The following is a 461,373-nucleotide window of genomic DNA, read 5'->3' on the forward strand; positions in this document are numbered from 1 at the left end:
CATACTGATTCTGAAAAGGATTTTCCTTTTCCAACAATTGTGCAATCTCCTTGCGACAGGTCAGGGCCAACGTTGCCTTGTACAGAATGATGTAATATTCAAGCACATGAAAACGCTCCACCTTATGAATGCTGTCGTCCAGCCGCACTCGCGCACTTCCGCGCAGAGTATACAAGAAAGCACTAGCCGGAAGACTATAGCTCCGCAACTCCTCCCCTTTACTCATTTTCTTATGACGAACATCCATCACTTGTATAAAAACATGATTCCAGAGCAAGATGTGATCATTTAATTTCATTGCTTTTGTCCAGCCCCCGATCCAAACCATCCACGTACCTGATCGCATTCACATTCAACTATAATACATTATAGTTGATAATTATTCTCACAGGCAATGAAGTGATTTTGTACGGAGCCTCTACTTTGTACTGTCCATTTTTCTGACCGCGTTCTCCGCAGCCTCCATAATTACTTCTCCCAGTGTGGGATGGGGATGAATGGTTAGAGCCAAGTCTTCTACGGTTGCGCCCATCTCGATGGCTAGAGCAAGCTCCGAAATGAGTGTTGACGCCTCGACACCCACGATTTGCGCACCCAGCACGACTCCCGAGTCCTGTTTTGCTACGATTTTGATATACCCCTCTGCTGCTCTCAATGCCAATGCCCTGCCATTAATCGTAAAAGAAGCTCTGCCAATAACAATCGGTAAGAATTTTTCCTTGGCTTCTGTTTCACTTAGGCCCACACTAGCCAGCTCCGGTTCAGAAAAGACAACCAGCGGTATGGCTTTATAATCCACTTTAGCAGCCTGACCTGCAATCGCTTCTGCCGCGATCTTCGCTTCATAGGAAGCTTTATGGGCAAGCGCTGGACCCGTCGTAATATCTCCAATGGCAAAAATATGCGGAATAGCCGTTCTACACTGCTCGTCTGTCTCGATCAATCCCCTGCTCGTCACTGGCAAGCCAATGCGCTCCAATCCTAACCTGCCATCCGTATTGGGTTTTCTGCCTACAGTAACTAATACAAACTCTGCGGTGACATGATGCTGCTCCTGATCTTTTGAATAATGCAGCGTAATGGTATCCGCATTCTGTGCGGCTTTCTCGGCTGTCGCCCCAGTTACGATGCTTACACCATCTGTTTTCAACTGCTTAACAACAGGGGCCACAAGGTCCGTCTCAAATCCCGGCAGTACCCGTTCCCCTCCCTCCAGAATCGTTACCTTTGTTCCAAATTTGGCATACATCTGTCCAAGCTCAACGCCGATATATCCACCGCCTATGACGACTAGACTGGTTGGAACCTCTGAAAGCGAAAGCGCCTCTGTAGAAGATAAAATACGCCCTCCGAACGGAAATGCATTCAACTCGATTGGACGGGAACCGGTTGCCAATATGGCATACTTAAAGGAAATTGTTTGTTCCGCTCCATGTTGCTTGATGATGGCAGTATGCTCTTCAACCAAGCTTGCCTCCCCTTCCAGAATGCTCACTCCTGCCGTTTTCATTAAATAGCCGACTCCGCCTGCCTGCTTAGTTACAATCCCCTGTTTGAAAGCTTGAGCATTCACGAATGACGCTGCTGCATCTGTCTGACTGAACTGCCTGAGTGCCTCATAGCGATGTGCTTCGGCAATTAAAGCTTTAGATGGAATGCAGCCCACATGCGTGCAGACTCCACCTAGCTGACTGCGTTCGACAATCGCAGTCTTCATTCCAAGCTGAGAAGAACGCAATGCCGCCACATAACCTCCCGGACCTGATCCAATGACCAGTGTATCTACAGATTCAAGCTTGCTCATAACCAAATACCCCCTGTTAAAATAGCCTGATTTAAATATGATGATCATAATATATTATAGTCATCATATTTAAAATACGTCAATAGTCGTGATCAGCCATGCTGAAGTTGTCGTGGCAAGAAGACCAATTGACACGTTTTATTATGATGGTTATAATATTTTGAAGTTAGCATTATGAAGCCGTGGAGTGATTACAATGCCTTATCCAAAAGGCCATAAGATGAAAGTGCGGAGTAAGATCGTTGAAAGTGCTGCCCAGGCTTTTCGCGCCAACGGTATCCACGATGTAAGTGTGCCTTTTATTATGAAAGGCGCCGGATTAACTCACGGCGGGTTTTATTCACACTTTGACAATAAAGAACAGCTAGTCGCCGAAGCCTGTCGCTATGCCGTCAGTAATACCCTTGCACTTCTTCAGAAGGCCGTTGACCAAGAAAAGCAAGATCCCAAAATTAATGTTGTCATCGACTACTATTTAAGCACCCATCACCGTGATCGAACAGAAATGGGCTGTATTATTCCTGCCCTTTCCGTAGAAATAGCCCGTTCTTCCGAAGAAATCCGGCAGATATTCACGCAGGAGCTGGAACGAATGATTACGTTTATCTCCAATTTGGCGGGAATGGATCTGTCCAAAGCTAGGGCATTGTTCAGCAGTATGGTCGGTTCTCTTGTGCTTGCACGTTCTGTTAATAATCCTGAACTGAGTGACAGCCTTCTCTCAGCAGGCAAACAACACGCCAAAGCGCTGGCTAACAGTTGAATGTGAACATGTTTCACGTACGCAAAAAAGCCGCTAAACACCAAGAAATCCTTGTTGTTTAGCGGCTTTTTCCTATGGATCTAAACTCCAAAACGGGGGTAGCGATCGGTCAGAGATTCGAAGTCTCCACCTGCCAAATCTCAGTTATGTTCCAAATCGTTTACGGTAACCGCATTTGCGGCACAGCTCTTCCACCGCTTCTCTCTTGGAGAATCCGAAGTACAGACGGTTTGCACGCTCCCCTTCCACAATGTCGGAAAAAGATTGTTCGTGCACGTTACCTAAATTAATGACACCTTCTCCATCAAGACAGCAAGGGACCACTGTTCCATCCACCAATACCGCCGCCTGGCTACGGAGTGCATGGCAAAAGCCTTTTCCGTCATCTTCCGGGGCGCTGAGGCTCGGCCATTCAAATTCATGATCCTGATTCAAATAAACGTTTGGTGCGATTTTGACCCCACTGCCCGGTATCACTTTTTCCTCAATCCGATAGTCCAGTCCAAACTCTTGCTCCAGTTGTTCAAGTGTTTCCCGGTTGCGCTGACGCTGCACATTAGTCAAATTATCTTCAGTCAAGTTCCAGAGACGGAACGAAATAATGACATTGTGTTTCACCGCTTCTCTTACAAACGTGAAAATATTACCCAAATATCCTTCTCGATCCACGGAGCCTTCATGCCCGTCAAAACTGTGGAGAGAGAAGTTCATCTGACGCAGCGCTGGTTGCCCAAGCAGCTTATGTCCGGTCTTCGGCAGCAAGGTACCATTGGTGGTTATATTGACCTTCAAGCCTTTCTCATGAGCACTTTCCAGCAAAAGATCAATTTTCGGATGGAGCAACGGCTCTCCTTTTACATGCAAATAGATGTAATCCGTATGTGGTTTGACCTGATCAAGCACATTTCGAAAGACTTCCGGATCAATAAATTTTTTGACACGCTGTGTTTGAGGACAAAAACTGCATGCGAGATTGCAAATGCTCGTTATCTCAATGTATACCTTTTTAAAAGTTTTCAACATGATTTCCCCATTCTAACCTTCATCCAGAGCATCTTGTTTATGCTCACTAATCTTATGATTATAACGGGTTATCACCGACAGGTAAACTCTCCAGTCTCCCCCTTGGTGTGGGCATCAAATGCTCGACACATACGCCTATCCAAAATTTGATTTGTTATTTTCTATTGACCCTAGGTCTGACCTAAGGTTTATAGTGGAGTTATTCAACTACCAGTAAGGAGTCCTGTCATTGAAAGAACACATTACGATCAGCCAGCTTGCTCAGCTCATGAATGTATCTGTACATCAACTGCGATATTTTGAAGAAAAGGGAATCCTATATCCATCACATACTGAAGAAAATCAATATCGGATGTACGGGCTTCATGAGATTTATCAGCTTTCGCATATTTTATTACTACGTAAATTAAATGTCCCTGTCGGTCAGATTCAAGAATGTATGACTTCCTATGCTGCCGATGATTATAACCAGCTTTTAGAGCAATCGTTGCAGAAGGTACAAGCTGAAATAGCTAACTTGAAGATGCATGAACAGTTTATTCACAAAATGTTAGAAGAACATAATAATCGGACCCAGCAGGGCGATGAGTATCAGGTCAAACGATTAGGTCCCCGTCATTTAAAGCTATGGTTTGCATTGGAGAATGGTCAAGAGCTCACTGCCGGAAACCTATTTAAACACCGCCCTGCCCCACCTCGATTATTTGAAAATGACCTGCATTACTTGTCTGATGCCGGACAGGTGAAGCTATGTTATGAAACGGCGGATGTGGCTGACTATATTCTGGAAGAAGGCAACTATCTTTATAAGCATCTTTCCGTCATTGAAGAACCTGAGATTGATTATGAAATCAAACAAATGGAACGATATGTAGCTCATCATCGATATAACTGCCAAAGCAAGATTGTTCTAGTAGAAAAATCTTATCTTTCGATGTTCGACAACAACAAGCTGCAATATGAAATTCAAGTTAAAGTAGAATAAATCTTGGAGGGCGTTACATGAGTGCAAAATCCTTTGACATTGTTGCATACCAGAAACAAGACCATGAAGCTGTTTGCAGTCTTTTAGTTGAATCGTTTAAAGCAAAATTCCAATCTCTTGTTACACTGGAGGATCAAGCTATACAGCAGTTGTTAATGAAAGTTTGGGTTCAGAATCCTTATTCTACATCTATGAAACAATTTGTAGCCAAAGAGAACGAAGATGTTGTCGGTGTTCTTTCCCTCAAATGGAAGGCCCCCTCCTCTTCACTTCCTAAAACAAACCCCATTTCTTTAGCTCCGCTCCTAAAACAGTTTGGTTGCTTCAATGTATTTAAATTTTTGACAGGTATGCACGCGCTGGAGTATACCCCCGCTGCAAATGAGTGTTACATTGATCATTTGGCGATTCGTTCAAGTCATCGTAACCAGGGAATAGGACGCCGTCTTCTAGCTTTCGCACAGCAATTTACGGTTGAATCTGGTTTTCATGCATTGACGCTCCATGTAGCGCATAAGAACCAAGGGGCTATCCGTTTGTATCACAAACTGGCGTTTGAAGTAGAACAATCCAAGTATAATGGGTTACGGCATTTTTGGTTCAAGGAGCCTGTATGGTATCTGATGAGTTGGAAAGAGAATCTGCATTCGAGGAGAGAACATCGTTGAAAAAAACATTCAAGCTTACTTTTGGTATTGCGGCAGCTCTGGCTGTTGCCTTGATACTAATTGTTCTATATCAAAATTCCTACAAGATGACAGAAGAAAAAATACAAATTAAGACACCTAAAGGGCTGTTAACAGGTACATTAGCTTTGCCTAAGAACTACTCGGGAAAGGTTGGATTGGTTGTTTTTGTCCATGGGGATGGTCCTATTAATGACACATATGATGATGGATACAAACCACTGTGGGAAAAGTTCGCTTCCAAGGGTTATGCCTCCCTGTCACTGAATAAGCCCGGTATTAACAGCGCTCCTGGCAATTGGCTCGACCAAAGCATGGAGGACCGCGCACAGGAGATCCGATATGCAATAGACTGGGCAAGAAGCTTACCTGTAGTTGATAAGCAAAAAATCGGCCTATGGGGAGCCAGTCAAGCAGGATGGGTCATTCCGAAGATCGTTAAAGAGGAGCACAATATTGCTTTCAGCATCCTTGTATCGCCTGCCGTGAACTGGATTTCCCAAGGACAATTTAATACCAGAAAAGAAATGGAACAAGAAGGAGCTACTCCGCAAGAAATTCAAAAGACATTGAACTACGATCAAGAAATTCTACAGTTACTGAAAAAACATGCTTCTTATGAAGAATATCTAAGCATAGCCGATCCTGACGATATGATTTCCAAAGAAAGATGGAGCTTTATAGGCAAAAATTTTCTGTCTGATTCCACCGAAGAATTAAGTCACTTCCATTCTCCTATACTCTTGGTTCTGGCTGGTAAAGATATTAATGTTGATGTAAAGGATACCGAGCGAGTATATCGCCAAAAAATACCTTCAGAGCTGCTGTCCGTGATTCATTTACCTGAAGCCGACCATTCCATGATGGATGAAAAAATCGCGCGTTCAAAATCTCTAACTTTTTTAACAGCCGTATTCGCCCCAAGAAAATTGGTGAATGACGAGTACCTGAAAATCCTTGCCGATTATGTCAGTCAGCGTTAAACAATGATGTTCTTTTTTGCCATACTTCTTTTGAATATGCTAATGAAAACCCCATCGAAAGATAAAAGGACTGACCGGAACCCACAAAAATTCTTTCTGCACCTTTGTCCTTGACTCTTTTATGGCTTCATAAATAACGGCTTTTCCAAGCCCCATTTTACTATACTTAGGTATCGTACCTACCGGCTCCAGTATTCCTATTTTATTTAGCTCGTCGTACCAGAGAGTAGTGAAAGAAGCAACTTCATTGTTTTGATCCAGGATGACTACATCCAATTCCGGTATATAATCAGGGGCATTTCTCAATGATATATAACATCGTTCAGCGACATTATGATCTAGATAATCGCCCTTGTAATACCCAAATGCTCTTCCATGAGCAAACCCTTTTTCAAAATCCCCCACTTCATTCGCATCCGAAATTCTAAACCCTTTTGGTAATTCTACCTTTACATCATGGGGTACATTCATATAGGACGTCGTTTCTTTCCCATCCTGCAAGATATAACTTCTTTTTTTCAAAAGCTCCTTAAGTTGTTCTCCCTCCTCGTTTACGATTAAATCTAAAGTGGTTACTCCCTCATTGTGTAAAGCTAATTTCATTTCAGCATAATCTATTAATTCATTTAGAAATTCATTTGAAAAATCTCGATCTGCAAGCTGGAAATAGGCTTCACCTATGTTACCTTCTCCTTCCGGGTGAACAACAGCAACAATTTCTTTATGCTCATCCTCCCAAATCCCAACAGTCTCAGGCCACATTTCAAATGTATTGTGCATGATTTGTCCCCAATATCTACAAAAATTCCATCGATCTATAAACCAATTTTTGAGGTTGGGGCTACTTTTGAGGGAGTGTTTCAAAAAATCTCTAATCCTTAAAAAGTCATGCGTTTCGAATTTTTTCTGAGTATACTTCATTATTTACCTCCTGCTCTTCTGCAATGACCTTATTGTAAAGATTCTGGAAGTTTAGATATATGCCAAGTTCTTTTATCAAATGTTTGTAACGTTATACTTATAAGAGGACAACAAAAACCCACAGATCATCTCTGCGGGCACATTTTTTATTTTTTGAATATACGATTTTCTTAATGCGGTCTACAGACAGTCCGTATTGTTCTGAGAGTTCGTCAATGGGCACCCTCTCGCTGAATCTTGCACGTATCTCTTCGTTCCGAATGAGATAATAAAGGGCTGCGCCTGAGCTTTCTCCCCATCTCCGACGCTCACTTGGACGACTTGGGATATAAATGAGTTCTCCTTGTATATACCGCTGAACTTCCTTAAGCAAATCATCAGGAAGTAGATCAGTTGCCTTCAAATAATTCATGTAGGGCTCGCTCCTTAAAATAAATTTTACATTTTAAGGGCAAAGCCTGCGTCTGCCAATAACTAATCCTTACAGGCGAAATATATTCGCTCCATACCATGCTTCGCCTTGTTTATTCCGCAGGCTTTGCATGGAGCAGATTGAGTACGAAATCAATGATACGATACATCGTTCCCCCTCCTTTTTGACATCATATTGGTTTTCACTTAGTCCAGTTCAATGATTAGGAACTCAACTCATGTTATTGTAAAATGCGAACTGCGATGAAACAACGATCAAAGTTACACTCGCGAACAATGGGTTGCTAGTGCTACTTGCAGAGACGTTCAGTCAACATGGAAAGAAGCATATAACCCATTTATATAAGCAACGCTCTTGTCGATATCCTGTTCCTTTGTTTCTTCTAATAGAATATTTATATAAGGTTTCTTATCTTTTAATAATTTCAGTAGAAAATTATAGTTTAATATCCCTTTTCCAACAGGCACGAACTTTATCCCATTATCCTCAATAATTAAATCCTTTGCATGCATAATCACAATTCTGTCTCCAAAAAGATCAAATGCTTCTTGGAAAACAGATTCCTGGTTTTGATAATTATTCAGGGAAATAAAGTTAGCCGGGTCAAAGATGACTTGAAGATTATTAGACGGAACACTATCCAGCAATCTTCTCATCCGCTCCGGTGTATGAATAGGATGATTAATTCCTCCCTCAATTCCCACGATTACACCGAACTTTTCTGCTTCCGCTACAAGCTCTCTGACATTTTCCACTACATCCAAAAAAGGCTTTTCAGAAAAATTTTCTTCGGTATAGACAATCTCTGGGTTTACATTCCCAGACTCGGTGCCAACAATGCTGCAGCCAAAATCACGGGCAAACCGGATATGCTCCTTGAATCGATCCAATTCTTTTCTTCTTTGACTTGGGTCAGGGTGGATCATGTTGATGTAGCAACCTAAAACCGCTATTTGTACATCTTTTTTTCGAAAAATACTACTTATATAGTGAGCAATGCCAGGACTAAAACTTCCTAATTTTGTATTTACATCATTTAGCGATTTACTTACGGCTAACTGAACGGATGTAAGTCCTTTACTTGATATGATATTCACCGCTTCTTGTAAAGGAACGTTTTCAATATCATGTGCCCGGATTCCTAAATTTGCATTCATAACCGTCCTCCATTTATATAAAGCCGCATCACATGAAATCCATGTGATACGGCTTTATTGACTTGATCATTTCAATTCACCCATGTTCACACTTATACTATTACTTCATGTTTGGTTTCATGATTATCTTTATATTTTATAAGATTTTCATACCCCACAGTGTTATTTCCCCATGTTTTTTCATATTCCCAGCCTGTTAATTGTTCAAAAACTTTTCGGGCTTCCGGTGTAACCTCTTTTTTAGAGCCGCCATTTTTCAAGCGTTTAATTTCATCCATCAAAACAACATGATTTTCTTTAGTTAATTTGTAACGATAGGAGACAATCAAACCTCCCACCAAAAAGAAGAGCGTACCAAACAGCAAGATAGAAATAATAGTTGTTACAGCTGAAGCCGGTTGTGATGATTGTCCGGATACAAAGCCTGCTTCTTGCAGTGCAACACCTACTAAAAAGACTGCTAACGCCTGTGTCCCTTTTCTGATCAAACTCATTACACCGGCGAACACACCTTCACGTCTTTGACCAGTTAAAGCTTCATCTACATCTGGAATAAATGCGTAGTTGTTCCAGGGGATGTAGTTCAAACCACCGCGTCCCAACCCGCAAATTCCAATCATAGCAAACAATAAAACGGTGTTATTTAGCGTTCCAGTGACCTTTAATACGATAAATCCAATAACTCCTGCGATAAAGAGAGTAATTGCAGTTCTATACGCCGGGGCAGGATTCAATTTAATCGTTAAGGTAAGAGCAATCCATACACCAAAAAGCTGCATGACATACATAAAGGTTAATAAGTTGGATGCGGCAACGGCATTTTGCAGGAGAGCAAAAACAACAAAATAAGTAAATACGGCGTTGAATACATCCTGACTTAAATATCCACCCAAATACATACCCAGATGGTGGCGGAATGTTTTTACTCGTAAAGTCGAGAATAAATCCGCATAGATCTTATGAACATTTTGTAAAAAAGTTCTATTACCAATCACTTCCCCTTCAGGTATTTCTTCGAGAGGACGTTCCCATGTATTTCTGTAAAGCAGTGACAATACCACTATAAATATGACAGTGAAAATAATACCTGAGTACAGGAATGTAAGAGGATCATCCTTACCCAATGCTTCCACAAGACGGCCAGGAATAAATGCAGCGAATACAGCTGAAGCCTGAGCAACAAACATTCTTGCACCTGTAAACTTCGAACGTACTTTATAATCGTTACTCATTTCAGCGGCAAGTGTATCATAAGGAATTAAAATCATTGAGTACACAATTTCAAACAAGATATAGGTTAATAAGTAATACCAGTAAGAAAAACCGGAAACCCAAATTGCTGCATAGACAAGTACAAGTGGAATGGCGGCTAATATAAAGAATTTTCGTCTTCCAAAGCGTCGGCCAAGTTTTGTTTTATGAAAATTATCTGTAATATATCCCATAGTTGGCGCTGCAATCGCATCAACAATCCGAGCAATAGCGAAAATAGAACCTGCTTGAATGGCAGTTAGGCCACAAAAAGTTGTTAAAAAGAAAAGTAACCATGCTGCTGTCAATGCAAACGCGCCTGCCCCTAAGAAATCACCTAACCCATAGGACAAATAATTAATAAATTTGGGTTGTCTAACCACTTTATTCTCCTCCATTTTGGGGTTGTATTAGATATAAGTATGAAGATATTCGGATAGGCAAAGCACAGCAAGCGATTGTCCATAAGGCATGGTAGTCTGTCTGATTTCCTTGTAAAATTCTAAAGTATCTCCCATACCTGTTCCTACGGATACCCTTTGCAATGCTCCTTCTTTATTAATTTCATTGATAATTCCGCAAATAGCCTTGTGGGCTACTTCTTTATAGTCCTGGCTGATATACCGCTTATGAACGGATTTTAAAATTCCATATGCAAACCCAGCTGAAGCTGAGGCTTCCAAATAAGAGGTCTGGTCATTAATTAGTGTATGCCATAATCCGCTTACATCCTGATAGTTGGCAAGAGCTTCAATTTGCCTGTTCAATGTATCAATTAGGAATTCACGGAGAAAATCCCCCTTTTCCAATTCCAATATTTCAATAATCTCGGGAATCGCAATGGTAATCCAGCAATTTCCTCTTGCCCAAAGCGCTTCGGCATAATTATGGTTTTCTTCGAATGTCCAGCCGTGGAACCATAAGCCTGTCTTTTTGTCCGTTAAATATTTGATATGGATTAGAAACTGCTTTTTGGCTTCTTCCAGGTATTCAGGTTTGTTTAGCAGCTTACCGATTTTCGCCAAAGGCAGCACGGTCATCATCAAGGTATCGTCCCAAAGCTGATTTTTATTCTCCGGTCCATAGGTCATATGCTGTAACCCGTCTTCTTTTGTACGAGGCATATCATGCATTACCCATTCAGCCCAATCCTCCAAATAGGGCAGGTATGTCTGGTTTCCGGTATCCTCATATAAAAATGCCAATGTTAATAGCGGCGCCATCGTATTGACGTTTTTCGGCGGTGCACCTTCTTGGATCCTTGCATTGAACCATTCATTGATAATTTCCAAAGCTTTTTGGTCATTATTTAATTTACAATATTTGTATATTCCATATAACCCTACACCCTGAGGCCAGTTCCAAACATTCCAGCTTTTATCATCCACAATTAACCCGTCAAAATTGAGTAAAAATTCACCGCTTTGGTCTTTGATTTCTGTGAGATTATTCATTAATAAATGAATACGATCAATGACCTCTTTCTTTTCGAAAGCTTTTACCTGCAACACAACAATCCCTCCAAATAATGATCTCTTTATCTTGATTTGTCACCGCTTACACTCATACTGTTATTGTATTGAAAGTGCTTTCTTGAAACTATAAAAAAAACAGTGGATTACGTTTAAAAAACATACTTGTTTCAATACATTGTTATATCTACGGGATAACTCACGCTGGTTGCCAACGCAAAAACACCTCCAAGGTTATCTCCATATCTGACGATACGGATGAATTCTCTTGAAGGTGTTTTGATTACTTATTTTTTCCTAAGATCCTTTCAGCTTGTTTTCTAAAGGACCTCGCTCCATCTTCCGAAGTAATTTTCTTAAATAAAATCTGTTCGGATATATTATCAAGCGCTTTCATTATTTCCGAATGGCCCAGTGGATCAATCGGATCCGTGGTGCGTACATTTTGAGACACTTTTTCAACATAATCAAAGATTTTGGTTTCAACCTCGGATAATTCTGGCTTGATTCCTTTGATAACCTTTGAAGATACCGGGACACCTCGATCACCTTTGATCAACTTATTTGCTTCCATATTATTTACAAAGAAATTAATGAACTTGGCCGCTTGTTCTTTTTGTTTTGAACTCTTAGGGATTGAAAAAAACATACTCGGTCTTAAAAATAAAGAAGTTTCGTTCGCGTACTCAGGAGGCAGTTTGATGGATAAGGGTGCTTTAGCCGATTCGGCAAATCCTGAATATTGATTGGACCAGTTCCAACTCATTGCTGCATTTCCTGTTACGATAAATTCATCATGAATTCCTGCTATATGTGCTTGAACGTCTGGAGTCGGGAATGCCTTTGCATCAACTAACCTAAGCTGCCTTTTAAAGTAATCAACAAATAATTGATCGTCTGAATAGCCAAGGCCTGTACCGTTTTCATTATAAAGACGAGAGCCTTGTGTGCTTAAATAGTAAGGGAAAAATACATCGGCAGGGTACATTCCATTTGTACCATACACGTCTACAGCATTTTGGACCTCGATTGCTATTTTTTCGAAGTCATCCCAAGTCCAGTTTTCATCTTCAATTTTAATACCGGCTTCTTTTAACAGATTATCATTTGTAATAACAGAAAGGACGTTTGATCCAAGTGTGAAGCCGTATAATTTACCTGCAATCCTTCCACCGGAAATGGCGTTTTCATCAATGGAGCGAATATCAATCGTCCCATTTTTTATATACGGAGTTAAATCATCCAGTCGACCTTTTTCACCATATTGAAACAGGTAGGCTCTATCCATTTGAATCACATCTGGCAATTGGCTAGCGGCAGCCATTGGAGCAAGCCTCTTCCAATAATCCTCCCAATTTGCATATTCCTCTACAATTTTTACATTTGGATTTGCATTCTCATACATTTGAATAACTTTCAAGGTATATTCATGTCTGGATTGGTCACCCCACCAGGCTACGCGCAGGGTCACTTTTTCACTTTCTTCTTCATTATTTCCTTTATTGTCTAAATCGCAAGCAGCGACTGAAAGGAGCATTATAAAAGCTAATAATACCAAGCCAAACTTTTTCAAGCTTTAACCTCCCTTTTGCGAGTGAGCTTATATTTTCGTTTTTTAGCTCTTAGCTGGCAAAACAAGCGGTGGATTCATGTAACTTTCCGGTATTCAGATGGTGTATAACCAGTATATTTTTTGAAAACCTGACTAAAGTATTGGGGGTTGTCACCAAAACCGATTATTTTGGCCAACGTTCCCACCTTCACATCGTCCATTTTTGAAATGTACTCCACTGCCTTTTCAATTCTTAATTTAGTAAGGCAGGTTGAGAATCTCTGGCCCGTTTCCTGTTTGAACAGTTTTCCCAGATAATCTGGATTCATATATAGAATGTCATTAGCTACCATTTTTAGTGATAAATCAGGATTACCTAGATTCTCGACTAAGATTTCTATTACTCTGCTAATTACGGAAGACTGTTTTGACTTGAAACGATTATAGTACTCATTGGTCATTTTTCTGGCTGTTGCTTCGATATAATCTTTCATCTGCTGGACAGTTTCCATCTCTAACAGTGCAGATGTTCCCATGAGGTAACCTTGCATGCGATCTGTATCTACCGTCTGTACAATTGCAATATAGAGCTGTATACAATGGGATTTTGTCAAGTCAATCCCCAGGCGTAAATCCGTCATTTTTTCAAAAATACTGGTAATTCCTTTGCATACATCCTGGATATGCCCGGATTTGATTTTTAGAACAAGTTGCTGCTCATCGATAATAAAATCATTGGGGACGGCTGTATTTGCCGGTAAAATATCTTTTCTCGTTATAATGCTTCCTTCCCCCAAATAAAAACGATGTTCCAAACACTCCATTGCCTCACGGTACAAGTTCCTGGCGTTTCGGAAATAGTCCCCTTCACTTATGGCAACAGTGGTATCTCTTTTGAAATATTGATAAATGATCTCTCTTATTTGTTTAATTTTTTGATGTAATTTTTCCGAGTCATGATCATCCTCGATAAGAAACAGTGCATATTCACCAATATTGGTAGTTACCAAGACAGAGTCAAGGATCTCAGCTCCAATATTTTTGATGGCAAACAAATGCTCATAAGAAGAATAACCTTCCATCATAAAAAGAACGATTCTTACCTGCTGATTATTTATTTCAAAATCAAAAAGCTGCTGATAGAATGATAAATCATTGTCTAAGTATCTTTTACTAGTTAAGAATTCAGTTAACAGATGTGCTTTGATATAGGGCTGAGCGTTTTGATATTTTTCCCGGAGCTCGCTAATAAAGGTTTCCTGAACCTTTTTTTCGTTTAGTTCATTAACGGTATCGTTAAGTGCAGCTGTAATTTTATCCTCATTGCATGGCTTTAACAAATAATTTTTAACATCATAGTGCATGGCGATTCTCGCGTATTCAAACTCACTGTATCCGGACAGTAGGATAAATTTTATAGAAGGATATTTCTTATGCGCCTTTGAAACAAGACTAAGTCCGTCCATACCAGGCATTTTGATATCACTGATAACAATATCAGGTTTTAGTTCAACAATTTTCTCATACGCATCGATCCCGTTTCTCGCCGTTGCTACAAGTTCCGTATCCAATGCTGCCCAATCGATCACATTGGAAATACCTTCGACAATAATCCTTTCGTCATCTACCAATAACACTTTATATGACATTCTATCACCCCGTTTGAACAGGTAAAACTACCGTAATTGCGGTCCCTTTTCCCGAAAGATTTTCAATTCTTAAACCATACTGTTCACCAGCATAAAGCTTGATCCTATCATCGATATTATTCAATCCTATTCCAGTACCTTTAGGATTTACTTTGCCTTCTTTTACTTTTTGAAGTATTAGGGGATCTATGCCAGGCCCGTTATCTTCTATCCGAATAAATAGCTTGTCCTCTTCCTGATAAACATGCAATTTAATAACTGACAAATAGACGGATGGCTCAACTGCATGCTTGAACGAATTCTCCAGAAGCGGCTGCAATATTAATTTTGGAATCTTATATTTTGCAACATAGTAGGGGAAGTCCATTTGAAAATCAATCCGGTCGTCAAACCGGTATTTTTGGATTGTTAAATAGCTTTTTAAAATGTCGAGTTCTTCTTCAAATGTAATAATATCCTGATTAAAATTTGTGGAGTACCTCATGAGATGACCAAGGGCTTCCACCATGCTTGAAATTTGCTCCTGTTTATTTGTTTTAGCCAACCAATTAACGGACTCCAGCGTATTGTATAAAAAGTGCGGGTTTATCTGAGCCTGCAGTGCTTTAAATTCAGTTTCCTTTATCAGCAGCTGCTTAGAAAAGTTCTCCTGGATCAACTCATCAATTCTTTGGATCATTGTTATAAAATTCCGATAAAGAATCCCTACCTCGCCTTCATTAATCATAGAGGGATTTAATAAATTTACTGCGTGAAAGTTCCCCTTTTGGACTTCCTGCATGGTAGATGCTAATTCTTGAATGGGATTCGTAAACTTTCTTAAAAATTTAAAACCAAGGGAAATAAGAAAAACGAACATTACCATAAAAACCAGCACCAAGGTATATTTCGCAGCAGTAATCTTGGAGAACATCATGTTAAATGGAATGATGCTCCAGTATGTCCAGTCTTTAAAATCGGTTGTAATATGGCTGACAAAGGTTCTTTCCCCATTAATGTATTCAATACTATAGCCCCGATCATTTTTTGCATTGAAATGATATTCTTTAAAATCATCTATTCCTTTTTCCGAATAAAAAACCTCATCCTCTTTTGTAATCACAATATTTCCTGCTATTTCTCCGTGAGGTTTTGGTAAACCGCTTACAATCTTGTCTAAATTAACACGAACAAGCAGCTTGCCGATGGTTTCAAAGTTTAAGTTCTCATAAGACTGGATAAGGCGAACAGAAATTAAATCCCCATTATATCCTTCCAGCTCCATCCAATGGTTTTTGCCATCATCCTTATCCGCCTGACTAAGAGCAAGTTCCTTATCTTTATTCTTTATTGGTTTGCTGCTATCCCCGGCTAAAAACTCCCTTCCTGCTGAATCATACAGATAAATGGAATGAACGTAATTTGCCGGATCTACATATTTCTCCAATTCATCTCCAATTTTCTGTTCAAGACGATAGAAATCATAGCCTTTTACATTTCCTTGAAGTTCTAATAAAATTTTTTGAATATACGGGTCGACTGCTATGTTATAACTGACTTCTTCCGCTCTTTCAAGCTTCTCTTCTACGTTGTTGGATGACATCATCAGCACTTGTGAGGATTTTGCATAGATTTGCTCATCATAGAGGGAAAAAGCATATTGAAGACCTCCTAATACAAATACTAGCGTTGTCATCATAATCAATGTAATCGTTAAGAAAAGCTTTACGTTTAGCTTTGAATTTATATAAATATTCGCAAAGTAAAACCATATCTTCTTCATGAAAATTAAACAGCTCCCTCAATTGGGGAATGATGCAAATTCGGATTTAGACGTTTTATAATTATTATTCCAAATAAAATACTTCCTTTAAATTTCTTGACACAGGACTGTTATCAGGATTTGTCTCCATTAAAGGCTCCATATAAGCCCACCATTTTTGGCAAATATCTGTTTGAGCAATTTGTCCCCATTTTTCTTCATCTTCAATTTCTAAGAAAGCAAATAAGCTCCCCGTTTCTTCATCAAGAAATATTGAATAGTTGTGTGCACCGTGCCTTTTTAGCACTTCAGCCATTTCCGGCCAAAGTTTGTCATGACGGCGCTTATACTCTTCATAATAATCAGGAAAAACATGCATAATACTCGCTTTTCTAATCACTTTTTCAACACTCCAGACTTTAAAAACAATTTTGTCTTTAGCAGTATTTTAGAATGAATTTGTTTATCTTTCTTATTTATCTAAATTACACTAAAATACGATAGATGCCCTATGACGCAATTCACTAAAATATTGTTTTTCACATCTTTTCATTGAACTACTCTTCATTTACGAAATACATGTAGCTATGTGATTTCTCAATCTAGTGGATCTGCATGGATGAGCAAAGAATAAATACTAAGCGTTATGATACCGCTTGAGTTTCGTTCTGCAATGCGGGCATTGCCGCCATTTACACTGTGAAAATAAATCCCATACTTGATCAACGACAAAAAAACGGCATTTCTGCCGTTTTTTCTAAAGGATGGACTCTCAGGGACACGAACCCTGGACCAATTGATTGAGAGTCAACTGCTCACAGTCCTCAGTTTACCGCTGTAATCCATAAAATCAGGTCATATTGTTAAGAAGACCTCTTTGTTGTAGTAATTCTTTCGTACAATTCCACAGTTTATTTTGCATAGCAATATCTCCACCGGGGTCTACAGGTACAATTGAATGTCCGGTTCCGACATTAAAATACCCTCCTGTAACTGCCTGGTACTGTGGATCCACAATTAAACGAGTCATAATATCAGCTCCTCTGCGTGGATCACCAATATGAAAAAAATTCAAAAAACGCTCAAGCATTGATGCAAACCAGAGCTCACGTCCGAGACCTGTAACATTAAACCCTGGATTCAGAGCGTTAACACTGATCCCCGTTCCATTCCATTGACGTGCCAGTTCACCAGTAAACATAATGTTATACAGCTTGGTTTTCCCATATATTGCAGATGAGCCTCTAGAAGTAAAAGGAGCTATATTGGTCAAATCCTCAGGGAGCTTAAGCTCGCCATGATTGCGTGAAGCCTCAGAAGCAACATTTACAATTCTGGCGCTTCCTGCATTTTTCAAGGAACGCTGTAAGGCGTGCGTCAATAACCACGGTGCTAAATAATTCACAGCTATCATTTCTGCAAATCCCTCGGAGGTTACCCGTTGTTCGAATGCATGCAGTCCTGCATTATTCAAAAGCACATCTATTTTGGGGTATGCAGTTGAAATCTCGTTCCCCATACGTCTGACATCTTTCATTAAGGATAGGTCCCCGAAAAAAAAGTCTACTTTTGTTGAGGGCACCATATCTTTTATAATTTTTTTAGTAGCTTCAGCGCGATCCTTGCTCCTGGCTGTCATGACAAGATGAGTACCACGTTTAGCCAATTCAATCGCAACGAGTTGCCCCAGACCACTCGTTCCGCCAGTTATTACAACAATCGGATTAGCCATCATCGTGATTCTCCTTTGTGCTGAATAGTCATTGTCAATGTCAATGTAATTGGCCGTTCATTGCTTTACTCCGTTAGACCCGTCTCAAGTTTTGACATGCAGCTGACGCAGCCATATACTTGATATAAATCAACTTTATTATTTTGGTTGATATATGTCAAGTAATTGACTTGAATTATTTAATTTATCAATTAAGGTTAGGTGAAATAGGATGAATGATGATCGACACAAAAATACGCCAAGAGGACAACTGGAACTGGAACTCGGCGAGCAAATTAATGCCCTCATAAGCGCCTCACATGCGCTAAATGTCAAAACTGCAGCACGTTTCGATCCTTCAATACAACCTGCGGGTTTCCATATTATCCGTTGGCTGTACTCATATGGGCCAACAAGCGCCACTACGCTGGCGGAATCAACAGCTATGGATCGCAGTTCGGTTAGCCGTCTCGTCAAACAACTTGAGCTTTTGAGTTATGTGAAAAGGGAAACCTCCCCTGATGATCGTCGAGGAATACTTCTATCCCTCACTGAGCTTGGACAACAAAAGACGATTGATGCTCTAAAAGAGAAAGAATTTGTATTTTACGAACACATTTCAAGATGGGACGATGAACAACTTGAAAATTTTATCGGAATGCTCAGGGACTTTAACGGATTTGATCACAAGTAACAGCTCCATTGATCATGAGTGTTAAGGAATGTGATGTTTAACTTCAAGAAGGGAGTCTATCTTCTTATAAGGCAAATTGGAAGGTGCTTAAGATGAGTGAACCCACATTGAAGAAGGCGATGGATATACTGGAGTTTCTAAGCCAAGATCGGGAAGCGCGGCGTTTGTACGAGGAACGGCAAAAATTTCTGCATGACGAGGCTTCTGCTCTTGAATAGGCTACGGAAAATCCCTCAAGCCAATTCAAATGTACTGTAAAAGTTGAATGACCGCCTTTTAAAAAGCTGAAGTAAAACTAAAACAAACGCCGTGCCCTCATTCAAGAGAACATGGCGTTTGCTTTTCATTAAGAAAGTAGGGCCTTCTGTGACCAAAAGTGTGATCACAAGGGAAAGCAGAGCTGAATTCAAAACAAAAAAAACGGCATTTCTGCCGTTTTTCTAAAGGATGGACTCTCAGGGACTCGAACCCTGGACCAATTGATTAAGAGTCAACTGCTCTACCAACTGAGCTAAGAGTCCATATTAAAATTTGGTGGAGCCTAGGGGGATCGAACCCCTGACCTCATCGCTGCCAGCGATGCGCTCTCCCAGCTGAGCTAAGGCCCCGTTTTATGTAATTTCAACATCTGTTTGAAGCGACTCCCATATCATATAAAATTTTCACCCCTGTGTCAATACTTTTATAAAAAAATATAACCTTCTCACCATAAACCAAGACACAGTCAGCGATCAGTCGCTGGCTGTATCTTTGGATAACAGTGTTTTCAGTTCTTTCATAAACATGTTGATGTCTTTAAACTGCCGATAGACGGACGCAAAGCGTACATAGGCCACTTCATCAACAGGATAGAGCTGTTCCATGACCAGCTCGCCGATCTGCTGGCTGTCCACCTCTGTAGCGGCTGTGTTACGAATGGCGTTTTCCACCTGAGATACGATCATATCCAGTTGCTCTACGGATACGGGACGCTTCTCGCAAGCCCGAATGAGACCGCGCAGCATTTTATCACGGCTGAACTCTTCACGGCTGCCATCCTTTTTAATGACCATGAGCGGGGTCTCCTCCACCATTTCAAAGGTGGTAAAACGCCTAGCACATTGCTCGCATTCGCGACGGCGACGGATGGACTTGTTGTCATTCGCAGGCCGCGAGTCCAGTACCTTTGTTCCATTGTAGGCACAGTACGGGCATTTCATAAATTCATCACTTCCTTTTTCCAATAAATTCTCTATACTTTTTTCGTAATAATTTTGTCAAAACGGTTCATAATATGTTTACCAAGTCGCGAGGAGGTGAACAACAATGGCACAAGGAAACAATGGCAACTCCAACAACCTGGTAGTCAGCAGATCCACCGGCGCTCTGGAGCAAATGAAATTTGAAATCGCTCAAGAGCTGGGTATCAGCATTCCTCAAGATGGATACCAAGGTAACATGACTTCCTATGAGAACGGTTCGATCGGGGGCTACATCACAAAACGCCTCGTAACGATCGCCGAACAACAATTGGCAGGTCAATACCAATAATCGCGGTAATAATGCAAAAATAACAAGAAAAAGTGTACGGATGGGCTGCTAAAAACAGCCTGTCCTGCGCTTTTTTCATTTTAATGCCATCAGGCTCATTGTGTCATGACATATTTACACGCAGCCTCGCCATCCATTAAAACTGATTATAAATTTTCGTGTATTGCCTGTAGTAGTAAATAACCCGCTGTACATAATGTCGCGTCTCGCCAAAAGGGATTTGCTTGATGGATTCTTCTTTCCCATCCCATACGCCCTTGTCGAGCCACTCCTGCACTTTACCGGGGCCTGCGTTGTAAGCCGCAACGGTAGCTACCGGATTATCCTTAAATTTCACCGACAGGTTATGCACATACCAGGTTCCAAGTTCAATGTTGGTACCCGGCTCGTGCTTGACGCTATCCAGCGGAACCTTTTGGATTTGAGCGCTATCCATAATCCAATTCGCAGTATCGGGCATGATTTGCATGAGTCCCAGTGCACCCTTGTGCGACTGCTTGCTGGTCTTAAAGTTCGTCTCAACACGGATAATGGACGCCACCAAAAACGGGTCCACTTCATACGTCTGCGAATATTGCCGAATCTCATCCTTATATTGAATCGGATAGAACCACGACATCCAGTTTGAATTAAAAAACAGAATCAAGACAAACCCGACAAACAAAGTCAGCAGGACTCTTTTTTTGCGCAAAATATTCATGCAAGTCCCTTTCGCTGCCAGAATTGATCCATTTGCTGTTTTGTTTCGGCCTGTGTTCCGCTATTGTCGATGACGATATCGGCCAGGCTTCTTTTGTGTTCAATATCCATTTGCGAAGACAACCGAAGTCCTGCTTGTTCCTCGGTCAATCCGTCTCTGAGTATCAGACGCTGGAGCTGCACATCCCGTGGTACGTATACCACCATTATTTCATCGTACAAGCTCTCTAATCCGGACTCATACAGTAGCGGGATATCTGCCAGAACGAGCTTGTCCGGATGTTCGCGCTCGTAAGATTCCATACGCGTGCGCATTTCCTCACGAATCGCGGGATGTGTAATATCATTAAGCGCCTGCCGCTGGACAGGGTCCCCAAATACAATCTCGCCCAGCTTTTTGCGGTGCAGAGTTCCGTCACTGTTCATCACAGCTTGTCCAAAATGCTGTATGACCGCCGCCAGCACCGGATGCCCCGGAAGCATCACTTCCCGGGCAATGGCATCTGCGTCGATCAGCAGCGCACCCTTGGCGACTAGTAGAGCCGACACGGTGCTTTTACCGGTAGCAATACCTCCGGTTAATCCGATATTCATGCTCTTTCACCTCATAACAGCTTCAATATGCCCATCATAATCAGTAATAATGCCGGTAACACACCCAGCGCTTTCATAAATCGAAATGCCGACAGACAGAAACCTGCTTTCATACCCGCAATCAAAAATGTTCCGCTGAATAACGCAATAGCCAGCGCGGTAGCAAGTGGCTGGAAGCCCAGCATAGCTGCTCCCAATCCCGCACCGAACGCATCAACCGATAAAGCGATACCTAACCAAACCGCCTCCATAGCGGAGATACTGCCCGAACGGTCCATATCCGCAGCAGACGGACTTCGGAGAATCCGAATAACAAGACCCCCTTTGCGGAATTCCAACGAAAATACGGTCCGTTCCTCTTGTACTTCTTCAGATTTCTCCCCTGCCAGAACATTACTGTTCTCAGGATCGGGTTCATCAATCAGATCCTCCTTGCGATGCAAAGATTGATACAAAGAGTAGCAGCCAATTCCAATCAGGATAACAGCGCCAAAAACGGTCGTATATACAGGAGACAGAACCTGGGACAACAATGCGCCTAGCTGCATGGATATGCCGATGACCAAACCTGAACATACTGAAATGATGACAATGGATAGCAGTGGAATTTTCATTTTGCGCAGCCCATACGTAACACCGACTCCAAAACTGTCCAGACTTAGTGCAAATGCCAACAGCAGCAGGGCCCCCCAATGATTAGCCACTCCAATTCCCTCCCATTGCGAAGGCAGGGCCTTAAAGCAGCCGGAACCCTTCGCAGTATTGGTACTTGGAATCAATATATGAGAGGTATGGGCTTTGGGTGACTGTACCTGCTTAGCGCAGAGGCTGGCAGACCGGACAATGATGTGTACCACGTCCGGCTACGACGGATTTTTCGATCAATGTACCACAGTTAACACAAGGCTTAACGCTGCGTCCGTAGATTTGCAATTGATGCTGGAAGTCGCCCGATTCACCCTGTCCGTTGACGAATGATTTGATGGACGATCCTCCGACCAAAATCGACGCGCTCAGTGTGGAGATAATAGCTTCGTGCAGCACACGAAACTGGTTGTCATCCAAACTTTTGGCCGGCTGTGCCGGATGTATACCCGCCTTAAACAACGACTCATCCACATAAATATTCCCGATGCCCACGACATATGACTGGTTTAACAGCGCCGCCTTGATCGAAGTCGAACGGGTCCCCACAGCTGCGCGAAGTGCCTCCGGTGTAAAGGACTCGTCCATAGGCTCCAAACCGAGCTTGTTCAGCGGCTTCTCCAGTAAATCCTGTCCTTCCGTAAATAAATGCATCGTGCCAAATTGGCGAACATCCTGATAGCGTAATTCCGTACCATCCGTAAAATGAAAGATAACGTGAGTATGCTTTTCCACAGGATCATTTTGCGAATACAGGCCGTATCGCCCTTCCATTCTGAGATGGGAAACGAGTACCAGCCCATCCAGCAGAATCCGCAAAAACTTCCCACGTCTCTCCACTCCTGTAATCCGATGATCAGCCAGTTCCATAGCAAAAGCGTGTATATCATCAGGCCGCTGAATGATGCGCGGCAGATTCACAGTCACATGATCTATATGTTTATCGACGATAAGCTCGTTTAACGTTCGTTTAATCGTTTCTACTTCCGGTAATTCCGGCATGATGTCTTCACCTCATCCTATATTATAACGGAAGCAGCGTTAAAATGGGACTATCTGCTCATTGAAATAACTTATTTCGCTTCATACCAATTGCTTCCATAGCTAACTTCCGCTTTAAGCGGTACGGACAGCTTCAGCGCCGCTTCCATCGTAGCCGGGACAAGCTCTTTCATCGTTTCCATTTCCTCCGGCGGAACTTCGAAAACAAGCTCATCATGTACTTGAAGCAGCATACGGCTGCGAAGATTACGTTCGCGAAGCGCCGCTTCCATCTGTACCATCGCCAGCTTGATAATATCGGCTGCGGTACCCTGAATCGGCGTATTCATTGCGGTACGCTCCGCAAACGAACGCAGGTTGAAGTTGCTGGCATTAATCTCCGGCAAATAACGTCTGCGTTCCAGCAGCGTTTTTACGTATCCGTCCCGCTTCGCATCCTTCACAATATCATCCATGTAACGGCGGACGCCCTGGAACACGTCAAAATACTGGTCAATAAAGCGAGCCGCTTCCTTGCGCGTAATATTCAGGTTTTGCGACAAACCGTAATCACTGATCCCGTAGACAATCCCGAAGTTAACCGCCTTGGCAGAACGCCGCATGTTAGAATCTACGTCTTCCGCAGGGATGCCGAACACATCGGACGCGGTCTTCGTATGAATGTCCATATCGTGCACAAAGGCTTCCTTCAAGCGCTCATCATCCGAAATATCAGCCAGCACTCGCAGCTCGATCTGCGAGTAGTCCGCCGCCAGAATAGACCAGCCCGGCTCGGAAGGCACAAATACCTTGCGAATTTTACGTCCCTCTTCCAGACGAATCGGAATATTTTGCAAATTCGGAAACTGGCTGCTCAAGCGTCCTGTAGCCGCAACCGTCTGCCGGAAATACGTATGCAACTTGCCCGTTTTATCCGAAATTTCCTTAAGTAATCCTTCCACATACGTGGATTGGAGTTTCGCAATCGTACGGTACTGCAAAATGTTTTGCACAATATCATGATATGGGGCGAGCTTTTCCAGTACCTCGGCATCGGTGGAGTACCCGGTTTTCGTCTTTTTGATAACAGGAAGGCCCAGCTTATCGAACAAAATTTCACCTAGCTGCTTGGGCGAATTCAGATTGAACTCTACACCTGCAATGATGTAAATCTCGCGCACCAGCGTTTCAATCTGGGCTTCAAATTCTTTACCCAAAGCGCGCAGTTCTTCCACATTCACCAAAATGCCCTGCTTCTCCATATCCGCCAAAATGCGAGACAACGGCATCTCCAGCTCATGGAAGAGCTTGTGCATTTCCGTTTTTTCCAGCTCGGCCTGCTGTACAGGCACCAGCGCTTCAATCACCGCCGCCTTGCGCGCCACATGATCGGACAGCACATCCACGTCAGGTACTTTATATTTAGCGCCTTTGCCGAATACTTCATCGTCCGGACGAATCGAGGACAAGCCATGCTTGGCTGCCAATCCGCTCAGTGACTGGTTTGCATCCGTCGGGTCCAGCAAATATCCGGCCAACTGTACATCGAACTCCGCCCCGGCAAATTCAATCCCGTGCCAATGCAAGGCTAAATCCGTACGGTGCAAATCATGCCCCCGCTTTTTGCGCTCAGCATCGGCGAGCCATTCACGGACAGGCTTGGCTGCATCAGTTTGTAATACATCCAAGGTCATAAAAACTGTCGCCCCGCTCCGCCAAAGACCAAACCCACAATTTCAGCATGATGCGGATTGTCGCCATGGGTCTCTACATGTAGCAGATCGACGGTATCCAGTACATTTACCAGCTCGCTAATCCGCTGTTCGTCCAATACGGTCACGTCAGCCGCAGCTTCCTCTACGTCTATTCCAGCACTGCCAACCTCGCCCGAAAAGGATAAACGCTCCAGCAAGGACTTGAACTCCAGCTTCGCCAGCGCAGGTCCCGCCGTTTCAGCTTGCAGCCCACCGAAGACGACATCCTCCAGTTGCTTGTCCAGCGTTACATCCCGATAGATGGTCGCCAAATCCTTGCTCATCCGTGCATCATCTGCATGCGTTTCGACGCGCTCTTTCATTTTGCCTTTCAGCTCATCTGTATGCGCCAGCACCTCTTCCACCGATCCATACTGGTGCAGCAGCTTGAGCGCTGTCTTTTCCCCCACACCCGGAATCCCGGGAATGTTGTCTGATGTATCGCCCATCAGACCCTTGAGGTCGATAATTTGCAACGGCTTCAAGCCGTAACGCTCCTGAATCTGTTCAGGTCCGTATGTCTCCACCTCGGTAACCCCTTTGCGGGTCAAGCCGACAGTGACGTTGTCCGAAGCCAACTGAAGCATATCCTTATCTCCGGTAACCACCAGCACGTTAAGACCAGCTTCGTCCGCGGTTTTAGACAGGGTTCCAATGATATCGTCCGCCTCATAGCCATCCAGCTCAAACTGGGCAATGCCAAAGGCGGTCAGCAGCTCTTTCAGCAGCGGGAATTGTTGTGACAGCTCCGGTGGTGTTTTCTCCCGTCCACCCTTGTAATCCTCGTATCCTTTATGGCGAAACGTTATTTTTCCGGCATCAAAGGCAACCAGTATATGCGTCGGCTTGTGCTCCTCCAAAAGCCGTAGCAACATTGTTGTAAATCCGTACACTGCGTTCGTCTGCTGTCCGCTCGAATTCGTTAACGGCGGCATAGCGAAAAACGCCCGGTAAATGATACTGTTGCCATCTATAAGCATGAGTTTATCCATTTAGCACCTCGCAAGTTCATCAATGCATTCGAAAGGTTCTTTCGTTTTACGCATTCCTTTTCCTATCTTAACATAAAGGCTCCTTTTTCAGAAAAAAACGGCTGTTTCCTAGCCAGATTCGCCTTTTGCACAAAGACAAGTCTGGGTCAGAAACAACCGCTATATACCTAAAAAGCCCTACTGGTTCAAATCCGGCCGCTCCCTGTCACGAGATATACGGTGCTTTCACCGATATTCGTTGCATGGTCACCAATCCGCTCAATATATCGTCCAACGAGCAGTTGCAACATGCCTTGTGGAGCTTCCTCAGGCTTTTCTACCATAAACACATAAAGATTGCTGATCATATGGCTATACATGGAATCTACACGATCATCCTCTTTGGCCATTTTATAAGCCAAATCTGTATTTTCATCCAAATAGGATGTAATGGCGTCGTCAATCATCTCTTTAACAATCGAAGCCATCTGTGGAATATCCACCAGCGGCTTGATGACCTGCTGCCCTTCCAGACGCAGCGTGACCTTGGCAATATCGAGTGCCAAATCCCCCATCCTTTCCAGATCACTGGAAATTTTAAAAGCAACAATGATCCGGCGTAAATCCTTGGCTACCGGCTGCTGGGTAATAATGAGCTTGGAGCCCATATCGAGAATGTTCTCTTCCAGCGCATTGAGGGATGTATCATTTTTGACCACCTGCTGGGCCAATTCCGTATTTTTGGTCTGCAAACATTCGATGGCCTGATCGAGTGCCTTCGATACATGTGCACCCATTTCGCGCAGTACGGCTCTCAGCTCATCTAATCCTTCATCAAAACCTTTTCTGCGTATCATTTCGAAGTCACCCCTCCTGGCATTACTAATCTGGTTGGCTTTAGCCGAATCGGCCGGAAATATAATCTTCCGTACGGGAATCTTGCGGCGTGGAAAACATCGTCTCTGTATCCGCCGCCTCTACCACGACACCGTTCAAGAAAAACGCAGTCCGACCGGACACACGAGCCGCCTGATGCATGTTATGCGTCACCATGACAATCGTATACCTGTCACGCAGGTCTTGAACCAGTTCTTCAATCTTCATCGTGGAGATCGGGTCCAGCGCTGACGTTGCCTCATCCATGAGCAGAATATCCGGCTGCACAGCAAGCGCCCGGGCAATACACAGACGCTGCTGCTGTCCACCGGACAAGCTCAGGGCTGAACGCTTGAGAAAGTCCTTAACCTCTTCCCAGAGTGCCGCCTGCCGCAAGCTTTGCTCAACAAGTTCATCCAGCTTGTCCTTTTGCCGGACTCCGTGCAGACGCGGGCCGTACGCCACGTTATCATAAATAGATTTAGGAAACGGATTAGGCTGTTGAAAAACCATTCCCACCTGCTTGCGCAGGGCTTCTACTTCCATCGTATCGCCATATATATCCTGACCTGCGATACTCACCGTTCCTTCAATACGCGTTCCCGGTATCATATCGTTCATCCGATTCAGCGTACGCAGCAAGGTAGATTTACCGCAGCCGGACGGCCCGATGAAGGCTGTTACCGTTTTTTCAGGAATATCCAGGTTTATATGTTTCAGCGCTTGAAAATTTTCATAATACAAGTTCAGCTTATCAATCCGAATAACGGAATCATTCATTGATTTATGATCTCCTTCGTGTTGCAGTTATGGTCCTCAAGCATTGCACCTGATTTGCACAATATGAAGATTATATAAGCTGTGTGTAAATTCAGTGTGGTGGATTTGTTAACGGTATGTAAAATGATCAGGAATTCAGCATAAGCTCCAGCTCCTGTGCAATCCGAGCTGCATTCAAAGCCGCTTCCTCTGCGGAACGGGACATTTCGTTGTTTTTGGTCTCAATTTCAGCAACGGCCTGCAACAGTTGGGTAAACGTTTGGGTTCCAGCGGATATATACCGGGAGCCGCTATTAATCTGCTGCATGCTCGTATCCGTCAGATCGGCAGTGTCACGCAGCATTTGTTCAATATCTGTAAGCAAGCTTGTAATCTGTGCGGAAAAGGCTTTCGTCTGAAGTGACATATTCCGCACCTCCTGAGACACGATCTGGAAGCCACGCCCATGTTCGCCGGCATGTGCTGCTTCAATTGAAGCGTTGATCGCCAGCAGTCCACTTTGATCCGCAAGTGCGCGGATGGAGGAAGCCATGCCTGCAATGTCATTCAGCGATTGGGTTAGCGCTGTAATCTGCTCATGCTGGCGCTTCATTTGCTCTGTGACTGCACGATAGGAAAGCAGAACATCTTCCAGTTCTATTTTGCCACGGCGTGATAATTCACTCATCGAACGGGTTAGACGCACACTGTCACCGGCCTCTTTAGCGGCATCCAGCACAGTTGTCTGAATCCGATGGGCACCATCATAGCTATGCCGAACCACGTTACTCCGATGCTCGTCCGCTTCTCTTTGCATTCGCTGAACAACCGTCAGGATATCACGAATAGTCAGCACGCCAAGTAACCTCGTCCCCTCCTTAATTAACAAACAATCGTAAAATTGTTGATCTTCGCGTAGCATCGCCTGCTCTACAATGTCCGATGCCGGGCTTTCCAGATCCACAATTAATGTATCGGGGTCGGCAAATATCGCCGCAGGCTTGTCATAAAACAGAGCCGCAGCAAACCTGCCCGTAAAATGTCGGTTATACGCATCTCTCATAATAATGCCCAACGGAAGGCCATTTTTATCAACGACTATGACACAAGGAATGTCTTCTTGCGTTTTCATAAGTGCTAACAGTTCTTTACAAGACATATCCGTACCAATGATCGGAACCTCCCGGCACGGCACGTAGGTGGTAATCGGCTTGTTGGATTCACGTTCAATCACGGCGGTGGAACTCGGCTGGGTCTTTGGTTCCGTTATCATCGTTCTGAAGTCCCCTTTTTTAACTACTTGGAGTGACGGGAACATCATATCGGTCATTTGTTGATTGTAACGTCTGTTTATGTTAACGAAACGTAAAATCACAAAATGTACACAAAATCGAACACAAAGAAAAACGCTTCTCATTTATAGTAAATGAGAAGCGCTTCTTTTTTTATTAACAACCAGCTTGTATCCAACTCCGCGAATCGAATCAATATGAACCGAATCGGGGTCCAGCTCCAGCTTCTTGCGCAATGAGCTAACATGCACATCCACCGTCCGTTGACCGCCGATATAGTCAAAGCCCCAGACCGCGTTCATCAGATCGTCGCGAGTCAATACCACGCCTGGCTTACGGGACAAGTAGAGAAGCACCTCAAATTCCTTCGGTCTTAAGCTTATGGATTGTCCTCCGAGAATCACTTCATATTTTTCAGGATAAATCTCCAGCTCGCCTAATTGAATTTTGGAGCCGTCTTTCTGATCAGACAGCACGCCTTCATCCCCCCGGAAGTACGACGCAGTACCGCCGTTACGCGGGCCAGCAGCTCGGAAACACCGAAAGGCTTCGTAATATAATCATCTGCTCCTGATTTCAATCCTTGGACAACCTCGGCTTCGCCGTTTTTGGCCGTTAAAATAATGATGGGTGTTGTCAGTCCCTGATGGCGTAGTCTGCTCAAAATATCCAGTCCGTTCATACCGGGCAGCATCAAATCCAGCAGGATCAAATCGTAGGACTCTCTGGAGGCTTTTTCAAACCCTGCACTGCCATGATCCTCCGTATCTACTTCAAACCCCTCTTGTATCAAATTGTAGGATAGCAATCTGGCAAGCGTTGGTTCATCCTCAATAACCAGCAAGCGTTGTCCCATAAATAAATTCATCTCCTGTTTACCTTTTAAAGGCGCATTGGTCAAAATTCCAAAATCTTTTCCAAACTCATGCGACACCCGTATATTTTATCACGGCATTGTTAACAGAATGTAAAAACTGATCTAGTTCATTCTTCCTGTTGCAACAACGGCAATTCGATTGTAAATATGGTGCCCAAACCAAGCTCGCTTTCTACGGAAAGCACCCCATGATGCAGGTCCACCAAATGCTTGACGATAGACAATCCCAGGCCGGTTCCACCCGAGTTGCGCGAACGTCCCTTGTCCACCCGGTAAAAGCGCTCGAAGATGCGTGGCAGGTCTTTCTTCGGAATCCCGATGCCTGTATCGCTAACCGTAAATACGACCTTCTCCGTGTCATTCTCCCGTTGTACCGCTACAACCTTAATTTTCACCTTGCCACCGTCGAGTGTGTAGTTAATGCCATTAGACAGAAGGTTCAGAAAAATCTGCTGGAGCTTATCTTCATCCGCCTCCATAAACAGTTCATCCGGGACATCCATGTGTAGTGTAATTCTCTTTTTGGCAGCTACATTATTCAATTTTTCCAGTAATGATTCTATAAACGAGGACACATGGACCGGAGAGCAATCCAGCGGAGAACGCTTGGATTCAATTTTGGACAGCTCCAGAATGTCGCCGATCAGCCGATTTAGCCGTTCGCTTTCATCATAAATAATTTGCAAAAAGAACGGGATGTTTCCTCATCCTTTACCCCGCCACCGAGCAACGTCTCGGCAAAGCCCTTGACTGCGGCAATCGGCGTTTTTAGCTCATGGGAAACATTCGCCACAAATTCGCTCCGCATATTTTCCAGCCGCCGAATAGCTGTAATATCCTGCAATAGGAACAGCATGCCGCGATATCCGCCTTCATCCTCATACATCGGCACGCCATCGAGCAGAATCAGCCGTTCCTCGGGATTATACAGATGAACCTCACCATGCAGTCTTTCGCGGCTTTGTATACTACCCTCAATCAGCTTCGTCAGCTCGTAGTGCTTTTTCAGCTCATGATACGGCTTGTCCGTCACCCGTTTGCTAGTGACACCGAGCATGCGCTCAGACTCACGATTCACAAGCGCAATGCGCTCCCCGGCATCAATCATGAGAATCCCTCCGGTCATATTGCTCATGACGCTCTGAAGCAAATCCTCATTATCACGTATCGTTTTCATTTGGTTTTGCAGGCTGTCCGCCATACGGTTAATCGCATCACCCAGTTGTCCTACCTCATCCCGGCGCTGTATGCCAACTCTTGCGTCATAATCCAGCCCGGAAATACGATTCGCTACGCCTGTAATATGCTCAATAGGCGAGGTTAGGCCACGTGCGATACGGTAACTGACCAATCCAGCCGCAAGGAACAACAAGACCAGACCAATGCCAATTGCCGTCCAGCCACGCTGCACACCTTCCTCCACCGCCTTCAGATTCATGGACAAACGAATATATCCGTCGAACCCCTTGTCGGATACGACAGGCTCTGCCACGTACAGCATATTCCGCTGCAAAGTTTCACTGTAGCGTATGGTTCGTCCGATTCCTTCCGACGCGGCTTCTTGGATTTCTTCACGTGATGCATGGTTCTCCATCTTGCGCGGATCACTTAGTGAATCACCAACCACCGATCCATCCTTGCGAATGAAGGTCACCCGTGATTCGGTCAGATGGGCAATTTCCTTGGCCTTTTCCGAATAATAGGAGACGTAGTCGGTACTGGAAAGAGCATCTGCGTTGACAAAAGGAAATGTAGCCCGAAGCAGGTCGATCTCACGCCCCATATTTTCCTCAAGCACCTTCATGTTCGAGTTTTTAAAAATTTGTCCCATGGTGATTCCGGCAGCCAGGACAGATACGCCGATCAAAATCAGCATAATCAAGGTAAGCCTGAAACGAAACGACTTCATAAATATGCCCATCCTTTAGTTGAGTAGAAATTTTTATGATCATAACAGCTATGTAAGTTAAGTCCCATTCTACAGGCTACCTGCCTTTTGTTCCACTGTTAAAAAGGAAAAAAGGTCAGGGCACACGTTGCCCCAACCTCTCTCTTATCCGTTGACGACTTCACCGCCGTTGATATGAATAACCTGCCCGCTTACATAAGATGAATCATCCGAAGCAAGGTACACATAGGCTGGCGCCAACTCTTCCGGCTGACCGGGACGTTTCATCGGCTGCGCGCCTCCGAACTCACTGACGGTCTTGGCATCAAAGGTCGAAGGGATTAGCGGTGTCCAGACCGGACCCGGTGCTACAGCATTTACCCGAATGCCTTGATCGACCAAATTGAGCGAAAGCGAACGGGTGAATGAAGTAATCGCCCCTTTGGTGGATGAATAATCAATGAGTGTCTTGTTCCCGGCATAGGCCGTAATCGAGGTGGTATTCACGATGGCGCTGCCTTTCTTCAAATGCGGCAATGCCGCTTGCGTCAAGAAGAACATGCCGAAAATGTTCGTGCGGAATGTGCGCTCCAGCTGCTCTCTCGTGATATCCTCCAGCTTCTGCTGTGGATGCTGCTCTGCGGCATTGTTCACGACAATGTCCAGCTTGCCCAGCTCGTTAACCGTCTGTTGAACTGCTTTTTTGGCAAATTGGTCATCTCCGATATCGCCGGGAATCAGTACGCATTTGCGGCCCTCCTGCTCTACCTGGCGCTTTGTCTCCTCAGCATCCTTATGCTCGTTCAAGTAGATGATAGCTACGTTCGCACCTTCTTTAGCATACGTGACAGCTACAGCCCGTCCAATTCCACTGTCTCCACCAGTAATAAGTGCGACTTTGCCTGTTAGTTTGCCAGCCGCCTTATAGGTAGACTTCTCAAACTGAGGTGCGGGCGACATTTTGGATTCAACCCCCGGTTGCTGTTCTTGATGCTGCGGAGGCAAGGTTTGTTGGGTTTGATTGCTTTTGGCCATCGTGCATTCTCCTTTCAAGATTAGATATTTTATAGGATGCAACATTTGCACCCACTCTACTCCTGATTTACCACACGCACTTGTACGTTAAACGAAAAAGGAGCATGAAGTTCGTTGTACGCATAAAAAAACGGCTTGTGCTTATTCAGCACAAGCCGTTTTTTTCAATTTAGCATTTGACATCATTCGATTGTAGCCACTCGCAAAATGCTTAATTAAATAATATGGCTGTATACCATTAAAAACGTAATCAAGATCATGAAGACGGCAAGCAGCGTACTGAACATACGCATTTTTCCAGCGTATTGCGTAATAGGCTGTTGGTTACGAATCGCTTCCAGCGACAGCCGTAACGGCTTACCCATGGCCCCAGCGATACCAGAAATAGCGAGAAACAACAACAAAACGACCACGATCCATGCTACGGAATATGGACCCCAGGCAAAAATCATATAGATACCGCTAACAAGCACAAGGATAAGTGCGAATTGAGCCAAACGGTTCAATAGCTGAACAGCCGATATCGTCCCTTCCTGCACGGTGGGAGCCAGCTTGTCGATTTTACCAACTACAAACGGGAGCAATAAATAAAAACCCATCGCCAGCGAACCGATCATGTGAATAAAAAACATTCTTTACAACCTCCATTTCTTTGTTGACCTGCAAATTCATTTTTCCATAGAACGATCATATTCCAACGAGTAGACTACCATCATTTCAGTGTTTTGGGACATGCTTTTCTATGTACACTATCAATGCATATGAAATCTATTATACCGGGGAAGCAGGACAAAGCAAAGGAAGACGGTGAGAAAAGTTTCAGCTAGGGTGGAGTGCTGGAGAGGCTCCGCGAACGGAACGTTGCTACCATCGCTGTTGTCTCCGGATTCTATTGAATATATTTGATATGGTATAAATCCGGAGACAAAGGTGAGCGCTTACGCTTGTCCGCAATCGTTCCGTCCGCTCCGCCAGTGCCAGCAAACCCAAGCTGAAATTTTCAACATTAAAGGAAAAGGAAGAATACAAATAGATTACTTATAAAGCGAAAAGAGGTGTCCTCCAGCCATGACTATGGCTTTGGGACACCTCTTCAAGTAAAGTATACCGTTTTAATAGATAGGCGAGCTTATACAGTTACTACTTTAATTACATTGCGGACTGATTCGGCGGATTGATCAAGCGCTGTTTTTTCTTCGGCTGTCAATTCCAGCTCGAACACCTTTTCGATACCATTACCACCAAGAAGTGTCGGTACGCCGAGGAACAAGTCCTGATAACCGTACTCTCCCTCCAGATAGGCAATGACCGGGATAATACGTTTTTTGTCTTTTACAATCGCTTCTGTCATCTGCGTAAGTGAGGCTGCCGGGGCATAGTATGCGCTACCGTTGCCCAGCAGGTTAACAATCTCCCCGCCACCGACACGCGTCCGCTGTACGATCGCTTCGATACGTTCCTTCGAAATCAGGGTTTCGATAGGGATACCACCAACGCTGGAATAGCGTACCAGCGGCACCATATCATCACCGTGACCACCCAATACGAAGCCACGCACGTCTTCGACGGATACGTTCAGTTCCTGTGCAATAAAGGTACAATACCGAGCCGTATCCAGCACACCAGATTGGCCGATGACCCGATTTTTTGGGAAACCAAGCGTCTGGTATGCGGTATAGGTCATGGCATCGACCGGATTACTCAGAATAATGACGATAGAATCCGGCGCATACTTCTTCACGTTTTCACATACGGATTTTACAATGCCTGCATTCGTATTTACCAAATCGTCACGGCTCATGCCTGGCTTGCGCGCAATCCCCGCCGTAATAATGACGATATCCGAGTTGGCTGCATCCTCATAATTGGAAGTGCCTGTGACCTGGCTGTCAAATCCCTGGACCGGACTGGCCTCTAAAATATCAAGCGCTTTGCCTTTGGTCGGATTCTCAAGTTGCGGAATATCGATCAGAACGATATCACCCAGCTCTTTTTGGGCCAGCAGCAATGCGGTAGTGGCACCGGTAAAACCGGCGCCAACAATGGATATTTTTTGCGTTGAATGGTCACGTGGCATTCCCCTCTCTACAGGTTACTAATAATGGTATCTGCGAACTCGGAGCATTTCACTTGTGTAGCGCCTTCCATCAGGCGAGCAAAGTCATACGTTACGATTTTCTTATTAATGGACGTTTCCAGTCCTTTGTAAATCAGGTTTGCCGCTTCGTGCCAGCCCAAATGCTCAAGCAGCATCACGCCGGACAAAATAACGGAACCAGGGTTTACGACATCTTTGTCAGCATATTTTGGCGCTGTGCCGTGTGTAGCTTCAAAGATAGCATGCCCAGTTACATAGTTAATGTTCGCACCTGGTGCGATACCAATTCCACCGACTTGAGCAGCCAGCGCATCGGACAGATAGTCTCCGTTCAGGTTCAGTGTAGCAATGACATCAAATTCGGAAGGACGAGTCAGCACTTGTTGAAGTGCAATGTCAGCGATCGCATCCTTGATGATGATTTTGCCTGCATCTTCTGCTGCTTTTTGAGCTGCATTTGCCGCATCTTCACCATCTTTTTCCTTGATTGCATCATATTGAGCCCAAGTAAATACTTTATCTGCAAATTCTTCCTCAGCCACTTCATAACCCCAGTTTTTGAAGGCACCTTCGGTAAATTTCATAATGTTGCCTTTGTGTACGAGCGTTACGCTCTTTCGTCCGTGGTCAACAGCATACTGAATGGCTGCACGTACCAGACGTTTTGAACCCTCGGAGGAAACCGGCTTGATCCCGATACCCGACGTTTCAGGGAAACGGATTTTGTTCACACCCAGCTCTTGTTGGAGGAACTGAATGACTTTTTTTACGTCCTCGGAGCCTTCAGCATACTCAATACCAGCATAGATATCCTCAGTATTCTCACGGAAAATAACCATGTCTACCAATTCAGGACGCTTCACCGGAGAAGGAACACCGTTAAAGTAACGAACAGGACGCAGACATACGTACAGATCCAGTTCTTGACGCAATGCTACGTTCAAAGAGCGAATGCCGCCGCCAATCGGTGTCGTAAGCGGCCCTTTGATGGCTACAATATACTCACGGATGGCTTCCAAGGTATCGTTAGGCAACCACTCGCCGTATGTATTGAAAGCTTTCTCACCAGCGAATACTTCATACCAGGCAATCTTTTTGGAACCGTTATATGCTTTATCTACAGCTGCGTCCAGTACGCGCTTGGATGCTTTCCAGATGTCGCGGCCTGTGCCGTCGCCTTCGATAAACGGAATAACCGGATAATTCGGAACCTGTAGTTGACCGTTATCAATCGTAATTTTTTCGCCTTCAGTTGGGAGCTCAAACTTTTCAAATTTCGCCATAAGTTCCTTTTCCTCCTCAGATATGAATGGGTACAGGGCGAAAGACGTGATCTTCATCATAGACAAAAACACGCATCTCTCGCCGTCCCTTCTATTGTACCTTATTTTTTTAATTCAGGGTATATAGCCTCAATATTCATACAACAAGTGATTAGCGTAATTCCGGAGACACATACTTTTGGTCAATCGGACCTGTGTATTCAGCGCGCGGACGGATCAGACGATTATTTTCGTACTGCTCCAAAATGTGCGCAGTCCACCCCGATACACGACTCACGGCAAAGATCGGTGTGAACAGGTCTCTTTTGATACCCAGTTGGGTATAAACAGAGGCAGAGTAAAAATCAACATTCGGCTTCAAGCCCTTTTGTCCTGTCACAATTTCCTCGATTCGAACCGAAATATCGAACAACGTCGTATCGCCGTTCATTTCGCCCAGTTCGCGGGACATTTTGTGCAAATGCTTGGCACGCGGATCACCGTTTTTATAGACACGATGTCCAAAGCCCATAATTTTTTCGCGGTTATCCAGTTTGGTCTGAATATACGAATCCACCTGATCCAAACCGCCGATTTCCTCCAGGGTTTTGGCAACAGCTTCGTTGGCTCCGCCATGCAGTGGTCCCTTCAAAGCTCCGATTGCCGACGTAATGCCGGAATAAATATCGGATAGTGTTGCTACCGTCACGCGTGCAGCAAAGGTCGATGCATTCAATTCATGATCGGCATGCAGCACAAGAGCCTGATTGAACGCTTTGATAGCCGTCTCTTCCGGGTCTTTGCCAGTAAGCTGATACAGAAAGTTTTCGGCGATAGAAACACCTTTCTTGGGCGCAATCGGCTCCAGCCCTTCGCGCACACGCGCTATGGCCGCCACAATTGTGGGCAATTGCGCCTGAAGCTTGACGGTTTTGATCACATTGGCCTCTCTCGACATATCATCCGCCTGTGGGTCATACAAGGCAAGAGACGATACGGCTGATCTCAGGGCAGCCATCGTGCTCAAATCTTTCGGGTACAGCTTTAATTGAGTAATAATTTCATCCGGAATGGCAGCATATTCGCTTAATTGGTCGCGAAGCTCCTGCAATTGGGCTTGATCAGGCAATTTTCCGAACCACAACAAATAAGCTACCTCTTCAAAAGCGGCGTTAACAGCCAAATCATCAATGTTATAACCCCGGTACGTGAGAACGCCATCTACGATAGAGCTTATGGAGGAAGTGGTCGCTACGATCCCTTCCAGACCTTTAGTCGCTGTCATCGTTACATCTCTCCTTTGTAAAAACATTGTGAACGGACTTGCAATGTAAACATTTTCAAAAGTAAGTTTTGCCTTTTAAATAAATAAGTAATGTTAACGCCATATGTCAATATTTAAACCTTCTTTCACTATACTGGATTTTGTCGTTTATGTGAACATTCAGGGCTATTCCGACACATTCAAATGTTTTATCGGGTTCATAAAGAAATTTTTGAAACCCCTTACAAAATTTATTATTCCATTTGCACTTTTTTACACAGGTCTTGTCTCACCCCCTTCTTGCATATGTATAGTAAAGCACTTATTTCATGGAATACAACTGTAAAAGAAAGGAGCCGTGAGAGCTTGAGCCGGTTGATCCTGAATCGCATATTTCGCGCTCTGTGGGTCGCAGTCGTGACTGTAGCTCTGTTGCTGGGCATATACGTGCTGTTCCCTCTCATCTATCCCTTCCTGTTCGCCTGGGTTGTGGCCTATGCCATGAATCCGCTGGTCCGCTTTCTGCGCAGCAAGGCCCGCATGCCACGTTGGATGGCTGTCACGGTCTCGTTATTTGTATATTTAGGCGGAATCGCCGTTGTCCTCTCTGCGGCCATAACGCGAATGGTTCGAGAGGTTATTAGACTCACTATGACCTTTGACGGGCATATTGAACATTTTAAAAGCCTGTTTATCGACTGGACTCAAAGCGATCTGATTCAAAATGTAATTAATGAAATTAACCATTTTATCCGCAATAACCCCGATTACTACCATACAATTAACAGCAATATTGATAAAACAACCCAGACGGTTAGCTCTGCTGTCACCACACTGGTTGCCCAATTTTTTAATGGTATTCTGAATTTGCTGACCTCTCTGCCTAACATGGGTGCGGTGCTGATGGTTATTGTATTAGCGGCATTTTTTATCAGTAAGGACTGGGACCAACATAGCCAAATGCTCTCGAATACGGTTCCTGATACGATTCGCAAGCCCATGTCGGGGATATGGCACGATCTGCGCAAGGCGTTGTTTGGTTATTTGCGTGCACAGTTTATTATCATCTCCATTACCGCGGTGACCGTCATTATTGGACTGTTCATTTTGCGTGTAGAATCCGCCTTCACCATCGGTTTGATGATCGGGCTGGTTGATTTGCTTCCTTATTTAGGGGTTGGCATTGTGATGATTCCGTGGATTTTATATGCATATATGTCGGGTAATTTGGCATTAGGGGTAGGATTATCGATCCTCTATATCATCCTGTTGGTGGGACGGCAAATTGTAGAACCTAAAGTACTGGCCAGCAGCGTGGGTTTGAACCCGCTTCCCACCCTTATTGGGATGTTCATCGGGCTCAAGCTGTTTGGTGTGCTGGGACTGATTATCGGGCCTGTGTCCCTCATTGTAGTCGATGCGCTGAATCGCGCCAACGTCATTCAGGACTTGCGCAATTATATTCTCGCCGGAAGAGTCCGTTAAAAAGATTGGAGCAGGAAAAACGGCAGCTTACGTCAAAACCGCCGAAACGTAATACTGCCATTTTTCATTTTTTTCTCCAGCCATTTCAATAAAAAGCGTCGATACAACGCACGGGTCAAAGGGAAAACCAGCGTAAAACCGATAATATCCGTTAAAAATCCGGGGATAAGCAGCAAGCTCCCGCCGAAAAAGACACATAATCCATCCAGTATTTTGCGTCCGGGCATTTGTCCCCGATTCATTTCATTTTTCGCATCAGCAATGACCTTGCGGCCTTCAAATTGCATCATGGCGGCTCCAATCAGGGTTGTCAGAATGATCAGCAGAATGGTTTTACCCGCTCCAATCCAGTGACTTACCCATATGAACCCGTACAACTCAGCCAGAGGGATAATCAACAGCAACAGCCATAGACGTTTACGCATCATCACGTTTTCTCTCCCTCCCCGCCTGACATCGCAGATCGTAGCGCGATGTACAGCTTAGGCAGCGCCTGATCCAGTCGGACGGGCTTCCATTCAGTGCTCACCCATACGTGGCGTGTCACGCCGGTTACGAGCAGCTCTCCCGGAAGTGTGTCTGCCTGTGTCCACACCTTTCCCACCTGGCTTTGATGCTCCTCGGCTGTTACACGCCGGACCTCATAAGTGTAGTTCAGACGTAGTCTGGAGAAGTCCGTAATCGCGGTATAAATGGTAATCAAATCATCATATCGGGCAGGACTCACATATTTCGCATTGATTTCGATAACGGGCAGCAGAACACCTTGTTCCTCCATGCTCCGATAGTTAAAGCCTGCCTGCCGGATCATTTCCGTACGCCCGATCTCAAACCAGTTCAGATAATTGGCATGGTACACGACCCCCATTTGGTCGCTTTCCTGATAACGGACACGCAGCGGCGCTCCATACCAGCGTAATTCCGTTTGTTTCTCCTCTTGTATCATACAAGCTCTCCTATCTGTGTGCATCTTTATCTCTATTTTTGCCCTCTCTCCATTAAACCATATTTACCGCCCCGGAACAAAAAGAGGGCCGAACCGTGATGGTTCCGCCCTCCCAAGCATTTTATAATGATGGCTTTATCATTTTGGCAACGGCTTGGACAATTTGTAATATCCGCTTTCCGAAGCCGCATTCAACAGACTTTTCGCTTGACTTCCTGCCCAAGCATAACCGAGTCGTCTCTCCTCACTGATTTTCATGATGTCAGTATACTTTTTGCCATCCCGGTCTGAAAAGAAGTACTTATTGTCTTCCACATTGTAGAAACGATACCACATTACGCTCGATGCGTCCTTTTGGAAAAATTCCGGACCTTGACGATTGTATTTGATACCGTCGATCCGATTAGTGTCAAACCATTTCAAGGCGCTCTGAGCTGCTTTTTTCACCTCAGCCGTTTGCGGTTGGGACATCAAGAAGGCAGTGATGCCTACCGATTCCGTGGTTGTTTTGGAAGCAAGCTCAAATGCCCGGGCTTCAACAGATGCATAAGTAACCGGATCATGCTGTGCACCCCAGATCGTCGGTGTACCATTATTTACAATTTGAGACTTAATTGTGTACTGGATGCCTTTGTTTAGCGCTTGCTGAAGTCTGGAGCGATATGTATTGTCCAGAATATCGCTATCAAACGGCTGCTTCTTGTTCGCAATATCATCCGCCAACACCATAACTCTAACCATTGCATCATCGTTGTAAGTTACGGCATCAGAATAATTACCACGTTTAGGGTATACTTGCGGCCAGCCACCGGAGGAATATTGAGAGGTTAGAACGAAGTCAACTGCTTTTTGTACACTGTCCTTAATGTCTTTATTTTTTGTTTTTTTGTATACATCCGCCAAAAAGCGAATTTCAGTTGTCGTAGCCTCATTATCAAATGTTCCCAGCTCTACGCCATCCTTGCTCTTCCAGGTGGAGCGTGCAGCTTTACCATCCCACTTGGATTTATAATTCTTTTCCATAGCTTTGAAGAATCCGCCATGCGGCAATTGCCACGATACGATATTCAAGGCCAGTTTGGTATCCTTAGATACATCGCCAGTGGAAAATTTACTAAAATCACGGTACTTATCCAGCAAACTGTCCGTACTGGCGCTGGCGAATGGTACGATAGAATTTTTGTAAATGGCCGTATCACCATATACTGCTTGGGTAACATTCACCCCCGCATCAGCTGAATCCTGTTCCGCTGCCGCCCACGAAGGGTTAATAAGCCCTGTTGTTACTGTAATCGCCATTCCTGAAAGGGCGATCCACTTGACAGATTCTTTAACATTAAACCTCATTCCAAACCTCTCCTTTAATATGATTATGGGTACCTCAAAACTATTGAACACATGTATTATATGAAAATATACCCAAATAATCAATATATTTTATTATATACAAATGAAAGAGTTTACTAAACTAATAAAAAACCCTCTTACTAATACTGGATTAGTAAGAGGGTTTTTCCTATTTCATATATAGTAAGCCGACGAACAGTCTCGCTTACCCAAACCGCCCCATAATGTACTCCTGGGTCAGCTCATTTTCAGGATTAGTGAAAATATCATTCGTTTTGCCATGCTCGACCAGACTCCCGATATAAAAATAAGCCGTATAATCGGAAATCCGTGCCGCCTGTTGCATATTGTGCGTCACGATGACGATGCGCAGCTCTTTTTTCAACTCGGTAATCAGCTCTTCCACCTTGCCTGTAGATACAGGGTCCAGCGCAGAGGCCGGCTCGTCAAGCAATAAAATTTTCGGTTGGACGGATAGCGCGCGCGCAATACAAAGCCGCTGCTGCTGTCCACCAGACAACGCCAGAGCGGAATCATGAAGACGGTCCTTAACCTCATCCCATAGTGCTGCTTTACGCAGACTGCTTTCGACGATTTCATCAAGCTGTTTCTTTTTACGAACACCCCGGTATTTGGGACCGAAAGCGATGTTATTATAAATGGATTTGTAAAACGGGTTAGGCCGCTGCCACACCATGCCAATTTGCTGACGCAGCTTGATCACATCTGTGCCCGGTGCGGTCAAATCCTGTCCGTCCATCCAGATGTGCCCTGTCGTAGAGGAAGAGGCAATCTCGTCGTTCATCCGGTTAAGAGAGCGCAAAAAGGTCGATTTACCGCAGCCGGAAGGCCCGATCAGGGCGGTCACTGTCTGCTCGGGAAAGGCCAGATTTACTTTTTTTACAGCCTCAAAGCTGCCGTAATAGATACTTAAATCCTCGGTACTGAAAGGTTGTGGAGCTTGCCCCGCAAGTTGTTCCGAGCGCGTAGATTGTATGGGCGTTGCAGGTGTTGCCGTTCGCGAAATGACTTGTTCCATGTTTCCCATCCCCTTTCTAATCCATCCGTTTGGCAGCTGTCAGGCGGCGGTAGACGACTCTTCCGAACCATCTTGCGATCAGGTTGAAGGCAAGTACGAGCAGCACCAATACCGCGGAAGCACCTGCGGCAATATCCTTGGAATCAGGAGCGATACCTTCACTGTTAACCTTCCAGATATGCACAGCCAGTGTCTCGGCAGGACGCATCGGATTAATGGGCGATCTGGCATGCAATGGATTCCAATCAGTGAAATCAAGCGGCGGCGTACTCATCCCAGCTGTAAACAGCAACGCTGCTGCTTCCCCAAAAATGCGGCCCGCGGCCAAAATCGTCCCTGTAATCAAGCTCGGCAGCGCAGCAGGCAGCAAAATGGAGGTAATGATTTTCCACTTGGACAACCCGAGCGCAAGCCCGGCTTCCTTTTGCTCCTTGGGCACAGCCCGGAAAGCCTGTTCTGTCGTCCGAACCATCAGCGGCAGGTTGAATACAGCCAAGGCCAAGGCTCCTGATAACAGGGAAAAACCAAAATTAAATGTATTTACGATAAGTAAAAGTCCGAACAAACCGATGACGATGGACGGAAACGAAGACAATACTTCGACGACAAGTCGTATGAAGTCCGTAATTTTCCCCGGCTTCGCATATTGCGCCATGTATATACCCGCACCCCAACCAATCGGAATGGTGATAATCAAGGTTAAAATAAGTAAAAATACAGAGTTGAACAATTGCGGGCCGATGCCTCCACCTGCGCGTAACGTCTGAGGAGCACTGGTCAAAAAGTCAAAGGAAATGTGACTGACTCCGCGTGCCAAAATGAATCCCAGCAGTCCCACCAGAAGTGCGACAATGAACAATGCGAAGAAACAGATTACAAATGTAGCGATTTTGTCGGTCGTTTTAGCTTTCATCAAATCCGGTTTCTCCTTTCAAGCAGCCTTACCAGCAGCACGAAGATGAATGTCATGAGCAGGAGAACAAGCGCCATGCTCCAGAGAGCATTGTTATGAACCGAGCCCATAGCTGTATTGCCCATGCTAAGTGTAATAACACTGGTCAAGGTCGAAGCGGATTCCAGCAAGGATTGCGGTATATGCGGAGCATTCCCGATCACCATCTGTACAGCCAGCGCTTCCCCGAAGGCACGAGCCATACCAAGAATAATTCCTGTTAACAGAGCAGGCAGCAGTGTCGGAATAATAACACGTGCAATTGTCTGCCAGCGGGTAGCGCCCAGGGCGTAAGAGGACTCGCGTAGGCCACCTGGCAAGGATGACAATGCATCCGCCATAATACTCGTAATCGTCGGCAAAATCATCACTGACAACACGAGACAGCCAGCGAGAATCCCGATGCCTTGTCCCCCGAACACGTCCCGCAGCAACGGAACAATTACGGTCAAGCCGACAAAGCCGTATACTACGGACGGAATACCGGATAACAATTCAATCGCAGGTTGAAGGATACGTTTACCGGATTTCGGTACGATTTCGGTCATAAATAAAGCCGCACACAAGCTGAGCGGGCTGGCGATCAAGGCCGCCAGAACGGTTACAGCAAAAGAGCCTGTAATAAACGGAAGTGCGCCGAAGGACTTAGGCTCACCATCCGGGCTCCATTTGGTTCCGAAGAAAAACTCTTGCAGACTGACTCCATTCACCACAAATGTAGCTACACCTTTGGAGGCGACAAAATATACAATGGAGACAATGACTGCAACCAAAAAAACGACACAAACCGACGTATAAATGCGGCCGGTCCATTCTTCCCAATAATGCCTTTCTTTCATACCTCGGGATCGTTTATTCTGTTCCATGTATGCCTTCCCTTCAATTGGTTCCATACTGTGACTCCTTTAACGGAAGAATAGAGGCTGGACGTTAGTCCGCCTCTTCTCCGTGAATATAACTTTGCATTTAGCTGCATTCATCCGAACAGGAGGTGTATATCTCCTTATTTCGTAATGTTACCGTCAGCATCGCGTTTAACTTGCATGCCTGATACCGGGATGTATCCCAGGTCTACGACATCGGATTTTTGGATTTCATCAGACAGAATGTAATCCAGGAATGCTTTTACATGCTCTTTTGGCTCACCTTTGGTGTACATATGCTCGTAAGCCCATACTGGATATTTACCTTGCTCTACATTTTCCACGTTAGCTTCAACACCATCGTATTTCAATGCTGTTACTGTGTTGTCGATGTAGGACAGGGCGAGGTAACCAATAGCACCCGGTGTTTCAGCAATCAGCTTTTTCACAGTACCGGAGGAATCTTCCTGAATGGAGCCTGGCAGATCTTCCGTTTTTTGTCCCAAAGCGTATTTTTCAAATGTCGCACGAGTACCGGAGCTGCTTGGACGGTTTACAATAACGATTTTTTGATCCACACCGCCAACTTGTTTCCAGTTGGTGATTTTACCTGTGAAAATTTGTACCAATTGATCTTTCTTCAGGTCTGTTACGCCAACCTTAGGGTTTGCTACTGCTGACATTGCTACAACAGCTACCTGGTGATCGACCAATTCATCTGCGCCGCTCTCCAGTTTTTCCTTTGCAAATACGTCGGAGTTACCGATATCCGCTTGTCCGCCGGAAACTTGAGTCAAGCCAGTACCGCTACCGCCGCCCTGCACTTGTACCGCAATTCCTTTATATTTATCTACAGCCATAAATTTTTGTCCCGCTTGCTCTACCAATGGTTGAAGTGCAGTGGAGCCAACAGCCAGAATGTTACCTGTCAGTTCAGCAGCCGCTTTATTGTCTGTTCCTGTAGCAGCGCCTCCTTGTGGTGCAGCATTGTTAGCTGATCCGCAAGCTGCAAGTGCAAATACCATGGTAAGAGTCATCAGAATGAACGGCCATTTTTTCAACATTTTTTATTGTCCTCCCCTTATTTAAGTGACGGTTTTTTATTTATGACCATCAACACTTTTACATTGTAGGCTTGGAATGTTAGACGAACGACTTGGTTTTGTAAAAAAAATATAAAATATTGATAGATAAATTGTTTTTCAGTATATAATTAATCTATAATTGATTTTTTATACATGAAGTCCATGTAAGGAGAGCTGTTCAAGTTCATGAATATTTTAAAATTGCGTATTTTGATGATGATCGACAAATTCCACAAGGCGACGGATGTGGCGGAGGCATTGCAAATTAAACAGCCTACCGTCAGCTTTCATATGAAAAGTCTGGAAAAGGAACTGGGGGTCTCCCTATTCGTCTCCCAGCAAGGAAGAATTATGCTTACCGAAACTGGAAAAAAGCTGCTGCCTTATGCCAAGCAAATGGTTGCTCTGGAGCAAGAAGCAAGACAAACAGTGAATGAACATACTGAGCAGTCGCAGGGACAATTGCACATCGGCGCCGAGTCCATCTCGGGCACGTATGTACTCCCTTCTATGATGGCTAAATTTGCTCAACAATATCCCGAATGCCAAATTCAGCTAGAAATTCAATCCCCGGATAAAGTCAGACAACTGCTAAAGCAGGGGGAGATTGATTTTGCTTTTTTGAATGACGGAGAGTATTCTTCCGAGCATACCGTGGTAGAGCCTGTAGCTTCGGATCGAATTGGAGTTATCAGGTCTATGTCAATGGAGTATACTTCCAAATCAATGGATGCTTTGGGGCCTGAAATGCTGGCCAAGGGTACATGGGTGAGATATAGCGGGCCATCTGTTGTAGATCCATATTCCTCGTTGATCAAGCCCCATCTGGAAATGAATTCATGGGAGGCGTTAAAGCAGGTGGTAAGCAACGGAGAAGCACTTGCCTTCTTCCCTGCCTGTGGTGTTCTTCGTAACGAAAGTAGTGACGTTCCGTCGGTAGAGTGGCTTCCTTGGCCTCATGCTGAGGGGCAGAATGAGCGTTACCACATAAATTTACTGTATCTACGCGATACTAACCTTAGCATGATCCAGCAGGCATTTCTGGATTTTACACGGATAGAAGGTCTGGAGGATCAGAGAAGCTAGAGAGCATAAAAAAAAGAGCATCCAAGTCATAAATGACTTGAATGCTCTCTCTGCCGCACCTAGAAGATGAAGCCTGTCTGTTTTTATTCCGAACAAGCTAAAGTTTCGCTTGTGCAGGAACACAGCTAATTTTAATCAGGTTTGTAGAACCAGAAGCACCGAGCGGTATACCTGCGGTAATAACAACCAAATCGCCCTCTTTAACGAGACCGGATTTGCGACCGCCTTCCAGTGCATTTTCGATCAGTTTGTCCGTCGTGTCCACGACAGGTTTGCCTTGTACTGCATGTACTCCCCAGATCAGAGCCAAGCGGCGAACTGTTCTTTCCTGCGTTGTCACAGCAATAATCGGAGCTTGTGGACGGTATTTGGAAATCATACGCGCCGTTGTTCCGCTTTGTGTGGACGTCAGGATGGCTTTGGCATGCAGGTCAAGCGCAGAAATAGAAACGGATTGGCTGATCGCTTCCGTAATACTAACTTCCTGAGCCGTTCTTTGTTTTTTGAACAAATCACGGTAGTTCAGAGCGGATTCTGCTTTCTCTGCAATACGGGACATCGTCAATACAGATTCTACCGGATATTTACCCGCAGCTGTTTCGCCGGACAGCATAATGGCATCTGTTCCGTCAAAAATGGCATTCGCTACGTCACTCGCTTCCGCACGAGTCGGACGCGGGTTACGTTGCATGGAATCCAGCATTTGTGTTGCGGTAATAACAGGCTTGCCCGCTACATTACACTTGGTAATCATCAATTTTTGCGCCAATGGCACTTCTTCAGCAGGAATTTCAACACCGAGGTCACCACGGGCAACCATCAGGCCATCCGAAGCTTCCAAAATTTCGTCCAAATTGTCGACACCTTGCTGATTTTCGATTTTGGAAATGATTTGAATGTGACTTGCATTATGCTTCGCCAGCAATTCACGAATTTCCAGTACATCACTCGCTTTACGAACAAAAGAAGCTGCGATGAAATCAACGTCCTGCTCAATACCGAAAGTGATGTCGTTAGCATCCTTTTCTGTAATGCCTGGCAAGGAAATGTTCACTCCGGGAACATTAACGCCTTTCTTGCTCTTGATCGTTCCGCCATTGACAATGCGGCATTTGATTTCACTACCTGATACTTCAATAACGGTGAGTCCGATCAGACCGTCGTCGATCAGAATGGTGGAGCCGGGCTCCACGTCCGAGGGAAGATCCTGGTACGTAACGGAAATACGATCTTTCGTACCGAGAATTTCTTCCGTTGTCAGCATAATATACTCGTCCTGAACAAGCTCAATAGGTTCAACTTCGAGCTTTCCTGTCCGGATTTCCGGCCCCTTCGTATCGAGCAAAATAGCAACGTTTTTGTTAAGCTCCTTACAAGCTTGGCGGATATTTTTGATCCGGTTGCCATGCTCCTCGAAATCACCGTGAGAGAAATTCAGGCGGGCTACGTTCATACCAGCCAAAATCAGTTTCTTCACATTTTCCAATGACTCACTGGAAGGACCGATGGTACATACAATCTTAGTTTTGCGCATTTGGGTTTTTCCTCCGTTTTCAAAGGTGCTACTTTATATCTTTTTCCAACAATTAAATCTACTACACTTTTTCCTATTTGTATAGGAAGTTCGTCATATTTATTGTTACCCGTTTCCAGCGTATTACAACATGGGACCTGGTTCCGAAGTTTTCAAAAAGGTATATTGGCCTATTTTTCGGAACTTTTGATACCGATCTTCCCTCAATTCGTCGCTGTTCATATTCAAAAGGTCGGCCAAATGACGTTCCAGCGACTCCTTGATAGCAGCAGCGGTTACTTCATAGTTACGATGCGCGCCCCCCTTCGGCTCCGGCACGATATCCTCGATGACCTCCATGCGCAGGAGGTCATTCGCCGTAATCTTCATGGCCTCGGCAGCCTGATCCGCCTTGGAAGCATCCTTCCACAGAATTGAGGCCGCTCCGTTTGGAGAAATGGCCGAGTAGATGGCATGCTCCAACATCAGCACACGGTTGCCGACGGCAAACGCAAGTGCACCGCCGCTTCCACCCTCGCCGATGACCACACAAATAACAGGCACCGAAAGCTTTGCCATCTCCCGCAAATTGCGGGCAATCGCTTCCGATTGACCTCTCTCCTCTGCTGTATTACCCGGATAAGCGCCCTTCGTATCAATAAATGTAATAATAGGGCGTTTGAATTTGTTAGCCTGCTGCATAAGACGCAAGCCTTTACGGAATCCCTCCGGGTGCGCGCTTCCGAAAAACCGCGCGATATTATCCTTCGTATCCTTGCCACGTTGCTGTCCAATGACGGTTACCGGAATACCATTCAGCTTGGCAATTCCACCCACGACCGCCAGATCGTCGCCATACAGGCGGTCGCCGTGCAATTCGATAAAGTCCGTAAACACCTGCTCGATCAGATCAAGCGATGTCGGTCGCTGATGATGACGGGCCACGTGCATTTTTTGCGATGCTGTAATGTTTGTGTATATTTCTTCCTCCGTCTGGAGATAACGTTCCTCCAGACGGTTAATTTCATCTGTAAAATCAATTTGCTTATCCTGACCGAATTGCTTGAGTTCTTCGATCTTTTGTCGCATCTCGACCAGGGGCTTTTCATAAGGCAATTCGCCAGCCATCTATTCCACCTCTTTCGCGCTGTGCAAATCGAGCAGTTGGCCAAGTGTATCGCGCAGTTCCTTGCGATGTACAACCATATCCAATTGTCCGTGCTGCAAATTAAATTCGGAGGTTTGAAAATCGTCCGGTAGCTTCTGTCTGATCGTCTGTTCGATCACGATACGTCCGGCAAAACCGAATACTGCCCCCGGCTCCGCAATGTTAATATCTCCAAGCGTAGCAAAACTGGCGGATACTCCACCTGTAGTCGGATCGGTGATAACGGAAATATAGAGCAATCCCTGCTCGTCCATGCGAGCGAGAGCCGCACTTGTTTTGGCCATCTGCATCAGGCTCAAAATACTTTCCTGCATACGCGCCCCACCAGATGTGGAGAAAATAATAAGCGGAAGACGCTTGTCTATCGCCTGCTCAATGGCGCGGGTAATTTTCTCCCCGACGACCGAACCCATGCTACCAGTGAAAAAGTCAAAGCTCATCACCGCAACAACAGTCGGATGCCCATGAATAAGCCCATCGCCCGTAATGACAGCCTCTCGCAAACCGGATTTCAGCGTCTGCTGCTCCAGCTTACTCGCATATCCCGGAAAATCCAGCGGATCAACCGAAATCATATCGGCATCATATTCTGTAAATGTATCTTCATCGAGCACCATACGGATACGATCCATCGCGTTAAGACGCATATGATATCCGCACACCGGGCACACTTTCAGATTTTTTTCCAACTCTTTACTGTATTGAATGCTCCCGCACTTGCCGCATTTGGTCATAAGACCTTCGGGAATTTCTCGTTTGGGACGATCCGGCATGTCCGCTTGATCGCCGCTCAGCGCCCGTTCCGAAGGGATGGTCGCGTATTTACGCTTCTTTTGGAATAAATCTTTAAACACAACTACACCTCTCCAGCCGTTTATTTGTCAGCCGTAACCGATACAAGGTCCTCTGCCGTCTGTGCGGCACCTCTAAGCATTATGTTTATACACACGTCAACGCCTGTTTTGCAAAACATTACCGCCAATCGTGCATCCTTCGTTCCATTCATGCTGCTGTATCACTATCCGCCGTTCCGGACTCAAGGGCGCAAAATCGAATTAAGCACTTCCTGTATTTCTTCAACTTCACCCGAAGGCACAAGTATCTCAAACTGCTGCTTGGACGCGCTGATGGCCCGGGCCTGCACCATAAAACCTTCTTCCGACAGTTTGAGCTTAATCATGTCAGCCAGTCTGGCCGTCGGTGCTATATAGATCACCGTCCACATGCCTTGTTTCTACCCCCTAAGCCTCAAGTTTTGAGCCCATATAATAGACTCATGATAACATACCTTACTTTTTTCCCGCAACAAAAGCCCTCCTGCTCGGTCAAGATCGGTCAGAGGGCCCAGAAAATCATTGACTCTGTTTGAACAAGTAAATCAAGTGTCCAATGACGAAGGGTATTGCTTGGCATGCAGGCTGCGATGAGCAATGCGCGAAGAAGCGGCAGCAGCCAGCCCGGCGACCAGATCGTCCAGAAATACATGAATACCGCTGCCTTTATGGTTTAGCTGTTCAATGATTCCCGTCTTTTCTTTATCCAGATAACCAAAGCTGGTCAAGCCAATCATACCATAGACGCTCGTAATCCCGAGGGCCAGTGTCTCGTCCACCCCGTACAGGGGCTCATCTGCCTCCATAATGGCTTGCAGCGGCTGGGGAAGAAGTTTTTTTTCGGCCAGTTCATCCAGCGCAATCCCCGTGAATAGCGTATATTGCACTTCTCGCTTCTGCAAAACTGCCTTTACGCTGTCTACACATTCTTCAATGGTCAACTGGGGGTAATATTTTAGCTGAAGCTGAAAAACAATGTCCGCTATGGACTCAATACTAATGCCTCTGCGAATTAACAAGGATTCTGTGTATTCATAGGACATGATTTCCCTCCCGCCTTCACCATACAGTTCTGTCTTCCACCTTGCGGAACCTCATGATGCTGGATAAGTGCTGGTATTCCTGTTCCGCCAGTGTTCCAAGTGTATGCGGGAGGGGAGGAAAATGTTCATTATTTGACTTTCACTGTGCCTGCCCCCAGCATCGACTCCATCCGGTCAAAAAGCTGAGGCGAAGGCTTGATGCTGTAAGCATCACTCAACGCCAGCAAACGCTGGCTGCTCTCATAAAAAAGTACGGTAGGCAATGCACCGGGATGTTCCTGTAGCAGCGCCTTGAGGCTGACCAGCAAGCTGGCGTCCTCCTCGGCCTGGCGGGTGATTTTGACAAACACCCGCTGACGGGCAGTCGGCTCCGAACTACGCGGAGCCGAGGCTTGTTCGCCGGGAGCCGCTTCCGTGGCGTGCGGCGTAGTGCCCGTGGCCGGGCGAGCCGTCGAAACGGGCGGGACCGTTTGCGGCGTAGTCGGCTGCGCAGACGCCCCGGCTGCCGACGGCCTCGACGGCACACGTGGCGTTCCCCCGCCGGGGCCGCCAGTGGCAGAGCCAGCCGCGGCGGACGAACGCGCTCCGGCACGCCGGCGCTGGAGAAGCCGCGCCAGCGAATCCTCCGCCAGTGGCGCGGCCTCGTCCGCAAGGAGCTTGAAATGCTCGTCCTGGTGCTGCATTTTGGCACGAAGCGCAAGCAACGCTCCCTTTTCAATCCACTGGTGGCTTCGCTTCCACACTTCGGGAAACAACACAACCTCACAGCGCTCAATCTGATCCTCCAGCTCGATAAAGGCCATAGCCTTGCCCTGCTTGGTCGTAATCGTCTTGAGCGACACAACCATACCTGCGGTTACGACAACCGCTTCATCCGGCACATCGCCCAATTCCATCAGTCGCTCCGCATCGCTGCTTTCCAGTAACGGCTCAAAATCATCCAGCGGATGCCCGGACAGATACAGTCCCAACAACTCACGTTCCAGCTCTAACTGCTGACCTGCACTGAATTTTGGTACTTCGGGATATTCGATATCCCAGTTAGGCATTTCCACAAAACCAAACATATCAATTTGCAAATCGTCACGTTCCTTGCGCCATTTGACCGCTGCATCCACCGTTTCATCCAGCATGGCAAGCAACTGCGCCCGATGACCCGGCAACGAGTCAAAAGCCCCTGCCTGAATGAGCGATTCGATCACCCGCTTATTGCACACCCGCAAATCCACACGGCGACAAAAATCGAGCAAGCTGTCAAAAGGACGCTCCTTGCGAACGGCGAGAATACTTTCCATCGCCTGCGTGCCGACATTTTTAATCGCGGCCAGTCCGAAGCGGATATTACCTTCCTGCAACGGGGTAAACAGCACCCCGCTTTCGTTCACATCAGGTGGCAGAACTGCCATATCCATACGACGGCATTCGACGACATATTCCGCCACTTTCCGGTGGCTACCCATCACCGCTGTCAGCATGGAAGCCATAAACTGCACCGGATAATGGGCTTTGAGATACGCCGTCTGGAACGCCAGCACACCATAAGCAGCCGCATGTGCACGTGGAAATCCATAGTCCGCAAAACGGACGATCATATCGTAGACTTTTCCGGCTTCCTCTTCCGTGTAACCCTGCTTGACACTGCCCTCCACAAAATGACCTCGCTCAAGATCCAGCACTTCGCGCTTTTTCTTGGACACGGCGCGACGCAGCAGATCGGCTTCTCCCAGGGAAAAGCCCGCCATGCGCGAAGCAATCTGCATGATTTGCTCCTGATACACGATAATGCCGTACGTATCCTTCAAGATGGGCTCCAGATCAGGATGCGGATAATGAACCTCAATCTCCCCGTGCTTGGCCTGAATAAAGTTAGGAATGAAGCCCATTGGACCCGGACGATACAAGGCCAATACAGAAATAATATCCTCGAACACACTTGGCTTTAGATCCTTGAGCACACGGCGTACCCCCGCCGACTCCAACTGGAACACACCGCCTGTGTCGCCTTTGCCCAGCATGTCATAGGTATGTGGGTCATTATCAGGAATGCGGCTAAAATCAGGCGTTTCCCCATGTTCTTCGGTAATCCAACGCATACAGCGTTCAATAATAGAAAGGGTGCGCAGCCCAAGAAAATCCATTTTCAGCAAACCGATCCGCTCCAGATTTTCCATCGAGTATTGCGTCAGGGGAACCCCTTCACTCCCCTCTTGAAGCGGAACTGCATCGGTCAGCGGAGTCCGCGAAATAACGACACCCGCCGCATGGGTTGAGGCATGACGCGGCATGCCTTCTACTTTAATTGCCATATCCAGCAGCTCGCGCGTCTTGGGCTTGGTTTCATACAGTGTCTTCAGCTCCGGGGTGATCTCAAGCGCATGACGGATATTAATCCCGAGCTGCGCCGGAATCAGCTTGGCCGCCTTGTCCACTTCGCCATACGGTACATTCAACGCACGCCCAACGTCACGCACTGCGGCTCTTGCCGCCAGCGTTCCGAAGGTAATAATCTGCGCTACATGCTCGTTACCGTACTTCTGCACCACATAGTCGATAACCTCATCCCGTCGTTCATCGCTGAAATCAATATCTATATCCGGCATGCTAATCCGTTCAGGATTCAGAAACCGTTCAAACAGCAGGTTATATTTCATCGGATCCACATTCGTGATGTTAAGCACATAGGCAACCAGACTGCCCGCCGAGGAACCCCGTCCCGGGCCGGTAGCAATATTATGCTTATGAGCGAAAGCGATAAAATCCCACACGATCAGAAAATAATCACTGAATCCCATGCTGTCAATCGTGTTCAGCTCATAACTGAGCCGCTGCTCCAGCCTTTCTCGTTGCTCCGGTTGTTCCCACGCCAGATCACTCCCATAACGACGCTCCAGCCCTTGCACACACAAACTGCTCAGATAGGACGAAGGAGTCATGCCTTCCGGCAGCGGACGATATTCAGGCAAAATGGATTGCCCAAATTCCAGCTCCAATTCGCATTTTTCAGCAATACGCACTGTATTGTCGATGGCTTCCGCCACATGGGGGAACAAACGAGTCATCTCCTCCTGGCTTTTCAGGTACAACTGACGGGTCGGTATGCGCAAGCGCTCCTCGTCGTCGACCGTCTTGCCAGTTCCAATGCAGATCAGAACGTCTTGTACATCTGCATCCGGCTCGGTCAGGTAATGCACGTCATTCGTCGCTACCAGCTGAATATCCAGCTCCTTCGCTAACGCGATCAACAGAGGATTTACGCGCTTTTGCTCCGACAGACCGTGATCCTGAAGCTCCAGATAAAAATCATCGCCAAAAATGTTGCGGTAGCGTTCCGCTGCCCGCCTTGCCTCGGCTTCCCGACCATGCAGCAAATGCTGCGGAACTTCACCGCCCAAACATGCGCTCAAGCATATGATGCCTTCATGATGGGCAGCCAGCGCTTCCATGTCGATTCGCGGCTTGTAGTGAAAGCCCTCCAAATGGCCGATAGAGCACAGCTTCATCAGATTTTGATAGCCTGTTTTATTTTTGGCGAGCAAAATTAAATGATATATGGGCTGGTCCTTCCGGCTGCCCCGCTCCTTGCGCGAGCCTGCCGTCATATAGGCCTCACACCCGATAATCGGCTTAATGCCGTTCTCCACACACGCTCTATAAAAAGGAATGGCACCATACATAACCCCGTGATCCGTAAGGGCCAGTGCCTTCATTCCATAAGCTGATGCCTGTTTGACCAACTCCGCGGTACGAGCCGCGCCGTCCAGCAGGCTGTACTCGCTATGAACATGCAAATGCACAAATGAACTCATGCGCTTCTCTTCCTTTCACCGCTTGTTTTTCTTCAAACTATTTTATCATATCCACGTTGGTAGCGCCCATACAATAAAAGTACAGACCCGGGCGGACAAGCGCGGTCCTGATTCTTACACCTAAGGAGGAAAAGAGCATGAGCACTTTTATATCCAAAGCGATTCTCGACTTCTTCATTGCCTTCGGCATCGTGCTCGGGGGAGCCATGCTCGGCGGAATGGGCGCTGTGGTATCGCTTCAGCCACCTACCCAGACGATGCTGGAGGTTGCCGGAAGAATTAAAATATGGGCGCTTGCCGCCGCTGTGGGGGGAACGATGGACCCGATCCGGGTCATTGAGAGCAATATGCTGGATGGTAATTTGTCACCTGCCATTAAGCAGATATTATATTTGATTTTCGCCTTTTTAGGCGCTCATATGGGTGCAGAGCTGGTCAAATGGGTGTGCGGCAACGCACGGCCATGAGGTGAAAAGACCATGAGAGTGCCCCCCTTTGAGCGCCTGCGCCCTTTTATGCAATTATCCTCCGTGTTCGTGCTGGGCATGATTACCGGAGCGATTGTCTACAATGCCATCTGGCACGCTAGCTTCAATGAGCTGTGGATGAACAATCAGGACCTTCAATTCCAGCTCCAGCAAGCGCAGGAGGACAATAGAACACTGCGCAAATACAGCAAGCGTCAGACTGTTGTCAAGGAAATCAAATTAATCGCCGAAGAAACTTCTGCCGAAAAGATTGACTCTATTAATCTAAAGGAGCTTCTTCGCCGCGTCAGCCGGGATTTGGAGGTACTGCGAGGCCGGGACATGTTCGAGATTGATTCCGACAGCAAGCTGGTACGCATGTTGCTTCACCAAAAAAAATACACCGTTCGTGACAAGGAGTATACAATCCAGGTCAAAACGATGCTTGTAATGGAAGGTGTACTGCAAATTTGGCTGGAGGCAAAAGAAAGACTTCCAGAAAGTCATTAAACTGTTCTATTCTGACTCCACTTACCACACACGAATTGACACTAGCCGTGTTCAATGGAATGAAGTGTCATCACCGCTTTGCACACCAATTGATTTTCCCGTGTAATTGCAATTTCCAGCTTGCAGGTGCGGCGGCTCGTTTCCAGCAACAACGGACGAAGGACTATGGCATCCTCAATCTGTACCGGTCGGATAAAATAGGTCGTTAAATTGTCCAGCACATAGTCCTTCCCGCTCATGTCTCTGGCCGCCCGATAGCCCGCTTGTGTCATCACGTTCACCAGCACGCCTTCCGAGATGGTCCCCAGATTGGTCGCCATCTGAGGAATGACGAAGCCACGAAAAAATAATGATCCGTCCTCATCACGCTCCTCGGCAAATCCGTTCCAGATCAGCTGGTCGAACGTCTCGCCAAGCTGAGGCTGCTTTTGGGCGTTGCGCAGTGCATCCAGTACCTCCCGCCGTGTAACGGAACCCAGCAGCTTGCGGTTGCGGTCCACGACCGGTAAATAATCCACACCTTCCCACGCCATCATCTGCGCAGCCGAAGCGAGCGAGGTCTGGTAGGTCACGGTTACCGGATTGCGGATCAGACATTTGTCCATCGTATGCTCGGGTTGCAGTCCCTCCACATCCTTGCGGCTGACGATGCCGATCAGACGGTTCCATTCATCCACCACCGCAAAATGGTGGTTTCCAGTCGTCACCGAAAGCTCTTCAAATTCGATAAGAGTACTGTTGATTTTCAAGGTCTGCGTCTTCGGTTTGCCTGCCGCGATGTCTTCAATCAGCATAATTTTCTTTTTGATCAAGCGGTCGAAAATCGCTCTGTTAATCATGGAGGCCACCGTAAAGGTATCGTGACGCGAGGAAATGATCGGCAAACTGATCTGGTCCGCCAGTTGCTTGACCTCCCGACTCGTCCCGAAACCGCCTGTAATCAGCACACCAGCTCCCTGCTCCAGCGCAAGGGAGTGCGCATCCTCACGGTTACCGACGATCAGCAGGCTGCCTGCATCGATGTATCGGGCCATAGCCTCTTCACGCATCGCTCCGATGACATACTTGTGCAAGGGCTTTTCCAGCCCCTCGCTTCCCCCTAGCACATGTCCCTCTACGATATTCACAACATCCGCAAAGGTTAGCTGCTCGGACAACCCGCGCGGACGCTTTTCCACCCGCACCGTCCCGATCCGTTCCTTGGTAATGACGATCCCCAGGTTCTCCGCTTCCTTCACGGCCCGGTAGGCTGTTCCTTCGCTGACGCTCATTTCTTTAGCCAACCTGCGCACAGAAATTTTGGAGCCTATTTTCAACTGCTCGATATGACGCAATAGCTGCTCATGCTTCGTAACTGTTTCATCTAGCCCGTCCAACTCTGTTACACCCCCAACGTTCAATCTGTATCATTCTGTATCTATTATAGCACAAAACCCTGTCTTTTTAGACCCTCGTGAATCACTGAATTTCAGGCCAGAAATAGCAAAAAGCGATCTCCTTTTTACAGGGACCGCTTTTTAACTATCACGGACAGACAGGATCCTAGCATGCTCATGGCAAGCCGGGAGGAAACCTTTACAGCGTACCGCCTTTATCAGCTTCTTTATCCCATTTCATCTGCCACTGCTGCATTTTGGCCCGCCGCACTCGCTCCAGCGTTTTCCGCTTCTCCTCATCCACGCCAAGCAAAAAGTGCAGATTCGCTCCGATGACAAGCAGCGCAAACAGTACCCAGACGATACCGAAGCCGTTGACCCAGTTCAATCCGCCCGTAAGCGAGATGCGCGGCAGCGCAGTAAGCACCATAGCCAGCGCAATCAGTGTGTACAAACCGTGTTTCCATTTTTTAAAAGTACCCAATGTTATCCCTTCCTCTCCCTGTGACTCTATGTATCTAGTCTATGAGAGGGCAGGAAGGAATATGAGACAAACTTACAGAGACGAGCCGTATAAATGCTGAAGGCTGTCTGCGATAATTTTGTTAACGTCCTCGATGATCACACTCAGGCGGCGTTCGGCGTCGAACAGACGGCGGATATTCAGGTTCAGGCTAAGTACCTCGAACAGCTTTTCCATTTTTTCCATCTCTTCCTGTGCCGGCATATCACCGCTCATCATCCGCTGCTGTACTTCCATTTGGCGCTCACGGAAATCGTCGAGCATTTTCTTGGCTTCCGGGTCGGTTTCAATCAGCTTCATCGCTGACGTAATTTCCTCCACCTCTTTGCTTTCCTTCAACGCTTTCGCCAAATCATGGGCTTTATCATAGATATTCATATTCGTTATTTCCTCCAATTCAAATAATAGTGCAAACATTTCACATTGTCCGTCAATCACCAAGGTATATATGTCCTCATATGATGAATCAGTGCTATTACAGCCCCTTCACGTTTCCCGTTACTTTTAAGACATCAAGTTGCTGCCGGGAAGGAGATCCACGATGTCCATCAAAAAAACAACGATTCAAATCATCGGATCGGGCATCTTGCAGGATGACGTACTCATGGTCGGCGAGTCCTTGCTTCGCAAATGGAAAATATCCGCAGGCCACCCTGTACAGCTCGCCTTCGGTTCGTTCCGCCAGCAGGTTACCGTTATATCGGTACCCCGTTACAGAGGCCTGCGTGTGGGAAGCGTGCTGGCCCGCAAAATGGGACTTCATGCCAATTGTGAGCTGCGAGTAACCTACAGCCGAGGACGCCGGACACTTCGAGTGGGCCCACTTATTAGCGTGCTGGTCAGTCGGGACTATCCCGAACAGCCCGACAAGCCTTTCGGGTCGATCACCCTGTTCTGCCGTGAACTGATCGGGGAATGCCGCAGACAAGGAGCATATGTGTATTTTTTCACCCCGGAGCATATTGGAAATCAGCCCGGACGCGTTCAGGGATGGGTCTATGACGGAGGCTGGAAAAAGACAGTCATGCCCGCCGGGGACGTCGTCAATAACCGGCTCACCTCTCGTAAACTCGAGAACAGAACTAGCGTACAGCATTTTATGAAAGAAGTAAAATCACAGTACGGAACGGCCATTTTTAATGAAAAGTTTCTCGATAAAAATGAAGTGTTCGACGCGCTTAAATCCAATTCATCCCTGCGCAAGTATTTACCCGAGTCCCATTTGTTACAAACCTTTGCGGTCTTCAAAAAAATGTGCCACCAGTACCCCACCGTTTTTCTCAAGCCTGTGCGGGGAAGTCTGGGCAAAGGCATTATGCGCATTACGAAGCAAGCCGATGGCACCTTTTGCGTACTGTCCACCACCGCAGGCACACCACGAAAGCAAATGTATCCGAACATCGAAAAGCTGTACAAAGGCTTGGCAGGAAAAATGAAAACGACGCGCTTCCAGCTCCAACAGGGCCTTACCCTGATTGATCACGGCAAGCGTCCGGTTGACTTCCGTGCGCTTGTGCAGAAAAACGCCTCTGGCGCATGGACCGTGACCTCCATCGTCGCCCGGATTGCCGGGGGCAGCCATTTTGTGTCCAATCTGGCGCGAGGTGGCACGCTGAGCACGGTCAAGGAGGCACTGGCCAAAACCACGCTGCCTGCCTTAGTCAAATCGAACGGACAGACTCATCTGAAAACAGCTGCGCTCGAAATTGCAAACGGCGTTGAGAAGGCGATTCCAGCCCATTTCGCGGAATTTGGCATTGATCTGGCGATTGACAGCACGGGGCATATCTGGTTGCTGGAGGTCAACTCCAAACCTTCGAAAAATGACAATACGCCGTTAAATGATCAGAAAACCCGACCGTCTGTGAAGAAAATGATTGAATACTGCTGTTATTCAGCCGGATTCAAATAAATCCGTCTCTTACGGAATCCGGCTGCCAAAGGAGGCTGTTATCGGTGTCTCTTGTCGTACCAGACACGCTGGGCGTGCTCGTCAGCCGGAATCAGGCGGCGATTCCCCCGATTACCGAAGCGGAGTTTTGCCGCAGGCTAAGTCTGTTGGGCAGGCGCTCCGGACTTAATGTAATGGCGTTTACCGTCGAAGGAATTTCGCCCGAAGATCACTCCATACGAGGTTATACCTATCGCGATGGAGTATGGACATCCGGTCGATTCCCCTTGCCGGATATTGTGTATAATCGCTGTTTCCACGCCCACGGTAGCCAGAGCGCCGGGCACGCACTGGAGCATATAGCAGAGCAGGAATCACGCAAGCTCATCTACTGGTCGCGTAACTTGCCCGGCAAATGGCAGGTATATCGTGCGCTGCACGCAATAGATGAAGTGCGTCCCTTTGTGCCGCCTACGGCGCCTTACCGGGACACGGCTCAGCTTGTGGAATGGCTGCATCGCCATTCGGCGCTATTTATGAAGCCCCAGGCCGGATCGCACGGCAAGGGCACGTTGTATCTACGACTATCGGACGGAGACACCGCACTGCTCGTGCAGGGCAGAGACTCCCGAAACCGTCCGTTCCGGCGCCAGTTTTCCGAGCTAAATGCTGGATTATCATGGGTCGACGGGATTGCACGCAGACGATCCTATATCGTGCAGCCTTATTTGAAATTAACGAGCCAAAGCGGTCATCCCTTTGATGTCCGCGCGCTCATGCAAAAGGACGGCAACGGCTGCTGGCGACTGACGGGCTTTGCCGTGAGAGAAGGCAGGAAAGGAACCCTGACTTCCAATCTGCACGGAGGGGGTGAAGCCCATCCGGCAGAGTCTTACCTTTGTGAACAATATGGCGCGGACAGCACGCGTCTCATCATCGGGCAGATGATGTCGCTGTCCCTAACCATTACCGGGGCGCTGGAGGAACGATACGGCCGCCTTGGCGAGCTGGGAATTGATTACGGTATTGAGCGGAGTGGGAACATCTGGCTATTGGAGGTTAATTCCCGGCCGGGTCGGGCCTCTTTCTTTCAGACCTGTCAGCCAGAGTGCGCTTACCGGTCAGTCAACCGCCCGCTCGAATATGCCCGGTATTTAATGACTCATTCGAAACCGGCGGGGTCAAAGGGCGCGGGCGCCTCCCTTGAACATACGGTATAGGAGGATAAACAGATGAGTTTAACGCATTGCAATGTGCATTTCTCACAGCAGCCCGACAAGGTGGCGTATATATCCACTTCCTTGTTGAAAAGCCTTAAATTATCCGGAGCCAAGTCCATTCGTCTGCGGCTCGGCAAGGATCAGATTCCCGCGACGATTAAACCGATCCAGAAGGCAGGACGTCATCTATACCTGACCTCGGGCTTGCGTAATGCGATCCGTGTTCCCAAAAGCGGGTCCATCTATTTACGAAATCAGGATGGGGATGTGCAGCTCGGGCCGCTGATCGGCGTGCTGTCTGACGGCAATACCTCCACTACCCGCCCTTTTAGTTCACGTACAGGTTTTATTAAGCAACTGCTGAAAGAAGGCAGCAATAAATCTTATATTTTCGCCTTCACCCCTCGGGATATCAACTGGCAAAATGATACAATTAACGGCTATTTTCTTTCCTCGAGTGGGGGTTTCACACGTAAAACCGTACCCCTGCCGGACGTGATTTATAATCGGCTGCCGAGCCGCCGCTCTGATTTTTCCCCGGCGATCAATCAGTTGCGCGAGCGCTTTTCCCGCAAACGAATTCCCTTCTTCAACTGGAGCTTCTTCAACAAATCGGATATCTATCATCTACTGGAAAATAACTCGGAGGTTAACCGTTATGTCCCCGAATCGTATATGAACCCCAGCTCAGAGCGTATCCGGGGCATGCTGGACCGTCACCAATTTGCTTATTACAAGCCGAGCGGGGGCAGTCTCGGTAAAGGAATTTTCCGTCTCTCCCATGTTCCGAAGCAAGGTTATTATGTGAGGTACCGAAAGAAAAAAAGCAATGTATTGCTACGCTTCACCTCTTTTAACTCCATGCTTCGTATGCTTCAATCCAATCAGGGCCAGTCGTTGAAGGGCTACGTCATTCAGCAGGGCATTCAACTGATTGAGATTGACAATTGCCCAATTGATTTCCGGTTTCATATGCACAAGAACGGCAATAACCAGTGGGTTGTCGTCGGAATTGGAGCCAAAAAGGCTGGACGCGGCAGTGTTACAACTCATATTAAAAATGGCGGTTCCCTTATGACACCGGAGCAGGCGCTGAATCGGGTATTCGGAGACCGGGCAGGCGAGGTACTTCAGCATGCCAAGAACGTCGCAGTTACGCTCGCAGAAGCTATCGAGCACCATCATCATCATCTGCTGGGTGAAATCGGGTTTGATCTGGGCATTGACCAACAAGAAAAGGTGTGGATGTTCGAAGCCAACTCTAAGCCGGGGCGATCTATTTTTCAGCATCCATCGTTGCGTGCGGAGGGTAAAGCATCCGTGGAGCATATTTTGGACCACTGTCTTTACCTCAGTAAATTCCGCAGAAAAGAGGAACTATGAATACCCGGGCGGAGCATAAACCAGTCGTTGCTGTATTGACCGTGCACGATCAAGGACAATTTTTCAAGGGCAATCAGCGCAATTTCAGGGATATTCTTGAAACAGGGACACGAATGGGCTACCAGGTGTACATCGTTACTGTCAAGGATCTGCAGCTGGCATCCGAAACGGTCAAGGGCTATATTTTCAACAAAAGCTCAGAGACGTGGGAGGAACGGGACTTTCCACAACCACAGGTCATCTATAATCGCATTCCTAACCGCAGCTTTGAACTGAAAACCTCTGTGCGTACCAAACTGGATGAAATTTCGCATGCCTCAGGTGTTGAACTGTACAATCCGGGTTTTTTTAACAAATGGGAGCTGTTCAAATGGCTGCGCGCCTCGGAATCCACCCGTCATCTCGTTCCGGCGACCAAACGGTTAGGCAACTTGTCTTCTCTGGGGAAAATGCTGTCCGCCTATCCATACCTGTATCTCAAGCCTGAGAACGGCAAAGCTGGAAAAGGGATTATGATTCTCAAATACCGGCCGGACCATCTAATGGCCTACAGGCTGACGATCCAGCATGACAAAAAAAGCGTAACCTACAGGTCGGTATCATTGTCCCGACTGTGGGGGCGCATCCGCCGGGAAGCGGGTGCGTCACCTTATATCATCCAGCAGGGTATCGAGCTGGTAACCTATCAGAAAAAGCCGTTCGACCTGCGGATCCTGGTGCAAAAAAACGCCCGTGGCTCATGGAGCATTACCGGAGTTGGTGCCAGATTGGCAGGCAAAGGAAGTATTACGACACATGTCCCGCGCGGCGGAAGTGTGGAGGACCCGTTTAAGCTGCTGTCTGCGTTGTTTGGGCCTGAAAGCAGCACGGTCCTGCTGAACAAGATCAAAAGTACGGCCATTCAGATCGCACGCCAAATTGAACGCGGCTCCGGCCTTTCTCATGGGGAAATGTCTATGGATTTGGGGGTGGATACGCTCGGTGTTCCCTGGTTTTTTGAAGCCAACGCCAAACCCATGAAATTCGACGAGCCGGAAATTCGTCAAAAATCGCTGAGACGCATATTCCAGTACAGCTCCTATTTGGCCGGACGAATGAAATTATGAGTCAAGGAAGTGGAATCATGCCGCACATTAGCGATGTTCAACATTTGCCTGCCCGGAGCTGGCTGCTGAGACGACGGCAGCTGCTATTTCTGGCCCGCAGCTCGGGCGGCATGCGCATTACCCGCAATGCCTTGCGGCAGCTGGCCGTTTTAACGCCGGAGCAATTAAAATCCCCCGGCTCCTCCCTCCTGTGCGCTTATCTGCGCACGGAGCAAGGGCTGCGGATTGCGGGATTTTGCCTTGCTCTGAATTACGGTGAAGATGCGTGCATCGTGATCATTCGTCCGCTTTACCGGGGCCGCAGATTGGGCGCTAGACTGCTGTCCGCCCAGCTCAAACAGCTGCGTCGCCTGACGTGCAGCGTGGCCGCCGACAATATGGCCAGTCTCAAAACCTGCTTTCACGCAGGACTTGTTGCGCATGAAATGACGACTGGACCGACCGGAAAGCCTACCCTCGTATTTCGCGGGGAGCTGTCCGAAGATGAGCAGACGGCAGAGGAAGGTGGAATGCTGTGCCAAAACCTGTCCTAGGCATCATGGCCTTGTATTTGAACAACAAAAAGCAATTGGAGGAACGCGCCATATATGAGCGCATGATTACAGAGGGTAAAAGACTGGGGCTGGATATGTATGTATTCACTCCCGCCGATGTCCATAAAGAACGCAAGTTGCTCCTTGCCCAAATGTATGATCCGCACAGCGGCAAATGGACCCTGAAATGGCGGGAATTCCCGGATATGATTTTCGACCGTTGCCGGGTACAGCGCAGTGAACGATATCGTCAGTTGCAGGAATTTCGGGTGCAATATACAGATCTCGTATATTTAAACCGGCCACTGAGTAACAAATGGGCCATTCATCAGCAGCTTGCGAGAAAGTCTGCCTTCCGATCGCATCTCCCTGAAACGGAGCCGTTCATGGGATTTCATAGTGTAAGGCGGATGCTCCGAAAGAATTCACTGGTCTACCTCAAGCCGATTAACGGCACCGGAGGACGCGGAATTTTACGCATTGAGCCTGTTAACAAGCAGGGCGGCCTGTATCTGATCGAGGGCCGCAATCGCAAACGTCATATTATTCCTCAACAGCGGGTGCGTCTGGACCGTCTGGAGCCACGTTTAAGCAATTGGAACATGAATAATTACATTGTTCAGGAAGGGATTCCTGTACAACTGCCGAATGGCAGAGTTCATGATTACCGCATGCTGGTGCAAAAAAATGGTCAGGGGACATGGGAGTTAACCGGATGTGCAGGGCGGATCGGGGCACATCGGAGCGTTACTTCCAATCTGCATGGCGGAGGCAAGGCGGTACCGATGAATCAACTGCTGACACAATGGATTCGTGATGAAAAACAGAGAGAGAGAATCATCAAGCAGGGGGAAAAGCTCGGACTGGATATCGCTGCTTATCTGGAGGAAAGCTATGGGGCATTGTGCGAGCTTGCGCTCGATTTGGCAATTAACAAGGACGGTCGCATTTATGTACTGGAGGTCAATCCGAAGCCAGCACGCGAGGTATTTGCACGTATTGGTGAAAAAGAAACCTACCGCCGCTCCATCGCCAAGCCCATGGAATACGCCTTATGGGTCTATCATACGCAAATTAAACCAAAACCTCTGACGGATCACAACACAGAGAGCAAAACTGAAAGCAAAACTGAAAATAAAACAAAGGAAGGCTCCGCGTAAAAGCGGCCGCCTTCCTTGTTTTATCATTTATTTGACTAACCTCGCATGCTTTTTATATGGGTACGTCAAACATTTCTATAACCAGTAACCTGTGCTTCGTAGCTACTCGGCGTTTTTATAAAGTGTGAGCAGCTGCGTGAAGTCCGTAATAATCGCATCGGAACCCTTCAACTCGTCGTTTACGCCAAATCCAGCATAGGCGCAGCCGATGACTGTTTGTCCGTTCTTTTTGCCTGCCTCCACATCGGAAGAACGATCACCTACCATCCATACGTTTGAAATCCCGTGCTTGCTCAACAAAATCTCCAGCAAATTCACTTTGGAAAGTGTGCTGTATTCACCAGCGCTGTACAGTCCTTCAAAAATCGGGACCATTTCATATGCAGCCGCTATCCCTTTTACATAATCCTCCAGCCCGTTACTGGCTACGAACAACCGAACACCCTGCTCGTGGAGGGTCTGGAGCGTTTCTTTTACATGTGGATACAGGGCATGACTTCCGTTCTTCAATCCCTCCAGCTCCAACTGGAGCAGCAGCTCGTCCGCTCTTCTGTGAGCCGCTTCGCTGGCTTCCGGCATTACTCTTCTCCAGATTTCATCCAGCAGCATACCCAAACTATTCAAAATAAGCTCCTCGGGCGGCGTCTCTCCTTCAAAAAGCCCTTCGGCGCGCAGCGTATCAAACAGCTTGTGATAAGCAGGAAGCAGCAGCGTCTCCGTCTGAAAAAGTGTACCGTCCATATCAAATACCATAGCCTCAGGTTTCTTCAACACAGGTGCATTGTTCATGTAGTTGTCAGTCATTCCTTTCCTATGTAGGTTTACAATCCCGACCCCTCTCATGATAGGCAATAAGAGAGGTCCGTGTAAACCTCATTGCGCATACCGTTAACTCTTATATTTTTTCAAAACAGCCCTGAAACAATGCAAACCGCCCCACAAATCCGTATGCAAGGCGTCCGGCGGAAGGTTGAGATCAACGTCGCTCCAGTACGAAAACCCCGCCTGACTCATCCATTGCTCCATCGCGGACAGATTAACCGTAGGGTAATCAAAGGTTAGCAGTAGCATCCCGTCATCCCGCAAAGTCCGGTGAAATTCACGCAGGGCAGCTAACGAGTCATCAGGGGTTAGATGCTCCAGTACTGATATACATACAATTTTGTCAAAACTGGCCGCCTCATAAGGCAAGGCGGTTAAATTAGCATGCGCAGAGTGCAGACGAATCGGTAAAATTTCCTGAACACGCTCGGCAGCCTCCTCTCCGATATCCCGGCGCACCTCGGCCAATATGGCATCCACGGAAACGATCCTCATATCCAGATCGCAGGCATAGGCCTGAGCGCAGCGCCGGGCCAGCTCAAACTTGAACGGATGCGGAATACCACATGCCGCGTCAAGCACCGTATCCTGCCCGGACATAAAGTGCAGACACCACTCATACTCATAGGGACGACTCCACCAGCTTTGGGGCAGCCTGTAGATCAGGCTGGAGGTATTGGGGTCAGAATGCACGAAAAAACGGGAGAGGTACGGATCAGCAGCGTTCATGGATATAGCCCCCTTTTTTAAATGAAAGGTGCAACGGTATGGGTCAGACCGTATATTCCCCCAGCCAGCTCAGATCGCCTTTGCCACACAGCATAGCTCATGACCGCGTTTCTCACCTTGAAGTTTGGCCAACAGTCCCATCCGCTCCGTGAAAGTAAGCTCGCCATATAAGGGATGCACCTCTATCAAGGCGTCCAGACCGGAAGGAAGCTGACGGGTGAACAGGGCCACCGGGCGCAGACCGGACTTCGCCAGCAAACGTGTCAGCGTGTGCTCTGAATAATGATACAAATGATCTTCCTCGGTAAATAAAGGCGAGTGAGCACCGTAAGCCTCATTTGTAAATGAGTTTTTGTTGGGTACTGTAATGTATAACGTTCCATCCGGTTGAAGCTGCTCTCGTAAATCCGTTAAAAATGCTACGGGGTCTGCAATATGCTCCAGCACATGCCAGCATGCAACAGCCTCATATTCATGATCCAGAGATAAGGCAGTATCTCCCTCCGTTTCTGGCGCTTCATTCGCCGCTTCTTCTTCTGTTTCTGTCTCTGTTTCTGTTTCTGTTTCTGTCTCTGTTTCTGTCTCTGTCTCTGTATCGCCTCCATTCCAGTAGCCCGGCAGCAGATCCACGTCATATTTGTATTTGGCATATGCGCGCGAGTCTATGGAAGGCTCAATGCCCACAGCATTCCATCCACTCTGAAGGGCAGCATGAATAAATTCTCCCGTACCTGATCCAATTTCCAGCAAATTCCCTTTACCGGGACTGAACATATCCAGCAGCATGAGTCCGAAAAGAGCATGGTCCCCGTAGGTCGAAGCGGCTGCACTATCGCGCATGGCGACCCATTTGACGTTATAAATATCTGCGATCATATCCTCAGGCTGTATCCGATCCACATCATTGCGAAAAATAAGCCCACATGAGCCACATCCTATCAATGTAAAATGTTCATACCGATGAAACACCGCCGTATTGGACGAGCCGCACAGTTTGCATGCCATGCCCTGTTCTTCTCCTTTCCCTTCTCTATAAAGTGCGCCCTCTATTTCGCCTTTAGTAAGCGTACGGGAGCCAATAATAGCATGAACACCGGCAATCTTAGCGACAGCACTCGTGTTGACAGGATTCGCAGGGTTAATAACTTCATGAGCAGGAGCAGTTTCAACGGGGTTGGCAGCGTTAGCCATTTGAACAGCTTCAACGGTATGAATTGCTTCAATTTTATTCTCAGCAGTCGCATCCTCAATGTTCACGCCCGTGTTCACATCGGATTTTACGCTGGCAGTATCTCCGGATTCAGCCTCATGTTTATTGTTCACATCATCCCGGCCCGGGTCTATCCAGAGACTGAGACGGGGAGTTGGGTCCAATATGGACTCATATTGTTCCTTCAACCCATAACGGGCATCCGGGTCCAGTTGTTGATAGCGTTCATATTTGGATGTGCGAATAGCTGGTGTATACCAGCCCCAGTGCTGGATACGATAGTCGCTAATTTCACTGGGAAGCTCAAGCACATTATCGGGAAATCTCCCGCAATGCAAATATTGCTCTTTCCATTTATAGGGAAATCCATCCCGATACCGAGTTAAAAAGGGACGGTAATAACGATGAGCCTGCCAGTAATCATCATCCCGGTAATGCGTGGGAGACCACATATCAAACAGCCTGAAACAAAGGGTGTCGGCTTTCGTTCCGGCTAATAAAGCATGCACAGCTTGAGCAAATCGGGATTCAAATATTTCGTCAGCATCCATGTTTAAAATCCATTCCGGGGAAGATGCCAGCGTCTCTCTCCATTGCTGTTTTCGCAGCTCCACTTCATTCGTAAAGGAGGCCCTCTCATTACGGATCAAACGCAGTGGGATCCCTTTTAGCAGATTCCGGCACAATTCACCGCTATCATCACGGCTGCCATCATCAATAATGACCGCTTCATCAATATATTCCCGATGACTTCGAAGCACTTCTGCGAGCTTGCGATCTGCCTCATTGCATACCGTCATGCTCAGTGTCAATTTGGGCCTGGAGACAGGCGGAGCATGAAGCTCACTATGTCGTGGACCGGAGAAAGCTGGTGGCACGACAAAAGAATCCGCAGCATGCTTTGCAAAGACAGCAGACTCACGAAGATCCGATGGAATGGTGATTTCAGGAGATTTAGAGGCAGTGTTGGATGGAGAATTTTCTGAAATATTTGAATTTTCAGGAGTGAGTGAAGCTTTTTGATCGTCCGTATTAGCTGTGTCCTGCGTAATAATTCCATTCAGAGTCAGTAACAGTTGTTCTGCCTTGATGATGTCCGCTTCGCGGTACAAGTGCATGGCCGGGTAATGTGTATCCACAAAAAGCGAAAACCCGTACGCCGCCGCCCGGATACAAAAATGTCGATCCTCTCCCCAAAAGGAAACGTTCGGGATTTTGCCAAAATGAATACCGGCTTCCAGCGCCCGTCTACGAATTAAGGTACAAGCACCCAGACCGCCTACTTCGTATAAACCGGGAACATGCAACTGATGTATAAAATGAAGCTCGCGATGCGCCCGCTCTTCTGCCGTTAGCACTTCACCTTCTTCACGATGGAACAGATTGTATTCATCACTAACCCACACTTGAGGCAATAATGCCCCGTCAGGCTGCCAACGTGTCCAGAAAATCTCGGATACGATATCCTTCTCTGTCTCGACCAGTCTGCATAAAGTACGAGAATGGAGAACCAGGTCTGAATCGACCAAAAATAGCGCGTCGTAATGATGCTGAAGCGCGTAATCAATGAGACGATTTTTGAACCCGGCCACTTTCCAGACGAGGGAAGGGGGCCAATAATGGGTATGCTCATTGCTTCGGTTCTCGTATTGCTGCAAGCCTGACAGCGGGGGCAAAACACGCCCCGGAAGCCGGTCCGCAAAATCAGTCAGCCATTGGCTCGAGGCCGGATTGTCATTATCATCCACGAACAAATAATCCGGCAGCACATCGGGTGCTTCCAGCCGCTCCAAAGCCTGAAGAAATAAAACTAATATTTCGGGCTTTTGATGCACCGGGCTGCCGATTAATATACGCATGAGTCGACGCCTCCCATCAGGCGGAAGCCTCATAACCGTTCCTTCTGCTTGCTTTGACGCAAACGCTAATTGCGATTAAGCGATAAGGAAGTGAGCGTGATATGAATGGACTTACACCTGGAAATATCGATGAAAACAACATCAATGCACTGCTTGCCTGCATCGCCTTTCAAGAGCTGTCATTAAGTCACTTGATTAATGCTGAGGGTGAAAAAAATACAATATGCCGTCGGGACCCTTCCCGGCTGTTTTAGCAGGTGGCGAAATCGTTGCATCGTTATTATTTCGGGTGACGGTACCCGGAAGTTTACAATCCCTCGTATCCGGGCTGACCCTATCGCTGGCAGGAGGGACCAGTTCAATGATCGCCATCGAGTACATTTCCGCCTAGCTCTTTTTTAAGCCTGGGCGGTCAACACCTGTTCTGATAACGCTCCTCCTTTTCCAGCAGCCTCCAAGATGGCCTGTGCTTCTACAGCCGCCCCATTTCAATTCCCGGCCATATGCCCTTCAGGCTCCGTGACGAATTAAGGTATCGTACTTTCCTGTGCCTTTTCCTGTTCCAGCAACCGGATATTCCGTTTTGGGACATCCTGTTTTCCTGCCGGAGGTTGCAGCTTTTCATGAATATCACGCACAATTGACACCCGATGTCATTGCGGAACAAACGAATTTGCGGACAACTGTATACAAAAACCGTCCATCTCGTTCAGTACCTTCAAAGCAGCCGTGTATGCACGGATCGCTTTTACAAACTTGCGCAGCTGTCCACTCTCATCGTGATCCAGTTCTTCATCCGCATCCAGCCATAAAATCCACCCCCGGTGGCACGCGCTATTCCCGCATTTCGTGCTTTCGCAAAGCTGTCATCCCATTTCCGTGAATCAACAGATGCCCCCATGGAACGACAAATGTCCATCGTCCCATCCGTGGACCCTGTATCCGTAATAATGATCTCATCCACAACATCCCTGGCACTTTGCAAGCAAGCTGTGATCCGTTCCGCCTCATTTTTTACAATCATGCACAGTGAAATGAACGGCCGGCTCATGCCTTCCCCCCTTTCATCGGACTTTGATTTTCTAATCTATTAGAGCGCCGCCCCATTTATGATCATCACCATACCCTCAACGTGTTCAACCGAAATTCCTACATAATGAGCAAGCTATCCTAATAAAATGGGAATCATACCAAGTTTTTTGGGAGGGACAAAGAGCATGGTAACCGTCAGCTTATGCATGATTGTCAAAAATGAAGAAGAAGCACTTCACACCTGCCTGAAATCAGTCCATGATCTGGTGGATGAAATCATTATTGTCGATACCGGCTCTACTGACCGTACCCAAGAGGTAGCCACATCGTTCAATGCCCGGATATACGATTTTGAATGGTGCGATGATTTTTCCGCAGCCCGTAACTATGCATTTGATCAGGCAACACAGGACTATCAATTTTGGCTGGATGCAGACGACATATTGGAAGAGCAAGACCGACTGGCATTTCTCGACTGGAAAAAGCAAGCCACCCTCTCTTATGACAGCATTACGATGGATTATGTGCTATCCGTAGATGAACAGGGGCAGCCGCTGCATAAGCTCAAAAGAAACCGGATTGTCCGCCGGGACCGTCATTTCAGATGGATCGGCTTTGTGCATGAATTCCTGCATGTGACTGGAAGCACCTTTCACAGCAATATGGCGGTGACTCATAAAAAGACACGTGCCTACACCGACCGTAATTTGCACATATATCTCAAGCACCGGGAGCAGGGAACTGCATTTTCTGAACGAGATCACTACTATTTTGCCAATGAGTTGTATGACAACGGACGGACGGCAGAAGCCATACAGCAGTACGAACACTATTTGGGGCTGAATCAGGGATGGATTGAGGATCGGATTGCTGCTTGCTTTAAGCTTGCAGAATGCTATGGGCGCCAAGGTCAAAAACAGGAGCAGCGCATCACTCTGCTTCGCACGCTTACTCTCGACACACCACGCGCCCAGTTCTGCTGTGCCTTTGGCAATTTATTGATTGAAGCGGAACAGTATGCCCAAGCCATTTACTGGTTCCGTCAGGCTACACTGATCGAACCGTCACAAGATGCGATGGCCTTAACCAATTCGTCCTATTACACCTGGCTTCCGCACTTGCAATTATGTCTGTGTTACGACCGGATTGGTGACATCGACAAAGCAAAGTTGCATCACCGTATAGCCCAGTTGCACCATCCTACTCATCCGAGTGTTTTATATAACGAGCAGTATTTTGCACAGCTACAGCAGGAATGAGGAAGACGGGCACCGGGTATGTCATTCCATGTCGACCATAGCCATGATGCACATTCAGAGTGAAGGGAGAGATTGCACTTGTCTATGCCCGGTATTCCCGACATCAATCCCCTCATCTCTCTAACGAGGAAAGAAGTTATTCATATGATACTCGCATCCATTGCTATGGAAGAAATGGGCTTGTCCAGCATACTTTATGCCGAAGGCGAAAAAATACAACGTTTTGTAAACGATGAGGATGTTTGTCTGCAAGATATCCTGCAATTGAATCGAAGCGTAGAACGAGTATTGCGAGGGATGGTGAATAACCAGATCCTGCTCCAGCACAAACTGGAGGACGTCTTAATATTTGAAGAACAAAGCAGGTCTAACCGCTACCCTGACCCGGAATCATAAAAGGCAACCCTGACCGAAAAAGAGTGGTGATCACAATTCATTCCACAAAAAAGAACATTGGGAATGCCGCGGGAGGCGACGCGACAGGCGCATCCCTAACGATTATCCGCCTTAATTAATGTACTCCATGATTTGCAACTGGCTCAGTGGCTCGTTGAGCCGTTTCCCGAGATTATTTCTGCTCACTTATATAGACAACACGAAGGGCGCTTCGGTGCTGAAGCGCCCTTCATAAATTACAATTCTTAAAAGAAAAATGTCTCCTGCAAGCATTAGCTTACCAAGAGACATTCTGAATGATTTCCTTAAAACACTTTCCTTTGATTCCGGTCTTCCTTCAAAATTTCCACAGACTCGCGGAAGCGGAGCGAATGGATTATTTCACGTTCGCGCAAAAACTTCAAACTATCCTGCAAATCCACATCATCTGTCAGATCAATCAGCCACTGGTATGTAGCTCTCGCCTTTTCCTCTGCCGCTATGTCCTCATATAGATCGGCAATCGGGTCGCCTTTGGCTTGAATATAGGCCGCTGTAAAAGGAACTCCGGCAGCGTTTTGATAATACAGCGCATGATCATGCGCCGCATAATGTTCCCCCAGCCCCGCTGCCTTCATTTGATCTACACTCGCATCCTTGGTCAGCTTGTAAATCATCGTGGCAATCATCTCAAGGTGAGCAAATTCCTCCGTACCAATATCATTGAGTACACCGATAACCTTATCGGGAATTGTATACCGCTGATTCAGATACCGTAAAGCTGCTGCCAGCTCGCCATCCGCTCCCCCATACTGCTCCATAAGCAATTTGGCCATGTGAGGATCACATTTGCTAACACGTACAGGATATTGCAGCTTCTTCTCATATACCCACATTCAGGTCCCTCCTTTATAAAAGGTTATATCTGCCTATACCTGCCACGGCCAAGGGGTTTGGTTCCATTCCCAAGGATACTTGGAATAGGCACGGCCAAAATTTTGCAGAGGTCCGTATAGGATCTGATACTCATTGGCAATCCCGGTCCTTTCCTGCGTCAGCTTATTGAACTGTTCGATAGCCTGTAAATCATCCGGGTGCGTATTGAGATACAAATTCAGTTCCACCAATACAAAATCCACCTCCTGGAGCTTCTCCAACAGTGCATAAAACTGTGCATCACCCGGCTTAGTCTGGGGCGCATAGCCTTGGTATGGGTTTCTGTCGTACTGATTGTAGCCCTCAGTATGGTTTTGTTGTTGATACGGGTTTGAATAGGGGCTTTGATTCTGATTCTGATTCTGGTTCTGCTGCTGGTTCTCAACCTGATTTCGATTCTGAGGCTGGTTTTGGGCCTGACCCTGATTTGGATAATCCATTTTACTCGCCTCCCCCCTGGTTTCTACAAGACTCATAAGGGCTGTAAAACAAGGGCCATAGCGTTCCCTTCCTCAGCGCCTCTTCTGGACTGAATTGAGGCAGACCTGGGGGCTGAAATTGTACAAACAGGTTCGGTGGAAGCACAAAGGTTTTACACAAAACGGGCGGGCACGGATCGAACGGACCGACAAACGGGGCAAACTCACCTTGCTGTGGAAATTTCACGGGCCGGGACCTCCTTTGATTGATCCATCTGCTTTACTATTCAACATATGCGGCATCGCCCAAGTCTCGAACAAAAAATCACAGATAAAAAAAGAACCTTTAAAACCACGATACCGTGGATCTAAAGGCTCTTGCTTTTACACTCTATAATAGCTTTCATACCGGAACGGAACTGCCCCAAACCATGTCTATGGATCAGGACTCATCGGTGGAAAGTTCATCTTCGATTACAGGGTCAGTCTTGCGGTGAATCTTCACTCTCATAATACGAAGCCTTGTCGCTTCTTCCACCTCAAAGGTCAGGTTATAAAACTCAATCTTTTTCCCTTTCACCGGGCTGCCTTCCAGTTCTTTAAACAGCCAGCCCCCGATGGAATCTACTTCGTCGTCTTCAATGTTCACTCCAGTTAGATCATTGACATCCTCAATGAGCAAACGGCCGTCCACGGAAATGATATTATTCTTAATCTCCACGCTTGGACGTTCATCCTCAAATTCATCATAGAGATCCCCGACGATTTCCTCCAATATTTCCTCCGCTGTCAGTAGTCCGGCCGTTCCGCCGTACTCATCGACCACGAGAGTCATCTGGGAATGCTTTTTCTGCATAAGACGCAGCACGTGACTTACTTCCATGGATTCTGGCACATTCAAAATAGGACGCACCACCGAGGCCAGATCCAGTTGCTCGCCCTGCTCAGCCAACAGAAGATCGGTAATATGAACAAAGCCGATAATCTGGTCCTTATCCTCAACCGCTACCGGGTAGCGAGAATGCTTGGTATCACTGATGATTTTCAGATTTTCCTTAAACGATAAATTCGTATACAAGCAGTCCATATCCGTACGAGGAAGCATAATTTCACGGGCCAGCAAATCGGAAAAATCAAAAATATTATCCATCAGCTTGATTTCGTCCTTATCAATAACACCGCTTTTGGCGCTCTGATTCATCAAGATACGGATCTCTTCCTCCGAATGCGCCGCTTCCGCTTCACTCGCAGGCTGGATGCCGAACGCCCGTAATAGCAAATTCGCAGCGGCATTCAACACCCAGATGACGGGCAGAAATATCTTGTAAAAAAGCAGCAAAGGAGCGGATAAAAACAAGGCCACACCTTCGGTTTTCTGGATCGCCAAAGACTTTGGAGCCAGCTCACCCAATACAATATGCAAAAAGGTAATCACGCAAAATCCGACGACAACGGATACCGTTGTAATCAGTGTACCGTCAGTTACACCGAGTTTGTGCATGAGTGGCTCGATCAGGTAGCCGGATATTGCTGGTTCACCAATCCAGCCCAAGCCCAACGAAGCCAGCGTAATGCCTAATTGGGTGGCGGACAGATAAGCATCCAGCTTCTGGTTCACCTTTAGCGCATAGCCTGCCATGCGATGCCCCTCACTTTGGAGCTGCGTCAATCGGGATTGGCGCATTTTGACCAGCGAAAATTCCGCTGCCACAAATACACCGTTCAGAAAGACGAGCAGCAATACCAAAAGAAGATTCACCGTTAGCAATCCCCAATGAAACTCGGTATGACCTTCCAATACGAACTCCCCATTTCTATAGTTGTATTGCTTTTCTGGATTTAAAATCTACTCCCTTGTAATACATATCCGCTACGAGCAGATTCGGTCCGCAGCAGGCAGCGGCATCACAATGACAGTTCACGGTCTGATTCAACGGATGCTCATTGAGCCATTCACCGAAAATATCGTCCAGATCGCGCTCCTGAATATTTCCGAAAGCCGGAATGTCTGCGAAATCCGTCACATATACGCTCCCCGTGAACATATTCACATTTACACGGTTTCTTCCGTCCGGATCATTACGCACCGTAATATTCGGTTCTTGGCGCAGTCGGCGAAGCAACTTGCGGTCTTCCTCCCGGTCCGAACAGGCAAAGAACGGCAACGTGCCAAACAGCATCCACATATCCTGATTACGCACATCCAGCAGCTTATGAATGGAGTTGCGCATATCTTCGAGTGAAAGGACAGGTAAGGCAGAGGCAAAATTCGATGCGTACATCGGATGAACCTCATGCCGTCGACAGCCCATTTCATTAATCAACTGATGAATACCATCCAGCTTCGTGTGAGTACGGTAATTAATCATGGATTCGGCAGAAATAAACATACCCATTTCGCTCAACCTGCGGGCGTTTTCCACCATTTTCTCATAAAGGCGAACAGCCCCCGCGCGTGGAGTCGGACGTCCGGTATTTGCAAAACCCACTTCATAAAAATCGTCGGCATTCAAATAATTAAACGATATATGCATGACATCCAGATAAGGGAGCATCTTCTCATATCTGCGAATATCCAATGTCAGGTTGGAGTTGATTTGCGAGCGAATGCCACGCTCTTTGGCATATTTCAGCAGCGGAACGATCACTTCGTCCACCGTTTTATCGAGCAAAGCGGGTTCTCCGCCTGTCATACTGATCGTCTCCAGATGCTCGACTTCATCCAGTCGTTTCAGCATCAGATCTAATGGAAGGAAGGGAGCCTCCTTCATAACAAGCATGTCGCCCACAGCGCAGTGCTCACAGCGCATATTGCACAGATGCGTCACGGTCATTTCCACACTTGTCAGCAAATGACGGCCATGTGTACGCAGCGAGACAATCGGGTCCCACGGATCATACGCTGGCGATATTTGTGGAAGTATGTTGTTTTGTAGAACTGTCATTATTTTTCACCTTATTTCTATTATTAACCTCAAAAGACGTATGAATATCATATCATGATGTGTAAAGTGTCTGCATGTTTTCTTCCACTTCATCTGCTAATCCACGTGTATTGCTCCAAAAGGGGAAGCTGTAGCGCCCAGTGTGTTGGTAATCATCACCGAAAGAGATACAGACAGATCCACATCGTAAGGGACTTTCAGTTCCTGTCCGTCCCGATCCCTCACAATCCGAATAACGGGCCTTTGCGGGATTTTGGAGTGTATGCGCACCACAACCCCTTCTTCCCCCGTATTGAGCACCACAGAGAGCCCCAGCGGGTATATAGCTACACAATCGCGGAATGCCTCCAGCATCCGTTGCTCATACAACGTGCCCGCACCGGCATACAGCACCTCCATTGCTTCATAGGGCAACAAAGGCTGCTTGTATATGCGGCTTGCTGTCATCGCATCGTACGAGTCTGCCAGACCGATCCATTTGGCGTATTCGTGGATTTGGTCCTTCTTCCAGCCGTTCGGATATCCGCTACCGTCGATACGTTCATGATGTTGTAATGCACAGTGCGCCGACAGCAGGGGGATTCCCGGTTCGTCTTTAAGCAGCTTGTAACCGATCACCGTGTGCGTTTTCATGTGCTCGTATTCCTCGTCCGTCAATTTGCCCGGTTTATATAGCACTTGAGGTGAAATTTTCATTTTACCAATATCATGCAGTAGTGAACCTATGCCCAGCTCCATGAGCTGGTTGTTATCGTAGCCACTGGATATTCCCAGTACAAGCGAATACAGACATACGTTCAATGAATGATGATACAGATCCTGATCTGCCGCCCCGATATCCATCAGCATAATGACGGCATCCTGACGGCCTCCGATATCGTCCAGAATGGATTCCATCACCTTATAAAATGACTTGCCAAAGTATTGGTGCTTATGATCTACGGAGTAGGAGGACAGACCCTGAAACTGCTTTTTGATCTCCTGTAGCGCCGCAGCCCTCGTCTGTTCATGGATCATTTCGGGGATCACGATATCTTCTGTCACCGCATCCTCGATGTATACATATCCAATTCCGACTTGGCCTAGACGTTCAATCAATCGCGAAGTAAGCTCAACACCTTCCGAGAGCAACACCATTCCATTTTCATTGTATATTTTTTTGCCCAGCTTCATGCCGGCTCTCAATAATGTAACAGGTACCAGTCGCAGCTTAATCCTCTCCCGATTGTTTTGATACCTGAAGCCACCTAGCTGCAAAACACTCTTCCATCGCGCCCGGACGCTTCAACTCCATTTCAATCAAATCCCGCAAAAATTCTGGAAGCATAAATCGGAGTTCCGTTCCGTTCGCAAGCACCTCATAACCTGCTCTGAAAGTGAACATATCCAACGTGCCCACCGTATATTGCTCATTTTCTTCCAATGAGCGACCCGCTACACGTATATCCGTCACTTTATCATAAGGAGCGCCGGCCGGATCATATTGAATCTCCAGACCTTCCACACACATCGTACCCAGCACTTTACCTCTAAAGCCAAATCCCGTCATTTTCTTGTCAGCAAATTCCGGTAGCAAAGACTGCTCCAGTGCGAGCCGAATATCTCTCCCCCACAGCTTCATGACACAGGCATTAATCGGCGAAGGGCATAAGGAATGCAGCATTCCTTTACTGACATCACCTTGAGGTAAAGAGCCAAGCAGTTGGCCCGCATTCACTAGAGAAATAGCGGTTCCCGTAAAATGTGACACCGATTGTGCCAGCAAATTTCCGAAAGGAGATTCGCGATCATATGCGATCTCCAGTTTCCGATCCGTCACCGTAACCGTGCTCTCCATGGCACGCTCTGCCTGTCTGCGATGCAGTACAATGGCCGACGCTACCTTTTCATCCAGCAGTGTGTGATCTACAGGAACTACGCCGCCTGACGTAACCCGAAACGGTTCATGACCACTGCTGCGGCTTAGGGTCACTTCACCTAGCAGCGTTCCATACTTGCCAGCCCCACATAGAGCTGTGCTCCCGATCCACAGCGGTTCCTCCAGCACATGATGGGTATGCCCTCCAAGAATCACGTCAATCTCCGGAAACTGCGATGCCAATTTCTTATCCGAAGGTAAACCCAGATGCGACATCACAACCAGAACATCGACATGCTTTCTCAGGGACTGAATTTGCTCGCCCAATACCTCAAACGGATCAAGTGCATCCCATCCCAGCAATTGATAGAACTCGCCAAAAGGAGCCGTCACTCCGAGCAAGCCTATCTTAATGCCAGCCTTGTCCAAAATGAGCGAATCCGTCATCCACGCAGGCTTCATTCCTGTGGCGTTCTCCCTGATATTGCCGCATACGACCGGGCAGTGAATTCCTGCATATGCCTGTTCAAGAATATCCGGGGTAAAAGTCAGACCCTCGTTGTTACCAATCGTAATCGCATCGTACCCCGTCAGATTGATCACATCCACATTCGCCCCACCCAGCGTTCCTTCCGTTTCGGGGGCTATCCGGTCCATGTGGTCTCCCATATCCAGCACAAGCAGCGCATCTCCTGATGCAGCTCTTCGTTCATGAATCATCGCGGCTATCGAAGGCATACTGCCAAAATGACTATGTATATCATTGGTATGCAAAATGGTTAACGTTTGCTGAGTCGTCATCTCCATAACCGCCCTCCTCTATAGTTTATATATCGACTCTGTTGCTTCTAATGTTTAAGGATACCATGTTATTTCGCATTATGGTACATGTCGGCGGGGGTGAGCTACAACCTACGATTTAGCTACTTTATTGTCTCAGGATAGAGACCCGGGGAGAAGCAAGGTCACAATGTCTTCGTATGCCTCTGAGAAGAGACGGGTTCCTGGGACCTATTTTACAGCTAGGAATAATAGTGAATTAGTCGTTGTCATCCCATATAATTCTTGATATATTAGGTTTGCTTCGTATTTTCGACAAATTTACGACAATAAGGAGGTTAAGCACATGAGAGTTCACGTTACCGATGCCAAGCCAGGAGATCGTCTCAGATCTGATACATACAATGAACACGGCGTACCCGTCATGATTCAGGGCACCATGCTACAGCACGACGATATATCCAAGCTCATCATGCACGGTGTCGATTATATCGACATTGATGCCGGTTCAGCGAGCATTCCGGTTGACTTTGCCCCCGATGTTCCCGCTTCCCCCGAGTCCCTTAAACGCGCCGTTCCCCTCATGGAGCAGACTATTCATGGCTTTGAAAGCATGTTTCTCGAAGCTTCCGCATCCGGCAAATTTGATGAATTTCGAGTCGATGAGCTGTTCGGCCCCCTCGTTTCAGAGCTGACTCGTCAAAAAGATGTCGTATCTCTGCTGTTAATTATGGAGCGGGGAGATCACTATACGTACAATCATTCTCTCCAAGTAGGTGTACTGTCGTATTACATTGCCATATGGCTTGGATATACGGAAGAAGAAGCCTATATCGCTGGCAAGGCCGGATATTTACATGATATAGGCAAGTCCATGATACCGGATGAGATTCTGAATAAACCTGATAAGCTGACGCCTGAAGAATTTCAGGAAATGAAAAAACATTCCCTCTACGGCTATAATATAATTCGCAATTCAACCAGCGATGAGATTTCAGCCATCGTCGCCTTGCAGCATCACGAAAGAGAAGACGGAAGCGGATACCCGCATGGACTGTTCAAGGAGGATATTCACCCTTTCGCTAGTATTACGGCGATTGCGGACGTATATAGCGCTATGATCTCTAACCGTGTGTACCAGACGAAGCAGGAGCTGCTCACCGTACTGCGCGAGCTGCACAGCATGAGCTTCGGACATCTTAACCCGGAAGCCACTCAAGTCTTCATCCGGCATATGCTTCCGAACTTTATTAACAAGCAGGTCCTGTTGACTACAGGTCAGACAGGAACGATTATTCTGAACAATCCTGCTGATTACTTTAGACCCTTAGTGAGAATTAACGATAATGAATATGTAGACTTGTCCAGGGAACGCCATGTATCCATAGATGAAATTTATTTGGAATCCTGATCTGCTACTGCCTCCCGGCGTTACTTCGGTGGAACGAAATGTCTTGCCGAAGCACAGGCTACGCGAATAAAAAGAGACTGTCCTTGATTCGTAGGTTCTTCTACGAAGGACAGCCTCTTTTTATGTTACGGACAAATGCCTAGTCACTATCTTACCTCAGCCCCATCATAACCTTCGCAAAGCAAGAATTATCCGATGGAACCCTTCACCTCAAACCTGATTACTCACCTTCTACATTCGTTCATTAAATAAGAGGTGCCTGAATCAATGTTGCGAAATTAAACTGATGTACATGACCATCATTTAATGTAGTTTGGCCTGTAACAAATGTACGTGTTTGCCATTTCCGACTGGGATAGCTGGTCCTGTTCTAATCTTTTTCAGATTATGAAAGTGGTTCAGAAAATCAGTTTTTGTAAGATCAATCTCATGGACATGACTTCTTCCAACTCGAATCGCTTGCCCAGTAACACCTGCAAAGCGGTGATTATGTCGGTCTGCGCCTTCTTCAGCCAGTTTGGTACTACCTTCAAATTCATGTACATGCCTCTGTGTCTGTTTAGAAGAGATTGTTTTCTTCTTTACTGCAGGTTTATTCTTCTGCATCCGTTGCCTGCCTCCTTATGTTTTTGTGGCTTACAACATCCTATTAAGCAAACATAGTTAAGCGCTAGACAATTATCCGCAGTCCTAACAATAAATTTTTAATTCTACCTCCCCTTATAAACAACCGAATCATAGATCATCCTTATCTGGAATGGATTAAAAGAATGACGTGGTTTCGCAAAACCGGAATGTCGGTAGCCGAACTAAAGGAATATGTTGATCTGAGGGTTCAAGGTGGATTAAGTATTAAGTATGTATTGCAACGGTTAGATCATAAGACAATTCAGAAAACTGCCGACATCTATTTAGATATTACGGAAAAATAGAAGAAGACGAACTTAAAAAGTTCGCCTCCTACACTAACAGGGAATACGAGTCGGCACAAAATCGGCACGATCCGTCTTTAAGATCTTTAGATTATCTCAAAAACCTTGTCTCACCAAGGGTTACGGCGTTTTAACCAATACTGCCTTCCATTTCGAACTTGATCAAACGGTTCATCTCTACCGCGTACTCCATCGGCAGTTCTTTGGTGAACGGTTCGATAAAGCCCATAACGATCATTTGTGTCGCTTCCGCTTCGGTCAGGCCGCGGCTCATCAGATAGAACAACTGATCCTCCGATACCTTGGATACCGTTGCTTCGTGCTCCAGCGTAATGTCGTCGTTCATGATTTCATTATAAGGAATCGTATCGGAGGTCGACTGGTTATCCAAATCAACGTATCACACTTGATATTCGATTTTGCCCCTTGAGCCTGACGACCGAATGAAGCCAATCCGCGATACGTAACTTTACCGCCATGCTTACTGATCGACTTGGACACAATCGTCGATGTCGTATCTGGTGCCAAATGGATCATTTTCGCCCCTGCATCCTGATGCTGGCCTTTGCCTGCAACTGCAATGGACAAGACCATACCTTTAGCTCCACGGCCTTTCAGCACAACTGCCGGGTATTTCATTGTCAGCTTGGAACCAATGTTACCATCGACCCATTCCATCGTTGCATTTTCTTCTGCAACCGCACGTTTGGTCACCAAGTTAAAGATGTTTGGTGCCCAGTTTTGGATCGTTGTGTAACGAACGCGTGCATTTTTCTTACAAATGATTTCCACCACTGCGCTATGCAGCGAGTTCGTGCTGTAAATCGGAGCCGTACAGCCTTCTACATAATGAACGAAGCTGTCTTCGTCGGCAATAATGAGTGTACGCTCGAATTGCCCCATGTTTTCCGAGTTAATACGGAAGTAAGCCTGCAATGGAACTTCACATTTTACACCCTTCGGTACATAGATAAAGCTTCCGCCTGACCATACCGCACTGTTCAGTGCTGCAAACTTGTTGTCCGCAGGAGGTACAACTGTCGCAAAATACTCTCTCAGAATTTCAGGATGCTCACGCAGCGCCGTATCGGTGTCCATGAAAATAACGCCCTGATCTTCCAGTTCCTTTTGCATGCTATGGTAAACAACCTCGGATTCATACTGTGCGGATACACCAGCCAGAAACTTTTGCTCCGCCTCAGGAATCCCCAGTTTATCAAAGGTTTCCTTAATTTCCGTAGGAACCTCTTCCCACGTTTTTCCTTGCTTCTCGGAAGGTCTTACATAGTACTGGATATCGTCGAAATCCAGATCATTCATATCTCCGCCCCAGCTTGGCATAGGCATTTTTTCAAACTGCTTTAGTGCTTTCAGACGGAATTCCAGCATCCATTCTGGCTCATCCTTAATTTTGGAGATTTCCTTTACGATTTCCGGAGTGAGACCCTTACCTGTTTGGAAAATGGATTTGTGCTCGTCACGAAAGCCATATTTATACTCTTCCATTTCCGGTGCTTGCTTGGCCATGTTTCTCAAACCTCCTCTATTCTAGTTAAATTATTGTTCTTCATCAATTCCTTTGCGCAACGCGTTCCAGGCCAAAGTCGCACATTTGATACGGGCCGGGAACTTATTGACACCTGACAAAGCTTCCAGTTCTTCATAATCGTCGAATTCGGCGGCTTCACCCTTCATCAGAGAAGAGAAGCGATTCGCCATATCCAGCGCCTGATCAATCGTTTTTCCCTTAACCGCCTCTGTCATCATTGAAGCGGAGGACATGCTGATTGAACAGCCTTCCCCTGTAAAACGGGCATCCTCGACAACGCCGTCCTTCGTCTTGAGTTGAAGAGAAATCCGGTCACCACACGTAGGATTGTTCAAATCCACCGTGACCACGTCATCCTCAAAACGTCCGCGATTCCGCGGATTTTTATAATGATCCATAATTACACGTCGGTACAAGTCATCAAGTTGCATCGCCAAAATACTCCTTTGTTTGGATTAAGGCGCTGATCAAAACGTCGACTTCCTCTTCTGTGTTATAGAGGTAAAAGCTGGCTCGCGCCGTTGCACTGGCTTTCAACCAGCGCATCAATGGCTGGCAGCAGTGATGGCCTGCACGTACAGCCACCCCTTTACTATCCAGCACGGTCGCTACATCATGCGGATGTACATCATTCAGATTGAATGTTACGAGTCCTACATGACGTTCAGCAGGACCGTAAATCGTCAAGCCATCCACTTCACGTAGACGTTTGAGAGCATAGTTGGCCAGACGGCTTTCATGCTGTGCAATCGCGTCCAGCCCGATGCTCTCCAGAAAATCAATGGCAGCTCCCAAACCGACAGCTCCGGCAATGATCGGGGTTCCGCCTTCGAATTTCCAAGGCAGCTCCTTCCATGTGGATTCATATAATCCCACATCGTCGATCATTTCCCCGCCGAACTCAATCGGCTCCATGTTTTCCAACAGCGCCTTTTTGCCGTACAATGCCCCGATCCCTGTAGGACCACACATTTTGTGACCAGAAAAGGCATAGAAATCAGCATCTATGTCTTGTACGTCTACTTTCATATGTGGCGTGCTTTGCGCACCATCTACGACGATGATCGCACCTTTTCGATGCGCAATAGCGGCAATCTCTTTGACCGGGTTCACAACACCAAGCACATTCGAGACATGTGCGATCGCTACAATTTTAGTGTTTTCGGTAACCGTTTTTTCCACGTCAGCAAGATCAACGCTACCGTCCTCTTGAAGGGGAATATATTTTAAAGTTGCGCCTGTGGCTTTGGCTACCTGTTGCCACGGAATCAGATTACTGTGATGCTCCATCTGTGTGATGACAATCTCATCACCTTCCTGACAGTTGGCTCTACCATAGGAAGAAGCGACCAGATTCAGCGCCGTTGTTGTTCCTCTTGTAAAAATAATTTCCTGACTGCGCTTTGCATTCAGAAAGCGGGCTACCTTCTCCCGCGCACCTTCATAAGCATCCGTAGCGCGACTCCCCAAGGTATGCACACCGCGGTGAACGTTCGAATTATCATATTCGTAGTAGTGCTTGATCGCCTCGATGACCGCCAGCGGCTTTTGCGAAGTGGCCGCATTATCCAAATAAACCAGCGGATGACCGTTAATCTCCTGATGTAAAATCGGGAACTGTTCACGGATCAATGCAGTATTCATTGGCCTAACTTCCTTTCAACAAGGCTTTGCAGCTGCTGTTGAAGTCCTTCAAGCGGAATTTCAGAAACGACAGGTGCCAGAAAGCCATAAATAATCAAGCGTTCAGCTTCTGCACGGCTAATCCCGCGGGACATCAAATAATACACTTGTTCACGATTCACCTGACCGACCGAAGCTGCGTGACCTGCGGTCACATCATCCTCATCAATCAGAAGGATCGGGTTAGCGTCACCACGCGCTTTCGGGCTAAGCATGAGAACACGTTCTGTTTGCTGGCCGTCTGCTTTGGTAGCACCTTTTTCAATTTTCGTAATACCGTTAATAATGGAAGAAGCATTTTCACGCATAACTGCGCGTGTAATCATCTGGCTGGCCGAACTTTTGCCAAAATGCTGTGCTTGTGTCGTATAGTTCAGCTTTTGCGAGCCGGAGCCTACAGCAATAATCTTGGCATCCGAGTTGGAGCCATTGCCTTTCAGCACGGACATCGTATTGCTCGCTGTATTGCCGTAGTTCATTTCTCCGACAATCCATTCGATAGCTGCGTCATTACCCAACGTAGCACGGCGGATGGAAATATCCGTTACTTGCTCTCCTAGCTGATGCACCGTTGCATAGCGCACCTTGGCTCCTGCATTCGCTACCACTTCTACTGCGCCATTATGAATGACAGGTGCAGCCAAATCCGCAGATACATAGTTGTCTACGTACGTCACGGAACTGTGGCTTTCCGCAATGAGCAGTACGTGAGGTGCAAAGGTTGCTGTCGCATCGTCTGTCAGGAAAACAGCCTGAAGCGGAACATTTAACTCCACATTCTTCGGCACATAAGCGAATACTCCACCGTTCCAGATCGCTGCGTGCAGCGCGGACAATGAATTTTCATCCGTCTTAATGACCGTATTCAGATGAGCTTTAACTAGATCACCATGCTCCTTAACCGCCGTTTGCAGATCCGTGAAAATAACACCTTGCGCTGCCAATTCCTCGCTCAGCTTCACATATACCGCGCCGGAGTTGCGCTGGATAATCAGACCGCCCTCCTGCTGATCTTTTACCAGATCGGCAATCGCTGCGGGAACCTGCCCCACCGATGGAATCGCCTGGCTGTTTTTATGTTGACCGTAATCGTTGAGATTCCAACGTTCGATTTTGGTTTTTTCAAATACCGGAAGCTCCAGTTTGCCTGCAAGCTCAAGTGCTTTTTGTCTGTCTGCGGTCAGCCATGACGGCTCGCCGTTACGTTCGGACAGAACGCGCAGTTGCTCGGAATCTACCGGAAGGATTGTTTGTGTACTCATTAGTTTTCCTCCTCGCTTCCGGCTTACGCCTCTTGTCCTACAGTTTCATCAACGATACCCAGTTCTTCCTTGATCCAGTCGTAACCGTCCGCTTCCAGACGCTCAGCCAGCTCAGGTCCACCGGATTTAACGATGCGTCCTTGCATCATGACATGTACGAAATCAGGCTTAACGTAATTCAACAGACGCTGGTAGTGAGTAATGATGAGGAAACCGCGCTCTTCGGAACGCATAGCATTGACACCGCTAGCCACGATTCTCAAAGCGTCAATATCCAGACCGGAGTCAATTTCGTCCAGAATGACGATTTTCGGATCGATCATCATCATTTGCAAAATTTCATTCCGTTTTTTCTCACCACCGGAGAAACCTTCATTCAGGTAACGGTGAGCAAACTCAGGATTCATTTCAAGTTCCTTCATTTTGCTTTCCATTTGGCGAATAAATTTAATCAGGGAAATTTCCTGTCCTTCTTCACGGCGTGCGTTAATTGCACTACGCAAAAAGTCGGAGTTTGTTACCCCTGCAATTTCACTCGGATACTGCATAGCCAGGAACAATCCCGCACGTGCGCGCTCATCCACTTCCATGTCCAGAACGTCTTCTCCGTCCAAAGTTACTTTGCCATCTGTGACTTCATATTTGGGATGCCCCATCAAAGCAGAGGCCAATGTACTTTTACCCGTTCCGTTAGGACCCATGATGGCATGGATTTCTCCGCCCTTCATTTCGAGGTTGATGCCTTTCAGAATTTCCTTGCCTTCAATGGTCGCTTTGAGACCTTCAATCTTAAAGTTTGTAGCCATATTCGGAATACCCTCCAAAATTTGTAGTGTGGTGTCGAAATCAGAAAGTATATTTAAACAGGGGAGCCCCCTGATTTCAAGCAAGCAAAATATTTAAAAATTTATTTATACTCATTCTAAACTGATTATCAATGATTCTCAAGTTATTTTATAATAAATATCTTTAAGGGTGCAACCAACAAAAACAGGTTAAGCGATTTTCTTCATAAAATATTCATACGAACTCAGCTCACAAATGGCAAAATAGCATACGAACCTGACTAAATTATGAAATGTGTTCCAAAGCCAACGTGATGAACAATGAAAAAGAAAGGTGAAGCTTTACCGTGATTGTCTGCTTCCTAATTTTATTATAGCGTAATTATTCATCATTACCGCATATCCCATCATAATCGTACCCCATCTATGAAAAAGCATTAAAATGCTGTAATTGTCTTTTTCAGCCATAAAAACGCTACCGACAACATGACGTCAGTAGCGTTTTTACATGTGTAGCGCTTATTTCAGAATACGGTCCCACTTCTATGGAATAAGAATTAAACTGTCAGAATCAAGCTTTCAGATCCTTGTTATGGTTAGCCCAGATAAGAGCGAAGCATCCACATATGTTTTTCCAGATCCGCCTTATAACCAATCAGCAAATCTGCGGTTGGCTGATCAGAAGTACTTTCTGCCAATTCAATCCCTTCCTGAAATTCCTCACAGACGGTGGCAAAGTCCTCAATCAGCGTTTGTACCATTTTCGGCGCATCCTCATTACCACTTGCCTCGTGAATCGAGGACAGCTCCAGATATTCTTTTAACGTTGCGGAAGGGGAACCTTTCAGCGCCAGCAGGCGTTCAGCGATCTCGTCCATTTTTAGCGTAATCTCATTATATAGCTCTTCAAATTTGACATGGAGTGTAAAAAAGTTGGTGCCTTTCACATACCAGTGATAGTTATGAATCTTCACATATAGCACATTCAGATTAGCCACCTGACGGTTTAACAGTTCTTCCACCGATTTCGTTTGCGTATTTTTCGAGTTGCTTGTTGTTTTAGCCATAATAAATCCCTTCCTTTTCATCAAATTGTTCATTCAGGAACGTTTACGCATTCATCCACCGTCATTCTGACGGGAAGACGCCAGCGGGCACGGTATTTCGCCTGCCGGACGTCTGTTTATTATTTACCCTTCCAGTATAGAGACGAAACAAAACAACAGAGTTCCTGAGTGCTCTTCCGGCGTTTCGTAAAAAAAATGTACAAAATTCAAGCGTTTTTCGTTATACTTGGCTCTACCCAAGCAAAATGGTTGGTTTAATCTTTTAGTATTTTTGGAAATCGACTTAAGCACATTTTATGGAGGTGACTTCGTTGTCCCAATATCATCCTTTAACGACAGAAGAAGCAATTGAATTCGTGAAGGGCATCCCCGGATTTTTTAGTCAGGACGCCCGTCTGGAATGCCGAGAAATCGGTGATGGTAACCTGAATCTGGTTTTTCATATTACGGATTCTGAATCTGACAAGAGTATCATTGCCAAACAGGCGCTTCCCTATGTGAAAATTGTGGGTGAATCCTGGCCGCTGTCACTGGATCGTGCCCGTATTGAACGCGAGGCACTTCAGCAGGAGCACCACATTTGCCCTGAGCTGGTTCCTGCGGTGCTCGGCTATGACGATGAACTCGCCTTGACTGTGATGGAGGATCTAAGCTCATACACAATCATGCGCAAAGGATTAATCGAAGGAAACACATATCCGCATTTCGCTGACCATATTGGAGAATTTCTGGCACGTACGCTCTTTTTCACCTCGGATCTGGGCATGAATCAGCAAGACAAAAAAGAGCTGGTCAAGCGCTTTATCAACCCGGATCTTTGTAAAATCACCGAGGATCTTATTTTGGATGAGCCTTATCGGTTTTCGGACAATAACAACTATGGTTCGTACATCGAAGACGAGGCTGAGGCACTTCGTACAGATCATGCCATTCACCTGGAAGTGGCTTTGCTGCGCGAGAAATTTCTGACGCGAACAGAAGCGCTACTGCATGGCGATCTTCATACGGGTAGTATTTTTGTAACAACGGAGTCCACTAAAGTCATTGATCCCGAATTTGCCTACTACGGACCGATGGGCTTTGATATCGGAGCGGTGATTGCCAATCTGCTGTTGAACTACGCAGCACAGCCCGGATGGACTACTGACGAGACAGCTATGCAGCAACGGCGTGACTGGCTTTTAGAGACTGCCATTCAGGTATGGGAGCGGTATGAGAGCGGGTTCCGCAAACTGTGGGACGAGCATGTTACCGACCACATGGCCCGCACACCGGGATATCAGGACTTGTACCTCCAGAAAGTGCTGCAAGATACGATTGGCTTTGCAGGCTGCAAAGTCATCCGCCGCATCATCAGCTTGTCGCATGTGGCCGATATAGACACGATTGCCAATCCTGCGATCAAGGAAGCAGCGGAAAGACTGGCGCTATCTATCGGGAAAGCCTTGGTTCTACGCAATCGTGAGGTGCATTCGATTCGTGAATTGGGAGACATTATTCAGACAGCAACGGCTGCCCCAACTAAAGGAGCTTAATGGATATGAGTGAAAACAAAAAATCTGCGACCGAAGCTTCCAATGAAGAAATAGTGCCTGGTCAGGCTCTATCGTCGCTAGTATGGAAAGGTGACCACTTGTCCATGCTGGACCAGCGCCTGCTGCCCGAATCCATCGTGATGCTGGATTTGTTCACAGCCGAGGAAGTGTGGGATGGCATCCATGCCATGAAGGTACGCGGTGCGCCGGCCATCGGGATGGCTGCGGCCTACGGCGTCGTGCTGGGTGCTTCCGCTTACGGCGGAACCGATGTTGCTGGATGGCTGGAGCATGTACACAGCGTTTGCGGGCATTTGGCTACATCACGACCGACAGCGGTGAACCTGTTCTGGGCACTGGACCGTATGAAGAAGCGGGCCAAAGAACTAACGGCCGAAGCGACCGGAGGACGGGTCGAGGATTGGAATGCCGGATTGGAGCGTGAAGCTATATCCATTCAGGCAGAGGATGAGGAAGTATGCCGCCTGATCGGCGTCCATGCTTTACCTCTATTCCAAGACGGCATGGGCGTGCTCACTCACTGCAATGCAGGCGGGCTGGCGACAGCGAAGTATGGGACGGCGCTCGCTCCCATGTATCTCGCACATGAGAACGGCATACACCTGAAAGTGTTTGCCGACGAAACGCGTCCTGTGCTCCAAGGGGCGCGACTGACGGCTTTTGAACTTCAGCAGGCTGGTATTGATGTAACCCTGCTGTGTGACAACATGGCTGGCATGGTCATGGCCAAAGGATGGGTTCAGGCCGTCATCGTCGGCACGGACAGAGTGGCTGCCAATGGCGATGTTGCGAACAAAATCGGGACTTACAGCTTAGCTGTGCTGGCCAAGGCGCATGGTATTCCTTTTTATGTAGCTTCACCGCTATCTACAATTGATTTGCACACGGCAACAGGCGCAGACATTCCCATCGAGGAACGCCCTGCGGAGGAAGTTACCGAAAGCTTCGGCAAAAGGACGGCCCCACAGGGTATCAAGGTCTATAACCCGGCTTTCGACATTACGCCTCATAAATACATTACCGCCATCATTACCGAAAAAGGGATCGTCCAAGCTCCCTTTAGCGACAGCCTGCCCGCTTTATTTGCGGATTAATTTGTCTGGGCCATGTAGCTCGTATGAAGGTTGAATTGTTTTACTCGATAAAATATAACTTTTCTATTGAAAAACCGGAGCGAAGCAGCCCCGGTTTTTTCGCGTTTTTCTACCTTCGTGCAGCAAAAGCTCCACTTAGACCAGCTTCAAAAGCGCCTCATACCCCGGCATACCCGGCTTAATCCCTAGCTGCTCCGCTTCCGTCGTCACCGACTCCATGGGCGCTTCCAACAATTCGCGCAGCGTTTTCACACCCACAGCTCGTGCGGCAAGAATTTTCCGATCTCCCAGCCGTTCATTCAGCAATCCGACATCCAGTGCGCCGCACATGATGTAACCACGGGAATTGGAGATGGTCAACAGCGTTGTTTTAGGCAGTTTGACCTCAACTCCGATAAATGTATGCTCACCCACCTGTACGGGTTCCATGTGTATCATTGTCCTCACGTGCACCTCCTCTTTGTTCATCCGGGATATTTTATGCAGCATTTACGCGTGAGTGTGGACACCCGTGGATATGTATTGAATTTTAGTACACTAATTTTGTGGAGTGCCTATTGCGTAATGTGCATTTTCTGCGCATTCTACATCAATCGGTTAAGAATGAATGATTTTATTCTAGGATTCTCAATTCTCTGTGCCCACTTTCTAATCTAAATCCAGTATTCCAAAAACAATCCCTCCTACTTCTTGTTAACTCTCTTAAATTCCCCATCTTCTTTCCATTCAAAAACATGTTCATGAGGCCACTCTGGATGCTGCTTTGAATTCCCATGATTCGTATAGTCTACATCGCGTGTAGCTCTTCCATTCTCATCATAATATCTTCTTGTTTTTGAAATTTCCTTTTTAAATAATGTGACAATTGAACTGAAATAAACAGAGCTTACTACGACTATAATAGTATATATTCTTGTTATAAGATGTATAAATCAACGAAGCAGTAGTATCTTTCAAATCGTGGTCTTCAACCATATCCTGTAACTCAGGGATAAGTGTTAAAAGCTTTTATAGTTATGTAGCTGCTGTCTCGTTGTGATACCGATCTCTTGTGTAATGTCTAATGGTGTTTTGCTATTAGCTTGAATAAATTGAAGAAGTATTATCACAATTCACTAGCTTGTCACTAATGTTAGACCATATTATAACTTGACTTTATCAAGTCCTCCATTAAAAGGGGGCTTTATTTTTTGCAAATCATTTTTGAGAAAAAAGCATAAACCGTCCCTAACTCCTTACAAATCAAAAAGGCTAGACGGACAATCCCATCTAACCTTCTGTATTGATCATAAGAATTTAATGATCTGCTTCAATAACTGATGCGAATTTAAATCACTTATCCCTATTAGAGATGATTAAATTTCGCCGTGATGTGTCGGTTGATAACTAGACCCTTTATCTGGAAATTGTAAAGGTATAGTCACTACTGCTACTAACATAAAGCTGGCTACTAAAAAGGTTAGAATAATTTTACGTTTCATCTTCATCCACCTCATTAATCAAATTTCTGAAAACTGCCCTTGTCTCAGCAGAAGCATGTTCTTGAAAAAACTCAAACAGTCTCATACATTTAATTATATACGATTTATTATTGATTAATGTAGATTTTTCCAAACAACTTAATAAAAATCTAAAGCCATCAGAAAATCTTCCTTTGGTCAAATAGTAAACTGATAATTCCTTCGAAAAATGTATAAAACGTTCTGTTATGAATCGTTGAGTATAAAAGCTTTCGATGCTTTGTTCCTCCAGATAAGATGAAATATCCACCTCGAATTGCTTTAGAATATCATCTACATCAAAATGATATTGGTTAGCTGCCTCAACTATAATATCAAGTGCGGGAAGAACTTCATCTTTTCTTGATGAAAAATAAGCAACATAATCGGGAAGCACGTTTACTTCACCCGCAAGGAGCCTATTCACATAGGTATTGGCGTTTGCCCACTCCTTAAATTGATTTTTCCATTTTAGGGTCGTTTCATCTTCTTCTTCCACCCAGCTTAAATCGGCATATTTCTGGATATGCTGGAGCCCTGTTTCATAATCTTTTTTAGCATCACAAGCTTCAGCACGAATTAAATGTGAAAATGCCCAGTATACAAATGGAGGGTAAAATGACTTCTTTCTATGTTCGCTCTTTGCATGATACTGTTGATCGATTTTGTATTGTATTTCTGCTTTATTTCCCAAAGTTGTAGCAAACTTATTGGCCTTATCCCACTTACGCAATGAACGACATGTATTCACTAAATCCCTTAACGCATCTAGCTGATCCGCTTCATCCAAGCGCTCAACGTAAGTTTGAAACTGAACTACCGCATCATAGTTTTCCTCTTGATTATCACCTTGTCTTGCCACAAATAATCGATACTGGCACATAGCTAGACGTTCTGAATATTGCTTTTTCTCACTTACAGCTACATTTTCATAAAGTATAGCTGCCGCCTCATATAACTCCTCTTTAAAGAGTTCTTCTGCAAGTTCGAATAAGGATTCTGAGTATCCCAGTTTGTCCATCAATAAGTTTACAACTTCATGAATACAGTCCAATTTGTTTAATCTCGCACAATTATGTAAGAAAGGACTCATTCGACGCCAATTCGGGTTAGCTTCCGCTAAATACTCATGCACATATCGTTCATAATAATAGCCGACAGGATGCCCCATTGCTTTTGTGATTCGATCTAGTTGATCGACTGAAAAAGTGCGGTTCCCATTAATGATGCTGCTCATCGTACCAGGATTCATGTCTATTTCTCTGGCTAAGTTGCTTAGAATTAAATCATTATCTTTCATATGATTGGTTATCTCTGTGAGTATCGTGGCTGTATTAGACAAAATAAACCACCCCTTAAAAGGAACTTGTTAGGAATCAACTCATTAAAAAGAAGGCTATTGCAATCCAATGATAGAACAGACTTACTGCAATACATTGTACCATCTTCTGGAACAATATCATATACCTCTCATATATTTACTTAAGATACCTTTACGGATTAACTCCTTTTTAAAAGATTGTGCAAATACAAAGTGAATTTGTTCTCCACCTGCTCCACCCCGTACTTTATAACTTTTTCAAAAACTGTGGTGGTACAAAATCAGAAAGCCAAACCTCATTGTTTGCATAATAAAACTTCACATTATTAGCTAGGGCACTTGTCGTGTTAACTTCCAGAATCGCCAATTCTCCACGTCTACTGCCTGCTAACGTTGCAAATTCAAGGGTCTCGGACAAATGGACGTACTCTCTCCCCATTGGTTTAATTCCTTCTGTAAGGATCTTCTCTATAACCCTAGTATTTGTACCATGATAGAGAACTATTGGGGGATGAAATTCCTTATAGCACACCCCTTATCAACATCATTATTACAACCTTCCGATTCATTAATCGGTTTCAAAGTGTAACTTCTACAATATCGCCATGAAAGTGACCAAAATGTGCCGCCTTATGAATAAATAAACCTTTTATTATAGGAACAATATACCATATAACGGTACACTTGTTCGATCCTTTATTTAGGGTATTAAATAACAACACTCTACAGATGGGTTTTAGACGATGGATTGAAGAAAATTCACGATCTGCTCTTTATGATGCCTGTCATGATACACGAACATTTCTTGCAAAAAGCTTTCCATTGTATACGGATTATTATGGAGCTTCCCAATCAACCGCTTACGTTGAGAAATAGCTTCATTTAACAAATCATGTGGTTTCATATTTCTTCCGAAATCAACGGATGCATCGTTAAATGCCTGTACATTTCAGCAATCGTTGCCAAGTGAATTCCTCCTGTCTCATATTAGAGCGAGAAGTTCTAAATCAGATTGATTTCAATTCGTACAAGCCATTTTGAAGCGAAAGACTGGCAGGACATGTACTATTAATCAAGACTTTGGTGTTGTACTCGCGCGGCATCCTATCGTCCGGGAACCAAGGCCGCTGCTTGTCTATTACAATTAATAATCCTTCTGCGTCCCCTAGCGGCGTGAATTGCGGCCCAGCTCCACCCCATGAATCAAGTTGGAACACTTCTGTGATGGTTTGACAAAATTCTGGAACATTATCTACAGGAAGGCCAATCTCACTTATACGAAGTAGAGCCTTTGGCCCGAAAGTTTCATCTACAGCGTTATCGAGTGAATGGTGAGCAATGAACTCGATGAGGTTATGATCTGGATCATAGAAGTAAAGTGCTGTTGCATTCCAGCTTTCGAAAAGAAACTCATCCTCTTTGGTTCTTGAAATCAATGAGATACCCCGGTCGATTACCCATTGTTTTGCTTCAATGAACTTATTCGTTGGAATCGCAAACGCAACGTGATAAAACTCATTCTCCATGAGGGAATCTTCCTGAAAAGCAAGAACCGATTCGCCAGCTCGAAATGACAATCGTGAAGCGGTTTCCTCCAGAACTTCCAGATCCAAGAGAGAGCCGTAAAAATCTTTCATGGCATCCAATCGGTGTGTATTTAAGAGCACTTCTGTTATTTTCATCGCGTTCGTCATCCTCCTTAAAATAAATGATTTATACTTAAGATAACTTGATTACGTAAGCCGTAGATTGATATCTAGTGTCCTTCAAAACCCCTGTTGGAATCAGCAGCTTTTTACCGGAAGGGCTCCAGCGTAACTGATCACTTATGCCATTATCGCCCAGAACAGGGGTTTGCTCCCCTGTTTCTGCTTCTGTAATGAAAAAACGGTATTTATCTCCATCCTCAGAAACCGCATAGGCCAGCTTGCTCCCATCCGGCGACCAGCTTGTACCGAACAGTTGCATACCCGAAGCCAATGTGGACAGTTCTTTCCCTTTGGTATCGCAGAGAACCAATACGTTCTCTCCTGGTTTGGTGTGTTTTACAACCGCCAGCTTGCTGCCATCTGGGGAAGGAAGGACCACCCAGACGTTTTTTTTCAGGACTTCGGATTGCTTGGTTTCGATATCATAGGCGATCAATTCCCCCATTGCAACATAGTAGATCATGTTTCCCGACTGAGCCACGCTAGAAACACTTCTCTGTCCAGTCTTGACTGCAACTTCACTTTTTCCGTTTACATCAGCCCTGATAATGTCCCCTTCCATATTGGGAAAAATAACGTGACCTGTATCCTCCCATACGCCTTCCCCGGCCATAAACTCTGCATCGTACATTTTCACGGAAACGCCGGTTTCAAGATTCATGATGTAGCCTATTCCTGTGGATTCATACAATTGCTGATAAAGCATATGCTTCCTGTCAGGGGACAGCTTTGCAAATCCGTAGCTGTTCTCCCCCTCCAGCAGCGGCGTCTCCCCACTGGAAGCAAGATCATATTGATAGAGGTTATGTGGATAACGTTTTTCTCCCTCAATTATCACGGGGGAAAGCTTCCTGTTCTGTTTATCAACCGCAAGCGTGCCTTCACTCACCCAATCCATCCCGCGCACACCCTCGATCTTAGCAATGCCCTCCAGCTTCAACTTGGTGTATACGGATTCAGTGGTGTTATCCATCACGGTAATCTTTTTGCCGGACTTCTCTACGACCTGCCGCGCCTCTGTGTTTCCTGTACTGCACGCAGTCATGGACAGAAGAATTGCCGTAGCGAGCAGAATGAGTCCTGTTTTGCCCAGCTTGCTGTGGATATTTACGTTCATTGCATGATTCCCCCTAAAAACGTTGTACAGCATAGACATGATTGAATTCGATTCACACAAAACTCGCTGTGGAGCCTAATCATGAGTTTTGTGTAACCTTTGCTTACTCTAAGCATATTGGAGGAGTATTTCTAAACCACACCTGCTTGTTTCCAAGTTGTAAACTTTTTGCGTAGCTTTGATACAGAGTGCAGACCTGTTAAGATGTAGCCGGAAAAGATAGCTCAAAAACCGAACCTTCGCCTTCCGACTCCAGCAGCGTAATGCTTCCATTCTGCTTCTCGACCAGATTGCGCACCAGTGACAGTCCCAGTCCCGTGCCGCCCGATTGCCTGGATCGGTCGCGGTTGACCGTGTAGAAGGGCTCGAAAATCCTCTCTCTGGCTTCATCAGGAATGCCTATGCCGGAATCACGGATCGTGATCCTTACCCGGTTGTCTCTAAGTTCGCTGTAGACATGAATTGTTCCTTGAGGGACATTATATTTGATCGCATTATCCAGCAAATTAATAAAAATATGCATAAAGCTCTCTTTATCAATCCAGATGTGGGCTGGCTTCGCATCGCAGGAAATAGTGATACCGAAGCGTTCCGCCTTGCCGCTCATACGTGAACAAACATTGCGCAACCCCTCTGCAACCTCCAACAGCTCGGCCTGTGACTCAAAATCATATTTTTCCAGCGCCGACACCTGTAGCACCTTCTCCACCATTTCATATAGCCGCTGAGTTTCTTGGGCGATGCTGGCCTTGGCTTCCAACAGCAGTTTGGGATCATCGTCGTACATATTCAGCAGATCCACGTAAGCTTTAATGGAGGTCAGCGGTGTCTTGAATTCATGGCTAATATTGCCGATATATTGCTTCTGCTGCTGCTCCAGCGTCTGGAGCTTGTGGATAGCCAGTTGTAGCTTCCGTTGCTCTTCATCCTTAGCAGCAATACTCTGCTCAATCTCCATGCTCATAAAGTAGATGCCCTCGGCCAGCTCGCCCAGTTCATCCTTTCGCCTAAGTGGAGGAGCCTGAATATATTCGGCGCGGCGAATATCCTCTGCCGCCTTTTTCAACCGTCCAATGGCTGCGGCTGCCCGGTTAAAATACAAATATCCAATGATGAAGCTTAGCAAAAGCACCGCGATCCCTGTAGTCAGGAACAAATTCTGGAGGGTTCGTAGAAAACTCTGCGAACTTTTGAGTGAATATTGCAACTGAACTACCCCCATTTGTTCCTCTGGCCCTTGAAGCGGCGCCAGATACAGGAGTGTGTCCCCCACAGCCTCATATGCAATTTTATTTTGCAATGCATAGGCCAATGCAGCATTTACTCCACTCTGCTGGTCCACCGCTGGATGATCTTGAATTGAGGTGCCCACCTGGAGTCCCTGCGCATCATATAGCGTGACTCCCAGTCCGGTAAATCCGGCCAACTCTGTAGCCAGCCCCCGGCCTCGCTGCTTCATAAATGTCTGCGGCTCCAGCCGCGTACCCGTATAATAGGTCTGCTTCACTCGCAGATTAACCGTTTTGACGTGCTGGGCCAGATAAACCTCGGTTTGAGTCTGCTGGTTCTTTTCCACCCCTTGAAGAACGAAATAGCTTAGCACGCCTAGAGCAAGAATAAGCAGTACAGCCAGGAACAGACTGAATTTCAGCTTGATGCTAATTCTCATGGATAATCACCGCTCATCTTTTCTTTATTTGTCTCCTTTTATCTCACTCAAAAGCCTGGCATTTACATTCAACGCTGAAAATTGAAAAAGCACATCCTCTTCATCCAATACCTTACTTTTCGCTATTTCCAAATCAACAATCTCTTCATTTAAAAGCTCTGCGGATCGCTGAGTTTGACCGTTAAAGTTGAGAATTTGAACGTATTGATGCAAGGTCAAGCTTGTAATTCCCCATTTATGCTTAGGTTCAGGTATCAGGTCCCAAGTCATGATACATCCGAATATTCATCGGTTTACCTCCAATAGATCATTTCATTCTCAACATAAATCAATACCCCATCCGTTTTCATCTACTTCTTTTGGTTATGGTTCAATGCAACGACAATTGTGATGACTAATCCGATCAGCGTCACCAGCAATGTACCGAACATTATCATTAATGTCAGCGCATCTTTAACCTCCACAGGCGTCACCTCCTTTGCAGGAGACTAGCCGACCGCCCATCTAAGCCAATAGATTGGTTAAAAACATGATAGCACACGATATTAGTAGCCTGAAACCAAGTCTCTGGCTTCATCTTCTGCCTTTTCAATAGCTTCAGCTAAAGTCATTTCAGGCTTTACTTGTTTGTACTGAATGGCTTTACTATATGTACCCCCTGCCTCGCTCCACTCCCAATATGTATGAACATCCACTGACTCCAGAAAATAGACCGATAAGGCCTCTACAGGATTTACAGCATATAAATCCATGAACTTCTGGTTTGAAAGCTGATCGCGCTTAAGAAATTCCTTTTTCATATTGTATAATAGATTCAATACATCTTCGTCATTCACATTCACGATGCGATTCACAAATGCATTGCGTCTTTCCACGTTATTCAATATGATTTGGATAGCGTTGCGTATACGCCAAGCCTCCGGGCCAATACTGAGCATATGAATTAAATCGTTCGTAGTCAGGTCAGGATGAAATGGGGCTGGCTGAATTATTCGTGTCCACACTTCATCGTTCCCATTCTCAAACACTTGAATTGCATCAGTAACATTCACCCCAATGGTCTGCCATTGGCGGTTGAGGGCATCTCTAATGTGATAGTAGTGCAGCCCGGCTTCTTCGTTTTCTTCTGTTTGCTCCCAAACCTGTCCCATACGAACAATGGTTTTGATGGCTTGTTTGTTGGTTTTAGTGTTTTGCATCATGGTATCATCCCCAATTCTATTTTTGGAAAAATGGCAATAGCAAAGCCAAGGGTATGTTGTACATCCCTTTGATAAGGTATCAGTATTAAATTTTGTTGATCGTTTAACGATCATATATACAAACACAGTATAGCACATGAACGTTTAGTGTTCAATAATTTACATGCAGTCTTTGGAGGTTTTTTAATGGATAATAAGGATTGGGTCTTATATTGTAAACTGGGAGAAATAATTGAAAAGCACAATGTGTCTGTATTGAAGCTATCTGAGGATATTAACCATAGAAGAACAACGATTATGGATTTAATGCATAATAAAGACATGGAGAACAAGCGTATACCTGCCTCTCTTATCACTAAATTGTGTGTCTATTTCGATATCACTCCTAATGATTTATTTGAAATTCGTAAGCTCTAAATAAAACGGAGACCCGTAAAATATAGACTCTGAAAAGAGTTATTTTTACGGGTCCCACGTTTACGTAATTAGTAAATAATTATCATTGAAAAGCTCATTCCGATCTCCGAAGACGCTTTATAAAGGAAAGCACTCCCCAGACGAACAACGCCAAAATGCCACCAACGATTAGGAGGGTAATTAAAATATTACTCCATACGAAATGCAATCAACATCACTCCATGCATTATTTTATGGTCATCATGTAGGGTACTCTTCTAATGTCTCTCCATATTTTAACTCACGTTTACTTCCTCTGCATTCGATTTGAACATTTTTACTTTTATGATGATTGATAAAAAGGCCAGAAGTGTAAACATCATTCCGCTCCAGATGAGCTGGTGTATTCCCAAGTGAGAGATAAACCAACCCCCAATTGAAGCCCCCACAGTAATGCCAAGATTAGAAAATGAAACAAACAAGCTGTTTCCAAATTCGGGAGCTTCTTTCGTCTCTGTCGTTAACCATGCTTGGCTAATAATAAGCCCTCCGGAATGCACTGCCCCCAAATGAGTACGACTACAACCATCGGAAGGAAAGAAGAACTCAAATAATAAATAATTAAGTAAATGATCACATAAAGCAGGGGAAACATTATGACGGTCTTTATAAGATTTTTATGTAATAACCCTCCAAATAAAAAATTTCCAAAAATCATGATGATCCCAAAGACCATCAACATGATACTAATCCATGACCCATTCATATGGGTTACCTGACCAAGATATTCAGCAAAGTAGCTGTACACAGAAAACATAGCTGCAAAGATAAAAATAACGGTCACGATATTGAACCATAATTGAGGTTTACGTAGTATACCAAGCTGTTTTCCATAAGACATTTTCTCTTTAACCGGCATAGAAGGAAGCCAAATGAGGATTCCTGTAAAGGCAATCATGCTGACAACAGCCCCAAACAAGAAAGCGGCTTCTAACGATATTTTTTCTGCGAGATAAGAAGTTAAAGGTACGCCAAAAGCAAATCCGACCGTTATTCCGGCGAAAACCTTGGTGACTGCTTTACTGCTTTTTTCCGGCGGGACAAGTTTGGCTGCGACCACTAGGGCAACCGAAAAAAAGACAGGATGAAAAATAGCAGGGAGAATGCGGAAAATGAGCATAACATCGAACTCGGTTGTAAAAGCATAAACCATATTTGAAATCACAAAACTGAGCACAGCCGTTAGCAGAATGACTTTACGATTTATACCGGAAACGAGTAAGGTCAGAAATGGACCTGAAATAGCAACCACTAAAGAAAATACACTTACAAGCCAGCCAGCTTGTGAAGTCGATATATTAAATTTTTGAGTGACCTGGGGTAAAACACCTATAATCCCCATTTCCGTTGTAATAATGCCGAATACGCCTAAAGCCAGAATAATAATAAGCAAAGAGTTAACCTGTTTCATTTTAAATGTAAGCCCCCATTATATTTATATATACAGATTTATAGATGTGTTTTACGAAAAAAAACCTCCTTTCTTTCTATAGTTCCTTTTGGATGTACTCGGCAAATTCCTGTATTGTCTTTTCGTTCCGACGATAGTACGTCCACTTCCCAATTCGCTCAGACTCCAACAAACCAGCTTTTTGCATCGTTAATAAATAACTTGAGATAACAGACTGTGCAAGTCCTGCTTTAGCCTGAATTTCCCCCACGCATATTCCGATTCGAAAATTAAGACCTTGGTTCAGATAAGCCTGTTCATCAAAAAATTCCTCTGGATTTTTTAACCACAGCATAATTAGACGACGTGTCTCATTAGACAAAGCTTTAAAAATCAATAACGGTTCCATAAAGTACATTATATCTACTTTATTAGATTTGTAAATATAAAATCCAGGTAGCTTTGCAGAAGAAATGAATTAATACTGCAACTGTCTATATAAAAAGAGGCTGTTTCCCCCACGGAAAATCCGCTCGGAAACAGCCTTTTTGCGTACCACTTCAACTACACTGACTTACTACGATTGGAGCGATACATCAAGTACAGGAAATACGGCGCACCGATCAGAGCGATCAGCAGCCCGGAAGGAATCTCCGTCGGCGCAAGCACCGTCCGTCCAATCGTATCTGCCAGCACCAGCATTACCGCTCCCAAGATGCTTGACAAAATAATGGAACGGCGTACGTGGTGCCCGATCAACGTACGCACGATATGCGGAGCAATCAGCCCGATGAAGCCAATCGTACCCACGCAGGCTACCGCTCCTCCCGCCAGCAGCACACCCACTGCCATCGCCAGCAGCCGGGTGCGACGCACCGGAAGCCCCAGTCCCATGGCGCTGCTATCGTCAAATACCAAAAGATCGAAGCGGCGAGCTAGCCACCAGGCTACTGGCAACAACACGAGCAGAAAGGCCAGAATCGTCGTCACCTGCGCCCAGCTTCGCGCATAGGTACTCCCCGTCAGCCAAATATAACCGGTGCTGCCCCACAGCGAGCCTTGGATAATTAGCACCTGAATTCCGGCTGCTCCAATCGCTGATACGGCGATGCCGAGTAATATGACAACAGACGGATTCAGATGTTTGTTCCAGGATAGAAAGAAGATCACCGCCGCCGAAACTGCCGCTCCGGCGATCGCAGCGACTGGCAGCACATAAATAGGCAGTCCGGGCCAGACGATGATTACTGCAAGCGCGCCGAATCCCGCTCCAGAAGAAACCCCGATGATCGAGGCATCCGCCAAGGGATTGCGAACGGCTAGTTGGATCAAGACACCGCTGACCGCAAGCGCGATACCAGCCCCGGCCGCCACCAGCGTGCGTGGAATTCTAAACTGCAGCAAAGCCGAATTCGCGCTCTCACCGCCGAACAGGCCAGACAGCAGATCGCCCACCGGAATGCGCATTCCTCCAAACATCAGGCTGAATACGGTTAAAAGCACGGCCCCGCACGCAAACAATGTGACCAGCCTGCCATACGGTAATTTCCGAGAGCGCACACCTATGTTCATTGAAGACTGTCCGCCGATGCCGGAAGGCAGTTTCATCCTCCACAGGATCAGCCAAATTAACCAAGGGGCCCCGATCAATGCCATTACTGCTCCGGTCGGCAGATCCATGCTTGATTGGTGGACCATTTTCGCCAGCACGTCAGCGCCTGTCAGGAGTAATGCTCCCCACAGGAAGGAACCGGGCAGCACCCAGCGATGCATTTTCAGGCCGCTTAAGCGCACCAAATGCGGAGCCACTAAACCTACAAACCCGATGGGTCCAATGACGCTGACTGTAATGGTCGACAGCAAGACCGCCAATACAATTCCCACCGCCCGGGTCAAGCCCACCTTTTGCCCGAGGGACGTGGATGTGGACTCATCCAGATCCAGCACATCGAATTGCCTCGACAGCAAAACCGCGATAACCGAGAGTCCTACAACCCAGGGCCAAGCATAAGTAGTGCCACTCCAATCGTTTTGCACAAGCGAACCGGAACCCCATAGAAACAATCCCTGCGTTTCAAAGGAGTAAAAAATATGTAATGCTCCGGTAAACGAACCGAGCACCATAGACACAATGAGGCCAGCAAGCGCCAGCCGGATCGGACTGCCAGCTCGCCCACCGCCCATGAAGTAAGCAAGCACCGCTGCCAGCAGGCCGCCGATGGCGGCAAACAGAAATGGAGCCTGATGCAGCAATGCGGGGAACATCACCGCGCCAAGCACAACCACAAAGTAGGCACCAGCGTTGATTCCGAGCGTATCAGAAGCCGCCAACGGATTTTTGGTGATAGCCTGTAGTAACGCACCGGCAATAGCCAGCGCACCGCCAGCCAAGATTCCAATGACCGTACGCGGCATCCGCAGATCCCAAACCATATTGTGCTCAAGCGTATTCTGACGCTGGGTCAACGCCTCGATTACCGTATGCAGCGGGATCGGCGCCTCTCCGTAGCACAAGCTTACAAAAAAAAGCGCGATAAGGACGGCCAATCCGCCCCCAAAAATGCTTCCTACACGCCAAGCCTTCGACAAATTCGTTCTGTCTGCTCGGGTCATTTCGTCAGAACTCCAACCACCTGATCAACCAACACTTTCGATGAGATTGGGCCGCCGAACGTCCACGTTGTTCCGTCCAGTGGATAGATCCGTTTTTCTTTGACGAAATTCAGTTCTTTCCAGACTGAATTGTTCTTCATCGCGGCTCCAAATACATCGTCCGTCTTCTGCGTAATGTAGATAAAATGGCTGTCCTGTACCGCCGGAAGAGCTTCGATGCCAACAGTGCTGAATCCATATTTCTCGGTTTTGTCCGACTTCCAGTCATTCACCATACCGAGTTTCGCAAGCGTCCCAACTACAAGCGAGTTATCCTTAAACATCCGTAGGCTCGCGGCATTTTGAGCTGTGAAAGCCTGAGTCAGCGCGTAGTGGGAATTCGCTTTTCCCGCTTTTTCCAATGTAGCCTTTGCCTCAATATAATGTTGGTCAAGTTCGCTTAGGACTTTATCCGCCTGCTCCGTTTTTCCAGTAGCGATAGCGATCTGCTTAAAGATCTCGACCATGCGGTCGTAATCATAACCGTTTCCCTTGTAAGGATCGTATTCTATCGTTGGTGCGATTCCCTTAAGCTGTGCGTAAATCGCTGCATTATTGTCTGCGTTAGAGATAATAAGGTCCGGTTTGAGCGCCGCGATCGCTTCCAAATTCGGTTCGCCCCGTGTACCGATATCAGTGACCGAATCAGCCAGTTTCGCCTCCTGTGTAACCCACAGCTTATAGTCGTCGTTGTCCGCATTACCAACAGGCTGCACACCCAGCGCGATCAGATCTTCGGTAAATGTCCATTCCAGTACAACGATACGTTCGGCTGGCTTGTCCAGCTTGACTTCCCCGTGATCGTCTTTAACCGTAACCGGCCCAGCCGCTTTGCTGGTCTGCTCAGACCCGGAAGTGGCTTCCGACTTCGAGCTATCCCCTACTGATCCGCAACCCGCCAATACAATAGCAAAAACCGTAAACAATAATAGGCCATTCAACATCTTTTTCATTTCTCTCATTCACCCCTGCATGTATATGTCTCATTAGAAAATGATAATCATTATCAGTAAAAGAGTATAGGGGTTGATGGTTTTTGTCAACAAAGATTGTACTAAAGAAAAGTACTATGTCGCATTGGAAAGCTCCATCTGCCCGCTACCCGGAATTCCAAATTGAATCGCAAACGGGTTCCGTATATGATAGCTTTATCATTGTTTTTAAGGGAGGCTTCATTTACGTGGCAGTATTAATCAACGAGCAAATAAAAGCTTCCGAGGTCATGCTCACTGGACTCAACGGTGAGAAGATCGGTATCGTCTCGAGAGAGGAAGCCTTGGCTATGGCCCGATCCAAAGGAATGGATCTGGTCTGTACATCACTGATGAGCAGTCCTCCGCCATGTAGCCTAGTAGCTAAGGGCAAGGGGAAAGCGCTCGCGCAGAAGGAAACCGGAACACGCAAGGTGAGCGGTAGCAACATGGCTGGAAAGAGCAGTAAGGAAAAGGTCAAGGAGCTTCGCTTCACTGCTCATATCGAGGAGCATGACTACGACACGAAGCTGCGCCAAGCAGACAAACATCTGCGCTCCGGCAAGCCGGTGCAGTTGGTCGTAAAATCGTCCGGCGCCAAGGAAGCGGCCGCCGCCAAAGCGGTGTTAGAGCGGCTATTGGTCGATCTGAAAGAAGCCGGAATGAAGGAAACCGGAATTCAGACGGGCGGCAAAGGCGGCTCACAGGTGAAATTAAATCCGCGTTGAGTAAATCAGTATCGTTTCTTTATTCGGCGAACCCCATCTCAAAGCAAAAACAGGCTGTTTACACAGAATGAAAAAGGGGCCGTTTCGGCCCCCTTCTACCTTCCTCATCAAAATCGTAATGATAACCATACAGCAGGGTCCCTGTTTTCCACACACTCAATTATCGAAAAATTTAACTTGCTGGTGACGTTACGTCACCAAGTATACTAACCTAGTAGATTGTACTGGAAAATCAATGCATGGGAAGGAGGGAGAACCTGTTGAGCAAAGGAGATTATTTATCGACTGGGCAGCTTGCCAAAAGTACAGGTATGACACTCCGAACTTTGCGATATTACGATCAGATTGGACTATTGACCCCGGAAGACCATCATTCTGGCTCTGCTCGCAAGTATACGGTGAAGGAAGTGAAACGACTGCAGCGGATTCAGACGTTGAAGTATGTTGGGCTATCTCTTCAAGAAATTAAAGACATCTTAAACGCAGAGTTGATATCCGATGGGGACATCAGACATTCGTTGGAAGCACAGCTCGATATTCTCCAGAAGAAGATCGCTCATACGGAACATATCGTCCATGCTATTCGAAAAGCTTTGGAAAAGTTGGCCGATGGATCCGATTTGGATCGCTTCGCGGAGCTTATACAAGCCGTACAGAAGGAAGAGAATTGGGGGATCAATATCGGACGGCCACCCGCTTGCAAGCACGAATCAATCTTTACGACAAGTTCAGTACGAATCCTCAAGGCTGGCATCGTTGGGTTTTTGATCAACTGGAAGTGACACCGGAAGCCCATATTCTCGAGTTGGGTTGCGGTGACGGGACCTTTTGGTTAAGAAATGCCGAACGAATTCCCAATAGCTGGCGCATCACGCTTACCGATATCTCCAGCGGAATGGTGGAGGAAGCACGTTGCCGCTTAGGAAGCAGCAATGCAATGTTTAAATTTTTGTCGGCTGACGCCCAACAGCTCCCTTTTCACGAAGAGCAATTCGATGTGGTGCTTGCTAACAATATGCTTTATCACGTCTCGGACATCTCCAGAGCGATCGAGGAAATGCACCGTGTTCTAAAGCCCGGGGGACTAGTTTGCACGTCGACGATGAGTACGCAACACCTTCAAGAGCTTGAGGACTTGGCGGCTTCCTTCGACCCCGATCTTCGCGTATTAGACCAAGCGATTCATCGGTTCCACCTAGGTAACGGAATGGACTTGCTGTCTTCATGCTTTTCTAATCTTCTGTTGCTCCATTACGACGACCGCCTGATGGTAGACAAAGCGGAACCCCTGATCGATTATATGATTTCGACTCCGATGAATGCAAGGGAACGACTTGTAGGAAAGGCCATCGATATGTTTCGTATCCATGTCAACCAAAACCTGAAGCAGACTGGTGTCCTTCAACTGACGAAAGAAAATGGAATATTTCTAGGGAGGAAATGAACATGAAAGCAATGGAGCAACAACCAAGAGTACGGATCGTCAAAGAGGAGCTTTTATCGGATAACTGGTACATCTTAAAGAAAGTCACGTTCGAGTATGAAAAAAACAGTGGCCAATGGGAGACACAATCCCGTGAAGTGTACGACCGCGGCAACGGAGCAACAATCCTACTTTATAATCGAAAAAAACAAACCATAGTATTGACCAGACAGTTCCGAATGCCAACCTACCAGAACGGTAATGAGACGGGAATGCTTATCGAAACCTGTGCAGGTCTGCTCGATAAAGAGACACCGGAGGAAAGTATCCTGCGGGAAACGGAGGAAGAGACAGGATACCGTGTCGACTGTGTACAAAAGGTTGGTGAGGCCTACATGTCGCCCGGATCGGTTACCGAAATCCTGTACTTTTTTGTAGCAGAGTATAACGAAGATATGGCAACAGGACTGGGTGGTGGACTCGAGGATGACCAGGAAAACATTGAAGTGGTAGAGCTTCCTTTTATTCAGGCGCTCAATTTGGTCAAAAGCGGAGAAATTCGTGATGCCAAGACGATTTTGCTGCTCCAATACGCTCAAATCCATGGTCTTTTAAAGGAAAAAACAAATTCGTTGCATATTCTTATAGCGGGACCTTATCGTTCTGGAACGTCAGATGATCCCGTGCTGATCGAGAAAAATGTTCAGTTCATGAATGAAATTGCTCTTCAAGTTTATGAAACTGGGCATTTACCGGTTCTAGGGGAGTGGTATGCATTGCCCCTAATCGCCACAGCTGGTTCCACTTCTTTGGGAGATGAGGTTTTCAACCGCATTTTTCATCCGTCCTCCATTCGCTTGCTAGACCACTGCGATGCAGTGCTTCGAATTGGAGGACCCTCACAGGGTGCTGATGAAATGGTCAAGGTCGCAAGAGAGAAGCAACTGCTTATTTTCGAACATCTTGAGGATCTCCCACCAGTAACCCAACCCTAGACTTAGTCCATCTATTGCTAAACCTAAATCACTCTGAACACTTTACATGCTCCAACACTTACCATTCAAATGAGCTTGCCGTTATTTATGCTAGGGTTCCACCGTGCTATCTATAACGGCAAGTGAAAAAGAGCATCCCGACAGAATACCCCTTCCCTGAAATCACTTGTCAGCGCAGATGAAGCCACTAACGGAGTCTTATATTATCCACTTTTCTTCGCTTTCCATACATATTACAATCAAAAGAAATATTTAAAATTCAAACTGCTTGATTTCACTCTCACTCTCGTTTATTCTCTGTATATGTATAGTACAAGTTGGTATTTTCATCAATTGGTGATCACTTGCAGGACTTCACAAAACTTTATCCGACGGGGTCCATGTGTATCTTCGTTCAACTATGCACCTCCATTTTTCGTCCGGAATTTTTATACGTTTATCAGGCCCTATTTTTGTTGATACCTAATAACAGGGCCTAAGGTACTATGACAGATTTCGTTTTAATGATATATTGATAGGTACTATAAAAGACTAATTACCCAGGGCTTGGGCTGGAGGATGTATGAAAACAGAATCAAATCAAGACGAAGCCAGTTATTTATTTAATGTAGATGTATTAGTTAAAGGTCGTTCCAATGTAGAGGCCCTTCAGTTTCTGCTTAACCTCTTGAGTCAAAACGAACAAATTGCGGATAGCCGGATTCAATCCGGTATCGAACTTGGTAATTTAATCGAAGCTGCACTGTATCTAAAAAAACAGTCAGCCGCTAACGGCTCATCTGACGCTGCCGCTAAGCTTGCGGAGAAGTTCTCCAAAAAAAATTAGACGCGGCTATGAACAAGCCACCTGTCGTTCAAGAGATCAAACAATCCCACGTACAGCCGAAGCCTGTAACACAACAAGAACTTAGCACCCATGATTGGATTAAACGTTATATACAAGATAATACGCTTGTACGGTTAATCGTGAACCGCTATGGCGGACAACGAAGCATCCCGTGTCGCATACTTAATTTGGATCATGATAATAGCTTGTTGAGTGTGTATCATGTGGATGAGAAGCAGGTTTACTCCTTTAAAATGAATGAAATTGATGAAATCACATCGTAAAAGTAAAACACTTACATCATGAATAAACACGCAAAAAGAGAATCGTTTGGAAAAACGTTATGTCTTTCCAAGCGATTCTCTTTTTTTTGTGATATGATCTGGAAAGTTAAACTAATCCTCTTTCTTCAAACCCAAGGCAGCTAATGCCAGCAAAAGCCAACCTGCGATAAAACACACGCCCCCCAGCGGGGTAATGGCACCTAACACGCGAATCCCGGTCAAACTCAGCACATACAAGCTGCCGGAAAACAAAATGATTCCCGTAAACAGCAGCCGCGCTGCCCATTTTAAACGAGCCGACGCTCCCCACTGTCCCGCAGCCAATGCAATGATCAGCAAACCGACAGCATGAATCATATGATATTTCACACCGGTTTCATATACGGCCAAAGCGTCCGCGTCGATCCGCGTTTTCACGATATGAGCCCCGAACGCTCCAATAGCTACCGCCAGCAGCATCATTATAGATCCCACAATTATCCATCTACGTTGCATGTTTGTGTACTCCTTTTCATCTCATCCTCTAATCCAAGCTATCTCTTTATTTTATCGAATCCATATGAAGTTTACCAGCCACTCCATTTAAATTGGAACCTTGCAGAATTCCATGATTAAACCCTACCTTTTGGAGGGTAATGTGTAAGGTCCCTTGCTTTTTTGTTCATTTTGTGGAAAATTAGTACCTGTTCGGATACTGTTCAAGGAGTTGAAAAAATGAGTAACCAAGATCCTAATCTGCAAAAGCCTGTTGCGTCTGAGGAGCATCCTGTTTTTTCAGAAGCTCCCGTCTTCCAGCCTCCAGTCAAGCTCAAGCATTCCGGTCCCGGTCTTGCTTCTTTTATTATGTCGCTCGTCAGCCTGATCGGGTATATCATTCTGGCTGTTATGGTCATTAATCTGTTGGCTCATTTCAGCCAATACCAAACCCTGGACCCAGAAGTTGTTCTGCAACAAACCGGAACCGTCCTGCTTCCTTTTGTATTTTTAGGCAGTCTGTTATTGAATTGCGCCGGGCTTGTGGTCGGCATTATTGGAATTGCGTTGAAGAACCGTAAGAAAGCATTTGCCATTGCAGGGCTAATCATTAATGCGTTCATTATTTTGGGCTTCATTGCACTTCTGGCCATGGGTCTTGCCGTTCCGAGTAACACAGCGGATATCTATCCTTCCTCTGTGCAATCCTTATAATATCTCCGCATCACACAGAGAGGATTCAATGTATGAACAAAATCAAAATTTTTGCGGACAGTACCAGTGATATTCCAGTCCAATGGCGCGAACAGTACGAGATTGGCATTGTACCATTGTATACGGTGTTTGGGGATGAATCATTAAGGGACGGTGTGGATATCCAGCCAGAACAGTTATTTCAGCGCATAAGTCGTGAGGGACATTTGCCGCGAACCGCCGCACCTTCTCCATCGGACTTTATTCAAGCCTTTGCTCCCTACATAGAACAAGGGGACGACATTTTATATATCAGTCTGTCTTCCGAGCTGTCCTCAACCTACCAAAATGCGCTGCTCGCTACCTCCGAGTTCCCGGAAGGTCGCATTACCGTCTTTGATTCCCTGAATCTGTCGTGCGGCTTTGGCATGCTCGTGATAAAGGCCGCACGCGCTGCAGCCAACGGCAGTACAATGGAACAGATTGTGGGCATGTTGACGAGAACCCGCCCCTTGATAGACACGGAATTCGTGATTGATACGCTCGAATATCTGTACAAAGGCGGAAGATGCTCAGGGATGCAAAACCTGATCGGTAGTCTGCTCAAAATTCGTCCGGTGATCAAAGTAATAGACGGAAAAATGACACCTGCGTACAAAGTCCGCGGCAAACGTGAAAAGGCGCTGGATCAGATGCTGCAAAATGCCCTGAACCAGCGGGAACATATGGATAACGATATCATTATTGTCGTACATGCTTTGGCTAAGGAAGATGCACTGATGCTGCAAGCCCGTTTGCAGGAAGAAACGGGAGCGCAAGAGGTGCTGCTGGCAACAGCCGGATGTGTCATTTCCAGTCATTGTGGTCCACAGACGATTGGTATAATGTATGCCAAAAAAGAATAGTTTCGAATGTGAAGTCCGTTGCCTCTACCAGGTAAGGGCTTTTTTGTGTTTTCCAACAATTTAGCAATGAATAACTTTACTATTTTTGATAGTATTAGTCGTCATGTGACGAGCGATTCGTCTGACAATCTATCATAAAAAAGAAGGTTATTGTGTATGAGCCCCATACGATCACGCTTGCTAACCAAACTCACCCTGTTGGCGACTGCCGCCATTACTATAATAACTGCATCCGCTTCAAGTTTATCCGTTCCCGCAGCCGCAGCCGGTGTGGCGTTTCGGGATATTTCAGACAGCTATGCTTATCAATCGATCACCTCACTGCACGCCAAAGGATTTTTGGCAGGTACACGACCCGGCTACTTTTCTCCCAAAAAGGCGGTTACGAGAGCCGAATGGGTTACCGCGCTGGATCGCACACTCGGTCTGGAACCTGTACAAGCATCGGTCTCCTCCTATCGGGATGTATCCAAACAAGCCTGGTATTACGGATGGATTGAAGCAGCCTCCCAGCTTGACGTGGTGCAGGGAGGGACATCCGCCACGTTTCACCCCAACAGCCCTGTAACCCGGCAAGAAGCAGCCTTGATGATCGCACGCCTCATACGCTCGACGGGATCAGGAGCAGCGGTTTCCACTTTTACAGACACCGACCAGATTGCAGATTGGGCTGTTGAAGCTGTAACTACCGTGAACCGTTACGGCTTTATGAAAGGGGAAGGAAACCAATTTCGCCCCACATCTTCCCTGACCCGCGAAGAAACAGCAGCACTTCTGGAACGTCTGCTGACGTATTCAACACAGCATGCCTCCAAAACAGCCTCCACGGCATCTTCCATCCGACTAGGCTGGCAATATGACCAGAGCGTTCAACAGTTTGAAAGCTCCGTGCTTCAATCTAACATCAACACCCTATCACCACGCTGGTTTTTTCTAAACGAAACGGGTAATATTAGTGATCTTACAAACACCTCGCTCCTCACCTGGTCCAAACAGCATCAAAAAAAGTCTGGGCGATGGTAGGCAACCGTTCCAATCTAACGATGACACACCAAATCCTATCCAGTGATGTTTTACGGAACAAAACCATAACTCAGCTTGCGAATGCCGTATCTACACATCATCTGGATGGGCTTGTGATTGATTTTGAAAATGTAGATGGTCAGGATCGTACTCAGCTCACGTTGTTCATCCAACAATTAAAAGCCAAGTTAAAAGGCTTGAATGCTGTACTGGCAATCTGTGTATCTCCTGATTACGGTACAGACTGGACAGCCGCCTTTGATTATGAGCAGCTTGGCGCTGCGGCAGACTATTTGATTCTGATGGGATATGACGAACATTGGGGAGGCAGCTCAACCCCCGGCTCCGTATCCTCATTACCTTGGCTCCGTGAAAGCGTACGGCGCTTTCTACTAACCACCGATCCGGATAAAGCGATATTGGCATTGCCTCTATTCACACGAAACTGGACCCTGAATGCGAGTGGTCAATCGGTCGCTTCGTCGGATATTTCCCTGATTGAGCAAAACCAGCTTATGTCTCGTTCCACCTCCAAACCGGTCTGGCATGAGGATATTCAGCAGTATACGGTTTCCTACAGGGATACTCAGCTTCATAAGCTATGGCTGGAGGAAGGGCGATCCTTTACCCGTAAATACCGTCTGGGACAGGACAAAGGGTTTGCAGGCTTCGCCTACTGGTATCCGGGCGGGGCAAGCTCTGATCTATGGTCCAGCGTGAAAAATGCAGACCGTTTCGCACAGCGTGGTTTGTAAAGGCCAAAAAACCTTCAACTCCACTTTTAGCGTGAGGTTGAAGGTTTTTTGCATACACCCTTATCGCCCGTCTATGCCCGGTACGCAACCATTCCGTTCACAACCGTCATACGTGCTTTAACGTCAAGCAAAGCCTGTGGGCGCTCCGACAAGTCCCGGTCAATGACCGTAAAATCGGCGGCTTTGCCTACAGCCATCGCCCCCCGTTCATCCGCTTCTCCCGCAGCTACTGCGCTTCCGATGGTAAACAGATGAATGGCTTCGTGAATGTCCAGCTTTTCATCGGGAAGATAGCCCTCATGCGTCTCTCCTGGCTTGGTGCGGGTCACAGCGGCATGCATGCCGAGAAAAGGGTCCAACGGCTCAATCGGCGCGTCACTGCCGCCAGCACATGGAATACCTGCGCTCAGCAGCTTTTTCCAGGCATACAAATATTCAGTACGTTCCTCGCCAACCCGATCCAGCACCCACGGGAAATCACTTGCTACAAAACGCGGCTGGATGTCTGCAATCAGCGGCAGCTTCGCCATTCTCTTAACTAGATCGGCAGTCAGCACCTGTCCGTGGATCAGACGATCCGGCAAACCGCTTTCCTCCGTTAGCGCATGGGCTTCCATCGCTGTCAAAATCATATGCGCCGCCCCATCCCCTATCGCATGTACAGCGACCGGAAAACCTGCGGCTCTGACAGCCGCCACCATCTGATTCAGCTCTGGTTGCGGTTGAATCGCCATGCCGCTGGTATGTGGAGCATCGCTATAGGGCGCAGACAATAGCGCAGTTCTTCCACCAATCGCACCATCGGCAAACATTTTTACCGCGCCGATTTTAAACCACTCATTTCCGTCACCAGCACGCAAACCTTGCGCTCTCGCTTCTTCCATGAACGGATGATAGATGAGCTGATGCGTACGAAAAGCAATGCCTTCCTCCCTCAGCTCCCTGTAAATCCGCTGCATGGTGTCCACGCTGCCCAGAAAACGCAAATCCTCCGTGTGCGCAGCCGTCAAACCGAGCCGTAGTGCATCCAGACAAGCTCGGCGGATTGCATCTTTTTTAACCGAATAATCCGGCTCTGGCTGCACACTTGTAAAGGCAGTGGACGCTTCCTCATAAATCAATCCGTTCAACTGTCCATCAGCATTTCTTCCGTAGGCTCCCGAAGCCGGATCAGGGGTGTTCTCGCCAATACCAGCACGTCGAAACGCTTCTGAATTCGCCAGAAACGTATGAAAGCATGTACGAGTCAAATATACCGGGTGCTGATCCGTAATGGCATCAAGCTCCGATAGGGTCGGAATCTCAACAGGAATAAACGCATTTTCGTTCCAGTTCAGCCCTAAAATCCATTCTCCCGGCGGTGTTACCGCAACCCGTTTACGCAGCATATCAAGCATTTCTTCCTTCGAAGTAGCCGACGTAAAATCCAGCATCGCCAGCTTCATGCCATGCATGGACAAATGCATATGTGAGTCGGTCAAGCCCGGCAACACATAAGCGTCCTCCCAATCCACCGTGTCATATTCCTTACCCGACAATTGCAATTCAAGCTCCCGTGCTTGTCCGATGGCCTGTATAATGCCATTTTGTACAATGACCGAATCTCCCTTGGTAGCCCATTCCCCATACAGCTTGCCGTGCTTGAACAATGTTAGCGTCAACGCAGCTCATCTCCCTTTTTTCCAACTATATAAACCAAACTAAGAGTTACTATATCGCCACTGCGCAGTCGGATGGTGCTTCAAATTACGCCTGTGCTGCCGATTCCAAATATAGTGTATGTATGTTTACCTGCTGCACCAGATCGGCAAAGTGGTCATGTGTTGCACAGACAGCCATTTTGTAGTGTCCATCGATCTCATACTGTTTAAAATGACAATACTCGGTGGTAAAGCCTTCCGTCGTAAAACCGATCAACGGACACTCGCTTAAATTGAATGAAAATGACTTTAGAGGCAGCGTTAATCCCTGCCCTTCGGCCTTCACAAAGCTTTCCTTGAGCGTCCACAGATCGTAAAAATAAGATAAGCGGCTCTCCGCCTCCTGGCGCATCAACGCATCATACTCCTTGTCCGAAAAGCACACCCTCCCCACCTCAAAATCAATAGGACGGAGCTGTTCAATGTCGATTCCGAGCGGATGATCATCCACGGCGCATACCACCCATTTTCCCGAGTGAGAAACATTAAAATGGAATGCGGGTGCATTCAACAAGGAAGGCTTGCCGAAAGCATTATATGTAAACTGAAGACTGGCGTTAGATACCTTCAATTGCCGACAGGCCAACCATCTTAACAGCACATCGGCGTATAAGCCCCTTAAAGCATCCTCCCGATGCAAAAAACGATCCAGCTTCTGCCGCTTTTCAGTCGAAACCCGGTTCAGCAGTGACTCGTAATGACCGTCTGCCTCCGGCTTGCTCGTGTCAATCGCATATATTTCCATGGTTGGCCCCCTATGCCGTAATAAGTGTGCGGTGTACATGGTCAATATACTACTCTAGCACTTTCAATTCAATATGGATACAATTGGGATATAATCCTCTTGCTGCTCACATTGCATCATCAGACAGGGTGATAGGTATCAGCATAGAGAGCTATTCAGTATAAATCATTTTTGTAAGCGCTTTAAAAAAATACAGAGGGGGACGAAACAATGAAATATGATTTTGCCGTCTTACTGTGTATTATGCTCGCTGTTTTGCTGTCATTGAGCATTTTCCAGATGTTTTCACCGAAGATTGCTTCAGCGGCCCCAGCGAATGTTGTGAATGGCATTCAGTTTAAAGACACTGCTGGAAACGTGGTTCATGCTCATGGGGGCGGTATGATTAAGGTAGACGGTTACTACTACTGGTTTGGTGAAAATCGCAACCCCAACGGCACATTCAAGGCTGTTTCCGCCTACCGTTCCTCTGATTTAAAAAACTGGGAGTTCCGCAAAAACGTGCTGACCAGCAGTTCGGCAGTAGAGCTGAATGTTTCGAATATCGAACGCCCAAAAGTCATTTATAATGAGAAAACACGCAAATACGTATTGTGGATGCACAAGGAAAATGGAGTTAATTACAACGAAGCCCGGGTGGCAGTTGCCTCTTCCGATACTGTGGACGGCGATTACACCTATCAGGGCAGCTTCCGTCCACTGGATTACGATTCAAGGGATATGACTGTGTACAACGACAATGGTACGGCTTACCTGATTTCTGCTACCCGTGTGAATGCCGATTTGAACATTTATCGTCTGACACCGGATTTTCTGCAAGTTGAAGCGCTAGTGACCACACTCTGGCCGGGACAATATCGTGAAGCTCCGGCAATGTTCAAAAAAGGAGACGTCTACTTCCTGATCACATCCGGGGCAACAGGCTGGAATCCCAACCAGGCCAAGTATGCTACGGCATCCAGCATTGAGGGAACGTGGAGCAACACGATTAACTTCGGAGACAGTACGACCTACGGTTCACAATCGGCCTACGTTATTCCGGTAGAAGGTACTCAGACGACCTCGTACCTGTATTTGGGCGACCGTTGGGCCGGAGCGTGGAGCGGTCCTGTGCAGGATTCACAATATGTATGGCTGCCGCTGCGTTTTCCAACCGGGACTTCTTTGGCTATGGACTGGTTTGACAGTATGAACATCGACACCGCCAGCGGGGTGGTTCAAGGCGTAACTACGCCAATCGCCATTGATCCGGACGGATATTATCAGTTGGTAAGCCGCAAGAGCAACAAGCCGCTGAATGTAATTGACGGTGCAACCACGGATGGAGCAGATCTGGAACAGCGTGCGGATTCGGGAGCATCCAGCCAGCAATGGCAGCTCAAAGACGCGGGCGGCGGATATTACAAAATCGTCAACCGCAACAGTGGCAAGCTGATCGGCGTTGAAAACGGAGCGACGACGGACGGCGCGATCATCGAGCAATGGAGCGACGGAGGCTGGTCCAGCCAGCAATGGCAACTGGTATCTGTAACCGGAGGTTATTACAAACTGAAAAACCGGGCAACGGGCAAGCTGATCGACATTTCCGAAGGCACTACCTCCGATGGAGCCAAAGCGATTCAATGGGGGGATAACGGCGGAACGAATCAGCATTTTCGTGTAGTGAAAGTAGATTAGTTCATTCATCATCGAATAGACATCATCATTGTCATTGAAGTAGCAGCTTCCAGTGACTCCGTTATTTCCAAAAAGCCGTCTTCCCAGCAGCTCACTGCTAACGGAAGAACGGCTTCTTTTTGCGGGAAAATGATGGTTGAACCTGTATGTGGGCTATCCCTTGTCCAGATCAGCTTGAAGCGCGTCTGCCTTCCCCTTCGCGATATCCACAGTCCACAGCATCAGTATACCGATAGCGAAAAAGGCAAACAGCGATAAAATACCCCAGCGAGAGGAACCGGTTAGCTGACCGACCAAGCCAAAGATAAACGGGCCGAAAATGGATGAAAACTTGCCCGTAATGTTCACGAAACCAAAAAATTCACCCGTCCGGCTGGCTGGCATCAGATCGCTGAATAAAGACCGGGAAATGGACTGACTGCTCCCCTGTACCAGACCGACCATAGCCGCCAGCACATAAAAATGTAGCGCCTGAGTCATGAAAAATCCAAGAATGACGATCAGCATGTAAATCCCGAGCGAGAACATGAGCATCCGGCGCGATCCCCAGCGTTCGGCCCATTTGCCAAGCAGGAGCGTACAGGGAAAGCCAATAAATTGGGTTATCAACAGCGCCGCAATCAGATCCGTCGTGCCAATCCCAATCCCCGTTCCGTAAATAGCAGCCATTAATATAATCGTATTAATCCCGTCATTGAAAAACCAAAAAGATAGCAGCAATTTAAGCAATTGTGGAAAACGCCGAATTTGGCGCATCGTGCCCTGAATCCGCCGAAATCCGGCCTTCCAGTAGGCAGAGTCGAATAAAAGGCTGCCTGTTTGCCTTTCTTGGTCTTGTCTTTCCCCTTCACCGCTCCTGTGCCGCTGGCGACCTTGAAGCAATAAAGGCAAAGAAAACACCAACCACCATACCGCCACCGAAACAAACGCAAGACGTGTTCCCTCCAGTGTGTTTCCTAATCCGAACCATTGAGGCTTTTGGATCATCAGCATGTTGATCGCCAACAAGATTCCCCCGCCAATGTAACCATAAGCGTAGCCTTTGGCCGATACGGTTTCCCGCTTACCGGAAGGAACCAGATCAGGGAGCATCGCATCATAAAAGGTGTTGCCGCCCGCAAATCCGATGGTCGACAAGACCAGCAGCGCGGAAGCCAGCAGCCAGTCTCCTTCTCCTACCAGGCTAAAGCCCAGTGTGGCGACGATACCAATCCCCGTAAAAATTCGCAGGAAAGACAGCTTGCTGCCTGTCAGATCGGCAACCGCCCCGAGCACAGGAGACAATAATGCTACACATAACATGCCGATTGCATGTGTGTACCCCAGATAGGAGGATGCGGTTGTCGCATCCAGCGTCGAAGCTGCAACAGAGCTGTAAAATATAGGCAACACTGCTGCCAGTATCGTCGTTGCATAGCCTGAATTGGCCCAATCGTAAGTAATCCACGCACGCACTGCTCTTAGATTCACATCGCTCCCGCCTTTTACATTGAACTCATCTCAGGACCATTGTCATTTATTGTATCAGTAATCCATGACACAAGGTCGCGATGTTTGTAAACCTGCGGTGCTCTGGCAACCCATATGACAGGACGTTACAGCTCCCACGGATAATTTGTCGTGAGGAAGCTCGCCAGTTGCTTGCTTTCCTCCCTGCGCTGACGTCGTATCGCTGCACGAGACGGCGCGGTCTGGTGCAGTTGTAATTCCTCTTCTGTCTCTGGGATGACCTGCGGCACGATCACTTTACGGTTGTTCTCGTCCAGCGCCACAAAGGTCAGGAAGGCGGTGGCTGCGATTTTCCGGTCGCCAGTCATCAGTCCTTCGCGAATGACCTTCACGAAGACCTCCATAGAGCTACGGCCTGTCCAGGTAACGAACGCCTCCAGCGTGACAGAATCGCTCGGATGAATGGGCAGCAAAAAATCCACCGAATCCGTAGACGCCGTGACCGTATTCGTGCGGCATAGCTTGGAGGCTGCGATAGACGCAATATCGTCGATATACGACATCAATCGGCCTCCGAAGAGCGTGTTATGATTGTTGATATCGTTGGGAAATACACGGGACGTCTTGAAGCAGTAGGTTTCTCGGATGTACTTGCTTTCCATGGGTTCTCTTTCCTCTCTTTTCCTCGTAGCTATCTTTTTATATAGTGGAAGCCTGTTTTAGACTGTGCTAATCATCCCACTAATCCGCATAATAAATCAATACATAAAAATCCGCATCCTCATCCGACTCATTACGGTACGTATGAAGGTCAGTCACTTGAAATTGCACAGCATCCCCTGCGCTCAGTTTATGCTGTTGTTCCTGCATTTCAAAGTACATTTCCCCGCGGATCATGAGAATCGATTCTTCTCCCAGATGCTTCTCTGCCTGATGTGTAAAGCCCGGCTTCAGACTTACGGTGAACACCTCGAACTTCTTTTCCGAATGATACGGGAAGATAGGGTAAACAAAATAGTTACCATCCTCATCAATCACCGGATGCAGGTCTTCCCTGCTGATTTTAGTGATTTGCGGGGAGTCCTCTTTGAGGAATGTGGAAAAGGACACATGCAAACCGTTGGCGATTTTCCAAAGTGTAGTCACCGTAGGATTGGATTTTCCCTTCTCAATCTGTGCCAGCATTCCTTTGCTGACCCCTGTCAGTTCTGCCACCTTATCCAGGCTAAGTCCTCTAATCTTCCTGATATGAGCTAAATTAGAGCCGATAATATACTGCATTGAATCCACAGATCGTGCCTCCTCGTATCCAAATGTCTATACAGCCCATAAACACCACTTTCTGTACGATCACTATACACTAAAAATAAATAATATCATTTGGGAGAGATCCATTCGAAAAATGAATCTACATATAAGTCTTTACAGATCTTTTGCAATTTAGGATACACGACTCATTATCCTATCCAATATAAAAAAGTGTCAAATTGAAAAATCAATTTGACACTTTTTTTATATGTTGTGAATTTCCAAATAGCCCACACCTTGTTAGTAACTCAACTTTTGCAGCTTGAATGACCGAATAAACCCTTGATATACAAAGGCGAATCAGCTATCCACTGGTGGAGTTGACACTATACGTTTTGTTTGCTTTGTTTGTTTTTTGCGGATGCGAGATCTACAAAGAATGACATCAATTGTTGCAGAGTCGTTTGATAATCCAGATCACGAACTGCATCGGCATACCAAAAGAATAGCCCAGTCTGGACAGGACCGAGCTCCAAATAGCATCTTTTTTGTTTTGGGCAAAACGCGGCAGATCTCACTTAGCGTGAACCAGTTGTCCATTAACACATAATCTGTTCGAAAGCCTGCACGCAAAGCGTGCTTCACTAAGCTGTTTTGGGGTATTAACTTGCCTTAGCATGATAGGAATATGGAAGTACACCTTAATGATGTTTTTTCTTCAACTAAAGCACCGATTCGTATTATAAAGTTAATCAGAAGAGACAGATTGTTACACCTGACTTCCTAGGGAGTTATGGATATAGAATGTCCTTTTTACAAACTCAATAACTTCTTCTGACGTTTTCATTGATAGAACGGCCTCTTTAATGCTTTGTGCATGTTCACTTGCCAGCTCTTTGATTTGTGTACGTGCCGGGAGGATTGAGGTTGCACTCATGGAGAACTCATCAAGCCCCAGACTAAGCAATAAAGGAATGGCCATCGGATCGCCTGCCATTTCTCCGCACATCCCAACCCATTTTCCTTCTTTGTGCGCCGCATCAATGACCATTGAAATGAGCCGTAAAATAGCTGGATTATATGGTTGATACAAGTAAGATACGCGTTCATTCATGCGATCAGCGGCCAGGGTATATTGGATCAAATCATTGGTTCCAATGCTAAAAAAGTCAATCTCTTTGGCAAATTGATCCGCCATTACAGCGGTAGATGGTATTTCTACCATCATGCCAATTTCAATATTATCCGCTGCTTTTACACCGTTGGCCGCAAGCTTTTCTTTTTCTTCCAAAAGAATGGCTTTTGCTTCCCTAAATTCAGATAATGTTGCAATCATAGGGAACATGATTTTCAAGTTTCCATAGCTGCTTGCACGTAATAATGCACGTAATTGCGTACGGAAAATATTTTGTTCTTCCAAGCATAAACGAATCGCTCTAAAGCCTAAAAACGGGTTCATTTCTTTGGGCAGATTTAAGTAAGGCAGCTCTTTATCTCCGCCGATGTCCAGCGTACGGACAACAACCGGCTTCCCTTCCATTTTTTCAAGAACTGTTTTGTAAGCATTAAATTGCTCTTCCTCTGTCGGAAGCCGGTCTCTACCCATGTAAAGGAACTCCGTACGGTAAAGCCCGACCGCTTCCCCTCCATTTTCCAGCACACTTTTAACATCAGCCGGTGTACCGATGTTTGCGGCCAGTTCCACATGCATGCCATCTTTAGTTACCGTCGGCTCATGAACCAATTTGGCCCACTGCACTTTTTGCGTTTCGTATTTTGCTTTTTTCGCTTCATATTGTGCGATGATTTCTGATGATGGGTCTATGATGACTTCGCCCTCCAAACCGTCGACAATCACCATTACGCCGTGTTCAATCCGGGATGTAGCTTGTTTTGTCCCGACAACCGCCGGGATTTCCATGGAGCGAGCCATGATCGCTGAATGAGAAGTGCGGCCGCCGATATTTGTTGTAAAACCTTTCACATATTGGCGATTTAATTGCGCCGTATCTGAAGGTGTTAAGTCCTCTGCGATGATGACAACTTCTTCGGAAATCAAGCTAGGATCGGGAATTTGCACGCCTAATAAATGGGCGATTATCCGATTCGTTACATCGCGGATGCCTTCGCACGTTCCCGCATATATTCGTTTTCCATAGATTCCAGCATGGAAACAAATATGTCGGCTGATTCTTTTAAGGCAAATTCCGCATTCACGCCTTCCGTGCCTATCCGCTCGAACACCGGATTTAACAACTCCGGGTCGTTTAACACCAATAACTGGGCTACGAGAATTTCCGCTTTATCGGCGCCAAGCTCTCGGTTTACATATTCCGTAATTTTTTTCAGTTCATCTTTGGCGCAGCCGATAGCCTGCTCCAATCGCTGTTTTTCGGCGTCCCGGTCGATAATACTTTTTTTAATAATTTGAAGCTCCGGCTCCTCCAAGCGGTAGGCTTTGGCGACCGCAATACCAGCTGAAGCGCCGATTCCTTTTAGATAACTTCGCATGGTCCGCCAAGCCCTTCGTTCTTTAATGCTTCTTCAATCCCTTGGATCGCCTTATTCGCATCGGAACCTACCGCAGCAATTTGAATTTGCGCTCCATGTGGAACACCTAAAGACATGACGCCCACAATCGACTTTAAGTTAATGGATCGACCGTTATATTCGATGTTCACCTCCGCATTGTATTGACTTGCGGCTTGAACCAAGATGGAAGCCGGACGAGTGTGTATGCCTAATTCGTCAATGACTGTAAATGTTTTTTTCACCATAGTTTCTATCTCCTCTTTCTATATAAATTGCTCTTTCTTTAATACAATTTATACAGTCTCCCAAATTTAAATAGCATCTTTTCGAGCAGCAGGGTTCCTGGACCCGTTAAAATAAAGGCGATCACCGTTCCCATCCCCACTATTCCGCCGAGCAAGAATCCGATGATTAAAAAGATCGCGTCTACACCAATTCTGCCGAGATCATACCTAATTCTGAATTTTGATTCCGTATATCGCAAAATCGCATCTAAGGCGTACATGCCATTGCCAAAATTCATCAACAACACATAAGTCATAGAGAAACAAAAGTTAGCCAGGATGACGATGACGATTTTGTTGAAGAACGATAAATCCGCCAGCTCCATATTGGCAATAAACGGATGAATCCAGTTAATCAAGGGTCCTACCAAAAAGGAATACATGACGGAAGAAAAACCGATCGATTTTCTATTTAGCAATAGACCCGCGGCGAGAAAAACAATACTTACGCAAAAGCTTGCAAGACCGACACTAACTCTGAGACTTATATGCAATCCATCTAACAAAACCGTTAAGGTATCGGACCCTATATTGCACTCGATAAATAAATTAACAGCTAGAGCGCTTAACGCCGTGGCAACGACCACAATCACCAACCGTCCGCCAAATTTCAGATAAATAGGCATTCCGAAACCTCATTCCAAGTTTTCTCCATTAGAAGCGATCACTTTTTGCATCCAGTAAAAACTGTCTTTACGAAATCGCTTTTTACTTCCTTTTCCAAAATCATCTTGATCCACATAAATAAATCCATAGCGTTTGCTCATTTCCGAGGAAGAACAACTAATAATATCAATTGGACCCCAAGCATAATAGCCTCTTAAATCCACCCCATCTTTAATGGCCTCTCTCATTTGCTCAATATGGGCCCGAAAATAGTCAATACGGTAGGAATCATGGATGGAATTGTCTTCTTCCAATGTGTCATGATAGCCGATCCCGTTCTCCGTAATAAAATAGGGCACTGATACCGGTCATAAAACAGGTTAAGCAAGGTGCGAAGACCAATAGGATCAATGGTCCATCCCCATGGATTTGCCGGAAGTTCGGAATTGCGGTAAGCTGCTGTTTTATTTTTCATGCTTTCTTCATCAAAAATGCGAGTATAATAGTAGGAAAATGACATAAAGTCAGCTGTGTTCTTTAACGCTTCTTCGTCACCTTCACCGAATTCCACGGTAATATTATTGTCAACGAAATAACGGAAAGCATAGCCAGGATAATAGCCGCGCAGTAAAACATCGGAGAAGAAGTATTCCATCTGATTTCTTCTCACAGTAGCAAATACATCTTCCGGTCTGCAAGTAGCCGGATAAGCGGGTCCTCCGCAGAGCATCATGCCCATTTGTAAATCTTTATTTAGATTTTTGGCATACTTCGTGACTAAACCACAAGCCACCATTTCATTATGCACACCTTGATATTTTGCGGAGGCTAAGTCATCCACTACATCTTCCGCAATCCCTAAATGATTAAAGGATTCATAAGCAATTAAATTAATTTGATTAATAATAATCCAATATTTAACTTTTTTGTGATAACGATTAATAACCACTTTACTGAAGCGAACAAAAAAATCAATAACTTCTCTGGAATACCACCCTTTATAATCAGTTGTTAAATGAAGCGGCATTTCATAATGCGATAAGGTTATCATCGGTTCCATGCCATTCGCTATAATTTCGTCGATCAGGTTATCATAAAATTTCAAGCCTTCTTCATTAGGTTGTTCTTCGTCACCATTTGGAAAAATTCTTGCCCAATTAATCGAGGTGCGAAAGGTTTTAAGCCCTAGTTCACCCAATAATTTCAAGTCCTCTTTATAGGTGTGATAGAAATCGATTCCCCAACGTTTAGGGAAAATTCTATCTTCGCTTTTAATCGCTTCTTTAATATAGTCGGTAGTTAGCTCTGTATTCGATTTTTTTTCTAAAGGAATGCCATCAATATATTCATTAATATCCGCTACATTTAAACCTTTTCCGTCAACATTATAAGCACCTTCTATTTGATTGGCGGCGACGGCTCCCCCCATAAAAAATCGGAGGGGAACCCTTTTGGAATGTTCTTCATTATGATTTCTTCCTTCCTAACTTTATTTATGAGCTAGCTCCAGGTTCGTTAGTCTTTGATTAAAGCTCTCAAAAATATCGATTAACCGCTTGGCAATATTTATTTCACTATAGACCGTCATGAGCGTGTCTTGCGCATGGGCAAATAAAACGGAGTACTCTCCATTTGCTCCTTCCGTTTCTTTTTGGATGCAATTCGTTTGCACGCGATGAGCGATGACAATTTCCGCGTTGGCTAATTTCATCTTCTCCTTAGCTCCGTCAAAGTCGCTTTTTTCAATATCCTTTAATGCATCCGTACAATGCTTTCTTGCTTCCCCTGCGTGCAAAATGATTTGCATCGCATCTTGAGCTACTTGTTCCGAGGTCATAATAAAGTCTCCTTAACAGATTAATTGGTTTGCTGTAATTCTTTTTCAAGTTCTTGTTTTTCGTAGGTTTTGAAAAATGGATACCAAATCAGTGTGGATACCGCGACACAAATTAACATCAAAATAATGCCTGTAATGGTTCCCGTTGTAATCCACGTGGAAATTGGAAAAGGTGCGTACCACATATCGAAAACAACTTTCGGGATGGGGCCAAAGTGAATGACTTTGGTTCCGACCCAAACGATCAACGGTAAAATTAAACCGATGAGCCACATCGGCAGCATCAAAATGGGATTCCATACGACAGAACCAAATACTAAAGGCTCGTTGATATTAAAGATAGAAGGGACTAAACTTGCGCGTCCCAGCGCTTTTAACTTGTTGCTTTTAGAAAACACGTGCATAATGGCAAGCGGCAACGTACAACCCACGCCTCCAACCCACAGGTATGCCGAATAAATCGTTTCAGCCGTTACGATATTATGCGCCCCCATGGTAGCGTTTGCGGTAATGGCCGCCAGAAAAATAGGTTTGGTTACAGGAGTTAACACCCAACCGGAAATCCCCATGGAATATAAGAAACAACCGATAAACAAGATTAACATGAATCCCCAAGGCGTCTCTACCACGCTGGCCAACGGCATAAAAATATTTAAAATGATGTTATATATATCAATATGAACGAGATCGACCAACACCCAAGCCAGAGTTAAAGTTACCCCAATGGGAAGCATGGAATCAAACCAGGATCTGACAAAGTCCGGTATGATGGAATCTTCTTTGAAAAAAGAGAATTTTCCGAACAGACTCATGATATAACCGGTAAAAAGAGCGGCGATGATGGCGACAAACATGCCCCCGGTGCCTAAAGATTTATGAGTGAAGCCAATCGTCCCGTCTTTTATGACTTGGGGAGTAATAATGATTAAAAAAGTAATCATACTCGTGCAGCCGGCAATAAAGCGCTGTTTTCTTAACTTCTTCTTTTCCATCAAATTAAATGGAATCAGGAAAGAAACCAGCAGCGAAAGCATGCCCATCGTCCATCCAAAGGGAACCCAAAAATCAGGGTAGTTTTTGATTTGATATACATCTCCAGGTATAGTCAGAAGACAAAATACCGATCCTAAAAGAATAAAAGGCAATAATTGCATGACGGAATCCTTGAGTGTTACTACCCATACATTGTTATTGATTTTATTCATCTTCGGAGAGAAGTCATTTTTAAGCCATTCCATTAATTTATTCATTTTTCTTATCCCCTTTAACTGTTCAACTCACTCAGCAAATGATCTAAAGCGGCTTCTCCATCTAAAGTGGAATAATAAGAAGACTTCATTAAGAGCACTTTGACATCGGTATCTTTGGTAAGTTCTTTGATTTCATCAATGACATAAGCCAAGTGGGGACCGACTAACAAAGCATCGATATCTTGGATGTAATTTTCAATTTCCGCTTCCCCTCTGGCTTTAATATCCATATTCAGGTTTCTCTTTTTAGCGGCCTTTCTAATATTGGCAGCCATAAAACCGGAACTTGCTCCGGACCCGCAAACTAACAACACGTTTAACATTTCTTTTGTATTTCCCATGGTAATCCTCCTTGCTTTTATTTATAATGATTTGACAGCGCTATCTTTGTTACAACCAAACTATAATACAAACCCTAAAACGGGCTCAAATAAAAAACTGCACCCCTATGGTGCAACATTTTAAAGTGAGGAATCATAAATGAAAACGCAGTATGTTGATTTGATTCAATATTTAATCCCATATAACAATGAATGGATTTCATCGCAAAGTTTGGCGGACAAATATGACGTGTCCAAACGGACCATCAAATCTTATATAAGTGAGATTAATGCAATTCACCACGGGTTAATCCTATCTTCGAATAAAGGTTATAAGGTCAATACCGATCAAGTAAATAGGTTTCTAACCAGTGAACAAAAAGCAATCCCGCAAACCCAATCCGAAAGAATGGCGTATATTCTGAAAAAACTTGTGCAAATCAATGAGCCCATTTATATTCACGATTTAAGCGACGCTCTGTTTATCAGCGAGTCAACGCTTAGGCTTGATTTAAAGCTGATCAAAGAAAAGCTTGCCAAAAATAATTTAGAATTACTTTTGGTTAAGGATCATATAGGCTTACTAGGAAAAGAAAAAGATAAGCGCAAGCTAATGAGCAGTATTTTGTACGAAGAGGCCAACGGAAGTTTTATAGACATTGATAAAATCAAAGGATTTTATAAAGAGTTAAATATCGATTACATTCGGGAAGTCGTCGTTGAAACTTTTTCTGCCCATCACTTTTTTACGAATGATTATTATTTAACCAATGTGATCATCCACATCACCATTGCATTGGACAGAATGAAACATGATTTTCAGTTTTTAAATAAGCCTGTGAATTATAACGTCGACAACACCGCATATTTAATCGCCAAAGAAATCGCCTTTAAATTAGAATCCTATTTTCATATAAAATATTCAGAAGAAGAAATAACGGATTCGGCGATCTTAATTTCGTGTAATGGTACTAATGTTAACTTTACGCAAATTGAAGTAAGTGATCTGGAAAACATTGCCGGTAAAGATTGTATTGATTTGGTAAGTGAAATCGCCATTGACTTAGAAAAGTATTACTATATCAGTATTGCCGATTCTGATTTTATTACGCGTTTTACACTGCATGTAAAAAACCTTTTAATGAGACTGAATAATCATCATTCAACGAAAAATCCATTAACAAACACGATAAAAAGAGAATGCCCGCTCATTTATGATTGTGCTGTTCATGCTTCACATGTGATTAAAGAAAAAACCGGTTATATCATTAGCGATGATGAAATTGCTTATTTAGCTTTTCACCTAGGGTATGCTATTGAATTGCAAAGGCAAACTAACGTAAAAATCTCGTGCACAGTGCTGTTTCCTCTTTACTATAATATGAATGTTCAAATAATTAATAAATTGCAACAGTATTTTGGGGATGATATTTCTATTCATTCCATTGTAACGGATGAAAGTGATTTGAATTATGTAACAAGCGATTTTATTATTTCCGCTTCCCAATTGCATAAAATTCCAGAAGTGCCCTATGTAGTCATTACCCCATTCTTTGTAGAAAATGATCGAGAAAAAGTATCGAACAAAATATTTGAATTAAAAGAACAAAAAAAGAAAAATCAATTTAAGATCCATTTAAAATCTTTTTTAGACGAAAGACATTTTTACAACTCCACAAAATGGTCTGATAAAGAAGACGTTTTACGTTTTATATGCCAAATTATGAATCAGGATGGTTATACGGACGATGATTTTTTTGGCAAAATTATGGAACGGGAAACTATGTCATCCACTGCGTTCGGACAAGTTGCTCTTCCTCATGCGATAAAAATGGAATCTCACAAAACAGGTATGTTCATTTATTTGAATCCGAATGGGATTAGGTGGGATACTTCTACCGTGAAAATTGTATTATTACTCACCGTATGCGGAGAGGATCGAAAAATATTCCGCGATGTATTTGATGCATTTGCCACCATATTAACGGATGATAAAAATGTTAATCTGTTATCTTCTATTCATAGCTTCGATGATTTTATAAATAAATTAATCACTTGCTGGGAATAAATCTCTAAATAAAGCGGGTTGCTACGAAGTCCGATGTTTACAGAGTTTATCGTCTAAATTAACCGTACAATTCCATGTATAAGACCTCGAGCCATTTTGTAAACAAACCATGCAATTTAGTTCGGTATCACTTGTTGGGTGTACATATCAGTAGATGCTGGGAGTTCAGGATCTTCTGTTGGCGTACTCTACCGGAAAAATGATTCTAGACAACAGCCGGATTCACCATGCTGCCGGGTTACAGCCTTTCCTGAAGGAACATCCGCGCCTGCGCTTGGTCTTTCTGCCGCCATATAGTCCCAACTTGAACCCGGTCGAGGGACTATGATTGTGGCCTAAATCCGACGTGGTCAATAACGTGTTTTTTGAGAAGTTCTACAAGATCAAGCTTCATGTCAGCCAGTTTATGAAACGATAGATCGCCTACTGGTCAGGTTATAATCTTAATTGCGGTTTATATAAAAGTAAAAAATGCCTGAACCATCAAGGTCGCAGGCACTGACATCTAATTCAAGTTTTGTCACTAAAAAGGCCTATAAACGCCACTTTCTGTGTCATGAAAATGACACTTTCTGTATTATCATTTGTCACTTCTTATATAGACTGTATTGTAAAATGTCATTTATCAATTTTGCGGCTTAACAGAAACTTACGTTTCTAAAATTGAGGTCAAATGCTTCTGAACTAGTTGGCAACCACCTACCCTAAAAAATAAAAATTTTACTTGTGGGAGATCTCTTCAAAAATAATCTACAAAAATTCTTAACAGACCTTTTGCTATCTAGATTACACAAACTCATTATCTTATCCAGTTCCCCGGTTATCACTAGGGCTTATGGATCAAATATCAGTATCTTTGCCACCTTCAGCACACATTGCCATTGGCATTTCGTTGCAAGCCGCGCGCCACGGCTTGCAACGAGGACAGTTTGTGCATGCCCGGCTGCCAATCGGTCAGGCTCGGCGTGCTTTCCATCAACAGGAACGGCGGCTCCTTGATAGAACGAAACAGGTCGTGATAGAACGCGACGAATGCTCCCAGTTTATGTAGCGCCTGCGGTTGATTCTAAGGGACAAACTCAATTACGGCTACCCAATCGTCCGTTACTACGGAGTAATCCCAAGCGCTTGGGATAGTAAATACCCTACCAGCAGCATTAAGTTGATAGGGTATTTTTTAGTTTTATAGAAAACACAAAATCGACAATAGTGGCTGGTTCATAATCTTTTTTGTGCTAAAATAGTTGGAACTACTCTCAAAAAAAGTTATATTAGGATATATATATTATCTTTAGTATAAGAAAAAAAGGAGGAATATCCTAGATGGATGTACGAAGCTGTTTGCAACAAGGATGGAAGGTAGGCTTATGTATGTTGTTGTTGTGGGTATGTATGATGGGGGCTGTAACAGCGGGTGAAGCCGGAGCACAACCGGTGTTCCCGGGAGCTGTGGGATACGGGACTGACACTCCAGCAGGCCGGGGCGGAAAGGTAATCAAAGTGACCAACCTGAACAATGACGGCCCAGGCTCATTTCGTGCGGCATTAGAAACCAAGGGACCGCGGATTATTGTATTTGAAGTCGGCGGTGTCATAAATCTAGAAAAGGAGCGTCTTGAGCTGAGAGAACCCTACGTGACTATCGCAGGTCAGACGGCCCCCTCCCCTGGCATTACATTCATCCAGGGAGGTTTGCAGATCAGAACGCATGATGTGTTGATGCAGCATGTCCGGTTTCGGATGGGCAACGGTGACAGCACTCAAGGTGCAGGCTTTGAGCCAGATGTATCCACTTACGGAGCCTCCGCTTATAACATTGTCATTGACCATTGCTCCTTTTCATGGGGAGTGGATGAGAACATGTCCTTCTCAGGTCCTCGTACCAGCGGAACCAAGGCGACTACCCACCGTGTAACACTCAGCAATAGTATTATCGCCGAGGGCCTGTATAATTCCGTTCATGAGAAGGGCCCCCATTCCATGGGCACGCTCGTTCATGACTACGTCCAGGACGTGGCAGTCATCGGAAACCTTTATGCCCATAACATGGAACGTAATCCGTGGTTCAAAGCATTCTCAACGGGCGTAATTGTTAATAATGTCATTTATAATCCGGGAAAATGGGCTATTCGACTCGGATTCGTGGAGAATGAATGGGCGAATACGGGGATCAAACCGGAAGGCCCTAGAGTCAGTATCGTCGGGAATTACATGCAGCATGGAGTAGATACGATTAAAGGGTTAGGAATTGTCGGAACGAACAGTAAAAGCGGCTGGGCTTACCTCAAAGATAATCTTGCTTATGACCGAAATGGCAAGTCAGTCCCGCTGACTTTTGGCGGAATTCAGGAGCTTGACAATCCACCTGTTTGGGTTGAAGGACTTGAAGCACTAGCTGCCTCGGCAGTAGTAAAGGAGGTCACTGAGCATGCAGGAGCAAGGCCGGAGGACCGGGATGCAACAGATCAACGAATTATCTCCGATTTTCTAGCTGGTAGAGGAAAGATAATTGATAGTCAGGAAGATGTAGGGGGATACCCAGATGTTCCAGCGACCTACCGTGCTTTAAATGTACCTGACCACAGCATTGACGAATGGTTGTATCAATTTTCAGTTGAGTTGGAGTAGTCCCTAATGCTCTTCAACAAGATCTAGCACAGTCCAGCATTCTGAATTGGGTACATCCCAAGATTATAGGTATCTGATGTCCCATGAAAAGATCTACTCAATCGTTTTTCGAGTAAATGATCTCCATATAATGAATAGCGATCTGTAATGATTCGATCCAGTTCATATGGACTCAGTAACCTGCGAGGCTACCTTCTTTGGACTAGAATGCTCTGCTGTAGCCATGGTACAAAAGATTGGCGAAATTAAAGGTCTGGAGGACCCGTCAAACGGTGAAGCAGTCTTTGAGTTCATAAATTCAGATGACCCGGATGCTACGAAAGTTTTCGATGAGTACTGCCTAAAGGTAGCTGCACACATTATGAACCTTCAGTATATTCTCGACCCAGAACTATTTGCCATCGGAGGGGGGATTAGCGCCCAACTCATACTGATTAAGCGTCTGGAGTGGGCTCTAGGAGAGATCAAGAGAGTAAATCCACTGCACATAGCGAATCCGAAGATTGCTCAATGTACTTTTCGAAGCGACGCAAACCTGATTGGCGCGCTCTATAACTTTTTTGTTGAAAAGGAGAAAAAGCTCCGCGAGTCTCAGGCCTAATTATCGAAAGAAGAAGGTAAGTCAGGTCTCTTGTCTTACCTTCTTCTTTTTTAAACAGAATTATATGACGTACGGTGTTCAGGCGGTTTTGCTCACAACTTCTATTGGAAGCGAAAAACGTCCATTGATGTTATTCCGATCAGCTGGACTTATCCGTGGAAAACGTCACAATAAATTCACTGCCTTTGTCTGGCTCACTGTTTACCTGGATTTTCCCATTACATAAACGAACGATACGATAAACCAACGCAAGACCCAAACCATTTCCTTCTTTTGATCTGGATCGATCCCCTTGGTAAAACTTTTCAAAAATTAAAATGGGAGCTGAGAAAGGAATGAGGGGTGTGATTATGACCAGCGTGAAATTCGATGGTGTCGAAGCCTGCTTCTACTGCCCTTTTGGAAGCTTCTCCAAATGCTTTGACCACTTCTTGTATATTCTCTAGGTTTGCTCCCGGGATAGTGTACTCTGTTCCCGGCAACAGTATGGGACTTGGAATAATGATCATTTGCTCAGGATCGCTTCCCACAGCCAGGCCTCCAAGCCAGAGTTGAGCTCCTGCCTTCCCCCCCGCTTCGTGAATCGCGAGCCTATATTCTTGCCCGGAGAATCAACATTGCTAATTTTCTGCAGCGGATTGAGGCTTTAATGGTCACCACGTGGATTATTAGCACCTATTTCAAAACAGCGCTTTTCTTTTATGCATTTGTTTTAGGGACAGCTCAGCTACTAAAGCTAAAATCCTACCGGCCATTGATCTTTCCAGTAGCGTTTCTGATTTACGGACTGTGGTATCTGATTGTAAAAAATATTATTTTTTACGTCAAGGAGGTCCTCGCCTACTGGGTAGACTGGGACCTCACCAATGCTTTCGCTTTCCCTCTAATTCTGCTCGTTCTTCATCATATCAGGAAACGCATCAGCCGCAATAACCAGCTAACGTAACCTTCGGCATAAAGGAGAAATGCCACTAAAATAAAGCAGACCATTTTAAAAAAACTTCACCACCAAAAAAGAGAAAGAAACAGATCTTCCTATCTTCAAATGTCCATTGGATGAAATACAGGTCGCCCCCCTGCAGCCGGTTCGTAACCAGCCTTCGCCGATTTCAGGCTGCTGTTTGTAGTCTCGGCTACCTAGGGCTTGAATCATCAAGCATGTTCGCTTCCATTCCCATTTTTCTTCAGAATCTCTTTGATCTTCACATACATTTCTTTAGATACATGGTCCTTCAAGGTAGTACCATCCTGATACATACCCAGATTCATGATCATTTTCTGCTGCGCTCATTGGCCGCCTTGCTGACATCAATCTCCATGCCGAGATAATCGGCTCCGGCAAAAACCTCAAACCAACACTTCCCTACCGGACAATGGATTGCCACGGTTACAGGCATTTTGAGAAGTGTACACGTTTCAGGAATCGCCGCAAACTGGAAACATGACATATCTGAGAGGAAGTTCGAATAAACCGGCAGAGAAGATCCAAAAAATATCTATACCGATAACGAAAAGAAACGATTGAGCGAAGCTTCGCTGAAGCTAAAGTGCTTAACGGGTTTCGCTATTACCGTTTACACCGTCTGCAAAACGTAAAAGAACAAGTCCTGATGACAGCAGCCGCCCAGAACATGAAGAAGATGGCGATCTACCTGGATCCTCTTGAAAAACGGGGGGATTATGGCCCGTTTATTCTCAGTAATTGACTATTTGAAATGCAAGAAACCTGTCCCTTTAAAGAGTACAGGGCTTCTTACTGTATTCTTTTACCCTATGCAGGCATCATCTTTACTGACAAGGCATATTTGCCGTCCATTTTCACGTAATAGTTCGTAAAGCCGATGCGTCGACCTGCCGGATCTGTACGCCGAGCCTAAGGGTGAAAGGATAGATCCCACCTGTCGATGTACTTTACCTTGATCATTTTCGTCATACTTGTTGCCTCCCCTTATTACCAGGATTTCGCTTGTCGTTTCAACAAGCGAATGCCGTTTACACCGAGCTCGACGGCATCACCCGCCGCTTCGCCAGTTTCCATATCTGTATAGGACCGGCCGTCCAATTCGACGCGCTGCGGCGTGCCTCCGAAATTCTGGATAAACACGAAGTCTGCCGTTCCGTTCGTCCGCGCCTGCGCCGTAACGCCATGAGGCAGCTTTGTATCGATTACCCGCTCCAGGCCAGCCTCTTCAGCCAATCGGCCATAGAATGCGTCCAGGAAATCGTCCTTGAGGCGGGTCGCCATGTAATAGGCGCTGCCTTTGCCCAGTCGGTTCACCGTCAGCGCGGGACGGCCTGCATAGAAACTGTCCGTGTAGACGCCAAGCACTTCCGCACCCTCCGTATGGATCAACTCGCAAAGTTCATGCGATTCAAATGTTCCTGCCAGTCCGAGCGCATTGTCCGCCGCCAATACGACGCCGTTGCGATCATCGTCATACAAGCCCTCGATCTCCTCCGCCCAAATGCCAAGCGTGTTGCGTAGCGGTCCCGGGAAACCCCCGAGGTGGCAAAGATCATGCTCGTCGACGATGCCGGACCAGTACGTCGCGACCAGCGTTCCCCCGTTCTCGACGAAAAGTTCTAGCTTCTTCCCGGTCTCCTCCCGGCACAAATATAGCATGGGCGCGACAATCAGCTTGTACGGCGCGAAGTCGTCCTCGGAGCCGATGACGTCGGTTGGCACGCCGTGCGACCACAGCGTGCGGTGCTGAGCGTACGCAGTCTCTTCGTAATGGAGACCCGTGTTGCGCGGCCCTTGTGCATCCTTGATTGCCCAACGGTTATCCCAATCGAACAGGATTGCCGCTTGCGCGGGCGTCGAAGTCCCGACGACCTCGATCAATCCCGCCAGTGTCTGGCTAAGCTCCGTGACATCGCGGAAGACGCGCGTATGCTCGTGACCGACATGGTCCACGACTGCGCCGTGGAATTTCTCGCTGGAGCCGCGGCTTTTGCGCCATTGGAAGTATTGGACGGAATCCGAGCCGTGCGCCACGGCTTGCAATGAGGACAGTTTGTGCATTCCTGGCTGCTTTAGCTTGCTGACCGGCTGCCAGTTGGTCAGGCTCGGCGTGCTTTCCATCAGCAGGAACGGCCGCCCCTTGATAGAACGAAACAGGTCGTGATAGAACGCGACGAATGCTCCCAGTTTGGCGTTGTCTTGATGCTCATGCCACGTCGGGTAAGCGTCCCAGGAAATGATGTCGAGCAAATCTCCGAATTTACGGTAGTCCAAACCCTCGAACATATGCATGTTTGTCGTGACCGGCAACGCTGACCCTGCTTTCCGTATCGCTTCGATCTCGTACCGGCAGAAATCGATCGTTTGGTCCGTCACGAAGCGGCGCCAGTCGAGATTCTGGCCGTGCACTGCGGATTCGCCGTGCGGAGCAGGGGATTCGATCTGCCCCCAATCAAGGTACGTATGCGCCCAGAACGTCGACCACCACGCATGGTTTAACGCCTCAAGCGTACCGTATTTATTTTTCAACCACTCCCGGAAGGCGTCTTGGCAATAGTTGCAATGACAATCGCCGCCGAATTCGTTGGAAATATGCCAGCCTACGACCGCCGGATGGTCGCCGTAACGCTCCGCCAGCTTCCGGTTGATGATGGAAGTCTTCTCGCGGTAAACCGGTGATGTATAGCAGTGATTGTGACGCATGCCGTGCAGGTTGCGGATGCGATTCGCTTCGACCCGCCGAACCTCAGGATACTTCTCCGACATCCAAGCCGGACGTGCGCCACTCGGCGTCGCCAGCCAAGCATAAATACCGTTCGCTTCGAAGCGCTCGAGCATCTGGTCCAGCCAATCGAAGGTAAACGTGCCTTCCGTCGGTTCGAGCGCGGCCCATGCGAATATGCCAATCGACATGACGTTGCAGCCGGAAAGCTTCATCAGACGGATATCTTCTTCGAGCACCTCTGGATAACGAAGCCATTGATCTGGATTGTAATCGGCGCCGTGCATCATGACGGGAAGCTTGTCGCTGACGGGTGGGAATACTTGCGTGTTCTTCATAGCGTCTATCTCTCCTCGTGTAATGGTGAATTATGGACAAAATCGGGCATCTACCTGCAAAAATACAGCTATATAGGCCGCAATTAAGATCATAACCTGACAAGCAGGCGATCAATCGTTTCCAACGGTTGCTGATTGATTCGCTTCATAAATTGACTGACATGAAGTTTAATCTTATAGAATTTTTCAAAAAAGACGTTGTTCACTACATCGGCTTTGAGCCACAACCACAGCCCTTCAACTGGATTGAGGTTTGGACTGTAAGGCGGCAGAAAAACCAATTGCAGACGCGAGTGTTCCTCCAAAAAAGGCTGTAACTCTATGGCATGATGAATCCGGCTGTTATCCAGAATTAAAGCGATTTTTCCATTCGGATATGCAGTGAGAAGATCCTGGAGAAATCGAATAAAGGCTTCTGTGTCGGCCTTTTCTTCTTCCCGGTGATGCACCTGACCGGTTTCATAGTTAATGGCTCCAAACAATTTGGCTCCTTCGTGTTTACCGTACGTAGGCACTTTGCGTTGTCGGCCGCGCGGGAACCAATTGTACTGCAACGCTTGATAAGAGCGAATCATCGACTCGTCTTCAAAGAGCAAGTGATTGATCTTTTCGGCTTCCACTTGCCTCTTGAGCTCAGCAAAAGTGTGCTTTTTAAAAAAGGCTTGGGCGTCTTCATCGGCTTTAGCTAGCGTATAGGTGGCTTTGGTAAAACTGAAGTTCATCCGCTTCAGCATCGCACTAATCCCACGCACGCTCATGGTGACGCCGAACTCCTGCTTGATCCACTCCGCCACTAGCGGAAGTGTCCAGGTATACCGAGCTTCAAAACCTACATCGGCTGGTTGATGCTGCTCCAGCATCGCGGCTAACTGACGACGCTGCTCCTCCGTGAGTTTTGTCGGTTGTCCAGGTGAGTGATCCATTTTAAGACCGGACAGGCCCTGTTTCTGGTAGGTGTGCCAATAGAGGCTGATGGTTTGACGTGCACGTCCGAGTATATCACCGATCTCTTCCAGTGTATGGCCTTCCAGACGAAGTCGGACCGCCAGATACCTTTCGTAGAGTCGTTTGTCTGATACCTTTTTCATCGCTGTATTCAAATACTCGATTTCTTCATTGTTCATCTTCATCGCCGCCTTGTGGTGAGTTACCCTTTATTACCCAATTTGGCGGTTGAAGTGAATTTGGTAGCTTATTAATTGCGTTCTATATAGATCTTGGAATCAAACGAATCCGTTTGAACTTATCGTATTTGTGCTGCTCGGCAGGCATAGCTACTCATCTGCTTTAAACTCCGGAATGATGCACAAACCGAATTCAATTTCCTTTTCATCCAGACGATATGGCTGGAGCAGCTCCGGACCGCAAGAGTTCGATCCAATCCCACTCATCTTGTAATCAAGATGGATAAACGTTTCTTTACGCTTGGTAAGCTCATGGAGGTGCCCCGCAGCCGCAAGATCGTCCATGCCGTAATGCCCCGCATTGAACGAGAAGGCCTCATCCCCTTTGAAACGAAGGCCCATGCCTAGTGCATTGGATACAGTGACCCATTCTGTTCCGAATCGTGAGCCGTTTTCTTGCGGTTTAATGTAAGAACGAACATCTCATCGACTGTCGTCAGGTAATGCCCTTTCTTTACGCTTCGACGTTTGTCCATATAGCTCTCGTGCGGGCCGAGTCCGAAGTATTCTACTTCCTCCATGCCGGCAGGCATCGTGAGCTGAAGCCCGAAGCGAGGCAAATACAACAGGTCCTCCTTCACGTTCGCTTTTACGCACAGCGCGATTTCCCCCGTCGCCAACACTGTCCATTCGGCGTTTCCTGAGAGAATGGTCGGTACGCTATGGCCGCCCAATGAGAAGGAGACTTGAATGGTGACCGAACCGACTTCCTCCTGCTTCCAGTCCACGCGATACACCTTCGTGACCGCCCGATCAAATCCGGCCTCAAGCCACTTCTCTTTCACAAAGCGGTCGTTATCGGTCGGTGCGCGCCATACGGTGAAGCCGACCGGACCTTGGATAAGCGGCACGCCATGCCGAGAAATCGCCGTGAATGCTCCCCTGCATAAATCGAAGCGATGAACGAAATCGAAGCCTTCGATCGTCAGTATCCCATCCTCTTCCCGCGCCGTGATGCCGGGCCGGTCAGCGGAAACGACGTCTACTTTCTTCTGGATGACTGGAAGCTCGAATTGCTCGAACGCAATTTCGTGCCCCAAGCCGCCCCATGACGTCTCGCGGTTCAATCGATATGAGATCGTCAGGAAATAACGGCTCTCCGATTCCTTAGGCCAGCATACCGGGATCGATATCGTTTCCGTTGCGTGCGGCTTCGTCGACAGCCCTTCGAGCAGGCCTTGCCCCGCGACTTGGCCGTCTTTCTCGACCCTCCAATGGAAGATGACGTGGGATAAGTCGATGAAGTCGTAGAGATTCGTGACATCGAGCTTTCCTTCCGCAAGCGCCTTTGCTTCCACGCGAATTGGAGCGATCACTTGCTTCAGCTCGAGCAGACCGGTATGCGGCACGCGGTCCGGCGACACGAGTCCGTCAATGCAGAAATTTCCGTCATTTGGCCGATCCCCGAAGTCGCCTCCGTAGCCGAAGAAAGGTGTGCCGTCCTCCGTCCGGGTCAAAATCCCGTGATCGCACCATTCCCAGACGCAGCCGCCCATCAGCTTCGGGTATTTATATATGACGTCCCAGTAATCCTTCAAATCCCCGGGGCCATTGCCCATCGCATGGCTGTACTCGCATAAGAAGAGCGGCATCGTAGCCGTTTCGTCCTTCGCATAATTCTCAATATACTCGATCGATTCGTACATATGGCTATCCATGTCCAAACACCCCGTTTCGGTGCTGCCTTGATGGCGTGGTGCGGCGCCTTCGTAGTGAATCGGACGGGATGGATCGCGCACTTTCGCCCACTCCGCCATCGCGATATGATTGGCGTCGAAACCAGATTCATTCCCCATCGACCAAATGATGACGGACGGGTGGTTTTTATCCCGTTCGATCATCCGTTCCGCGCGTTCGACAAAGCTGTCCCGCCAGGCTGGATTCTTCGTCAAGGCATGGTAGGTTCCCGTCGCGGGCAGCACCCCACGGCATTCCAAGTCCGCCTCGTCGATGACGTAAAATCCGTATTCGTCGCAATGCTCCAAAAATTTCGAGTCGTTGGGATAATGTGAAGTCCGAATCGTATTGATGTTATACCGCTTCATTAAGACAAGGTCTTGAACCATGTGGGGAACGGGAATGGTCTGTCCCAGCTCGGGATGAGAGTCATGCCGATTGACCCCTTTTAGCTTGACAGCCTGTCCGTTAATCCGAAAGACGCCGTCCTTGATTTCGATTTTGCGGAAGCCGACGTGGAATCGGAGGACTTCTTGTCCGGAGTATACGAGTAACTGGTACAAATAAGGACATTCCGCATTCCACAGCACCGGCGCTTCGACATGGAACGCTAGTATACCCTTCCCGTCGATCGCCGCCGATTGGAAACCGACCTGCTTACCGTCCGTGTCAAGTAGTTCCGCTTTTACGCCAACAGGGCCAATCGCCTCGATTTCGCAGCGCAGCACGGCCCAGCTGAAATCACTCGCCAACTCTTGCTTGTTGTAGACATCCCGAATGTAATGCGAATCGCGTGCGAGCAAATAGACATCCCGAAAAATACCCGAAAATCGCCAAACGTCCTGATCCTCTATATACGAACCATCGCACCACTTTAAGACCATGACAGTAACCCGGTTCGATCCCGTTCGCAAGACGCCCGTCAGATTGAACTCCGCCGGCATCCGGCTTCCTTGACTGTAGCCGACAAACCGGCCGTTGACCCATAGGTAAAAACATGAGTTCACGCCCTCGAACACGATGAACGGCTTCTTCTCCTCCCAGCTAACCGGCACATTGAAGTCCCTGACATAGACCCCCGCCGGATTGTCGTCCGGCACATACGGCGGATTATACGAAAAAGGATAGTGGATGTTCGTATAATGCAGCTGGTCGTATCCGTTTACTTGCCAGCAGGAAGGTACAAGAAGATCGTCCCATCCGCCGACATCCGCCCCTTCCTCATAAAACCCGTTTTCAACCCCCTGTACACTGGCATGATAGCGGAATTTCCAGCTCCCGTTCAGCGTTTGGTAAAAGGGAGATCGCCCTCGCTTCCCCTCCATCGCCCACCGCGTATCCCCATATGGAATAAAATACGCCCTGGATTCCTCACGATTGATTTGCCTTACACCCAAGTCCTCCCAATACGTCTCGATCTTAACCATGATCCTCCACGCCCTTTCGTCCTTTACGCTCACCACTCGTCCACGCTTCGTCCTTATAATCGATACTTGCTTTGTTATAATGAATGCCTATTGATCTACTTGCAGGCAAGCAGTCAAAGCGTCGGTACGGAGTGGACTGCGGTGAGCCAGCGCCACGTCGTAAGCCTCTGCTGTCGATACGATTTTATTGTATTCGGTAACTCATCCAGCATGATTGAAATGTGACAGGATGATATCGACGGAAAACCCAGCGGAAACATCTGATACCCGATCGCGATAGGCGTCAGCGTGAGCATTAGAAGCAGGGTTTCATTCTTCCTGATATCACTCCAAATCTGTGCAGGTTCATGCTCTCCCTCTCCTCTCTCCGCTATGTATCCATTATAGGCTAGCGTAATGGGTCTCGAGAATTTAGCCTAGCAACAATAACTCATACTTTTTCACCGATCTGTCGAACCATGTATTTTCCCTCAAAAAAAAACAGAGAACCCTGTTCATGATTCAACCGGGGTCTCTCTCACACATGCAGCTATTCAAATCTTGTGCCTCTTGCTCGTAAAAAGTCCCTTTCGAATAGTATGAGTCAAAACGAAAGAAACGGTCCCCATTCCAAGGAATGGGGACCCATTTTTCCAATAACTTAATTTCGATGTCTTTAGCTTAGATCCAAAGATCTTGTTACTTTACAGCATCGGCTTTCTTAATAAGTTTGAAGTCGTCAATGTTTCCCCACTGCCCGCCGGGAAATTTTAGATGGGTGCCAATAGTCAGAGTTCCATCTGTAACTACAACGTTATCTATTGTTGGATTAGACCATTGTCCGGTATTTGTAAAACTCTTCCTCTTACCTCCAGCAAAAATCTCAGATATCTCTTCTTCTCCTCCGCCGTAGACCCAAGCAGATAATTGATAGGTGCCATTTTTAATCCCTGTGATAGTTTGGGAAACTTTGAATTCTGTGGCTGTTGGTCTCCAATAGTGTAATGCTAATGTGCCGGAGTGTACGTCAATATCTGTACTAACCGCGTCTGTATCCCCAGTAACCTTCCACGGTTTTAATCCCATCTCAAAGCCAGGATTTTGAATCATACTTGTGCTTGGCACCACAGTAACTTTGGAAGAGTCAGTAAAACCCCCATCATATGAAACCACCGATATGGTTGCTGTCCCAACAGCAAGTCCGGAAATAGTCCCATTATAAGGATGTACCTTTACAATATCAGGATTTGAGCTCGTAAAAGTAATTCCTTTATAGGTTGCATTAGCAGGATTGATGATAGCATTTAGCTTACTAGTAGCACCTACTTCAATCGTTTCCGTGTGCTTATCCAGAGCTAAAGATTGCACAGGATACCGATTATTTTCAACAGCACCATCAATAAATGCATCTAATGCCAATGAGGGCGTACCGTCCGGGTCCCATGCAGATTTAGGATACCCAAAATAATTCCCCTCAGGTGCCCAATAAAATACACCCGTTCCCAAATCGTTCGGAGCTGCATGTATTTTATTTTGAACATTTACAAGCATGTTATAAACACTATCAGCATCCTTGGCAACTTCCCCCCCGACTTCAACAATCATGACTTCCTTCCCATATTTTTCTGCGAGTTTATTCATGTTTTCAGTTAATTCATTAATTGAGGAAGTAAAGACCGAATCCGGATAATAAGATAAGCCAATGATATCATAATCGCTATCTTTAAGACCGGCTGCAACCAGACCGGCATAAAACGGTTCAACGCCATTTTCTGCTCCGCCTGCTCTATGGATGATAACCTTAATCCCAGGAAAAACCGCTTTGGCTGCGCTCGATCCGGCTTGAATCAGTTGAACGAGGTTGGGCGTATTGCTATACTCCCCCAACGGATGCATCATTCCATTATTAATTTCATTCCCGATTTGTACCCACTCTGGTGTTACGCCTGCTACTTTTAGAGCATTCATCACCTCAGAAGTGTATTCCGATACATGTACTTTTAATTGATCTAAATTATCGTTGGCCCATGCTTTAGGTGTTATCTGTTTTCCCGGGTCAGCCCAAGTATCACTGTAGTGTAAATCAATCATAACCCTAAATCCGAAGGCGCTTACACGAGATGCTAATGCAACTACTTCTTCTGTACTGCAATGACCATTGGAAGGATCATCAGACGGATCAACAAAAGCCCGTATTCTTATGGAATCAATTCCGTGATCCTTTAAAATCTGAAGAAGATCTTGCTCTTCCCCATTATCATTATAGAATTTATAACCAAGGGCCTCTAATTGTGGCAGCCAGCTGATATCTGCGCCTTTGGCGAACGAGTCAGGGATAGATGAAGCGCTTACCTTTATCGGTAAGATAAAGGCTGTCATGGATATAATCATTGCAAACGTAAGAATCATAGCAATTATTCTATTTATCATTGTACTACCTCCTTGTTTTATTTGCATCAACACATCTGTATTGAAGCGCTTTCACAAATCTCTATGGATCACATCCCGTCCCACGCCAACTGGATCGTCCGCATGGGATTTCAGAATCCGCCGATTCGGGTAGTTCCAAATTGGCAACCTGATCAACTCACGCCGCTCCGCTTTAACCGCAGCATGTCGTCCTGCACCCAGTCTTCGCAAAACGTACCTCCTGCCGCTTCGATTTCGTCCACAAACGAGATATCTATCCCTTTTAAAAATTCGAAAGTTGCCATTGCTGTACCCGCCTTTCGTTGAAAAAAGAAAGAGGGAATGACTCCCCCTTTACGTTATTTCCCTGCCAAGAAGGCATCGATCTGGCTTTGCAGTTCCGCCTGTACTTTGTCGATGCCCGCAACTTTAAGTTGTTTGATCAACTCGGCTTGACCCTTCTCCAAATCCGGAACCAGGCCGTACTCTAACGGAACGCCGTATCGTAACATCACGTTGCCGATGCTAGCCATTTCATTCTTTACCTTCTGGTCGTCGAACACGAACGTCTCAAGCGGATAGTGATAAACTTTCTTCTTCCAGTCAGCTTCCATATTCGTCGCTTCCTGAGGGTAGGAAGCATCCGTCCGATTGAGTGCCGAATTCCACCCCCAGTAGGAGAAACCGGTGAAATTCGCTTGGCTCGCGCCTGGTTTAAACTTGTCGTCGCCGACCGGCTCGTAGTGCTTGCCTGCGATGCCGTACATCGTTAAATCATGAATTTGCTTGTCGTTCTGCAATAGGTCGATCACCATTAGGGAACGCTCTACATGCTTGGTCGTCGCATGAACCGCCATGCCATTCTGCGTCGAGATGGAAGCCGTCTTCTTCTGATTCGGGGTGAGATCGGCGATAGCCATGTCGGCATCAGGAAGCGCACGACGAGCCTCGACCAAATCGAAGCCCACAGATCCGAGATTGCGTTTGTACGATGCGGCCTTGCCAGCCTTCATTTCCTGCCAAACGTCGTTCTTGCTGTTGACAACGTTCTTGGACCAACCACCGTTATCGGCCAAGTCTTTATAATAAATGAGCAGCTTTTTGAATTCCGGCGTATCATAAACGTTAAAAACTTTGCCTGTTGCATCGTCGAGCTTATAAGCGAACGGGATGTTCGGATCTACGAGTTTCCATTCGTTATACTGCTCGAGCAGCACATTATCCAGCTCGTTCCATTTATACCCGCCGCCCGCCGCTGCGGCGAAGCCGCTCATCCCTTTTTCGTTCTTCGAAATCGTCTTCGCGTAGGCGGCAAACGTCTCGGGACTGGTGACTGGCTCAAGATTGTACTTCTTGCGTAAGTCCTCACGAATCAGCAGAACTTTGTCCATAATTTCTTGGTTGTTGTTCGGCACCATGTACAGTTTGCCCTTAATCTTCGCCTGGTCCCAAGAGAGCTTCGGCATCGCTTTCCATGTCATAGGTGCATTGGATTTCAGCAGTTCGTCGGTCAGTTCGTAGAAGCCACCATTCAGCGCCTGATTGGAATAAAATGCCCAGTTCGCCGTGAACACCAAGTCGAAATCATCTTTCGCTGCGAACCTGAGTGGATATTTCTGCGACCAATCGGACCAGTCGAGGAATTCGACATCGACTGTCGTGTTGATCTTCTTCTTCAGCAGTTTGTTCACCTCACCGAACACTTCGTCGTAATCCGCCGGCTTGGCGCCCAGCAGCAGCATTTTCAGTTTAACCGTGCCGTCGTTCGCGCCGTCTGTACCGTTCCCGTCCCCCGAATTTCCGTTGTTACCACCGCATGCGCTAAGTAGCGTACTAAGCAACAGCATGATGACAAGAAGCAACATGGCATTCCTCTTCTTATGTTTCATGATCCATACTCCCCCTAATTCAGATAATGGCATTGATGTGAACGGAACATGCTATTGATAACCAAGTTGCCCTGAGATCATCCTTTCATTGAACCGACAGTCAAGCCTTTGACGAAAAAACGCTGAATGAACGGATACGCGATTAGGATGGGTCCTGTCGCTACAATGGTCATCGCCATCTTCAAGCTTTCGGTCGGGATACTTAAATTGACGACCGCCCCCGATTCCATCATCGCCTTGCGCATGCCGTCCATATTCCCAAGCATGCGATAAAGATAGTACTGCAGCGGCATCAAATTCTCTTGCGAGATAAAGAGCAGCGGGTTATACCAATCGTTCCAGTAACCAAGCGCGATGAACAATCCTATGGTCGCCAGTGCCGGCTTCGACAAAGGGATGATCAGCTCGATAAAGATCCTGAAATCGCCCGCTCCGTCGATTTTAGCGGATTCTGTAATCGCTTCCGGGATATTACCCATGAACGTCTTCATGACAATGATGTAAAAAACATTCATCAATAAGGGAAGAATCAATACCAGAAAAGTATCCTTTAGGTGCAAGTATTCAACGACGAGCAAATACCAGGGGACAAGCCCACCGTTGAACAGTGTCGTAAAGAAGAAGTAGAACGAGAAGGTTCCTCGCCATTTGAAATCCTTCCTAGCCAGAACATAGGCCGTCATTGCGGTCAAAAACAGCCCGACCAGCGTCCCGATGGCGGTCACCCCGATCGTGACGGCGTAGGCCTGGATCATCTGTGAGGGATATTTGAACAGAATACTATACGCTTCGATCGAGAAGACCGTCGGGAACAACTGAAAGCCATTTTCAATAATGCTCTTCTCCTCTGTCAACGAGGAGGACACGATCAAAATAAAGGGCAAGATGCAGAACAAAGCCAGAATAGTAAGCGAGACGTAACCGATAATATTGAGCAATACACGATCGGCAGACACGCGTCTTCTGCCTACCGCTTGGGCGACTGGGCTCGTATTTATCGTAGACATGGGCATTCTCTCCCTCTCTTAGAATAATGCACGGTCTTTATCGTATTTGCGAACCGCGTAGTTGGCAATCATGATGGTCACGAAGCCAAGCAACGATTGGTAGAAGCCCGCTGCGGCCGACATGCCGATCTCATTTGAGGTCATCAGCAGGCGGAAGACAAACGTATCGATGACATCCGTATTTGAGAATAAGAGACCGTTGTTGCCAACCATGTTGTAGAACATCCCGAAATCACCACGAAAAATATTGCCGATCGCCAGCAACACCAGGATAATCATTGTTGGATACAGGTTCGGCACGGTAATCTTCAGGATTCGTTGAAAGACGTTGGCTCCATCAATTTCCGCCGCCTCGTACATCTCGGTATCGATGCTCGTGATGGTAGCCAGATACATGATCGTCCCGTAACCGAACGCCTTCCATGTGGATACGATGACCAGAATGAACGGCCAATACGCGGGGGTATTGTAAATGTCGATCGGCTCCATACCCAGCATCGTCAACATCCCGTTAATAAACCCGAAGTCGTAGCTAAATAAGTTGAATGCAATGGCGCCGACAACAACCCACGAGATGAAGTAAGGCAGGAAAAACACCGTTTGAGTCAACTTTCGAAACCACTTCCCCCCCACCTCAAACAGTAGGATCGCGGCAAAGATTTGCACTACGTTGTTCACGACGATGAACGCGATATTGTAAAGCGCGGTGTTGCGTGTTACGCGCCAGGCGTCACCTGACTCAAAAAGAAACCGGAAATTATCGAAACCGTTCCAGGGGCTCCCGAATACACCGCCGTCGAAGTTGAATTGCTTGAACGCCAATACGATTCCCGCCATAGGCACGTAGGCGAACAGAAAAATAAAAAGTACGCCTGGCGTGAGCATCAGTAGCAGGGTTTTATACTTCCTGACATCGCTCCAAAATCCATGCAGGTTCATATGCTCCCTCTCCTCTTTCCTCTTTGTCCCCATTATAGGCGAGCGTTATAGGCCTTGAAAATTTAGCCAAGCAACAAAAAACTATACTTTTTCACCGATCTGTCGAACCGTGCCGTTTACCTCCATAAAAAAACTACACTGCCCCATTGATTAACAAGGCAGGCTGGAACCAAACAACAGAGATTTTAAAAGAAGCATAATTATCTAATAAACATTCAAAATAAGGTCAGTGAGTTCATTGATCAGGCGTAGAAAAAAAAGATCCTCGGTCATGATTCGACCGGGACCTCAATCACACATATAGCTATCAAATTTTGTGCTTCTTGCGGTATTCGCCCGGCGTCATGCCCATTGCTTGCTTGAAATTCCGGTTGAAATAAATTATATTCTTATAGCCCATCTGATCAGCGATTTCATAAATTTTCTTCGTCGGGTCTTTGAGCAGCTCGCACACACGATCCGTCTTTAGGCCGATCAAGTAATCGCTGAAATGTGTGCCCGTCTCCTCTTTGAATAACTGGCCCAAATAGTTCGCAGTAAAATCTAAATGCGCCGCGACTTCCTTAAGCGTAATTTTCTTCTCCAGGTTATTCTCCACGTATCGCATGATTTCTTCAATTAGTTTGCGCATCTGCCTTTGTCCCTTGATGTACAGCATCTCAGACAGCTCGAAGAATCCCCTGCGAAGCCAAGACAGAATGTCATGCACCGTCTCGAATTGAAACAGTACGTCTGGTTGGCGCGATTCCCATTCCAGCAGCTCGTATAAATTTTCTTTTCGCTGCTGAAGATCGGCATGCAGCTTGGACGTCATACGTATGATAAGCGCGTACACGCCTTCCTTGCCAGTCAGTGTCACATCCTGTTGAAGCAACTCCATCAAACAGTCGTCAATTGTGACCAGGTCGTAGTCCAAGATCGCTTCGAGCATTCGATTGACCTTCTCTTCCATGCACTTGCCCGGCGTATTTTGAGAATGCGCCTCGATCACTCCTTGAATGATTCGATTTTTGCCGAGCAGCCATTTGGCGCCAAGCGCCGCCAGCGCCTGTCGAAAAGACTCGTGGAGTTCCGTCTCGTTGGATGCGTTACGACCGATGCCGATCGTGACCGTGCGAGAAGTGCTTCGATTCACATGTTCGACAAGCTCCTTAAGCAAGCTATTGAACCTGGACTCCGGCACGGCTGCAAGAATCACGAATCGGTTTCCCTGCCCCTCGATGACGGTACCGAGCCTGATGTCCGCTGCAAATGTCTTGATCGTCCGGCTGATCTTTCGAATCTCTGCGCGTTGCTCTTCCAGCGGAAGGTTGCGCATCTTCCATTCTAAGTCGTCAATTTCCACGAGCGCCACGGACGTCCCCTTCTCCAAATAATGCGCAAGCACGCCACTAACGTGCGATGTGGCCGGCGCGGGCGTTCGTTCCTCAAACCACCGTAGGAGTAGCTCTTCGTTCACGAGCGACAGGGTTTCCGTAAAGGAACGATCCTGCTCCAGTTCTTGCTCGATTTTCGCGACCTGCTCCGTCAGTATGCGAAATAATTCTTGGTCTTCGACCGGCTTCAGCAAATACCCTGAAGCATTGATCTCGATCGCTTCCTTGGCGTAGCCGAAATCCTCGTGGCCGCTAATAAATACGATCTTAACCTTCGGATGGATCGTCTTCGCCTTCCGGGCGAATTCGGTTCCCGTCTGATCGGCATTCGAATGTCCGATAAGATCAAGTCGATCGGTTCGGATTCCATGAGCTTCAATGCCTGAAAACCGCTATGGGCCGTGCCCGCTACGCGGACATTCAGCCCACTCTCGAGGACGCGTCGGCGTAGCCATTCGAGGTCGACCACTTCATCATCAACTAGCAACAGATTAACACTCATGTACATGCCTCCGGTCGTTTCACTCATTTACGCACTATGCCTGAATGTATCATACCTTTTCCCCCCGAAGGACAACATGGCGGTCTTCAATGAAAACGGATACAAATTCACGGTTACTGCCGTGGTTCGTCGCCCTGCCCATCCTGATGCCAAGCCGGGAGCAGAATCCGAACCGTCGTTCCTCCTCCATAAATGCTTGCGATCTGGACGCCGTAAGCATCTCCGTATAACAGCTTGATGCGATCGTCGACGTTTTTGACACCGTAACCGCCCTCTTGCCTCGGGTTGTTTAGCAATCGCTCCACCGTATGGGGTTTCATGCCAATGCCGTTGTCGATGACCTTCAGCTCGATAAGATCGCCAATACGACACGCCTTAATCAGGATCGCGATCGAATCTCCGAACCAAGCGTGCTTAAAGACGTTCTCCACGAAGGGTTGCAGGATCAGCTTGATGACCGGCACCTGCAGAATATCGGGCTCGACATCGACATGCACCGTAAACGCGTCCGCATATTTCACCCGTTGGATCGCAAGATAGGTCGTCACTTGTTCCAGCTCTTTCTCCAGCTCAATGAAGACACGGCCTTGGTTGAGGGTGAGACGGTAAAAACGGGAGAGCCCTTGCACCATCTCTGTCACCTTGTCCGTCTCTCCGAGATTCGCCAAGCTTCCGATCGTCGACAGCGTGTTATAGAGGAAATGAGGATTGATCTGTGCTTGCAAGGCCTCCAGCTCAGCTTGTTTCTTTTGGATGCCTTCAATATAGACGCTATCGATCAATTTTTGGATACTACTGGCCATCACGTTGAACGCATCGGCGATTTGTACAAACTCGTCATTGCCGGAGAATTGTATCCGCTTTAGAAAATCCCCTTCCTGGAACGAACGAACAAGGTCGACGATCCTCGACATCCTACGCCCGGAAAGGCGGGCGACGATATAGCCAATGAAGGCCATGACAACAAAGCTAATGGCACATACGGTGATGATGATTCGCTGTAACCTACCCGCATCCTTTGACAAGTACGAATTGGGCACAAGCGTCTCGATTACAAAATCAGTACCCGGGATCTCTTCCCGGAGGCTTAGATACGCTTCGCGCGAGGCGTTTTGTTCGGCCATTCCTCGATGGTAAAGCGATATGCCAGTGGAACGGTCGACCAGACGCAGCGTAATCCCTTCTTCGAGCGGAAAGGCCACGAAATCGCCCAACAGGTCTTCGAGTGATACGGTGATACGCACATAGCCGATTTCGGTCTTATAATCGGCATACGATACCAAACGGCGAAAATGTGATATATTACCAAGTTTACTGTCGGTATCGATTTGCAGCCAGATGTTGTCCCGTTCCGTGGCTTGAAGCGAACGAAACCACTCGGAATGGGAAATCTCACCGAACGGCAGGATATAATAATCGTTTTGCGCGATCGGCTCCGCGAGGTTATCGCCACTCACAATGCTCAAATCGCTGTTCAGTGTGTAAAGCATAAGGCGAATATCGTTCCCAGATAGCTGCAGCGGCGCTGTCATCTGTGGGATGATCTCGTCCAGCATCGTCCAGTAAATGTCCAGCGGATTTCCCTTCTTCTGAATGGCGTGCTGGAACGCTAGGCTGCCGAACAGCGTATCGGACATGCGCTGAATTTCGTCCATCTGGTAAAGAATATTGTTCCTTGTCTGCTCCATGCCGGTCCGAATATTCGTCTCAGCCATCTCCGTCCGCGATTGAACAAGCATCGAATACGAAATATAGCCGATCAACACGTCCGTAAGCAACACTAGTAGCAAGTAGGGGACCATCATTTTATAGGTAAAAGGCACATATGATTTCACCGGTAAGTTCCTTTCCCATTCCTCGTTCTAATAATAAATACCGCCATGTTCTAACCACAAGTTCTATTCGATTCCGTCACCGCTAGTTTCGCCAGATAATCTTGATCTTTCCTCTTAAATGAAGAGCGGTCTTTAGAACTATAGAGATATTCTTGTAAAGATCTTTAGGAATTGCTGAACGGATCGCATATTACAACGTTACCGGCAAGCGGTTTGTGAAGGTCGACCAAAGCCATTATATAAAGCGGAAAAAAGAGAACCCGAAGTCTCTTTTCGAGTTTCCTCACCAGCAGTTGCAGGCCAATGTCGGTCTTTCTGGTCTTTTGAATGTGTGTTTGAATGATATTAAGCTATCTATTACGGATTTAGGTTCATCTGCCGAATAATTAAAACCTACTCCAGAGCTTCTCCTATAGTAAAAGAGAAACCCTCTGTTCTTTTGGTAGGCCACAGATCTCCCCATAATGGCAAGAAAGAGACCGGTTCAATTGAAGCTTGATTTCATCAAAATTGTACTTAATCTGTTTTCTCCACTCCCACTGTAGAATAGTTCGTACATCGGCCTGTCGGCTGTTTTAAAAATACTAACTACTGACGTATGTAGGGCGTTTGGCAAAAGGGAGCACACATGTCCTTAGCCACAAGGGAAAACGAAAGCACCCTGATCCTAATATTATAAAAAAAGTAGACATTATGCTACGTGTTCCTCGCATAATGTCTACTTTTCTAGCAAAACAATCAAGTATTCATGGTTTTGTGAAGTGTATACATCGAAGTCACTTTAACGTTTCTTTCAATGGTGTTTCTCACAGGTGATATTTCTATGGCTTTTGCAATCAACTTTTCAACCTGCGCTTCATCTGCGTCACTGTCCACATTGAAACGAACGTTTATTTCATCAAAGCCAGAATTACCCTCTTTTAAGCCAAAGAAAACGTTCAGATCTATTTCGCCAGTAACATCAACGTCCAACGAATTTACTTTAATCCCCATACCACTAGCTGTTGCAATGAATCCAACACCTACACAAGCGCCAAGTGCACTTAACAAAAGCTCAACGGGATTAGGCCCTTTTCCAGTTCCGGATAGCCACTCTGGTTCATCAATGGGTACCGGCTTATAGTCCCCAACCTCGGCCTCCGAGTAAAACCCATCTTTCCATTTTACTGTAGAAGCAAAATTTGTAATCGCATCCTCAGGATTTTTCTTATATTTTTCTGCCAAGCTTCCGAGCATATTCACATCTATACCGTTCATTTTACTCATATTTAGGACTCCTCTATTTTATATTTTTCATAGACCAATCTTAATTCAATCCTCGCTTGTCCTTTATGACTTTTTAGGCGGGATCGCACACCCTTCATCAGTACATAGTCCTTCACTAGAGGTTTCATCAGAAAGAATTTCAAACTTAGCTGCCGGATGCTCTTCTTCCCAAACTTTCTCCACCCTGCCCATCCGAAACCTTGGGTTGCCGGATGTCTGCTTCGGCTACGGCACTTTAAAGGGTAAAGTTACCCGGTGGATTTGAACCACCTAATGATGCGACTGTGAGGTGCACCCAAAAAAGAGGCTCCCTATACTGGGGGCCTCTTGATATTATAGTAGCGTTGATGGCTTTTTAACGAAACCTAAAAGAGAAATGTATATTCATTTATACCATTTTCCACTCATGAAGTTCCAAGCGAAGCGCTTTTTCCGACACATACGGGTCTTTTTCAACCATCGCCTGTGCCTCTTCCAATGAATCTGCAACGTAAATGACTAGACCGCCGGCCCCATCAACAAAAGGTCCCATGGCATAAATTTTCCCCTGTTCCTTCATTTTGTTCAAAAATTCCAGGTGCTTAGGATGTAACTCTTGTCTTTTTCCCGGGTCAACTATGTGCAAGATTGCTGCGTAATGTGCCATTGTACCACTCCTTAAGTGAATGAAAAATAGATTACCAAGTCTATGAAGCCTTTATATTCTTAATAGCACGAATCTTTTGAATTAGTACACAATTTCGTGATCTTCACGTTTTTCATACAGTGAGGCCACTGGCTCGATAGTCCGTGATGCGCTCCGTCCATTACTGCTGGTGTCGTTCTGCTTTGGTCATCTGGCAAATCTCCTTGAGTTAAGATATGCCTATGATCTCATGACTGGTGTTGGGTTTACAGGTGTACTGGGTTTGACGCTTACGTTTTAACTGTGGAGTGTATACTCCGAAGTCACTTTAACGTTTCTTTCAATGGTGTTTCTCACAGGTGATATTTCTATGGCTTTTGCAATCAACTTTTCAACCTGCGCTTCATCTGCGTCACTGTCCACATTGAAACGAACGTTTATTTCATCAAAGCCAGAATTACCCTCTTTTAAGCCAAAGAAAACGTTCAGATCTATTTCGCCAGTAACATCAACGTCCAACGAATTTACTTTAATCCCCATACCACTAGCTGTTGCAATGAATCCAACACCTACACAAGCGCCAAGTGCACTTAACAAAAGCTCAACGGGATTAGGCCCTTTTCCAGTTCCGGATAGCCACTCTGGTTCATCAATGGGTACCGGCTTATAGTCCCCAACCTCGGCCTCCGAGTAAAACCCATCTTTCCATTTTACTGTAGAAGCAAAACTTGTAATCGCATCCTCAGGATTTTTCTTATATTTTTCTGCCAAGCTTCCGAGCATATTCACATCTACACCGTTCATTTTACTCATATTTAGGACTCCTCTATTTTATATTTTTCATAGACCAATCTTAATTCAATCCTCGCTTGTCCTTTATGACTTTTTAGGCGGGATCGCACACCCTTCATCAGTACATAGTCCTTCACTAGAGGTTTCATCAGAAAGAATTTCAAACTTAGCTGCCGGATGCTCTTCTTCCCAGACTTTCTCCAACACTTGAGAAAAAGATTCTGTTGGCTGTGCCCCTGAAACTGCATATTTTTGGTTGAATATAAAGAACGGTACCCCGCTAATCCCAACTCGACGAGCTTCATCTTGATCTTTTCGTACTTGATCTTTATAGAGATCCTTATTTTTCAATACTTCGAGGGCTTCTTTTCTGTTTAATCCAACCGCTTCTGCAATATCGGCCAGTGTATCATAATCTCCTACATCCCTTGATTCAGTGAAATGTGCAATAAGTAATTTTTCATTCAACGTTGTTTCTTTGCCATTCGTTTTTGCCCATTTTAATAAACGATGAGCATCCAGTGTATTGGTGGGTTTAAGACTATCTAATTGAAAGGATAATCCCACGTTCTTGGCTTGTTGAGTTAAGTGGCTAAGAAATTCTTTCGCTTGTTCTCTTCCGCCAAACTTAGGGGTTAATTTTTCTATAAAACTTGTTCCATCATACGAAGAAGCTCCCGGATCAAGCTCAAAGCTTCTGTATTCAATACTTATTTCATCTTTATACGGTAATCCATCTAAGGCTTGCTCCAGATTTTGTTTACCAATATAGCAGAATGGACATGCAATGTCAGACCAGATTTCAATTTTCATGTTTCTACCCCTTCTCAGTTTTAGTTATTCGTCAAATGCAACCAGTGCATTTACTCCATGAGCAAGAGCGGAACCAGCTTTTAAAGCAGTAGCTACCATAATCGACTCAGCCAGTTCTTCTTTGGTTGCTCCGGCTTTTTTGGCTGCTTTCGTATGAATATCAATGCAATATGGACACCCAGTGGTATGGGCAACCGCAACCGCAATCAATTCTTTTTCCTTGGTACTGAGCATGCCGGCTTTCAACGCTTGCTGATCAAAAGAAGCAAAGGATTTAAACGAATCACTTAATTGGGTAAACTCCCGCAGTCTATTAATATAAGATGCACGGTATAACTCGTCGTCATCGTTACCATCATACGCATTTAAAGCATTAACGCCATGAGCCATCGCCGAACCGGCTTTGAGCGCGGTGGCAACCATTATAGCTTCTGCCATTTCCTCTTTTGAAACACCATGTTTCTTAGCTTGTTTTACATGAACCTCAATACAATAAGGGCATCCCGTGGTGTGGGCTATAGCAATTGCAATTATTTCCTTGTATTTTGCCGTAAGTTTACCTTCAGCCAATGCTAGCTTTTCAAAGGCTACAAACGCCTTGAATATCTCTGGAGAAACCGAGTTAAATTCTCCAATACGTTTAAAATTCGATTTTTTAAATAAACTGTCTTGATGACTCATAGAAAATCCCTCTATTCATTAGATATTTTAGTGTACTCTGAGCTTTAATTCATCACGCTCATAATTTTTTCCTTACTTACGCTTTTTCATAGATCCTACGATTGAATCAACAAGTTTCTCTCATTAAATGCCTCCTTTTAGTCGAAAACAAGAATACATTATTCAATTGATTAATTGAATTATAGAATGTGTAGGCATTTAAGTCAAGTACTTTTTATGCGAAGAGTGGGGCACTTGGAAGCCATGAATAACCAGATATTTAATGAATCTTTTATATAAATCCAGCCTTCCAAAACATGCAGGCGAATAGCCATAAAAAAATGCACCCTTAGAATACATTGGTTAAACCCAGGGTTTTTCTAATGTATTCTAGTGGGTGCATTTCAAATCGATATAGGTTCTTCGTTATTTTTCAAACTCCGTTTAATATAATGTGTTCAGTGCCTCACGCGTAAACGGAAGTAATTCTTCTGTTCGTCCATCGCGGATTTTGTTTACCCAGTCAGGGTCAGCCAATAATGCGCGCCCGACTGCGATCAAATCGAATTCTTCACGTTCTAATCTCTCGATTAAATCACCCATCTTGTTGGCTTTGCCATTAGCCTCTTCCCCGGTAGCAAAGAAATCCACAAAATCAGCGCCCTCAAGACCGACAGATCCAACTGTAATTGTTGGTTTTCCTGTCAGTTTTTTCATCCATCCTGAGAGATTCAGTTCAGATCCTTCAAATGCAGGTTCCCAAAAGCGACGAATAGAGGCATGAAAGATATCAACGCCTGCATCAACTAATGGCGTTAAGAAGTGTTTTAATTGTTCTGGAGTTTCTACTAATTTTGCTGTATACGCATCATATTTCCACTGTGAGATTCGCAACACAATTGGAAATTCTGGTCCAACAGCACGTCGGCAAGCTGCGATAACCTCACTAGCAAAGCGCGTACGATTGACCATATCGCCACCGTATTCGTCGTTACGCGAGTTTGTTTTTTCCCAAAAGAATTGATCAATTAAAAATCCATGTGCCGCCATAATCTCGATACCATCAAACCCAACTTTTTTAGCATTTACTGCTGCCTGCTCGAAGGCTTCAACTAATTCCGAAATTTCTTGTTTAGAGTAATCATTGACGTTACCACGTGCACCCATGTGCCATATTTGCGAGAAAATTTTGCCACTGACTTCGTGGACACCATTAACTACTTTTGACCAACCGTTTAGCGCCTCTTCTCCGTATAAGTGTGGTACGTCCTCCTGCCATGCTGGCACCTCGGATGCAACATCAGGATGGTTGATAAATGTACCCTCTGTCAGAATAAGTCCAACACCATTTTCGGCTCTACGACGATAATACGCAGCGACATCCTCCCCTGGCACTCCATTTGGAGAAAAATTTCGAGTCATAGGTGCCATTATAATACGATTAGATAGTTTGAGATTTCCCATTTCGAATGGTTTAAAAAGAGCTTCAACAGATTGAAAATTATTCACAAAAAAACCTCCAAGTTTTATTATTGTCATTTTATAACATAGACGTTCGTATATTAGCAACAATTAAATCAACTTATCTAATCCCTAACAGTGCATATAAAAAGACTCTCGTTCTAACGTTTATAAAATGAACTGAGAACCAAGTTAGCACCACCACAGAAGCCTGTTAAATAGGACAGCTTTCCTCCATTAAAGCAGATATCCAAATCGGTTCGATCTTCGGCTTAGGGCTTGTTTAACCTAAGACATTGATTTTCATGTAATTTGGGAAAACACTCTTCCATCAATAAAATTACTTGAAATCGAATCCTTGCTGCTCCAACATTCTTCTCACTTCAGGATAATAAATGTGGTTATAAAAGGAGGATACTTCTTGACTCCAACCTCTTGTTTCTTTTCCATTTGTACGTTTATCCATGTAGTTAGAGATCGTTTGATCATATTCTTTAATGAGGGCTTCTAAGTTGGTGTCGTACCGTTCTTTATGCCAGATTGCATTTTGAGGTAAACGTGGCTTCTTCGCAGAGAGATCAGCAGGATGTCCAATAACAAGTCCACTTACAGGAAATACATATTCAGGAAGACCAAGTAATTCAATTAATTCAAGCGGCTGGTTTCTCACTCCTCCAATCGGCACAATACCTAGTTCTAATGATTCAGCTACAGCAATTGCGTTGCCCATTGCCAGTCCAACATCAGTCGCTCTTACTAAGATGGACTCCATACTTTCGGTAATAACCAAGTGTTCTTCGTTCAATTCTGCCGCAAGTTTCGCTCTAAAAAAATCAGCACAAAATAATAGGAACACTGGAGCTTGTGCTACCCATGGCTGGTTCCCAGTCAGCTCAGCGATTTTTTCTTGGTTTGTCGATCCTCAATACTTATGACAGACACTTGCTGCCCATTAATAGAGGATGGAGCTGCTTGCACAGAATTCATGATTAGTGTCAGTTCTTGCTCGCTGACTGGCTGATCCGTGTAACTACGGATAGATCGGTGATTCATTAAGATTTCGTATAGTTCATTCTTATTCATTATTTCTTACCTTTCTTTGGTTCATCCAATGTAAGTAGTTTCTATATAGCTACGCAATAGCGCAAAAATCCTTATGAACGTTTGTTATATACCTCAACAGCACTTTGCAGAAAATGTTCAATCTCTTCGCGTGATTTACGAAGCTTGTTGACATATCGAGTAACCTCTTTACCGTCGACATAGGCAACAAAGCTTGGAATACCCATAATATTTTGTTCTTCACTTACAGTCCCTACATGATCTACATCCACCTCGATGAGATCCAGATCATTCGCAAATTTTTCTTCAACTTCAGGCATGAATGGATCAATAAATTTGCAGTCTGGGCACCAGTCTGCTTTAAAAACAGCAACTGTAATTTTGGGGGAACGGATAGCTGTATCAAATTCTGATTTAGAGGTAACTTTATTCATTTTAAGTCTCCTTTTTTTTAATGGATGGTTTACCATTCTATTTGATGTTGTTCAATATAGTTACTTGTCAGATCATCTCCAGCATCAATCGATACCTTACCTTCGGTACCTACCGGCACACCTGCTTTGACAAGCAGCTGACCAATGTGGCATTTTTCTTCTGCTTGCAGGAATAATGCTTCGACCACAGTGATATCTTCCTTTGATGCACTCGAGGATAAAACAACATGCGGACGATGTGTAATGCTCAGTTGGTTCCCTCTAGCTATGTTCCCTTCTGTGTCCATAAAGAACCCGGTAACGGGTACTTTCTTGCGATCGAGCATGTACGCTAGTGTCAGAGCATAACAAGCAATGGCAGAGGACATCAGGAGTTGTTGTGGATTAGCACCTTCTCCACTTCCCCCTTTAAGAACAGGGATAGCAATTTGGGTTTGTAAATTGTCGCCTTTCATGCGACCAAAACCTTTCGCGTCTTTGAACCAAACCGTATTCATATTCACTTTTTGATCCGGCATTTTAATATGCTCCTTTCCATATTTTTAATACTTGTACTTGTCACTAAAATCCTTAGATTCCGAGAAAATTCAAAACGTTCTATTCGGTTAACGACGTTTTAATTATTTTCCAAAGAATCGATAAACTTTTCGCTATCCATGGCCGCCATGGCTCCAGTCCCTGCCGCAGTAATAGCTTGACGATAGCGAGTATCCTGTACATCTCCACAAGCAAACACACCTGAAATATTTGTCTTTGATGTGCCGGGTACTGTAACGATGTAGCCGTTCTTATCCGTTTCAATTTGACCATTTAAAAAGTCCGTATTCGGATGATGACCGATGGCTACAAATACACCATGTGCATGTAGGATTTCCTCTTCGCCTGACATATGGTTCCGGACTTTCAATCCAGTCACTCCACGCTCTTCCGCAACAACTTCAAGCGGGGTCCTGCTTAAAGCCCACTCAATTTTAGGGTTTGAACGAGCGCGATCTTGCATAATTTTTGAGGCTCTCAGTTCTTCTCGACGATGCACCACAGTAACTTTGGAAGCGAATCGTGTTAGAAAGTTTGCTTCTTCCAATGCAGTATCGCCTCCACCCACTACAATGAGTTCCTTATTTCGAAAGAAAAACCCATCACAAGTGGCACAAGTACTAACTCCCCGGCCTACATTTTCTGTTTCGCCTGGTATTCCTAAATATTTCGCACTGGCACCGGTTGAAATGATCAGAGTTTCAGTGATGATTTCACCTTTGCCCTCCACTTCCAGTTTAAACGGTCGTTTTTCCAAATCTACCGTCTTTACCCAACCGTTAAGAAATGTAGCCCCGAAGCGTTCCGCTTGTTTACGCATATTATCCATTAATTCGGGGCCCATGATGCCTTCTGGAAATCCAGGATAATTCTCAATTTCAGTTGTTGTTGTAAGCTGTCCTCCTGGTTCAAGTCCTTCAATGACGAGTGGATACATATTAGCACGAGCCAGGTAGATCGCTGCGGTCAGTCCTGCTGGACCAGTTCCGACAATTACAGATTTATACATATTCATCCCTCCAAATTTGATTGTTTTTACAGTTGCTTATAACAGCGTTTTTTAATATTCAATTGATTAATTGAATTATAGCATTGGGAAATCTGTTCGTCAATACACGGATAGAAAATGACTACAAATGAGACACACATTGTAGAAATATATTGGGGGCGGATGTTTGACTAATCTTTGCATAATGAAAAAAGCTGACAGAGCGCAACGGCAGTGTCAACTTTTTTTGTGAGAGTTTATGTTTCATATGCGTTGTATGTTGGATATGTAATCAAGAATTTAAGATTTTCTTTTTATATACTCGCATTACACGTAGAGAGATTTGCTAAGTGATTCTGCCGCGATTGGAACCTATCTACCCCATTATAAGTGATGTAAAGACTGTCCCTTCTCAGCTAGAAATGGGCTAGTCGCAAATCGTCATGATAATTCTCCTGAATGATCTTCGCTTTGTTTGGTCACTTAGCAGTCTCTGGGGTAGGCTGTGCATTACTTCGACTCAATGTTGTGAAGGCCCTGACCTGGGCCTATTCTTATAAATTTTATCAAGTTATATCCTTTTGACTTGACTCCACTCGGGATGTTCATGTTAAAATTTTAATATTCAATTGAATGACCAAGAGCTCGATTTCGTGAGTAGAGTCAATTTTTGAGTATCTAATTTCCTCATTATGATTCTTTAGTTATGGATTATAGTTTAAGATGTATTCTAAGGCTTCTGCTATGCATGAATTGAAATTGGGGATTCCCGTTTTATAATACGACAAGAATAGAGGTTGATAATAATGGAAGATATGCTGAACTCTGCGAAAATTTTTAAGGAAGATCTCTATAAACAATTGGCTAGAATCGGAAAATGTTTATCCAGTGATAAGCGCCTTGAGATCTTAAATTTGCTATCCAATGGTTCTAGAACCGTAGAAAAAATAGCTACCTGCACAGACATGAATATTGCGAATGTATCCCGCCACCTTCAAATTCTGCTCGATGCAAAACTGGTTAAATTCACAAAGAAAGGAGTATATGTGATCTATTCTTTGGCTGATCCAGAAATCATCGAATTTCTTTCCTCTTTATGGCGAATCAGTGAAAAACAACTTCCTGACATTAGTAGAATGAAAGATGATTTCCTAAATAATCTTGATGACGTTCAAACGCTTACGATGGATGAGGTTAGGGAGAAGATTAATAATGATTCAATAATTTTGGTGGATTTACGTCCTAAAGAAGAGTATGACATGGATCATATTGCGGGAGCAATTTCGATGCCGATGGAAGAGTTAGATACATTAATAAGAGAGATACCGAAAAACACAGAAATCATTGCATACTGCAGAGGCCCACTGTGTGTCTACTCAGCTCTGGCAACACAGAAATTACAATCTGAAGGCTTTAGGGCTTTTCGCATGGAAGAGGGCTTGAATGAGTGGCAAGAACATTTTCAGTTACACTAAGCTGACTTCTAAGAACAGACGAAGAACAATTAATTTCTCCAATTCTTAACTAAAAGACTTCAAGCCAATATTATTAGGCTCTGAAGTCCTTTTTAGTTAAGACAAACCTAGGAAACATAATATGATTTCTCTTAAGAGGTGGTTAGAAGTGGCGAATATTCAAGAAATTGCTCGCTTAGCGGGAGTATCCACAGCAACTGTATCACGAGTAATTAATAAACACGGCTACGTAAGTGATTTAACCAGACAAAAAGTATTAGGAATTATCGAGGAGCTTGATTATGTCCCCAATGCTAATGCGATCTCTCTAAAAAAGGGTGAAACTCGTCAGATTGGAATAGTGACGGTCTCCTTTAGTCCCATTATTATTAATTTTGTTCGTGCATTCACTCTTTTTGCTGAGAAAAACGGATTTATCATCACTCTTTTTATCACGAATGGAGAACCTGAAAAGGAGCTTATCGCCCTGGAAATGCTAAAACGGAAGCAATTAGATGCTATCGTGTGTTTGATACGGTCCAATGAATGGGATGTCATTGAATCCTATGCCCGGTATGGTCCCATTGTTATATGGCAACGTCTTCAAAACGAGAATCTTCCTTCTGTGTTTATGGATCAATTTCATGCCTATTGGACAGGTCTTGAATATCTTCATTCCAAAGATTACCGAAAAATACTTAGCATATATCCGATGTCCAAAGGACTGAATACAAAGGAACGCATTCGTGCCCATACAGAATTCGTTAAAAAACACAATCTCATGGCGTATCCATTTCCTCATTTCGAAGATAAAACTTTAGTTCGTGATGGGGAGAAGCTTGCTAAATGGTGGGTATCGCAGGAAGACCGACCTGATGCTATTTTTTGTGCCAATGATGAAGTGGCAGCTGGTCTTATGACAGCCCTGCGTCGATTGGGATTTTCCATTCCGGGAGATTTGGGGATTATGGGCTTCGATAATACGGAGGTGGCTCACTTGCTCGATTTGACAACGATTGACTATCCTATCGACCAGCAAGCTGAGAATGCATTTCTCATTTTGCAAAATAGGTTGAATAACACCAAAAACAGGCTAAACACTTTAACATACAAGTTAGTTGAGCGAAGATCGACATAACGTAGTATCTTATACAGGCGTATGGTAAATCCTACAGTACATTAAAAAAACCACTTGTTCAAATTGAACAAGTGGTTGTTTATTAACCCTTTCTCACATACGTTACCATTGCATAACATCGTATTCAGGTTGAATTCTAGTCGTGGGATTGAGATTAAAAAGATTAAACCAGACTCACCATATAATTTAACGCGCGAGTCGTAAGCTACCCACCCATAGGATTATATCTTCACTCAGAAATATTCAGGACAGCACGGAATCGAGTCGATGCTGACATCATTTTATCGTATGCTTCGCTAGCACGTTCTAATGGGAATGTCTCAATCATGGGGCGAGTATCAGTCAGGATACTAAAATTAATCGTTGCTTGTATTTCTTTAGCTCCGCCTGTAAACGTACCTTTGACAGTGTTAGGCCCTTTCAAAAAGTCCATCGCTGACAATTCTAATTGATCACCAGAACCCGCCACAATGATTAGTTCGCTGTCTTGACCCAACCCGTTTATCAGAGATGAAATGGCTTTAGCGTTAGGCGCAGTACTACAAGTTCAGCTGACTGAAGTGCACCTTTAAGATGTCACCAAATTCTGTACTTGCTTGCTTCTGTTCCAGCAAAGGCAATTTTATTTTTCCATTTCCCAGATGCAGTATAGGTCCGTAATGTGGAAAATTTTGAAGTGGAATACGATCTTCGGATATAGCCGTATCGACATCCGCAGATCAATCTTTATAAATAATAGTCCTCACTTTTTTTGCTGACGGGCATCAGATTTCCTTGTTCTGTAAGTAAATTGGCAGCTCGCAGGTCACTTAAACCAGCACCAATAATAATCACGGGATTCTTCATTCTTTTCTCCATCGTATTAAATAGTTTTATTTTCATGTTGATATTACTTTAGAATTTATACCGCATTGTACAACTGTTCTAATCGTGCTTCTAATTGTTCAAACTGAACAAACCGTCCTTCACGAAGATATTCCTTTTGATCAAAAAATAAGATGATCGTGGGAACTGTAAAAATCAATAATTTGCCTGCAACCGCCTCTACCTGACTAGCATCTATATGCGCAAGTTTTATTTCTGGATAGGTGTTGAGTAATTCTTTTAGTTTGGGATAAATTGCATGACATACATTACAATCCTCTTGAGATACATATAGCATACTTAATCGGTTATTTTGGATAAACGTATCTATTTCATTCACTGAAGTTATTTCTTGGACATTTATCATTAATCTCCCGCCTTACTGTATGTTATTCGGAACTGAATGGCTCCAGATCCAATATTATTCAATGCAATATTGTTCTAATTTACTTTTCTGACCCATTCAATTAATTGAGAAACTGGATCTACTAATAAATACAAATCATGAAATCCCTGTTTTCGTAAAATACGTACCGCTTTTTTTCCTTTAAAATATTAATCGGTCAATATAATTACGCTATCTTTTGGAGACAAATCTTTTCCCCAAACAAAAGGCAATCGCCCTATGGAGATATTGATGGATTCCGGAACATACTCTTCTTCAAAATCGGAACTATCTCTTAATGTCAAGCCATTTAATATGAACAGGCACCTGGATTGGGTTTGATTTTAAAGATAACATCTTACACCGCGGAGGAAGCGAAAATGTTGAATTAGCCAGTAAATTAGCAAAATTATTTAATGATTAAATTTCAGTTTTATCAACTCTCTAAATCAAACTTTAAAAGTTAAAAGTACTATATTTTCCACTTGCATCTTTTATTAAAATTTCGTTCCTCATTCTCCATCGTAAGCATTCCACTCTCGGGCTCCTTCTTCTATTCGATACGCTGTGAAGCCCTGTTTTTGAATATAATCAACAGCTTGAGATGCAAGAGAACAATAAGGGCCCCGACAGTATGCAGCAAGTTCTACATCAGCTTTATTTAATGTTTTTAGGTATTCTTCCAACTGCTCTAAAGGTACAGATATAGCACCTGGGATATGAGATGTTTTATACTCCTCAACTGGTCGGAGATCTATGAGAACCATGTTATCCTGCTTCATTTTTGCCAATAGGTCGTTTTTTGTGATACTTTGAACACCTATATATTGCCTTTTCAACTCATCTTTAATCTGTTTTATGTCAGAGAGTCTGTCTTCACACAAATTCCATAAAGAGGACAAAAAATGAGTTACAGATGAATCACTAATATTATATATAACGAAAGTACCTTTCTTTTGAAATCTAACCAATTTCCCTTCCAGCAAAATTTGTAAGTGACGGGATACATTCGCAACACTCATACCAGTTTGTGTAGCCAAACTTTCAACAGATTTTGGTCCGTTTGATAAGAGATCCATGATCTCAAGTCTTTTGTCACTGGATAAACATTTCCCAATTCGAGCAAATTGCTGATATAAACGTTCTTTAATATCCGATTCAGGACATCTACTTTCCATTGGAACCTCCTCTTTGTTGCAATACATTAAATTTTCGGGTATGCCTTCCTTTCTCACTATTATGTCCAAGTATAAAATAGCAATCCAACATTTACTTTCCGTTCATTTTGGTTCTAGCTCAAAAATCCACTTAATAAATTGAAAAAAACGACGGTTCAGAAAAATCCAAATCCGTCGTTCTCTTCACATGTATTTCAATGATTATTACAAAAATGGATTTGTTGAATACTCTGTTAATTAAGCAATCCTAGAATTTTTTCTCTAAGAGCTTGCTTTTGCTCGATCCCCACCATTGTCTCAGCCAATTTACCATCTTTAAATAAGAGTAGCGTAGGAATACTTCTAACTCCAAATTGTTGAGCCAATTCGATTTCTTCATCAACGTTGACTTTGGCTACTGTTGCTTGTCCAGCCACATCATCAGCTAGCTCATTTACGATTGGAAGTTGCACTTGACAAGGTGGACACCACGGTGCCCAAAAATCGACTAGTGTCACTCCGCTGTTAATGTTCGATTCAAAATTCTGTTTTGTTAAAGATACTGCTCCCATAAATAGAATCCCCCTCAATTAATTTATCAATTATTCAATAGATTAATTGAATTATACTTTTGAAATTGAATTAAGTCAACGTTTTAATATCTATTCTTTATATCTCAGAACAGAACTTAAGTTCATTTTTCAGCACCTGTATTACTTTCCTGTTTAAACTACTAAGTCTATTTTGTTCTTAAACCAAAAAGCCGGAGACCTTTTGATTTAGATCAACGGCTAAAGATTCAACTTATTTAAGATTTTAATTAACTAGGACGTGTCTTCAAACTCAAGTAATCCACACCATATTGCTGCCAAGATTAAATAAAGCCCTTATGGAAAAAAAACGATAATAACCGCCCTATTCCACAGCCAAGGAAAACGGAGCTGCTGGCTTTGGTTCATCTTGTATACCCAGACTGGAATTTTACGGATCCAGATGAAGTGATCAAACCCCCTAATCTTCGCCTGGATTCTGAGAAATGGGTTCGAATTCATTTCTCAGAGGACAAAGAAACGATACCCGAGTTAGTAATTGGATTTATTGCTAAGCTTTACGATAGCCCGCTTCGTCCCTTTTTACTTAGCAATACTGGCGAGACGTTGTTTCTGTATTGTTGTAGATCCGATCTAATCTTTTGCATACGAGGTTAACTTCTCCTGCAGGTCTAAACTATGGTGACTACTTGTAGAAACAGGCTCTTGAGCAGCAATTTAGCCTGCTTCTAGCGGTAATTTTCGTTATATTTTTTTGTAATAACCTCCATATTCAAACATTTTTCCGCTCGTGAAATAAGAGAAAAATCACAGAATCAAATCCCAAACTGGGAACTCATCTGTGATTTTGCTTTTCTTGAATATTTTCGCTTTGGCCTGTCTATTTATTTCATGTAGAACCATATTTCAATTACACTGAAATGAAACCACCCACTGGTATGTAAATTATATATCTTTATAATTAATCTTAATCTCCTCTCTTTTCATTTTCGTCATCAGTATACCCGTATATCAAACGAAATACACAATTTACATATCTAATATTTCTCAAAAATTAATAAACAAAATGAAAAAACTGATGGACACTTTTTCACCCCAGCTTAACAAATACAATCTAAAAACAGGCTTGTTAATTATCTAAATATCCCCTAAAGCTAAAGACAAACTTTTCCTGAGTATCGATGGATGTAGCTTCCAAATAGCAGAAAGAGATTTGAATGAGGGCAATATTCCCAAAAACGGTTAACCATTTCATCTACCATCCATAACGTAAAAACAGCCCCGAATTAGGAGAGTCCTGCAAACCCTCGCTTATATAGTTGTGAAAGCTCAGACTGGAAAAATGGATACGATGAGACGAAAAAAGCAGCTTCATCCTCCATCCGAGGATGAAGCTGCTTTTGCTCTATTAGCTTCACCTCCGTTTCGCGTTTACAACGAACTCGGTGAGGTAACACGTTTTTGTGTTCAATGATCGGCCTACGCTTGATCCATTTCTTGAACGTATCGCTAAGGCCAAACTCGATCTGTCAGCGGATCCTCCGATTAATCCCGATGGACCACTTGTAAGCCAGATTCACTTGGGCTTCCTGAATTATTCGGTCATCCGCGAGATTGTATAGGATCTGCAAAAACAGCAAGCGAAACAGCAGCTCCGGCTCGTTTACCGGCCTGCCGTAATACTTGCAGTAGTTAAGAATTAGTTCCGAACTTGAATGTAGGCCAGACACCTTTTATTAAAAACTCATTATAAAAGTCATCTTGATTTGATTGACTTCGTTTCCATAAGAAGCAGAACAGCCTCATCACACTATGGAGTGGAGAGGCCGCTTATAGGGGAATAAATTCATTTCGTCTACAGCGGTTGATGTTGACGATTCCGTGTCCATCAATGGTGATGATGAGCATGCGCATCCGGGACATCGGCTTTGACGGTACATAAAATGGAGCTATCGTGAGCATGCCGTTCGGACTTAACTTGTAAGGTCACGTGCCAGATTTCTTTGTGTTCCAGCATGTGTTTGATTTTTTTTAGAATCACTTCGGTTTCATAGATCGATTTTTCTCCGTTAACGACAACATGAGCAGTAAGAGCGTTCATGCTGCTTGTAATGGACCAAATGTGTACATCATGGACTCCCTTAACACCATCTACCCTTCGGATCGAATTGACAATTTCGTTCATATCAACATTTTCGGGCGCCCCTTCCATCAATACATGCAAGGACGATTTTGTGACAAAGTAACCGCTGCGTAAAACAAGTCCCGCGACAATGACACTAGCAAGCGGATCTGCCCAACCCCAGCCAAAGAACATCATCATAAGAGCTGCGGCAATGGCGCCAACTGACCCCAGCATATCACTGAGCACGTGCAAATAGGCACTGCGCATATTCAGGTTTTCCTTGGTGTCACTTCCACGCATCATAATCCACGCAACCAACAGATTTATAAGCAATCCGATGGAACTGATAATCAACATGCCAAAGGTGGCTACTTCCGGAGGATTCATGAACCGCTCAATCGCCTCATAAAAAATGTAGAGTGAAATGCCGATCAACGTAACACCGTTAAGGGCTGCGGCTAAAATTTCAAATCTCCTGTAGCCGTATGTTTTCCCTGTGTTTACAGCTTTGGAGCCAAATGTGAATGCAAGCAAAGCCACCCCTAAAGCGATGGAATCGGACAACATGTGACCCGCATCGGAAAGCAGAGCCAAGCTGTTAGTAATCACGCCTCCAACCGTTTCGATAATCATATACGCCGTAATAATGATGAATGAAATCAGGAGTACTTTTTTATTGTTGGTATGTACATGGTTATGGTTATGTCCATGGTCATGACCGTGATTGTGTACGGACACCGTTATCCTCTCCTTAAACAAATTGAAATTATATAAACACATGATCAACTGTTCATATGTTTTGATTAGCCCTATTATATTTGTTCCCGATATAGGTGTCAATCCTCATTCTTGATTGAACGAAATCTGAGCCTAAGGTGGAAAATATATGGGACAAACACGCAGAAATATGCCGAACTGCATCGGAGCAGGGCAAGGAAGCCCTCTTATAGGTTACCCCTTCGGATCTCGTTGGCAAGTTCTTTTACCGTCACCAACCGAGGTAAAGAACTTTCAACGACACAACTTTTCTAGTGGTATTCCATTAGGTGCATACCCAATTATTCAAAGCTGATTTGATTCAGCACATTATCCGCTGCTCACGTCTCTAACTTTGGTAGTCCATTCTTGGCTGAATTGATAACTTGTTCCCACTCGGTTAACCTATTGCAGGATTGTCCGATACCTGCGTTCGATTCCAGTGAGCAATAAATAATGAACGATTTTTATATTTCTATTCATTAGTATACAAATCGCTTCAACTGGAACGCCGGACCAGGTAAGAAAGTAGCTATTTGGGGAATGGGGAGGCTTGGCCATCTGGCTGTTCAGTTTGCCCATACGATGGGTGCTGAAGTAACTGTCCTGAGCCATAGTATGAACAAAAAAGATGAAGCTCTTACGTTTGGCGCGAATCACTATTACGTAACCAGTGATCCCACCACGTTCACTGAGTTGGCTGGTAAATTTGATCTTATTTTAAACACAGTGTCTGCAAATATCAACGTTGATGCCTTTCTATCCATCCTTAGTATGGACGGGTCACTTGTAAATCTTGGTCTGCCAAACAAGCCAGATCAACATAATGTTTTCTCCTTATTTGCTGGGCGTCGGAGTATTACGGCATCAAACGTTGACGCTTCAATAGGAAGGGAAAGAATGGGAATTACGGAAGCAGCACAAAAGTATCATGAAAGAATGCCTCCAGGCTATGAATATTGCTCCGTGGTCGTCTTTTGAGTTCCGCTAATTTTCCAATGATACGAAAACACCCGATACGGTTGTGAGCCGACCGGGTGTTACATGTCTTGGTAGAAAAATGTTACTTTAATTAGTTTTGGGGACGAAGTTCTGATACGGATGTAACCCGTATCAGAACTTCGTCGAATCAAGCCAATGCTTAACGAGTTCTGTCTTGAGATAATTTCAATTTGAATGATAACGATAACTAACGTTTAAACAGTATCATTTCCCCAAATGCTTACTAGATCATTGATTTGAAGCGATACGACCCTTAGTTCTCCGCCAATAGCATAGAGTTCCAGCCCCCTGCTTTCCAAGTCCGGGAAAATCATGTCTGAAATAATTGTTTTTCCATTATTGCTGAAGACTTCAACACTTGACCAATCCATGTAAATGTTCAACTGTATCCTCTCATGCTCTGGCTTCATAGGGGCCTTGTGTATTGCTGTGAAATCGGAATGAAAATCAATGGCGCTCGACTTCGTCCGATCGACGAACAACTCCCTATTCGAGATATTATATCCAATGATCGTCTCCTGATTGGAAGACTTCCGCACTTTGAACCCGAATTCCACGGCAGTACTGATTTCAAATTCTGCAATAATTTCTGCCTTTGCAGCAGAAATATCAGATAACACGTTCATACCTGGCTTAATCGTCAAGTCTTCCAGAGACAAAATCGGTTTTCTGAGCTGACTTAATTCCCTTATGGGTGCTTGGATTAGGCGAAGTCCCTCCGGATAAGTCCTAAGCTGTAGCTCACGGGGAATTGACATCTTGCCACGCCATTCCTCTGAAGGTAGCGTGGTAGCATAACGCCAATTGTTCATCCAGCCTACCCAAATCTTTCGTCCGTCCTCGTTTGAAATGCCATTCCAGGTCACGGCCGCGTAAAAGTCTGATCCGTAGTCTACCCATTTAATAGCATCGAAAGATTCCAGCGTTTCATCCAGAGTAAATGCTTTACCGTCAAAGTTGCCTATGAAATACATCATGCCAGAACCGCCTGCTGGTGGTTCCGGATCGTCTGGATTCACACCATTTCTATCCCCCACGCTTAGCATCAGAATCCACTTCGTGGTATTATGATCCTCATCCACTTGGATTCGAAATATATCAGGACATTCAAATATCCCTCGATGTATATGCGGAATGTCGGAACCGAATTCGCTTGCAAAAGACCATTCTTTAAGGTTTGGAGATGTGTAAAATTCTACACGTTCTCTTACGGCAAGAACCATGATCCACATCGACGATTCATCATGCCAAAACACCTTCGGATCACGAAAGTCTAGCGTTTCCATTGGGAATAAAACCGGGTTACCTTCATATTTTGTCCAGGTTCGACCTTTATCCCTGCTGTAAGCAATGCTTTGCACCTGCGGCTTGCCGGGCTGAGCCCTGTTGCCCTCATTCGTATAAATGGCAACCAATCCTGATCCTTGCTCGTCAAAAAATCCGCTTGTATTGTTCTTATCCACCACCGCACTCCCCGAGAAGATCGCTCCGTCCTCCCCGGGCGGAATTGCCGGCGGGAGTTCGTCCCAATGTACTAGATCCTTGCTCACTGCATGCCCCCAATGCATGCGGCCAAAGTCAGGTTCCGTATCATGGGGTGTATGCTGGTAGAACAGATGGTACTCTCCCTCATAGAATACCAAGCCGTTGGGATCGTTCATCCAGTTTTTTTCAGGTGAATAATGAAATTGAGGCCTGTATGTCTCCTTATAATAACTGATTCCTGATCCTTTTCTGCTGCTATTGTCATCCGTTAGGTGCATCTCTTTAATGGTATCCACTCTCCCTTTGATTGTTGATAAGGTATTTAACAGAATTGTTTGATTTTGCTCGTCGACCGAGAGTACCTAAAATAAATCACTCCCTACCACCTTTTGTATGTTTCAGCCTTGATCTTTAAGATATCTGTCATAGCCTTTCTGTTTGATTTCCAGCCATTTGTCCAGTCCCAGTCTGGAAAGCTCAGCTTTATAATCCGCCCATTCTTCTTCCACTTTGCCTGTTTTGATCCATTCCGCCCGTTTGCGGTTGACGTAAGCAAACAAGTCGGTTTCCAGTGTGGAGAGCTGCTTCTGATCCTCCAGCGAGAAGAAGACTTTCGGGAAATTGTGGTCAGCCTTCATATAAGGAACAAGTCTTTCCTTTATGAGCGTAAGCCGTCCCACTGCATCGTCAGGCTTGGTCGTCACGGTTCCGTAATACTCATCAAGAATTGCTAATGGACCACCGATATTCGTTTTTTGACGCAGCTCGACAGGGGCAGTTCCCTTAAGCGGAAGATGCTTCAGCGTATGATTCGCTTCATCGTATTCAAAAATATTCTGCTGAGTTTTGTCGCCGTAGGTGCCCCAGTTGTCCTGTACGGACTGGATAGGATCATATAGCTGGTCAATCCATTTTGCCGTAAGCTCGAGATTTTTGTTGGCGCTGGTAATCACCATTCTCCCCCGGTCAAAGCCGAGATTGTTTGTCCGGGTCACATTGACTTTACCGCTTGGTCCCGCGAGCGGATTCATCAAATCATATTTATCGTTGTCTCCTGAAATATTCGCCTTATCCCATTGGAAGTAGAGACCATACTTTTCATTCTGGCCTTTGGCGAGATACGTGTTATAATCCTGCTCGAAAGACTCCTCGTCGATCAGGTTCAATTTATATAGCTCATTAAGGTATTTAATCCCGTCTTTATAACCGTCCTGATCTGCAGTGAAGACCACTTTCCCCTCATTGGTCACTACAGTATGATCGCCATTGTCTCCAAGACCGAATGATCCGAACAGAAAATTCAGGTCCTCATTGCCGTTATTGAGTATAAAGGATAGCGGGATTTCATCCGCTTGGCCATTTCCGTTAGGGTCGCCATTTTTAAATGCGAGCAGGACATTTTTTAAATCCTCGGTGGTTTTTGGCATTTTAAGTCCCAGCTTTTTCAGCCACTCCACATTGATCCATGGCATGTCGTTTACAGAATGAATGCTCTCCTTCTCAGAACCCAGCTCTTCAATCCAAGGAAAGGCATAAATGTGCCCGTCCTGTGCGGTTATCATGGATCTGTACTCAGGTGCTTCCTTCAATACCTTCTGCAGATTCGGCATATATTTTTGAATCAAATCCTCTAAAGGGACAATGGTTCCATCCTTTCCGAGGTTCAACAAATCGTAATCGGAATACCCGGCATCCAGTATGGCATCTGGAAGATCTCCGCTGGCAACAGCCAGGTTTCTTTTTTCAATGAAGGAATCGGAGGTGAAGTTGGTAAAATCGATATGCACCCCTGTTTTTTCTTCCAGTCTTTTATAAATCAGCTTTTCATTTGGATCGGAAGGTGCCAGCGGCGAGCTTTGAGTCATAAAATGCAAGGTAACTTTCTCTTTAAGCGGCAGAGTGACATTTTCCAGCTTGTAATCTTCGGATGCCGCAGAATTATTGCCTGAACCGCCACATCCGGCAAGCAGTGAAGTAGAAAGTACCAGCACAGACAAGGTTAGTAATGTTTTTTTCATCTCTATTCCCCCGATTTGTTATTTGATCGAGCCTACCATGACACCCTTTTCGAAATACTTCTGGAAGAATGGATACATGACAATCAAAGGCAAACTTGATATGACAATGGCAGAGTATTTAATCATTTCGGACAATTTCTTAAGCTCCGCTTGCGCCAGCGCATCGGCAATCATACCGGGCTGAACCTGATTCTGTATCAAAATGGAGCGCAGCACCAGTTGAAGCGGAAACAGCTTCGGATCATCCAGATAAATCATGGCGTCGAAATAAGAATTCCACTGTCCGACAAAAGCGTATAAAGCTAGAACAAAAATAATAGGCTTCGACAACGGCAGGACGATTTTAAAGAAAATACTGAGCTCAGAAGCTCCGTCTATGCTTGCCGCCTGGAACAGCTCTTTGGGAAGCCCTTGGAAATAAGTCTTTGCCAGAATAATATTGAATACGCTGATCGAGCCGGGCAGAATAATGGCCCACACCGTATTTAACATGCCTAAATCCTTAATCACCAGATAGGTTGGAATCAGACCGCCACCGAAAAACATTGTTATCAGGAAAAAGATCATAATGGACCGTTTCCCTACCAGCCCTTCAATCGAAAGCGGGTAAGCCGCGAAGACGGAAAACAATACAGTTGCGAACGCAAAGGCTGCTGAATAAAAAATGGCATTAAAAAAACCGCGGATCATGGCACCGTTGCTTAGGATTTTGGCATATCCCGTGAGTGTCCAGTCGGATGATGTAATGGCAAACCCTTTCGTAATCAGGGTATTTGGAGTCAAAAAGGACGAAAGCACCACATAAACCAGCGGTAACAGAATAGCGAGAACAAACAAACCAAGCAAAATATAATTGATGATGAGCAGAATCCGGTCCTTCCCGGTGTAATGAATATCCATGAATACCTCCTTCTTTAATACAGCCCTTCCCCTTCGTTCAGCTTCTTGACGACGGTATTTACGAAAATCAGCAGGACCACGTTAATCACGGAATTGAATAACCCGATTGCCGTAGAATAAGCATAATCGCCGGATTGCAACCCCACCTTGTATACATAAGTCGCGATGATTTCTGAGGTTGGCGTGTTTAGAGCGGTCTGCATCAGGTAAGCCTTTTCATAACCGATCGACATGATGCCTCCTGCAGCGAGAATGAATAGGACAGCCATGACAGGTTTGAGAGCTGGCAGATCAATGTGGAAGATTCTCTTCATCAATGAAGCGCCATCAATTGTTGCAGCGTCATGCAGCTGCGGGTCCACATTGGCTAAGGTGGCCACATAAATGATAGAGGACCAGCCCGCTGTTTGCCATATACCGGACAAAATATATACCGTTCGGAAATAGGCGGGATCAGTCATAAAAGAAATCGGCTTGCCGGTGAAGGTTGTTACCATAGCGTTCACTACTCCAGTCGGCGATAGAAAAACAAACAGCATACCGGCAACAACAACAACCGAGATGAAGTTAGGTGCGTATACAATAAGCTGAATATTCTTCTTGAGCTTCGCTCCTCGGATCAGATTTAGCATCAATGCCAGAATGATGGGTACTGGGAAACCGAGAATAAGACCGTAAGCGCTTAATTTAAGCGTATTCATTAAAATGTCGTAAAAATTTGGCGATGAAAGAAACCGCTGAAAATGTTCGAATCCAACCCATTCGCTGCCGATGATTCCTTTTCTTGGACTGAAATCTTTAAACGCAATAATTGAGCCGTACATGGGAACATACTTGAAAATGACGGTAAGAATTATGGACGGAAGCAGAAACAAATACAATATATAATTTCGAACCATGTAACTTAGCCAATGATTTCTTTTTTTTGTTTCTGAAGCCTTAACTCCCCTTTTTTGAGCGATCGAGTTTGCCAATCTTTTCCCCCCTACTGTTCACGGCTTGTTATTAAAGACAGTTATAAGCCATGTTATGTCATCTCTCTGACATAATTCACCAAGATGTTTTTCAAATACTTGCTGGTAATATCCCCACCTCCAACAGAGCTAGAATTTTACACCTCCCCAAAATGAATGGGTTTACATTTTACATTTGAACATTTTTTCTCTTACAATTTAACAGGTGATCATTGAATAAGTCAATACATTTCGGCAACTAAATTCATTCAAAATGCATGATTCAAGAGGAATGTAATATTTTTAGCACCAAATTTCTCAAAAATGCACCCAAAAATGAATAAATGTAAACTCTTTTTGTTCATTTGAATAATTTCATTGTTAAAGCATGAAAATACTATATATTAGAAATATGAAGAATCTTAATTCGGGAGAATAAGGTGGAACAATATGACGAGAAAGTCAAAGGTTACTATTCAAGACATCGCTGATGCCTTGGGAATTTCCAGAAACACTGCATCCAAGGCGCTTAATGGAGTAGAGAATATTCCTGCCGTAACGAGGGACAAGGTGATCAAAAAAGCAGTGGAGCTTAAATACAAACAATTTTCTTATATGGAAACAGCCTCTGAAAAACAGGGCAATATCGCACTTTTGACCTGTAATCTTCCCAATAGCTCACACTTTGGATCGCTGCTGATCAGCGGGCTGGAGAAGGAAATCAGCAACCAGGGCTATACTTTATCCATTTATTTTGTCCGTGAGAACGATATCAATACGATGACCCTACCCGGTAATTTCGAGCCTTCGAATGTGGCTGGCATCTTCTGCATCGAAATGTTCAGCAAGGAATACAGCAAGCTGATCACGGATCTTGGCATCCCAACCATTTTTATTGATTGCGCTGCAGATATGGTGTATCCGGAATTGAAGGCAGATCTGGTATTAATGGAAAATGAGCATAGCACATACTGTGTTACCCGGAAATTAATCGATCATGGCTATGAAAGCTTCGGTTTTGTAGGCGATTACAATCACTGCAAAAGCTTCAATGAACGCTGGACCGGATTTAATAAAGCCTTAGCAGAAGCAGGAATCGCCGTAGATCCTGCCTATAGCATTGTAGCGCCGGACCGCAACTTCTTTATAGAGGAGAACTGGATGGAACAGCAATTGGATGCCCTGAGGGAGTGCCCCTCCGTTTTTATTTGTGCCAATGATTTCATTGCCATCAGCGTGATAAAATCTTTGAAAAACAAGGGAATTAAAATCCCGGAGGATGTTGCTGTCTGCGGGTTCGATGATGCTTCGGAATCCCGGGTTGTCGAGCCCCATCTTACAACCGTGCATATTTACAGTAGTCAGATGGGTATTATTGCAGCCGAAATGTTATTGTCCAGAATCAAAGACAATACCATGCCGTACCGAGTGACCCATGTTGCAACGGATATCGTATACCGGGATTCGACGCCTGTTCTAAACTTAATCTACCAAGAGGTGAATCAATGTGAAAAATGACGGAACGGTTCTTTGTGTGGGCGAGCTGCTTATTGATTTTTCTGCACGGATATTGATGTCAATCTTGCCAAGGGTCAGCATTTCTCCAAGCAGGCCGGCGGTGCTCCGGCAAATGTAAGCGCAGCCGTAGCCAAACTCGGAGGAAAAGCGTCATTCTTGGGGAAAGTCGGAGCCGATCCCTTCGGTATGTACCTGAAGCAAACGCTGGAGGAGCAGCATGTGGATACGTCCATGCTCCTTTTGATCCGGCAACGCCGACTACACTGGCCTTTGTTTCCCTTGCCGCTAACGGCGAACGGGATTTCGTGTTCAACCGCGGAGCTGACCGTCAACTGTCTCTGCAGGACATTGATAGAGAATGGACCCGTCAGGCTGCCATTCTGCATTTTGGCTCGGCAACGGCCTTGCTCGCCGATCCTTTTCGGGAAGCGTATTTGTCTTTATTGGACGAAGCGAAGGCCAATGGGCAATTCACCTCCTTTGATCCCAATTATCGGGGGACCTTTGGAAAGACAGGCTGGAGGAATTTATCACACTATCAAGAAGAGGAATACACAATGCGGATTTGGTAAAAGTAAGCGAAGAGGAATTAAACATCATTACAGGGCTGGCTGACCGCAATGCTTCATTGGATCTTTTGCATGGGTTAGGAGCCAAGACGGTGGCAGTTACCTTAGGGAAAGAAGGAACTCTCATCTCAAACGGTACCTCCCGTTCGCTAATCGGCAGTATTACTGTCAAATCGATCGACTCTACTGGTGCCGGAGATGCCTTCGTCGGAGCAATGCTGTATCAAATCAGCCAGCTGAGTCAGCCTAAGGCATTTACCTCCAACGCGAAGCAGCAGCAGGAATTTGTGACACTTGCCAATCAAGTCGGCGCCATCGTGTGCACTAAAGTTGGAGCGATTGCAGCCTTGCCGTCGTTGGAAGAAGTTAATCGTTTCGTAGCGCAAGGTGAATCAAGGATTGAAGCATAAGAACAGCAAAAGGTGTCCGACGATCCTAAGGTTGCTATAATTCCCACTGATCCCCGCTTCCATACCGCCGCAACGAGCGCTACAGTCAGCCTTTAACAGCATTGCGTGATTTTAAAAAAGTTTGTGTCGCTGTGCGGCGACACAAACTAAATCCATAGAGATACAAATATCATTTTTCTTATTCATTCATCTTTATGTTTTAGTTTCACTTTAACTTCATTAAAAAAAGCCGTTGTATCCCATACATTGAGACCAAAGTATCCTTCTTTATAAGTTTGATCTTTTGTGTCGATAACTAATTTATTACTCAAATAAACCTTAGTGATATTGCCTTGCGCTTCTACTTTGAGATGATAATCTGTATTTGGCTGTAAATCCAGTTTTCCATCATTGTTATATGTCGCAATTTCATATCCGGTCCCATCAACAAATTTAATTAATTTTACAATATTATTTTTTATATCAACATTTGCTGCATACGAATTCTTTGCTGTTAAGTCAGAACGAAAAACCAATGAACCCGCTCCAATGGAGTTATCTATCAAATCTTTTTCAGCATTACCGGGGTGGGAATCTGTATCTGGCACGTTTATATTGGCTTCATATACAAAATTCCTGCCAGTCACTTTTGATACTATGAAAGCATCTCCCTTGCTCTGTCCCTGTTTTCCATGAATGGTGTCGGCCCACTTCCCGTTAACGGTGGTCCAACCTGATAAGTTGGATTTAAAAGAAGAGTTCTTTTCTTTCCATACACTCTTTAGAGGATATAGGTCCAAAGATTTCAGCTTTACATTTCCGCCCTTACTATAGATCTTTAGTCCTTTGCTTGCAGAATCCGCGAATATCTGATCGGTAATCACTGTCGTACCATCATTACCGAACACCTCTACAGCTGATCTGTCAACAATTACCTGCAATTTAACCGTGCCATTCTTAGCATGTAATGGTCCCTCATGCTTGCCAACTACATTACTTCCGTAATCAAAATTTCCTGAATGAGTACGGTCAACGAATAATTGCTCGTTGTAGACATCATAACCGACAGTAGTATATTGCTCACTTCCTTTACGGATTTCAAAGCCAAATTCTGTTGCTTCCGTATTTGATACATCAAACAAAGCGATCAGTTCAAATGTATCTTCTGATAAATTAGAAAGAAGATGGCTGTTACCCGATATCATTTTATTGGTATACGATATACGATCCCCTCTGTCACGAATGCTTTTTAGCGAAATAGGGGTTTGTTTTAAACGTAGACCCTTTGCGGTTTGAGTCAGCTCCATCTTCCGCGGCAGTGTTGTTGAACTTCTCCACGTTGAGGTGGGTGTATCGTTGGCATACTTCCAATTACTCATCCAGCCGAGCCAATATTTCTCACCATTCTCCCCTTCTACTCCACTCCAATCCACAGCAGCATAAAAATCAGCTCCATAGTCAGTCCATAACACTTTATCGGAGTTATTTTCATTTTTAAACGTTTTACCGTCAAAGCTGCCTACAAAATACTGCATGCCCGATCCGCCTGCTGGAGCACCATCATTTATACTTACCTGTAGGACCCACTTTCTTTTTGAAGGGTCGCCATCAACCGGCAATTCGACTAACGTAGGACATTCCCATATTCCTCCGATGCTGCCGTTTGTGGAAGGAATCCACTGTCCAGAAACAGCGGACCAATCTGTGAGGAGTCCGCTTTGTTTCATATCTGTTTTCTCTGGCTCTTTTGCAACCTGGTCAACTTTATCCGATATGGTCCCTTCATTATAAACATTAACATCATCAACATTTATATGACCGTAACCATCTTTGGCATGGTCTACTACCTTGATATATAACACTTCACCAATATATTTGGACGCGTCCCATACGTATTTTGAATATTTTTCTTCATTAAATTTTGTATTGGCCTGGCGGATCAATTCTTTATCGTCGGCTGCTCTGACCAATGATACATAGGTATTATCGCCATCATCGCCTGCTCCTAACAATAGATTGATTTCACCGGATCCGCTTAATTTAAAATAGGAGGAATGCAGTTCACCCGTTGCTTCATCTCCCTCGTGAAGCTTGGAATATCCCCACAAGTGATAATTCCCCTCATGTCCGAAGGATCCACCCCAATAAGTCGCTTCACTGGATACATGATCATCCGAAAAAGTATCACCCTGGGTCACAGTCCATCCGGTTATATCGCCTGTTTCAAAATCATGATTGGTGATTTCTTTCTCATCGGTCATGATATTTCTACCCAATTGAACATCCTGAAAAATCGCAGAAGAGTGCAAAAGATGTAATCCAAAATGGCCGGACAGGAAGGTTGCATCATCGATATCATGAATGAGATTTCCGTCCAGATACATCTTTATATTTGTTCCAAATGTGCTCACTTTTAAATCATGGCTTTGATAAGTATCCAGCGTTACTGTGGTTTCAGCCAGAACAGTTCTATTCCCGTCTTCCATTTTCACGATTTTCACTTTATCGTTTAAAGCATCGATACTCGCCATATATCCATTTTTCGCATCAGCATCCGTCCGGAAAACAAGTGATCCTGTTTCATCTCCTCCCTCTGACAAATCTATAGTCGCATTATATATAAAGTTGTCCCCAGTCTTACCACTTATGATAAAAGCATCATCTGCAGATGTACCGCTTTTCCCCTTCATGGTATCTTCCCACCGGCCGGTTACAGCTGTCCAATTAGATAGATTGGTTGCAAAGTTAGAGGTGTTCTTGAAATTCACATTTCGGAAGGAAGCTGTTGAATTCCAGGCGGTCAGACCGTAATAACCATAATCAAATTCAGTATCAGTTTCTTTAATTACAGACTGATCATCTACAAACACCTGAATGTCATGACCATATACGTCTACCTGCACGTTGTAAGTTGATGAGGTTCCTAGGGTTAAAGACTTGCTTGCAATTTCTGTATTCGATCCATCGACATTCTTATTTAAAGTAACGACATCATTTTTGGCATCCAGACTGACGACATAACCGTTTTTCGCATTTTTGTCAGCACGAAAAACCAGACCTCCTGAGCCTTCCCGGCCATTCTTTTATTAAGGGTAATATCTCCCTCATAGGAGAATGAAGCGCCTTCCTGTGAGGACATAGCGTACGAAGTGGTATCCAGACTGTTGGCCTGTATTCCGTTATCTTCACCAAATTCACTTGCATAGGTCCACTTTTTTAAATTGGGCGAAGTATAAAACATTACTTTATTCGCTGCGGCCAAAGACATCACCCATTGTCTGGAGTCTTCATGCCAGAATACTTTAGGGTCTCGCCAATCCGATATTGGGGGATCCGGCATTACTGGATTTCCTTCATACTTAGTCCAGGTTCTGCCTCTATCTAAGCTGTACGCAATGCTTTGAACCTGGCCGTTATCCTTGGAATGAGTAAAGATCGCAACCATCGCTTCTTTTCCGAACCCTGCTGTATTGTTCCAATCGATCACTGCACTTCCCGAGAAAATCTGACCGTTTTCATCCGGATATAACGCAATCGGTAAATGTTTCCAATTGATAAGGTCTTTGCTCACCGCATGACCCCAATGCATCGGTCCCCATGCCGTTCCGTACGGATGGTACTGGTAGAACAAATGATATTCACCCTTATAATAAACCATTCCATTCGGGTCATTCATCCAGTTAGCCTCGGGGGAAAAATGAATCTGATTACGGTATGTTTCATCATAATAACCAGGATCCGCAGCAATGGCGGGAGTTAAAGGTAGACCCATTACCATAAAAAAAATAAGCAGCACACTTAACTTCCTCTTCATATTCTTTCACATCCTTTTTTGAAATTTTGCATGTACTACGATACCGAAAATAAACCGCTTACATTTTCCTTTGCAACTCAATACCATGGATTCAAGCTGTATATCCCACAAAATTCTGGCCAAGGATGACTCCCTGACCGGCATCCAAAACACCGAGCGCGTATCCAATAATGCCTACAGCAAATAACGCAAAAATGAGAGCGATAGGCAAAAAGAAAATAACATTACACCGATTATGTGTCTCCCCCCTTCGTCTCTCTCATTTATTAGTATTGCAAGTTCCGTGCCAAACATCTGTATACATGCGGAAAATTCTTATAAACAACAAAAATCCCCGAGCCACCGGAGGTTTTTGCCAATCTGAACAGATCATTATTTATCATTCTCGCTGCTTTCATACTCATGCGAAAGCGCTTTATACTGTTTCACCCTTCCTGTGAAACAAAATTATACACTTCGCTCAACATTTCGCAAAAATAATATTTTTCGTCATCAGACAGTGTCAGATTCATACCGGAAACAAATATCCCGGAGTGGTTATTGTTCAGCAGTAGTTCCCTCAATGTCTGCTCACCGCTTGCTTGCAACAACATGAGTGAACGCAAACTAAAAACTCGATTTTCACAAAATTGCTCATTTTCTAACAAAAGACACTCTAACAATCAGATTTGTTGAAGTGTCTTTGTGCTCTGCTTTTGAGTCCCGCATTGGCTCCAAGGGCAGAAGGTACAATATACCTTTTAATATTTTCATTTTAACATTCTCGTTAGCAAACAATAAAAACGAAGCAAATGAACGTGAAATTGGAAGAGTTGCTAGAGAATATAAATGCTTTAATTGATAAAAAACTAAAGATGTCCGCTGTAATTAGTTTTGTCACTAATAGAGCCTATAACGACAATTTTTCTATATGTCGTGAATTGCCTTTAGTATATGAGCGTTTCTATCTTTCTTTTACTCTTTGTCTTAACTGCCATCGGCTTGCTCCTTCTTTATCAAAAAGAATCTTTCTCATTTGCTATAAAAATAATAAAAGATAAAAAAGCTTCCTTTAGAATTTCATGATTGTCATTGTATAATCAGCATAATTTCAAGTAGGCATTCTCTGTTATTTAGGGTTTGCAATATAAAAAGTAATCTTGTATCATTTTCAGTGAATGAACGATCACTAACTTAAATAAAAGGAGAAATGTCTTATGAATGAAATGGATACAAGCCGTACACTGCGTTTGTTATTCCCTCAATGGCAAGGAGGGAACAACCCTCCTTACGTTCTGGGAGCTCACTTGTTAAACTGGCTTGCTCCCATGTCCGATGGTCCTTTTGAAATAGTACCGGTGGATCTGAACCCTAATGTAGAAAAAGAACAAGGTATAATTGCAAGAAGTACCGTATTGCAACAAGCTAGATCAGCCAAAAGTCTAATTCATAAACATAATCCTGAACGTATCGTTGTCCTTGGAGGGGATTGCAGTGTAGAACTTGCTCCTTTTTCTTATTTAAATGAGAAATATGATGGAGATGTTGCTCTGCTATGGGTTGATGCTCACCCTGATGTCTCAATCCCTGAAGACTTTGAAAATCATCATGCTCATGTTCTTGCCAATTTGCTTGGTGTAGGTGATCAGGAATTTGTTGCTGAGGTTCCTCATCTTTTTAAACCTGAACAAATCCTATATGTAGGATTGAATGATATGTTCGAACCCCTTAACTCTGACCCAATGCGAAATATGAAATTGGATATTGTAGGTCCAGATGAAATTAAACAGGATAGTTCTAAAGTACTCGAATGGCTAGCTGAGAAAAAACCATCCAAGATTATTGTCCATTTTGATCTGGATGTACTGGATATGAAAGAATTCCGTTCCCTTCTGGTTGCTTATCCGGGAACATACGAGAAATACACCAAGAGCTTTCCACAAGGATCAAGTATGGAAACCATTATCCGAGTTTTGCAAGATGTGGCCCGGTCTTATGATGTAGTCGGTCTAGGGATCACTGAACATTTCCCTTGGGACTCTTATTTCCTGGCGAATATGCTGTCTCGTTTACCTCTGCTTGGAGATATTAACAATAAAGAGCGCCCAGCCTTTAATACGCTTTAATCCAAATACAGACTATGGTAATGTACATGGTATGATAGATGTACATTATTTCTCGAAGCAAGGAGGTTACAGGGATAAGAGTCAAGAAGATATCCCTGTACATTTGAAGTACAATGAATAACTCTGAACTGCCTAAATCGAAACGAATGAAACAAAAAGACGATAGCAGACGCTTGCTCATCGAGGCTGCTGTTCGATGTTTTTCACGCAATGGATTTCACAAAACAGGCATTGTCGAAATTGCAAAAGAAGCAGGCATGAGTGCTGGGAATCTGTATCGCCACTTTCCGAGTAAAGATGCATTTATTATTGCACTGGTGGAAGAAGAACAGCGCCATGCCTTAACCAAGATGGAATTTAAAGATACCGAAAAAGATCCACTCGGACAGATTTTGACGATTATCACTAGCTGTGTCAGTGACCCTGTATATCCTATGGACCAGAGATTATGGATCGAAATTTTGGCTGAAGCTTCACGCAATAAGGGTGTACGACATGTCTTCAATCAAAGTGATATCATCATGCGTGAATCATTCAAAAATCTGCTAATGAATGCTATTCGTGAGGAACAAGTTGATCCAGACTATGATGTAGAGACCCTTTCTCTCTGGTTGTATGCGCTGATTGACGGCCTTATTGCACGTACAGCCACTGACGAACAATTCAGTTTTGATCACCATATGAGTCAATTCAATCAACTGATTCGCCAAGCATTAAAACCCAAAGAGTTCCAATAAAAGAAACAGCGGCAGCTATAGACGAGAAAATAAAGTCCTGGACTGCCGCTGTTTTACGATTACTTTAATGGCGCCTCCGTCAACTGTTTTTTGGCGTACAATAACCATCCTCGCAAACATTGCCTGATTCTTGGTTTAGAGTCGCATCTAACGTCATCAGCGGATGTTCCTCGTCCCATGCTTTTTGCAGCGCCTCCAGAAATACTTCGCTTGATTGTGCTGCGCCTGAAATCGTATATTTGCGGTTGATGACAAAGAAAGGTACACCTTTAGCTCCAAGGTTGCTTGCTTCGCGCCCATCTGCTCGAACTTCATCCGCATATTGCGTGCTTTCCAGCATGTTGATCGTTTTCTCGCGATCCATACCGGCTTCTGCCGCTATGTCGGCCAGTGTGTCCGCGTCGCCGATATGCTTGGAATCTGTGAAATACGCTTTATACAAAAGCTCCAACACTTCCGCACTCTTGCCATAGGTACCCGCAAACTTGATCAATCGATGCGCATCGAGCGAATTAGTAGGGATTATTCGGTCAAATTGAAAATCCACTCCATCGCTCTTCGCTTGTTGGGCAAATTGTTTATGCATGGCCTTGGCTTCTTCCCTGCTGCCACCATGCTTTGAAACGTATAAGTCATGTACATCGTAAGCAGGGTATTTCTCGGCATAAGGATCTAGCTGGAAGCTACGGTACTCCACATTCACTTTATCTTTGGATGCAAACCGTCCCAGCCCGTCCTCGAAACGCTGTTTTCCAATATAACAAAATGGGCAGCCAATGTCCGACCAAATCTCTACTTTCATCTCGTTCCTCTCCCTTCACTTGATAAACAGATCGAATCATTTCTCAACTGTTGTATACAATCGGCATTTGATGAATTAAGGATGGCTCGGAAGCTGCATGATACATAAATTTAGCGATATTTTCTCGGGATACCCCCATCTTGGCTGGCTGATCGCCTAGCGAGTAAGCATAATGAACGTTTTCCTTATGCCTTACATTTGGATTAATAATCCGAACTACTGTCCAGTCTAAAGAAGATCGCTTGATGATTTTCTCAAGCTTTTTCATTTCGTGATAACCATTCGGAAACATCACTTTGGCCATAATTCCTGGTACAACTGTGGCAATCGAATTCCGATCCTTATCAGATTTCAAGGTTGGAGTAGCAAGTGTAATGAGTCGTTTCTTATTTAACTTTCTCATCGCATTTACAATAACCTCATGACCATCCGCAACAGGGGTACCTTTTAATTTTCTGGACGTATCGAGCGCGGGTCCCAATGTGCTAATGACGATATCAGCATTCGATAGTGCTTGTTCCACCAAGTCTTGATTAGATAATTGACCCTCGACAACATTTAGCTGCTCATGTTTCTGTCCAATTTTCCCCGCATTTCTAACATAAAGGGTAACGTTATCCCCGTTTTGAATTGTTACCTCAGTCAAAATTTTCCCAATTGCACCACTACCACCAAAAAGCGTTATGTTCATTAGTCGATCACCTCGATATTATATTGCTAGAATGTGCTGATAACTCAATAAGCATTTAGGTTACAACAAAATTTAATCGAACTTTCGTTGAATATATAACGTTCGTTGTTTATTATTATATGGATTATGTTGATTTCTTCAATCGCTAATAAAGTGATTTTTGTTTTATATTCAACGGATTCAAATAATTTGTTAAATATCTTCTGGAGGCTATACATTACTAATTACAACGGATACAAAAGTAGGCCCGTTCGCTATAGATGATGTTCACTATAACATACAAATGTATAATATATTGATTACTTTCAAGGTTCCGTTATATACTATAATGAAATTTAGAATGAAGGGAAGGTTGAAATGTCTATAGCTTCGGGGTTGAGCAAAACGGAGCGCGATCCACTCCACTTTTTACAAGGAGTCAAGGATTGTATCCCTACGTTGCTCGGTTATGTGTGTATTGGCTTCGCGGCAGGCATTGTGGGGGCCTCGTCAGGTGTTAGCACGATGGAAATTGCCCTGATGTCGGCGCTTGTCTACGCAGGAGCTTCCCAATTTATTATGTGCTCGATGCTGGCTACGGTCAGTCCCCCCTCTGTCATTATTTTAACGACTTTTATTGTAAATGCCCGCCACCTGTTGTTAAGCGCATCGTTGGCTCCTTATTTCTCAAAGTATTCATTGTGGAAAAATATAGGGATTGGTGTTCTTTTGACAGACGAATCCTTCGGGGTAGCCTCTGATAAGCTGGCCAAAGGTGGACAGATCAGTGATCGCTGGATGAACGGGCTCAATATAACTGCTTACCTCGTCTGGATTGCCTCCTGTGTGGCAGGAGGGATTCTCGGGAACTGGATTTCCCGGCCAGAGGCATTTGGTCTGGATTTTGCCTTGCTGGCTATGTTTCTGGCTCTGCTTATTTCCCAGCTGCAAAGCGTCCAGACCTCCAAGCTCAAGCACCGTCTGCTGCTCGTGCTGTGTATGGCAATCCTGATGTACCTTTTATCCTGGTGGGTGCCATCTCATATCGCCGTTATTGTAGCTACTATGATTACCGCAACGATTGGAGTGTTAACTGACAAATGAACATTGATCCATATGTCATGTACATCATTATCGGCGGTATGGTCGTCACAGCCATCCCGAGAATCATTCCCTTCGTCGTGCTGCAAAAGCTGGCGCTGCCCAAGCCTGTGCTCCAATGGCTGTCCTACATCCCTATTTGCATTTTCACGGCGCTCGTGATGGAACATCTACTCGTTCGAACGGAAGGCTCCGTCACTTTTAATTGGCAAGTGCTTATTGCGATCCTTCCTACACTGGTGACTGCCTTATGGAGCAAAAACCTGCTGGCTACCGTTGTTGTCGGTATTGTGAGTATGGCTGTCGTTCGACTGCTGTGGATGGGATAGAAAAAAGGTGCAGTCCCGTTTTACGGCTGCACCTTTTTAGATATTCATTCTGCGTTCGTTACCCTGCTCCCTTATACAAACTTGCGATGATGCTTCTTGCCGTCGTATGAGAATAAGGCCAGCTTGCCTTCAATCATCGTTTCCAAATGAACGGTCCGCCCCCACAACTGATACACATACGGTAGCGTACGCTCCATATATTTTAAATCCAGCTCAATCCCTTCAAACTGATGCTTGAGCTTTAACTCGCCTGTGTGCAGATAATCTCCATCCTCAACGACGATATAAGGGGAGCCACCATTCACACGCGAGAATACGAGCTGGTCTCGTATGTTCTCCCACGATTTATCTGTGATTTTCCAATCCGGCCCCCTTTTCTCAAATACGTACAGATCCAAATCCTCGGTCAGTTTCTTGGTCATGTAATTGCGTATAAAAGAGGTGTCTGAGTCAAGCTCCCGTACCTCGAACATTTTAGCGCGTCCTTCGCCCGGTTTGCGTCCTTGTCGCTCCTGCTCTTCACGGGTTGGGTTATCCCATCGCTTTTCAATATCCTCAAATATTTTAAGCCCCAAATAATACGGATTCAGGCTCTGCTTGGAAGGCTGTACGACAGAAGCATTCAGCAGTGCAAATTCAACGGTTTCATCCCCGGTCAAATCCAGTTCCCTGACAATCCGCTGGTGCCAATAGGAGGCCCAGCCTTCATTCATAATTTTGGTCTCCATCTGTGGCCAGAAATACAGCATTTCGTCCCGCAGCATCGTCATGATATCCCGCTGCCAGTCCTCCAGCACTTCTGAAAATTCCTGAATAAACCAGACGACATCCTTCTCCGGTTCAGGCGGGAACTGTCGTACCCGAATGCCTTCGCTCTCAGACGGATCGGGCTGCTCCTGTACCGTGTCCAGTGACCACAGATCATCGTAAGGCCCGTCTGGGCGCTTCCGTTTTCCCGCTTCCTTTTGCTCACGGGTTTTAAGCTCCATATATCGCTGTTTATCCAGATGCTGCGGTTTGATCAACTGCGGATCAATATGCTCCTGTATAGCCAGTACCGAATCAATGAAGGATTCGACGGCCTTCGAACCGTATTCCATTTCATAACCGTTAATCCGGTCTGCCGTAGCGGACATACTCTCCACCATATTGCGGTTGGAAGCTGAGAAGCGGGCGTTGTGCTTGAAAAAATCACAGTGCGCCAGCACGTGGGCGACAATCAGTTTATTTTGAACCAAAGAATTTCCATCCAGCAGGAAGGCGTAGCAGGGATTGGAGTTGATGACCAGCTCATAGATTTTGCTTAGGCCAAAATCGTACTGCATCTTCATCTTGTGAAACGTCTTTCCAAAGCTCCAGTGGCTGAAGCGCGTGGGCATCCCATAGGCCCCGAACGTGTATACAATATCCGCCGGACAAATCTCATACCGCATCGGATAGTAGTCCAGCCCGAATCCGTTGGCTATCTCCATAATCTCAGCAATCGCATATTCTAGCTCCTGATGGTCACTACTCATCCCACCGTTCCCCCTTCCCGTTTGCGAAAAAAGGTACGCAAGGCTTGGTATACCTCGCCCTTTTCCTTGATGACATAGTACATAAACTGATCCTTTTTAATGTTCTTGTAGGCTGACATCAGTGTGCTGCTGCGGTTATATTGATTCACTTCTCCATAGCCGAACATATTGCTGCGCTTCATAAGCTCCTCGATCAGCTTCACACACCGTTCGTTGTCCGAGGTCAGATTGTCGCCATCCGAGAAATGGAAGGGATAAATATTATAATGGGAAGGAGGATAGCGCTTGTCGATAATCTCCAATGCCTTGAGATAAGCCGAAGAACAGATGGTTCCGCCACTTTCTCCACGGGTGAAAAATTCTTCCTCGGTGACCTCTTTGGCTTCGGTATGGTGCGCCAGAAAGACAATCTCTACCTTTTCATATTGGCGGCGCAAAAAGCGGGTCATCCAGAAAAAGAAGCTGCGGGCGCAATATTTTTCAAAAGATCCCATCGAGCCTGAAGTATCCATCATCGCAATGATCACCGCGTTGGATTGGGGGATGGTTTTTTCCTCCCATGTTTTGTAACGGAGATCGTCCGGACTGATATGATGAATGCCCGGATTGCCCTGACGTGCGTTGCGGCGCAGATTTTCGAGAATGGTTCGCTTCTTGTCAATATTTGCCTGCATGCCTTTTTTGCGTATGTCATTGAATACGATAGACTCAACCTCAATCTGTTCCTTGTCTTTCTGCTGCAAATGCGGCAATTCCATGTCCTCGAACAGCATATCTTCCAGTTCTTCCATGCTGACTTCCGTCTCCATAATATCGTGTCCGGGCTGGTCTCCGGCTTTCTCACCTTTACCGGGCTTCTGGGAAGCAGGATCGCGTCCGATGACATCGCCAACCTGACTGTCACCGTCCCCTTGGCCTACATGCTTTTGCTTTTGATAATTATAAATGAAGCGATATTCGTCCAGACTGCGGATCGGTACTTTAATAATCTGCTGACCGTCTGACATGATAATATTTTCTTCCGTAATCAGATCAGGCAGATTTTGCTTAATTACATCTTTGACCTTCTGCTGATGACGCTGCTGGTCTTGGTACCCTTTGCGATGCAGCGACCAATCTTCGCGGGATACGACGAATGAATATGGCTGACGTGGTTCCGGCATTGTTAGGCACCCCCCAAGTGGATACACGGCACAGTTTGGCCTTGTTGGTTATTAAGTATATTCACGGGGATGTACGATATGTGATGGAAGCCAAAAAACCTTTCCAATTTCAGGGCGCCTATTTCAGTTCGGATAAAGGGGGATAGGGTCCAGCGCCAAGCAACTGGCGTTCGTTCACAGCATCTTTTCCGCCTTATAGCCAATTCCATACACCGTCTGCAATAGCGACTGATGCGGTTCGAGCTTCTTGCGCAGGCGCTGGATATGAATATCCACGGTCCGCGTTCCCCCTGCATAATCGAAGCCCCATACCTGCTCCAGCAGCTCGTCCCGTGTGTACACCCGCCCGGCATGTGACACCAGAAGCGCCAGCACATCAAACTCCTTGGGTGTCAGATCCAGCGTTGTTCCCTCCAGTTCAGCCGTTCTGCTGGACGGACGCACGCGCAACGGTCCAAGTGCCGTTTCTGATCCTTCTGGTGCAGGCGCTCCCTCCCGTTCAAGCCTCCGTACCAGCGCCTTGATGCGGGCGAGCAGCTCTCGCAGATCAAAGGGCTTGCTCATAAAATCGTCCGCGCCCAGCTCGAGCCCGAGCACCTTGTCCACGATATCGTTTTTGGCAGTCAGCAGCAAAATGCCGATGCCCTTCCGACTTTCCAGACGGCGGCACACCTCATATCCGCCCAGCTTGGGCATCATCACGTCGAGCACCAGCACATCCGGGTGGAATAAACGGACTTTTTCCAATGCGTCTTCCCCGTCAACAGCGGTTTCTACCAAATAACCTTCTCTTTTCAACCCATAGGCTAGCGCATTTCGAATGCTGGGTTCATCGTCCGCTACTAATATTTTTTTATCCATGTCTTTTCCTCCCTGTCCCATAAACCAACTGTATCTGCCTACTTATGTTCCCGCAAATAATAATGGATCAGACAGGTATGGCATATGAACTGCTCGCGTGGATCGTTGAGATCAAAATCCGCAATGTCACGAATCCGTTCCAATCTGTATTTGACCGAATTACGGTGTATAAAAAGATAATTTGCCGTATCCATCAGACTACCCCGATTTTCCAGATAATAAAATAACGTTTTAAGCAAATCACTGCCATGAGACCGATCATACTGCTGGAGTTTGCCCAGCTTACGTTCAAACAAATCGGCAAATTCCTCTTTGTTCATTGCTTCCCCAAGCATATAGTGCATTTCGATATCTCCGAATTTACATACACGTCTATCGGGATACAGCCGCTGGGATACGGTGATGGCACGTCGTGCCTCATTATAGCTTTGCATCAGCTCCCACAGCTTTTTGGCACTTCCTATGCCTATATAATAATCGCCCGTTCCCAATGCTTTTTCACTGTTCCAGTTCTTCAGCGTTTCAGCCCAGGTTAGTCCCTGATCATCGCCAGCCCCGTCATGATGGTCATTCGGATGAAGAGTAGGCAGAAATAATATTGCCCGATTGGAACGGAACTCAATATGAGAAACCACACGTCGCCGGGTGGATTCCTGAATCAGCAATCCGGACAGAATCTCTTCTGGCGGAGCGGTAGCGCTTTCCAGTACAGCGACCTCCCAATCATATGCCGGGTTAAATCCCAATTGACGCCCTCGGCGCTCAACCTCATGCCGCAACGGCACCGGAGGGGTCATCAGCTCATCAATAAAGTTACCCCGCAGTCGGCTTTCCGTATCTTCTACCGCCTTTTCACGCATTAATTCCAACGCCATGACCAGGCGTGCCTGCTCAATCCCCACCTGCTCCATATCATCCAGCTCATTGCGGGCAATGACCAGCTTGGCAACCGTGCGTTTATCGACATTAATCGGAAAATAGCGGGAATCCTGCGCCTCCGCCCAATTCCACTCCTGTGGTGAAGTAACGATGGCTCGGCCTCCATTATCAATCAAAGCAACCGGGGCTTTAAGCAGCTCTGCAATATTATCGCTTACAGCCTGTATACCGCTGTTCTCCAGCACCATCGTTGTTAAGGTCCGATATATCTCTTCCGAGCGTCGCAGCAGCTCTGCCTGCCGATTCAACACTATATCCATGACTCGCTGTGTAATATCTGTATATGGAATATCGGCCGGAATCTCAATCACGGGCAGGCCACAGGCATTGCTTTCCTCCAGCGCACTGCGGGGAATTTCCTTGAGAAAGCGGGTCGGTTTGATCGCAAGTGCTGCGGCCCCGCCCTGATGCAATAATTGAATAATTTGACACAATACCTCAGGCTCATGACGGATGGAATAAGCGGTTGTCATCAATAGTACGCCTTCCCTGATCCAGCCCTTCAAGTCAGGGACCTCCATAATATCAATAAAACGGACAATCCGATTTAGCCCTTGCTCTCCGCTTAGTACCTTCGCCTCCTTCAATACGGGCATTGTCATAAGCTCCTGAACGGTTACACCCGGTATTTTCATATGGACAGACCACCTTGCTATTTATTTTGCGGTAACGGCACATATATAGGATTCTGCAAAGTTCTCGCCTAACTTAATTTTCAGGATAGTGTACCAAAAAAGTTTACAAAACAAAACCTTTACCGGATGGAACGCAAATAAACCGCCTTTTCAGGAAAAGGCGGTTTATTTCATACCCTATTATTTTATGAGCCAGGCTTATCCTGCCTGAACTTCCTCATTCTCCCGCTCCCAACGCACTGATGCGGCTGCGCCGAGCGCCACAATCGGATCAATGGCATGGATGCCCAGCCTGCGCTCCAGCTCCGGTGCGAAGTTCATCGTCACAAAACCCGTACAGGCCAGCACGATGGCCTCTGCACCCTTCTCCTGAAGCCGCAGCCCCGCTGCCATGGCCGCCTCCTTACCTTGCGGAGTGTTCAGGTCCAGCGTTGTACGTACACCCTCGGGGCGTTCTGTGCCGATGTAAGACTCACCCAAGATACGGCGGATCAACGGGGGTGCCTCCTCCAAAATGGTTAACACACCGACACGACTGGCCGCTGTCAATGCCAGATGCGCCGCGCAGGAGCCTGCGCCGTATACAGGTACATTCACCGCCTGACGGGTTTCCTCCAGTGCCGGATCAGCCGCACAGCTAATGCCAATGGACGTGCAGCCCTGCTCGACGAGCTGTTGCGCTGCAACCACAATTTTAGGCACCGATTCCCGATCCGTTGCATCATCATAGATTCCCTGCGGCTGGTCAGGGATACATACACTGGTGACAGGCAGTCCGTAGCGCTGCTCGATAACCCGGCCGTGAAGGCCAATAGCTACTTCGTCTTGCATGGTAAGCACTCTGATAATTCCGAGCATGATGAATTCCTCCCCGTTTTTACAGCTCCTGCTGTTTCTCATTCACCTAACGCTCCAGCAGTTGCCCTGCTTTCATAATCAGGCGGTCATCCAGATATACATCCGGTCGCTGAACGACACCGTCAATATGTACACCCGCAGCGATGGTCCCACCAAAAGTATTATTGCTGCCAAAAGCTACGTGAATCGTGCCGTATACCTTCTCATCTTCCAGTACAACACCTGTAATACGCGCTTTATCATTCGTCCCGATACCGAATTCGGCCAGCATTCTGCCGTCACCGTCGCCCAGTATTTCCAGCAGGGGCTGTCCGGCTTCCCCTTCTGCGGCTGTCAACCTGCCGTTTTCGACCATCAGCAGTAGCGGCTCCTTCAAGGCACCGATTCCCGCAACAGAGCCATCCACAACAATCTGGCCTTGCGCCGTCCCCTCGAGTGGAGCAATATACGCTTCGCCGGAAGGAAGGTTGCCGGATTCGCCAGGGTTCAGATACATGCCCGTGCTGGGCACGCCGTTGCGACCCTCAATGCTAAAGCTCAGGCTGTAACCATCCTTTTCAATCCGCACCTGCTTGGCAGCCGTCAATAATGCGGTCACCTCTTCGGTCAACGCCTTGACCTTCGGATAATCAGCAGCAATCGCCCCGTTCATGAACATGTCGTCCGTCATGCCAGGCATCGTCGCCAGACGCGCTCCAGCCGCTGCGGCTTGCTTGCGGGCATGGGTATGCGTCAGCGAATACCGGGTGACACATACGACAACGTTGGAGCGGAGCATAGCTTCGGCGACAGGTGCCGGAGGCTCCTCCCCCGATTTGGAGCGTACCTTCATCGTCAAAATAGCAGCTTCAGCCCCCAGCGCCTTGCCAGCTTCATAAATGGACTCGCCCAATTCCTTTTTATCATCGTCCGTTACCACCAGAAGCGTCTCTCCAGCGGTAAGTCCCAGACATTTTTGCAATACATTTTTACTAATTTCAACACGTTGTTGGCTCATTTTTTTACCTCCTATTTTTATACAGTATAAGCTAACCTCCAAATATTTACATAGGAACGGAGCAGGCGGAATGGTGCTGGACAAGCGATAGCGATCGCCTGAAAGCTTTCCGTAGGAAAGCTCGCATCGTAAGCCTAAGCTGCTCCCGGATTTCTACCGTAGTGCATTCATTCCGGAAATCCGGGGGCAACAGCGATGGGAAGCAGCACCATCCGCCTGTGTAGTGACCATCATGTAAATTTTCAGTCAGCTTATATGCTTACACCATTTCCGATACCAGCTTGCCGATCAGGGCATTGGACAATACGACTGGAACCCCCGCGTAACGCGCCGCCAGTTCTCTGTGAACATCCGTATACCCCATACAATCCAGCACGATAAGATCAGCCTGATCCTTGAACTGCCCGGCAGCATGGCGAAATTCCTCTTCACTGCTGCTGTAAGGCGAGGCCGCCGCAAACCCGGGATTCATTCCGTGAGGATTGAATTTGAGCTTGAGATTGTCCTTCTGCTCTTCCAGCGGACCAATCAGGCCGACCCGCCGTCCGCCAGACATCGCCTTAATCACAGGAGGAAGCACATGGTCCGGCTCGATCAAAAAGGCGGTTCGGGTATGCAATCCCGGAAATACGCCGGTACACAGCAATAAAATCGTACGAATGCCCTGTTCCTCCATGCGCGTAATTTTCTCCTGAAGCAGCGGCTGGATTTTTTCGCGTGATATAACTACCGACTCTCCAGTCGTCAGACGGGAAGTCAATACATATTCTCCCGGCGACGGAGAGAGATGCTCTTGTATATAAGCAAAAGAAAGACCGTCCAGCGCACCTGCCTGTATCAGTTCTGCACGTCCTTCCAAAGCCCGTTCCACGATAGGAGCCACATCTGTCCGGGGCGCTTGCCCAATCGTAATCATCCCAAGCTTATCCATCTTTAATCCCCTGCTTTCGTATCCATTTTATTTTACGCTCCTGACGACAAAGGGCAAGCCTGTGGCCTGCCCTGTTAGCATCAGCCGTGGTTTTGCGCACTGCCTGCTGTCTGAAGTATCTTCATGGAGCCGTACAATTCGTTAATTTTGACAAATTCCTGCGGGTCATAAAATGCACAAGTGCCATTCGTAAATTCCTTGGCCGTTTCTATGGAAAAACGTACAGCAGCCGCGATATCAATCTCATGACTCGCTCCGGTGCCACATCCTGGTACAGCAGCCTGCGCTGTAATAGCCACACCGACTACAGGCGCATTCGTCGCTACAGCAGGCTGCAAAATCGAATTAATATGGTATAAGTCATTACCGTACGGCGTGATATCCTGCGTGGTTACCGGAAAAGTAACAGGCAGTTGTCCCGTAGTCTGTTCCATCAGGCGCAGCAGATCCTCACTGACTCGCAAAATATAGCCTTCCTTCACCGTGGGTGAAATGGCGATTCCCTTATGGTTAATGACACGATTGCCCTTGGTTGTATCAATAGACAAAATAGCTTCCATCTCGGGAACAATCTCATGACGATTCATTTCCAAAAAATCCACAGGGGAGTCCATAAAATCAACTGGCTCATGCGGACGGGTAGGTGCATCCGGGCAAATATGTGTAGTTACGATCACATCACCCTTCAGCTTGTCACCTTTGATCTGCATATCCGCCAGCTTAAGCCCGGCAGCCACCGCCGCAATAGCTCCATCCGCATCAGATACAAGACCAATTCGGGAAGGACGTGCGCCGATCCCGCCCAGGCGTCCGACAATGCCGAATGTCGGTGCTGTACCTCCCGAGCTTTTACCTTCCGTACCCGGAATAAGCACTTGTATAAAATCCGTGCTTCCCTTGGCTCCGATTACCTGTTTTACGGTTACCACAATATCCTCGTATCCGGCGAAAAGCTGCTTAACCCGCTCTCCGTTTACATAGGCGCTGTCCAGCGCTTCGAATACGGTTAATGTCTGTTGAAGTGCCATCTTTGCATTCCTCCCGAAATCATTTATAGATAGGACAGTATAGGCTTATGAATAATTTGCTCAATCGGTTGCAGCAGCTTGGTGTTAAATATAGTTGTACTCAGCAGCAACTTTTCCTTCGGAACCGCAATGACAGCCAGTCGCTGTCCTTTCGCTACGGCGGCAGTGATTACAGGTCTGCCTGTATCCAGATCCAGTGTCATGATCAAATCTGGAAAAGTCGCCAGTCGCTTTCCGTCAAACTCCAGGGACATGTACTCATTCCAGAAGGTCATTTCGTAGGCACGGCCGCTATAGGTAATATGAACCAATCCGGCATCAAAGCCCCCCCGAAGTTTCAAGCTTGCATTCTGTTACTTCTCCTGAGACGATCACCTTGCCGCCCAGCTCAGCGACCACGGCTGCAATCGCTGCTTCGCCCTGATGAGCCAGCATCGCTTCTCCGACAGCAATTGCTCGGGAAATGGCTCCCGGCGCACCGTTGGCTCTCGCGTAAGCAGCCGTAACCGGATTCCGCGCAACCGCTACAAGTCCTCCAGCTTCTACCGAGGCTTTACGAACCAGCGATGCAGCATGGTCCAGAGAGCCTGAAATCCCTACCTCAATATAATGCTCTCCGCGTCCGCCCACCGCAGCCTGACGGCTAACGTAATCTGGCAGCTCGGTCAAATTCATAGAGCCCATTGTACCCGTCGGATGTGCCCGGCCATTACATGCAAAATCCACAACCGGAATACCACTCAAAGCCGACTGAAACCAGCCGTTAATCGTTGTTTCGCCGCCATTTTCATTCGTATGCAAGGCCCGGACACCCTTTCCTGTCATGGAGGACACCATTTCCAGCGCCTTCACATAATGAACAGGCTTCACATATTTATTCGGAGCAGCCGGGGCACCAACGACAGCCACGGTGACGAAGAGATCGTCATCTGCGAAGCTTTCGACGGATACCAGCTTCGGCTGTCCCACTTCAAGAGCCAGCTTTCCGATCCGCAGACCTTCTTCAATCCTGCCTCCGCCTCCTCCGCCCAGAACAGCACCGCCATAAACGGCATATTCAACAATTCTCTCATCCAGCTTCAAAGCGTCCATCTGCATCATCTCACTTTTTTAGTTTAAATACGGAATTAAAGAAGTTGTACAGCGCATCCCCTGCGATAAAACCTGCGGCCAGAATCGTCATGGAAGAAACGACCTCTTTTTTTGCGAAACGGGTTACGAGGAAGCGAATTGCGATGCCGGCCAGAACAGCCCAACACGCGTTCGCTGTCGCAATCAGTAGCCCTGTCGCGAACATAACACCCAGTTGGCGCTTGGAGCCACCTATGAGTTGGAGAATCGCTCCCGGTATCGCCCACAGCAAGAGCTGGCTTGCCACACCCGGTGTAGCTCCGGCCTGAATGGTGGATACATATACTTTATCAATCGGTGGCACCAGATTTTGCGCAAAATAACTCGGATAAGCCAGAGCTACAGTCACCAGTGCAACAGCGAAGGCGATCAGAGCCGTTATATACTGTTGCTTTCGACCTTCCCGTTCCAGCTCCTTATCCTTACCGTTGCCACGCAGGATATAGCCTGTTTTCAAATCAAAGCCCATATCCGCAAAGGCAGGACCTGTAGCCGCGCTAAACCCGGCCAGCAATGCCAAAGCCACTGGCGGAAAGCCGATCATCATACCGCCAAGCAAGGTAATGAAGGCGACCGCAAAGGCGGGGAACCACCCGGAATGCATGGCGGCAATGCCGACGATAATTTCATGCACGAACGCGGCAAAGGCTGCAAACACGATAAAGCCGATCAGCATGCCTACGGACATGTGCGTAACCAGTCCACCGATGATGGCGATCAGCAGGGAAATCGCCAGATACGCGATGAATCCGAGTCCAAGCGTACGACGAGCCTCTGCAATCGGACGGGTGTATTCTTCATCCTGCGAAGAGGCATGTACGGGAGCCCCATCCACGACAATGCTACTCGTGCCGGATGCTTCATTTGAAGCTTTATCCGAAAACGCAGCGGAACTGTCCTTTTTCTTGCCGGAACGGCCGAATACGAGTACAGCAGCCTGAATCAGCGCTACAATGCCCGCCCCGATCATCACTCCATGCGCAATGTATAGCGCATTTACATCAATCTGAAATAGCGGCATGGAATACTGGCGAATCAATAAGCCGACACCAAACATGCCCAAGGCCCAAATGTTACCGATAAAAGCAACACCAAAGGCAGACATCGGAATGCTGAGATAAGAGCCGACTACCCCGATCAGTGCGCCGACACCCAGCAATCCGGCACGCTTGCCGCCCTTGTCCCCGGCTCTGATGGATTCCGCTGTCGCAACACCCGGAGCCCAGGTACCCGAGGCGGGGAACAGTCTGGAATCAAAAATTTTGTACAGTATCGTTGCATCTGCGAACATAGCCAACGCCGCCCCCAGCAGCATGGGTACGACCAAATCAGGGGTTCCCATGAGATATGGAATTCCAATCGGAATCAGCAGGCTATTGGCCGCCCCGAAGGTAGCCGAGGAAATCGCCGTCTGGACCAGATTTTGACGATGTACCGATTTATAACGTAAAAACCAGTTAAACGGGATACGTGCAATCAGCATCGCGATTAACGCTCCGATGATGGCCGTATTTGGGGTCACCCCCAGGCTGGTTACGATCTGCATTCCGATAATAGCTCCCAGAACACTTGTAGCCACAATGAGAATAAATGCAAAAGGCTCAAACGTTTTCGGGTGGCGTTTTTCTTTTTCGTTTTCCATATGACCCTCCTGTGGCTTAGACATGATGTATTTCTTCCTCTATTGAGTAGGTTTAACTTATGTTACTGCAACTTTCCTTCCATAAACAATGTTCGTCCTGACCAAAACAAAGGCATGTTTATTGTGCATACAGGATAAAAGACGATATATATAGCGCTACCATGACATTTTATCCCTTTTCAATGTAAAGAAATATAACATAAGAAAATTCGCTCAATCCTTGGTATAAAAATACTCTATGTATAGATATGTCTGATCTAGTATATCCCTACAAAGCCTGTGCTGCTTAAGCGTGTCTTACTCGACCGCTTATGCTAAAATACTTCCGTATCGGCTATTCGCCTACAGGAGGGCATCACAATGAACCAATCCATTCTGATCGTGGAAGACGAAGAGAAAATTGCCCGGCTTCTGGAGATCGAGCTTGAGTTTGAAGGATATCAAGTATGCAAAGAAAAAAACGGAATTGACGGACTGGAGACATATTGCAAAGGTCATTGGGATCTGGTCCTGCTGGATATTATGATTCCCGGCCTCAGTGGCATCGAACTACTGCGGCGGATTCGTAAGGATGATGCGAGCATTCCTGTCATTTTACTGACGGCCAAAAGTTCTATTGCAGATAAGGTCGAGGGGCTCGATCTAGGAGCTAACGATTATATTACCAAGCCCTTTGTGATCGAAGAGCTGCTTGCACGTGTCCGCGCCGCGCTTAGGGTAGGTGCAACGAAAGAAGCCGTTCCCGAAGTGGAAGATGCATGGCTTCATGCCGGGGATTTACGCCTCCATGAAGGTACCCGTGAAGTTCTTCGCGGTGAGCACAGCATTGAGCTTACGCCACGAGAGTTTGACTTGCTCGTTCATTTGCTGAGACATCAGCGGCAGGTGCTTAGCCGAGAACAATTACTGGAGAATGTATGGGGTATTGATTATTACGGCGATACCAACGTAGTGGACGTGTATATCCGATACGTGCGCAATAAAATTGACCCCACGCGCCAGCTCCCTGAGCTGATTCATACCGTACGCGGAATTGGCTATGTGCTGAAGGAATCGTTATGAAGCTGCAAAACAAGATCCATATGTACACCTCGTTATTACTCGCGATTTTACTTGTGGCCATTAACTTTTCGGTCTATTTCCTGTTCAGCCACCTTTCGATAGACAGCCGCAAAGATCAGGTAGAAGCCGCAGCGGACAACATGATTCGCGGCATTCAGCGCGCCCCCGCATCGGTAGTCGCAGGGGATCTTCTTCGAGCCTATGTGCCACCAGACGGTATGCTTCGGCTAATGAAACCGGAGGGCGATTTTCTTTCCCCGATCACCTCTTCTTCGGAGCAATCTCTCAGTTTGATGAAGGCTGTTTATGATGAGACACGACAAGTACGCGTGATTACCCATGAAAACAACCGTTACATTCTTGTATCGGTTCCCATGATCTGGAGCGATGGAGAGGTCGTCAATCTTCAGATAACCGAAAGCCTGCAACCGACGATGCAGACGCTACAGGTACTCAGAATCGTACTTATAGCTGTCACAGGGATTGCGCTCATTCCTGTCGTGATCTCGGGAAGATTGCTCGGCAGACTCATTACACGTCCAATCACATCTATGATCAGCACGATGAAAGAGATTCAACGTAGCGGGAAATTTAAGCGCCTTCCGCTCAACTCCTCATCACGCGACGAACTGGTAGAAATGGGAGAAACGTTTAACGACATGATTGAATTGCTGGAGCGCAACTTTGTCCGGCAAGAACAGTTTGTCTCCAATGCATCCCATGAACTGAAAACACCCCTCACCATTATTGAAAGCTATGCTAGCCTGCTCAAACGCCGGGGACTGCAGCATCCCAAGATTTTCGCCGAGTCCGTTGAAGCCATCCATTCCGAAGCGATACGAATGAAGGAAATGGCAGAGCAGCTTCTTCTTTTGGCGAGAAACGAGGAGCAATGGAATATCGTGTTGGAGCCGGTTCGCCTGAGCAAAATCGTGACAGAGTTGAAGGTCACATTTGAAAATGCTTTTGCCCGGGAAGTGCAACTGGACGTGCAGGCGGACTGTATGGGCTACAGCGATGAAAATAAGCTGAAACAGCTACTGTTTATCTTTTTGGATAATGCACGTAAATACAGTGACGAGTCGATACGCCTAACTATTGGAACCACGGGTGAGATGGCTCAACCTTGTATCAGAATCACAGACCAAGGGATTGGAATTCCGCAGGACAAGCTATCTAAAGTATTTGACCGCTTCTATCGTGTGGATGAAGCCAGAAGCCGCGAAGAAGGTGGAGCCGGACTAGGCTTATCGCTGGCTACAGGAATTGCAGAGGCCCTTCATGCTCACATTGGGCTAGAAAGTATTCAGGAAAGCGGAACGACAGCAACGATCATCCTCCCCGCCGTTCCCGCAGATTAACCAAAAGGAGAGAATAACGATGAAAGCCATCTATGCGTGGATGATTGGGGCGGCAGGGGCGGCTATACTGATCACACTTTACCTTCTGCAATCGCCTTGGGCACTGTCGCTATCAGCTTCACCGTTGGAGGAAAATGCGGCCATCCAGTCTGTATTGCATCAATATCCCGGCGAGGTGCTGGAATCCAAACGCTTGAATGATGCTTATCTGATCATGCTGCAGCGTCCCAAAGGAAAATACGAAATACAAGTCAACGCCTATAACGGCCATATTGACTCCATTCGACGAACACAAGCTTATACGGATACGACACAGGAGCCCCAGAAAAACACCCCAAGCTCCCCTAAACCTGATCCTGTATCTCTCGTCATCACAGAAAAGGAAGCGGCCCAGCTTGCTGCAAAGGCGGTGAACGGAGGAACCACAGATGATATTGAGCTTCATCGTAACGAAAAGAGCCTTTATTATCTCGTTGAGGTTGATGTGAAGGATGGGCGTGAGGCCGTGGTGCAGGTCAACGCGGTATCAGGCTCTATTGATTCTGTAACTTGGGAAAAAGAAAAACAGGACAACGAAGATTAATGATGACTCTCTTCTCATCATCGCTCATTTTCTCTCATCGTTTTCTAATGATTTTATTACGTTCCTCTCATTTTCAATAGATAAGCTGTACTCAAGCTTACATCACAAGGAGGAACTATACATGAAAAAAAACTATACATTAGGAATCATGGCAGCAACAGTTTTGCTCGGTGCTACAGTAGCAGGTGTTTCGGCGAATGCCGTCTGGGCAGCCAAGCCTGCGAATCTCATTGGAGCGACAGCCGCTGCCAATATCGCCAAAAAGGCTGTGGGCAATGGTGCTAAGGTTGAAGATGTAGAACTGGAACATAAAACCGGAAAAGCCTACTATGAGGTGGAACTTCAACAGGGTAATAAAGATTGGGACGTGGATGTGGATGCTTATACTGGAAAAACCCTTCGGTCCCATTCAAAGTTGGATGATAACTTGAATGCCAAGAAGCCCCTAAACAAGCCAAGTAATATCACCATAACCGAAAAACAGGCCGGACAGATTGCTCTTAAGACAGTACCCGGTACCTTTCTGTCTACCCAATTGGACAAGGAAGACGGACAGTTTATCTATGACGTGAAGATTCTCACCAACGAAGGAACCGTTGACATCGAAATCCATGCGACATCTGGAAAAATCATGGATACGGACGATGATCATGATGATGACCGTTACGATGATAGTAATGATTAAATATCCAGACCCTATTCCAGCTTGCAAAATACAGAGTTAATTCAAAAGGAGTAGCGAACTTTCGCTGCTCCTTTTTTTATGGCTCTTGCAATATTTGAACTCACCTTCATCTTCCTCATGAATAGACTGATAACTAACAGAGGATTACCTTTTTCTATAATCACAAGTCAAGTGAGGTTCTTATGACGAAATCCTATACCAAAGCACAGATTCGCAAAATTACCAGTCGTTTCGGTCTGATCCCAATAAAATCAAGCTTAGTCTCATCACTGTACCGAAAAAATGCAGTGATCCAGGTGAAAACGAAAAAGGGAACTTATGCATTAAAGCCCTTTAGCCGTACTAAGATGGTCCGCTCAAATACAATCCAACAGATGGAGCAGGCTGCAAGCATGATCAGGCTTTTGAAAAAGAGAAAGTATAGCTACATGCCCGCGTGGCTTCCAACACATTCCGGGAAGCTGTGGACTACACATCAAGAAACGCCATTTTATGTAAGTCAGTGGATCAAAGGACGGGGATTGGAGAATGCTGAAGATTTTGAAAAGCTTGGGTGGGCACTTGCCACGCTTCACGCCTCGTCCACTGGCTTGCATCGGATTGGAAGTGGGAAATCCCCTACGTTTCAGCAATTGCGGATATGGAAAAACCAGGACCGTCTTTTTCAAAGAAAAATATCACAAATCAGCCGTCATGACAAAGAATACGGCAACTGGTACAACGCTCACGGCAAAGACTGCAAACGTTTAGCTAAGCGGGCATGGAAGGATTTGCAGGACACATCCATTGTTAAGCTGCTTCAGAAGGAAAAGCGTTCCCCCTCTTTAATACACAGCGACATTACGATCCCCAATGTCATTATTTCAGATGATGGTCAACTCAAAATCATTGATTGGGATCGAGTTAAGGTCGGCTCAGTCTATGTAGATCTGGCAAAGGCCCTTATGAATACGACCCAATTCAATCCTGAATTTGTGCAATCCTTGCTGAAGGGATACCAAAAACGCAAACCACTAAGCCGAACTGAACGAAAAATGGTTACAGCCTTGTATAAACTGCCGCGCGAAGCGTGGCATGCCTCCCTACACCTGAATCGCTCAAGAAACCGCGAGATCCTGGACAATTGGGATCAATCGTGGCCCCTTCGTTTACAAATCATTCATATTTTGCAGGAATGGGCACATGCATAAAAGAAAGTGAGGATCAAAATGTCGATTTTATCGAACGTTGAGCAGATGTACGGAATCAAAATTCAACGTACTCGTCAAAAGAAGGACATACACAAGATTGAGACCGCCGGCATGACCTATTGTTTAAAGCCCTACAAATTCCCAGAAGATGAAATTCGTTTTATTACACGTGTGTTGTCCTTCCTGGATGAGCGCGGGTTTACCCGCAGCCAAAAGGTTTATCCGACAGTGCAGCAAACCGCTTATATGACCCATGAAGGCATTTCGTATACATTAACCAATTGGGTGGATGGAGGAAGACCAAAATTTACAAAGAAAATAGATTTCAAAAAGGGAATTTCCACCTTAGCCAAATTTCACTCCAGTGCCGTAGGCTTTCCTGTCACCGAGGCTCCGGCATCCAGAATACGTTACGAGGGCTTGGATGATGAGATAGCTGGATACAAAAAACGCCTCAGTCCCTACAAAGGCACAGAACATCTCGTGGCTCTCTGTGAAGAAGTGTCGAATCATTTACAGCAGACCAAAGTTCGAGAAGCAATCGACTCGGAGCAAAAAGCTGCCGCATTTATACATGGCGATTACAATTATCCCAATCTGATTAAAGACAGACAGCTCAAAATTCATTTAATCGATTTTGAAAATTGCTCCCTGCACGTAAGAATGAAAGACTTGTCCCATCTTCTTCATCGAAATTGTCTTTGGAACGGGACCAAGATGCTGCGCGCGGTCGACTACTATCAACGATATCGTCCGTTAAGCGCCCATGATTTACATTTGCTTCACACACTTTTGATCTCTCCCTATCATGTGGTCCGCAACATCAGAATAGGCGGCATCCGTTCTGCCAAACGTGTTATTCCATCATTCGTGCAGTTAAACAAATACCGACGTGAACTTAGAGCGCTGCTATAATCTGTCGGCTTGGAACTAAACAGGAAAACAGACCTAGCGAAACGGTCTGTTTTTTTATGTTCTGACAACTATCTTTGGTAAATCTGCATGCCACTGAACCGAATCCACTGGCTGATTGTACCGGTACAATCAAAAGTTTATAGCATTGTAATCAATACGCCCCCCTTCTACAATGATGCTATGACTCAAGGATCATTTATTCCGAAAAGAGAAATTGAGAAACTAACAATAGAGGTGACTGTATATGTACATCATGACAAAAGAAGAAATAAAGGCTTATCTAAACAGGATCGGAATTCAAGACATTCAGCCTCCTACCCAATCCTATTTATTTGAGCTGCATAAGGCCCATGTGAAACATCTTTCGTGGCAAACGGTGGACATTTTTGCAAGAAGGCCGGCAGCCATTGGTTTTCAAGAATCAGTTCAACTTATTTTACAGGGTAGAAGCGGTTATTGTTTTCATCTGAATGGTGCCTTCAGCGCACTACTACATTCACTGGGCTACAAGGTCAGCCTGCATCGTGCCGGGGTTCAGCCTTTAGGGGCAGAGCCACGCATCAATTCATTTCATCTTGGGTTAACCGTGAACTTGCTAAATGAGCAGCACGAAGATGAAGTATGGATTGTTGATGTCGGTTTAGGCGATATGCCATATGAGCCTGTTCCACTCCGTATGGGCACTTATGAACAAGCTCCTCTTCAATATAAGGTTACAGAGTCCGGGGTTGTTGCAAAAGGCTGGCGGTTAGAGCATGATTCGCTTGCTTCATTTGTCGGCGTTGATTATGACCCTACGGTTGTTCGGGATTTGGAAGAGTTTATGCCAAAACATCATTTCTATAGCCGCTCAGTGGATTCCCCATGGTTCAACCTGTTTCTGATTCGGCAAAGACAAGCATTAGAGACGAATGAACTAAGAGGCTGCATTTGGAAAAAACACGGGCTGAACGGATTGGAAAAAATAGAGCTGGATCATAAATCGCAGTGGCTGGAAGTGTTGGCAGATGTATTTGGTGAGCCGCTTGTTAACTATAGTCACCAGGAACGGGACGAGTTATGGAAAAGAGTATTTGCGGCTCATACTGAATGGAAGAAATCAATCATTTCCTTATAAGTATTACGCTCTTCCTCGGTTGCGTTGATTGGACCGCCACGGAGGGGGAGCGTTATTTTCCTCAAAAAGCTCTCCCCGGGATACAACTCATTCTATCCTCTCACACCTACATCATTTCGCTGGAATGCTGAAGCGTTTCCAATTCCTTTACCATATTTTCGATCAGCTTTGTAAAGGAAGCCAATTCCTCGGAACTGGAAGCCTGTTGTCGGGCGCTGGCTGTGGTAGCAGCCGTTTCGGATTGCACACTGTTCAGCATATGGGCAATATCCAGTACCTTGCGCTGAATTTGCTCCTGCACCTGCTTGGAATTGGATGCCAGCTTGCGTACTTCCTGCGCCACAATCTGAAACCCGCGTCCTGCTTCCTGCGCATGTGCTGCTTCAATCGCCGCATTCAGCCCCAGCAAATGCGTCTGATCCGACAGCTCGCGAATCGTGCCGCTCATCTGCTCAATATGCTTGATCTCATCGCCCAACTGCTGTACCAATTCTTCCGTATGTTCCTGCGAAGAGGCCGTTGTACGTGCACTATCTGCAATGTTATCTGTATTTTCACGTAATTCAGCAATCATACCAGTCAAATTTTGAGCAATTCGGGACACAACGGTTAATACTTGTGTCTGCTCATCGGCCAGTTCGTTAATTTGCTCCTTTTCCTTCTTCTGATAGGCTTCCAGCACAAGCTGGGAGTCCAGATTGAACATTTTGGAAAGAGCGTGAACAATCGGATACCAATCGTCGATCCCCGAATGCTTCAAAATATCTACTGCAATGTCCAAGTAAGTTATGTATGTGCCCAAATAATAATCCGAGGACAGACCAATGCGGGAATGCACCTGCCCTACAAAAAGGCGGTGCTCAATAAACGGCTCATCTATTTTTCCATCTGCCAGAGAAAGCCAATATTCTCGTTGTGTTTGCTTTAATCGTTCAATATTAGACCATTTGGAGATAATCGACATGAGGTGCGGGACCTTTTCCACATGATCATAAAAACGATCCACCACCTCATCCACAATAGATTGGAACAAACCCTGATGGAGATGCAATAAAGCCAAATCCTCATCCGTGATGCCAATATATTGAATCTGTTTTAATCTACTTTCGGCTACATCAATCATAAGTTCCCCCAAATAAATAGTTTACATCCATTTAACATTACCATATTTATCGGCGCATTTTTGGCAAATGTTATAAATTCATTGGATTCATTGTGATTTTTTACATATCTATGATGGACAAGCACCTGAAATGACTCCCTCATGATAAAAAAAGAACCCGACAGCAAGCACTGGAAACTTACTGTGCATGCTACCGGATTACTCCACCCTCTTGCTCTTGCTAACCTTAAGCTTACCGAATTTTACCGATTCAGCAGACTGCCTACATACCGAAGCAGGTCGTTGGCGCTGGCACCTGTATAGCCGTGTTCCTCAATCAACCGCTTAATAACCTCATTCATTCGTTTGAGCTGATTAGCATCGGGTGTTTTGGTCGAGGTCGTAATTTTCACAATATCCTTCAAATCAGCGAACAGCTTCTTCTCAATCGCCTCTCTCAGCCGATCATGATGATGATATTCGAACTTACGCCCCTTGCGTGAGTAAGCGGAAATTCGGATGAGAATTTCTTCGCGGAACGCCTTTTTCGCATTTTCCGATACCCCAATCTGCTCTTCGATCGAACGCATCAGCCGCTCATCCGGGTCGAGTTCCTCATCCGTAAGCGGGTCGCGGATTTTCACCCAATTGCAGAAGGCTTCGATGTTATCCAAATAGTTGTCGAACAGCGTCTTGGCTGATTCCTCGAACGAATACACAAAAGCTTTCTGGACTTCTTTTTTCGCCAGCTCGTCATACTCCTTACGGGCCACGGAAATGAAATTCAGATAGCGCTCCCTTTCTTCCTTCGTAATAGAAGCATGCTGATCCAGACCATCCTTGATAGCTCGTAAAATGTCCAGTGCATTGATGGATTCTACATTTTGCTTAATGAGCGCACTGGAAATGCGGTTGATGACGTACCTTGGATCTACCCCGGACATGCCTTCCTCCAGAAACTCACTTTGCATTTCCTTCAGATCGGCTGTCTTGTAGCCTTCTACCTCTTCGCCATCATACATGCGCATCTTTTTGACCAGATCCATGCCCTGCTTCTTCGTCTCCTTCAAGCGGGTAAGCACGGAGAAAATAGCAGCCGTCCGCAGCGCATGAGGGGCGATGTGAATATGCTTCATGTCGCTTTGTTCAATGAGCTTGGCGTAAATCTTTTCTTCTTCCGAGACTTTAAGGTTGTAAGGAATCGGCATCACGATCATCCGTGATTGCAGAGCCTCGTTCTTTTTGTTTGCGATAAAGCTTTTATACTCCGACTCATTGGTATGGGCAACGATCAATTCATCTGCACTGATTAACGCAAAACGTCCCGCTTTAAAATTACCCTCCTGGGTCAGTGACAGCAAATTCCACAAAAACTTCTCATCGCATTTCAGCATCTCCTGAAACTCCATAAGTCCACGGTTGGCTTTGTTCAGTTCTCCGTCAAAACGATACGCGCGTGGATCGGATTCCGACCCATACTCCGTAATCGTAGAAAAGTCGATGCTGCCCGTCAAATCGGCAATATCCTGTGACTTCGGATCCGAAGGACTGAACGTACCGATGCCGATCCGATTTTCTTCCGATATAAACACCCGCTCCACGCGGACCTTTTCAATATCTCCATCAAATTCTGTGCGTAATCTCATCTGGCAGGCTGGGCACAGATTGCCTTCAATCCGCACCCCCAGCTCCTTCTCAAAATCCGGACGCAGCTCATGAGGAATGAGATGAAGCGGATCTTCGTGCATGGGGCAGCCTTCAATGGCGTATACCGCTCCCTGATCCGTCCTCGAAAATTTCTCCAGACCGCGTTTGAGCAAGGTGACCAGCGTGGATTTACCTCCACTGACGGGTCCCATCAAAAGTAGAATACGTTTGCGCACATCGAGCCGACGGGCTGAGGAATGGAAGTATTCCTCCACCAACTTTTCAAGCGCACGATCCAATCCAAAAATCTCCTGCTCGAAAAATTTATATCGCTTATGTCCCCCAGCCTCTTCTACACCAAAAGATTCAATCATCTTGTAAACCCGTGCATGAGCGGTCATCGCCGGCGTCGGGTCTTTCTTGAGTATCTCGATATACTCTCTAAAAGTGCCGCTCCAGGCCAGACGGTTGTTTTCCGCCCGGTACTCCGCAACGCGTTCAAAAATATTCATGCTAGGTTCCTCCTATGACTGCGTAATGACTATCCTCCACTCCGGATGGTTAATGGCTACACTCGTCCACGCCTTTCAGGATATGATGCAATCCTCTTAAAAAAAGTGTAATACATACCTATGCAGATTGATTTCAGAATTGACCTTTTTTTTGCGACAGGTTCCCTGCCTTTTCGAAAAACAGAGAGATACACTGTGCTAAAATATACAACAACGACGCGGACCTGCCGCATTATGGTACAATATAAGCTCGGAATAATGGGATAAAGGAGCGGGAGAAGCATGGCTGTTCGGCATGAGACGGAGCTGTACGCTCCGATCAAAGCCTTTTTTGAGAGCTCGGGATACGAAATCAAGGGAGAAGTGCGTAACTGCGATTTGGTGGGAATAAAGCCAGAACAGCAGGAGCCACTGATTGTGGAGATTAAAAAGACGTTCAATCTGGCGCTGGTGCTGCAAGGCATGCAGCGTTTGAAGCTAAGCAGCAATGTGTATGTGGCGGTGGAACGAAACCGTGCGAAAAAAGGGGCTGTCAATCAGCGCTGGAACGAGTTGGTCGGACTGTGCCGCCAGTTGGGGCTGGGCTTGCTCACCATCACCCATTACAAAACCAAGCCGCCGCTCGTAGAGGTACTTTGCAAGCCTGCGGGTACGAACGGTGGTGACCGCAAAGCGGCGGCAGCCCGCCCCGGCTCGCGCAAGGAAAAGCTGCTGCGGGAGTTTCACGCACGCAGCGGCGACCACAACACTGGCGGCAGTACCCGGCGCAAGCTGGTCACGGCCTACCGCGAAAAAGCGCTGCGCGTGGCCGCAGCCTTGCAGGGCCTGGGGGAAGCGGCCCCGGCGCAGCTCGCCCGCACAGCAGCCGTTAGCGGGGCCGCAGCCGTGCTCCAGCGCAACTACTACGGCTGGTTCGAGCGCGTAGCCCGTGGCCGCTACAGGCTAACCCCGTTTGGCGAAGCCGCCCTGAGCGAGTATGCGGCGGTGCTGCAAGAGCAGGGCGCCGAAACGGCCACTGGCAAGGCCGTAGAGCCCAATGATCGCGGCGGACAACGCCTGATCGCGGAGGCACCAGCCGCGTACTCTGCCGCCGCGAATGCAGACGATCTCTGAAAATCCTGCCGCTTACTTCTGGCGCTTCAAATGCAGACGATCACTGAAAAGCCTACAGCTTACTTCTGGCGCCACGACTGCCGGAAGTATGCCACAGCAAGTAGATCGTTCGGCCTCTGCTAGCTTCGCGCAGTGAATTCACTGATCGTCTCACCGATCAAGTTCATGCCCATGAGTAGCTGCTCGCGGCCCGGATGGCTGAAGTTCAGGCGGATATGGGACGCGCCTTCGCTGCCAACCGCGCACAACTCCCCTGGCATAAAGGCTACACCTTTGGGTAGAGCCGCCTTTAGCAGCAGTGCGCTGTCCAGCCCATCGGGCAACCGAACCCACACATACATGCCGCCGGACGGAATGCGGTACGTCACGTCTTTCCAAAACGGGCGCTTGAGCAGCTCCAGAATTAATTGCAGACGTGTCGAGTACTCTTTGTTCAGCATGGCTAAATGCTCGTGCCATTGAAAACGCGAGCTGGTCAGCAACTGGAACAGGAGCCGCTGGTTCATCGTACTGGATTGCATATCGGCCAACTGCTTCAAAGCGTACATACCTTCGATCAACGGGGCGGGGCCTGCCGCCCATCCGGTTCTCAGCGCAGGCGCAACCGTTTTGTTGAATGAACCGATATATAGCACCTGGCCGCCCTGCCCCGCATGATCCAGCGCAAATAGCGAAGGATAGGCTTCTGCAAATTTCCGGCTTTGCCCATACGGGCTCTTGTCGCCGGATTCATTTTTTTGTTTAAAATGAAGTTCTCCATAAGAATCGTCCTCCACGATCAACACCTGATGACGCCTGCACAGGTCCAAAATCTCCTGACGTCTTGCCGCGCTCCATAAGGAACCGGTCGGGTTCGTAAACGTGGGCGTAGCGAAAAAAAGCTTGGGATGGTGATGAACGATTAAGGCTTCAAGCTGATCGGGAAGCACACCTTCTCCATCAGATTCTACGGGAACGATCTGCGCTCCCTGCATCGACAGCACTTGCAGACATCCGGGCGACGTCGGATTTTCGACCAACACCGGGTCGCGTTCATCCACCATCAGCCTTACAATCAGGTCAATGGCCTGCTGACTGCCTGTTGTCAGGAGGATTTGTCCTGGTGGTACTCTAACTCCTTTGCGCTGTTCCCACTCTCCTGCAAGCCACGCCCGCAAAGGAAAATAGCCCTCCGGTTCACCATACTGGAGGGCGTCAGGGCCGGAGCCAAACACATCATGAGCCGCTTCTTCCAGCAGCTTCACCGGAAAAAGCTCTTGTGCAGGCAATTCTTCAGCCAAAGATATAAAGGAGTGTCTTCTCGCATTTTCCCGGATATGACGCACTGGAGAAGCCAACATTGCAGCCGTTCGTGAAGCAAAGGAATATTGCATGAACATCCTCCTTCTGCTGAAAAATAGGTCAAGGCTTCCGGGCTGGCGCATCAGGCATATAGCTGCTTGGTCTGACGCGCATACAAGGCATAACGTTCAATCGCCTGTGCCCGGCTGGACACGCCCAATTTCGCATAAATTTTACGTAAATAATTATCAATAGAGCGCCGACTGACTTCGATCTCAGTAGCAATTTTGTCATATGTAATTCCTTGTACAATACGTTCCATAATAAAAACTTCAGTTTTTGTCAATTCGTCAAAAGGCTCAGAAGCCATTAGCGGCATAAAAGGCCAGTTTCCACAACGAATCCAGTCCATCGGTAACGAAGCAAATCCTTCGCGCAAACCGTTGATCAGATGGATCAACTGGCTTGGTGACGCCTGTTTGGATAACATTCCATTCGCTCCCAGCGAAATCAGCTGTTGGAAGAGCGTAATATTATCCTCATCCGTCATAATAACAATATGGCTGTCAGGAGACAAGGCCCGTATTTGTGTTAGAAACGGTTCCGCCGTTCCCTCAGGCAACCTGTAATCCATTAAAATGATTTCCGGCCGAATGGAGCAAGCCAATTCCAGACCTTCCGTTCCGGAGGAGGACATCCCTCTGACAAGCAAATCCTGCTGGTCTTCCAAAATAAGCTTTGTACCCAGCATGCTTGTAGGATGGATGTCTATGATGACCACCTGCCATACTTTTCTCATGTCTAAACCTCCTGATTTCACAAAAAAATACATAAAAATACATAGTTAGCGAAAATGAATCTATAATTTGGGGTTGCATATGTAGAAATTGCGCAAATGTGAACGTATAAGAAGCGAAAACCGTTTAAGGAAATTGTATCCTAGGACTTCCTTCCGATGCAATCTCTTTTTCCAAATAATTTTATGCATCTATTTCGTTTTTGCGAAATAAATAGGCCCATGATAGAATTGGAACTGCAAAATAAAGACTGGAAATTTGATTTTACACGGGAGTTGAAAATCGCATGCAAGCTTCACCTGAACACCCTCCTGCCGAATCCCGGCGAGGCACTTCAAGAAAGGGGATGCCCGTAAAGGCTTTTCTGCTATTTTGGTTCCTACTTATTATACTAGGTGCTCTCGCAACCTATCTGTACAGCAATCATTTGAAGCAGGAAATGCTGAACGAAATGCAAACCCATACGGACCAACAGATTCAAGCGCTCAAAACCGACTATGAAAAACAGTTGGCCGCGCTCTCCAAGGAAGTAAGCAGATTAGAGGGCAAAGTGCAGTCCTTCAATGAATTGCTGACCTTTACCAAGGATAATGCAAACAATAAAACCGACAACAGCAATAAGCTTTACACCCAACTGAACGAAGTTAAGCAGCAGCTCAATACACTTCAGAAAAAAATGGACCTGCTGAAATGAATATGGATACAAAACAGGTAAATCGTTTCTTCATGTTGGCCCTTGCTCCTTTTATCGGTTTGTTGGGGTGTATTTTGTTAATTCATCCCACATTTAGTTTTTCCGAATCTACTGTCCCGAGTCTGCAAAAAACCGAGGTCGTTCTACAAACGCAGTCCGTAAGCAACCAGCTTGATGAAGCCAAACAAACGGCAACATACACCTTGTCCACCATTCGCCGAACATCGGAGCTGTACAAGCAAACGACCCAAACGATGAACCAGCTTGTTCAAACGGCCTCTACCCAATCCAAGCGTCCCGAAAAAATATATGATCGACGCATCACCGCCAAGCTCGGGGTTCCCTATGAGCGGGTAGACAGCAACCGGATTACTATTGAATTGTTTAAGGTGAACCCGGGGATTTATCATGGCTATGCCATGAAGGTCAAGCTTAAAGATCCTGCCGCTATGAAAATGTCTCTGGGGAGCGACAAACTGGGCGGCTCTGAAACGACCATGCGTGCTGTCCTGAGACACGGAGCTGTCGCTGGCATTAATGCAGGCGGCTTTGCGGATGGAGACGGCAAACGCTATCCATTAAGCACTACCGTCATGAACGGCCATTACCTGACCGGCTTTCAGTCCAGCTTTAAGGATTTGTCCTTCGTTGGAATGAATAACACCAGCAAGCTCATCGGCGGCAAGTTTTACAGTCAAGGCGCTCTGGACAGCCTAAAGCCTGTCTTTGGAGCTACCTTCGTTCCCGTTCTGCTGCAAAGAGGCCAAAAGATGCCTATTCCAGACAAGTGGAAGGTATCGCCTAAACGGGCCCCACGTACAGCCATCGGCAACTATAAAGATGACCAACTACTCATTATTGTCGTAGACGGCTACAATGAAAGCGGGGGTTCAGGCGCAACGTTGGAAGAACTACAAGGGAAAATGTACAATCTCGGCGTTCAGGATGCTTATAATCTGGACGGGGGCGGCTCCTCCTCACTCATCCTGAACGGTGGGGTCGTGAACAAGCCGTCGGATGGAAATCTCCGTCCGGTCCCTACTCATTTTTTGTTCTATAAATAGGAGCTTATCGTTTACAGGCATGTAAACTACGCTTGCTCCCCTATACTACTCTATAAGAAAAAAAGCATCACGAACGAATGTCGTGATGCTTTTGCCCCATTTTAGGAGTACTGTGTCATTTCCGTCAAACATTGAGCACAAATATAACGGTCTTTAAAATTGTTCACTTGCTCAACTGATCCGCAGAATACACATTTCGGACGATAACGCTCCAAAATAATATGGTCGCCCTGAACCAAAATTTCGACAGGGTCTCCCTCATTCATTTGATATCTTTTGCGTAGTGACTTGGGCAAGACTATTCTCCCCAACTGATCAACTTTACGCACCACACCGGCAGGTTTCATCGTGATCGTACACCTCTCCTATTCATTATACTTGCAATTTCTTCCCTGCGAAAAACTAGGTACAAAGACACTATTCTTTATGTAGTATTCGCTGTCTTTTTGTCGAATCCTGCTGATCACAGGAAATTTTATTACATTTTCTCATAAAATCATGAACCATATCAAAGTATGGTACAGAATGTCTGTAATATTTTTATCGACCGGAAAGTCCAATATCATTAGCTTTCTCTGAGGATTTTACAAATTAATGATTATAAACTTATTTTCAAACGTTACGTCAGGTTCATCTTAACAACAAAGGCGTGAGGCTTGATTAGCAACTAAGGTCCTGGTTCTTTATTCGTAGTTATGCTTGCTCACTTGATATTATTCATGATAAACCCGGAAAATCCATTTGCCGCAGCGCTTCATATACGATAATCGCAGCGGAATTCGACAAATTCAGCGATCTTACTTTATCTGACATAGGCATCTTGATGCATGTATCCGGATTAGCCGCCAGAAGCTCAGTAGGCAGCCCTTTCGTTTCTTTGCCAAATACCAGAAAGTCTCCATCCTGAAATGCAATATCACTATAACGCTGATTTGCTTTCGTGGTGGCATAAAAAAAGCGACCTTCCTGGTACTTCTCCTGTACCTCAGCAAAAGATTCATGGTATTCAATGTGGACCGCATACCAGTAATCAAGTCCAGCCCGTTTTAACGTGGCATCGTCGGTACGGAAGCCCAGCGGCTTTACCAGATGCAGATGTGTTCCGGTAGCAGCACACGTTCTGGCAATATTCCCTGTGTTAGCCGGGATTTCCGGCTCAACAAGCACAATATGTAATGGCATCACGTTTCGTTCCCTTCATGTTTGAACTGAAAAAATTTACACATTCTATTATTTTAACAAAATCGGCGGGATATGAACATCAAATGAGAAAAATTATCGCTCCTCACCACTAAAAGCCTTCCCCTATACACATTCAGGGAAGGCTTTACTTTGGTTTTTTCGATTTCCAACATTCGTGTATCGAAATATATGTCCGTTACAATCAGCTATGACGCTGCTTAAAGCTATCCATAAACTCGGCCAACGCTTGACAGTTCTCCAGCGGAACGGCATTGTAGATCGAAGCGCGAAGCCCTCCTACACTGCGATGTCCCTTCAGACCGACGAAACCGGCCTGCTCGGATTCCTTAATAAATTGCTTTTCCAAGTCCTCATTTGCGAGGCGGAAGGTCACATTCATAATGGAACGGTCAGCGACGTCTACACAACCACGGTAGAAGCCTTCGCTGCCGTCAATACGGTCGTAGAGCAAAGCAGCTTTCTGCTGGTTGATGCGTTCAATACCTTCCAGGCCGCCTTCTTCCTGAATCCATTTCAGTACCTCGTTCACCATGTATATAGCAAAGGATGGAGGTGTATTGTAGAGAGAGTTATTTTTTTGATAAGTGCTATAACGCAGCATCGTAGGAACGTTGTCCGGTGAAGATGTTAACAGTTCTTCACGGGCGATCACGACCGTTACGCCGGAAGGACCCAGATTTTTTTGTGCTCCAGCATAGATCAGTCCGAATTGAGTAGCATCAAACGGCTTGCAAAAAATATCACTGGACATGTCCACAATCAATGGCACAGAACCGGTATCCGGGAATTGCTTGAACTGTGTACCTTCAATCGTCTCGTTGGACGTAATATGCACATAAGCAGTATTGTCAGGCAAGTCCAAAGAATCCACATTCGGAAGACGCATATACTTCTCATCAGCGGAAGATGCAGCAATATGAGCCTTGCCCACAAGCTTGGCTTCTTTATAAGCCTTGTCCGACCAGCTACCTGTCATGATATAGCTTCCTGTCTGTCCTTCGTCCAAGAAATTTAAGGGCAGCATAGCAAATTGCGTACTGGCGCCTCCTTGGAGAAATAACACCTTGTAGCCTTCTGGATTGCCTAGCAGAGATAACAGACGTTCCTGCGCTTCATTATGAACAGATTCATACACAGCTCCACGGTGAGACATTTCCATAATGGACATACCTGTTCCCTGAAAATCTACGAATTCAGCTTGTACACGTTCCAGCACTTTGAGCGGCAATGCCGCTGGTCCTGCATTAAAATTATAGGCTCTCTTACTCAACAAATTCCCATCCCTTCTCTACTCTGGTGCGGATATTATCGCTATGATAGCAGTATTCATATGAGCGTTCAAGACTTGTTAAAAAATGTTTCCGATTTCATTTATGATGTGACAAAGATGTGAATGTAAGTATATTTAACATCTTAATTTTGTGGTATTTAATTTAATATTAAAAGGTCCCCGGCTTAAAAACCGGAGACCTATCTTGAACATTAACCGTTACCATAGGCTAATGGCTAATGTTCAAGGCAGCTATGCTGCTTGTTTTGTTAGCTAATGTTTGTTATTCAAGGTAACCATGCTGCTCATTTTATTAACTGCTATTAGCAGTCGAAATACAGGCTGTATTCGTGCGGATGAACACGGATGTTAACCGATTTAGCTTCAGAACGCTTGAGCTCTACATAGTTATCAATAAAGTCCTTCGTAAATACGTCGCCTTCTGTCAAGAACTCGTAGTCGGCTTCCAGAGCGTCCAGAGCCTCATCTAGCGAAGCAGGAACACTACGGATTTTACCTATTTCAGCATCGGACAGCTCATAGATGTTCGTATCAAGTGGACCATATCCCAATTCGATCGGGTTCAGTTTGCGCTTGATGCCATCCAGACCCGCCATCAGCATTGCAGAGAAGGCCAGGTAAGGGTTAGCTGTGGAGTCCGGTGTACGGAACTCGATCCGACAGCCTTTAGGCGTAACAGCCGCTACTGGAATACGGACAGCCGCAGAACGGTTACCTTTGGAGAATACCAGGTTAACTGGAGCTTCATAGCCTGGAACGAGACGCTTGAACGAGTTCGTACTTGGGTTCGTCAAAGCGATCAGCGCTGGTGCATGGTACAGGATACCGCCAATGTAATGAAGGGCCAGTTCGCTCAGGTTAGCGTAAGCACCTTTTTCGTAGAACAAAGGAGTGTCTCCATCGAAAATGGATTGGTGAACGTGCATACCGCTTCCGTTGTCTCCAAAGAGTGGTTTTGGCATAAATGTTGCCACTTTACCGTATTGACGAGCTGTGTTGTGTACAATGTATTTATAAACAAGCAGATTATCAGCTGTTTTCTTGAGTGTATCAAAACGGAAGTTAATTTCCGCCTGACCTGCCGTAGCAACCTCATGGTGATGGCGCTCAATTCTCAGACCTGCTTCTTCAAGCAAACGGCACATTTCACTACGGATGTCTTGTTGGGTGTCTACTGGCGCTACAGGCACATATCCGCCCTTCACTCCCACTTTAAAGCCCAGATTTCCGCCCTCTTCCTTTCGATTGGTGTTCCAAGCAGCTTCTTCGGAATCCACGAAAAAGGAGGAGCTGTTCATACTGGTCTCATAGCGCACCTCGTCAAAGATGAAAAATTCAGATTCAGGTGCAAAGTTAACTTTCGTACCTACACCAGCAGTTTTCAAGAATTCTTCTGCTTTTCTTGCAATGCCGCGAGGATCGCGGTCGTATTTTTCGCCGTCTGGCGTAGCAATATCACACAGAATATTCAGTGTAGGATGCTGAGTGAAAGGGTCGATGAAAACCGCTTCCGGATCGGGCAGCATAACCATGTCGGATTCCTCGATGCCACGATAGCCGGGAATGGAAGAACCGTCGAAAGCAACACCGTTAACAAATGTTTCTTCATCTACTTCGGAAGCTGGCAACGAAATATGGTGAGCACGGCCGGACAAATCTACAAAGCGAAAATCTACCCACTCAATATTATTTTCCTGAATTGTTTTCAATACATTCTCAACGGACATGTCTTCTTCCTCCCAATTTTCCGAACATTAAGTCTTATACAACCCTGAAATGTTCATGATCGAATGTTTTTTTCTGTCGTCATTATAAATCTCAAACATGACACGGGTCAATAGCTATGTAAGGTATTTTTTAAACTAATGTTAGCTATGCTTACGCTCTTGATAACATTTGAATAGCACAAAAAGCCCGAAACACCGGGCTTTTGGGGCAATTTTAATCGAATTACTTTGTTGCGGCAAAACTTTTATGCATTAATGTTAAGTATTGATTTTAAGAAATGGTACTAGGCGTATGAAATGTTTTTCCTACAGCTGGAGCCAGTAGTTCCAAATCTTTCAGCAAATCTGAAAATTGATCTGGGAACAAGGATTGTACACCATCGCCCGTCATCGAATTGTCGGGATCTGTGTGCATTTCAATAATCAGTCCATCTGCTCCTGCAGCTACCGAAGCCTTCGTCATAGGAACAACCAGCTCACGACGCCCTGTGCCATGACTCGGGTCCGAAATAACCGGCAAATGGCTCAGTTGTTGCAGAACAGGAATAGCTGACAAGTCGAGCGTATTTCTGGTGTAAGTTTCAAATGTACGGATTCCGCGCTCACACAGCATAACATTCGGGTTACCGCCCGCTAAAATATACTCGGCAGCATTTAAGAACTCATCGTAAGTCGAACTGAAACCACGCTTGAGCAGCACTGGCTTGCCGCAGGTTCCCAGCTTGCGCAATAGATCAAAGTTTTGCATGTTACGGGTACCTACTTGTAAAATATCCGCATATTCTGCACAGATATCCACGTATTCGGGTGTCATAACCTCTGTAATGGTCAGGAGGTCATGCTTTTTGCCCGCCTCGGCCATCATGATCAAACCTTCTACACCTGTTCCCTGGAAGCTGTAAGGACCCGTACGCGGCTTAAAAGCACCTCCACGGAGAACTTGCGCGCCCGCAGCTTTAACCAATGCAGCAATTTCGTCGATCTGCGCAGCAGACTCAACAGCACATGGTCCACCCATAATCACAAGCTCGCCTCCGCCGATATTCACACCTTTGATAGAGATAACGGTATTTTCGGGATGAAAATCACGGCTCGCCAATTTGTAGGACTTCGATATTTTGACTACATTCTCTACGCCCTTCATTTGGCGCAGGTGTTCAGCCAGCTTGGGCTCTACACTGCCGATCAGCCCGATAATCGTACGATCCGATCCATGGGAAACGTGAGCCTGCAAACCTTCCTTTTCAATAACTGCAACAATAGCCTGGATATGTTCTTCAGGTGTTTGGACACCAGCAATAACGATCATATTTTTCTTCCTCTCTATAAAACATATTTTATGGAGCAATTAAAGATGATATTATGACGCTTAAACGCTTGTTCGCTTTTAAGCTTTTATTCGTTAAAGTAAATATACCTGTTTTGCCTGTACTCGTCAAGACTTAATTATCCTGAATATTGGTCTGCATTTTCGCTCCTTATGATGCTGATTTAATCCGGCGGGCTACCTTCCAATCAGTAAAAAAAGCCGCCATTCGGGATTTCCTCCCGAACAGCAGCCATCATCTGTTACATGTTATTTCGTCGTTTTTGACTTTTCACGCACAGGGGGCAGCAGCTTCTTCATATCAACCGTCCGCTGAATCTCCCATGTATCCGGGTTAGCCGGATCATACTGCTCCAGGTACAAAATAACCTCTTTCGTAATCAGCGTAGGCGTGGAAGCTCCTGAAGTCACTGCTACCTTGTGAACGCCCTCCAGCCATTCCTGCTTCAGCTCCGTCACATCAGAAATACGGTAAGCTGTTGTACCCGCAATTTCCTCGGACACCTGAGCCAATCGGTTTGAATTGTTGCTGCGCGGATCACCAACGACAATTACCAGATCTGCATTTCCTGCCTGTTCGGCTACCGCTTCCTGACGCACTTGCGTGGCCAGACAGATTTCATTGTGTATCTCGGCACCGGGGAACTTCTCCAGTAGCTTTTTCATAATATGCTTGATGTCCCACTGGCTCATAGTCGTCTGATTCGTGATCAGAATTTTGTCCGCAGACAACGTAAGGCTGTCGATTTCCTCTTCCTTCTCGATCAGATGGACATGATCAGGAGCAATACCGATGGCTCCCTCCGGCTCAGGATGATTCTTTTTGCCGATATAAATAATCTGATATCCCTCGGCAGACTTCTCCCGAATCAGATCATGGGTCTTCGTCACATCCGGGCAGGTTGCATCAACCGTAGTCAGCCCCTTATCGCGAGCCAGCTTGCGAACCTCAGGGGATACACCATGGGCGGTGAAAATAACGGTACCACTCTCCACCTGGCTTAAAATCTCCATGCGGTTAGGGCCGTCCAGTGTAATAATTCCTTCATCCTCGAAGGAATTTGTGACATGACTATTATGCACAATCATGCCTAGTATATAAATAGGCCGAGGTAAGTCCAAGTTTCTGGCCGCCTGACGAGCCAATACCATGGCATCGACTACGCCGTAGCAGTAACCCCGGGGCGAAATTCTGAGCACTTCCAAAAATAGCACCCGCTTTCTTCGACACAGTAGACAGCTCCCAAAAACTGGGTAGCTGCGGCATCCAAGCCTTTACCGGCCAATTCTATGATGTAGTTGCCTTCCTATTATAGCCTATTCCAAAGGCGCGGAAAAGCTGACCGGAAGCCAGATGATAAATGTCGTCCCTTCACCTTGGCGTGTAACCACTTCCACAGACCCGTGATGTTCATCTATTATCCACTTGGCAATGGACAAACCCAAGCCAATTCCCTCTGTCACCCCGCGTGACTCATCCGCCCGATAGAAGCGATCAAAAATAAAGGGAACCTCACTCTTGTCCATCCCGATGCCTGTATCACTAATTCGCAGACCTACCTGTCCCTGATAGACAATAGCATCAAACCGGACCGTACCTTCGGGTGTATATTTGAACGCATTGTCTATGAAAATAAACAGCATTTGCTGCAAATAATCCTTGCTGCCATCCATATAAACGCCATTCAGTATCGAGAAGTCGCCCACATTCCATTCGGAGGTTCGCTCCAAAAATTGAGCACGCCGGGCAACCTCACTTACGAGTGGCTCCAGCGCCACCGGGGCCTTCTCGAATGTTTTCCCTGTATCTGCTCTGGCAAGCGATAGCATATCACCAACCAGACGGCTCATCCGTTTGCCTTCATCCGCCATATCACTTAGGGCCTCCATGGAGAGTTCACGAATCATCGCTTCATCCATATTGGGGCGGTCTCCCGGCTCTGTAGTCCACATTTTAAGCAAAAAATCAACGTTACCCCTGATTGTCGTAAGCGGCGTACGCAATTCATGAGAAGCATCGGCTACAAAGCGACGCTGGGCTCCATAAGCATCCTCCAGCTCCTTATAAAAACCTCCGTACGCCCCAGCATCTTGTTAACCGTCGCGATCAGTTGCCCAATTTCATCTGGCGGTCCATCATATTCAATGCGGACACTCAAATCATTACTGGACTGAATTTGGTTAGCCCCTTCAATCACCTTCACTAGCGGCTTCATGGATTTACGAGCCAAAAAGAGACCCGAGGTTGCGGCAGCGAGCAAGGCAAACAACGAACCGTATACAAGCACATTTTGCAGTCTGTTCATCAGCCGATCCTGAGAGCCTGTAAATTGTCCCACCTGTAACAGTCCAACCACTAATCCAAGTTCCTCGGATTTGATCGGTTGCTGATAAATCATAAAAGAATCCCCATCCACACTCACACGTCGAATTCCCTCATTTTGGACCGCTCCAGCCGCTGTGGATGGAACCGGAAAGGTAATATCGAGATTTTTCATATTTTGCGTCGTCTTGGTGACGCCGGATGTATAATTATAAATTTGTACATATAGCTGTGATTCATCAATTCCACGACCCTGAATCAAGCCCAAATCCAGATTGGGGACCTCAAACAGTCCTCCTTTGATGGTAAGCAGTAACTGCTTGTTAATACGTGGCGTCTGGTTCGTAAGCTGACTTTTCACTTCATTATATGTGTAATAATATACCAGTCCGTAAATAGCCAGTCCAAACATAACAAGCACTATAGCCAAGATGCTGGAATACCAAGCTGTCAGTCGCCAACGAATGGACATAATTACACATCACCTCTTAAAATATAGCCCGCTCCCCGAATCGTACGAATGAGCCGTTTGCCGCCATCCTGCTCCGTTTTTGTCGGAGCATGGCAATATACACCTCCAGCACGTTCGACTCTCCGCTGTAGTCATAGCCCCAAATTTTGTCCATAATCAGATCACGCGACAGCACACGCTTCGGGTTTTGCATAAACAGGTGGAGCAGTTCGAATTCTTTTGCCGTCAGCTCTAGTCGCTTGCCCCCACGTATCACTTCACGCGATTCGTTATCCAACTGTAAATCCTCGAAGGTCAGTCGATGTCCGTTATTGTCCTGCTGCTCGGTTTTACGACGCAGAAGCGCCCGCACACGAGCCAGTAGCTCCTCAAGAGCAAACGGCTTGACGAGATAATCGTCGGCACCCAGATCCAATCCCTTGACCCGGTTCTCCACCTCATCCTTGGCTGTAAGCATCAGAACGGGGACCGTACTTCCTCCCTCTCGCATGCGACGGCATACCTCGAAACCATCCAGTTGCGGCATCATCACATCCAGCACGACAACATCAGGCTCTGCTGTAAGCATTTTATTCAATCCCTCTGCGCCGTTGGCAGCCGTCAGCACTTCGTAGCCTTCGAAGGCCAGCCCTCTGCGCAGCATGGACACAATTTTTTCATCGTCATCAATAATCAAAATGGTAGAACGCATACACCATCGAGCTCCTTTATTATCTTCTTTTCACTCTATTGTAGCAGGAGTAGACGCGTGTAGCATCTTGCCGCCGCATACAGCAAGAAACGGAAGGCAACTTCCTTCCGTTTCTTTTCACATTTTCACTTTTACAGAATGATTCGATTACTGTTGGAGAGTCGAGCTAAAGTCGTTTTTGTTACCCACTTTTAACTGAATATCCTTTTTCTGTCCAGCCCGTTCAATGTTAAGCGTCAGTGCTGTACCTACTTTTTGCTTTTGAATGAAATCGATCAGCTCCTGTGATGTGCTGTAAGGAGTACCATTAGCACCGATAATCACATCATAAGGACGCAGATCGGCCTGATAAGCTGGCGATTTGTAGATAATATCCCGCACAACCGAGCCTTCGGTCAGGGTTGTACCCAATTCCTTGGCTACTTCGGGGCTCAGGTTCAACAGACTTGCGCCAATGAAAGGAACGGGTTCTTTTGGAATAGGCTGATTAGTCTTCAGCTTATCCACAACTTCCAAAATCGTATTGGACGGAATCGCAAACCCGATTCCCTGTGCATCAGCGCTGACAGCAACGTTCATGCCGATAACCTGTCCTTGCAGGTTCAGCAAGGGGCCACCAGAGTTCCCCGGGTTAATGGATGCATCGGTCTGAATTAAATGTTTATATTGAGTCGGTTTTCCCGTCGATTCACTGTTAATCGTAATCGTACGTTCCTTTGCGCTCAGCACTCCGGCTGTTACCGAATGCTCAAAGCCTTCAGGGTTACCGATGGCTACCATCCACTCACCGACTTTAGCATTGTCGGAGTTGCCTAGTGTTACCGTCGGGAAGTTATCCTTGCCTTCAATTTTCAGCACAGCCAAATCCAGGTCTGCATTTTTGCCCAGCACTTTGGCTTCATACGGCTTGTTGGTTCCCTCTACCGTAACCTGAACCACATTCGCGCCTTCAACAACGTGATTGTTCGTCAGGATGTAGCCCGTTTTATCGAAAATAAAGCCGGAACCAATACCAAGCGGAGTCAGTTGTCCGCTATTGTTGCCTTCATTGTCATTGTTGCTACCATTGTTTCCGCTATTACCACTGTCTCCATACTGATTACCGAAAAAGTATTGATACAGCGGGTCATTGTAATAAGGGCTGCTTTGTCTGCCACTGCTGCTGGATTGCTTGGCCAGCGTTTCAATTTTAACGACTGCCGGACCGGCCTTGGCCACAACAGATTGAACGTCTGCGGTACCGGAAGGCATCACAGCCGGAACTGCGTTAGGAGACTGACTCGTCGTTCCCGAATTAGTCGTTACTCCGCTTTCGGCTGCCGCCGACGTTAACGCCGTCTCGGGTGTAAACATATTGGTGCGGTCGGCTGTATACATCAAAACCGTTATAACCAGCATCCCGGCCAAAAAAGATAGGAAAATCGTCTTTACCTGGGACTTGGGCTTATTCTGTTTAAATTGCCAGTTACCGCCGTTGCGACCCGAGCCGTCTTGTTGTTGCTCAGCCCCGGCACGATGGTATGAAGAAGGAAGTGGCCTTACCGCCTGCGGTGGCGTAATCTCAACATCCTTCTCTACAAGCTTCCCATCCTTGCGTTGTCCATCTGATTGAACTGAAGAAAAGGGACCGTACGAATAGTAATATGAGGAACCATTTGAATCATTCTGCCGGGTTGTATTATCGGATCCAACTTGATCGTTGTCATCCCGGCGTCCAGAATTATTATTTTTAAATTCGTCCATTGTATATCTCCTCCCAAACCCTATGCTTCAAGGTGGTGTTGTTTAGCTGACTTTATTTTGCACTTTAAACCTTAATTCCACCTTAAAAACAATTAAAAAGGAGATAAAACCTTAGACCTATTTGTACCTAACCACTTTTACTCAAAACGAAATGCCCCGGATATAATCCGGAGCATTGTCGGTTGTATATTCTTTTTTATTTCGTGTTGAAGTTTTCGTCGAACTTTTCGTTCGGTGTTTGAGCATTGTTTTGAATTTTGTTGCGACTGGAGTTTTGAACTTTTTGCGCTACTGCACCTGTACCGCCTTGATCTGTTGCAAATTCTTCATCATACTTCTCATTTGGTGTCTGGAAGTTGTCTTGAATTTTATTTTGCTCAGACTGCTTTACCTTTTGTGAAACGACACCTACCGTATTGTCTTGTGCAAATTCCGCTTTGAACTGATTTCCTGTGCTTGCCTTGAAGCCTTTGTTCGTGAAAGAACTTCCGCCTTGATTTGGCATAATTCTCAACCTCCCAGTATGTTTTGCGGGATAAGCTCATCCCGCAACATAGTATGTGAAGTCAGAAAGGACAATATGCACGAATTATATGGAATCATCCAGCGTAGCGGCCGGAATGGTTTTATGCGTTTCTATCGCCTTTTGGAGCGATTTCACCATCTTTTCCGTACATTTTCCGTTCCCTTTTTTATAATTTGAACATCCACATCTTTCTTGCCCCATTCAGAATACACCTGCCGGGTTGTTTTAAAATACAAATCAATTTTATTGCCCTTAATTGCTGAACCTGTATCTGCTACAATCCCGTAGCCATATCCTGGAATGTACAAAATGCTGCCCAAAGGAAACGTTTTGGGATCAGCCGCAATGGTGGACAGTGTGTTCTTGTCACGACGCACTTTTACACCGGAATACGTAATACCGTAACCGGGATGACTTGGCCGTTTGCCAGTCGATTCATAGCCTGCTGTATATCCTGTTGCCGTGACCGTCATGGTCGTAATAACCTGCTCTTCGCGCGGAGCTAAAACAGGTGTGGACTGCCATTTCTTATGCTGGACCGGTTCTTTGTGACCGTAAACTTCATTGCCGGGCAATACCAGACAGGTTGCGATTAACACGGTTCCCAAAATCCGTTTCCATACCAACATGGATCTCATAAAAAACCTCCCCTTGAGGCAAAGGTTTTCCAGAAATCCGTTGGTTTATACGAGCACTTAATTATTTTTGAACATCCTGCCCGGGAAAGAGCCTGCTGAGCTTCATTTTATCTTCAAAAATATGCAGGAGCGTCCGTACAATGGGGGTGTGCTCGTCGTCTGTGTGTAATATAATGGAAGCAGGAGAAATCGAAATAAGTGTGCTTACGATTCTGTCCTCGACCTCCATTTCTAGTTCAATCCCCGGCATCTCCACAATAATGTCATCTCCATCAGGTGTCGGTATCGGCACCATGGAGCTATCGAGGATAGTAAAATCATGTCCACCCTGATGAAGCACATGTACCAGTGGAACTTTACTTTCCTGAAAAAACACAAAGTACTTGAGCAATCCCATAAATTCTTCATACTGCCGATCCGCCCAAAATTCTTCCATGGCATAGTCGACGATTTCCTCAAGCTCTTTTTTGTATGCGTTCAATCTGAATTGTATAAGTCCTTCCAGATTTATCACGCGCAGCTCCATAAAATCCTTTTCCAGTAAAGCAGACAGTTTGCCGTGACGCTTCATACGCCCTCTTGGGCCATCATCCTTTAACAAAGAATGCACCATGCTGCGAATCTGCTCCGTATCCTCTTTCTCCAGCAGCGAGCAGGCGTTGGCGAGGATCAGATCAAGCATTCCCCATTCCTTGACTTCGATAATATAATCCGCTATTGCGGAAGCCATGATGCTGTATACACAGGGGAGAAAGCTTTCAAACGCCGGATTGCTCTCTGTCCCCTTGCAGGTCCATGCCACTTTGTTTTCGAGTTGTCTGAAAGTGAATCGAAATCCGCGCCGTGACATATGTAGTCCTTTGTTTCTGCTCTTGACCACCTGATAAAAACGGTCGCTTTCCTGATTTCCGTCTGTATGGGTCCACACTGTAAACAGTTCCATTGGCTCACTCCTTTCGATCACTGATTACAGTATATGGCGGGCTCGAAAGGGTTATACGAAGTGAACGACTGGAAACAGGATACAGCATAAAATGAGAATAAACGGGTTTCAAAGAGAAGGTTTCGGTGTTATAAAGAATGGCTGCAACTCAGGACAAAACCAGAAGACGTTTGAATATTTAGAGTAGGGTATGTTAAGGTTATAGTAATATGAATTTTTCACAAGAGGGAGGGGATTAGATGTCAACGATGCTGAACATGCTGCGTACACTCATGATTGTTATATTGAGCCTCGTTCAGATTTTGTCCCTTCCTGTGACGTTTCATGCGGAAGATACTACTCAATCCCTCCAGTTTACTGCGGGATCTTCTCTCATGCCGATTGTTGAAACTTCTTCGTTGGAAACGGACTCCCATGGGCTGGAGCATCACTCCAAACCAGCCATCCGTAAATCCTCTCCGGTCCTTCATCTGGTGATTGCTACGGCCAAATCACTTCCCTTTGTCATTTTGGTGGCATTGGTGCTACTAATGAGTATTCCAAAACTGCGCTTGCCTTTCATTCCTGTCATCTACAAGCTGAAAAAGCAACTCTACTTGTTCCCCATTAAATTCACCTCCAGTTATGTGGCTTAACTCCTTTTACATGCACATCATATTTGCATGTCTTTTCGTAAAATTTTCCCAAAAGATTTAATAAGTAAGTCTGTTCTCTGTCCATTTTTTTGACAATTAATGTAATTTTATAATGTGGGAAAAAGTCCCATGTCACATCTAATGTATGTGATTTATTTCCCATACCCATTTTAAACAAATGTACAATACAGGAGGTATTACAAATGGATATTCGAGAGTCTATTTTGCCAGGAATCGGGATTAAATATCGAATAGATGCGGAAAATGGCGATCGCCTTGTCATTATCATTCATGATGACGGCAGACGTGAGTTGTATCATTTTGATTATGAGGATTTGGAACAAAGTATTTCTATGACGACCCTAAGTGACCAGGAAGCGCGATTGGTAGCCTCCATTATTGGTGGCATGACGTATAAGCCCAAGCAGCTTGAAAGCGTAGAGATGACGTTCGACGATTTTATTATTGAATGGTACAGAGTGGAACCTCACTATGCTAGTGTTGGCAAGTCGATCGGTGAGCTGGATGTACGCCAAAATTCAGGAGCTACGGTCATTGCCATTGTTGAGAAAAAAGGGAACAAGTATGTAAATCCCGGCCCGGAAGTGATTATTAGCGAAGATGCTACTGTGGTCGTGGTCGGGGAACGTGATCAGCAAAAACGCTTTAAACAAATTCTTATGAACGGAAGCGGGTGATTGGATGGATCATCTGGTATTTGAGGTTGGATTGGCTATTGCTCTGATCGCCGCAGCCGGACTTATTTCCACCAAACTGCGCTTATCGGTCATCCCTTTTTATATCCTGATTGGAATGGCCGTCGGACCGCATGCGATGGAGCTGTGGCATTTTGATTTCCGATTTATCGAAAGCGCGCCTTTTATTGATTTTATGGGAAGAATCGGGGTGCTATTTCTCCTCTTCTACCTGGGACTGGAGTTCTCGGTAGGCCGTTTGATTAAGTCAGGCCGTTCCATCGCGGTGGGCGGCACCATATATATCGGCATTAATTTTACGTTGGGACTGGCGCTCGGCTTTCTAACTGGTTTTCCCATTGCAGAGACACTGGTCATTGCCGGGATCACGACGATTTCCTCCAGCGCCATTGCTGCCAAGGTGTTGGTCGATCTGAAGCGAACCGCCAATGCTGAAACTGAAATGATTTTAGGCATTATTATGTTTGAGGATGTCTTCCTCGCCGTCTACATTTCCATCCTCTCCGGATTGGTTCTCAGCGATTCATCCTCGCTCGGGGTGTGCTGTTATCTGCGCTAATCGCGCTTGGCTTTATGCTCGCAGTTATTATTATCGGTCGGAAGGCCGTCCCTCTGTTAAATCGAATTCTTCGTATTCGCTCCAATGAGGTATTCGGACTTGTTATTTTTGGCTCCCTGTTTCTTGTGGCAGGTTTTTCGGAAACGATTCATGTGGCGGAAGCCATCGGAGCCTTACTAATCGGACTCGTGCTGGCCGAAACAGAACATGCCAAACGGATTGAGCATTTAATTGTTCCTTTCCGCGATTTCTTTGGCGCTTTGTTCTTCTTCAGCTTCGGACTATCTATTGATCCACTGTCTCTGGGCGGAAACGCGATCTGGCTTGCGCTGGCAGCAGTCATTCTTACGTTAATCGGTAACATTTGGGCCGGGATGCTGGCTGGACGCACTGTCTCTCTGTCACCCAAGGCGTCGGCAAATATCGGTTTGACGATTGTGGCCCGCGGTGAGTTCTCGATCATTATGGCTAATTTGGGCAAAGAGGGCGGTTTGCTGGATATTGTTCAGCCCTTTGCAGCTATCTATGTACTTATATTAGCGATTATGGCTCCGTTACTGGCAAAGCAGTCAAAACCTATTTTTAATATGATGAATAAGGTTTTCAAATTCAAGGACCCTCGCCTTCGAAAGGAAGAAAGAAATTCAGTATAACTGACTGTAAAAGCTGGATACGACAATCCATAGGAGGGAAGGCTATGCCGCACGCTGTAAAACATGCCGAAACTCTATGAGGCGGCTTGTGAAGCCCGCTTCGGGAGATGCGAGCAGGTTCCCTGTCTTTTATACGGTGATTGGTGGAATTACGGCATCCTTCGGTCTGGAATTGTTTTTGCATCCGCACGATATGATCGCTGGTGGCGTCACAGGCATCTCCAGACTCATGTCGCTTTACACACAAGAGCATTTTGGATTACTGCTATTCATTTTGAACTTGCCGCTCATGCTACTGTATTCTCTGTCGACCCACAAGCCCATGCTACTTCGGGCGCTTCCAGGTCTGTTTGCCTTTTCAGGCTCAGCCATTATTCTGTCCCCTTTCCCGGCAGTGAGTGGCCACCCGGTAGTATGCGCTCTGGGCGGGGGGATCTGCATCGGACTTGGCGCAGGGCTGGCGGCCCGTTATGGAGGTTTGCTCGATTCTCTGGGGCTGAACGAATCTGACGATGGCCGACCGTCCAGTCTGTTGCTGACGCATCGGAAGATTCCGTTGATACAAATTGTGATGCTTTGTAATGGTTTGCTGCTAATTACGGCTGGCTTCGTGCTAGGCTGGGAGCCAGCTCTGTATTCAGCCTTATCCTGCCTTGCCGCCTATGAAACGACCCGATTAATGTTTACCGGTCTGAACCGTATGGTATGTGTCGTCAGCAAGGATCAGCAAACCATCGAAGAAGCCTTATACCGCAGGCTCCGTATTCACAGTACGCCTGTGGGAAATCCTGCACAGATAGAGAGCGAAAATAGAGGTGAACTGGCAGAGGAAAAAGATGAACTGGTCATCGTCTACAGCGTTCATCTGTTGGATTTGCAGCGCTTTAAGGCGGTCATCCAAATGGCAGACCCGCAGGCTGAGATTATGTATGTGAAGCGATGGGAAGTGTAACAAGGCCAAGTATATTTACCGTAATGCGCTTTTACTCCATTGTCATGCTGGTTGGCAATATGATAAAATATAGCTAAGATGTATACACTAAAAAAGAGTAAGGATGTTGTAGCATCCTTACTCTTTAGCAACAGCCGCTTATAAGGGCGGTGGCTGTTCAAAGATTTGTCGATCGAAATAGACCGTTTACCTTTGGAGAGGGCGGTCTATTTCTTTTTGTTGAAGGAAATAATCAAGATCACTAACGTTGCAAATTGAATCATCAACATCAGCGTATCTTTAACCTCCACAGGCATCACCTCCTTTGCAGGAGACTAGCCGACCGCCCATCTAAGCCATACTGTTGTTAAGGGATATTATACCATATAGATATTATTTAGAGGAAGAAAAACGCCTGTTTTAAGTCTACATTTGAGATTAGTACCCTGATACATAGTTTTGTGACTCATCTTCTGCCCTTTCAATAGCTTGTGCCCCCTACCGCCCTCCATTCCCAGTAGTTATGTACATCAACCGTCTCCAGAAAATAAACTGACAAGGCTTCGATTGGATTAACTACATACAATTTTATAAAATCCTCGTTGGAAAGTTGATCATACTTAAGATAATCGTTCTTCATTTTATAGAGCAAAATGGATATATCTTGAGCATTAACATTTACAATTCGATTTAAGAATGCATTGCGCCGTTCGACATTATTCAGTATGATTTGTAAAGCATTGCGAATATCACGAGCATCTGGGCCAACGTTGAGCATCAGAGACATTAATTCCGATAGTGCTCCATTTGCGGTTTAGGGAATCTGTAATTATATTAATGCGATTTGAGGAAAAAGAATAATCTATAATTATAAACACATAAAAAACGCTTACCTACACTAATCCCTCTACACGGATTAATGATAGATAAGCGTTTTGCAGTGATTACGCTATATTAACGAAAGTATTCCTAATTTTGCATGATAAAATCATGTTCGATACTGCTGGCACCGTCAAAGGTACGAATAATATCATAGCGGGTATTGCGTTGTGCCGGAACATGACCCGTTTCGCGGATCAGCTGTAAAATGGATTCGATGTTGACTTTGTACGTTGCGCCTGCGGCGGAAACGACGTTTTCCTCAATCATTGTACTACCGAAGTCATCGCAACCGTAGTATAGTGATTTTTTGCCGATTTCTGGTCCCATCGTTACCCAGGAAGACTGAATATGCTTGATGTTATCCAGTACAAGGCGGCTGATTGCAACAGTCTTCAAATATTCCTCCGGCGTCTGGCGTTCCTTTTTCAGGTTTGTGTTATCCGGTTGGAAGGTCCATGGAATAAAGGCCAGGAAGCCTTCGGAATCATATTTATTTTCAATGCATTCGTCCTGGGCATCACGAACACGCAGTAAATGCAGCGCACGCTCCTCCATCAACTCGCCAAAGCCGATAACCATCGTGGCCGTCGTGTTCATACCCACCTTGTGAGCGGTCTGCATCACGTCCATCCAGTCCCGCCAAGAGCCTTTGAGACGGCTGATTTTGCGGCGTGTGCGGTCATCCAAAATTTCTCCGCCCCCACCTGGCAGGGAATCCAATCCGGCTTCATGAATGGCTCGAATCGTATCTTCCATGGACAAGCCGGATTTTTCCTTCATCTTATGAATTTCAGCCGGCGAGAAGGAATGCATCGTAATATCGGAAAAACGCTCCTTGATCGCTTTCAGCAAATCCGTATAATAACTGAACGGCAGATTCGGATTTACACCGCCTTGCATCAAAATTTCAGTGCCTCCTACTTCCTGCGTTTCCTTGATCTTCTGGAAAATTACTTCATCGGGCAGGACATAACCTTCATCTGAACCCGGTCTACGGTAAAAAGCGCAAAAACGGCAATATACGTCGCACACGTTCGTATAGTTAATATTTCGTCCGATAACGAAAGTTTTAATCGGATCAGGATGCATACGGTTCATCACTTTATTCGCCGCGTGGCCGATTTTTTCTACCTCGTCTGACTCGAACAAAGCAACGGTGTCCTCTAAATTCAGGCGTTCGCCGCGCAGAGCTTTATCTAAAATATGGTCGATTACACTCATGGTGTATCCTCCTTCGCTTTCACAGGGGGACGAAATGAAAGACAGGACTTATGAACGAGAATGATTTCACAAACCTGCGTTCGAACCCTGTCGTATTATATGTGTTCATGACTGGCTTTGTATTTGTCTGTGCTATATAGCATAGTAAAACCTAATGATAATACTAACATATCTTTAGGTAAGGAACCATACTTATTCCCGTTTCTTTCTGCTTCATACCCAGGCGATGATGCGACGAACAAGCTATAATTCTATGGTACATTGTCCCATGGAAAGGGAAAAAGGGGTTGTGCAGCACGTTCATATTTCCTCCGTCATGTCGCACTTACACAAAGCAGCAAGCTTCCCACTACACAGAAGCTTGCTGCTTTTTAGATTTTATGTTCATTATGCCGTGTTTTTGTTTTAGCGAAGAGCCTCGTTCAGATCATTGATCAGATCGTCAATATCCTCCAGACCTACGGAGAAACGTAGCAGACCATCCGTGATTCCCCGCTCCAGACGTACGCTATGTGGCATTGCCGCATGTGACATCATCGCCGGATACGACAAGATACTTTCCACAGCTCCCAGACTTACCGCCACAATCGGAATTTGTATGCGATTAAGAACCTCTTTTGCACGCTCACCGGAGCCTACATCAAACGAGATAACCGCACCGTATCCACTGGATTGGCTCTCATGTACGGCACGCCCCGGATGATTTTCCAGGCCCGGATAGTATACCGCCTCAATGTCACTTCGCTCGTTCAGCCAGTTGGCCAGCTTCGCCGCACTCTTCTCACTGTGAGCCATACGTGCTTTCAGTGTCTTCATCCCGCGCATAAGCAACCACGACTCCTGTGGGGCCAACACGGTTCCGAGTCCATTTTGAAGCTGCTTGATTTGTCTGCCCAACGACTCCGTACGTGCCACCGCAAGTCCTGCGAGTACATCGCTGTGCCCGCCGAGAAATTTGGTTGCACTGTGCAACACGATATCGACACCTTGCTCAATCGGACGTTGATAATAAGGTGTCATGAATGTGTTATCCAGCAGCGTCAGAAGCCCTTTCTCCTGGGCCCAAGCCGTTATCCCTGCCACATCGGTAATTTTGAGGGTTGGGTTGGAAGGTGTCTCCATATATACAGCCTTCGTATTTTCCTGCAACGCTTCTTTCACAAGGTTGATGTCCGTCATATCGACGAAGGTGGTTTCGATATTCATCCGTTTTAAAATAGAAGTCAGCAGGCGGTAGGTCCCTCCATATACATCTTCCGAAACAATGACATGGTCCCCAGCGGACAACAGCATAAACGTACTGGATATAGCCGCCATACCCGATGCAAAGGCAAAACCTCTCGCTCCACCTTCCAGTAAGGCGATGTAGTCCTCCAAAGCTTGCCGTGTCGGATTGCCAGAACGGCTGTAGTCATGCAGCGGAGGATTGAAAATATCATGATGGTGAAAGGTGGACGCCTGATAAATCGGTACACTCGACGCACCCGTAACACTATCAATTTCAGAGCCAAAATGTAGCAGCTTGGTAGCGAACTTCCGTTCTTTTTCCGTTTCCCGCCCGATTTTCCGCACGTCCTCAATCATTGCTATTCCCCTCCTTCGATTTCTTGACGTGCCGCTTCCAACGCTGAACGCAAATCTTCAATTAAATCATCCGTATGTTCAATACCGACGGAGAAACGCAGCAAACGATCATCCACCCCGACCGCATCCCGAATCTCAGCCGGTATATCGGCATGTGTCTGTACAGCAGGATAAGTCATTAATGATTCCACACCGCCCAAACTTTCGGCAAAAGCAATGAGCTTAATGTTTCGAAGCAAGGGCTCCACATAACGGGCATCTTTTACTTTAAACGAGAAAATACCTGTGTTGCCGCTGGATTGTTTGTTTTGAATCTCACGCCCTGGGTGACCCTCAAGCCCTGGATAAAACACCTCAGCCACCGCTGGATGCGTCAGCAGATAATTGGCCAGCACTGTCGCATTATGCTCATGCCGATCCATACGCAGCGCCAATGTTTTCATGCCCTTCATCAACTGATAGCTATCGCTCGGAGAAAGTACAGCCCCAATGGAATTATGCAGGAAGGAAATTTCGGCTGACAGCTCTTTACCCTTGGTTATGATCAAGCCTGCCAGCACATCATTGTGTCCGCCCAGATACTTGGTTGCGCTATGTACCACAATATCGGCACCCAGCTCCAAAGGGCGCTGGAAATACGGTGTTAACAGCGTATTATCTACAATAGTAAGCAACTGACGTTGTGACGCCCATTCGGCTACAGCCCGAATATCCGTAATCATCATTAATGGATTCGTAGGCGTTTCAATGAATACCGCTTTGGTATTCGGTCGACATGACTGCTCGATGGCTTCAAGATCATTCGTATCCACATAGCTCGCCGTCACGCCGAATCTGGATAAAATACGTTCCAGCAGACGATACGTGCCTCCATACAGATCCAGCGATACAATCAGATGATCTCCTTGTCCAAACAGGGCAAATACCGTTTGCAGCGCCGCCATACCTGAACTGCATGCAAAGCCTGCATCACCGGATTCCAGTGCAGCGGACGCCTCTTCCAGTACTTTACGTGTCGGATTGATCGTCCGAATGTAATCAAATCCTGTGCTTTGACCCAAACGGGGATGGCGAAACGCCGTAGATTGATAAATCGGAAAATTCACTGCTCCGGTTACCGGTTCTTCGATTGAACCAATCTGTGCTAACCTGCTTTCGATTTTCCACTGTTTCTCACTCATATGAATCCTCCTGTTCACTTCCATAATAGGTGCTGTAACATATGCTGCAAAATTGGATTATCATATCTATACTGCTGCGCTGCTGCAAGGTGGTACTGCGTAGATATAAACGTTAAGCCCCATTTTAAATCTGGGGCCCGATATCGAAAGGGGTTTCTTGGTATACATAGTAGTTGAGCCAATTTGAAAATAATAAATTGGCATGCGCACGCCAGGTTGAGGGCGGTGTACGCTCAGGGTCATTGTTGGGAAAATAATTTTTTGGTACTTCAATATCCATCCCTTTGGCGACATCACGATCATATTCCCATTTCAGGGAAAGTGGATCGTATTCGGAATGCCCAGTCACAAAGATTTGTTTGCCATCACGCGTAGCTACCAGATACACTCCGGCTTCCTCGGATTCGGATAAAAGCTCCAGTTCGGCAATATGCTCAATATCTTCGCGCCGAACCTCTGTATGCCGGGAATGAGGTGCATAAAACAATTCATCAAAACCGCGTAGCAATTTCACTTTAGGTTTAATAACGCTATGCGGAAAAACGCCAAAGCATTTGTAATCAAGTCCGTATTTGGGAACGCCGAAATGATGAAACAGACCCGCCTGTGAGGCCCAACAGATATGCATGGTCGAAGTTACATTCGTTTTCGTCCATTCAAAAATTTGCCGGATTTCCTCCCAGTAGTTCACATCTTCAAACTCAAGCTGTTCAACGGGGCTCCCGTAATCACCATGCCGTCAAAACGGCTGTTTCTGATCTCCTCAAACGTTTTATAAAACATGTTCAAATATTCCTGCGATGTATTTTTAGATACATGCGACTTCATGTGTACCAGCGTAACGTCCACTTGAAGCGGGGTATTGCCGACCAGACGCAACAGCTGAGTTTCCGTTGTTTCTTTGGTAGGCATCAAATTCAAAATGGCGATGCGCAACGGACGAATATCCTGATGATAGGCCAGGCTTTCATCCATTACAAAAATATTTTCGCCCTCCAGCACTTCCTTGGCAGGTAGTGTATCCGGAATTTTAATCGGCATGTAAACTCACTCCTTGTTCGGTGAAGTTTTTGCGAAAATCGTCATGTTGAGATGCCGGGCATATAATAAAAAGACCTTCCTCGGTTACGAGAAAGGTCATATTTGTATCCATATGCGCCTCTCTCATCTGTCAGGGCATCGCTCTTTGTAAAAAGCGCGCGTCCTGCAAGAATTAGCACCGTGCGATTAAAATCGCCGGTTGCCGGGTATCATCGGGCTAGTCCCTCCACCTGCTCTTGATAAGATTTCGCTATATTCATTTTGGGTTCATAAAAAGTTCTTGTTGTTCACTTTAATGCATCCGCTGGGCTTCGTCAAGATGAGACTTGTAAGTTTGTGCCCTGCATTCACACTTCGTCTTATATTTCCATATGTTAAATCATACATTACCCTATCGTCGAAGCTCTTGTCACTACTGTTGATTTAGCCCATGATTTTGCGCTTGAAAGGCTGTAGGCCGAGCGTTATACTATACAAGTGCTATAGGCCGAAAATATAAAGCAGTCGTGCAGATTTAGAGTGCTTTCTGCGATACTGTGGCAACCTAAAAAAGAACATTTGTGAGGTGAATCCGGAATGGAAGGCGACCCGAGTCCGAATAGGCGGCGATCCCTGAACAACAGCATAGGAATGACTTCAGCTTGCCGAAAGACGGGACGCCAGGCTCTGCATGCTCCAAAAGCCTCTGGCTTTTGATGGGGATGCCGCTTACCCGATCCGGCTAACTGGCTAACTGAGTCCATTCCTTATGCTTGAGGTACACGTATTTTCCGTTACGACGGAGCATAAGGAGTGACATATATGAAAATCCGTTTGGTAAACAACGGGGTTTTTACCCCTGTCGAAGAAATTGAAATGGCGCTTACTCCGCCAGCAGAAGGTTTTTATTGGATTGATGCCGATGTTGATGATCTGGCAGTGCTCCAGCCTCTATTCTCCATGCATGATCTCGCAGTAGAGGACTGTTTGAGCGAAGAAGAGCAACGCCCGAAGATTGAAATTTACGAGAGCCATTATTTTATCGTTGTAAACAGCATTCGTTTTGATGATGAAGAAATATTTTTACGTGCTTTGAACATTTTTCTCGGCCGCCATTTCATCATTACGGTGACTAAGCAGAAAATCAATGAGCTACGCACCCTCAAGCCTATGTTATGGGAGCAGGAGGTCAGCCAGCCTGACCGTTTTATGTATCTGTTGGTCGACTTGATCGTTGACAACTATTTTCTGGTTGGTGACCGGATTGAGGTTCGCATTGAGAAGCTGGAAGAAGACATTCTGATGCATACAAAAAAATCGCATTTGAATGAAATTATCGGCTTACGCAGTGAGATTCTGTGGCTGAAAAAAGTGCTTGGTCCGCAAAAAGAAGTCATCAATACGTTGAACAAACGGGATTTACGGCTGATCGACGATCAATTGCAAAAATATTTTAGCGATATTTATGAAAATGCCGTGAAAATTTCGGAGACTTTCGAAACTTACCGCGATCTAATGGGTAACCTTCGAGAAGCTTATCAATCCAGTATCGCTAACCGTGCGAATGAAATCATGCGCGTGTTTACAGCGATTACAACCGTGTTTATGCCGTTGACGGTGATTACCGGAATTTATGGTATGAACTTTGATAATATGCCTGAGCTTCATACGCGTTATGGTTATTTTATCGTCATTGGTATTATGGTGGCGCTGGGGGTTAGCATGTTCTGTATTTTCCGCAAGAAGGATTGGGTTTGAAAAGAAAAGGTTGAAGCAGTAGCCGTATCCTCACAGGATATAGCTACTGCTTTTTTTGTGTGATTATTTTATATTTGCGCGATGTTATCCCGCATGTCGATCTGATGCCACCTGATGGCGAAAACGGATACGAATCAGACGCAGCCGCTCATAAACTTGATCCAGCCCCGTTTCCGCAGCCTGTTCCTCACCATATACCCGCAGCATGACGGGCTTGAGCAGCGTATCCCCCAGTTCTTCATACGCAGACCAGATCGCCGTCTGCTCTTCCTCAGATACGTTCACCAGTTCCTGACGGATCAGCTTTTCCATATCGATTCCATCTCGATCCAAATGCTCCACTGCTTCAATCATTTCTCTACGATGTAACCCCGCCTTCAGTCCAATATGCTCCAACGTAAGACCGTCTGAAATACCTTCAATAATGGTTTTTGTCAGACTGAATTTATTCAGTTCCTGCTTATATTGGTTCTCTTTTTGCTTGTACAGCCATGATAAGAAAACTTCCTCATCCAGCGTCTCTGTTACCCAATTTAGCGGAAATGGGGTAGTCCGGTCATTTTGTGTCGTAATAGCCAGCAGCTCTTGACCATATTGAGATATTTTACCTTGCCCCACCCCTGGTAGCTCCAGCAACTCTTCCTCGGTATGGGGAAGATAGACGCTAATCAACCGAAGCAGACGATTGGTAGCGATAAAATAGGGTGCTTTTCGCTCGGCAGCCGCCTTTTGTCGTCTCCACATCGTCAATTGCTCATACACATCATCACGCGGAAACAAATCACTATAACAATACAGCTTTTGTAATGTTTGCCCACGTCCTGCTGCCCCTTCCTGCTCATGAAAAACACCATGGATTAAGGGTCTGTAGCCCTCTGCCATCTTAAGCGCCAGCTCGTGACGGTACACATGCAGCAACTCCTGCCACAAGCTGCCCTCATACCACAGATCATCTGTGCTTTCATCCAAGCTGTGTTGTGTGCTCCACCCTGCACTCCATACCCCATCATGTTGTCCAATCCATACCTGGGCAAATTGCTCATGACCCTGTTCATTCCGTTTGGACAAGCGATTTAAAAATAAAATTTCCATGCTTTTTTCCTCCATGCTTATAATTGGGTTACAGTCCGGTACAACGCCAAACGCAAAAAAGCACCTATCTCGCGTATTTGCAAGAAAGGTGCTTCCCTTTTTGAGCCGTACTATGCTGTTGCCTATATGATAACCGTACCTCGGATTGTCGTCAACCCGTAATTCTTATTTGTTCAGCTTTTCCTTTGCCAAGGCAAGAGCGCCGCACAATCCGGCATTGTCTCCCAAGCCTGGGGCCACAATATACTGATCAATTTCTGTAGTCAGACTCGGATGCTGTACGTATCCGTTTAACAGTTTTTGAAGCTCGGCGCGAACGAGTGGGAACAGTTGCTCCTGCTTCATCACTCCGCCGCCCATAATAATTTTTTGCGGTGAAAGAATCAATACATAGCTCATCAAAGCCTGTGCCAAATAATAAGCTTCCATCTCCCATGCCGGGTGATCCACAGAAAGCTCATGGCCTTTGACCTTCCATCTTTTTTCAAGTGCAGGACCCGCAGCCAGCCCTTCCAGACAATCTCCGTGATAAGGACATGTCCCTTCATAGGTATCTTCCGGATGACGACGCACCAGGATATGGCCCATTTCAGGATGGGACAATCCATGAATCAGCTTTCCACCAACCAGAGCACCCGCTCCGATACCTGTACCTATCGTAATATAGAGACAGCTATCCAGTCCCTTAGCCGCCCCCCAGATGGATTCGCCCAATGCTGCACCGTTCACATCTGTGTCAAATCCCATAGGTACGTCAAAATGCTCTTTCAGCTTGCCGATCAGGTTATAATTGCCCCAATGCGGCTTTGGCGTTGTTGTAATATAGCCATATGTATCACTGCCTTCGATAGGATCAATCGGCCCGAACGACCCTACGCCCAGCGCTTCAATGCCCTTCCCTTCAAAAAATGCAACGACATTCGCCATCGTTTCTGCTGGCGTGGCTGTCGGAAAGCTCGCGCGTTCCAGCACCTCTCCCTGTTCGTTGCCAATTCCACATACAAATTTGGTACCGCCTGCCTCAATTGCTCCCAATACTGTCATAGCTGCTGTTGTCCCCTCTCAGTCATGATCCGGTTCTCTCTATCCTATATTCACCTGAAACGTGTCCAAGGTCAATCCCCTGATCCCAATTGTATATAATCCTTCACAACAATATATATCTCCCTTGACATAACTGTGTATAAAAAAGGACACTAACGCACCAAGCGCCAGCATCCTCATATGTGTAATACGAGCTCCGAGTTGTACCTGTGAAGCCAAACTGGCTTCGTTATGATCCAGTTGCCACACCCATTAACGTACACAAGCTTTTCATTTCAAGCTCCTCAAACTTATCTACAATTTGCACATGATCCAGCGTCAACAGACAACTGTCCAGTGCGCATGCTACAGGTACACCACAGTGAATTTCTGCCAGCTTACGTGACAAATGCAGCATATCCAGATCACTCTCGATCTTTTTGCGCACTGCTGGCGTCAATTGATCCAGATTCTCCAGAATACCTTCAATGGAGTCATATTCCTGTACCAGCTTGAGTGCCGTCTTTTCACCAATGCCTCGTACTCCCGGGTAATTGTCGCTTGCATCCCCCATCAGGCCCTTGAGGTCCACAACTTGGCGGGGTTTGAGCCCTTTTTCAGACAGTAACGTTTCCGGGGTGTACACCATATAATTGCCGTGACCTTTTTTCATAATAATAACCCGTGTCCGCTCATCCACCAATTGGAGTAAATCATGATCTCCGGAGAGAATCATTACATCCATGTCCTCATTCTGCGTATAGTGGCGTGCCAGCGTACCGATGCAATCATCCGCTTCAAAGCCTGCGGCTCCAATATTAGGAATGCCGAGGCTATCCGTCACATCACGGATCAATGTAAATTGAGGAATCAAATCATCTGGCGCGTCAGCGCGATTCCCCTTGTACGCAGCAAAATGCTCCCCGCGGAACGTCGTTCCTCCCATATCCCAGCAGCATACGACATGCGTCGGATTATAGGTTTGTACCGCATCCCAAAAATATCGAATAAAACCATATATGGCGTTCGTTGGCACTCCGGCCTTTGTACGCCTTATATAACCGTTTGCAGCAGTTGCATAATAAGCGCGAAATAACAGAGCCATGCCGTCAACCAGCATTATGGATTGTTCATTACGTTGTGTCACAGATTGTATTGCTCCCATTCATCATATTATTTAACCCCAACAGTATAACACATCGCGGAGCCAAATTGGACGTTATTGAGCGCTCCATGCTTCCTCAAATGTTTCCTCTTTGAAGCCTACCGTTACTTTGTTCCCGTCTGTTACAATCGGGCGCTTGATCAATCTTCCATTCGAGGATAAAAGCGAGATTTGCTCTTCACGGCTCATGTCTGCCAGCTTGTCCTTCAGCTTTAGCTCCTTATATACCTCACCGCTCGTATTGAAAAACTTTTTCAGCTCCAGTCCACTTTTGCTGATTAAATCAGCTAATTCCTCCGGGCCGGGCGGTTGTTCAAAAATAGGAATCAATTCCGTTTCATGTCCCTTGCTTTGCAGCCATTTCACTGCATTGCGACAAGTGCTGCATTTGGAGTACTGGTATACTTTCAACTGGCTCATCTTTATGTTAACCCTCCATTTCGATTTCTTAACAGCTCCTGCAACTGGGCCATATCGTCCGGCAATGGGGCGCAAAACGTCAACTGCTCTTTGGTCACAGGATGCACCAAGGACAGCTCTGAGGCATGCAGTGCCTGTCGGGGCATCTGGGCATCCAGCAGATCATAACGCTCACGTTGCGCAGCGTCAGCAGGCGTATTTCGGTACATTTTATCTCCGATCAACGGACATCCGATAGAAGTCATGTGTACCCGGATTTGGTGTGTACGTCCGGATTCCAGCTTGATCCCGATGCGGCTCCCCTCATTCCAGGCTTCCTCCAGCTTATAGAGTGTAAGGGCCGGATAACCATCAGGGGTCACCATGCGCAAATGCGGATCATCCGGATTACGGTCAATCGGCCCATCCACCCTTCCTTCCTGTGGATCAGGGCAACCGTGCACCAGGGCCGTGTAGCGCTTATCCACCGTCCCCGAAATCATTTGCTCGGAAATATGCTGGTGTACATATGGATTTTTAGCCACCACAAGGACACCCGTCGTCTCCTGATCGAGACGATGAACGGGACGGAATCTGAACAGCTCACCTTTGGCCTGCCAATAATGCACAACCCCGTTAGCCAGTGTTCCCGTGTAATGACCGTGAGTCGGATGGACAATCATACCCGCCGCCTTGTTGACAACCAATAAATGCTCATCTTCAAATAAAATGTCAAAAGGAATCGGTTCAGGCAAAATATCATCGGAACGCTCGCGTTCCATACGAATTTCCACCCGATCCCCGGACTGTACCTTTACGCTGATATACACTCGTGTTCCGTTCAGCATAATGCCTTGTTCCGTCAGCTTAAGTTTGGATATCAGCTTGCGTGAAACATTCATACGTTTTTGCAAAATGGTCTTCAACAGCATTCCCTCCTCCTCAGGAGGGATCGTATACACGATAGGTTCATAATACAAGCTCATCACAAATTCCCGGTTGCCTCCTTATTTGCGGAACACTTTTTTGCTGCGCACATATTCGACATCCGGTACCCCTTGACGTACATTCGCGGTGCGGGCCACGACGAAGAAATAATCGGACAGACGGTTCAAATACCGACGTACCGCAGGATTGATTTCCGTATGCTTACCCAGTGTGACAGCACGACGTTCCGCACGGCGGCAAACCGTACGGCAAACATGAAGTGCTGAGGACAACGTACTCCCCCCCGGAATAATAAAACGCTCCACCTTCGGATTTTCCTCCTGACATGCGTCAATCCAGCCTTCAAGCCGCTCTGCCAGCTCATCCTTCACCTTGTATTTACTTTCGTTAATTTTGACAAACGCCAAATCCGAGCCGCAATCGAACAATTCCTGCTGTACTTCCTCCAATTGAGTCCGAATATCCGCAAACTTTTCACCTTCGGCAAAGCTGATCGCTTGTCCTACAAAGCTGTTCAATTCGTCAATCGTGCCGTATGCCTCCACACGGTCATCATCCTTGGACACTCGACCGCCGATCACCGAGGTTTGTCCCTCATCGCCTGTTCTTGTATAAATCCCCATGGTATCTCATCCCCTCTATCATTCCGTCAGTGCTTTTAATACCTTAATGGCTTCTTCCTTATTACTCGTACGCGGTGGCACGGTAGCAAATAATGTTTTGGAGTTATATTTTAAATCCTTGAACATCTTCATCTGCCCCACCGGAATCCCGAACAAATGAGTTTCCTTGATCACATCTGTTCCTTTTTCCCCCTGCTCCTTCTCCTTAAAAACGCCGCCCTCGAACACACCCCGAGCATACGTTTTCTTGTCAAAAGCATCGTCTAAAGGCAAATTCGAGCCATTCTGTCCGTACAACTTCATATCCTCTCCCGGCAAAATAAACAGGTCGTGTTCCCCGGCTGCATATTCAACGACCAGTTTCTGCTGGTTATACAGTGGGCTAACTGCAATCTCAATGGTTGGAGCCTGTTCGCCCAGTTTATCCTTAAGCTTTTGCGCCAGTTCATCACGAAGAACTGAAGCATCCCCTTGCTTATCCATAATAAAAATGGAGAAACTGTCCTTGTCCCGCCCCCGCATCCGGCCAACAGCACGAGTGCCAGCATTCCAATGATCCACGGAGATAGCCTTTTCAGCCCTGCTCTCATATGTACGCCCCCTCTTCCATGCCACTAATATATCATAAGTTGTGAACGCAAAAAAAGAAGGCCCTGCGGCCTTCTCTATATATACGGCTTGGCTTCACACGGTTACACCTTGCATTCCGAACCGTACAGCTTCATGTATTCGTTAATTTTCAAATCGAGCTTGCAACTGATCTCAATGACAAGATCAGAGGTAAAGGACTTCTCTTCCTGAAACGTCCGCATCATCTCATTGCGCAGGAACAAAATTTCATCTTCCAGGGAAATGCCGTATCCAGTTGACACCGACGAATTATATCCAACATATGACATGAGCATTCCTCCTGCAATGAAAAATTAAACTTCCTGCTTTCGATTTCAAATTATAGCATATAAATTTAGAAATAAAAGACTATTTTCTATGATTTACCCATAAAAAAATAATTTTAACCTTCTTTTTTTACTTTTTCTACAAAATGACCAATACGATCCAATGCTTCCGTCAGTTGAGCAACAGAGGTCGCATACGAGCATCGAAGATAGCCCTCGCCCCCCAAACCGAACACGTTCCCCGGCACAGCCGCAACCTTGGCCTCAGCCAAAAGACGTTGCGCAAATTCATCCGAGCTTAGTCCTGTGCTTTGAATACTTGGGAAAACATAAAAAGCCCCTCTCGGCTCGTGGCATTCCAGACCAATGTCCCGAAATCCTTCAACCATCAGACGGCGACGCTGATTGTAAGCTTCCACCATGCGATCCTTCTCGCCCAAACCATTGCGCAGCCCCTCAAGAGCCGCTACCTGACCCATCGAAGGCGCACACATCACGGTATACTGGTGGATTTTAAGCATAGCGGCAATTAAATCAGGATGCCCACATGTATACCCAATACGCCAGCCCGTCATAGCGAAGGCTTTGGAAAAACCACTGACGAGAATGGTACGATCCATCATGCCCGGCACAGCCGCGAAGCTGACATGCTTCTCGCCATAATTTAGTTCTGCATAAATTTCATCAGAAATGACGATCAAATCATGTTTTTCTACAACTTTCGCAATCGGAAGCCAATCCTCATAGGTCATGGTCGCCCCGGTTGGATTGCTCGGATAGCACAAAATCAGCACCTTGGATTTAGGTGTGATTTTAGCCTCCAGCGCCTCTGCTGTCAGCTTGAATTCATCCTTGGCGAAGGTTTCGATTCCTACGGGAATACCGCCGCCAATGGAAGTGATTGGAGAATACGAGATGTAGCATGGCTCTGGAACGAGAATTTCGTCGCCGGGTACAATTAACGCACGCAAAGCCAGGTCAATCGCTTCGCTACCGCCCACCGTCACGATAATTTCACTTTTTGGATCATAGCGGACTGCAAATTGCTCATCCAGATATTCACTAATTGCCTCACGCAGTTCAGGCATACCCGCGTTGGAAGTATAGCTGGTAAACCCCCGTTCCAATGAATAAACACAGGCTTCCCGCATATGCCAAGGGGTTGTAAAATCCGGTTCGCCTACCCCCAGAGTAATAATATCCTTGTTGCCGCCCACCAGATCAAAAAACTTACGGATGCCCGAGGATGGAATCTCGCGCACCAATGGAGACAAATATGAGCTCATGGCTTTGCTACTGTCAGTCAATGCTTCAGGTTTGATATTCATCATGATCTTCCTTTACGGCGAAATCATCAGACGATTATCTTCCTGATGATCTTCGAAGATAATTCCGTCCTGTTTGTATTTTTTGAGCGTAAAATTGGTCTTGGTGGACAGGACCGAATCAATAGGCGACAGCTTTTCCGACACAAAATTCGCTACCTCGCGAAGATTGCGTCCTTCTACTTCCACTAGCAAGTCGTATGCACCAGACATGAGATATACTGATTTAACTTGTGGATACAAATAAATCCGTTCGGCGATGCCTTCAAATCCTCTTCCCCGCTCTGGTGTAATCTGCACCTCAATCAAAGCAGTAACCTTTTCGTCGTCGACTTTATCCCAATTGACCACAGCGGCGTATTTGACGATCACATGTTGGTCTTCAAGCTCTTTAATCGCGGCACGTACATCCTGTTCGCCAACTCCCAGCAAGGTAGCAAGCAGAGTCGGCGTCCTTCTTGCATCTTCTTTTAACAATTCCAGCACTTTTAATTTCAAATCATTCAGTTCTGTCATTCTACATAAGGCCTCCATCAAAAGAGATTACTATACATCATACAATACGTGCTTTAAACCTGCAAAGAAAAACCGCCCGCCCCGGTGAACCCGGCAGACGGACGGCTTGTTGTGAGAAAAGGCTTCAAAAGCGGAGTGTCCCGTTTACATATAGTAAGGGTTGTTTTGGTGAGACGGCTGGCCCTGTTGATGCATCGGTTGACCGTATACTCCCGCTGAGGACGATTTTTGCTGAATGAACTGCTGGCACTCCTGTTGGGTCTTGCGAGCTTCTTGAATCTGTTTGTCCAAATCGATGCGCAGTGCTTTAGATGGAGTGGAGTACATATTGTTCTGACTCATCAGACGATACAAATCACCTTGCAGACGTAACGTGTCGTTCGTAAGGTCAGTGAACATCTGACGCACAGACGGACAATTGGATTCTGTTGTCGCCGTTGTGTACTCGCGCACTGTACGTTTCATATCAGCAAGAATGGTATAGAGCAAATCTTCTTCGGGCATAAATGACATATTGTTCTGTGAATACATCCTGTCATACCTCCTTTATGGTTAATGCATGATTACTGCTGCGGTTGCATAGGAGCAAGCTGTTGGTGCTGTTGGAGAGCATTTGAAAGCAAGTTCAGGTGGTGCTCATGAGTTCTAGCGAGTTGCAAACAGGCTTGTTGAATAGCAGGCTGCTGGACGGATGCCGCTGTCGCCGCACATTGCTTGAGTAGCAATTTTTCATTGGAAATGGAGTCTGCGATGTACTCCAGTTCTTTGCCAGTTAAGGGTTGCATGTTCGTAGATTGCATGGTCTGTGCCTCCTTAAATGTTTTGTTGCACGCTGGTTAGCTTGTCCGTTTGGCGGGATTATATGTATATGCTAGGAGGAGCGGAGTTTATCGAAATTTGACAATTTTGTGAGGGGCGGTTTCTTTTGCTGAGGACGCTATGCGATCCATTTGATCTTACGATCGCTGTTGCCACGGGACTCAAAATAACTACACACATTGAATATTGCATATTACATTGCTTATAGGGAGTGTTTTGTTATGGAATTGATTAGTGGAAATACGTATTGGCCTAGTATTCTGGAGCAGAAACTGGATTTTCCTCCTTTAACAGAAGATTTGACTTGTGATGTGCTTATCGTCGGCGGTGGGATGGGTGGAGCGCTCTGTGCCCGGCTGCTAGGGGAGCGAAAGGTAGATACGGTCGTGATTGATAAGCGCAAACTGGCGCATGGAAGTTCTTCGGCCAATACCGGATTGCTGAAATATAGCAACGATAAGACGCTGACCTCTTTTATCAACAGCTTTGGTGAGGCTAATGGGGTACTGTTTTATCGGATGTGCAAGGATGCGCTGGATCAGTTGGAAAAGCTGGCTAGCACAGTGGACCTGGATCCGTGCTTTATCCGGCGCAGCAGCCTGTATTATGCGAGTACACCCGAGGATGTGTCGGTGCTCCAAAAAGAGTTCGAACAGCTAACCCGCTTTGGATTCCCGGTGGAATATTGGGATGAGCAACAGGTGGCTGCTCGTTTTCCTTTTCGAAAACCGGCTGCGCTGTATACACATGAGGATGCAGAGGTAAATCCGTTTCTTTTTGCACAGGGACTCCTGCAATCTGCCAGTCGTCTTGGTGTACACTTATATGAGCATACCGAAGCGAAGCATTTTGAATTTGGCGACAATGAGGTTGTTTGTCATACCAGCGGTGGAACCATTCGGGCGAAAAAGGTTATTTTTGCGGCAGGCTATGAGTCTCAGGAAATTAAAAAGGATCGTGGAGCCATACTGGAAAGCTCTTATGCGATTGCCACCAATCCAGTTGGAGATTCAGCCATGTGGCATGAGCAATGTCTGATCTGGGAAACCGCCCGTCCTTATCTGTATATACGCTCCACCACGGAAGGACGCGTGATTATCGGAGGGCTGGATGAACCTGTACTCGACCCGGACCAACGTGAAGTCAGACTGTTGCACCAACAGAAAAAGCTGCTGCAAGCATTACAGGAGCATTTTCCGGATATACCCTTCAAGATTGATTATGCATGGGCAGCCGTCTTTGGCTCCTCCCATGATGGCTTACCGTATATTGGCCCGCACCCGCGCTTTCCGAACTGCTACTTTTGGAGGGCTACGGGGGAAACGGTACAGTTACCAGCATGATGGCTGCACAGCTATTGGCTGATGAACTGACGGGCACACACCGACCTGAGATGGAGCTTTTTTCACTAACACGTACCACCAAGCCTTCACCCGAATTCACGGAGCCGCTCGCTTAATAAATACAAAATACGAAATACGAAATACGAAAGAACCTCCAATTCCCATTTCCGTGGGTTTGGAGGCTCTTTTTTTGAATATATATTTCGAGCTACTCGGTTTGCCTGTGCCAGCGTCGTGCCTTGGAATGAGACTTGCTCTGTTTCGTTGTTTGCTCTCTCTTTAGCACATTGCGCATAAATACCCATCCCGCCACGGGCATTAATGCAAGTCCAATCAACAGCCAGATCATGGCTATAGGTGCCTTGCTCATACTCAACACACCCAGAAAGATAAGCATTCCGGTCAATCGACCTACCATCAGACACAACTCGCGTAGTACGACCAGTTCGACCCTTTTATTTACATCCTCTTCACTAACCCCCATCAAGTCAAAGCTCGCAGAGATCATCGGGATTAAATATAACGGCAAAAACAAGGCGGTCCCGATGCCCATAATCAGCAGCGTGCTATACTCCATACGCCACAGTAACGGCAAAAGCGCAATCACCAGCAGCACGGCACCCAACAGCATGCCAACCGAGCGATAATGTGGCTTGAGCCATTTGCCAACAGCCCAAAAGCTGAAAAATGAAACTGCGGATGTAATAAGCGAAAACTGCGCCAGCTTCCACTCCTGCTGAGTAGCGACGTACACAAGCAGCGTAATCAGGAAGGCAAAAACCCCTTCACGAATGCCCTGTGTAACAAGCGACAACGACAATGGCCGCCACATACTTCCTTTTTTCGACAAACGCTGCTTGGGCTCCAGCCAATTGTAACTTCCTGTCGTCTTACGCTTGCGAAGAAAGAAACTCAGCACTACCCCCACCACATAAAGTGCCAAAGAGATGCTAAATATCACGCGGTATCCCGCATCATCCTCCATACGGGCGATAATCCAGCCGGACAGCCAAGGACCGACAATGCCCGAAAACGAGCCCAGCAGGCCCACCCATCCGTTAAAATGATCCCGGCTTACCCGATCTGTGACCTCAAAAAAAATCACATTAAAAGCTAGCCAAAACAAACCCAACGCTGCACCCAATAGCATCCCTAACGGCCATATGTAGTTTACAGCCTGCGATCCCGTATATAAAACCACCAGATAAAATAATCCGGACAACGCGGTCCCTACGCGCAGAGCATTCATTTTGTTATGCTCCTTGACCCATTTTCCAGCCACCCAGACCATGATTCCCAGCGCAATTTGCTGGCTAACATTAAACCAGCCAATCATCGCGTAATCCTGCCTGCTTTTCCACAGATATACATTAAGAAAAGTACCTGACAAAGCTGCCGCAAACACAAACAATCCATTCAGGCTTAGCAGCAGAATGGATTGTCCGTTCAGGTTTGATTTCAATGAATTTCCCCCTAACCGAAAATCACCATTCAGCTCCTTTTAACTCAACTTGCTTCGGAGCTTCTTCGGCTTAAGATGCCCGAATTCAACTTGGGCTTATCCGGGGGAATATAATTAATTGTTGGAAATACCACTCAGCTTCTCTAACAAACGCAATCGGTCATCCTCTGACAACGTCTGCTGAACATGGAAGCAGCTTGGACATACATATACATTTAAGACAAACGGCAAATCCAGAACAGGTCTGCCGAGCGCGGGAGACATCGACGGTACAAAGCCTTCTCCGGTCACGGTTTGCGAACCTGCATGCAGCATATATTCACCGCACTGGGAACATTCAAGAACCTCATCTTGTCTGTCGAGTATTTGTTCAGCGCCTTGTTCATAAGCCATTAGATCCGCACCGCTTTCTTCAAATTTTTGCAGGGTATGCAGCACAGGCAGCTTGTGAAGCTCGTTGTCCTGCAACAATGGAGCGTCAGCCGGCTTTTCAACTACGACTTCATCCTCTGCTTCATATAAAATATCCTGATCATCATCATCCCCAAGCTGAATGCTCAACGTACGATAGCCCTTTAGGTCTTCCTTCCCAGGGAGAGGCGCGGCTTGACCCGCAGAAGCCGCATCATCATGGCTGTGGTGTTCGTGGTCATGTGCATGAGTATGCATGTGTTCACTTTCTCCATGTCGGTGCTCATCCGTATGCCCATGAACATGTGCAGAATCAGACTCCGTTTCATCTTCATCATCGGTGATATCCGAATACCCTTTCAGGTCATTATGGCAATAAGGGCACTCTTCTTCAGGTCCCAATTCTTCATCCCACATAATTTCCATGTTACACCATGGACAAATAGTCATTTCCAAGCTTCATCATCCTTCCGTTCCATGCGTATACCAAGCTCTAGTATACAGGATGTGTCAAGTTACACTGGCACCGATCACATAAGATAACGATATCGAGATAATCATGGAGAACAAGCCGACAGCGCGGTTGTCCTCCTTAATTTCCTGATCGATTGAAAATACCGGTGTCAGAAACTCAAACAGAAAGTACGCCGCAAGCAGCAGTAAAAAGCCGACGAACGACCAAATCATCGTATCGTACACGCTGGATTTGGCTTCCATCGCAAAGCGGAGCACGTTGCAAATACCGAACATTTTCCCGCCCGTAGCCATCGCTACCGAAATATTGCCGCGTTTGATCTCTTCCCAGCATTTATAGCGGGTTACCAGCTCAAAGCAAGACAAAAATACAATCAGCTCCAGCACCGCCACCGAGAAATAGCCCAGCATCATTCCTAACGGATGTGACAGCAATTCATCAATCGCCATCTTCACTTTGTCCCTCCCGTTCTACAAAGCGTTCCCGACCGAATGGCCGGTAACCCGTAGCTCATTCCAATTCAGCAACCGTCACGCCTGTGCCGCCTTCATTGTAATTTCCGATACGGTAGCTTTTCACATGCTTATGCTTGCGAAGGTACTCCTGAATACCGGTCCGAAGAACCCCTGTACCCTTGCCATGAATAATGTGTACCTGCCCCAGATTGGCCAGAAATGCTTCATCCATGAAGCGATCTACCTCCATCAGCGCTTCCTCCACGTTCGCACCGCGCAGATCAAGCTCGTTTCGCACATTATCATCCCGTGTTCGCTTAATGCCAGTTACCGGCTTCTGGACTCTCGGTGCCGTTGTTTGGGCGGGTTGCAGTAGCTCCAGATCGTCCAGACTGACCTTCATTTTCATGATTCCCAGTTGCACCACGGCCTCCTTGCTACCGGACAGTTCCACCACATGGCCTTTTTTATTCAGACTCTGAACGGATACCTCATCGCCAGCTACGATAGAACGAGTACGTGCAGCGGCCGGGCGCTTGACTGCGCTTTTCTTACGCTGTTTCGGTTCCGCTTCATCCAGCTCTCTGCGGGCTGCAATCAGCCTGTGCTCCTTAACAGAGGCTCCTTCTTCCTGAGCCAACTTACGCAGATCGGCAATGATTTTCTCGGCCTCGCTGCGAGCTTTGTCCACGAGACCTCTCGCTTCGTCCGCCGCTTTCTCCAGCATACGGTCCCGCTGTGCTTCCAGCTTATCCAGCTCATTTTGGTGACGGGTGCGCAGTTCTTCCATCTCCCCACGCAATTGTTCCGCCTTTTCCCGCTCTTGCTCGGCTGTCAGACGATTCTGTTCCAGTGACGCAATCATATGTTCTACGCGCTGGTCTTCTTCTGTCACCTCACCACGGGCATAATCCAAAATACGACTCGGCAATCCCAGGCGCTCAGCAATGGCAAAAGCGTTACTTCGACCAGGTACACCCACGAGCAGGCGGTATGTCGGACTTAATGTAGCAACATCGAACTCCATACTCGCATTAATGATTCCTTTGCGCTCATAGGCATAGGCCTTCAATTCACTGTAGTGAGTCGTCGCAACCATACGGCAACCCAAAGCATGCATATGCTCCAGAATGGATACAGCCAAAGCCGAGCCTTCCGCAGGATCGGTTCCTGCACCTACCTCGTCAAGCAGCACAAGGCTTTTAGGCGTCATATTTTTCAGGATGCTGATAATGTTGGTCATATGACTGGAAAAGGTACTCAGGTTTTGCTCAATGCTTTGCTCGTCACCAATATCTGCATAGATCGCATCAAATACGCACAGTTGGCTTTCGTCCTCTACAGGCACAAAAAGTCCCGACATCGCCATCAGACTAAGCAAGCCGATGGTTTTCAGCGTAACGGTTTTTCCCCCTGTATTCGGTCCGGTTACGATAATGGAGGTATACGAATTGCCCAGCTCCACATCAATCGGAACGACCTGCTCCAACGGAATAAGAGGGTGTCTGCCTTTTTTCAGCTTCAAGTAACCCCGATCATTCATCAAAGGCAAGGTTGCCTTCATCTCACGAGCGAGACGAGCTTTGGCGAAAATAAAATCAAGCGTCCCCAAAACATCTACATCATATAGCAGCATATCCGCTTGTTCTGCGACAAGTGCGGTCAGCTTTTGTAAAATCACTTCAATTTCGCGTTCTTCTCTCAACCGTGTTTCCCGCAGCTTGTTGTTCATGGCCACGATGGATTCAGGCTCGATAAACAGCGTTGCACCGGAACCGGATTGATCATGCACAATTCCGCCAAAATAAGAACGATACTCGGCTTTAACCGGGATTACAAAACGGTCTCCACGGATCGTAATCAACTGATCCTGAAGCATTTTGGATACGGTGGAGGAACGAATCATGGAATCGAGCTTTTCCCGAATACGCACTTCACCCGAGCGCAGCTCTCTGCGGATTTGTGAAAGCTCGGTACTGGCAGAATCCAGTACCTCTGCATTTTCGTCGATACAGCCTTTAATCGAGTTTTCCAGACCTCTCTGTTCTGAAAGCTGCTCACTCCAATACAGCAGTGTTTCAACTGGATTTTCCTCATGCAAACTTGCCACGTACACCTGTACACGGCGTGCAGCCTGAACTGTTGTCCGAATGCCAAGCAGCTCCTGCGGACTCAGTGTTCCCCCGATACGGGCGCGCTTGACCGCCGGAGTAATATCCACGATTCCGTTAAACGAGGGTACTCCTTTAAGTCGATCGGCAGCATAGGCCTCATCCGTGCCTTTTAGCAATTTCTTGATATGCTCCAAATCATCGCTGGGCTGTAGCCGCTGGGCTGTCTGCTGACCAATCGCGGTTTGAGCATAGTGACTTAGTTTATTTAAAATTTTTTGATATTCTAGGGTTTTGAATATTTTAGAGTCCAACTTCACTACTCCTTTCACTTATATATATATTATAACGAAAGCCGCGCACTTACGCTATTTGCCAACTCTGTTTTACACATAAGAAAGCCGTTTCTGCCACACAATACCTTTGTATAACCCTGTACATTCAAAAAACAAAGGAGGTTATTCCGTGAGCATTCTCGGGCACATTGTGCGTTTCATCGTTGCCGCTTTGGTTCTGATGGTCGTAAGCTGGATCGTTCCCGGCTTTAGTGTAGGCGGCTTTTGGAGCGCGCTGATCCTTGCCATTGTCATTGCCTTGATCGGTTACATCATTGAGGCTATGTTTGGCCGACGCGTTTCACCATTCGGACGCGGTATCGTAGGCTTTCTGGTGAGCGCTCTGGTTATCTGGATGGCTCAATATGTCGTGACCCATGTCAGTGTTTCCGTTCTGGGCGCATTGCTCGCTGCATTGGTTATCGGGATTATCGACCTCTTCATTCCGGTATCGACACCGTTTGAAGCCGGCCGCAAGAGCGAGAAATAATTTGGGTTCACATTTCCGACAAGGTTGTTCCACAGCAGATTTCTTCTGCCGATGGACAGCCTTTTGTCATCTACAGAACCGAACAGAATACAGCATACAAATAATCCCCGGCGATAAGCAGCCGGGGATTGCATTACATTTATAATCCGTATCTACTGATCCTGTTCGATTAATTCAATCCACTCATTGTACTCGGATTGAAGCTTGGTATACTCTTCTTGCAATTGACGTAATTCCGTCGATATCTTCTCCGTATTTTCCCGATCCACATCCTGCTGAACCTGTAAAAGACGAAGCTGATGGGCCGCCAGTTCATACTTCTGACCCACTTCCTCCAGCTCGGACTGTAAAGCCTTCCGTTCCTGATCTACAGATTGCCGCTCAGCCTTCGCCGCCTCGGCAGCTTCAACGGCCAGACGAATTTCCTCTTGAAGCTGTTCCTTTTGTTCAACTGTTACGGCTATTTCCCGTTCCCACGAAGCAAATTCTTTCTTGCGGGCAGTATCTTCGGCTTCCAAACGTTCCGCTTCGGCCTTCAACTGCTCATATTTAAGCTGCCATTCAAGTGATTCCTCTTCAGCACGCTCCAGTTCCTTCCGCCGTTCACTATCTTCACGCTGGAGCTGCTTGATATTCTGTCCCAGTTGCTCTGCCCGGCTCTTCATGCTTCCATACTGCTCCTGAAGCGTTTTGTAAGCCTTTGTTCCCTCTTGCTCACGCAGGATTGCCTTCTCCAGCTCGTCCTGAACGCGAATCAGCTCAGGTGAAAGCTCCTTGATTCTCGCTTCCAACTGCAACAGACGTTGCTGCTGTGCAGCAAACTTATGATTTACAGCTTCAACCTCAGTCACGGCATGCTGTAATTGCTCCTGTACAGTCTCCTTCTGTTCACGTACTTCCAGTATCGAAAGCTCCAGCTCATCTACTGCGAGCTGGCGCTCCTCTGCAAGCTTCTGCCAAGACTTCTCGCTTTCAACCAGTGTAGCCAGCTCACTTTGCAGTTTGCGGGAGGACACATGCGCCTGCTCCAGCAACTTCTGCATTCGGCGCTGTTCTTCCTCCAGCTTGGCCGCTTGCTGCTGCGTTGCCTTGGCTTCCGCCGCCAATTCATCGTAACGGCTTTGCAACTCTTCACGCGCAAGTGTATCCGCCTGCTCGCGCTCTGTTGCAGCCAGTCGCTGTGCTTCCAGCGCAGACTCCAGCTCTGATTGCTGTCTCTTCAAAGCTGCAACCTGCTCTTTCGCCTCTCCCAGACGGGAAGACAGCTCTGTACTGCCTGCTTGAGCCTGCTCCAATTGCTCTTGAAGCTCCTCGACCCGAATCTCCTGCTCCAGTGCAGCTTCCTCGGCTCGTTTCTCTGCTTCCTGATGCTGGAGCTTTTCCTCATTCAGCACCAGTTCCGCCTGTTTACGCTCCTGCTCCAGCTGCTCATTCAGCCCGGACCACTTGTCCTGCCATTCAGTGACCTTCCGGCTATGCTCCTGCTGCAAAGCAGAACGCAGCTTGTCCAGCTCTGTACGCTGACGCTCCTGTTGAGCCTTCTCCGCAGCCGACAGCTTGGCTTCTGCCTGTTTGGCCGCTTCGGCCAGCTCCTTCTTGGTTTGCTCCTCCATCTGGCGGATACGGGCATTTGCCGCCTCCTGCTGCTCTTTCAGCTTACGGGAAGCTTCCTGACGGGACTTCTCCAATTGACGTTCAGCCTGCTTTTGTCCATTTTCGAGTTCTGCCGCTTTTTTCTCCTGCTGTTCCAGCTTCGCCTTTAATTCGGCAATTTCCCTGGCTGATGCGGATTCGGTCTCCGTCCATTTTTTCAGAACCGTTTCCTTCTCTTCCTTCAATTGGGCAAAAGACTGCTGCATATCCGTATTTTTTTGCTGCTGTTCTCCAAGAGCCGTCTGAAGTTGAGCCAGTTCGCCCCGAAGCTCCGCCCGCTCCCCGGCCAACCGGTTCATATGACTCTGAATTTCCTGAATTTGTACAGCTTCTTCTGCCATATGAACCGCAGCCAGCACGGCAATTCGGGGCATATCAAGACGCGAATGAGCCTGAGAAATGCTATGCATGCGTTCATCCACGTAATTGGCAACCTGCTTCATATAATCGGTATTACTGCCGACGAGTTTATAAGAAGTACCGTAGATCTCTACAGTGACGCGAGTACGATCTGGTGTAGTCACAATTATGCCCTCCTTCAATACTACTGTATGTTGATTCTAAGTTGTGTCCGGTACTATGGTAACCCGCCCTTCGTGAAGCGTTCAACCCCATTAGTCCGGTTTCCCCGCAGCGGGTGAATATCAGAGTAGAGAGCTTCAATGATGATAGGCCAAAAAGCCGTATCGAACCTCTGTCACTAAGATTCGATACGGCTCCCCGCATTTCCTGCTACTTTCTCAATTCCGCTCCAAAAGTTTGTTCCAGAGACGTCACGACAGGAATATGCGCCGCATTAATCTCTTCATCCGTCAGCGTATGCTCCCAATGACGGTAGGTCAGGGAGATAGCTACGCTCTTCTTGTCTTCGCCAAGCTTGCTGCCTGTAAATACATCAAACACCCGTGCATCCTGTAATAGCTCTCCGCCCGCCGCATGAATCACACGCAGCAGTTCGCCTGCTTCTACGTCCTTATCCACCACGAGGGCAATGTCGCGTTCCACGGACGGGAAGCGAGCCAGCTCTCTGAACTGAATGTGACTGTTGGCGTGTTCGATCACCTGTTGCAACGCAATTTCCGCTACATACGTATCATTCAGCCCATAAGACTGTTGCAGCTCCGGATGGATCTGCCCGATGGTGCCGATTCGTTGGGAGGTCCCATTCACATCCAGCCATACCGAGGCGGAACGGCCCGGATGATAGCTTTGCGGCTGGTCAGCCACATAACGGATGCTTGCACCCAATCCAAAATAGTCAAATACCGTTTCCAGCGCGCCTTTAATATCAAAGAAATCGACCTTCTCAGCACCGATATTCCATTGTTTTTCACGGCGTACGCCAGTCAGCAGCAGACTGAGCACTTGAATTTCCTGAGGCTGGCGAGTCAGCGTTTGTTCCGCGGTATAAAATACAGTTCCTATTTCGAAAATCGCCAGATTTTCCTGCTTCCGGTTCATGTTATACACTGCTGTATCCAGCATTTGCGGAATAATGCTCGTACGCAGCACACTGCGGTCTTCGCTCATAGGCATCGCTAAACGTACAGGATGGCTTCCCTCTGTCAGCGCATTAAACAAACCTGCACTTTCCGGATGCACAAACGAGTAACTAATCGTCTCTTGCCAACCGCCATGGGCCAGCAATTTACGCAGCGAACGGCGCAGTGATTGCGATGCTGTCAAAGCACCCGGCGTCGTCGGTCCTTCAATCGGCGTCGTCGGAATGTTGTCGTAACCATACAGGCGGGCCACCTCTTCAATCAAATCCACATCTATGGTAATATCCCCGCGGCGTGTAGGCACTTCCACTTCCAACACACCTTGCTCCACGTCACCGCATCCGAAATGAAGTTTACCGAAAATCGTTTTCACCTCAAGCAGCGACAACTCTGTTCCCAAATATCGGTTCACTTTATCCAGCGACAGCTTGATAATCCGGTTCTCGGCCTTCGCAGAAGCAGATTCTACGATACCCTGGTGTACAGTGCCTCCTGCATAACGCTGAATCAGCGCTGCCGCACGGTTCACCGCAGGTACAACAGCACCCGGATCAACCTCTTTTTCAAAACGCAGGCTTGCTTCGGAACGAAGTCCAAGCTGACGGGACGTTTTGCGAACCGTACCGCCGTCAAACTTTGCGGATTCCAGCGCAATGCTGACCGTCGCATCCGTAACTTCGGAATTGGCTCCGCCCATCACCCCTGCCAGCGCAATCGGCTTCACGCCGTCTGTAATCAGCAGCATATGTGGCTCCAGCTTGCGCTCCTGATCGTCCAGCGTAACCAATGTTTCGCCTGCACGAGCGAGACGTACTTCGATGTTGCCATTTTCCAGCTTATCCGCATCAAAAGCATGCAACGGCTGACCGTATTCCAGCATGACATAGTTCGTAATATCCACGATGTTGTTGATTGGACGAACACCCGCCGCCATCAGGCGGTTTTGAATCCACAGCGGAGAAGCCCCCACTTTTACACCCGTGATATATCGAGCCGCATAGTGCGTGCACAGTTCAGGTGTATCCACCTTTACCGACAGATGATCTGCCGCCGCATCGCTGATTTCCACCAAATCCTTAGCCGATTCAGCCAGCGAAATGTCACGCCCCAGAATCGCGCTCACTTCATAAGCCGCACCATGCATACTCAAGCAATCCGAACGGTTTGGTGTCAGATCAAAATCCAGCACCTGATCATCCAGCGCGAGCAGCTTCGTAATCGGCGTACCAATTTCAGCATCCTCAGGCAGTACGAGAATACCTTCTTGCAGCTCTTTGGGCAGCAGCTTGTCATTCATGCCCAGTTCCTTCGCCGAACAGATCATACCCATGGATACAACACCACGCAGCTTGGCCTTTTTAATCTGAAAATCTCCCGGCAGCTTCGCGCCCACGATGGCAACAGGAACCTTTTGCCCTGCATCCACATTTTTGGCGCCACAGACGATTTGCAAATCTTCCTCTTGTCCCGCATCGACGATACACACATTCAGCTTATCCGCATCAGGGTGTTTTTCCTTGCTTTTGACATAACCGACCACGACGCCAGTAATCCCTTTGTTGCGATGTTCGACCTCATCAATTTCAATGCCCGAACGGGTGATTTTCTCAGCCAGATCCTCCGCGCTCACCTGATCCAGCGATACGTACTCGGATAGCCAATCGAATGATACTTTCATATGGGTTCACTTCCCTCGATATAGTTGTTTATTGACGCGCAAACTGCTTCAAGAATGACAGGTCGCTGTTATAAAAATGACGAATATCGTCAATTCCGTATTTCAAAATGGCAATCCGCTCTACACCCATACCGAATGCAAAACCGCTATATTCCTCGGGATCAAAACCGCCCATTTCCAGTACTTTCGGATGCACCATGCCACAGCCCAAAATTTCGATCCATACGCGCTCGCCATTTTTCTTTACAAAAGTCACGTCTACCTCAGCACTCGGCTCTGTGAACGGAAAGAAGCTTGGACGCAGACGGATTTCGGTCGATTCCCCGAACATTTCGCGTGCGAATTGCAGCAAGGTTCCTTTCAGATCACTCATGCGAATGTCTTTTCCAATCACAAGCCCTTCAATTTGGTGGAATTGGAAAGAATGCGTAGCATCGTCATCATCACGTCGGAAAACCGTACCCGGACAAATGACCTTAATCGGCGTTTCGCCCTTCATCGCCTCCATTGCGCGAATTTGAACAGGTGACGTATGGGTACGCATCAACAGATCCTCGGTCAGATAAAACGAATCCTGCATATCCCGCGCTGGGTGATTCTTAGGGAGGTTCAACGCTTCAAAGTTATAATAATCTGTCTCTGCCTGTGGACCCTCCGCAACCCGGTAACCCATACCAGTAAAAATGTCCTCAATCTGCTCAATTACTTTATTAAGCGGGTGCAGCCCACCTTGCGGCAATGTGCGTCCAGGCAGCGTAACGTCGATCTTTTCCGCTTGCAGACGCTCATTCGTCTCCGCTTTCGTGAACTCATCCTGCTTACGGTTGACGACTTCTTCAATCGCCTCGCGAACTTCATTAGCTACCTGTCCGACAACTGGACGCTCTTCCGCGCTCAGCTTGCCCATACCGCGCAAAATTTCAGTCAGCGCACCCTTTTTACCCGAATATTTAACCCGCAGATCGGCCAGCTCTTTGGGCGTTGCCACCTTCTCCAATACTTCCAGTGCTTCTTCCTTCAAGGCCAGCAAATGTTCCTTCATTTGGATGGTTTCGCTCATCGCCTGTTCAGTCCCCTTTCTTCATATCCAGCTTTTCAGACAACAAAAAAAGGTCCTCTCTCCCGGTAAAGGGACGAAAAGACCGTGGTACCACCCTCGTTAGACAATCCTGCTCAGCTCATCCCGCGCTTTGTCTTTCGACAATTTCTGCCATTCGACAGTACAGGTTTATGCATGCTTTGCATGATCATCTCGCTCTGCACGTTGTAACGGTCGTGAACCGGTATCCCCTACTTGCCCGCTTGCCATCTACAAATGGCATACGAGGTTCAAGGAACTGCTCCGGAGCGAACTTCAACAGCCTTGTTTTGCAGAAACGCTCTCAATCCTACGGCGCTTCCTCCCTGTTCAATCAGACACTGCCTACTCTTCTCCATCAAGACATTTTCAAATTTCGAACTATTGCTCATTATTATATGCAAACCCTAGCGCTTTGGCAAGCCGGGCATACGGTTTTACCCATTCTGACGCAGCCGTTTAATCCGACTGATCCAGTTTGGCACGAATACGCCTGATTTCCGACAACAGTTCCTCATTTTCATCGTCCAGCCCGACCGTACCCATCAGTTCCGTAAGACGCAACTGCAATCGCAGACGCTCCTCACGCTGCTCCTGATCCTCTGGTTCCTGTTGACGGCTCTGCTGATCTTCCTGCTTTTCGTCGGCGGTCCCTTCGTAGATTTCATAAACGCCTCCAGGCTGCATATCAAGCAAACGGGTTGCCGTCCGGCGCACCAGCTCCCGGTCATGCGAGACAAGCACCAGCGCCCCGCCGTAACTGCGCAAGGACTCCTCTACAATCTCACGGGTTTCAATGTCAAAATAATTGGTCGGCTCATCCAGCACCAGCAGGCTGGCTCCGCTAAAATACAAGCGTAGAAAGGCCACCCTGCATCTCTCACCCATACTAAGCGTCCCGATCCTCTTGAACACATCTTCTCTGGCAAAAAGAAAGCATCCCAGCACCGTTCTCGCTTCCGTCTGCGTCATGGTGGGGAGCGCAAGCAAACTATCCAGCAATGTCTGATCCTCTGGAAGCTGCTCCAGTTCCTGTGAAAAATATCCGATTTTCAGCTGTGGATTCGCTGTGATCTTACCCTTATACGGCTCCAGCTGACCCGTCAACAGCCGTAGGAGCGTTGTTTTGCCAATCCCATTCGGCCCCCGAACAGCCAGGCGATCGCCACGTGCAATGTTCAGGTTGAGATCCTGTACAATGGTATGGTCGTCGTAGCTAAAATAGACATGCTCGGCGCGCAGCAGATATTTGGCCTGAAACCCGCTGTCACTTAATTTCATATGCAAAGATGCTACTTCGCGCGGCTGCTCAACCCGGTTGGCCTCCAGCCGTTCCAGCTCCTTCTCCTTCGCATGATAACGGGAAATATTTTTATTAGCCTTGGCCTTATAAAAGCTTTGCGTAACGGCCATTTCCACATTGGAAGCTGCCCGGTGCGCCTGATGGAACCATTCCCGGTAATTTCGGATCGTCTCCTCCAACGCCTGCCGTGCCAGTTCCTGCTTCCGATAGTTGGCTTCCTGCTCCCGCAGCTCCCGCTCCTTATGCGACTTATATTCCGTATAGCCACCCTTATAGCGGCGAATGCCCGTTGACGTCAGCTCACATATACCTGTAGCTACCCGATCCAAAAAGGCTCTGTCATGCGATACAAACAACAGCGTCCCTTGATATGTGGACAGCCACTGCTCCAGCCAAACCAGACTTTCGGCATCCAAATGGTTGGTCGGTTCATCCAGCACCAGCAGCTTCGGCTGTCTGACCATCAGTCCGGCCAACCGCACTCTCGTCTTCTGCCCTCCGCTCAGGTCACCATAGGCAATAGGCCACGTCTCAGCAGGCATGCCCATCCGGGTCAGCGCCTTTTCCACTTCGGACTCCCACGCAAAACCTTGCAGCCGCTCGTACTCATCCATCAGCTCGCCATATTGCTCTAGATGACGCTCTGCTTCCTCTCCCTTATGGGAAATTTCGGCCTCCAGTTGCTTCAGCGTCATCCTGACTCGCCAATGCTCAGGACTGGCCTGCTGTGCCGCCTCAAGTGCAGTTCGGGCGGATTGAATGGTGTCCTGCTGCTTCAGCCAGCCCCGCTCCTCCAGCGGTAATTCATGCTCTACCTTACCTGAAGTCGGCGCCTCGTCGCCTAACAGTATCCGCAATAGCGTCGTTTTGCCTGCTCCATTTCTTCCGAACAGGGCGAGTCGTTCCCCCTCCGTCACATCCATCGATACATTCTCAAACAAAGACGTTCCGTTCCAATCCTTTATCACATTGCGGATACGCAAAATGGTTTTCATATGGTAATCATCCTTTCCCTGTCCGGTTTCAATACCGAAAGCAATAAAAAAAGCCGCAGAAGGCTGCGGCTTGCATACAAGGAATATAGAATGACTGCTATGAATCGTTTCAGAACATACGTTTGTGAGAAAGAGAACCGTAAACGGAAAAAAGCATAGTCCCGTTACGGAGCAAACGTATACGTCCCAAACCTCATTTCAGACACACTTCTTCCGTTGCAGCATACAGCCGCCTGCCAGTAACTGTGCAGTTTATGGGGAAAATCAGTGTGCTTACTTCATCGGACGTATAGTTACCTTCCTTTTCACGGAATACTTGCTTGCAGCCAGTATAGCAGATCAGAACGTATTTGCAAATCCATTGTGCATCAAAATTATTTTCCGAATACCAGGGTTGTATTGGACGAGCCTGCATATTTAGTTACAAATTCCTTTGTATATTCAGGAGTTTGAACTTGATAACTGTAGTTCTTGCTCGGATTCCAGTTGGTCACTCGCGACTTTTGATTGGTGATGGTTGGAAAGCTGCCCACGTCTTTAAATTCACCATTTGCTTTATCATCCAGAATGCCGCCTTTTTCGCTACCTTTTCCAAAATAGTTGTACTCTGAGTAGATTCTTGCATTCGTAGCTATCGTGTAGGCCAACTGAAAATTATTGATGTAATTATTTTTAACATGGAAATATCCATATCTCATAAGCCCGGGCCCGCGAACTTGCAAATTTTCAAAATAATTATTGGCGATAGTGATATGAGGTAAGCCATCGTAGCTTTTATTGCCATCATCAGGATAACCCAGAATGAGGCCGTACTTATGATTAGCAAATTTGGATGCCCCCGGTTAATAGTGTAAAAATTTCGTAAGAACGCAAACAAGCCTGGACACCCGATTGGCATCCCGGCTAATCTATATGTAATCCAATTGCCCCATTTAAAAGGAGTCTGTCATACGTCGAGCTATGGGCAAAAATAAAAACCCTGCGCCGCAAGGGTTTCGAGCATTTTACGGCAAAGCGGGTGATGGGAATCGAACCCACGCTATCAGCTTGGAAGGCTGAAGTTCTACCATTGAACTACACCCGCACTTTAGAATATCTCAATTCTTATATATGACACAATCAAAATGTTGTCAACCAGCAGAATCAGGATGTTATCTAGTATAACTTACCTGCCTGTAAATTGCAAGCAAACTACATACCATCCTGAACCAGCCAATTCATAGGTTTGCGCAAAAACAAGTTTCAAAGGATTCCGCCGGAATGGGCCGACTGAAATAATAGCCTTGTCCCTCATGGCAATTCTGAGCCTGTAAAAATTGGAGCTGACCCTCATTTTCCACTCCTTCAGCCGTAACCTTCAGCTTCAAATGGTGGGCCATGGAGGCAATGGTCGACACAATAGCCGCATTTTTGCTGTCGACCAGCACCTCATTGACAAAGGAACGGTCAATTTTAAGACGGTCAATCGGAAGATTTTTCAAATAATGCAACGAGCTATAGCCTGTTCCAAAATCGTCGATGCTGATTGCGACACCAATAGCTTTTATTTTTTCAGTTGCTCAAAGGCTCGATCCTTATCAAAAGTCATACTCTCTGTAATCTCCAGCTCCAGATAACACGGTTCCAGTTCCGTATAGGTCAAAATGCCACGAATCACATCCACCAGCTTTTTTTGCTGAAATTGGCGCATGGATAGATTCACCGATATCGGAATCGGCTGGTATCCGGCCTTCTGCCAGAGCTTGTTTTGCAGGCACGCTTCCCGTAGCACCCATTCCCCCAAAGGCACGATCAGGCCGCTTTCTTCGGCCACCGGAATAAAATCTCCCGGCATCACCATTCCGCGATGAGGATGATTCCAACGCACCAGTGCCTCCAAGCTCGTCAGTTCACCGCTTTGCAAATGAACACGCGGTTGATACACCAGTGAAAATTCCTCATTTTCGAGCGCGCGCCGCAAATCATTTTCCAATTGGAGCCTTTCCTGTGCACGCATCTGCATGCCACTGGTATACCGCTGAAAATTCACTCCCTGCTCCTTGGCATTATGAACAGCGGTATCCGCGTGCTGAATGAGCTGCTCACCCTGAGTGGCATCCAGTGGGTACAAAGCTATTCCCATACTCACCATAACATGATAATATTCACCATTAATATCAAAAGGCTGCTCAAATAACTTTACCATATCATCAATACGATTTTTCATGGCATCTATATCCTTGTAGCCCGTGAGAAGAAACGCAAACTCATCTCCGCCCATGCTGAAAACATCCTCGCCTTCACGGCAAAAATGCTCCAAGCGTTCGCCTACAACATAGAGCAAATAATTCCCTGCCGTATGCCCCAGCGAATCATTAATGGTTTTGAATCGGTCAATATTCAGTATTAAAAGAGTTGCGGTTTCATCGGGTTTTAATGAATTGCGCAGAGATTGCTCGAGACGTTGTGAAAGACGCCGACGATTCGGCAGCCCTGTGATATCGTCATAATAGGCTATGTAATTAAATTCAGATTCTGCCGCCTTCTTTTCCTGGTATGGAACAAGGACCATTAGCCGAACCAATCCGCTCAGCAGATCATAGAATGCAATAGCACTCATCAAAAGTCCCATAAGGTGATTTATATCACTCATTTGCCGGGAGGACAAATAAAACAACTGGCTCACGATACACAGCCCAATCCCACGAAGCATAAGCAACATACCAAATTCCGCTGGGAGATGTCGGGAATATTTTCGTGCACCTAAAATAAAATTGGATACAAGCAGAAACAGGATAACCCAGTTCAAGATCCTCTCGTGACTTATACGCAGATCCGGTAAGTGCGACTCGTATATCTGAATGGTCCCGAGGATCAGCAAAGTAAAACATATCCCTATCCATAAAACGGTTTTCTTGTATCCTGATTCGGCTTTTCTAAAAGGGAGGGAGCAAATGACTATAAGCATAATAGAGGTGAAGACACGGTTCACATAAAGAAGCCACAGCGAAATATCCGGAGACAAAACAAAGTCCGTCAGGCTAACAAAACTAAACGAGACGATATGAACAAGGTAAAGCAAACCAGCCACCAGAAATGTGGGCGCGATGAGAAGTCTCTGCCAGGATAACTGCTCCAGCAAAACCGACCAGGATTGATAAAAAATAGAGAAACAGATCGCCGCACAGACGAATCCTGCAATGGGGTATAGCAAGAAAAAAACATTATGGGAGTATAGCTTATTCAAAGTTACATGAAATAACTGAACCAAAACAAACAGAACTAGCGCAGCAATGACGATGCCTATCGTTTTCTTTACTTCCAGCCGTGTACTCATTCAGCCTCTTCAGCCCCCTGCATATCGGAAATTCCGATCATCTAAGACGTTTGACAGCTTTGGAAGCCGTTTTTTAAGTCTTTAGTATCAAAAATAAATACGGATTATGGTACATAATAACATTTAATCTGTGAAAGGTGAATCATTTTTTAGTCTTATATTCATTATTTCATTTTCGTATTTACGCAAATAAATAAGCTTCCAGAACCAAAAAAGCGCATCATCTCTTCAGATCATGCGCTCTATCCGGTCTTTTTCAAATGAGTGATACCTATGCCCCAGTTCTGTACAACACAAAAGAATCAGTACCTACTACATCCCTTTGTGAAAGTCCCAGAACACTAAACTACAGGAAGCGTGATTTTAAACTGTGTCCCCTTTCCATGTGTACTGTCTACATGAATAAAGCCCCCGTGATTTTTGATGATCCGATAGCTCACTGCCAGTCCCAAGCCGGTACCACTTTCTTTCGTTGTAAAAAATGGATCAAATAAACGTGATAATGTATTGTGATCCATTCCCAAACCGTTATCTTCAATGCAAATATGAACATACGAACCTTCCAGCACCGTATGGATATCAATGCATCCCTCACGGTCTTCTCCGATACCTTCGATGGCATCCATTGCATTTTTGATCATATTGAGAATGACCTGCTTAATTTGCTTTACATCAATGGAAACCTTCATGAGCGTACTATTTTCATCCAGCGCGATCTGGCAACCCTTCATCAGCGCCTCGCTTTCGGTCAGCATCACAACCTCTTTCAGCAGACCCATCACAGGTACAGCGGTTTTTTGCGGAGCTGAAGGCTTGGACGAATTCAGAAACTCATAAATAATGTCATTCGCGCGATCTATCTCTGTCAAAATAATACGAGCATACTCATCTCTTCCCAGTTCCACCAGATGCGGCCGCAGTAATTGAATAAAGCCCCGGATGGCGGTAAGCGGGTTACGGATTTCATGAGCAATCGAGGCGGAAATGCGTCCTAACATCGCGAGCTTGTCATTTTGATACGCCGTCTGCTCAATTTGCTTATAATCCGACACATCCTTGACACTGAACAAAAAGTCGCCATCCATCTGATCCCCGTAGGTCACCGTAATCAACCAATGCCGGCCATACTCATCAATCAATTCATGATAGCGCTTTCTATGAAAGATGGTCTCTTTGTATATTCGCATAATTTTCTTCTTCTTAAATCGGCTTAACTCGGGATGATGCAAAATTTGCATCAAGTTGCGACCTGCCAGCGAACTACGCGGCAGTTCCAGCAGTTTGGCCATTTGCACGTTAATAAAGGTCAGTACCCCGTCACTGTCAAACAGCATGATACCACTATCCAGGTTCTCCAGCACATTTTCATACTTGTTATTGGCGATCTGTGTGGAAGGACAAGCTCCCACGGTATCAAGCAAGGCCTCTTGGAATTCACTGATCATGCCAGGCTTCCCCCTTGTTTCGGAATGATAAACTGGCCGTATCGGACGCTTAACATTATTGAAGAAGAGAAAGACATCATCTATCGACTACCCTTCAACGGTTAGAAAACAGATTCATAAAATTCCGACCATCTCTGTCCAATTGAGAGTCTAATTTTATGATAGACAAGACTTAGGATTCCAGTCAACCGGAAAAAGTGTCGAATTCACATTTTTATCCTGTTTTCTTTCGTCATAATATCTGCGCAACATTACCAAAAACGAAATAATAAGTTAGGAATAAGCGCCCTACACACCAAAAAAGCTCTCCAGGTGTGAGAGCTTCTTTGGTGTGTAGGATGTCAACTGCCGCTCTTATTATGCTGAAGCCGAGAGCGTCTCTGGCTCATAACAGCCAGTCTTCTCTTGAGCTCTCCCTGCCATTTTTCATCGTTCATCTGTTTAGCTACCATCAATAAATCCAGGGACATGTCAATTTGGCGCTTCACAATTTCAAACGCATCTTCACTCTCCCGATTCACACAATTCTCAAATATCGTATCATCATCTTCCATGACGTAGTCCTGAAAATCAATCTCGCTTGCCCCGTCTCCATGTGCATACTCAGCCAAAATTTCATACTCATTCTCGACTTTATAATGGACCTCAATGCGACGACATACCGGGCAAAACAGCAAAGGAACATTATGGACTTGGGTGCGGTAATGCTTCAGCGTTCCCTTGGTTCCTACCATGCTTGCTCCACAGCAATAACTCATCCGGGCTCAGCCTCCTCTGAACAAAACCTGTTCTGCCTTGTTTATCCTCTATGTTACCTTATTCGCTTTCACCAGTTGAAATTCCTCCAAAACACAGTAACATTTCCACAATTATTTCTTATTTCACCCTGCACTGTTCACTTCAAACACACATAATCATAGACTCTTTTCCTGCATAACATAGGCAAGCAAGCCCCCAATGTCGGTAAAAAACCGCTTGTTGGGGGCTTGCAAGTTTAATGTTCAACTTCTTCTAAAGCTTATATTACAGGTTTTTGTCGCCTGGTTTCCAGTTCATTGCGCACAAGCCGCCGGATTGCAAAGCTTGTAGTACACGCAATGTTTCTTCTACACTACGACCTACGTCGTTGTGGTTAACCACTTGATATTTCAATTCGCCTTCAGGATCAATGATGAACAAGCCGCGCAATGCAACTCCTTCTTCTTCGATCAGAACGCCATAATCGCTTGCTGTTTTTTTAGTGATATCAGAAGCCAACGGGAAGTTCAGTTTGCCCAATCCGTTGTTTTCTTTAGCAGTGTTGATCCATGCTTTGTGGCTGTGTACGGAGTCTACACTGATACCCAGAATTTCAGTATCCAGCTCTTTAAATTGGTCAGCAGCATCGCTCAATGCTGTGATTTCTGTTGGGCACACAAAAGTGAAATCCAGTGGATAGAAGAAGAATACGAGCCATTTGCCACGGTAATCGGAAAGCTTCACCGAACCAAATTCTTGACCGTCTCCAGTCACTGTTTCCAATGCAAAATCAGGTGCGGGTCTTCCTACCAATCTTTCTGCCATAATATGAAATCCTCCTTTTAAAATATGTAAGAAAAACATCAAATGTGTTTTCCTCAATCATCTGTATTGTATTAAAACAACCTACTTGATAAATGTTATCATTCGCAGAAATCAAAGTCAATATTGTAACCATTACTTTTTTAGAATTACTTTAAACTAGCTTTTAAAAATTCACATTTTATACACATTCATCAGGTTGTACACTTCCGGATATAACAGCAGCCCCTGATGGCTCAGGAGCTGCTGTATCATGCACTTGCTGTATAATCAGCTACCTTATTTCAAGGAAGCCGCTAAGCTTTTATCGAATAGCCGCCGCGATCAAATCACCCATTTGTGTTGTCGAGATGGCCTTGGATTTATCCACCGCGATATCGGCTGTGCGATGTCCGGCATCCAGTACCTCTGCTACCGCCTTCTCAATGGCGTCAGCAGCTTTCTCATATCCGAAAGTCATACGGAACATTAAAGCAACGGACAGGATCGTAGCAATCGGATTAGCAAGTCCTTGACCCGCAATGTCCGGTGCTGAGCCGTGAACCGGCTCGTACAGACCGAAGCTGCCTTCTCCGAGAGAAGCAGAGGACAGCATACCGATGGAACCAGTCAGCATAGCCGCTTCGTCACTGAGGATATCGCCGAACATATTTTCCGTCACGATGACGTCAAAGCTGGACGGGCGACGCAGCAATTGCATTGCGCAGTTGTCAACCAGTACATGCTCCAGCTCAACATCCGGATAGTCCACGGCGACCCGGTTAACCACTTCGCGCCACAAACGGGAAGTTTCCAGCACATTGGCCTTGTCAACTGATGCAAGCTTTTTGCGACGCTTCTGTGCAATTTCGAAAGATTGGCGAACAATGCGCTCCACTTCCGTTACATTATATGCGCATGTATCGACAGCTTCCTCACCCTGCGGGCTTTCACGTCTGAACTTCTCACCGAAGTAGATGCCACCTGTCAGCTCGCGCACAACGATCAGATCCGTACCTTCCAGCACTTCAGGTTTCAGTGTCGATGCGTCCTTGAGACAATCGAAGACGACAGCCGGACGAAGATTGGAGAACAGGCCCAGCGCTTTGCGTATCCCCAGCAGCCCTGTTTCAGGGCGAAGCTCCTTCGGATTGTTATCCCACTTGGGACCACCTACGGCTCCCAACAGTACGGCATCTGCAGATTGGCAGACAGCCAGCGTTTCTTGCGGCAATGGTGTACCCTTCTCATCAATGGCAATTCCACCGAACAGTGCATGCTCCGTTTCAAATGAATGGCCAAACACTTCCTCCGTACGCTTCAAAATTTTCTCTGCCTCAGCGACCACTTCCGGGCCGATTCCGTCCCCAGCTATTACCGCAATCTTTTTCACGTCTGCCATCACGTACACTCCTCTTGTTTTACAGCCTTACGGGCGTATTATTTATACCTTCTTTGTAACATACATGACAGGGCTTTGACCAAGATATAGAATCTATCAATTTAATAGGCTTAGCCTATAAGCTGAAAATCTGTAGTAAGACAAAACAAAACAGGACCGGAAATACCCGATCCTGTAAACTCCAAATTGCTTGATCTGCAATCCTTAGGACTTGTAATCTACACGATTGCTATAGGTTTTACGCTTGTCGATCAAGCCATTCAATGCATCCACATAAGCGCGGGCACTTGCTTCCAGAATGTCAGTGCTTACCCCACGTCCCTGTACAGACAGATCGTTTTGGGTCAAAACGACATGCACTTCACCCAGAGCATCCTTACCTTGGGTAACAGACTTGATGGAGTAATCCGAAAGAACGACTGCCTCTCTGCTGGCTTGGTCAATCGCATTGTAAATCGCATCGACCGAACCGTTCCCTTCAGCTTCCGTCTCAATAACCTGACCTTCGTCGGTAACCAGACGTACCTTGGCGGAAGGTGTAGCCTCGTTGCCATAGGTTACGAAAATCGTTTCCAGCTTGAAGACTTCCGGTGAATCGGCCAGTTTTTCTTCCAGCAACGCCAGAATATCATCATCCGATACTTCTTTCTTCCTGTCAGCCAAATCCTTGAACTGTCCGAAAGAGCGGTTCAGCTCCTCTTCGCTCAATTCGTAGCCCAGTTCGATCAAACGTTCGCGGAAAGCATGGCGACCGGAATGCTTGCCCAGTACCAGCTTGCTTTCCTTCAGACCAATACTTTCCGGCGTCATGATTTCGTAGGTCGTTTTTTCCTTCAACATGCCATCCTGGTGAATACCCGATTCATGCGCAAAAGCATTCGCTCCAACAATCGCCTTGTTGCCTGGCACGACCATACCCGTCAGACGGCTGACCAACCGGCTCGTACGTGCAATCTCGGACAGTTGCAGAGACGTTTTGGCATGGAAAAATTCCTGTCTCGTCTCCAGCGCCATTGCAATTTCCTCAATAGCGGTATTTCCGGCACGTTCACCGATACCGTTAATGGTACCCTCAATCTGATCCGCCCCGTTCAGGATCGCAGCCAGTGTATTCGCCGTAGCCATTCCCAGGTCGTTGTGGCAATGTGCGCTCAATTGAATCTTTTCCACACCAACCACATTTTCCTTAATATGCTTGAAAATGTTGCCGTATTCATAAGGGGTCAAGTAACCCACGGTATCTGGAATATTGACGACAGACGCACCTTCCTGTACAGCCATGGTGACCATTTCCACTACAAAATCAAGCTCTGTACGACCTGCATCCTCCAGGGAAAACTCTACCTTGGGCAAATATTTTAACCCGTAACGAATGGCTGAACGGGCAGTCTCCAATACCTGTGCCTTCTCCATCCGCAGCTTATGCTGACGGTGAATCGGAGAAGTTGCCAAAAAGATATGGATACATGGGTCCTGAGCACCCTTAAGTGCCTCGCGGACCGCATCAATATCCTGTTCCCTCGCACGCGAAAGACCAATAACCGTTGAATTTTTGACAGCCTTGGCGACTGCATTGACAGCAGCCAGGTCACCCGGAGAAGCAGCCGGAAAGCCAGCTTCCATACGGTCGATACCCAGCTTTTCCAACTGGTAGGCGATCTCTACTTTCTCGCGGGTATTCAAGTTCACACCAGGTGACTGTTCTCCGTCTCTCAACGTTGTGTCAAATATATATATTTTGCGCAACGCAACGCACCTCCCTTAGGATAGAAGCATTAAATTACAATGCGGCTCACGCAATAAGCAGGGCCGCATTGTAAGATTACCTTATAAATGAATCATGTTTTCGAACTCGTTGTACAAAAAGATCTTATTTTTTGATCCAGTGCATCATTTCACGCAATTGTCCGCCCACCACTTCAATCGGATGGTTAGCTTCATTACGGCGAGTAGCCGTCAGGAATGCACGTCCGGATTGATTTTCAAGGATAAAGTCACGAGCAAATTTACCTTGTTGAATGTCAGTCAATACGTCTTTCATTGCTTTCTTCGTATCTTCTGTTACGATACGTGGTCCAGTTACATAGTCGCCATATTCCGCTGTGTTACTGATGGAATCGCGCATTGTTGCCAATCCGCCTTCATACATCAGGTCAACGATCAGCTTAAGCTCATGCAAACATTCGAAGTAAGCCATTTCAGGAGCATATCCTGCTTCAGTCAACGTTTCAAAACCTGCTTTAACGAGTGCGCTCACGCCGCCACACAATACCGCTTGCTCACCGAACAGATCCGTTTCCGTTTCTTCACGGAAGGAGGTTTCGATCACGCCTGCACGTGTACAGCCAATACCCTTGGCATAAGCAAGACCGATTTCTTTTGCTTGACCTGTTGCATCCTGCTCGATTGCGATCAGACCTGGTACGCCAAAGCCTTCTACATAGGTACGACGTACCATATGTCCTGGGGATTTTGGAGCAACCAGCAATACATCGCTATCTTTAGGAGCAACGATTTGTCCGAAATGAACGTTGAAACCATGGGAGAATAAAAGAGCTGCGCCTTTTTTCAGGTTAGGTTCAATTTCATTTTTGTACACAGAAGCTTGTGTTTCATCCGGCAACAAAATTTGAACCACATCTGCACGGCTCGTTGCATCAGCCACGTTCAGAACTTCAAAACCGTCGTTTCTTGCAACATCTGCTGATTTACCTTCACGCAAACCGATAACAACATTCAGACCACTGTCACGCAAGTTTTGTGCTTGAGCATGTCCTTGGCTACCGTAACCGATAACGGCAACCGTTTTTCCTTTCAATACGCTGAGCTCTGCATCTTTTTCGTAGTACGTTGTAACTGCCATGGTTAATTTCCTCCTTTTAATTGGACCCTTCATAATGAGCGGGTACTCCAAGAGACTCTGCCTCGTTACCAAAACTTGAAAATCTCTTCGAGCCCCCGCTCTTATGAGGGCGGTTCTTTATTGATGTAATGCGCTATAAGCGGTAATTCGTTAAAGCTCCGTATTAAGCATTGCCACGTATCATGGCTGTAACCCCGGTTCGGGTCAGCTCACGAATACCGTAAGGCTTCAATAACTCGATCATGGCATCAATTTTTTCGGTATCACCAATGACCTGAACAATCAAGCTCGTCGTTCCAACATCAACTACGGCTGCTCTGAACGTTTCCACGACGCCCATAATTTCTGGCCGCTGAGGTGGTTCTGCCTTCACCTTAATCATCGCCAACTCCCGCGCAACCATCGGCTTGGAGCTAAGATCAATAACCTTGATTACATCAACCAGCTTGTAAAGCTGCTTCTCGATCTGCTCCAGATTGTTCTTATCTCCTATGGTCACAATGACCATACGGGATAATCCAGCTTCCTCCGATTGACCCACGGTAATGCTCTCAATGTTAAAACCACGGCGACCGAACAGGCCGGACACACGCTGCAAAACGCCGGGATGATCATTTACCAGTACAGCAATGGTATTTTTAATCGTCATTTTACTCGTCCCCCATCAGCATTTGATCAATCGTCGAACCTTGCATCACCATCGGATATACATTCTCTTCCTTGCTGACCACAAACTCGACAACGACCGGTCCGGGTGTATCAAGCGCCTCCTGCCAAGCCCGACGTGCCTCTTCCTTATTCGTAGCACGCAGTCCTTTTACGCCGTATGCTTCAGCCAGTTTCACAAAATCCGGGCTTCCGGCCAGATCAATATGGCTATAGCGATTGTCATAGATCAATTCCTGCCATTGTCGAACCATCCCCAGCACCTGATTGTTGATGATTACGATTTTGACCGGGATGTTATTGATTGCACAAATGGCCAACTCCTGCGAACACATCTGCATACCGCCGTCTCCGTTAATCGAGATAACCAGTCTGTCGGGATTCGCCATCTGAGCGCCGATCGCGGAAGGGAAACCAAATCCCATCGTACCTAGTCCACCGGATGTTACCCATGAGCGCGGCTGATTGAATTTATAATACTGCGCCGCCCACATTTGATGCTGACCCACGTCCGTCGTTACGATTGCGCCGCCTTTGGTCGTTTCATCCAGCAGCTCGACAACCCATTGTGGCTTAAGCACTGTATCCGAATCCTTATAAGAATAAGGCTTCTCATTTTTCCATTGTTGAATTTGCGCTCTCCATGCATCCGCTCGATTCGCGCGTTTCACATCCTGATTCAGCAATTCCAGTACCGCTTTCACATCGCCTACAATCGGAATGTCTGTCGGTACGTTTTTACCGATTTCAGCAGGATCGATATCAATATGGACGATTTTGGCGTGAGGAGCAAAGCCGTCCAGCTTGCCTGTCACCCGGTCATCAAAGCGGGCACCGATACAGATTAGCAAATCCGACTGTTGAATCGCCAGATTGGAGGTGTACGTTCCGTGCATCCCCGGCATTCCCGTCCACAGTTCATGACCACTTGGGAAACCGCCCAATCCCAGCAATGTTGTCGTAATCGGAATTTCCGTTTTGCGAACAAACTCGTAAAGTGCCTCATGTCCGCCGGAGTATACAACCCCGCCACCTGCCAGAATAAATGGGCGTTCCGCTTCAGCAATAGCCTGAGTCAGCTTGTCTAGCTGAATTTTGTTTGGTAATACCTTCGGGTTATAACCTCGCATGGTCACAGGTCCCGTTTGCGGAACAAATAGCGTTTGGGCTGCCGATATATCCTTCGGAATATCAATCAGTACCGGACCTTTGCGGCCCGTGTTGGCAATATGGAACGCCTCATGAATGATTCGCGGCAGATCCTCTACATCTCTTACCAGATAGCTGTGCTTCGTAATCGGCATCGTGATTCCCGTGATATCGGCTTCCTGGAAAGCGTCCGTGCCGATCAGGGAAGATACAACGTTACCCGTGATGACCACTAACGGCACCGAATCCATAAAAGCCGTCGCAATGCCGGTTACCAGGTTGGTTGCTCCAGGTCCGGAAGTCGCGATACAGACGCCGACTTTACCGCTGGCACGTGCGTAACCATCTGCCGCATGAATGGCTCCCTGCTCGTGACGGGTGAGGACATGCTTGAAATCCTCAAAGCCGTACATGGCATCATAAATGTAAAGCACTGCACCACCAGGGTATCCGAAGACACAATCTACTCCCTCCAGCAACAGGCTACGGAGCAAAATTTCCGAACCTGTAATCACTTCAGGTTTCATCCACTTTTCACGTAATTCATCGGTTGACCGAACTTCAGGAATTTGTGCACTCATTGGTCATCCTCCTTCACAAAATTTACATACATCTGACATTTGTAAAAACAAAAAAACCTTCCATCCCTAGAACAGACTTGCTGTTACTGAGGGACGAAAGGCTGTAGCTTCCGTGGTACCACCCGTATTTGCCCGATATTTCGCAATATCGAACCTTGGCAGGTACAGAAATCACAAAGGATCTCCATATCTGGCGTCTGTAACGTAGACCGTACGATTTTCCCTAATAGGTGATTCAGCGCACCGCTAAATATCATCGGGCGGGCTCAAATACTTTTCAGGAAAACAGCTCCAAGGTGAGCTCGTTAAAAAGGGATTTTGGTGAAGCTTGCAGCTAATGCCTCACTCTCTGAACAAAAGAGCCCTAATCACTTCGTCCTTTTCATTGCCGTTGAGTTCATGTCATTCTTTCAAATGTTTAGACACATTATATGTCCCCCATCTGGGATAGTCAATACCCAGATTTCATAAAAATTTATGTTTTTTCTCCGGGGTACCTCTGAGTCGCACGCTTCCATGAGGTATCCGCATATTATAAAAAAGACCACACGGCGAGACTGTGCGCACCTCCAAAGCTGCGTCTTGCCTTGCTAAAAGGGTGGAAAAGGAGGCCCGCTTATGATCCGCAAACGCAGCGCTCAGGATGACCGCATGATCCTTCGACTAATCGAGCAAGAGCTTGTTCCCCTATCGCATTTAAGCGCACAAGAAATGGATCAAATTCGTAAAGAATTACCCCGGCGCTTAAACCGGGGCATCACTTTTGTCGCTTGCAGGCCGGATAATGCGCAGCCTGTCGGCTTCATTCATGTCATGCTGCATGGAGAGCTGATGTATATTGATTTGATTGCAATCTCTTCGTCTTATCAAGGCCAGCGCTACGGAAAAAAACTGCTGGAGCATGCCGAGCAATACGGATGTCTACGACGCTGCAAGCGGGCAAAAGTCATGGTAGACGAAGACAATATCCGTGGAATCCGCTTTTATCTGCGTAACCATTATCAAATGCTACGATACGTCTCCCTGAGCAGATGCCATGAACTTGAAAAGGCATTGTGAAAGAGTGCCTCCTACAGCTCATCATTCCAATATCCTAGAATAAATTGGGGTAAAACGGATAACCTTCTCCAGGGTATCCTCCATCTGTATATGGGCCGTACTGAGGTCCACCGTATCCCGGCCCGCCATATCCTGGTCCCCCATAACCTGCTCCGTAACCGCCATATGCACCAACGTAAGGAGCTGTGCCGATGGCAAGCAAATCGAACAGCACCAAGGGAATAATTGCCTTTGTCTTTACCTTTTTCTTGCGATTGGGCTGAAGAATCAGTCGGTTACCCGAAATGCGAATCAGCTTGCCGCTGACCTGGGAACCATCCTTGCGAGTAGCCAGAATGACTTTGCCGACAAGCTTCTCCACCTGCTTTCTGGTTACTGCCTGTTTCATCGTATTTCCTCCTTCTTTCTCAACGGATGGACAGATTGAACGGCTCCTTGATAGCTCACCGCCACCACAAAACGACTGGAGCTGATAGGGGCCGAGCGTTCGTCCAATCTGCATAGCACAGTCTATTCCATCCATGCCAGAAGCGTATGTTTGAATGCCTGCACAACCTAAAAAAATCCGGCACCTGCGAATGCAGATACCGGATTTGCGAACAAATGCAATTTTCAGATTTCAAGACAAACAGCTTTTAACTGTCCCTGTAAAATTAGCGCTTGCTTGGATCATAGAGCTGACCCAAAGCAGCGGGAGCACGCGAGCGCCCTACAGCCACTACCAGCACAATAATCGTCAGGAGATACGGCAGCATAAAAATAATTTCCTGGGGAATACTTTGCGACCATGCGAACAACTGCACATAGTTGCGAATGGCCTGAGAAAAGCCAAAGAACACAGCTGCGCCAAAAGCGCCGAGCGGGTTCCATTTTCCGAAAATCATAGCGGCAATGGCAATATATCCTTGACCAGATACCGTATTATGCGAAAACATATTTGTCGTCGTCAAGGTGATCGTAGCTCCGCCAATACCAGCCAACGCGCCGCTGATCATGACCCCGATATAACGCAGGCGATTTACCTTGATACCAACGGTATCCGCAGCGCCCGGATGCTCTCCCACAGAACGCAAACGCAAGCCGAACGGCGTTTTATACAATGTAAAATATCCAATAATGACTAATAATATGGCCAAATAGGTCGTTGGATAGGCTTGGAAAAAGGCTTTTCCTAAAATCGGAATATCTACTAGATAGGGAATGGATATTTCGCTAAACCCCTGAATTCGCCCAGTATCGCCATCACCCTCAAATAAAAGCTTAACCATGTACAGCGTACTGCCTGCCGCCAAAAAGTTGATAACAATCCCGCTAATGACCTGATCGGCTTTAAACGTAATCGAGGCTACAGCATGAATCAGCGAAACCAAAATGCCGAATACCGCCGCCGACAGCACACCTACCCAAGCGGCAGAGGTTCCCCCCAGCCCTGCTTGTTCCGCATAAAATCCGCCTACACCCGCCGCAAACGCCCCGAACACCATAAGACCTTCCAGCCCGAGGTTCGTCACACCGGATTTTTCCGAAAAAACTCCGCCGAGAGACGCAAATATAATCGCCGTCGCAAAAACGAGCGTTGTATGGATTAATTCACCAAGTGTTAACCAACTCATTTTACAACACCTTCTCTTTCTTCCGCTTGGAGTAGAGCGGCTTCACAACCCAACGTACAATTCCCTGGGCTGCAATAAAGAAAATAATCGAGCCGATGACAATCCGAATAATTTCGGGCGGCACATCCGCGCTAAAGCTCATCCCCGCAGAACCATACGTAAGCGTTCCGAACAAAACAGAGCCAAGCAGCACACCGAACGGATTATTCATCCCAATGAGCGCCACCGCGATACCATCAAAGCCGGTTCCCGGCGATCCTGCCATGACGGATTGATAATGGAATACCCCCAGCACTTCAAAGGCACCCGCCAGTCCGGCAAAAACACCACTAATGAACATCGCTTTTACGATGTTGCGATTCACATTCATACCTGCATAGCGGGATGCATCCTGATTAAATCCGACAGCACGCAACTCGTAGCCCTGCTTGGTTTTCCACATGAAAATATAGAAAAACACCGCCGCCAGCACAGCAATGACCGTCCCCCAATGAACCCGGGCATTTCCCATCATCTGTGACAGCCATTCAATCGAAATCGAAGCGGAAGGCTGAATATCCACGGAACGATTTTCACCCTGCAGGAGTGCAAACTGGTTAATCACCAGGTTAGCCAAATACAGACCAATCCAGTTCATCATAATACAGGTGATAACCTCATTAACGCCACGCTTGGCCTTCAAATAGCCAGCAATTGCAGCCCATAGACCACCGAATACCGCCCCGGCAATGATCGCCAGCGGCGCATGTATAATAGCAGGCAGTCCATGCAGCTTGATGCCCACAATCGAAGCAGCAGTCATACCCACCAGAAATTGACCTTCACCGCCGATGTTAAACAATCCGGCACGAGCCGCAAAAGCAAATGCCAATCCCGTCAAAATCAGTGGAGTCATTTCACGGATAGCCTCACCAAAGTTGTATGAGTCTCCGTACACACGGCTAAATAGTGCAGAATACGCCACAATGGGATCGTAGCCGCCAATCAGCATCACGACAGCACCCAGAAGAAGACCCAAAATAATAGAGACCAGCGCCAGAACAAAGGAGTCTTTTGTAAATATTTTCAATAGGTTAGCCATTCTCTACTCCTTTCTTCACTGCACTTCCGGCCATCATCAGTCCCAATTCCTGATCATTCGTTTCTTCCGGCAGCACTTCCCCAACAATCTTGCCTTCATAAATGACAGCAATTCGGTCGGATACATTCATAATTTCATCCAGCTCAAAGGAAATGAGCAATACTGCTTTACCTTGATCCCGCTGGGCAATCAGTTGTTTCTGGACAAACTCAATCGCTCCAACATCCAACCCACGTGTAGGCTGGGCCGCAATGAGCAGGTCTGGGTTTTTATCGATTTCACGCGCAATGATTGCCTTTTGCTGATTACCGCCGGATAACGCTCTTGCCTTGGTATGAATATCCGGTGTTCTCACATCAAATTTCTCAATGAGACTTTTCGCCTGCTTATCAATAGCCTCTTTGTTCAAAAAGCCTTTTTTACTGTAAGGAGCCTGATAGTACGTCTCCAGAACCATGTTTTCGCTCATGGAAAAATCGAGTACCAACCCGTGCTTATGCCGGTCCTCCGGGATATGCGAAACGCCTGCCTCTGAAATTTTACGTGGCGACTGATTCGTCATTTCTTGTCCGAGCAATCGGATGTGCCCGCCATCAACCTTACGTAAACCAGTCAAAGCTTCAATCAGCTCACTCTGTCCATTGCCATCTACTCCGGCGATTCCTAAAATCTCACCTGCCTTGACTTGCAGGTTCAGCTCATTCAGAACACTAATACCATCCTTGTTTTTAGAGACCACATGGCTCATTTCCAGGACGGTTTGTCCCGGCTTCGCAGGCTGCTTGTCCACTTTAAAGGACACACGGCGGCCTACCATTTTCTCCGCCAGATCATTTGGAGTCGTTTCCGATGTCTTGACCGTATCTATGACCTGACCCCGGCGAATAATCGTAACTGTATCTGCAATTTGCATGATTTCTTTAAGTTTATGAGTGATAAGAATAATGGACTTGCCTTCAGCTACCAGACGCTTCATAATGTCCAGCAGCTCAATGATTTCCTGTGGAGTCAACACCGCTGTTGGCTCGTCGAAAATCAGGATATCTGCGCCACGGTAGAGCGTTTTGATAATTTCCACACGCTGCTGCATGCCGACAGATATATCTTCAATTTTGGCATTCGGATTCACCTGAAGGCCGTACTGCTCAGACAACCGCTGTACTTCGGCAGCAGCCTTTTTATAATTGATTTTCAGACCTTTGCGTGGCTCCGAGCCCAGGACAATATTTTCGGTGACAGTAAACGGCTGCACAAGCTTAAAATGCTGATGCACCATGCCAATACCCAGATCAATCGCCCTATTTGGGCTATCAATCTGTACTGGTTTCCCACCGATTTCTATCGATCCTTCATCCGGTTGATACAGTCCGAAAAGAATATTCATAAGCGTAGATTTACCCGCACCATTCTCACCCAAAAGGGCATGAATTTCTCCCTTTTGCAGCTTGATGCTGATGGAGTCGTTGGCAACGATGCCGGGGAATCGTTTTGTAATTTGCTTTAACTCAACGACGGGGGTCGCTGCATCCATGAGATCACCCTTATACACTTTATAGTATGTGCTCCAATGAGCTGATTGACCGTTATGATCTGTATAACTCCAGACGTAAGAACAAGGCTAGTCTTGTGAACCAGCCTTGTCGCCACCTTTATTTATCTTGCAAGCCAAATCTTATTTCGAAGGAACTGTAATTTCGCCCTTAATAATTTTTTGCTTGTATTGTTCTACGAGATCAAGCACGTCTTTAGGAACGTTTTTACTGGATGTATCCGCCAAGCCGATTCCGTTGTCTTTTAGAGCCAGCGTTTCGATACCGCCCTTAAATTTACCGTCGATGACTTCCTGGGATACGCGTTTTACGGCTTCATCCACACGTTTGACCATTGAAGTCAACGTTACGTCGTCACCAAACTCAAGCGATTGGTCTTTGTCTACACCAATAACCCATACTTGCTGACCTTGTTGCTTCCGTGCGAGCGCTTCGTTAAATACGCCTGTACCTGATCCGCCAGCTGCGTGGAAAATAATGTCCGCACCGCTGTTGTAGATCGTTGCAGCCGCCGCTTTACCCAGATCCGGCTTATCAAACGCACCTGTGTAGTTTACTTCCAATTTTGCATTTGGATTTACTGCTTTAATACCCGCTTCGAAGCCTTTTTCAAAACGTTTGATCAGCGGGCTATCTTGTCCACCCACAAAACCGATTTTGTTTGTTTTGGTGAGTTTACCAGCTACAACTCCCACCAGGAAGGAACCTTCATTTTCAGCAAAAACAACCGATTTTACATTAGGCGCATCTACGACACTATCGATGATCGCCAGATTTTTGTCCGGGTTGTCTTTCGCTACTTGTCCAATCGCATTCGCCAGACTAAAACCAATACCCCAAGTCAGTTTAAAACCACCCTTAACAAATTGATTCAGGTTAGGAATATAATCTTGATCCGATTTACTTTGCAGGTATTTAGCCTTGGCGCCTGTTTCTTTTTCAATAGCTTTCAGTGCTTCCCAAGCAGATTGGTTAAACGACTTGTCGTTTACTCCACCTACATCTGTAACCATGCCGATTTGGACATTGGATGTTTTGGCAGAACCACCTGCGTCTCCGCCACTTGCACTGGACGCGCCTTGATTTTTGTTACCGCAGCCTGCGATAATGACCGAGATCGCTAGCAGCATAACCAAAGACATACTAAACATTTTCTTCATGCTGATACTGTTCCCCCTTAGTGTTAGATCCCTGGACTGTCTCTTTTCTCTGAAAATGGACACGTCATACATGCCATTTACTGTCGAGACAGATCGTACAGAAGACTTACTTTAGAGATTATACAATTATGATCGACTAAAATCTAGATGATTAATAACCTTGGGTCAATTTTTTTTGAAATCCTATCAATGTAAGCGCTACACCTATTGCAAAATCCATACATTCTGTCATCATACGTCATGTTTATTCGTATTTTGAATAATTTGGACTTTTTTCATTTCGTTAAGTATGTACAAAAAAAGGCATCCCTACACAGCATACTGCTCGGGATACCTTTTCAACCACTTTCGCGGTTTCCACGCCTTCATTTCAATAATTAAGCGTTGATTTTGCCTTTAGCAACAATTGCCAAAGAGTTGAACGCATTGATATCGTTGACTGCAAGATCAGCCAAGATTTTGCGGTTAATGTCCACACCAGCCAATTTCAGGCCGTGCATCAGTTTGCTGTAAGACAAACCGTTCAAACGAGCTGCTGCATTGATACGCACGATCCACAGTCTGCGGAAGTTACGTTTCGTCTGACGACGGTCACGGTATGCGTAAACAAGCGATTTCATTACCTGCTCGTTAGCTGTTTTAAAAATGCGGTGTTTGGAACCAAAATAACCTTTAGCAAGCTTCAATACTTTTTTATGACGACGACGAACGACGAATCCGCCCTTTACTCTTGCCATATCAAAAGACCTCCCAAATAATGTTTATGCTTAATTCATTGCCGTGCTTGTGCTATTTCAGGTTAGCAAGACCTTGTTTCAGACGCTTAACGTCCCCAGGTGCCATCTCAGGGTTAGTACCCAGAACGCGTTTTGCACGTTTGGATTTGTGGGAAAGCAAGTGGTTTTTGTAAGCTTTGTAACGCATTACTTTACCAGTACCAGTAATCTTGAAGCGGCCTTTAAGGCTGCTATGTGTTTTCATTTTAGGCATTGAACTTCCTCCTTAATTTGTCATTGACTCTTTGGAGCCAATATCATAATCATGCTGCGTCCTTCGAGCTTGGGTTGGCGCTCCACGGTACAAAGATCAGCAACTTCCAATTTCACACGTTCGAGAATTTTTTGACCCACATTAGCATGGGTAATTTCACGACCGCGGAAACGAACGGAGCATTTCACCTTGTCCCCTTCATTCAGGAACTTCACCACATTGCGAAACTTGGTTTGGTAGTCATTCTCCTCGATGTTGGAACGGAACCATACCTCTTTGATGTCAACGATCTTCTGGTTTTTACGGGCTTCCTTTTCTTTCTTCTGTTGCTCATAGCGGAATTTTCCGTAATCCATAATCCGACACACGGGCGGCTTCGCTTGAGGCGCCACGTTCACGAGATCCAAGTTTGCGTCAATCGCCATTTGAAGAGCTTCACGAGTCGGTGTAATCCCGATTTGTTCCCCGTTAGCACCAACCAGACGTACTTCTCTCACCCGAATCTCATCATTGATCATATGTTCCTTACTAATAACTCTCCACCTCCAGAACCTGTTATTGTTGTATTGTGTTAAAGCACAAAAAAGGGATGACGACTATGCAGCCGACATCCCTGTCTGATACTCAATTCATCATGAAAGTTCAATTCACAAATCATTGGATCAAGACCAGCCGGCAATACCGGACAGGTGAGAAGTCGGACCTTCTACTTGTTAATCCATCTTTTCAATTAACATACTCAAACATCATATCACGCAACTCTCCAGGGTGTCAACACCATTTATTCAAAACAGTTGACACTTGGGATCTGCGAAATATTCATACCCTAATCTGCATTTAGCCCTGCTTACTTTGAACTTCTTCCAGCCGAACGACACGCGTGTGCTGGGTGTGGCTCCATTGCTTATTGTTTTGCGTGAAGAACGCATAGAACGTAATCGGATACCACGAAATCAGATAGACAGGGAACAGCAGCAAATAAAGATATACTTTTTTGAACGTGACCTTCTCCAGAATCATCGCAATCACAAAGGTTGAAATATTCAACCCAACTGCTATAACACCGGTCCAGGCCGGAAATTGCACATAGATATTTTCGATATTAGGTCCCCCGAAGAACGCAATATCCACCCACATCGCTACTGTCATCAAGAAGGTAAGCAGTACGATATACACATTCAGACCATAGAGAGCCATATCGAATTTAATCAGACTTCTATGCTTGATGCTCTGCCACAGCAGTGGGAAGAAATAACGGCGAGCGACTGTAAAGTGACCCTGCATCCAGCGCAGACGTTGTCTGGAGGAAGCTTTAAAAGTCAACGGCTTCTCATCATATACCTTGGCATCATAATTAAATCTTGGATATACATTACGTTGCGTACAGCGCATGGTGAACTCCAAATCCTCTACCAGACTCGTCGCACCCCAGCCCATTTCCTTGAGCAGGTTCGTTTCAAAACACATGCCTGTACCACCAAGGAAGTTAGCCATGTTCAGGTTGTGACGTGACAGCTGCCACAAACGGTTGATGTACCAGTAAGATACTCCGTATGCCGCAGTAATCCATGAATCCTCAGGATTCTTCGTATCAATGTATCCCTGAATAACACGGGCACCTGTGCACAAATCGTTGTTCATTTCACTCAAGAAATTCGTATGTGCCAAATTGTCAGCATCAAACATGACAATCGCATCATATTGACGTGGCATAGCCCACAACTCCTTGAGCATCCACTCAATGGCATAGCCTTTACCACGCAAATTCGGATTCGTACGTTCACAAGCATTCATGCCGTGAGCGCGAACGATGTCCGCCGTCTTGTCGGTGCAGTTATCACAAATAACGAATACATCGTACAGTTCCTTTGGATAATCAAGTTGCTTCAAGTTCTCCATCAATGCTCCAACAACCTGTTCCTCGTTGTGGGCAGCGACCAAAATGGCAAATGATTTTTCCGGAGCTGCATGCTCTTTTCTTTTTTTGCGAACCAGACCGAACAAGGAGAATGCAAATTGATAGGCCGCGATCAGCGCCAGTATAATCTGGAACGTCACGAAAATGGCGTCTAACATAATCTCTTGTTACCCCCTTTTTTATACCCCTTTAAAAATCTTGCGTTTATTTGTTTTCTATCTGTGTAGCGCAAGTTGCGGCGCTTTGCGCGCCTTTTTTGTAGTTTTTGACCCGACCCTTGCTTTTTTCATTAGCTGTGCGCAGCCCCCTTTTGGCTGACACAGGAATGCCATTACGATTTTCGTTGGTTTTCAATCTTTTGTCAAAGCCTTTAAACTGGTCTCAGCAGCAAAAAAACACGACTAACTCCCGTTTAAACCAGGAATGCGACGCTGAGCCTTTCATTCATGACGGTAGGTCTTATTTTCATCTATTTGCTAACTTTTTATTTCTTTAGTCCCTCCTTTTTGTGGGCCATTTAACAGCCACTTCTAAATACTCTATCGTATTAGACGGATGAACGCAAAGAAAGTTATACAATTTAACTTATATTCCATTAACATTTTTGTGTAGAATTGAACCAGACAAGTGGTGATTCTTGAAATGAGCAGCGTTTAAAAATATGATGAGAGCAAGAGAATAATTACTTATCGCCTGATTCTGTCCAAGTGATTCAAAATATTTGCCGACCAACCCGGCCGGCAACCGGAGGAAACCAAATGCAACGTCTAGTCGTAAAGCTTGTAAATCTGGAGAAGCAGTTGTTCAAATGGATCAACGGGCGCTTACACAATCGTTTTTTGAACTTCTGGCTTTATTATCTTACACATCTGGGTGGGGCGACCTTTACAATCACCTCCACACTGCTTGTATGGCTGCTCGCTCCGCTTCCATGGAAGGAATCCGGTATGAAGGGGGCTATCGCGCTCGGAGTCAGCCACATCCCTGTAGCCATCGCCAAGAAGCTATACCCGCGGATTCGTCCGTACCTGGCACTGCCAGATACGAATACGTTCCGTAATCCCCTGTCGGATCATTCTTTTCCTTCAGGGCATACAACCGCTATTTTTTCAGTGACCGTTCCATTTATGCTACAGTCACCCATACTAACACTGCTTTTGCTGCCTGTCGCGCTGATTGTGGGTTTTTCCCGGATTTACCTGGGGCTCCACTATCCTACGGACGTACTCGCAGGAGCGGTCATCGGCACATCTGCGGCAATAGGGACGGTTGCATTCTGGCCTTAAAGCCGATATGGTATGATTGAGAACATCTCAGCAGGAACAGGTGAAATGAGAGTGGCTAAAAAACGAGTGTTATTATTATCGGAAGGTTTCGGTGCCGGACATACTCAAGCTGCGTACGCGCTCTCAAGCAGTTTGCGCAAGCTTTCTCCGAATGTGCAGACCAGAGTGCTGGAATTGGGGAGCTTTTTGAATCCGAGAATGGCTCCGCTCATTATTACAGCGTACAAGAAGACTATCATATCGCAGCCTCGCCTGATCGGAATGGTTTACCGTCATCAGTATAAAAAATCATTAAACCGTCTTACAACGCTCGCTTTGCATCGTCTGTTCTACACACAGACCCGTAACATTCTCCGGCAGCTTCGTCCTGATTTGGTGGTATGCACTCATCCCATCCCAAGTGCGGTGATTTCACGTTTGAAGCGCTTGGGCGTTCATGTCCCGCTTTGTACCGTCATTACAGATTACGATGCGCATGGAACATGGATCAGTCCCGAGGTTGACCGGTACTTTGTATCTACGCCTGAGGTCATGCGCAAATTGCGCGTACGTGGAGTGCCTATGTCGAAAATTCAAGTCACGGGTATTCCGGTTCATCCAAATTTCTGGGAGCATCCGGGGCACGACGAAATACGGGACCAATTCGGTCTTAAGCCGATACCCACCGTGCTCGTTATGGGCGGCGGCTGGGGTCTGATGAACGATGAAGTCATTCATCGCTCGCTTACCCATTGGAGAGAAAACATTCAATTTATTTTTTGTCTGGGTCATAATGATAAAATTCGTCGTAAAATGCAGATGGACCCCCGCTTCGATCATTCGAATATTCATATTTTCGGGTTTACGCGGGAAATCGACAAATTAATGGAGGTATCGAATCTGCTTATTACCAAGCCCGGCGGAATGACATGCACCGAGGGGCTGGCAAAAGGGATTCCGATGTTGTTTCACAAACCTCTCCCCGGACAGGAAGAAGAAAATTGCCAATACTTTACGGCTCAAGGCTTCGGAGAACCGATTACTTCGCTGGATGTTGTCGTTAAATGGATGAACCGGCTGTTACACGAATTTCCGGAAATCGTTCGCAAGCGACAGGATCACGTTCATAATGTAGCGCGATATTATCCTCTTCAGAGTGCACAGAGTATTTTGGATATACTGGAACCAAACAGGGTGCTTTCCTAAAAAGGAAGCACCCTGTTTTATATTTTATCATTTTCCATACTTCTCAAGGCGGATTTTCTCATACTGTTCCAATACATCTTTGCCGATCAGCACCTCGACACGATGGATGTTCATACCTTTGCCCATAAATTTATTTTCATATTCGGTCATGACATGCTCTTCATTGATACCATCACGATGAAGGTTCAACGATATATTCGTCATTTGCAGACCACTATCAGCAAACGAATTCAGTGAGAACTCAAACAGCGTCTCCGAATCGGTTTTGAAATGAATTTGCCCCTTACTGTTCAAAAGCTGACGGTACTTGTCCAAAAAGCGCGGATGCGTCAAACGACGACGCGCATGTTTGGCTTTAGGCCACGGATCGCTAAAATTCAAATAAATGCGTTCAATTTCCCCAGGTTCAAAAACATTTTCAATCTGTTCAATGTTCGCCAGCGCCAATTTGATATTAGGCGGCGTATCCACCTCTGTATCACTCCAGGCCAGACGTGACTTTTCTGCTGCACGACGCACCAGCTCGTCGTACATATCAAAGCCAATATAGTTGATTTCCGGATTCCGATAGCTCATTTGGCTGATAAACCGACCTTTGCCCATGCCGAACTCCACATGAATCGGACGATCATTGCCAAAAAGCTGCTGCCACTTTCCTTTATACTGTCCCGGCTCCAAGATGACCAGATCCTGCTGTTCTTCCAGACTTTCCCGTATTCCTTTTCTTCCGCGTAAACGCATGTTACTCCTCCATATGCTCTGTTATCAAGGAAAAAGGAATTTCACCCCCGCTTGAAGATACGGAAATGAAATTCCTTTTTCAATATATTTGGATTGGGGTCCAACTAATTTAATTGTTCATAGTCTACCCCATCAGCAGGTGAAAAATCAATCGTCTTTTGGCAAGCGGCTCTGATTTTTTGACGTGCGGCCGTTCCAATCTGGCGGTCCTGCCCAAAACGGACACCGGTTAGCGCCAATGCCTCATCAAAGGTTAACTCAACAGTAACTTTATCCATACGCGTTTTATCCTGCGTACTCATAAAAGATCACCTCACGGGTTATTAGTGATGGAACCGACGTGCATTTATCCTAAAGCAGGCGATAGAAGCAGCACAGCTGCCCTGAAAAATAATCATTAGCCGATGGTTAACTTTTATTTTCAGGATCGAAAACATTCCTTTTATAGTATGTCTGGTACCGCTTACAATATAACACATGGTGTAACCTTTTTCAATCCTGAATCCAATAAAATCCGCACTTTCTCCTGCCTTTCGCTATCAAGTGATTCCCAATTCCGACTGATTTTTGTTACAATAGGGTGATCGCAAAAAAAGGAGTACACCCATGAAAACAGATCTGTTGCCTGCTCCTCTCCTATGGGGAGATAAACGGTTCCATACGTGGAATCACGAAATGCGCGAGCAATTTCAAAATAAAGTGTTTAAAGTCATGCTGGATGCGGGTTTTACCTGTCCGAACCGGGATGGTTCAATTGCCAAAGGAGGCTGCACCTTTTGCAGCGCACGGGGATCTGGTGATTTTGCAGGACGCCGCCGGGACGATCTGGTCACCCAATTCAATACGATTCGGGACCAACAGCATCTAAAATGGCCAAATGCCAAATATATCGGCTATTTTCAAGCCTATACGAATACGTATGCCCCGGTTGAGGAGCTGCGCGAATACTTCGAGGTGATTCTGGAGCAGCCCGGTGTTGTCGGCCTGTCCATTGCTACACGTCCCGATTGTCTGCCTGACGATGTAGTGGATTACCTTGCCGAGCTGAACGAGCGCACATACCTGTGGATCGAAATGGGCCTGCAAACTGTCCATGAATCCACCTCAGAGCTGATTAACCGCGCGCATGACACTCAATGCTACCTGGATGCGGTGGAAAAGCTGCGCAAGCGCAATATCCGCGTGTGCGCGCACATTATTTACGGACTGCCGCAGGAAACGCATGAAATGATGCTGGACACAGGTCGCGCAGTGGCGGCTATGGATGTGCAGGGCATCAAAATCCACCTGCTGCATCTCATGCGCAAAACGCCGATGGTCAAGCAGTATGAAGCCGGATTGCTACGTTTTCTGGAAAAAGATGAATACGTCAAGCTGATCGTCGATACACTGGAATTCTTGCCGCCTGAAATGATCGTTCATCGGTTGACCGGGGATGCACCCCGCGATTTGCTGATGGGACCGATGTGGTCGCTCAAAAAATGGGAAGTGCTTAACGCCATTGACGATGAGCTAAAATCACGTGAAACGTGGCAAGGTAAGTATTGGAGGCAGCCTTAAATGGGCTTCCTGTCTGTTTTGAGTTACGCACATCAATTGGTAGCTGCGCGAGTCCAGCCGGGCGATACCGCTATAGATGCCACAGTTGGCACTGGAGCGGATACGCTTTTCCTGGCTAAGGCTGCCGGAAGACGGGGACGCATCTACGGCTTCGATATCCAGCAGGAGGCGTTGCAACTCGCTCGTCGTCGGCTCGACGAAGACGAATCAACCTCACTGGCGGAGGTATCGCTGCTGCACCAAGGCCATGAGAAGATGCAGGAGGCCATTCCCGACAAGCTGCATGGCAAAGTCGCTGCGGTCATGTTTAACCTCGGCTACTTGCCTTCCGAAGGCGCTGACCCGTCTGTTATCACGCATACGGACAGCACACTCACCGCTCTTGATGCAGCAATGTATCTGCTACGCCCTCGCGGTATTCTGACCGCCGTACTGTATCCGGGGCACGCCGGGGGTGGCGAGGAAGCGGAAGCGGTCCTTCAATGGGCTTCCGCCCTCCCGGTATCCAGCGGTCAAAGTATTATTTATCGCCAACTACAGCGAGCCGCTTCGCCTTACGTAGTGGCGGTTGAAAAGAAATAATGTCGGCTTTTTTAATTCGCATATTCAGGTTATGAGCGGCTTTTTTTAAGCCGCCTTACATATATCTTTTTTTGAGCGTCGTACGGGCTATTCATCCCAGTTTTATTGCCCCAACGGCACGTTTCTGTTTCCCTATTCTGTTAGGTCGCACTCATTACTCATTATGGAGGAGAGAAATTATGCTAAAGCCATACCCGCTGCAATTTCAACCTGAGTTCAAAGAGAGAGTTTGGGGAGGACGAGCCTTGGAACAATTCGGTTTGACCCCGCCGGAAGGACATATTGGCGAAGGATGGATGATTGCCGATCATCCAAATGGAACCACAACGGTCATCAATGGCGAGCTGGCTGGCAAAGGACTGGATGAAATTCGCGAAACCTACGGGCAGGACTGGCTCGGGGCCAAGGGCGTATCGGAAAAAGGCGGACGTTTTCCCCTTCTGATCAAGCTGCTGGATTGCAATGACGATCTGTCCGTGCAAGTGCATCCGACAGATGATTATGCAGGACTTCCAGCCGGAGAACTGGGAAAAACCGAAATGTGGTACGTGCTTGATGCCAAGCCGGATGCTAAAATTATTTACGGTCTGACCGAGGGCGTGACCCGGGACAGCCTGCGTACCGCTCTTGAAAGCGGAGACATCCTGGGCAGCTTGCGTCAGGTTCCTGTCGAGGCTGGCGACACATTCTTCATCCCTGCCGGAACCGTACATGCGCTGTGTGCAGGCGTTGTTGTTGCTGAAATTCAGCAAAATTCAGATACCACCTATCGGTTATATGACTACAACCGTCCTGGTCTGGATGGTAAGCCCCGTGAGCTGCATATCGAGGACTCCCTCAATGTGACCTCTTACGAGGGGGCTGGTGCAACAACGATGAAGACAGGTGATTTGCAGCCGGGTGAATGGCTTCAACTCGCAGCCTGTGAGTATTTTGTCGTGGAAAAGGGTATCGTAGAGGGAAGCTGGGCGCTTTCTACAACTGATGACAGCTTTACCATTCTCGTGATTTGCGAAGGTAGCGGTACATTAACGTGGGACAATCATTCGGCCTCTCTCTCCTGCAAAGCCGGAGATTGCTTTCTGTTACCCGCCAATCTGGGCGGGTACACGCTGAATGACGGAATGACTGTCCTTAGATCTTATCTTCCTTAAAGCTTAAAGGGTGTGTTGTCTAATCATGCGGGAATATACCTTCACCATCGCTGAAAATGACGGAACGGAGCTTTTTGCCTACCGCTGGCTACCGGATGAGCATACGCCCGTGCGGGGAATCGTTCAGATTTCGCACGGGATGTGCGAGACGTCCCACCGCTATATTCGCTTGGCCGAGAAGCTTACAGCTTCCGGCTACGGTGTATATGCCAACGACCATATCGGCCACGGACGTACGGCTGGTGATCCTGATAAGCTCGGTATGCCGGGAGCCAATGCGTTCAATCGAATGGCAAGCGGTATGCTGGAGCTGGGCGAAATTGCGGCCAAGGAGTTTCCGGATCGGCCTCGTTTTTTGCTCGGTCACAGTATGGGGTCCTTTTTAACCCAGAAAATCATGTATGATGACAGGCAACAGTATCACGGGTTTATTTTATCGGGAACGAACGGGCGGCGCGGTCTGCTGAAACTTGGAGAGCAAGTTGCCCTGCTGCAAGCCAAACTGCAAGGAATGGATCACCGCAGCATACTGCTCAACGCTATGGTCTTCGGCGGATTTAATCGGGCCTTTCGTCCGGTGCGGACGGCGTTCGACTGGCTATCCCGCGATCCTGAGGAAGTAGATCAATTCGTGCATGATCCGTTATGCGGAGCCATCTGCACGACAGGCTTTTTTCTAGATTTTTTCCGGCTTTTGCAGGAAATACATGGGCCCTCCTCACTCGAAAAAATCAATCCCAAACTGCCAGTCTATATTTTTGCCGGGGACCGTGATCCGGTGGGGTTGTTCGGTAAAGGCGTTCTATCGCTGGTGGATATGTACCGAAGTCTGAAGCTTCAGGATGTAGAATATCGTCTCTATCCTGACGGCCGACATGAGATGCTGCATGAAACGAACCGCAACGAGGTCATGAACGATATCGTGGATTGGCTGGATCGTCATGTCAACACAGCAGCGACCTCCGTTTCTGTTTTGTCTGGAGGCTATGAGACATCCGGTTGATCCGCTTTGTCCAAAAATCATCCTCGCTGGAATAAAAAAGGAACCTTCAAAACCACGATTACAGTGGACTTGAAGGTTTCTTTTTTGTGTTTACTTTTTACTTTGAGGTTATGTTCAAAATTACCATGCATTCCGTTCTCTTAGGGAAGTAATATGAGCTATATGATGTTTGCCATGCCAGGCATAGATGCCGATGTTTCGTTCCAGTCGAATCGTCTGACCCGATTCCGGATGGATAAACGTTCGGTGTAATTGATCATCCCCCATCGAACGCAACACAACCACCCACCGTTCATGCAACCCTTCCAGCAATTGCAGAGAAGGCTCCAGCGGAAGCTCCCTTGCATCCGGTATTTCGGCCCAACGTCCCTCATCATATGGCTTAATCGTGGGTGTATCCTCTGTTAGCGCCAGCTTGAAGCGAACATAACTGTTCATATGGCTGTCTGCCAGATGATGAACAACCTGCCGAACCGTCCAGCCGCCTTCGCGATAAGGCGTGTTCAACTGTTGTTCATCCAGCCCTTCCACCGCCTGACGAAGCTGAGAAGGCAGTTCAGCAATATCTTGAGTCCATGCCACAAGCTGTTCTTCTGTAATCGTATCTGGAACGACAAATGGCCCAATCGGGTAGCGCAAATCATGATCCAAAACAGTCCCCCACCCTTCTCTGCATCTGAGTATCCTGTTACCTGTAATCTTATGTTTTAACTATGCAGGAAAAAAAGCAGACCCGCAAGAGCCTGCTTTTTCATAGACGTAAAAATTAAATACAACTGTTGATGTATTTTATCCTTCCAGCAACAGCGATTCCGGATCTTCCAGCAATTCTTTGACCGTTACCAGGAAGCGAACCGCTTCGCTGCCATCAATAATCCGGTGATCATAGGACAACGCGATATACATCATTGGACGATTTTCCATACGTTCCTCGTCAATGGCAATGGGGCGAAGCTGGATTTTATGCATTCCCAAAATACCCACTTGCGGTGTGTTCAGGATTGGCGTAGACAGCAGGGAACCGAAAATACCTCCGTTGGTAATGGTAAAGGTTCCACCTTGCAGATCCGCCAGAGAAAGCGAATTGGAACGTGCTTTGCCAGCCAGCTCTGCAATGCTCTTCTCAATTTCGGCAAAGCCGAGACGATCAGCATCCCGTACAACGGGTACAACCAGCCCTTCCTTCGCAGATACGGCAATCCCGATATCATAGTATTTTTTCAGTACGATATCATCGCCGTTAATTTCCGCATTCACAGTAGGGAACCGCTTGAGCGCGCCGACCACTGCCTTTGTAAAGAAGGACATAAAGCCCAGCCCTACATCGTGCTTCTCCTTGAACTTATCTTTGCGGCGTTTGCGAACATCAAGGATGGCGGTCATATCCACTTCATTAAAGGTCGTGAGCATAGCGGCCGTTTGCTGTGCCTCAACGAGACGCTTGGCAATGGTTGCTCTGCGGCGGGACATGCGCTGACGTTCCACCGGCTTGCTGTACTCTGTCTGAGACGAGGACGCCGCCGCAGGCTTATTCGCAGCAGGAGTCGCAGGTGCAGGTGATGCAGCTCGCGAGACATCAGCGCTATTTGCATGCGTTTTAACGTCCTCTTGGAACACGCGCCCAAGCGGGTCCTTCCCCTGTACCTGCTCCAGATCAATTCCACGCTCACGTGCCAGCTTCCGGGCAGAGGGAGATGCCGTCTGACCGTTCCCGTCACCGTTGGATGCAATAGGCTGTGCGGCCTGCTCAACTGCTGATGTGCCGCCGCCTGCTGTGGAAGCTGGCAAAGTGGCTACAGACGGTGCTTCCGGCGCTTGGGTCGCTGCTGCTTCTCCAGCACCGGATTGTTCTGCGTTACCGCTCCCACTGCCGCTTCCAATCAAGCCAACTGCTTCACCGATAACTACCGTTTCCCCTTCCTGTCGAAGGATTTTCTGGACTACGCCCGCTTCTTCTGCGCTAATTTCCAGGTTGACCTTATCGGTTTCCAGTTCCAGTAGAACATCTCCCTGTCCTACGGAATCCCCTTCCTTCACAAGCCATTTGGAGATTGTTCCTTCCGTGATGGATTCTCCCATTGCTGGCACTAAAATATCGCTCACAGCCGCTACCTCCCCAGTGTAATATTGTTTTTGGAATCCTGCTTCAACGCTGATTGAATAATTCGCTGCTGCTCTAGGCTGTGTACTTGCTGATAACCACTCGCCGGGCTGGAACGATCCGGTCTGCCTGCGTAGCGAATTTCCGCTCCTTGTGGCACTACATTCCGCAGACGAGGCTCGATGTAACTCCAGGCACCCATGTTTTTCGGTTCTTCCTGTGCCCATACGAATTCCTTAACATGTTGAAAGCGGCTGAAAATATTCCGAATTTCCTCTTCCGGGAAAGGATACAACTGCTCGACGCGAATGATGTGCAGACGGTCCTCCGCTTCAGCCTTGTCCTTCTCCAACGCCTCTTCCAGATCAATAGCAATCTTGCCACTGCACAGTACAATCCGCTCGACACGATCCGGGCGCGCACCCAATCCGGGCTGCTCCAGCACGGGACGGAATGTTCCTTCGCTGAACTCGGAAGCAGGCGAAGCGACACGGTTGTTACGAATGAGGCTTTTCGGCGACATCATCACAAGCGGACGAGCTTCCTCACTTTCGCTTAATGCAGCCTGACGGCGCAGCAGATGGAAATACTGCGAGGCACTGCTCAAGTTAGCGACAGTCCAGTTATTTTGTGCAGACAGTTGGAGGAAACGCTCCAGACGTGCGCTTGTATGCTCCGGTCCTTGTCCTTCACTACCATGAGGCAACAGCATCACCAGACTGGATTTCTGTCTCCATTTGGCACGACCAGCGGAAATGAACTGGTCGAAAATAACCTGCGCACAGTTGGCAAAATCACCGAATTGCGCTTCCCAAATCACTAACGTTTCAGGAGAGTACACGTTATAGCCATATTCAAAGCCAAGAACAGACGCCTCGGACAACGGGCTGTTATGAATACTGAACGAAGCACGTGCTTCCGGCAAAGTGTGCAGAGGGCAATGCGTATTGCCCGTTTCAGGCTCATGCAGCACGAGGTTACGGTGAGCAAAGGTTGCCCGCTCTGCATCCTGACCTGTCATACGAATCGGTTTTCCATCGGCCAGAATTGTAGCCAAAGCCAGCGTTTCCGCCAAGCTCCAATCTACCTTTTCGCCATCGTTCAGAGCCGTTTTTCTGCGCTGTAGAATACGATCCAGCTTCGGATATACCTGAAAGTCTTTCGGCCATTTCAGCAGGTTTTCATTGATCTGGCGCAGCTTTTTCAGCTCTATTGCTGTACGAACCACAGAATCCTGACCCCGTTTTGCCTTGGCAGGAGCAATTTTCGGCTCCTCTTCCGGGTTATTCTTCACATGCTCGTGTGCTTCCTTCAGTCGATTTTGCACCTTATCGATAAGCCCAGCATTGTACGCTTCATCCACAATTCCTTGCTTAATCAGGATTTGAGCGTACAATTTGCTAACCGTTGGATGGTTTTTCACCTTGCTGTATACCAGCGGCTGCGTTGTTTCCGGATCATCGGATTCATTATGACCGTAACGGCGGTAGCCAATCAGATCAATCAGGAAATCCTTCTTGAAACGGTTGCGATATTCACCAGCCATTCGAGCTGCTGCAATACACGCCTCGGGATTGTCCGCGTTCACGTGTACGATCGGAATTTCATAGCCTTTGGCCAGATCGCTTGCATAGCGGGTCGAACGTGAGTCCACGCTTTCCGTTGTAAAGCCCAAACGATTGTTAACAATAATATGAACCGAGCCGCCATTACGGAAACCGCGCAAATTCGTGAAATTGAGTGATTCGGCCACGATGCCTTCACCTGGAAAAGCCGCATCGCCATGCATAATAATGGTTGCCGCCTTGCTGACATCCAGCTTCGGATAGCCTGCTTCCCTGCGATCCTCCTGCGCTGCGCGGGAAAAGCCCTGCACGACCGGATTCACGTATTCCAGATGACTCGGGTTATTCGCCAATGTCAGACGGGCCTGTACCGCTTCCCCATCCTTTACAAAACGATCGGCACCCAGATGGTATTTTACATCTCCGGTCCAGCCGTAATTAATTCCTGTTGAGCCTTCAGACGGAATCAGATCCTTATTCGGAGAATGATGAAATTCAGAGAAAATCTTGCTGTAAGGCTTGCCCAGCACGTGGGCCAGTACATTCAGACGACCACGATGCGCCATCCCCATCAAGACGTGGCTTGCACCTGCATTCGTCGTAAGACGGATAATCTCGTCGAGTACCGGTACAAGGACATCATTACCCTCGATGGAAAAACGTTTCTGTCCGACAAACGTTTTATGCAAAAACTCTTCGAATTGCTCCACCTCTACCAGTCTGCCTAGCAATGCCTTGCGTTCCTGTGTGGTGAGTGGTTTGGAGGACCAGCCGGATTCAGCATAGCTGTTCAACCAGCGGCGTTCCTCCTCATTATGAATGTGACTAAATTCATAGGCAATCGGGCCTGTGTATGCCACACGCAGACGTTGAATGGCTTCCCAGCCGTTAAGTGTTCCAGCAGGAGCGTTATCCCATATTAAAGAGGCCGGAAAAGCCTTTAGGTCCTGTTCAGTTAAACCGTAGGATGCTGGATCAAGCAAGCGAGTATCCTGCTCCGCATCCAGTCCCAGCGGGTCTATTTGTGCAGCCAAATGTCCGTATTCACGGATGTTCCACACCATTTTCCCGGCTGTAACCGCTTTCTGTAATGTGTTCGAATCAAGATGTCCCTGAGCGCTTGCCGGGGGGCCTTGCAATTTGTAGTCTATCATGGAAGCAGCCGAGTATTCGGATTGCGGCGGCTCACCCCATTGATCAAACAGCTCGCGGTAAGCCGGATCAACTGTTCCGGGGTCCGCTACATACTTTTCATACTGGTCCTGCACATAACCTAGATTAGGTCCGTAATACGCCTGCCAAGGTACCTGTCTGCTGCTCTCTTCCATTGTCATCTCGTTCCCTCCGTCAAATTTTGAAATTCATAGCTGGACGGAAATCATTTTCATTTCAGTTTTTGCAAAATTCTCATTTTAAGTTGTTCACAATATGCTCACATTATATGAAATCCTTCATCAAAAGTCGAATTTCACAGTTCCTATCCTTCTTCCATTGTATAAAGTTTTCTAGCAATGAGCATTTCCTTTTTCTCAACATATCCATGCGTAAATTAGATGAATCGGGTTATTTCGTATGAAAACAAGCGCCACAGGCGGGTTTGTCCCCCAGCCTTGGCGCTTTTATCGTACAAATCATAATATCAGGAACCAAATTGGGCAGTATGCAGACAACTGTACACTCCATCCGCCGCAACCAGCTCCTCATGTCTTCCCTGTTCGGTAATGCCTTTTTCCGTCACTACGATAATACGGTCGGCATTTTTAATCGTCGCCAGTCGGTGGGCAATGACCAATGTCGTCCGTCCGGCAGACAATTCTGCCAGCGATTGCTGAATCGCAGCCTCTGTCTCCGTATCCAGCGCTGAGGTCGCTCCATCCAAAATGAGAATCGGCGGATTTTTCAAGAACATCCGTGCAATCGCCAACCGCTGTTTCTAACCTCCAGACAGCTTCACACCCCGTTCACCGATCACCGTATCCATTCCTTCCGGCTGAGAACGGATAAAATCATGCAGCTGCGCACGCCGCGCAGCCTCCCATATTTCATCCTCCCCGGCATCCAGCTTGCCATACCCGATATTTTCGCGAATAGTGCCAGAGAACAGGATCACATCCTGCTGCACAATCCCAATCTGTCGGCGTAGTGAAACCAGCGTCATACTGTGGATATTCATACCATCAATGGTAATGGCACCGCCCTCCACATCGTAAAAACGGGGAAGCAAGCTGCAAATCGCCGTTTTCCCCGCCCCTGATGGACCTACAAAAGCAACCGTTTCGCCAGCCTGAATGCCGAGATCAATTCCTTTTTAGTACCTTGTCCTTGCCTTCATATCCAAAAGGAACATCGCTATAGCGAATATCTCCTCTCAAATGGTTTGCGCCCCGAAAACGGTTGTTGTTTTTGTCAAAGCGTACCTTTTCAAACTGCTCATTACCAAAAGCTTGCACAACACGGATACCGCCAATTATATTTTCTACACGGGCATTAAACTCTCCCATGCTCGTATACATCGTATCGAAGGCCTTGGTCATCTTTTTGTTAAAATAAATGGACACCCAGATTAGCACCGGAATCACCGCAAAAATTAGCAACGCGAGCTTCCAGTGAATCGAGCTCATCAGCACAAATGCCCCAATCAGCCTCATAATCGCAATGAACAAATCCTCCGGCCCGTGATGCGCCATTTCGCCAATCTCCACCAAATCATTCGTAATTCGCGACATCAGCTGCCTGTCTTGTTGTTATCAAAAAATCGGAAGGACATCTTTTGCATATGCTCAAACAGTCTCCGCCGCATCGCCGTTTCAATATTAACGCCCAGCATATGACCCCAATAGTTAATGATGTACTGCATCACCGTATTTACCGCATAGATCGCGCCAGCAAACCCGCGCAGGCCCACAGAATCAGCCTTAAGTTATTTTGCGGCAATAAGTCGTCCACCACATAATTCACGGCGAGCGGAAACCCCAGCTCCAGCAACGCAGCAAAGACCGTGCACGAAAAATCCAAAAGAAACAAAGAACGATACGGTCGATAGTATTCCAAAAAACGACGTAGCATGCTTCTCCCCATTTCTGTATGTACTCATTAGCGAATAGACTTCCAATCGATGAAAAAATCCAATAAACAAAAAAATATCCGGCAGGCGCAAAATCTGCGTCATTAGGACATTTTGATTAGAATCGGAGTAGCGGGATTCGAACCCACGACCTCACCCACCCCAAGTTCCTCGTGGGGGCTGTTGTGAGGTAAAACTGTGAAGGTGGACTTTTTTGCTTACTCTTTTTTGTTAGGCAATTACCCAAAAAGTATACAGCCAAATACAATATCTTGAAAACTAAGATTAAGATAAGGAGTGATTGTCTTTGTATTATCGTCAATATCCATCTGAATATTATGAATGCATGACGTTCTGCCAAAGTCCACCTAATCCAGGGACTTATCAGGAATGTCATGATGCATGTAGATTAAATTTCCCACCAAAACCTATATAAGTTGAACTAAAGATTAGAAAACTATGGTAAGGATTTCGTTGCTACATGTCGAAGTAATATAGACAATGACTTTAGACAGGCAGGGGAATTTAATGGACCATTCAGCATCTTTTCAAGAGATCCAAACGGCGATGAAGCAAGCTAAAAAACGTCGGATGTACGAACGATACCAGACGCTGTATTTGTATCTACAAGGAACAGAAGTAGAGCAAATTGCCCATACCATCAACCGAAGTGCGAAAACCGTAAAAGGTTACATTCAAGCGTATGAAACAGGAGGGCTTCCAGGTCTTCAAATGAATCATTCGCCAGGTGCGCCTGTTCGATTAACCCCAGAACAACAAGAAAAGCTGAAACAGACTATCGTGAACTCGGTTCCGCATGATGTGGGCTTTACGGCGCGGCACAATTGGACACTGGAGATCATTGCAGCCTTGATCAAACGAGAATTTGGGGTGACGTATTTGCTTCGTGGCATTTCCAAAATGATGCACCGACAGGGGCTGAGCTACACCAAGCCAACGTACACCTTGGCAGCCGCGGACGAAGAAAAACAAAGAATCTTTACAGAATCCACGTTTCCCAATTTAAAAAAAGATATATGAAGAACGAAATTCAGCACGTACTATTTGAAGACGAATCCATGATTCGTGATTACCAAGCGATTCAGAAAACGTGGTTCCTCCGCGGCAAGCAACGGATCATTCAAACCACAGGTAAACATCGCGGCGTCAAACTGCTGGCAACCGTCGATTATGGGACAGGCAAGATCGTATGGCAGGAAGATGAGCAGTATACAGCAGAAACCTTTCTAAGTTTTTTTGAAAAAAGTCGTAGATGAATACCCAACAGGCAAAATCGTGATGGTATTGGACAATGCGCGAATCCACCATGCGAAGCTGCTGGCACCGTTCCTCACGGAGATGGAAGACCGACTTGAACTGGTTTTCCTACCTCCTTATAGCCCTCAACTCAATGCAGTCGAAGGGTTATGGAAATGGCTTAAATCGGACGTGATTAACAAACGTCTTCTACCACACGGTCACTGAAATTCGCACCAACGTGCAGCAATTCATGGAGGAGATTATGAAAGTGCCTTTGACCATCATCGACCGACTCTGTGTCAGATTCTAGTCAGCCGTTTCTTTAGTTCAAACTATATAGATTTGAGTATCTCGCGAAATAAAAAACCACTTAAGCTCGGAAATCCCAAGCTTAAGTGGTTAATCGTGCTTTTATATCTTATAACAGCCTTAAGTTGTCGGGTTCAATGCCCCTTGATACTCATTCATTAAATTGTCGATAATCTGCTGTACGGACAAAATCTCTTTAATCTCATGAACTCTGGACCCAGCAAAAACCAAACCGTTCTTAACATCTCCTCTAAGGGAAGTAAGCAGGGATTCCATTGTACAGAAGCGATGTGAACAAACCTTTAGACAATCATAGCATTTGACTATCTTTAATTTGGCATCATCACTGATCCGGTCCGTAAATTCATTCCGAATCGCTCTACCTTCTAGACCCACTGTAGACTTGATGAGGACAGTATCTCCTTGCTGAGCATCTACATACTTTTGCTTGAAGGCTAAGGGAGCATCACACTCATGGCTAGCCACAAAACGGGTGCCCATTTGAACACCAGATGCGCCAATCCGAAGGGCTTTTGCGATATCATCCCCTGTCAGAATCCCACCCGCAGCAATAACCGGAATCGAAACGGCCTCTAAGACTTCAGGAAGGATATCAAACATGGATCTGTCTGTACCTAAATGGCCCCCAGCTTCGAACCCTTCCACAACGACTGCGGAGGCACCAAGTCTTTCGGAAATTCTGGCTAATTTGGCGGATGAAACAATAGTTACCACAGGAGTACCATATTCTTTACCCCAAGCATAAATATCTCTAGAAATTCCGGCTCCGGAAATAATAAAGTCAACCTTTTCTTCCAAAGCAACCTTCATTTTTTCGGCAAAATCCTTCACTGCGAATAGTACATTCACACCGATATAGCCAATCCCTTTAGAGAGTTCTCTTGTTTTGCGAATATGCATTCTCAGCTCTTCAGTAGTGATCCCTGTACCAGAGATGGTGCCGATCCCGCCTGCATTGGCTACAGCAGCGGCTAGTCCACTTAAGGATATGCCTACGCCCATTCCACCTTGAATAACAGGAACTCTGGATTTAATATGTCCGAATTGGATTGTTGGAAGTTTCAATTACACACCTCTTTCACAAGTTGTAGACATTATAAAAACTCCTCTGGAGTAATTAGCTATAACGTAACACAGTTAAGCCTTTCCCGATGTGACTGTGAGCATGCTCAAACTATGTTAAATATCATGTCTTTCAACTGTTTTCTTTTATGAAATTGTTCCTTTACATCTGAAGTAGTAATCAGTAACATGGATATAAATGCCAATTATGAAGATGCATATAGGATCTGCTTAAGCAGGTCCCTTTTTAATTTTTTATATTTGAAGGGGTGTTTAACTATGAATCAGATATCAATTTATCCTATTGAATTAAATGCACTTTTAGAACTCCACTCCGGGTAATTGGTTAGTTAATACTGATGGCAATTTGGTAGGGATGATTGAATTCTAGAATATGCTCTGGGGTATAGATGTAGAGAGTTTTTCGATATTGTTTGAGAGGTATTTTAACGAATCAGAGAATGCTAAGCGAGCTTTTTTTGAAGGCTATGGAATTGAAATTCTAGAAAAGAAACAAATACATATTAGCAGGCCTGTTGATTAACTAAAAATAGGATAAAAAGAGTCGCCTTTTCGGGTAATGGAAAGTACCAACCAACCATTCCGAAAAGAGGCGACCCTCATGAATCAGTGTGCCTTATTTCAGAACTTGCTACCATCTATCTTTAGCGAATCCAAAGTGAAGGCCGTAGCTGAGGAACAAGGCTATGAAGATACAGCCCGCAAATTCACAGTGTTTCAACTCCTGCGGTATTGGACTCAAGCCGCCTTGGAGCAGTGGAAAGGCTATCGCTCCGGCGTGGATCAAGCGTCGTTAAGTGGTTTGCCGACGGTTCATTACTCTACCTTCTCCGGGAAAGCCGCCGAAGTGCCTTTTGCTGTGTTCAAAACATGGTTTCACCAACTTCTTCAAAGCCGAGGACGAGCCGAACGGCGAACCTTACAGATTCCTCAGGAACTGCTGCTCATCGACTCGACCACCGTAACGGTAGGAAAGACTCGTCTGCCCTGGGCTCCTTATCATGGCGAACGAGCCGGCGTAAAGCTTCATGTCGCTTGGGATGTGACCTCCGGGCAGCCTCAGCACGTCGAAGAAACCACCGCTGTAAGTCATGACGGCCCCCTGGGTGAAGTCCTCGCCGATCCGTCCTACACGCTGGTTCAAGATCGAGCCTATGGTAAAATCGAGCGTTTGGATCGTTACCTGGAGCAAAAACAAGGGTTCGTGATTCGCTTAAAAGAGAATGTGCACCTCGTTACTCCTCGGACGTTACGACAGTGGAATTCAGAAAACGCTCCCGTGAAACGGGATATCATTTGTCAGTTAGGTACGCCTGCGTGCCGTTTTCTCAAAACGGCATCGTGTGGTGGTTTTTGAGGATGGGCACGGTCATGACATCCGCGTGGTGATGAATCTCATGCACATCACAGCTGAAGAAATAGCCTTGATGTATAAAGCTCGTTGGCAGATTGAACTGTTTTTTCGCTGGATCATGCAACATTTGAATATTCCAACACGGTTTGGAACCACCGAAAATGCGGTGTATGGACAGTTGTTCTCAGCGCTTATCGTATACGTACTGTTAAAAACGATGTATGATCGCGTAAGCCTTCGTGTTCCCAAGCATGAAGCACTGGAGTTTGTTCGTTTTGCGCGCCTGCTCTTGCTAAATAAGCTTGCTGCTCATTGGAGATACCTTCTATATACCTTGAATATGAAGGATATCTTTCATTCTTAAATTCACAATAATTGGTTAACCAACAGGCCTGTTGTGCCAATATCCTTTCTTCTACAGATAGTTTGTTTTAAATTAGGTGTCTGGACGATAATTTATTGCTAATTGTAAAACGTTTTGGTACAATAAGCATATTATAAAGTTACTTTTTAACACTATAGAATGCATTTAGCTGGAGGAAATTATGATAAAGATTCATCTTTCCCGTATTATGGGCGAAAAACGAGTAAATATTGCCGAGCTTTCCCGCATGACTGGATTACATAGAAACGGAATCACCAAACTTTACAACGAAGAAACAGACGGTGTGAAATTTGATACGCTAGATAAAATCTGTAAAGCTCTAGACTGCCATGTTCAAGATGTAGTCGAGTATGTAGAGAATGGTCCAGACTAGAACCCTTCCCTCCTTACGCATTATTTGTTTAGGATTATCAAAATAGTACTGTTGCTAATTTTAAAGCATTTTGATACTATAAATTCATCAAATTAGTTTACTTATAATCTTGTTAACTAGATTACTTGTTTGCAAATATACACTTCTCTTTTATGTTTGTCAACTAGTTTACTTGATTACTTTTGGAGGAATTGTTGTGATTAGATTTTCTCTTGATAAGATCATGAAGGACCGTGGACTGGAACAAAAAGATATTGTTTCAATTACGGGGATTAATCGAAATACGGTTAAAGCTTTGGCCTCCAACGCAAACGCCCGGATTGACTTTCCAACCTTGAATACACTTTGTAGAACCCTTGGCGTACTCCCTGGTGAACTGATCGAATACTTGCCGGAAGACGACGAAGAGAGCCGTTAATTTGCTTACGGCTCTTTGTTTTTTTACAACCTGGATAAATATATATTTAAATATAAGCTGCATGCCTGCTACTATAATTCCAGATATGAGCCGCCACTTAGCAGATTCATCGTTTGCTCGTATAGCCGCACCAGTAAGTCTCCTTTCGCTTCCTCATCTGTAATATAGTTCTCAAATGTCATATTTACTTTTGTATAAAAGAAAAATAAGTTAAAAGCAAGTCTCTTTGAAATGACTTCTTGGTCTTTTGAAAGCTTAGTTAACTGCTCCATACAATCAACAGCTCATTGAACTCTTTTTGCAAAACAACCCCTCTTGATCTCATTTGAGGAAGCACAATATGCATCAATTTTTTTATTCGATTTTCTAATTCAGTTTGATTGATCATCGTCAATCCCTACCTATTCAGTGGTTTTAGATGTATACTCTCCACATATGATAAAATCATCTTCCATTTCAAAGATTCCCTCCTACTTCCCTATCTTATTTCGAAGCAAAATTCACGGTGACACCACCTGATACCAAAATCATTAATAGATCCATAAAATATTGCTGTGGTGAAAATCTATAGCACGTCTCTTTTTGACCCCACTCTTCCTCGTATCTTTGCAAAAAGTAATGCGCGTTTTGCCAATGGATCGTGAACGGCCCCATAGCTCCAAAACCTCCACAGAGACAGTCCGATATACTGTCCAAGCTAAAACCATAGTACCCTCCGGGTCCATTAATCGCTTCACCCAATGCTATAAAAAAAGTTGGAAAATCCAATATGTATTCCCCGTCTAAAGTGTAGACTTCTCCTCGTTTATCCAGTCTGGAAGAATGATTAGATGCAGAATGTATTCTAGTCACGTTTAGCCACCCGGACCGTTCTTCTTTAGAGAAGCCTTGCCATATGCTATTTTCAAGCGGCTGAGCTCCCTTTAAAAACTCCCATAATCTTAATTCCACAGGGGAGGGCTTCGTTTCTAGTGTACCTGTTAACTCCATATTGAAGTTTCCTTTATTATAATTTAGGGCTCTTCGCTCTATTGGATGGGTAACGCCGTATAGAAATAGGTTCATAGTCAAGCTTGTTTCAGTAGATTCTTAAAGAAATGGTATAAAGGGAACGGGGTAAAAATGGGTTTAGGGCCTGTGTGCTGCAAGTGCTGGAAGCCGATGTTTATTCGCGGTCATGTAGACCATAGCTATTAGATTATGGACGTTTCTGTACCCACGTGCTTTTCGTTTGGCTGCTTGCACTAATCCATTTATGCCTTCAAGCAGACCATTGGTCATCCGGCTGTGAAACCAACGCAGAATGCCTTCTTCATGTTGTTTCACGGTCTTTGCCAGATCCATCATCGCTCCCAACTGTGAGCGCCTAGCCCAGCCTAACCACTCCCGTAAATAGACGTCAGCAAAGACGTGCGGGGTCGTCCATAGTTCCTGCATGGCTAATTTTAAGCGGTAGGCTCTGCCTGTTTTTAGGTTTTTGTCCTTCAGGCTTTCCAAGGTATCTCGCTGCTCTGCCTTCAAGTTCGTTTTGTTCTTTAACCATAGATATTTGGTTCGCTTGAGCCCAGGTTCTTCTTTCTGCTCGGCTTTACGCACCTCATCCACGGCTTCATTCACCATCTTCATGACGTGGAACTTATCAAAGGTAATTTCGGCTGTGGGGAACTGCTCTTCAATACCTCGAATAAAGGCGGGAGACATATCGCAGCAGATTTCCTGTATTTGTGCCGATTCTACGCCTTTTTGTAGTAAATACTGGTTGAAACGCGCTAAGGTATCTTTGCCTTTTCCTTCGGTTGCAAAAAGTACCGTTTTGGTGTCCACATCCACAAACAAGGTAATGTAGCGGTGACCCCGACGCGAGGACGTTTCGTCGATGGCGATCCGCCGAACTAAGCTGACGTCCAGTTCGGTCATGGCTTGATTGACGTAGTGATGAAAAATCCGCCACATGCGTGTGTCATGTTCTCGTAATTCACGCGCTGCTGCGTTGACGGGCATTTCAGCCATTAAACGCATGGCCCAGGCCTCAAAATCCAAGGTGAAATGCGACAACGGCCGGGACCACTTCACGGGAATCAACGTGATTTTATTACATTGTTTGCAGTCTGTTCGGGGAACCCGGGCATGTAAATAGGTTTTCCATTTCCAAATATCGAGATGGCGCCACTGTTTTTTCTCTGCATCGTAGGCCTTGCAAGGTGCTCCACAATGCGGACAGGCAAACAGGGCTCCTCGTTCAAAATCAATAAATAAGTGCCATGCTTCTTCTTGCGGGTCATACTCAATATCAGCTAATTTCCAGGGTTCTTCAAGGTCTAACATGAACTTGAACACATCATTCATTAGATTATCCTTTTTGCTTAATGGGGTCCACATGTTCCATCCCGTCCTCTTCCTATTATTACTAGACAGTATGGACACTTTCTCTATTAAACAGACATCTAACATTTACTTTAGCGAAGAAGCTAATTTAGTTTATCGATTATGTAGGATTTAGGTAGGTGATAATAATAGCTTCCAATCACTTTTTCTTCATCATTTAAAATAGAAATTTTGTCTAAATTTCACATTCATCTAAAAAGCTCTAACGATTCTAGTACAGCATCAGTCTTTAAATTGTGGATAAAGACGTTTTAACTTGATGCGAGCATCCTTGGTCGTAAATTGCCAATCCACACCCTTTTGGCTTTGGTTACGGGATTGCTCCCAGGCGCTCAATTCATCCGACAATTCGGTAATGGAAGGAATACGACGGCCTAAACATTGACGAGTCATGACACTGAGTTCAATCTCTGCAATATTGAGCCAGCTTCCATGTTTGGGTGTGTCATGGATCTCCAGCCTTTTGGCTAAACGAAGAGCTGTTTCCGGATCAAATGCGTGATAAAGTGACGCAACGGAATGGGTGTTCAAGTTATCCATGACGAGTTTAATTTTAGGGGCTTGGGGATAATGTACGTCCAGCAATGCCCTGACCTGCTCGGCCCATTCCATTCGGGTTCGTTGGTTCCGCACCTCGACATGCCGCCAACCCACCAAAGGCTCTGTAAAGATGAAAATACTGCAAGTCCCATTTCGCTCGTACTCGGTATCTTCTCGTAGAGGTTTGGCGGGTTTCATGGGAATGGGCTGCCGGACTTCGTTCAGAAGCTGAAACGGTTTTTCGTCCATGCAAATGACCGGGCAGTTCACGTCGTAGGGTTCATGATACACTTCCAGTACGTCTTCCATCGCCGCTACGAACGCCGCGTTTTGCTGGGGAGGGATGCACCAGCATTTCCGAAGATGAGGCTTAAGTTCGCTTTTTTTAAAATACGATCCACGGTGTCGTAGGAAAGGCTGTCGATATATTGAAGTTCAACCGCTTTGTCTGCCAACAGGCGCAGCGTCCAACGACTTTTTCCCGTTGGAGGTTCACTGCAACTCAGCGCAATGATCTTGGCTTCCAACTCTCCGGTGACCTTGGGCGGATTCGGTGGAGTCAACCGCTTCTTTCGTTCAAGAGCAGCTTGCAGACCTTGCTCCGCAAAGACTTTACGTACAAGATGTACCGTGTTGGTGTGGATGTGGAGACGTTCTGCAATTTCCGTATCTTTTAACTTGCCCTCATTCCGATTCTCGTCTGCCCAGAGTAAGATTTGTGCACGCCGTATGGAACGGGCCGCAGTTTTCCCTGTCGAACAGATCTTTTGTAGTTTTTTTTGTTCTTCTCCGGATAGGTTGACCACATAAGCTCGTTTTGTCATAGTCGATACCTCTTTTTCTTCGACTATATCATACTTTCCTTTATTTAACTATTTTAAATCTGATGCTGTACTAGCAAAAAGTCACGTTTATTTTCGTTTTTATAATCCGCCAGCTTCCTGTGATGATTTGCTTACATTTGTCTTTTTGTGCCTTAGAAATCTTATCCTTCATATTGCTTATCAATTGAAAGGATTGTCTACTTGCTTCAAAGGTATCATCAAGTAAATCTACCAGCGTCACAACATGAGAAGATGCATCAAAAGACTCTAGAGCATATAATAATGTTCCCCTATTGCCCTTGGTCTTCGGGCTTCTTATTAAGTTAATAAGCGGCAAAACAGCTTCATTGCTTTCTAGATCAGCTAATTTAATAGCAATTACATTTCTTAACAATGCATTTTCCATCGATTCCAAATATTTTAATAGTATTGAAGTAAACTTATGGTCTTGCTTTTCACCCACATCCTGTATAATTCTCACAGCTTCCTTTAAATCTCCACTTTCTATAACTTCCTCTAATCGAATTTTGTTCATATTCTCTCCCGTCTTATTACATATGGATGCCGTAAGCTACCTATCCAAATGCAATCCACTTAGTACATTCATCGTCTGTATGTACAACCTTACCAAAAAATCTCCTTGCGCTTCCTTATCTTTAATATATAGTTCAAATTCCATAGTAGTTTGGGTATAAAAGTAAAATAAATTAAACGCTAGCTTTTTAGAGATGATATCTTTATCTATCGTAAGGTAACTTAACTGCTCCATACAGTTCAAAAGCTCATTGAACTCTTCTTGTAAAACAATACCTTTGACTCTCATCTGAGGCAATACAATCAAGATCAATTTGCTTATTCGTTCTTCTAATTCGGTCTGATTCATGTGCAATCTCCCCTATAATATTTTTACAGTTCCAGCGATTGCCTGATAGGGCCTAATAATAGATTCATTTTGAGGATTATTAGCAAAATTCTTAATAATTCTATAAGGTTTTCTATTAAAATCACTAATTCTACCTATATTTTTAATAGAAGGACCATAATTTTGATCGTAGTACCACTCCCCACCTAGCGTATGGATAAACAACTCTCCTAAGAAATAACTTGATAGTAGAAGGGTCTCCATCGTCGGCTCCATGCTAAGTAAAACTTCAATGGTTTCTAATGAATTTTCATCTTTAATGTTAAGATTATTTTCCTCCACAAATGTTTGTAGCTTCTCAAACCACCCTTCATCTAAAAAATTAGCGGGAGGAAGCGTATCCTTAAGAACAATCTCTTCAAACCATTTTAGAGCATACTGATCAATAATCTTTTCTAGGGTGATAAAATATCTCGTAATGACTCTTCATCCTCATAGTAATGCAATTTCTCCATTTTTGATCCATCAATGAAATAAAAACTATAAACTGATTCTGCCTCGGTCATAAAAGTAATTCGAATCGCATTCTCTGACCAATTACTTTTTATCAATTTGAATCGTTTCCTTGAATCCATTGACTATCCTTGTGAAAATCCAGGTATTGTTTAAATGCTCATAGGCAAAATTCAAATTTTTCAGTTTCTTCCCTATAGTTTGTTTAATAATATTTGATATTTTCACGCAACATTCTCCTTATAAGATAATTGGGATCAGTGGAACAGGAAAAAATGCTTCCTCGCTATTTTCCAGAATGAGGGGCTAAAAAGAAACCACATAGAGTTTTATACTCACATGTGGTCAAAATAACTATACTATTAATTTTAATCGTTCAAGAGTTCCTGATTCATTCTTTTAATTTCCTTAAGATACAAATCAATTCTGTCCAAATCTATGGCTGTTTTATCAACGCCAGCTACAAAAAACAACTTAAGCCAAAAAGCATCCTCCTGAGCATAATTTTCAATAGCTTGTTCAATAGTTTCTTCTGTTAATGACTTCACAATAATATCTGGTGGCGATGCAGGAATAAAATTAATATTTTCTTTGGTCATATAACTAATTAAATTTTTGGAGTACATACAACCACAGAAATATTTGTCTCGTCTTCGAGTTCAATAAATACATCTATATTATCATTTTCAATATCTGCTATCTGAGAGAGTGGAGTTGGATATACAATTTTTTTACTCTCATTTGGGCCTCCTCATTTACCGTAAACTTTATATAAGATATTAATAACTGTTTGTTCGTTGGCCTTATTAGCCTTAGCCAGAATGTTCATTTGACCATTATTCATTTTGAAAAATACTCTTGCTCCTTCTTTCCCCCTTAAGTAACTAATATCTCTTGTTAGATTTTTCGTTCCAATTCCCGGATTAACATTTCCTTTAAGGAATTTAGCCACAAGCTCATCTGATTCTTTTTGAATTACTGGATTTTTACCCATTTGTTGAGCCGCTTTTACCAATCCTGCCTCTGATTTAATTAAGCTTGTCGCTTTTTCAATTCTTGTTATTGATCCAAAAGCCATAGATTCGATCATTTCTTGCATTTCAGCATCTTGTCTAAATGCTTCTTGTAACTTCCCTCTAGCCCAATCTTTATTTCCAGGAGTGTTTTTTTCATAATGATACCCTGTAGACATATTATACAAATACTTAAAATAACCATTGTCTTTGTAATTATGACTGTACGGCAATAAAACTGGCCAAGCCTCTTGACCTAAAATACTTCTGATCTTCCACCAAGCTTCAGAATTTTCCCCTTCGTTAGTAGCAATTTCAAGATAAGTGTTTAGTTCAACCTCACTAACTTTATGTCCACTTGGATCATTATAAATTAATGGATTATTTTTCACATACGTATACAAGTTCAACGTCAATGTATCATTAATTTCGCCTTCATACGTATCCTCATTAATAAATCTTCCACTATCAGGATCATACCATCTGGCGCGCAAATATTGCAGTTCGGTTGTATCATCCCATAATTCTCCAGAATAGCGGAATGGATTGTAGACTTTTTCTTCCTTGACCTCTTCATTGCCCCAAATATCATATTGATATTGATTCAACAACGCTCCGGAGGAATCCCTGATTTCAATAATATCTCCGTGACCATTATAGACGGGATAGGCTTCCGTTTGATCTGCATAGGCTATGGCCTCTAATTTTAGACCCCGTATATAATTGGCTTTTAAAACAGGTTTTCCATTTTCAATCGTAGCTTCATCTATAATTTGGGTACTGTTTCCATCGTAAGACAGTTACTTCTGTCATCGTATGAATAAGCATCTTGATTCTCGATAGAGGTCAATCCTATTCAGTCTATCGTACCTAAAGGCATTCTCTACACTATATTGATCGGGAGTTCATTTCGAGATAAAAAGAAACCACATTCAAGAGCTTTGAATGTGGTTAAAATAGGATTTATATTTTCAAAACTTTGTTTATTCAAATCCACATATGAGCAGTCATCTTCATAGAAATCAATTAGATTGATTGTTTATATAAACTCTTCCCACGTATGATAAATATCAAATAATGCATTAGGATTTCGTTTTCCCTTTAAAATTGCGTACATTTTATTCGTTACGATCATGATCACATCCATATCTGTTTCCTTAGTCAAACCAGTGATAACAGGACGATTTACGCTAACATACGACTTAGGTTTAAAAACAACTCCCCAATCCAACCCACTATGATTACTTTTTACAACTTCCCCCAGATAAATGGCAATATCCAGTGTAAAAGCTTGGGATTTTGTGTCGAGTTTTTTTCATATATATAGCTCTTTAACCATTCTTCGGTTTCTGAATGCTCCTCTTCTAATTCCGATGCACTTTTATTTTGAATCTGTACATTTCTTAGATACCATTCCCAAATGTCTATAAGCGAACGATCACTATAATCCAGATGTATCTGTGAAAACGCGCCAAGTTGCTCTAAACGCGAAGGTATTTGTTGTTTAAACCAATTAAAATGTTCTTTAGCTTCATTTTTGTTCATTTCAGAGTATTCTTTCATGACAAAAGGTGGTTGCATTAATTTATAATCCATTTTATTTAGCCTCCTATTTATATACTTTCTCAATAATATATTTAATACCATTTGCATCAAGCATGTCTAACAAAGGTTTAGTTGCTCCTACTTTCCCCGTAATGCCACTCCTATAAAAATGCCAAACTGCTCCTTCAATTTTTTCCTTTTGAATAAGCTCCACATCTTTTTGAATCTGTTTTTTTGCAAAAGAAGTCAGTGATGTGTATCCAACTTTACTTTCATGAGCCATCCCATCCTTCATGACATCAATATATCGTCTTCCAAGTGATGTATCAAAGAAAACTTGCGTTTGCTTAGAGCCGAGTGATTTAGCTAAGAATTGTTCACCAGCCTTTCCTCCTTCAAATCCTAGTTCAATTGCTGTTTGTTTAGTAAATAAACGTGAGACTCTTGATATAAGTGATTTACCTATAGATGTTCCACCTTTAATAATGAAACCATCTACTCCCGCACCAATTATGGTATCCATAATAAATTCAGAAGTATAATCTTCTCTAGCATTTGCATCGACTAAGGCTAACTCATTAAATGTGATTATATCTTTTGGATTATCCGGATTTACATAATACCTTTGTTCATCTAGCCGGGCATTTGCCCATTTAGAGTTCCCCTTGGAGCCGTGTTCCATAACATGCATAAGATAATTATAATAATTTTGACTAAATATATGATCTTGACCACTCGGATCAGTATAAATTAATGGGTTATTAGTTACATACGTATACAAATTCAAACTTAATGGTTTTTCTGTTTCTCCTTCATATAGATCCTCATTAATAAACCTTCCACTATCAGGGTCATACCATCTGGCGCGCAAATATTGCAGTTCCGTCGTATCATCCCACAATTCGCACGAATAACGGAATGGATTGTGGACTTTTTCTTCCTTGACCTCTTCATTACCCCAAATATCATATTGATATTGATTCAGCAAGGCTCCGGAGGAATCCCTGATTTCGATAATATCTCCATGACCATTGTAGACGGGATAGGCTTCCGTTTGATCTGCATATGCTATGGCCTCTAATTTTAAACCCCGAATATAATTGGCTTTTAAAACAGGTTTTCCATTTTCAATTGTAGCTTCTGCTATAATTTGGGTACTGTTTCCATCATAGTAGTATCGGGTTTGAACGCCATCCTGTATACGGTCTGTCAGTAATCCATCCCCATTGTATCGGTATTCTACGCTCTTTCCGTCGATCTTGACTTGAGTCAATCGATTCTGATCGTCGAAGCTATTCTCCCTCGGCTTTGTATGAGGATCTCTCTCTGTTTCCATCGTAAGACGGTTACCTCTGGCATCATACGAGTAAGCATCCTGGTTTTCGGTAGAGGTAGCTATCCGATTCAGCTTATCGTACGTAAAGGCATCCTCTACACCATTTTGAGTACGTTTGGTGATATTTTTACCAGGATCGTAGCTATATTGAAAGCTATTGGTTTCCGCATCGGATCGGGTGTGCTTCAATTCAACTAACTGAATCCCGTTATATTGGTTTTGCTGACGATAACCATTTGCAGATACGGTTGAATCCAGCAATCCATTTTTGGTGTAGGCATATTCCGAAACAGGCTTATCTTTTGTATTGCCTACGGTCTTCAATCTGTTCAATTGATCATACGTATAGTTTACTTGCTCTCCAAATGGCCCAGTCATTTCAGTTCGATTCCCATTCGAATCATACTGATTGGAGAGCTTTAGGCCGTCCGGGTAAGACAAGGTGTTCAATTGCTCCGTATACGGATCATACGCATAGGAGGTTGTACCCGTTCGATCTGTCATGCTTAGGCGTTTACCCGCGGCATCGTATACATAGCTTACTATTTCATCTTTACCTACACGTGACTTCAACCGATTACGGCTATCGTATTCAAAAGAAGTGACATTCCCGTTACGGTCTATTTTCTTGGATAAATTCCCGTTGGTATCGAAATAGCGCTTCTCGATCTGGTTTTTCTCATCTTTGGCTTGAATCACTCTACCCAATTCATCATACGACTTCACCTTGGCCTGACCATCCGGATACGTGATCCGAGTGAGATTACCCAGCATATCGTAAGTGTACTTCGTCGTTTCGCCGTTTGGCTCCGTCACAGCTGTCTGATCGCCCAGGGCATTATATGAAAATTGGGTCTCGTTTCCATTCGCATCGGTTTGACTCAAAATCTGATCGTTTACAGCATCATAGGCCACTTTGGAAGTTAATTGCTGATTACCATCCAATGCTGATTTTTCTTCATTTTGTACTAATCGGTTCCATTTGTCGTAGGTCTGAATTTGTTCATTCAGCTCACCGTCTCGTTGGGTCACTTGACGAAGAGCATCATTATATCCTACTACAGCTTCTGATCCGTCCGCATAGGCTGTTGACGTAGTACGGCCCCAAGCGTCATACCCATAGCGTGTCAGATGTCCAAGCGCATCTTCACTGGATACTAGTCTGCCGTTAGCATCATAAGCTGATTTGGACTTGATCACGTAATTGTTACCTTCATACAGCCCTGACTCGATATTCCAGCCTAAAGCATTGTAACGTGTTTTTGCTTGTATCCCCAGCTCATTCGTCACCGTTACGGTGTTCTCAAGATCATCATAGGCTACACGGATACTTTTACCGTCTGGATAGGTTACAGCCTTTACGCGATCAAGTGCGTCGTATTGATACCCGGTTTTCTGACCTTTCCCGTCCAACGAGGAAATGATTAAACCTGTTGCCTTGTCATAATCTGACTGAATGGTAACTGTAGATTTTTCTCCATCTATATTCGTAACCTCTACACTTTGTTTCGTTGGAAAGGCATGATCGTCATCACTGCTATACTCCGTCGTTGTCGTCACGGATTTGTTACCATTTGCAATGGTTTGAACGGTTGTATTTCCGTAAGCATCTATACCGGAATAATTTACTTTTTGTAGTAATTCACCCCCGGAATGATCCTTGGAGACTATGACCTGCGTTACTTTCCCTTGCGGGTTACGTGTGTACTCTGTAACTCCAGTGCTTTTGGAGTCAATCGGTTCAGCAACGGTTTTAATCCGATGCTTGTCGTCATACGTATACGCAGTTTGTGAACCCTTCTCATCCACTGAGCTTGTCATATTACCGTAATCATCATATTCAGCAGTCGTTGTCAAAACGTCACCATTTTGATTATTGCTGGACGAGGTACGGGTAGGAACAGGTGCGGTATAAGCCTTGCCTGTCACCTGCTTGCCGTACTGGTAAGCTGTGTTCTTTTCAGAATCTCCTGCTTTAACCACTGACTGATCCAGGTAATACTGCGGTGGCGTGTCAGCACTAATAAACTTTTTATTATAATTGAAGGTTGAACGAGTTAATCCATTGTCTGTGATGGTAGAGAACGAAGTATCTTTTACATAGCTCTCACCCATATCGGAATTGTAATGAATGGTTTCCTGATTATAGTTTTCGGTTTTATTGTTTTGATAAGTGATTTGATCTTCACGTGAGACTGCTCTATATGCCTCGTTTACTGAGTTGGAGCCAATATAGCGTTTTACTGGCTGGTCCTCGTAAGTATACAGAGTAGAAGCTCCTGTAGGATGAAATACTTTGGTTAATAAAGCGTACGGGTTAGATATTTGTCTTTCCGGATGCGAAGCACTCAAATTAAACTTGGCCGGTGCTAATGTATATGAATATGTGGTTTTTCTACCTTCGGCATCTGTCACGGAATCCAGTAATTCAACGCCTTGTTCTGTATGTTTACGATAGACAACAGTGCGGTTTCCTTTAGACAGAGTGACGTCTGTAGCCGTATATTGAATATCAATCGAGTTGCCGATTGCATCTTCTACTTTGCTAAGCAGCTTGCGTTTATACGTAGCATTAAGTTCATAATTAAACTTAATGGCATTATGATAGGCATCTTCAATTTGCAGCAACTGACCGTCTTTGGAGAAATATTGTTTTTTCGCTCCATCAACAGAAGTTAATACAGAGGTTGAGTTCTCCCCATTAACTGTCACTGAAGTATCGGCTGTGAAAGTCAGGCCTTTCCAGTCGTAACCTTTAAGCTGATCACCCTCAATTTCATAGCTGCCGCCATCCCCAAGTGCATGTACTGCTTGCCCTCTTTGGTTTCTACATAAGGTAGATTCCAGGACCACCCCTTGCCAAGAGGATTCAGTTGATCTTCAAGCGCAGGATAAGTGCGATTTTGAAAAATAAATGAAGGCTGATAGGCTACAATTTCAGCAAAAACGGTAGCATCCGCATCTGCTGCAATATAATAATCATTCCCATCCTCACCCGGAATTTTAGTCTGAGGATTGCTGTTGATTAAATCCCTATAGTATTCTGCCTTAGCAATCGTTTCAAACGGGATTGTCTGTCGGCGAACAGCCGTTTCGAGTCCCTCGGAAATAATCGTTTCAACTTGTGGTGATCCTTCCAGGGTAAAGGCTGTTCTTGTCCTTCCACCTTTGCCATTACTTGTCCACTCGCTATAACCAATATCGCTTGTATAACCGGGCTTCGTAACGGTTCCGCTATAATCTTGCCTCCATTCTCGGGTATCAGCAGTTCCCTTATTGTACACAGTTCCTGAATAATACGCTGTTCCGTACTCGCTACACATGATTCTACCAGGAGAAAAGCTAGGGCATCTTTGAGGAACAATCATACCTGTTAAGGACAAATCCCCTTCATATGAATCCCTGTCGTAATGTAATTTAGAGTCTCCACATGACGAACCACTTGGATAATTCCGTGTTATATTTCCAGCGCTATCATAAAAGAACGTATTCATAACACTACATTGTTCCCCGAATACATTTTTAAAACTTGGAGCTGTATATGATCCCTTGATGACTCTAACTTGCCCATCTTTATTTAAAGTTCCAGTAAATCCGTCTTTACTATACTTTATTGAATCTGGAAAAGCCTTCTCCCATTTTCCAGTCCTAGAGTCTTTCTCTGTTCTGGATTCCGGGGGTGTAGTATAAGTTACTTTTTGTCCCGCCGCTTGACTAGCAGCTTCATAAGTTGTATATGTGCCTATAACTTTGGTTTCTGGCTGAAGATTATAAGTGTTAATATCAACAGTTCCATCACCGTTTGTATCCTCTTGCATCCACCTTTTTTGCTGATATGTCGCCTTGTATGACTTTGTGATGGGCTTCATCAGCGCCTTAAAGTAAACATAGTAATTTTGTATAGCAGCACTGTTGTCAATGATTTCAGCGCCTTTGTCAAAAAACTGAGCACGATTCGTATCATATTGACGCGTTAATGAAAAGCCTAGTCCGTTTCGTCCAGGCAGTGTTAAATCTGTATTTTGCAGCGATAGGCTACCTGATAAAGTGGATATAGATTCTTTATCGTCGCCAACAGAATAAGGCGCTTCATTAAAAGAGGATTTATTGTATACTGGCGCTTCCTCTCTAATGGGTGGAAGCTGTGGCACACTCGCCATGAGACTCTGTTTCAGGAGATCTGTCTTATATACATCTTCAGTGACTTTGTTCGTAGAAGCAAGGTCATCTGTTGGATAAACATCATCTGTAACATTATGAGAGATCAAGTTATCTAGTGGAGCATCCGATAGCTTATTGTATACGTCACTTGTGACGGTTTGTGATTGGTTCTCTTCTATAGGAAATAACGAGGCTACAGCCTGCTCATAGCTTATATGATCCTGTTCAGCCATATATAACGCCGTATAAATTTGATTTAATGAATAACCCTTTCTTAATTGTTCTAAAATAAAAGATGATGTGACTCCAAATCGGGCAGACATTTGATCCGCCGTGTATTGCGAATTGTCATTCCCTGCACCGAATACATTTGGAGGAACAAGTCCGCTAATTGTACCGAAAATAAATGTGATGATCATGATTATCGCTATATGACGTCTTGTTGTTCTAAATCGCAAGTTCTTCTCTCCATTCCTGACTTTAAATTTGGCTACATATCATTTATTTAGAAACTGCTCACTTTATAATCTGTATCAGGTTACCATTGGCATCGTATTGATATTGGAAAATAACCTGACCATCCTGCTCAATATGTTCAAGCCTTCCATTAGCGTCATAAACATATTTATACTTTCTGGATAGGCCGCTTTTAACACTATTGCTAAATTCCGAATAGTTACCAGCTGCATCCTTGGCTTTCACTGCAAACCTGTAAATTTTCTGAGGCTCTAGCTGGTTTACTTGAAAGGTTAACTCCTTGGTATTACCTATCATTTGACCATCACGATACACATCATAGCTAACAACTCCAACATCATCGGTAGATGCTTCCCACGTTAAAACTATGCTGCCCGGCGTAGGTCTGGAGCCTGCTAACTTCTTAGGTTTGGAAGGGCTTGTTATATCCTTGGGCAAATCGTCAATAGCTGGTATACGATCTAAGCGGTCGTTAAGCTGTTGTTTGTCTGCATCATTGAGATGGACTAGTAAAGTGCGGGCCATATTAATCTCCGTTTGCAATTTTGAAGATTCTGCTTTTTCAACTGCCTGCGTAGCTGTCGTCAATTGTTCAGCATATGCAGCTTGGACATCAATAATTTTCTGTATTGCTACTATCCTTTCAATAAACTTGCTCCTGTCTGGATCACGCAGTTTGTTTATTAGATCTACCGCTGCTGTTACATCGACTTGTAATTTAGAAGTCTCAGCTTGTACTACCGCTGCTGTAGTTTTGGCCAATTGTTCTGCGTATTTGGTATCTAGAACTTTTACAACGAAGCTCTGGGATACAGACTTGCCTAGCGGATCTGTAGCAGTTATCGTTATCGCCGATTCTCCCGAGCTTTGAGGTTGCAAATTCAGTATTGAGGTATTCCCTTTTGAGTCCTTAAACAATTGATGTGTGATAACAGATGAATTTGAATTCGCACCGGAATACCGAAGCTGCTGCTGGTCAGGATCTGTAAAGTATTCGGATAAATCTTTAACTGAAGTTCCCTCATCCATTTCAATCGTGGTTGCTTGAATGGTTTTAATAGCTACGGGGCCTCTGTTTATCAAATTTATGACAGAATCTGCAATCTGAGAAACATTTCCAGCGCTGTCTTTTGCCCGTGCTTGTATGCGCATCCCGTACTCATTGACATCAATGGGTAAATTGTACACCTTCCATTCGCCTTGATTGATACGATATTCCCTTGATACTGCATCAGAAGGGTAGTTCATTGTAACTCTGATATTATTGGCTATTTCACCCGCAGGGCTATGACTGAATGACGGCGGCGCAGGTGGTGTTTTATCAATGTTATTGACTACTAATGAATTCACAGCGCTTATATTCCCGTATTTATCCGTACAACGAGCAAAAATTGTAGTGTTCTCAGCCACCTGAAATGGATTATTATATGGAGTCCACGTACCGTTTACACCGATTTTATATTCGATTTTAGAATTATTAGGTACACCATCCAGTTGAATAAGAACATTTTGATTCGTCATCCCTGTCATATTGGGACTAATACGCGGGCTGGCTGGAGTGGTTAAAACCATTCCTGAGTATGTAAAACTTCCCGAGGATTTAGCTCCATTATTCTCATTTATATAAAAGTAATTGACAGTAATAGTGTTATTAGAAGATGCAGAAGCACTGTAAAATTTAACCGATAATGCAGCCCCAAGATCTTTGGAATAAACGACTACATTGTTGCGAATAAAATTGATATAAGGAGAATTCGCCTGCACATGTACAATCGAACCGTCTGACAAGGTTACTGCTTCATGTGTAGATGATGGCTCTGTCGTCGGTGTTTGACTGTCTTCCGGTATCCCTATTGATCCGCCCCTGTCTGGTCGTGGATAAATATTTATGGGTATTCCACCTGTAAACGCTGCTGACACTACTGCCTGAGGAAGCACAGTTGTGCTCCATGGAGATAAAAAAACAAATAAGCCAAGCATAGTTAAAACGAGTGGCTTAACTTTTTCCCCCTTCTTTCCTAATACGGTTAAATGACATTTCATTTTTAAATTTCTCTCCTTATATTAGTGTTAATACGAAGTTAAAAGAATAAAATTTAAATATATTTTCAAATTTCCAGTTCCTGCTCCACCTACTTAGAAAGGATATATTTGTATTTCATATGATAACAATGTCGCATTTAATTTGTATATAGCGAATAATGTCGAAATAAAGAAAATTAGAGAAATATTTTTAAATTACCTTTAAATATACTTAAAATGATAAATATCTTTTTTAAACATAATTCTATTTGAATGACCAGTATAATTAATCCCTTCACTTCATTCATTGATTTTATATAAACAAAATGTTATATTGTCTATAAAATAATCAACATTTAATCGAGGTGTTTGTTAAAATGGATCATTCTGAACTATTCTGGAATGCTGGAATTGAGGAGCTGAAGCGTGGGTATATCCGTCAGGAAGAACAGGTGGTTTGTCTGCTGGACGGACAGCGCTACGAACAGGGAATCGTATATCAGGATCAAGGGGTATTTTATGACGCGGAGCGGTATATGCGTCTTCATATTGAGCGGACGTACGGTTCGGTCTTTGACTATTTGATCGGCCTGGACAAAAAGCTGACCGGACTGACGGATCATCAGAATCGATTGCTCCAGTTATTTTATCAAGGCATGGGCGATGCGGATATTCAAAAGGAAACCGGAATCGGCAGTGCATCCACCATACGCAATCATCGCTTTGGTCTCAAAGAAAAGGAACGTCAGGCCAAGGTATTTCTCACCTTGATGGAGCTGTTAAAGGAAAAAGACCGCCACGCTCCCGCTATCGTCGAGGTGCCGGTACGGGCACGGATGGTGGATGAACGCTACAACATTACCGAAGACGAAAGGCAAAAGGTACTGGCAAAATATTTTCCAGAGGGTACACAGGGTCGCCTGAAAACCTTCAAAATGCAGGAAAAGCATAAGTTGATTGTACTGCGTGAAGTTGCGGGACGTTTTGAGGAAGGACGGACGTATCATGAGAAGGATATTAATGCCATTTTGCAGGAAGTGTATGACGATTATGTCACGGTACGAAGATATATGATTGAATATAGTCTACTGGATCGCAAACCGGATGGCAGTGAATATTGGTTGAAGGAATCTTGAAGCACGATATTTGTAAATTAGGAGGACTCAAAATGAATCGAAGAAAAGAACTGGTGCAGCAGTATATGGAGATCAAGACAGAAGCCGGAATCTACTGTATTCGCAATACACACAACGGAAAAATTTTTGTCGCTGGCACACCAAATTTAAAATCACTGAACGGTCGTCGGTTTGAGTTGCAAATGGGAGCTTGTAAGAACAAGCAATTGCAACAGGACTGGAATGAGTATGGTGAAGATGCGTTTGAGTTTGAGGTGCTGGAACTTTTGAAGAAAAAAGATTCGGAATTCTTCGATGTCAAAGATGCGCTGGCCAAGCTGGAGCAGATCTGGCTTGATCGGCTCCAGCCTTACGGAGAAAAGGGATATTTGTAAAATTACCGATCCGCACGATATTCTTCTCGAAGGATGGCAAAATAACAGCGTCGACAAACTGGCCTTTTTCATAAAAATAGTCTCTCAAGTGGCCCTCTTCGGTAAAACCACTTTTGAGCAGCAATCGTCTGGAGCCTTCGTTATCCGGATCAATGAAGGCTTCGATACGGTGAACCTGCGGCAAATGAAATCCATAATGAATCACTGCCTTCATCGCTTCTGCCATCAGGCCCTGTCGCCAGTATTCGGGTGCCAGTTCATAGCCAATTTCAATACGGGAATGCTTCTTGTGCCAGTTATGAAATCCAATAGTACCAACTACACGTTCAGGAGCTTCTCTTAACGTAATCCCCCAACGAAAGCCCTCTTGCTTTTCATATTTGGATCGCATGGAACGAATAAAATGTTCTGCTTGCTTTACCTCCGTAAAGCTTTCCAGATCATAATATTTCGTAACCTCATCTTTGGAGAAATAGGCAAACACATCCTTCGCGTCCCCCAACGTAAGCTGTCTTAAATGCAAGCGGCTGCTTTCCAGCACCGGAAATATTTCCTTTGTCATCATCTATCTCCTTCCTCATATATGAAGATACTAATTCATCAGCCACCAGCCGATCCCCACCAACACCCCATTGATTAAAAATAATAAAATACATGCTTTCCATTTGTTTATTCCACTTGTTTGAAAAAATCCAGTCACCGTACAACGGCACATAAACACCGTAAACAGCAAATTCCAAACAATACGCATGCCATACTTTACGTAGTATAGGGCAGGACTTAGATGTACGCCCCCCAACATTGGAGGTACATTCGGAATAAACAGGATTGCACACGTATAGCGCATCGTTTCATATGTAAAATAAAATACAGCCAGCCACCAGGCCCATTTCTTGCCAAATAACATCCCGACACCCGCAGTTGCCCCCGACAAACCGAGCAAAGCGATGAACCCTTGAAACATCCCCCTGCAAATCCCCACCAGCGTAGAAGCCTCATTCAACGCATTAAGCGTCAACAACTGTGTCACCAGCAGAAGAGCTCCATTAAAAATCAATAAAATAGCTGCAATACTTACACCTAAAGGACGCTCAAAAACTACATTCGTTACATAGTCTTCTACTTCTTTTTTCGTATACAAATCCGACACTTCTTCTACTCTCCTAACCCAATCATATACATCCATTTTCGGACGGGTACAATAACAGTGTGTTTACGCCTCATTCAGATATATCGGCTTTTAGGAAAATATGGTTTAGATCGTTAACAGAATCCCAAATAGAGTAATATCTAACCTTATACTACCATTCCAAGATAAGCTCTGACAAATAAAAGGATTAAAGTCCTACCTTCCTCCTTGGTCATTCTCCAAGCGATCATAGCTGAGTTGCCAAACATTTGGGTATGCCCAAATCTAAAATCTGAGCAAGCAGCTAAAGCCGGGACAATGGGAATGGTGGTATACGGATGGTCATTTTAACGAATGGATTATTTTTCGTAGCCAGTTTTCATATAGATGTGGACGCACAAGGAGTGAATAAGCCATTGAAATCTTTGTAGACCCTGAATCCAATCATGGCTTTGGGGTACATCTTACATTGGAAAAACGGGTCCCTTCCTATCGTCCGGGAACGGGTTACTGGGAAGCGGATGGAGCATTCTTCGCCTGGTTCTGTGCAGTACCGAGCGGTAAATTTGCAGGTACGATGACGGTGGAAGGTCATACTCAGGAAGTCGAAGGCAGTGGCTACCATGATCATAATTGGGGGAATGTGCTCATCTTCAGTGATCAAATGATAAAGGCATGGACCCTAAGTGCGTATTTCTCCAAGGGGTCAATCTCTTTGCTCAGTACGTTATTCAGCAATTCGTGTATATTTCCGATTAAGCCCTTATATAGATGAAGCAAAATATCTTCTTTTTTCTTAAAATAATAGTACAGATGGCCTCGTCCAATCTGCGCCGCTTCTGCAATTTGCCGAATGGTGGTGATGCTGTAGCCTTGGGACATGAATAATTCAGTTGCTTTTCTTTAGAATGGGTTCAATCCAAAAGCTCTTGCAGCGCCTGTTTATACTTTGCTATTCGTGCTGTATCCTTCTCCGTGGGATGAGGGATGCGTTCCAGATTCATATTTTCCTGAATATCCGCTATTTTCACCGCTCTGGACAATGGATTGTTTTTGGCTCGCCGTATAAAATCGCTGTATTCCTCTCCCTCGTTCCGAGTGAGCCCTTCCACCGCTTCAATGATGTGGTTGCCAAAGCCCGCTTCTTTCAGTTGATCCGCTGTGACCTCTGTATCCTCCAGCACATCATGCAGTACGGCAACTATTTTTTCATCCATCCCCTCTACACGGTTCATGACCTGAAGCGGGTGGAAAATATAAGGCTGACCGCCCTTGTCCGTCTGTCCCTGGTGAGCCTGTGCGGCAATTGCAATCGCTGTTTCGATGTTCATTGTGCGCCCCTCCATACTCTGCTTTTACCTTGAATCACCCTTTAGCTATTAAGAATTAGCACTTACGAACGTAATCGTGTTATTTTCGTGGCTTCATAACCTTTAGATGACTGGATATGTTCTACTTGATAACCGGTTCGGATATCCAAAAGCTTTTCCATAAAAGGAAGGCACGGACTGTAAATAAAGCTTCCTCCAGGTCGGATTGCCCTTAGCAATTCCATATATTTGTGGGCGTATTCGTGAATATTGCCGTCCGCTTTCAGATGATGATGTATAAAATGATTGGAGAACGCCATATGAGAGATAATCGTTCCCCACGCGTCTTCCTCGAAGGTTGTCTCCAGCCAATCGCCCTGAGTCACACCTGTTCCCTTTTCAGCCAACCGATCTGTCCCATAAGCCTCAATGCCAAGAGAACGCAAATAGCCTACCAGCCTTGCCTCTGATCCGCAGCCCACATCAAGAACAGGCTCCTGCAAGCGGGCAATGTCCAATCCTAGCAGCTTTGCCTGCAATTCAGGCGTATATTCCTCACAAGGTATCCAAAAGGTATACTCACTCTCTGCATACTTGGCAAACATCGTCCGTCCGTTGGTACGAATTAGAAAATCTCTTAAATACCCGTAGTGCTGCTGTAGCAGTATGTTTAGTATACTCTCATTCATAGTTTGCTTTTGGAACAGCTTTTGAATCCGGGTGAAAAGTCGATCATACAATTGCGTAAGCTCATCAAGATGGTCGGAGTGAAAATGAATATACTGATTGACGCTCACAAACTGGTGCAGTGTTTTTGCCGCTACGCCAGTGACAAAAGCGGTATATTCATGCTGCCGTTTCAAGCTTTGGAGCATAAGGAGCAGTTCCGGGCTTCTCTGTGTCAGCCAATACGTCATTTCCGGTGAAGGTCCCATCAGGGCGTTCCCGTCATGCATATAAAACAAACTCCGATGCTGATTATAGAGGATTTGACCATCAATGAGTCTGTTCAACTGGGCAACCGTCATTAGCGTTTCCTCCCGTGGCTCAAGTTAAATGAAGCTCTTATTTTGCCAATGAATGCTCAAACTGTTTGCACAGCCTGACGATATCCTCTACTCTCGCCAAGGAGGTAAGCCAATGCTGCGGAATCTCCCCAAGCCCATAATAAATCCCTGCCAAGCCTCCCGTAACGGCTCCCGTTGTATCTGTATCTTCGCCCAAATGAATAGCACGCAATACGGCATCCGCATATCCGTCTGTCGTCAGCAAGCTCCACAAGCTCGCCTCCAACGTATGAACGACATATCCGCTGGAGTATATTGCACACTCAGCCAACAGAGGAATCTCCCCTGATAAAATCCGTTCAAAATGCCGCAGCTCAGGATCACCCTGAAATTGCGATTGTACATAAGGGATTGTTTCCCGGTAGCTCTCGTCCAGAGCCTTGCCACGAATCAGAAGCATCGCCATATGCACATAAAATACGCAAGCGATGATAGAAATGGGATGTCTATGTGTAATGGAGGACACTTGAGTCACAGCCTGGATCAGATCCACACGATCATGGGCTGACCCATACCAGGCGAGCGGCAAAATTCTCATCAGCGAACCGTTGCCGTTACTATATTCATCATCGCCACCTGCCAGCTCCGGCTTGATCCCATCCCGGCTGATTCGATCCAGTGCTTTACGGGTCGCGATGCCTATATCAAACACTTTACCATGCGGTGTCCAACATTCTGCATGATACCACTGCACAAATCGACGGGCGATATCCTCTGTGTCGATGCCCCTGCATGCAGTAAGGCTATCCAACAGACACAGCGTGAGCGAGGCATCATCTGACCAGGTACCCGGTGGCTGATGATGTGTGCCGTAGCCCATCATATCCGTCAAGGGTTGCTCCCGCCGCGCCTCTCTGCTACTGAATTCCACGGGCACGCCAAGCGCGTCCCCGATGCACAGCCCCACAATACCGTCCTTTATGTTACTCATGCCTGTCCTCTCTTTCTTCTGCTCAGAACGTAAAAGCCCTACCCAAGCCGGAACAGAGCCATCTTTGAGTAGGGCCAGCTTATTTTCTAAGTATACCATGCGTATGGAAATAGCGTTTTATGGTCAATGATTCGTCCGTACATAGGAGGATAAAGGGATATTCAGCTCACGGACACCCTGTGCTACCAGACGGGCTATTTGCTCCGCACCATACTCCTGAAAATGCGTATCGTCCTTCACCCCATCAGGGAACGCAGGATACACTCCCGGCTCCAGATGTAAAAATAACGGAAGTGTCCCTTCCGGACCAACTGTATTATAGTACGCCACACTTAACCGGCTTAGATCGACCAGCGCAACACCTGTCTCGGATGCCGTTTCCTTCATGGCCTGCACGTATTCCGGAAAACTGATCCGATAGGAAGCACTTGCGGCATCATAATCCCTGCGGCTAACAGGGGTTATCAGCACAGGTGTAGCCCCGCGCTGTGTCGCTCCTTGAATGTAGGTTTTCAAATAGACTTTATAATCCGCTGGAGAAACATAACGCTCTTGGTTGTTGATTGCCGCATCATTATGACCAAACTGGATGAGCAAATAATCACCCGGTCGGATGGTCCGCAAAATATCGTCCAGTCTTCCTTGTACAAGGAAAGTCTTCGTGCTTCGTCCACCGATAGAACGGTTCACAAAAGTCGTCTCGTCTGTGAAGAACGGCGCAATCATCTGTCCCCAACCAGCCTGAGGCTTCGCAGAGGATTTATAGGTTTGGACCGTGGAATCCCCAGCAAGATATACGGAAGGATGCTCACTCTGCGTTCGAGTCTCTTTTGGCGTAATAACCAGCGCGTTAATCTTCGGATCATTTCCCGAGAAATACAATTCCAGCTGACCGTCGATGAGTGCAAGCTCAAATGTGGCCTCGACAAATTGTCCTGCTGCTTTGGCGGTAGGCTCCACCTTGACGATGGACTCGGCCTTCACCGTAATGTCTGTGCTTCCGGCTGTATCCCCGGCGATCAGGGAAAGCGTATAATCCGCAGGCGGCAAATTGACGACAAAGGATGATCCCTGAACACGAACGAAATCCGAACGAATAGCGTCATTTCCACCACGATCCACTTCTTTCACCTTGGAAAGATCGGTAAATCCATAGCCTCGTTCAGGCGTGTATGCATCCTTGGCGGTGACCTGAGTGTAGCCCTCAGCTATGCTTCCCGGGCCAAAGTCAAAACGAAGAGGCCCCACGAGCTGCTTATCGGCCAATGCCTGCCCCGGAACAATTATGGTCGCAAACAACAAGCTGAACCCTGCGCATAATCCGATCATTTTACCGAACAACCTGTGACGCTTTCCCTTTTGTCTCAAGCGCAACCCTCACTTTTCAGGTTATTTGAATGACTCGTCATCGTCTATACGTGTAGTGCGTGTTGTGATGTCCGTCAGCCTTTGGCAGCCTTCGTCCAACGCCCAGGATACCGCAATACCCACCGTGTACCGGATCAGATCGGCGGTCAAGAACCCTTTTCCCAACACCAGCCCGCCCAATGTCGTCGCCCGGATACTGTTAATCCAGGGAGCCTGATACATCTGACTGAACTCAATGGCGAAACAAAACAGCAAACTGCCCCACAGCGCTACAGACAACCGACGTTCCACCCACAACATCCTCAGCCCAAAGTAAATCATGCACGCCCACAAGGCATCCCCAAAATGATTGGCAACGAATTCAGGCAACCGGGAGGAAAAGGCCCGACTTCCCAAGCCCAACAGGATAGCGACCAGCACAGCAGCCAGATACATAGCTCGGGATTTCCAGCGAAATTTCGCACCCGCTTTCCGATTCGTCTTCCTGTTGACGTCGACGTTTTTACGAGTTCTTCCCATGCTAAATCACCTGACCTAACGTTGGAAAATCTTCGCCAAGCTGCTGGAATCTCGTCGAGTAACCCCTTAGGTTAGCGCTTGCAAGAGTGCTGATATTCCTGCTGATGTCATATTGTATGCACACCGGCTTGTCTGTATTTTTCGTGATCCAATTAATCATAACGAGCCTCCGCAATATCGTGTACTGCCTCTGTTATCATGCCTTTCCCTGTGCAAGACGTTCTGAGCCAGTATCCGATTTCAAACTTGCGTGCAGCCCAGTCGATACGGTGCAAGCCGCTGCTGGCTACAAAAGCTCCCGATGCCGTCTCAAATACGTACAACATCATGTCAGACCGGTCCAGAAATTGAAGTCTGGCTTGGCGTGAACGGATTTCAGATTCCTCTGGCGTAGGAAGATTTCTTGCAAAAGGCAACCAAGGACGCAATTCCTCCACACTCTCCCGCATCGCTTCATTGACCATTGCCCCATCACCCCACTGTGGAGCGCGAATCGTCAACCGTTCTGTCTGGAATTGCTCCGGAAACGATAATAAGATGGGGCTAGTCTGATGCGTCTGCGCCTTACTCATGATGCTCCCTCCTCTATATTGCCGGAATAGCTGACATCCTCCAGCCAACCAATGATTTCGCGCAAACTGCCAATCCTGTAATCCGGTACAATACCCGTTTCCTGCCACGGCATAAAGCCCTCCAGCCAGATCGTATGCAAACCCGCGCTTTGGGCACCGCGAATATCATTTGTCGGATGATCGCCTACATACCAGACGTTGCCTGGGTCTGTTATCCCAAGCTCATTTAACGCCAACTCGAATATGCGAGGATTAGGCTTCTCGACGTGGACGCCTCCCGAGACGATAATGGAATCAAAATAATCCTTCAGCATCACACGGTTGATCTTTGCTTGTTGCGTGCGGAGGGAGCCATTGGTGATGATGCCAAGCTTCAAGCCCCGTGACCGCAGCTCGGACAGCACTTCCTTGGCCCCGTCCATCAGTACCGTAAACTTATGAAATTCACCATACCAAAAGCCCAGCATTTCCTGTACCGTTGTGTCTGGATTTTTCAGTTCCAAATCTGCATGCAGCTCCGTATACAGCTCCCTTTTGTCCCGGTATCCATCCTGATCCGCCAAGCGTATGTGTTCGGTGACAGCTGCCCGGCTCGCCGGGTCTTCCGCCACAATGAATCGTTCCACAAAACGCTCCGTATATACCGCAAACGCCTGTTTGCGATGAATCAGCGTATTATCCAGATCAAAAATAATCGCTTCTATGGACATCACGAGCTCCCTTCTTCCGGTTCGTTATACCGATGAATTCGAAACAAATTGAACAACTCCGATTACCAAAAGCAAGAAAAAAATAGACAAGAAAATGATAAGCATGGTTTTCAGTATTCTTCCGGAAGTCGACCCTCGTTCCAGCTTCGCCTCAATCTGGGTCAATCTATCTTTGATTTCTTCCAAATCCTGTTCTACCTTCACGCCATTTCTCCCTTCCTTCGTTCTAATTTAACGGTTCAAAATACTTTAAAAAATGAAATAGTCTCTTCCAGATCCTGCGCTGCTCGGGAATATATCTGTGCACATATATCGGAATGAGCTTGGGCACGCACAGAAATTCACGTTTACATATGTCGACGGCATCTGCCGAATCTGTCGGTCTATCACTCCATTCGGGAGACCAGAATACATGTTGCTCCACATCAAAAATCATGCATTCTAGCGGCGAGTTGTATCCTAGTATTCCATTCGAATCTATCTGAGTTGTCTCAGGTCCTTCCAAAAATATGTACTTCTTTCTAGTGTAATCTAACAGGAAAAGAAATCCAAGACCTATCCGCAATGAGTTGCCGAATAAGCTTGGATGACATAAGTCCCTCTTGGGTCAGAAAATATGACTTCTATACATGCTGTCCATTCACCTGAATATCTACGGCTACCTGCTGCCCCAGCCATTCCCGCATGCGATTCCACGAAAAACACTGCTCCATGTGAAATACACCATGAGGAAGCTCAGAACGGTATAGCGCCAGCGCTGCAAAGACAGCTGCCTTGGCGGTTAAATCGGACTGATGATGTCCCCTTAGTTGGCATTCGACTTTCGTTTCCTTGCCATGGAGGGTTCCTCGCGCGTCTACCTTGACCGCCACCGCATTCCCTCCCAGATGCAGCTTGCTAAAGCTGCGAACTACTGCATTACGCACGGACGGCCGTCGGAGCAGACCCGATATTCCTGTGGTCCGAAGCCCTGCCAGAAGGCGGGTAGTCAACCGCGAATCGAAACACAGACGGGTGCTGACCGTAGGAATCCCGAGCGTATGTGGAAGTGTCTGCTGATCGGAAAAAGGAAAACGATATGCGCGATGGCGTCCCACACCTGCGCCGAAATCTGCCACTCGCCCGTCGCTAAAGCTTTTTCGAATCACCGGGCGCCCCTGTTCCATAACCTTCAAATCCGTATGAATCTGATCCACTGTCCATTCAATGGCAGCCTGACCGTGCTTGTCTCCCAAGCCCAGCATCAGAGATATGTTCAACTCATCCGTCTGATCCATAAGCTGCGTCGCTTGCAGCGCCAACAGATTCGTCAGTCCGGGGGCCAACCCCACACTTAGCAGGGCAGTAGCCTGATAAGCCCGTGCTTCCTGATGATACCGCTCGACCTGACTCAAGAAGGCTGCATTCGCGGTAATATCCATATAATGCACCCCATGCTGAAGGCAGGCACGTACCAAGTCTGTATTTTCCTGATCCAGACACATGATAACGATCTTGGCCTGCTTTAAAATCGACGGGGCTATCGGCTCATGAATATTAAGCTGTAAAGGCAGCACCTTACCACCCGATTGCTTGCTGAATTCAGTGGCACGTTCCATACTGCGTCCTGCGGCAAACACCTTGCCGGGAAACATTTCACTTAGTTCTGTGCATAAAATTTTCCCGACATGACCGTATCCGCCAATGATGATGATATTATCCTTTGTCATGAGTAGATTCTCCTCCTTTAACCGCAAACCACGCATTCACTAAAAAAGCACCAAAATACCGGGTGATATGGGTAAAGCCTGCATCCACCAGCATTTCCTGTATTGCCGTATTGGACACCGGGTCGGACTCACGTCCAATGGAAGCAGCGAATCGCTCCCAATCCTCCAGAGGAATGCCCTGATCCAGCATATGGCTTTTCCACGCCTGCATTTGAATGGCAAAAGCAGGCTCCTGTGGATTTCCATTGATGGAGGCCAGGCAAAAAGGCGCGCCCGGTTTGAGACGAGCGGATATCTGCTGTAGCAGTGCCCGTTTGCTCTCCAAGCTGTGAAGAAAATGAAGCACCAGCAGGCAGGTGGCCGCATCATAATTCAGCTCCGCGTGTACTTCCTCGGTCTGTTTTCCAGACTGCTCAATGGGCTGTTCCTGGAGTAGTTCTCCGTTAAGCTCTCCCAACGTACCTGTGACAAAAGATATTTTTGACCTTATACCCGCTTGCGCCACACGCTGACGTGCCAAATCCAGCATGCGTTCGGATGGATCAACTGCCGTAAAAGACCATGCCGAATGTTGTCCTCCGAGCGTGATCAGCTCCTGACCACCGCCAGCCCCGATGATTAGTACATTCGGATCTGCGGCCTGCGTGCGGGCCTGAGCCTCAAGCTGTGCAGTTATCAAGCGGTCAGTCATCTCATACAGATGAGCATATCCTGGTATTTTTAAAGCAATCGTGTCCGGGTACTTGCGTACATTCGGATCGTTCCAGCTCATAGACTGGTTAGGAATCGTATGTTCAGCGCTTGTATGATGACTGTTGCCTGTGTGATGAGCGTCCATAGGATCGTTTGGCTTACTGCTGCTATATTCCATATATCGTTCCCTCCAAAATTCGAATAGCTGGAAAAAGATGCGACTGGCCTTACATTTAGCCTTGATCTTCCCCAAGCATTCGTATATTGTTGATTTAATTAAGAATTATTCTCAATTATAACAACCACGCGTATATCCACCATCCCACAGATGTGGGATTTACTTCGATACACTTTGGCGAAACTCCAGCCTTTTACGATAGGAGCAATCTATGAACGCACAATACACACCATTAGCACAGCTAAAGGATGCTCGACAGCAAATCATTCGACTGGGAGAAACAGCTCCTTCATCCCAGGCGTACAAACATTCGCTAATCGATCGCTTACGTACTCAGGTTTCGTTCGATGCGGCATGCTGTACCTCGGTAGATCCGCATACGCTGCTTTCCACAGGTGCATTTACCGAATCTGGCGTGGGTGATATTCATTACAAGCTATTAGAATACGAATATCTGCACAATGATGTAATGAAATACGACCAGTTAGTACGGGAGGGGCAGTCCATAGCGTCTCTCAACGGAGCCACGGAAGGTGAACCGGGTCGGAGCGCACGGTACAGGGATGTTTTGCAGCCTGCCGGATTCGGGGATGAGCTACGTATTCCTTTAATGTACAAAGGAAGCTGCTGGGGATTCCTTACGTTATTTCGCCATCATACAAAGCCGGTATTTAGTGAAGAGGACCAGCAGCTTCTTGAAGCCTTAGCGCCGTCCATAGCCTACCATTTGCGTCAGGCCAGTGTGGGCTTATCTCCAGACCCCGGTATAATTATGGAAAATGATATGGAGCCAGGGGTTCTGGTGCTTTCCGGCAAGCTGGAGCCGATTTCCTCCAATCCAACGGCAGACCAGTGGTTAAATTTGCTTCGGCAGCAGGAAGGTATCGACGAAAGTAGCCTCCCCGCGCCCGTTCGGGCGGTATGCTTTCGGGCACTATCCACAGCCCTTCCGGGAGCTTTCACTACTTCCGCATCACCAGCCAAACTATGTATTCCCTCCGCAGACGCGGGAACCCCGTGGGTAACACTCAGAGCCACCCTCCTTCAAGGCGGACAGGGAAGTAATGGTGAGCATCAACTTGCTGTATGGTTTGAACCTGCTAAAGCCTCTGAAATGCTTCCGCTTATGGCCGAGATGTATGCATGGTCCGAGCGGGAAAGACAAATTGTCCGGCTCATTGTTCAAGGCTTATCGACCCGAGAGCTGGCAAGCGCACTTCATATTTCAGCCTACACGGTGCAAGATCATCTGAAAGCGATTTTCTTGAAAACCGATGTAAGCAGCCGCCGTGAACTGGTATGGAAGGTATATTCCAGATTCAACTAATTTCAATTCTCCTATGCCACAATAAATGCATGCCAAAAAGACAGATGACCCGATTAAGGATCATCTGTCTTTGCATGTCTGCTCTCTTTGTTCGCAAGAGTCTTATTGGTTCGAAGAGGATTTCGTATCATCGTAGGACACAGGTGAAGGCTTCGCAATCCATTCGTCAGCCTCCGGCTCGATATCTACCCCGTTTTCCAGCTTATTTTTCTCCATCAAGGAATCTCCGTCCTCGTTCTTCTTGTTGCGGATTTTCGCTTCGTCTTGAGTGTGGTCGCTCATATTGATTCCTCCTTTTTAACTTCATCTGATTGATGTGTACCTTACTCATAATTCCCCATTGCCGCCCTGTGCAAACCTCTACACGACCAGATGCCCTTTTTTCTCTGCCGGACCAATGGTCGCCTCAATCCCGGCATTAAACTCCAGAAAGTCGCTTTCTACTCCATCGCTGAAAATGACTCCATGTTCCGGCATCTGCGAAGCAATCCGCAGCGGTTTTTCGGCTGCCACCTGACCAAACACCAGATCCGCAGCAGTCGTCCGACTGGGAAAGGGCTCTCTCACCGTAAAATATAACGATGGCGAACTCCACGTTGCGCGGTTATCATGATGATCGTTATCATTCCCGCTATAGTCGCGCCCGTTGCTCCCCCGGCTTCGTCTTCGCCCATCTGCCGCTGCTTCTGGATGGAAGGCTGCGCCTGACATCAGATGATCTGGGGTCAGCGAAATTGGGCGCATCGTAGCGCTGCCGACAATTCCGGCTGCCCCGACAAGCACGCTGGTCAGCCAGCCCGTCGCGCCCAGCCCCGTCGACACGATGATGCCGCTGGATGACTGCTGCTCTACCTGATCCTCCAGCCTCAGCTCATATCTTGCAGAAACATGAGTTTTGCGTCCAATGAACAAATCGTTCACCGCATACAACGACTGACCGTCATTGAGCTGGGCTTTAGCCAGCGTAACCTCCTTGATCGGACGTTTGTGTACGAACACATCTGGCACAACCCAGCGCAAATCCGATACCGTAAATGGCAGCAGTACCCCGTCCCAACGCAATGGATCTGGATTCACACCGATCAACGGCTGCTCGGTCAAGTATTTTAACGTGTTAGCCACCAGCCCGTCCTGACCCAGCACCACCACTGTATCCTGCTCACCAAAAATAAAGTTGGGCACATGCTCCCGCTCCACAATCTGAACCCGCCCCAAGGCTGTCAGCTCCGAAGTTGCCGTTGCTACCGCTCTGCGGTAATTTTCATCCTCCAGCACATAATCACTAAAATCCGCGCCTAGCCGTTCTATAAAAAACCGGGCCTGCTGTACGGTATTATACCGGACAATCAGCTCCTCCAGACGTGTTTTACGCTTCACCAAAATGATCTTGTGCTCTGTCATCCGACTGCTCATCGCACTCTTCCTCCCGATCCTCTCGTTCCTTCCGATCCGCCTGTCCCCGTACCCGACATCAGACCTTGCAACAAATCTGGTGTAATGTTTAACTGACCGATTTTTCCTGCATTTTCTGCAAGCTCCTGGAATGCAATGGCAATCAGCTTATCCGGACTCATATCCATGTTTGCCATAGCCTGAAGCACGTTCGGCTCAACATCCTGCAACGATTTCATGACTGCTGTCAGCTCATAGGCTTTGGCATCGGCTTCCGCCTTTTTATTCGTCACGGTCAGCTCAATCAGCTCACGTTTTTTCTCCTCCAAAGCCGTGTCAAAACGTAGTTGCTCCTCCTTCATCTCGCTTTGCTTCTGCTTTACTGAACGTTCGGCATCGAGCTGGGTTTCGCGGATTTGCTTCTTTTTCGTCTCTACTGCAATTTCGGTATTCAGCTCGTTCTCCTTCACACGCCGCTCTTGCTCAATGGAAGCATTCCGACGCTCATACAGGGCGTGATCCGCATTGCGAAGAATTTCCTCCCTCGCCTGTGCCTCCAATGCTCTCATCGTTTCTTTATTCGGCAAAATCGCCAAAATCGACAGGCCCATAACCTCAATGCCGAGCTTTTCGATTTCCGCATGCTGAGCGATATCTTTTGTCATGCTTTGAGCCAAACGTTCACTGGATTGAACAGCCTCTTTGAGCGGGATACGCTCCAGATATTTTTTGGTGAGCACCTTGGCAATGTTAATCACCCGTTGGGCCAGCTTGCCCGGATCATCCGAAATGTAGCGTTTGGTCTTCAAATCATACGTATAATTCAAAATCTGCGTCGTTCTCCGGTAATCCACAATCCGATAGGTTAGTTGCCCCTGCACAGTCACCGCCTGAAAATCATGGGTCATTTCCTCAAATATGAACGGCACATCAATAGAAGATACAGGAGCAACGACGACCGAGGTTGTTGGAGCGTAATAATAAAAAGATAATCCCACCCCTTCCCGAACTACCTTCCCGTTTCTCACCTTCATCACATACTCACTGGGCTGAAATTTCACAAAATTAAATCCGAACATGGCAGATGCCTCGCCTTCGTTATAGTTTTTATTATTTTGTTATTATCAATTAGTTATTAACAATAAAATAGCACACATCCTCGATAATATCAATATGACATTTATATAAAAAAGCTGCTTCCCCTCCGATACACTCGGTTAGAGGAAACAGCCTTATTGAAATTCTTATTTATCATCCACATTCCACTCTCTGTAAAACTGCTCCAAATACATCTCTATCCATTGATGCCGGACAGCCGCCAACTCCTTGGCATACGCGGTATTCATTAAATCCTTGAGCTTTAACAGCTTTTCGTAAAAATGATATATAGCACTTTTCCCCGTAGCACGATAAGCATGCTGTGAAAATCCTTTTCCGGGTGATGCATCATACTGCCTTTTGAGCCTGCATACATAAAAGTCCTCGCAATGCCAATCGCTCCAAGTGCATCCAACCGATCTGCATCCTGCACAACCTGACCTTCCAGCGTATTCATAGGCGGATTTTGCCCACCGTTGTAGGACATTGTAGCGATAATGGTCATCACATGCGTAATCACGTCCGAATCGCTTACATGCAGACGCAGCCAGTGCTCCACTTTATCCAGCCCCGCTTGTTTGGAGTCGTTTAATTTTTCATCCGCTACATCATGCAGTAGCGCTGCCAGTTCACAAATAAACGTATCTGCGCCTTCTTTGGCAGCAATTTCGAGGGAAAGCTTTCTCACCCGGTCAATGTGCCACCAATCGTGACCACTGTGGTCATGCTCCAACTGCTGCTGTACAAAGGGTTCTGCCTTTTGAATAATATCTGCTAAAATAGCTTCCTGTTGCTCTGTTCGATTCTCCATAAGTCACCTTCCGCTCCCGCCCTTGTATTCCATGGCAGGCTATTTTAATTTCTAATCCTTGTTCTTTTGCTTATTCATTTGCTTGCTACGGATCATCGAAAGCGCCTTGCGGGCTGCCAGCTTCCCATTCGGCATTTCCGTGCTCCACCACTTCTTTTAATCGATCGGTTGCTGGCTCATACCCGTGATGTCCCAAAAGGGTACATGCTCGTCCTGTACATACATATCCTCATCATCCAAATAGGGAATCAGCGAATCCAATTCGCTGACAATTGGTTTAAGCACCTCGAACTGCGCCACCCACTCCATGACCCCGACAAGCTCTTGTCCACTCAAGAGTCGAAACTGAAACTCCCGTATACTCTGCTCCTTGTTATGTACATGCAAAGCTTCCAATGTATCATCAGGCAGACGAATAGCTAACCGTTCAAGTTCCTCTCGTATACTCATTTTTTCACGCTCCTTATTTCTCTATTCAAAATACTATAATAAGGCCGAAATGGACAGGCCATCTTTATTTTATTCTATATCATTGATGGCATCCAACCTCTGGATGAAAAGTCAGTGGACATGCAAAAAAAAAGAACTTCCAAAACCACTCTAATAGTAGTCACGGAAGTTCTTTTGCATTTTGCCTACCCTATCCCTATCCCTATCCCTATCCCTATCCTATTAAACTTATTTTCGCATCTTACTCCACGACACCAAGCTCGCGGTTTTTCTCCTTGAAACGGCTGTTGTGGGAAGATACATAGGCCACTTTATCTGCTGCGGGATCAATGTACAGCTTGGCGCTATTCAGTGCAAGAGCAGCATCCGTGAATGTACCTGCAATCAGATACAGCTTGCTTCCGTACTCCACAAAATCGCCTGCGGCAAAAATTCCCGGCAGATTCGTTTCCAGCTTCTCACTCACTCTGGCGTGCCACTCACCCATATCCAGTCCCCAATCCCGAAGCGGGCCGAAGTCGGATTTCAGACCATGATTCACAATGATTGCATCGACGTTCAATATCTGTGTTTCACCCGTCTCTATATGGCTGATCGTCACCTGTTCAATCGTCTCGCCATTGTTACTATGTAGCTGGCTCACCGCGTAAGGTGTCAGGACTTGGACAGAAGACACTTTCATGCGAACTATATTTTTCTCATGTCCGCCAAAATGCTCTCGACGATGGACTACCGTCACACTCGCGGCAATAGGCTCCAGCTCATTCGCCCAATCCACAGCCGAGTCTCCTCCGCCAGAAATCAGGACATGCTTGCCTCGGAACGGCTCCAATTCTTGCACAGTATAATGCAAGTTCGTAACCTCATAGCGGTCAGCGCCTTCAATCTCCAGCTTGGCCATTTTGAGAATGCCATAGCCTACTGCCAAAACTATCGTACGTGTCCAATGCTGTTCCCCTGTCGCAGAAGTCAGCAGGAACGTTCCATCCTCTTGCCGATCCAAACCTGTGATCTGCTGTCCCAGCACAATCGTAGGCTCGAATGTCCGCGCCTGCTGCTCTAGCTGATCGATCAGCTTTTCACATAATATCGGCGTGACACCTCCAACATCCCAAATCATCTTCTCCGGGTAAATGCGCATCCGTCCGCCCAACTCATGCTTGGCTTCGATCAGCTTGGTCTTCATATCCCTCATTCCGCTGTAAAATGCGGTATACATACCGGCAGGACCACCGCCGATTATCGTTACATCATATAATTCCAAGGACTCTGTCACTCTGCAACTCTCCCTATCTTAACGTGATATGTCTGCTTCTATTATAAGTGATAATAATTATCAATATCAATTAAAAATTAAAAACATATCCGCTTCGAAGGCTTTTGCGACCTTGGAACTACATTTTTATACGGTTTATATGGATGTTACTTTTTCTCATTCTCCTGAGGTATTCAGGGATTGCTGCACTATAGCACGCAACGCTTTTTCAGCTATCCTCCATCCCTTGCTTATATGTGATCGTCGGATCTATGAGTTTGGCTGCGTTTCTACGCACATGCACCATGATATGGTTGATAATACCACCCATACTGTTCGTTTCCGCCTCACCAACGTGCCATAGCGTACCGTTTTAAAACGGATGATCAAAGTAATATTAAAAAGCCGGAAACCTTTACGCTGGAGTATATAGGCAACAAGCTGTACACCTTTAAGTCCGAAAGAGCAGGCTCCTACGTATCCGTAGGCGATGATCAGCTACTTACCACCGGAAGTGCAACAGCAGGAAATGCAGAGAAATTTATCGTTTCCCAAGCGGCTAACCGATTAATTACACTGCAATCGCAAGAGAATCATCTTTTTGTGAGCGTTACGAGCGATAACCAACTGCGTGCCAGTGCATCAGCCAGCAATACAGATAACGAACGGTTTATTGTATTGCATCAAAAATAAACCTCTCCATCGTAATCTGCGAAAAGGCGAGTCCACATTGCTATCAAGCAAAACGGGCTCGCCTTTTTTATGCCATAATCTGCTTACAGTTCTATCCAAAATCGGTTCATACGCTTCCCGTCTTCCTCTACGTAATCCCAGTCCGGCATGCCCCCGTTTCGGAGGATTGTCTTTTTGGAGGCAATATTATCGGAGTCGCATACGACCAAAGCTCTGGAAATCCCCAGCTCTTTTGCTTTTTCCAGTGCCAACGCAAGCATAGTAACCGCGTAGCTATTCCCCCGTGCGGAAGGACGGATACCATAGCCGATGTGCCCTCCGGCATTCAACAGCTTTTCATTAAGATTATGCCTGATGTTCACCGCTCCGACGACCTGCTCAGTGGCAGTCACCAGCCAGTATGTTGAGGTTTTGACCCAGCCCTCAGACAGACCAATTCCATTTTCCTGATTACTCAAAAACGTCAGCATACCTTCAAAATCATACGGTTCTGTAGAAATCACCCACGGTACCATAAGCTCCTGACTCTTTTTCCAATCCTCATAAAAAGAAAGATAGGCCTCTTTCCTTACGTTTTCCGGCTTTACCAATCTGACTGTTTGCACGTCAATCACTTCCTCATATTAAAATCTCAATTCTTCTGCTTAGTGTTCATAACCCTCAATATCCGTGAATTTCCGAGCCCAATCTGCAAAAGATAGCTTGTCATCCCAAGTGACCTGCTTCATCGCTTTGGCACAACCCCAATTTAAAATCTGCTGATGCAGCATATGCACCCGGAAGCGCTCAACAAATCCTTTTTTGTCTTCCATCCCTTTCAAGTAAGCTGTAAGAAAACGTCTGGCCAGCTCTTCCTCTCCATTCTCCAGATACATTATGGTTATTTTCGGAAGGTCTGCAACCTCGTCCCCAAAATAGGCTGTTGTAAAATCAAAAAGCCCGCTGACTTTCCAACCACCATCGCCGTTTTTAACAAGGAAATTTTGCGGTTTAAAATCTCCCATTACAAATGTGTTGGTATTCAGTTGATCGAATACTTGGCGTGAGCCTTCCAATATGCCCTCTACCCATGCTATGTCCTGCACGGAAATGTCTGAGTATTTTCGGGCATCCTCTAGCCAGTAACGGATACGTCCATATAACCACACCCGATAAGAGACATCAAAAGGACGAATGGCTAGGCTGGATGTATCCAGCTCACCACTATCCTCAACCTTCCAGCTATGAAGCTCCAGTAGCACAATAGCCAGCATTTCAGCCATCTGTTGTTGATCAGGCGGTGTCAGTCTCGCTTGAAGCTCGGGCGTATGTATATGCTGACCGTCTAAACAAGGCATAATAGAATAGCTCCAGCCAAAAATATCCTCGGTTTCATCCACAAGATACGGTGCAGGCGCAGGAATTTGAGTCCTTGTATGTAGTTGCTCCACTATAAACTGCTCTTCCGCCCATTGCCCTTGAAAAAGCGGGTTGCCCTTCAACACAAATTGTCCAGCCGTTGAAGAAATATAGAGAGTTTGTTCCATGACGCCTTCTGGCGTTTTCCCCGAAGATCGCAGGCGACCCAGATTGAAACGATCCAGCATCCTCTGCAATTGGTCATCTGCTACCTCCCCCAACCGGTTAGAGGAAAAATAAATGGTCGTCGTCATTTCTACACCCCATAGTTTTTGACCGTTGCTTCCAAAGTTTCGTCGGTATCCGCCAGCCAAACCAAACTTACCTCAAACGTTCCCGGCTCGAAAAACAACGGAAATCTCCGCTTAAACCAATCCTGCATCGGCAAGTCTAGCGCTTCCTTCATATCTACCCATAGCAGTTCTCCCTCAGGAGGATTTTCCAGTAATTCTCCTTCAGATGCCGTAGCTAAATAGTTAAAGACCATATATCTTAATCCTTGGCTCGGGTCGCAATATTCGTCAATTCCTTTAAATACAATCTCCGTAACCGTTAGTCCGGTTTCTTCCTTCACTTCACGAATGGCTCCATTGACAATGCTCTCTGGAAACTCTACTTTCCCTCCTGGCGCAATGTAACCCGGAAAGCCTTTTTTATCCGGTCTGTTGATGAGCAATACCTTGGTTCCGTCCTGAATCATGCACATCGTATATATTTTGTGTGTCACTTCTGTGGTCAATCCGATCATACCTTTCTTTATAACTATTCTTTAGTAGTATAACTTCTATCTTTCCAGCCGGTACCGCGTGGTTAAATATGGTATTCTCCAACTTTAACGCGTTATTTTATATCGCGCAATAACTCAAACCATAGACTGGATCAAAGAATTCATGCCTTAAAATGTATTGGACGTTCAAAATAAATTGAAATTCAGCCTACCTATACGGCGGGACTTACTGGACATGAGCTACGAAGCTTTCTCAGCCACAAGCAACCAATCAAACCAGCGACTTTATCGTCACCGTTTCGAACATTGGCGCCTTGGTTGTTGCTCCCGTGCTTGGCATGATCACCGATGCAACAGGCAGTGCGACAGCAGCCATCATCGTTATCGGAGTTGTGACTTTGGCCAGTATAATAGCTGCTTATTTCTCCAAAATTTAAAAACCGAACCAGAATTTTTGTGTCGGTGCATCATCGAAAAAAAAGACCGTTTTTCCGTAAAGCCGTTGGTACTACCCAGCGACTTCAGAAAGAAACGGTCTCATAAAAAGCTCTACTGTAATGCCAATATCTACTTCATATTGCCAGTGGTGCCATTGCACAGTACCAAAGCAAAGAGTCTTGTAGCACTGCGTTTGTTATAGCCCCATTCAGGTTCTTAGACATGACCACCGGGATAGCGGAAACCTGCGGCAAAGCCTTTTGGCGAGATGCGTTCGATCTCCGCAAGCTCGGCTTCCGACAGGGAAACCTGTAGAGCGCCAAGATTTTCCTGCACTCTTTCCAGTCTCTTCGTTCCCGGAATCGGGACGATATGATCCCCCTGTGCCAGTAGCCATGCCAATCCCAACTGAGCGGCAGTGCAGTCTTTTTGGGCTGCGAACTTTTCGATCAGGGTGACGACCTCCAGGTTTTTGGCGAAATTCTCGCCCTGGAATCGCGGAAAGTGACGGCGATAATCATCCTCTGGCAGATCGTCGAACTTCTTGATCTGGCCCGTGAGGATGCCTCGACCTAGTGGACTATACGGCACAAAGCCGATTCCCAGTTCCTTCAGAAGCGGCAGAACTTCGTCTTCCACTTCTCTGCTCCACAAAGAGTATTCGGTTTCCACCGCAGTAATCGGATGCACCGCATGGGCGCGACGGATCTGCTCGGCAGTCGCTTCCGACAGGCCAATATAACGGATTTTTCCTTCCTTGACCAGATCGGCCATCGTTCCAACGGTCTCTTCGATTGGGGTATTGGGATCGATCCGATGCTGATAATACAGGTCAATATAATCAATCCCGAGATGAAATAGGCTGGCATCTACGGACTTTTTAATATAAGCCGGATCTCCCTTGGGACCCTGAGTGTGCGTTATCCCGAATTTAGTCGCAATCACAACCTCATCCCGTCGACCCTTGAGTGCCCGTCCAACCAGCTTCTCATTACCTCCAAACTGTTGCTGTGCGTACTCCTCACCGTAAATATCTGCTGTATCGAACAATGTCACACCCAGATCCAGCGCTCCCTGAAGCGTACGTACCGACTCCTCGTTGTTCGGCATCATCATTGTGCCCAGACCCAGAGCCGACACCTCCAGCCCTTCGCGTCCCAGTTTTCTTTTCTGCATATTATGGCTCCCTCTTTTCTTTGGGGTAATGGATGAATTGAACAATACTCATTCTAATCCACCTGTAAGGAGGCAACCACAGTATGTTTATGCTAGTAACAAGATTACCAGGCACAAGGTCAGCATCAGGTTATTTTTGTTTATTTGAATGAAGCTTTCCCTTCCAAAATCGGCGTGTAGATACACATATGCATATCCGGATGGTCTGCAATACTCGCCAGAGAATTAATATCATATGAAACTACATCCACAGCACCAGGGATTTGAAAAGAAACGCGATTCACTTTTTTGAGCTGGATATTGTGCAGCTTCCACATCGTGTCAAACTCCGTACTCTCCACACGCAACTGCTCCACCGTTTCCTCAAACCAAGGATCTCCCCGATACTTGTCATAATAGGTTCTATAGACAGCGACCGAATACGACGCAAACTCTTCCCAGTTAATCATACGACGACGTAACCCCGGATCAACGAACAACAATCGGATCATGACGCGTTCAGAAACTGGCATGGAAGAAAAATCGATAATGACCTCATTCGCTGCGCTATTCCAAGCGAGCACCTCCGCCCTGTCATTGCTGATGAAGGAAGGATAGGACAATTGCTCGATAATATTCTGCCATTGCGGATTCAGCGTTGTTTGGATGGACGAAATGGCAACCGTCTCATTGGGATTCCACAATTGAATCAGATGTGCGCTCTCATCATCGGTTAACTGTAGTGCTTTTCCTATACTCTCGATAATCTCCTTGGAAGCTGTTACTTCTCTCCCTTGTTCCACATGTATAATAAGTTGCACTGACACCAGCCAGCATAGCGACTTCTTCCCGTCGGAGTCCCGGCGTTCTTCGCTGCCCCTGTGAACGTCTAATTCCTGCCTGTTCCGGCTGAAGTCGATTTCTGCGTGATTTCAGAAAAGCACCCATCGTTTTCGATTTACTATTTTCACTAGACATGTGCCACCTCTTCTCGGATCAATCACTATGTATACCATTTTACCTCAGCCGAATCTGTACATAAACATAACTAAAAGCGCGCCCAATAGCCGAATACTTTTTTCTCACCGTCACTACGAATCATTATTTTATGATGTTTTTCGATTTCCTTGATTTGAACGCGCATATATAGAGTCCTCACTAGATATTTTTCTTATAATAATAGTGCTTAAAGCCTCGGGGGGCATCATCAATGACGCCGATCACTTCATACCCATGCTTTTCATAAAAATCGGGGGCTTGAAAAGTAAACGTGTTGAGTTGTATAAAGGTACACTTTTTATCTTTGGCGATTTGTTCGATCTCACCAAGCAACTGTGAACCATAGCCCTTCCCTCTGTAGCTCTGATCTACCCACAAAATATCAACCTCCACCCAGTTCCAGCACAGCACACTTAACAGACCACCGATCACCTGACCATCGTCTTTTTTGAGGGTAAGATTAATCTCCTCATACCGGGTTCGGATATCCTCAGGTATGTGTTTCGCATTAAATTCAATCAATTTATTTCTGACAAATCGCGCTTCATCCTTACTGCTTCGACTCACTTGATTTTCCAATGTCATGGCATAGTTCCTCCAAATTAAAAATTTATCATCGCTTGAAATAGATATTCACGTTAAAGCTTCACCCTTGTTACTACCCTGCATTATTTCTATGATATATTAGTGGTATATTCTTTTTATTTGTGGTCAACATTTCCCTCTCGTTGCAGACTTAATCAAACGTCTGATTAATCACCCTTTAGACTCTCACATCCCATATGACGATGAGCCGCTTACAGACAGCGATATCCAAGCTATGAAGAATGCAAAAAAGAATTTGACAATGGAACAAGTTTCAAGTTAAAGGATTTTGAAAATGAATTACGAAATTGAATTAGGCTCTGATGCACAAAAATACTTATCCATAATGGAAAAACGTCTTCGTATACGCATTCTTGATCAACTCCATATCTTATCTGAAAATCCACGACATCCTGAGTTAAACATAAAAAAAATTGCAAGGTTATATTAACTGTGACTGTTTTATATTGTATAAATATTTCCATGTAAAGTCACCCTTTCATTTCTCAAGGGTTATATTTAGATACAGTAACAAGATAGAAGCAGGTTCCACCGGACAGGGTAATAGTTTCCCCATTCAACCAGCTATTTGCACTCGCACCTGCATCATAATAAATGGTGTGTCCGTTATCCACGATGTTGGAGAGTTTAGTGTCACTGTCTGTCAAAGAGGTCAGATAAGAATCTGCTGTAACGGCCCATTTGCTTGTTTTATCGAGATTTAACGCAACCGATTGGGCTGTGTTTTCCGAATTAATAGCACCTCTCAGGGTTGTCTTGTTTTTCAGATTAGCTGTAATGGAACTGAGTTTATCCGCAGTAATGCTGCCCGGCAATGTTTGATTGTTCGCGTTCAGCGTCACATTCGCCCAGTTAGAATCTGTACAGGTCTCCCTATAAAGAAATGAATCACAATCGAATGCTTCACATTCTGATAAACCCCGCAAAATCGGACAAGCTCACATCTATGCCCGTTTCTTCCTTGACTTCCCGAATAGCAGCCGTTCGAATCCCTCTTTCCCTGCTCCCTGGACTATAGTCAAGGAAAATCCCCGCCGCAGGACGGGGATATGAACCCTACTCCAGACAGGAGCAAGCAAAGGTATAATTTGTTACTCTTAGCAGAGAATAAACGAACGTATTCAGAAAATCGAAAGTAGGGGAACGGTTCATGATCCGTATTAGTCATTTGGTTCACGAGAGATTTCTGTTCTTATTTAAATTTTTTCATTCGCCAGCATATGTGGGTAGTATAACGCCAAGTTCCAGATTTCTAGCCAAAAAAATGATTGAGTCTATTCCATGGAGTGAAGTTCATACCGTTGCCGAGCTTGGTGCTGGTACTGGCGCAATTACCCAGTATATCCCGTCTGCTGCAAGGGAACAAACCAAGGTGCTGCTTTTTGAGAAGGATCAGACGATGAGACGAGATTTAAAAAAGAGATTTCCGAATTATCTTTGTTATTCCGACTCCCGTGAGCTTCAACTTGCTATGCAAAATGCCGAAATTGAACAGCTTGACTGCATTATAAGCGGGCTGCCATTTTTTAATTTTCCACAAACGATGCGGGATCAAATTGTAGATCAGATTCACCTGTCGCTCAAGGATCAGGGAATGTTTATTGCCTTTCAATATTCCAAGCAAATGAAGCAGCAGTTAGGGGAATGGTTTGATATTGAGGAAATCAAGTTTGTGCCCATGAACATTCCACCTGCTTTCGTCTATGTATGCCGGAAGAAAGCATGAATAGGGGGAGTCGTTATGGACGTTGAATACTTAATTTCCATCATCGAACAGTATGGCTATGCGGCACTATTTTTTTCCCTATGGCTCGGGATTGTGGGGCTACCCATTCCAGACGAAGTGATTGTGATGACTGGCGGGGCTGTAACCAGCATGGGAATACTTCAACCGTTACTCGCCTTTTTCATCGTATATCTAGGGGTTATATCGGGCTTGTCCTTAGGTTATGTATTGGGAAGATTCTTGGGTACAACCGTTCTGGATCGTTTACGACGAAAAAAGAAGATGGACAAGTACATTACACTTTCGGAAAATTTGGTACATAAGTATGGCAATTTCACCATTTGCATCAGTTATTTCCTGCCGATTGTCCGTCACATCATCCCTTATATTGTCGGGATCAATAAAATGAGCTTCAGGCGTTATGCTTTGTTCTCTTACTCAACAGGCTTGATCTGGACGCTAATCTTCTTTTTGCTCGGACATTTTTTCGGCGATCATGTACAAACCGCAGGAGAACTTATACATCGTTATGGCTTACAGGTCGCGTTGCTTCTTATGGTACTGGCCATTATATTTTTTATAATGAAATATGTTTGGGGGAGGAGAACAACAGAGGAGTAAAGGTTGAGTATAATGAGGGAAAGCTCTATTAGATTCAAAAAGACGTTTTTAAGTACTTTATTACTTTAATTATTCCTGATTTATGGTATACTTTTCTAATACAATATACGGCTATAGAGGGCGGTCGGCTAGTCTCCCAGAAGGGAGGTGATGCCCATGGAGGTCAAAGATGCTATCTCCTTAATGATCATGTTCGGCATGTTCATTCTGGCGTTACTTACCTACATGAAAAAGAAATAGACCGCCCTGACTAAGGAAAACGGTCTATTTCCGACCTTATCTTACGCGGCCGACTGCTCTTTATGCAGTTGTTGTATGCTGGAGCCGTGTTAGCGCACGGCTCCTTACTTATTCTTACCTCATTATAACCGATTTTATAACGTAATTACAGCTATAAAGTCAAATCATAATAATAAAATTCCTTGTCCCTGATATAGCTGTTTCTTTCATTGAGGCGTCTTATTATCCCTTCCTGTTGATAAACCCATTCCTTTGGCTCCAGTTAGCTTTTCATGTTTCTGAGCTGCATCCAATAATAATTGACCTACACTCTGTTTCGGTAAGCTTCACTTAAAAAATAAATCATTCAATATCCATGACTTTTCATCGAGATAGAAAAAAACGAAGGATACAATTGTGTAAATCCGATCAATTTATCTTCTTCTGCATCCTTTATGATAAAGATGACAGATTCCATTGCGACAAAACGCTCGCGCTCCCTCGATATCCGATTCCAGTTTATAAAATATTCGGTATTGATCAAACAATTCTGCGATTTTATCCAGATTTTCAATGGTAGCTTTTCTGACAAAAATCTGTTTAGAAGGAATAATTTTCCCTTTTTTAAGTCTATCTAAGAATGTTCACAAAATGTTCGATATTTCCCTATTGATTTGATGTCACTATGATGTCACCTTTCGGTATACCAGATCGCTATGTAATGATACAATATTTACATGATAATTTTTAATAGCGTGTTAAAAATATTTTTCATCCCGGAGGTTTGCAAGTCATGTCTAATTCTTTAGAGATATTAATTGAACCCATCATCAGAAACCGATTAGAAAAATTGTATAGCATGCTTTCCAAAAACACACCAGAATACAATCAATTTTCTATGGAATGTAACCAATACTTCCAGCAAATTCGTGAATCCGTTCCTGAACATCTCGAACACACACTATTCTTATATGAAGATGCTCAAATCTCTCTTCAATCTATTTTGGAGAACCAAATATATTTACAAGGATTTAAAGACGCCATACAATTTTTAGATGAATTGCGCGTATCTTATACCGACTAATAATTACAATCTAAACCTATTTATCTCAAATAGAAAACAAACACCTAGAAACAGACGTTTTCATTTTTATCCTTTTTAGCAAGACTATCCATATGATATACTATAAACTAACAACAGAATGGCTTAGATGGGCGGTCGGCTAGTCTCCTGCAAAGGAGGTGATGCCTGTGGAGGTTAAAGATACGCTGATGTTGATGATTCAGTTTGCAACGTTGGTGATCTTGATTATTTCCTTCAACAAAAAGAAGTAGACCGCCCTCAGCAAAGGTAAACGGTCTACTTCAGCGCCTTTGTTAACACAGCCACCGCCCTTATAAGCGGCTGTTGTCAAAGAGTGAGGATGTTGGAAGCATCCTTACTCTTTTTAGTATATACCTATTGGCTATAGTTTATCACAGGAAAAACCATATTGCCAATATGGAAAATCTTTTATTCAGGCACCCAAATGTAAGATTGCCCACCTAACATTCTCTATTCATATATCAGATGACAGCATTTCATCCCAAATTTTTTTTTGAAAGCAGGGTTATTTGTAAAAAGCGTTGAATAACGGGGATATCCGGAGGACTAATTTCATCAGGAAGTTGGTCGAGATCAAAAAATCTTAATTCCTTGACTTCATTTGGATCTTCCTTTAGCTCGCCCGTATATTCGGTGCAAATATAGGCTGTAACGACATTGTATACTTCGTCCCCATGCGGGTATTTATAGTATAATTGCGGCCCGGAGAATACATCCAATAGAGTAAGGCTACCCGCCTTCAGTCCTGTTTCCTCAGCTAATTCTCTTACCACGACCTCTTCCATAGATTCTCCCGGTTCCAATGACCCGCCTGGCAATCCCCACAAACCATTATCTGTTCGAAGTCCTAGCAGTAATTTGTTTTCATGAAGTAATAGCACGCAAGCGCCTGCCATGATTAAGGGTCTGGTACCTACCACTTTTCTTAAATCCATAATATAGCCCAATCTGATCACTCTTTTCATTCGTCAAAAGAAGGCACCGACTCTTGTGTTGTCAAGAACGATGCCTTCTGATGTTTAGATGTCATTTGTACCTTATTCCACTTAAATCGCTGCAATTTCCTTGCCTATCGGCATGGTGTAGTACAGTGGCTTTTGCTGTTCGTTTTGCTGGTAAACTACGAGTAGCAACGTTCGGCCTTCAGCGGTCAAAGGGCTGCCGCCACTCAGAATATGATCCAGCCGGAACGGCAGAACATCCAGCACAGCGTGCTTTTGCAGTTCCTTTTCACCCAGCTTCAAGGAAGCGAAAGACGGAATCACCTCGCGGTATGGCTGCGGCTGCGGACTGTCCGAAACGGAATGGCCATCTGTAGCATGAGAAGCAGGTGCAGCAGTTTGCGTCGCATCTGCCACAAAGTCTGCAACCACAGGTGACAACAGCGCATCCGGGTGCTGGAGAGCCATTTTCATATAGCTGGACCAATCGTCCTTCTCCAAGGCGTGTTCCCACCAGATTTTACGCGGCTTGTATTTATGGTTCAGGAAATAGTCGAGCTTCATCAGCCCAAGCACCATATCCATTCGCTTCGTTCCGCGTGATTCAAGAAAGGACTGGAGACGCGTGAACAGGTCTTCGAGCTGGTGGCCGATTTTTTGCCAGCCTTGTCCCTCCCAATAGTCTCCGAACTCCTGAAAGAAATCAAAGGCGGACGCAAATTCGCGCTCGATCAGATAGTTCACCGTATGATCCATACGATGGGAGTTCCAGTATTTCTCCAGCACATCTTCCAAACGTTTGAGCCGAACGATATCGGCAAAGGAAAGGACGTCATTGCTCAGCATTTCATAAGGCGCAACGTCCATGTACGTATAGTTGTACTTGTCTGCGTCGATGCGCAGCCCCGTGCCACGCAGCATTTTGAGGAAGCCGAGCTGAAGCTCTTCCGGGCCGAGCGCAAAAACGTCATTAAACGTTTTACGGAACGTGTTGTAATCCTCCAAAGGCAGGCCGGCGATTAAATCGAGATGCTGGTCGATCTTGCCGCTTTGCTTGACCTTCGTAACGGTACGGGAAAGCTTGGCAAAGTTCTGGCGACGCTTGACCAGCTCATTGGTCGGATCATTCGTCGACTGGACGCCAATTTCAAAGCGGAATACGCCCGGCGGCGCGTTTTCCGCCAAATAATCCAACACCTCGGGACGCATAATATCTGCCGTAATCTCAAACTGGAAGACACATCCGCGATGGTTTTCAATGAGAAACTTGAACATTTCCAGCGCATAATCGCGTTTAATGTTAAAGGTCCGATCCACGAACTTGATCAGGTTGGCTCCGTTGTCGATCAGATACAGAATATCCGACTTCGTGCGCTCAATATCGTAATAACGGACCCCTACCTCAATACTCGACAGACAGAACTGGCAACTGAACGGGCAACCCCGACTGGTTTCAAAATAAACAACCCGTTTGCCTAATTCCGGTATATCCTCTGCAAAGCGGTACGGTGACGGCAGCTCGTTCAAGTCCGCCTTTGGACGGCCCGGCATCTGAATGACCTCTTCTCCCTTGCGGTAGGCCAGTCCATATACAAAATGGTACTTTTGCGTACCCTCAATCTCCTGAAGCAGTTGATGAAAGGTTTCCTCCCCCTCACCGACAACGATAAAATCCACATTCGGCAGGCGTTTCATCCAATGGTCGGTATCGTAAGAGACTTCCGGGCCACCGAGAATGATTTTGACCTCCGGCATAATCTTTTTCAACACATCAATGACTTTAATCGTCTCTTCAATGTTCCAGATATAGCAGGAAAAGCCGATGACATCCGCTCCCCGCTGAAACAGGTCGGATACGATGTTCATCACAGGGTCCTTGATCGTATACTCCGCCAGCTCAATGTCAAAGTCCTTTTCACTGTAGGCTTTGAGGCACCGGATTGCCAGCGAGGTATGAATATATTTTGCGTTTAACGTTGATAAAATGACTTTCATAGGTCACAACCTTTTATAGTTTGCATGACGCCTCATATCTTTTAGTATAGCTATTCAAAATCCTCGTACACATCGTCCGCATAAATCTCATCTTCACTCACCGTTCCCCCGGCATTCCCCTGATTTTGAAAAAAATCAAGGAACAGCTTGCCGTACTTGCGGAACTTCACTTCGCCGACACCCTTGATTCGTAGCATATCCGCCTCAGATTGCGGGTTCGCTACACTCATCTCACGCAGCGTAGCATCATTAAAAATGATATAGGACGGCACATGCTCCTGCGCGGCCAAATCGCGGCGAATCAGGCGCAGTTGCTCGAACACCGTTTCGTTGACTGCCGCTGGGTACGCATCGCGTCCCTGTCGTCCACGTGAGCCTGTCCCACCTGCAAAAGCTGTGGCATGTCGCACCACACGCTGCATGACTTCGCGCTGACCTTTCAGCACTTCAGCCGCAGGCTGCTGCAAGCGGACAACCGGATATTGTCCCTCAGACAGCAGCAGGTAGCCTTCCGATACAAGGACGTTAATAATTTCAGAAATTTCTTTTTCCGTCCGATTGCCCATTACACCATAGGTTGGCAGGCTGTCAAAGCCATACTGTAGCACTTTTTTGTTACGCGAGCCTTTCAATACCGAGGCTACCATCGAAACACCAAAACGTTCCCGCATGCGATGAATACATGAAAAAATCTTTTGCGCATCAATGGTCATGTCTACCAGTTCCCGTTCATCCGTACATGAGCTGCATGTGCCGCAAGCCTCATGCTCCTCTGCCTCGCCAAAATACTCAAGCTGCGCCGTACGCAAGCAGCGAGTCGTGTAGCAATAATCAACCATCTGCTGGAGCTTACGGTAGTCGTTGCGCTTGCGGTCCTCATCCTGCGGATTTTGCTCGATCAGGAATTTCTGGGTCACAATATCCTGCGGTCCGAACAGCAAAATACATTGGCTCGGATCGCCGTCACGTCCTGCGCGTCCCGCCTCTTGTACGTAAGCCTCCATATTTTTAGGCATATTGTAGTGAATGACGTAGCGCACGTTCGATTTGTCGATCCCCATGCCGAAGGCGTTAGTCGCTACAATGACACGAATATCGTCGTACAGGAACCCTCCTGGCTGTCTGCCCGTTCCTGATCGGTCATCCCGGCATGATAACGCCCAGCCGCCATTCCCGCATCCCGCAGCCGTTGGTACAGGTCGTCCACGTCCTTGCGTGTTGCTGCATAAATAATGCCCGATTCGCCGTCATGCTCACGCGCATAATTCAGCAGAAAGCTGCGCTTGTCCTCCCCACGCAGCACACTGAACGCCAAATTTGGCCGTCCCAGGCCCGTGACGAATGTCTCCGGCTCACGCAGGCGAAGCAGCCGCACGATGTCGTCCATGACCTGCGGTGTCGCCGTTGCTGTAAATGCCGCTACAATCGGGCGCTCGTACAGCCCATCCACGAACGGAGCCACCGCCAGATAACTGGTACGGAAATCATGTCCCCACTGGGATACACAGTGCGCCTCATCGACCGCAACGCAGGAAATCGGCAACTGCGCCATCTCATCGCGAAACCAGTCCAGCTCCAGCCGCTCCGGTGCAACATATAGCAGCTTCAAATCTCCATTCCGTGCAGCACGTATGCGGTCGTTCACTTCCCGGCCACTCAGCGTACTATTAATATAGGCAGCCGCAATCCCCATCGTGGTCAGCGCATCCACCTGATCCTTCATCAGCGAGATCAGCGGTGATACAACAATCGTCAGCCCATCATGCAGTAGCGCAGGAATCTGGTAGCATATGGATTTCCCGCCGCCTGTCGGCATAATGCCCAGCGTATCGTTGCCCTCCAGCATACTGGCGACAATTTTCTTCTGGCCTTCCCGGAAATCGGGATAGCCATAAAATTTTTGCAGTAGATCCTGCGCCCGTTCCAATGTTGGTGCTTGTACACTCATAGTTTCAAAACCCCTCATATTTCTGGCGTCCTCGACGCATATCGGCTTATCTTTCGTTACCCTTTAGTTTACCGGGGTTCAGGGCAATGTTCAACCGCTGGAAGTCCATAGGCATAATGTATAATGAAATTCTTATCGAACCCTTCTACCATGGCGTTTGCTGTTTTCTCATGATATAGTGAACACGGTGCCGCAAGTTTGTCCATTACTATGATGAGACACGGTACCAAGAAGGAGAAAGAACCCATGAACAATCGTAAACCCAATCGAAAAAATCATACAAAATCCACGCCAAACACAGGCAACGCCAAGCGCAGCCACAAACCCGCCGGAAAATCCGGCTCACATAGACCCGAAGCACGGGGCAAAACGGGCGTTTTTGATAAAAATGCTGCCCGAGAGCACGGTAAACCGGAAAAAAACATTGCAAAAACATATATTGTACAGGAGCCTGCCGAGCTGTTGAATTTTTTGGTAGAGCATGTGTCTGGCATGGGCCGCAATTCCATTAAATCAGCGCTGGCCCGTGGACAGGTGTCCGTGAACGGCATTCCTCGTACCGTGTTCAATTTTCCGCTGGAGCAAGGTCAGACCGTGGCCCTCTCCAAGGAAAAGATCACTCCCGTTGTGCCGCTGACCGGGCTGCGTATTTTGCATGAGGATGAGGCCATTATTGTCATCCACAAGGATGCCGGGCTGCTGTCCGTCGCCTCTGCGCAGGAACAGGAAGTAACGGCATACCGTCAGCTTACGGCACATGTGCGACGTGAACATCCATACAATCGTATTTTTGTGCTGCATCGTCTGGATCGTGATACATCTGGAGTCATGATGTTTGCAAAAAGCGAAGCCATACAGCAGGAAATGCAACAAGCGTGGAAGGAAGTTGTATATGAACGAACGTACATCGCTCTCGTAGAAGGACAGGTTAAAAAAGCTGCGGGCACCATCACCTCATGGCTAAAGGAAAGCAAGACGTTGAAAATGTACTCCAGCCCATATCCGAATGACGGACAGCACGCCGTTACTCATTACAAGCTGCTACAGGCCAATCGGCATTTTTCCTTGCTGGAAGTACGTTTGGAAACCGGACGCAAGAATCAGATTCGCGTTCATATGGAGGATATCGGCCATCCGATTGTCGGAGATAAAAAATACGGCTCTAAAGCCAAATCTATCGGCCGCCTCGGCCTACATGCTCGGGTACTGTCGTTTATTCATCCCGTCACTGGAGTATTGCTGCGGTTTGAATCTGACATTCCTAAAACCTTTTTAAATCCGTTTCGAGAGTAGACTTACGTAAAACAGGCAGGAATAATTGGAGTGGAAGAAATCTACGGGGAATCAGGGGCTGTATGATACAGCTCCCTTTTTTATTCATTAAGCGGTATTCTTTCGGACACCATTGGCCGTTTTCATCAGCTCGTCCCAAATGGAAATGGGTGCATTGCAAACAGGACAATTCAGCCAACCGTTTAAGTAGGGTAAATGCGCTAAAAGGTTGTTTTCCTCAATTTTTTGGGCATATTGGTATAGCCACTGTAGATTCGAGCCTTTATGGTCCAATGAGCCGGATTGGATCGAATAGGGAACCAGACTGTTTGAATTTACCGGATCTTTATCGTAAGCCACCAGAACATCACTCTGTTCAACAGGCCAAATATAGAGCGGGGTTCCGCAATGCGGACAATCCAGCGTATATTCATCCCCAGTATCAAAGCTTTGAAGCATAAAAGCTACGCACCGATAACCCTGAAAGGCAGCAGCCGCAGCCAAAACATATCGTTTGCCGACATTTCCTTCGTGATCCTTGGCATACAATACCATTTCCTCGGTCAATTCGGTAAGCCGGACAATGGCTTGCTGGTATTGTTCATATATATACTCAGCCAGACCTGCATCCAGTTCTACCTGATCCCTTGCAAATTCCAACGGAACTTTTGAATGTAAGGGATTAACATTTTTCGCTTCAAATATTCCGCAAATGTTATAAATATCTGCTCGAATACTTATATCAGAACTGCTTAACGCAATATCTACGAGGTACGGTACAGCCGCAAAGGTACATGTATATAACGTATTTTGGTGATATAGTTCCTCCCAATACAAGGTGTCAGCTATTTCGCCGTCATATCCGGCTTGGAGCTGCTTCAACATTTCCGGGACGTATTGAGAGGAACCATAGGGCCTTGGAGCAAAGCCCAGGCCGGATCGGACAAAGCCAGCATCTTGAAACTCCTTTCACCGTTTTACTTTCAGTGTAACATGGCATGGTATTGTGAAATCCTTTTTGCTATCAAATTCATTTTAACTTCATAATTCTCAGCTTCTTACGTTTATTTTATTATACGCTTGGTTTTAGCTGAAGTTTCTTTTTTCATTTTATGCAATGCCCAAAGTCACTATCCTTACAAGTCTATAATCATATTCGGTTAAGTTTACGGTATTGTGAAGGTGATATGTGTCTTCTGGCGGAAAAAACCCGACTAAAATAAAATCCGTTCAGGTATCCGCATTTTTCCGCAATATCATCCAGCGTATATTCTGTCTCCAGCAATAAAGTCTGGGCCTTCTCCAGACGCAGTGAGGTCACATACCGGATGGGTGTCAAGCCCACCGCCGCTTGAAAGCGCCTCGTGAATTGCACCGAACTTAACCCCAAACAAGCAGCCGTTTCTTTGATGGACAATGGCTCACATGCATGTTCCTGAAAATAGTGAAGCGCACGTTGGATCAACGGGTCATTCACCCGATTCGTACGTTCCTCCGTGCCCCTCTGCTGGCTCTGCTCCAAAACAGAAAAAACAAATCCTCCAGCAGATGATTTTTCCATGTTCGGACATGGCTGCTATCATCCAGCGCGTTCGCACATAAATAACGGCAATTCGATAGAAAGCGATCCTCATCTTCTTTATCCAAAACAGCATGGATTGATGCGCCAATGCTACTGGCTTCAGGGAGTGAAAAACGAAAAAAGTGGAAGCTCAGCGGCGTTAGGATTTTACGGTGGAATACCTCTTCGGGCGGACAAAGAATCAAGGACCCGGCTTTCGCCTCCCCACGGTGTTCCTTGATAGTATAAGCAAACTTTCCTTCTTCAATTACATAGGCAATCCAATACGCGTCAGTATCAAACGCCAACTGAAAAAATTCTTTCCGCTTCCAATATACATGCTGATGAATGTGTACCCCAAACACGGGCGTTCACCACCTTCATTTTCCATGTCCTGCTGACTATGAGCCAAATATCCACAAAGCGTGCTATTCATGATCCACCTAGTCACATTATAAATCCTGTTACTAAAGATTAGCTGAACGTGAAATTAAGTATATGTGCATGATGTTTCCGTGCATGTCAAAACGAAGCTCACTCGGGTAACATGATCTCGATCGATCATAAAGGAGCGTGAGACTGCATGAGACAGGAAACCTTTAGCGCCGATATTACCGTAGCAGGCGGGGGATTAGCCGGTGTCTGTGCGGCTGTTGCGTCGGCTCGTCTGGGCCAGACGGTGGCGCTGGTACAAAATCGTCCGGTGCTGGGAGGAAACTCCAGCAGCGAGGTGCGGGTATGGGTATGCGGAGCCACGAAGCACGGGGTAAACCGATACGCCCGCGAAAGCGGCATTATGGGCGAGCTATTCACGGCGAATCAGTATCGCAACCCTGACGGGAATCCTTATCTGTGGGATGCGGTTGTCCTTGATCTTGTTCGTGCTGAACCGAACATTACCTTGTTCCTCAACACGGATATTTATGATGTAGAATCGGAGGGACTTGTATTCGCAACCAACGAATCTAAGGAAAGCGAGTCTAAGGAAAAAGGACAGCAGCGTATGATTCGGGCAGTGACCGGATGGATGACAGGCTCGGAACGGCGTATCCGCTTTGAGAGCAGCATGTTCCTTGATTGTTCGGGAGACGGGCTGGTCGGATTCCTGGCAGGTGCCAAATATCGGCTGGGACGCGAGTCACAGCAAGAATTCGGAGAATCACTGGCTCCTGAAATGGCAGATATGACGTTACTCGGCAGTACGATTTTATTTTATACACGTGATACCGGGCATTCCGTCAAATACGTACCTCCTTCCTTTGCCAAGGACATCCGCCAAACACCGATTCCCAAAAGCCGAATCCTTCGCAGCGGAGATTCCGGCTGCCACTACTGGTGGATTGAATGGGGCGGTGAACTGGACACGGTACATGATAATGAACGGATACGTGACGAGCTGTGGTCGGTTATCTACGGGATCTGGGATTATATTAAAAATTCAGGGGAGTTCGATGCAGATACAATGACACTGGAATGGGTCGGGACGATTCCGGGCAAAAGGGAATATCGACGGTTTATCGGTGATTACACGGTTCATCAGCGCGATATCGAGGAGCAGACCCTGTTCCCGGACCGGGTTGGCTTTGGTGGCTGGTCCATCGATTTGCATCCACCGCATGGCATGTATGATCCGGGAAGCGGGGCAAACCATTTGCAGCCTGACGGCGTGTACCACATCCCGTTTCGCTCCCTGTATTCCGCGAATGTGAGTAATTTATTATTTGCAGGCAGAAATATTAGCGCCACGCATGTCGCCTTCGGTACGCTGCGCGTTATGGCAACCTGCGCGGTGATAGGCGAAGCGGCCGGAACAGGCGCTGCGCTATGCGTAGCACGCGAAATGACTCCCCGCGAGCTTTGCGAGCAGCATTTGTCGCTGCTGCAACAGACATTGCTGCGGCAGGATGCTTCCCTGCTCGGCGTGACGAATCAGGACACGCGGGATATTGCCCGAAGCGCTACGGTAACAGGGTCCAGCAGCCTTAAAGCATTGTGTGTGGACTCGCCCGATGAACGCGTACCGTTACGACAAGCCGCAGGGCTGCTGTTCCCTGTTCACAGCAGGGTGGAAACTGTGTCCCTGCTGGTGGATGTGAAGCAGGATACGCTCATCCGGTTTGAACTGTGGGACACGGGCAAACCGCAAAACTATGTACCTGCTTCGCTCCAAGCCTCCTGTGAAACTGCGGTTTCCGCAGGTGATCGGCAGTGGGTTGAGGCCCGTCTGCCTTGGGCACCTGACCAGGCAGCGAATGCCTTCTTGATCGTGAGAGCGAATGAACATGTATCGCTATACATGTCCCATCAACCGCTCAGCGGCGTGCTTTCTTTTATACAGGATCAGGCTGTCTGCTCGAGCTCGGGACTGCACGGATATGTGCGAGCCAGCGCGGTGCTGGAATGGACCATGCGATCCGGTGCCACGTCTATGGTGCGCAAATGCTTTTGCTTTCGCATTATAGAGGAAACGAAAAGTTACGCTCCCGCTAATATTATAAACGGGCATGTACGACCATATGGTGGACCAAACATGTGGGTATCCGATCCGTTGCTTGCCGGACAGGAAGCATGGATTGAGCTGCGGCTGCCGCAAAAAACGATTGTTCGGGAGATTCATTGTACCTTTAATGATGACGTTAACGAGGATTTGATCAATCTTCACCATCATCGGACCCCTTTTGAAGTTATGCCCGAATTGGTACGTCATTATCGAATCGAGGCATTTACAGATGGAAGCTGGGTAACCCTCCACACGGAACGAAATAATCGAAAGCGAAAAAGGATTCATGAAATCAGGAACCCCGTTGCTACAGATCAGCTTCGTCTGGTTGTGGAGGCCACTCACGGTTGCCCACGGGCTGAAATCGTAGAAATTCGTCTATATGAGCAGAACTTGAGTGTACATGAACGTTGATTCATTGTATATGAAAAGACGTGATGGGAACATTATGTATGAATACTGCGACTATAAGGGGAAATAGCCCATGACCATGACACCGGAACAGCGAATTACCCTGCACGGGTTTAACAATCTGACCAAATCGTTAAGTTTCAACATGTACGATATTTGTTATACCAAAACAAGGGAAGAACGCGAGGCCTATATCGAATATATTGACGAACAATACAACGCGGATCGACTGACTGCCATTTTAAAAAATGTGTCCGACATCATTGAAGCTCATGTGCTCAACGTAGCCCAGCAGGACTATGTTCCTCAAGGAGCCAGTGTGACCATGCTTATATCGGAAGGTCCTATCGTGGAGGTGCCTACAGAGTCTTACGATGAATCACCCGGTCCTCTGCCCGATTCTGTCGTTATGCAGTTGGATAAAAGCCATATCACTGTCCACACCTACCCGGAATATCATCCCGACGAGGAAATCAGCACGTTCCGAGCCGATATTGACGTCTCTACCTGTGGAGAAATCTCTCCACTCAAGGCACTCCGTTATTTGATCCATTCCTTTGACACGGATATTATGACGATTGATTATCGGGTACGCGGCTTTACTCGTGATACGAATGGACACAAGCTGTTTATTGACCATGACATCGCCTCCATTCAAAATTATATTCCTGACGAAGTGCGCAGCCAGTATGACATGATAGACGTGAACGTATATCAGGAAAACATTTTCCACACCAAATGCAAGCTGAAACAATTCGATCTGGACAATTATCTATTCGGCTATACGAAGGAAAGTCTGGGCGAGAACGAGCAGCAAAACATAACCGCCCGGCTTAAGATAGAAATGGACGAAATCTATTACGGCAAAAATATGACATAGCGGGATAAAGGCAGTAGAATGGACTACAGGTTATCTATAAGAAAAGGACCATAGCTTTGGAGCTGACATGGAGCCGGGCTTTTGTCCTTTTTTTGATGCAAAATGGGAGATTGATTCAGCTTTATCTGTACAAGTGAGAGATTGTTCACTATGATAGGGAAAGAATCCACTAGTTGAAATATTAAATTGCACCTCTTAGGCACGCTTTCGATTGTAAGCGCAATCAATTGATCCCACTTATTTTTTTATGGAACACAAAGGAGGAATTTGCATGCAAGGCGGTATTGGCGGTAAAAACATCATTTTACGACTGGAAATTTCCACCGAGCACATCCAATTTGGTCAATTGATTACGCTGGTCAACGAACATGGTGGGGATGTTATTGCGATTGACGTCATTCGCACCTCTGAAAAGGTCACCGTGCGGGATATTACAGTGACCATTGCCGACCCGGCCGAAATCGACCGAATGATTGCCCGGATTAAAAAAGCTCAAGGCGTGAAGGTGCTGTCCATTTCTGACCGGACCTTTCTGCTGCATCTCGGGGGTAAAATTGAAATGCAGCCCAAGGTTCCGATACAGAATCGCGACGACTTGTCCCGGGTGTACACTCCAGATGTAGCACGCGTGTGCATGGCGATTCATGAGGAGCCGGACAAAGCCTTCCGTTTGACAATCAAACGGAACACCGTTGCTGTCGTCTCGGACGGGAGCGCTGTCCTGGGCTTGGGCAATATCGGCCCCTATGCAGCTATGCCAGTCATGGAAGGTAAAGCCATGCTGTTCAAGCAGCTCGGGTCCGTTGATGCTTTTCCGATTTGTCTGGACACGCAGGACACCGAGGAAATTATCAAAGCGATCAAGCAAATCGCTCCAGCTTTCGGCGGTATTAATCTGGAGGATATTTCATCACCTCGCTGCTTTGAGATTGAGCAACGGCTGCGTCAGGAGCTGGATATTCCTGTTTTTCATGATGATCAGCATGGCACCGCTGTTGTCTTGTACGCAGGGCTGATCAATGCACTCAAGGTCGTCGGCAAAGCGCTGTCTGATGTCAAAATCGTCGTCTGCGGTATCGGAGCTGCGGGTGTAGCCTGCACTAAAATTTTGCTATCTGCGGGTGCAGTTAACATCATTGGTGTAGATCGCCACGGGGCCATCACAGCCGATGAAACGTACGATCATCCGGTGTGGAACTGGTATGCACAGCATACCAATCCCGAGCGGCTGTCAGGCACGCTGTCCGAGGTTCTGAAAGGCGCTGACGTGTTTATCGGTCTATCGGCTGGCGGGTTGCTTCAACGGGAAGACGTAAAACACATGAACGAGGCTCCGGTGGTGTTCACCATGGCTAACCCGGTTCCCGAAATTGCCCCCGAGGATATCGAAGACATTGCAGGCGTCATTGCCACCGGACGTTCAGACTATCCTAACCAGATCAACAACGTGCTTTGCTTTCCCGGCATTTTCCGCGCGGCACTCGACTGTCGCGCCCGTGAAATTAACGAAGAGATGAAGCTGGCGGCAGCAGAAGCCATTGCGAGCACCATCCGTCCCGAAGAATTAAATAAGCTGTATATTATCCCCGGCGTATTTAACGAGAATGCCGTTCAGCGGGTGCGTGAAAAAGTTATTCGGGCTGCGATTGAGAGCGGAACCGCCAGAAGAGTACCTCGCGATTTCAGGTAAAAGAGAATCTGCTTATTCCGTAAGACATGTCTGGTAACGTGCCAAAAAGGATTGCTCCCCTAATACGGGTGCAATCCTTTTTTGTAAGAAGATGAAGATTTTCTGCGGCTATGACTTCCATTTGGAAAATAACTGGCTGGCGCGTTGGGCGAACTCCTCCAGATTAAAGCTGGAGTTGTCCAGCTTGTAGTACCATTTTTTAATCGTCTCCAGAATCCATGACGGAACTTTAACCTCCGAGATACTTGAGTAAAACGTATGATACGCCCACACCAGATGCTCCCAGCGCTTGTCATCGCCCTCCTTCACGTACTCGGATACGTCCAATACCTTGGCGCGTCCATCTTGCATCAGTACGTTTTTGAGGTGAATATCACGGGGATTCAGCCCCTTGGAACGGACAAACTCCCTCGCCTCTTCCACGTCCTGGATCACTTGCTCCGGCACCGGAATGCCTTGCAGCAGACAATCCAGCAGCGTAATACCTGATTCATAGCTAATGACGATATACTTATCGCCTTTCCCGTAATAATGAGGAAAAAAATCGGACCCCCGCAACCGCTCGTATACGTCGGCCTCCGCATCCTTCTTCTCGATCGCCATGTCTGAGTATACCTTAAACGCGTAGCCGGGCAACGTATCGAGCGTAAATACGGCCGCATCCGTCCCGATGCCAATACAACGGACGTCTTGGGAGACTGTTTTAATCGTAACCGGATCATTATCCTCGGTACTGTAAACAGTCACTTGACTTATGATTTCGTCTGCCTGCCTCCATTGTTCAACCATGTGCGATCCCTTCCTTCTCTGTTCTGAACCATTTGAATGAAGTTAGACATATGTCGGATAAGTTGTATTACGAGCCTTCTTCAGGAATGGATTCAGGATGGTGTATGACCCACCTGGGCAGATATGGTATGTGCCGTAATTGATGCGTCCGGCAGCAGTAATTTTTTCAACTCTGAATAGCTTGCCACTGTTTCATAGGCTCCCGCTACCTCAGACTCCGGGGCAGCCTTCCTGTGATTGAACCAAATGACCCGCCAGTTGGCCCCTACAGCTCCCGCCACGTCATTGCGCCAGGAATCCCCGATATAGCAGCAATGCTCTGCCAGAGTCCCTGTCCGTTCGTTCACCACTTCGAAAATACGTGGATCAGGCTTGGCATAGCCAACCGTTCCGGATACAAAAATATGCTCTGCCGCAATATGATTTTCCAGAGCCATGGCCCTGATTTTGCTCATCTGGTGATCTTCGAGGCCATTCGTAATCAAGCCGACCAGATATCCTGCCGAGCTCAATTCATCCATTAACGATGTAGCTCCCTCGAAAGGCTCAATCCGGTACTGACGATCCAGGTACTCTTTTTGGATATCCACTGCCTGCTCACGGGTAATATTCACCCCAAATTCCTGTAAAGCCAGGACAAAACGGCCTTCCCTCATATCCTCCAGCTCATCCGGCCCAGCCTTCCCCTCCAATAGTCCTCCTTTTGCCGACAATACATCACTGTAATAACGAATACGATGATAAGCCTCTTCATAAGGAAAACGTTCACTCAATCCTAATACTGTACGCAATGCATCGCGAGTAGGGTGCAAATGATCGTACATTGTATCATCTACATCAAAAAAAACGGCCTTCTTGTGCAAGTTCATATACCCACTTCTTTCTGTAAAAATCATTGGATGTCGTCCATCTTCACCTTGTCCTGATATTATACCCGCTGACACGATGCGTTGCACATTACATCTTACCCCTTCGCCATCCATAGCTCGTATCTATAGTTGATCTGCTATTTGTATCTGTTGTTATAACCACTCCCGCATTCACACTTCACCGTGACAGTCATAAAATGAAAAGACCATCCTTTTCGCAAACTCACTTTACTTCTGTACTTATCTAAAATAGGTATCTCGTCCTGTTTTGCCCGAAAGCGGCTTATTTCATAGCACACAGGTAAAAGGTCACATTTTTGAAAAGATTCAGCATACAGGTTTACATTTCGTGTAAAATCACGTACCTTTTAGGGATGAACGCTTTACGGATGTACTTGGATAAGGAGGCATACACGATGAATTCCGGTTCTAACCCTGCCTACGGATCAGCTACACCTTTGATTGAGGCACTTATAGAATTTGAACAGGAGCTTGAAGCGAACCGGCATTCTCTGAGTTTTGATTTGGGATTGATTATGGAGCATGGCCGCGCGCCACGATATATGGCTACACCGCCGGATGTGATTCCCTTTGCCCACGCGGGCGTGGACGGAATACATTACGGCTTTTTAACGGATTTTGGACTTGAAAAGGATCTTTCGCAGGCCCCCATTGTGTGCATATCCCCTGTTGACTGGACGGGTGTATGGGTGGTTGCCCGCCACTTGCAGGATTTTTTAAGTGTTGTTTATACAGAGAACAGTTCATTAAAGCGATACTACGCCAGTGGACAGGATTATACAGGACATGCAGGACATCGGCCGCCTCAGGCCATAGATGAACGCACCGCGTTAGTGCGGGAGTGCTTTCGGGAACGCTTCGGTGTCCAACCGATTCAGGATATGGCTGCCTACATCGACAATTTGCGAATCGAGCGCAAGCAAAACGAAGCTGCCCCTACACTGAACGGCTTGGGCATTCCGACCTTTCCTTCTTCCGCAAAACAGCGTTCGTCTATTAAGAGTGCTCTTTTAAGCGTGGCAGAGCCCTTTCATTGGGATAAACAAGGTGAAACGGTTCGTGATTTGTTCCGCAACGGTTCGCGTGAAGCGAGATTGGCCTTTATTCGGGACGCTCAAACACGCCATCTGTTCACCCATTCTGCCCTTCGTGTTTTTGTAGCAGGACAGCTTAGATCCATGGGCTTGTCTGAGGCGGCAACACATTTGGAAGAGTCCTACTATACAGTTATTCCCGATACGATGGAATCTTGACGGATTACTCCTTATTCCCCCACACAACCGCCTCTGAAAAGGCGGCTTGTTGTGCTACAATATATACAAATAATACGGCCTAACGGCCCGGTACGAATGAGAGAGAGCGAGCATGAATAATCATTCCCATCCTACTCCTGAGATCATCGAGGTTTGTCTGCTGGCTGGCAAGCTCATGATGCAAAATGGAGCCGAAACCTATCGCGTCGAAGACACGATGTCCCGCATTGCCTCGGCCTACGGCATACCCCAGTCCCATAGCTATGTGACACCGACCGGGATTTTTTTTGCCATTAACGACGCGGAGCCTGCCAAGCTGATCCGGATTGTGGAGCGGACCACGGATCTGCATAAGGTTGTAGAGGTTAACGCGATTTCACGTAAAATAAGTCTGGGTGGCTTGTCACCCCGCGCAGCGGTTACGGAGCTGACCAAGATTGAACGTGGTCCGCACCGCTATTCCAACGGCGTACAACTGGCAGCCGCGGCATTGGCGAGTGGCTGCTTTATGATTATGTTTGGCGGGGTATGGCGGGATTTCCCCGCAGCCGTTCTCTGCGGCGGGGCTGGCTTCGCAGCCGTGCAATATTTTCACAGGCTCGTTAAGGTTAAGTTTTTCTCAGAATTTTCGGCATCTTTTCTAATTGGCTTGCTGGCGGCTTTACTGACAGTTGCAGGCTGGGGCCAGATGATGGACAAAATCATTATTGGCTCCGTTATGCCATTGGTGCCAGGCTTATTAATTACAAATGCCATTCGGGATTTAATGGCCGGACACCTCGTTTCGGGCATATCCAAGGGGGCTGACGCTTGCTTGACGTCATTTGGTATTGGAGCCGGCGTTGCAGTTATCATTTCGTATATGTGATTTGGAGGAGATCCAAGTTTATGGTTGCACAATTATTAACAAGCTTTATTGCTACCGCTGCTTTCGGCATTCTTTTTCACGCTCCCCGACGTTCACTGCTGCAATGCGGCTTCGTCGGGATGCTGGGCTGGCTCGTCTATTATTGGACGACAGACAGCATGGGGCCCGTGAGTGCCAGCCTCTTGGCAACGGTTCTGATCGGGATCATCAGCCAGAGCTTGGCCAGACTGTACAAAATGCCCGTTATTATTTTCAGCGTGGCAGGCATGATTCCGCTGGTTCCGGGAGGAATGGCCTACAATGCGATGCGACAGTTTGTACAGCATAATTATCCTCAGGCGCTGGAGCTGGCTATGAGCACACTCATGATCGCAGGTGCCATTGCTGTCGGCTTGGTGCTGTCCGAGGTGCTCAATCAGATTTTTCACAACATACGTTTGAAACCGCAGTGTTAAACGATGGGGATAAGCAACATCATTTTTTCACAACATTAAAGGCTGCTTCCAAAAACACGCACGATTGTAGTGCATAGAAGATTTTGGATGCAGCTTTTTTTTCATGTTCCACTTTATAAACGATGTTTGTTCGTCTATTTATCCTCAACATCCACTCGTTTACCCAGAATAGCCAAATCCCGCTCTATGCTGTCCAGCACCGCAACACGCGGATAATAACCCCATTGCTCAAAACCGAACTTGCGCAGCAAGGCGATACTCGGCTCATTGTGACCAAATACAAACCCCAACAGCGTCGTAATTCCAAGCCTAGGGCATTCATTCAGTACGTGCTGCACCAGACGACTTCCTGCTCCAGTTCCACGAGAATCTTCATGGACATAAATACTGATTTCCGCCGTACCGTTATAAGCTGAACGTCCGTAAAAAGACTGGAGACTGGCCCACCCTGCAATCGCCTCTTTATGTCTCAGAACCCACAAAGGTCGATGGTCTTCTTGATGAGCCTCAAACCATGGGATACGGCTCTCCACTGTCACGGGCTCCAGATCTGCCGTTACCATTCGTCCTGCAATGGTGGAATTATAAATGCCCACAATATCCGGAAGATTCTCCCTGCGCGCAAATTCAATGGAAAAAGATTGGGCCCTATTCATCGTTCGTATCCGCCTCCTGTTCAGTTGATTTATTTCATTGTACAAGACAAGCTCCCAAACAGCCATATCGAGTTGTTTTTTGCGGTTCGGATGCAAAGGGTTCTATAATAGAGCTTGAAGAAAATCAAAAGCTTCAAAGCTTGGCCACCCCATTAAACAACATGAGACGAGGAGGTGTGCTTCGGAGTTCACGGGATTCTGAAGCAGCTTATATGAATATTGGAACTCAAATTTTGATTTTGGAAATACCTATGGAATCTTTCTTTGGAAAAACAACGATTTATCCTGTGCTGCTCAAGGATGAGGACGGGCTTACGCTCATTGACACGGGGATGCTAGGCCAGTTGGAAGCGTTGCGCAAGGCTATTGCAGATGTGGGAGAGGATATCAGCCACCTGAAGCGAATTATTTTAACGCATCAGGACATTGATCATATCGGTAATGTTCATGCACTACTGGACTTGCTACCGAATACCGCTCTATTGGCTCATAAGGATGATATTCCTTATATGACAGGGGATCGGCCGTTTGTGAAGCTGACACCGGAACGAATCAATCAGTTGGATAATACACTCAAACAGCAAGCAGAGGATATGATCCGCTGCTTGCCGGACTTGCGCTTTGCCCATGTCCTCGAAGACGGTGAGCATCTTCCTTATGGTGGAGGAATACAGATTATTCATACACCTGGTCACACACCGGGACATATCAGCTTGTATGTGCCCGCACAAAAGCTGCTTTTGGCGGCGGACGAGCTCCGTGTAGTTGAAGGCAAACTGGTCGGCCCTGCTGAATCGGCTACACCGGATATGCCACTGGCCTTGGAAAGCCTCGGTAAACTGACCGTATTGGATGTCGAGAAGGTGCTGTGCTACCATGGGGGTTTTTATGATCAGAATGTACAGGCACGTCTACAGACATTAAGTCAGGAACGAGACTAAAGTAGTCAGATCTATAAACAAATATGTAATAAGCGTTATAATGAATTCATGAATAGAAAGGGATGAATCTGCATGAATGATAAAATAACCCGGCTATATGATGAATTGAAGTCACAGTCATGGGACGGATTGCTCGTCACCGATCCCAAGCATATCTACTACCTGACTGGCTTTGCCAGTGAGCCGCATGAGCGATTCCTCGGCTTGGTGCTGCTACGGGACGAGGAGCCTGAACTGATCGTGCCTGCACTGGATGCGGAGGCGGCCCACGCTGCTTCTTCCGTGACTCGCATCTCTACCCACACAGATACAGATAATCCATATGATCTGCTGCGCCAGCGCACAGGCACTGGAGTGAAGGTGTTCGCCTTGGAAAAAGAACATGTCTCCGTACTCCGCTACGAGCAGCTACATACTGCTATTGGTGCGGCTCAATATGTGGATCTCGGTCCCGTGCTTCAGGCTATGCGCGTAAGAAAAACACCTGAGGAAGTACGGCGTCTGAAACATGCCGCACAATTGGTAGAGGACGCGCTTCACCACGGCCTGACCCATGTGCGTGAAGGCGTAACAGAAGTCGAGCTGGTAGCCGAAATTGAATACCAGATGAAGAAAATCGGCGCAGATGGCCCGTCCTTTGACACTACGGTGCTATCTGGACCCAAAACAGCGCTGCCTCATGGTGTTCCGGGTACCCGCAAGCTGCAACACGGCGATCTGCTCATGTTTGATATGGGCGTATATTCAGATGGTTACGCCTCAGACATTACGCGCACTTTTGCTTTTGGCAAGCTGTCAGCTGAGCTGGAGACGATTTATCAGACGGTACTCCGCTCAAACGAGGCTGGTATTGCCGCCATTCGTCCGGGTGTATCCTGCGCGTCGGTAGACCAGGCAGCACGTGCAGTTGTAGAAGCTGCCGGGTATGGCCCTGCCTTTAACCATCGGGTTGGACACGGCCTTGGCATGAGCGTTCACGAATATCCGTCTGTGCATGGCGGCAATGAAGACCTGCTTCATGAGGGCTTCGTGTTCACCATAGAGCCCGGCATCTACGTGCCAGGCCTCGGCGGTGTGCGGATTGAAGATGACGTTCTGGTCACCTCTGACGGCGTAGAAGTACTGACCTCTTTTCCGAAAGAGCTAACGGTACTGGGATAAGTTCGATATTTTTTTTCGCTTTAAAGCTCATGCTGAAAACTGCATGGGCTTTTTTTACCCTCTTGATTCTAATATCGATCGAGAGCAGTTGTGATTTGCGATTAACTTTGCTATACTTTATATAGCTAATTTTGCTTTTTTGCGGATATAGTAAAGAACACGTTTTGAATACTTTGAAATATCATAGCCGGATATTTTAAGTACATCTGTAATGTCTGTAACATTCAAGACTTGTTTATGTTCTTTACTCATCTCTACAATTAAGTTAATTTCTTCTCTGTATTTTGATTGAGCTTCAATTTGGATATTCTCAGTATCCTGTTTGTGTTTGTCTATTTTTTTCCTGATACGTGCTAACATCCTGCTGATTGTCATGGGGTATACGTGGAGTATTTCAGATATCCGGGAGTTATTAGCTCCCTTCATAATTAAGTGCATCACGGTTTTTTCATGTTCTGTAAACAGAGAACTACATAACAGTTGTTGAACATAAACCTTATTAATCACATGTTCATCCATGTTATTTTGTGAGTTGTCTATAGCTTCGAAGTTATCTATTGAATCAAAATGTTCCATTGCATCACTGAATTGGGCAACTTCCCTGTAACGTTCTATAGGAACTTGAAGCAACTTTGCCATTCTTTGCTCACTCGGCCTGTAGCCCAGTGTATCTTCTATTTCTACCATTCTTCGGATCATATCAATAGCTCCCCGACTAAGTCTTACCTCTTGAGAGTTGCTATATAATAACTGATTAACCTCCCATAAAATTGGCCTTACTACATACGTAGTGAATTTAATTCCTCGATGAATATCGAAATCCTTGAGTGCCATTAGTAATCCTATACATGCTTGTTGGTATAAGTCATCTTCAGTAACCTTGAATTTCATTTTTAGCTCTTCTATACTTCCCTTATATCGCATAATAATCGAAAATATAAATTTCCGATTCTCTTGAAGAAATTCCCCAAGAAGGTCTTTGTCCTCTTTACACGCACAGATCAGCTTTATATTATGCATATCCTTCACAGCAGGCTTTCTTAATTGTACATACGTATCACTGAGCAATCCGTTCACCCCGTATTTTCTGGAAATACCAGCATAATGAATTTCCTTCTACATTGATCACGCTCACACTCCAGTAGTCGGTCTACCTTTTTAGAATTTATTTATCTGAATAGTTAATGAGATACGTATGGCCGGAATCATCCAAGAATAAAAAATTCTTTGAACGCGTTTGGTTAGTTTGCATCGAATCCAACACATACTCGTGCTGGGTAAGGAACTGCTGCTCCATTTCCTGAACCAAAGACGTATATTCATTCATTTGCAATTCGAGCAATTGATTACGGGCCGCAAGTTGTCTATTTTGGGAAATCAGATGATGATTTTTCCTTTTAAGCTCCTTATTCTCTTTGACAACTCTCTGAATTTTGCTAATATTTTGTATAAATTCTACTGAATCAGAATCTTCCCCATCTTGCTGATACCTGTTGTTGTTCGTATAGTTCATAGCCTTGTCTCCAGAGTTTATTTATAGCGATAGTCTGTAAAATCCTTGAGATGTATTTCAACCCGATTCAGGTTACAGTCAGGTTCTGCTGCCAACGTTTGTTCCAGCTTTTCAAACATAAGCAGTATGCCTTTGCTCACAGGTGGCTTAAATGCGTCTTCGCCTGCGTCGTATCTCGCCCACCACTTCCTCAAGGATTCCATCGTTATGGTCTGATTGATATAATCCCCACAGTGCTTACACCAAAGAACAAGGGATTGATCGCATTCCATCTCTTCAGGAACAAAAGAAGATTCCGCCCCACAATGGGGGCATTTATTCATATAACCGATCATGTTCTATAACCTCCCTCCCTAGGTGCTGTTCCTTAAACCCGGTCTGGTAGAGAAATAGGATCATAGCTTTGGTTCGTTATACCGTTTAGACGAAGGGTAACCTTCGGGTCTGTCAAAAAATAATAGGATACTTCTATTCTTTTGCGGTCAGCACTCTCCGTGTAAAATTCAAAACGAAATTCCCGCCCGCCCATTACAGGATGAGCTACCTGAAAATAGAGACCTTCACTATAATCTTTGCAATATACATGGTTAACAATTACATTTTCATCAACCACTAAGGACCAATAATCAGCAGGGGTAATAACATCCGCCTTTATTGAAATAGCGAAAAACTCAAGATCATTGGATATCTTAAAGGTATCTAATATCATCCTTTTACCTTCTAAAGCTCTTAAGCCATCTATATCAACCCTGCGGCTTGCTATGCAGGGCCTTGTTTTGGTAGAATAGAAAGGTGGATCTAATCTTCCACCGACTAAATAGCGACTCAACATGTAAACTACCTTCCTTATTAACAATTTTCATTGAATTTTCAGAATCATTCACTTGCAATGCCTCAGTCAGATATGTATACTAATTAATGTATAGTAAGGGGCAGTGCGTAGTGCCTTTCTATTTCCTTTTGGATTTGATTTTGTTCTGATAGTGGTATATCAGAGTGTTTATTTGTCAATCTCAGTTTTATAGAGTTCTCTTAGTTTTTTCACGGCTCGACAAGCATGAGATTTATGAATATCAAGATAATGGGCGATTTCTGTAGGTTTCATATCCATTCCTTCTTCGGTGAATAGCATGAAATTTATGATTCGTTGCTCCTGTTTTGTGAATCTGTTACGATTGCTTAAGTAGTCTACCTTCACGTCTGCTAATTTAAACCCATAATCATTCACTTGAACCGAGTAATAATTGGCCATAGAGCCTTCTTCATCTGTGCCATCGCAAAAGTTAACGGTTGTACTGAACTGTGTAATTTTACGTTTTTTTTTACGATAATAGTCAACCACAGAACGTTTAATGACCGTATGTGAAAAAGTAGATATATCCTTTTTTATATCCCCTTTGTGGATCGCTGTCAGAATTTGAACGATTGAATCCTGTTTCACATCTTCTCGATCCTCCTCGTTAACACCACGAAGTATAAAGTTAAAAATATGATTTAACGTTTCTGGGTCAAATGAGCTGACATTTGTCGTTATCATTGCGGTTCTCCTATTTTAATAGTTTATTTTAAATCAATAGGTTCCAGTTCACTCTGTTCCCTCCTTAAAACTTGTATCACAACTCCTTTCCGAATTTCGACATTCGACATTCGACAATTAGTTTCCACTTTTTTCTTTATCTTACCCTACTCTTTTTTTAATACGTAATACATTTGAATCAGTTCCATTTACCTAATTGAATATATAATTTTTAGGATTCTACTCTAATAGTCGTCATATCTATCAGAAGAGTTGCAATTTATCTATTACTTTTTAAAAATACGAACCTATGTTCCCATTTTAATAGGTATATATAACCTTGTCAATTCCTAACATTGATTGGTGTTATTTTCATCTGGTTATATTGTTCTATTTTTTTGTGTATACATCTTTCAAACAAGCCTTTTGAATCAATTCGAACATGTTCCATAAGACCTATTTCAAGTATCAACCTAAAAATCTATTTCCTATCCACCTTCAAGTCTGGCTACCAATGCCTCTACCTTCGCATTCAAAGATCTGTTTTCTGCGAGCAAACTTAAATTTTCAGCTTGAAGTACAGCTACCTCTTCACTTAAGCGATGGATTTCCTCCTTATGACTTGACAATGCATCCATTAGGGTGACCCGGAAAGCCTGCTCATCTTTTGACAATAGCTCTCGATCCGTAACCTTATTATTACTACGACCGCTGGCGTAGCCGATGACTCCAATAACCGCGGTTATTACATTTATGTCCAGCCCATATCACCTGCCTTTTGTCTATTTTCTTCCCTGACAGGTTCAATATAAGTAAAAATCAGTAAAACTTAACCCCTGCTACGAATAGCAGGGGTTAAGTTTACATGATAAAGCAGTATCCGTATTCTGTAGCCACATCTATACTGGAAGCCATATCATCATACACCTGAACCTGTATAGCCCCAGGTAGTAATGATTTCTGCCACACGGAAATATGGCCTTTTAATATAGATCTTTTCCAAATGTCCATGTAACTATGAAGATCATTTTGTCGATACTGTCTGACCACCACTGAGCCAGTGACAATGGATTTCTCCCACACACTCATATCACTTTGTAAGCTTATTTGTGCTGTCCTTCTCACAGTTAGATAGCCTGTGATGTGACTATGTTCCCGAATCTCCAAATCTGATGGAAGCTCTGTTTGCTCTGAATGTCGAACGGTAACGCGACCATATTTATCATACGCTGCGTCCCGCCTAATCCCCACTTCAGCATTCAGATCATGGTGTTCCATAACACGAACCGATAGTTCGGTATCCCAATCCTGCTGATCGGAAAGACGCACCGAGATTCGAGACCATCTATCAGATTCACGGCTTTTCCGTGCACTGATCCTGCCTTTAAGTTCAGATTTCTCCCAAGTTTTTACGTAAAGCTCACTCGAGATAGAGTCCAAATGACTACGTCTGATTCGCAGATGAGAAGACTGATCCGTATAGCTGTCCACTCGAACCTTTATGTTAGAGCCTAGATTGCCGGATCTTACTCCTACTGCAATTTCCAAATCTGAAATGAGCTTAACTCGCACTGTAATTCGTGACTGCATATCCATTCTTTTATGGTACGGAATGGATATGGAGGTCCATAAATTTCCTGAAAGCACGGTAAGGCTTGAAGGCACATCTTTTTTCGGCCAGATCGCTATACTTGATCTCAAAGAAGTATAATGCGGTATTGTGACCGTTGAAGGTAGCCCGAAATGCGCTCTTGTTCTTACAGACAAATCGGATATGAGCAGATTACTAAACACAATTTGAAGCCTGCCGTAAAAATCAGGATTGTGGATATTCATATCTGCAGGCATATCTTGTCTATAAAGTATACGTCCTTCCACCATCAGATCCGCTTCACGAGATCTACGGACTGAAATAGTGCTTTTCTTTACTGCTCCCTGAAAAACGGTTATGCTCCCTAATATATTAGGGATACTCAGTTCCATACCGGAAGAGATATCCTGATGCTCTGTCCTTCTTACACGGATCGACCCAAGCGTTTCCTTACGATTAACAAGAATCGTTGCCGGAAGTTCGGGAAACGGAACTGCCCAGCGGGCAACGCTCAGTTCGGAAGCAAGGTTCTCCCTGTAAAAGACATACATATTCGAAGGTACTATTTCCCTATTCACCCATAGGGTGCTGTCCAATGAATTCTCACGTGCAACAGCAATAACAAGCTGAGCTTCCAAAGAATGATTATCCTTACGCCGTACGGACACCTTACCGTTTAAGTTAGGTACCGTCACTGTGATATCGGCCAGGATCTCCCTTTGGTTATGGACAAACAGGCTTCCCTTCCAAACTGTTGCTCCATAGGACTGTTTAATGCGTAACGAGCCTTTAAGCTGCGACCCCTTGCTTACACGAGAGGTAAGGCCGCCTTCTATACTGTTCCTGCCCAAACTATAGATACGAGTATCATAGTAGGTAATATCTAATATAGGACGGTACGATTTTTGCTCCTTGGTAAAAAAACGAATACTTCCATTTTCAAATTCATCCAGAGCTTTGAAGATATATCCAAAATTCGGCCTTTTTCCTTCATACCATGCACAAATGGAATCAGTCACATCAAAAGAAATGTACCCTGAATCTCCACCTACATCTTGAACGATGTTTATACCGACATAGGTTGAATCGGGGCTGCTAAAGCCAAACGGAAACGGTTGATTTTGCCATGTAACTCCGTATTCTGTCCATTCCCTGGATGCTTCAATGAGCTGTATCCCCTTCTGGGGTACGTTGCGACCATCGAAATACACTTTGAGCTTGGCCGATTTAAACGTTGTATTTTTCTTGGGAATAGAAGCCGTATCCAAATCAAAACCAACATAAGATCTGTATCTCTCCTGAGCCGAGGCAGAATATCCGACATACATTTGTTCCTCAACACCATAGTTTAATCTGGGCTGAGACTCACGAACAAAAGCATCTTTATTAGAATAAATACTAGTCGTGTACGTCGGGGGCTCGATAACATCATATCTGCCTTTCATCCAGGTATAGGGTGCAACTCCTATGGATGAAACCATATCCGAAACTTCCCGAACCGTCATTGCCGAGGGAAGATCATCATAACTCCGAGAAGTTATCCGGTATCTGCCGGTAGACTGGGTACAGGATGTAATAGACAAGAATGAAGGTAGATTCTCCGTTTTCTTAATTTCCAGACTAGCATATATATCTATAACATGACTTTTATGAATATGGTAGTGCCCTATTATTCGGGTATGGCTGCCTACCTGAATGCTACCGTGTAGTTCAGATATACTTGGTACCGTTAGAAAGGAGGTTAAGTCTCCGGCCCCAAAAGACTCTATACTATATTTCACGGCTAGGTGAGTATGGGTACGTACAGAAAATGATGAATATATTTGATGAGTAGACTTAATTTGCAGGCTGGAGCTGAGATTAGCAGGCTCAATTCCCCGTAACTGATATCTTCCGTTGCTGATTGCCTGAGTGTTTACCTTTAAGCTGCTGACGATATCATTAGGCTTTTTGATCTCTATTGCAGCTTTGAGATCTTGCTTCTGAGCAGCATGAATATCGTATTGGGCGGCTAAAGTAGTACTTGCTTGAACCGATATCCGGGAAGGAAATCCCTGTTGCTCAACATTCAGGCTGGAGTGCAAATCATTTGGCATGAGCCGCTTCACATCGTATGTGGCTACTGCTATAGCTGATGAACTAACACTCAGCACAGCAGTGAGATGATCGGATACCTTAACTGCCACTCTACCTTGAACATCGCTGTTATCCGCAGGCGGGATACCGTAGCGAGCCTTTACTGCTGCTTTACCTGATGTATTAACAACCAGCACGGCTGCAAGATTATCCGCTACCTTAACTTCAATAGCACTCTGTACATCATCATGATCCGCAGGGTGGGCCGCATAGTGCGCTTTTACAGAAACATGAGTATTAATATGCATATTGCTGACTACATCCATAGGCTTTTTAACGGTTATATGTGAAGACATGTCAGCCATGTCCGTAGGAATAATGGTCTGCTTTCCTTGAACTCCCCCGCTAATTCCCACTTGCAAGGATGCTGTGAGATTCTGCCTTTCCGGTACTCTCGCATGAATCTGCATGTCAGAATGACTTATCCCCAAAAGGTAACCAGCCATATAGTTTTCAACGATTTCATCCATCGTTAGTGCAACATTGTACATCCGTACAACAGGAATATATCCACGAAACCACTGGCTAGCCTCTGTATTGTGTTTACCAATAAAAAGTCCATCTGGCTGCTTGATATGTTCAGTGACTTCGGCTTGCACATTTCCTTGAGGAGCGCCATTCAGAAAGGTAGATAGGTTGCCTGTAATTTCGTCATATGCCCCAACAATATGATACCATTCATTTCTGGGTAATCTCCCTAAGTTGGCATATGCTTTTCTCGTACGGGTCGCGATCTGAAGCTCCAATTCCCCAGTAGGGTTAAACATGACTAAAATGCCCTGAGTATCGTTCAACTGTCCCCCGGAAGACAAAACAACGTTACCCCCGATATAATATATCCACACTTCAAAGGTAACACTGGCGATAGGCTTAGAGGTATCTGCGCCTGTACATTGGATATAATGGCTCGTCCCATTAAAAAACAGGGCATAGGGATCGGCGAGGGTGTTTCTGCCCCCCCAACCATCATCTTTCGTAAAATGGAAGCCATTCAGTATGCCGTGATTTCCTTTACCACTCAAATCATGCCATTGCGAAGTGGGTTTTGAGTTGGAGCCAACCTCTAAACCTTGATCGGCAAGGGAAGCGTGAAGGGAAAGGATTAATCCTCTCTTACTAAACATGAACATCACGCCCTATTCCATTGTATTGGAACATCATTACATGGGGCTTGCTTTCGCCCTTAGATCAAACGTTCCACCCGTCTTCACTGCAATATCCGACTTGATTCTTACATAGAGCTTTTCCGCGCTGCCCCTGGCCAATATGCCGTTAAAAGCTAATTCCTGAGCAGGCAAAAATGGAGTATCCGACATACTTAAATCAATTTCCATCCCTTTAGCTACTGTCGCACTATCCACCCATGTTTTGAGTTGATTCACCGGGAAATCAGCATTGTTTTGCAACCATACTGGTTTGGGGGAAGAGGTTTGGCTTGCGACTAATGTGCCAAACTCCAGGTAACGCAGCCGCTCTCCTGCATTGTCCGTATAGTATTTACCAAATTCATTACGGAAGCCGAGCAGCGGTAGATCAAGAGGTAAGAGCTTCCTTAATGCTGGATAACCGTCATTATATTTAGGATCCATGATCCATATGTCGTCAAAATTCCAAGCCGTATTGGAGTAGGTTCCCCTGTACTTCATTTCACGGGTAGTCAAGCCCGATCCCCCTGTGCTAGAAGCATTCTTATACAACTCCTTATCAAAGTAATTATCTGAAAAGACTCCACTACCTGTATAAATAAATCCATTCAAAGCGGATGAAGCAAATGCCTTGCCTAACGCGAGACACCGTTTTATCGTGAGGGTAGCCGTATTGCCACCAAATCCGCCCACCGTTACTCCATTTAACTCTGCAATGGTGTAGCAATCCTCCACTATAGGAGAACCATTACCGTAACCTAAAAATCCTCCCAAGTAATCCCCTGTACTCTCGCCTTTACCAGAAGCATAACATCGGCGTAGGATTCCATTACCAGTGAGATAGCCTACGAACACTCCAGTGTAGCCTACTCCTGCAACAGTTACATTTACACTACAATCCTCTATGATTCCATCCGTAGTTACTTGTCCTACCAAACCGGCTCCATGATTTCCTTTACTTGTAACTTTGCAATAAGAAAATGTATCGACATGGCAATTGCTAATGGTAGATTTGGAAATTTGGCCTGCTAATGCAGTTGCATAACTGTTACCTGTAACATTACAATCAACGATATCCAGATTCTTAATCCATCCACCCATCATGTAGCCAAACAGACTTACAAATTGATCATTGGGACGATAGATGAATAAGTTAGCAACACAGCGCCCCCCACCATCAACATATCCTTTGAAATACGATTCTTTACCCACAAGATTAAAACCAATGGGGTAAAATCCGTCCTCCGCCTGGAATTGTGTCATTTTGATATCATCTTCAAATTTGAAATAAAATCCCTCACGGAACCAGCGCATTTGAGCAAGATCAAACTCTGTCAGGATAATGTAAGGATCCTCTTTTTTTCCTGTTCCGTTCTGATATCGAATAAACTGTCGATGCTCAGGATATCCTCCATTGTAATCCTGACTCATGTACCAATAATTTGAAAAATCCCAATTTTCAAATGTGGATGCAACCTTTAATTCCGACGAAGATTTACCAACACCTGCTGCACTGGTTGGAACTTTTGAGGTTTCTATATCCCAATAACAATTTGTGATTGCAGAAGTATTATTACTGCCTATAAAGCCCCCAATATTGCTTCTTTCCCGAGCTAATGTGATATCCTCAACCTTACCGGTAGAGTAACAATATGCAATTGAGAAACTGCCGCTGTAATAATTTACATTTCCAATGAACCCTCCTGCAATATTGCCTGCGGATCGAACGTTACACTTATAATTATATGAATAATTAATGATTGAGCTGCCTGAATAATTGCGGATGTCTTGATATAGGTGACCGATTAACCCGCCAACATATCCATTCTGACCTTCTATTACTCCTGAAATAACATTACAGTTATATACTGAAGTATTAAATCCATAACCTATTAAAGCTCCTGTATACCCCTTTTTGTTAGTGATGCTAGGATCAATCAATCTTAAATTACGTATTGTTGCAGACCTAGTACAACCAAATAAACCAACAAAATTTCTATCCTGATTCATAAACAAGCTTTTTATAAAATACCCATTCCCATCATACACACCTGTGAACACGAGATTGGCATTATCACTACCTATCGGTGTAAACCCCTCTCCACTCTGAAAGCTCCCCATGACAATATCCCTATCCTGCATATACCAGGCCCCAGGCTTCTTCCGTACATCATCCAAATCCTGTTCGTTAGAAACAATATAAGGATCTGCCTGCGTTCCACCACCACCGGAAAAATGTCCCACATAGATATAGGTTTGACCATCGACCTTCTCGTAATAGGGCCTTACGCCGTCAGTCTCTTCCTTTGTCTTCACATAGGTCAGCTCAGCAATACCATCTTCATCTGCATCACTGACTACATATACATCCGAGTAATCATCATAGGGTAAAATAATCGTTCCGCTAAGGTAGGAGGCTCCATGCACATAAGCAAATTCACGGCCAAACGGAATCTGTTCACGGGTTTCTGCATCCAATACATGCTGAACCCGATCTCTGCCCACGATGTCAATTCCCGTCGGATCGACGGTATCCAAAATAATCGTGGATGCTATTTTATTTTCGTAAAAGGAATCAGCCAATTGCTTATATTCTTGATACATCTGCTCTTCATCAGGTGTTAGTGTGTAATTACCATTTAGTTTTTTTCCCTGAAGCTCTTCAAACTCTTCTTGGATATTCTCCCAGCCATTTGGAGTAAAGACTTCTACAGGATATGGATATAAACTGAATACTGACTTTTTATTGATTTTATCCACTTCAATCGTATAATTACGAATTACTGAACCAGCCAATTCAATTCACCTCCGATATCGGGTTTTAATGGAGCACTGAATTCCTGTGTAACCAGGCCGTTTACCTTGACCTGTAATTTACCATTCATTTCCGTATTGGATACTAGTCTCAATGCCATATGAACGGGTGCGTTGAATGGAATCTTACAGATCGCTTTAACATGAAATTCAACATGGTCAATCAGAAGTGCCGCCTTATATCCAAAATTAAATTGGGTAATCGTACTGCTCATTACGCCTTTTTCTCCAGCCGCAGCAGGGCTATAATTGGGTAATCCAGATGCCTCCGCATCCTTATATGAAATAATGTCCCTGTAGGATTGAAACACATTCCCCGTCAGGTTATAGTCTTTGTCCGGCGTTGAATATACCAGTTCCACCATCCTGCCAGCTAATTTGAAAATACCGTCACTTTCAAAGAAAAAGGTTTGACCATGCCCTACCATGCCAAAGCGAATCAATTTATCTCTTTGAATAGCGTAAAAGCTGTTTTCTGCCTGAGTGACAAAATCATACTCAGAAAGGTGAGTACCGTCCGTGTACTCACCTAGCCAAATAAAATCCTGTGACACAGGAGAATATCCGTTACATTGTGCAAACATAGATATTCTTCCTCCCATTGTATTGGATATCAGTTGTTAGACGTATTGATAGGCCACGCGTGTCAGAAAATTGACATTACCTGCCGTAGCTGTAGCCGGAACGCTTGCTTGTAGTGTCACTTGTGTGTAATTGCCTTTGGAGTTCCCTACGGAGCCATCGTTGATAACACCCAGAATTTCCTTGTTTCCCGGCGAAAAGGTTCCCTTGGAATTGACCGTATTCCCGCCAGCCTGAATGACTTTCGTCGCTGTCCCGCCAATTGAAGTAAAGCTGGATTCTGCCATACTATCCACACGTACCTGAATCCATGTATTCAGGACCAGCTCACCACTATCTCCACCTGAGCTATCCTTGGTCGTAATGGTGCAATTGGTCATCGTAGAGAAATCAGTGTTTACATTTCCCCGGTTGTTCCAAATAAGTACACCCAGGGATGGAGAAGAAGATCCCGCATCTATCGTCCCGATCTCCCATTTTGACAATGTTGTTACGTTGTCTGTTTTAAGCCATGATACTGCTGGTGCTGGCATGTTTTTTCCTCCTTCAATTTAGAAAAGATAAAATAAAACTCTTCGCCACGTTCTTCATGGCATACTCAATATAAGTAACTAGAATCGAAAACTAACATTCTGCGGAAATAAAACCTACAAAACTCTTTAGAGGTAGACATAAATACACCCCTTAGCTGCTACGAATGAGCATACACTCGTTCAACGCTTCTAAGGGGTGCTACTATAACTCAAGCTGATGGATATAAAGAGTTACCTGTTTAAGAAAATAGGATTAAGCCTGCTTTATTACTTATTCAGCCTTTTTATACTGAATGAACAAAATATCCGGTACATCTTCGACAACCTTCAACGTATCCGGCGTAAAGTTAAAGCCTGTAATCAATCCGCCGGCATCCTTGATATAAGTAAAGTTAATACCTGGTGTTTGGAGTTGCCCATTGATGGCCAGACGTACCGTTTTGTCTTTGGCTTTTCCCTTTTTTAGAGTGTATTCCGTCTCGCCCCCAACTGCTTCAAATACCTCTTCTTCATCCGCAGCTTCGATCGTGCCCACTTTCACACTTAATGCTTTGAACGCAGCATCTGCCACCTTCTCCAAATCAAGAATACGACCTTCCGCATTACCAAAAGCACCTGCTTTGAAGTAACCATTTGAAGAATCTGCATCCCGGTCATTAATTCCATTCATCAAATCCTCAGAAGATTTCAAGCGCTGCGCCAAATGGCTGAGAGCCAACTGTAAAGTCACTCCGCTATAGTTCGGATCTGTCGCAACCCCGATCAGTTGTGCGCCTGTAGCAGACGCCAACTGATCCCGAATCGCCTGATCCGCATCTTGGCGATCTTGTACCTCCTGACTAACCTGATCTTGAATAGAAACTATCAGATTCGAATTACCGTCATTGTCCAGCGTACCCGTTGAACCATATACATCCTTCATCAACTGAATCAGGTTCATATAGGCCTTGGCATCGGTGGCCCCTTCCACGAATCCGCTACCGCCTTGAATGATCGCATCCGAAGGAATGACAGACAAATTCGTGCGAATCACGAAACGATAATCAATCTTGCCCGCATTTGCATCAAATGTATAAGGCTGCTCTTTGCCCCCTTCTACACTATAAAATTTCAGAAAGTAGCTGCCTTTACTTTCTTCAAGACGAGCGTATACCACGTCAGAATCGCTGTCTCCGATCGGGCTGTCTGTACCGGCGGAGCGAAGCTGCACCTTCTCGGTCAGCACGACACCTTCCATTTTGTCTCCGGTCGAGACGGTTCTTGTACCAATATCGCCCGATACATCCAGTTGTGTGCTGCCAGCAACCGCTTTTTCATTAACCTGTACAAATACATCAATCTTGGTGTCTTCCAAAATTTCACGGTGATTATGAAACTGGAGGTCAATGTACTTCTCTGCAATCTTATTCGCTTCATCAAAATGTTGATTCCGCAACAGTTTGTTATTCAACTGCTCACCACGGAATCTCGCAATACCTCTTGTTTCTGCCATAACTCATCTCTCCTTGTCGGGATTTCACAAAATCCCATTTTATGTTTTGTTACGAATGCAATATAAGTTTGCTTTATGCCTTCTTATCCGATATTGTAGTCATGTTTTATTATAAATCATTAATTCTTCACCTTATTTTCAACCTTATATAATAACGACAATTTCTAGTGTCAAGCCTCTTAAGTCTTCGCCTGCCACATGAGTGTAAATACGAAAATGATCATTTTTGTGAATCATAGGATCGGAAAGAATATAGGGTAAATGACTCGTATTGCTGGATTTTTCACCTGCATGAATGGTCAGGTTACGGGTGAAAATATTAGTCCAGTTCGGCAACGTTTCATAGTCGAACTGTGAGCATTTTTCAATGGAAAACTCACTTTTACTTGTCCCGTACACTCCGCAAGAAGCATATATTTCCCTGATCTTACCTTCGAAGGGGAATCTCATTTCATATTTACAGGGACCCAGCGGAATCGGATCCAACACAAATACCATCGTTTTGACCTCTGCCCGCTCTTGAATATAATCCAGCCTGTCATCCAGACGATGAAACTGAACATCACGCTCCGTATATTTACGGGCCGAAACAATCTCTTCCTCCAGCCTTTTGAACCTGAGATCATCAATACCGCCCCCGCCCCCTTGACGATACTCAGGCTTCCAGGTACGGATGTATATTTCATCATCAATCACGAGAGGAATGTGCTGTCCTGCCAAGGGATGCTCCAGCGGATAAGTACCCAAATCGAGACGAATCGTGTTTTCGTCCACTTCCTCATACCCACCCTGAACCAGCAAATGCTGCCCATTTAGATATACGTCCAGCATCTTTGTACCCAATATATAAGGATGTGTCAGACGGATGTACAAGTCTTCATGCTTGTCCAGGTAGGCCTGATCCACAATAATCTCCTGCTCGTTCCAATAAATTAGTTCATTTCCATATCTGCGCAACGTCATCTTCGTACCAGCCAAAATCCAACACCTCCTTATATATGAGTAATATCCAAAATAAAATGAAGAGGCTTGATGCCAAAGTGCTCATTTTTGCGCTCTATCTTCATCCAGAATTTCATCTTGCCGTCAGGTGGCAGAGTTCCCATAGGGAGTCGCTGCATATAATCCCCTTGCGGATGATCCGTTCCATCATCATGACTCAAGTCCGCCCATTCATAACCAAACTCCTCCAGATATTTCAGGATCCCCATCGAGATCTGCTCGGCCTTCTTATTTTCCGAGGGATTATATAGCTCCATTTGCACCTGAATGGTATTGTCATACATCGTGCCCAGGTAGGTTACCCCGCTTAAACTAAGCTCTTTATCCTTCCACAGCACACGAAGATCGGTACCATACAGATACAGATCACCACCGTACATATCCATTGCACCAAGGCTCGATAAAAGAACACCATTTTCATCATAGACCCTCAGTATGCCGCTAAAGGGTATTGTCGGAAGCTCCAAATGAACCCCTGTCCACGTGGGCTCTACCTTGGAAGAAGCAATAGCATATCCATCAGGATTGCATAAAAACACGGAATACCCCTCCGGCAAATTTCCCATCGTTATTTTGTTGCTTTTACATAACACGAGCCTGTCTAAGCCAAGCTTTTCATATTCATCACGTTGTGGATTTTTTAAGAGGACACCTATTTTTTCAGCCTCCAGATCAGCCGAGTCAAATAGCTCCCACCCCAATCCGCGATCAGCATAAAAGGTCCATCGGTTGCCCTTTTTCTCTGCCCGCCATCGGCTATACTCCCGGGTCGTCGTATCCTTACTCTCCAGAAATTCCAACCGATGGTAGCCATCCTGCCAGATGACAATCCCCCCTTCGTCACCATATGCAATAGGAACATAGTCAGCAGTAACTTCTAACAGCAGGGTAGGCTCATCCTTTGGTGCATCAAACAAAAGCATGGTTTCCGGTTCAGTGTGGGACATGATTAACTGCTGTGAACCTGTATCCAGGGCGCAAGCCGTTGTCGGAGATAATTGGTAGCGGGAATGGATTTCTCCACTTTGGAACGCATCATCAAAAATCAATCCACTCCATTTCTTGTAAATCCCCATGAGATTTCTATCACCTACCTTGTCTTCTTCCAGTTCCAGATGTTCCAAGAAGCGATCTTGCCCATAATCATCCATATTTTTCGTTTAGGCATGCCTGGTACCGATTGATTCGTAGCTTCGGATGGAGTCTCAATCACCGTCTTCAGGGTTTTATGCCGCTTGGCCGACTCTGGGGCTTCGATACGAACAGTAACTGTCTTTTTCAAACGTGTACCTTCTTGTGCATCTGTAATCTGTGTTTTTATTACCTTTTTCTTTCTGCTAGCTTGTTGGTGTTCATCCTCAATATTTGTAGACATGACCTTCTTCTTGCGAGTTCCTTCAGATATAGCATGTAGGTCGGTTTCTTCTATTTTTAAAATAGGCTCTGCATTTGTATGAGCAGGCACCACTGCTTCCAACGTTTGTTCGTTGGCTTGGCCTTGTTCCAGCTCCTGAATATCCACGATTCTGCTGATATCTCCTAGCGTGGCAGTTTCAAGACCGTCTCTGACACTGGTGTATGCCTTCTTCTCACCGTTGGAACCTTCCTCATGAACCCATATGGCTTCAAGCACATTTTCAACGTTGTTACCTTGTCCATGCACCTGCTCGATCACAGCCTCATTCGTTCTCATGATGCTGTTCGCCTGATCGATCTCATCTGTAATCGTCTCGCGAACCGATTCCATAGAGGCGGCTTGCTCTCCGTCAACGAGGACAGCATCGGAGACCTGATTATATTCCTGACTGTCAGCACAAGTGCCGTTAGTGATAACACTTGCTTGAATATCCGGATAGACAAAAGCGTGCTCCGATGAAGTAACGTCAGCTTCCCTCGTCCGTTCTAAAAGCTCGCCAGCTTTAACCTCATGCCGATCGGCTTCCAAACTCACGATGCTTACACGTTCCGCTGGAACAAGCGTGGCTTCCTCCGCTTCCAGGCTCTCTATACTTATCCGTTCCGACGGAACCAGCGTGACTTTCTCCGCTTCCAAGCTCTCAATGCTTGTTCGCTCTGCTGGAACCAGTGCGACTTTTTCCGCTTCCATTTCACCAATATACTGTGCGCTTTCCAGTGGTCCTGACTCCGTTGCATCAAAGTTTCCAGTGCTCATGGCTGCCCTCTCCAAATGACTGTATTCACCATCCGTAAACGATTGGAGAACGCCCTGTTCCATGGAATCCGTGACACCTGTAGTGCTAGAGAAGGTTCTGCCTGTTTCCGTGTCCTGAATCATGACATTCGCACAATCCGAGCTAATAAGTGCCTTGCCCAACGCTTGGATTTCAGCTTCGGTAGACATGCGTCTTTCTGCATGTTCCATCGCATGATACGCACCTTCCTTGGAAGAATAGGAGTTACCGGATTCGGAATTTGTAAGCTGTCCATCTTCAGCGGAAGACTTACTTCCTTGTTCAGCGTTTGTTTGTAACGTTCCTTCGGTATGCTCAATATTGGCTTGATCCGAACGAATCTGGATAGCTTCCAGCGAACCACCATCCAATGATATTTCCAACTGATGAATGACGCTATCTGTAATTAGACCAACCGAAGCCTGAGTTGTCCCTTCCTTCACAGCCTCTGCCACAATATTTTCAATGCCTGCTTCAATCAGTTCCATCGCTTGCTCACCGTACATAATCCGGAGCATTCGAGCCATCTTGCTGATTTCAGGGAATTCCGCAATCATTTCTCTCAGGACATCAGCAGCAAGTAACTTTCCAGGCTGCGTCTCCAACTCCAATTGATTAAAATCCGCAGAACTAAGGTTGTCCAACTCTCCTTCTTCACTGACATATATCTGCTCTCCACGCTGAGAGTCGTCTAACGTTGCGTGATGTTCAGATAATGCTGAACCTAATTGTTCGTTGTCGGCATCTGTGGAGGCATGAATATAAGCTGTACTGCTCTGCTCCACTGGCAGAACTTTAGAGTCGTCGTATGGAGAAGCTACTCTATACTGATCTAGACTGGTAGGATAGACTTGTTCATTTTTATAGACGGATACGCTTGTAGGCTCGATCAGACTGTCACGGCCTGAGGAAGCGAAACCACTTGTAACCGTTTCTGTCTGCACACCTATCGTGCCGCCACCGAATTCCATACTTCCTACCATCGAGTGACCTTGAACTCCCTCCAGCGAACCGCCGTTTGAAGCCTCCTCCATTCGCTGAATTACACTTTCAATCGAGCTTGGTATAGCGGGTACGTCAACTTGTTGCAAACCCTCTGGCAGGTCACTTCCCATCCCCGCTTCGACCAGTTCCATCGCTTGTTCGCCATATATAGAGCGGATTTCTTTTGCCAGTTTGCCTTGAGATTCCGTAGCCTCTTGAAGATATATACTTTTACCTGTGGCGGACTTTTGAATCATCATGAACTTGCCTTGGTTCAACTCCGTTGCGCTCATTCGTTCATGTTCAGTACCAGTGCCAGAACGCATGGAAGCAGCAGTGCTATGCTCATCGGTGGAATCTATAAACTGACGCTGTCTGGCAGGCATCTGCCGATTCATGATAGTATCCTCGCTTTTGTCAGACTTCGCCATACGAGCTTCTACTGGGGCATCATCATCCTTTGCTCTAGCATCTGTCCCCAGTAGATCATCGGGAATAGTCCCTACTATCTGTTCAAGCTTCCCGGCTTTTGTTAAATCGTTGATTTCATCCGAATCCAAAATCTGTTTCTTCACACTAGACTCTGATGTTTCAATCAGGGTATCCCGAATATCGGTTCGATAGCGCAACGCCTCACTTGCTGACTGGAAAAGAGTTTCCATCACAAGGCTTTCAGCCGCGTCTTGCTGTTCTACCACTACTTCTCGATCCTGAAATATCTGGTGAATAACCGTCTGTTGTTCAACGTTGTCTCCCTGCTTCACCGTTTCTCCGTGAAGTGCAGATTCTGAAGAAGGCGATCCGTTACCCTGACGCTGCTTAGATACAGAGCCTGCATCAAGAAGTCCCTCATAGATAGAGCAAACCTTCCCGGATTCATAAGCATCACTTGAAGCCTCTACCTGCTGCCTCATTTCAGAAACAGCGTCTTCTTCCTGCACCGCATTAAAAATAGAATCAGCCTGAATGGACTCCTGCCTATATCCCTGCTGTACAGAATCTGCATATTCCATGGAATGGATCCTGCTACCGATTTTCCAACGCGCATCTGACGCTGTGGAATGTGAAGGCTGCTGCGCTTTCTGTCTGATTTCTCCTCTAAAATGCCTGTGAATATCTGATAGGTAAGATACAATGGTCGAGTGAACAGCTTCCACGGTTTGACCCTCGAATTCACCAGCAATGGCTGCCTCTCTCCAATCTCTCCCGAATAAACTTGTAGCGGAATATGGAGCTTTGGATGCATTCTTTAACGTATCCTGCCTCAGCGTTCGGTACGTACTATTCACAGGAGCAGACAGATGGTAACGCGTATCCCACTGTGTATCCAAGATCATGTCTGTACCAAATGCCAGTTCATAGCCCTTTTTAGAAAAAAGGGCGGTGATACTGATCAGGTAAGATTTTTTACCGTCCAGCATGTCACCGCCGACCTCCTTTAACCCTGTAGGTTAACTGTTCTTAACAAGCGTTTCCTTCAGAATACCCAAGCCGATCGGAGCGAATGGACTAATGGTAGCCAGCGTAAACGGACTCACAGGTGTATCCGCCAAGGTATAACGGTAAATCTGTTTATACTCATAGGTGGCCAGAACCTCTTCATCCGCTTTCGGTCCTTTACCGTCCAGGAACGTGATTTGCTTGGTTTCCAGATCCAATGTGTAATCCGTGCCGAATTTGGCCTCGACACAATTAACTTTGATCACCAGATTGAATGGTGTACCATCATCTTTTAATGAAGGCTGATGAGATAAATGGAACACCTTATTTTTCCCGTCACCTGTGCCCAGAATTTCATGATCTGTCGTTTCTACGACCTCCAGCTCGTCGAGCTGAGAGATATTTTTCGGATGAACAGCGTAGCACTCATCCAGCTTACCGACAAAACCGTCATTTGGATGAACCACATACATAGGAGAAATATGGTATTTTCCGCTGTATACCGAAGGATTGAAACGGGACTCACCCGCATCCACCTGTTTGTCATGTGTAATGAAGGCAAGATAATGCTGTTGGTAATAAGTTCCGCCAATGGACTGTTGAAGCTGTACCGAGCTGTTACCGTTCGAGGTATTCAGTCCATAATCTACGTATGTGGCACCTAGCTTCATATCCTTTTTCCATTTCACTTCGTCCTTTTCCCGGCATCCGGAGATCAGCACGTGATTTTTCCTTGGCGATTTGCCAAGCGTGGTCATTTTGCCAATGTAAAGTGGTGCAAAGTATGTGTTTTCAGGACCCGAGGTAGGATCGGGACGCAGAAACATAACAATACGGTCTTTGTTGAAGTTCCCCCAATAATAGATGCTGGAATCACGCTGCCAGCCGCGAGTATAATTATCCAGTGAAGTAAAGGACAACGCTGTAGGCAACGAAGGATAAATATAGTATATGCAGGAGTACACAGCGTCCATTAAGCTTGCTCCGGAATCCGGGTCAAAGTTCCGGGTAGTCACATCCCCGAAATTAATCATGTCTGTTCCCGTACCCGCCAGTACTCTGATATAAGAAGCGTGAAGCTCACTACCGGCGTCCGGCGCCTTCACTGTTGTTGGGATTTTAATCGTATTGGTATCGTAGTCAACTGTAAAATCGGCAGGAGAAACCTCTACCTGATTAATATACAACCGGACGCTTCCTGCCTTGATGGTCGTGTCAGCAGGTATTTTAAATTCTCGACGAGTTCCATCTCCGTCAGGAAGAAGGGATTCAGGGTCGCCTACCCTCACTCCGTTATTTACAGCTTCTACGATTTTTTCCGAGCGCACATCGTCGAAGGTAAAGAAAAATAAACGTTTGGGTAGACTTGGAGCATTAGCAGCAGGTGCATAGGATACGGTAAATTGATCGCTTGCTAGTGCAGCTTTATTCAGCTTAAACACGCCACTGTAAGGCTCAAAGGTATAATCTGTCTTCTGAACGAATACGCCATTCTTATATAACATCTCCGAGTCCGCCTCTACAGGACGTACGACGACCTGCAATTGCGTGTCACTACCTTGTACCCGCTGTGCTTCTCCAAGCATGGAGTTTTGTGAGATGAAGTCCATCTCCCCGGGCTGTTTGACCGTTCCACCGTAACCAAAAGCCATGCCGAAATTACGTATCTGACCGTCACTGCCTGTGGATCTGAACAATCGGACGTCAGCGAATTTGGTCGCTGTATTTCTAGGGTTCCCGGTTACTGCCCGGTATTTAATAAACGTGTTCCAGCCATGAGCATTGAATTGTTTCTCCAATTCCTGCGGAAACAGTTGAAAAGTAGCATCTCCATCAAACCACGACACAATCAATCACCTCTAATATTAGATTAGCCAAGCTACACTACAGGGTAGTTGGTTTTATTTCATTTCCTTCATCATCTACTGTGTTCACATACAAGCCAATGCCCGCAGATCTGAATTGAGTACCTGGTTTTTTGGTCAATGGGGAAATTCCCTCTACCAAGAAGTAACGGTATACATCAAATTCATCTGGACAGTTGGCCCGCTTGACTCTTAATTTGTTGGCATTAAACGAAAAGGCAGCCAAAGAGATCGTATCTTTTAATGTACCGCGCACACCCTCCTCGGGGTGAATAACGTATACTTTGGAAGTATGCACCTTCCCACTGTAACGAGAAGGATTGAAAGTGTATTTATACAAAGGATTTTCAGCATTATTCCAGGCGCGCGGGTAATCTTTCTTGCCGTCAACAGAAGTTCTGGCTGGCGGCATGAGATTGGGTGGTGAATTCCAGGAAAGATAATGGGCTTGATATCTTGCACCCAGCTTGGCCCGATTAACCATGATATTATCCATACCATTAGCCGGAAAGTTAGGATATGATTTTAATAAAGGCATAATATGGGGTTGTCTGGTGGTGGTATCGTCAAAGTCATACGTAGCGACTCCATTCACCGTATCTCTGATCGGAACCGTTCCTGCGAATAAGGCATAGACGTTATCGCCTTCCTCAACCGGGTCCAGCTTGCCAAAGTAGAGCGGAATGATCGGAACCAGATTGTTTTCTGGAGCCGGTACATTATCACACTGAATAGTGAAAAAGAAATTGGTGTCCGAAAGAGTCCCCTTCACGGAAATTTCAGAATCACTCCACCAGTTTGTGTTTTGGACAGGGTAGTTAAAAGAGTTGTTGTAGTAAGACTCCATCAACTTGTAGCGCAGACCTGCTTGCATGATCGGTGACTGCATACGTGCTCCTTCTGCTTTAGTCACCGTAAACATAGGACCGCTAACCGTTGTTTTCCAGGCAGATTCCTCTACTTCGATATCTAGCGCTGCTCGAAGCTGTCCGGCTTCAGAATTATCATTCCAGGCCAGTACAACATCTGCACCGTCTGGTTTCAATCCTTTTAAATCCTCCAGCATGTACACATATAAAGTATGGGACAGCCGGTATTTGCGGAATTCATTTGTTGCCCATTCCCCAAACTGCTTGTAGGAATCTTTATCCGGACGCTTCACATAATCAACCAGTCGAGGGTACCATGTTCCGGCGATGGCGATACCAAAGCTTTGATTATCCTTATTGGAATATATAAAATGTTCGGCAACTGTAATCCGGAAATTTTGATAATTCCTCACTGCATCTGAGGGATGGGTAATATTGGCGTCGAAAATGACCCTTTTATAATTGGCTGCAACTTTCCAGCCTGCGGTAGCCAGCAACTCTCCCAAACGGGGCTGTAAGTCCGCTTCCGTTACTTTTGGAGTAAATGCTGCTGCTGTCGTATCAATGAATGACATTTGTTTCTCCCCTTTCTTTAAATTACGATTGTGTTCTTTGCTACTTCACTACGGTAATGTCCGCTGTCGCCGTTCCCGTCTGTCCCAGCTCATTCGTTAAGGTAAAGGTTACGGTATACTTCCCCTCTTTATGAAAAGTAAAGCGGGCGTTATTCACCGTATGGCCTTCTGGATTCGCACCCCCTGAAGCAAACCAGTTGGAGATCAATACCGGAGAATGCTTGTTATAGGAAGACATCAATTCCACTCCCTCCCCAGCATGGACAGAAATATGGGACGTAGTCAGGGATACAACGAGCGGAGGCGGCGAAATAGGTAACCGTTTTTCTGGCCTTCGAAGATTTCCAGCCTTCAGAATACCGATACCCGCTGGTCGATAAGGTGTCGCTGCCCGCTTGGTCAATGGTGATATGCCCTCTGTCAGATAATAAGAATACGTCTGATGCTTAGGACCCTCTCCATCGGTGCAGTGTTCATCAACGGCCTCCAACTCATCCCCGTTCATTATAGTTAGGGGCGACAGTAAAATAACATTTCGTAGTGTTCCGTGCGTACCATCTTCCGGATGTATTAATAAAGCTCTTGAAGAATGTACCTGCTCCGTGTAGCGGGATGGATTGAACTGATAATGATAGGCATTGCTCATATCGCTGTTGTTCCAGGCTCGGACGTGCTTGGCTCCAGTTGTGTCCTCCCGCAAGGGAGGCATCCTGTTTGACGGAACAGTCCAGGCAAAATAGTACGATTGATAACGCGCACCATACTTTGTTCTCTTGACCATGACAGAATCAATACCGTTACTCGGATGAACAGGATATTCTTTTAACATCGGCATAAGCGTATCCTGATGACGTTTTGGATCTGCATCATCATAGTCAAACCGGGCCGATTGACTAAGCGCACTCTCTAAACTTACGCCGTCTTTTGCAAATGCAGTTCCTGCGAATAGAGCGGCTGTAGCCCCCGCGTTTTCTGTATAAATTTGAAGATCCACCCAGACTCTTGTGGAAACAGGACTAAAGCCATCAACTCCGGAAGATGAGAACACTTCCAAGTCAAATAAATTTTTACCATCCACCCCGTAGAGAGAGAACTCTCCAAGGTACTCTGCCTGATCTCTGGAATGAACGGGTTCACGGGCTTCCGTGGTTCGTAGCTTTACAAGCTCCTGACCTGCAACACGTAGAGAAATATAGTTTGATTCCGCAGCCACATCTCCCGATAACCACACTTTCATCGTCGATCCGGTATTAACCATAGGACTATCCGAGGAAAAGGTTGCTTTGCGAGATTCCTCACCGCCATTCAGTTCAAAAACCCAACTCTCGTTCATTATCGAATCCCCATTGCTCTCCACATCAAAATCGCCCATATAGATCGGGATTGAAGGTACTGCATTATGCTCCCAGGCAGGTGCTGTATCTGCCAGCAAAACCAACATGACAGACTTTCCATCCACGTAACCTCTAAGCTGGACTTTGCTGTCCTGCCACCAGTTCGTGAATTTCACATTCATGGAGGCTACCTGTTCATAGCGATCCAATTGCGGAATCCGCGTCCGCGAAGCAACGTAAGGAGATTGGTAGAATTGAGGGAATTGATGCGTGATCATCAATTGAAGCGCTTGGGTCTCATCGTGCAGCCCCCACATAGAGGATTGAATCTCTACATCCAAAGCGAGTCTTTTAAAATCAGCAGGTTGTTCCCAGCCTACAATCATTCTGCTCGTATTCACGAACTTTTCCAATTGATAAAAATACATCGTATGACGCTCAAACAGGTTGTCCTCTTCGATCTTCTGAACAGCCCAAGAGAATATCCCGTCAGATTGTGGCTCAAGCTGCGTTCCCCAGCCGGCATGGTTCCTGAGAACAGCAAACGGGATTTTTGAACCTGTATTGTGCAGCTTTTCCTTCACACTGCCCAGCATAGCCATGCCAAAAAGATGTCCCGATACATTCCGCAAAATATAGTGCTTGGCTACAACAAATTCAAATTCCTCCGAGCCGTTCAGATCACTGTAATAAACAGCCGCCTCTCCTGAAACCCCCGACGCGAAGCTAATACGTTGTCCGCCATCCTTTTTCTCTTCTGCTGAATAAGAGGAAGACGGCATAAGCTCGTCATCCAAATACACAAAGTAGTCACCCTTATGCGCAAGCTTGGGAATATCTACATAGGAATTGACGAGTGGAAGAGAGAGGCGCTGAATCGTGGGTTTGGACAGTCGGCTCGAATAGACGACCTTATGAAATTCATCCACAATATCCCATCCGTTTTGAGAGCACAGGGTAACGATTTGGCTTAATAGCTGATCTTCGTTAACGAGCATTTCCAGCCAAGGACTATCCTCTGGCATTATGTTTCACCTCCTTTCTATTGGAGCATTTGATAGTTCACCCATATATCCTTGTTCCTGCCGCCTTCATTAAAAAACTCAAAACGAAATTCCGTCCCTGTCGGACAAGGAATAACGACTGTAAAATACATCCCCTCAGGTAGATCCTTCGTGAAGATACGTTGGCATACCAGCTTATCCCCTACATACAGATTCCAATAATCACTGGACTCATAAAAGGACGCTCCCACAGCTACCGCAAGCAGCTCGCAATCATGGCTGACTTGCATTGTGCTTTCTACCTTGCCAATTCCTCTGGATTCTATCCGATTGCCCACAATGTACGGTTGGGTCTTCGTTGGCATAAAAGGCGGGTCCAAACGCCCCCCTACCATATAGCTTGCAAAATTAGCACCACTGGACAACGACTACACCGCCCTTACATAATCAAGAGTCAGATTTTTGAACAAACCATTTTCACGAATAATGCTTCCACGTATAGCGTTTAACGATGGAATATCAGCCTCTTCTTCCATTTCTGCATTCAGGGTTGTGGAGGCTTCAAATTCAATGAAAAATCCGGTCACCTGCAACAGATCGTCCCGATACAGCGTTAGCCGTTCCAGCAAGCCATTATCATAGGTGTATAGCACTGACGTTACCAATGCAGGATATTGAAGCATTTCACGGGCTACATCGATGGTAATGACATTTGGCTCCTCCTCAGCCTTTTTTTCCAACAAGTCGTCCGTCTGACCCGCATGTATCCTTTCCTTACGTACTTCACGTCGAATCAGATCAATAATCGGAAATACCTCGTTGGAGTTCGTAAAATTCTGGTTCTCCAAAGTTTACACCTCACCTTCCCCTTCAATATAAGAAAAAGGAAATGACAATTAACGCAGGCTGCGTAATGCCATTTCCTTTTAACTTGTTATGGATCATAGCGTCAAAATCAGGATGTTGCAGGAAGAGCGGACCAGGTTAGCTCCAAATAGTTAATCATGCCGCATTCATTACCGACCAGCCTGTTGCCCTTAATCAGATAATATCCCGCATTACAGGTATGGTTGTCATACACATAACATCCATCCAAAAGCTCTATGAGCGGGTTGCCGCGAATGACAATGTTTTTGGTACGGGCTTGTCTTTTCATATCAAAAAATACTTTATTCGCTATCTGCTGCTTAAGATCACGCATGGATGCACCATCCTGCTCTTCAATCCACGGTAGCTGTAATCCGGCGGTTCTCATATTCCCTTTGGTGGCGACCATCAGGCTTTTATCCAGAAAATGTTCCGTTAACCCCTCAGAACCAGAAATCATCAGATGGTTACGAACACGCGAGTAGTCGGTAGAAGACGTCATTTCAAGCAAATGATCACCTGTAAATTCCCACTTGGAACGCGCTACCTGATCCCAATCCGGAGTATCCAGAAAATTCATTCGTTTCAATCTAAACGTTCCGTAACGATCGCATCTGACATCATAGGGCAAATCCTGTATGAGCGATTGTATAGCATCTGATGCCCTTGTTCCTGCCTTGAAGGAAACCGTTGCTACGAAAGGAGTTTTCCAGCCTTCGGCTGTCTTCATGCATTCTTGATCTTTGGGAATTGTCTGAAGTTCTCCTGTCTTGGGATCAAATCTCATGTAGGAGTGATTGCCTTTCTTCACATCACCATACACCGTTTCGTCTATATCCAAATCGGGATATTGGCAATCTTCACTATGCGCACGCCAGGAATCAAGACCGGCTGCAGCCACAATATCCTTTACGATACTAGATTTCATCCAGGCAAAGGCACCGCCGTCCCCAGCATACGCTTCCTCCGGAGGGTAGATCATATCGTTATAAAAGATAAATTCCTCCAGCATGTCATAACGGTCTACACAGTGAAACGTAAGCGTTCTTCTTTCGGCATCCTCCTCAATTTCACCCTTGATCATGCCTGTAAATATACGTACCAATTCATCGCCATAACCTGCATAAATACGGACGGGAGTTCCTTCACTAATCAGGTGACGTCGCTCTCCCTCCTCCCAATAGGTAAATTCGTTAGGCGGCTGCTTCCTTCCATCCGGACATGCAGGATACCTTTCCACGGATGGGGAGTAAATCCCTTTGGCATTATTTAAAGTTACGGTGGCTGAGGTAGAAGACATGTCCATGTGAGAATGAACCTCCCAGTTCATTACATCCCGTTCCAGTGAAGCGGTATCCTCATACTGAAACCCGCCAACGTCATACCATTTCTCCTTATACGTATCTGCGATATGGGTGGCAAACTGCTCAATTGAGTAATCATGAAAAGCATATTTAACCTCTGCAATATACAGACCACCGCTGGATACAGAAAATCGAAGTCTGTTCGTCGTATCATCTTCAGATACGCCGCGTACCCGGGTATTTTCCCATTGTTCGATACCGCCTGGCAGTATGCTTTTTATATATACATCCATATCCGTTTCGTTATGGCAGGTTACAACATAGTCGGTGTACTCGCTCACATGGTTATGGCTATAAGAGCCGACATTCGTAGAAATCCCCTGATCTGTAACCTTGACCACAAAGGCTTTGGAGCCATTGGACACCATGATTTTCCCCTGTGTTCCCTGATCGGCCTTGATTCGGAACTGCATGGTAAATGGGAATTTGTTGATCTTCCCCATCCGTTCAATACCAGCCTCTTTCCCTATGGTGGATATCTTCTGCTGATCCCCCAGATCCGTCACCACTACCTGCTGATCGTGAGTCCAATCATTCGTTGTTCTCATGGAATCTTCGAACGTCCAGACTGTTTTGGCTGAGACGGATTCCACATCAAATTCTCTGGCTTTCAGAAAAGTAAGTCCAAAATTACCTCTCGACGCCTTGGATGGATTTGACATGGAAAATTCGATCTTATGGTGTCCACCAGGCACCGGAATAGAGGGAGGATAAGCGAGTCCGTTTTTGGCATTTACCCCTTCAATGGTGGCAACTACATGGTCGTCCACCTTTACCTCTACTCTGTCCTCGATATCCATATCCGAAACATAGGCCCAGCTTAAACAACCCGGCTTGAACCAGTCATGCACAAACGTGAATTTTTTTACCTGACCTGCCCCGTCTGTTCGTTGAAAACCTAAAACATTACGGACCTGATTAGGCGTTTCATTGGTGAAAAATTGTGTGACACCCACGATATCCACGTATTTCAAAGGGTCCAGACTCGTTTTATGAGCCGTAAAATTTTTGCTATACGATACCTTTTCTGTAGTCCGGTTGATCTGGTAGGATGGAATGGATTGATCTACTTCTGAGTTTGCACTGCGAGTTCTTCCGTCCCCCACTGCTTGATTTTCACAATGACAGGTTTTCGGCCAAATTCGAGGCATTGCTCCGCATTTTCCATTAAAATCTCAATACGCTTGCCCTTCGTGGAGCCAGCCGTATCATCAGCCACATATTCGCCCCAATTGTTCCCGTCTACCAACAGCTCAACCTTACTTCCCAACGGAATGACAGAGGGATCGACAGCGATAATTTTGTAATCCTTCCACTGCCGTACATCTGTTCCGCCTCTTGTAATGCCTTCAGAGTTTGCAGCATTTACATAATAAGCCCACGCTTCCATACTATATTCCGTGTAGGAGTCGACAGCGCTAGCTTCCAACGATGGAGCGAATGTGCTTTTATTCTGAACAGCGGTATCCAGTGTTCGAATGGGCAATTGTATGGATTTTTCCCCGCGCAGGAAAGCTTCGGGGTTCAAATCCTCGCCATCCTTGCGAACCTCAAAATGAAGATGTGCTCCATCCCCACCTCCACTACTATTCTTGTGACCCGAGTTCCATCCTATAGCAATAGGATCTCCAGCCTTCACATGATCTCCAACCTTGACCATCATCGCATTGGGTTTCAAATGAGCATACCGGGTCGTCCAGCCGTTGCCGTGATGGATATATACCGCGTGACCGTAACCCTTTACAGCACCAGCCGCAGTAATTCTCCCATCCCATACGGCATGAATGGTATCCCCCTTGTCACAATCCAGGTCCAATCCTTTGTGAAGAGGACGCTTGGGATTCACTGAACGGTGACGGCTGGTAATCAGCATGCCCTGAATATGATTCGAATCGGTAACATGCCCACGCATTTTCGGACTAGAAAGAATAGGCATGGACATGGGCAAATTGGAGAGGCGGGCTATCTCGCTAGCCTTTGTTTCTTTCTTTTCACTTGTTAATTGTGTCACACCATCAATGGACAAAAAATCTTTAACGACCGTATCTTTTACATATTGAACAACGTCTTGGTTTGGCCGCAAACTGCGGACATAGGACATTTTGTCCAGCTCTACAATTACGCGTGGCTGATGCCCCAGAGCCTGTACACGCTTCATCGTGGATTCAAAATTCATTTTTCATCACCTATCTGAATTTTTCTAGGGCCCATTCTATGAATCGGTTTAAAAATACGACAGCTTCCGCACGTGTAATACATTTTTCTGGCTCCAGCATATTGTTTTCATAGAGCGGAAATACGTAGCTTCCGTCTAGAAACTGCTCACTTATCAAGTCCATAACAGCTTGCTCATACCATTGGCCTGAGAAAGAGCTTCGGTCCAGCAGGGTTCTCGGTGGATACGTATTGCTCTCCAATCCACGGTCGGTATATCTGTTATAGATATCCACCCGCATCTGTTGAAGAAGAACAAGAAACTGTGCTCTTTTCATACGAACATTCGGAAAGAAACGGTCATGATAACGAGCGTGTGCAGTGCTTACAACGAACGTCTCCTGTTTAAATTGCACACTCCCGGCTTCACGATAGTTATATCCGACAGTCGCGGGAAATCCGTTATAGTTGAAGGGGAGATACACAATTCCTTGATGAATCACAAATGCATCCTGTCTGAAGCCGAATGCTTTCTTAATCACTTCCTTTGGATCTTCTTCCAATTGGATTTTCACAGGCAACCGCTTGAGCTTGGTTCCCAGAACCGTGACCGTCTCCGCCTGATATTTCGTTTGGCTCTGATCATCAGCCGCCATGGACAAGGTCGCAGAAGGCAGGGTAATCAGACTTTCGTCCGTATCCATATAAGGTTTTTGAACACAGCCATCCTCCTGATAAACAGGCCTGCCATATGCGATGCATACCACCTCAAGTCCGCCGGATAAAGGATGGGGCATCGTTATTTTTTCGTTTTCCACTCTTTCAGGCTGTACCTGAGCTCCAGCGACGAAAACAAAAACTGGATTTTCAATATGCATCTGATAGCCGGGAATGGCGAATTCCTGCTGACCATCAAACGTTACAAAGCGCTTGACAATGCGTTCATGTCCTTGTTCAAAAGTGTCGTAGGGCATCCCCTCGATAAAGCTGTGCTCGTTGCGGGCATCCAGACCTAAACGTGCCATATCTAACATATCTCTATAAAACCAATCCAGTGGATCTACATCAATCCAACGTTTCATCTCAATACCCCCTTAGAATCCGGTCCACATACCTGTAGGACCTCATCAAAAAGGTGATTCCCTCTGCCCGGGTACAGCCCTCGTCCGGTCTGAAATAAGGGCTGACCTCGCCTTCATCCGCAGGGATGGTAACCATACCACGCTGCTCCATTTCCTCAATATAGCTGGATGCCCAATGGCCCTTGAGGTCCATGAATTGACTTTTGTAGCGGTATTCATCACCTTGCTTGCGAATAAGCAACATTTGGACTTGGATGATATATTTAGTCTCCATCTCCGCCGTTTGAATATCTGGTTTACCTGTGACAACCCCCGTATAAATCGTGCCTTTTTCATCATAATATTTGTGCTCTGAGCCTATAAAGGATAGCCAGTCCGCGTATTCCTTTTTACTGTAAAATAGCAGCGTTAGGCTAGTCGTATAATGTGAAGTTCCACGATTGACCAAGCCTGCTGAGTAGGAAAACGTTTCATTAACATAGGATTTCAGAGTCGGAGCCGGTGGCTTATATTCGCTGACTAGCTTGGCCTTAACCTCGACAAAGCGAATTCCATTATCATAAAATAATCGCTTTTTGTAGATCGTATCTTCTGATTTATTGGGACTTTGCTGAGTCAAAATGTATACCTCCTGTCGTTAAAAATGATGATTTGCTCCGCTACAACGGATTATGGATTAATATGACGTACTGCTACGATAAGCAGTGGTCGGATTCATAAGAAGCTGATCCCGCAAGCTTCCGGCTCTACTGTTTTGAAGACCTCTTCCCAGCCTCTTGCCTATGGTCTCCAGTTGGGTCGTACTTACGTTATTCGTGACATTAGGCAATGTCACATGGACAATAACATCACCGGAGTTGATCGTGTACGATGGGCGCATGTTTGCACGTGTCAGATATTCATTTCTGGTTAGCCCCGTTACGCCTTCTGGCATATGAAATGTACGCTGATGACGGAGTACACTTTGCAAGTCCCGAGCTTGGTGCTTACGCATACCGATATACTCTATAGAGCCTGTTCGCACATCTGCTATTTCAACATTTAGCGTCTTCCTGCTTTGGTCCCTATCACTCTGTACCTTGCTCACGTATTCATTCATGGGGAGGGTCAACGGCTTCGTTGTACCATTCATATCATCTTGCATACTCTGACTCGGATCTGTTGGTGGCTGATCTGGTTTTTGCTGGTTTACTTCTGGCCTTATCCTACAATCTAATAAGGTACTTAACGTGCGCTTGTGTTCCTCCAAACGCCCGAAGCGTAAAACTAGCCCCTGCTTCTCTTCATTAGAAGAATGCTTTAGTGTCTGAATAAATGCCTGTAGCTCCACAAGCACATCAGTCTCTATATTGCCCATACATTCACCGCCTTTTATAAAATGAAACTCCCGCTCCTCCATACGGAGCAGAGCAGGAGTGTCTCTCAACCAAGCATATTAGCCAAAAATGCCATATCTTCTTCGTCCGCTATTTTATAGTCGCCCATATAAGAGCCGTCTTCTCTGACTTGTTTACGGCCTGTACGGCGGATATCCGGACGATCCGTTCCACCAGTCCCGCTCCATAATCCACCGGCAGACATAGAGGAAACTTTAATGGTAAATTCGATATGGTCATGACACTGCTCCAGATAGTAGCCCAACTGAGGGAGCGTAAGGTCCCAAACCTGATGCTTATCCAGGTGACAATAATGGGCCAGCTTAAAAAAGAGATTCGCCCAGTCAATAGGAGCTTGCCGGTCATACTCCAACTCCTCATCCTCAGTGGCTACATGGACTTTTTTATTCCATTCAGTCCGATCATGGCATCAATAATTTGCTTGGCCGTTTCGAGGTCAACATACTCTTCCAGATGCTCAGGAGTCATCCAGCTATAATAAGGCTTGAAGCCCATCATCAGCACATCCAACAGCTCATGATAACGATCCCCACCTTCCGGATCATCTGGGATTAGATTTGCAATAATAATGCCGGAATCAATAGCATTCAGCTTTGTAATCAGTTTACGCGCATCCTTTAACCCAAGCGGGGGCAAATAATACGTTTTACCGTCACGTAAACGTACCTTTTCATCTTCTTCAAAGAATGCTTTTTCTTTGATCTGCGCTTCCTCTTCTGCCAAAACCTTCTTTGTACTTTCTACCACCGCATCTGACTTGGAAGGTTCATTTTTAGATGGAACGGTGAACTCTCTTTCATTCATTTCGAAAACACATCCTTACGTATCAGTTGTTAACAGATGTTGTTGCAATCTCATAACGCTTGATCGTGCCGAGCTTGTTATCAAAGCGTTCCGGGTCAATGACCGTCAAGGTTACACTATGCGTAGACGCCTGCTGGCGCTGAGCATCAATCGTGAAATTGGATTTCACACGACATTGATACAATTCCGTTTGGTATCCTTGCACAGAACCGTCCTTTTGCTCAAAACGGCCATCATGAACCAGGTGAACCGTCAACGGTAAATCCCTGCTCGAAATATCCAGAACATCCACCACTTCATTGCGTTTATAGTTTACATAAATGGCTACATCCTTCAACGCCGCATTGAAAATCAGCTTTCCCCCTTCAACAAGGTATTGCTCCTCGGTAGGGGTTCCGGTGAGCGAGCGTTTGAGAAGCTTGTTTCCATTTAGCGTACGCACTGAAATTTCAGGCGTGGTATGCAGCGAGGTACCAAAGACAAGCTCTGCCTCACACTTCTCGTTCACTTCCTGAATAACGTGCTTCTCTTCCAGCTCCCACACAAATCCATCATCATCCTGCTGAATTCCACTCAAAGCGACAGGATAGACAATCACTACTTTTTTCCCAGCCAACGATGCATCGAATACTGCCTTATTACCTGTCACGGTAACTTCCGTGGTTACATCTGTGCCTGTAATCACATCCTCGTAGGCCTTCATAGCAGGGCTTGTCGCTGCGTCTTCTGTGAGCAGCACCTGGTATGGGGATTCCCCCGGAACCATCACAGTTTCCGTTGTCAATCGGTAAGACGCTCCGCTAACACCTTCACGAAGCTTGGAACCGAGGACGAGACGGACCAGATTTAAGTCAAATTTGGCATCTTGAGCTGTAATATCAATCGTTTTTTTACGAAGCAATGCATCCAAGGGCACACTGGAATCTCCACCCTCGATATCCTGCATATCCAGTTGGATGTCCAAAAGCATGTTGTTCAGTGTTCCAATCGTGATGAGTTCATCACTATTCGGAATTTTAGCCATAAACTTGCCTGCACCTTTAATCAACATTTTTTTGTTTTTCGTCATTCCCATCTTCAAAAACCTCCAGTTTATTATTCCATTCTAATGGTATCCCGATTGGAATGGAGTATTTATATGTGTTCTCAAGGCCCGCGTCATGATCTGAACCCGTGACAACTTGACCCTTGAACAAACCACCTTCCTGACGTTATCAATATAAGTGAAGCATTGGATGTTTTAACTGTAGCGACGTACTTGATCTCTTCATCGTCCTCGTTTCTTCATACAGGGTCTACAACCCTCAATAGACGACCTCGGAATATGCTGCTGCCGATTAGACTGTTCAACCGCAAAAGGATAAACAAGTTTACCGAACTGATCCATTATTTTACCTGTAAGCTCGCCGATACAATGCAGGCATAGCAAGGGTTCTCCTGCCATTTTCTCTGCCATAAAATTTTCTCTATATAGAACGCAATTAATAAGCTACCAAATTCACTTCAACCGCCAAATCGGGTAATAAAGGGTAACTCACCACAAGGCGGCGATGAAGATGAACAATGAAGAAATCGAGTATTTGAATACAGCGATGAAAAAGGTATCAGACAAACGACTCTACGAAAGGTATCTGGCGGTCCGACTTCGTCTGGAAGGCCATACACTGAAAGAGATCGGTGATATACTCGGACGTGCACGTCAAACCATCAGCCTCTATTGGCACACCTACCAGAAACAGGGCCTGTCCGGTCTTAAAATGGATCACTCTCCTGGACAACCGACAAAACTCACGGAGGAGCAGCGTCGTCAGTTAGCCGCGATGCTGGAGCAGCATCAACCAGCCGATGTAGGTTTTGAAGCTCGGTATACCTGGACCCTTCCGCTAGTGGCGGAGTGGATCAAGCAGGAGTTCGGTGTCACCATGAGCGTGCGTGGGATTAGTGCGATGCTGAAGCGGATGAACTTCAGTTTTACCAAAGCCACCTATACGCTAGCTAAAGCCGATGAAGACGCCCAAGCCTTTTTTAAAAAGCACACTTTTGCTGAGCTCAAGAGGCAAGTGGAAGCCGAAAAGATCAATCACTTGCTCTTTGAAGACGAGTCGATGATTCGCTCTTATCAAGCGTTGCAGTACAATTGGTTCCCGCGCGGCCGACAACGCAAAGTGCCTACGTACGGTAAACACGAAGGAGCCAAATTGTTTGGAGCCATTAACTATGAAACCGGTCAGGTGCATCACCGGGAAGAAGAAAAGGCCGACACAGAAGCCTTTATTCGATTTCTCCAGGATCTTCTCACTGCATATCCGAATGGAAAAATCGCTTTAATTCTGGATAACAGCCGGATTCATCATGCCATAGAGTTACAGCCTTTTTTGGAGGAACACTCGCGTCTGCAATTGGTTTTTCTGCCGCCTTACAGTCCAAACCTCAATCCAGTTGAAGGGCTGTGGTTGTGGCTCAAAGCCGATGTAGTGAACAACGTCTTTTTTGAAAAATTCTATAAGATTAAACTTCATGTCAGTCAATTTATGAAGCGAATCAATCAGCAACCGTTGGAAACGATTGATCGCCTGCTTGTCAGGTTATGATCTTAATTGCGGTCTATATAGCCCTTTGTGTCACATAACGAAATTTACACCGGATACATGGGGTAAACTGCATCATTCCTGTAGCCTCCTTCATAGTACAAGGTTTGTTTTTTTCCTTACATAGTCTCCAATCTTACAATTCATCTGACGATCTCTATACTTCAATATAAGTAACTGTAAGCTTCATTGAACAATTCATATATATAAGAATAAGAACGATTTCATGGGTTATACAAAAAAAAGAGGAGCAACCCCAAGCCAAATTACGGCTTGAGCGTCTGCCCCTCCTCTTCTGCAAAGCGGAAGTTGCGTGCGATGTACAATATTGGTGTACCCGCCGCGGTTAGTACAAATTTTAAGATATAGGTGGTGAACAGTAGCTCCAGCCATATTCCCCATTCATAGCCGTAAAAGGCGATGCTGCAAAAAATGAGCGTATCCATAAACGAGCTAATCATCGTACTGCCATTGCCGCGAATCCAGAGCTGGTGACGTTCCGGGAAAAACTTGCGGATCCACGAGTATAGACGAACGTCCAGCAATTGGCTAACCGCATAGGCCGTCAGGCTGGCAAGTGCAAGTCTTGGTAATAGTCCGAATAATTGCTGCATCGGCGCCTGGGCAAAATCGGTTGCATTAGGCTGAAACACCAGCGCCATCTGCATCGTTAGCGTCGTCATAATTAAGGTGAAAAATCCAAACCACACCGCTTTACGCGCCTCTTTGGGTCCATATTTTTCATTCAGTAAATCGCTGGCCATGTACATAGAGACATACATTGTGTTTCCCAAAGTCGTCGTAATACCGAGCAGATCGATGGTTTTGGTTACCTGAATGTTGGCAAGCACGGTAGCCACACCAATCCAGGCGTACAACCCTTTTTTACCGAATAAACGATAACATAACAAAAAGAACATAAAATTGACGAGGACAAAAGCTGCCCCCCATAGCAAATTAAACATGAAAGCCTCCTAGTTTTGATAGCGCGGGATGGTTGCGAACCGCGGTTCTTCCGAAGCAGGCCGGAAAAACATTATTTTAATGTATCACAGATTACGATTCGTGAACAGTAAACCTGCTCCCTAGACTACGTGGAGAGTTTCTATCATCCCAATCAGGAGCGTGCCGCCGCATCCAAATCCATGCTGTGGTCGTTGAACACGTCCTGATCATTCTCCTTGAGCACCTTGCCTGAAATGAGTCCTGCTGTAATGGAATCATTGACATTCAGCGCTGTGCGTCCCATATCAATCAGCGGCTCAACCGAAATGAGCAATCCTGCCAAAGCTACGGGCAAGTTCATGGTCGACAGCACGATCAGAGAAGCGAAGGTAGCACCGCCACCTACACCTGCTACGCCGAAGGAGCTGACCGTAACGACCAGAATGAGCGTGAGGATAAAATCCCAGCTCGTCGGATCTATGCCCACGGTTGGCGCAATCATGACCGCCAGCATGGCCGGATAAATGCCTGCACAGCCGTTTTGTCCAATGGTCGCTCCCAAGGTGGCAGACAAATTCGCGATACCGTCCGACACACCAAGCTTTTTCGTTTGCGTTTCAACATTTAACGGAATCGTTGCGGCACTGGAACGGGATGTAAAGGCAAAAACCAGCGTAGGCAATACTTTTTTCACATACGTTACCGGGTTATAGCCGAACAGAGCCAGCAAAATAAGATGAATGACGAACATGACCAACAAAGCCACATAAGAAGCGAGCACAAACTTGATCAGCTTCAAGATTTCATCCGGATTCGTCGTGGCTACAACTTTAGTAATCAGCGCCAAAATGCCGTAAGGCGTCAACCTCAGTACCAGCGTCACAATCCGCATCACTACAGCGTACACGGCATCAATTACTTTACGGAAGGTTTGCGCCTGCTCTGGCTTTTTACGATCCAGCCCAAGCACGGCCACCCCGATAAAAGCCGAGAAAATCACTACTGCCAGCGTCGAAGTACGACGTGCTCCCGTCATATCCTCAAAAGGATTGGATGGAATAAATTCCAACACCTGCTGTGGAATCGTCATATCCTGAACTGTTCCAAGACGCTCCTCCATCTTCAAACCCTGTGCTTGTTCCTTTTCCCCACTTTGAATCTCAATCGCTTTAAGATCGAACGACAAGCTGGTCACAATACTGACCGAAGCGGCAATAGCCGTTGTAATCAGCAGTACTGCAATAACAGACACGCTTATTTTGCCAAGATTCTGTCGTCCCTTCAAATTCATAATGGCTGAAATAATCGACACCATGATGAGCGGGATAACTACCATTTGCAGCAAACGAACATAACCATTACCTGCCAGGTTGAACCAGTCAACCGATTTCGTAATGACCTCCGAGCCCGAGCCATAGGCGTACTGGAGAATAGCCCCGTAGATTAGACCGAAGCCCAGTCCGGCAAACACCCTTTTCGTAAAAGAAATATGCTTCTTCTGCATCCAGACTAACACGCCGAGCAGCAAAAGCAGCACTACTACGTTCAAAATGATAAAGAAGGTATCCATATATCATTTCCTCCAAACTTGTTATATTTTATAAAGTGACCCTTCAATCCGTTGATTACTATACCACAATACCAACTATTTTTGTAGGTTTTGTATTTATAAAATAATTTAAAGCAGTTTTTCCCTTCATCCAACTGAACAAAAAAAACAGCAAGCCTTCATACTTCGAAGACTTGCTGCCTGCTATTCAATACTTGTTCCTGCCTTAGACAATCACTTTATATAGAAGCTCCTGCTTCTTGATATCCTTGTTCTGTTGTCTAGCTGTATCCAATTCACTATATTCAGCTACATTGGTAACAATAACGGGCGTGATTGTCTCGTAACCCGCTTTGCGAATTTCCTCCAGATCAAACTCCAGTATCAGGTCACCCACTTGCACACGATCTCCTGATTTAACATGAGGTGTAAAATGAAGACCTTTCAGCTTAACTGTATCCATGCCGACATGTATGAGCATTTCGAGTCCAGAATCACTTACCAGCCCTACAGCATGTCCGCTTTTTGAAATGGAGAATACGGTACCTTCCACCGGAGAAACAACCTTTCCTTCCGAAGGCTCAATAGCCAGCCCTCTACCCATAATCTCTTGGGAAAATGCAGGGTCATTTACTTCACTTAACGGTTTGACTTCACCCATAATCGGGCTGTAGACAGGGATTTCAGATCCTTTTGGCAACGAATTTACAACTGTAGGTACCACATTATCTACAGCTTCGGAAGCTTCGTTTGCTCCAGTACCTGCATCTGTTGATGTTCCTGCTTCTTCCTTCACATCTTCAAAGCCCATGAAATAGGTAATCACTGTAGCAGCCACAAAAGCAATCACGAGACCAAGGATTGCGTACAAGAAAGTCGGTCCAATAAACATCGCCAGGCCAGGCAAACCAACCAATCCACCCATGACATACGCTTTTGTGCCAAACAGGCTCATGAAGCCCCCGCCGATGGCTCCCCCGATCAGCGCTGCCGTAAATGGTTTTTTAAACCGCATGTTTACACCATACATTGCAGGCTCGGTTACACCCATAATAGCTGTCAAGCTCGTGGAGAAAGCCACTGTTTTGACTTTGTCATTTTTGGATTTTAAGAATACACCCAGTGCAGCACCAGCCTGAGCCAGGTTGGCTGCTCCCATAATCGGTATCATATAGTCAAAGCCCAACGTTGCAATAGAACCGATCATGATCGGAACCAACGCGTAGTGCATACCTGTCATGATGATCAGGGAGAAAGTACCGCCAAGCAGCAAACCTGCAAGGGCACCTGTATTTTCAAACAACCAAGAGATACCGCCAGACAAGCCATTACCAATAATCGAGCCCAACGGCCCTACAGCAATCAACGTCAAAGGTACAATAATCAACAGAGTCAGTGTCGGAACGACAAGCAACTTCAGCGATGCATGCGTATATTTATCAATGAATTTTTCAACATAGGACGCCACCCAGATAGCAATAACGATGGGAATAACGGTCGAAGCATAGGTTGCCGCCGTCACCGGAAGACCGATAAAGCTAACTTTCACATTAGATGCCAGTAATGCTGTAATCGTCGGGTGTAAAATGGAAGCTCCTATCGCCGCCGCGATAAACATATTGCTGCCAAGTTTTCTAGCAGCACTCACAGCCAGAATAATGGGCAGGAAGTAGAATGCGCCGTCACCGATTGCCGCTAAAATCGTATAGGTTTGGCTCTTATCGGACATCCAGTGCATTGCGACTAAAAGGGCTATGATCCCTTTGATCATACCTGCGCCAGTAATCGCTGGCAAAATAGGTGTGAACATACCCGCGATAAAATCGAACAGCTTGCTGACCGGGTTTTGTTTTTTCTTGGATGCAGTGCTTGTACCTGTTTCAGTCTGCGGTGCCTTGGACATGTTACTAACCAATGATTTGTAGACATTAGCTACATCATTGCCGATAATAACCTGGAACTGACCGCCACTTTCCATAACCCCCATAACGCCTTCTGTTTTTTGCAGTTGTTCTTTTTGAGCCTTCTTGTCGTCATAAAGGTTAAAGCGCAAACGGGTCATACAGTGAACTACTTGTTCAACGTTTTCTTCACCACCAACCAGTGTAAGTATCTCTTTGGATAATTGATTTCGATCCATGAGGGTTTCCTCTTTTCTTTTAAGGTATAAAATGCGAAAATTGGCAATAAAAAAACCTGAATACAGAAAGCAGACAGCTTTATAAAAAGCCAATCTTCTTTCAGCATTCAGGTTTTGCCTTCTGGTTTAGAAGTAGCAATCCTAAATCCCTGATCATCCATGAAATCATTGATTTTTAATGATACGCTCGATATGAATGGTGAGATATAGCATCTCATCCTGGGATAAGCTCCGACCATAGATTTTAGTCGTATAATCTCTTATTTTTTCAGCACAGGCGTAGGCATTCTTGTACTGCACCTTAACCATATCATGAAGGGAATTATCTGCATTTTGTACAGGGGTCCCATTCATTACCCGTTGAGCAAAAAATTTGAGATGTGTAATAAAGCGGTAGTAGCTTAACGACTCTTCATCCAGCTCCATTACGAAAAAGCGACTCACAATGTTCATGATATCCTTGACGATGTTAGTCAGGGTTATCGTTTCGCGCATTTCGCTGTTGAGCTGAGCATTCACCAGATGCAGGGCGATGAAGGCTCCTTCATCATCCGGAAGCGTAACTCCCAGCTTGTCCTGAATCATATGCAGTGCTTTGGTCCCAATCGAAAATTCCTTGCGGTACATTCGTTTGATTTCCCAGAAAAGGGCGTTTTTTATATCCATCCCCAAACGATAACGCTCTATGGCAAAATGGATATGATCCGTCAGCGAAATGTAGATGCTGTCATGCAATTCCACACCGAGTATCGTTTTGGCATATTGAATGATCTCATCAGAAATTTCAACATATTCAATAGGGATATCAGACATCAGGGTCATCAGTTTGCGGGAAACCTCGGTGCTTTCAAGCTTAAAGATTTTCTCAATATGCCCTTCATCAATCTCATCGCCTGTGCTTTTTTAAAAGCAATGCCTCTTCCCATAATGACTAATTCTTTCTGCTGCTCATCAATGACCGTTACGACATTATTATTCAGCACCTTTGCTATCTTCATTCCATCACCTTAGGCCGCTTGGAGTAGTAAAAAAGGCAATACCAAAACTGACACTTAGTGCCTGCTTATGGTTTTGCCTGATATGATCAGTAACAATCCACGAATGTGCAGTTTGAATAACTGTCATCATAGTATCATATTAGCACTGAGCTGACAAGATTTTTTTGTAAACACTTTCATAAGGTACCTGGGCGAGCGGCAACACCAAATCACTGACGTTAATCAGCATGATGGTGCTGCCGCGTGTCCGATTTTGAAGTTAGAAAACATGTTCGCCCAATGTGTGGAATGACACGTCCTGCGACGGTTTATTCGAAGTCACCTAGCTGTTTGCACTCTTTTCCACAACCAAGTCCGAAGCTGTGCTGATGCCAGATGCAGTTGCTCCTTTGGAGTGTTCCTCTTGTTCATCCGCAAAGCCCATGAAATACGTAATTACACCAGCCGTAACAAACGAAATGACCATCCCAAAAACGGCGTACACAAGCGTGGAGTCACTAAACAGCGGTAAAGTCATTAGTCCGAATAAGCTCACGAGAGAAGTAATTGCCGTTTCAAACAGGCATACAAATGCCCCACCTATGGCCCCGCCGATCAGCGCAGCAAGAAACGGTTTTTTGAAACGTAAATTAACACCATACATGGCCGGTTCAATGATTCCCAGCATGGCTAACAAGCCTGTGGTTGCGGCCAGCGCCTTGACTTTGGAATTTTGGATTTAATACATACGCCGAACGCCGCTCCCGCTTGAGCCATAACCGCCGACACCATGACAGGAGCAATATAATCATAGCCCGTCGCAGCAACGGATTCCAGCATATCGTTCACCAGCATATATTGCATGCCCGAAAAATGAAGCAAAGGTATAGTGCCTCCATACAGCAGACCCGCTAATACTTCCGAATTGAAGAAGAACAATGAAGAAAATTCTTCTGACAATGTATGAGCCAGGGCAGTCCACAGAGGACCAAAAACAAACAGCATTAAAGGCATGATAATGATGAGTGTCAACGTTGGGGCAACCAGTAGCTGAATGGAATAGCGATTTAATTTGCCCAATCCTTGCTCAATCTTCGCTGCAAGCCAAACGGCAATAAGGATCAGTATAAAGGAAGAAATATACTGGGGCTCCGCCACTGGTAAACTGGTCGAGCTGATCTCTTTAGCGGACTTCAGCACTTCCGTAAGGCTGGGAAAAAACGAGCATCCCCCGATGACTGCTGCAATAAATATGTTGCTGCCAAGCTTTTTGGCTGCGCTTACTGCCACCATAAAGGGTAAAAGATAAAATACTATTCCGCTAATGTACACTATAATTGTAAAAATTCTAAAATTAGAATCAATATCCAGATACAACAAGACAGAAGCTATCACCTGAATGATTCCCGCCCCGATCAGTGCCGGCAGGATTGATGTAAATACGCCCGAAATAAAATCAAACAGTCGACTTATCGGATTTCCCTTTGTGACCGTTTTATCGCTACCGGAAGTGGGCTCCTGTTTGTCTTCTCCTCCTGTCTGCGAACTCATTTCTTTGGAAAGTAAATCCTGATTCATAAAAGCCTTTTCCCCTTTTTATGTATATTGAAGGCCACATTCGTACTTATATATAACTGCTTACAGGAAGTACATGGAAGGTGACATTCCTTATACTACTTTCATTACTTCTTTTTACAATAGTTTTAAAAGAAGGGATGAGATATTTATTTTCGTGCTCCATATAATCACTCCACCTAAACACCCAAGACCATAGATATATATTTTTTGTTTGTTTTTGGGCAAATATGACTATTCAACCGCCTGTTAATTATGTAAAATAGGTCTAACCTACTTTTTAGTAATTCATGGATTACTTCCCTTTCTTGTTCTTGCCCCTTGAATACAGCTGAAATATACATAGAATCCGAACATTTTCAGTTTTTTCTTCAAGCAGAAAAGGAAAATAAGTAGATCATGACTTGTCTAATGTCAAATTGGACAAGCGACCTACTTCAAGCAGGGAAATCTGTATATTTTCTTTTTAATACCAACTTGTCATCATCATGTGGGAGGAGATTTTTCATGCAGCGTTTTAACCGTTCCATTGGCGCAAGATTACGGATTATGATTTTATTGATTCTACTCTTCGCGTCCCTTCTGTTCAGTGTCAGTTTTTATGCAGTATCCATGAGTATCATTAATAACAGTGTCATTCCTCAGGTGGATCAAATGCTGGAAACCGGGGCCAAGAGTGTGTATCAGGATCTTAATATTTCTTTGGCAGTCCAGGCACAGCAAGGAAATGGTTCGGATTCCGGGTCAGGTATGCAGATGGAATCTTATCTTCAGGATAAGGTTAACACTCTTAAGCTTGAATCAGCATATATCGCAGTGGTGAAAGATGGTAAGGCCGAGGTTATCGCACGAAATGAAAAATCGTTATATAAGGTCAAGGATGCACTGGTTCCTGTGAAGGATATCAAAAAAGCAAAACAAGGCGAGATGAATGTTAGCGATATTTACAGCGATTCATACGGAGTACACAAAACCGCCTTCTTTGCCATATCGGGCAGTAACCTGGTCCTGGGTGTGAACGAGGACGTTGGCTTTGTGCAGGACAAATTCCAACAAATTTTATGGATTTGCATAGGTATTACAATTGCAACGCTCCTGCTGGGTGGAATTATTTCTACCATTGTCGTGCGCAAGGTTGTAGAGCCCATTGCAGAACTGGTTCGTCATAGTGAAAAAATTGCTCAAGGTGACCTGTCACAAGAACCGAAGGTTATCGGTAATAACGAAATTGCACAACTTGCCCGCAGCTTCCAATCCATGTCCCATAATCTGAAAGAAATGATCGGCCATGTGCTTTCCACATCCGGTGCAGTTGTAAAAGGCTCGGACGAGCTGCTTCGCCGGACTGAAGCGATGGGGGGAAAAGTACAGGACTCTACTGTTGCCGCAGAGGAAGTGGCAAAGGGCAGTACCAGCATAGCTTCTGCTGCTGCCGAAAATGCACAGGCTATGGAGGAAATCGCACAAGGCGTTCAGCATATTGCCTCCTCTGCCAATGATGTATCCGATCAGATCAGTGAAGCAACCGAAGAAACAGTGAACGGCAATACGCTCGCTCAAAATGCCGTAGCCCAAATGTCGCAGGTAGGACAGGCTGCCGATGAGTCGCTTCGATACATCCATAGTATGAATGAGCGCTCCGAGGCCATCGGAAGCATCGTTTCGGCTATTTTTGACATTACAAAACAGATTCAAATGTTGTCCCTGAATGCCTCCATTGAGGCTGCTCGTGCAGGTGAGCATGGACGCGGCTTCGCCGTTGTAGCCGGAGAGGTTCGCAAGCTCGCCGAGCAGTCAAAAGAAGCGACACAGCAAATTTCCGATTATCTGGTAACCATTCAGGAAGTATCGCAACAGTCCGTTGACTCTGTGACCCGGGTCAGCCGTGAAATTCATTCGGGAACGGAAATGGTGCAGCAAGCGAGTACAGCCTTTAATCAGCTAAGCCAGCTCATGCAAACAATCAATGCAACGATTCAGACGGTATCCGCAGCAACAGAGCAGGTATCCGCCAGCTCAGAGCAGGTATCGGCATCCGTGGAGGAGACAGCTCTCATCGCTGCCAATGCCCAGCATATGATTCAGGAAATCGGTTTTAATGCCGATGAGCAACTGAATGAAATGGAAGGCCACAGCGAGGTCGTACGGCAATTAAGCAAGCAAGCGACCGAACTGCAAAAAGCCGTACAAAAATTCAAAATCAACTAAGATAAACTACAAGGAAAGAGGTATCTCTCGGCCACGATCACGGCTGTGGAGATACCTCTTTATTTTTAAAAGCGTATTTTATACGATCATCTATAAAGGTTAAGAGTCCATCCCCATAATGCGGTAGATTCGGTCCATGTCCAAATGGGCCCGTACCACCTCTGCAACACGGTCAAACTCACGTTCCTTGGCTTCACGTACGGTAAAGGTGCTGTCCATCGCTGCCAAGCCCTTGGCTTGTCTCAATCCATCCAACCAGGAACGACGAAAACGATCGTTATCAAACACCCCATGCAAATAGGTACCCCATACTTTACCATCCGCTGTTCCCCAACCCTCCTCAAAGGTGGTTCCCTCACCGCGACGAATATGGAATAACGTGTGCATTGGGTTCATTTCCTCGGCACTATCTGTAGGCGCGTGTGGTTCCGTAACACATTCCGTAACGCCCATATGTATCTCATAGCCTTCAATCATCGTCGCGGGAGCAGAATCCGAATCGGGCGCAATTAGCAACAATGGGCAGTGAGTAGACAAGGTTCCCTGTACGCGTACCGTTTGCTTTTCCTTTAAAAAGGTCGTGGATAGAGCCAGCCAACCTAACCCTTCTGCCTGCTGCGGCAACCCAGATTCGACCGCTTCGGGATCAAACAAGGCTGTGCCGAGCATCTGATAACCTCCACAAATGCCAACTAACTGCGTGCGTCCCGTAGTCATAGCCTCCCGAATGTCCTGCTCCAGACCTCTTGTCCGCAATTCAAGCAGATCGCCAATCGTGTCCTTCGTCCCCGGTAAAATAATAGCGTCAGGTACACCCAGTTCTCCGGCCTCCGTGACATAACGTACACTCACATCCGGCTCTGCGGCCAAAGCATCTGTGTCTGTAAAATTGGAAATACGCGGATAGCGAATGACCGCAATGTCCAGCGCTTTATCCTTTGCAGACAGCTTGGGCTTCTTGTCCAGCACCACAGAATCCTCTGCCTCAATGCGGATATCCGGTAGATAGGGCAGCACGCCGAGTACAGGAATACCGGTTCGTTCCTCCAGCCAGTCCAGTCCCGGCTGAAGCAGGGACAGATCCCCTCTGAACTTGTTAATGACGAATCCACGGATACGCTGCACCTCATGCGGCTCCAACAACTCAATGGTTCCTACCAGAGAAGCGAAAACACCGCCCCGGTCGATATCCGAAATAAGCAGCACTGGAGCGTCCGCCCAGCCCGCAAGATTCATATTTACAATATCGCGGTCCTTTAAATTAATCTCTGCCGGGCTGCCTGCCCCTTCCATAAGCACAATGTCATAGGTATCACGCAGCCGATTCAGCGCGTCCATGACCGTCTGCTTGGCTTGCGGCAAAAATTCCTTTCGGTAATCGGAAGCACTCATATATGCATAAGGTACACCGTGAACAACAATTTGTGAATGCATATCCTTGACCGGCTTGATCAAAATTGGGTTCATGTCGGTCGTTGCTTCAATACCGCAGGCTTCTGCCTGCACACCCTGAGCGCGTCCAATTTCTTTGCCGTCCTCGGTGACATAAGAATTTAGCGCCATATTTTGTGACTTGAACGGTGCGGGACGATAGCCATCCTGCGTGAATATACGGCACAGTGCAGTGGTCACCACGCTTTTGCCCACATCCGATGCTGTACCCTGAAGCATAAGCACTGCTGCGGGATTCCTGCGGGACGGTTCGAAAGTTGACAATTGCCTCTTCCCCTTTTACCAATTCATTTAAAAATCTGCTTACAGTCCGCACAAAATCACAATAAACAGCAATATAACAGTCTCCAACAATTCGTTCAGGGCTCCGTAAATATCCCCTGTCAGTCCACCCAAACGGCGGTTAATACGGCTTGCTGTGAAGCTTCCAACACCATTGGCCAGCAGCGGCAGCAGCAAAAAGCCTGTCCAAATGGCTAATTCGCCCGGATGGGAAAAGATTGACTGCCCATACGCTGTAAAAGATGTATTGTCCATGTCCATGCCACCTGTTCCTGTGAACCATCCGGCAATGATACATTGCCCTGCTGCGGCACCCAACGTGATGAGTACAGCCCAGAACACAGCCAATCCGGCACGTCTGCTACTCATATCAGCAAAACGCGCCGCCAGTCCATCATCATTACGAGCTTTCGGCCAGCGCTTCATCGCGCTTACCATAAACCAGCGGCTCCAAACCATCGGAAGCAGCAATAAACCGGACAGATCCCGTTCAGCCAGCACCGTATACAGCAAAGAAGCCTTGAGCATAAGCAACAACACACAAGCAATGACGCCCATCGCTCCTACACGGCTATCCTTCATAATCTCCAGCATCCGTTCACGGGAACGGTAGCTGAACAAAGCATCAGCCGCATCCATCCAGCCGTCCAGATGCAGCCCGCCCGTGAGCCACACCCAAACGGCAAGAGTAAGAACTGCACATGGCAACGGTGGCAATACCAGAGAGGCAAGCGCTGCAAAGCACCATACGATGAGGCCGATGACCATCCCTACCAACGGATAATAGCTTGCACTACGTTTCAGCAGCTCTGGCGAAAAATCCAGCTCTGCCTTAACTGGAAGACGGGACAAAAATTGAAAAGCAGCCGCAATCGCCTGACGTTCGCCGCTCATAGCTTGTATTCCAACTGTTTTAGTTCTACGGGAATGCCAGCCGTCACCAGAAATACCTCATCACAAAGGCGGGCGATCCGCTGATTCATCATCCCGCTTAAATCCCGATACAGCCGTCCAAGCGGATACTCGGGTACAATGCCGTCACCGACCTCATTGGTCACGATGACGAGCGGCCCCGGATACTGCTCCACGGCTGTCGCCAGATCATCCATGGCGGCACGGGCCGCAGCTTCGCCGTCCTCATCTGCGGCCAGCAGCACGTTCGACAGCCAGAGGGTCAGGCAATCGACCAGCACCATGGGTGCAGGCGATGGCTGCGGTACCTGGCTGACGTGCAGGTCGGCAGGATTGCTGCCTTGCGCAGCCAGCCGTGGCTCTACGCCGCTGCCCAGGCGTCGCAGCAGCTCCGGCAGCGCCTGCGCTTCCTCCAGCGGCTGCCAGTCATACCCGGCAGACTCGCGCTGGAGCCGATGAAGGGCGATACGCTCCTTCATCTCCACGTCATAGGCTTGCGCCGTTGCAATGTAGCAGGCGCGCGAGGCGCGCGACATGCACAATCGCTCGGCAAAGCCGCTTTTACCGCTGCGTGCACCGCCGGTCACGAGCGCCTTCATCGCTGCGCGGCTCCCTGACCGTCCGATACGCCTGCATCGGCAAAGGTCGCCATTTCGCGCATAATGCGGCACGCCGCATCAATCAGGTGCAGGCTAAGCGCACCACCTGTGCCCTCCCCGAGCCGCATGTCCAAATGAAGCATCGGCTCCAGCTTAAGCTCGCGGAGCACCGCCGCGTGCCCGCGCTCGTCCGAGGCGTGCGAAGCGAGCATGTACGCTGCGCTTGCAGGCGCAAGTGTACGCGCAGCGAGCGCAGCTGCGCCGGAGATAAAGCCGTCCAGCACGACTGGACAGCGATGAGCGGCTGCGCCGAGGATGACGCCTGCTAATGCGGCAATCTCCAGGCCGCCGACCTTGGTCAGTACGTCAAGGGCGTCGTTTCCGTCAGGCTGGTTCACGTCCAATGCGCGGCAGACGACCGCTATTTTACGGGTCAGCCCAGCCGAATCCACACCCGTGCCCCGGCCGACGATCATTTCTGGCTCCAGCCCGGTAAGAGCACATACGACCGCAGCGCTGGCCGTCGTATTTCCAATGCCCAGCTCTCCGGTTACGAATAATCGTGTGCCGTCTTTGACTGCTTCCGCCACTGCTTCCGCCACTGCTTCAGCTCCAGCCAAAATCGCTTGCTCGGCTTCCGTACGCAGCATCGCTGGCCCCTTCGCCATGTTTGCGGTCCCCATACGCACCTTACGGTTCACCAAATCCGCGTGAGCGACATCTGCATTCACACCCACGTCTACCACCTTGACATCTGCACCTGCATGACGTGCAAGCACATTAATGGCCGCGCCGCCGGACAGCATGTTATACAGCATTTGCTGTGTAACCTCTGCCGGAAAGGCGCTGACCCCCTCTTCACATACACCATGATCCGCTGCCATGACCATAACCGTTTTGCGGTTAAACTCAGGCTTGTCCACCCCCGTAATGCCTGCCAACTGTATAGCCAGACTTTCCAGCTTTCCAAGACTCCCCGGTGGCTTCGTTAATTGGTCCAAATGCTCCGAGGCCGCCAAGGCTGCCGCCCCGTCCGGCTGTGCAATGCTGGCGATCAACTGCTGTAATTTTCCGTTCATGCCCTCCACTCCCTGCTCCCTATATGTGTTTAGCGATCTCATCATAAATTCTGTTTCTTCAATACTTTACTCAAATTACTCCAGTCGTTCGCCCCGACCAGTTGCATCCCGTGCACTTCTTCGCAGTAAAAGCTGCGGCACACCACTATCCGGATGAGGCAACATTACAGGCTCAACACCATATACATGGCGAATCCGCTCCTCTGTTAACAGCTCTGATGAAGCTCCTAACCCCTCAACCATTCCGTCCTTGAGCACAAGCAAGTCATCACAAAACTGGGCAGTCAAATTGAGATCATGCAGGACAGAGATAATCGTCACGCCCGTTTCCCGCCGCCATTCCGCCAGCAGCTCCATAAATTCAAGCTGATAGCGTAGATCCAGATAGGTTGTAGGCTCATCCAGCAGCAAAATCTGTGGCTCCTGCACCATCACCTTCGCCAAAGCCACGCGCTGCCGCTGTCCCCCGCTCAAACGGTCTAACGACCTGTCCGCCAAGTCGGTAAGATCCAGCCTCTCCAGCACACGATCCGTAATGATTCCCGGGTCAATCCCTTTTTCCTTATCCACCTTTTCTCTACCAAACCAGTCCTGATGGGGAAAGCGTCCCATTTCCACGACTTCCCTTACCGTGTAACCCACCGGGGGGAGCCCCTCCTGCTGGAGCACAGCTACAAGACGGGAAAGCTCTTTTCTGCCATAGCTAGTGACCTTTTTACCATATACAAGAACGTTTCCCGAAGTCGCGTGATCCACACCGGAAAGCAGATGCAGCAACGTCGACTTTCCACTCCCGTTCGGGCCGATGATGCCCCACCAATCTCCTTCGTCTACGCTCCAGCTTATATTTTTTAACGCATGGAATTCCCCAAAATCACGAGTCAGACTGGCAATCTCCAACGCCCGGACTCGCGATGCCTGTGGTCCACTTGGTTCCTTCACAGCAATCCCCCCTGCGCAGCTTCTTGTTCCGGTACAGGAGATATGCGAAGAACGGTGCACCGACAAAGGCCGTCATGACACCCAGTGGAATTTCGGTCGGAGCCAGTAGCGTACGTGCCGCAGTATCGGCCCAAGCCATGAAAATAGCCCCGCCCAGCGCGGATAACGGAACGATCATCCGATAGTCGGGGCCCGTCACCAGACGGATGATGTGCGGTACAACGAGTCCCACAAAGCCAATCACTCCGCATACCGAGACAGCCGCGGCTGTCAGCAGCGTGGATATGATAAGAACAGATAGCTTCGTTGCATCTACATTAACCCCCATATGAGCCGCCTGACGTTCACCCAAGGCCAGAATGTTCAGCACTCGTGCCCGGTTCCACAGAAACACCAGCCCAATGACCACATAAGGCAAAAGGATGCCTGTATACGACCAGCCGCGCAGACTGAGGCTCCCCATTGTCCAGTACAATATTTCATTAACCGTCTCCTTCGACATGGCTGTCAGAAAAGAAACAACTGCACCCAGAAAAGATTGCATCACCACGCCCGATAAAATAAGGCTTTGCGTCGGAATTTTTGCGCCTTCCCGCGCCAACGTCAGCACCATCCACAACGTCAGCATTCCGGTCGTAAATGCCACCAGCGGCAGTGTCCATACGCCTACAAACGAAAATTGAAGCCCCCAATAAATCAGCACTGCTGCCCCTACCGAAGCACCCGAGGATACCCCCAGCGTGTACGGATCAGCCAGCGGATTGCGCAGCACACCTTGAAATCCGGCTCCCGCCAGCGCAAGCGCTGCGCCTACCAGCATTCCCAGTAAGACACGCGGCAGTCTGATCTTCAAAATAATCTGCTCTGTGGATGGATTCCAATCCGGTGTAAACGTCTCACCTAACCACGGCAGATGGTTGACCAGAATACCCGTGATCTGGCTGACGGGAAGCTTGGCCGAGCCGATGCCGAGACAGAGCAACAGCGTCAGCAGCAATAAGGCAAGACCTGCCCCTCCAAAGCCGATCAGTCTACGAGTCATTTGAAAATTTCAGGATACACGCCCTTGGCCACTTCCTTGAGACCTTCCGTTACACGCGGACCCGGACGACTGATCAGATTATCATCCACGGCAAACACCCGGTTTTGACGAACAGCCGATATTTGATCCCATCCACTACGGGCTTTGATAATATCGCCGAGCGTCTGGCCTGTTTTGTCGTCCTTGACATTTTTGCTGTATAATATTACGTCCGGATTCGCCGCTATAATATTTTCCTCACTGATCTGGTACCAGCCCTTTTGGGTTGCAGCTACATTTTCCCCGCCCGCCAAAGAAATCAGCTCATCCATAAACTCTCCCTTGCCAACCGTCCAGCCGGGTGAAAATTCGACGTATACTCTCAGCTTCTGCCCTTTGCCGATATTTTTAACACCGTCTTTCACTTCCGCAACATCTGCTCTCATCTTGTCGGTTACCGCTCTCGCTTCTTTCTGATGGTCGGTAATTTTCCCATATAGTTCAATGTTAGCCATGACATCTTCAACCGTTTTCGGCTCGGTTTTAAAAATCATGATTCCCAGGTCACGCAGCTTGGTCGTCGCCTGCTCACTGAGCGATATTCCTGCAAAAACGACTTCGGGATTCGCGGCGATGATCGCCTCTTCATTCGGCTTCATAATACCGCCCACTTTGGGCTTCTTCGTAGCCGCTTCCGGGTAATCGGAATAGTCGGATACGCCGACAATTTCCTTATCCAGTCCAATGGCGAACAGCGCCTCGGTTTCAGCCGGGGAGACGGAAACGATTTTGTCCGGCGCTTTTTTGAACGTAAACTCCTGCCCGGTCGCATCCTTAATGGTCAACGGGTAGACCGTTTTGCCCGGAGGCTCCTGAGCGGTTGCTGTCTGTCCCGGTTGCTGTGAGACTTGATCCCCTTTATTTTCAGCGTTCTTTCCGTTAGCTCCACATGCACTCAGCACAACCGCCAAGACCAGAGCCAATAAGCCTGTTGTCCAGACCTTTATTTTATTCCCTGCCATGATTTACACCCCTCCATATAAATTCTTTAAGAGCGTCACTTGAACATCATCCGATATCTGCTAAATCCAGCCTTCTTTTCCTTTCAAAAAACCCCTGCATCCTCAGATAAGGATACAGGGGTCACGTTAGCGCAGCTCATATGCAGGCGGCAGTTTCTTCCGCATGGACAGTCACTGCGAACACGTCATCCTTTCCTCGAAGGACTATGGTGACAGGCGGACGGGCAGGTATCCTGACTTACAGAACCATGCGACAGCCTGTTGCTCCTTCATGTGCTTTGCGGCACATATAGCTGGGCGGGCTGGCATTTTTCCATTTACAGTGGCGGGACCGCGCCGGATTCACACCGGCTTCCCTTTTAACAGCGCACCGGAAAGAACCCGAGGGTTTCATCCCGCTACACCGACCTCGTCTGCTGGATATTTGATGTAGTGTTGGTCAAGCCGTTCTTTTACTTGATGATTATAGGTTAAAAAAGACTGGCTTACAACCCAAACCGCCTGTTCACTTGCCCCTATCTGACCTAAAAAGAAAACACCTCTCCTATCCACTGGTGTCGTTCTCCCAGCCTCAACCGAATCGTAATTGCCGCTCCCGGCTTCGGATTCAGACTCCAAAAATCATGACCCGGTACCAGCATACAAGCCAACTGACGAATCACTCCACCATGCGTGACGACCAGAACAGAAGGTGGGGCATCAGGCATGCCTGTTTTCTGAACATCCATCATTTTACGCCACTCATACAAAGAGTCTAGGAATTCATCGAGGCGGTTCACAAAGTCTGCCCAAGGCTCTCCCCCCGGCGGCGTAATTCGCTGCGGCTCATCAATCCACGCTCGATACAACGCCACATCCTTGAGCATGTCATACGTTTTTCCATCCCATTCCCCAAAATGAAGCTCTCTCAGATGTGGTTCCATGATGGCAGACCTAGCGGAACTATTAGATAGGAAACGTTCAGACTCCCATTTGGATGTCAGCTCCAACCGTGATTCCGGTTTCAATTCGAAGTGGGTTCCCTCTCCAAGCTCTGGTCCCAGTTCCGATTCCGGCAAAATGATCTGCAAGGTCTGACGACAACGTATCAAGTCACTGCAATAGATTCGGGCAAAGGAATGCATCTGTAATTTTTCCCGCAAAGGCTCTAATTCTTGCTCTGCTCCCGGTAGCAATCCCAGATCGGAGTGCCCCAGGTATCGACGTTCCCTGTTCCATAAGGTTGTGCCGTGCCGCACCAGCACAAGTTCCAAGTCCCACTGCTGATGTTCTGTAAAATAATGCTTCAAGGTCATATCGCTTCCTGCTCTATAGGCAGCATTCGGTGTGTCACGCTTCACTGTATCCACCCCAGTGCATAGCATCCGGCGGACACGAACAGACACAATCCCGCAAACATGCTGGACACGGCAAACATCAGCCGGATCGTATGCCGGATATCATCCGGCTCCATCGGTCGCACCAGCTCTCCCATATATGCGCGAAAGGAGCGCACGCTATGATATACATTATAGCCTCCGAGGCGAATCCCCAGTGCACCCGCAACTGCTGATTCCGGAAAGCCGCTGTTTGGACTGGGATGCAGCCGCGCATCTCGCCTTACCATACGCCAGCTACGTCCAGCATCATGCCCATAAACCCACGCTGTTACTACCAGCATACCCGCTGTCAGGCGTGCCGGAATGTAATTAGCGGCATCATCCAGACGTGCCGAGGCCCAGCCCAAATGCAGATACTTTTCATTTTTGTAGCCAACCATGGAATCGAGGGTATTCACGGCACGATAAGCCAGCGCTAATGGTGCTCCCCCGATCAGGGCATAAAAAAGCGGGGAAATAATCGCGTCCACGATATTTTCAGCCACCGTTTCGACGGTACCGCGCACAATCTCAGGCTCATCGAGCTGCTGCGTATCCCGCCCGACGATCATTCCCAGCTCCCGGCGTGCCGCAGGCAGATCACCCGCCTTTAATTCGCGATACACTGCCATTCCGGCGTCCTTTAGTCCTTTGGAAGCAATCGTGGTGGCGATCAGCACAATTTCCGCGCCGACAGACAGCCACGGATGAATCCAGGCGAGCAAGCGCAGTAACGTCCAGCCAAGCGCGAAGGAGCCGCCCACCACAATCAGTGGCAGCAGCAAGCCAGCGCGTTTCAAACCACGGTCACTGTGAACCCGGCGGCGAATTGCCCTTTCCAAGGCAGAAATGGCATGTCCCATGCCGATGACCGGATGTGGCAACCACCTCGGATCGCCGATCAGCCTGTCCAGAAGATATGCAGCCATCATGATCAAGCTAACTGTCACGCCGCCGTTCCTCCTCCAGCACTTCACCCAATACAGACAGTAGCATGCCGTTGGCTTCCGTGTCCTTGACTGCAATTCGAAAATGGCTCGTCGTTAGCCCCGGGTACATGGCACAACTACGTATAAGAATCCCGCGCTGTCCAAGCGCCTGTTGAATGGCCGATGCGCTCCACGTCCCCGGCGCCCGTGCCAGCACGTAATTCGCTTCACCGGGGATGACACCGCAACCCCATTCCGCCAAAGCGGTCAGCAGACGGCTACGCTCCGTAGCAATCAGCTCCTGCGTGCGGCGCTCGTACGCCTCACCGCTCCGCAAACACGCCTCTCCGGCCAGCAACGCCAGTCCGTTCACGCTCCAGGTCACCTGCTTGGCCGTCATTCGCCGGATGTAGTCCGGATGAGCAATCGCATAGCCCAAGCGCAAGCCCGGAATCGCATAAAATTTCGTCATCGACCGGATCAAAATCACATGGGGATACCGATCCAGCACAGGCAATAGTGAAATTTGCCGCTCCTGCGGGATAAAATCAATAAACGCTTCATCCACCACCAGCACGGTGTCCGTTTTCCCCGCCGTCTCTGCCAGCTCGCGCAGCTCCTGATCGCCGTATTGCACACCGTTCGGATTATTCGGCTGACCGAGAAACAGAACATCCACCTGCTCCATGAGCTGGATTATGTCTTCCACGTCCGCCTTCCATTGAAGCGAGGCCTTGCCGTACACCCTGCTTACCTCGGCTCCAAATTTGCCTGCCAGCTCGGCATATTCCGAAAAGCACGGCTCCACCGTGCCCACACGCTTGGGAGCCAGTCCCAGTAACAGCAACGCCATGCTCTCAGCCGCACCGTTTCCGATACTCAGCGACTCTGGTGGAACATGAAGTCGCCGCGCCAGCATATTTTTAAAATTCCGGTGTCCGGGGTCTGGATAGCGAACCACAGTGTCCAACGCGCTTTGTAGCACCTCAAGCACCTCCGGTGGCGGACCCAGCGGATTAATGTTCGCGCTAAAATCCACAAAATCCGCAGCCGCCCCGCCGAATGTCGCCGCAGCCGTCTCCCTGTCCCCGCCGTGACCGTAAACCTCTATCATTGCCTATCATCCTTTCCGGCCGTTCCGAATCATTAGCTCCATTATGGGGCTGCTTTTCGCGTCCCGTCAATGCAAATGAGCTTTTGTGTACATCGCTCACTTGGGTTACAATAGAAGGAGGTACACATAAAACTACACAGTTTATATATACGGAGGAATGGACATGCTGTTCATCGACAACCAGGGCATACACGATCCAGCCATCAATCTTGCCATTGAGGAGTACGCGCTCAAGCATCTTCCGCTGGACGACAGCTATCTGCTGTTTTACATTAATCAGCCTTCTATTATTATAGGCAAGCATCAAAATACCATTGAAGAAATCAACGCCGAGTTTGTCAGAGATAACAACATTCAAGTCGTTCGTCGCCTGTCCGGTGGCGGGGCTGTATATCATGACCTCGGTAATTTAAATTTCAGCTTCATTACCAAGGATAACGGGGAGTCCTTTCATAATTTCCTCAAATTCACACAGCCTGTCATTGACGCCCTGCGCCAAATGGGTGTGGAAGCCGAAATGACCGGACGCAACGATCTTCAGGTTGGTGAGCGCAAAATTTCAGGGAACGCCCAATTTGCCACGCGCGGACGCATGTTCAGCCACGGTACATTGATGTTTAACCTGAACCTGGACAATGTGGCCGCATCACTGCATGCCAATCCCGAAAAGTTTAAATCCAAAAGTACTAAATCTGTCCGTAGCCGCGTCGCTAACATCAGCGAGCTGATGGACCGTGAGATGACCATTGAGCAATTCCGCGAGGAGCTGCTGCGTTACATATTCGATGCAGAGCTGGATCAGGTACCCCAATATAAGCTAACCGATGCCGACTGGGACAAAATCCATGAAATTTCTGCTGAACGCTACCAATCGTGGGACTGGAACTACGGTCAATCCCCTGAAAGCAATATCAAGCACACACGTAAATTTCCGGTCGGCATTATTGATATCCGCATGGATCTTAAGGAAGGTTATATCCGTGATATTAAAATCTATGGAGATTTCTTCGGTGTGGGTGACGTCGCTGATATTGAAAATATTCTGCGCGGTAAACGCTACGATGAAGGTGAGGTTCGTCAAGCCTTGTCCTCTCTTGATTTGAAGCATTATTTCGGCAATATTGAGCTGGACGATTTTGTAGGACTCGTATTTTTGGAAGACTAACAGCCACTTTTTCCCATTGATTCAATCCAATTCTTCAGTGGTTATAAGGGGACAGGCTCTTAAGGGAGTCGTCCCCTTTTCATTGTGATATTGTCATTTTGAATATTATAAGATACAATTTGGATATTGCCCCATGATAGAGATAAAGGAGAGAATACCGATATGTATAAATTAATTGCCATTGATATTGATGATACACTCATTAACGACCAGAAAGAAGTTACTCCTGCAACGCAACTGGCGCTTGAAGCCGCTGTAGCCAAAGGTGTCGTGGTTACACTTGCAACTGGACGTGCTTATGCATCTGCCAAACAACTCGCCCGCCAAACTGGCTTGAACGTACCGATTATTACGTACCAAGGTGCCTTGATTAAAAACCTGCTGGACGAAAACGTGTTGTATGAGCGTTATGTTCCACTCGTGGCTGCACGTCGCTTGTATGAATTCTGCGTGGAACGCAATCTGCATCTGCAAACGTATATAGATGACAAATTGTACACACGTGAAGATAATCAGAAAATCAAAGATTACACCGCGCTAAACAATACGGAATATTTTGTAGAGCCTGTATTCAGCAAATTGGTAGAACTTCCTACGCCTAAAATGCTGATTATTGACGAGCCGGAAGTGCTGGACAAATTGATTCCAGAACTGCGCGAGCTGCTTGGTGATGAAGTGCATATTACCAAATCCAAGCCTCATTTTCTGGAAATCATGCATCATGAAGGCACCAAGGGTCACGCTCTTACGTTCCTTGCTAACCATTACGGCTGTGATCTGTCCGAAACGATTGCAATCGGCGACTCCTGGAATGATCACGAAATGCTCGAATGCGCGGGTCTCGGCATAGCGATGGAGAATGCCATTCCTGATTTGAAAAAGCTGGCTGATTACATCACTAGCAGCAATAACGAAGACGGCGTTAAGCACGCCATCGACAAATTCGTGCTGAATGCTGAATAATTTGTGCTAATGAAATAGCAACACAACAAAACCTCCAAACTTCGCATGTTCAGTAACACGCGATAGCTTGGAGGTTTTTTCTGTCATATCATATGATGCCTAACAAATTCAAAATATCAGGCAGCAGAACGCACCTTTCGTCTGTTCACCAGACGGATCATTCCATTGTTCATAAGCATTAATCCGGTCACAATGAGCAGCACCCCCGCCAGCATCCACCAGCTTACATGCTCTCCGTACACCAAGGCTCCCAATCCCACCGCAATCGGCGGTGAAATATACAACCACGTCGTCGGGAAAAGAGGATTTGTACGCTCCATGAGCCAATAAAACAGTGTATGTGCAATCATCGAACCAAACAGAATCAGATACAATAAAGAGCCCATGGCAGGAAGGTACTGCCACCCCTCAGAACTCCACGGCTCCGTGATCGCAGACAGTAACAGCAGCATCCATCCCCCATGGAGCATTTGCGCCGCATTCAGGGCAATCGGGTTCGTTTCCCGAAATACATCCATCACCCGCTTGGAATAAAGAGCTCCCCCGGAATAACACAGCTCCCCCAACAAAATAACAAGGCATCCTGCCAGCCACAGGCCGCTGATTTGAACCGCCAATCCGGGCAGCACCACTAGCACCACGCCAAGAAAGCTGATCATGCAACCAATGACCGTAATCCGCGACGTTTTTTGCCTTAGAAGCAATGATTGCAAAATAACGATCATCATCGGTCCCGTGGCTGATAAAATGGCTCCGATGCCCGAACTGACATATTGCTCTGCCCAATATAAGGCCGAAAACGTACCGAAGGTCGTTCCAGCTCCAATGAGTACCATTTCCTTCCGCCATAATAACGACCAGCGAACTTTTCCCATCAGCTTCATGGCGATAAACAATATAGCCCCTGCTGCGAAAAAACGTACGCCTGCCGACAAAAACGGCGGAAGTCCTGCTTCTACTCCCACTTTTATAGCCAAAAACGTTGTACCAAAAATAAGACACATTACCGTAAACGCGATACCAATCATGATACGTCCCTCTCCCTTCAGTTGCTTTCAAGCATACAGGGAGATAGACAGAACAGATGTGTAACCACAGAACAGTTGTATACGGTTTTGAAATGTTTTATAGTAAAATACACACAAAAGGAGCGTGGACAGCGTGGGCAAGAACAACAGCGAATTACTCTTTTCGGCCGATCATGCCTTAAAGCTGTATGAGCAGGTCATCCATTATGTGACTGTGCGGATTGATCGCGGGGATTGGCAAGCAGACACGAAGCTGCCGTCCGTACGAAGCTTGGCTCAGGAGCTGGGTGTACATCGGCTAACCGTTTTCCGGGCATATCAGGAGTTGAAGCAACGGGGAATGGTCTATGTAAAGGACAAATCAGGATATTACGTTCTTGCTTCCCAAGCGACCCGGCATGCGAAATATGCTGGCTACTCGGGGCATTCGTCCATTGATCTCACGTTTCACTCCGAATCCGCCCATGCGGCAGATGATCCGTCTGTTTCAGCCTGGAGGGGAATGGATGGACTTAGCCGCGTTCAATCGGTGAATGCGAATTTCCAGTTTTCCAAAGCGCTGATTGACCCGTCTCTCCTGCCCAACCGGTATTGGAGAGAGCTGATGATGCAGGTATTTGAAAAGCACCCGAAAGTAGCGGCCACCTATTCCTCTGTACAGGGCGATGCCGAGCTTCGGGATGCAATGGCGCAGCATTTTAGCGTCGATAAGCATTTTGCATTGTCACCGGACGAGGTGCTGATTACCTCCGGCGCACAGCAGGCCATCGACCTGATTTCCCGTTCTCTGATCCGGACAGGAGACCGCGTGTTGACCGAACGTCCCGCCTATGGCCCTGCTATGGAAATATTCCGCAGACAAGGCGCGCGTCTGACGATGACCGATATCCGACCGGAAGGCTATGATATGGAACAGATTGAATGGTGCATGAAAACAGAAAAGCCGCGTGTGTTCTATATCAATCCAACGTTTCATAATCCGACCGGCTTCACAGTGCCCGAGGAACAGCGCAAACGTCTGCCCGAGCTGGCCGAGCGCTATGGTTGCCTTATTGTCGAAGACGACAGCACCTATGACATCAGCTTTGGGCAAAAGCCGCCGTCACCTATTTTTGCCTATGATATTTCGGGAAGCGTCGTCTACATTCGCAGCTATAGCAAATATGTCGCGCCAGGTCTGCGAATCGCAGCCGTGACCTGCCGACCCCAGCTCATGAACAGCCTGCTGAACGTCAAAGCGCTGGTAGATAACGGTTCGCCACTGCTGAATCAGAAGCTGTTCCTGCAATACTTTCAGTCTCCACGCATGCAGCAGCATATAAAAAAGCTATGTATCGCGCTCCAAATCCGCAAGGAAACGATGGAAGACAGCCTCCGCGATTCCGGCTGGACCTGGACCAGCCCGGCAGGCGGCCTCAGTCTGTGGCTCCAGTTGCCTTCTACGTTGAAACCTAATGAACTGCTCGCCAAATGTGTGCAGGAATCGGTCACCTTCGTACCGGGTAATGTATTCGATCCGATTGGCGAGGAAGGCAAAACGCATGTGAGATTGTCCTATTCGTATGCCAACGAGCTGCAAATCAAAGAAGGCATCGCCACCCTTCTCCGTATCAGCCGGACAATGTAAGGGGCAGCATTATTCCAATGGCAGGCTCATGCCGGTCTGTGCCAGGCTGATCCCTTCCAGAAGCCCGTAGTTGCGTGTGACATCCACATCATGGGACATATGTGTAAATACCGTGCGGTTGGGTTGGAGTCTCCCTATAAGCTCCTGAGCCTCCAGCATGTCATATACCGAGCGGGTTGCATATTCGGCCTCCTCATGATAAAAGCTCGTTCCCAGCACGAGCAAATCCAGATTGTGCAGGGGCAGGATTTCCGCATCATTTAGCCCAATCGAATCCGAGCAGTAGGCCCACGAGAAGCCGTCTTTTTCCAGTCGATAAGCGTAAGCATAACCGTTCTTCCCGTGATTCACACGCCATCCCCGGATATTCCACCCTCCAAGCAAGGCCCCCTGATCGACAGGGATAAGGTCAATATGCCCCGGAAGCCAGGAAAATTGACGCAGGATCGTGTCGATCACCTCCTGTGGAGCGTACAAACGACCTCTGTTCCCGGTCCAGCGACAGGCATCTGCCCATTCCGGCAGTCCTCCAATATGGTCAAAATGTGCGTGCGTCACGAGGATCGTACCGATGAAGCGAAGCCCGCGTATTTCCATCTGCTTGCGCCAGTCCGGGCCGCAATCAATCATAAAGTCCTCCGTCTCGCTTTCGATCAGCACAGACGACCTTTGCCTCACATTTGCCCCTGTCATGCGGGCCTCCGTACATACGAGACAATCACAATACACACGCGGAACGCCCATCGCATCCCCCGTGCCAAGAAAAATAAGCCGATTCATGGTTTAACTCCTATCTATCTGGATGTTTTTACTACTATTATAACGAACACATCAAGTCTGCGTAAATCCTTCCAGCGCCCAACGCCAAAAGGAGCATGCCCAAACCCCTGAACTCAGGCGGACACCCCCTTATGTTTGATCGCGTTATAACTTTAAATCATAATAGGCATTGGATCTTTCTTGAGGCGGTTTTCCACCATCCAACTGGACTGATCGTTATACAGATAAGCCCGATGCACCAGCACGTGCACCTGCTGACCAGGCTCCAGTGTGGACTTCTCCAGCGAACGGTATGTCATGAGACGATGGTCCCCGACCTGTACTTCAATCATCCATTCACTCCCACGAAAATGTAAATGCTTCACAATGCCTTCCTCGGTCGCCGACAGAAGCGCAAACTCCTCGCTTGGCCCGACATCAATATACTCCGGACGGATCAAGGCACGTGCTCCCATTCCGGCAGCTTCCTCGAAGCCTTTGAGACTGCCCGCCTGTTCGATCACCGTGGATTCCCCAATAAAGGAAGCTACGAACGGGGTCCCCGGTTTTTTATAAATATCCCAAGGTGTTCCCTTCTGCTCCAGCCGTCCCTGATTAATCACCATAATTTCATCCGCTACTTCAATCGCCTCATCTTGATCATGGGTGACAAAAATCGAAGTGATCCCCACCCGCTCAATCAACTCCCGCAGCCAGGTACGCAGCTCCTGGCGAATCTTGGCGTCAATGGCTGCAAAAGGCTCATCCAGCAGCAGTAATTGAGGCTCCGGTGCCAAGGCGCGTGCAAAAGCAACCCGCTGCCGCTGTCCACCAGACAACTGATGCGGATAACGATGCTCGAAGCCTTTGAGTCCTGTCAGCTCGACCAGCTCTGTGACGCGTTCCTTGATGCGGGCTTTGGAGCTTTTTTTCACTTTTAGACCAAAGGCAATATTGTCGTACACGCTCATGTGCTTGAACAAAGCATAGTTTTGAAATACAAATCCGATTCCGCGTTCCTGCGGGGCCAGCTCGTTTACCCTTTTCCCGTGAAAATGAATTTCGCCCGCATCCGGTTGTTCCAGACCTGCCAAAATCCGAAGAATGGACGTTTTACCGCCACCACTCGGACCGAGTAAACCAATCAGATGACCCGCTTGAATATCAAAGGATACGTCCTTAACCGCATGAAAATTACCGAAATGCTTGTTTAGACCCCTTACTTCCACATGCATAACCGTACACTTCCTTTCCGCTTCTGAACCTGTGCAGGAACAGCAGCAGCCTTGCTTACCGCAAAGCGCGTACCTCATTTGAAATCATTTTATTATTCCAATGTATATACTATGTTTTCCTTATGTGATACTTTATCAAAGGAAAGCTTTCGTCGTCAACTCTATATATTACGTCAGGTGTTCATTGGGTAAAGTAAAATGGGTAAAATAATAAGAAGAAGGGAGAGGGTGATAATGTTGCATACTTTAGAATTATCCACTAGCGGACGAGATGAGATGCGCGATATTACACGCGAGGTCGCTTCATTAATACAAAAAAGCGGAGTTCGGGAAGGCACCGTACTGATCTATTGTCCACACACAACAGCCGGAATAGCCATTAATGAAAATGCCGACCCGGACGTCAAACATGATGTGATTTTAAGGCTGGACGAGGTTTATCCGTGGGAGCATCCCCAATATCGCCATATGGAAGGAAATACGGCATCCCACCTTAAATCTATCACCACGGGACCCTCTCAGACTGTCATTATTCATGATGGAAAGTTGTTACTCGGACGGTGGCAGGGAATTTATTTTTGCGAATTCGACGGACCACGCAGACGCCAGTATCATGTGAAAATCATAAAAGGCTGATCTTGCAAAAAAAACAGACCATGATGTTCTCCTGCTGGATGCATCATCGTCTGTTACAATCTTAGTCGCTTTCGCAAAGTACCGTAATGATAAGGCACCGTCATGAAGTGAATATACCCGGAAAAGCGCCCTACAGATTCATAGCCGAGGCGTGTGATTGCAGGTACGCTCATAGGTTTCTGCACAGCAGCTTTACATGTGCCAAAGCAGCGGGCCTGATTTCTTCAAATGTTAAACCATCCTGAATGTAAAAGGACACAAAGCCGTGCATAGACAAAAACAGACTTTGCGGTACTCGTGAACAATCTTCCTCTGAATGTCCCTGACCACTTAATTCCTGACGGATCATGGACGCGAATAATTCCACACAACGGTTTTGCTCCGTGCGACAGTAAGCGAACAGTTCTTCATCGTGCATCATGAACATAATTTCGTACTGATAAGGATTTTCCAAGCCAAAACGAATGAACTCCAGCATCAAGTGCTCCAGTCTGTTCAGACCATCATCCGGCGTACCTGTTGCTCCTTGCAGTAGAATACCGCGTAACGTATTAAAATCCTCAATCACAATGGCGTAGAACAGTTCAGCCTTCTCTTTAAAATGATAGTATAACGAACCATGACTGTAACCCAGATGCTGGCCAATGCTGCGCATTGAAATTGCACGGTAGCCCTTGGTAATAAACAAGTGCCTGGCCGCTTCCAGAATCCGCCCTCTTGACAACTCCTGTTCTACTGCTCTTCTAGCCATATTATTTATTCCCCTTCAATAAAGTAAAGCTGCTCTCCCTCCGACACAAGCGATTGCCCCTGTGTCAAGTCTGTTATCCAGTTGCTGAAGGATTCCGCATCACCAGCCAGCGGCAGACAGGTTAAGGTAACTTTATCCGTAAACATGGTTTCTCCAGTACGGATGCTGCGATTTCGCAATTCATTTTCCACTTTGCCCAACCAGGTGTAATCCAATTCCACGAAAATTTCACGATGCAGCACACGCGTAATCGCATCCCCTGCCTCAATTGCTGCAACAGCACCATCTGAATATGCACGAATCAGACCGCCTGCTCCCAGCAAAATCCCCCCAAAGTAACGGGTAACGACAATCGCCACATTTTTCAGCTTCTGGTTACGAATAACCTCCAAAATGGGCTTGCCCGCCGTACCGCTCGGTTCTCCGTCATCCGATTGCTTCTGGATTTCGTCTCGTTCCCCGATCATGTAAGCAGAACAATTATGGGTTGCGTTCCAATGCTCTTTTTTAATGCGCTCGATAAAAGCCGCCGCTTCTTCCTCGGTCTGAACAGGCTGGATGTGACCGATAAAACGGGATTTCCGGATCACAATTTCCTTGCTGCCGGAGCCGCGTACAGTTCGGTATTGTTCCAACATATCACAAATAACCTTCCTTACTTCATTTTACAAGAAAGCAGTCCCCCGCTTCTGGCAGCCGGTGAACTGCTTTCCTGTACTTTATTTGGTGCTATACACTATAACGCTCCTATCTGAAATCCTGTTTCAGTCAGGAGTTTACAGCTTCCTTATTCGGACAATCTCGCTTCAAGCTCAGCTTTTTGCTCTTCGAAGCCTGGTTTACCCAGCAGAGCAAACATGTTTTTCTTGTAAGCTTCTACGCCCGGTTGATCGAACGGATTCACACCCAACAGGTAGCCGCTGATGCCGCAAGCTTTTTCGAAGAAATAAGCCAGGTACCCGAAGGAGTAAGGGCTTAAGTCAGGAATGTTCACGATCAGATTCGGTACTTGTCCGTCTGTGTGAGCCAGCAATGTACCCTGGAATGCTTTTTTATTTACAAAGTCCACAGTTTTGCCTGCCAGGAAGTTCAGTCCATCCAGATCATCCTCATCTGCTTCGATGGTGATGTGGCTAGGTACATTTTCCACTTGGATAACGGTTTCGAAAATGTTACGGCTACCTTCCTGAATGAATTGTCCCATGGAGTGCAGGTCTGTCGAGAAGTCAACGGAAGCAGGGTAGATACCTTTGTAATCCTTGCCTTCGCTTTCGCCGTACAGTTGTTTCCACCACTCAGAAACGAAATGCAGGGACGGCTCATAGTTCACGAGAATTTCAATGGCTTTACCTTTGCGGTACAACGCGTTACGAACGGCTGCATATTGGTAAGCCTCGTTCTCAGCTACATTCGGATTGCTGTATTCCTTGGAAGCGTCTGCCGCCCCTTGGAGCATTTCCTCAATGTTAATGCCAGCTGTAGCAATCGGCAGCAAGCCTACTGCTGTCAGCACGGAGTAACGGCCACCTACATCATCAGGAATAATGAAGGATTCGTAGCCTTCCTCGTTAGCCAGTTTTTTCAGAGCGCCGCGTTCTTTATCTGTTGTTGCATAAATGCGTTTGCGCGCTTCTTCTTTACCGTATTTTTTCTCCAGAGCCGCACGGAATACGCGGAAAGCGATAGCTGGCTCTGTTGTTGTACCTGATTTGGAAATGACATTCACGGAGAAGTCTTTTCCTTCAATCAGTTCCAACAGATGATTCACATATGTAGAGCTGATGTTGTTGCCTGCAAAATAAACAGCCGGGCCTTTGCGCTTGTCTTTAGGCAGTGCATTATGGAAGGAATGCGACAGCATTTCAATCGCAGCGCGTGCGCCAAGGTAAGAACCGCCGATGCCGATTACGATCAACACTTCGGAATCACTTTGGATTTTAGCAGCGGCTTTTTGGATGCGTGCAAACTCTTCTTTATCATAATTGGTAGGCAAGTCAATCCAACCCAGGAAATCGGAACCTACACCGGTTTGGTTATGAAGCTGCTCATGAGCCAGCTTGATCGGTTCTGCAAAATAATCAATTTCGTGCTGCCCTATAAAGGAGAGCGCTTTGGTGTAATCGAAAATAACTTTTTTAGACATGTTTGGAACCTCCTGTTTTGTATTGCTAAGACCATGAATACGAACATAAGGACTTAGGAATAGGATACTTTAATTTGCAGGGCCTGACAAGCTTGCGTTACCTGTGCGTCCGGTGCCTTGCCAGACCCTAGTGTAGATAGGGTGGGATACCCATGCTACAATAAATAGAGATCAACCTATATTTAAGCAGTCAATTCAAGCCGAACTCGCATCTGCATCGGACGGCAACCTCCAACAAGAAAGGTGATTAGCTATGAAAAACATCGGATTTATCGGACTGGGCACCATGGGCGCCCCGATGGCATCCAATCTGTTGAAGCAGGGATATGGAGTCACGGTCTACAATCGCACTGCCTCACGCTGTGAGCCACTTGTAGAGCAAGGCGCGCGTACGGCTTCAACGCCTCGTGAAGCGGCTGAAGGTCAGCAACTGGTCATTACCATGGTCAGCGATGATAACTCGATCCGTGATATCTACTACGGCGAGCACGGCGTGTTTGCCGGTCTTACGTCTGGTGTAACCGTGATGGACAACAGCACCATTTCACCTGAGCTGGTCAAACAACTAGCCGCCGAAGCGGACAAACTGGGCTGTTCCTTCATTGATGCTCCGGTAACGGGCAGTAAGCCTGCTGCTGTGGACGGTACGCTCGTGTTCATGGTCGGCGGTGACGCGGAGGCCATTGCCGCACAGTCGGACGTTTTTGATACGCTGGGCAAAAAAGTGCTCCACATGGGACCGAATGGCAGCGGGGCCGTAGCCAAGCTCGCACATAACACGATGGTCGGTATTAATAACCTCGCTCTGGCTGAGGGCTTTGCCATCGCCGCGAAATCCGGCATTCCGGCGGACAGCTTCCTGGAGCTGGTACAGCTCGGATCGGCAGGCAGCAAGGCTGCTGACCTGAAAGGACGCAAAATCATCGAGCATGATTTCAGCAACCAGTTCTCACTTGCCTTGATGCTCAAAGACTTGAAGCTCGCTGCCTCGCTGACGGATAGCCTGTCCATTCCGACGCCTATGCTCTCCATTGCCAAGAGCCTGTTTCAAGCCGGGCAAACGCAAGGCTACGGCGACGAGGACTTGTCCGCTGTGGTGAAGACCTATGAAACGTGGATCGGCCGCACTATTGGCGGCAAGCCACTCGAATAGGCCGCATCCTTCTTTTTAAACCACGTTGCTGTGCTTTTGCACATATCGCATAGCTTATAGGGTAAGCCCACTTGACTTAAAGTCGAGTGGTGCTTGCCCTTTTTCGCTACTTATTCCGGGTAAGAACAGCAGTAATCCGTTACGCTTCGTACTTCCAACTTGAATGATGATTGTGCAGGCACGTGAAATGTTGCCGTTCCCTGTATTTCCAGCCATTCCTCAGCACCTGGAAGCAGTACTTTCAAATCCCCTGCCAAAATCTCCATGATCTCACGGGAATCCGTGCCGAATTCATACGTTCCCGGCAGCATAATTCCCAATGTTACCTTACTGCCGTCACCCAAAATGACCGTACGGCTTGTAACCTGACCGTCGTAATATATATTTGCTTTTTTAACTACGCTGACTCCATCAAACTGTGTCATTCGTTATCCCCTCATCTGCTCATCAATGGTTGAATGAAATTTATGCATCATCATAACATAGTTTTAATCCAAGCCTCAGTATAAAAATACACAAGGCTACAAAATTCCTCAATGTATTAAACAAACAGCCGTAAGCCTTACTCAGGTTACGACTGTCTGTTTAATAGGTTGTTTTATTTCAACAAAGCTTTTACACGATTAACAACGTTCTCTACCGTAAAGCCATATTCCTTAATGACGCGGTCGCCAGGTGCGGATGCGCCAAATGTGCTGATACCGAGAATGTCGCCTTGGTCGCCGACATATTTTTCCCAGCCCAGTGGATAAGCCATTTCTACAGCCAAACGAGCTTTTACTTCAGGCAGCAGAACGGAATCTTTATATGCTTTGTCTTGTTTTTCGAACAGATCCCAGCTTGGGAAGCTGATAACGCGTACTTGGATACCTTGTTCCGCAAGTGCTTCCTGAGCTTTAACAGCCAGTTGTACTTCGGAACCCGTAGCCAGAATTTGAGCAACCGGCTTGCCGTCTGTCGCATCTGCAACGACATAAGCACCGCGTTTGATACCTTCGCGTGCATGTTCAGCAGTAGCAGCCAGGATTGGCAGGTTTTGACGAGTCAATACCAGAGCAACCGGGTTTTTCTTGTTTTCCAGCGTGTAAGCCCAAGCAGCGGAAGTTTCATTACCATCCGCCGGACGAATAACCGTCAGGTTCGGGATAATACGCAGGGAAGCCAATTGTTCGATCGGCTCATGAGTCGGGCCATCTTCACCAACAGCAATACTGTCGTGAGTCAGAACGTAAGTTACAGGCAATCCCATCAGAGCTGCCAGACGAACGGCCGGACGCAGGTAATCCGTAAACACGAAGAATGTACCGCCGAATACTTTTACCCCTTGGTGCAATGTCATACCATTCATCGCAGCAGCCATACCGAACTCGCGGATACCGAAATAGATGTTACGGCCGGCATAGTCTTCTGGCGTAAAGTTCGTCAGGTTGTTCAAGTGTGTCATCGTGGAGCTTTCCAGATCGGCAGATCCGCCAGTCAGGAACGGTACGTTTGGAGCCAATCCGTTCAGTGCATTACCAGAAGCCACGCGAGTCGAAACTGCTTTGTCTTCAGTTGTGTACTTCGGAAGGTCACGGTCCCATCCTTCTGGAAGGTCCCCGTTTACGGCTGTTTCGAACTGAGCTGCCAGGTCAGGGTGAGCCGCTTTGTATTTCGCGAACTGCTCATCCCATGCTTTGTTCGCTGCGATGCCGCGCTCTTTTACTTTCGCAAAATGCTCGCGAACCTCTTGCGGTACGTGGAAGTCCTCTTCGTATACCCATTTGTAAAATTCTTTAGTCAGCTTGGCTTCGTCTGCACCCAGTGGGGAACCGTGAGTACCGCCATGTCCGCCTTTACCTTGTTTGTTCGGGCTTCCGTAGCCGATGACTGTTTTCACTTCAATCAACGTAGGACGTGTGGAGTCCCCTTGTGCTTCCTCAATCGCTTTTTGGATCGCTGGAAGATCGTTACCATCCTCTACGCGCAGTACTTGCCAGTTGTAAGCTTCAAAGCGTTTTGCAACACTTTCGGAAGAAGACAGGTTCAGCTTGCCGTCCAGTGTAATATCGTTGGAATCAAACAATACGATCAGCTTGCCCAATTGCAGACGCCCAGCCAGCGAAGCCGCTTCGTGAGACAGGCCTTCCATCAGATCGCCGTCGCCGCAGATTGCATATGTGAAGTGATCCACAACTTTGAATTGATCTTTATTATAGGTTGCGCCCAGTTGAGCTTCAGCCATTGCCATACCTACGGCCATAGCTACGCCTTGTCCCAGAGGTCCGGTTGTAGCGTCTACACCAGCAGTGTGTCCAAACTCAGGATGACCTGGTGTAAGGCTGCCCCATTGACGGAATTGTTTCAGTTCTTCCATAGGCAGATCATAGCCGCTCAGGTGAAGCAGGCTGTACAGCAGCATGGAGCCGTGTCCTGCGGACAGTACAAAACGGTCACGGTTAATCCATGTAGGGTGATTCGGGTTATGATTCATCGTTTTAGCAAAAAGTTGGTAGCCCATCGGCGCGGAACCCATCGGCATGCCGGGATGTCCCGAGTTTGCTTTCTCGATAGCATCGATTGCCAACGTACGGATTGTCGTAATGGACAAATTGTCGAGCGTGGAGTTTTCATCCTTTTGAATCGCTTGATTCTGGTCAGTCATAGTTAGCCTCCTCATATTGTAAAAAGTATGCCAATTGCATTTGGTCATGCTCTCCAATACCGCCGTCCGATATAGTAACGACGCCCATTGAAGTGAGTGAATCTGCTTGAATGTTTCAATATGACTTATACATCCTTAAATATTGTACCATTTGCCGTGCAGGTTTGCCAGATCGTTTATAAAGATGGTTTTCGAAATGTCGTACCGAGTCCTCATATAAATATACCCGTAAAGTATTAACCTCATGTGAACTACCCTCCACTTACGCTAACGCTTAGAGGTGAGGGCTTCTAAGGTAATCGTACCTAACGGTACGAAATTTACTTAGCTATCAAGCCTGAACCATGCTCTATTGTGGGCTACAATTGTTCTAACAGCCGCAATCCTTCGTTTCTGATATTGATAGAAGCGTTCCCATCCCTATCTGACACAAAACCACATTCACAGTGGAATATACGTTCAGAAAGGGATAGAGATTCCTTTACTTTACCGCAACACGAGCAAGTCTTAGACGATGGAAACCACTTGTCTAATTTTATCAGTTTTTTTCCTTGCTCCTCTAACTTGTATTGGAGAAATGTCGTGAACATTCCCCAAGCATTGTCAGCAACGCTTTTGCCAAAATTCAGGGCTTGCGACATTCCTTTCATATTGAGGTCTTCAATGACCACGCCATCATACCGTTTGGCCAATTTGTGTGATTCCTTATGTAGAAAGTCTTTTCGTTGGTTGGTGATTTTTTCATGAATCTTTGCTACTACCATCCTTTGCTTGTTCCAGCGAGAAGAACCTTTCACACGTCTGGATAAGGTACGTTGTGCTTTCACTAAACGATCTAACATTTGACGGTAGAAACGAGGATAATTGGCTTTCTCATCCTCACTACCGACATATAGTTCAGCCATTGTAAAGTCTAACCCAACAACGGTTTCGACTTGTTTTTGAATACGTTCCGTCTCATATTCAGTGAGAATAGACACGTAGTATTTCCCAGTGGATGTCATCGAAACCGTACATGACTTCATGATATGTTCAGCAGGGATTTCTCTATGTTGTTTTACTTTCACCCGTTTGAGCTTTGGTAATTTGATATAGCCATTCATAAGCATAATGTTTCCGTTCACAACATGGGTTGTGTATGATTTTCTTGCCTTCTTACTCTTGAATGCAGGGAAATTAGTCGTTCCACTATAGAAATTTCTGTAAGCAGTCTGCAAGTTTAATTGGGCATTAGCCAATGCCAAAGAATCGACTTCTTTCAGCCACACAAACTCATCTTTGTACTTAGCAGGGGTAGGGAACTTTCGCTTTTTCAAGGCTTCTTTATCGTCCTTGAATTGTTCGTATACTTCCTTGCGTTCAGCTAACATTTTGTTATACACAAAACGAACACAACCAAAAGTTTTACGCATAAGGTGGGCTTGTTCCTCTGTTGGATACAAACGGAACTTATATGCTTTATTATATTTAGCCATATATTCTCACCTCACTTTTGACCTTGATTTTCTATATACTTCTTTATTACCTCAACAGGCGAGCCACCTGTTGTAAGTAAGCAAAAACTTCTTGACCAAAACATTTCTTTCCAAAGCTTTTTTCTGACTTGCGGAAAATCTCTTTTGATGAGTCGAGAACTTGCACTCTTATACGCATTTATGAACTTTGTCATTTCAGTGTTCGGATGTGCTTTGAACAGAACGTGAACATGGTTATTGTCATGATTCCATTCTATTAGAGTTATGTTGTAACCCTCCGCAAGTCGCACAAACATGTCTTTTGCATAATCGGATATTTCATCATCAAATACATTTCTTCTATATTTCACGACAAGTACGAGATGATAATACAATAAGAATACTGAATGATTATTACTATCTAATTTCATTGATATACCAATCCTTATACTCGATACGACTGATTATAAACCTATCCAAATAATAAGCAAACCTTTTTGGCTACGCCAAACTGAAACTCATCTCCACCTTACCGTTGGAACTAATGTTCCTTAACACGCTTGAAGATGGAGACTTAATTTAGAAAATCGTTTAAAAATCATAAAATCGCGAAAAATAATGCATTTTGTCCGGTTTTGACACCCGCATTCTGTAGAAAAAAGCAAAAAACCCGTCATTTTGACGGGCTTTGCTTGTAAGAAGTATGAACTCTTATATTTTAAAAAATATAAAAATCAGTTAAAAACGACCGTTTTATTTTCATGAACCAAAATTCGGTCCTCCGCATGCCACTTCACGGCTCTTGCCAAAACGACTCTCTCAATAGTGCGACCGATCCGTTTTAACTCATTGACATCATCTCCGTGGCTTACCCGCTGTACGTCCTGCTCGATGATCGGGCCACCGTCCAGTTCCTCAGTTACATAATGCGCGGTTGCGCCAATAATTTTCACACCGCGATTATAGGCTTGGGCATATGGCTTCCCACCCACGAATGCAGGCAGGAACGAATGATGGATATTAATGATCCGGTTGCGGTAATGCTCAATAAACTTGGGTGAAATAATCTGCATGTACCGGGCCAAAATAATGACGTCGATATCTTCACCAATGACCTCTAGTTGACGGCGTTCCGCCTCCGGTTTGGTATCGGCTGTCACCGGAATATGGTGATACGGAATGCCGAACGATTCCACATACTCCTTCATATCTGGATGATTGCTGACCACCAGAGAAATATCCGCGTCCAGATCCCCTGCCTGCCATTGCCACAATAGCTCCACCAGACAATGATCTTCTTTGGAAACGAAAATGGCGAGCTTTTTCTTGCGGCTGACCGCTGAAATCGTCCACTCCATCCGGAATTGTTCTGCAACCGCGGCAAAATCTTGCTCCAGTTGGGGCTGGGTTTCACTCAAGTATGGCAGATCAAATTCAACCCGCATAAAAAACATGCCGCCGGACGGGTCCATCGTGTATTGATCAGATTGAACAATATTGGCGCCATGCTCGTACAAAAAGCGAGACACGGCCGCTACAATACCCGGGCCATCAGGACAGGATACGAGCATACGCGCACGGTTTTCATGCGCAGATTGAGTACTGTTTGGCTGATGTTTTACGTGAAGTTCCATGTGGCTACAAATCCCCCTCGGCTTATACCGTCACTGGCAAATGACTGCCGGCAAACCAGGCAATCAGACGATGATTAATATGTTCTTCGCTCAACTCCGGAAACAGTGTTGCTTCCGTTATCATGTCATACAGACGTTCCAGCGGCTCGCGCGGATCGGCCTTTTTCGCTTTGGCATCATTTTTCAGCAGCGTCCAGGTATCCAGCACAAAGTTACGCACGTCCACATCCTGTTTTTTGAAAAACGAATGCAACTGCTCTACCTGACCCAAAAATTCATCGCCAAAACGCTCCTTCACATTCCCGCGAAGCAAAGCGATTTCAACCTCATACATTGGACGCTGAGTTTTGGCTTCCTTTCCGATCCATGGCGTTTCCAAAATAAATGGACGTCCTTGAAGTGCTTCATGATGCACCACATTATGAATGGTCTGATAGCCAATCCAGCCAGATCCAATCGGAGTATGACGATCTTTATGAGCGCCAACCGCATTTTTACTGTCATTAACGTGAACCACAGCGATACGATCCAGCCCGACAATACGATCAAATTGCTCCAGCACGCCGTCCAGATCATTCACAATGTCATAGCCCGCATCGTGAATGTGACAGGTATCCATACAGACAGTAAGACGCTCGTTGTACTCTACTTTATCTATAATGGAGGCAATTTCTTCGAAGCTGCGGCCCATTTCGGTGCCTTTGCCTGCCATCGTTTCCAGCGCAATGTTAACATCCGTCTCCTTCACACCGTTCAGTACCTCGTTCAAGCCATCAGCAATACGCTGAATCCCGTACTCTGCATCCTTATCGGTAAAAGCGCCCGGATGAAGCACGATATTTTTCACGCCAATCGCGTGGGTGCGACGAATTTCCTCCTGAAGAAAGCTAACTGCCAGCTCATAGGTATTTTCTTTGTAAGAGCCGAGATTGATAATATACGGGGCATGCACCACGATATCATCCATCCCTTTTTCAGCCATCAGCTGCTTGCCTTCCTCCAGATACATGGATTCCATCGGCTTACGACGCGTGTTTTGCGGTGCCCCCGTGTATATCATGAACGAGCTGGACCCGTAAGAAGACGCTTCTTTTGTAGCGCTGAGCAGACCCTTGTCCGAGAAGGACACATGAGAACCAATTTTCAGCATGATTCGGTTTCATCCCCTTATCCTTGTTATTCTGTTATGCTTGTCTTATTTTGATTTAATCATTTTAACGTGATTATTGAAATCAAACAACATGGCTTTTATGGTAGTCCACACACAATTCAGGATTACACGAAGAGAAACGGGGTAAATGAAAGCATGGATTGACATCCTTTAACGTATACAGGTACATTCGAATGAGGTTTTTTTCTCGAAAAGGGTTATATTCTATAACATACATATTTTTTTGCGAATCGGAAGGAGAGTCAAACTCCATGAACATCGTCATATGCGGAGGTACTGGATTAGTAGGGTGTGCGCTGACCAAAAGCTTGCTCAACGACGGGCATACGGTGAAGGTAATCACCCGTAAACCCATGGTAGGTCACGAAGCGAGCCCACGTTTGCAATATATGAGCTGGAACGAACTGAAACAAAAGCCTGAATCATTAGAGGGCACAGACGCGGCCATTAATTTAGCAGGAGAGACGCTGAATCAGCGCTGGACGGACAAGTCCAAGCAAAGAATTCTCCAATCACGCCTGCTGTCTGTTGCCAAATTGGCCCAAGCACTAAATGCTCTGCAAAAAAAGCCGGAAGTTATCATTCAGGCTTCGGCTGTCGCCGCCTACGGTACATCTCTTACTGAAACGTTCGATGAAACCAGCCCGCGCCGTTCGGAAGACTTTCTATCTCAAGTGGTCGAGCAGTGGGAGGAAGCCGCCAACGGCTACCCTTCCAATACCCGGTTAATCAAGCTGCGCATTAGTCTCGTACTGGACAGCAAACGCGGTGCATTTCCACTGATGAAGCTGCCTTACAGCTTCGGATTCGGCGGCAAAATAGGCAGCGGCCATCAATGGATGAGCTGGATTCATATTGAGGATATCGTCCGCCTGATCACCCACTGCATCCATACGCCGGATATCACCGGGGCTGTGAACGCATCATCACCATACCCGTTGACGAACGACCAGTTTGGTAAAACAGTGGCTGAGGTATACCACCGTCCACACTGGTTTCCCGTTCCCGGCGTTCTCGTACAAAAGCTAGTCGGTGAGATGAGTACCCTCGTATTGGACGGTCAAAAAGTAATCCCGCGCAAGGCGCTGGAGCATGGATTTCAGTTTAACTATCCTTCACTCAAGGAAGCACTGGAGGAACTACATTCTCCTCATAAGCAGCATTAAATTTAAAAAGAGGAACTCTGGACTGATAAGATCTTTATCAGCTTAGGGTTCCTCTTTTATTAGGTATGAAATATTTTCGCACAAGATGATTTTAGTTACATATTGGAGCTATGACAGATTGCTTGCAATGCCTATTAACCTATGCCTCCAGCTATCCTTTCAACTATTTCTTTATCAAAATCATCAAGCTCAGTCATCAGCATTTCATATTGTTTTATAGATTCCGAAGTGTTCAATACTCGAAGCACAGCAATACTATAGTGTCCAAGAGTATCAATACCAAAAAGCTTGTTTACCTTGGGATCTCTGAACTGGCTAATATGTTTCAATTTTTCGATTATTTTCTCACTACACAGCTTCTTTTTAGCTATCTGACTCATAGCATTCAGCTGAACCTGATTATGATGGATATCCAAACATTCCACCAATTGATCGTCACTTATTTTTCCCTCTCGTATTTCTTTAGATAAAGTAAGTAGCTTCATTTTATGATCTCCATTCAATCTAGTTTAACTGGCCCATAATTCTCCAAAAGATACTGCCGTTCATCCCTGTAATTGTTCCAGAGGTGCTCTGCAAGTTCCTTATTTCCAATCCTCTCTGCTTCTTTTATCTCCACCATATAAGCTCTAAGCTCCATGATAATCCTACTTTTGAATTCATATGTTACATCCAAACTAGGAAATCCTTTAGCCTTATCATCAAGGAAATGTTGATACTCATGTCGCAATGCACTAATTGAAGCATCCTCATATATATTCAGTTGTCCGGGCTTGCCGGATCCTTTGGGGGCATATGCCATAATATCTCTATCCAGAATCCTAACTTCAACTCCGGCTTCTTGTGTATTTTTAATAATGTTATTCCACTCTTCTGGATGAGAAAGTCGGCCGGGGCCATATATATCCCTGAACGGGTCAGCATCATTCTTACCTAACATAGTATCAGATAATCGATTCGAAGTCCCTTCAACTTGAATAGTAGCTCCAGATTTCACCTCATATTTTATTGACGATCCCAATCCAATCTTGGGCTTGATTACTGAACTAACTCCTCCAAATAATCCAGCTGTACCGATCATATTAGTCCAGTGTTCCTTTGACCATGCATTGGTGGGATTAAAGGCCCCTGGATCATACCCGTTACTCCAAATGTACCGAAATTGAGCATGTCATTCCATGAATCGTTTTGTTTAGCTGCTCGTTCCATATATCCTTGATACATTCCTTTTGGAATACCATATGACATATAATCTAGGAAGCTCCATACCGAATCGAATTTCTTCTCATAGCGCACCGAATTGGCGGCTACAAAATCCTCACCCAGCTCGGTCAAGCTATCTGCCGATTTCTGGAACGCGTTTCGTGTATCTGGAGCAGGAACGGCACATGAATTAGGTGGAGGCGGTAAGCAACTTGCATCTATTTTCCCTGCTTCCATCAGATCCGCTAATCTGAATTTATCCGCATGGTGACGTAACTCCTTCGCAATGGAATCCGTCAGGGTAACAAAGTCATTCATATTCTTTTGAACGCTATGAAAATCATAGTAAAAGCGTTGCTTCGTTGTACCATCCCATGATTGTTCCATAAAAGAAATGCGCTGTGTCAATTGATTATTCATCTGATTCGCCGTTTTCTGTGCAAGCTCAAATTGCTTGGAGACAGACATCAGTTGTTCCGGTGTCACTTTAATGGTTGTCATAATTTACCTCGGTTCAAGTTCGTTATGACATGATAGCATTATTCAAATTCATGGAAAACCGTCTCAATTCCTAATTGTTATAAGAAAAATACATCTTTTTGCCTGTATCAAAAGACTCAGTTCCGAGTATCAGCAAATCGTCATTCACACGTTCTTTTCACAAGAAGAATGAGTAATCGAAGACTAATCCATTTACCGTCGCAAGTCTTGAGAAAAAGTTTACCGTCAATGAGTCTTCCGGTTTTGTACATAGATAAGCTCCTTTACGGAATAGAGGGATTGTTGATATCTTCTATTCGTTTATGTACTTCTCAAAGGAAAGACAGACTTGTTTCATCCTCAGCACGTTCTATCGCCTGAATCAAAGTCATCAAAGGTTTTTCAAGTTTATATTGAATGACTTTTTCACACGTACCACCAGCAGTTTCCCACTCCCAAAATGCAATAATGTCCACGGGTTCAAGGAAATATAAAGTTAAGGCATTCACTGGATTTACAGTGTACAGTTTCATAAATTCCTCGTCTGAAGGTTGATTATACGTAAGATATTGCTCTTGCATCGCGCGTAAAAGAAGAAGTGTACTTTCTTCGTTCACATTAACCATTCGATTAACAAAGTCATTTCGTCTTTCAACTGTATTCAGTATAATTTGTATAGCATTTCGAGTACGCGAAGCATCAGAAGTAATACTGAGCATATTAATTAGATCATTAGTAGTGAGATCAGAATTATATGGGGCTTGCTCAATAATATATGTCCATTTATCGTCACATCCATTTTGAAATACTCGAATAGCGTCTGAAACGTTATAGCCAATCGTTTGCCATTTTCGATTAAGCACGTCCATAATGTGGTAATAATACAACTCTGTTTCTTCACTACTTACTTCTTGTCCCCAAACTTGTCGAATGCGAATAATGTTTTTAATGTCTTGTTTGTTGAATTTATATCTTGTAATTATAAGTATCATCTCCAGTTCTATTCTGGTAAAATGGCCATAGCAAAGCTAGGGTGCTGTACATCATTTTTTTAGGATGATATGATATAGCTTAGCTTTGTTTCACCAGTTTCTCTTTAAAACACTTTTTTTCACTTTGTCGCATATATTTACGACTTATTATAAATGATATCACCAACCTTTTTATTATTCAACTGTTTTCACGTAATTATTTCCGACTTGTTGGAATTATATCATATTTTTTTATGTTACCTGGTACTAAAGAAGGAGAATGATAAATGATTAGTTTTGAACCATTACAAATAACTTTAATTAAAAAGAAAATCTCTAAAATGGAGTTTATAAAACTAATGAATATTTCCCCGTCAACTGCCGCTAAAATGTGGCGTAACGAGTACATAGCTATGAAAATTATCGACGATATATGTAACAAGCTAGAATGTAATTTGACAGATGTCATTGAACATACTCCAGATGATAAATTGAATCAAAATACTCAATAGCTACCCCCAACTTAAACGTCAAAAAGAAGCCCAATACATTAAACGGGCTTCTTTTTCTTCTATACACACATAAATAAACTACCCTTCACTCAAGAGGCATTGGAAGAAGATTTAAAAGATTCCAGCCGATAAGTATAGGATACTCCGGCTATTTTAAAAGTGTCTCCGTCCTTCATAACATACTCCTTGTATGGCACCATTGGCTCTCCGTTCAGAACGGTTCCGTTCGTCGAGGACAAATCCTTGACGATGTGACCTTGTCCTTCTGCATCAATACAAAGCTCAATATGAGAACGGGACGCTCCCTCCGTATGCTCCACAAACTGTACCAATTGTGGCTCTCTTCCGATGAAGAAGCTGCCTGCAACAAATTGGTCCGACTGCAATCGGATGCGCTCGGCCGCTCCACTTCCCGGTGGCTTGCGTTCCAGACAGGCAATCGGTGATTTTTGAACGTATGGAATATGTACGCCTTGATCTGCACGAAGCAGCACCGTTTCCTGCCTTGATGTAGTATTTAGCAGCTCCGTCACACCAGACAAGGATTTATAATATGCCTCGCTGGTATCACTGGCTTCCAAATCATTCCTCCGATCCGCACCTATCTCCTGCGGCTCATGCAAGTCGCGATGTGCAGAAGCTTTACCTCTTTCTCCCGCCTGGCTACCCATATTTTCAGATTCCGGGTCAGGAAAAGACCAGCGCCAGCTTTCCTGTCCTTGATCACCTGAATTGGAAGAGTGCTTATCCCTATTCTGATGCCCTGCTACGAATTCGGTTAGCTTATCGACCTGATAACGGTCATTTTTCCGCTGTGCAGGAGAAGCTGCGCCAAGCCATTCCGAATCCAGCACAGGAACTGAATCGGCATAGGCATACGACGAAGCGCTCTTGCGCCCCCATTTTCCCGTCCAGCTCATATAAGCAACGGCTGCGAGTACCAAGGTCAGCACAACGGAAATAACCAGCGGCACCGTATCTGGATGGTCCAAATAAATATAGCGCCACACGATAGCCGAAGCGAGAAGACAGCCTAAAGCAATGTACGTTTTATACTTCTGCAACGCAGGCTCCGTTTCTTCAATTTCTACATCTGCCTCATCATTCTCCTGGGGCTTTACGGACGGCTTGAGCCGATTGATCCGTTTAAGGTCCTGAATCTCCTGAAGCGTCTCCTGATCCTCATGCATTTTTTTCTGAGATCTCTGGCTCCTTGAGGCGAAGAATTTAGATTCTTCTCCTTGCTCATATGCCGCTCGGCTCGTTGAATGATCGACTGACGGAAAAGATTTTCCGTATACATCTGTTGAATGCAATCCGTCACGCTCTCCTTGAACTCCCATTCGAACACGGGTATCTCTGCTGCGTCCTTCTTCATCTTCACTTTGAGGGCTAAAGCTGTCTGCGCCGACTGCCATCCCTTGCAACAGCAGCTCCTTCAACGCTCTCGGATCAAATCCATCCCTATCACATAATTCAAATATATACTGCATATGGTCCCCTTGAAAATGAACCACACGTGTCATCAAGCGAATAACCAATTGCTTAAATTGGCTCCCAGCCTGTCCTTCATACAGTCCCCCCTGCAAAGGAACATAGGTTAAACTGACGTTTTCCCTTGAGCCTGAACCGCTCATAAAGATATAATCCTCATGCAAAATAAATTGGCGCATATCCAGCATATACTGCGGACTACGATGGAGGGCATCCGCCACTTCAAAAAGAATCCGATAGAAATCGGAAGACGACACTCCCCCTCCCTTCCATACCTGGGACAGCATACGTTGACCCGAAATATCGTAGTGCAGCTCCACCTGAAAATCGACGTCCTTGATTCTCAGCTCCAGAAGACCGGGAATCCGATTACCAGTCATCATTCCGGTTTGCACGGAATTTAAATCATCGGTCTTAAGCCCGCCTTCCTTGTTCAAAATCATAAATGTCCCGCCGTTGCGGGCAAAATCCCTGCTTAAACCAAACAATTCATGACCTCCTTAGCATTTTCCCGATCCCCGTGAGCACCATCATATATACCCAACTGCTTAAGTTATGGCAAAAAATAAAGATAAGCACTGATCGCTCCCGGAATGACGGCGGTCATAAAAGGAAACCTGAGGTGTGCCTCCCTCCCGTTCGTCAGCGCCTTGCCGCTACGAAACAGAAAGAATCCTCCCAGATTAAAAGCCACACGCCTCAATCTCATCATGGTTTCCCGTCTCCACAGCAGGATCACCAAACCAATAATACCTGCGAAAAAAATCGAATAGAGAGCCGACTGCCAAGCAAAAGCAGCCCCCGCCCATGCTCCGATCAAGCCAAACAGCTTCACATCGCCTGCACCGACAGCTCCCATCCAGTACAGAATCAACATGAAGCCGAATCCCGTCCCCAATCCAGCCGCTGCAAATAAAAATCCATGCCATCCCCCAGACATCGTATTAAACAGCACGCCCATCGCCATGCCGGGCAGCGTAAGCTTGTTAGGAATTTTCATACTACGTAAATCCGTCACCAGCGCAATCGCCAGCAAAACACCACATACGATATACATCCACGTCAATGCAATTCCCCCCTAATGATAAGCACGAAGCGTTTCAAACCTTTTCCATCGTTATTTTCTCTATCTATTCGCAATGTTCCCATATATCCGTGCTATGGCGAACCATCCGTGTTCCCCTCCCCGTCGGTCGTCTTCTCTACCGAAAATGGAACCTCGATACGTTGTCCATCGTCCGTTTCGATCACAAAGCTCCATTGACCGGGTGTCGTGTTTGTACCTACAAACCAGTTCCATTCAATAATCCCGTCCGCATCGGCAGAGGTCCAGCCCAAGTGTTGAGCCGTGCTTTGGCCCGACTTATAAAGTACAGAAAGATTAGCTGACGTTCCGGGTTCCACTTTGGCCTTGATCAAGTTATATACACCCTTCACGGCAGGCTCAGGCTTGGCAAGCAGCTGTATGGAACCCCGGGCATCCTTAACCGCTGTAGCATCTCCTGTACCTGCTCCCTCTCCCGTGTCACCAATCCAGAGACGTTCCTCTGCCGCTGTCTGGAGTACAATACTACGATACAGAAAAGGAACCTTCATCGGCAGCTCATAAGACAGCTCCACCCTAAAATAAGGGTCCTTAGTTCCCGTAAGAGACGGCACATGCACGTTCGTTACATGTATACGGTCATACTCCAGAATGCTATCCTCTATAAAAGGCTTTAACAGCGGCTTTAGAACAGGATCAAGCGCGGCTTCTGTCAAGCGCCCACGTAGCTCCTCCATGGGCTTTTTTCCCCCCTGCACAGCACTTTCCACCCAATCACCGATGGGAGGTGGCAGTTGGGCAGCGAATTGGCTTGCATATTCACTCACAGATAACTTGGGCAGCTCATCCAGCGGCTGGCGGAATGCATCTATTTTCGCAGACGCCGCATCCACCGCCAGAGACACCGGATAGATTTTAGCCGAAACCTGTTTAACCGCTTCTGAAGCGGTGGTCTGCAAGGCCGTAGATACCAGCGTCATCTGTACCATATAAATCAGAAAAATAATAAAAAACAAAAACAACGGCAACACCAGCGATGCTTCTAAAACGATACTTCCTTGTTCACGACGACTCCGTCCACCAACTCGCTGTAAATACCGATTAATAAGAAAAATGTGCTGTTTTCGTAACATAGTACACACTTCCCTTAATGCTTTCGCCTTCCTCTGAGGCCAGGCCCAGCATCTTCATCACCCCAGGTAAAAACAACAGCCTCATCCCGTTCTTAACCTCGCCCCTTGCATACGTTTGCCGTTCAGCAGGATTGACATCTGTATTCAGGCGGATCAATGCCAGCATACGGGACATTTTCCGTTCATTATTGCTATGGAGCATGAGGAACAATCTCAAATGATCCTTGTACGTCATTCGAAATTTCAGAAAATCAGACAGAGGCACATACCCCTTCTGGGCCAGCATAATCATATCTTCAATCGCCTTCTCTACCCCATATAAAAGAGCTGCCGCCAAAACAACCAACGGATTGCCCTTGGAGCTATTTTTGACCAAACCCTCCATCGTGCGAATGGCCAGCCTCATAGCAAAAATCTCGCCATAAGCGGAGGCCAGATTTCCGGTCGGATTATGGAAACCGTACAGAATGTACTCGACCTCCTGATTATTCGGCTCCAGTTGATCTCCCAAAATTTGCGCTGTATTCCCCACCCTCCCACCTGATCCGGCTAAACTGCCAAATCGGCTAAAATCCACGTGATTAAAGTAAGAAAGCGCATATTCATTCTGGAAAAATTCATCCCCTAGTTGCGTCAGCAAGCCGGATGCCGCCCCGTATAGACCATCCATACTGTCCATGGAAGCTCCTGCCGCATCATAGGTATCATAGGACAAATCAGCGGATACAGACGGGCTGGATGCAGACTGGTTAAAAGAGATACTTTCATTGTAATACTGCTCCAACTTTTGAAATGGTCCGGCACTTTGCGTACCTTTGGAAAGCATTTCAATGATCTGATAGGCTTGCTTGAGCTTGCTCTTCGCCTCTTTTTCCATTTTCTTGCGTTCTTTATCAGGTCCACGTCGCGTGTCCATTGCTCTGGCTTCACCATCGAGTACATTAGAAGGTCCTGACCAGACATATGCATTCAAATATTGATCCATTTCCTTGAGCGTTGAGATCACTTCTTGTCTGAACATATCTGTATTGAGATTCGGATCTGTATAAAAGGATAGCGTACGGATCATACTCGTTAATCTGTTGTTAACCGTATGAATAGCTATTCGTTGCTTTTCTATAGTCGCTTCCATCTGATCAAATTCCTGATCTGGAATCAATAAATCGTCAGCCTTCTGCCTTGCGCTTCCTACAGACGGATCAGCACTGGAGCTCCCTCCACTCGGAGTAGGGGCTGCGGAAACCTCATCATACCCTGCATTGGCAGCCCTCTGTTTATATTGAGCAATGACTAGACGCATCTCTTCGTTAATTTGCCTGGCTTCATTCAGCGGCTCCTTAGCCTCTACAAGCAGCTCATCATGCTCTTTTCCTACCTTGGTCATGGCTTGGCCCAGACGATCAAGTGCCGATCTCGCCCTGCTCGCATATTTCTCGATCTGCATGATTTTAACGTCGTCTACACTCTTTTATTATCCTCATACACATGCACGTAATGCTTATATTGGGCAGCAATATCGGCTACAACCTCAAGGGAATCCCAAATATACTGATTAGGAATATACGCGCCCCTCTGTTTAATGATCCGTCTGCGAACCTCTTCCATATAAGCTCCTGCCTCACGCTGCTTTTCCAGCATGTCATCCAGCTTGGCCTCACGTTTGTCATACAGCTTTTGCAGCCGTTTCAGCAAATCAACCGTATGCGAGGCTTCTTTCATGTTCTGAGAGAGCGGCTTCAGCTTTTCCAGCACTTCCACTGTAAAATCGACAGGCGCTTTATACTTCATTTCTTCACGAATCTGCTCGTTAAATATGGCATATTTACCAAGCTCTCTTTCCATGTGCAAAGAGCTTGAATCCAGCTTCGTGTTCATAAGTGGCAGTGTGTCTGCACGCGGCGTGCGCTTGGCGCTGTCGTTCAGCACTTTGACCATAATTTGCTCTCCGCTGCTCTCACCATAGGCAAACAGACCGTAATCCTGTTGCAATGCCGGATCATAGGCAGACATAACTGAACGAACCGCCGCATGGGTCAACCGTTCGGTTTGCACATGCAGCGCGGCAATTCGTGCATAATCAATAAAAACAGCAATAAAGCCAAACATGACCGCTAAAATCAGAATCAAAAAGACCGTGACAGCTCCTAACTCACTATCCTTAGCATTACGTCCTTTTCCAAACACTCGCTTCCTCCTTTCAGTCCATTCGTGTTCTCCGCTTCTTACGGACCGTTCTGTCCATATTGCGTTAATACTTGTCCTGCAACTGCCGGATTTATCTTTTCACCTGAGCCTCTGCCCATAAATTTTGCTCCGTAATATCGAACCAGCTCTACCGTACGAATCCATTCCACAGGCTCTACCACACCCGAGCTCATTGTTCCCTGTAAATCCGTCTGATCCAGAAACTGATTCAGCAAAGGCACTTTCACTATTTTATTCAGCTCTGTCGTCACCTTACGGCTGATCAGGCTGTTCTCATATGTCATCTGTCCCTGCATACCGGCAGGCATGCCACTCTCGGCATGGGACAGCTTCTGGGCGGGCAAATCGCCTCCTCCACCTCCACCGGGCACCTGCACACTTACCTGATTATTGGCTCCAGCCCAGCCAAACAAGGCACCCAGCATGGAATCATCCCTCAAGCGCCAATAAAGCGAATCTCGTTGTCCTTGGGTGAATGCGCCTGTACGCGGTTCCTTGAAGCTGTTATCCCAGCTATAAGCGGCTCGTTCCGAAGCCGTAGAAGCGACCTGCACCAAGATGGATTTTTGATATATATACAGGCAAAAAAACAACATCACAAAAATGACCAGCAACAGTATGGGAAAGACGAGGGAAGCTTCCAATGAGAAGCTCCCTTCCTCTTTGTGTGCCAAATTGCGCAGCATTATGAATCCATGAAGTCGTTACTCTTTTTATCCGCTTTTTTCAACAGACCTTCTACAATCTTCTTGATCTGATCCTTGAAAATAATCGCCACCGCAATCAGAATCGCGATAATCAGAATCATTTCTAACGTGCCCAAACCGTCCTCATCCTTGTACAATTTACGAATACTACCTGTTACTAATGTCATCATCGTTGTATTCCTCCTACATATTCATCATCATTAAGGCGGGAGCGCCCACCAGCACAATAACCGTTAGCAAAATCAGCGCCATCGGAAATACCAGCTTAGACGAAGCCTGCTCCCCTCTTGTGCGGCTAATCGAAGTCCGCTTGTTCCATAGCGTCTGGGACAACTCACGTAAAGCCATCACAAAATCGCTCCCGCCGCGTCTCATATTCAGTAACACTGTTGTCGTAAACACCGTCATTTCCTGAATGCCGCAGCGCTTGCTCAAATGCTCAAATGCCTGTTGAAAGGAATAGCCGCTTTCCCATTCCCCCACCGTCTGACGCAGCTCCCGGTACAACGGATGTACCGTATCCGCCCCTTTGCGCTCCACGCAATGAAGCAATGCCCGCTGTACTGTCTCGCCTGCGCCGACCAAAAGCATGATTTTACTCAGTAATTCAGGCAATTCCATTAAAATTTGCTGATCCCGCTTCTGTACCTTTCCGTGCAGATCCTTGACCAGCGCGATGGGCACCAGAATACCCAGCCCCAATCCGAGCACCAGCCCGGTCGCATCTCCGCCCATCATGAGCGATATTAAAGCTCCACCAGCCGCCATCATGTATCCGTAACCCACCATTTCGGCCAGAAAAAGCATCGTTTTTTCCCCACTGTTGCGCATACCGTACAGCTTTTGTACCGAGCGCTGGAGCTTGAACATCAGCAAAGGCAGTCTTTGGGCGGCACGTGAAGCATGGATCATGTGTACGAAAGGAACCGAGAGCCTTTGCAGGCGCAGTCCTTCCAGCTTCATATGGCGAAAGCTCGCATACTTAGCACCGTACATCCGGTTCAGCACCACCCAACCTCCCACTTGCAGAACCAGCATGACCAGACAAACCAACATCACCACGCCTATCTCTCCTTACACCTCAATTTTCATAATGTGGTTAATCCATACGAGGCAGCCACCAAGCACCAATAGGCAAAAGGTAGACAAAATCATACCTGTCCCGCTGTATAACGGCATCATGTAATCTCCCGCAGTCATTGTCATAAACAGTACAAACAGAAAAGGCGCCGCAAACATAACCCTAGATTCAAAACGTTTCTGCGCGATCATCACACCGATCTCTTGCTGAATTTCCAGCTTCTCCCCTATAACACTTGAAGCCCGTCGCACGACCTCCACCAGATCACCCCCGGTTCGTTTGCAAGCTGCAAACACGTCCGCAAAATTCGTAATGTCCTCCATCTGCGCCCGACGAGCAAAATCCTGCAAAGCCGTCTCCACGGGTTGTCCAATTTCCAGACAGGCTGTAATAATGTTAAATTCAAAAATCAGATCATGATCTCCATCCGGGCTAAGCAGCCTTAAATCCTCCACGGCCTCACGAAAGCCGTTCTCCACCGACCTCCCCGCCGAAAGGGAAGACGAGAGCGAATATAAAGCCTGCTTGAATTGAATGCTTAGAGCCGACCTGCGCCGTTGCAGCAAAAACTGCCGAAAATAACGAGGCGTCACCAAAGCTCCGGCAGCGCACAGCAACGACAATATCCATTGATGATAAAAAAGATAGCCAATCATCGCGAATAGCACGCCACTAAAGAGGATACACAGGCTTTTTTGCACAGATGACAATGTATATACCGTATAGTCTGGCAGGGAAGTAGTCTGACGGGATGCTTGCTCCGGCTTCACAGCCGCTTTTCCTGGCTTCATACCGACGCTTTCCCCCTGCTCCAGCTTTCCGGCTTCATACCGGCCATTTGCAGCTTCAACGTATGTTGCAAACCTTCACCACAACGCTCCAGCCCTCCGACGATGCGTCCTTTACTTTCGCCCCGTTCCTGAAAACGATAGAGCGGATTGAGCACCACTTCACCATTTTTAAAGCCAGCTACTTCGCTAATTTCCAGCACCCGTCTGGATTTGTCCCGCAACCGTGACAAATGCACGAATATATCAATAGCCGAGCTGATCTGCTGCCGGACTACTCCAAGCGGAAGCTCTGCCCCTCCGAGCACCATCGTTTCCAGTCGGCTGACCATATCACGGATATTATTTGCGTGGCCAGTTGATAACGAGCCATCATGTCCTGTATTCATTGCTTGCAGCATATCCAAGGCCTCGCTCCCCCTTACCTCACCCACCACAATGCGATTGGGACGCATACGCAGGGAGGAACGAATCAGATCACGAATCGTGATTTCCCCCTTCCCCTCGGTGTTGGCATTCCGTGTTTCCATGGAAACCAGATTAGGGACAGTTACAATTTGCAGCTCTGCCGAGTCCTCAATCGTAATAATCCGTTCCGATGGCGGGATAAATTGGGATAATGCATTTAGAAAGGTCGTTTTACCAGACCCCGTACCGCCGCTTATAAAAATATTGTACTTGCTGCGTACCAAGTCCTTGAGCATATTGGCTACTTCTGCATCCAGCGCATCCATTCGTATCAAGTCATCCATCGTCATTGGACGCTCGGGAAACTTCCGTATCGTCATCGTCGGTCCTTTGAGAGCGACTGGCGGTAGCACAATATTTACGCGTGATCCATCCTTTAATCGGGCGTCGACAATCGGCGAAGACTCATTCACAATCCGGTTCACTCCGGCAACAATCGTCTGGATCAAATCCTCCAATCGTTCACGGGATTCAAATTGATCGGGTGCCTGGATCACCTCACCTGCCCGCTCCACAAAAATTTCCCGGTGACTGTTAATCATAATTTCCGTAACCGTGGGATCATCGATCAACGGCTGGAGCACATCCAGCCCACGGAAGGAATTGAAAATTTTACGGACCAGCGCATGCTTTTCTCTGGAGGTCAAACCTGCCAGCTCTGTGTCATGCAAAATTCGATTTTCAATATGCCGCACTAACTCTGCATCCCCTACCGAGGACGTGACGTCCAGTCCTCCACGGATATCCGCTCGTAGTGCACGAAACCGTTCTTCATTCATGTTCATCGTCCCCCTTTAAGACCAAGCGGCGGGTGGCTGTGTTACAGTCTCCACATTCAGCAGCTCGCGGCACAGCTGGTGAATTTCCCGCTGATAAATCGGCGAACTAAGCAGCAGCTCACGATGCTGCATCTGCTTCCATGAAGGAATGTAGGGCAGCGCTCCGCTCAGCTCCATAAAGTCCCGAGGTAACGAGTTGACCATACTCCCCATATAACGGTTCACCACAAAGCGGGTTTTGGTCAGCATGGCTTCAAGTCCTTCCGGCTGTGTGGCCTCCAGAACATCCAGCCATAGCCCGCACTTGTGCATGCTCATTAAATCGTCCGCCAGCAGCCAGATCAGCTTATGGCTGGCTTCGAGTACAGCTTGAGCCCGGTCACCATTTTCGGATTCGCCATCTACGATTACAACATCATACTGTCCGCTTTCGGCAATCGTCCGAATCAGCTCTACCGCCTCATCACAGGTCATGTCCATCAGTTCCTTGCGGTTATCGACAGGCTGAAAGGTGTCGGCCTGAATTTCGGAACGGCGCACACAATACGAAGCGACAGATAAGGGATCTCCCTCATGCCCCGCTGCCTTGAGATCATAAAGCAGTCTGGACAGCCCCTCTCCTTCTGCTCCGCTAGAACTGCCGGAACCCGTGAACAACGAACTTGAATCCACCGTTTCCAAATTCAAATAAAAAACCGAATACCCCTCATTTCCCAGCTGCTTGGATATATTGAGCGCAGCCGTTGTCTTACCCAACCCACCGGAAGCCGCAACCATGCCAATAATCATTCCGCTTTCCCGGCTGTTCACGCTCTGCTGCCCACTTGTTCGCTGTCTCGCCGTTTCCAAAATAAAACCCACCAGCTCAGACAAGGGCTGATATTTTAATAAAGGTTGTCCGTATTCTCTCACCTGCTCTCCCTCGTGCAGCACCAGACAAGGAATATCAGAAGCCTCCCGATCTGTCCACAGACTCAAAAAAGCCGCTTCACCCACCACCACATCCGGCTTTTTCATCCCAGCCGTTTCCATCATGTATTGGCGAAATGCCTCTGGCTGCGAAAATGCCGTTACTCTCAGCCTCCTGGCGTACTCGCTTCCGTGCACATAATTCAGCAGCGGCTCGATATAATCCCGGCTCTCTACAGCCAGAATCACCTTTACCGGAATCATGATGCTCATCCCCTTTCCAATCACAACAACGCAAAAAAGCACCGTTCATCAAACCGTACATACATACGGTTGGTGAACGGTGCTTCCGTCACGTGCAATCTATTTATTGGTAGAATAGCATAGCACCTATTTTAGAGCAAGTATTTTTTATGTTAGAATTTCTCCAAATCCTTATGTAAACAAAAGGCGGGCATTCAAGCCCGCCTCCCATTGCCTTAATCTTAGTAGAATTTGTGGTGACGACGATGACAGTCATGATGGCGATGATGGCGATGTTTCCGACAATGACATTTTTTACCGAAATCTTCATGTTTCCGGTGATCATGTTTAAATTTAGGCTCAAACTTAATGACAGTCACCTTAATAATCTTCTTAGTAACGCGTTTTCTTGGCTTAGGAAAATGACAATGATGCGAACGATGTTTAAACATTTCAAATTCGCCTCCATTTCTTTGAGATAGAATATACTATGGAAGCACTGAACAACCGGAACCCAGCATCTGACTATTTATAAAAGGATTGGGCGATTCAATCCCCTTCCTCCAACTTGATGTCCGGGTCATAGTCCGCCACGATCAAAACATCCATATGACGCGCTTGACGGAGAATTTGCGGGACGACCGCATCCTTTCCCCAACGACTGCTTCTGGAGGACTGCCCCACAATTAACTGCGTACCTGTATACCCTTCCACCGGAGTAATCAATATGTCAGCAATCTCTCTCCGACTGGAAACAAGCCGGATTTCGAAGGTTCCTCCCAGACGGTGGGTTAGCATTTTCAACTGCTCCAGCCGGGAGTTTAGCTTCTCCGGTATGCTTATACCGACATGAACATAGGTCACGATCCATACCGCCTTCAGACGAAAAGCAATACGAAAGCCGCGTCGAATCAGCCTTTCAGCATTGTTACTAAGCGTCACCCCTACGAAGATTACTTCCTCTCTACGCCACGGCCCTCTCAGCGATTCGTGTCGATCCCAGGATTCCAGCCGTTCATCTACATCATCTGCCAATTCCCGCAAAGCAAGCTCCCGCAAGGCAATCAGATTGCCTAATTTAAAAAAATGGCTAAGCGCTTGCTCCACCTTGGCAGGATCGTATATTTTGCCATCACGCATACGCTGCTGCAACGATTTGGGAGCCACATCAATGAGCTGTACCTCATCGGCCAGCCGCATCATACGGTCGGGAACGGTCTCCCTCACCCGAATCCCGGTAATCTGCTCAACCGCGTCATTCAGGCTCTCCAGGTGCTGTACATTCATTGTGGAAATGACAGAAATCCCTTGATCCAAAATCGTCAGTACATCCTCATAACGCTTGGATCTTGAACTGCCGGGAACATTGGTATGCGCCAGTTCGTCAATAAGGACCACCTCGGGATTGCGCCTGAGAATCGCTTCGGTGTTCATTTCCTCCAAATATACGCCATGCCGCTCGATAGTCTGACGAGGAACGGTATCCAGAGAGCCCACTTGTGCCAACGTTTCTACCCTTCCATGCGTTTCCAGTAGTCCGATAACAACATCAATCCCGCTTGTCAGCAGATCATTTCCCTCTCTGAGCATCGTGTACGTCTTGCCGACACCGGGAGCAGCACCAATATATACCTTGAGCTTGCCGCGCCGAATTTTAGCAGCCTCAGCCTGCGCTTCCTCATCGCTCAGACGATGATACGGATCATTGTCTCCTTCTTCCTGCCTCATCGTCGGCAAAATACGTTCACCCTCCTGCTCTGCGCGGTCGGCAATAAGCAGCAGGTCCATATTTTTCATCCGCTTAAAAATTCCGTTCACCAGCGAGCCCCTGATCAGCTCCTGCCACCGGGTCTGCCGGGAATGTCCCATAACGATCCGGGTAACATTACGCGCCACCGCATAATGGATAAGCTGCCGAGGCAATCTTCTGCGGGAAATGAGCGGGATTTCTTCAAATTCCGATCCTACCTTTTCAACCAGTTGCTCAATCGAGCGCTTGAAGGCCGCCGATTCCTTGGACAGCTTGCGCTTCGGATCGACAAAGGAGGCCACCAGCATATCTCCGCCCAGCCGCTTGGCGACCTGCTCCCCCCTGCGTACATAAATGGACCCGTTCCAGTGATACTGGACAGGCACCAAAATACGCTCTGTGGCTCCTGACGCCCCGTGCAAACCCAACTCCTCCCGGTGCCGTTCCAGCGAATCGTTCACATCCTCTGCCACCAATCGCAGAGCCAGCTCACGCAGCTTACCCAGATTCCCCCGGTGAAACATCTCAGGATTGGGCGCATGCATGTATCCTTTCGCCAGCCGTTCCAAAATCGTTTCCGGTGTAACATCAATCAGACGAATTTCATCCGCCAGCTCCAGCGTATCGATAGGAACTGTATATTCCGCTTCTATTCCTGTTAGCTGATAAACCCACTCCGTAATTCCTTCCAGCTCATAGACATTGACCGTCGTAATGACACTGATACCCAGATCCAGCAGATATTGAATATCCTCCAGCCGCGTTGGAAATGGGGCGCCTTCCCGGTTGCGATGTGCCAAATGATCCACCAGCACCACCTCGGGATTGCGTTCCTCCAGTGCTTTCAGATTTAAATCCTTCTGCTCTACCCCATCCTGAACCCAATGGATACTGGGTATCCGCTCCAGCGTGCCCACCTGCTCCACCGTCTCGCGCCGCTGCATGGTCGACACTGCACAAATCACAACGTCGATACCTTCATGCTGAAGCGATTGTCCTTCCTGAAGCATATGATACGTTTTGCCCGATCCACTGACCGCTCCAATGTATATTTTGAGTCTGCCTCGATGCAGTTTATTAATGGAATCCAATATTTCCTCTGGTGATTTACGTTTAAAGCTCTCCATCTTCGTGCCTCCCTGCAACGTGACAGATCGTTCCGTCCGTTCTTGTATCGCTGTAATGAATGTACTCCCGTGTCCACAACAATTCAAGACGATCCGCTCCAGCCTGCCCCAAATAAGCCACACAGGGCAGCATACGCGCAAAAAAACGCGCATTCAGGCATTTTCTACCTGTCTGCACGCTATTTTAGGCACTCATAGATGATCGCTTTCTGCGAATTACTTGCTGTCTTCACGAACCAGTCCTCGTTGCTGAAACAACTTTTGCCACACCACCCCATGGGACGGGGAAAAGAGAAAGGCCAGCAGCAACAGCAAACCCGATACACACAGCATACATGCGGCAATAGAAGCATCCAGTACACTTGCTGTGTAAAAGCCTGCTACCGAACTGATCGCCCCAAACCCGACGCTGTACACAATCATACGGGATAGCTTCTCCGTCAGCAGATAAGCCGTAAGAGGCGGTACCACGAGCATTCCGACCACCAGAATCGCACCCACGCTCTCAAACGATGCCACTGTCGTAAGCGAAACGAGACTCATCAGCAGATAGTGAAAAAAAACAACCGGAATACCTACCGAAGCCGCCAGCGCAGGATCGAAGGAAGTGATTTTAAATTGTTTGAAAAATACTCCTACCACGAGCAAATTAATTAAAAACATCGCACCCGTAATCCACACCGCTCTCGGACCGACATCTACGCCGGCTATCTCCAGCGTATTCCATGGCACATATGCAATCTCACCATATAGCACGTGATCCATATCCAGATGGACATTGGAAGCAAACACGCTAACCAGCAGAACACCTATGGCAAACAATGTCGTAAACACCACACCAATGGCGGCGTCACTTTGCAGACCGCTTTGCTGGAACAACTGAATCAGATACACCGTCAGGAGTCCCAACACCGCCGCACCGAACATCATCCACACCGAATCTCTGGAACCGCTGATCAAAAAAGCAATGACAATCCCCGGCAACACGGCATGGCTGATCGCATCACCAATCATGGCCATTTTCCGAAGCACGAGAAAACAGCCGACAATGCTGCATCCCCTGCCACTAACATTCCAGTCAAAATCACGTAAAATGTACTCACAGGGCACGCTCCTTTCGTGGCTGGGTTGCGGCTGCCTGCTCCAGATTCTTTTTGGCGTTCAACTGAACGATCGCCTTGGAAATCAATCCACGCTGAGGCGCAAAAACCAGACTCACACCGAACACGGCAGTCGCACACAACACACACAACGGCCCTGTGGGCAGATTTTGCCCCAAAGAACTAATGACCGTTCCACCGAAGCCCGCTATAGCACCAAACAAACCCGATAGACACACCATGACCCCCAGCTTCTCGGTCCAGTATCTTGCCGATACCGCAGGTGTAATCAACAAGGCCGCCATCATAATGACACCCACCGCTTGAATACCGGCAACCACCGCAATAACAATCAGCAGCATCAACAGCTTATCCAGCAAGCCTGCCGGAAAACCAAGTCCACGGGCAAAGCCGGGATCAAAACTAAGCAGCTTAAATTCCTTGAAGAACAATATACAGATCCCGATTAGCACCACCGAAATTGCCGCCATCGTGTAGACATCAGACAATACCATTGCTGCCGCCTGACCAAACAGAAATTTATCTAGCCCGCTCTGATTCCCCGCTCCGCTGTGCTGAATTTCCGTCAAGAGCATAATGCCAAAGCCGAAAAATACAGACAGCACGGCTGCAATCGCCGAATCGCTTTTGATTCGTGAGTACCGGGTCAGCGTACTGATGGCAAAGGTTGCAACAATACCTGCAATGGCGGCCCCGATCATAAATCCAAATACGGATTTTGTGCCCGTAATCATAAACGCTACACATACCCCCGGCAAAGCCGCATGTGCCAAAGCATCCCCCATGAGCGACTGCTTGCGCAAATACATAAAGCTGCCAATCACGCCGCTGCTTAAACCGAGCAAGATGCAGCCCAGTAGAATCCACTGCATATTCGGATCGGCCAAAAGCGTAGCCAAGCTTGTCATACCGCTCACCTCACTCCGAGTATCGTGCCGGAATCCGGACCTGTTTTGAGTATGCCCAGACGTCCGCCATACGTACGTTGCAGATTTTCCTCGGTGAAAATGTCTGCCGTCTCTCCGAACGCCATCAGATGCCCGTTTAGCAGCATGACTTGGTCAAAATAATCTGTGACCGTAGACAAATCATGATGAACGACAAGTACCGTTTTCCCCTGCCGCTTCAAATCTGTGAGCAATGAAATAATGGCTTTTTCTGTTGCAGCGTCCACACCTACAAACGGTTCATCCATAAAATAAAGCTGAGCGTCCTGCGCAAGTGCTCTGGCTAGAAAAACACGCTGCTGCTGCCCGCCGGATAACTGACTGATCTGCCTGTCCGCATAGTCGCTCATGCCTACCTTGTCCAGACTTTCCAGCGCAGCCTGACGATCAGCGGCTCCCGGCCGCTTGAACCAGCCGAGTCTGCCGTATCGTCCCATCATGACCACATCCAGCGCGTTCGTCGGAAAATCCCAATCTACCGACTCACGTTGCGGCACATAACCAACCTTGAGCAACTGCTGTTTATAAGGCTTGCCGTAAACCAACACCTCGCCTCTGAGCTTCGGGATTAGTCCAAGCGCAGCCTTGATCAGCGTAGACTTCCCAGCTCCGTTCGGACCGATAATACCAATCAGCTTGCCTTCCGGCACCTCGAAGGAAACGTCAAGCAGAACGGGCTTTTTTTGATAAGCTACAGATAAATCACGAACCACAAGTGGTGAATGCTCCATGTTGTTTCCTCCTCCTTTATTTAAGAGCTTTAACAATCGTATTAACGTTATGCTTGACCATTCCAATATACGTACCGTCTTCCGTGCCTTCCTCACCCATCGCATCCGAATACAGCTCGCCGCCAACCTTGATTGTATGGCCCTGCTGCGCTGCTCCCTGGATGACCGCATCTATGGCCTTTCTTGGAACGCTGGATTCTACGAATATAGCCTTGATTTTATGTTCAACCAAATAATCACGCAGCTTGGTCACATCCTGAGAGCCCGCTTCGGATTCTGTGCTCATTCCTTGGAGGCCTCTCACTTGAATGCCGTAGGCATCTCCGAAATAGCCAAAAGCATCATGGGCCGTGACAAGCACGCGCTGGGCTTCTGGTATGCTGGCAATCTGCTCCCTCGTGTAATCATCCAGCTTCTGCAGTTCAGCGAGATAAGCTTCTGCATTCGTCTTATAATCCTCCGCATGAGCAGCATCCAGCGTCGACAATTCATCTCTGACGGTTTCTACTGCAGACATCCAGTTTTGTACGTTAAACCAGATATGCGGATCATGCTCCGACCCCATTTCCGGGCTACCTGAGCGCAACTGATCCTGAGCAATATTTTTGGACACAGGTACGACAGGTTTTTGCTTGCCGATCTTCTCCAAAATATCCTGCATTTTTCCTTCCAGATGCAGTCCGTTATAAAAATAATATCCGCCTGATCCAGTTTGCGCATATCTCCCTGAGAAGCCTTGTACAAATGTGGGTCAACACCTGACTTCATAATGCCTGTAACCTCCACATGATTACCGCCTACCTTGCCGACAATATCAGAAATCATGCCAATGGTAGCTGTGGCCTTTATTTTTTGCCCCGCCTCTCCGGTAGCTCCCTGCTCCACCTTCTTACTATTAGTGCATGCACTTGCTACAACTAAAACCAGGAACAATGTTCCTGCCATCAAAGCCCATCGCGGTACAGTCGTCTTAAACCGTTTATTCATGTTTCAACATCCTCCTCTATTTATATGTATTTGGGACAAACTATTTCATGATGTCAATTATTTTTTCCTAATACTATATTTTAGAGTATACACTAAAATGTTTCCCTAAGGAAACATTTTAAATATAAAAATCTATTTATCCTGTCAGTCCGTTCGATTTTAGCTCTCCGAATGTGTAATATATAGAAGATATCCAATCGTTAAACGAAAGAACATATATAAAGAAGGGGAAGATCATGGAGCAAACAGGATACGGCCCTTACCGGGACAAGCATCAACAACATCGAACACGGAAAATGCTGCTCATTTTTGTGCTGCTGTGCTGTCTGATCCCTCTCACTTCCTGTGCACGGGGGGACGTCCATGTAGATGTTCATCTGGATCAAAGTGTGGATATGGATGTTTCGTTCAGTGTAAACAATCAGACGCTAGTGATGCTGGATAATCCAGGACTGCTGGACCGCTTGGCCAAGCGGATTCAAAGCAACAATCTAAATGTTCAGCCACTATCTGAGCAGGGAAGAAAGGGTTATCAAATCAAGGGGCACTATCAAGGAGATTGGAGTGCAAGCGAAAAAAATCCCAATCAGGGTCTAAATCTACCTGAGGGATTAGAATTTAAACGCGCTGTGACCCCACATTTTTTCACAACTAACTATGATCTTACAATGAAGCTCGATCTGCCACGGATGCTTCCTGAGGAAGCTCGGGGACTCGGTGACAAATTAGAGCAAATGAATGTGATCGCACGCAAAATAGTGGAGCGGCAGCTTGATCTAAATTTTAGCATATCCTTACCGATCCAGCCCGCAGCCAGCAATGCCGACAGTGTATCGACAGACGGAAAAACGCTGCGTTGGAATATTGCCCCATTAGAATCTAATGAGCTAAAGTTA

At 46.2% G+C, this 461,373-nt stretch carries 391 protein-coding genes, 4 tRNA genes, 45 pseudogenes and 2 riboswitches (1 of these 442 only partly in view); of the genes and pseudogenes, 107 read left to right on the forward strand and 333 right to left on the reverse strand.

The features are described from left to right. Together ASL14_RS02960 and lpdA are read right to left on the reverse strand one after the other, a co-directional pair. A protein-coding gene (locus ASL14_RS02960) for a helix-turn-helix domain-containing protein (RefSeq protein WP_223264175.1) crosses the window boundary here: on the reverse strand, positions 1 to 298 show its beginning. The gene continues 902 nt to the left of window position 1, outside the view; 298 of the gene's 1,200 nt are visible here — the first part of the coding sequence; the start codon lies at positions 296 to 298; its stop codon lies beyond the left edge, outside the window. 120 nt (positions 299 to 418) lie between these two features. Further along, positions 419 to 1,804, reverse strand: coding sequence for a dihydrolipoyl dehydrogenase (gene lpdA / locus ASL14_RS02965; protein WP_134910391.1), 1,386 nt, complete (start codon positions 1,802 to 1,804; stop codon positions 419 to 421). Positions 1,805 to 2,000: 196 nt separating this feature from the next. On the opposite strand from lpdA, the gene ASL14_RS02970 reads away from it, so the two are divergent. Next, complete coding sequence (locus ASL14_RS02970) at positions 2,001 to 2,567, forward strand: TetR/AcrR family transcriptional regulator (RefSeq protein WP_134910392.1); 567 nt, start codon at positions 2,001 to 2,003, stop codon at positions 2,565 to 2,567. Positions 2,568 to 2,711: 144 nt separating this feature from the next. Here the strand turns inward: ASL14_RS02970 and ASL14_RS02975 are convergent, their stop codons facing one another. Continuing rightward, entirely contained in the window at positions 2,712 to 3,590 is an 879-nt protein-coding gene (locus ASL14_RS02975; protein WP_134910393.1) for a radical SAM/SPASM domain-containing protein, read from the reverse strand. 229 nt (positions 3,591 to 3,819) lie between these two features. Here ASL14_RS02975 and ASL14_RS02980 point away from each other — a divergent pair, with 229 nt between their 5' ends. From ASL14_RS02980 to ASL14_RS02990, 3 genes are read left to right on the forward strand one after another with little or no spacing between them, the layout of a single operon-like run. Next, positions 3,820 to 4,575, forward strand: a complete 756-nt coding sequence (locus ASL14_RS02980) for a helix-turn-helix domain-containing protein (protein ID WP_134910394.1) — start codon at positions 3,820 to 3,822, stop codon at positions 4,573 to 4,575. A gap of 17 nt (positions 4,576 to 4,592) precedes the next feature. After that, the gene (locus ASL14_RS02985; RefSeq protein WP_134910395.1) at positions 4,593 to 5,243 is read left to right on the forward strand and encodes a GNAT family N-acetyltransferase; all 651 of its coding nucleotides are present in this window, start codon (positions 4,593 to 4,595) and stop codon (positions 5,241 to 5,243) included. Further along, positions 5,240 to 6,244 (forward strand): alpha/beta hydrolase family protein, encoded by a 1,005-nt coding sequence (locus ASL14_RS02990; RefSeq protein WP_134910396.1) that lies wholly within the window; start codon positions 5,240 to 5,242, stop codon positions 6,242 to 6,244. The genes ASL14_RS02985 and ASL14_RS02990 overlap by 4 nt, the downstream gene beginning before the upstream one ends. Positions 6,245 to 6,283: 39 nt before the next feature. Here the strand turns inward: ASL14_RS02990 and ASL14_RS02995 are convergent, their stop codons facing one another. From ASL14_RS02995 to ASL14_RS03040, 11 genes are all read right to left on the reverse strand, one after another. After that, complete coding sequence (locus ASL14_RS02995; protein WP_134910397.1) at positions 6,284 to 7,165, reverse strand: hypothetical protein; 882 nt, start codon at positions 7,163 to 7,165, stop codon at positions 6,284 to 6,286. 97 nt (positions 7,166 to 7,262) lie between these two features. Continuing rightward, entirely contained in the window at positions 7,263 to 7,577 is a 315-nt protein-coding gene (locus tag ASL14_RS03000; RefSeq protein ID WP_134910398.1) for a CD3324 family protein, read from the reverse strand. 326 nt (positions 7,578 to 7,903) lie between these two features. Further along, the gene (locus tag ASL14_RS03005; RefSeq protein WP_134910399.1) at positions 7,904 to 8,755 is read right to left on the reverse strand and encodes a sugar phosphate isomerase/epimerase family protein; all 852 of its coding nucleotides are present in this window, start codon (positions 8,753 to 8,755) and stop codon (positions 7,904 to 7,906) included. Between the two features lie 92 nt (positions 8,756 to 8,847). Further along, on the reverse strand, positions 8,848 to 10,389 hold the full coding sequence (locus tag ASL14_RS03010) for an MFS transporter (RefSeq protein WP_134910400.1): 1,542 nt from the start codon (positions 10,387 to 10,389) through the stop codon (positions 8,848 to 8,850). 27 nt (positions 10,390 to 10,416) lie between these two features. After that, entirely contained in the window at positions 10,417 to 11,517 is a 1,101-nt protein-coding gene (bglB, locus tag ASL14_RS03015; protein ID WP_134910401.1) for a beta-galactosidase BglB, read from the reverse strand. A 244-nt stretch (positions 11,518 to 11,761) separates the two neighbouring features. Continuing rightward, positions 11,762 to 13,051, reverse strand: a complete 1,290-nt coding sequence (locus ASL14_RS03020) for an ABC transporter substrate-binding protein (protein WP_134910402.1) — start codon at positions 13,049 to 13,051, stop codon at positions 11,762 to 11,764. Between the two features lie 74 nt (positions 13,052 to 13,125). Next, positions 13,126 to 14,679 carry a response regulator gene (locus ASL14_RS03025; protein ID WP_134910403.1) on the reverse strand — a complete coding sequence of 518 codons (1,554 nt, stop codon included), beginning with the start codon at positions 14,677 to 14,679 and terminating at the stop codon, positions 13,126 to 13,128. Between the two features lie 4 nt (positions 14,680 to 14,683). Next, positions 14,684 to 16,441 (reverse strand): cache domain-containing sensor histidine kinase, encoded by a 1,758-nt coding sequence (locus ASL14_RS03030; protein ID WP_134910404.1) that lies wholly within the window; start codon positions 16,439 to 16,441, stop codon positions 14,684 to 14,686. 64 nt (positions 16,442 to 16,505) lie between these two features. Beyond that, the gene (gene rhaM, locus ASL14_RS03035; RefSeq protein ID WP_134910405.1) at positions 16,506 to 16,820 is read right to left on the reverse strand and encodes an L-rhamnose mutarotase; all 315 of its coding nucleotides are present in this window, start codon (positions 16,818 to 16,820) and stop codon (positions 16,506 to 16,508) included. A gap of 365 nt (positions 16,821 to 17,185) precedes the next feature. Continuing rightward, positions 17,186 to 17,264 (reverse strand) — tRNA-Thr (locus ASL14_RS27160). 6 nt (positions 17,265 to 17,270) lie between these two features. Beyond that, positions 17,271 to 18,155, reverse strand: coding sequence for an SDR family NAD(P)-dependent oxidoreductase (locus ASL14_RS03040; protein ID WP_134910406.1), 885 nt, complete (start codon positions 18,153 to 18,155; stop codon positions 17,271 to 17,273). Between the two features lie 208 nt (positions 18,156 to 18,363). On the opposite strand from ASL14_RS03040, the gene ASL14_RS03045 reads away from it, so the two are divergent. Further along, positions 18,364 to 18,825 (forward strand): MarR family winged helix-turn-helix transcriptional regulator, encoded by a 462-nt coding sequence (locus tag ASL14_RS03045; RefSeq protein ID WP_134910407.1) that lies wholly within the window; start codon positions 18,364 to 18,366, stop codon positions 18,823 to 18,825. Between the two features lie 68 nt (positions 18,826 to 18,893). Further along, positions 18,894 to 19,040: pseudogene (locus ASL14_RS27680) on the forward strand (PD-(D/E)XK nuclease family transposase); the annotation flags it as partial. A gap of 233 nt (positions 19,041 to 19,273) precedes the next feature. Here ASL14_RS27680 and ASL14_RS03050 read toward each other — a convergent pair. The 3 genes from ASL14_RS03050 to nrdR form a co-directional block, all read right to left on the reverse strand. Next, positions 19,274 to 19,346 (reverse strand) — tRNA-Lys (locus ASL14_RS03050). An 11-nt stretch (positions 19,347 to 19,357) separates the two neighbouring features. Continuing rightward, positions 19,358 to 19,433, reverse strand: a tRNA-Ala gene (locus ASL14_RS03055). Between the two features lie 123 nt (positions 19,434 to 19,556). Then, entirely contained in the window at positions 19,557 to 20,024 is a 468-nt protein-coding gene (gene nrdR / locus ASL14_RS03060) for a transcriptional regulator NrdR (protein ID WP_013309614.1), read from the reverse strand. A gap of 106 nt (positions 20,025 to 20,130) precedes the next feature. Between nrdR and ASL14_RS03065 the strand changes: the two genes are divergently transcribed. Then, positions 20,131 to 20,355 carry an alpha/beta-type small acid-soluble spore protein gene (locus ASL14_RS03065; protein ID WP_134910408.1) on the forward strand — a complete coding sequence of 75 codons (225 nt, stop codon included), beginning with the start codon at positions 20,131 to 20,133 and terminating at the stop codon, positions 20,353 to 20,355. A gap of 136 nt (positions 20,356 to 20,491) precedes the next feature. Here ASL14_RS03065 and ASL14_RS03070 read toward each other — a convergent pair whose 3' ends face one another. The 15 genes and pseudogenes from ASL14_RS03070 to citZ all read right to left on the reverse strand — a co-directional run bounded on the left by ASL14_RS03070 (position 20,492) and on the right by citZ (position 37,371). Further along, positions 20,492 to 21,055: a lytic transglycosylase domain-containing protein gene (locus tag ASL14_RS03070; protein ID WP_134910409.1), complete on the reverse strand. Its 564-nt coding sequence runs from the start codon at positions 21,053 to 21,055 to the stop codon at positions 20,492 to 20,494. Continuing rightward, a complete protein-coding gene (gene coaE / locus ASL14_RS03075) occupies positions 21,052 to 21,648 on the reverse strand; it encodes a dephospho-CoA kinase (RefSeq protein ID WP_134910410.1) in 597 nt (198 codons plus the stop codon). Before coaE ends, ASL14_RS03070 begins: the two co-directional genes overlap by 4 nt. An 11-nt stretch (positions 21,649 to 21,659) precedes the next feature. Next, positions 21,660 to 22,352 carry a sporulation membrane protein YtaF gene (ytaF, locus tag ASL14_RS03080; protein WP_134910411.1) on the reverse strand — a complete coding sequence of 231 codons (693 nt, stop codon included), beginning with the start codon at positions 22,350 to 22,352 and terminating at the stop codon, positions 21,660 to 21,662. A gap of 112 nt (positions 22,353 to 22,464) precedes the next feature. Next, entirely contained in the window at positions 22,465 to 23,295 is an 831-nt protein-coding gene (gene mutM / locus ASL14_RS03085; protein ID WP_134910412.1) for a DNA-formamidopyrimidine glycosylase, read from the reverse strand. Between the two features lie 71 nt (positions 23,296 to 23,366). After that, a pseudogene (polA, locus tag ASL14_RS03090) lies at positions 23,367 to 26,020 on the reverse strand (DNA polymerase I). Between the two features lie 177 nt (positions 26,021 to 26,197). Further along, positions 26,198 to 26,856: pseudogene (gene phoU, locus ASL14_RS03095) on the reverse strand (phosphate signaling complex protein PhoU). 40 nt (positions 26,857 to 26,896) lie between these two features. After that, complete coding sequence (pstB, locus tag ASL14_RS03100; protein ID WP_134910413.1) at positions 26,897 to 27,655, reverse strand: phosphate ABC transporter ATP-binding protein PstB; 759 nt, start codon at positions 27,653 to 27,655, stop codon at positions 26,897 to 26,899. Positions 27,656 to 27,782: 127 nt separating this feature from the next. Then, the gene (locus ASL14_RS03105) at positions 27,783 to 28,907 is read right to left on the reverse strand and encodes a methyl-accepting chemotaxis protein (protein ID WP_134910414.1); all 1,125 of its coding nucleotides are present in this window, start codon (positions 28,905 to 28,907) and stop codon (positions 27,783 to 27,785) included. Between the two features lie 144 nt (positions 28,908 to 29,051). Continuing rightward, positions 29,052 to 29,782: pseudogene (locus ASL14_RS03110) on the reverse strand (response regulator transcription factor). Positions 29,783 to 29,910: 128 nt separating this feature from the next. Next, positions 29,911 to 31,712 (reverse strand): annotated as a pseudogene (pnpS, locus tag ASL14_RS03115) (two-component system histidine kinase PnpS). Positions 31,713 to 31,856: 144 nt separating this feature from the next. After that, entirely contained in the window at positions 31,857 to 32,726 is an 870-nt protein-coding gene (locus tag ASL14_RS03120; RefSeq protein ID WP_189338218.1) for an SDR family oxidoreductase, read from the reverse strand. A gap of 215 nt (positions 32,727 to 32,941) precedes the next feature. Continuing rightward, positions 32,942 to 33,358 (reverse strand): hypothetical protein, encoded by a 417-nt coding sequence (locus ASL14_RS03125; RefSeq protein ID WP_134910416.1) that lies wholly within the window; start codon positions 33,356 to 33,358, stop codon positions 32,942 to 32,944. 497 nt (positions 33,359 to 33,855) lie between these two features. Further along, the gene (gene mdh, locus ASL14_RS03130; RefSeq protein WP_134910417.1) at positions 33,856 to 34,803 is read right to left on the reverse strand and encodes a malate dehydrogenase; all 948 of its coding nucleotides are present in this window, start codon (positions 34,801 to 34,803) and stop codon (positions 33,856 to 33,858) included. Positions 34,804 to 34,811: 8 nt separating this feature from the next. Next, positions 34,812 to 36,107, reverse strand: coding sequence for an NADP-dependent isocitrate dehydrogenase (gene icd / locus ASL14_RS03135; RefSeq protein ID WP_134910418.1), 1,296 nt, complete (start codon positions 36,105 to 36,107; stop codon positions 34,812 to 34,814). Positions 36,108 to 36,258: 151 nt separating this feature from the next. Next, complete coding sequence (gene citZ, locus ASL14_RS03140) at positions 36,259 to 37,371, reverse strand: citrate synthase (RefSeq protein WP_044648771.1); 1,113 nt, start codon at positions 37,369 to 37,371, stop codon at positions 36,259 to 36,261. A 345-nt stretch (positions 37,372 to 37,716) separates the two neighbouring features. Here citZ and ytvI point away from each other — a divergent pair, with 345 nt between their 5' ends. Then, on the forward strand, positions 37,717 to 38,835 hold the full coding sequence (gene ytvI, locus ASL14_RS03145; protein ID WP_134910419.1) for a sporulation integral membrane protein YtvI: 1,119 nt from the start codon (positions 37,717 to 37,719) through the stop codon (positions 38,833 to 38,835). A gap of 32 nt (positions 38,836 to 38,867) precedes the next feature. On the opposite strand, the gene ASL14_RS03150 is transcribed toward ytvI, so the two are convergent. The 7 genes from ASL14_RS03150 to ASL14_RS03180 form a co-directional block, all read right to left on the reverse strand. Next, positions 38,868 to 39,266, reverse strand: coding sequence for an FxsA family protein (locus tag ASL14_RS03150; RefSeq protein ID WP_134910420.1), 399 nt, complete (start codon positions 39,264 to 39,266; stop codon positions 38,868 to 38,870). Beyond that, positions 39,263 to 39,781, reverse strand: a complete 519-nt coding sequence (locus tag ASL14_RS03155; RefSeq protein WP_134910421.1) for an acyl-CoA thioesterase — start codon at positions 39,779 to 39,781, stop codon at positions 39,263 to 39,265. The genes ASL14_RS03150 and ASL14_RS03155 overlap by 4 nt, the downstream gene beginning before the upstream one ends. 138 nt (positions 39,782 to 39,919) lie before the next feature. After that, entirely contained in the window at positions 39,920 to 41,128 is a 1,209-nt protein-coding gene (gene pelA / locus ASL14_RS03160) for a pectate lyase (RefSeq protein WP_134910422.1), read from the reverse strand. 205 nt (positions 41,129 to 41,333) lie between these two features. Then, positions 41,334 to 42,167: a phosphate ABC transporter ATP-binding protein PstB gene (gene pstB, locus ASL14_RS03165; protein WP_134910423.1), complete on the reverse strand. Its 834-nt coding sequence runs from the start codon at positions 42,165 to 42,167 to the stop codon at positions 41,334 to 41,336. A gap of 16 nt (positions 42,168 to 42,183) precedes the next feature. Next, a complete protein-coding gene (pstA, locus tag ASL14_RS03170) occupies positions 42,184 to 43,080 on the reverse strand; it encodes a phosphate ABC transporter permease PstA (RefSeq protein WP_014280701.1) in 897 nt (298 codons plus the stop codon). Beyond that, positions 43,080 to 44,012 (reverse strand): phosphate ABC transporter permease subunit PstC, encoded by a 933-nt coding sequence (gene pstC / locus ASL14_RS03175; protein ID WP_044648776.1) that lies wholly within the window; start codon positions 44,010 to 44,012, stop codon positions 43,080 to 43,082. Before pstC ends, pstA begins: the two co-directional genes overlap by 1 nt. A 110-nt stretch (positions 44,013 to 44,122) precedes the next feature. Next, positions 44,123 to 45,046: a phosphate ABC transporter substrate-binding protein gene (locus tag ASL14_RS03180; protein ID WP_134910424.1), complete on the reverse strand. Its 924-nt coding sequence runs from the start codon at positions 45,044 to 45,046 to the stop codon at positions 44,123 to 44,125. 207 nt (positions 45,047 to 45,253) lie between these two features. Here ASL14_RS03180 and ASL14_RS03185 point away from each other — a divergent pair, with 207 nt between their 5' ends. Beyond that, complete coding sequence (locus tag ASL14_RS03185; RefSeq protein ID WP_134910425.1) at positions 45,254 to 46,153, forward strand: LysR family transcriptional regulator; 900 nt, start codon at positions 45,254 to 45,256, stop codon at positions 46,151 to 46,153. Between the two features lie 97 nt (positions 46,154 to 46,250). On the opposite strand, the gene pyk is transcribed toward ASL14_RS03185, so the two are convergent. The 6 genes from pyk to ASL14_RS03215 form a co-directional block, all read right to left on the reverse strand. Beyond that, the gene (pyk, locus tag ASL14_RS03190) at positions 46,251 to 47,687 is read right to left on the reverse strand and encodes a pyruvate kinase (RefSeq protein WP_134910426.1); all 1,437 of its coding nucleotides are present in this window, start codon (positions 47,685 to 47,687) and stop codon (positions 46,251 to 46,253) included. A 123-nt stretch (positions 47,688 to 47,810) separates the two neighbouring features. Next, positions 47,811 to 48,794: an acetyl-CoA carboxylase carboxyltransferase subunit alpha gene (locus ASL14_RS03195; RefSeq protein WP_134910427.1), complete on the reverse strand. Its 984-nt coding sequence runs from the start codon at positions 48,792 to 48,794 to the stop codon at positions 47,811 to 47,813. Further along, entirely contained in the window at positions 48,795 to 49,688 is an 894-nt protein-coding gene (accD, locus tag ASL14_RS03200; protein ID WP_134910428.1) for an acetyl-CoA carboxylase, carboxyltransferase subunit beta, read from the reverse strand. It lies immediately after the preceding gene. A gap of 182 nt (positions 49,689 to 49,870) precedes the next feature. Next, positions 49,871 to 50,059, reverse strand: a complete 189-nt coding sequence (locus tag ASL14_RS03205; RefSeq protein ID WP_013309585.1) for a hypothetical protein — start codon at positions 50,057 to 50,059, stop codon at positions 49,871 to 49,873. Positions 50,060 to 50,212: 153 nt separating this feature from the next. Beyond that, positions 50,213 to 50,710 (reverse strand): phosphatidylglycerophosphatase A family protein, encoded by a 498-nt coding sequence (locus tag ASL14_RS03210; RefSeq protein WP_025685042.1) that lies wholly within the window; start codon positions 50,708 to 50,710, stop codon positions 50,213 to 50,215. A gap of 128 nt (positions 50,711 to 50,838) precedes the next feature. Continuing rightward, positions 50,839 to 54,516 (reverse strand): DNA polymerase III subunit alpha, encoded by a 3,678-nt coding sequence (locus tag ASL14_RS03215; RefSeq protein WP_134910429.1) that lies wholly within the window; start codon positions 54,514 to 54,516, stop codon positions 50,839 to 50,841. Positions 54,517 to 54,653: 137 nt separating this feature from the next. Between ASL14_RS03215 and ASL14_RS03220 the strand changes: the two genes are divergently transcribed. Continuing rightward, the gene (locus ASL14_RS03220) at positions 54,654 to 54,983 is read left to right on the forward strand and encodes a YtrH family sporulation protein (RefSeq protein WP_134910430.1); all 330 of its coding nucleotides are present in this window, start codon (positions 54,654 to 54,656) and stop codon (positions 54,981 to 54,983) included. Positions 54,984 to 54,995: 12 nt separating this feature from the next. After that, positions 54,996 to 55,493, forward strand: coding sequence for a sporulation membrane protein YtrI (locus tag ASL14_RS03225; protein WP_134910431.1), 498 nt, complete (start codon positions 54,996 to 54,998; stop codon positions 55,491 to 55,493). A gap of 41 nt (positions 55,494 to 55,534) precedes the next feature. On the opposite strand, the gene ASL14_RS03230 is transcribed toward ASL14_RS03225, so the two are convergent. The 3 genes from ASL14_RS03230 to ASL14_RS03240 form a co-directional block, all read right to left on the reverse strand. After that, on the reverse strand, positions 55,535 to 56,869 hold the full coding sequence (locus ASL14_RS03230) for a DRTGG domain-containing protein (RefSeq protein WP_134914360.1): 1,335 nt from the start codon (positions 56,867 to 56,869) through the stop codon (positions 55,535 to 55,537). Between the two features lie 199 nt (positions 56,870 to 57,068). Next, positions 57,069 to 57,353 carry a hypothetical protein gene (locus ASL14_RS03235; RefSeq protein WP_134910432.1) on the reverse strand — a complete coding sequence of 95 codons (285 nt, stop codon included), beginning with the start codon at positions 57,351 to 57,353 and terminating at the stop codon, positions 57,069 to 57,071. 72 nt (positions 57,354 to 57,425) lie between these two features. Next, positions 57,426 to 57,770: a YlbF/YmcA family competence regulator gene (locus tag ASL14_RS03240; RefSeq protein WP_025685398.1), complete on the reverse strand. Its 345-nt coding sequence runs from the start codon at positions 57,768 to 57,770 to the stop codon at positions 57,426 to 57,428. A gap of 163 nt (positions 57,771 to 57,933) precedes the next feature. Between ASL14_RS03240 and ASL14_RS03245 the strand changes: the two genes are divergently transcribed. Genes ASL14_RS03245 through ASL14_RS03270 form a run of 6 tightly spaced genes read left to right on the forward strand, consistent with a single transcriptional unit; the run spans position 57,934 to position 64,685 of the window. Then, entirely contained in the window at positions 57,934 to 59,304 is a 1,371-nt protein-coding gene (locus ASL14_RS03245; protein WP_134910433.1) for a YheC/YheD family endospore coat-associated protein, read from the forward strand. Positions 59,305 to 59,348: 44 nt separating this feature from the next. Continuing rightward, complete coding sequence (locus tag ASL14_RS03250) at positions 59,349 to 60,503, forward strand: YheC/YheD family endospore coat-associated protein (RefSeq protein WP_134910434.1); 1,155 nt, start codon at positions 59,349 to 59,351, stop codon at positions 60,501 to 60,503. A 12-nt stretch (positions 60,504 to 60,515) separates the two neighbouring features. Beyond that, the gene (locus ASL14_RS03255; protein WP_134910435.1) at positions 60,516 to 61,886 is read left to right on the forward strand and encodes a YheC/YheD family endospore coat-associated protein; all 1,371 of its coding nucleotides are present in this window, start codon (positions 60,516 to 60,518) and stop codon (positions 61,884 to 61,886) included. Further along, on the forward strand, positions 61,883 to 62,992 hold the full coding sequence (locus tag ASL14_RS03260) for a YheC/YheD family endospore coat-associated protein (RefSeq protein ID WP_134910436.1): 1,110 nt from the start codon (positions 61,883 to 61,885) through the stop codon (positions 62,990 to 62,992). Before ASL14_RS03255 ends, ASL14_RS03260 begins: the two co-directional genes overlap by 4 nt. A gap of 17 nt (positions 62,993 to 63,009) precedes the next feature. After that, positions 63,010 to 63,525, forward strand: coding sequence for a GNAT family N-acetyltransferase (locus tag ASL14_RS03265; RefSeq protein ID WP_134910437.1), 516 nt, complete (start codon positions 63,010 to 63,012; stop codon positions 63,523 to 63,525). Next, a complete protein-coding gene (locus ASL14_RS03270) occupies positions 63,507 to 64,685 on the forward strand; it encodes a YheC/YheD family endospore coat-associated protein (protein ID WP_134910438.1) in 1,179 nt (392 codons plus the stop codon). Before ASL14_RS03265 ends, ASL14_RS03270 begins: the two co-directional genes overlap by 19 nt. A 102-nt stretch (positions 64,686 to 64,787) precedes the next feature. Here the strand turns inward: ASL14_RS03270 and ASL14_RS03275 are convergent, their stop codons facing one another. The 3 genes from ASL14_RS03275 to ASL14_RS03285 all read right to left on the reverse strand — a co-directional run bounded on the left by ASL14_RS03275 (position 64,788) and on the right by ASL14_RS03285 (position 69,305). Beyond that, positions 64,788 to 65,489 (reverse strand): HAD family hydrolase, encoded by a 702-nt coding sequence (locus tag ASL14_RS03275; RefSeq protein ID WP_025685391.1) that lies wholly within the window; start codon positions 65,487 to 65,489, stop codon positions 64,788 to 64,790. An 84-nt stretch (positions 65,490 to 65,573) separates the two neighbouring features. Continuing rightward, a complete protein-coding gene (locus ASL14_RS03280; RefSeq protein WP_134910439.1) occupies positions 65,574 to 66,236 on the reverse strand; it encodes a class I SAM-dependent methyltransferase in 663 nt (220 codons plus the stop codon). A 69-nt stretch (positions 66,237 to 66,305) separates the two neighbouring features. Next, entirely contained in the window at positions 66,306 to 69,305 is a 3,000-nt protein-coding gene (locus ASL14_RS03285; protein WP_134910440.1) for a methyltransferase domain-containing protein, read from the reverse strand. Between the two features lie 101 nt (positions 69,306 to 69,406). Between ASL14_RS03285 and ASL14_RS27215 the strand changes: the two genes are divergently transcribed. Further along, positions 69,407 to 69,559, forward strand: coding sequence for an alpha-helical endospore appendage domain-containing protein (locus tag ASL14_RS27215; RefSeq protein WP_189338219.1), 153 nt, complete (start codon positions 69,407 to 69,409; stop codon positions 69,557 to 69,559). Positions 69,560 to 70,053: 494 nt separating this feature from the next. Here the strand turns inward: ASL14_RS27215 and ASL14_RS03290 are convergent, their stop codons facing one another. Continuing rightward, positions 70,054 to 70,356 (reverse strand): glycosyltransferase, encoded by a 303-nt coding sequence (locus tag ASL14_RS03290; RefSeq protein ID WP_223264176.1) that lies wholly within the window; start codon positions 70,354 to 70,356, stop codon positions 70,054 to 70,056. A gap of 166 nt (positions 70,357 to 70,522) precedes the next feature. On the opposite strand from ASL14_RS03290, the gene ASL14_RS03295 reads away from it, so the two are divergent. Continuing rightward, positions 70,523 to 71,596 (forward strand): glycosyltransferase family 2 protein, encoded by a 1,074-nt coding sequence (locus tag ASL14_RS03295; RefSeq protein WP_134910441.1) that lies wholly within the window; start codon positions 70,523 to 70,525, stop codon positions 71,594 to 71,596. An 84-nt stretch (positions 71,597 to 71,680) separates the two neighbouring features. Beyond that, positions 71,681 to 71,992, forward strand: coding sequence for an alpha-helical endospore appendage domain-containing protein (locus tag ASL14_RS03300; RefSeq protein ID WP_223264311.1), 312 nt, complete (start codon positions 71,681 to 71,683; stop codon positions 71,990 to 71,992). Positions 71,993 to 72,297: 305 nt separating this feature from the next. On the opposite strand, the gene ASL14_RS03305 is transcribed toward ASL14_RS03300, so the two are convergent. The 7 genes from ASL14_RS03305 to ASL14_RS03335 form a co-directional block, all read right to left on the reverse strand. Further along, positions 72,298 to 72,867: a manganese catalase family protein gene (locus tag ASL14_RS03305; protein WP_134910443.1), complete on the reverse strand. Its 570-nt coding sequence runs from the start codon at positions 72,865 to 72,867 to the stop codon at positions 72,298 to 72,300. Between the two features lie 33 nt (positions 72,868 to 72,900). After that, positions 72,901 to 73,347 carry a spore coat protein CotJB gene (locus ASL14_RS27685; protein WP_134910444.1) on the reverse strand — a complete coding sequence of 149 codons (447 nt, stop codon included), beginning with the start codon at positions 73,345 to 73,347 and terminating at the stop codon, positions 72,901 to 72,903. A gap of 1 nt (position 73,348) precedes the next feature. Next, the gene (locus tag ASL14_RS03315) at positions 73,349 to 73,573 is read right to left on the reverse strand and encodes a spore coat associated protein CotJA (protein ID WP_044648566.1); all 225 of its coding nucleotides are present in this window, start codon (positions 73,571 to 73,573) and stop codon (positions 73,349 to 73,351) included. A 195-nt stretch (positions 73,574 to 73,768) separates the two neighbouring features. Further along, positions 73,769 to 75,124, reverse strand: a complete 1,356-nt coding sequence (locus tag ASL14_RS03320) for a hemolysin family protein (protein WP_134910445.1) — start codon at positions 75,122 to 75,124, stop codon at positions 73,769 to 73,771. A 16-nt stretch (positions 75,125 to 75,140) separates the two neighbouring features. Continuing rightward, positions 75,141 to 76,271: a radical SAM/CxCxxxxC motif protein YfkAB gene (gene yfkAB / locus ASL14_RS03325; RefSeq protein WP_134910446.1), complete on the reverse strand. Its 1,131-nt coding sequence runs from the start codon at positions 76,269 to 76,271 to the stop codon at positions 75,141 to 75,143. A 96-nt stretch (positions 76,272 to 76,367) separates the two neighbouring features. Beyond that, positions 76,368 to 77,528: an HD-GYP domain-containing protein gene (locus ASL14_RS03330; RefSeq protein WP_134910447.1), complete on the reverse strand. Its 1,161-nt coding sequence runs from the start codon at positions 77,526 to 77,528 to the stop codon at positions 76,368 to 76,370. Continuing rightward, complete coding sequence (locus ASL14_RS03335) at positions 77,482 to 78,936, reverse strand: bifunctional metallophosphatase/5'-nucleotidase (protein ID WP_134910448.1); 1,455 nt, start codon at positions 78,934 to 78,936, stop codon at positions 77,482 to 77,484. Before ASL14_RS03335 ends, ASL14_RS03330 begins: the two co-directional genes overlap by 47 nt. A 319-nt stretch (positions 78,937 to 79,255) precedes the next feature. On the opposite strand from ASL14_RS03335, the gene ASL14_RS03340 reads away from it, so the two are divergent. Beyond that, a complete protein-coding gene (locus ASL14_RS03340) occupies positions 79,256 to 80,320 on the forward strand; it encodes an HD-GYP domain-containing protein (protein ID WP_134910449.1) in 1,065 nt (354 codons plus the stop codon). A gap of 244 nt (positions 80,321 to 80,564) precedes the next feature. Here the strand turns inward: ASL14_RS03340 and ASL14_RS03345 are convergent. From ASL14_RS03345 to ASL14_RS03375, 7 genes and pseudogenes are all read right to left on the reverse strand, one after another. After that, positions 80,565 to 80,926: pseudogene (locus tag ASL14_RS03345) on the reverse strand (YmaF family protein). Between the two features lie 456 nt (positions 80,927 to 81,382). After that, a pseudogene (sufB, locus tag ASL14_RS03350) lies at positions 81,383 to 82,779 on the reverse strand (Fe-S cluster assembly protein SufB). 30 nt (positions 82,780 to 82,809) lie between these two features. Further along, positions 82,810 to 83,232: a Fe-S cluster assembly sulfur transfer protein SufU gene (gene sufU, locus ASL14_RS03355; RefSeq protein WP_025685368.1), complete on the reverse strand. Its 423-nt coding sequence runs from the start codon at positions 83,230 to 83,232 to the stop codon at positions 82,810 to 82,812. Further along, positions 83,222 to 84,445, reverse strand: a complete 1,224-nt coding sequence (locus ASL14_RS03360) for a cysteine desulfurase (protein WP_134910450.1) — start codon at positions 84,443 to 84,445, stop codon at positions 83,222 to 83,224. Before ASL14_RS03360 ends, sufU begins: the two co-directional genes overlap by 11 nt. Beyond that, the gene (gene sufD / locus ASL14_RS03365; protein WP_134910451.1) at positions 84,442 to 85,746 is read right to left on the reverse strand and encodes a Fe-S cluster assembly protein SufD; all 1,305 of its coding nucleotides are present in this window, start codon (positions 85,744 to 85,746) and stop codon (positions 84,442 to 84,444) included. The genes ASL14_RS03360 and sufD overlap by 4 nt, the downstream gene beginning before the upstream one ends. Before the next feature lie 23 nt (positions 85,747 to 85,769). Beyond that, positions 85,770 to 86,552, reverse strand: coding sequence for a Fe-S cluster assembly ATPase SufC (gene sufC, locus ASL14_RS03370; protein WP_025685365.1), 783 nt, complete (start codon positions 86,550 to 86,552; stop codon positions 85,770 to 85,772). Positions 86,553 to 87,127: 575 nt separating this feature from the next. After that, positions 87,128 to 87,598: a Dps family protein gene (locus ASL14_RS03375; RefSeq protein ID WP_134910452.1), complete on the reverse strand. Its 471-nt coding sequence runs from the start codon at positions 87,596 to 87,598 to the stop codon at positions 87,128 to 87,130. Between the two features lie 311 nt (positions 87,599 to 87,909). Here ASL14_RS03375 and mtnK point away from each other — a divergent pair, with 311 nt between their 5' ends. Further along, a complete protein-coding gene (gene mtnK, locus ASL14_RS03380; protein ID WP_134910453.1) occupies positions 87,910 to 89,133 on the forward strand; it encodes an S-methyl-5-thioribose kinase in 1,224 nt (407 codons plus the stop codon). A 5-nt stretch (positions 89,134 to 89,138) separates the two neighbouring features. Beyond that, positions 89,139 to 90,248, forward strand: coding sequence for an S-methyl-5-thioribose-1-phosphate isomerase (gene mtnA / locus ASL14_RS03385; protein WP_134910454.1), 1,110 nt, complete (start codon positions 89,139 to 89,141; stop codon positions 90,246 to 90,248). A gap of 135 nt (positions 90,249 to 90,383) precedes the next feature. Here mtnA and ASL14_RS03390 read toward each other — a convergent pair whose 3' ends face one another. The 9 genes from ASL14_RS03390 to ASL14_RS03435 all read right to left on the reverse strand — a co-directional run bounded on the left by ASL14_RS03390 (position 90,384) and on the right by ASL14_RS03435 (position 98,765). Continuing rightward, positions 90,384 to 90,686 (reverse strand): YunC family protein, encoded by a 303-nt coding sequence (locus ASL14_RS03390; protein ID WP_134914362.1) that lies wholly within the window; start codon positions 90,684 to 90,686, stop codon positions 90,384 to 90,386. A gap of 1,032 nt (positions 90,687 to 91,718) precedes the next feature. Next, positions 91,719 to 93,089, reverse strand: a complete 1,371-nt coding sequence (locus ASL14_RS03400; RefSeq protein ID WP_223264177.1) for a helix-turn-helix domain-containing protein — start codon at positions 93,087 to 93,089, stop codon at positions 91,719 to 91,721. A gap of 226 nt (positions 93,090 to 93,315) precedes the next feature. Continuing rightward, positions 93,316 to 93,600: an RNA 2'-phosphotransferase gene (locus tag ASL14_RS03405; RefSeq protein WP_134910455.1), complete on the reverse strand. Its 285-nt coding sequence runs from the start codon at positions 93,598 to 93,600 to the stop codon at positions 93,316 to 93,318. A gap of 475 nt (positions 93,601 to 94,075) precedes the next feature. After that, a complete protein-coding gene (locus ASL14_RS03415) occupies positions 94,076 to 94,750 on the reverse strand; it encodes a VOC family protein (RefSeq protein ID WP_134910456.1) in 675 nt (224 codons plus the stop codon). Between the two features lie 37 nt (positions 94,751 to 94,787). Next, positions 94,788 to 95,894 carry a TolB-like translocation protein gene (locus ASL14_RS03420; protein WP_134910457.1) on the reverse strand — a complete coding sequence of 369 codons (1,107 nt, stop codon included), beginning with the start codon at positions 95,892 to 95,894 and terminating at the stop codon, positions 94,788 to 94,790. Between the two features lie 199 nt (positions 95,895 to 96,093). Then, entirely contained in the window at positions 96,094 to 97,563 is a 1,470-nt protein-coding gene (locus tag ASL14_RS03425; RefSeq protein WP_134910458.1) for a sensor histidine kinase, read from the reverse strand. Positions 97,564 to 97,587: 24 nt separating this feature from the next. Next, a complete protein-coding gene (locus ASL14_RS03430; RefSeq protein ID WP_189338220.1) occupies positions 97,588 to 97,833 on the reverse strand; it encodes a hypothetical protein in 246 nt (81 codons plus the stop codon). 80 nt (positions 97,834 to 97,913) lie between these two features. Beyond that, a complete protein-coding gene (locus tag ASL14_RS27690) occupies positions 97,914 to 98,027 on the reverse strand; it encodes a putative holin-like toxin (RefSeq protein WP_222934653.1) in 114 nt (37 codons plus the stop codon). Between the two features lie 81 nt (positions 98,028 to 98,108). Further along, a complete protein-coding gene (locus ASL14_RS03435; RefSeq protein ID WP_134910459.1) occupies positions 98,109 to 98,765 on the reverse strand; it encodes a hypothetical protein in 657 nt (218 codons plus the stop codon). 186 nt (positions 98,766 to 98,951) lie between these two features. On the opposite strand from ASL14_RS03435, the gene ASL14_RS03440 reads away from it, so the two are divergent. Then, positions 98,952 to 99,182, forward strand: a complete 231-nt coding sequence (locus ASL14_RS03440) for a helix-turn-helix domain-containing protein (RefSeq protein ID WP_134910460.1) — start codon at positions 98,952 to 98,954, stop codon at positions 99,180 to 99,182. Between the two features lie 275 nt (positions 99,183 to 99,457). Here ASL14_RS03440 and ASL14_RS03445 read toward each other — a convergent pair. From ASL14_RS03445 to ASL14_RS03460, 4 genes and pseudogenes are all read right to left on the reverse strand, one after another. Further along, positions 99,458 to 100,632 (reverse strand): annotated as a pseudogene (locus ASL14_RS03445) (MFS transporter). Between the two features lie 76 nt (positions 100,633 to 100,708). After that, complete coding sequence (locus tag ASL14_RS03450) at positions 100,709 to 101,020, reverse strand: ArsR/SmtB family transcription factor (protein WP_134910461.1); 312 nt, start codon at positions 101,018 to 101,020, stop codon at positions 100,709 to 100,711. Positions 101,021 to 101,175: 155 nt separating this feature from the next. Continuing rightward, positions 101,176 to 103,224, reverse strand: coding sequence for an iron ABC transporter permease (locus ASL14_RS03455; RefSeq protein WP_134910462.1), 2,049 nt, complete (start codon positions 103,222 to 103,224; stop codon positions 101,176 to 101,178). After that, complete coding sequence (locus ASL14_RS03460; RefSeq protein WP_134910463.1) at positions 103,221 to 104,216, reverse strand: ABC transporter substrate-binding protein; 996 nt, start codon at positions 104,214 to 104,216, stop codon at positions 103,221 to 103,223. The genes ASL14_RS03455 and ASL14_RS03460 overlap by 4 nt, the downstream gene beginning before the upstream one ends. 227 nt (positions 104,217 to 104,443) lie before the next feature. On the opposite strand from ASL14_RS03460, the gene infC (ASL14_RS03465) reads away from it, so the two are divergent. From infC (ASL14_RS03465) to ASL14_RS27710, 6 genes are all read left to right on the forward strand, one after another. Next, positions 104,444 to 104,962: a translation initiation factor IF-3 gene (gene infC / locus ASL14_RS03465; protein WP_134910464.1), complete on the forward strand. Its 519-nt coding sequence runs from the start codon at positions 104,444 to 104,446 to the stop codon at positions 104,960 to 104,962. Positions 104,963 to 105,222: 260 nt separating this feature from the next. Then, complete coding sequence (locus ASL14_RS27695) at positions 105,223 to 105,744, forward strand: MerR family transcriptional regulator (protein ID WP_223264178.1); 522 nt, start codon at positions 105,223 to 105,225, stop codon at positions 105,742 to 105,744. Continuing rightward, positions 105,660 to 106,406: a class I SAM-dependent methyltransferase gene (locus ASL14_RS27700; RefSeq protein ID WP_223264179.1), complete on the forward strand. Its 747-nt coding sequence runs from the start codon at positions 105,660 to 105,662 to the stop codon at positions 106,404 to 106,406. Before ASL14_RS27695 ends, ASL14_RS27700 begins: the two co-directional genes overlap by 85 nt. A 2-nt stretch (positions 106,407 to 106,408) precedes the next feature. After that, the gene (gene nudK / locus ASL14_RS03475) at positions 106,409 to 107,380 is read left to right on the forward strand and encodes a GDP-mannose pyrophosphatase NudK (RefSeq protein ID WP_134910465.1); all 972 of its coding nucleotides are present in this window, start codon (positions 106,409 to 106,411) and stop codon (positions 107,378 to 107,380) included. Positions 107,381 to 107,942: 562 nt separating this feature from the next. Further along, entirely contained in the window at positions 107,943 to 108,206 is a 264-nt protein-coding gene (locus ASL14_RS27705) for a hypothetical protein (protein WP_223264180.1), read from the forward strand. Positions 108,207 to 108,214: 8 nt separating this feature from the next. Further along, positions 108,215 to 108,490, forward strand: a complete 276-nt coding sequence (locus ASL14_RS27710; RefSeq protein ID WP_223264181.1) for a hypothetical protein — start codon at positions 108,215 to 108,217, stop codon at positions 108,488 to 108,490. A gap of 111 nt (positions 108,491 to 108,601) precedes the next feature. On the opposite strand, the gene ASL14_RS03485 is transcribed toward ASL14_RS27710, so the two are convergent. Next, positions 108,602 to 108,985 carry a DUF423 domain-containing protein gene (locus ASL14_RS03485; RefSeq protein WP_134910466.1) on the reverse strand — a complete coding sequence of 128 codons (384 nt, stop codon included), beginning with the start codon at positions 108,983 to 108,985 and terminating at the stop codon, positions 108,602 to 108,604. Positions 108,986 to 109,204: 219 nt separating this feature from the next. On the opposite strand from ASL14_RS03485, the gene ASL14_RS03490 reads away from it, so the two are divergent. From ASL14_RS03490 to ASL14_RS27720, 4 genes are all read left to right on the forward strand, one after another. Continuing rightward, positions 109,205 to 109,678 carry a hypothetical protein gene (locus ASL14_RS03490; RefSeq protein WP_134910467.1) on the forward strand — a complete coding sequence of 158 codons (474 nt, stop codon included), beginning with the start codon at positions 109,205 to 109,207 and terminating at the stop codon, positions 109,676 to 109,678. 32 nt (positions 109,679 to 109,710) lie between these two features. After that, on the forward strand, positions 109,711 to 110,562 hold the full coding sequence (locus tag ASL14_RS03495; RefSeq protein ID WP_134910468.1) for a DegV family protein: 852 nt from the start codon (positions 109,711 to 109,713) through the stop codon (positions 110,560 to 110,562). A gap of 156 nt (positions 110,563 to 110,718) precedes the next feature. Continuing rightward, positions 110,719 to 111,585: an S-layer homology domain-containing protein gene (locus tag ASL14_RS27715; protein WP_223264182.1), complete on the forward strand. Its 867-nt coding sequence runs from the start codon at positions 110,719 to 110,721 to the stop codon at positions 111,583 to 111,585. Beyond that, positions 111,579 to 112,340: a glycosyl hydrolase family 18 protein gene (locus tag ASL14_RS27720; RefSeq protein WP_237171608.1), complete on the forward strand. Its 762-nt coding sequence runs from the start codon at positions 111,579 to 111,581 to the stop codon at positions 112,338 to 112,340. The genes ASL14_RS27715 and ASL14_RS27720 overlap by 7 nt, the downstream gene beginning before the upstream one ends. Positions 112,341 to 112,411: 71 nt before the next feature. Here ASL14_RS27720 and ASL14_RS03505 read toward each other — a convergent pair whose 3' ends face one another. Next, entirely contained in the window at positions 112,412 to 114,001 is a 1,590-nt protein-coding gene (locus tag ASL14_RS03505; protein WP_134910469.1) for an amidohydrolase, read from the reverse strand. Positions 114,002 to 114,086: 85 nt separating this feature from the next. Continuing rightward, a complete protein-coding gene (locus tag ASL14_RS03510) occupies positions 114,087 to 114,785 on the reverse strand; it encodes a 4'-phosphopantetheinyl transferase family protein (protein ID WP_025681877.1) in 699 nt (232 codons plus the stop codon). Between the two features lie 210 nt (positions 114,786 to 114,995). Here ASL14_RS03510 and ASL14_RS03515 point away from each other — a divergent pair, with 210 nt between their 5' ends. Beyond that, complete coding sequence (locus ASL14_RS03515) at positions 114,996 to 116,462, forward strand: RICIN domain-containing protein (protein WP_134910470.1); 1,467 nt, start codon at positions 114,996 to 114,998, stop codon at positions 116,460 to 116,462. Positions 116,463 to 116,615: 153 nt separating this feature from the next. Here the strand turns inward: ASL14_RS03515 and ASL14_RS03520 are convergent, their stop codons facing one another. From ASL14_RS03520 to ASL14_RS03565, 10 genes and pseudogenes are all read right to left on the reverse strand, one after another. Then, the gene (locus ASL14_RS03520; RefSeq protein ID WP_134910471.1) at positions 116,616 to 117,932 is read right to left on the reverse strand and encodes an MFS transporter; all 1,317 of its coding nucleotides are present in this window, start codon (positions 117,930 to 117,932) and stop codon (positions 116,616 to 116,618) included. Between the two features lie 125 nt (positions 117,933 to 118,057). Then, on the reverse strand, positions 118,058 to 118,573 hold the full coding sequence (locus ASL14_RS03525; RefSeq protein ID WP_134910472.1) for an acyl-CoA thioesterase: 516 nt from the start codon (positions 118,571 to 118,573) through the stop codon (positions 118,058 to 118,060). A 79-nt stretch (positions 118,574 to 118,652) separates the two neighbouring features. Then, complete coding sequence (locus ASL14_RS03530) at positions 118,653 to 119,201, reverse strand: helix-turn-helix domain-containing protein (protein WP_134910473.1); 549 nt, start codon at positions 119,199 to 119,201, stop codon at positions 118,653 to 118,655. A gap of 727 nt (positions 119,202 to 119,928) precedes the next feature. Next, positions 119,929 to 121,670: pseudogene (gene ptsP, locus ASL14_RS03535) on the reverse strand (phosphoenolpyruvate--protein phosphotransferase). After that, positions 121,655 to 121,936 (reverse strand): phosphocarrier protein HPr, encoded by a 282-nt coding sequence (locus tag ASL14_RS03540; RefSeq protein ID WP_134910474.1) that lies wholly within the window; start codon positions 121,934 to 121,936, stop codon positions 121,655 to 121,657. The pseudogene ptsP and the gene ASL14_RS03540 overlap by 16 nt, the downstream one beginning before the upstream one ends. Before the next feature lie 38 nt (positions 121,937 to 121,974). Next, on the reverse strand, positions 121,975 to 122,601 hold the full coding sequence (locus tag ASL14_RS03545; RefSeq protein ID WP_134910475.1) for a DUF6198 family protein: 627 nt from the start codon (positions 122,599 to 122,601) through the stop codon (positions 121,975 to 121,977). Positions 122,602 to 122,610: 9 nt separating this feature from the next. Beyond that, positions 122,611 to 124,010: pseudogene (locus ASL14_RS03550) on the reverse strand (glycoside hydrolase family 1 protein). 60 nt (positions 124,011 to 124,070) lie between these two features. Next, the gene (locus ASL14_RS03555) at positions 124,071 to 124,418 is read right to left on the reverse strand and encodes a PTS lactose/cellobiose transporter subunit IIA (RefSeq protein ID WP_134910476.1); all 348 of its coding nucleotides are present in this window, start codon (positions 124,416 to 124,418) and stop codon (positions 124,071 to 124,073) included. 20 nt (positions 124,419 to 124,438) lie between these two features. Further along, positions 124,439 to 125,668, reverse strand: a complete 1,230-nt coding sequence (locus ASL14_RS03560; RefSeq protein ID WP_134910477.1) for a PTS sugar transporter subunit IIC — start codon at positions 125,666 to 125,668, stop codon at positions 124,439 to 124,441. Positions 125,669 to 125,682: 14 nt separating this feature from the next. Next, positions 125,683 to 125,991, reverse strand: a complete 309-nt coding sequence (locus ASL14_RS03565; RefSeq protein ID WP_223264313.1) for a PTS sugar transporter subunit IIB — start codon at positions 125,989 to 125,991, stop codon at positions 125,683 to 125,685. A 157-nt stretch (positions 125,992 to 126,148) separates the two neighbouring features. On the opposite strand from ASL14_RS03565, the gene ASL14_RS03570 reads away from it, so the two are divergent. Further along, complete coding sequence (locus tag ASL14_RS03570; protein ID WP_134910479.1) at positions 126,149 to 128,056, forward strand: BglG family transcription antiterminator; 1,908 nt, start codon at positions 126,149 to 126,151, stop codon at positions 128,054 to 128,056. A gap of 163 nt (positions 128,057 to 128,219) precedes the next feature. Next, positions 128,220 to 128,474 (forward strand): annotated as a pseudogene (locus tag ASL14_RS27725) (transposase); the annotation flags it as partial. A gap of 480 nt (positions 128,475 to 128,954) precedes the next feature. Here ASL14_RS27725 and ASL14_RS29445 read toward each other — a convergent pair. Continuing rightward, a pseudogene (locus tag ASL14_RS29445) lies at positions 128,955 to 129,101 on the reverse strand (beta-galactosidase); the annotation flags it as partial. 278 nt (positions 129,102 to 129,379) lie between these two features. Between ASL14_RS29445 and ASL14_RS03585 the strand changes: the two are divergent. Together ASL14_RS03585 and ASL14_RS03590 are read left to right on the forward strand one after the other, a co-directional pair. Then, complete coding sequence (locus ASL14_RS03585; RefSeq protein WP_134910481.1) at positions 129,380 to 130,684, forward strand: pectate lyase family protein; 1,305 nt, start codon at positions 129,380 to 129,382, stop codon at positions 130,682 to 130,684. 166 nt (positions 130,685 to 130,850) lie between these two features. Continuing rightward, positions 130,851 to 131,285, forward strand: coding sequence for an ROK family protein (locus tag ASL14_RS03590; RefSeq protein ID WP_134910482.1), 435 nt, complete (start codon positions 130,851 to 130,853; stop codon positions 131,283 to 131,285). A gap of 139 nt (positions 131,286 to 131,424) precedes the next feature. On the opposite strand, the gene ASL14_RS03595 is transcribed toward ASL14_RS03590, so the two are convergent. After that, positions 131,425 to 131,544 (reverse strand): ATP-binding protein, encoded by a 120-nt coding sequence (locus ASL14_RS03595; RefSeq protein WP_269465362.1) that lies wholly within the window; start codon positions 131,542 to 131,544, stop codon positions 131,425 to 131,427. Positions 131,545 to 131,590: 46 nt separating this feature from the next. Continuing rightward, on the reverse strand, positions 131,591 to 131,815 hold the full coding sequence (locus ASL14_RS03600) for an oxidoreductase (RefSeq protein WP_237171609.1): 225 nt from the start codon (positions 131,813 to 131,815) through the stop codon (positions 131,591 to 131,593). Positions 131,816 to 131,895: 80 nt separating this feature from the next. Here ASL14_RS03600 and ASL14_RS03605 point away from each other — a divergent pair, with 80 nt between their 5' ends. Next, a complete protein-coding gene (locus ASL14_RS03605; protein WP_223264314.1) occupies positions 131,896 to 132,231 on the forward strand; it encodes a GerAB/ArcD/ProY family transporter in 336 nt (111 codons plus the stop codon). Between the two features lie 562 nt (positions 132,232 to 132,793). After that, a pseudogene (locus ASL14_RS29450) lies at positions 132,794 to 132,940 on the forward strand (transposase); the annotation flags it as partial. Positions 132,941 to 133,236: 296 nt separating this feature from the next. On the opposite strand, the gene ASL14_RS03615 reads toward ASL14_RS29450, so the two are convergent. From ASL14_RS03615 to trxB, 23 genes and pseudogenes are all read right to left on the reverse strand, one after another. Beyond that, positions 133,237 to 135,309 carry a beta-galactosidase gene (locus ASL14_RS03615; protein ID WP_134910484.1) on the reverse strand — a complete coding sequence of 691 codons (2,073 nt, stop codon included), beginning with the start codon at positions 135,307 to 135,309 and terminating at the stop codon, positions 133,237 to 133,239. A gap of 89 nt (positions 135,310 to 135,398) precedes the next feature. Further along, positions 135,399 to 136,439, reverse strand: coding sequence for an IS630 family transposase (locus ASL14_RS03620; RefSeq protein ID WP_134910485.1), 1,041 nt, complete (start codon positions 136,437 to 136,439; stop codon positions 135,399 to 135,401). Between the two features lie 144 nt (positions 136,440 to 136,583). Then, positions 136,584 to 139,597: pseudogene (locus ASL14_RS03625) on the reverse strand (glycoside hydrolase family 2 TIM barrel-domain containing protein). A gap of 678 nt (positions 139,598 to 140,275) precedes the next feature. Next, positions 140,276 to 142,006 (reverse strand): glycosyl hydrolase 53 family protein, encoded by a 1,731-nt coding sequence (locus ASL14_RS03630; RefSeq protein WP_134910486.1) that lies wholly within the window; start codon positions 142,004 to 142,006, stop codon positions 140,276 to 140,278. A gap of 51 nt (positions 142,007 to 142,057) precedes the next feature. Beyond that, complete coding sequence (locus ASL14_RS27225) at positions 142,058 to 142,216, reverse strand: hypothetical protein (protein WP_189338222.1); 159 nt, start codon at positions 142,214 to 142,216, stop codon at positions 142,058 to 142,060. Next, the gene (locus tag ASL14_RS29045; RefSeq protein WP_257721139.1) at positions 142,159 to 142,290 is read right to left on the reverse strand and encodes a hypothetical protein; all 132 of its coding nucleotides are present in this window, start codon (positions 142,288 to 142,290) and stop codon (positions 142,159 to 142,161) included. Before ASL14_RS29045 ends, ASL14_RS27225 begins: the two co-directional genes overlap by 58 nt. 54 nt (positions 142,291 to 142,344) lie before the next feature. Beyond that, positions 142,345 to 143,874, reverse strand: coding sequence for an ABC transporter substrate-binding protein (locus tag ASL14_RS03635; protein ID WP_134910487.1), 1,530 nt, complete (start codon positions 143,872 to 143,874; stop codon positions 142,345 to 142,347). Between the two features lie 77 nt (positions 143,875 to 143,951). Then, positions 143,952 to 144,881: a carbohydrate ABC transporter permease gene (locus ASL14_RS03640; RefSeq protein WP_134910488.1), complete on the reverse strand. Its 930-nt coding sequence runs from the start codon at positions 144,879 to 144,881 to the stop codon at positions 143,952 to 143,954. Between the two features lie 18 nt (positions 144,882 to 144,899). Beyond that, on the reverse strand, positions 144,900 to 145,820 hold the full coding sequence (locus ASL14_RS03645) for an ABC transporter permease (protein WP_134910489.1): 921 nt from the start codon (positions 145,818 to 145,820) through the stop codon (positions 144,900 to 144,902). 307 nt (positions 145,821 to 146,127) lie between these two features. Continuing rightward, positions 146,128 to 147,390, reverse strand: a complete 1,263-nt coding sequence (locus ASL14_RS03650) for a helix-turn-helix domain-containing protein (protein ID WP_237171611.1) — start codon at positions 147,388 to 147,390, stop codon at positions 146,128 to 146,130. 21 nt (positions 147,391 to 147,411) lie between these two features. Beyond that, positions 147,412 to 147,576: pseudogene (locus ASL14_RS29210) on the reverse strand (hypothetical protein); the annotation flags it as partial. Between the two features lie 2 nt (positions 147,577 to 147,578). Further along, a pseudogene (locus ASL14_RS29215) lies at positions 147,579 to 147,725 on the reverse strand (hypothetical protein); the annotation flags it as partial. A gap of 86 nt (positions 147,726 to 147,811) precedes the next feature. Beyond that, positions 147,812 to 149,533, reverse strand: coding sequence for a sensor histidine kinase (locus ASL14_RS03655; protein ID WP_223264184.1), 1,722 nt, complete (start codon positions 149,531 to 149,533; stop codon positions 147,812 to 147,814). Between the two features lie 738 nt (positions 149,534 to 150,271). Next, complete coding sequence (locus tag ASL14_RS03660) at positions 150,272 to 150,799, reverse strand: OsmC family protein (protein WP_134910490.1); 528 nt, start codon at positions 150,797 to 150,799, stop codon at positions 150,272 to 150,274. A gap of 388 nt (positions 150,800 to 151,187) precedes the next feature. Next, a complete protein-coding gene (locus tag ASL14_RS03665) occupies positions 151,188 to 151,445 on the reverse strand; it encodes a YciI family protein (RefSeq protein WP_134910491.1) in 258 nt (85 codons plus the stop codon). Between the two features lie 276 nt (positions 151,446 to 151,721). Further along, positions 151,722 to 152,237: an OsmC family protein gene (locus ASL14_RS03670; RefSeq protein WP_134910492.1), complete on the reverse strand. Its 516-nt coding sequence runs from the start codon at positions 152,235 to 152,237 to the stop codon at positions 151,722 to 151,724. Positions 152,238 to 152,300: 63 nt separating this feature from the next. Next, positions 152,301 to 153,029 carry a DsbA family oxidoreductase gene (locus ASL14_RS03675; protein WP_134910493.1) on the reverse strand — a complete coding sequence of 243 codons (729 nt, stop codon included), beginning with the start codon at positions 153,027 to 153,029 and terminating at the stop codon, positions 152,301 to 152,303. A 24-nt stretch (positions 153,030 to 153,053) separates the two neighbouring features. Then, a complete protein-coding gene (locus tag ASL14_RS03680) occupies positions 153,054 to 153,710 on the reverse strand; it encodes a carboxymuconolactone decarboxylase family protein (RefSeq protein ID WP_134910494.1) in 657 nt (218 codons plus the stop codon). A gap of 423 nt (positions 153,711 to 154,133) precedes the next feature. Next, positions 154,134 to 155,198, reverse strand: a complete 1,065-nt coding sequence (locus tag ASL14_RS03685) for an NADH:flavin oxidoreductase (RefSeq protein ID WP_189338223.1) — start codon at positions 155,196 to 155,198, stop codon at positions 154,134 to 154,136. Between the two features lie 292 nt (positions 155,199 to 155,490). Continuing rightward, positions 155,491 to 156,233: pseudogene (locus ASL14_RS03690) on the reverse strand (NADPH-dependent oxidoreductase). Positions 156,234 to 156,304: 71 nt separating this feature from the next. After that, complete coding sequence (locus tag ASL14_RS03695) at positions 156,305 to 156,646, reverse strand: thioredoxin family protein (protein ID WP_134910496.1); 342 nt, start codon at positions 156,644 to 156,646, stop codon at positions 156,305 to 156,307. A gap of 29 nt (positions 156,647 to 156,675) precedes the next feature. Next, entirely contained in the window at positions 156,676 to 157,164 is a 489-nt protein-coding gene (locus ASL14_RS03700) for an OsmC family protein (protein WP_134910497.1), read from the reverse strand. A 98-nt stretch (positions 157,165 to 157,262) separates the two neighbouring features. Then, positions 157,263 to 158,192 carry a thioredoxin-disulfide reductase gene (trxB, locus tag ASL14_RS03705; protein ID WP_134910498.1) on the reverse strand — a complete coding sequence of 310 codons (930 nt, stop codon included), beginning with the start codon at positions 158,190 to 158,192 and terminating at the stop codon, positions 157,263 to 157,265. Between the two features lie 785 nt (positions 158,193 to 158,977). Here trxB and ASL14_RS03710 point away from each other — a divergent pair. Continuing rightward, positions 158,978 to 159,646 (forward strand): ArsR/SmtB family transcription factor, encoded by a 669-nt coding sequence (locus ASL14_RS03710; RefSeq protein ID WP_134910499.1) that lies wholly within the window; start codon positions 158,978 to 158,980, stop codon positions 159,644 to 159,646. Between the two features lie 148 nt (positions 159,647 to 159,794). Then, positions 159,795 to 160,763 carry a LacI family DNA-binding transcriptional regulator gene (locus ASL14_RS03715; RefSeq protein WP_134910500.1) on the forward strand — a complete coding sequence of 323 codons (969 nt, stop codon included), beginning with the start codon at positions 159,795 to 159,797 and terminating at the stop codon, positions 160,761 to 160,763. 901 nt (positions 160,764 to 161,664) lie between these two features. Here the strand turns inward: ASL14_RS03715 and ASL14_RS03725 are convergent. The 3 genes from ASL14_RS03725 to trxA all read right to left on the reverse strand — a co-directional run bounded on the left by ASL14_RS03725 (position 161,665) and on the right by trxA (position 163,741). Beyond that, on the reverse strand, positions 161,665 to 161,994 hold the full coding sequence (locus tag ASL14_RS03725) for a thioredoxin family protein (RefSeq protein WP_134910501.1): 330 nt from the start codon (positions 161,992 to 161,994) through the stop codon (positions 161,665 to 161,667). A 530-nt stretch (positions 161,995 to 162,524) separates the two neighbouring features. Next, the gene (locus ASL14_RS03730) at positions 162,525 to 163,190 is read right to left on the reverse strand and encodes an ArsR/SmtB family transcription factor (RefSeq protein ID WP_134910502.1); all 666 of its coding nucleotides are present in this window, start codon (positions 163,188 to 163,190) and stop codon (positions 162,525 to 162,527) included. Between the two features lie 233 nt (positions 163,191 to 163,423). After that, positions 163,424 to 163,741, reverse strand: a complete 318-nt coding sequence (trxA, locus tag ASL14_RS03735; RefSeq protein ID WP_134910503.1) for a thioredoxin — start codon at positions 163,739 to 163,741, stop codon at positions 163,424 to 163,426. Between the two features lie 378 nt (positions 163,742 to 164,119). Between trxA and ASL14_RS29455 the strand changes: the two genes are divergently transcribed. Next, the gene (locus tag ASL14_RS29455) at positions 164,120 to 164,377 is read left to right on the forward strand and encodes a hypothetical protein (RefSeq protein WP_442953218.1); all 258 of its coding nucleotides are present in this window, start codon (positions 164,120 to 164,122) and stop codon (positions 164,375 to 164,377) included. Positions 164,378 to 165,264: 887 nt separating this feature from the next. Here ASL14_RS29455 and ASL14_RS03740 read toward each other — a convergent pair. Beyond that, a pseudogene (locus ASL14_RS03740) lies at positions 165,265 to 165,414 on the reverse strand (transposase); the annotation flags it as partial. 194 nt (positions 165,415 to 165,608) lie between these two features. Continuing rightward, positions 165,609 to 166,625: a cation diffusion facilitator family transporter gene (locus ASL14_RS03745; RefSeq protein ID WP_134910504.1), complete on the reverse strand. Its 1,017-nt coding sequence runs from the start codon at positions 166,623 to 166,625 to the stop codon at positions 165,609 to 165,611. A 477-nt stretch (positions 166,626 to 167,102) separates the two neighbouring features. Between ASL14_RS03745 and ASL14_RS03750 the strand changes: the two are divergent. Then, positions 167,103 to 167,477: pseudogene (locus ASL14_RS03750) on the forward strand (zinc-binding dehydrogenase); the annotation flags it as partial. A gap of 320 nt (positions 167,478 to 167,797) precedes the next feature. On the opposite strand, the gene ASL14_RS03755 reads toward ASL14_RS03750, so the two are convergent. From ASL14_RS03755 to ASL14_RS03770, 4 genes are all read right to left on the reverse strand, one after another. Then, positions 167,798 to 169,366 (reverse strand): glycoside hydrolase family 32 protein, encoded by a 1,569-nt coding sequence (locus tag ASL14_RS03755; RefSeq protein WP_223264316.1) that lies wholly within the window; start codon positions 169,364 to 169,366, stop codon positions 167,798 to 167,800. A 120-nt stretch (positions 169,367 to 169,486) separates the two neighbouring features. Next, entirely contained in the window at positions 169,487 to 171,106 is a 1,620-nt protein-coding gene (locus ASL14_RS03760) for an ABC transporter substrate-binding protein (protein WP_134910507.1), read from the reverse strand. Positions 171,107 to 171,124: 18 nt separating this feature from the next. Beyond that, the gene (locus ASL14_RS03765; protein ID WP_134910508.1) at positions 171,125 to 172,006 is read right to left on the reverse strand and encodes a carbohydrate ABC transporter permease; all 882 of its coding nucleotides are present in this window, start codon (positions 172,004 to 172,006) and stop codon (positions 171,125 to 171,127) included. A 14-nt stretch (positions 172,007 to 172,020) separates the two neighbouring features. After that, positions 172,021 to 172,905 (reverse strand): ABC transporter permease, encoded by an 885-nt coding sequence (locus ASL14_RS03770; protein ID WP_223264317.1) that lies wholly within the window; start codon positions 172,903 to 172,905, stop codon positions 172,021 to 172,023. A 504-nt stretch (positions 172,906 to 173,409) separates the two neighbouring features. On the opposite strand from ASL14_RS03770, the gene ASL14_RS03775 reads away from it, so the two are divergent. Together ASL14_RS03775 and ASL14_RS03780 are read left to right on the forward strand one after the other, a co-directional pair. Next, positions 173,410 to 174,477, forward strand: coding sequence for a LacI family DNA-binding transcriptional regulator (locus ASL14_RS03775; RefSeq protein ID WP_134910510.1), 1,068 nt, complete (start codon positions 173,410 to 173,412; stop codon positions 174,475 to 174,477). Then, positions 174,467 to 175,456, forward strand: a pseudogene (locus ASL14_RS03780) (carbohydrate kinase family protein). The gene ASL14_RS03775 and the pseudogene ASL14_RS03780 overlap by 11 nt, the downstream one beginning before the upstream one ends. A 182-nt stretch (positions 175,457 to 175,638) precedes the next feature. On the opposite strand, the pseudogene ASL14_RS03785 reads toward ASL14_RS03780, so the two are convergent. Then, a pseudogene (locus tag ASL14_RS03785) lies at positions 175,639 to 179,249 on the reverse strand (GH32 C-terminal domain-containing protein). A gap of 1,196 nt (positions 179,250 to 180,445) precedes the next feature. Here ASL14_RS03785 and ASL14_RS03790 point away from each other — a divergent pair. Beyond that, positions 180,446 to 181,354: an arginase family protein gene (locus ASL14_RS03790; RefSeq protein WP_134910511.1), complete on the forward strand. Its 909-nt coding sequence runs from the start codon at positions 180,446 to 180,448 to the stop codon at positions 181,352 to 181,354. Between the two features lie 113 nt (positions 181,355 to 181,467). Further along, positions 181,468 to 182,091 carry a TetR/AcrR family transcriptional regulator gene (locus ASL14_RS03795; protein WP_134910512.1) on the forward strand — a complete coding sequence of 208 codons (624 nt, stop codon included), beginning with the start codon at positions 181,468 to 181,470 and terminating at the stop codon, positions 182,089 to 182,091. Positions 182,092 to 182,170: 79 nt separating this feature from the next. On the opposite strand, the gene ASL14_RS03800 is transcribed toward ASL14_RS03795, so the two are convergent. Together ASL14_RS03800 and ASL14_RS03805 are read right to left on the reverse strand one after the other, a co-directional pair. Next, complete coding sequence (locus ASL14_RS03800) at positions 182,171 to 182,893, reverse strand: DsbA family oxidoreductase (RefSeq protein WP_134910513.1); 723 nt, start codon at positions 182,891 to 182,893, stop codon at positions 182,171 to 182,173. Positions 182,894 to 182,936: 43 nt separating this feature from the next. Continuing rightward, a complete protein-coding gene (locus ASL14_RS03805; RefSeq protein ID WP_134910514.1) occupies positions 182,937 to 183,584 on the reverse strand; it encodes an NAD(P)-dependent oxidoreductase in 648 nt (215 codons plus the stop codon). 357 nt (positions 183,585 to 183,941) lie between these two features. Between ASL14_RS03805 and ASL14_RS03810 the strand changes: the two genes are divergently transcribed. Both ASL14_RS03810 and ASL14_RS03815 read left to right on the forward strand, forming a co-directional pair. After that, the gene (locus ASL14_RS03810; protein WP_134910515.1) at positions 183,942 to 184,667 is read left to right on the forward strand and encodes an AzlC family ABC transporter permease; all 726 of its coding nucleotides are present in this window, start codon (positions 183,942 to 183,944) and stop codon (positions 184,665 to 184,667) included. Beyond that, a complete protein-coding gene (locus ASL14_RS03815; protein WP_134910516.1) occupies positions 184,664 to 184,993 on the forward strand; it encodes an AzlD domain-containing protein in 330 nt (109 codons plus the stop codon). The genes ASL14_RS03810 and ASL14_RS03815 overlap by 4 nt, the downstream gene beginning before the upstream one ends. A 71-nt stretch (positions 184,994 to 185,064) precedes the next feature. Here ASL14_RS03815 and ASL14_RS03820 read toward each other — a convergent pair whose 3' ends face one another. The 10 genes and pseudogenes from ASL14_RS03820 to ASL14_RS03865 all read right to left on the reverse strand — a co-directional run bounded on the left by ASL14_RS03820 (position 185,065) and on the right by ASL14_RS03865 (position 196,695). Next, entirely contained in the window at positions 185,065 to 186,510 is a 1,446-nt protein-coding gene (locus ASL14_RS03820; RefSeq protein WP_134910517.1) for a SpoVR family protein, read from the reverse strand. Next, the gene (gene yhbH, locus ASL14_RS03825) at positions 186,507 to 187,673 is read right to left on the reverse strand and encodes a sporulation protein YhbH (RefSeq protein WP_134910518.1); all 1,167 of its coding nucleotides are present in this window, start codon (positions 187,671 to 187,673) and stop codon (positions 186,507 to 186,509) included. Before yhbH ends, ASL14_RS03820 begins: the two co-directional genes overlap by 4 nt. Before the next feature lie 174 nt (positions 187,674 to 187,847). After that, positions 187,848 to 188,534, reverse strand: a complete 687-nt coding sequence (locus ASL14_RS03830) for a response regulator transcription factor (protein ID WP_134910519.1) — start codon at positions 188,532 to 188,534, stop codon at positions 187,848 to 187,850. Positions 188,535 to 188,572: 38 nt separating this feature from the next. Beyond that, complete coding sequence (locus ASL14_RS03835) at positions 188,573 to 190,108, reverse strand: PucR family transcriptional regulator (RefSeq protein WP_134910520.1); 1,536 nt, start codon at positions 190,106 to 190,108, stop codon at positions 188,573 to 188,575. A gap of 198 nt (positions 190,109 to 190,306) precedes the next feature. Further along, positions 190,307 to 190,966: an aspartate/glutamate racemase family protein gene (locus ASL14_RS03840; RefSeq protein ID WP_134910521.1), complete on the reverse strand. Its 660-nt coding sequence runs from the start codon at positions 190,964 to 190,966 to the stop codon at positions 190,307 to 190,309. Positions 190,967 to 191,012: 46 nt separating this feature from the next. Then, on the reverse strand, positions 191,013 to 191,963 hold the full coding sequence (locus ASL14_RS03845) for an aminopeptidase (protein ID WP_134910522.1): 951 nt from the start codon (positions 191,961 to 191,963) through the stop codon (positions 191,013 to 191,015). Between the two features lie 259 nt (positions 191,964 to 192,222). Continuing rightward, complete coding sequence (locus ASL14_RS03850) at positions 192,223 to 192,894, reverse strand: AroM family protein (RefSeq protein ID WP_134910523.1); 672 nt, start codon at positions 192,892 to 192,894, stop codon at positions 192,223 to 192,225. A gap of 80 nt (positions 192,895 to 192,974) precedes the next feature. Then, complete coding sequence (locus ASL14_RS03855) at positions 192,975 to 193,922, reverse strand: DUF1177 domain-containing protein (RefSeq protein ID WP_134910524.1); 948 nt, start codon at positions 193,920 to 193,922, stop codon at positions 192,975 to 192,977. A 23-nt stretch (positions 193,923 to 193,945) separates the two neighbouring features. Continuing rightward, a pseudogene (locus ASL14_RS03860) lies at positions 193,946 to 195,014 on the reverse strand (DUF917 domain-containing protein). Positions 195,015 to 195,024: 10 nt separating this feature from the next. Then, positions 195,025 to 196,695, reverse strand: a complete 1,671-nt coding sequence (locus ASL14_RS03865; protein ID WP_134914374.1) for an OPT/YSL family transporter — start codon at positions 196,693 to 196,695, stop codon at positions 195,025 to 195,027. Positions 196,696 to 197,055: 360 nt separating this feature from the next. On the opposite strand from ASL14_RS03865, the gene ASL14_RS03870 reads away from it, so the two are divergent. The 7 genes from ASL14_RS03870 to ASL14_RS03900 all read left to right on the forward strand — a co-directional run bounded on the left by ASL14_RS03870 (position 197,056) and on the right by ASL14_RS03900 (position 203,608). Further along, on the forward strand, positions 197,056 to 197,757 hold the full coding sequence (locus ASL14_RS03870; RefSeq protein WP_134910525.1) for a response regulator transcription factor: 702 nt from the start codon (positions 197,056 to 197,058) through the stop codon (positions 197,755 to 197,757). After that, positions 197,754 to 199,118, forward strand: coding sequence for a sensor histidine kinase (locus ASL14_RS03875; RefSeq protein ID WP_134910526.1), 1,365 nt, complete (start codon positions 197,754 to 197,756; stop codon positions 199,116 to 199,118). The genes ASL14_RS03870 and ASL14_RS03875 overlap by 4 nt, the downstream gene beginning before the upstream one ends. A gap of 19 nt (positions 199,119 to 199,137) precedes the next feature. After that, positions 199,138 to 199,701 (forward strand): PepSY domain-containing protein, encoded by a 564-nt coding sequence (locus ASL14_RS03880; protein ID WP_134910527.1) that lies wholly within the window; start codon positions 199,138 to 199,140, stop codon positions 199,699 to 199,701. 121 nt (positions 199,702 to 199,822) lie between these two features. Further along, a complete protein-coding gene (locus tag ASL14_RS03885) occupies positions 199,823 to 200,386 on the forward strand; it encodes a PepSY domain-containing protein (protein WP_134910528.1) in 564 nt (187 codons plus the stop codon). Positions 200,387 to 200,568: 182 nt separating this feature from the next. Continuing rightward, on the forward strand, positions 200,569 to 201,576 hold the full coding sequence (locus ASL14_RS03890; protein ID WP_134910529.1) for an aminoglycoside phosphotransferase family protein: 1,008 nt from the start codon (positions 200,569 to 200,571) through the stop codon (positions 201,574 to 201,576). A gap of 18 nt (positions 201,577 to 201,594) precedes the next feature. Beyond that, positions 201,595 to 202,491 (forward strand): phosphotransferase, encoded by an 897-nt coding sequence (locus tag ASL14_RS03895; protein ID WP_134910530.1) that lies wholly within the window; start codon positions 201,595 to 201,597, stop codon positions 202,489 to 202,491. A 244-nt stretch (positions 202,492 to 202,735) separates the two neighbouring features. Next, positions 202,736 to 203,608, forward strand: coding sequence for an arylamine N-acetyltransferase family protein (locus tag ASL14_RS03900; RefSeq protein WP_134910531.1), 873 nt, complete (start codon positions 202,736 to 202,738; stop codon positions 203,606 to 203,608). 106 nt (positions 203,609 to 203,714) lie between these two features. On the opposite strand, the gene ASL14_RS03905 is transcribed toward ASL14_RS03900, so the two are convergent. Then, positions 203,715 to 204,731, reverse strand: a complete 1,017-nt coding sequence (locus ASL14_RS03905) for a globin-coupled sensor protein (RefSeq protein ID WP_134910532.1) — start codon at positions 204,729 to 204,731, stop codon at positions 203,715 to 203,717. A gap of 242 nt (positions 204,732 to 204,973) precedes the next feature. Then, entirely contained in the window at positions 204,974 to 206,869 is a 1,896-nt protein-coding gene (locus ASL14_RS03910) for a PrkA family serine protein kinase (protein WP_134910533.1), read from the reverse strand. Between the two features lie 282 nt (positions 206,870 to 207,151). Between ASL14_RS03910 and ASL14_RS03915 the strand changes: the two genes are divergently transcribed. After that, a complete protein-coding gene (locus ASL14_RS03915) occupies positions 207,152 to 207,982 on the forward strand; it encodes a DUF2161 domain-containing phosphodiesterase (RefSeq protein ID WP_134910534.1) in 831 nt (276 codons plus the stop codon). 119 nt (positions 207,983 to 208,101) lie between these two features. On the opposite strand, the gene ASL14_RS03920 is transcribed toward ASL14_RS03915, so the two are convergent. Beyond that, entirely contained in the window at positions 208,102 to 209,355 is a 1,254-nt protein-coding gene (locus ASL14_RS03920) for an aminotransferase-like domain-containing protein (protein WP_134910535.1), read from the reverse strand. Between the two features lie 50 nt (positions 209,356 to 209,405). Next, on the reverse strand, positions 209,406 to 210,062 hold the full coding sequence (locus tag ASL14_RS03925) for a response regulator transcription factor (protein ID WP_134910536.1): 657 nt from the start codon (positions 210,060 to 210,062) through the stop codon (positions 209,406 to 209,408). A gap of 284 nt (positions 210,063 to 210,346) precedes the next feature. Here ASL14_RS03925 and ASL14_RS03930 point away from each other — a divergent pair, with 284 nt between their 5' ends. Together ASL14_RS03930 and ASL14_RS03935 are read left to right on the forward strand one after the other, a co-directional pair. Continuing rightward, positions 210,347 to 210,754, forward strand: coding sequence for a hypothetical protein (locus ASL14_RS03930; protein WP_134910537.1), 408 nt, complete (start codon positions 210,347 to 210,349; stop codon positions 210,752 to 210,754). After that, positions 210,751 to 211,818 carry a phosphodiester glycosidase family protein gene (locus tag ASL14_RS03935; protein WP_134910538.1) on the forward strand — a complete coding sequence of 356 codons (1,068 nt, stop codon included), beginning with the start codon at positions 210,751 to 210,753 and terminating at the stop codon, positions 211,816 to 211,818. The genes ASL14_RS03930 and ASL14_RS03935 overlap by 4 nt, the downstream gene beginning before the upstream one ends. A gap of 101 nt (positions 211,819 to 211,919) precedes the next feature. Here ASL14_RS03935 and ASL14_RS03940 read toward each other — a convergent pair whose 3' ends face one another. From ASL14_RS03940 to ASL14_RS03995, 12 genes and pseudogenes are all read right to left on the reverse strand, one after another. Next, positions 211,920 to 212,165: an AbrB/MazE/SpoVT family DNA-binding domain-containing protein gene (locus ASL14_RS03940; protein WP_014280616.1), complete on the reverse strand. Its 246-nt coding sequence runs from the start codon at positions 212,163 to 212,165 to the stop codon at positions 211,920 to 211,922. A 370-nt stretch (positions 212,166 to 212,535) separates the two neighbouring features. After that, on the reverse strand, positions 212,536 to 213,000 hold the full coding sequence (gene trmL / locus ASL14_RS03945) for a tRNA (uridine(34)/cytosine(34)/5-carboxymethylaminomethyluridine(34)-2'-O)-methyltransferase TrmL (protein WP_134914376.1): 465 nt from the start codon (positions 212,998 to 213,000) through the stop codon (positions 212,536 to 212,538). A 202-nt stretch (positions 213,001 to 213,202) separates the two neighbouring features. Next, positions 213,203 to 214,294 (reverse strand): 3-phosphoserine/phosphohydroxythreonine transaminase, encoded by a 1,092-nt coding sequence (gene serC / locus ASL14_RS03950; protein WP_134910539.1) that lies wholly within the window; start codon positions 214,292 to 214,294, stop codon positions 213,203 to 213,205. Positions 214,295 to 214,614: 320 nt separating this feature from the next. Beyond that, complete coding sequence (gene glnA, locus ASL14_RS03955; RefSeq protein ID WP_134910540.1) at positions 214,615 to 216,039, reverse strand: type I glutamate--ammonia ligase; 1,425 nt, start codon at positions 216,037 to 216,039, stop codon at positions 214,615 to 214,617. Positions 216,040 to 216,310: 271 nt separating this feature from the next. Beyond that, complete coding sequence (gene aroF / locus ASL14_RS03960; protein ID WP_025682268.1) at positions 216,311 to 217,348, reverse strand: 3-deoxy-7-phosphoheptulonate synthase; 1,038 nt, start codon at positions 217,346 to 217,348, stop codon at positions 216,311 to 216,313. A 267-nt stretch (positions 217,349 to 217,615) separates the two neighbouring features. Beyond that, the gene (locus ASL14_RS03965; protein ID WP_134910541.1) at positions 217,616 to 218,572 is read right to left on the reverse strand and encodes a 4-hydroxy-3-methylbut-2-enyl diphosphate reductase; all 957 of its coding nucleotides are present in this window, start codon (positions 218,570 to 218,572) and stop codon (positions 217,616 to 217,618) included. A gap of 111 nt (positions 218,573 to 218,683) precedes the next feature. Then, a pseudogene (locus tag ASL14_RS03970) lies at positions 218,684 to 220,161 on the reverse strand (sensor histidine kinase). Between the two features lie 2 nt (positions 220,162 to 220,163). Then, positions 220,164 to 220,852 (reverse strand): annotated as a pseudogene (locus tag ASL14_RS03975) (response regulator transcription factor). Positions 220,853 to 220,999: 147 nt separating this feature from the next. Beyond that, a complete protein-coding gene (locus tag ASL14_RS03980) occupies positions 221,000 to 222,595 on the reverse strand; it encodes a S1C family serine protease (protein WP_134910542.1) in 1,596 nt (531 codons plus the stop codon). A gap of 196 nt (positions 222,596 to 222,791) precedes the next feature. Then, complete coding sequence (locus tag ASL14_RS03985; protein ID WP_069291489.1) at positions 222,792 to 223,100, reverse strand: hypothetical protein; 309 nt, start codon at positions 223,098 to 223,100, stop codon at positions 222,792 to 222,794. Positions 223,101 to 223,184: 84 nt separating this feature from the next. Further along, positions 223,185 to 223,759: pseudogene (locus tag ASL14_RS03990) on the reverse strand (3D domain-containing protein). Between the two features lie 61 nt (positions 223,760 to 223,820). Further along, positions 223,821 to 224,702 carry a putative sporulation protein YtxC gene (locus tag ASL14_RS03995; protein ID WP_134910543.1) on the reverse strand — a complete coding sequence of 294 codons (882 nt, stop codon included), beginning with the start codon at positions 224,700 to 224,702 and terminating at the stop codon, positions 223,821 to 223,823. A 239-nt stretch (positions 224,703 to 224,941) separates the two neighbouring features. Between ASL14_RS03995 and ASL14_RS04000 the strand changes: the two genes are divergently transcribed. The 4 genes and pseudogenes from ASL14_RS04000 to ASL14_RS04015 all read left to right on the forward strand — a co-directional run bounded on the left by ASL14_RS04000 (position 224,942) and on the right by ASL14_RS04015 (position 228,217). After that, the gene (locus ASL14_RS04000) at positions 224,942 to 225,337 is read left to right on the forward strand and encodes a hypothetical protein (protein ID WP_134910544.1); all 396 of its coding nucleotides are present in this window, start codon (positions 224,942 to 224,944) and stop codon (positions 225,335 to 225,337) included. A gap of 203 nt (positions 225,338 to 225,540) precedes the next feature. Next, a complete protein-coding gene (locus tag ASL14_RS04005) occupies positions 225,541 to 226,035 on the forward strand; it encodes a cation:proton antiporter regulatory subunit (RefSeq protein ID WP_134910545.1) in 495 nt (164 codons plus the stop codon). Between the two features lie 4 nt (positions 226,036 to 226,039). Next, positions 226,040 to 227,265 (forward strand): annotated as a pseudogene (locus ASL14_RS04010) (cation:proton antiporter). An 88-nt stretch (positions 227,266 to 227,353) separates the two neighbouring features. Continuing rightward, on the forward strand, positions 227,354 to 228,217 hold the full coding sequence (locus ASL14_RS04015) for a YitT family protein (RefSeq protein ID WP_134910546.1): 864 nt from the start codon (positions 227,354 to 227,356) through the stop codon (positions 228,215 to 228,217). Between the two features lie 206 nt (positions 228,218 to 228,423). Here the strand turns inward: ASL14_RS04015 and ASL14_RS29460 are convergent, their stop codons facing one another. The 6 genes and pseudogenes from ASL14_RS29460 to metA all read right to left on the reverse strand — a co-directional run bounded on the left by ASL14_RS29460 (position 228,424) and on the right by metA (position 234,105). Then, positions 228,424 to 228,513: a putative holin-like toxin gene (locus ASL14_RS29460; protein WP_007429455.1), complete on the reverse strand. Its 90-nt coding sequence runs from the start codon at positions 228,511 to 228,513 to the stop codon at positions 228,424 to 228,426. Between the two features lie 164 nt (positions 228,514 to 228,677). Next, the gene (locus tag ASL14_RS04020; protein WP_134910547.1) at positions 228,678 to 228,983 is read right to left on the reverse strand and encodes a hypothetical protein; all 306 of its coding nucleotides are present in this window, start codon (positions 228,981 to 228,983) and stop codon (positions 228,678 to 228,680) included. A gap of 182 nt (positions 228,984 to 229,165) precedes the next feature. Beyond that, positions 229,166 to 230,299 carry a cyclic dehypoxanthinyl futalosine synthase gene (gene mqnC, locus ASL14_RS04025; protein ID WP_134910548.1) on the reverse strand — a complete coding sequence of 378 codons (1,134 nt, stop codon included), beginning with the start codon at positions 230,297 to 230,299 and terminating at the stop codon, positions 229,166 to 229,168. A 405-nt stretch (positions 230,300 to 230,704) separates the two neighbouring features. Then, entirely contained in the window at positions 230,705 to 231,883 is a 1,179-nt protein-coding gene (locus tag ASL14_RS04030; protein WP_134910549.1) for a trans-sulfuration enzyme family protein, read from the reverse strand. A 2-nt stretch (positions 231,884 to 231,885) separates the two neighbouring features. After that, complete coding sequence (locus ASL14_RS04035; protein ID WP_134910550.1) at positions 231,886 to 233,064, reverse strand: PLP-dependent transferase; 1,179 nt, start codon at positions 233,062 to 233,064, stop codon at positions 231,886 to 231,888. A gap of 124 nt (positions 233,065 to 233,188) precedes the next feature. Next, a pseudogene (metA, locus tag ASL14_RS04040) lies at positions 233,189 to 234,105 on the reverse strand (homoserine O-acetyltransferase MetA). A gap of 120 nt (positions 234,106 to 234,225) precedes the next feature. Then, a riboswitch (SAM riboswitch) is annotated at positions 234,226 to 234,351 on the reverse strand. A 555-nt stretch (positions 234,352 to 234,906) separates the two neighbouring features. Between metA and corA the strand changes: the two are divergent. Next, positions 234,907 to 235,842: a magnesium/cobalt transporter CorA gene (corA, locus tag ASL14_RS04045; RefSeq protein ID WP_134910551.1), complete on the forward strand. Its 936-nt coding sequence runs from the start codon at positions 234,907 to 234,909 to the stop codon at positions 235,840 to 235,842. 84 nt (positions 235,843 to 235,926) lie between these two features. On the opposite strand, the gene ASL14_RS04050 is transcribed toward corA, so the two are convergent. The 12 genes and pseudogenes from ASL14_RS04050 to ASL14_RS04105 all read right to left on the reverse strand — a co-directional run bounded on the left by ASL14_RS04050 (position 235,927) and on the right by ASL14_RS04105 (position 244,629). Further along, the gene (locus tag ASL14_RS04050; protein ID WP_134910552.1) at positions 235,927 to 236,934 is read right to left on the reverse strand and encodes an HRDC domain-containing protein; all 1,008 of its coding nucleotides are present in this window, start codon (positions 236,932 to 236,934) and stop codon (positions 235,927 to 235,929) included. A gap of 165 nt (positions 236,935 to 237,099) precedes the next feature. After that, positions 237,100 to 237,978, reverse strand: coding sequence for an ROK family protein (locus ASL14_RS04055; RefSeq protein WP_044647418.1), 879 nt, complete (start codon positions 237,976 to 237,978; stop codon positions 237,100 to 237,102). A 229-nt stretch (positions 237,979 to 238,207) separates the two neighbouring features. Continuing rightward, a complete protein-coding gene (locus ASL14_RS04060) occupies positions 238,208 to 239,104 on the reverse strand; it encodes a 5'-3' exonuclease (RefSeq protein WP_134910553.1) in 897 nt (298 codons plus the stop codon). A 72-nt stretch (positions 239,105 to 239,176) separates the two neighbouring features. Next, on the reverse strand, positions 239,177 to 239,542 hold the full coding sequence (locus ASL14_RS04065) for an arsenate reductase family protein (protein WP_025682357.1): 366 nt from the start codon (positions 239,540 to 239,542) through the stop codon (positions 239,177 to 239,179). A 2-nt stretch (positions 239,543 to 239,544) separates the two neighbouring features. Further along, positions 239,545 to 240,507, reverse strand: a complete 963-nt coding sequence (locus ASL14_RS04070) for an RluA family pseudouridine synthase (RefSeq protein ID WP_134914378.1) — start codon at positions 240,505 to 240,507, stop codon at positions 239,545 to 239,547. 21 nt (positions 240,508 to 240,528) lie between these two features. Further along, on the reverse strand, positions 240,529 to 241,092 hold the full coding sequence (locus ASL14_RS04075) for a cob(I)yrinic acid a,c-diamide adenosyltransferase (RefSeq protein WP_134910554.1): 564 nt from the start codon (positions 241,090 to 241,092) through the stop codon (positions 240,529 to 240,531). Between the two features lie 18 nt (positions 241,093 to 241,110). Continuing rightward, positions 241,111 to 241,682, reverse strand: a pseudogene (locus ASL14_RS04080) (hypothetical protein). 102 nt (positions 241,683 to 241,784) lie between these two features. After that, positions 241,785 to 241,991: an aspartyl-phosphate phosphatase Spo0E family protein gene (locus ASL14_RS04085; protein ID WP_134910555.1), complete on the reverse strand. Its 207-nt coding sequence runs from the start codon at positions 241,989 to 241,991 to the stop codon at positions 241,785 to 241,787. Positions 241,992 to 242,104: 113 nt separating this feature from the next. Continuing rightward, on the reverse strand, positions 242,105 to 243,316 hold the full coding sequence (locus tag ASL14_RS04090; protein WP_134914380.1) for an aminotransferase class I/II-fold pyridoxal phosphate-dependent enzyme: 1,212 nt from the start codon (positions 243,314 to 243,316) through the stop codon (positions 242,105 to 242,107). Between the two features lie 12 nt (positions 243,317 to 243,328). Then, entirely contained in the window at positions 243,329 to 243,829 is a 501-nt protein-coding gene (locus tag ASL14_RS04095) for an Lrp/AsnC family transcriptional regulator (protein ID WP_134910556.1), read from the reverse strand. A 144-nt stretch (positions 243,830 to 243,973) separates the two neighbouring features. Then, a complete protein-coding gene (locus ASL14_RS04100; protein WP_134910557.1) occupies positions 243,974 to 244,360 on the reverse strand; it encodes a spore coat protein in 387 nt (128 codons plus the stop codon). Between the two features lie 32 nt (positions 244,361 to 244,392). Beyond that, a complete protein-coding gene (locus ASL14_RS04105) occupies positions 244,393 to 244,629 on the reverse strand; it encodes a hypothetical protein (RefSeq protein ID WP_025682365.1) in 237 nt (78 codons plus the stop codon). Positions 244,630 to 244,869: 240 nt separating this feature from the next. Between ASL14_RS04105 and ASL14_RS04110 the strand changes: the two are divergent. Next, positions 244,870 to 246,107, forward strand: a pseudogene (locus ASL14_RS04110) (NAD(P)/FAD-dependent oxidoreductase). Between the two features lie 92 nt (positions 246,108 to 246,199). Here ASL14_RS04110 and ASL14_RS04115 read toward each other — a convergent pair. The 4 genes from ASL14_RS04115 to ASL14_RS04130 all read right to left on the reverse strand — a co-directional run bounded on the left by ASL14_RS04115 (position 246,200) and on the right by ASL14_RS04130 (position 251,219). Further along, the gene (locus ASL14_RS04115) at positions 246,200 to 247,453 is read right to left on the reverse strand and encodes an MFS transporter (protein WP_134910558.1); all 1,254 of its coding nucleotides are present in this window, start codon (positions 247,451 to 247,453) and stop codon (positions 246,200 to 246,202) included. 114 nt (positions 247,454 to 247,567) lie between these two features. Beyond that, positions 247,568 to 248,320 carry a hypothetical protein gene (locus ASL14_RS04120; protein ID WP_134910559.1) on the reverse strand — a complete coding sequence of 251 codons (753 nt, stop codon included), beginning with the start codon at positions 248,318 to 248,320 and terminating at the stop codon, positions 247,568 to 247,570. 54 nt (positions 248,321 to 248,374) lie between these two features. Beyond that, the gene (locus ASL14_RS04125; RefSeq protein WP_007429540.1) at positions 248,375 to 248,788 is read right to left on the reverse strand and encodes a DUF350 domain-containing protein; all 414 of its coding nucleotides are present in this window, start codon (positions 248,786 to 248,788) and stop codon (positions 248,375 to 248,377) included. Between the two features lie 61 nt (positions 248,789 to 248,849). Further along, complete coding sequence (locus ASL14_RS04130) at positions 248,850 to 251,219, reverse strand: endonuclease MutS2 (protein ID WP_134910560.1); 2,370 nt, start codon at positions 251,217 to 251,219, stop codon at positions 248,850 to 248,852. A 151-nt stretch (positions 251,220 to 251,370) separates the two neighbouring features. Between ASL14_RS04130 and ASL14_RS04135 the strand changes: the two genes are divergently transcribed. Then, a complete protein-coding gene (locus ASL14_RS04135; protein ID WP_134910561.1) occupies positions 251,371 to 251,730 on the forward strand; it encodes a phage holin family protein in 360 nt (119 codons plus the stop codon). Positions 251,731 to 251,882: 152 nt separating this feature from the next. Here the strand turns inward: ASL14_RS04135 and ASL14_RS04140 are convergent, their stop codons facing one another. The 16 genes and pseudogenes from ASL14_RS04140 to ilvB form a co-directional block, all read right to left on the reverse strand. After that, on the reverse strand, positions 251,883 to 253,907 hold the full coding sequence (locus ASL14_RS04140; RefSeq protein WP_134910562.1) for a cell division protein ZapA: 2,025 nt from the start codon (positions 253,905 to 253,907) through the stop codon (positions 251,883 to 251,885). Between the two features lie 208 nt (positions 253,908 to 254,115). Next, positions 254,116 to 256,563, reverse strand: coding sequence for a phenylalanine--tRNA ligase subunit beta (gene pheT / locus ASL14_RS04145; RefSeq protein ID WP_134910563.1), 2,448 nt, complete (start codon positions 256,561 to 256,563; stop codon positions 254,116 to 254,118). A 28-nt stretch (positions 256,564 to 256,591) separates the two neighbouring features. Next, a complete protein-coding gene (gene pheS, locus ASL14_RS04150; protein WP_269465363.1) occupies positions 256,592 to 257,623 on the reverse strand; it encodes a phenylalanine--tRNA ligase subunit alpha in 1,032 nt (343 codons plus the stop codon). A 477-nt stretch (positions 257,624 to 258,100) separates the two neighbouring features. Next, a complete protein-coding gene (gene abc-f, locus ASL14_RS04155) occupies positions 258,101 to 259,939 on the reverse strand; it encodes a ribosomal protection-like ABC-F family protein (protein WP_134910564.1) in 1,839 nt (612 codons plus the stop codon). Positions 259,940 to 260,313: 374 nt separating this feature from the next. Then, positions 260,314 to 260,772: pseudogene (locus ASL14_RS04160) on the reverse strand (pectate lyase family protein); the annotation flags it as partial. Positions 260,773 to 260,952: 180 nt separating this feature from the next. Next, positions 260,953 to 261,023: transfer RNA gene (locus ASL14_RS04165), tRNA-Gly, on the reverse strand. A gap of 133 nt (positions 261,024 to 261,156) precedes the next feature. Beyond that, the gene (locus tag ASL14_RS28965) at positions 261,157 to 261,486 is read right to left on the reverse strand and encodes an EAL domain-containing protein (protein WP_335338621.1); all 330 of its coding nucleotides are present in this window, start codon (positions 261,484 to 261,486) and stop codon (positions 261,157 to 261,159) included. Beyond that, positions 261,483 to 263,255 carry a putative bifunctional diguanylate cyclase/phosphodiesterase gene (locus ASL14_RS04170; RefSeq protein ID WP_250636803.1) on the reverse strand — a complete coding sequence of 591 codons (1,773 nt, stop codon included), beginning with the start codon at positions 263,253 to 263,255 and terminating at the stop codon, positions 261,483 to 261,485. The genes ASL14_RS28965 and ASL14_RS04170 overlap by 4 nt, the downstream gene beginning before the upstream one ends. Before the next feature lie 341 nt (positions 263,256 to 263,596). Then, a complete protein-coding gene (locus ASL14_RS04175; RefSeq protein WP_134910565.1) occupies positions 263,597 to 264,700 on the reverse strand; it encodes an ATP-binding protein in 1,104 nt (367 codons plus the stop codon). Positions 264,701 to 265,041: 341 nt separating this feature from the next. Further along, positions 265,042 to 265,458 carry a hypothetical protein gene (locus ASL14_RS04180; protein ID WP_007429530.1) on the reverse strand — a complete coding sequence of 139 codons (417 nt, stop codon included), beginning with the start codon at positions 265,456 to 265,458 and terminating at the stop codon, positions 265,042 to 265,044. A gap of 265 nt (positions 265,459 to 265,723) precedes the next feature. Beyond that, positions 265,724 to 266,263: a peroxiredoxin gene (locus tag ASL14_RS04185; protein ID WP_014280569.1), complete on the reverse strand. Its 540-nt coding sequence runs from the start codon at positions 266,261 to 266,263 to the stop codon at positions 265,724 to 265,726. Positions 266,264 to 266,564: 301 nt separating this feature from the next. Beyond that, positions 266,565 to 267,641, reverse strand: a complete 1,077-nt coding sequence (gene leuB, locus ASL14_RS04190; RefSeq protein WP_134910566.1) for a 3-isopropylmalate dehydrogenase — start codon at positions 267,639 to 267,641, stop codon at positions 266,565 to 266,567. 204 nt (positions 267,642 to 267,845) lie between these two features. Beyond that, on the reverse strand, positions 267,846 to 269,387 hold the full coding sequence (locus ASL14_RS04195; protein ID WP_134910567.1) for a 2-isopropylmalate synthase: 1,542 nt from the start codon (positions 269,385 to 269,387) through the stop codon (positions 267,846 to 267,848). A 124-nt stretch (positions 269,388 to 269,511) separates the two neighbouring features. Then, entirely contained in the window at positions 269,512 to 270,504 is a 993-nt protein-coding gene (gene ilvC, locus ASL14_RS04200) for a ketol-acid reductoisomerase (protein WP_014280566.1), read from the reverse strand. 163 nt (positions 270,505 to 270,667) lie between these two features. Further along, positions 270,668 to 271,153 carry an acetolactate synthase small subunit gene (gene ilvN / locus ASL14_RS04205; protein WP_134910568.1) on the reverse strand — a complete coding sequence of 162 codons (486 nt, stop codon included), beginning with the start codon at positions 271,151 to 271,153 and terminating at the stop codon, positions 270,668 to 270,670. Between the two features lies 1 nt (position 271,154). After that, positions 271,155 to 272,900 (reverse strand): biosynthetic-type acetolactate synthase large subunit, encoded by a 1,746-nt coding sequence (ilvB, locus tag ASL14_RS04210; protein WP_134910569.1) that lies wholly within the window; start codon positions 272,898 to 272,900, stop codon positions 271,155 to 271,157. A 618-nt stretch (positions 272,901 to 273,518) separates the two neighbouring features. On the opposite strand from ilvB, the gene ASL14_RS04215 reads away from it, so the two are divergent. Next, positions 273,519 to 273,959 (forward strand): GNAT family N-acetyltransferase, encoded by a 441-nt coding sequence (locus tag ASL14_RS04215; protein ID WP_134910570.1) that lies wholly within the window; start codon positions 273,519 to 273,521, stop codon positions 273,957 to 273,959. A 34-nt stretch (positions 273,960 to 273,993) separates the two neighbouring features. Here the strand turns inward: ASL14_RS04215 and ASL14_RS04220 are convergent, their stop codons facing one another. From ASL14_RS04220 to ASL14_RS04260, 9 genes are all read right to left on the reverse strand, one after another. Further along, positions 273,994 to 274,347: a hypothetical protein gene (locus ASL14_RS04220; protein WP_134910571.1), complete on the reverse strand. Its 354-nt coding sequence runs from the start codon at positions 274,345 to 274,347 to the stop codon at positions 273,994 to 273,996. Between the two features lie 265 nt (positions 274,348 to 274,612). Beyond that, positions 274,613 to 275,572: an ABC transporter permease gene (locus ASL14_RS04225; RefSeq protein WP_044646668.1), complete on the reverse strand. Its 960-nt coding sequence runs from the start codon at positions 275,570 to 275,572 to the stop codon at positions 274,613 to 274,615. Between the two features lies 1 nt (position 275,573). Continuing rightward, the gene (locus ASL14_RS04230) at positions 275,574 to 276,653 is read right to left on the reverse strand and encodes an ABC transporter permease (RefSeq protein ID WP_044646669.1); all 1,080 of its coding nucleotides are present in this window, start codon (positions 276,651 to 276,653) and stop codon (positions 275,574 to 275,576) included. Then, the gene (locus tag ASL14_RS04235; RefSeq protein ID WP_134910572.1) at positions 276,646 to 278,184 is read right to left on the reverse strand and encodes an ABC transporter ATP-binding protein; all 1,539 of its coding nucleotides are present in this window, start codon (positions 278,182 to 278,184) and stop codon (positions 276,646 to 276,648) included. The genes ASL14_RS04230 and ASL14_RS04235 overlap by 8 nt, the downstream gene beginning before the upstream one ends. Positions 278,185 to 278,325: 141 nt before the next feature. Beyond that, complete coding sequence (locus ASL14_RS04240; protein WP_134910573.1) at positions 278,326 to 279,363, reverse strand: BMP family lipoprotein; 1,038 nt, start codon at positions 279,361 to 279,363, stop codon at positions 278,326 to 278,328. Positions 279,364 to 279,740: 377 nt separating this feature from the next. After that, positions 279,741 to 280,100: a 50S ribosomal protein L20 gene (rplT, locus tag ASL14_RS04245; protein ID WP_044646672.1), complete on the reverse strand. Its 360-nt coding sequence runs from the start codon at positions 280,098 to 280,100 to the stop codon at positions 279,741 to 279,743. Positions 280,101 to 280,152: 52 nt separating this feature from the next. After that, positions 280,153 to 280,353: a 50S ribosomal protein L35 gene (gene rpmI / locus ASL14_RS04250; protein WP_013309379.1), complete on the reverse strand. Its 201-nt coding sequence runs from the start codon at positions 280,351 to 280,353 to the stop codon at positions 280,153 to 280,155. A 20-nt stretch (positions 280,354 to 280,373) separates the two neighbouring features. Beyond that, positions 280,374 to 280,871, reverse strand: coding sequence for a translation initiation factor IF-3 (infC, locus tag ASL14_RS04255; protein ID WP_134910574.1), 498 nt, complete (start codon positions 280,869 to 280,871; stop codon positions 280,374 to 280,376). A gap of 319 nt (positions 280,872 to 281,190) precedes the next feature. Next, on the reverse strand, positions 281,191 to 282,429 hold the full coding sequence (locus tag ASL14_RS04260; RefSeq protein ID WP_134910575.1) for a glycosyltransferase family 2 protein: 1,239 nt from the start codon (positions 282,427 to 282,429) through the stop codon (positions 281,191 to 281,193). A 600-nt stretch (positions 282,430 to 283,029) separates the two neighbouring features. On the opposite strand from ASL14_RS04260, the gene ASL14_RS04265 reads away from it, so the two are divergent. Together ASL14_RS04265 and ASL14_RS04270 are read left to right on the forward strand one after the other, a co-directional pair. Next, a complete protein-coding gene (locus ASL14_RS04265; protein WP_044646674.1) occupies positions 283,030 to 283,557 on the forward strand; it encodes a phosphatase PAP2 family protein in 528 nt (175 codons plus the stop codon). A gap of 51 nt (positions 283,558 to 283,608) precedes the next feature. Next, on the forward strand, positions 283,609 to 284,742 hold the full coding sequence (locus ASL14_RS04270) for an MGDG synthase family glycosyltransferase (RefSeq protein ID WP_412177978.1): 1,134 nt from the start codon (positions 283,609 to 283,611) through the stop codon (positions 284,740 to 284,742). 27 nt (positions 284,743 to 284,769) lie between these two features. On the opposite strand, the gene trmB is transcribed toward ASL14_RS04270, so the two are convergent. Together trmB and ASL14_RS04280 are read right to left on the reverse strand one after the other, a co-directional pair. Then, positions 284,770 to 285,483 (reverse strand): tRNA (guanosine(46)-N7)-methyltransferase TrmB, encoded by a 714-nt coding sequence (gene trmB, locus ASL14_RS04275; protein WP_134910577.1) that lies wholly within the window; start codon positions 285,481 to 285,483, stop codon positions 284,770 to 284,772. Positions 285,484 to 285,587: 104 nt separating this feature from the next. Continuing rightward, complete coding sequence (locus ASL14_RS04280) at positions 285,588 to 285,785, reverse strand: hypothetical protein (RefSeq protein ID WP_014280552.1); 198 nt, start codon at positions 285,783 to 285,785, stop codon at positions 285,588 to 285,590. Positions 285,786 to 286,089: 304 nt separating this feature from the next. Here ASL14_RS04280 and ASL14_RS04285 point away from each other — a divergent pair, with 304 nt between their 5' ends. The 4 genes from ASL14_RS04285 (at position 286,090) to ASL14_RS04300 (ending at position 289,782) form a co-directional block, all read left to right on the forward strand. Continuing rightward, complete coding sequence (locus ASL14_RS04285) at positions 286,090 to 287,043, forward strand: tRNA modification radical SAM protein MnmL/YtqA (RefSeq protein ID WP_134910578.1); 954 nt, start codon at positions 286,090 to 286,092, stop codon at positions 287,041 to 287,043. Then, positions 287,044 to 287,625, forward strand: coding sequence for a tRNA 5-(aminomethyl)-2-thiouridylate-methyltransferase MnmM (locus tag ASL14_RS04290; RefSeq protein ID WP_134910579.1), 582 nt, complete (start codon positions 287,044 to 287,046; stop codon positions 287,623 to 287,625). A gap of 179 nt (positions 287,626 to 287,804) precedes the next feature. Continuing rightward, positions 287,805 to 288,779, forward strand: a complete 975-nt coding sequence (locus ASL14_RS04295; RefSeq protein ID WP_134910580.1) for a type I phosphomannose isomerase catalytic subunit — start codon at positions 287,805 to 287,807, stop codon at positions 288,777 to 288,779. Between the two features lie 25 nt (positions 288,780 to 288,804). Then, a complete protein-coding gene (locus ASL14_RS04300) occupies positions 288,805 to 289,782 on the forward strand; it encodes an alpha/beta fold hydrolase (protein ID WP_134910581.1) in 978 nt (325 codons plus the stop codon). A gap of 120 nt (positions 289,783 to 289,902) precedes the next feature. Here ASL14_RS04300 and ASL14_RS04305 read toward each other — a convergent pair whose 3' ends face one another. From ASL14_RS04305 to ASL14_RS04320, 4 genes and pseudogenes are all read right to left on the reverse strand, one after another. Continuing rightward, positions 289,903 to 290,433 carry a YfiT family bacillithiol transferase gene (locus tag ASL14_RS04305; protein WP_134910582.1) on the reverse strand — a complete coding sequence of 177 codons (531 nt, stop codon included), beginning with the start codon at positions 290,431 to 290,433 and terminating at the stop codon, positions 289,903 to 289,905. Positions 290,434 to 290,571: 138 nt separating this feature from the next. Next, positions 290,572 to 291,885, reverse strand: coding sequence for a 2-oxoglutarate dehydrogenase complex dihydrolipoyllysine-residue succinyltransferase (odhB, locus tag ASL14_RS04310; protein WP_134910583.1), 1,314 nt, complete (start codon positions 291,883 to 291,885; stop codon positions 290,572 to 290,574). 5 nt (positions 291,886 to 291,890) lie between these two features. Next, on the reverse strand, positions 291,891 to 294,782 hold the full coding sequence (locus tag ASL14_RS04315; protein WP_134910584.1) for a 2-oxoglutarate dehydrogenase E1 component: 2,892 nt from the start codon (positions 294,780 to 294,782) through the stop codon (positions 291,891 to 291,893). A 305-nt stretch (positions 294,783 to 295,087) separates the two neighbouring features. Beyond that, positions 295,088 to 296,514: pseudogene (locus tag ASL14_RS04320) on the reverse strand (ABC transporter ATP-binding protein). Positions 296,515 to 297,040: 526 nt separating this feature from the next. On the opposite strand from ASL14_RS04320, the pseudogene ASL14_RS04325 reads away from it, so the two are divergent. Continuing rightward, positions 297,041 to 298,082: pseudogene (locus ASL14_RS04325) on the forward strand (IS630 family transposase). 119 nt (positions 298,083 to 298,201) lie between these two features. Here the strand turns inward: ASL14_RS04325 and ASL14_RS04330 are convergent. Beyond that, positions 298,202 to 299,167: an NAD(P)H-dependent flavin oxidoreductase gene (locus ASL14_RS04330; RefSeq protein WP_134910585.1), complete on the reverse strand. Its 966-nt coding sequence runs from the start codon at positions 299,165 to 299,167 to the stop codon at positions 298,202 to 298,204. Positions 299,168 to 299,786: 619 nt separating this feature from the next. On the opposite strand from ASL14_RS04330, the gene ASL14_RS04335 reads away from it, so the two are divergent. The 4 genes from ASL14_RS04335 to ASL14_RS04350 all read left to right on the forward strand — a co-directional run bounded on the left by ASL14_RS04335 (position 299,787) and on the right by ASL14_RS04350 (position 301,715). Next, positions 299,787 to 300,542, forward strand: a complete 756-nt coding sequence (locus tag ASL14_RS04335; protein ID WP_189338227.1) for a transposase — start codon at positions 299,787 to 299,789, stop codon at positions 300,540 to 300,542. Between the two features lie 40 nt (positions 300,543 to 300,582). Beyond that, the gene (locus tag ASL14_RS28970) at positions 300,583 to 300,903 is read left to right on the forward strand and encodes a transposase (RefSeq protein WP_189338228.1); all 321 of its coding nucleotides are present in this window, start codon (positions 300,583 to 300,585) and stop codon (positions 300,901 to 300,903) included. A gap of 181 nt (positions 300,904 to 301,084) precedes the next feature. Beyond that, positions 301,085 to 301,297 (forward strand): helix-turn-helix domain-containing protein, encoded by a 213-nt coding sequence (locus tag ASL14_RS04345; RefSeq protein WP_134910588.1) that lies wholly within the window; start codon positions 301,085 to 301,087, stop codon positions 301,295 to 301,297. Between the two features lie 196 nt (positions 301,298 to 301,493). Further along, positions 301,494 to 301,715: a helix-turn-helix domain-containing protein gene (locus tag ASL14_RS04350; RefSeq protein ID WP_010349271.1), complete on the forward strand. Its 222-nt coding sequence runs from the start codon at positions 301,494 to 301,496 to the stop codon at positions 301,713 to 301,715. Between the two features lie 71 nt (positions 301,716 to 301,786). On the opposite strand, the gene ASL14_RS04355 is transcribed toward ASL14_RS04350, so the two are convergent. The 12 genes and pseudogenes from ASL14_RS04355 to ASL14_RS04425 form a co-directional block, all read right to left on the reverse strand. Further along, positions 301,787 to 301,987, reverse strand: a complete 201-nt coding sequence (locus ASL14_RS04355; RefSeq protein WP_134910589.1) for a hypothetical protein — start codon at positions 301,985 to 301,987, stop codon at positions 301,787 to 301,789. Positions 301,988 to 302,198: 211 nt separating this feature from the next. Beyond that, complete coding sequence (locus ASL14_RS04360) at positions 302,199 to 302,567, reverse strand: barstar family protein (RefSeq protein WP_223264187.1); 369 nt, start codon at positions 302,565 to 302,567, stop codon at positions 302,199 to 302,201. Between the two features lie 276 nt (positions 302,568 to 302,843). Further along, positions 302,844 to 304,061 (reverse strand): ISL3 family transposase, encoded by a 1,218-nt coding sequence (locus tag ASL14_RS04365; RefSeq protein WP_134910372.1) that lies wholly within the window; start codon positions 304,059 to 304,061, stop codon positions 302,844 to 302,846. A 261-nt stretch (positions 304,062 to 304,322) separates the two neighbouring features. Next, positions 304,323 to 305,464, reverse strand: a protein-coding gene (locus ASL14_RS04375; RefSeq protein WP_134910590.1) for an IS630 family transposase whose coding sequence is annotated in 2 segments (ribosomal slippage) — positions 304,323 to 305,020 and positions 305,020 to 305,464 — 1,143 coding nt in all. Because the reading frame shifts where the segments join, the coding sequence is not laid out codon by codon here. 70 nt (positions 305,465 to 305,534) lie between these two features. Then, entirely contained in the window at positions 305,535 to 305,999 is a 465-nt protein-coding gene (locus ASL14_RS04380; RefSeq protein WP_223264188.1) for a HEAT repeat domain-containing protein, read from the reverse strand. Positions 306,000 to 306,035: 36 nt separating this feature from the next. Then, positions 306,036 to 306,347, reverse strand: a complete 312-nt coding sequence (locus ASL14_RS04385; protein ID WP_134910591.1) for a hypothetical protein — start codon at positions 306,345 to 306,347, stop codon at positions 306,036 to 306,038. A 12-nt stretch (positions 306,348 to 306,359) separates the two neighbouring features. Continuing rightward, positions 306,360 to 306,668: a hypothetical protein gene (locus tag ASL14_RS04390; RefSeq protein ID WP_134910592.1), complete on the reverse strand. Its 309-nt coding sequence runs from the start codon at positions 306,666 to 306,668 to the stop codon at positions 306,360 to 306,362. 539 nt (positions 306,669 to 307,207) lie between these two features. Continuing rightward, on the reverse strand, positions 307,208 to 307,438 hold the full coding sequence (locus tag ASL14_RS27740) for a hypothetical protein (protein ID WP_223264189.1): 231 nt from the start codon (positions 307,436 to 307,438) through the stop codon (positions 307,208 to 307,210). Positions 307,439 to 308,201: 763 nt separating this feature from the next. Beyond that, positions 308,202 to 308,748, reverse strand: a pseudogene (locus ASL14_RS29465) (RHS repeat-associated core domain-containing protein); the annotation flags it as partial. 352 nt (positions 308,749 to 309,100) lie between these two features. Beyond that, positions 309,101 to 309,448 carry a hypothetical protein gene (locus tag ASL14_RS04415; protein WP_134910594.1) on the reverse strand — a complete coding sequence of 116 codons (348 nt, stop codon included), beginning with the start codon at positions 309,446 to 309,448 and terminating at the stop codon, positions 309,101 to 309,103. A gap of 670 nt (positions 309,449 to 310,118) precedes the next feature. After that, positions 310,119 to 315,313 (reverse strand): annotated as a pseudogene (locus ASL14_RS29470) (RHS repeat-associated core domain-containing protein); the annotation flags it as partial. Between the two features lie 97 nt (positions 315,314 to 315,410). Further along, the gene (locus ASL14_RS04425) at positions 315,411 to 317,414 is read right to left on the reverse strand and encodes a fibronectin type III domain-containing protein (RefSeq protein WP_134910595.1); all 2,004 of its coding nucleotides are present in this window, start codon (positions 317,412 to 317,414) and stop codon (positions 315,411 to 315,413) included. 356 nt (positions 317,415 to 317,770) lie between these two features. Between ASL14_RS04425 and ASL14_RS04430 the strand changes: the two genes are divergently transcribed. Together ASL14_RS04430 and ASL14_RS04435 are read left to right on the forward strand one after the other, a co-directional pair. Continuing rightward, a complete protein-coding gene (locus tag ASL14_RS04430; RefSeq protein WP_134910596.1) occupies positions 317,771 to 318,529 on the forward strand; it encodes a DUF2087 domain-containing protein in 759 nt (252 codons plus the stop codon). A 32-nt stretch (positions 318,530 to 318,561) separates the two neighbouring features. Further along, positions 318,562 to 318,903 carry a GIY-YIG nuclease family protein gene (locus ASL14_RS04435; RefSeq protein ID WP_134910597.1) on the forward strand — a complete coding sequence of 114 codons (342 nt, stop codon included), beginning with the start codon at positions 318,562 to 318,564 and terminating at the stop codon, positions 318,901 to 318,903. Here the strand turns inward: ASL14_RS04435 and ASL14_RS04440 are convergent. The 13 genes and pseudogenes from ASL14_RS04440 to ASL14_RS04505 form a co-directional block, all read right to left on the reverse strand. Further along, the gene (locus tag ASL14_RS04440) at positions 318,827 to 319,468 is read right to left on the reverse strand and encodes a GNAT family N-acetyltransferase (protein WP_223264193.1); all 642 of its coding nucleotides are present in this window, start codon (positions 319,466 to 319,468) and stop codon (positions 318,827 to 318,829) included. The genes ASL14_RS04435 and ASL14_RS04440 overlap by 77 nt on opposite strands. Positions 319,469 to 319,495: 27 nt before the next feature. Next, the gene (locus tag ASL14_RS04445) at positions 319,496 to 320,053 is read right to left on the reverse strand and encodes a hypothetical protein (protein ID WP_134910598.1); all 558 of its coding nucleotides are present in this window, start codon (positions 320,051 to 320,053) and stop codon (positions 319,496 to 319,498) included. Between the two features lie 639 nt (positions 320,054 to 320,692). After that, positions 320,693 to 320,920, reverse strand: a pseudogene (locus ASL14_RS04450) (TetR/AcrR family transcriptional regulator); the annotation flags it as partial. 26 nt (positions 320,921 to 320,946) lie between these two features. Further along, positions 320,947 to 321,363: an HD domain-containing protein gene (locus ASL14_RS04455; RefSeq protein WP_134910600.1), complete on the reverse strand. Its 417-nt coding sequence runs from the start codon at positions 321,361 to 321,363 to the stop codon at positions 320,947 to 320,949. A 62-nt stretch (positions 321,364 to 321,425) separates the two neighbouring features. Further along, a complete protein-coding gene (locus ASL14_RS04460; RefSeq protein ID WP_134910601.1) occupies positions 321,426 to 322,370 on the reverse strand; it encodes a class I SAM-dependent methyltransferase in 945 nt (314 codons plus the stop codon). A gap of 37 nt (positions 322,371 to 322,407) precedes the next feature. Next, positions 322,408 to 323,340, reverse strand: a complete 933-nt coding sequence (locus ASL14_RS04465; protein WP_134910602.1) for an ADP-ribosylglycohydrolase family protein — start codon at positions 323,338 to 323,340, stop codon at positions 322,408 to 322,410. 123 nt (positions 323,341 to 323,463) lie between these two features. Further along, a complete protein-coding gene (locus ASL14_RS04470; RefSeq protein ID WP_134914388.1) occupies positions 323,464 to 324,669 on the reverse strand; it encodes a rhamnogalacturonan acetylesterase in 1,206 nt (401 codons plus the stop codon). A 60-nt stretch (positions 324,670 to 324,729) separates the two neighbouring features. Further along, on the reverse strand, positions 324,730 to 325,227 hold the full coding sequence (locus ASL14_RS04475) for a ribosomal maturation YjgA family protein (protein ID WP_134910603.1): 498 nt from the start codon (positions 325,225 to 325,227) through the stop codon (positions 324,730 to 324,732). Positions 325,228 to 325,394: 167 nt separating this feature from the next. After that, positions 325,395 to 325,799: pseudogene (locus ASL14_RS04480) on the reverse strand (GNAT family N-acetyltransferase); the annotation flags it as partial. Then, positions 325,796 to 326,509 (reverse strand): HAD family hydrolase, encoded by a 714-nt coding sequence (locus ASL14_RS04485; RefSeq protein WP_134910604.1) that lies wholly within the window; start codon positions 326,507 to 326,509, stop codon positions 325,796 to 325,798. The gene ASL14_RS04485 and the pseudogene ASL14_RS04480, both read right to left, overlap by 4 nt. Before the next feature lie 24 nt (positions 326,510 to 326,533). Beyond that, the gene (locus ASL14_RS04490) at positions 326,534 to 326,713 is read right to left on the reverse strand and encodes a hypothetical protein (RefSeq protein ID WP_134910605.1); all 180 of its coding nucleotides are present in this window, start codon (positions 326,711 to 326,713) and stop codon (positions 326,534 to 326,536) included. A 419-nt stretch (positions 326,714 to 327,132) separates the two neighbouring features. Continuing rightward, positions 327,133 to 328,218, reverse strand: coding sequence for a saccharopine dehydrogenase family protein (locus ASL14_RS04500; protein ID WP_134910606.1), 1,086 nt, complete (start codon positions 328,216 to 328,218; stop codon positions 327,133 to 327,135). Continuing rightward, on the reverse strand, positions 328,205 to 328,990 hold the full coding sequence (locus ASL14_RS04505) for a class I SAM-dependent methyltransferase (RefSeq protein WP_189338263.1): 786 nt from the start codon (positions 328,988 to 328,990) through the stop codon (positions 328,205 to 328,207). Before ASL14_RS04505 ends, ASL14_RS04500 begins: the two co-directional genes overlap by 14 nt. A 310-nt stretch (positions 328,991 to 329,300) precedes the next feature. Here ASL14_RS04505 and ASL14_RS04510 point away from each other — a divergent pair, with 310 nt between their 5' ends. After that, on the forward strand, positions 329,301 to 330,416 hold the full coding sequence (locus tag ASL14_RS04510; RefSeq protein ID WP_134910607.1) for a LuxR C-terminal-related transcriptional regulator: 1,116 nt from the start codon (positions 329,301 to 329,303) through the stop codon (positions 330,414 to 330,416). A gap of 102 nt (positions 330,417 to 330,518) precedes the next feature. Here the strand turns inward: ASL14_RS04510 and ASL14_RS04515 are convergent, their stop codons facing one another. From ASL14_RS04515 to ASL14_RS04540, 6 genes and pseudogenes are all read right to left on the reverse strand, one after another. After that, complete coding sequence (locus ASL14_RS04515; protein WP_025682442.1) at positions 330,519 to 330,698, reverse strand: hypothetical protein; 180 nt, start codon at positions 330,696 to 330,698, stop codon at positions 330,519 to 330,521. 78 nt (positions 330,699 to 330,776) lie between these two features. After that, the gene (locus ASL14_RS04520) at positions 330,777 to 331,829 is read right to left on the reverse strand and encodes an NAD(+)/NADH kinase (protein ID WP_134910608.1); all 1,053 of its coding nucleotides are present in this window, start codon (positions 331,827 to 331,829) and stop codon (positions 330,777 to 330,779) included. After that, complete coding sequence (locus ASL14_RS04525) at positions 331,826 to 332,887, reverse strand: SPFH domain-containing protein (protein ID WP_134910609.1); 1,062 nt, start codon at positions 332,885 to 332,887, stop codon at positions 331,826 to 331,828. The genes ASL14_RS04520 and ASL14_RS04525 overlap by 4 nt, the downstream gene beginning before the upstream one ends. Before the next feature lie 165 nt (positions 332,888 to 333,052). Next, positions 333,053 to 333,717: pseudogene (locus tag ASL14_RS04530) on the reverse strand (HD domain-containing protein). A 156-nt stretch (positions 333,718 to 333,873) separates the two neighbouring features. Further along, positions 333,874 to 334,167 (reverse strand): hypothetical protein, encoded by a 294-nt coding sequence (locus tag ASL14_RS04535; protein WP_223264194.1) that lies wholly within the window; start codon positions 334,165 to 334,167, stop codon positions 333,874 to 333,876. Between the two features lie 241 nt (positions 334,168 to 334,408). Further along, a complete protein-coding gene (locus tag ASL14_RS04540) occupies positions 334,409 to 335,443 on the reverse strand; it encodes an NAD(P)/FAD-dependent oxidoreductase (protein WP_134910610.1) in 1,035 nt (344 codons plus the stop codon). 375 nt (positions 335,444 to 335,818) lie between these two features. Here ASL14_RS04540 and ASL14_RS29220 point away from each other — a divergent pair, with 375 nt between their 5' ends. After that, positions 335,819 to 336,115 carry a fascin domain-containing protein gene (locus tag ASL14_RS29220; RefSeq protein ID WP_335338622.1) on the forward strand — a complete coding sequence of 99 codons (297 nt, stop codon included), beginning with the start codon at positions 335,819 to 335,821 and terminating at the stop codon, positions 336,113 to 336,115. Between the two features lie 83 nt (positions 336,116 to 336,198). Here the strand turns inward: ASL14_RS29220 and ASL14_RS04550 are convergent, their stop codons facing one another. From ASL14_RS04550 to ASL14_RS27240, 8 genes are all read right to left on the reverse strand, one after another. After that, a complete protein-coding gene (locus tag ASL14_RS04550; protein WP_134910611.1) occupies positions 336,199 to 336,720 on the reverse strand; it encodes a GNAT family N-acetyltransferase in 522 nt (173 codons plus the stop codon). Between the two features lie 39 nt (positions 336,721 to 336,759). Further along, positions 336,760 to 337,767 carry a phosphotransferase family protein gene (locus ASL14_RS04555; protein WP_134910612.1) on the reverse strand — a complete coding sequence of 336 codons (1,008 nt, stop codon included), beginning with the start codon at positions 337,765 to 337,767 and terminating at the stop codon, positions 336,760 to 336,762. A gap of 2 nt (positions 337,768 to 337,769) precedes the next feature. Further along, complete coding sequence (locus ASL14_RS04560; RefSeq protein WP_134910613.1) at positions 337,770 to 338,261, reverse strand: 8-oxo-dGTP diphosphatase; 492 nt, start codon at positions 338,259 to 338,261, stop codon at positions 337,770 to 337,772. A 633-nt stretch (positions 338,262 to 338,894) separates the two neighbouring features. Beyond that, positions 338,895 to 339,854, reverse strand: a complete 960-nt coding sequence (locus tag ASL14_RS04565) for an aldo/keto reductase (protein WP_134910614.1) — start codon at positions 339,852 to 339,854, stop codon at positions 338,895 to 338,897. 140 nt (positions 339,855 to 339,994) lie between these two features. Next, complete coding sequence (locus tag ASL14_RS04570) at positions 339,995 to 340,654, reverse strand: MmyB family transcriptional regulator (protein WP_223264195.1); 660 nt, start codon at positions 340,652 to 340,654, stop codon at positions 339,995 to 339,997. A 337-nt stretch (positions 340,655 to 340,991) separates the two neighbouring features. After that, positions 340,992 to 341,417, reverse strand: a complete 426-nt coding sequence (locus ASL14_RS04575; protein WP_134910615.1) for a GNAT family N-acetyltransferase — start codon at positions 341,415 to 341,417, stop codon at positions 340,992 to 340,994. Between the two features lie 506 nt (positions 341,418 to 341,923). Continuing rightward, entirely contained in the window at positions 341,924 to 342,280 is a 357-nt protein-coding gene (locus tag ASL14_RS04580) for a hypothetical protein (protein WP_223264196.1), read from the reverse strand. 61 nt (positions 342,281 to 342,341) lie between these two features. Further along, a complete protein-coding gene (locus tag ASL14_RS27240; RefSeq protein WP_442953258.1) occupies positions 342,342 to 342,467 on the reverse strand; it encodes an NUDIX domain-containing protein in 126 nt (41 codons plus the stop codon). Between the two features lie 121 nt (positions 342,468 to 342,588). Between ASL14_RS27240 and ASL14_RS04585 the strand changes: the two genes are divergently transcribed. The 3 genes from ASL14_RS04585 to ASL14_RS28760 all read left to right on the forward strand — a co-directional run bounded on the left by ASL14_RS04585 (position 342,589) and on the right by ASL14_RS28760 (position 344,025). Continuing rightward, positions 342,589 to 343,164 carry a class I SAM-dependent methyltransferase gene (locus ASL14_RS04585; RefSeq protein ID WP_134910616.1) on the forward strand — a complete coding sequence of 192 codons (576 nt, stop codon included), beginning with the start codon at positions 342,589 to 342,591 and terminating at the stop codon, positions 343,162 to 343,164. A 15-nt stretch (positions 343,165 to 343,179) separates the two neighbouring features. Continuing rightward, positions 343,180 to 343,785, forward strand: a complete 606-nt coding sequence (locus ASL14_RS04590) for a DedA family protein (protein ID WP_134910617.1) — start codon at positions 343,180 to 343,182, stop codon at positions 343,783 to 343,785. 189 nt (positions 343,786 to 343,974) lie between these two features. Continuing rightward, the gene (locus ASL14_RS28760) at positions 343,975 to 344,025 is read left to right on the forward strand and encodes a putative holin-like toxin (protein WP_229716897.1); all 51 of its coding nucleotides are present in this window, start codon (positions 343,975 to 343,977) and stop codon (positions 344,023 to 344,025) included. A gap of 151 nt (positions 344,026 to 344,176) precedes the next feature. Here the strand turns inward: ASL14_RS28760 and ASL14_RS27770 are convergent. Continuing rightward, positions 344,177 to 344,534: pseudogene (locus ASL14_RS27770) on the reverse strand (GNAT family N-acetyltransferase). Positions 344,535 to 344,797: 263 nt separating this feature from the next. Between ASL14_RS27770 and ASL14_RS04600 the strand changes: the two are divergent. Both ASL14_RS04600 and ASL14_RS29475 read left to right on the forward strand, forming a co-directional pair. Next, complete coding sequence (locus ASL14_RS04600) at positions 344,798 to 345,088, forward strand: hypothetical protein (RefSeq protein ID WP_025684591.1); 291 nt, start codon at positions 344,798 to 344,800, stop codon at positions 345,086 to 345,088. A 161-nt stretch (positions 345,089 to 345,249) separates the two neighbouring features. After that, the gene (locus ASL14_RS29475; protein ID WP_007429455.1) at positions 345,250 to 345,339 is read left to right on the forward strand and encodes a putative holin-like toxin; all 90 of its coding nucleotides are present in this window, start codon (positions 345,250 to 345,252) and stop codon (positions 345,337 to 345,339) included. A 246-nt stretch (positions 345,340 to 345,585) separates the two neighbouring features. On the opposite strand, the gene ASL14_RS04605 is transcribed toward ASL14_RS29475, so the two are convergent. The 3 genes and pseudogenes from ASL14_RS04605 to recQ all read right to left on the reverse strand — a co-directional run bounded on the left by ASL14_RS04605 (position 345,586) and on the right by recQ (position 349,993). Beyond that, positions 345,586 to 346,056 (reverse strand): NUDIX hydrolase, encoded by a 471-nt coding sequence (locus ASL14_RS04605; RefSeq protein ID WP_134910618.1) that lies wholly within the window; start codon positions 346,054 to 346,056, stop codon positions 345,586 to 345,588. 99 nt (positions 346,057 to 346,155) lie between these two features. Further along, positions 346,156 to 348,045, reverse strand: a complete 1,890-nt coding sequence (locus ASL14_RS04610) for a B12-binding domain-containing radical SAM protein (protein WP_134910619.1) — start codon at positions 348,043 to 348,045, stop codon at positions 346,156 to 346,158. A gap of 50 nt (positions 348,046 to 348,095) precedes the next feature. Next, positions 348,096 to 349,993, reverse strand: a pseudogene (gene recQ / locus ASL14_RS04615) (DNA helicase RecQ). A gap of 246 nt (positions 349,994 to 350,239) precedes the next feature. Here recQ and ASL14_RS04620 point away from each other — a divergent pair. Further along, entirely contained in the window at positions 350,240 to 351,286 is a 1,047-nt protein-coding gene (locus ASL14_RS04620) for an RluA family pseudouridine synthase (protein WP_134910620.1), read from the forward strand. A gap of 87 nt (positions 351,287 to 351,373) precedes the next feature. Here the strand turns inward: ASL14_RS04620 and ASL14_RS04625 are convergent, their stop codons facing one another. From ASL14_RS04625 to ASL14_RS04635, 3 genes are all read right to left on the reverse strand, one after another. Continuing rightward, positions 351,374 to 352,150, reverse strand: coding sequence for a hypothetical protein (locus ASL14_RS04625; protein WP_223264197.1), 777 nt, complete (start codon positions 352,148 to 352,150; stop codon positions 351,374 to 351,376). A gap of 265 nt (positions 352,151 to 352,415) precedes the next feature. Next, positions 352,416 to 352,742, reverse strand: coding sequence for a helix-turn-helix domain-containing protein (locus ASL14_RS04630; RefSeq protein WP_189338229.1), 327 nt, complete (start codon positions 352,740 to 352,742; stop codon positions 352,416 to 352,418). Continuing rightward, on the reverse strand, positions 352,739 to 353,191 hold the full coding sequence (locus tag ASL14_RS04635; protein ID WP_134910622.1) for a hypothetical protein: 453 nt from the start codon (positions 353,189 to 353,191) through the stop codon (positions 352,739 to 352,741). Before ASL14_RS04635 ends, ASL14_RS04630 begins: the two co-directional genes overlap by 4 nt. Before the next feature lie 218 nt (positions 353,192 to 353,409). On the opposite strand from ASL14_RS04635, the gene ASL14_RS04640 reads away from it, so the two are divergent. The 3 genes from ASL14_RS04640 (at position 353,410) to ASL14_RS04650 (ending at position 358,307) form a co-directional block, all read left to right on the forward strand. Next, positions 353,410 to 355,740, forward strand: coding sequence for an FAD-dependent oxidoreductase (locus tag ASL14_RS04640; RefSeq protein WP_134910623.1), 2,331 nt, complete (start codon positions 353,410 to 353,412; stop codon positions 355,738 to 355,740). A gap of 70 nt (positions 355,741 to 355,810) precedes the next feature. Then, positions 355,811 to 356,617, forward strand: a complete 807-nt coding sequence (gene speD / locus ASL14_RS04645) for an adenosylmethionine decarboxylase (protein WP_134910624.1) — start codon at positions 355,811 to 355,813, stop codon at positions 356,615 to 356,617. A gap of 271 nt (positions 356,618 to 356,888) precedes the next feature. Next, positions 356,889 to 358,307, forward strand: a complete 1,419-nt coding sequence (locus tag ASL14_RS04650; protein WP_134910625.1) for an NAD-dependent malic enzyme — start codon at positions 356,889 to 356,891, stop codon at positions 358,305 to 358,307. Between the two features lie 108 nt (positions 358,308 to 358,415). On the opposite strand, the gene ASL14_RS04655 is transcribed toward ASL14_RS04650, so the two are convergent. Together ASL14_RS04655 and ASL14_RS04660 are read right to left on the reverse strand one after the other, a co-directional pair. Then, entirely contained in the window at positions 358,416 to 359,096 is a 681-nt protein-coding gene (locus ASL14_RS04655) for a protein kinase family protein (RefSeq protein ID WP_134910626.1), read from the reverse strand. Between the two features lie 92 nt (positions 359,097 to 359,188). Further along, positions 359,189 to 359,965, reverse strand: coding sequence for an HAD family hydrolase (locus ASL14_RS04660; protein ID WP_134910627.1), 777 nt, complete (start codon positions 359,963 to 359,965; stop codon positions 359,189 to 359,191). Between the two features lie 416 nt (positions 359,966 to 360,381). Here ASL14_RS04660 and ASL14_RS04665 point away from each other — a divergent pair, with 416 nt between their 5' ends. From ASL14_RS04665 to ASL14_RS04675, 3 genes are all read left to right on the forward strand, one after another. Continuing rightward, the gene (locus tag ASL14_RS04665; RefSeq protein WP_134910628.1) at positions 360,382 to 361,239 is read left to right on the forward strand and encodes a hypothetical protein; all 858 of its coding nucleotides are present in this window, start codon (positions 360,382 to 360,384) and stop codon (positions 361,237 to 361,239) included. 112 nt (positions 361,240 to 361,351) lie between these two features. Further along, positions 361,352 to 362,107: a threonine/serine exporter family protein gene (locus ASL14_RS04670; protein WP_134910629.1), complete on the forward strand. Its 756-nt coding sequence runs from the start codon at positions 361,352 to 361,354 to the stop codon at positions 362,105 to 362,107. A gap of 20 nt (positions 362,108 to 362,127) precedes the next feature. Next, on the forward strand, positions 362,128 to 362,562 hold the full coding sequence (locus tag ASL14_RS04675; protein ID WP_134910630.1) for a threonine/serine exporter family protein: 435 nt from the start codon (positions 362,128 to 362,130) through the stop codon (positions 362,560 to 362,562). A 134-nt stretch (positions 362,563 to 362,696) separates the two neighbouring features. Here the strand turns inward: ASL14_RS04675 and ASL14_RS04680 are convergent, their stop codons facing one another. Further along, positions 362,697 to 363,218 carry a GNAT family N-acetyltransferase gene (locus tag ASL14_RS04680; RefSeq protein WP_134910631.1) on the reverse strand — a complete coding sequence of 174 codons (522 nt, stop codon included), beginning with the start codon at positions 363,216 to 363,218 and terminating at the stop codon, positions 362,697 to 362,699. 212 nt (positions 363,219 to 363,430) lie between these two features. Here ASL14_RS04680 and ASL14_RS04685 point away from each other — a divergent pair, with 212 nt between their 5' ends. Together ASL14_RS04685 and ASL14_RS04690 are read left to right on the forward strand one after the other, a co-directional pair. Continuing rightward, positions 363,431 to 364,159 (forward strand): MBL fold metallo-hydrolase, encoded by a 729-nt coding sequence (locus ASL14_RS04685; protein WP_134914392.1) that lies wholly within the window; start codon positions 363,431 to 363,433, stop codon positions 364,157 to 364,159. Positions 364,160 to 364,231: 72 nt separating this feature from the next. Continuing rightward, on the forward strand, positions 364,232 to 365,320 hold the full coding sequence (locus tag ASL14_RS04690) for a M24 family metallopeptidase (RefSeq protein ID WP_134910632.1): 1,089 nt from the start codon (positions 364,232 to 364,234) through the stop codon (positions 365,318 to 365,320). A 117-nt stretch (positions 365,321 to 365,437) separates the two neighbouring features. On the opposite strand, the gene ASL14_RS04695 is transcribed toward ASL14_RS04690, so the two are convergent. From ASL14_RS04695 to ASL14_RS04820, 26 genes are all read right to left on the reverse strand, one after another. Next, entirely contained in the window at positions 365,438 to 366,388 is a 951-nt protein-coding gene (locus ASL14_RS04695; protein ID WP_134910633.1) for a sigma-70 family RNA polymerase sigma factor, read from the reverse strand. 97 nt (positions 366,389 to 366,485) lie between these two features. Further along, positions 366,486 to 366,833 (reverse strand): hypothetical protein, encoded by a 348-nt coding sequence (locus ASL14_RS04700; protein ID WP_134910634.1) that lies wholly within the window; start codon positions 366,831 to 366,833, stop codon positions 366,486 to 366,488. Between the two features lie 17 nt (positions 366,834 to 366,850). Next, positions 366,851 to 367,168: a hypothetical protein gene (locus ASL14_RS04705; protein ID WP_134910635.1), complete on the reverse strand. Its 318-nt coding sequence runs from the start codon at positions 367,166 to 367,168 to the stop codon at positions 366,851 to 366,853. Between the two features lie 32 nt (positions 367,169 to 367,200). Beyond that, positions 367,201 to 367,665 (reverse strand): hypothetical protein, encoded by a 465-nt coding sequence (locus ASL14_RS04710; protein WP_134910636.1) that lies wholly within the window; start codon positions 367,663 to 367,665, stop codon positions 367,201 to 367,203. Positions 367,666 to 367,833: 168 nt separating this feature from the next. Then, the gene (locus ASL14_RS04715) at positions 367,834 to 368,370 is read right to left on the reverse strand and encodes a sigma-70 family RNA polymerase sigma factor (protein WP_134910637.1); all 537 of its coding nucleotides are present in this window, start codon (positions 368,368 to 368,370) and stop codon (positions 367,834 to 367,836) included. 840 nt (positions 368,371 to 369,210) lie between these two features. Next, positions 369,211 to 373,200, reverse strand: a complete 3,990-nt coding sequence (locus ASL14_RS04725; RefSeq protein WP_134910639.1) for a DNRLRE domain-containing protein — start codon at positions 373,198 to 373,200, stop codon at positions 369,211 to 369,213. A gap of 36 nt (positions 373,201 to 373,236) precedes the next feature. Further along, a complete protein-coding gene (locus tag ASL14_RS04730) occupies positions 373,237 to 376,017 on the reverse strand; it encodes a filamentous hemagglutinin (RefSeq protein ID WP_134910640.1) in 2,781 nt (926 codons plus the stop codon). Further along, a complete protein-coding gene (locus ASL14_RS04735; protein ID WP_134910641.1) occupies positions 376,002 to 376,619 on the reverse strand; it encodes a hypothetical protein in 618 nt (205 codons plus the stop codon). The genes ASL14_RS04730 and ASL14_RS04735 overlap by 16 nt, the downstream gene beginning before the upstream one ends. 36 nt (positions 376,620 to 376,655) lie before the next feature. Further along, positions 376,656 to 377,150 carry a hypothetical protein gene (locus ASL14_RS04740; protein WP_025682889.1) on the reverse strand — a complete coding sequence of 165 codons (495 nt, stop codon included), beginning with the start codon at positions 377,148 to 377,150 and terminating at the stop codon, positions 376,656 to 376,658. A 271-nt stretch (positions 377,151 to 377,421) separates the two neighbouring features. Beyond that, positions 377,422 to 378,642 carry a hypothetical protein gene (locus ASL14_RS04745; RefSeq protein WP_134910642.1) on the reverse strand — a complete coding sequence of 407 codons (1,221 nt, stop codon included), beginning with the start codon at positions 378,640 to 378,642 and terminating at the stop codon, positions 377,422 to 377,424. A 144-nt stretch (positions 378,643 to 378,786) separates the two neighbouring features. After that, a complete protein-coding gene (locus ASL14_RS04750) occupies positions 378,787 to 379,620 on the reverse strand; it encodes a hypothetical protein (protein ID WP_134910643.1) in 834 nt (277 codons plus the stop codon). Between the two features lie 14 nt (positions 379,621 to 379,634). After that, on the reverse strand, positions 379,635 to 380,720 hold the full coding sequence (locus ASL14_RS04755; protein WP_189338264.1) for a cell adhesion protein: 1,086 nt from the start codon (positions 380,718 to 380,720) through the stop codon (positions 379,635 to 379,637). Positions 380,721 to 380,734: 14 nt separating this feature from the next. Beyond that, the gene (locus tag ASL14_RS04760; RefSeq protein WP_134910644.1) at positions 380,735 to 384,241 is read right to left on the reverse strand and encodes a helix-turn-helix domain-containing protein; all 3,507 of its coding nucleotides are present in this window, start codon (positions 384,239 to 384,241) and stop codon (positions 380,735 to 380,737) included. A 30-nt stretch (positions 384,242 to 384,271) separates the two neighbouring features. Next, positions 384,272 to 386,107: a hypothetical protein gene (locus ASL14_RS04765; protein ID WP_134910645.1), complete on the reverse strand. Its 1,836-nt coding sequence runs from the start codon at positions 386,105 to 386,107 to the stop codon at positions 384,272 to 384,274. Positions 386,108 to 386,144: 37 nt separating this feature from the next. Then, on the reverse strand, positions 386,145 to 387,569 hold the full coding sequence (locus ASL14_RS04770) for a hypothetical protein (protein WP_134910646.1): 1,425 nt from the start codon (positions 387,567 to 387,569) through the stop codon (positions 386,145 to 386,147). Positions 387,570 to 387,609: 40 nt separating this feature from the next. After that, positions 387,610 to 389,928 carry a PKD domain-containing protein gene (locus tag ASL14_RS04775; RefSeq protein ID WP_134910647.1) on the reverse strand — a complete coding sequence of 773 codons (2,319 nt, stop codon included), beginning with the start codon at positions 389,926 to 389,928 and terminating at the stop codon, positions 387,610 to 387,612. Between the two features lie 17 nt (positions 389,929 to 389,945). Then, the gene (locus ASL14_RS04780; RefSeq protein ID WP_134910648.1) at positions 389,946 to 390,332 is read right to left on the reverse strand and encodes a Low copy number virion structural protein; all 387 of its coding nucleotides are present in this window, start codon (positions 390,330 to 390,332) and stop codon (positions 389,946 to 389,948) included. A 3-nt stretch (positions 390,333 to 390,335) separates the two neighbouring features. After that, positions 390,336 to 390,755, reverse strand: coding sequence for a hypothetical protein (locus tag ASL14_RS04785; protein ID WP_134910649.1), 420 nt, complete (start codon positions 390,753 to 390,755; stop codon positions 390,336 to 390,338). A 107-nt stretch (positions 390,756 to 390,862) separates the two neighbouring features. Beyond that, on the reverse strand, positions 390,863 to 393,244 hold the full coding sequence (locus ASL14_RS04790; RefSeq protein WP_335338614.1) for a peptidase M23: 2,382 nt from the start codon (positions 393,242 to 393,244) through the stop codon (positions 390,863 to 390,865). Then, complete coding sequence (locus ASL14_RS29225) at positions 393,205 to 394,314, reverse strand: peptidoglycan DD-metalloendopeptidase family protein (protein WP_335338615.1); 1,110 nt, start codon at positions 394,312 to 394,314, stop codon at positions 393,205 to 393,207. The genes ASL14_RS04790 and ASL14_RS29225 overlap by 40 nt, the downstream gene beginning before the upstream one ends. Before the next feature lie 10 nt (positions 394,315 to 394,324). Then, the gene (locus ASL14_RS04795; protein WP_134910650.1) at positions 394,325 to 395,374 is read right to left on the reverse strand and encodes a hypothetical protein; all 1,050 of its coding nucleotides are present in this window, start codon (positions 395,372 to 395,374) and stop codon (positions 394,325 to 394,327) included. 1 nt (position 395,375) lies between these two features. After that, a complete protein-coding gene (locus ASL14_RS04800) occupies positions 395,376 to 395,993 on the reverse strand; it encodes an S-layer homology domain-containing protein (RefSeq protein WP_134910651.1) in 618 nt (205 codons plus the stop codon). Between the two features lie 57 nt (positions 395,994 to 396,050). Continuing rightward, entirely contained in the window at positions 396,051 to 396,731 is a 681-nt protein-coding gene (locus ASL14_RS04805; protein WP_134910652.1) for a hypothetical protein, read from the reverse strand. A gap of 65 nt (positions 396,732 to 396,796) precedes the next feature. Beyond that, positions 396,797 to 397,123, reverse strand: coding sequence for a hypothetical protein (locus ASL14_RS04810; protein ID WP_223264198.1), 327 nt, complete (start codon positions 397,121 to 397,123; stop codon positions 396,797 to 396,799). A gap of 17 nt (positions 397,124 to 397,140) precedes the next feature. Next, positions 397,141 to 397,575 carry a DNA polymerase III subunit gamma/tau gene (locus ASL14_RS04815; protein ID WP_134910653.1) on the reverse strand — a complete coding sequence of 145 codons (435 nt, stop codon included), beginning with the start codon at positions 397,573 to 397,575 and terminating at the stop codon, positions 397,141 to 397,143. 22 nt (positions 397,576 to 397,597) lie between these two features. After that, positions 397,598 to 398,650 carry a hypothetical protein gene (locus tag ASL14_RS04820; RefSeq protein ID WP_134910654.1) on the reverse strand — a complete coding sequence of 351 codons (1,053 nt, stop codon included), beginning with the start codon at positions 398,648 to 398,650 and terminating at the stop codon, positions 397,598 to 397,600. Between the two features lie 475 nt (positions 398,651 to 399,125). On the opposite strand from ASL14_RS04820, the gene ASL14_RS04830 reads away from it, so the two are divergent. After that, the gene (locus tag ASL14_RS04830; RefSeq protein WP_134910655.1) at positions 399,126 to 400,166 is read left to right on the forward strand and encodes an IS630 family transposase; all 1,041 of its coding nucleotides are present in this window, start codon (positions 399,126 to 399,128) and stop codon (positions 400,164 to 400,166) included. Positions 400,167 to 400,429: 263 nt separating this feature from the next. On the opposite strand, the gene ASL14_RS04835 is transcribed toward ASL14_RS04830, so the two are convergent. From ASL14_RS04835 to ASL14_RS04855, 6 genes and pseudogenes are all read right to left on the reverse strand, one after another. Beyond that, a complete protein-coding gene (locus ASL14_RS04835) occupies positions 400,430 to 401,128 on the reverse strand; it encodes a queuosine precursor transporter (protein ID WP_134910656.1) in 699 nt (232 codons plus the stop codon). 152 nt (positions 401,129 to 401,280) lie between these two features. Continuing rightward, positions 401,281 to 402,678, reverse strand: coding sequence for an L-cystine transporter (locus ASL14_RS04840; RefSeq protein ID WP_134910657.1), 1,398 nt, complete (start codon positions 402,676 to 402,678; stop codon positions 401,281 to 401,283). Positions 402,679 to 402,883: 205 nt separating this feature from the next. Beyond that, on the reverse strand, positions 402,884 to 404,797 hold the full coding sequence (locus ASL14_RS04845; protein ID WP_134910658.1) for a beta-glucoside-specific PTS transporter subunit IIABC: 1,914 nt from the start codon (positions 404,795 to 404,797) through the stop codon (positions 402,884 to 402,886). 165 nt (positions 404,798 to 404,962) lie between these two features. After that, positions 404,963 to 405,795, reverse strand: a pseudogene (gene licT, locus ASL14_RS04850) (BglG family transcription antiterminator LicT). A 322-nt stretch (positions 405,796 to 406,117) separates the two neighbouring features. Then, positions 406,118 to 406,462, reverse strand: coding sequence for a hypothetical protein (locus ASL14_RS27780; RefSeq protein ID WP_223264199.1), 345 nt, complete (start codon positions 406,460 to 406,462; stop codon positions 406,118 to 406,120). Between the two features lie 2 nt (positions 406,463 to 406,464). Then, entirely contained in the window at positions 406,465 to 407,352 is an 888-nt protein-coding gene (locus ASL14_RS04855; protein ID WP_223264200.1) for a PTS sugar transporter subunit IIC, read from the reverse strand. A 504-nt stretch (positions 407,353 to 407,856) separates the two neighbouring features. On the opposite strand from ASL14_RS04855, the gene ASL14_RS04860 reads away from it, so the two are divergent. Beyond that, on the forward strand, positions 407,857 to 409,557 hold the full coding sequence (locus ASL14_RS04860; protein ID WP_134910659.1) for a methyl-accepting chemotaxis protein: 1,701 nt from the start codon (positions 407,857 to 407,859) through the stop codon (positions 409,555 to 409,557). A 99-nt stretch (positions 409,558 to 409,656) separates the two neighbouring features. On the opposite strand, the gene ASL14_RS04865 is transcribed toward ASL14_RS04860, so the two are convergent. The 10 genes and pseudogenes from ASL14_RS04865 to cobD all read right to left on the reverse strand — a co-directional run bounded on the left by ASL14_RS04865 (position 409,657) and on the right by cobD (position 420,267). Next, positions 409,657 to 411,273, reverse strand: coding sequence for a cobyric acid synthase (locus ASL14_RS04865; protein WP_134910660.1), 1,617 nt, complete (start codon positions 411,271 to 411,273; stop codon positions 409,657 to 409,659). Between the two features lie 39 nt (positions 411,274 to 411,312). Continuing rightward, entirely contained in the window at positions 411,313 to 412,185 is an 873-nt protein-coding gene (cobS, locus tag ASL14_RS04870) for an adenosylcobinamide-GDP ribazoletransferase (protein WP_134910661.1), read from the reverse strand. Beyond that, the gene (locus tag ASL14_RS04875; RefSeq protein ID WP_134910662.1) at positions 412,182 to 412,802 is read right to left on the reverse strand and encodes a bifunctional adenosylcobinamide kinase/adenosylcobinamide-phosphate guanylyltransferase; all 621 of its coding nucleotides are present in this window, start codon (positions 412,800 to 412,802) and stop codon (positions 412,182 to 412,184) included. Before ASL14_RS04875 ends, cobS begins: the two co-directional genes overlap by 4 nt. Then, complete coding sequence (gene cobT, locus ASL14_RS04880) at positions 412,799 to 413,881, reverse strand: nicotinate-nucleotide--dimethylbenzimidazole phosphoribosyltransferase (protein ID WP_134910663.1); 1,083 nt, start codon at positions 413,879 to 413,881, stop codon at positions 412,799 to 412,801. Before cobT ends, ASL14_RS04875 begins: the two co-directional genes overlap by 4 nt. 75 nt (positions 413,882 to 413,956) lie before the next feature. Continuing rightward, positions 413,957 to 414,823 (reverse strand): ABC transporter ATP-binding protein, encoded by an 867-nt coding sequence (locus ASL14_RS04885; protein ID WP_134910664.1) that lies wholly within the window; start codon positions 414,821 to 414,823, stop codon positions 413,957 to 413,959. A gap of 4 nt (positions 414,824 to 414,827) precedes the next feature. Beyond that, positions 414,828 to 415,865: pseudogene (locus ASL14_RS04890) on the reverse strand (FecCD family ABC transporter permease); the annotation flags it as partial. Next, complete coding sequence (locus ASL14_RS04895; protein WP_134910665.1) at positions 415,862 to 416,866, reverse strand: ABC transporter substrate-binding protein; 1,005 nt, start codon at positions 416,864 to 416,866, stop codon at positions 415,862 to 415,864. The gene ASL14_RS04895 and the pseudogene ASL14_RS04890, both read right to left, overlap by 4 nt. 206 nt (positions 416,867 to 417,072) lie before the next feature. Beyond that, a riboswitch (cobalamin riboswitch) is annotated at positions 417,073 to 417,266 on the reverse strand. A 124-nt stretch (positions 417,267 to 417,390) separates the two neighbouring features. Further along, complete coding sequence (locus ASL14_RS04900) at positions 417,391 to 418,161, reverse strand: histidine phosphatase family protein (protein ID WP_134914397.1); 771 nt, start codon at positions 418,159 to 418,161, stop codon at positions 417,391 to 417,393. A gap of 41 nt (positions 418,162 to 418,202) precedes the next feature. Then, entirely contained in the window at positions 418,203 to 419,174 is a 972-nt protein-coding gene (gene cbiB / locus ASL14_RS04905) for an adenosylcobinamide-phosphate synthase CbiB (RefSeq protein WP_134910666.1), read from the reverse strand. Next, positions 419,164 to 420,267 carry a threonine-phosphate decarboxylase CobD gene (gene cobD / locus ASL14_RS04910; protein ID WP_134910667.1) on the reverse strand — a complete coding sequence of 368 codons (1,104 nt, stop codon included), beginning with the start codon at positions 420,265 to 420,267 and terminating at the stop codon, positions 419,164 to 419,166. Before cobD ends, cbiB begins: the two co-directional genes overlap by 11 nt. 163 nt (positions 420,268 to 420,430) lie before the next feature. Here cobD and ASL14_RS04915 point away from each other — a divergent pair, with 163 nt between their 5' ends. Further along, complete coding sequence (locus tag ASL14_RS04915) at positions 420,431 to 421,432, forward strand: lipoate--protein ligase (protein WP_134910668.1); 1,002 nt, start codon at positions 420,431 to 420,433, stop codon at positions 421,430 to 421,432. A gap of 162 nt (positions 421,433 to 421,594) precedes the next feature. Then, the gene (locus tag ASL14_RS04920; protein ID WP_044644680.1) at positions 421,595 to 422,395 is read left to right on the forward strand and encodes a Cof-type HAD-IIB family hydrolase; all 801 of its coding nucleotides are present in this window, start codon (positions 421,595 to 421,597) and stop codon (positions 422,393 to 422,395) included. A gap of 116 nt (positions 422,396 to 422,511) precedes the next feature. On the opposite strand, the gene ASL14_RS04925 is transcribed toward ASL14_RS04920, so the two are convergent. After that, complete coding sequence (locus ASL14_RS04925; RefSeq protein ID WP_134910669.1) at positions 422,512 to 423,423, reverse strand: DMT family transporter; 912 nt, start codon at positions 423,421 to 423,423, stop codon at positions 422,512 to 422,514. A gap of 133 nt (positions 423,424 to 423,556) precedes the next feature. Between ASL14_RS04925 and ASL14_RS04930 the strand changes: the two genes are divergently transcribed. After that, positions 423,557 to 425,050: an aminotransferase-like domain-containing protein gene (locus ASL14_RS04930; RefSeq protein ID WP_134910670.1), complete on the forward strand. Its 1,494-nt coding sequence runs from the start codon at positions 423,557 to 423,559 to the stop codon at positions 425,048 to 425,050. 9 nt (positions 425,051 to 425,059) lie between these two features. On the opposite strand, the gene ASL14_RS04935 is transcribed toward ASL14_RS04930, so the two are convergent. Further along, positions 425,060 to 425,830, reverse strand: coding sequence for an MBL fold metallo-hydrolase (locus ASL14_RS04935; RefSeq protein ID WP_134910671.1), 771 nt, complete (start codon positions 425,828 to 425,830; stop codon positions 425,060 to 425,062). Between the two features lie 152 nt (positions 425,831 to 425,982). Then, positions 425,983 to 427,044: a sulfate/molybdate ABC transporter ATP-binding protein gene (locus ASL14_RS04940; protein ID WP_134910672.1), complete on the reverse strand. Its 1,062-nt coding sequence runs from the start codon at positions 427,042 to 427,044 to the stop codon at positions 425,983 to 425,985. 234 nt (positions 427,045 to 427,278) lie between these two features. On the opposite strand from ASL14_RS04940, the gene ASL14_RS04945 reads away from it, so the two are divergent. Continuing rightward, on the forward strand, positions 427,279 to 427,680 hold the full coding sequence (locus ASL14_RS04945; protein WP_134910673.1) for a secondary thiamine-phosphate synthase enzyme YjbQ: 402 nt from the start codon (positions 427,279 to 427,281) through the stop codon (positions 427,678 to 427,680). A 169-nt stretch (positions 427,681 to 427,849) separates the two neighbouring features. Here ASL14_RS04945 and ASL14_RS04950 read toward each other — a convergent pair whose 3' ends face one another. The 3 genes from ASL14_RS04950 to ASL14_RS04960 all read right to left on the reverse strand — a co-directional run bounded on the left by ASL14_RS04950 (position 427,850) and on the right by ASL14_RS04960 (position 430,574). Beyond that, entirely contained in the window at positions 427,850 to 428,431 is a 582-nt protein-coding gene (locus ASL14_RS04950; protein ID WP_134910674.1) for a TetR/AcrR family transcriptional regulator, read from the reverse strand. Between the two features lie 5 nt (positions 428,432 to 428,436). Then, the gene (locus ASL14_RS04955; RefSeq protein ID WP_014280426.1) at positions 428,437 to 429,069 is read right to left on the reverse strand and encodes a YigZ family protein; all 633 of its coding nucleotides are present in this window, start codon (positions 429,067 to 429,069) and stop codon (positions 428,437 to 428,439) included. A 149-nt stretch (positions 429,070 to 429,218) separates the two neighbouring features. Next, positions 429,219 to 430,574, reverse strand: a complete 1,356-nt coding sequence (locus ASL14_RS04960; protein WP_044644687.1) for a glucose-6-phosphate isomerase — start codon at positions 430,572 to 430,574, stop codon at positions 429,219 to 429,221. A gap of 253 nt (positions 430,575 to 430,827) precedes the next feature. Here ASL14_RS04960 and ASL14_RS04965 point away from each other — a divergent pair, with 253 nt between their 5' ends. After that, positions 430,828 to 431,727 (forward strand): NAD(P)-dependent oxidoreductase, encoded by a 900-nt coding sequence (locus tag ASL14_RS04965; RefSeq protein WP_134910675.1) that lies wholly within the window; start codon positions 430,828 to 430,830, stop codon positions 431,725 to 431,727. A 110-nt stretch (positions 431,728 to 431,837) separates the two neighbouring features. On the opposite strand, the gene ppnP is transcribed toward ASL14_RS04965, so the two are convergent. The 6 genes from ppnP to ASL14_RS04995 all read right to left on the reverse strand — a co-directional run bounded on the left by ppnP (position 431,838) and on the right by ASL14_RS04995 (position 438,609). Next, a complete protein-coding gene (gene ppnP / locus ASL14_RS04970) occupies positions 431,838 to 432,152 on the reverse strand; it encodes a pyrimidine/purine nucleoside phosphorylase (RefSeq protein ID WP_134910676.1) in 315 nt (104 codons plus the stop codon). 173 nt (positions 432,153 to 432,325) lie between these two features. Then, a complete protein-coding gene (gene tkt / locus ASL14_RS04975; protein ID WP_134910677.1) occupies positions 432,326 to 434,371 on the reverse strand; it encodes a transketolase in 2,046 nt (681 codons plus the stop codon). Between the two features lie 359 nt (positions 434,372 to 434,730). Beyond that, complete coding sequence (locus ASL14_RS04980) at positions 434,731 to 435,846, reverse strand: RNA-guided endonuclease TnpB family protein (RefSeq protein WP_134910678.1); 1,116 nt, start codon at positions 435,844 to 435,846, stop codon at positions 434,731 to 434,733. A gap of 11 nt (positions 435,847 to 435,857) precedes the next feature. Continuing rightward, positions 435,858 to 436,256 (reverse strand): IS200/IS605 family transposase, encoded by a 399-nt coding sequence (tnpA, locus tag ASL14_RS04985; RefSeq protein WP_134910679.1) that lies wholly within the window; start codon positions 436,254 to 436,256, stop codon positions 435,858 to 435,860. A gap of 303 nt (positions 436,257 to 436,559) precedes the next feature. Then, a complete protein-coding gene (purU, locus tag ASL14_RS04990; RefSeq protein WP_134910680.1) occupies positions 436,560 to 437,459 on the reverse strand; it encodes a formyltetrahydrofolate deformylase in 900 nt (299 codons plus the stop codon). Positions 437,460 to 437,481: 22 nt separating this feature from the next. After that, entirely contained in the window at positions 437,482 to 438,609 is a 1,128-nt protein-coding gene (locus tag ASL14_RS04995) for a deoxyribonuclease IV (RefSeq protein WP_134910681.1), read from the reverse strand. Positions 438,610 to 438,881: 272 nt separating this feature from the next. Between ASL14_RS04995 and ASL14_RS05000 the strand changes: the two genes are divergently transcribed. Next, complete coding sequence (locus ASL14_RS05000; protein WP_134910682.1) at positions 438,882 to 439,796, forward strand: TIGR01777 family oxidoreductase; 915 nt, start codon at positions 438,882 to 438,884, stop codon at positions 439,794 to 439,796. Positions 439,797 to 439,930: 134 nt separating this feature from the next. Here the strand turns inward: ASL14_RS05000 and ASL14_RS05005 are convergent, their stop codons facing one another. The 4 genes and pseudogenes from ASL14_RS05005 to ASL14_RS05015 all read right to left on the reverse strand — a co-directional run bounded on the left by ASL14_RS05005 (position 439,931) and on the right by ASL14_RS05015 (position 442,471). Next, the gene (locus ASL14_RS05005) at positions 439,931 to 440,281 is read right to left on the reverse strand and encodes a hypothetical protein (RefSeq protein WP_134910683.1); all 351 of its coding nucleotides are present in this window, start codon (positions 440,279 to 440,281) and stop codon (positions 439,931 to 439,933) included. Positions 440,282 to 440,295: 14 nt separating this feature from the next. Beyond that, the gene (locus ASL14_RS27785) at positions 440,296 to 440,736 is read right to left on the reverse strand and encodes a hypothetical protein (protein ID WP_223264320.1); all 441 of its coding nucleotides are present in this window, start codon (positions 440,734 to 440,736) and stop codon (positions 440,296 to 440,298) included. 53 nt (positions 440,737 to 440,789) lie between these two features. Further along, positions 440,790 to 441,500: pseudogene (locus ASL14_RS27790) on the reverse strand (WXG100 family type VII secretion target); the annotation flags it as partial. Between the two features lie 311 nt (positions 441,501 to 441,811). Then, a complete protein-coding gene (locus ASL14_RS05015; RefSeq protein ID WP_134910684.1) occupies positions 441,812 to 442,471 on the reverse strand; it encodes a hypothetical protein in 660 nt (219 codons plus the stop codon). A gap of 266 nt (positions 442,472 to 442,737) precedes the next feature. Here ASL14_RS05015 and ASL14_RS05020 point away from each other — a divergent pair, with 266 nt between their 5' ends. Continuing rightward, positions 442,738 to 442,962: a helix-turn-helix domain-containing protein gene (locus ASL14_RS05020; RefSeq protein WP_014280414.1), complete on the forward strand. Its 225-nt coding sequence runs from the start codon at positions 442,738 to 442,740 to the stop codon at positions 442,960 to 442,962. An 89-nt stretch (positions 442,963 to 443,051) separates the two neighbouring features. Here the strand turns inward: ASL14_RS05020 and ASL14_RS05025 are convergent, their stop codons facing one another. The 16 genes and pseudogenes from ASL14_RS05025 to ASL14_RS05105 all read right to left on the reverse strand — a co-directional run bounded on the left by ASL14_RS05025 (position 443,052) and on the right by ASL14_RS05105 (position 460,477). Beyond that, the gene (locus tag ASL14_RS05025) at positions 443,052 to 444,944 is read right to left on the reverse strand and encodes a DUF6382 domain-containing protein (RefSeq protein WP_134910685.1); all 1,893 of its coding nucleotides are present in this window, start codon (positions 444,942 to 444,944) and stop codon (positions 443,052 to 443,054) included. A 65-nt stretch (positions 444,945 to 445,009) separates the two neighbouring features. After that, a complete protein-coding gene (locus tag ASL14_RS05030) occupies positions 445,010 to 445,522 on the reverse strand; it encodes an A24 family peptidase (RefSeq protein WP_134910686.1) in 513 nt (170 codons plus the stop codon). Positions 445,523 to 445,614: 92 nt separating this feature from the next. Next, positions 445,615 to 446,634, reverse strand: coding sequence for a TadE/TadG family type IV pilus assembly protein (locus ASL14_RS05035; RefSeq protein ID WP_134910687.1), 1,020 nt, complete (start codon positions 446,632 to 446,634; stop codon positions 445,615 to 445,617). Next, positions 446,603 to 448,818, reverse strand: a pseudogene (locus ASL14_RS05040) (hypothetical protein). Before ASL14_RS05040 ends, ASL14_RS05035 begins: the two are co-directional and overlap by 32 nt. A 38-nt stretch (positions 448,819 to 448,856) precedes the next feature. Then, positions 448,857 to 449,525: a TadE family protein gene (locus ASL14_RS05045; protein ID WP_134910688.1), complete on the reverse strand. Its 669-nt coding sequence runs from the start codon at positions 449,523 to 449,525 to the stop codon at positions 448,857 to 448,859. Then, positions 449,525 to 449,716 (reverse strand): Flp1 family type IVb pilin, encoded by a 192-nt coding sequence (locus ASL14_RS05050; protein WP_013309278.1) that lies wholly within the window; start codon positions 449,714 to 449,716, stop codon positions 449,525 to 449,527. Before ASL14_RS05050 ends, ASL14_RS05045 begins: the two co-directional genes overlap by 1 nt. Positions 449,717 to 449,729: 13 nt before the next feature. Next, the gene (locus tag ASL14_RS05055) at positions 449,730 to 450,602 is read right to left on the reverse strand and encodes a type II secretion system F family protein (RefSeq protein ID WP_187644867.1); all 873 of its coding nucleotides are present in this window, start codon (positions 450,600 to 450,602) and stop codon (positions 449,730 to 449,732) included. Between the two features lie 18 nt (positions 450,603 to 450,620). Further along, positions 450,621 to 451,418, reverse strand: a complete 798-nt coding sequence (locus ASL14_RS05060; RefSeq protein WP_134910690.1) for a type II secretion system F family protein — start codon at positions 451,416 to 451,418, stop codon at positions 450,621 to 450,623. Beyond that, entirely contained in the window at positions 451,415 to 452,662 is a 1,248-nt protein-coding gene (locus ASL14_RS05065) for a TadA family conjugal transfer-associated ATPase (protein WP_134910691.1), read from the reverse strand. Before ASL14_RS05065 ends, ASL14_RS05060 begins: the two co-directional genes overlap by 4 nt. 15 nt (positions 452,663 to 452,677) lie before the next feature. Further along, positions 452,678 to 453,835, reverse strand: a complete 1,158-nt coding sequence (locus tag ASL14_RS05070) for a P-loop NTPase family protein (protein WP_134910692.1) — start codon at positions 453,833 to 453,835, stop codon at positions 452,678 to 452,680. Positions 453,836 to 454,363: 528 nt separating this feature from the next. Continuing rightward, positions 454,364 to 456,691: a histidine kinase gene (locus tag ASL14_RS05080; RefSeq protein ID WP_134910693.1), complete on the reverse strand. Its 2,328-nt coding sequence runs from the start codon at positions 456,689 to 456,691 to the stop codon at positions 454,364 to 454,366. Further along, a complete protein-coding gene (locus ASL14_RS05085; RefSeq protein WP_134910694.1) occupies positions 456,678 to 456,869 on the reverse strand; it encodes a hypothetical protein in 192 nt (63 codons plus the stop codon). The genes ASL14_RS05080 and ASL14_RS05085 overlap by 14 nt, the downstream gene beginning before the upstream one ends. Positions 456,870 to 456,907: 38 nt before the next feature. Then, positions 456,908 to 457,794: pseudogene (locus ASL14_RS05090) on the reverse strand (metal ABC transporter permease). Further along, a complete protein-coding gene (locus ASL14_RS05095) occupies positions 457,791 to 458,720 on the reverse strand; it encodes a metal ABC transporter permease (RefSeq protein ID WP_134910695.1) in 930 nt (309 codons plus the stop codon). The pseudogene ASL14_RS05090 and the gene ASL14_RS05095 overlap by 4 nt, the downstream one beginning before the upstream one ends. A gap of 5 nt (positions 458,721 to 458,725) precedes the next feature. Then, the gene (locus tag ASL14_RS05100; RefSeq protein ID WP_134910696.1) at positions 458,726 to 459,490 is read right to left on the reverse strand and encodes a metal ABC transporter ATP-binding protein; all 765 of its coding nucleotides are present in this window, start codon (positions 459,488 to 459,490) and stop codon (positions 458,726 to 458,728) included. Between the two features lie 16 nt (positions 459,491 to 459,506). After that, a pseudogene (locus ASL14_RS05105) lies at positions 459,507 to 460,477 on the reverse strand (metal ABC transporter solute-binding protein, Zn/Mn family). Positions 460,478 to 461,373: the final 896 nt, after the last annotated feature.

The sequence above is a fragment of the Paenibacillus sp. IHB B 3084 genome, from assembly GCF_001447315.1.
Lineage (GTDB): Bacteria > Bacillota > Bacilli > Paenibacillales > Paenibacillaceae > Paenibacillus.

What these genes read in the sequence shown, in the direction of transcription:
- mdh (WP_134910417.1), bottom strand. Translation starts at nt 34,803, where the DNA reads ATGCCACGTGACCATTCAACGCAAAAAATATCCATTGTTGGCGCCGGT.
- ASL14_RS03460 (WP_134910463.1), bottom strand. Translation starts at nt 104,216, where the DNA reads ATGAAAAAGATGTTGAATGGCCTATTATTGTTTACGGTTTTTGCTATT.
- ASL14_RS03900 (WP_134910531.1), top strand. Translation starts at nt 202,736, where the DNA reads ATGTACATCATGACAAAAGAAGAAATAAAGGCTTATCTAAACAGGATC.
- ASL14_RS04085 (WP_134910555.1), bottom strand. Translation starts at nt 241,991, where the DNA reads ATGTCATATGTTGGATATAATTCGTCGGTGTCAACTGGATACGGCATT.
- ASL14_RS04180 (WP_007429530.1), bottom strand. Translation starts at nt 265,458, where the DNA reads ATGAGTTATTGCTGTGGAGCAAGCATGGTAGGAACCAAGGGAACGCTG.
- ASL14_RS03930 (WP_134910537.1), top strand. Translation starts at nt 210,347, where the DNA reads ATGCAAGCTTCACCTGAACACCCTCCTGCCGAATCCCGGCGAGGCACT.
- ASL14_RS02970 (WP_134910392.1), top strand. Translation starts at nt 2,001, where the DNA reads ATGCCTTATCCAAAAGGCCATAAGATGAAAGTGCGGAGTAAGATCGTT.
- ASL14_RS03700 (WP_134910497.1), bottom strand. Translation starts at nt 157,164, where the DNA reads ATGCCGGATCAAAAAGTGAATATGAATACGGTTTGGTTCAAAGACGCG.
- infC (WP_134910574.1), bottom strand. Translation starts at nt 280,871, where the DNA reads ATGATCAATGATGAGATTCGGGTGAGAGAAGTACGTCTGGTTGGTGCT.
- ASL14_RS04535 (WP_223264194.1), bottom strand. Translation starts at nt 334,167, where the DNA reads ATGAGTATACGAGAGGAACTTGAACGGTTAGCTATTCGTCTGCCTGAT.
- ASL14_RS02985 (WP_134910395.1), top strand. Translation starts at nt 4,593, where the DNA reads ATGAGTGCAAAATCCTTTGACATTGTTGCATACCAGAAACAAGACCAT.
- ASL14_RS03840 (WP_134910521.1), bottom strand. Translation starts at nt 190,966, where the DNA reads ATGCTCGGAATTATCAGAGTGCTTACCATGCAAGACGAAGTAGCTATT.
- ASL14_RS03835 (WP_134910520.1), bottom strand. Translation starts at nt 190,108, where the DNA reads ATGAAAATACCGGGTGTAACCGTTCAGGAGCTTATGACAATGCCCGTA.
- ASL14_RS03125 (WP_134910416.1), bottom strand. Translation starts at nt 33,358, where the DNA reads ATGTTTTTTATTCACATGATCGGTTCGCTGGCGATGGGTTTTTATTTA.
- ASL14_RS05065 (WP_134910691.1), bottom strand. Translation starts at nt 452,662, where the DNA reads ATGAATGAAGAACGGTTTCGTGCACTACGAGCGGATATCCGTGGAGGA.
- pelA (WP_134910422.1), bottom strand. Translation starts at nt 41,128, where the DNA reads ATGAGGTTTAATGTTAAAGAATCTGTCAAGTGGATCGCCCTTTCAGGA.
- ASL14_RS04510 (WP_134910607.1), top strand. Translation starts at nt 329,301, where the DNA reads ATGAACGCACAATACACACCATTAGCACAGCTAAAGGATGCTCGACAG.
- ASL14_RS04715 (WP_134910637.1), bottom strand. Translation starts at nt 368,370, where the DNA reads ATGATAACGACAAATGTCAGCTCATTTGACCCAGAAACGTTAAATCAT.
- ASL14_RS04700 (WP_134910634.1), bottom strand. Translation starts at nt 366,833, where the DNA reads ATGAACTATACGAACAACAACAGGTATCAGCAAGATGGGGAAGATTCT.
- ASL14_RS04380 (WP_223264188.1), bottom strand. Translation starts at nt 305,999, where the DNA reads ATGAACAAAATTCGATTAGAGGAAGTTATAGAAAGTGGAGATTTAAAG.
- ASL14_RS04295 (WP_134910580.1), top strand. Translation starts at nt 287,805, where the DNA reads ATGCTAAAGCCATACCCGCTGCAATTTCAACCTGAGTTCAAAGAGAGA.
- ASL14_RS03285 (WP_134910440.1), bottom strand. Translation starts at nt 69,305, where the DNA reads ATGCGTATATTAATCGGCAGCCCGGTGCATCAAAAGCCCGAAATATTA.
- ASL14_RS03745 (WP_134910504.1), bottom strand. Translation starts at nt 166,625, where the DNA reads ATGTGTTTATATAATTTCAATTTGTTTAAGGAGAGGATAACGGTGTCC.
- ASL14_RS04860 (WP_134910659.1), top strand. Translation starts at nt 407,857, where the DNA reads ATGCAGCGTTTTAACCGTTCCATTGGCGCAAGATTACGGATTATGATT.
- ASL14_RS04055 (WP_044647418.1), bottom strand. Translation starts at nt 237,978, where the DNA reads ATGACAGTATTGGGAGCAATTGAGGCAGGCGGTACCAAATTTGTATGT.
- corA (WP_134910551.1), top strand. Translation starts at nt 234,907, where the DNA reads ATGAAAATCCGTTTGGTAAACAACGGGGTTTTTACCCCTGTCGAAGAA.
- ASL14_RS27705 (WP_223264180.1), top strand. Translation starts at nt 107,943, where the DNA reads ATGAAAACAGAATCAAATCAAGACGAAGCCAGTTATTTATTTAATGTA.
- ASL14_RS04760 (WP_134910644.1), bottom strand. Translation starts at nt 384,241, where the DNA reads ATGCTGGACGGTAAAAAATCTTACCTGATCAGTATCACCGCCCTTTTT.
- ASL14_RS04705 (WP_134910635.1), bottom strand. Translation starts at nt 367,168, where the DNA reads ATGATCGGTTATATGAATAAATGCCCCCATTGTGGGGCGGAATCTTCT.
- ASL14_RS04070 (WP_134914378.1), bottom strand. Translation starts at nt 240,507, where the DNA reads ATGAGCTTGTATTATGAACCTATCGTGTATACGATCCCTCCTGAGGAG.
- leuB (WP_134910566.1), bottom strand. Translation starts at nt 267,641, where the DNA reads ATGGCAGACGTGAAAAAGATTGCGGTAATAGCTGGGGACGGAATCGGC.
- trxA (WP_134910503.1), bottom strand. Translation starts at nt 163,741, where the DNA reads ATGGGAGCAGTATCTTTAACAAAACAGAATTTTGAATCGAACATTAAC.
- ASL14_RS04090 (WP_134914380.1), bottom strand. Translation starts at nt 243,316, where the DNA reads ATGAATATCAAACCTGAAGCATTGACTGACAGTAGCAAAGCCATGAGC.
- ASL14_RS04100 (WP_134910557.1), bottom strand. Translation starts at nt 244,360, where the DNA reads ATGTATTCACAGAACAATATGTCATTTATGCCCGAAGAAGATTTGCTC.
- ASL14_RS04690 (WP_134910632.1), top strand. Translation starts at nt 364,232, where the DNA reads ATGAATGATAAAATAACCCGGCTATATGATGAATTGAAGTCACAGTCA.
- ASL14_RS03640 (WP_134910488.1), bottom strand. Translation starts at nt 144,881, where the DNA reads ATGTCTACGATAAATACGAGCCCAGTCGCCCAAGCGGTAGGCAGAAGA.
- ASL14_RS04385 (WP_134910591.1), bottom strand. Translation starts at nt 306,347, where the DNA reads ATGAATCAGACCGAATTAGAAGAACGAATAAGCAAATTGATCTTGATT.
- ASL14_RS03710 (WP_134910499.1), top strand. Translation starts at nt 158,978, where the DNA reads ATGGAAGATATGCTGAACTCTGCGAAAATTTTTAAGGAAGATCTCTAT.
- ASL14_RS04290 (WP_134910579.1), top strand. Translation starts at nt 287,044, where the DNA reads ATGGGCTTCCTGTCTGTTTTGAGTTACGCACATCAATTGGTAGCTGCG.
- ASL14_RS27720 (WP_237171608.1), top strand. Translation starts at nt 111,579, where the DNA reads ATGGTAGGCAACCGTTCCAATCTAACGATGACACACCAAATCCTATCC.
- ASL14_RS03000 (WP_134910398.1), bottom strand. Translation starts at nt 7,577, where the DNA reads ATGAATTATTTGAAGGCAACTGATCTACTTCCTGATGATTTGCTTAAG.
- ASL14_RS04925 (WP_134910669.1), bottom strand. Translation starts at nt 423,423, where the DNA reads ATGATTGGTATCGCGTTTACGGTAATGTGTCTTATTTTTGGTACAACG.
- ASL14_RS04485 (WP_134910604.1), bottom strand. Translation starts at nt 326,509, where the DNA reads ATGTCCATAGAAGCGATTATTTTTGATCTGGATAATACGCTGATTCAT.
- ASL14_RS04665 (WP_134910628.1), top strand. Translation starts at nt 360,382, where the DNA reads ATGAATTCCGGTTCTAACCCTGCCTACGGATCAGCTACACCTTTGATT.
- ASL14_RS03810 (WP_134910515.1), top strand. Translation starts at nt 183,942, where the DNA reads ATGTCTATAGCTTCGGGGTTGAGCAAAACGGAGCGCGATCCACTCCAC.
- ASL14_RS04005 (WP_134910545.1), top strand. Translation starts at nt 225,541, where the DNA reads ATGGATATTCGAGAGTCTATTTTGCCAGGAATCGGGATTAAATATCGA.
- ilvB (WP_134910569.1), bottom strand. Translation starts at nt 272,900, where the DNA reads ATGAGTGCACAAATTCCTGAAGTTCGGTCAACCGATGAATTACGTGAA.
- ASL14_RS04355 (WP_134910589.1), bottom strand. Translation starts at nt 301,987, where the DNA reads ATGGAGCAGTTAACTAAGCTTTCAAAAGACCAAGAAGTCATTTCAAAG.
- ASL14_RS03260 (WP_134910436.1), top strand. Translation starts at nt 61,883, where the DNA reads ATGAATACCCGGGCGGAGCATAAACCAGTCGTTGCTGTATTGACCGTG.
- ASL14_RS04230 (WP_044646669.1), bottom strand. Translation starts at nt 276,653, where the DNA reads ATGGCTAACCTATTGAAAATATTTACAAAAGACTCCTTTGTTCTGGCG.
- ASL14_RS03940 (WP_014280616.1), bottom strand. Translation starts at nt 212,165, where the DNA reads ATGAAACCTGCCGGTGTGGTGCGTAAAGTTGATCAGTTGGGGAGAATA.
- ASL14_RS04030 (WP_134910549.1), bottom strand. Translation starts at nt 231,883, where the DNA reads ATGATTGAGGACGTGCGGAAAATCGGGCGGGAAACGGAAAAAGAACGG.
- ASL14_RS03590 (WP_134910482.1), top strand. Translation starts at nt 130,851, where the DNA reads ATGGACTCAGTAACCTGCGAGGCTACCTTCTTTGGACTAGAATGCTCT.
- ASL14_RS03905 (WP_134910532.1), bottom strand. Translation starts at nt 204,731, where the DNA reads ATGATTGATGTAGCCGAAAGTAGATTAAAACAGATTCAATATATTGGC.
- ASL14_RS03800 (WP_134910513.1), bottom strand. Translation starts at nt 182,893, where the DNA reads ATGAAAGTAGAGATTTGGTCGGACATTGGCTGCCCATTTTGTTATATT.
- ASL14_RS03980 (WP_134910542.1), bottom strand. Translation starts at nt 222,595, where the DNA reads ATGGACGAATTTAAAAATAATAATTCTGGACGCCGGGATGACAACGAT.
- ASL14_RS03830 (WP_134910519.1), bottom strand. Translation starts at nt 188,534, where the DNA reads ATGGATAAAAAAATATTAGTAGCGGACGATGAACCCAGCATTCGAAAT.
- ilvN (WP_134910568.1), bottom strand. Translation starts at nt 271,153, where the DNA reads ATGACGATTAAAAATACCATTGCTGTACTGGTAAATGATCATCCCGGC.
- ASL14_RS04470 (WP_134914388.1), bottom strand. Translation starts at nt 324,669, where the DNA reads ATGATCGGATTATGCGCAGGGTTCAGCTTGTTGTTTGCGACCATAATT.
- ASL14_RS04365 (WP_134910372.1), bottom strand. Translation starts at nt 304,061, where the DNA reads ATGAATGATGTGTTCAAGTTCATGTTAGACCTTGAAGAACCCTGGAAA.
- glnA (WP_134910540.1), bottom strand. Translation starts at nt 216,039, where the DNA reads ATGTCCGTTGAGAATGTATTGAAAACAATTCAGGAAAATAATATTGAG.
- ASL14_RS03045 (WP_134910407.1), top strand. Translation starts at nt 18,364, where the DNA reads ATGAATGATGATCGACACAAAAATACGCCAAGAGGACAACTGGAACTG.
- ASL14_RS03805 (WP_134910514.1), bottom strand. Translation starts at nt 183,584, where the DNA reads ATGAACATAACGCTTTTTGGTGGTAGTGGTGCAATTGGGAAAATTTTG.
- rplT (WP_044646672.1), bottom strand. Translation starts at nt 280,100, where the DNA reads ATGGCAAGAGTAAAGGGCGGATTCGTCGTTCGTCGTCGTCATAAAAAA.
- ASL14_RS03570 (WP_134910479.1), top strand. Translation starts at nt 126,149, where the DNA reads ATGAAAACGCAGTATGTTGATTTGATTCAATATTTAATCCCATATAAC.
- ASL14_RS04050 (WP_134910552.1), bottom strand. Translation starts at nt 236,934, where the DNA reads ATGGAAATTTTATTTTTAAATCGCTTGTCCAAACGGAATGAACAGGGT.
- ASL14_RS05015 (WP_134910684.1), bottom strand. Translation starts at nt 442,471, where the DNA reads ATGATACTTATAATTACAAGATATAAATTCAACAAACAAGACATTAAA.
- ASL14_RS03510 (WP_025681877.1), bottom strand. Translation starts at nt 114,785, where the DNA reads ATGGAAATATATGCGATTGACACGAGCAAGCCGGAGGCAGACGGTCAT.
- ASL14_RS03245 (WP_134910433.1), top strand. Translation starts at nt 57,934, where the DNA reads ATGTCCATCAAAAAAACAACGATTCAAATCATCGGATCGGGCATCTTG.
- ASL14_RS04215 (WP_134910570.1), top strand. Translation starts at nt 273,519, where the DNA reads ATGATCCGCAAACGCAGCGCTCAGGATGACCGCATGATCCTTCGACTA.
- ASL14_RS03795 (WP_134910512.1), top strand. Translation starts at nt 181,468, where the DNA reads ATGAATAACTCTGAACTGCCTAAATCGAAACGAATGAAACAAAAAGAC.
- ASL14_RS04505 (WP_189338263.1), bottom strand. Translation starts at nt 328,990, where the DNA reads ATGAGCTGGAACGATCCGAATGTACGCAAGTACCCGGACACGATTGCT.
- ASL14_RS03545 (WP_134910475.1), bottom strand. Translation starts at nt 122,601, where the DNA reads ATGCCTATTTATCTGAAATTTGGCGGACGGTTGGTGATTGTGGTCGTT.
- ASL14_RS03335 (WP_134910448.1), bottom strand. Translation starts at nt 78,936, where the DNA reads ATGGAGATGACGACTCAGCAAACGTTAACCATTTTGCATACCAATGAT.
- ASL14_RS04980 (WP_134910678.1), bottom strand. Translation starts at nt 435,846, where the DNA reads ATGGCTAAATATAATAAAGCATATAAGTTCCGTTTGTATCCAACAGAG.
- ASL14_RS27740 (WP_223264189.1), bottom strand. Translation starts at nt 307,438, where the DNA reads ATGACCAAAGAAAATATTAATTTTATTCCTGCATCGCCACCAGATATT.
- ASL14_RS04500 (WP_134910606.1), bottom strand. Translation starts at nt 328,218, where the DNA reads ATGACAAAGGATAATATCATCATCATTGGCGGATACGGTCATGTCGGG.
- ASL14_RS03300 (WP_223264311.1), top strand. Translation starts at nt 71,681, where the DNA reads ATGCCCGGTATTCCCGACATCAATCCCCTCATCTCTCTAACGAGGAAA.
- ASL14_RS04345 (WP_134910588.1), top strand. Translation starts at nt 301,085, where the DNA reads ATGATAAAGATTCATCTTTCCCGTATTATGGGCGAAAAACGAGTAAAT.
- ASL14_RS04895 (WP_134910665.1), bottom strand. Translation starts at nt 416,866, where the DNA reads ATGGCAGGGAATAAAATAAAGGTCTGGACAACAGGCTTATTGGCTCTG.
- purU (WP_134910680.1), bottom strand. Translation starts at nt 437,459, where the DNA reads ATGGAACTTCACGTAAAACATCAGCCAAACAGTACTCAATCTGCGCAT.
- ASL14_RS03615 (WP_134910484.1), bottom strand. Translation starts at nt 135,309, where the DNA reads ATGAAGAACACGCAAGTATTCCCACCCGTCAGCGACAAGCTTCCCGTC.
- ASL14_RS03760 (WP_134910507.1), bottom strand. Translation starts at nt 171,106, where the DNA reads ATGAAAAAAACATTACTAACCTTGTCTGTGCTGGTACTTTCTACTTCA.
- lpdA (WP_134910391.1), bottom strand. Translation starts at nt 1,804, where the DNA reads ATGAGCAAGCTTGAATCTGTAGATACACTGGTCATTGGATCAGGTCCG.
- ASL14_RS04300 (WP_134910581.1), top strand. Translation starts at nt 288,805, where the DNA reads ATGCGGGAATATACCTTCACCATCGCTGAAAATGACGGAACGGAGCTT.
- tkt (WP_134910677.1), bottom strand. Translation starts at nt 434,371, where the DNA reads ATGACTGACCAGAATCAAGCGATTCAAAAGGATGAAAACTCCACGCTC.
- ASL14_RS02975 (WP_134910393.1), bottom strand. Translation starts at nt 3,590, where the DNA reads ATGTTGAAAACTTTTAAAAAGGTATACATTGAGATAACGAGCATTTGC.
- ASL14_RS03425 (WP_134910458.1), bottom strand. Translation starts at nt 97,563, where the DNA reads ATGAGAATTAGCATCAAGCTGAAATTCAGTCTGTTCCTGGCTGTACTG.
- ASL14_RS04565 (WP_134910614.1), bottom strand. Translation starts at nt 339,854, where the DNA reads ATGCAGAAAAGAAAACTGGGACGCGAAGGGCTGGAGGTGTCGGCTCTG.
- mqnC (WP_134910548.1), bottom strand. Translation starts at nt 230,299, where the DNA reads ATGAGTGTAATCGACCATATTTTAGATAAAGCTCTGCGCGGCGAACGC.
- ASL14_RS27785 (WP_223264320.1), bottom strand. Translation starts at nt 440,736, where the DNA reads ATGTTAGGTAAGAATGATGCTGACCCGTTCAGGGATATATATGGCCCC.
- ASL14_RS04315 (WP_134910584.1), bottom strand. Translation starts at nt 294,782, where the DNA reads ATGACAATGGAAGAGAGCAGCAGACAGGTACCTTGGCAGGCGTATTAC.
- ASL14_RS03220 (WP_134910430.1), top strand. Translation starts at nt 54,654, where the DNA reads ATGAGCACTTTTATATCCAAAGCGATTCTCGACTTCTTCATTGCCTTC.
- rpmI (WP_013309379.1), bottom strand. Translation starts at nt 280,353, where the DNA reads ATGCCTAAAATGAAAACACATAGCAGCCTTAAAGGCCGCTTCAAGATT.
- ASL14_RS04955 (WP_014280426.1), bottom strand. Translation starts at nt 429,069, where the DNA reads ATGTTGGAACAATACCGAACTGTACGCGGCTCCGGCAGCAAGGAAATT.
- ASL14_RS03675 (WP_134910493.1), bottom strand. Translation starts at nt 153,029, where the DNA reads ATGAAAATTGAAATCTGGTCTGACATTGCATGTCCATTCTGCTATATT.
- ASL14_RS03555 (WP_134910476.1), bottom strand. Translation starts at nt 124,418, where the DNA reads ATGACCTCGGAACAAGTAGCTCAAGATGCGATGCAAATCATTTTGCAC.
- nrdR (WP_013309614.1), bottom strand. Translation starts at nt 20,024, where the DNA reads ATGAAATGCCCGTACTGTGCCTACAATGGAACAAAGGTACTGGACTCG.
- cobD (WP_134910667.1), bottom strand. Translation starts at nt 420,267, where the DNA reads ATGATAGAGGTTTACGGTCACGGCGGGGACAGGGAGACGGCTGCGGCG.
- ASL14_RS03935 (WP_134910538.1), top strand. Translation starts at nt 210,751, where the DNA reads ATGAATATGGATACAAAACAGGTAAATCGTTTCTTCATGTTGGCCCTT.
- ASL14_RS27715 (WP_223264182.1), top strand. Translation starts at nt 110,719, where the DNA reads ATGAGCCCCATACGATCACGCTTGCTAACCAAACTCACCCTGTTGGCG.
- ASL14_RS04465 (WP_134910602.1), bottom strand. Translation starts at nt 323,340, where the DNA reads ATGAGTAACATAAAGGACGGTATTGTGGGGCTGTGCATCGGGGACGCG.
- ASL14_RS04555 (WP_134910612.1), bottom strand. Translation starts at nt 337,767, where the DNA reads ATGACGACGACCATTTATTTTTCCTCTAACCGGTTGGGGGAGGTAGCA.
- ASL14_RS04430 (WP_134910596.1), top strand. Translation starts at nt 317,771, where the DNA reads ATGGATCATTCTGAACTATTCTGGAATGCTGGAATTGAGGAGCTGAAG.
- ASL14_RS04575 (WP_134910615.1), bottom strand. Translation starts at nt 341,417, where the DNA reads ATGACATTGGAAAATCAAGTGAGTCGAAGCAGTAAGGATGAAGCGCGA.
- ASL14_RS04020 (WP_134910547.1), bottom strand. Translation starts at nt 228,983, where the DNA reads ATGTCTCTGATGCTCAACGTTGGCCCAGATGCTCGTGATATTCGCAAT.
- ASL14_RS04285 (WP_134910578.1), top strand. Translation starts at nt 286,090, where the DNA reads ATGAAAACAGATCTGTTGCCTGCTCCTCTCCTATGGGGAGATAAACGG.
- ASL14_RS03025 (WP_134910403.1), bottom strand. Translation starts at nt 14,679, where the DNA reads ATGTCATATAAAGTGTTATTGGTAGATGACGAAAGGATTATTGTCGAA.
- ASL14_RS05035 (WP_134910687.1), bottom strand. Translation starts at nt 446,634, where the DNA reads ATGTTACGAAAACAGCACATTTTTCTTATTAATCGGTATTTACAGCGA.
- citZ (WP_044648771.1), bottom strand. Translation starts at nt 37,371, where the DNA reads ATGACAGCGACTAAAGGTCTGGAAGGGATCGTAGCGACCACTTCCTCC.
- ASL14_RS04900 (WP_134914397.1), bottom strand. Translation starts at nt 418,161, where the DNA reads ATGACCTTGAAGCATTATTTTACAGAACATCAGCAGTGGGACTTGGAA.
- ASL14_RS04515 (WP_025682442.1), bottom strand. Translation starts at nt 330,698, where the DNA reads ATGAGCGACCACACTCAAGACGAAGCGAAAATCCGCAACAAGAAGAAC.
- ASL14_RS04660 (WP_134910627.1), bottom strand. Translation starts at nt 359,965, where the DNA reads ATGAACTTGCACAAGAAGGCCGTTTTTTTTGATGTAGATGATACAATG.
- ASL14_RS04000 (WP_134910544.1), top strand. Translation starts at nt 224,942, where the DNA reads ATGTCAACGATGCTGAACATGCTGCGTACACTCATGATTGTTATATTG.
- ASL14_RS04590 (WP_134910617.1), top strand. Translation starts at nt 343,180, where the DNA reads ATGGACGTTGAATACTTAATTTCCATCATCGAACAGTATGGCTATGCG.
- ASL14_RS04280 (WP_014280552.1), bottom strand. Translation starts at nt 285,785, where the DNA reads ATGAGTACGCAGGATAAAACGCGTATGGATAAAGTTACTGTTGAGTTA.
- ASL14_RS03455 (WP_134910462.1), bottom strand. Translation starts at nt 103,224, where the DNA reads ATGACCCGAGCAGACAGAACGAATTTGTCGAAGGCTTGGCGTGTAGGA.
- ASL14_RS05005 (WP_134910683.1), bottom strand. Translation starts at nt 440,281, where the DNA reads ATGAAGCTACTTACTTTATCTAAAGAAATACGAGAGGGAAAAATAAGT.
- ASL14_RS04035 (WP_134910550.1), bottom strand. Translation starts at nt 233,064, where the DNA reads ATGAGTGAGAAACAGTGGAAAATCGAAAGCAGGTTAGCACAGATTGGT.
- ASL14_RS03390 (WP_134914362.1), bottom strand. Translation starts at nt 90,686, where the DNA reads ATGATACACATGGAACCCGTACAGGTGGGTGAGCATACATTTATCGGA.
- ilvC (WP_014280566.1), bottom strand. Translation starts at nt 270,504, where the DNA reads ATGGCAGTTACAACGTACTACGAAAAAGATGCAGAGCTCAGCGTATTG.
- ASL14_RS03870 (WP_134910525.1), top strand. Translation starts at nt 197,056, where the DNA reads ATGAACCAATCCATTCTGATCGTGGAAGACGAAGAGAAAATTGCCCGG.
- ASL14_RS04795 (WP_134910650.1), bottom strand. Translation starts at nt 395,374, where the DNA reads ATGAAACGTTGGATTGATGTAGATCCACTGGATTGGTTTTATAGAGAT.
- trmL (WP_134914376.1), bottom strand. Translation starts at nt 213,000, where the DNA reads ATGCCATTACATATTGTGCTTGTTGAGCCGGAAATCCCGGCTAACACA.
- ASL14_RS03525 (WP_134910472.1), bottom strand. Translation starts at nt 118,573, where the DNA reads ATGGAAAGCAAGTACATCCGAGAAACCTACTGCTTCAAGACGTCCCGT.
- ASL14_RS03815 (WP_134910516.1), top strand. Translation starts at nt 184,664, where the DNA reads ATGAACATTGATCCATATGTCATGTACATCATTATCGGCGGTATGGTC.
- ASL14_RS03415 (WP_134910456.1), bottom strand. Translation starts at nt 94,750, where the DNA reads ATGAAAATAACAGAAGTGCTCTTAAATACACACCGATTGGATGCCATG.
- mtnA (WP_134910454.1), top strand. Translation starts at nt 89,139, where the DNA reads ATGAGTGAAAACAAAAAATCTGCGACCGAAGCTTCCAATGAAGAAATA.
- ASL14_RS04650 (WP_134910625.1), top strand. Translation starts at nt 356,889, where the DNA reads ATGCAAGGCGGTATTGGCGGTAAAAACATCATTTTACGACTGGAAATT.
- ASL14_RS03910 (WP_134910533.1), bottom strand. Translation starts at nt 206,869, where the DNA reads ATGAATATTTTTGAACGCGTTGCGGAGTACCGGGCGGAAAACAACCGT.
- ASL14_RS02995 (WP_134910397.1), bottom strand. Translation starts at nt 7,165, where the DNA reads ATGAAGTATACTCAGAAAAAATTCGAAACGCATGACTTTTTAAGGATT.
- ASL14_RS04170 (WP_250636803.1), bottom strand. Translation starts at nt 263,255, where the DNA reads ATGAGTACACGGCTGGAAGTAAAGAAAACGATAGGCATCGTCATTGCT.
- ASL14_RS05095 (WP_134910695.1), bottom strand. Translation starts at nt 458,720, where the DNA reads ATGACAAGCTTGGCTACGCTTTTGGCCGATCCGAATATGCAGTGGATT.
- ASL14_RS27780 (WP_223264199.1), bottom strand. Translation starts at nt 406,462, where the DNA reads ATGCTGGGAATCATTGAACCGGCCATGTATGGTGTTAATTTACGTTTC.
- ASL14_RS03375 (WP_134910452.1), bottom strand. Translation starts at nt 87,598, where the DNA reads ATGGCTAAAACAACAAGCAACTCGAAAAATACGCAAACGAAATCGGTG.
- ASL14_RS03515 (WP_134910470.1), top strand. Translation starts at nt 114,996, where the DNA reads ATGAAATATGATTTTGCCGTCTTACTGTGTATTATGCTCGCTGTTTTG.
- ASL14_RS04260 (WP_134910575.1), bottom strand. Translation starts at nt 282,429, where the DNA reads ATGTTAGACGCCATTTTCGTGACGTTCCAGATTATACTGGCGCTGATC.
- ASL14_RS03120 (WP_189338218.1), bottom strand. Translation starts at nt 32,726, where the DNA reads ATGGCCAAAAGCAATCAAACCCAACAAACCTTGCCTCCGCAGCATCAA.
- ASL14_RS04095 (WP_134910556.1), bottom strand. Translation starts at nt 243,829, where the DNA reads ATGACAGAACTGAATGATTTGAAATTAAAAGTGCTGGAATTGTTAAAA.
- ASL14_RS03645 (WP_134910489.1), bottom strand. Translation starts at nt 145,820, where the DNA reads ATGAACCTGCATGGATTTTGGAGCGATGTCAGGAAGTATAAAACCCTG.
- ASL14_RS04755 (WP_189338264.1), bottom strand. Translation starts at nt 380,720, where the DNA reads ATGGGGATTTACAAGAAATGGAGTGGATTGATTTTTGATGATGCGTTC.
- ASL14_RS05050 (WP_013309278.1), bottom strand. Translation starts at nt 449,716, where the DNA reads ATGATGACATTAGTAACAGGTAGTATTCGTAAATTGTACAAGGATGAG.
- yfkAB (WP_134910446.1), bottom strand. Translation starts at nt 76,271, where the DNA reads ATGACAGTTCTACAAAACAACATACTTCCACAAATATCGCCAGCGTAT.
- ppnP (WP_134910676.1), bottom strand. Translation starts at nt 432,152, where the DNA reads ATGACACAGTTTGATGGAGTCAGCGTAGTTAAAAAAGCAAATATATAT.
- ASL14_RS03850 (WP_134910523.1), bottom strand. Translation starts at nt 192,894, where the DNA reads ATGGATAAGCTTGGGATGATTACGATTGGGCAAGCGCCCCGGACAGAT.
- ASL14_RS03450 (WP_134910461.1), bottom strand. Translation starts at nt 101,020, where the DNA reads ATGGAACCGTTATTGATTTTTAAAGCTTTGTCTAATGAGACACGTCGT.
- ASL14_RS05055 (WP_187644867.1), bottom strand. Translation starts at nt 450,602, where the DNA reads ATGTTGGTTTGTCTGGTCATGCTGGTTCTGCAAGTGGGAGGTTGGGTG.
- ASL14_RS28970 (WP_189338228.1), top strand. Translation starts at nt 300,583, where the DNA reads ATGCACATCACAGCTGAAGAAATAGCCTTGATGTATAAAGCTCGTTGG.
- ASL14_RS03185 (WP_134910425.1), top strand. Translation starts at nt 45,254, where the DNA reads ATGAATATTTTAAAATTGCGTATTTTGATGATGATCGACAAATTCCAC.
- sufU (WP_025685368.1), bottom strand. Translation starts at nt 83,232, where the DNA reads ATGCAACTTGATGACTTGTACCGACGTGTAATTATGGATCATTATAAA.
- ASL14_RS04835 (WP_134910656.1), bottom strand. Translation starts at nt 401,128, where the DNA reads ATGTTTAATTTGCTATGGGGGGCAGCTTTTGTCCTCGTCAATTTTATG.
- abc-f (WP_134910564.1), bottom strand. Translation starts at nt 259,939, where the DNA reads ATGAAAACCATTTTGCGTATCCGCAATGTGATAAAGGATTGGAACGGA.
- ASL14_RS05000 (WP_134910682.1), top strand. Translation starts at nt 438,882, where the DNA reads ATGAACATCGTCATATGCGGAGGTACTGGATTAGTAGGGTGTGCGCTG.
- ASL14_RS03105 (WP_134910414.1), bottom strand. Translation starts at nt 28,907, where the DNA reads ATGATAACGGAACCAAAGACCCAGCCGAGTTCCACCGCCGTGATTGAA.
- ASL14_RS04460 (WP_134910601.1), bottom strand. Translation starts at nt 322,370, where the DNA reads ATGACGGTTGCCCAGTTGAACAGACTCATTGATGGTCAAATCCTCTAT.
- speD (WP_134910624.1), top strand. Translation starts at nt 355,811, where the DNA reads ATGACCATGACACCGGAACAGCGAATTACCCTGCACGGGTTTAACAAT.
- ASL14_RS04820 (WP_134910654.1), bottom strand. Translation starts at nt 398,650, where the DNA reads ATGGGAATGACGAAAAACAAAAAAATGTTGATTAAAGGTGCAGGCAAG.
- ASL14_RS04640 (WP_134910623.1), top strand. Translation starts at nt 353,410, where the DNA reads ATGAGACAGGAAACCTTTAGCGCCGATATTACCGTAGCAGGCGGGGGA.
- ASL14_RS04725 (WP_134910639.1), bottom strand. Translation starts at nt 373,200, where the DNA reads ATGTTTAGTAAGAGAGGATTAATCCTTTCCCTTCACGCTTCCCTTGCC.
- ASL14_RS04815 (WP_134910653.1), bottom strand. Translation starts at nt 397,575, where the DNA reads ATGAATGAAAGAGAGTTCACCGTTCCATCTAAAAATGAACCTTCCAAG.
- ASL14_RS03005 (WP_134910399.1), bottom strand. Translation starts at nt 8,755, where the DNA reads ATGAATGCAAATTTAGGAATCCGGGCACATGATATTGAAAACGTTCCT.
- ASL14_RS29475 (WP_007429455.1), top strand. Translation starts at nt 345,250, where the DNA reads ATGCCTGTGGAGGTTAAAGATACGCTGATGTTGATGATTCAGTTTGCA.
- ASL14_RS04745 (WP_134910642.1), bottom strand. Translation starts at nt 378,642, where the DNA reads ATGGCAGAAACAAGAGGTATTGCGAGATTCCGTGGTGAGCAGTTGAAT.
- ASL14_RS03485 (WP_134910466.1), bottom strand. Translation starts at nt 108,985, where the DNA reads ATGCAACGTAGATGGATAATTGTGGGATCTATAATGATGCTGCTGGCG.
- ASL14_RS29460 (WP_007429455.1), bottom strand. Translation starts at nt 228,513, where the DNA reads ATGCCTGTGGAGGTTAAAGATACGCTGATGTTGATGATTCAATTTGCA.
- ASL14_RS03880 (WP_134910527.1), top strand. Translation starts at nt 199,138, where the DNA reads ATGAAAGCCATCTATGCGTGGATGATTGGGGCGGCAGGGGCGGCTATA.
- ASL14_RS03755 (WP_223264316.1), bottom strand. Translation starts at nt 169,366, where the DNA reads ATGCACCTAACGGATGACAATAGCAGCAGAAAAGGATCAGGAATCAGT.
- ASL14_RS03495 (WP_134910468.1), top strand. Translation starts at nt 109,711, where the DNA reads ATGAACAAAATCAAAATTTTTGCGGACAGTACCAGTGATATTCCAGTC.
- ASL14_RS04440 (WP_223264193.1), bottom strand. Translation starts at nt 319,468, where the DNA reads ATGATGACAAAGGAAATATTTCCGGTGCTGGAAAGCAGCCGCTTGCAT.
- ASL14_RS05045 (WP_134910688.1), bottom strand. Translation starts at nt 449,525, where the DNA reads ATGCTGCGCAATTTGGCACACAAAGAGGAAGGGAGCTTCTCATTGGAA.
- ASL14_RS03885 (WP_134910528.1), top strand. Translation starts at nt 199,823, where the DNA reads ATGAAAAAAAACTATACATTAGGAATCATGGCAGCAACAGTTTTGCTC.
- ASL14_RS03770 (WP_223264317.1), bottom strand. Translation starts at nt 172,905, where the DNA reads ATGGTTCGAAATTATATATTGTATTTGTTTCTGCTTCCGTCCATAATT.
- ASL14_RS04105 (WP_025682365.1), bottom strand. Translation starts at nt 244,629, where the DNA reads ATGCAATCTACGAACATGCAACCCTTAACTGGCAAAGAACTGGAGTAC.
- ASL14_RS04185 (WP_014280569.1), bottom strand. Translation starts at nt 266,263, where the DNA reads ATGGCAGAAAGATTGGTAGGAAGACCCGCACCTGATTTTGCATTGGAA.
- ASL14_RS04845 (WP_134910658.1), bottom strand. Translation starts at nt 404,797, where the DNA reads ATGGATCGAAATCAATTATCCAAAGAGATACTTACACTGGTTGGTGGT.
- ASL14_RS04560 (WP_134910613.1), bottom strand. Translation starts at nt 338,261, where the DNA reads ATGATCGGATTGACCACAGAAGTGACACACAAAATATATACGATGTGC.
- ASL14_RS04775 (WP_134910647.1), bottom strand. Translation starts at nt 389,928, where the DNA reads ATGCCAGAGGATAGTCCTTGGCTGGAAATGCTCGTTAACGAAGATCAG.
- ASL14_RS03490 (WP_134910467.1), top strand. Translation starts at nt 109,205, where the DNA reads ATGAGTAACCAAGATCCTAATCTGCAAAAGCCTGTTGCGTCTGAGGAG.
- ASL14_RS03340 (WP_134910449.1), top strand. Translation starts at nt 79,256, where the DNA reads ATGAGAGTTCACGTTACCGATGCCAAGCCAGGAGATCGTCTCAGATCT.
- ASL14_RS03995 (WP_134910543.1), bottom strand. Translation starts at nt 224,702, where the DNA reads ATGGAACTGTTTACAGTGTGGACCCATACAGACGGAAATCAGGAAAGC.
- sufD (WP_134910451.1), bottom strand. Translation starts at nt 85,746, where the DNA reads ATGAGTACACAAACAATCCTTCCGGTAGATTCCGAGCAACTGCGCGTT.
- ASL14_RS04920 (WP_044644680.1), top strand. Translation starts at nt 421,595, where the DNA reads ATGTATAAATTAATTGCCATTGATATTGATGATACACTCATTAACGAC.
- coaE (WP_134910410.1), bottom strand. Translation starts at nt 21,648, where the DNA reads ATGAATATCGGATTAACCGGAGGTATTGCTACCGGTAAAAGCACCGTG.
- ASL14_RS03295 (WP_134910441.1), top strand. Translation starts at nt 70,523, where the DNA reads ATGGTAACCGTCAGCTTATGCATGATTGTCAAAAATGAAGAAGAAGCA.
- ASL14_RS04600 (WP_025684591.1), top strand. Translation starts at nt 344,798, where the DNA reads ATGTCTAATTCTTTAGAGATATTAATTGAACCCATCATCAGAAACCGA.
- ASL14_RS04675 (WP_134910630.1), top strand. Translation starts at nt 362,128, where the DNA reads ATGGTTGCACAATTATTAACAAGCTTTATTGCTACCGCTGCTTTCGGC.
- ASL14_RS03255 (WP_134910435.1), top strand. Translation starts at nt 60,516, where the DNA reads ATGAGTTTAACGCATTGCAATGTGCATTTCTCACAGCAGCCCGACAAG.
- ASL14_RS04685 (WP_134914392.1), top strand. Translation starts at nt 363,431, where the DNA reads ATGAATATTGGAACTCAAATTTTGATTTTGGAAATACCTATGGAATCT.
- ASL14_RS04220 (WP_134910571.1), bottom strand. Translation starts at nt 274,347, where the DNA reads ATGAAACAGGCAGTAACCAGAAAGCAGGTGGAGAAGCTTGTCGGCAAA.
- ASL14_RS03430 (WP_189338220.1), bottom strand. Translation starts at nt 97,833, where the DNA reads ATGACTTGGGACCTGATACCTGAACCTAAGCATAAATGGGGAATTACA.
- ASL14_RS03875 (WP_134910526.1), top strand. Translation starts at nt 197,754, where the DNA reads ATGAAGCTGCAAAACAAGATCCATATGTACACCTCGTTATTACTCGCG.
- ASL14_RS03040 (WP_134910406.1), bottom strand. Translation starts at nt 18,155, where the DNA reads ATGATGGCTAATCCGATTGTTGTAATAACTGGCGGAACGAGTGGTCTG.
- mutM (WP_134910412.1), bottom strand. Translation starts at nt 23,295, where the DNA reads ATGCCGGAATTACCGGAAGTAGAAACGATTAAACGAACGTTAAACGAG.
- ASL14_RS03620 (WP_134910485.1), bottom strand. Translation starts at nt 136,439, where the DNA reads ATGAAGATGAACAATGAAGAAATCGAGTATTTGAATACAGCGATGAAA.
- ASL14_RS03215 (WP_134910429.1), bottom strand. Translation starts at nt 54,516, where the DNA reads ATGAGTTCATTTGTGCATTTGCATGTTCATAGCGAGTACAGCCTGCTG.
- ASL14_RS03065 (WP_134910408.1), top strand. Translation starts at nt 20,131, where the DNA reads ATGGCACAAGGAAACAATGGCAACTCCAACAACCTGGTAGTCAGCAGA.
- ASL14_RS04585 (WP_134910616.1), top strand. Translation starts at nt 342,589, where the DNA reads ATGATCCGTATTAGTCATTTGGTTCACGAGAGATTTCTGTTCTTATTT.
- ASL14_RS05070 (WP_134910692.1), bottom strand. Translation starts at nt 453,835, where the DNA reads ATGATTCCGGTAAAGGTGATTCTGGCTGTAGAGAGCCGGGATTATATC.
- ASL14_RS03565 (WP_223264313.1), bottom strand. Translation starts at nt 125,991, where the DNA reads ATGTTAAACGTGTTGTTAGTTTGCGGGTCCGGAGCAAGTTCCGGTTTT.
- pstA (WP_014280701.1), bottom strand. Translation starts at nt 43,080, where the DNA reads ATGAAAGCTAAAACGACCGACAAAATCGCTACATTTGTAATCTGTTTC.
- ASL14_RS04475 (WP_134910603.1), bottom strand. Translation starts at nt 325,227, where the DNA reads ATGGGAAGAACTCGTAAAAACGTCGACGTCAACAGGAAGACGAATCGG.
- yhbH (WP_134910518.1), bottom strand. Translation starts at nt 187,673, where the DNA reads ATGCCGGAACCACGTCAGCCATATTCATTCGTCGTATCCCGCGAAGAT.
- ASL14_RS03790 (WP_134910511.1), top strand. Translation starts at nt 180,446, where the DNA reads ATGAATGAAATGGATACAAGCCGTACACTGCGTTTGTTATTCCCTCAA.
- ASL14_RS05060 (WP_134910690.1), bottom strand. Translation starts at nt 451,418, where the DNA reads ATGAAGCCAGGAAAAGCGGCTGTGAAGCCGGAGCAAGCATCCCGTCAG.
- ASL14_RS03915 (WP_134910534.1), top strand. Translation starts at nt 207,152, where the DNA reads ATGGCTGTTCGGCATGAGACGGAGCTGTACGCTCCGATCAAAGCCTTT.
- ASL14_RS03070 (WP_134910409.1), bottom strand. Translation starts at nt 21,055, where the DNA reads ATGAATATTTTGCGCAAAAAAAGAGTCCTGCTGACTTTGTTTGTCGGG.
- ASL14_RS03725 (WP_134910501.1), bottom strand. Translation starts at nt 161,994, where the DNA reads ATGATAAATGTCCAAGAAATAACTTCAGTGAATGAAATAGATACGTTT.
- pyk (WP_134910426.1), bottom strand. Translation starts at nt 47,687, where the DNA reads ATGCGCAAAACTAAGATTGTATGTACCATCGGTCCTTCCAGTGAGTCA.
- ASL14_RS03275 (WP_025685391.1), bottom strand. Translation starts at nt 65,489, where the DNA reads ATGACTGACAACTACATGAACAATGCACCTGTGTTGAAGAAACCTGAG.
- ASL14_RS05080 (WP_134910693.1), bottom strand. Translation starts at nt 456,691, where the DNA reads ATGGAGAGCTTTAAACGTAAATCACCAGAGGAAATATTGGATTCCATT.
- ASL14_RS03305 (WP_134910443.1), bottom strand. Translation starts at nt 72,867, where the DNA reads ATGTGGGTATATGAGAAGAAGCTGCAATATCCTGTACGTGTTAGCAAA.
- ASL14_RS03030 (WP_134910404.1), bottom strand. Translation starts at nt 16,441, where the DNA reads ATGAAGAAGATATGGTTTTACTTTGCGAATATTTATATAAATTCAAAG.
- nudK (WP_134910465.1), top strand. Translation starts at nt 106,409, where the DNA reads ATGAAAGCAATGGAGCAACAACCAAGAGTACGGATCGTCAAAGAGGAG.
- ASL14_RS03210 (WP_025685042.1), bottom strand. Translation starts at nt 50,710, where the DNA reads ATGTCCTATGAATACACAGAATCCTTGTTAATTCGCAGAGGCATTAGT.
- ASL14_RS04125 (WP_007429540.1), bottom strand. Translation starts at nt 248,788, where the DNA reads ATGGCGATTGATGAATTGCTGTCACATCCGTTAGGAATGATGCTGGGC.
- ASL14_RS04265 (WP_044646674.1), top strand. Translation starts at nt 283,030, where the DNA reads ATGCAACGTCTAGTCGTAAAGCTTGTAAATCTGGAGAAGCAGTTGTTC.
- ASL14_RS03895 (WP_134910530.1), top strand. Translation starts at nt 201,595, where the DNA reads ATGTCGATTTTATCGAACGTTGAGCAGATGTACGGAATCAAAATTCAA.
- ASL14_RS04735 (WP_134910641.1), bottom strand. Translation starts at nt 376,619, where the DNA reads ATGTTTGCACAATGTAACGGATATTCTCCTGTGTCACAGGATTTTATT.
- ASL14_RS03920 (WP_134910535.1), bottom strand. Translation starts at nt 209,355, where the DNA reads ATGCAATATTCCTTTGCTTCACGAACGGCTGCAATGTTGGCTTCTCCA.
- ASL14_RS04655 (WP_134910626.1), bottom strand. Translation starts at nt 359,096, where the DNA reads ATGGTTGAACAATGGAGGCAGGCAGACGAAATCATAAGTCAAGTGACT.
- ASL14_RS04435 (WP_134910597.1), top strand. Translation starts at nt 318,562, where the DNA reads ATGAATCGAAGAAAAGAACTGGTGCAGCAGTATATGGAGATCAAGACA.
- ASL14_RS03765 (WP_134910508.1), bottom strand. Translation starts at nt 172,006, where the DNA reads ATGGATATTCATTACACCGGGAAGGACCGGATTCTGCTCATCATCAAT.
- cobT (WP_134910663.1), bottom strand. Translation starts at nt 413,881, where the DNA reads ATGAACGGAAAATTACAGCAGTTGATCGCCAGCATTGCACAGCCGGAC.
- ASL14_RS04805 (WP_134910652.1), bottom strand. Translation starts at nt 396,731, where the DNA reads ATGGGCAATATAGAGACTGATGTGCTTGTGGAGCTACAGGCATTTATT.
- ASL14_RS04520 (WP_134910608.1), bottom strand. Translation starts at nt 331,829, where the DNA reads ATGAGCAGTCGGATGACAGAGCACAAGATCATTTTGGTGAAGCGTAAA.
- ASL14_RS03670 (WP_134910492.1), bottom strand. Translation starts at nt 152,237, where the DNA reads ATGAGTAAAATGAACGGTGTAGATGTGAATATGCTCGGAAGCTTGGCA.
- ASL14_RS03435 (WP_134910459.1), bottom strand. Translation starts at nt 98,765, where the DNA reads ATGATGCAAAACACTAAAACCAACAAACAAGCCATCAAAACCATTGTT.
- ASL14_RS03585 (WP_134910481.1), top strand. Translation starts at nt 129,380, where the DNA reads ATGGATGTACGAAGCTGTTTGCAACAAGGATGGAAGGTAGGCTTATGT.
- ASL14_RS04240 (WP_134910573.1), bottom strand. Translation starts at nt 279,363, where the DNA reads ATGAAGAAAATGTTTAGTATGTCTTTGGTTATGCTGCTAGCGATCTCG.
- ASL14_RS03360 (WP_134910450.1), bottom strand. Translation starts at nt 84,445, where the DNA reads ATGAATACTGCATTGATCCGTGAACAGTTCCCGATTTTACATCAGGAG.
- ASL14_RS04950 (WP_134910674.1), bottom strand. Translation starts at nt 428,431, where the DNA reads ATGGCTAGAAGAGCAGTAGAACAGGAGTTGTCAAGAGGGCGGATTCTG.
- ASL14_RS04945 (WP_134910673.1), top strand. Translation starts at nt 427,279, where the DNA reads ATGTTGCATACTTTAGAATTATCCACTAGCGGACGAGATGAGATGCGC.
- ASL14_RS04915 (WP_134910668.1), top strand. Translation starts at nt 420,431, where the DNA reads ATGCTGTTCATCGACAACCAGGGCATACACGATCCAGCCATCAATCTT.
- ASL14_RS04235 (WP_134910572.1), bottom strand. Translation starts at nt 278,184, where the DNA reads ATGGATGCAGCGACCCCCGTCGTTGAGTTAAAGCAAATTACAAAACGA.
- ASL14_RS04175 (WP_134910565.1), bottom strand. Translation starts at nt 264,700, where the DNA reads ATGATCAGTGAATTCCAAGAGGCCTTGCTTGATACCGTGGGAGCTTGT.
- ASL14_RS03985 (WP_069291489.1), bottom strand. Translation starts at nt 223,100, where the DNA reads ATGCCAAATCAAGGCGGAAGTTCTTTCACGAACAAAGGCTTCAAGGCA.
- ASL14_RS03665 (WP_134910491.1), bottom strand. Translation starts at nt 151,445, where the DNA reads ATGGCACATTACGCAGCAATCTTGCACATAGTTGACCCGGGAAAAAGA.
- ASL14_RS27710 (WP_223264181.1), top strand. Translation starts at nt 108,215, where the DNA reads ATGAACAAGCCACCTGTCGTTCAAGAGATCAAACAATCCCACGTACAG.
- ASL14_RS04965 (WP_134910675.1), top strand. Translation starts at nt 430,828, where the DNA reads ATGAAAAACATCGGATTTATCGGACTGGGCACCATGGGCGCCCCGATG.
- ASL14_RS04770 (WP_134910646.1), bottom strand. Translation starts at nt 387,569, where the DNA reads ATGTCATTCATTGATACGACAGCAGCAGCATTTACTCCAAAAGTAACG.
- ASL14_RS27685 (WP_134910444.1), bottom strand. Translation starts at nt 73,347, where the DNA reads ATGGATTATCCAAATCAGGGTCAGGCCCAAAACCAGCCTCAGAATCGA.
- ASL14_RS03420 (WP_134910457.1), bottom strand. Translation starts at nt 95,894, where the DNA reads ATGAACGTAAATATCCACAGCAAGCTGGGCAAAACAGGACTCATTCTG.
- ASL14_RS04740 (WP_025682889.1), bottom strand. Translation starts at nt 377,150, where the DNA reads ATGCCAGCACCAGCAGTATCATGGCTTAAAACAGACAACGTAACAACA.
- sufC (WP_025685365.1), bottom strand. Translation starts at nt 86,552, where the DNA reads ATGGCTACAAACTTTAAGATTGAAGGTCTCAAAGCGACCATTGAAGGC.
- ASL14_RS04335 (WP_189338227.1), top strand. Translation starts at nt 299,787, where the DNA reads ATGAATCAGTGTGCCTTATTTCAGAACTTGCTACCATCTATCTTTAGC.
- ASL14_RS03155 (WP_134910421.1), bottom strand. Translation starts at nt 39,781, where the DNA reads ATGATACAAGAGGAGAAACAAACGGAATTACGCTGGTATGGAGCGCCG.
- ASL14_RS04415 (WP_134910594.1), bottom strand. Translation starts at nt 309,448, where the DNA reads ATGGATTATAAATTAATGCAACCACCTTTTGTCATGAAAGAATACTCT.
- ASL14_RS27215 (WP_189338219.1), top strand. Translation starts at nt 69,407, where the DNA reads ATGAATGGACTTACACCTGGAAATATCGATGAAAACAACATCAATGCA.
- trmB (WP_134910577.1), bottom strand. Translation starts at nt 285,483, where the DNA reads ATGCGTTTACGCGGAAGAAAAGGAATACGGGAAAGTCTGGAAGAACAG.
- ASL14_RS03630 (WP_134910486.1), bottom strand. Translation starts at nt 142,006, where the DNA reads ATGATAAATAGAATAATTGCTATGATTCTTACGTTTGCAATGATTATA.
- ASL14_RS03845 (WP_134910522.1), bottom strand. Translation starts at nt 191,963, where the DNA reads ATGAGCCAACAACGTGTTGAAATTAGTAAAAATGTATTGCAAAAATGT.
- ASL14_RS03855 (WP_134910524.1), bottom strand. Translation starts at nt 193,922, where the DNA reads ATGGCACTTCAACAGACATTAACCGTATTCGAAGCGCTGGACAGCGCC.
- ASL14_RS03680 (WP_134910494.1), bottom strand. Translation starts at nt 153,710, where the DNA reads ATGAGTCATCAAGACAGTTTATTTAAAAAATCGAATTTTAAACGTATT.
- ASL14_RS03440 (WP_134910460.1), top strand. Translation starts at nt 98,952, where the DNA reads ATGGATAATAAGGATTGGGTCTTATATTGTAAACTGGGAGAAATAATT.
- ASL14_RS03865 (WP_134914374.1), bottom strand. Translation starts at nt 196,695, where the DNA reads ATGGAAAACGAAAAAGAAAAACGCCACCCGAAAACGTTTGAGCCTTTT.
- ASL14_RS03540 (WP_134910474.1), bottom strand. Translation starts at nt 121,936, where the DNA reads ATGGTGAAAAAAACATTTACAGTCATTGACGAATTAGGCATACACACT.
- ASL14_RS03695 (WP_134910496.1), bottom strand. Translation starts at nt 156,646, where the DNA reads ATGAATAAAGTTACCTCTAAATCAGAATTTGATACAGCTATCCGTTCC.
- ASL14_RS03820 (WP_134910517.1), bottom strand. Translation starts at nt 186,510, where the DNA reads ATGAGTAGTGACCATCAGGAGCTAGAATATGCGATTGCTGAGATTATG.
- ASL14_RS04425 (WP_134910595.1), bottom strand. Translation starts at nt 317,414, where the DNA reads ATGAAATGTCATTTAACCGTATTAGGAAAGAAGGGGGAAAAAGTTAAG.
- ASL14_RS03280 (WP_134910439.1), bottom strand. Translation starts at nt 66,236, where the DNA reads ATGAACGCTGCTGATCCGTACCTCTCCCGTTTTTTCGTGCATTCTGAC.
- ASL14_RS03180 (WP_134910424.1), bottom strand. Translation starts at nt 45,046, where the DNA reads ATGTTGAAAAAATGGCCGTTCATTCTGATGACTCTTACCATGGTATTT.
- ASL14_RS04075 (WP_134910554.1), bottom strand. Translation starts at nt 241,092, where the DNA reads ATGGGGATTTATACAAGAACAGGCGATGAGGGACAAACCTCGGTGATC.
- ASL14_RS04830 (WP_134910655.1), top strand. Translation starts at nt 399,126, where the DNA reads ATGAAGATGAACAATGAAGAAATCGAGTATTTGAATACAGCGATGAAA.
- trxB (WP_134910498.1), bottom strand. Translation starts at nt 158,192, where the DNA reads ATGTATAAATCTGTAATTGTCGGAACTGGTCCAGCAGGACTGACCGCA.
- pstC (WP_044648776.1), bottom strand. Translation starts at nt 44,012, where the DNA reads ATGGAACCAATTGAAGGGAAGGCATACATGGAACAGAATAAACGATCC.
- ASL14_RS03925 (WP_134910536.1), bottom strand. Translation starts at nt 210,062, where the DNA reads ATGAGAAAAGTATGGCAGGTGGTCATCATAGACATCCATCCTACAAGC.
- ASL14_RS03195 (WP_134910427.1), bottom strand. Translation starts at nt 48,794, where the DNA reads ATGGCTGGCGAATTGCCTTATGAAAAGCCCCTGGTCGAGATGCGACAA.
- ASL14_RS03635 (WP_134910487.1), bottom strand. Translation starts at nt 143,874, where the DNA reads ATGAAACATAAGAAGAGGAATGCCATGTTGCTTCTTGTCATCATGCTG.
- tnpA (WP_134910679.1), bottom strand. Translation starts at nt 436,256, where the DNA reads ATGAAATTAGATAGTAATAATCATTCAGTATTCTTATTGTATTATCAT.
- ASL14_RS03775 (WP_134910510.1), top strand. Translation starts at nt 173,410, where the DNA reads ATGACGAGAAAGTCAAAGGTTACTATTCAAGACATCGCTGATGCCTTG.
- ASL14_RS03240 (WP_025685398.1), bottom strand. Translation starts at nt 57,770, where the DNA reads ATGAATATCTATGATAAAGCCCATGATTTGGCGAAAGCGTTGAAGGAA.
- ASL14_RS03560 (WP_134910477.1), bottom strand. Translation starts at nt 125,668, where the DNA reads ATGAATAAATTAATGGAATGGCTTAAAAATGACTTCTCTCCGAAGATG.
- ASL14_RS03290 (WP_223264176.1), bottom strand. Translation starts at nt 70,356, where the DNA reads ATGAGCCGGCCGTTCATTTCACTGTGCATGATTGTAAAAAATGAGGCG.
- ASL14_RS04935 (WP_134910671.1), bottom strand. Translation starts at nt 425,830, where the DNA reads ATGAATCGGCTTATTTTTCTTGGCACGGGGGATGCGATGGGCGTTCCG.
- ASL14_RS04065 (WP_025682357.1), bottom strand. Translation starts at nt 239,542, where the DNA reads ATGAGCCAGTTGAAAGTATACCAGTACTCCAAATGCAGCACTTGTCGC.
- pheT (WP_134910563.1), bottom strand. Translation starts at nt 256,563, where the DNA reads ATGAAAGTATCATTCGATTGGCTATCCGAGTACGTATCGCTGGATCAG.
- ASL14_RS03660 (WP_134910490.1), bottom strand. Translation starts at nt 150,799, where the DNA reads ATGAGTAAAATGAACGGTATAGATGTGAATATGCTCGGAAGCTTGGCA.
- ASL14_RS04710 (WP_134910636.1), bottom strand. Translation starts at nt 367,665, where the DNA reads ATGTTGAGTCGCTATTTAGTCGGTGGAAGATTAGATCCACCTTTCTAT.
- ASL14_RS04455 (WP_134910600.1), bottom strand. Translation starts at nt 321,363, where the DNA reads ATGAACATCGAAACAGCGATTGCAATTGCCGCACAGGCTCACCAGGGA.
- ASL14_RS04620 (WP_134910620.1), top strand. Translation starts at nt 350,240, where the DNA reads ATGAACAATCGTAAACCCAATCGAAAAAATCATACAAAATCCACGCCA.
- ASL14_RS05020 (WP_014280414.1), top strand. Translation starts at nt 442,738, where the DNA reads ATGATTAGTTTTGAACCATTACAAATAACTTTAATTAAAAAGAAAATC.
- cobS (WP_134910661.1), bottom strand. Translation starts at nt 412,185, where the DNA reads ATGAGCGGCGAACGTCAGGCGATTGCGGCTGCTTTTCAATTTTTGTCC.
- ASL14_RS03265 (WP_134910437.1), top strand. Translation starts at nt 63,010, where the DNA reads ATGCCGCACATTAGCGATGTTCAACATTTGCCTGCCCGGAGCTGGCTG.
- ASL14_RS03225 (WP_134910431.1), top strand. Translation starts at nt 54,996, where the DNA reads ATGAGAGTGCCCCCCTTTGAGCGCCTGCGCCCTTTTATGCAATTATCC.
- ASL14_RS04625 (WP_223264197.1), bottom strand. Translation starts at nt 352,150, where the DNA reads ATGTTGAAGCAGCTCCAAGCCGGATATGACGGCGAAATAGCTGACACC.
- pstB (WP_134910423.1), bottom strand. Translation starts at nt 42,167, where the DNA reads ATGGAACAAGTCATTTCGCGAACGGCAACACCTGCAACGCCCATACAA.
- aroF (WP_025682268.1), bottom strand. Translation starts at nt 217,348, where the DNA reads ATGATCGTTATTGCTGGTGTCCAAACACCTGAAGAACATATCCAGGCT.
- ASL14_RS04875 (WP_134910662.1), bottom strand. Translation starts at nt 412,802, where the DNA reads ATGAAGGCGCTCGTGACCGGCGGTGCACGCAGCGGTAAAAGCGGCTTT.
- ASL14_RS04940 (WP_134910672.1), bottom strand. Translation starts at nt 427,044, where the DNA reads ATGCATGTGGAAGTAAGGGGTCTAAACAAGCATTTCGGTAATTTTCAT.
- ASL14_RS03730 (WP_134910502.1), bottom strand. Translation starts at nt 163,190, where the DNA reads ATGGAAAGTAGATGTCCTGAATCGGATATTAAAGAACGTTTATATCAG.
- pstB (WP_134910413.1), bottom strand. Translation starts at nt 27,655, where the DNA reads ATGAATGATTCCGTTATTCGGATTGATAAGCTGAACTTGTATTATGAA.
- ASL14_RS04225 (WP_044646668.1), bottom strand. Translation starts at nt 275,572, where the DNA reads ATGAGTTGGTTAACACTTGGTGAATTAATCCATACAACGCTCGTTTTT.
- ASL14_RS04670 (WP_134910629.1), top strand. Translation starts at nt 361,352, where the DNA reads ATGAATAATCATTCCCATCCTACTCCTGAGATCATCGAGGTTTGTCTG.
- ASL14_RS29225 (WP_335338615.1), bottom strand. Translation starts at nt 394,314, where the DNA reads ATGAATTTTGAATCCACGATGAAGCGTGTACAGGCTCTGGGGCATCAG.
- ASL14_RS04525 (WP_134910609.1), bottom strand. Translation starts at nt 332,887, where the DNA reads ATGTTCGGATTTAATTTTGTGAAATTTCAGCCCAGTGAGTATGTGATG.
- pheS (WP_269465363.1), bottom strand. Translation starts at nt 257,623, where the DNA reads ATGAGCGAAACCATCCAAATGAAGGAACATTTGCTGGCCTTGAAGGAA.
- ASL14_RS04855 (WP_223264200.1), bottom strand. Translation starts at nt 407,352, where the DNA reads ATGAATCAGGATTTACTTTCCAAAGAAATGAGTTCGCAGACAGGAGGA.
- ASL14_RS04995 (WP_134910681.1), bottom strand. Translation starts at nt 438,609, where the DNA reads ATGCTGAAAATTGGTTCTCATGTGTCCTTCTCGGACAAGGGTCTGCTC.
- ASL14_RS04840 (WP_134910657.1), bottom strand. Translation starts at nt 402,678, where the DNA reads ATGGATACCTTCTTTATCATTTTGAACGTAGTAGTGCTGCTTTTGCTG.
- ASL14_RS04960 (WP_044644687.1), bottom strand. Translation starts at nt 430,574, where the DNA reads ATGTCTAAAAAAGTTATTTTCGATTACACCAAAGCGCTCTCCTTTATA.
- ASL14_RS04610 (WP_134910619.1), bottom strand. Translation starts at nt 348,045, where the DNA reads ATGAAAGTCATTTTATCAACGTTAAACGCAAAATATATTCATACCTCG.
- ASL14_RS05100 (WP_134910696.1), bottom strand. Translation starts at nt 459,490, where the DNA reads ATGGAGCATTCACCACTTGTGGTTCGTGATTTATCTGTAGCTTATCAA.
- ASL14_RS03890 (WP_134910529.1), top strand. Translation starts at nt 200,569, where the DNA reads ATGACGAAATCCTATACCAAAGCACAGATTCGCAAAATTACCAGTCGT.
- ASL14_RS04680 (WP_134910631.1), bottom strand. Translation starts at nt 363,218, where the DNA reads ATGAATAGGGCCCAATCTTTTTCCATTGAATTTGCGCGCAGGGAGAAT.
- ASL14_RS29045 (WP_257721139.1), bottom strand. Translation starts at nt 142,290, where the DNA reads ATGGCAACTTTCGAATTTTTAAAAGGGATAGATATCTCGTTTGTGGAC.
- ASL14_RS03205 (WP_013309585.1), bottom strand. Translation starts at nt 50,059, where the DNA reads ATGTGGACGGTGATCTATATAGCACCGACGGCCAGACTGGCTGACATG.
- icd (WP_134910418.1), bottom strand. Translation starts at nt 36,107, where the DNA reads ATGGCGAAATTTGAAAAGTTTGAGCTCCCAACTGAAGGCGAAAAAATT.